This is a genomic window from Sphingomonas sp. PAMC26645 (assembly GCF_004795835.1).
Classification (GTDB): Bacteria; Pseudomonadota; Alphaproteobacteria; order Sphingomonadales; family Sphingomonadaceae; genus Sphingomonas.
Genome location: NZ_CP039249.1, coordinates 3,067,352 through 3,528,724, shown reverse-complemented (window position 1 = coordinate 3,528,724; position 461,373 = coordinate 3,067,352). Strand labels below are relative to the sequence as shown.

The 461,373-nt window shown below is 64.7% G+C and carries 424 protein-coding genes, 6 tRNA genes and 1 pseudogene (2 of these 431 only partly in view); 233 read left to right on the top strand and 198 right to left on the bottom strand.

Features of this window, described 5'->3' with window-relative positions:
• Positions 1-458, top strand: partial view of a translocation/assembly module TamB gene (locus E5673_RS16240; protein ID WP_136191571.1) — the 3' portion only. Its footprint begins 3,622 nt before the window's first position; the window shows 458 of its 4,080 coding nt (coding positions 3,623-4,080); its start codon lies beyond the left edge, outside the window; the stop codon is at positions 456-458.
• Between the two features lie 38 nt (positions 459-496).
• Positions 497-1,498 (top strand): glycoside hydrolase family 3 N-terminal domain-containing protein, encoded by a 1,002-nt coding sequence (locus E5673_RS16235; protein WP_136190802.1) that lies wholly within the window; start codon positions 497-499, stop codon positions 1,496-1,498.
• Positions 1,499-1,829: 331 nt separating this feature from the next.
• On the opposite strand, the gene map is transcribed toward E5673_RS16235, so the two are convergent.
• Both map and E5673_RS16225 read right to left on the bottom strand, forming a co-directional pair.
• Positions 1,830-2,612: a type I methionyl aminopeptidase gene (gene map, locus E5673_RS16230; protein ID WP_136190801.1), complete on the bottom strand. Its 783-nt coding sequence runs from the start codon at positions 2,610-2,612 to the stop codon at positions 1,830-1,832.
• A 1-nt stretch (position 2,613) separates the two neighbouring features.
• A complete protein-coding gene (locus E5673_RS16225; protein ID WP_136190800.1) occupies positions 2,614-2,820 on the bottom strand; it encodes a ParD-like family protein in 207 nt (68 codons plus the stop codon).
• A gap of 106 nt (positions 2,821-2,926) precedes the next feature.
• Here E5673_RS16225 and E5673_RS16220 point away from each other — a divergent pair, with 106 nt between their 5' ends.
• From E5673_RS16220 to tatC, 5 genes are read left to right on the top strand one after another with little or no spacing between them, the layout of a single operon-like run.
• Positions 2,927-3,649: a ScpA family protein gene (locus E5673_RS16220; protein ID WP_136190799.1), complete on the top strand. Its 723-nt coding sequence runs from the start codon at positions 2,927-2,929 to the stop codon at positions 3,647-3,649.
• A complete protein-coding gene (scpB, locus tag E5673_RS16215) occupies positions 3,646-4,248 on the top strand; it encodes an SMC-Scp complex subunit ScpB (RefSeq protein WP_136190798.1) in 603 nt (200 codons plus the stop codon). Before E5673_RS16220 ends, scpB begins: the two co-directional genes overlap by 4 nt.
• Before the next feature lie 35 nt (positions 4,249-4,283).
• Positions 4,284-4,529, top strand: coding sequence for a Sec-independent protein translocase subunit TatA (locus E5673_RS16210; protein WP_056055794.1), 246 nt, complete (start codon positions 4,284-4,286; stop codon positions 4,527-4,529).
• Positions 4,530-4,567: 38 nt separating this feature from the next.
• On the top strand, positions 4,568-5,092 hold the full coding sequence (gene tatB / locus E5673_RS16205; RefSeq protein WP_136190797.1) for a Sec-independent protein translocase protein TatB: 525 nt from the start codon (positions 4,568-4,570) through the stop codon (positions 5,090-5,092).
• 43 nt (positions 5,093-5,135) lie between these two features.
• Positions 5,136-5,918 (top strand): twin-arginine translocase subunit TatC, encoded by a 783-nt coding sequence (gene tatC / locus E5673_RS16200; protein ID WP_107953731.1) that lies wholly within the window; start codon positions 5,136-5,138, stop codon positions 5,916-5,918.
• 101 nt (positions 5,919-6,019) lie between these two features.
• Here the strand turns inward: tatC and E5673_RS16195 are convergent, their stop codons facing one another.
• The 3 genes from E5673_RS16195 to E5673_RS19760 form a co-directional block, all read right to left on the bottom strand.
• Positions 6,020-6,154: an entericidin A/B family lipoprotein gene (locus E5673_RS16195; RefSeq protein ID WP_056055798.1), complete on the bottom strand. Its 135-nt coding sequence runs from the start codon at positions 6,152-6,154 to the stop codon at positions 6,020-6,022.
• A 306-nt stretch (positions 6,155-6,460) separates the two neighbouring features.
• Positions 6,461-8,002, bottom strand: coding sequence for a sensor histidine kinase (locus tag E5673_RS16190; protein ID WP_136190796.1), 1,542 nt, complete (start codon positions 8,000-8,002; stop codon positions 6,461-6,463).
• 86 nt (positions 8,003-8,088) lie between these two features.
• Positions 8,089-8,178, bottom strand: coding sequence for a NepR family anti-sigma factor (locus E5673_RS19760; protein WP_162236688.1), 90 nt, complete (start codon positions 8,176-8,178; stop codon positions 8,089-8,091).
• Positions 8,179-8,525: 347 nt separating this feature from the next.
• Between E5673_RS19760 and E5673_RS16185 the strand changes: the two genes are divergently transcribed.
• The 3 genes from E5673_RS16185 (at position 8,526) to E5673_RS16180 (ending at position 10,285) form a co-directional block, all read left to right on the top strand.
• Complete coding sequence (locus E5673_RS16185; protein WP_136190795.1) at positions 8,526-9,329, top strand: response regulator; 804 nt, start codon at positions 8,526-8,528, stop codon at positions 9,327-9,329.
• 74 nt (positions 9,330-9,403) lie between these two features.
• Positions 9,404-9,541: a hypothetical protein gene (locus tag E5673_RS19755; protein ID WP_162236661.1), complete on the top strand. Its 138-nt coding sequence runs from the start codon at positions 9,404-9,406 to the stop codon at positions 9,539-9,541.
• A 96-nt stretch (positions 9,542-9,637) separates the two neighbouring features.
• Positions 9,638-10,285: a sigma-70 family RNA polymerase sigma factor gene (locus E5673_RS16180; RefSeq protein ID WP_056489136.1), complete on the top strand. Its 648-nt coding sequence runs from the start codon at positions 9,638-9,640 to the stop codon at positions 10,283-10,285.
• Between the two features lie 25 nt (positions 10,286-10,310).
• Here E5673_RS16180 and E5673_RS16175 read toward each other — a convergent pair whose 3' ends face one another.
• Positions 10,311-10,493, bottom strand: a complete 183-nt coding sequence (locus E5673_RS16175) for a hypothetical protein (RefSeq protein WP_056057498.1) — start codon at positions 10,491-10,493, stop codon at positions 10,311-10,313.
• Positions 10,494-10,569: 76 nt separating this feature from the next.
• On the opposite strand from E5673_RS16175, the gene E5673_RS16170 reads away from it, so the two are divergent.
• The 7 genes and pseudogenes from E5673_RS16170 (at position 10,570) to E5673_RS16140 (ending at position 17,015) form a co-directional block, all read left to right on the top strand.
• Complete coding sequence (locus E5673_RS16170) at positions 10,570-13,254, top strand: bifunctional [glutamine synthetase] adenylyltransferase/[glutamine synthetase]-adenylyl-L-tyrosine phosphorylase (RefSeq protein ID WP_247599433.1); 2,685 nt, start codon at positions 10,570-10,572, stop codon at positions 13,252-13,254.
• Positions 13,247-13,699, top strand: a complete 453-nt coding sequence (locus E5673_RS16165; RefSeq protein WP_136190794.1) for a peroxiredoxin — start codon at positions 13,247-13,249, stop codon at positions 13,697-13,699. Before E5673_RS16170 ends, E5673_RS16165 begins: the two co-directional genes overlap by 8 nt.
• A 443-nt stretch (positions 13,700-14,142) precedes the next feature.
• Positions 14,143-14,739 (top strand): annotated as a pseudogene (locus tag E5673_RS16160) (M23 family metallopeptidase); the annotation flags it as partial.
• A 47-nt stretch (positions 14,740-14,786) separates the two neighbouring features.
• Entirely contained in the window at positions 14,787-15,125 is a 339-nt protein-coding gene (gene erpA, locus E5673_RS16155) for an iron-sulfur cluster insertion protein ErpA (RefSeq protein ID WP_056057508.1), read from the top strand.
• Between the two features lie 7 nt (positions 15,126-15,132).
• A complete protein-coding gene (gene xth / locus E5673_RS16150) occupies positions 15,133-15,903 on the top strand; it encodes an exodeoxyribonuclease III (RefSeq protein ID WP_136190793.1) in 771 nt (256 codons plus the stop codon).
• Positions 15,900-16,688, top strand: coding sequence for a transporter (locus E5673_RS16145; protein WP_136190792.1), 789 nt, complete (start codon positions 15,900-15,902; stop codon positions 16,686-16,688). The genes xth and E5673_RS16145 overlap by 4 nt, the downstream gene beginning before the upstream one ends.
• An 84-nt stretch (positions 16,689-16,772) precedes the next feature.
• Entirely contained in the window at positions 16,773-17,015 is a 243-nt protein-coding gene (locus E5673_RS16140) for a hypothetical protein (RefSeq protein WP_136190791.1), read from the top strand.
• Positions 17,016-17,128: 113 nt separating this feature from the next.
• On the opposite strand, the gene E5673_RS16135 is transcribed toward E5673_RS16140, so the two are convergent.
• Entirely contained in the window at positions 17,129-18,280 is a 1,152-nt protein-coding gene (locus tag E5673_RS16135; RefSeq protein ID WP_136190790.1) for a GNAT family N-acetyltransferase, read from the bottom strand.
• Between the two features lie 165 nt (positions 18,281-18,445).
• Here E5673_RS16135 and E5673_RS16130 point away from each other — a divergent pair, with 165 nt between their 5' ends.
• On the top strand, positions 18,446-19,567 hold the full coding sequence (locus E5673_RS16130; RefSeq protein ID WP_247599431.1) for a fatty acid desaturase: 1,122 nt from the start codon (positions 18,446-18,448) through the stop codon (positions 19,565-19,567).
• Positions 19,568-19,612: 45 nt separating this feature from the next.
• Here the strand turns inward: E5673_RS16130 and E5673_RS16125 are convergent, their stop codons facing one another.
• The 7 genes from E5673_RS16125 to E5673_RS16095 all read right to left on the bottom strand — a co-directional run bounded on the left by E5673_RS16125 (position 19,613) and on the right by E5673_RS16095 (position 24,581).
• Entirely contained in the window at positions 19,613-20,383 is a 771-nt protein-coding gene (locus E5673_RS16125) for a hypothetical protein (RefSeq protein ID WP_136190789.1), read from the bottom strand.
• A complete protein-coding gene (locus E5673_RS16120; protein ID WP_136190788.1) occupies positions 20,380-21,147 on the bottom strand; it encodes an alpha/beta hydrolase in 768 nt (255 codons plus the stop codon). Before E5673_RS16120 ends, E5673_RS16125 begins: the two co-directional genes overlap by 4 nt.
• Before the next feature lie 20 nt (positions 21,148-21,167).
• The gene (locus tag E5673_RS16115; protein WP_136190787.1) at positions 21,168-22,097 is read right to left on the bottom strand and encodes an alpha/beta hydrolase; all 930 of its coding nucleotides are present in this window, start codon (positions 22,095-22,097) and stop codon (positions 21,168-21,170) included.
• Between the two features lies 1 nt (position 22,098).
• Positions 22,099-22,302, bottom strand: coding sequence for a helix-turn-helix transcriptional regulator (locus E5673_RS16110; RefSeq protein ID WP_120299853.1), 204 nt, complete (start codon positions 22,300-22,302; stop codon positions 22,099-22,101).
• On the bottom strand, positions 22,299-22,706 hold the full coding sequence (locus E5673_RS16105; protein WP_136190786.1) for a hypothetical protein: 408 nt from the start codon (positions 22,704-22,706) through the stop codon (positions 22,299-22,301). Before E5673_RS16105 ends, E5673_RS16110 begins: the two co-directional genes overlap by 4 nt.
• A gap of 201 nt (positions 22,707-22,907) precedes the next feature.
• A complete protein-coding gene (locus E5673_RS16100) occupies positions 22,908-23,162 on the bottom strand; it encodes a DUF6356 family protein (protein WP_107962750.1) in 255 nt (84 codons plus the stop codon).
• Positions 23,163-23,186: 24 nt separating this feature from the next.
• Positions 23,187-24,581 (bottom strand): Mur ligase family protein, encoded by a 1,395-nt coding sequence (locus E5673_RS16095; protein ID WP_136190785.1) that lies wholly within the window; start codon positions 24,579-24,581, stop codon positions 23,187-23,189.
• A gap of 52 nt (positions 24,582-24,633) precedes the next feature.
• On the opposite strand from E5673_RS16095, the gene E5673_RS16090 reads away from it, so the two are divergent.
• The 4 genes from E5673_RS16090 to E5673_RS16075 all read left to right on the top strand — a co-directional run bounded on the left by E5673_RS16090 (position 24,634) and on the right by E5673_RS16075 (position 31,611).
• Entirely contained in the window at positions 24,634-25,449 is an 816-nt protein-coding gene (locus E5673_RS16090) for an LD-carboxypeptidase (RefSeq protein WP_136190784.1), read from the top strand.
• Positions 25,450-25,524: 75 nt separating this feature from the next.
• The gene (gene thrS, locus E5673_RS16085; RefSeq protein ID WP_136190783.1) at positions 25,525-27,516 is read left to right on the top strand and encodes a threonine--tRNA ligase; all 1,992 of its coding nucleotides are present in this window, start codon (positions 25,525-25,527) and stop codon (positions 27,514-27,516) included.
• Positions 27,517-27,614: 98 nt separating this feature from the next.
• Positions 27,615-28,145, top strand: coding sequence for a translation initiation factor IF-3 (gene infC, locus E5673_RS16080; protein ID WP_031396176.1), 531 nt, complete (start codon positions 27,615-27,617; stop codon positions 28,143-28,145).
• 553 nt (positions 28,146-28,698) lie between these two features.
• Complete coding sequence (locus E5673_RS16075) at positions 28,699-31,611, top strand: TonB-dependent receptor (RefSeq protein WP_136190782.1); 2,913 nt, start codon at positions 28,699-28,701, stop codon at positions 31,609-31,611.
• A 184-nt stretch (positions 31,612-31,795) separates the two neighbouring features.
• Here E5673_RS16075 and E5673_RS16070 read toward each other — a convergent pair whose 3' ends face one another.
• On the bottom strand, positions 31,796-34,543 hold the full coding sequence (locus E5673_RS16070; protein WP_136190781.1) for a [protein-PII] uridylyltransferase: 2,748 nt from the start codon (positions 34,541-34,543) through the stop codon (positions 31,796-31,798).
• Between the two features lie 91 nt (positions 34,544-34,634).
• Here E5673_RS16070 and E5673_RS16065 point away from each other — a divergent pair, with 91 nt between their 5' ends.
• Positions 34,635-35,924 carry a homoserine dehydrogenase gene (locus E5673_RS16065; RefSeq protein WP_136190780.1) on the top strand — a complete coding sequence of 430 codons (1,290 nt, stop codon included), beginning with the start codon at positions 34,635-34,637 and terminating at the stop codon, positions 35,922-35,924.
• A 176-nt stretch (positions 35,925-36,100) separates the two neighbouring features.
• Here the strand turns inward: E5673_RS16065 and E5673_RS16060 are convergent, their stop codons facing one another.
• From E5673_RS16060 to E5673_RS16045, 4 genes are all read right to left on the bottom strand, one after another.
• Positions 36,101-36,529, bottom strand: coding sequence for a hypothetical protein (locus tag E5673_RS16060; protein ID WP_136190779.1), 429 nt, complete (start codon positions 36,527-36,529; stop codon positions 36,101-36,103).
• Positions 36,530-36,539: 10 nt separating this feature from the next.
• Positions 36,540-36,896, bottom strand: coding sequence for a hypothetical protein (locus E5673_RS16055; protein ID WP_247599430.1), 357 nt, complete (start codon positions 36,894-36,896; stop codon positions 36,540-36,542).
• A gap of 34 nt (positions 36,897-36,930) precedes the next feature.
• Entirely contained in the window at positions 36,931-37,362 is a 432-nt protein-coding gene (locus E5673_RS16050; protein WP_136190778.1) for a CoA-binding protein, read from the bottom strand.
• Between the two features lie 98 nt (positions 37,363-37,460).
• Positions 37,461-38,411 carry an Mrp/NBP35 family ATP-binding protein gene (locus E5673_RS16045; protein ID WP_136190777.1) on the bottom strand — a complete coding sequence of 317 codons (951 nt, stop codon included), beginning with the start codon at positions 38,409-38,411 and terminating at the stop codon, positions 37,461-37,463.
• A 70-nt stretch (positions 38,412-38,481) separates the two neighbouring features.
• Here E5673_RS16045 and E5673_RS16040 point away from each other — a divergent pair, with 70 nt between their 5' ends.
• From E5673_RS16040 to E5673_RS16020, 5 genes are all read left to right on the top strand, one after another.
• Positions 38,482-39,615, top strand: a complete 1,134-nt coding sequence (locus E5673_RS16040) for a protease modulator HflK (protein WP_056057565.1) — start codon at positions 38,482-38,484, stop codon at positions 39,613-39,615.
• On the top strand, positions 39,612-40,478 hold the full coding sequence (locus E5673_RS16035) for a protease modulator HflC (RefSeq protein WP_243645459.1): 867 nt from the start codon (positions 39,612-39,614) through the stop codon (positions 40,476-40,478). The genes E5673_RS16040 and E5673_RS16035 overlap by 4 nt, the downstream gene beginning before the upstream one ends.
• A gap of 114 nt (positions 40,479-40,592) precedes the next feature.
• The gene (locus tag E5673_RS16030; RefSeq protein WP_136190776.1) at positions 40,593-42,149 is read left to right on the top strand and encodes a Do family serine endopeptidase; all 1,557 of its coding nucleotides are present in this window, start codon (positions 40,593-40,595) and stop codon (positions 42,147-42,149) included.
• Between the two features lie 111 nt (positions 42,150-42,260).
• Entirely contained in the window at positions 42,261-43,904 is a 1,644-nt protein-coding gene (locus E5673_RS16025; protein ID WP_136190775.1) for a helicase HerA-like domain-containing protein, read from the top strand.
• Positions 43,905-44,077: 173 nt separating this feature from the next.
• Complete coding sequence (locus tag E5673_RS16020; protein WP_136190774.1) at positions 44,078-45,322, top strand: M20 family metallopeptidase; 1,245 nt, start codon at positions 44,078-44,080, stop codon at positions 45,320-45,322.
• A gap of 190 nt (positions 45,323-45,512) precedes the next feature.
• Here the strand turns inward: E5673_RS16020 and E5673_RS16015 are convergent, their stop codons facing one another.
• The 3 genes from E5673_RS16015 to E5673_RS16005 all read right to left on the bottom strand — a co-directional run bounded on the left by E5673_RS16015 (position 45,513) and on the right by E5673_RS16005 (position 49,256).
• Complete coding sequence (locus tag E5673_RS16015; RefSeq protein ID WP_136190773.1) at positions 45,513-46,625, bottom strand: serine hydrolase; 1,113 nt, start codon at positions 46,623-46,625, stop codon at positions 45,513-45,515.
• Positions 46,626-46,743: 118 nt separating this feature from the next.
• Positions 46,744-48,321, bottom strand: coding sequence for an L-aspartate oxidase (nadB, locus tag E5673_RS16010; RefSeq protein WP_136190772.1), 1,578 nt, complete (start codon positions 48,319-48,321; stop codon positions 46,744-46,746).
• Positions 48,318-49,256, bottom strand: coding sequence for an ABC transporter ATP-binding protein (locus tag E5673_RS16005; protein ID WP_136190771.1), 939 nt, complete (start codon positions 49,254-49,256; stop codon positions 48,318-48,320). The genes nadB and E5673_RS16005 overlap by 4 nt, the downstream gene beginning before the upstream one ends.
• Before the next feature lie 274 nt (positions 49,257-49,530).
• On the opposite strand from E5673_RS16005, the gene E5673_RS16000 reads away from it, so the two are divergent.
• Positions 49,531-49,764, top strand: a complete 234-nt coding sequence (locus tag E5673_RS16000; protein WP_093398825.1) for a zinc-finger domain-containing protein — start codon at positions 49,531-49,533, stop codon at positions 49,762-49,764.
• A gap of 18 nt (positions 49,765-49,782) precedes the next feature.
• Positions 49,783-51,210: a metalloprotease TldD gene (gene tldD / locus E5673_RS15995; protein ID WP_136190770.1), complete on the top strand. Its 1,428-nt coding sequence runs from the start codon at positions 49,783-49,785 to the stop codon at positions 51,208-51,210.
• On the opposite strand, the gene E5673_RS15990 is transcribed toward tldD, so the two are convergent.
• Together E5673_RS15990 and E5673_RS15985 are read right to left on the bottom strand one after the other, a co-directional pair.
• The gene (locus E5673_RS15990) at positions 51,207-51,503 is read right to left on the bottom strand and encodes a CcdB family protein (RefSeq protein ID WP_136190769.1); all 297 of its coding nucleotides are present in this window, start codon (positions 51,501-51,503) and stop codon (positions 51,207-51,209) included. The genes tldD and E5673_RS15990 overlap by 4 nt on opposite strands.
• Entirely contained in the window at positions 51,504-51,749 is a 246-nt protein-coding gene (locus E5673_RS15985) for a type II toxin-antitoxin system CcdA family antitoxin (RefSeq protein WP_136190768.1), read from the bottom strand. It abuts the gene before it with no gap.
• 49 nt (positions 51,750-51,798) lie between these two features.
• Here E5673_RS15985 and E5673_RS15980 point away from each other — a divergent pair, with 49 nt between their 5' ends.
• Entirely contained in the window at positions 51,799-52,359 is a 561-nt protein-coding gene (locus E5673_RS15980) for a pyridoxamine 5'-phosphate oxidase family protein (protein ID WP_136190767.1), read from the top strand.
• Complete coding sequence (locus E5673_RS15975; RefSeq protein ID WP_136190766.1) at positions 52,356-52,553, top strand: DUF2007 domain-containing protein; 198 nt, start codon at positions 52,356-52,358, stop codon at positions 52,551-52,553. Before E5673_RS15980 ends, E5673_RS15975 begins: the two co-directional genes overlap by 4 nt.
• Positions 52,554-52,759: 206 nt before the next feature.
• Here the strand turns inward: E5673_RS15975 and E5673_RS15970 are convergent, their stop codons facing one another.
• The 15 genes from E5673_RS15970 to E5673_RS15900 all read right to left on the bottom strand — a co-directional run bounded on the left by E5673_RS15970 (position 52,760) and on the right by E5673_RS15900 (position 65,047).
• A complete protein-coding gene (locus tag E5673_RS15970) occupies positions 52,760-54,088 on the bottom strand; it encodes a sorbosone dehydrogenase family protein (RefSeq protein ID WP_136190765.1) in 1,329 nt (442 codons plus the stop codon).
• A 79-nt stretch (positions 54,089-54,167) separates the two neighbouring features.
• Complete coding sequence (locus tag E5673_RS15965) at positions 54,168-55,067, bottom strand: hemolysin family protein (RefSeq protein WP_136190764.1); 900 nt, start codon at positions 55,065-55,067, stop codon at positions 54,168-54,170.
• A gap of 8 nt (positions 55,068-55,075) precedes the next feature.
• Positions 55,076-55,585, bottom strand: coding sequence for an rRNA maturation RNase YbeY (ybeY, locus tag E5673_RS15960; RefSeq protein WP_136190763.1), 510 nt, complete (start codon positions 55,583-55,585; stop codon positions 55,076-55,078).
• A 9-nt stretch (positions 55,586-55,594) separates the two neighbouring features.
• On the bottom strand, positions 55,595-55,990 hold the full coding sequence (locus E5673_RS15955; protein ID WP_136190762.1) for a type II toxin-antitoxin system VapC family toxin: 396 nt from the start codon (positions 55,988-55,990) through the stop codon (positions 55,595-55,597).
• Positions 55,987-56,244 carry a type II toxin-antitoxin system VapB family antitoxin gene (locus E5673_RS15950; RefSeq protein WP_136190761.1) on the bottom strand — a complete coding sequence of 86 codons (258 nt, stop codon included), beginning with the start codon at positions 56,242-56,244 and terminating at the stop codon, positions 55,987-55,989. The genes E5673_RS15955 and E5673_RS15950 overlap by 4 nt, the downstream gene beginning before the upstream one ends.
• Positions 56,245-56,292: 48 nt before the next feature.
• Positions 56,293-57,297 (bottom strand): PhoH family protein, encoded by a 1,005-nt coding sequence (locus E5673_RS15945; protein WP_056057614.1) that lies wholly within the window; start codon positions 57,295-57,297, stop codon positions 56,293-56,295.
• A gap of 386 nt (positions 57,298-57,683) precedes the next feature.
• Positions 57,684-59,000, bottom strand: coding sequence for a tRNA (N6-isopentenyl adenosine(37)-C2)-methylthiotransferase MiaB (gene miaB, locus E5673_RS15940; RefSeq protein WP_136190760.1), 1,317 nt, complete (start codon positions 58,998-59,000; stop codon positions 57,684-57,686).
• A 289-nt stretch (positions 59,001-59,289) separates the two neighbouring features.
• Positions 59,290-59,964 (bottom strand): lysophospholipid acyltransferase family protein, encoded by a 675-nt coding sequence (locus E5673_RS15935; protein WP_247599429.1) that lies wholly within the window; start codon positions 59,962-59,964, stop codon positions 59,290-59,292.
• 43 nt (positions 59,965-60,007) lie between these two features.
• The gene (locus E5673_RS15930) at positions 60,008-60,430 is read right to left on the bottom strand and encodes a Fur family transcriptional regulator (protein ID WP_056047123.1); all 423 of its coding nucleotides are present in this window, start codon (positions 60,428-60,430) and stop codon (positions 60,008-60,010) included.
• Positions 60,431-60,504: 74 nt separating this feature from the next.
• Positions 60,505-60,993: a GNAT family N-acetyltransferase gene (locus E5673_RS15925; protein ID WP_136190759.1), complete on the bottom strand. Its 489-nt coding sequence runs from the start codon at positions 60,991-60,993 to the stop codon at positions 60,505-60,507.
• Positions 60,993-61,610 (bottom strand): tRNA (adenosine(37)-N6)-threonylcarbamoyltransferase complex dimerization subunit type 1 TsaB, encoded by a 618-nt coding sequence (tsaB, locus tag E5673_RS15920; protein ID WP_136190758.1) that lies wholly within the window; start codon positions 61,608-61,610, stop codon positions 60,993-60,995. Before tsaB ends, E5673_RS15925 begins: the two co-directional genes overlap by 1 nt.
• Positions 61,611-61,730: 120 nt before the next feature.
• Positions 61,731-62,324, bottom strand: coding sequence for a malonic semialdehyde reductase (locus tag E5673_RS15915; RefSeq protein ID WP_136190757.1), 594 nt, complete (start codon positions 62,322-62,324; stop codon positions 61,731-61,733).
• Positions 62,324-62,896 carry a NifU family protein gene (locus tag E5673_RS15910; protein ID WP_093398839.1) on the bottom strand — a complete coding sequence of 191 codons (573 nt, stop codon included), beginning with the start codon at positions 62,894-62,896 and terminating at the stop codon, positions 62,324-62,326. Before E5673_RS15910 ends, E5673_RS15915 begins: the two co-directional genes overlap by 1 nt.
• 151 nt (positions 62,897-63,047) lie before the next feature.
• A complete protein-coding gene (locus E5673_RS15905; RefSeq protein WP_168711654.1) occupies positions 63,048-64,073 on the bottom strand; it encodes a patatin-like phospholipase family protein in 1,026 nt (341 codons plus the stop codon).
• A gap of 98 nt (positions 64,074-64,171) precedes the next feature.
• Positions 64,172-65,047: an aspartyl/asparaginyl beta-hydroxylase domain-containing protein gene (locus tag E5673_RS15900; RefSeq protein ID WP_247599428.1), complete on the bottom strand. Its 876-nt coding sequence runs from the start codon at positions 65,045-65,047 to the stop codon at positions 64,172-64,174.
• A gap of 147 nt (positions 65,048-65,194) precedes the next feature.
• Between E5673_RS15900 and E5673_RS15895 the strand changes: the two genes are divergently transcribed.
• Positions 65,195-68,107 carry a M16 family metallopeptidase gene (locus tag E5673_RS15895; RefSeq protein WP_136190755.1) on the top strand — a complete coding sequence of 971 codons (2,913 nt, stop codon included), beginning with the start codon at positions 65,195-65,197 and terminating at the stop codon, positions 68,105-68,107.
• A gap of 360 nt (positions 68,108-68,467) precedes the next feature.
• Here E5673_RS15895 and E5673_RS15890 read toward each other — a convergent pair whose 3' ends face one another.
• From E5673_RS15890 to E5673_RS15880, 3 genes are all read right to left on the bottom strand, one after another.
• Positions 68,468-70,252, bottom strand: coding sequence for an AMP-dependent synthetase/ligase (locus E5673_RS15890; RefSeq protein WP_136190754.1), 1,785 nt, complete (start codon positions 70,250-70,252; stop codon positions 68,468-68,470).
• 163 nt (positions 70,253-70,415) lie between these two features.
• Positions 70,416-72,152 (bottom strand): gamma-glutamyltransferase, encoded by a 1,737-nt coding sequence (gene ggt, locus E5673_RS15885; RefSeq protein WP_168711653.1) that lies wholly within the window; start codon positions 72,150-72,152, stop codon positions 70,416-70,418.
• Between the two features lie 182 nt (positions 72,153-72,334).
• Positions 72,335-73,360, bottom strand: a complete 1,026-nt coding sequence (locus E5673_RS15880) for a quinone-dependent dihydroorotate dehydrogenase (protein ID WP_136190753.1) — start codon at positions 73,358-73,360, stop codon at positions 72,335-72,337.
• A gap of 313 nt (positions 73,361-73,673) precedes the next feature.
• On the opposite strand from E5673_RS15880, the gene E5673_RS15875 reads away from it, so the two are divergent.
• The 10 genes from E5673_RS15875 (at position 73,674) to mtnP (ending at position 82,554) form a co-directional block, all read left to right on the top strand.
• Positions 73,674-74,102 carry an SUF system Fe-S cluster assembly regulator gene (locus E5673_RS15875; RefSeq protein WP_136190752.1) on the top strand — a complete coding sequence of 143 codons (429 nt, stop codon included), beginning with the start codon at positions 73,674-73,676 and terminating at the stop codon, positions 74,100-74,102.
• Positions 74,099-74,227 carry a hypothetical protein gene (locus tag E5673_RS20185; protein ID WP_281727872.1) on the top strand — a complete coding sequence of 43 codons (129 nt, stop codon included), beginning with the start codon at positions 74,099-74,101 and terminating at the stop codon, positions 74,225-74,227. Before E5673_RS15875 ends, E5673_RS20185 begins: the two co-directional genes overlap by 4 nt.
• Positions 74,227-75,717, top strand: coding sequence for a Fe-S cluster assembly protein SufB (gene sufB, locus E5673_RS15870; protein ID WP_060523826.1), 1,491 nt, complete (start codon positions 74,227-74,229; stop codon positions 75,715-75,717). The genes E5673_RS20185 and sufB overlap by 1 nt, the downstream gene beginning before the upstream one ends.
• A gap of 237 nt (positions 75,718-75,954) precedes the next feature.
• Positions 75,955-76,698 (top strand): Fe-S cluster assembly ATPase SufC, encoded by a 744-nt coding sequence (sufC, locus tag E5673_RS15865; protein ID WP_056489234.1) that lies wholly within the window; start codon positions 75,955-75,957, stop codon positions 76,696-76,698.
• Positions 76,699-76,700: 2 nt separating this feature from the next.
• Complete coding sequence (locus tag E5673_RS15860; RefSeq protein WP_136191562.1) at positions 76,701-77,822, top strand: SufD family Fe-S cluster assembly protein; 1,122 nt, start codon at positions 76,701-76,703, stop codon at positions 77,820-77,822.
• The gene (locus tag E5673_RS15855; protein ID WP_136190751.1) at positions 77,819-79,066 is read left to right on the top strand and encodes a cysteine desulfurase; all 1,248 of its coding nucleotides are present in this window, start codon (positions 77,819-77,821) and stop codon (positions 79,064-79,066) included. Before E5673_RS15860 ends, E5673_RS15855 begins: the two co-directional genes overlap by 4 nt.
• Positions 79,063-79,524 carry an SUF system Fe-S cluster assembly protein gene (locus E5673_RS15850; RefSeq protein ID WP_056057670.1) on the top strand — a complete coding sequence of 154 codons (462 nt, stop codon included), beginning with the start codon at positions 79,063-79,065 and terminating at the stop codon, positions 79,522-79,524. Before E5673_RS15855 ends, E5673_RS15850 begins: the two co-directional genes overlap by 4 nt.
• A 112-nt stretch (positions 79,525-79,636) precedes the next feature.
• A complete protein-coding gene (locus E5673_RS15845; protein WP_060523833.1) occupies positions 79,637-79,990 on the top strand; it encodes an iron-sulfur cluster assembly accessory protein in 354 nt (117 codons plus the stop codon).
• Positions 79,991-80,296: 306 nt separating this feature from the next.
• Positions 80,297-81,688, top strand: coding sequence for an amino acid permease (locus E5673_RS15840; protein ID WP_136190750.1), 1,392 nt, complete (start codon positions 80,297-80,299; stop codon positions 81,686-81,688).
• Positions 81,685-82,554, top strand: a complete 870-nt coding sequence (mtnP, locus tag E5673_RS15835; RefSeq protein ID WP_136190749.1) for an S-methyl-5'-thioadenosine phosphorylase — start codon at positions 81,685-81,687, stop codon at positions 82,552-82,554. The genes E5673_RS15840 and mtnP overlap by 4 nt, the downstream gene beginning before the upstream one ends.
• 563 nt (positions 82,555-83,117) lie before the next feature.
• Here the strand turns inward: mtnP and acnA are convergent.
• Both acnA and E5673_RS15825 read right to left on the bottom strand, forming a co-directional pair.
• On the bottom strand, positions 83,118-85,802 hold the full coding sequence (gene acnA / locus E5673_RS15830) for an aconitate hydratase AcnA (RefSeq protein ID WP_136190748.1): 2,685 nt from the start codon (positions 85,800-85,802) through the stop codon (positions 83,118-83,120).
• A gap of 204 nt (positions 85,803-86,006) precedes the next feature.
• Positions 86,007-86,357: a hypothetical protein gene (locus tag E5673_RS15825; RefSeq protein WP_136190747.1), complete on the bottom strand. Its 351-nt coding sequence runs from the start codon at positions 86,355-86,357 to the stop codon at positions 86,007-86,009.
• A 131-nt stretch (positions 86,358-86,488) separates the two neighbouring features.
• Between E5673_RS15825 and E5673_RS19750 the strand changes: the two genes are divergently transcribed.
• From E5673_RS19750 to E5673_RS15795, 7 genes are all read left to right on the top strand, one after another.
• Positions 86,489-86,638 carry a hypothetical protein gene (locus E5673_RS19750; RefSeq protein ID WP_168711652.1) on the top strand — a complete coding sequence of 50 codons (150 nt, stop codon included), beginning with the start codon at positions 86,489-86,491 and terminating at the stop codon, positions 86,636-86,638.
• Positions 86,639-86,863: 225 nt separating this feature from the next.
• Positions 86,864-90,454, top strand: coding sequence for an autotransporter outer membrane beta-barrel domain-containing protein (locus tag E5673_RS15820; RefSeq protein ID WP_247599427.1), 3,591 nt, complete (start codon positions 86,864-86,866; stop codon positions 90,452-90,454).
• A 206-nt stretch (positions 90,455-90,660) separates the two neighbouring features.
• A complete protein-coding gene (locus tag E5673_RS15815) occupies positions 90,661-91,242 on the top strand; it encodes a MarR family winged helix-turn-helix transcriptional regulator (RefSeq protein ID WP_247599426.1) in 582 nt (193 codons plus the stop codon).
• On the top strand, positions 91,239-92,648 hold the full coding sequence (locus E5673_RS15810; RefSeq protein ID WP_136190745.1) for an efflux transporter outer membrane subunit: 1,410 nt from the start codon (positions 91,239-91,241) through the stop codon (positions 92,646-92,648). Before E5673_RS15815 ends, E5673_RS15810 begins: the two co-directional genes overlap by 4 nt.
• A complete protein-coding gene (locus tag E5673_RS15805) occupies positions 92,645-93,808 on the top strand; it encodes an efflux RND transporter periplasmic adaptor subunit (RefSeq protein WP_136190744.1) in 1,164 nt (387 codons plus the stop codon). The genes E5673_RS15810 and E5673_RS15805 overlap by 4 nt, the downstream gene beginning before the upstream one ends.
• Positions 93,809-94,082: 274 nt before the next feature.
• Positions 94,083-95,627: a DHA2 family efflux MFS transporter permease subunit gene (locus E5673_RS15800; RefSeq protein WP_056489257.1), complete on the top strand. Its 1,545-nt coding sequence runs from the start codon at positions 94,083-94,085 to the stop codon at positions 95,625-95,627.
• Positions 95,628-95,760: 133 nt separating this feature from the next.
• Entirely contained in the window at positions 95,761-96,036 is a 276-nt protein-coding gene (locus tag E5673_RS15795; protein ID WP_056489259.1) for a hypothetical protein, read from the top strand.
• Here the strand turns inward: E5673_RS15795 and E5673_RS15790 are convergent.
• Both E5673_RS15790 and E5673_RS19745 read right to left on the bottom strand, forming a co-directional pair.
• Complete coding sequence (locus tag E5673_RS15790; protein WP_136190743.1) at positions 96,033-97,079, bottom strand: beta-propeller fold lactonase family protein; 1,047 nt, start codon at positions 97,077-97,079, stop codon at positions 96,033-96,035. The genes E5673_RS15795 and E5673_RS15790 overlap by 4 nt on opposite strands.
• A gap of 48 nt (positions 97,080-97,127) precedes the next feature.
• Positions 97,128-97,280: a hypothetical protein gene (locus E5673_RS19745; protein ID WP_156362382.1), complete on the bottom strand. Its 153-nt coding sequence runs from the start codon at positions 97,278-97,280 to the stop codon at positions 97,128-97,130.
• Positions 97,281-97,417: 137 nt separating this feature from the next.
• Here E5673_RS19745 and E5673_RS15785 point away from each other — a divergent pair, with 137 nt between their 5' ends.
• Complete coding sequence (locus tag E5673_RS15785; RefSeq protein ID WP_056489263.1) at positions 97,418-97,675, top strand: hypothetical protein; 258 nt, start codon at positions 97,418-97,420, stop codon at positions 97,673-97,675.
• Positions 97,676-97,696: 21 nt separating this feature from the next.
• On the opposite strand, the gene E5673_RS15780 is transcribed toward E5673_RS15785, so the two are convergent.
• From E5673_RS15780 to E5673_RS15750, 7 genes are all read right to left on the bottom strand, one after another.
• Complete coding sequence (locus tag E5673_RS15780) at positions 97,697-97,972, bottom strand: hypothetical protein (RefSeq protein WP_136190742.1); 276 nt, start codon at positions 97,970-97,972, stop codon at positions 97,697-97,699.
• A 91-nt stretch (positions 97,973-98,063) separates the two neighbouring features.
• Positions 98,064-99,476 carry a TolC family protein gene (locus tag E5673_RS15775; protein ID WP_136190741.1) on the bottom strand — a complete coding sequence of 471 codons (1,413 nt, stop codon included), beginning with the start codon at positions 99,474-99,476 and terminating at the stop codon, positions 98,064-98,066.
• A gap of 10 nt (positions 99,477-99,486) precedes the next feature.
• Positions 99,487-102,678 carry a multidrug efflux RND transporter permease subunit gene (locus tag E5673_RS15770; RefSeq protein ID WP_136190740.1) on the bottom strand — a complete coding sequence of 1,064 codons (3,192 nt, stop codon included), beginning with the start codon at positions 102,676-102,678 and terminating at the stop codon, positions 99,487-99,489.
• 171 nt (positions 102,679-102,849) lie between these two features.
• The gene (locus E5673_RS15765; protein WP_136191560.1) at positions 102,850-104,028 is read right to left on the bottom strand and encodes an efflux RND transporter periplasmic adaptor subunit; all 1,179 of its coding nucleotides are present in this window, start codon (positions 104,026-104,028) and stop codon (positions 102,850-102,852) included.
• Positions 104,029-104,123: 95 nt separating this feature from the next.
• Positions 104,124-104,522: a hypothetical protein gene (locus E5673_RS15760; protein WP_136190739.1), complete on the bottom strand. Its 399-nt coding sequence runs from the start codon at positions 104,520-104,522 to the stop codon at positions 104,124-104,126.
• A 315-nt stretch (positions 104,523-104,837) separates the two neighbouring features.
• Complete coding sequence (locus E5673_RS15755; protein ID WP_136190738.1) at positions 104,838-105,452, bottom strand: TetR/AcrR family transcriptional regulator; 615 nt, start codon at positions 105,450-105,452, stop codon at positions 104,838-104,840.
• A gap of 64 nt (positions 105,453-105,516) precedes the next feature.
• Positions 105,517-106,818, bottom strand: coding sequence for a UDP-glucose/GDP-mannose dehydrogenase family protein (locus E5673_RS15750; RefSeq protein ID WP_136190737.1), 1,302 nt, complete (start codon positions 106,816-106,818; stop codon positions 105,517-105,519).
• Between the two features lie 131 nt (positions 106,819-106,949).
• Between E5673_RS15750 and E5673_RS15745 the strand changes: the two genes are divergently transcribed.
• A complete protein-coding gene (locus tag E5673_RS15745) occupies positions 106,950-107,396 on the top strand; it encodes a phasin family protein (RefSeq protein WP_247599425.1) in 447 nt (148 codons plus the stop codon).
• A gap of 118 nt (positions 107,397-107,514) precedes the next feature.
• Here E5673_RS15745 and E5673_RS15740 read toward each other — a convergent pair whose 3' ends face one another.
• Positions 107,515-108,513, bottom strand: a complete 999-nt coding sequence (locus E5673_RS15740) for an inorganic phosphate transporter (RefSeq protein WP_136190736.1) — start codon at positions 108,511-108,513, stop codon at positions 107,515-107,517.
• Between the two features lie 147 nt (positions 108,514-108,660).
• Positions 108,661-109,779 carry a DUF47 family protein gene (locus tag E5673_RS15735; protein WP_136190735.1) on the bottom strand — a complete coding sequence of 373 codons (1,119 nt, stop codon included), beginning with the start codon at positions 109,777-109,779 and terminating at the stop codon, positions 108,661-108,663.
• Positions 109,780-109,974: 195 nt separating this feature from the next.
• Here E5673_RS15735 and E5673_RS19740 point away from each other — a divergent pair, with 195 nt between their 5' ends.
• Positions 109,975-110,139 carry a hypothetical protein gene (locus tag E5673_RS19740; protein ID WP_168711651.1) on the top strand — a complete coding sequence of 55 codons (165 nt, stop codon included), beginning with the start codon at positions 109,975-109,977 and terminating at the stop codon, positions 110,137-110,139.
• Between the two features lie 40 nt (positions 110,140-110,179).
• On the opposite strand, the gene E5673_RS15730 is transcribed toward E5673_RS19740, so the two are convergent.
• A complete protein-coding gene (locus tag E5673_RS15730) occupies positions 110,180-111,505 on the bottom strand; it encodes an MFS transporter (protein WP_136190734.1) in 1,326 nt (441 codons plus the stop codon).
• Positions 111,506-111,619: 114 nt separating this feature from the next.
• Here E5673_RS15730 and pgsA point away from each other — a divergent pair, with 114 nt between their 5' ends.
• The 3 genes from pgsA to E5673_RS15715 are packed head-to-tail and all read left to right on the top strand — an operon-like array spanning position 111,620 to position 112,877.
• A complete protein-coding gene (gene pgsA, locus E5673_RS15725; protein WP_056489286.1) occupies positions 111,620-112,171 on the top strand; it encodes a CDP-diacylglycerol--glycerol-3-phosphate 3-phosphatidyltransferase in 552 nt (183 codons plus the stop codon).
• A 2-nt stretch (positions 112,172-112,173) separates the two neighbouring features.
• Positions 112,174-112,431 (top strand): molybdopterin converting factor subunit 1, encoded by a 258-nt coding sequence (gene moaD, locus E5673_RS15720; protein ID WP_056489288.1) that lies wholly within the window; start codon positions 112,174-112,176, stop codon positions 112,429-112,431.
• Positions 112,428-112,877 carry a molybdenum cofactor biosynthesis protein MoaE gene (locus tag E5673_RS15715; RefSeq protein WP_136190733.1) on the top strand — a complete coding sequence of 150 codons (450 nt, stop codon included), beginning with the start codon at positions 112,428-112,430 and terminating at the stop codon, positions 112,875-112,877. Before moaD ends, E5673_RS15715 begins: the two co-directional genes overlap by 4 nt.
• Before the next feature lie 109 nt (positions 112,878-112,986).
• Here E5673_RS15715 and E5673_RS15710 read toward each other — a convergent pair whose 3' ends face one another.
• The 3 genes from E5673_RS15710 to E5673_RS15700 form a co-directional block, all read right to left on the bottom strand.
• Entirely contained in the window at positions 112,987-113,658 is a 672-nt protein-coding gene (locus E5673_RS15710; protein ID WP_136190732.1) for a fasciclin domain-containing protein, read from the bottom strand.
• 134 nt (positions 113,659-113,792) lie between these two features.
• Positions 113,793-114,425, bottom strand: coding sequence for a fasciclin domain-containing protein (locus E5673_RS15705; protein WP_167397686.1), 633 nt, complete (start codon positions 114,423-114,425; stop codon positions 113,793-113,795).
• Positions 114,426-114,676: 251 nt separating this feature from the next.
• Positions 114,677-115,579: a hydrogen peroxide-inducible genes activator gene (locus E5673_RS15700; RefSeq protein WP_133019371.1), complete on the bottom strand. Its 903-nt coding sequence runs from the start codon at positions 115,577-115,579 to the stop codon at positions 114,677-114,679.
• A gap of 148 nt (positions 115,580-115,727) precedes the next feature.
• On the opposite strand from E5673_RS15700, the gene E5673_RS15695 reads away from it, so the two are divergent.
• The gene (locus tag E5673_RS15695) at positions 115,728-116,273 is read left to right on the top strand and encodes a peroxiredoxin (protein ID WP_055879693.1); all 546 of its coding nucleotides are present in this window, start codon (positions 115,728-115,730) and stop codon (positions 116,271-116,273) included.
• A 128-nt stretch (positions 116,274-116,401) separates the two neighbouring features.
• A complete protein-coding gene (locus E5673_RS15690) occupies positions 116,402-116,920 on the top strand; it encodes a carboxymuconolactone decarboxylase family protein (RefSeq protein ID WP_056051403.1) in 519 nt (172 codons plus the stop codon).
• A gap of 114 nt (positions 116,921-117,034) precedes the next feature.
• Here E5673_RS15690 and E5673_RS15685 read toward each other — a convergent pair whose 3' ends face one another.
• On the bottom strand, positions 117,035-117,808 hold the full coding sequence (locus E5673_RS15685) for a sulfite exporter TauE/SafE family protein (protein ID WP_136190731.1): 774 nt from the start codon (positions 117,806-117,808) through the stop codon (positions 117,035-117,037).
• 156 nt (positions 117,809-117,964) lie between these two features.
• Between E5673_RS15685 and epsC the strand changes: the two genes are divergently transcribed.
• The gene (gene epsC / locus E5673_RS15680) at positions 117,965-118,657 is read left to right on the top strand and encodes a serine O-acetyltransferase EpsC (protein ID WP_056057758.1); all 693 of its coding nucleotides are present in this window, start codon (positions 117,965-117,967) and stop codon (positions 118,655-118,657) included.
• A 13-nt stretch (positions 118,658-118,670) separates the two neighbouring features.
• Positions 118,671-119,009 carry a DUF2794 domain-containing protein gene (locus tag E5673_RS15675; RefSeq protein WP_107953883.1) on the top strand — a complete coding sequence of 113 codons (339 nt, stop codon included), beginning with the start codon at positions 118,671-118,673 and terminating at the stop codon, positions 119,007-119,009.
• 179 nt (positions 119,010-119,188) lie between these two features.
• On the opposite strand, the gene E5673_RS15670 is transcribed toward E5673_RS15675, so the two are convergent.
• Together E5673_RS15670 and pncB are read right to left on the bottom strand one after the other, a co-directional pair.
• The gene (locus E5673_RS15670) at positions 119,189-122,116 is read right to left on the bottom strand and encodes a TonB-dependent receptor (RefSeq protein ID WP_136190730.1); all 2,928 of its coding nucleotides are present in this window, start codon (positions 122,114-122,116) and stop codon (positions 119,189-119,191) included.
• Positions 122,117-122,271: 155 nt separating this feature from the next.
• Complete coding sequence (pncB, locus tag E5673_RS15665; protein WP_136190729.1) at positions 122,272-123,576, bottom strand: nicotinate phosphoribosyltransferase; 1,305 nt, start codon at positions 123,574-123,576, stop codon at positions 122,272-122,274.
• Between the two features lie 82 nt (positions 123,577-123,658).
• Here pncB and E5673_RS15660 point away from each other — a divergent pair, with 82 nt between their 5' ends.
• Positions 123,659-124,273, top strand: a complete 615-nt coding sequence (locus tag E5673_RS15660; protein ID WP_136190728.1) for an isochorismatase family protein — start codon at positions 123,659-123,661, stop codon at positions 124,271-124,273.
• Positions 124,274-124,360: 87 nt separating this feature from the next.
• On the opposite strand, the gene E5673_RS15655 is transcribed toward E5673_RS15660, so the two are convergent.
• The 6 genes from E5673_RS15655 to E5673_RS15635 form a co-directional block, all read right to left on the bottom strand.
• Positions 124,361-125,656 (bottom strand): glycoside hydrolase family 130 protein, encoded by a 1,296-nt coding sequence (locus tag E5673_RS15655; protein WP_136190727.1) that lies wholly within the window; start codon positions 125,654-125,656, stop codon positions 124,361-124,363.
• Between the two features lie 208 nt (positions 125,657-125,864).
• Positions 125,865-126,023 carry a hypothetical protein gene (locus E5673_RS19735; protein WP_168711650.1) on the bottom strand — a complete coding sequence of 53 codons (159 nt, stop codon included), beginning with the start codon at positions 126,021-126,023 and terminating at the stop codon, positions 125,865-125,867.
• A 30-nt stretch (positions 126,024-126,053) separates the two neighbouring features.
• The gene (locus E5673_RS15650) at positions 126,054-126,788 is read right to left on the bottom strand and encodes an EF-hand domain-containing protein (protein ID WP_136190726.1); all 735 of its coding nucleotides are present in this window, start codon (positions 126,786-126,788) and stop codon (positions 126,054-126,056) included.
• Positions 126,789-126,865: 77 nt separating this feature from the next.
• Positions 126,866-128,245: a HAMP domain-containing sensor histidine kinase gene (locus E5673_RS15645; protein ID WP_136190725.1), complete on the bottom strand. Its 1,380-nt coding sequence runs from the start codon at positions 128,243-128,245 to the stop codon at positions 126,866-126,868.
• On the bottom strand, positions 128,245-128,967 hold the full coding sequence (locus tag E5673_RS15640) for a response regulator (RefSeq protein WP_136190724.1): 723 nt from the start codon (positions 128,965-128,967) through the stop codon (positions 128,245-128,247). Before E5673_RS15640 ends, E5673_RS15645 begins: the two co-directional genes overlap by 1 nt.
• Positions 128,968-129,025: 58 nt before the next feature.
• On the bottom strand, positions 129,026-129,934 hold the full coding sequence (locus tag E5673_RS15635) for a LysR family transcriptional regulator (protein ID WP_136190723.1): 909 nt from the start codon (positions 129,932-129,934) through the stop codon (positions 129,026-129,028).
• 95 nt (positions 129,935-130,029) lie between these two features.
• Between E5673_RS15635 and E5673_RS15630 the strand changes: the two genes are divergently transcribed.
• A complete protein-coding gene (locus tag E5673_RS15630) occupies positions 130,030-130,911 on the top strand; it encodes an aldo/keto reductase family oxidoreductase (protein ID WP_136190722.1) in 882 nt (293 codons plus the stop codon).
• Positions 130,912-130,950: 39 nt separating this feature from the next.
• Positions 130,951-131,208, top strand: coding sequence for a hypothetical protein (locus E5673_RS15625; protein ID WP_136190721.1), 258 nt, complete (start codon positions 130,951-130,953; stop codon positions 131,206-131,208).
• Between the two features lie 13 nt (positions 131,209-131,221).
• Here the strand turns inward: E5673_RS15625 and E5673_RS15620 are convergent, their stop codons facing one another.
• The 3 genes from E5673_RS15620 to cysD are packed head-to-tail and all read right to left on the bottom strand — an operon-like array spanning position 131,222 to position 134,825.
• The gene (locus E5673_RS15620; protein WP_136190720.1) at positions 131,222-131,977 is read right to left on the bottom strand and encodes a 3'(2'),5'-bisphosphate nucleotidase CysQ; all 756 of its coding nucleotides are present in this window, start codon (positions 131,975-131,977) and stop codon (positions 131,222-131,224) included.
• Between the two features lie 5 nt (positions 131,978-131,982).
• Positions 131,983-133,920: a sulfate adenylyltransferase subunit CysN gene (gene cysN, locus E5673_RS15615; RefSeq protein ID WP_136190719.1), complete on the bottom strand. Its 1,938-nt coding sequence runs from the start codon at positions 133,918-133,920 to the stop codon at positions 131,983-131,985.
• Positions 133,920-134,825 carry a sulfate adenylyltransferase subunit CysD gene (gene cysD, locus E5673_RS15610; RefSeq protein WP_136190718.1) on the bottom strand — a complete coding sequence of 302 codons (906 nt, stop codon included), beginning with the start codon at positions 134,823-134,825 and terminating at the stop codon, positions 133,920-133,922. The genes cysN and cysD overlap by 1 nt, the downstream gene beginning before the upstream one ends.
• A gap of 232 nt (positions 134,826-135,057) precedes the next feature.
• Between cysD and E5673_RS15605 the strand changes: the two genes are divergently transcribed.
• Complete coding sequence (locus E5673_RS15605) at positions 135,058-135,921, top strand: CoA ester lyase (protein WP_247599696.1); 864 nt, start codon at positions 135,058-135,060, stop codon at positions 135,919-135,921.
• A gap of 10 nt (positions 135,922-135,931) precedes the next feature.
• On the opposite strand, the gene E5673_RS15600 is transcribed toward E5673_RS15605, so the two are convergent.
• Both E5673_RS15600 and E5673_RS15595 read right to left on the bottom strand, forming a co-directional pair.
• The gene (locus E5673_RS15600; protein WP_136190716.1) at positions 135,932-136,990 is read right to left on the bottom strand and encodes a CaiB/BaiF CoA-transferase family protein; all 1,059 of its coding nucleotides are present in this window, start codon (positions 136,988-136,990) and stop codon (positions 135,932-135,934) included.
• A gap of 78 nt (positions 136,991-137,068) precedes the next feature.
• Complete coding sequence (locus E5673_RS15595; protein ID WP_247599424.1) at positions 137,069-138,349, bottom strand: FAD-dependent oxidoreductase; 1,281 nt, start codon at positions 138,347-138,349, stop codon at positions 137,069-137,071.
• A 214-nt stretch (positions 138,350-138,563) separates the two neighbouring features.
• Here E5673_RS15595 and E5673_RS15590 point away from each other — a divergent pair, with 214 nt between their 5' ends.
• From E5673_RS15590 to E5673_RS15580, 3 genes are all read left to right on the top strand, one after another.
• Positions 138,564-139,577: a sensor histidine kinase gene (locus tag E5673_RS15590; protein WP_200910633.1), complete on the top strand. Its 1,014-nt coding sequence runs from the start codon at positions 138,564-138,566 to the stop codon at positions 139,575-139,577.
• A 250-nt stretch (positions 139,578-139,827) separates the two neighbouring features.
• On the top strand, positions 139,828-140,112 hold the full coding sequence (locus E5673_RS15585) for a CsbD family protein (RefSeq protein WP_136190715.1): 285 nt from the start codon (positions 139,828-139,830) through the stop codon (positions 140,110-140,112).
• A 250-nt stretch (positions 140,113-140,362) separates the two neighbouring features.
• On the top strand, positions 140,363-140,635 hold the full coding sequence (locus E5673_RS15580) for a hypothetical protein (RefSeq protein ID WP_136190714.1): 273 nt from the start codon (positions 140,363-140,365) through the stop codon (positions 140,633-140,635).
• 74 nt (positions 140,636-140,709) lie between these two features.
• On the opposite strand, the gene E5673_RS15575 is transcribed toward E5673_RS15580, so the two are convergent.
• The gene (locus E5673_RS15575) at positions 140,710-141,195 is read right to left on the bottom strand and encodes an Hsp20 family protein (RefSeq protein ID WP_136190713.1); all 486 of its coding nucleotides are present in this window, start codon (positions 141,193-141,195) and stop codon (positions 140,710-140,712) included.
• A 171-nt stretch (positions 141,196-141,366) separates the two neighbouring features.
• On the bottom strand, positions 141,367-141,771 hold the full coding sequence (locus E5673_RS15570; RefSeq protein ID WP_210731758.1) for a DUF2147 domain-containing protein: 405 nt from the start codon (positions 141,769-141,771) through the stop codon (positions 141,367-141,369).
• 190 nt (positions 141,772-141,961) lie between these two features.
• Here E5673_RS15570 and E5673_RS15565 point away from each other — a divergent pair, with 190 nt between their 5' ends.
• A complete protein-coding gene (locus tag E5673_RS15565) occupies positions 141,962-144,583 on the top strand; it encodes a PAS domain-containing protein (RefSeq protein ID WP_247599423.1) in 2,622 nt (873 codons plus the stop codon).
• A 31-nt stretch (positions 144,584-144,614) separates the two neighbouring features.
• On the opposite strand, the gene E5673_RS15560 is transcribed toward E5673_RS15565, so the two are convergent.
• Positions 144,615-145,442: a helix-turn-helix transcriptional regulator gene (locus tag E5673_RS15560; RefSeq protein WP_136190712.1), complete on the bottom strand. Its 828-nt coding sequence runs from the start codon at positions 145,440-145,442 to the stop codon at positions 144,615-144,617.
• Between the two features lie 97 nt (positions 145,443-145,539).
• Between E5673_RS15560 and E5673_RS15555 the strand changes: the two genes are divergently transcribed.
• Positions 145,540-146,445 carry an SDR family oxidoreductase gene (locus E5673_RS15555; protein WP_136190711.1) on the top strand — a complete coding sequence of 302 codons (906 nt, stop codon included), beginning with the start codon at positions 145,540-145,542 and terminating at the stop codon, positions 146,443-146,445.
• 119 nt (positions 146,446-146,564) lie between these two features.
• Positions 146,565-148,121, top strand: a complete 1,557-nt coding sequence (locus tag E5673_RS15550; protein ID WP_136190710.1) for an amidase — start codon at positions 146,565-146,567, stop codon at positions 148,119-148,121.
• Between the two features lie 11 nt (positions 148,122-148,132).
• Here E5673_RS15550 and E5673_RS15545 read toward each other — a convergent pair whose 3' ends face one another.
• Entirely contained in the window at positions 148,133-149,407 is a 1,275-nt protein-coding gene (locus E5673_RS15545; RefSeq protein ID WP_136190709.1) for an MFS transporter, read from the bottom strand.
• Between the two features lie 274 nt (positions 149,408-149,681).
• On the opposite strand from E5673_RS15545, the gene E5673_RS15540 reads away from it, so the two are divergent.
• A complete protein-coding gene (locus E5673_RS15540; RefSeq protein ID WP_136190708.1) occupies positions 149,682-150,794 on the top strand; it encodes a metallophosphoesterase in 1,113 nt (370 codons plus the stop codon).
• Positions 150,795-150,846: 52 nt separating this feature from the next.
• Positions 150,847-152,100 (top strand): arsenic transporter, encoded by a 1,254-nt coding sequence (locus tag E5673_RS15535; RefSeq protein WP_136190707.1) that lies wholly within the window; start codon positions 150,847-150,849, stop codon positions 152,098-152,100.
• Between the two features lie 20 nt (positions 152,101-152,120).
• Here E5673_RS15535 and E5673_RS15530 read toward each other — a convergent pair whose 3' ends face one another.
• Positions 152,121-153,434: an amidohydrolase family protein gene (locus tag E5673_RS15530; RefSeq protein ID WP_247599422.1), complete on the bottom strand. Its 1,314-nt coding sequence runs from the start codon at positions 153,432-153,434 to the stop codon at positions 152,121-152,123.
• A 187-nt stretch (positions 153,435-153,621) separates the two neighbouring features.
• Here E5673_RS15530 and E5673_RS15525 point away from each other — a divergent pair, with 187 nt between their 5' ends.
• From E5673_RS15525 to E5673_RS15510, 4 genes are all read left to right on the top strand, one after another.
• On the top strand, positions 153,622-154,128 hold the full coding sequence (locus E5673_RS15525; RefSeq protein ID WP_136190706.1) for a 2Fe-2S iron-sulfur cluster-binding protein: 507 nt from the start codon (positions 153,622-153,624) through the stop codon (positions 154,126-154,128).
• On the top strand, positions 154,125-155,111 hold the full coding sequence (locus E5673_RS15520; protein ID WP_136190705.1) for a xanthine dehydrogenase family protein subunit M: 987 nt from the start codon (positions 154,125-154,127) through the stop codon (positions 155,109-155,111). The genes E5673_RS15525 and E5673_RS15520 overlap by 4 nt, the downstream gene beginning before the upstream one ends.
• A complete protein-coding gene (locus E5673_RS15515) occupies positions 155,108-157,444 on the top strand; it encodes a xanthine dehydrogenase family protein molybdopterin-binding subunit (protein WP_136190704.1) in 2,337 nt (778 codons plus the stop codon). The genes E5673_RS15520 and E5673_RS15515 overlap by 4 nt, the downstream gene beginning before the upstream one ends.
• Positions 157,445-157,522: 78 nt before the next feature.
• Positions 157,523-158,662, top strand: coding sequence for a nucleoside hydrolase (locus E5673_RS15510; RefSeq protein ID WP_247599421.1), 1,140 nt, complete (start codon positions 157,523-157,525; stop codon positions 158,660-158,662).
• A gap of 97 nt (positions 158,663-158,759) precedes the next feature.
• Here E5673_RS15510 and E5673_RS15505 read toward each other — a convergent pair whose 3' ends face one another.
• From E5673_RS15505 to E5673_RS15475, 7 genes are all read right to left on the bottom strand, one after another.
• Positions 158,760-159,359: a hypothetical protein gene (locus E5673_RS15505; protein WP_136190703.1), complete on the bottom strand. Its 600-nt coding sequence runs from the start codon at positions 159,357-159,359 to the stop codon at positions 158,760-158,762.
• A gap of 99 nt (positions 159,360-159,458) precedes the next feature.
• Positions 159,459-159,534, bottom strand: a tRNA-Lys gene (locus tag E5673_RS15500).
• 156 nt (positions 159,535-159,690) lie between these two features.
• The gene (gene rodA / locus E5673_RS15495; protein ID WP_136190702.1) at positions 159,691-160,797 is read right to left on the bottom strand and encodes a rod shape-determining protein RodA; all 1,107 of its coding nucleotides are present in this window, start codon (positions 160,795-160,797) and stop codon (positions 159,691-159,693) included.
• 19 nt (positions 160,798-160,816) lie between these two features.
• The gene (gene mrdA, locus E5673_RS15490) at positions 160,817-162,859 is read right to left on the bottom strand and encodes a penicillin-binding protein 2 (RefSeq protein ID WP_210731881.1); all 2,043 of its coding nucleotides are present in this window, start codon (positions 162,857-162,859) and stop codon (positions 160,817-160,819) included.
• A gap of 26 nt (positions 162,860-162,885) precedes the next feature.
• The gene (gene mreD / locus E5673_RS15485) at positions 162,886-163,416 is read right to left on the bottom strand and encodes a rod shape-determining protein MreD (RefSeq protein ID WP_136190700.1); all 531 of its coding nucleotides are present in this window, start codon (positions 163,414-163,416) and stop codon (positions 162,886-162,888) included.
• Entirely contained in the window at positions 163,413-164,285 is an 873-nt protein-coding gene (mreC, locus tag E5673_RS15480; protein WP_136190699.1) for a rod shape-determining protein MreC, read from the bottom strand. Before mreC ends, mreD begins: the two co-directional genes overlap by 4 nt.
• Positions 164,286-164,391: 106 nt before the next feature.
• Complete coding sequence (locus tag E5673_RS15475) at positions 164,392-165,435, bottom strand: rod shape-determining protein (protein WP_055878614.1); 1,044 nt, start codon at positions 165,433-165,435, stop codon at positions 164,392-164,394.
• 141 nt (positions 165,436-165,576) lie between these two features.
• On the opposite strand from E5673_RS15475, the gene mutL reads away from it, so the two are divergent.
• The 12 genes from mutL (at position 165,577) to E5673_RS15415 (ending at position 175,883) form a co-directional block, all read left to right on the top strand.
• A complete protein-coding gene (mutL, locus tag E5673_RS15470) occupies positions 165,577-167,379 on the top strand; it encodes a DNA mismatch repair endonuclease MutL (protein ID WP_136190698.1) in 1,803 nt (600 codons plus the stop codon).
• Positions 167,380-167,496: 117 nt separating this feature from the next.
• On the top strand, positions 167,497-167,766 hold the full coding sequence (locus tag E5673_RS15465; RefSeq protein WP_136190697.1) for a hypothetical protein: 270 nt from the start codon (positions 167,497-167,499) through the stop codon (positions 167,764-167,766).
• 246 nt (positions 167,767-168,012) lie between these two features.
• Positions 168,013-168,330 (top strand): hypothetical protein, encoded by a 318-nt coding sequence (locus E5673_RS15460; RefSeq protein ID WP_056482681.1) that lies wholly within the window; start codon positions 168,013-168,015, stop codon positions 168,328-168,330.
• A 160-nt stretch (positions 168,331-168,490) separates the two neighbouring features.
• The gene (locus E5673_RS15455) at positions 168,491-168,736 is read left to right on the top strand and encodes a hypothetical protein (protein WP_136190696.1); all 246 of its coding nucleotides are present in this window, start codon (positions 168,491-168,493) and stop codon (positions 168,734-168,736) included.
• Between the two features lie 154 nt (positions 168,737-168,890).
• Positions 168,891-169,259, top strand: coding sequence for a 30S ribosomal protein S13 (gene rpsM, locus E5673_RS15450; protein ID WP_056015521.1), 369 nt, complete (start codon positions 168,891-168,893; stop codon positions 169,257-169,259).
• An 84-nt stretch (positions 169,260-169,343) separates the two neighbouring features.
• Positions 169,344-169,733, top strand: coding sequence for a 30S ribosomal protein S11 (rpsK, locus tag E5673_RS15445; protein ID WP_031395237.1), 390 nt, complete (start codon positions 169,344-169,346; stop codon positions 169,731-169,733).
• A gap of 115 nt (positions 169,734-169,848) precedes the next feature.
• Positions 169,849-170,919 (top strand): DNA-directed RNA polymerase subunit alpha, encoded by a 1,071-nt coding sequence (locus tag E5673_RS15440; RefSeq protein WP_031395236.1) that lies wholly within the window; start codon positions 169,849-169,851, stop codon positions 170,917-170,919.
• 227 nt (positions 170,920-171,146) lie between these two features.
• Positions 171,147-171,569, top strand: coding sequence for a 50S ribosomal protein L17 (gene rplQ, locus E5673_RS15435; RefSeq protein WP_056482675.1), 423 nt, complete (start codon positions 171,147-171,149; stop codon positions 171,567-171,569).
• Between the two features lie 160 nt (positions 171,570-171,729).
• Positions 171,730-173,286, top strand: coding sequence for a glutamine-hydrolyzing GMP synthase (gene guaA, locus E5673_RS15430; protein WP_136190695.1), 1,557 nt, complete (start codon positions 171,730-171,732; stop codon positions 173,284-173,286).
• Positions 173,287-173,461: 175 nt separating this feature from the next.
• On the top strand, positions 173,462-174,286 hold the full coding sequence (gene bla, locus E5673_RS15425) for a subclass B3 metallo-beta-lactamase (protein WP_136190694.1): 825 nt from the start codon (positions 173,462-173,464) through the stop codon (positions 174,284-174,286).
• Positions 174,287-174,291: 5 nt separating this feature from the next.
• Positions 174,292-174,945, top strand: a complete 654-nt coding sequence (locus E5673_RS15420; RefSeq protein ID WP_136190693.1) for a DUF969 domain-containing protein — start codon at positions 174,292-174,294, stop codon at positions 174,943-174,945.
• Positions 174,942-175,883 carry a DUF979 domain-containing protein gene (locus E5673_RS15415; RefSeq protein WP_136190692.1) on the top strand — a complete coding sequence of 314 codons (942 nt, stop codon included), beginning with the start codon at positions 174,942-174,944 and terminating at the stop codon, positions 175,881-175,883. Before E5673_RS15420 ends, E5673_RS15415 begins: the two co-directional genes overlap by 4 nt.
• Here E5673_RS15415 and E5673_RS15410 read toward each other — a convergent pair.
• The 4 genes from E5673_RS15410 to E5673_RS15395 all read right to left on the bottom strand — a co-directional run bounded on the left by E5673_RS15410 (position 175,862) and on the right by E5673_RS15395 (position 178,938).
• Complete coding sequence (locus E5673_RS15410) at positions 175,862-176,353, bottom strand: cupin domain-containing protein (RefSeq protein WP_136190691.1); 492 nt, start codon at positions 176,351-176,353, stop codon at positions 175,862-175,864. The genes E5673_RS15415 and E5673_RS15410 overlap by 22 nt on opposite strands.
• A complete protein-coding gene (locus E5673_RS15405) occupies positions 176,353-177,450 on the bottom strand; it encodes a Gfo/Idh/MocA family oxidoreductase (protein ID WP_136190690.1) in 1,098 nt (365 codons plus the stop codon). Before E5673_RS15405 ends, E5673_RS15410 begins: the two co-directional genes overlap by 1 nt.
• Positions 177,450-178,334, bottom strand: a complete 885-nt coding sequence (locus E5673_RS15400; protein WP_136190689.1) for an alpha/beta hydrolase — start codon at positions 178,332-178,334, stop codon at positions 177,450-177,452. The genes E5673_RS15405 and E5673_RS15400 overlap by 1 nt, the downstream gene beginning before the upstream one ends.
• A gap of 70 nt (positions 178,335-178,404) precedes the next feature.
• Positions 178,405-178,938: a gluconokinase gene (locus E5673_RS15395; protein WP_136191553.1), complete on the bottom strand. Its 534-nt coding sequence runs from the start codon at positions 178,936-178,938 to the stop codon at positions 178,405-178,407.
• 260 nt (positions 178,939-179,198) lie between these two features.
• Between E5673_RS15395 and E5673_RS15390 the strand changes: the two genes are divergently transcribed.
• Together E5673_RS15390 and E5673_RS15385 are read left to right on the top strand one after the other, a co-directional pair.
• Entirely contained in the window at positions 179,199-182,207 is a 3,009-nt protein-coding gene (locus E5673_RS15390; RefSeq protein WP_247599695.1) for a glycosyl hydrolase family 28-related protein, read from the top strand.
• Between the two features lie 67 nt (positions 182,208-182,274).
• Positions 182,275-183,387, top strand: coding sequence for a lactonase family protein (locus E5673_RS15385; RefSeq protein ID WP_168711649.1), 1,113 nt, complete (start codon positions 182,275-182,277; stop codon positions 183,385-183,387).
• A 2-nt stretch (positions 183,388-183,389) separates the two neighbouring features.
• Here the strand turns inward: E5673_RS15385 and E5673_RS15380 are convergent, their stop codons facing one another.
• The 3 genes from E5673_RS15380 to treF form a co-directional block, all read right to left on the bottom strand.
• Complete coding sequence (locus E5673_RS15380) at positions 183,390-184,961, bottom strand: carboxylesterase family protein (RefSeq protein ID WP_210731757.1); 1,572 nt, start codon at positions 184,959-184,961, stop codon at positions 183,390-183,392.
• A 102-nt stretch (positions 184,962-185,063) separates the two neighbouring features.
• Complete coding sequence (locus E5673_RS15375) at positions 185,064-185,948, bottom strand: exonuclease domain-containing protein (protein ID WP_247599420.1); 885 nt, start codon at positions 185,946-185,948, stop codon at positions 185,064-185,066.
• A gap of 71 nt (positions 185,949-186,019) precedes the next feature.
• Positions 186,020-187,594, bottom strand: coding sequence for an alpha,alpha-trehalase TreF (gene treF, locus E5673_RS15370; protein WP_348769868.1), 1,575 nt, complete (start codon positions 187,592-187,594; stop codon positions 186,020-186,022).
• 181 nt (positions 187,595-187,775) lie between these two features.
• Here treF and E5673_RS15365 point away from each other — a divergent pair, with 181 nt between their 5' ends.
• Entirely contained in the window at positions 187,776-188,441 is a 666-nt protein-coding gene (locus E5673_RS15365) for a UPF0149 family protein (protein ID WP_136190686.1), read from the top strand.
• A 61-nt stretch (positions 188,442-188,502) separates the two neighbouring features.
• Here the strand turns inward: E5673_RS15365 and E5673_RS15360 are convergent.
• The 3 genes from E5673_RS15360 to E5673_RS15350 all read right to left on the bottom strand — a co-directional run bounded on the left by E5673_RS15360 (position 188,503) and on the right by E5673_RS15350 (position 189,274).
• Positions 188,503-188,579, bottom strand: a tRNA-Arg gene (locus E5673_RS15360).
• Positions 188,580-188,762: 183 nt separating this feature from the next.
• The gene (locus E5673_RS15355; protein ID WP_031394799.1) at positions 188,763-189,023 is read right to left on the bottom strand and encodes an SWIB/MDM2 domain-containing protein; all 261 of its coding nucleotides are present in this window, start codon (positions 189,021-189,023) and stop codon (positions 188,763-188,765) included.
• Between the two features lie 47 nt (positions 189,024-189,070).
• Positions 189,071-189,274 carry a DUF2945 domain-containing protein gene (locus E5673_RS15350; protein WP_056482645.1) on the bottom strand — a complete coding sequence of 68 codons (204 nt, stop codon included), beginning with the start codon at positions 189,272-189,274 and terminating at the stop codon, positions 189,071-189,073.
• A 119-nt stretch (positions 189,275-189,393) separates the two neighbouring features.
• Between E5673_RS15350 and E5673_RS15345 the strand changes: the two genes are divergently transcribed.
• From E5673_RS15345 to fghA, 3 genes are read left to right on the top strand one after another with little or no spacing between them, the layout of a single operon-like run.
• Positions 189,394-190,500 carry an S-(hydroxymethyl)glutathione dehydrogenase/class III alcohol dehydrogenase gene (locus E5673_RS15345; RefSeq protein WP_136190685.1) on the top strand — a complete coding sequence of 369 codons (1,107 nt, stop codon included), beginning with the start codon at positions 189,394-189,396 and terminating at the stop codon, positions 190,498-190,500.
• Between the two features lie 10 nt (positions 190,501-190,510).
• On the top strand, positions 190,511-190,894 hold the full coding sequence (locus E5673_RS15340) for a VOC family protein (protein ID WP_136190684.1): 384 nt from the start codon (positions 190,511-190,513) through the stop codon (positions 190,892-190,894).
• The gene (gene fghA, locus E5673_RS15335; protein ID WP_136190683.1) at positions 190,894-191,727 is read left to right on the top strand and encodes an S-formylglutathione hydrolase; all 834 of its coding nucleotides are present in this window, start codon (positions 190,894-190,896) and stop codon (positions 191,725-191,727) included. The genes E5673_RS15340 and fghA overlap by 1 nt, the downstream gene beginning before the upstream one ends.
• A gap of 412 nt (positions 191,728-192,139) precedes the next feature.
• Here fghA and E5673_RS15330 read toward each other — a convergent pair whose 3' ends face one another.
• Positions 192,140-195,199: a TonB-dependent receptor gene (locus E5673_RS15330; protein ID WP_136190682.1), complete on the bottom strand. Its 3,060-nt coding sequence runs from the start codon at positions 195,197-195,199 to the stop codon at positions 192,140-192,142.
• Positions 195,200-195,402: 203 nt separating this feature from the next.
• On the opposite strand from E5673_RS15330, the gene folE reads away from it, so the two are divergent.
• From folE to E5673_RS15310, 4 genes are all read left to right on the top strand, one after another.
• Positions 195,403-196,041 (top strand): GTP cyclohydrolase I FolE, encoded by a 639-nt coding sequence (gene folE / locus E5673_RS15325; protein ID WP_247599419.1) that lies wholly within the window; start codon positions 195,403-195,405, stop codon positions 196,039-196,041.
• Complete coding sequence (locus tag E5673_RS15320) at positions 196,041-196,799, top strand: SDR family NAD(P)-dependent oxidoreductase (protein ID WP_136190681.1); 759 nt, start codon at positions 196,041-196,043, stop codon at positions 196,797-196,799. The genes folE and E5673_RS15320 overlap by 1 nt, the downstream gene beginning before the upstream one ends.
• Complete coding sequence (locus E5673_RS15315; RefSeq protein WP_136190680.1) at positions 196,792-197,148, top strand: dihydroneopterin aldolase; 357 nt, start codon at positions 196,792-196,794, stop codon at positions 197,146-197,148. The genes E5673_RS15320 and E5673_RS15315 overlap by 8 nt, the downstream gene beginning before the upstream one ends.
• Before the next feature lie 231 nt (positions 197,149-197,379).
• Positions 197,380-198,057, top strand: a complete 678-nt coding sequence (locus E5673_RS15310) for a type 1 glutamine amidotransferase domain-containing protein (RefSeq protein ID WP_136190679.1) — start codon at positions 197,380-197,382, stop codon at positions 198,055-198,057.
• A gap of 44 nt (positions 198,058-198,101) precedes the next feature.
• On the opposite strand, the gene leuA is transcribed toward E5673_RS15310, so the two are convergent.
• From leuA to miaA, 6 genes are all read right to left on the bottom strand, one after another.
• A complete protein-coding gene (leuA, locus tag E5673_RS15305) occupies positions 198,102-199,760 on the bottom strand; it encodes a 2-isopropylmalate synthase (RefSeq protein ID WP_136190678.1) in 1,659 nt (552 codons plus the stop codon).
• A 194-nt stretch (positions 199,761-199,954) separates the two neighbouring features.
• Complete coding sequence (locus tag E5673_RS15300; protein WP_136190677.1) at positions 199,955-200,560, bottom strand: YceI family protein; 606 nt, start codon at positions 200,558-200,560, stop codon at positions 199,955-199,957.
• A 482-nt stretch (positions 200,561-201,042) separates the two neighbouring features.
• Positions 201,043-202,062 carry a ketol-acid reductoisomerase gene (gene ilvC, locus E5673_RS15295; protein WP_136190676.1) on the bottom strand — a complete coding sequence of 340 codons (1,020 nt, stop codon included), beginning with the start codon at positions 202,060-202,062 and terminating at the stop codon, positions 201,043-201,045.
• A gap of 106 nt (positions 202,063-202,168) precedes the next feature.
• Positions 202,169-202,684, bottom strand: coding sequence for an acetolactate synthase small subunit (gene ilvN / locus E5673_RS15290; RefSeq protein ID WP_056048113.1), 516 nt, complete (start codon positions 202,682-202,684; stop codon positions 202,169-202,171).
• 1 nt (position 202,685) lies between these two features.
• Entirely contained in the window at positions 202,686-204,446 is a 1,761-nt protein-coding gene (gene ilvB, locus E5673_RS15285) for a biosynthetic-type acetolactate synthase large subunit (RefSeq protein ID WP_136190675.1), read from the bottom strand.
• Positions 204,447-204,528: 82 nt separating this feature from the next.
• On the bottom strand, positions 204,529-205,458 hold the full coding sequence (gene miaA, locus E5673_RS15280) for a tRNA (adenosine(37)-N6)-dimethylallyltransferase MiaA (protein WP_136190674.1): 930 nt from the start codon (positions 205,456-205,458) through the stop codon (positions 204,529-204,531).
• Between miaA and serB the strand changes: the two genes are divergently transcribed.
• Positions 205,451-206,332 (top strand): phosphoserine phosphatase SerB, encoded by an 882-nt coding sequence (gene serB / locus E5673_RS15275; protein WP_136190673.1) that lies wholly within the window; start codon positions 205,451-205,453, stop codon positions 206,330-206,332. The two genes, miaA and serB, sit on opposite strands and share 8 nt — an antisense overlap.
• 139 nt (positions 206,333-206,471) lie before the next feature.
• Here serB and E5673_RS15270 read toward each other — a convergent pair whose 3' ends face one another.
• The gene (locus E5673_RS15270) at positions 206,472-206,954 is read right to left on the bottom strand and encodes a hypothetical protein (RefSeq protein WP_136190672.1); all 483 of its coding nucleotides are present in this window, start codon (positions 206,952-206,954) and stop codon (positions 206,472-206,474) included.
• A gap of 354 nt (positions 206,955-207,308) precedes the next feature.
• Entirely contained in the window at positions 207,309-208,382 is a 1,074-nt protein-coding gene (locus tag E5673_RS15265) for an SPOR domain-containing protein (RefSeq protein ID WP_247599418.1), read from the bottom strand.
• A gap of 212 nt (positions 208,383-208,594) precedes the next feature.
• Here E5673_RS15265 and E5673_RS15260 point away from each other — a divergent pair, with 212 nt between their 5' ends.
• Positions 208,595-209,902 (top strand): tetratricopeptide repeat protein, encoded by a 1,308-nt coding sequence (locus E5673_RS15260; RefSeq protein ID WP_136190670.1) that lies wholly within the window; start codon positions 208,595-208,597, stop codon positions 209,900-209,902.
• A 151-nt stretch (positions 209,903-210,053) separates the two neighbouring features.
• Here E5673_RS15260 and E5673_RS15255 read toward each other — a convergent pair whose 3' ends face one another.
• Together E5673_RS15255 and E5673_RS15250 are read right to left on the bottom strand one after the other, a co-directional pair.
• Complete coding sequence (locus E5673_RS15255) at positions 210,054-211,274, bottom strand: amidohydrolase family protein (protein ID WP_136190669.1); 1,221 nt, start codon at positions 211,272-211,274, stop codon at positions 210,054-210,056.
• Entirely contained in the window at positions 211,271-212,257 is a 987-nt protein-coding gene (locus E5673_RS15250) for an aspartate carbamoyltransferase catalytic subunit (protein WP_056482600.1), read from the bottom strand. Before E5673_RS15250 ends, E5673_RS15255 begins: the two co-directional genes overlap by 4 nt.
• Positions 212,258-212,376: 119 nt before the next feature.
• Here E5673_RS15250 and E5673_RS15245 point away from each other — a divergent pair, with 119 nt between their 5' ends.
• The gene (locus tag E5673_RS15245) at positions 212,377-213,915 is read left to right on the top strand and encodes a hypothetical protein (RefSeq protein WP_136190668.1); all 1,539 of its coding nucleotides are present in this window, start codon (positions 212,377-212,379) and stop codon (positions 213,913-213,915) included.
• Here the strand turns inward: E5673_RS15245 and ruvX are convergent.
• Positions 213,912-214,379 carry a Holliday junction resolvase RuvX gene (gene ruvX / locus E5673_RS15240; protein WP_136190667.1) on the bottom strand — a complete coding sequence of 156 codons (468 nt, stop codon included), beginning with the start codon at positions 214,377-214,379 and terminating at the stop codon, positions 213,912-213,914. The genes E5673_RS15245 and ruvX overlap by 4 nt on opposite strands.
• A complete protein-coding gene (locus tag E5673_RS15235) occupies positions 214,376-215,482 on the bottom strand; it encodes a DUF3089 domain-containing protein (protein WP_136190666.1) in 1,107 nt (368 codons plus the stop codon). The genes ruvX and E5673_RS15235 overlap by 4 nt, the downstream gene beginning before the upstream one ends.
• A gap of 247 nt (positions 215,483-215,729) precedes the next feature.
• Here E5673_RS15235 and gatC point away from each other — a divergent pair, with 247 nt between their 5' ends.
• The 3 genes from gatC to gatB are packed head-to-tail and all read left to right on the top strand — an operon-like array spanning position 215,730 to position 218,999.
• Complete coding sequence (gatC, locus tag E5673_RS15230; RefSeq protein WP_056048145.1) at positions 215,730-216,032, top strand: Asp-tRNA(Asn)/Glu-tRNA(Gln) amidotransferase subunit GatC; 303 nt, start codon at positions 215,730-215,732, stop codon at positions 216,030-216,032.
• Positions 216,032-217,516, top strand: a complete 1,485-nt coding sequence (gatA, locus tag E5673_RS15225) for an Asp-tRNA(Asn)/Glu-tRNA(Gln) amidotransferase subunit GatA (protein ID WP_136190665.1) — start codon at positions 216,032-216,034, stop codon at positions 217,514-217,516. The genes gatC and gatA overlap by 1 nt, the downstream gene beginning before the upstream one ends.
• Before the next feature lies 1 nt (position 217,517).
• Positions 217,518-218,999, top strand: a complete 1,482-nt coding sequence (gene gatB, locus E5673_RS15220) for an Asp-tRNA(Asn)/Glu-tRNA(Gln) amidotransferase subunit GatB (RefSeq protein ID WP_136190664.1) — start codon at positions 217,518-217,520, stop codon at positions 218,997-218,999.
• 268 nt (positions 219,000-219,267) lie between these two features.
• Here the strand turns inward: gatB and E5673_RS15215 are convergent, their stop codons facing one another.
• The 3 genes from E5673_RS15215 to E5673_RS19730 form a co-directional block, all read right to left on the bottom strand.
• Positions 219,268-219,831, bottom strand: coding sequence for a TIGR02281 family clan AA aspartic protease (locus E5673_RS15215; protein WP_247599417.1), 564 nt, complete (start codon positions 219,829-219,831; stop codon positions 219,268-219,270).
• 135 nt (positions 219,832-219,966) lie between these two features.
• Positions 219,967-220,185: a hypothetical protein gene (locus E5673_RS15210; protein WP_136190663.1), complete on the bottom strand. Its 219-nt coding sequence runs from the start codon at positions 220,183-220,185 to the stop codon at positions 219,967-219,969.
• Positions 220,182-220,343 (bottom strand): hypothetical protein, encoded by a 162-nt coding sequence (locus E5673_RS19730; RefSeq protein WP_168711648.1) that lies wholly within the window; start codon positions 220,341-220,343, stop codon positions 220,182-220,184. The genes E5673_RS15210 and E5673_RS19730 overlap by 4 nt, the downstream gene beginning before the upstream one ends.
• Before the next feature lie 109 nt (positions 220,344-220,452).
• Here E5673_RS19730 and E5673_RS15205 point away from each other — a divergent pair.
• From E5673_RS15205 to clpX, 5 genes are all read left to right on the top strand, one after another.
• Positions 220,453-220,537 (top strand) — tRNA-Leu (locus E5673_RS15205).
• Between the two features lie 68 nt (positions 220,538-220,605).
• Positions 220,606-222,261 carry a trigger factor gene (gene tig, locus E5673_RS15200; RefSeq protein ID WP_136190662.1) on the top strand — a complete coding sequence of 552 codons (1,656 nt, stop codon included), beginning with the start codon at positions 220,606-220,608 and terminating at the stop codon, positions 222,259-222,261.
• A 223-nt stretch (positions 222,262-222,484) separates the two neighbouring features.
• Positions 222,485-223,411 carry a glycosyltransferase family 2 protein gene (locus tag E5673_RS15195; protein ID WP_136190661.1) on the top strand — a complete coding sequence of 309 codons (927 nt, stop codon included), beginning with the start codon at positions 222,485-222,487 and terminating at the stop codon, positions 223,409-223,411.
• A gap of 252 nt (positions 223,412-223,663) precedes the next feature.
• On the top strand, positions 223,664-224,353 hold the full coding sequence (locus tag E5673_RS15190; RefSeq protein ID WP_056048165.1) for an ATP-dependent Clp protease proteolytic subunit: 690 nt from the start codon (positions 223,664-223,666) through the stop codon (positions 224,351-224,353).
• Positions 224,354-224,476: 123 nt separating this feature from the next.
• Positions 224,477-225,742, top strand: coding sequence for an ATP-dependent Clp protease ATP-binding subunit ClpX (gene clpX, locus E5673_RS15185; protein WP_056048170.1), 1,266 nt, complete (start codon positions 224,477-224,479; stop codon positions 225,740-225,742).
• Positions 225,743-226,128: 386 nt separating this feature from the next.
• Here clpX and E5673_RS15180 read toward each other — a convergent pair whose 3' ends face one another.
• Positions 226,129-226,587 carry a hypothetical protein gene (locus tag E5673_RS15180; protein ID WP_136190660.1) on the bottom strand — a complete coding sequence of 153 codons (459 nt, stop codon included), beginning with the start codon at positions 226,585-226,587 and terminating at the stop codon, positions 226,129-226,131.
• Between the two features lie 100 nt (positions 226,588-226,687).
• On the opposite strand from E5673_RS15180, the gene E5673_RS15175 reads away from it, so the two are divergent.
• The gene (locus tag E5673_RS15175) at positions 226,688-227,812 is read left to right on the top strand and encodes an ionic transporter y4hA (protein ID WP_136190659.1); all 1,125 of its coding nucleotides are present in this window, start codon (positions 226,688-226,690) and stop codon (positions 227,810-227,812) included.
• Between the two features lie 2 nt (positions 227,813-227,814).
• Here the strand turns inward: E5673_RS15175 and E5673_RS15170 are convergent, their stop codons facing one another.
• From E5673_RS15170 to E5673_RS15160, 3 genes are all read right to left on the bottom strand, one after another.
• Complete coding sequence (locus E5673_RS15170; RefSeq protein WP_132741456.1) at positions 227,815-228,201, bottom strand: c-type cytochrome; 387 nt, start codon at positions 228,199-228,201, stop codon at positions 227,815-227,817.
• Entirely contained in the window at positions 228,198-228,395 is a 198-nt protein-coding gene (locus E5673_RS15165; RefSeq protein WP_056057985.1) for a hypothetical protein, read from the bottom strand. Before E5673_RS15165 ends, E5673_RS15170 begins: the two co-directional genes overlap by 4 nt.
• A gap of 113 nt (positions 228,396-228,508) precedes the next feature.
• The gene (locus tag E5673_RS15160; protein WP_136190658.1) at positions 228,509-230,233 is read right to left on the bottom strand and encodes a M1 family metallopeptidase; all 1,725 of its coding nucleotides are present in this window, start codon (positions 230,231-230,233) and stop codon (positions 228,509-228,511) included.
• Between the two features lie 250 nt (positions 230,234-230,483).
• Between E5673_RS15160 and lon the strand changes: the two genes are divergently transcribed.
• The 7 genes from lon to E5673_RS15125 all read left to right on the top strand — a co-directional run bounded on the left by lon (position 230,484) and on the right by E5673_RS15125 (position 238,606).
• The gene (gene lon / locus E5673_RS15155; RefSeq protein ID WP_136190657.1) at positions 230,484-232,877 is read left to right on the top strand and encodes an endopeptidase La; all 2,394 of its coding nucleotides are present in this window, start codon (positions 230,484-230,486) and stop codon (positions 232,875-232,877) included.
• Between the two features lie 103 nt (positions 232,878-232,980).
• The gene (locus E5673_RS15150) at positions 232,981-233,277 is read left to right on the top strand and encodes an HU family DNA-binding protein (RefSeq protein ID WP_268795398.1); all 297 of its coding nucleotides are present in this window, start codon (positions 232,981-232,983) and stop codon (positions 233,275-233,277) included.
• Positions 233,278-233,344: 67 nt separating this feature from the next.
• Positions 233,345-233,419, top strand: a tRNA-Val gene (locus E5673_RS15145).
• A gap of 277 nt (positions 233,420-233,696) precedes the next feature.
• Entirely contained in the window at positions 233,697-234,335 is a 639-nt protein-coding gene (locus tag E5673_RS15140) for a CerR family C-terminal domain-containing protein (protein ID WP_120299981.1), read from the top strand.
• The gene (locus E5673_RS15135) at positions 234,332-235,513 is read left to right on the top strand and encodes an HlyD family secretion protein (RefSeq protein WP_136190656.1); all 1,182 of its coding nucleotides are present in this window, start codon (positions 234,332-234,334) and stop codon (positions 235,511-235,513) included. The genes E5673_RS15140 and E5673_RS15135 overlap by 4 nt, the downstream gene beginning before the upstream one ends.
• A gap of 1 nt (position 235,514) precedes the next feature.
• Positions 235,515-237,131: a DHA2 family efflux MFS transporter permease subunit gene (locus E5673_RS15130; protein WP_056057998.1), complete on the top strand. Its 1,617-nt coding sequence runs from the start codon at positions 235,515-235,517 to the stop codon at positions 237,129-237,131.
• Positions 237,131-238,606 (top strand): efflux transporter outer membrane subunit, encoded by a 1,476-nt coding sequence (locus E5673_RS15125; RefSeq protein WP_136190655.1) that lies wholly within the window; start codon positions 237,131-237,133, stop codon positions 238,604-238,606. Before E5673_RS15130 ends, E5673_RS15125 begins: the two co-directional genes overlap by 1 nt.
• Before the next feature lie 243 nt (positions 238,607-238,849).
• On the opposite strand, the gene E5673_RS15120 is transcribed toward E5673_RS15125, so the two are convergent.
• Positions 238,850-239,185: a DUF6481 family protein gene (locus tag E5673_RS15120; RefSeq protein ID WP_056058003.1), complete on the bottom strand. Its 336-nt coding sequence runs from the start codon at positions 239,183-239,185 to the stop codon at positions 238,850-238,852.
• A gap of 309 nt (positions 239,186-239,494) precedes the next feature.
• Here E5673_RS15120 and E5673_RS15115 point away from each other — a divergent pair, with 309 nt between their 5' ends.
• Both E5673_RS15115 and E5673_RS15110 read left to right on the top strand, forming a co-directional pair.
• Positions 239,495-241,123, top strand: coding sequence for a hypothetical protein (locus tag E5673_RS15115; protein ID WP_056058006.1), 1,629 nt, complete (start codon positions 239,495-239,497; stop codon positions 241,121-241,123).
• Between the two features lie 108 nt (positions 241,124-241,231).
• On the top strand, positions 241,232-244,039 hold the full coding sequence (locus E5673_RS15110) for a TonB-dependent receptor (RefSeq protein ID WP_136190654.1): 2,808 nt from the start codon (positions 241,232-241,234) through the stop codon (positions 244,037-244,039).
• A gap of 267 nt (positions 244,040-244,306) precedes the next feature.
• On the opposite strand, the gene E5673_RS15105 is transcribed toward E5673_RS15110, so the two are convergent.
• Positions 244,307-244,963 (bottom strand): 2OG-Fe(II) oxygenase, encoded by a 657-nt coding sequence (locus tag E5673_RS15105; protein ID WP_136190653.1) that lies wholly within the window; start codon positions 244,961-244,963, stop codon positions 244,307-244,309.
• Between the two features lie 137 nt (positions 244,964-245,100).
• Between E5673_RS15105 and E5673_RS15100 the strand changes: the two genes are divergently transcribed.
• From E5673_RS15100 to E5673_RS15005, 20 genes are all read left to right on the top strand, one after another.
• The gene (locus E5673_RS15100; RefSeq protein ID WP_136190652.1) at positions 245,101-245,928 is read left to right on the top strand and encodes a type II secretion system protein N; all 828 of its coding nucleotides are present in this window, start codon (positions 245,101-245,103) and stop codon (positions 245,926-245,928) included.
• Positions 245,925-248,138: a type II secretion system secretin GspD gene (gspD, locus tag E5673_RS15095; RefSeq protein ID WP_136190651.1), complete on the top strand. Its 2,214-nt coding sequence runs from the start codon at positions 245,925-245,927 to the stop codon at positions 248,136-248,138. Before E5673_RS15100 ends, gspD begins: the two co-directional genes overlap by 4 nt.
• Positions 248,135-249,805 carry an ATPase, T2SS/T4P/T4SS family gene (locus E5673_RS15090; RefSeq protein WP_136190650.1) on the top strand — a complete coding sequence of 557 codons (1,671 nt, stop codon included), beginning with the start codon at positions 248,135-248,137 and terminating at the stop codon, positions 249,803-249,805. Before gspD ends, E5673_RS15090 begins: the two co-directional genes overlap by 4 nt.
• A 189-nt stretch (positions 249,806-249,994) precedes the next feature.
• Positions 249,995-251,221, top strand: a complete 1,227-nt coding sequence (gspF, locus tag E5673_RS15085) for a type II secretion system inner membrane protein GspF (RefSeq protein WP_107961922.1) — start codon at positions 249,995-249,997, stop codon at positions 251,219-251,221.
• Between the two features lie 8 nt (positions 251,222-251,229).
• A complete protein-coding gene (gene gspG, locus E5673_RS15080) occupies positions 251,230-251,670 on the top strand; it encodes a type II secretion system major pseudopilin GspG (protein ID WP_136190649.1) in 441 nt (146 codons plus the stop codon).
• Positions 251,645-252,115: a GspH/FimT family pseudopilin gene (locus tag E5673_RS15075; protein ID WP_136190648.1), complete on the top strand. Its 471-nt coding sequence runs from the start codon at positions 251,645-251,647 to the stop codon at positions 252,113-252,115. The genes gspG and E5673_RS15075 overlap by 26 nt, the downstream gene beginning before the upstream one ends.
• Positions 252,105-252,509 carry a type II secretion system minor pseudopilin GspI gene (gene gspI, locus E5673_RS15070; protein WP_136190647.1) on the top strand — a complete coding sequence of 135 codons (405 nt, stop codon included), beginning with the start codon at positions 252,105-252,107 and terminating at the stop codon, positions 252,507-252,509. Before E5673_RS15075 ends, gspI begins: the two co-directional genes overlap by 11 nt.
• Positions 252,506-253,192: a type II secretion system minor pseudopilin GspJ gene (gspJ, locus tag E5673_RS15065; protein WP_247599416.1), complete on the top strand. Its 687-nt coding sequence runs from the start codon at positions 252,506-252,508 to the stop codon at positions 253,190-253,192. The genes gspI and gspJ overlap by 4 nt, the downstream gene beginning before the upstream one ends.
• Positions 253,179-254,177 (top strand): type II secretion system minor pseudopilin GspK, encoded by a 999-nt coding sequence (gspK, locus tag E5673_RS15060; protein WP_247599415.1) that lies wholly within the window; start codon positions 253,179-253,181, stop codon positions 254,175-254,177. Before gspJ ends, gspK begins: the two co-directional genes overlap by 14 nt.
• Positions 254,174-255,259, top strand: coding sequence for a type II secretion system protein GspL (gene gspL, locus E5673_RS15055; RefSeq protein WP_136190646.1), 1,086 nt, complete (start codon positions 254,174-254,176; stop codon positions 255,257-255,259). Before gspK ends, gspL begins: the two co-directional genes overlap by 4 nt.
• The gene (gene gspM, locus E5673_RS15050) at positions 255,256-255,732 is read left to right on the top strand and encodes a type II secretion system protein GspM (protein ID WP_056058034.1); all 477 of its coding nucleotides are present in this window, start codon (positions 255,256-255,258) and stop codon (positions 255,730-255,732) included. Before gspL ends, gspM begins: the two co-directional genes overlap by 4 nt.
• Positions 255,729-256,454 (top strand): type II secretion system protein N, encoded by a 726-nt coding sequence (gspN, locus tag E5673_RS15045; protein WP_136190645.1) that lies wholly within the window; start codon positions 255,729-255,731, stop codon positions 256,452-256,454. Before gspM ends, gspN begins: the two co-directional genes overlap by 4 nt.
• Before the next feature lie 66 nt (positions 256,455-256,520).
• A tRNA-His gene (locus E5673_RS15040) sits at positions 256,521-256,597 on the top strand.
• A 110-nt stretch (positions 256,598-256,707) separates the two neighbouring features.
• Positions 256,708-257,757 (top strand): Glu/Leu/Phe/Val dehydrogenase dimerization domain-containing protein, encoded by a 1,050-nt coding sequence (locus E5673_RS15035; protein WP_136190644.1) that lies wholly within the window; start codon positions 256,708-256,710, stop codon positions 257,755-257,757.
• Between the two features lie 189 nt (positions 257,758-257,946).
• Positions 257,947-258,672, top strand: coding sequence for a heme ABC transporter permease CcmC (gene ccmC, locus E5673_RS15030; RefSeq protein ID WP_136190643.1), 726 nt, complete (start codon positions 257,947-257,949; stop codon positions 258,670-258,672).
• 111 nt (positions 258,673-258,783) lie between these two features.
• A complete protein-coding gene (gene ccmE, locus E5673_RS15025; RefSeq protein ID WP_136190642.1) occupies positions 258,784-259,230 on the top strand; it encodes a cytochrome c maturation protein CcmE in 447 nt (148 codons plus the stop codon).
• Complete coding sequence (locus E5673_RS15020; RefSeq protein WP_136190641.1) at positions 259,227-261,140, top strand: heme lyase CcmF/NrfE family subunit; 1,914 nt, start codon at positions 259,227-259,229, stop codon at positions 261,138-261,140. The genes ccmE and E5673_RS15020 overlap by 4 nt, the downstream gene beginning before the upstream one ends.
• Positions 261,137-261,664, top strand: a complete 528-nt coding sequence (locus E5673_RS15015; protein WP_136190640.1) for a DsbE family thiol:disulfide interchange protein — start codon at positions 261,137-261,139, stop codon at positions 261,662-261,664. The genes E5673_RS15020 and E5673_RS15015 overlap by 4 nt, the downstream gene beginning before the upstream one ends.
• A gap of 146 nt (positions 261,665-261,810) precedes the next feature.
• Positions 261,811-262,182 (top strand): cytochrome c-type biogenesis protein, encoded by a 372-nt coding sequence (locus tag E5673_RS15010; RefSeq protein WP_247599694.1) that lies wholly within the window; start codon positions 261,811-261,813, stop codon positions 262,180-262,182.
• Positions 262,098-262,826, top strand: coding sequence for a hypothetical protein (locus E5673_RS15005; RefSeq protein ID WP_247599414.1), 729 nt, complete (start codon positions 262,098-262,100; stop codon positions 262,824-262,826). The genes E5673_RS15010 and E5673_RS15005 overlap by 85 nt, the downstream gene beginning before the upstream one ends.
• A gap of 112 nt (positions 262,827-262,938) precedes the next feature.
• On the opposite strand, the gene E5673_RS15000 is transcribed toward E5673_RS15005, so the two are convergent.
• Both E5673_RS15000 and ald read right to left on the bottom strand, forming a co-directional pair.
• On the bottom strand, positions 262,939-263,157 hold the full coding sequence (locus tag E5673_RS15000; protein WP_056058060.1) for a DUF3072 domain-containing protein: 219 nt from the start codon (positions 263,155-263,157) through the stop codon (positions 262,939-262,941).
• 51 nt (positions 263,158-263,208) lie between these two features.
• Positions 263,209-264,315 (bottom strand): alanine dehydrogenase, encoded by a 1,107-nt coding sequence (ald, locus tag E5673_RS14995; RefSeq protein ID WP_136190638.1) that lies wholly within the window; start codon positions 264,313-264,315, stop codon positions 263,209-263,211.
• 127 nt (positions 264,316-264,442) lie between these two features.
• Between ald and E5673_RS14990 the strand changes: the two genes are divergently transcribed.
• From E5673_RS14990 to E5673_RS14965, 6 genes are all read left to right on the top strand, one after another.
• Complete coding sequence (locus tag E5673_RS14990) at positions 264,443-264,883, top strand: Lrp/AsnC family transcriptional regulator (RefSeq protein WP_056048254.1); 441 nt, start codon at positions 264,443-264,445, stop codon at positions 264,881-264,883.
• A 328-nt stretch (positions 264,884-265,211) separates the two neighbouring features.
• Positions 265,212-267,110, top strand: coding sequence for a potassium transporter Kup (locus tag E5673_RS14985; protein WP_247599693.1), 1,899 nt, complete (start codon positions 265,212-265,214; stop codon positions 267,108-267,110).
• A gap of 145 nt (positions 267,111-267,255) precedes the next feature.
• A complete protein-coding gene (locus tag E5673_RS14980) occupies positions 267,256-267,774 on the top strand; it encodes a 2'-5' RNA ligase family protein (protein WP_136190637.1) in 519 nt (172 codons plus the stop codon).
• A 66-nt stretch (positions 267,775-267,840) separates the two neighbouring features.
• A tRNA-Met gene (locus E5673_RS14975) sits at positions 267,841-267,917 on the top strand.
• A 180-nt stretch (positions 267,918-268,097) separates the two neighbouring features.
• Positions 268,098-270,470, top strand: a complete 2,373-nt coding sequence (locus E5673_RS14970; protein ID WP_136190636.1) for an FdhF/YdeP family oxidoreductase — start codon at positions 268,098-268,100, stop codon at positions 270,468-270,470.
• On the top strand, positions 270,467-271,255 hold the full coding sequence (locus E5673_RS14965; RefSeq protein ID WP_136190635.1) for a formate/nitrite transporter family protein: 789 nt from the start codon (positions 270,467-270,469) through the stop codon (positions 271,253-271,255). The genes E5673_RS14970 and E5673_RS14965 overlap by 4 nt, the downstream gene beginning before the upstream one ends.
• A 33-nt stretch (positions 271,256-271,288) precedes the next feature.
• Here the strand turns inward: E5673_RS14965 and fdhD are convergent, their stop codons facing one another.
• The 3 genes from fdhD to E5673_RS14950 are packed head-to-tail and all read right to left on the bottom strand — an operon-like array spanning position 271,289 to position 274,877.
• Positions 271,289-272,080, bottom strand: a complete 792-nt coding sequence (fdhD, locus tag E5673_RS14960) for a formate dehydrogenase accessory sulfurtransferase FdhD (RefSeq protein ID WP_136190634.1) — start codon at positions 272,078-272,080, stop codon at positions 271,289-271,291.
• Complete coding sequence (locus tag E5673_RS14955) at positions 272,077-272,562, bottom strand: molybdenum cofactor guanylyltransferase (protein WP_281727896.1); 486 nt, start codon at positions 272,560-272,562, stop codon at positions 272,077-272,079. Before E5673_RS14955 ends, fdhD begins: the two co-directional genes overlap by 4 nt.
• A gap of 26 nt (positions 272,563-272,588) precedes the next feature.
• Positions 272,589-274,877 (bottom strand): FdhF/YdeP family oxidoreductase, encoded by a 2,289-nt coding sequence (locus tag E5673_RS14950; protein ID WP_136190633.1) that lies wholly within the window; start codon positions 274,875-274,877, stop codon positions 272,589-272,591.
• Between the two features lie 126 nt (positions 274,878-275,003).
• On the opposite strand from E5673_RS14950, the gene trxB reads away from it, so the two are divergent.
• Complete coding sequence (trxB, locus tag E5673_RS14945; protein WP_107961939.1) at positions 275,004-275,972, top strand: thioredoxin-disulfide reductase; 969 nt, start codon at positions 275,004-275,006, stop codon at positions 275,970-275,972.
• Positions 275,973-276,087: 115 nt separating this feature from the next.
• Here the strand turns inward: trxB and E5673_RS14940 are convergent, their stop codons facing one another.
• Genes E5673_RS14940 through E5673_RS14930 form a run of 3 tightly spaced genes read right to left on the bottom strand, consistent with a single transcriptional unit; the run spans position 276,088 to position 277,837 of the window.
• On the bottom strand, positions 276,088-276,864 hold the full coding sequence (locus E5673_RS14940) for a hydrolase 1, exosortase A system-associated (protein ID WP_136190632.1): 777 nt from the start codon (positions 276,862-276,864) through the stop codon (positions 276,088-276,090).
• On the bottom strand, positions 276,852-277,529 hold the full coding sequence (locus E5673_RS14935) for a hypothetical protein (RefSeq protein WP_136190631.1): 678 nt from the start codon (positions 277,527-277,529) through the stop codon (positions 276,852-276,854). The genes E5673_RS14940 and E5673_RS14935 overlap by 13 nt, the downstream gene beginning before the upstream one ends.
• Positions 277,530-277,558: 29 nt before the next feature.
• Positions 277,559-277,837, bottom strand: a complete 279-nt coding sequence (locus tag E5673_RS14930; RefSeq protein WP_093397165.1) for an acyl carrier protein — start codon at positions 277,835-277,837, stop codon at positions 277,559-277,561.
• Positions 277,838-277,931: 94 nt separating this feature from the next.
• Here E5673_RS14930 and E5673_RS14925 point away from each other — a divergent pair, with 94 nt between their 5' ends.
• From E5673_RS14925 to E5673_RS14870, 12 genes are all read left to right on the top strand, one after another.
• Complete coding sequence (locus E5673_RS14925) at positions 277,932-279,572, top strand: acyl-CoA ligase (AMP-forming), exosortase A system-associated (protein ID WP_210731756.1); 1,641 nt, start codon at positions 277,932-277,934, stop codon at positions 279,570-279,572.
• A complete protein-coding gene (locus tag E5673_RS14920) occupies positions 279,569-280,792 on the top strand; it encodes a pyridoxal-dependent decarboxylase, exosortase A system-associated (RefSeq protein WP_136190630.1) in 1,224 nt (407 codons plus the stop codon). Before E5673_RS14925 ends, E5673_RS14920 begins: the two co-directional genes overlap by 4 nt.
• 140 nt (positions 280,793-280,932) lie before the next feature.
• Complete coding sequence (locus tag E5673_RS14915) at positions 280,933-281,577, top strand: XrtA/PEP-CTERM system exopolysaccharide export protein (RefSeq protein WP_136190629.1); 645 nt, start codon at positions 280,933-280,935, stop codon at positions 281,575-281,577.
• A gap of 10 nt (positions 281,578-281,587) precedes the next feature.
• Positions 281,588-283,111, top strand: coding sequence for an XrtA system polysaccharide chain length determinant (locus tag E5673_RS14910; protein ID WP_136190628.1), 1,524 nt, complete (start codon positions 281,588-281,590; stop codon positions 283,109-283,111).
• Between the two features lie 4 nt (positions 283,112-283,115).
• Entirely contained in the window at positions 283,116-284,210 is a 1,095-nt protein-coding gene (locus tag E5673_RS14905; protein ID WP_136190627.1) for an AAA family ATPase, read from the top strand.
• A 23-nt stretch (positions 284,211-284,233) separates the two neighbouring features.
• Positions 284,234-285,886, top strand: a complete 1,653-nt coding sequence (locus E5673_RS14900; protein ID WP_136190626.1) for a hypothetical protein — start codon at positions 284,234-284,236, stop codon at positions 285,884-285,886.
• A 13-nt stretch (positions 285,887-285,899) separates the two neighbouring features.
• The gene (locus tag E5673_RS14895; RefSeq protein WP_136190625.1) at positions 285,900-286,973 is read left to right on the top strand and encodes an AAA family ATPase; all 1,074 of its coding nucleotides are present in this window, start codon (positions 285,900-285,902) and stop codon (positions 286,971-286,973) included.
• A gap of 34 nt (positions 286,974-287,007) precedes the next feature.
• Positions 287,008-287,835 carry an XrtA system polysaccharide deacetylase gene (locus tag E5673_RS14890; protein WP_136190624.1) on the top strand — a complete coding sequence of 276 codons (828 nt, stop codon included), beginning with the start codon at positions 287,008-287,010 and terminating at the stop codon, positions 287,833-287,835.
• Positions 287,832-288,869 carry a FemAB family XrtA/PEP-CTERM system-associated protein gene (locus E5673_RS14885; RefSeq protein ID WP_136190623.1) on the top strand — a complete coding sequence of 346 codons (1,038 nt, stop codon included), beginning with the start codon at positions 287,832-287,834 and terminating at the stop codon, positions 288,867-288,869. The genes E5673_RS14890 and E5673_RS14885 overlap by 4 nt, the downstream gene beginning before the upstream one ends.
• The gene (locus E5673_RS14880) at positions 288,866-290,152 is read left to right on the top strand and encodes a glycosyltransferase (protein ID WP_247599412.1); all 1,287 of its coding nucleotides are present in this window, start codon (positions 288,866-288,868) and stop codon (positions 290,150-290,152) included. Before E5673_RS14885 ends, E5673_RS14880 begins: the two co-directional genes overlap by 4 nt.
• Complete coding sequence (xrtA, locus tag E5673_RS14875; RefSeq protein WP_136190622.1) at positions 290,149-291,624, top strand: exosortase A; 1,476 nt, start codon at positions 290,149-290,151, stop codon at positions 291,622-291,624. Before E5673_RS14880 ends, xrtA begins: the two co-directional genes overlap by 4 nt.
• Positions 291,625-293,511, top strand: a complete 1,887-nt coding sequence (locus E5673_RS14870; protein WP_136190621.1) for an XrtA/PEP-CTERM system amidotransferase — start codon at positions 291,625-291,627, stop codon at positions 293,509-293,511.
• A gap of 141 nt (positions 293,512-293,652) precedes the next feature.
• Here E5673_RS14870 and E5673_RS14865 read toward each other — a convergent pair whose 3' ends face one another.
• From E5673_RS14865 to E5673_RS14845, 5 genes are all read right to left on the bottom strand, one after another.
• A complete protein-coding gene (locus E5673_RS14865; RefSeq protein ID WP_136190620.1) occupies positions 293,653-295,323 on the bottom strand; it encodes a formate--tetrahydrofolate ligase in 1,671 nt (556 codons plus the stop codon).
• Positions 295,324-295,446: 123 nt separating this feature from the next.
• The gene (locus tag E5673_RS14860; RefSeq protein ID WP_247599411.1) at positions 295,447-295,932 is read right to left on the bottom strand and encodes a DUF4142 domain-containing protein; all 486 of its coding nucleotides are present in this window, start codon (positions 295,930-295,932) and stop codon (positions 295,447-295,449) included.
• 29 nt (positions 295,933-295,961) lie between these two features.
• Positions 295,962-296,747 (bottom strand): SDR family NAD(P)-dependent oxidoreductase, encoded by a 786-nt coding sequence (locus E5673_RS14855; RefSeq protein WP_136190619.1) that lies wholly within the window; start codon positions 296,745-296,747, stop codon positions 295,962-295,964.
• Positions 296,748-296,759: 12 nt separating this feature from the next.
• Complete coding sequence (locus tag E5673_RS14850) at positions 296,760-297,938, bottom strand: zinc-dependent alcohol dehydrogenase (protein ID WP_136190618.1); 1,179 nt, start codon at positions 297,936-297,938, stop codon at positions 296,760-296,762.
• Positions 297,938-298,519: an SRPBCC family protein gene (locus tag E5673_RS14845; protein WP_136190617.1), complete on the bottom strand. Its 582-nt coding sequence runs from the start codon at positions 298,517-298,519 to the stop codon at positions 297,938-297,940. The genes E5673_RS14850 and E5673_RS14845 overlap by 1 nt, the downstream gene beginning before the upstream one ends.
• Positions 298,520-298,776: 257 nt before the next feature.
• Here E5673_RS14845 and E5673_RS14840 point away from each other — a divergent pair, with 257 nt between their 5' ends.
• Positions 298,777-300,372 (top strand): isocitrate lyase, encoded by a 1,596-nt coding sequence (locus E5673_RS14840; protein WP_136190616.1) that lies wholly within the window; start codon positions 298,777-298,779, stop codon positions 300,370-300,372.
• 288 nt (positions 300,373-300,660) lie between these two features.
• Here E5673_RS14840 and E5673_RS14835 read toward each other — a convergent pair whose 3' ends face one another.
• A complete protein-coding gene (locus tag E5673_RS14835) occupies positions 300,661-303,783 on the bottom strand; it encodes a PAS domain-containing protein (RefSeq protein ID WP_136190615.1) in 3,123 nt (1,040 codons plus the stop codon).
• A 355-nt stretch (positions 303,784-304,138) separates the two neighbouring features.
• The gene (locus E5673_RS14830) at positions 304,139-305,692 is read right to left on the bottom strand and encodes an aldehyde dehydrogenase (NADP(+)) (RefSeq protein ID WP_136190614.1); all 1,554 of its coding nucleotides are present in this window, start codon (positions 305,690-305,692) and stop codon (positions 304,139-304,141) included.
• Positions 305,693-306,105: 413 nt separating this feature from the next.
• Between E5673_RS14830 and E5673_RS14825 the strand changes: the two genes are divergently transcribed.
• Both E5673_RS14825 and E5673_RS14820 read left to right on the top strand, forming a co-directional pair.
• Positions 306,106-307,197: a LacI family DNA-binding transcriptional regulator gene (locus E5673_RS14825; RefSeq protein WP_136190613.1), complete on the top strand. Its 1,092-nt coding sequence runs from the start codon at positions 306,106-306,108 to the stop codon at positions 307,195-307,197.
• Positions 307,198-307,278: 81 nt separating this feature from the next.
• Entirely contained in the window at positions 307,279-309,057 is a 1,779-nt protein-coding gene (locus E5673_RS14820) for an IlvD/Edd family dehydratase (protein WP_136190612.1), read from the top strand.
• 420 nt (positions 309,058-309,477) lie between these two features.
• On the opposite strand, the gene E5673_RS14815 is transcribed toward E5673_RS14820, so the two are convergent.
• The 7 genes from E5673_RS14815 to E5673_RS14785 form a co-directional block, all read right to left on the bottom strand.
• Positions 309,478-310,887 (bottom strand): sugar porter family MFS transporter, encoded by a 1,410-nt coding sequence (locus E5673_RS14815; protein WP_210731878.1) that lies wholly within the window; start codon positions 310,885-310,887, stop codon positions 309,478-309,480.
• 78 nt (positions 310,888-310,965) lie between these two features.
• A complete protein-coding gene (locus tag E5673_RS14810) occupies positions 310,966-311,856 on the bottom strand; it encodes an SMP-30/gluconolactonase/LRE family protein (protein ID WP_247599410.1) in 891 nt (296 codons plus the stop codon).
• A 1-nt stretch (position 311,857) separates the two neighbouring features.
• Positions 311,858-312,625: an SDR family oxidoreductase gene (locus E5673_RS14805; RefSeq protein WP_136191539.1), complete on the bottom strand. Its 768-nt coding sequence runs from the start codon at positions 312,623-312,625 to the stop codon at positions 311,858-311,860.
• 22 nt (positions 312,626-312,647) lie between these two features.
• Positions 312,648-313,814, bottom strand: coding sequence for a fumarylacetoacetate hydrolase family protein (locus E5673_RS14800; protein WP_247599409.1), 1,167 nt, complete (start codon positions 313,812-313,814; stop codon positions 312,648-312,650).
• 1,717 nt (positions 313,815-315,531) lie between these two features.
• Positions 315,532-316,269: a hypothetical protein gene (locus tag E5673_RS19725; RefSeq protein ID WP_168711647.1), complete on the bottom strand. Its 738-nt coding sequence runs from the start codon at positions 316,267-316,269 to the stop codon at positions 315,532-315,534.
• A 156-nt stretch (positions 316,270-316,425) separates the two neighbouring features.
• Positions 316,426-318,483: a hypothetical protein gene (locus tag E5673_RS14790; RefSeq protein ID WP_136190607.1), complete on the bottom strand. Its 2,058-nt coding sequence runs from the start codon at positions 318,481-318,483 to the stop codon at positions 316,426-316,428.
• Positions 318,480-319,013, bottom strand: a complete 534-nt coding sequence (locus tag E5673_RS14785; RefSeq protein WP_136190606.1) for a hypothetical protein — start codon at positions 319,011-319,013, stop codon at positions 318,480-318,482. The genes E5673_RS14790 and E5673_RS14785 overlap by 4 nt, the downstream gene beginning before the upstream one ends.
• Between E5673_RS14785 and E5673_RS14780 the strand changes: the two genes are divergently transcribed.
• On the top strand, positions 319,006-319,623 hold the full coding sequence (locus E5673_RS14780) for a hypothetical protein (protein ID WP_136190605.1): 618 nt from the start codon (positions 319,006-319,008) through the stop codon (positions 319,621-319,623). The genes E5673_RS14785 and E5673_RS14780 overlap by 8 nt on opposite strands.
• A 77-nt stretch (positions 319,624-319,700) precedes the next feature.
• Here E5673_RS14780 and E5673_RS14775 read toward each other — a convergent pair whose 3' ends face one another.
• The 3 genes from E5673_RS14775 to E5673_RS14765 form a co-directional block, all read right to left on the bottom strand.
• On the bottom strand, positions 319,701-321,206 hold the full coding sequence (locus tag E5673_RS14775; RefSeq protein WP_136190604.1) for a hypothetical protein: 1,506 nt from the start codon (positions 321,204-321,206) through the stop codon (positions 319,701-319,703).
• Between the two features lie 151 nt (positions 321,207-321,357).
• A complete protein-coding gene (locus E5673_RS14770; RefSeq protein ID WP_136190603.1) occupies positions 321,358-321,537 on the bottom strand; it encodes a hypothetical protein in 180 nt (59 codons plus the stop codon).
• A 386-nt stretch (positions 321,538-321,923) separates the two neighbouring features.
• Positions 321,924-322,682 (bottom strand): DNA adenine methylase, encoded by a 759-nt coding sequence (locus E5673_RS14765; protein WP_136190602.1) that lies wholly within the window; start codon positions 322,680-322,682, stop codon positions 321,924-321,926.
• A gap of 134 nt (positions 322,683-322,816) precedes the next feature.
• On the opposite strand from E5673_RS14765, the gene E5673_RS14760 reads away from it, so the two are divergent.
• The 3 genes from E5673_RS14760 (at position 322,817) to E5673_RS14750 (ending at position 326,647) form a co-directional block, all read left to right on the top strand.
• The gene (locus tag E5673_RS14760; RefSeq protein ID WP_168711646.1) at positions 322,817-323,644 is read left to right on the top strand and encodes a hypothetical protein; all 828 of its coding nucleotides are present in this window, start codon (positions 322,817-322,819) and stop codon (positions 323,642-323,644) included.
• Positions 323,635-325,878 carry a hypothetical protein gene (locus tag E5673_RS14755; RefSeq protein WP_136190600.1) on the top strand — a complete coding sequence of 748 codons (2,244 nt, stop codon included), beginning with the start codon at positions 323,635-323,637 and terminating at the stop codon, positions 325,876-325,878. The genes E5673_RS14760 and E5673_RS14755 overlap by 10 nt, the downstream gene beginning before the upstream one ends.
• A 178-nt stretch (positions 325,879-326,056) precedes the next feature.
• Complete coding sequence (locus E5673_RS14750) at positions 326,057-326,647, top strand: hypothetical protein (protein ID WP_136190599.1); 591 nt, start codon at positions 326,057-326,059, stop codon at positions 326,645-326,647.
• A 373-nt stretch (positions 326,648-327,020) separates the two neighbouring features.
• On the opposite strand, the gene E5673_RS14745 is transcribed toward E5673_RS14750, so the two are convergent.
• The gene (locus E5673_RS14745) at positions 327,021-327,335 is read right to left on the bottom strand and encodes a metalloregulator ArsR/SmtB family transcription factor (RefSeq protein WP_136190598.1); all 315 of its coding nucleotides are present in this window, start codon (positions 327,333-327,335) and stop codon (positions 327,021-327,023) included.
• Between the two features lie 166 nt (positions 327,336-327,501).
• Here E5673_RS14745 and E5673_RS14740 point away from each other — a divergent pair, with 166 nt between their 5' ends.
• The 4 genes from E5673_RS14740 to E5673_RS14725 all read left to right on the top strand — a co-directional run bounded on the left by E5673_RS14740 (position 327,502) and on the right by E5673_RS14725 (position 331,274).
• On the top strand, positions 327,502-328,329 hold the full coding sequence (locus E5673_RS14740) for a hypothetical protein (RefSeq protein WP_136190597.1): 828 nt from the start codon (positions 327,502-327,504) through the stop codon (positions 328,327-328,329).
• A gap of 364 nt (positions 328,330-328,693) precedes the next feature.
• Positions 328,694-329,200 carry a MucR family transcriptional regulator gene (locus tag E5673_RS14735; RefSeq protein WP_136190596.1) on the top strand — a complete coding sequence of 169 codons (507 nt, stop codon included), beginning with the start codon at positions 328,694-328,696 and terminating at the stop codon, positions 329,198-329,200.
• A gap of 488 nt (positions 329,201-329,688) precedes the next feature.
• The gene (locus E5673_RS14730) at positions 329,689-330,693 is read left to right on the top strand and encodes a LysM peptidoglycan-binding domain-containing protein (protein WP_136190595.1); all 1,005 of its coding nucleotides are present in this window, start codon (positions 329,689-329,691) and stop codon (positions 330,691-330,693) included.
• A 92-nt stretch (positions 330,694-330,785) separates the two neighbouring features.
• On the top strand, positions 330,786-331,274 hold the full coding sequence (locus tag E5673_RS14725) for a hypothetical protein (RefSeq protein ID WP_136190594.1): 489 nt from the start codon (positions 330,786-330,788) through the stop codon (positions 331,272-331,274).
• Between the two features lie 768 nt (positions 331,275-332,042).
• On the opposite strand, the gene E5673_RS14720 is transcribed toward E5673_RS14725, so the two are convergent.
• Positions 332,043-332,981 carry a LysR family transcriptional regulator gene (locus E5673_RS14720; protein WP_247599408.1) on the bottom strand — a complete coding sequence of 313 codons (939 nt, stop codon included), beginning with the start codon at positions 332,979-332,981 and terminating at the stop codon, positions 332,043-332,045.
• 77 nt (positions 332,982-333,058) lie between these two features.
• On the opposite strand from E5673_RS14720, the gene E5673_RS14715 reads away from it, so the two are divergent.
• Positions 333,059-333,814: an SDR family oxidoreductase gene (locus tag E5673_RS14715; RefSeq protein WP_247599407.1), complete on the top strand. Its 756-nt coding sequence runs from the start codon at positions 333,059-333,061 to the stop codon at positions 333,812-333,814.
• Between the two features lie 300 nt (positions 333,815-334,114).
• Entirely contained in the window at positions 334,115-334,477 is a 363-nt protein-coding gene (locus tag E5673_RS14710) for a hypothetical protein (protein WP_136190593.1), read from the top strand.
• Positions 334,478-334,961: 484 nt separating this feature from the next.
• Here the strand turns inward: E5673_RS14710 and E5673_RS14705 are convergent, their stop codons facing one another.
• Together E5673_RS14705 and E5673_RS14700 are read right to left on the bottom strand one after the other, a co-directional pair.
• Positions 334,962-335,405, bottom strand: a complete 444-nt coding sequence (locus E5673_RS14705; RefSeq protein ID WP_136190592.1) for a hypothetical protein — start codon at positions 335,403-335,405, stop codon at positions 334,962-334,964.
• Positions 335,406-335,941: 536 nt separating this feature from the next.
• Positions 335,942-336,388 carry a hypothetical protein gene (locus tag E5673_RS14700; RefSeq protein ID WP_136190591.1) on the bottom strand — a complete coding sequence of 149 codons (447 nt, stop codon included), beginning with the start codon at positions 336,386-336,388 and terminating at the stop codon, positions 335,942-335,944.
• Between the two features lie 362 nt (positions 336,389-336,750).
• Between E5673_RS14700 and E5673_RS14695 the strand changes: the two genes are divergently transcribed.
• The 11 genes from E5673_RS14695 to E5673_RS14640 all read left to right on the top strand — a co-directional run bounded on the left by E5673_RS14695 (position 336,751) and on the right by E5673_RS14640 (position 348,677).
• Positions 336,751-340,077 carry a hypothetical protein gene (locus E5673_RS14695; RefSeq protein ID WP_136190590.1) on the top strand — a complete coding sequence of 1,109 codons (3,327 nt, stop codon included), beginning with the start codon at positions 336,751-336,753 and terminating at the stop codon, positions 340,075-340,077.
• A gap of 1,100 nt (positions 340,078-341,177) precedes the next feature.
• Positions 341,178-342,824 (top strand): malonate decarboxylase subunit alpha, encoded by a 1,647-nt coding sequence (mdcA, locus tag E5673_RS14685; RefSeq protein WP_136190589.1) that lies wholly within the window; start codon positions 341,178-341,180, stop codon positions 342,822-342,824.
• Positions 342,825-342,840: 16 nt separating this feature from the next.
• The gene (mdcC, locus tag E5673_RS14680) at positions 342,841-343,155 is read left to right on the top strand and encodes a malonate decarboxylase acyl carrier protein (RefSeq protein WP_136190588.1); all 315 of its coding nucleotides are present in this window, start codon (positions 342,841-342,843) and stop codon (positions 343,153-343,155) included.
• Positions 343,152-344,060 carry a biotin-independent malonate decarboxylase subunit beta gene (locus tag E5673_RS14675; protein ID WP_136190587.1) on the top strand — a complete coding sequence of 303 codons (909 nt, stop codon included), beginning with the start codon at positions 343,152-343,154 and terminating at the stop codon, positions 344,058-344,060. The genes mdcC and E5673_RS14675 overlap by 4 nt, the downstream gene beginning before the upstream one ends.
• Positions 344,047-344,766, top strand: coding sequence for a biotin-independent malonate decarboxylase subunit gamma (mdcE, locus tag E5673_RS14670; RefSeq protein WP_136190586.1), 720 nt, complete (start codon positions 344,047-344,049; stop codon positions 344,764-344,766). Before E5673_RS14675 ends, mdcE begins: the two co-directional genes overlap by 14 nt.
• A 16-nt stretch (positions 344,767-344,782) precedes the next feature.
• On the top strand, positions 344,783-345,379 hold the full coding sequence (mdcG, locus tag E5673_RS14665; RefSeq protein WP_210731753.1) for a malonate decarboxylase holo-[acyl-carrier-protein] synthase: 597 nt from the start codon (positions 344,783-344,785) through the stop codon (positions 345,377-345,379).
• Positions 345,376-346,209, top strand: coding sequence for a triphosphoribosyl-dephospho-CoA synthase (locus tag E5673_RS14660; RefSeq protein ID WP_136190584.1), 834 nt, complete (start codon positions 345,376-345,378; stop codon positions 346,207-346,209). The genes mdcG and E5673_RS14660 overlap by 4 nt, the downstream gene beginning before the upstream one ends.
• The gene (locus tag E5673_RS14655) at positions 346,206-347,120 is read left to right on the top strand and encodes a hypothetical protein (protein WP_136190583.1); all 915 of its coding nucleotides are present in this window, start codon (positions 346,206-346,208) and stop codon (positions 347,118-347,120) included. The genes E5673_RS14660 and E5673_RS14655 overlap by 4 nt, the downstream gene beginning before the upstream one ends.
• A 10-nt stretch (positions 347,121-347,130) precedes the next feature.
• Positions 347,131-347,757, top strand: a complete 627-nt coding sequence (locus E5673_RS14650) for an AEC family transporter (protein WP_247599691.1) — start codon at positions 347,131-347,133, stop codon at positions 347,755-347,757.
• Positions 347,709-348,059: an AEC family transporter gene (locus E5673_RS19720; RefSeq protein WP_348769900.1), complete on the top strand. Its 351-nt coding sequence runs from the start codon at positions 347,709-347,711 to the stop codon at positions 348,057-348,059. The genes E5673_RS14650 and E5673_RS19720 overlap by 49 nt, the downstream gene beginning before the upstream one ends.
• Positions 348,060-348,263: 204 nt before the next feature.
• Positions 348,264-348,677 carry a response regulator gene (locus E5673_RS14640; protein WP_136190580.1) on the top strand — a complete coding sequence of 138 codons (414 nt, stop codon included), beginning with the start codon at positions 348,264-348,266 and terminating at the stop codon, positions 348,675-348,677.
• Positions 348,678-348,690: 13 nt separating this feature from the next.
• Here the strand turns inward: E5673_RS14640 and E5673_RS14635 are convergent, their stop codons facing one another.
• The 3 genes from E5673_RS14635 to E5673_RS14625 all read right to left on the bottom strand — a co-directional run bounded on the left by E5673_RS14635 (position 348,691) and on the right by E5673_RS14625 (position 352,430).
• The gene (locus E5673_RS14635; protein WP_136190579.1) at positions 348,691-349,953 is read right to left on the bottom strand and encodes a divalent metal cation transporter; all 1,263 of its coding nucleotides are present in this window, start codon (positions 349,951-349,953) and stop codon (positions 348,691-348,693) included.
• 250 nt (positions 349,954-350,203) lie between these two features.
• Positions 350,204-350,860: a response regulator gene (locus tag E5673_RS14630; protein WP_136190578.1), complete on the bottom strand. Its 657-nt coding sequence runs from the start codon at positions 350,858-350,860 to the stop codon at positions 350,204-350,206.
• A 94-nt stretch (positions 350,861-350,954) separates the two neighbouring features.
• Positions 350,955-352,430 (bottom strand): ATP-binding protein, encoded by a 1,476-nt coding sequence (locus tag E5673_RS14625; protein ID WP_247599688.1) that lies wholly within the window; start codon positions 352,428-352,430, stop codon positions 350,955-350,957.
• Between the two features lie 493 nt (positions 352,431-352,923).
• On the opposite strand from E5673_RS14625, the gene E5673_RS14620 reads away from it, so the two are divergent.
• From E5673_RS14620 to E5673_RS14610, 3 genes are all read left to right on the top strand, one after another.
• Positions 352,924-353,322, top strand: coding sequence for a hypothetical protein (locus tag E5673_RS14620; RefSeq protein ID WP_136190576.1), 399 nt, complete (start codon positions 352,924-352,926; stop codon positions 353,320-353,322).
• A gap of 81 nt (positions 353,323-353,403) precedes the next feature.
• Complete coding sequence (locus tag E5673_RS14615; RefSeq protein WP_136190575.1) at positions 353,404-354,138, top strand: Crp/Fnr family transcriptional regulator; 735 nt, start codon at positions 353,404-353,406, stop codon at positions 354,136-354,138.
• 47 nt (positions 354,139-354,185) lie between these two features.
• Positions 354,186-354,332, top strand: coding sequence for a DUF4113 domain-containing protein (locus E5673_RS14610; RefSeq protein ID WP_136191536.1), 147 nt, complete (start codon positions 354,186-354,188; stop codon positions 354,330-354,332).
• Between the two features lie 170 nt (positions 354,333-354,502).
• Here E5673_RS14610 and E5673_RS14605 read toward each other — a convergent pair whose 3' ends face one another.
• Positions 354,503-354,844, bottom strand: coding sequence for an HAD family hydrolase (locus tag E5673_RS14605; protein WP_136190574.1), 342 nt, complete (start codon positions 354,842-354,844; stop codon positions 354,503-354,505).
• 104 nt (positions 354,845-354,948) lie between these two features.
• Here E5673_RS14605 and E5673_RS14600 point away from each other — a divergent pair, with 104 nt between their 5' ends.
• The 7 genes from E5673_RS14600 to E5673_RS14570 all read left to right on the top strand — a co-directional run bounded on the left by E5673_RS14600 (position 354,949) and on the right by E5673_RS14570 (position 360,621).
• A complete protein-coding gene (locus E5673_RS14600; RefSeq protein WP_136190573.1) occupies positions 354,949-355,440 on the top strand; it encodes an SRPBCC domain-containing protein in 492 nt (163 codons plus the stop codon).
• Between the two features lie 206 nt (positions 355,441-355,646).
• Positions 355,647-356,396 carry an SDR family oxidoreductase gene (locus tag E5673_RS14595; protein WP_136190572.1) on the top strand — a complete coding sequence of 250 codons (750 nt, stop codon included), beginning with the start codon at positions 355,647-355,649 and terminating at the stop codon, positions 356,394-356,396.
• A 17-nt stretch (positions 356,397-356,413) separates the two neighbouring features.
• On the top strand, positions 356,414-357,469 hold the full coding sequence (locus tag E5673_RS14590) for a polysaccharide deacetylase family protein (RefSeq protein WP_210731752.1): 1,056 nt from the start codon (positions 356,414-356,416) through the stop codon (positions 357,467-357,469).
• 162 nt (positions 357,470-357,631) lie between these two features.
• Positions 357,632-358,234 carry an NAD(P)-binding domain-containing protein gene (locus tag E5673_RS14585; protein ID WP_136190571.1) on the top strand — a complete coding sequence of 201 codons (603 nt, stop codon included), beginning with the start codon at positions 357,632-357,634 and terminating at the stop codon, positions 358,232-358,234.
• Between the two features lie 86 nt (positions 358,235-358,320).
• Positions 358,321-358,818 (top strand): SRPBCC domain-containing protein, encoded by a 498-nt coding sequence (locus tag E5673_RS14580; RefSeq protein ID WP_136190570.1) that lies wholly within the window; start codon positions 358,321-358,323, stop codon positions 358,816-358,818.
• Between the two features lie 594 nt (positions 358,819-359,412).
• Entirely contained in the window at positions 359,413-359,985 is a 573-nt protein-coding gene (locus E5673_RS14575) for an isochorismatase family cysteine hydrolase (RefSeq protein WP_247599406.1), read from the top strand.
• A gap of 171 nt (positions 359,986-360,156) precedes the next feature.
• The gene (locus tag E5673_RS14570; protein WP_168711643.1) at positions 360,157-360,621 is read left to right on the top strand and encodes a hypothetical protein; all 465 of its coding nucleotides are present in this window, start codon (positions 360,157-360,159) and stop codon (positions 360,619-360,621) included.
• Between the two features lie 454 nt (positions 360,622-361,075).
• Here the strand turns inward: E5673_RS14570 and E5673_RS14565 are convergent, their stop codons facing one another.
• The 4 genes from E5673_RS14565 to E5673_RS14550 form a co-directional block, all read right to left on the bottom strand.
• Complete coding sequence (locus E5673_RS14565) at positions 361,076-361,780, bottom strand: sensor histidine kinase (RefSeq protein WP_136190567.1); 705 nt, start codon at positions 361,778-361,780, stop codon at positions 361,076-361,078.
• A gap of 301 nt (positions 361,781-362,081) precedes the next feature.
• A complete protein-coding gene (locus tag E5673_RS14560) occupies positions 362,082-363,266 on the bottom strand; it encodes an alpha/beta hydrolase (RefSeq protein WP_210731751.1) in 1,185 nt (394 codons plus the stop codon).
• Position 363,267: 1 nt separating this feature from the next.
• Positions 363,268-364,416, bottom strand: a complete 1,149-nt coding sequence (locus tag E5673_RS14555) for an MFS transporter (protein ID WP_136190566.1) — start codon at positions 364,414-364,416, stop codon at positions 363,268-363,270.
• Between the two features lie 3 nt (positions 364,417-364,419).
• Positions 364,420-365,532 carry an epoxide hydrolase family protein gene (locus E5673_RS14550; protein WP_136190565.1) on the bottom strand — a complete coding sequence of 371 codons (1,113 nt, stop codon included), beginning with the start codon at positions 365,530-365,532 and terminating at the stop codon, positions 364,420-364,422.
• 99 nt (positions 365,533-365,631) lie between these two features.
• On the opposite strand from E5673_RS14550, the gene E5673_RS14545 reads away from it, so the two are divergent.
• Complete coding sequence (locus tag E5673_RS14545) at positions 365,632-366,213, top strand: CGNR zinc finger domain-containing protein (protein WP_136190564.1); 582 nt, start codon at positions 365,632-365,634, stop codon at positions 366,211-366,213.
• 323 nt (positions 366,214-366,536) lie between these two features.
• Here E5673_RS14545 and E5673_RS14540 read toward each other — a convergent pair whose 3' ends face one another.
• The 9 genes from E5673_RS14540 to E5673_RS14500 all read right to left on the bottom strand — a co-directional run bounded on the left by E5673_RS14540 (position 366,537) and on the right by E5673_RS14500 (position 377,456).
• Positions 366,537-367,334 carry an alpha/beta hydrolase gene (locus E5673_RS14540; RefSeq protein ID WP_136190563.1) on the bottom strand — a complete coding sequence of 266 codons (798 nt, stop codon included), beginning with the start codon at positions 367,332-367,334 and terminating at the stop codon, positions 366,537-366,539.
• Between the two features lie 98 nt (positions 367,335-367,432).
• Positions 367,433-368,212 (bottom strand): zf-HC2 domain-containing protein, encoded by a 780-nt coding sequence (locus tag E5673_RS14535; RefSeq protein ID WP_136190562.1) that lies wholly within the window; start codon positions 368,210-368,212, stop codon positions 367,433-367,435.
• Positions 368,209-368,712 (bottom strand): sigma-70 family RNA polymerase sigma factor, encoded by a 504-nt coding sequence (locus E5673_RS14530; RefSeq protein WP_136190561.1) that lies wholly within the window; start codon positions 368,710-368,712, stop codon positions 368,209-368,211. Before E5673_RS14530 ends, E5673_RS14535 begins: the two co-directional genes overlap by 4 nt.
• Before the next feature lie 706 nt (positions 368,713-369,418).
• Positions 369,419-370,612: an acetate/propionate family kinase gene (locus tag E5673_RS14525; protein ID WP_210731750.1), complete on the bottom strand. Its 1,194-nt coding sequence runs from the start codon at positions 370,610-370,612 to the stop codon at positions 369,419-369,421.
• Positions 370,605-373,013, bottom strand: coding sequence for a phosphoketolase family protein (locus E5673_RS14520; protein ID WP_210731749.1), 2,409 nt, complete (start codon positions 373,011-373,013; stop codon positions 370,605-370,607). The genes E5673_RS14525 and E5673_RS14520 overlap by 8 nt, the downstream gene beginning before the upstream one ends.
• A gap of 82 nt (positions 373,014-373,095) precedes the next feature.
• Positions 373,096-373,998, bottom strand: a complete 903-nt coding sequence (locus E5673_RS14515) for a fructose bisphosphate aldolase (protein WP_136190560.1) — start codon at positions 373,996-373,998, stop codon at positions 373,096-373,098.
• A gap of 30 nt (positions 373,999-374,028) precedes the next feature.
• A complete protein-coding gene (locus tag E5673_RS14510; protein ID WP_136190559.1) occupies positions 374,029-375,099 on the bottom strand; it encodes a fumarylacetoacetate hydrolase family protein in 1,071 nt (356 codons plus the stop codon).
• A gap of 325 nt (positions 375,100-375,424) precedes the next feature.
• Positions 375,425-376,126 (bottom strand): DUF6629 family protein, encoded by a 702-nt coding sequence (locus E5673_RS14505; protein ID WP_136190558.1) that lies wholly within the window; start codon positions 376,124-376,126, stop codon positions 375,425-375,427.
• A gap of 76 nt (positions 376,127-376,202) precedes the next feature.
• The gene (locus E5673_RS14500) at positions 376,203-377,456 is read right to left on the bottom strand and encodes a cupin domain-containing protein (RefSeq protein ID WP_136191531.1); all 1,254 of its coding nucleotides are present in this window, start codon (positions 377,454-377,456) and stop codon (positions 376,203-376,205) included.
• A 418-nt stretch (positions 377,457-377,874) separates the two neighbouring features.
• On the opposite strand from E5673_RS14500, the gene E5673_RS14495 reads away from it, so the two are divergent.
• The 6 genes from E5673_RS14495 (at position 377,875) to E5673_RS14470 (ending at position 385,201) form a co-directional block, all read left to right on the top strand.
• Positions 377,875-379,755 carry a GGDEF domain-containing protein gene (locus E5673_RS14495; RefSeq protein WP_247599405.1) on the top strand — a complete coding sequence of 627 codons (1,881 nt, stop codon included), beginning with the start codon at positions 377,875-377,877 and terminating at the stop codon, positions 379,753-379,755.
• A 340-nt stretch (positions 379,756-380,095) separates the two neighbouring features.
• The gene (locus E5673_RS14490) at positions 380,096-382,180 is read left to right on the top strand and encodes a M13 family metallopeptidase (RefSeq protein WP_247599686.1); all 2,085 of its coding nucleotides are present in this window, start codon (positions 380,096-380,098) and stop codon (positions 382,178-382,180) included.
• 507 nt (positions 382,181-382,687) lie between these two features.
• Positions 382,688-383,290: an NADPH-dependent F420 reductase gene (locus E5673_RS14485; protein WP_136190556.1), complete on the top strand. Its 603-nt coding sequence runs from the start codon at positions 382,688-382,690 to the stop codon at positions 383,288-383,290.
• A gap of 3 nt (positions 383,291-383,293) precedes the next feature.
• A complete protein-coding gene (locus E5673_RS14480; protein WP_136190555.1) occupies positions 383,294-383,797 on the top strand; it encodes an SRPBCC domain-containing protein in 504 nt (167 codons plus the stop codon).
• Between the two features lie 72 nt (positions 383,798-383,869).
• Positions 383,870-384,664 (top strand): SDR family oxidoreductase, encoded by a 795-nt coding sequence (locus E5673_RS14475; protein ID WP_136190554.1) that lies wholly within the window; start codon positions 383,870-383,872, stop codon positions 384,662-384,664.
• Positions 384,665-384,697: 33 nt separating this feature from the next.
• Positions 384,698-385,201 (top strand): SRPBCC domain-containing protein, encoded by a 504-nt coding sequence (locus tag E5673_RS14470; RefSeq protein ID WP_136190553.1) that lies wholly within the window; start codon positions 384,698-384,700, stop codon positions 385,199-385,201.
• A gap of 37 nt (positions 385,202-385,238) precedes the next feature.
• On the opposite strand, the gene E5673_RS14465 is transcribed toward E5673_RS14470, so the two are convergent.
• The 3 genes from E5673_RS14465 to E5673_RS14455 all read right to left on the bottom strand — a co-directional run bounded on the left by E5673_RS14465 (position 385,239) and on the right by E5673_RS14455 (position 389,021).
• Positions 385,239-386,144 (bottom strand): LysR family transcriptional regulator, encoded by a 906-nt coding sequence (locus E5673_RS14465; RefSeq protein WP_136190552.1) that lies wholly within the window; start codon positions 386,142-386,144, stop codon positions 385,239-385,241.
• 185 nt (positions 386,145-386,329) lie between these two features.
• The gene (locus E5673_RS14460) at positions 386,330-387,673 is read right to left on the bottom strand and encodes an ATP-binding protein (protein ID WP_136190551.1); all 1,344 of its coding nucleotides are present in this window, start codon (positions 387,671-387,673) and stop codon (positions 386,330-386,332) included.
• Positions 387,663-389,021 (bottom strand): sigma-54 dependent transcriptional regulator, encoded by a 1,359-nt coding sequence (locus E5673_RS14455; RefSeq protein ID WP_136190550.1) that lies wholly within the window; start codon positions 389,019-389,021, stop codon positions 387,663-387,665. Before E5673_RS14455 ends, E5673_RS14460 begins: the two co-directional genes overlap by 11 nt.
• A 207-nt stretch (positions 389,022-389,228) precedes the next feature.
• Here E5673_RS14455 and E5673_RS14450 point away from each other — a divergent pair, with 207 nt between their 5' ends.
• The 5 genes from E5673_RS14450 to E5673_RS14430 all read left to right on the top strand — a co-directional run bounded on the left by E5673_RS14450 (position 389,229) and on the right by E5673_RS14430 (position 395,298).
• Positions 389,229-389,549 (top strand): UrcA family protein, encoded by a 321-nt coding sequence (locus E5673_RS14450; RefSeq protein WP_168711641.1) that lies wholly within the window; start codon positions 389,229-389,231, stop codon positions 389,547-389,549.
• A 75-nt stretch (positions 389,550-389,624) separates the two neighbouring features.
• Entirely contained in the window at positions 389,625-390,914 is a 1,290-nt protein-coding gene (locus tag E5673_RS14445; RefSeq protein WP_247599404.1) for an efflux transporter periplasmic adaptor subunit, read from the top strand.
• Between the two features lie 13 nt (positions 390,915-390,927).
• Positions 390,928-391,608 carry an ABC transporter ATP-binding protein gene (locus tag E5673_RS14440; RefSeq protein ID WP_136190548.1) on the top strand — a complete coding sequence of 227 codons (681 nt, stop codon included), beginning with the start codon at positions 390,928-390,930 and terminating at the stop codon, positions 391,606-391,608.
• Between the two features lie 11 nt (positions 391,609-391,619).
• Positions 391,620-394,058: an ABC transporter permease gene (locus E5673_RS14435; RefSeq protein ID WP_136190547.1), complete on the top strand. Its 2,439-nt coding sequence runs from the start codon at positions 391,620-391,622 to the stop codon at positions 394,056-394,058.
• A gap of 28 nt (positions 394,059-394,086) precedes the next feature.
• Positions 394,087-395,298, top strand: a complete 1,212-nt coding sequence (locus E5673_RS14430; RefSeq protein WP_247599403.1) for a TolC family outer membrane protein — start codon at positions 394,087-394,089, stop codon at positions 395,296-395,298.
• A 118-nt stretch (positions 395,299-395,416) separates the two neighbouring features.
• On the opposite strand, the gene E5673_RS14425 is transcribed toward E5673_RS14430, so the two are convergent.
• Entirely contained in the window at positions 395,417-396,538 is a 1,122-nt protein-coding gene (locus E5673_RS14425; RefSeq protein WP_136190545.1) for an FUSC family protein, read from the bottom strand.
• Positions 396,535-396,939, bottom strand: coding sequence for a MarR family transcriptional regulator (locus E5673_RS14420; protein WP_136190544.1), 405 nt, complete (start codon positions 396,937-396,939; stop codon positions 396,535-396,537). Before E5673_RS14420 ends, E5673_RS14425 begins: the two co-directional genes overlap by 4 nt.
• Before the next feature lie 143 nt (positions 396,940-397,082).
• Here E5673_RS14420 and E5673_RS14415 point away from each other — a divergent pair, with 143 nt between their 5' ends.
• A complete protein-coding gene (locus E5673_RS14415; RefSeq protein WP_136190543.1) occupies positions 397,083-397,652 on the top strand; it encodes an isochorismatase family protein in 570 nt (189 codons plus the stop codon).
• A 397-nt stretch (positions 397,653-398,049) separates the two neighbouring features.
• Here E5673_RS14415 and E5673_RS14410 read toward each other — a convergent pair whose 3' ends face one another.
• From E5673_RS14410 to E5673_RS14395, 4 genes are read right to left on the bottom strand one after another with little or no spacing between them, the layout of a single operon-like run.
• A complete protein-coding gene (locus E5673_RS14410; RefSeq protein WP_136190542.1) occupies positions 398,050-398,883 on the bottom strand; it encodes a CoA ester lyase in 834 nt (277 codons plus the stop codon).
• Positions 398,880-400,154 carry an MFS transporter gene (locus tag E5673_RS14405; protein WP_136190541.1) on the bottom strand — a complete coding sequence of 425 codons (1,275 nt, stop codon included), beginning with the start codon at positions 400,152-400,154 and terminating at the stop codon, positions 398,880-398,882. The genes E5673_RS14410 and E5673_RS14405 overlap by 4 nt, the downstream gene beginning before the upstream one ends.
• A gap of 2 nt (positions 400,155-400,156) precedes the next feature.
• Positions 400,157-401,638 carry an MmgE/PrpD family protein gene (locus tag E5673_RS14400; protein ID WP_136190540.1) on the bottom strand — a complete coding sequence of 494 codons (1,482 nt, stop codon included), beginning with the start codon at positions 401,636-401,638 and terminating at the stop codon, positions 400,157-400,159.
• Positions 401,639-401,657: 19 nt separating this feature from the next.
• On the bottom strand, positions 401,658-402,605 hold the full coding sequence (locus E5673_RS14395; protein ID WP_210731748.1) for a cyclase family protein: 948 nt from the start codon (positions 402,603-402,605) through the stop codon (positions 401,658-401,660).
• A gap of 249 nt (positions 402,606-402,854) precedes the next feature.
• Here E5673_RS14395 and E5673_RS14390 point away from each other — a divergent pair, with 249 nt between their 5' ends.
• Positions 402,855-404,045 carry a CoA transferase gene (locus tag E5673_RS14390; RefSeq protein ID WP_136190538.1) on the top strand — a complete coding sequence of 397 codons (1,191 nt, stop codon included), beginning with the start codon at positions 402,855-402,857 and terminating at the stop codon, positions 404,043-404,045.
• A 14-nt stretch (positions 404,046-404,059) separates the two neighbouring features.
• Here E5673_RS14390 and E5673_RS14385 read toward each other — a convergent pair whose 3' ends face one another.
• Positions 404,060-405,274 (bottom strand): citrate synthase, encoded by a 1,215-nt coding sequence (locus E5673_RS14385; protein WP_168711640.1) that lies wholly within the window; start codon positions 405,272-405,274, stop codon positions 404,060-404,062.
• A 65-nt stretch (positions 405,275-405,339) separates the two neighbouring features.
• Here E5673_RS14385 and E5673_RS14380 point away from each other — a divergent pair, with 65 nt between their 5' ends.
• The 4 genes from E5673_RS14380 (at position 405,340) to E5673_RS14365 (ending at position 411,479) form a co-directional block, all read left to right on the top strand.
• Positions 405,340-408,387: a TonB-dependent receptor gene (locus tag E5673_RS14380; RefSeq protein ID WP_136190536.1), complete on the top strand. Its 3,048-nt coding sequence runs from the start codon at positions 405,340-405,342 to the stop codon at positions 408,385-408,387.
• Between the two features lie 711 nt (positions 408,388-409,098).
• Positions 409,099-409,959 (top strand): hypothetical protein, encoded by an 861-nt coding sequence (locus tag E5673_RS14375; RefSeq protein WP_136190535.1) that lies wholly within the window; start codon positions 409,099-409,101, stop codon positions 409,957-409,959.
• 161 nt (positions 409,960-410,120) lie between these two features.
• Positions 410,121-410,528: a hypothetical protein gene (locus tag E5673_RS14370; RefSeq protein ID WP_136190534.1), complete on the top strand. Its 408-nt coding sequence runs from the start codon at positions 410,121-410,123 to the stop codon at positions 410,526-410,528.
• A gap of 60 nt (positions 410,529-410,588) precedes the next feature.
• Positions 410,589-411,479, top strand: a complete 891-nt coding sequence (locus E5673_RS14365; RefSeq protein ID WP_136190533.1) for a 3'-5' exonuclease — start codon at positions 410,589-410,591, stop codon at positions 411,477-411,479.
• A 316-nt stretch (positions 411,480-411,795) separates the two neighbouring features.
• On the opposite strand, the gene E5673_RS14360 is transcribed toward E5673_RS14365, so the two are convergent.
• Positions 411,796-412,170, bottom strand: a complete 375-nt coding sequence (locus E5673_RS14360; protein WP_136190532.1) for a nuclear transport factor 2 family protein — start codon at positions 412,168-412,170, stop codon at positions 411,796-411,798.
• Positions 412,171-412,247: 77 nt separating this feature from the next.
• Here E5673_RS14360 and E5673_RS14355 point away from each other — a divergent pair, with 77 nt between their 5' ends.
• The 3 genes from E5673_RS14355 to E5673_RS14345 all read left to right on the top strand — a co-directional run bounded on the left by E5673_RS14355 (position 412,248) and on the right by E5673_RS14345 (position 414,876).
• Positions 412,248-412,835 carry a sigma-70 family RNA polymerase sigma factor gene (locus tag E5673_RS14355; RefSeq protein ID WP_136190531.1) on the top strand — a complete coding sequence of 196 codons (588 nt, stop codon included), beginning with the start codon at positions 412,248-412,250 and terminating at the stop codon, positions 412,833-412,835.
• Positions 412,836-413,497: 662 nt separating this feature from the next.
• Positions 413,498-414,016: a helix-turn-helix domain-containing protein gene (locus E5673_RS14350; RefSeq protein WP_210731747.1), complete on the top strand. Its 519-nt coding sequence runs from the start codon at positions 413,498-413,500 to the stop codon at positions 414,014-414,016.
• Complete coding sequence (locus E5673_RS14345; RefSeq protein WP_136190530.1) at positions 414,013-414,876, top strand: SDR family oxidoreductase; 864 nt, start codon at positions 414,013-414,015, stop codon at positions 414,874-414,876. The genes E5673_RS14350 and E5673_RS14345 overlap by 4 nt, the downstream gene beginning before the upstream one ends.
• Before the next feature lie 37 nt (positions 414,877-414,913).
• Here the strand turns inward: E5673_RS14345 and E5673_RS14340 are convergent, their stop codons facing one another.
• Positions 414,914-415,468: a TetR/AcrR family transcriptional regulator gene (locus E5673_RS14340; RefSeq protein ID WP_136190529.1), complete on the bottom strand. Its 555-nt coding sequence runs from the start codon at positions 415,466-415,468 to the stop codon at positions 414,914-414,916.
• A gap of 140 nt (positions 415,469-415,608) precedes the next feature.
• Between E5673_RS14340 and E5673_RS14335 the strand changes: the two genes are divergently transcribed.
• Entirely contained in the window at positions 415,609-416,622 is a 1,014-nt protein-coding gene (locus tag E5673_RS14335; RefSeq protein WP_247599401.1) for an aldo/keto reductase, read from the top strand.
• Positions 416,623-416,848: 226 nt separating this feature from the next.
• On the opposite strand, the gene E5673_RS14330 is transcribed toward E5673_RS14335, so the two are convergent.
• The 6 genes from E5673_RS14330 to E5673_RS14300 all read right to left on the bottom strand — a co-directional run bounded on the left by E5673_RS14330 (position 416,849) and on the right by E5673_RS14300 (position 422,139).
• Entirely contained in the window at positions 416,849-417,169 is a 321-nt protein-coding gene (locus E5673_RS14330; protein ID WP_136190527.1) for a DoxX family protein, read from the bottom strand.
• Positions 417,170-417,219: 50 nt separating this feature from the next.
• Complete coding sequence (locus E5673_RS14325; RefSeq protein WP_136190526.1) at positions 417,220-418,110, bottom strand: NAD-dependent epimerase/dehydratase family protein; 891 nt, start codon at positions 418,108-418,110, stop codon at positions 417,220-417,222.
• A 99-nt stretch (positions 418,111-418,209) separates the two neighbouring features.
• The gene (locus E5673_RS14320) at positions 418,210-419,118 is read right to left on the bottom strand and encodes a LysR family transcriptional regulator (protein ID WP_136190525.1); all 909 of its coding nucleotides are present in this window, start codon (positions 419,116-419,118) and stop codon (positions 418,210-418,212) included.
• 155 nt (positions 419,119-419,273) lie between these two features.
• Entirely contained in the window at positions 419,274-419,396 is a 123-nt protein-coding gene (locus E5673_RS20180) for a hypothetical protein (protein ID WP_281727871.1), read from the bottom strand.
• A 254-nt stretch (positions 419,397-419,650) separates the two neighbouring features.
• Positions 419,651-420,772, bottom strand: a complete 1,122-nt coding sequence (locus tag E5673_RS14305) for a GGDEF domain-containing protein (RefSeq protein WP_247599685.1) — start codon at positions 420,770-420,772, stop codon at positions 419,651-419,653.
• Positions 420,773-421,068: 296 nt separating this feature from the next.
• On the bottom strand, positions 421,069-422,139 hold the full coding sequence (locus tag E5673_RS14300; RefSeq protein WP_247599400.1) for a helix-turn-helix domain-containing protein: 1,071 nt from the start codon (positions 422,137-422,139) through the stop codon (positions 421,069-421,071).
• Here E5673_RS14300 and E5673_RS14295 point away from each other — a divergent pair.
• Entirely contained in the window at positions 422,132-422,680 is a 549-nt protein-coding gene (locus E5673_RS14295) for a cysteine hydrolase family protein (protein WP_136190521.1), read from the top strand. The two genes, E5673_RS14300 and E5673_RS14295, sit on opposite strands and share 8 nt — an antisense overlap.
• A 105-nt stretch (positions 422,681-422,785) precedes the next feature.
• Complete coding sequence (locus tag E5673_RS14290) at positions 422,786-423,586, top strand: MBL fold metallo-hydrolase (protein ID WP_210731746.1); 801 nt, start codon at positions 422,786-422,788, stop codon at positions 423,584-423,586.
• 180 nt (positions 423,587-423,766) lie between these two features.
• On the opposite strand, the gene E5673_RS14285 is transcribed toward E5673_RS14290, so the two are convergent.
• Together E5673_RS14285 and E5673_RS14280 are read right to left on the bottom strand one after the other, a co-directional pair.
• Positions 423,767-424,102: an STN domain-containing protein gene (locus tag E5673_RS14285; RefSeq protein WP_136190519.1), complete on the bottom strand. Its 336-nt coding sequence runs from the start codon at positions 424,100-424,102 to the stop codon at positions 423,767-423,769.
• A 415-nt stretch (positions 424,103-424,517) separates the two neighbouring features.
• Entirely contained in the window at positions 424,518-424,952 is a 435-nt protein-coding gene (locus E5673_RS14280) for an Rrf2 family transcriptional regulator (protein ID WP_136190518.1), read from the bottom strand.
• A gap of 84 nt (positions 424,953-425,036) precedes the next feature.
• On the opposite strand from E5673_RS14280, the gene E5673_RS14275 reads away from it, so the two are divergent.
• Entirely contained in the window at positions 425,037-425,816 is a 780-nt protein-coding gene (locus E5673_RS14275) for a class I SAM-dependent methyltransferase (protein WP_136190517.1), read from the top strand.
• Positions 425,817-426,344: 528 nt separating this feature from the next.
• Here the strand turns inward: E5673_RS14275 and E5673_RS14270 are convergent.
• Positions 426,345-426,842, bottom strand: a complete 498-nt coding sequence (locus E5673_RS14270) for a MucR family transcriptional regulator (RefSeq protein ID WP_136191526.1) — start codon at positions 426,840-426,842, stop codon at positions 426,345-426,347.
• 347 nt (positions 426,843-427,189) lie between these two features.
• Here E5673_RS14270 and E5673_RS14265 point away from each other — a divergent pair, with 347 nt between their 5' ends.
• The 3 genes from E5673_RS14265 to E5673_RS14255 all read left to right on the top strand — a co-directional run bounded on the left by E5673_RS14265 (position 427,190) and on the right by E5673_RS14255 (position 430,347).
• A complete protein-coding gene (locus E5673_RS14265) occupies positions 427,190-428,161 on the top strand; it encodes a hypothetical protein (RefSeq protein ID WP_136190516.1) in 972 nt (323 codons plus the stop codon).
• A gap of 13 nt (positions 428,162-428,174) precedes the next feature.
• Complete coding sequence (locus tag E5673_RS14260; RefSeq protein WP_136190515.1) at positions 428,175-428,633, top strand: hypothetical protein; 459 nt, start codon at positions 428,175-428,177, stop codon at positions 428,631-428,633.
• A gap of 556 nt (positions 428,634-429,189) precedes the next feature.
• The gene (locus E5673_RS14255) at positions 429,190-430,347 is read left to right on the top strand and encodes a hypothetical protein (protein WP_136190514.1); all 1,158 of its coding nucleotides are present in this window, start codon (positions 429,190-429,192) and stop codon (positions 430,345-430,347) included.
• Here E5673_RS14255 and E5673_RS14250 read toward each other — a convergent pair.
• Together E5673_RS14250 and E5673_RS14245 are read right to left on the bottom strand one after the other, a co-directional pair.
• The gene (locus E5673_RS14250; RefSeq protein WP_136190513.1) at positions 430,313-431,281 is read right to left on the bottom strand and encodes a hypothetical protein; all 969 of its coding nucleotides are present in this window, start codon (positions 431,279-431,281) and stop codon (positions 430,313-430,315) included. The two genes, E5673_RS14255 and E5673_RS14250, sit on opposite strands and share 35 nt — an antisense overlap.
• A gap of 827 nt (positions 431,282-432,108) precedes the next feature.
• Positions 432,109-432,531: a hypothetical protein gene (locus tag E5673_RS14245; protein ID WP_136190512.1), complete on the bottom strand. Its 423-nt coding sequence runs from the start codon at positions 432,529-432,531 to the stop codon at positions 432,109-432,111.
• 1,391 nt (positions 432,532-433,922) lie between these two features.
• Here E5673_RS14245 and E5673_RS14240 point away from each other — a divergent pair.
• The 3 genes from E5673_RS14240 (at position 433,923) to E5673_RS14230 (ending at position 435,723) form a co-directional block, all read left to right on the top strand.
• On the top strand, positions 433,923-434,123 hold the full coding sequence (locus tag E5673_RS14240; protein WP_136190511.1) for a hypothetical protein: 201 nt from the start codon (positions 433,923-433,925) through the stop codon (positions 434,121-434,123).
• Positions 434,120-434,932 carry a hypothetical protein gene (locus tag E5673_RS14235; protein WP_136190510.1) on the top strand — a complete coding sequence of 271 codons (813 nt, stop codon included), beginning with the start codon at positions 434,120-434,122 and terminating at the stop codon, positions 434,930-434,932. Before E5673_RS14240 ends, E5673_RS14235 begins: the two co-directional genes overlap by 4 nt.
• 278 nt (positions 434,933-435,210) lie before the next feature.
• Positions 435,211-435,723: a hypothetical protein gene (locus tag E5673_RS14230; protein ID WP_136190509.1), complete on the top strand. Its 513-nt coding sequence runs from the start codon at positions 435,211-435,213 to the stop codon at positions 435,721-435,723.
• A 196-nt stretch (positions 435,724-435,919) separates the two neighbouring features.
• Here E5673_RS14230 and E5673_RS14225 read toward each other — a convergent pair whose 3' ends face one another.
• The 12 genes from E5673_RS14225 to tssI form a co-directional block, all read right to left on the bottom strand.
• Positions 435,920-437,281 (bottom strand): hypothetical protein, encoded by a 1,362-nt coding sequence (locus tag E5673_RS14225; protein ID WP_136190508.1) that lies wholly within the window; start codon positions 437,279-437,281, stop codon positions 435,920-435,922.
• Positions 437,282-438,557: 1,276 nt separating this feature from the next.
• Positions 438,558-438,950 carry a hypothetical protein gene (locus tag E5673_RS14220; protein WP_136190507.1) on the bottom strand — a complete coding sequence of 131 codons (393 nt, stop codon included), beginning with the start codon at positions 438,948-438,950 and terminating at the stop codon, positions 438,558-438,560.
• An 81-nt stretch (positions 438,951-439,031) separates the two neighbouring features.
• Complete coding sequence (locus E5673_RS14215) at positions 439,032-439,847, bottom strand: C2 family cysteine protease (RefSeq protein ID WP_168711639.1); 816 nt, start codon at positions 439,845-439,847, stop codon at positions 439,032-439,034.
• Between the two features lie 378 nt (positions 439,848-440,225).
• Positions 440,226-440,765: a hypothetical protein gene (locus tag E5673_RS14210; protein WP_136190505.1), complete on the bottom strand. Its 540-nt coding sequence runs from the start codon at positions 440,763-440,765 to the stop codon at positions 440,226-440,228.
• A gap of 224 nt (positions 440,766-440,989) precedes the next feature.
• Positions 440,990-441,304, bottom strand: coding sequence for a hypothetical protein (locus E5673_RS14200; RefSeq protein WP_136190503.1), 315 nt, complete (start codon positions 441,302-441,304; stop codon positions 440,990-440,992).
• Between the two features lie 267 nt (positions 441,305-441,571).
• Positions 441,572-442,099: a hypothetical protein gene (locus tag E5673_RS14195; protein ID WP_136190502.1), complete on the bottom strand. Its 528-nt coding sequence runs from the start codon at positions 442,097-442,099 to the stop codon at positions 441,572-441,574.
• Positions 442,100-442,302: 203 nt separating this feature from the next.
• On the bottom strand, positions 442,303-442,896 hold the full coding sequence (locus E5673_RS14190; protein WP_136190501.1) for a hypothetical protein: 594 nt from the start codon (positions 442,894-442,896) through the stop codon (positions 442,303-442,305).
• A gap of 1 nt (position 442,897) precedes the next feature.
• Positions 442,898-447,340 carry an RHS repeat-associated core domain-containing protein gene (locus tag E5673_RS14185; RefSeq protein ID WP_136190500.1) on the bottom strand — a complete coding sequence of 1,481 codons (4,443 nt, stop codon included), beginning with the start codon at positions 447,338-447,340 and terminating at the stop codon, positions 442,898-442,900.
• Complete coding sequence (locus E5673_RS14180) at positions 447,337-447,756, bottom strand: DUF1795 domain-containing protein (RefSeq protein WP_136190499.1); 420 nt, start codon at positions 447,754-447,756, stop codon at positions 447,337-447,339. The genes E5673_RS14185 and E5673_RS14180 overlap by 4 nt, the downstream gene beginning before the upstream one ends.
• 93 nt (positions 447,757-447,849) lie before the next feature.
• Positions 447,850-449,349, bottom strand: a complete 1,500-nt coding sequence (gene tagH, locus E5673_RS14175; protein ID WP_136190498.1) for a type VI secretion system-associated FHA domain protein TagH — start codon at positions 449,347-449,349, stop codon at positions 447,850-447,852.
• Positions 449,346-449,918, bottom strand: coding sequence for a hypothetical protein (locus E5673_RS14170; RefSeq protein WP_136190497.1), 573 nt, complete (start codon positions 449,916-449,918; stop codon positions 449,346-449,348). Before E5673_RS14170 ends, tagH begins: the two co-directional genes overlap by 4 nt.
• Before the next feature lie 4 nt (positions 449,919-449,922).
• On the bottom strand, positions 449,923-451,953 hold the full coding sequence (tssI, locus tag E5673_RS14165) for a type VI secretion system tip protein TssI/VgrG (protein WP_136190496.1): 2,031 nt from the start codon (positions 451,951-451,953) through the stop codon (positions 449,923-449,925).
• Positions 451,954-452,224: 271 nt separating this feature from the next.
• On the opposite strand from tssI, the gene E5673_RS20175 reads away from it, so the two are divergent.
• The 10 genes from E5673_RS20175 to E5673_RS14115 form a co-directional block, all read left to right on the top strand.
• The gene (locus E5673_RS20175) at positions 452,225-452,926 is read left to right on the top strand and encodes an OmpA family protein (protein ID WP_136190495.1); all 702 of its coding nucleotides are present in this window, start codon (positions 452,225-452,227) and stop codon (positions 452,924-452,926) included.
• A gap of 21 nt (positions 452,927-452,947) precedes the next feature.
• Positions 452,948-453,946, top strand: a complete 999-nt coding sequence (locus E5673_RS14155) for a type VI secretion system ImpA family N-terminal domain-containing protein (RefSeq protein ID WP_136190494.1) — start codon at positions 452,948-452,950, stop codon at positions 453,944-453,946.
• A gap of 79 nt (positions 453,947-454,025) precedes the next feature.
• The gene (tssB, locus tag E5673_RS14150; RefSeq protein WP_136190493.1) at positions 454,026-454,553 is read left to right on the top strand and encodes a type VI secretion system contractile sheath small subunit; all 528 of its coding nucleotides are present in this window, start codon (positions 454,026-454,028) and stop codon (positions 454,551-454,553) included.
• Positions 454,554-454,608: 55 nt separating this feature from the next.
• Entirely contained in the window at positions 454,609-456,105 is a 1,497-nt protein-coding gene (tssC, locus tag E5673_RS14145) for a type VI secretion system contractile sheath large subunit (protein WP_136190492.1), read from the top strand.
• Between the two features lie 41 nt (positions 456,106-456,146).
• Entirely contained in the window at positions 456,147-456,641 is a 495-nt protein-coding gene (locus E5673_RS14140; protein ID WP_107961394.1) for a type VI secretion system tube protein Hcp, read from the top strand.
• Positions 456,642-456,670: 29 nt separating this feature from the next.
• Positions 456,671-457,441 carry a type VI secretion system accessory protein TagJ gene (locus E5673_RS14135; protein WP_136190491.1) on the top strand — a complete coding sequence of 257 codons (771 nt, stop codon included), beginning with the start codon at positions 456,671-456,673 and terminating at the stop codon, positions 457,439-457,441.
• Between the two features lie 9 nt (positions 457,442-457,450).
• Positions 457,451-457,984 (top strand): type VI secretion system baseplate subunit TssE, encoded by a 534-nt coding sequence (gene tssE / locus E5673_RS14130; RefSeq protein WP_136190490.1) that lies wholly within the window; start codon positions 457,451-457,453, stop codon positions 457,982-457,984.
• A gap of 7 nt (positions 457,985-457,991) precedes the next feature.
• Positions 457,992-459,869: a type VI secretion system baseplate subunit TssF gene (tssF, locus tag E5673_RS14125; RefSeq protein ID WP_136190489.1), complete on the top strand. Its 1,878-nt coding sequence runs from the start codon at positions 457,992-457,994 to the stop codon at positions 459,867-459,869.
• Positions 459,833-460,876 carry a type VI secretion system baseplate subunit TssG gene (gene tssG / locus E5673_RS14120; RefSeq protein ID WP_136190488.1) on the top strand — a complete coding sequence of 348 codons (1,044 nt, stop codon included), beginning with the start codon at positions 459,833-459,835 and terminating at the stop codon, positions 460,874-460,876. Before tssF ends, tssG begins: the two co-directional genes overlap by 37 nt.
• Position 460,877: 1 nt before the next feature.
• A protein-coding gene (locus E5673_RS14115) for an N-acetylmuramidase family protein (RefSeq protein ID WP_136190487.1) crosses the window boundary here: on the top strand, positions 460,878-461,373 show its 5' portion. 419 nt of this gene lie beyond the right edge of the window; the window shows 496 of its 915 coding nt (coding positions 1-496); it begins with the start codon at positions 460,878-460,880; its stop codon lies off the right edge, out of view.

Sequence of the window (461,373 nt, the reverse complement as noted above, 5' to 3'; positions counted from 1 at the left end):
CCGGGCTCAGCGCGTCGATCCGCGTCACCGGGTACGCGCTGAAACCCGAGATCGGTTTCACCAGCACCCCCGCGCTACCCGAGGACGAACTGCTCTCACGGCTGCTGTTCGGTACGTCGATCACCAATCTGTCCGCGCCCGAGGCTCTCCAGTTGGCCGCGGCGGTCGCGGCATTGCAGGGCGGCGGCAGCGGTCTTAACCCGATCAACGCTGTGCGCCGCGCCGCCGGGCTCGACCGCCTCCGCATCCTCCCTGCGGACCCACAGACCGGGCAAGGCACCTCGATCGCCGCCGGCAAATACGTCACCCGGCGCCTCTACGCGGAGATCGTCACCGACGGGCAGGGCTATTCCGCCACGCAGGTCGAGTTCCAGGTCACCCGCTGGCTGTCATTGCTGTCGAGCATCTCCACGCTCGGCCGCCAGAGCGCCAACGTCCGCGTGTCGAAGGATTATTGAAGGATGATCGCGCACGCCGGTTTCGTTAGGAAGAACACATGAAGCCCGTCATCTTCGGCCTGTCCGGCCCCGTCCTCACCCCCGCCGAACGCGCGTTCTTCGCCGAGTGCGAACCCGCCGGCTACATCCTGTTCAAGCGCAACATCGTCGATCGCACCCAAGTCCGTGCCCTGACTGACTCGCTCCGTGTGCTTGCCGGACGCCAGGACCTAGCGATCCTGATCGATCAGGAGGGCGGCCGCGTCGCGCGAATGGGACCGCCCGAATGGCCCGCATTCCCCGCTGGCCCGGTATTCGATGCAGCCTACGAACGCGCGCCGATGACCGCGATCCAGGCGGCACGCGCCAACGCGCAGGCGCTCGGCGTGATGCTCAGCGAGGTCGGGATCACCGTCGACTGCCTGCCGCTGCTCGACGTCTCGCAGCCGGACACCACCGAAGCCGTGGCCTCACGCACGTTCGGCTCCGACCCGATGCGTGTCGCAGCGCTCGGCCGCGCAACGCTCGAAGGGCTGGCCGAAGGCGGCGTGGTCGGTGTCGTCAAGCACATGCCCGGCCACGGCCGCGCGAAGGTCGACACGCACCACCACCTCCCGACCGTCACCGCGACCGATGCAGACCTCGAGGTCGACATCGAACCGTTCCGCACGCTCAACCAGGCACCGATGGGCATGACCTCGCACATCGTCTTCGACGCCTGGGACGCCGACCGCCCCGCGACGCTTTCACCGATCGTGATCGACGAGATCATCCGTCGACGGATCGGCTTCGACGGCCTGCTGATGACCGACGACATCGACATGAAGGCGCTGTCGGGGACCGCCGGCGACAAGGCGGCGGGGGCGATCGCTGCCGGGTGCGATCTGGTGCTAGATTGCTGGGCGCGCATGGACGAGATGGTCGAGATCGCCGGGCGGCTGGGAGAAATCTCGGAGGCGTCGCGCGCGAGGCTCGATCGGGCGATGAAGTCGGCCGGCGCGGCCAAGGGTGATTTCGCGGAACTGATCGCAAAGCGCGATGCGTTGCTGGCGCGGGCCTGATCTGATTTGGTACGAGTAGCGCGCGTCTTTTTTCGCACCTCCCCGGCGAAGGCCGGGGTCCAATTGGAGAGGTCGCGGTAACGGGGCGCGATCCTCGGTTACCACCATCTCCCAATTGGGCCCCGGCCTTCGCCGGGGTGGTGTTGGTGGAGGGGATACTTCCGTTCGCCCTGAGTAGCGGCTGAGCTTGTCGAAGCGGCGTATCGAAGGGCAGGTTGGCGCGCGGAACCTGTGCTTCGATACGCGCCTTCGGTACGGCTCTGCGAGCATACTCAGGCACTACTCAGCACGAACGGAATGGATTGAACGGTTGCGACCGCCTCAATCACGCTCACCCCAGATTACCCAGCCCCCGAGCCCGCTCATCCCCGCGCAATGTCAGCACCTCGACCCCGCCGCGCGTCACTGCCACCGTATGCTCGAACTGCGCCGAAAGCTTGCCGTCGTCGGTCACCACCGTCCACCCGTCATCCTCGGTCGACACTTTCCGCGTCCCCTGGTTGATCATCGGCTCGATCGTGAACACCATCCCCTCGCGCAGCGTCATGCCGGTCCCCGCGCGCCCGAAATTGAGCACCTGCGGCTCCTCGTGCATCTCGCGACCAATGCCGTGCCCGCAATAATCGCGCACCACCGCATAGCCGTGCTTCTTCGCGTGCTGCTCGATCGCGAAGCCGATATCGCCGAGATGCGCGCCCGCCCGGACCTGCCGGATACCCTGCCACATCGCCTCCTGCGCGATCCGCACGAGGCGCTTCGCAGCGGTCGGAACGGTGCCCACCATATACGTCTTGCTCGAATCGGCGATGAAGCCGTTCTTCTCCAGCGTGATGTCCAGATTGACAATGTCGCCGTCGCGGATGACGTCGCGCGGGTTCGGCACGCCGTGGCAGACGACGTGGTTGATCGAGCTGTTCAGGACATATTCGAAGCCATATTGTCCCTTGCTCGCGGGCCGCGCTGCGGGGTCTTCGGTGATAAAGCGATCGACCATGTCGTTGACCTGCAACGTCGACAGCCCCGCCAGATCCTGCACGTCGAGCATCTCGAATACCGACGCCAGCAACGCGCCTGATATCCGCATCAACGCCAGTTCCGCCGCCGTCTTCACCATCTCAGGCTGCCGTTTTGTCGGCGACGCGCACCGACGCGGCGGCGAGTTGCGCGGTGACGATATCGTTGAACGACAGCGTCGGGTTGGCCTCGGCGAGCATGCCGATCTTCATCCAGAACTCCGCCTGAGCGTTGATCGACCGGCACAGCACCTGGCTCGCCCGCCGCGCGTGCTCGTGCAGCGCGTCGTCGATCTTCACGATACCCATTCAAGCCCCACATTCACCTTGACCATATGAAACGTGTACGGTTCATATGGTCGTGCGTCAAACGTGAAGGGTGGATGCCCGGCAGCGCGCGCTGTAGCGTCCGGCAATGGACGATGCGCAACTGACCCTGGATCTCGACGGATGGGAGGGGCCGCTCGATCTGCTGCTGTCACTCGCGCGCGGACAGAAGGTCGATCTGCGGAAAATCTCGATCCTCGCGCTGGTCGAGCAGTATCTGGCGTACGTCGACTCCGCGCGCGCGCTGAAGCTGGAACTCGCCGCAGACTATCTCGTGATGGCAGCGTGGCTGGCGTATCTGAAGTCGGCGCTGCTCCTGCCGCGCGATCCGCTCGCCGAGCCCGACCCGGAGGAACTGGCGCTGCGGCTCCAACTGAGGCTCGAACGCCTGAGCGCGATGCGCGAGGCCGGTGCGCGGCTGATGGCGCGCGATCGCACCGGGCGAGACGTGTTCCTGCGCGGCGCGCCCGAGGGACTGCGAACGGTGCGCAAGGCCACGTGGCAGGCCGAGATCTTCGACCTGATCGCCGCGTACGGCCGCATCTCCGCGCGGACGCGACCAGTGATGCATGTCGTCGCCGACCGCGAGGTGATGACGCTGGATGCAGCGCTCGAGCGCGTGTCGATGCTGGTGGGCGAGCGGATCGACTGGAGCGTGATCGAAAGCTTCCTCCCCGAAGCGGGCGAGCGTCTCCGGCGGTCGGCGCTGGCATCGAGCTTCGTCGCGGCGCTCGAACTCGCACGGCAGGGGAAGATCGAACTGCGCCAGGCGTCACCCTTTGCGCCGCTGTATCTGAGAGCCCGCGCGTGACCCCGCCCGACGATTTCACGCGCGCCGTCGAGGCGGTGCTGTTCGCGGCGGAGACTCCGCTGACGCTCGACGCGATCCGCGCGCATGTCGGCACCGGCGACGTCCGCGCGGCACTCGACCAACTTACCACCGACTATGCCGGCCGCGGCATCGCCATCGTCCGGCGCGGCGAGCGCTGGCAGTTCCAGACCGCGGCCGACATGGCACACATGCTCCGCCGCGACCGCGAGGAACCGCGCAAGCTCAGCCGCGCGGGGATCGAGACGCTCGCGATGATCGCCTACCACGAACCCGTAACTCGTGCGGAAATCGAGGCGATTCGCGGCGTGCAGATTTCGAAGGGGACGCTCGATGTCCTGATGGAGGCGGGCTGGGTGAAGCCGGCGGGGCGACGCGAAGTGCCGGGACGCCCGCTAATGTTCGCGACCACGCCTGCATTCCTCGTCCATTTCGGCCTGCAGAGCCGCCGCGACCTGCCGGGAATGGACGATTTGCGCGCCGCGGGGCTGCTCGATCCGGTCGATCTCGCATTCGATCGCCTCGAAGATAGCGAAGACGACCGGGAAGATGGTGAGGTGGCTGGCAAAGCGGCAGGATGAGGCTTAGATAGGGTTCAGTTTCCAGGAGAATTGCCATGGGCGGTTTTAGCCCGATTCACTTGCTCGTTCTCGCGGTCGTCGCGATCCTCCTTCTCGGCGGCGGCCGATTCTCGAACCTGATGGGCGACGTCGCCAAGGGCGTGAAGAACTTCAAGAAGGGCATGTCCGAGAACGACGACGAGACGCCGGCCAAGCCATCGGCACGGATCGAAGCGCAGAAGACTGCCGATCCGGCGTTCGATCGCGACGGTAATCGCGTCCGCGACGACCGTCCTGCCTGAAGCCGGCAGAGTTGACGACCCTAGATAGGCGCGGCTGAATGTTCGATATCGCGCCCTCCGAGTTTCTGCTCGTGGCCTTCGTCGCGCTCGTCGTGATCGGTCCGAAGGATTTGCCCAAGGCGATGCGCGTGGTCGGCTATTGGGTCGGCAAGGCGCGTGGCGTCGCGCGGCAGTTTCGTTCGGGCTTCGACTCAATGGTTCGCGAGGCCGAACTTGAAGAGATGGAAAAGCGCTGGGCGTCGGAAAACGAACGCATCATGCGCGAGCATCCGCAGACGGGCACGGACTCGACGGCCGATACCACGCAGGTGGTGCACTCGCCGGAGACGGAGGAGCACCGCCGTGATTATCGGTCCGTCGATCATACCGACGAGCCGGTGATGGTCGAGAAGCCGGTAGTGGCGGCCGCGTCCGGGCATCCTTCGCCGGTACCGTCCGACCAGGAGCACAGGCCGGTCGCCGATCGCGGTCCGGACTTGTTCGACGGACCGCTGGATACGCCGGCGCCGACGGTGCCCCATCCCGACGACAAGTCCGGCAAGTCCGACGTGGCGTCATCGTGAACGCAGTGGGCGATATCGCCCCTCATAACGCCGAAAGCCAGACATGAGCGAGATCGACGAAAGCCGGGCGCCGTTGCTCGACCATCTGATCGAGCTGCGGCGGCGGCTGCTCTACTGCATCGCCGCGCTGGTCGTGACGTTCGCAGTGGCGATGTATTTCGCCGAGAATATCTTCGGCTTCCTGGTTCACCCGCTGCTCGCGGCCGGTCAGAACAAGGTGATCTATACCGAGATCTTCGAGGCGTTTTTCGTCCAGATCAAGGTGGCGTTCTTCGCCGCGATGATGCTGTCATTCCCGGTGATCGCGAACCAGGTGTGGCAGTTCGTCGCGCCGGGCCTCTACAAGAAGGAACGCGGCGCGCTGTTGCCGTTCATCCTCGCGACGCCCGTGCTGTTCCTGACGGGTGCTGCGATGGCCTATTACGTCGCGATTCCGATGGCGCTGCACTTCCTGCTCGGCTTCGACGGGATGGTCGGCGGGATCCATCGCGAAGCGCTGCCGGCGATCGGCAACTACCTCTCGTTCACGATGCAGTTCCTGTTCGGCTTCGGCATCTCGTTCCTGTTGCCGGTCCTGCTGATGCTGCTCGAGCGGGCAGGGATCGTCACGCGCAAGCAACTGATCGGCGCGCGGCGCTATGCGATCGTCGCGGCATTCGCGATTGCAGCGGTGCTGACGCCGCCGGATATCGGCTCGCAGCTGCTGCTCGCGATCCCGCTGGTGATCCTGTACGAACTCGCACTGATCGGGATCTGGTTCACCGAGCGTAGCCGGGCAAAGGCCAAGGCGGTCGAGGGTGAGTCCACCGACATCGTCGAGAGCTGACCCGCCGCGGGGCCTATACGAACCGAACCGCAAGGCCAGTACGAAAAAGGGGCCCGGTGCATGTGCACCGGGCCCCTTTTCATTATCATAAGCGCAAAGGCTTACTTGGCGTTGTCCGCGGTCTTCGCGACGGTCTTGCCCGCCGAAGCCACGTCCTTGCCTGCGCCCTCGACCGTGTTGCATGCCGACACCATCAAAGCGCTGGCTACAATCGCCAGTCCAACCAACTTACGCATGATACTTCCTCCTAGAAGGGCTTGAATGCCACGGGAGGGGGAATGTTCGGGGGCGCCATTCGTTCCGCCGCTGGAACCAACGCCCGGCATGAAAAGGCAATTTTCGGAATAAAGGCCCGGCAGCATCACCAGGGGGGGGGAGGGTGTGCTACCGGGCCTGTGTTCTGGATAGCGAGAGCGGGGGGGGCATAAAGTCGCTATCCGAAGTATAGAACGGCAACGGCGATGGTCGGTTCCCGCTTTTCTTCGAATCTATTCAATTAAATGCGTCGTTTGATATGGATCAGCCGATGTTGCAGAAAAGGCTTAGTTGCGCCCGGTAATGGCGAAGGCGATCTCGTACGCGCCGACCAGTGGATCGTGGTGGAGAGGCGACCGCAACTGGCGCGAAAGGCCTTCCATGACGCGACCATAGCGCGACAGGGCCTCTCGGAACGCATCGCTCTCGACCAGCGCACGCGAAACGACGCGGACAACAGCCCGGTCGGGTTTGTCGGCGAGCTTGTCGGCGGGCTTCACGACAATCCTGATCTGCGCTGCAGGATCGCAGCTCATCGCCAGTTCGATCGTCTCCGTCACCAGGAACGCCAGCGCGACCGCGACGTCCTGATTGACCAGATACGGATCGATATCGAGCGTGATGCCCAGGCCGTGCGAGCGATCCGACGCTGTCGCGCGGATGTTGGCGGAAAGCTCCCCGATCATCGTCCGCAGGTTCAGCCCACGGTTTTCCTCGAGCTCGGCGAAGTGATTGCGGTGAACCACGGCCAGCGCATCGACGCGGCGCTGGATCGACGAGTAAGCTGCGGTGGCGTCGGGGCTGGGGGCGCTGCGGGCGTGAAAGTTGATCAGGCTGGAGATAACCTGAAGGTTGTTCTTCACGCGGTGGTGCACCTCGCGCGTAAGCTTGGTCTGGCGCACGAGTCCTTCGGCAAGGCCGGCCTCGTGCAACGCAACCGTCCGGCTGATCGACTGGAAAGTTTCTCCCAGTTCGCGAATTTCCTGTGCGGGCAGCGTGTGGACGGTGCCGAAGTCGAGTTCCTCACCGGGCGTGAAGGCGGCGACCGCACCGCGCAGGCGGCGGAGCGGGCGGATCAAAAGCCGGTCGACCACGAACCACGCTATGCTCGCCGCGGCGATCCACATCAACAGCGGCAACAGCATCGCCACGATCAAGGACGACGTGACTGGTGCACTGCGAATGCTGGTGCGCAAGGCAAGCCCAGCGACGCCGAGTTCGGTCCGCATCGTCTCCATACGATCGAGCGGGCGCTCGTCGGCAATCGTCTCGAGGTGAAGCGCGTCCTCGTCGAGCACGATCGCGCTGCTGAACGCGGACGCGCGCGTCGAGGGGCGCCCGATCTTCTCCAGGAAGGCACGGGGGAAGAAGGCGCGGGCGGACGTGTCGCCGCTGGGACCGGAAATCGCGAGGATGAGTCCATTGTCGGGGACGATCGCTGCGGCCACGGGCATGTTGTCCTGCCGCACGGTCACTGGGTTGGGCAGTGGAACGCCGCACAGGACATGGCCTGCGCGGTCGGTGATGATGAAGCGGGTCCCTGCAGAGGATTGCTGCGCAAATACGCCCTGGGCGCGTGCGCAGCTCGGGGCATCGGCAGGATCGGTTCCGAGCGCGTTCACCGCAACCCTAAGCGCGGTCATGTCGCCGACGAGTTCGATCGCGATGGCGCGCGCGCTTTCATCCGCCGTCACGCGCAACCGAGCACGCGCCTCTGCATCAGCCAATCGCGTCGTCTGCAACGTGGCAAACACCGCGATCAAGGCCAGCGGCAAGAGCGCCGCACTGATGATCAGAAAGAGTTTGGCGCCGGTCGGTAAACTGCCCATCGCGGACAGCAGGCGGCGTTTGTTTAGCGGCGCTAGCTCCGGGGAGGTCGTATCTACAGCGGTCGCTATGGGCTCGCGGCCCACCGTCAGTCCAGCTTGCCGAGGAGTTCGAGAAGGTCGTCCGGGATCGTCTCGTCCACGGTCTTCTGATACACCGAGCGCAACGCCGAACCCATTTGTTGGTCCTTATCAGGGACCTTGGCGGGTTTCGTTGCAGGCACTGTCTTCTCCGTGTCGTGGCCCAAACTCAAAACTTCCCCCTGCACGACGCAAACCAATCTGTGATGACGAGCAAAACTGCGCCCTTGGGCACCGGACTACATACTCGCGAAACATGTTCGTGAAACCAAATAGCGTCTGGATGGTTCCACATCCGAGCGAAAAATACGCATCTCCGCTCGATTGCTGCCGATACCTGGTGGCGATGGCGTGGACACGGGGCATTTTCGACCGACACCATTGCAATGACGCGAGCCACCCGACACATGAGGGGCCGCGTAGGATCAGGGAGTATTCGTTACCCATGTCTCTTGGACAGCAACTTGCACCGCACCTTCCATTTTTGCGGCGCTACGGCCGGGCCCTGACCGGCAGCCAGATGCACGGCGACAAATACGTGCGCGCCACGCTTGAGGCGATCGTCGCCGCGCCCGGGGAATTCCCCCGCGACGTTGACCCCCGTCTCGGCCTGTACCGCATGTTCCAGGCGATCTGGAACTCTGCAAACTTCGACGAGGTCGGTGACGAGAGCGTCGGCGATGCGGAGGGTCACGAAGCCGTTGCCCGCGCTCGCCTCGCACGGATGACTCCGCTGTCGCGTCAGGCACTGCTGCTGACCGCGATGGAAGGCTTCACGCCTGAGGACGCCGCGTATCTGATCGAAGTCGATACCAGCGAAGTAGACGATCTAGTCGCCGACGCGCTGTCCGAGATCGAAAACCAGACCCGCGCCAAGGTCCTCATCATCGAGGACGAGCCGATCATCGCGATGGATATCGAGACGATCGTCCGCGATCTTGGTCACGATGTCACCGGCGTTGCGGTTACGCGTGACGAAGCCGTCGCCCTGGCGATGGAAATGCGTCCCGGCCTCGTGCTCGCGGACATTCAGCTCGCCGACGACAGCTCGGGCATCGACGCGGTCAAGGACATCCTGGCCGAATTCGAGGTCCCGGTGATCTTCATCACCGCGTTCCCCGAGCGTCTGCTGACCGGCGAGCGTCCCGAGCCGACGTTCCTGATCACCAAGCCGTTCCAGCGTTCGACCGTGAAGGCCGCGATCAGCCAGGCACTGTTCTTCGACCAGGCGACCGTCCCGACCGTCTGAAGCGGCGGCGCGTATCGGGTTCGTGACCGCAAGACGGTTACGGACCCAAAACGTTTTTCGCGAGTTTGGTGACTATGGCTGATCCGAACGAACCAATTCATATCGATACCGAGGATGCACGGGCTGGCGCCACGCCGCACATGACCCGGTACATCCTGGCGATCTCCCTCGTCTTGGTCATTGTTATCTTTGGCTTTATAATCCTGCGCTGAGCCGGATTATGAACGGGTCGCTGGTATTTCCCGCGACCTGTGCCTATGTCTGTCGCCCGCGTACGGCAGTGTTTTATCGGGATTGATCGGATTACCATGACCCAGCCTGCTTCGCCCGTGGATGACGAAATCGAGAACGTTGTCGAGCCGGTCGAGCATGTTTCCTTGTCGGATGCCGAGTTCAAGGTTCAGCTTGCCCAGGTGATCCCGCATTTGCGCGCGTTCGGTCGCTCGCTGTCGGGTAGCCGGGACTTGGCCGACGATCTCGTGCAGGAAACGCTGCTCAAGGCTTGGGCCGCGCGTCTTCGGTTTCAGGCTGGGACGAACATGCGCGCGTGGACGTTCATCATCCTCCGCAACCTGTATCTTTCACAGATGCGGCGTGCGCGCTTCAAGGGCGAGTGGGACGATCTGGTCGCAGACCGTATCCTCGCTGCGCCTGCGAGCCAGGATCGTCACGTCGAGCTGGGCGATATGCAGCGTGCGTTGATGCATCTCCCTCAGCCGCAGCGTGAAGCGCTGATCCTGGTCGGTGCGGGTGGCTTTGCGTATGAAGAGGCGGCCGAGATTTGCAGCGTTGCCGTGGGCACGATCAAGAGTCGTGTTGCGCGTGGTCGCGTTGCGCTCGAAACGATCCTCACCGATGGTTCGCTACCATCGCGACGCGATCATGAGACGGATACGAGCAAGACCGCACTTGATTCGATCATGGGCGATGTCGAAGAACTTAGCCGCGGTCGCTAAATCCAATTAACGGAGGCCGCATCGCTCAGTTGAGGCGATGCGGCATCGCGTCCAGGCGGCGCAACATCATCATCATATCGTCGGGTACCGAGTGCGTGTCGTCGAACGCGCCACGCAGCGCGTGACCGATCACATCGGTCGCGCGGGGGCGGCGCACAACCTGCTGGCCGTTCTCTTCGCGCCTAATCGTGAGGAATGCGTAAGTCATGTTCGCTACAACGGGCCAATAGCGTTTTCGTTGCTTTGTCGTGACATGCGTAGGTAGCGGATTATAGCGATGTCGCATGGCTTTAGTCTCACCTGAACTGGCGATAAACGCCGCACTCGACCGCGCAAGACTTTGGTCCCCATTCCTGACGATGGTCCTCAACCGTGAGCCGGACTTGGCGCGATCGCTGGCGGCTGGCAAGCTGGACCTCTCCTTGTCGAGTGCCGAAGCCGACATGCCGGTCGCGCGTCGCCTGCGGATCGAACGGCGCGCAATGGCCCTCAACGTCGCGATCGGCGATCTGGCAGGCGTTCTCGATCTCACTGCGGTGACCGGCGCGCTGACCCGCTTCGCCGACTATGCGCTCGACACCGCGATCCGCACCGCGATCGAGGAACGGACCCCTGGCGCCGAACCACGCGGCTTCGTCGCGATCGCGCTCGGCAAGCAGGGCAGCAGCGAACTCAACTACTCGTCGGACATCGATCCGATCCTGTTGTATGACCCAGCGACGCTGCCAAGGCGGCCGCGCGAGGAGCCGGAAGAGGCGGCGGTCCGGATCGGCAAGCGAGTCGTCGAACTGCTCCAGGCGCGTGACGGCGACGGCTATGTCTTGCGCGTCGACCTCCGCCTGCGGCCATCGCCCGAGATCACGCCGATCGCGCTGCCGATCGATGCGGCGATCGGCTATTACGAGGCGCAGGCGCTGCCGTGGGAGCGCGCCGCCTTCATTCGCGCGCGCGCCGCGGCCTGTGACATTGCGTTGGGCCAGCGGTTCCTCGATGCGATCCGCCCGTTCGTGTGGCGTCGCGCGCTCGATTTCGGCGCGATCGGCGAAATCCGCGGCATCTCCGCGCGGATCCGCGATCATCATTCGCAAGGCCAGGCGTTCGGCCCCGGCTATGACCTAAAGCGTGGGCGCGGCGGCATCCGCGAAGCCGAGTTCTTCGCGCAGATCCACCAGCTCATCCACGGCGGCCGCGATCCCGCCCTGCGCGCGCCCGCAACGCGCGATGCCCTATCCCGCCTGGCCGAAGCAGGTTGGATCGGCACAGACGAATCGACTGCGTTGATCGAGGGCTACACGCTGCTCCGGACGATCGAGCACCGCGTCCAGATGATCGACGATCGCCAGACGCACGCCTTGCCGACCGGCGACGCGCTCGACCGCGTGGCGAAACTGCACGGGTTGGACGGTTCGGGCGCGCTGTTAGCGCTGCTCGAACCGCGCGTCACGGCGACCGGCCGGATCTACGATGCGCTCGACGACACCGTCCGCCCGGCCTTCTCGCATGATGCCGTGACGCTGGAAGCCGATCTCGCCGCGGCAGGGTTCGACGAGCCCGAATCGGCACGTCGGCGGATCGAGGCGTGGCGGGGTGGCGCTTATCCCGCGTTGCGCAGTCCGGCCGCGCGTGAGGCGCTGGAGGCGGTGTTGCCGACTCTCGTCCCCGCGTTGGCGACCGCGCCCGTCCCGCAGGCGGCGCTTCTCCGATTGGACGCATTGCTCGAACGCCTGCCGAGCGCCATCAACATCTTCCGCTTGTTAGAGGCGCGACCGGGCTTGGCGACGTTGCTTGCCGCCATCCTGAGTCACGCGCCCACGCTCGCGGACGATCTCGGGCGTCGCCCCGATCTGCTCGACGGACTGATCGACGCGACGGCGTTCGAACCCGTCGGCGACGTCGCCGCCCTCGAAGCCGTCATGCGCGCGGGCGAGGCGGGCGGCGACTATCAGTCCCGGCTCGACCATGTCCGCCGCGTCGTCGGCGAGCTTCGATTCGCGCTCGGGGCACAGATTGTCGCCGGCGTGTCCGATCCGCTCGACGTCGCGGCAGGCTATGCACGGGTCGCGGAGGCGGCGATCGGCGTCCTCGCCTTTGCGACGATCGAGGAATTCGCCAAGGTCCATGGCCAAGTGCCGGACAGCGAACTCGTCGTTCTCGCGCTCGGTCGAATGGGCGGAGCGATGCTGACCCACGCGTCCGATCTCGATCTTATCTATCTGTTTACGGGCGACTTCTCCGCCGAGTCCGAGGGTCCGAAACCGCTCGGTGCAACGCTCTACTACAACCGTCTCGCCCAGCGGTTGACCGGCGCTCTGTCGGTCGCGACCGCGGCAGGCCCGCTGTATCAGATCGACACCCGGTTGCGGCCATCGGGCGGGCAGGGGCCACTGGTCGTCACGCTCGACAGCTTCGCCCGCTACCAGCGCGAGGATGCCTGGACCTGGGAGCACATGGCGCTCACCCGCGCCCGCCCGGTATTCGGATCGGCCGTAGCTCGGGATGCGGTGGCGGCGATCGTCCGCGGCGTGCTCGAAGGCGATCGACCGGCGCGCGACGTGATCGCCGACGCACGGACGATGCGCAGCGACATGGCCGCGCATAAGCCGCCCAAGGGGGCACTCGACGCCAAGCTGCTTCCCGGTGGCCTCGTCGATCTCGAATTCGCGACCCATGTCGTCCAGCTCGTGAACAAGGCCGGTTTCGATCCCAATCTTGGCGGGGCGATCGATGCATTGATCCAACTGGACCTTGTCCCGCCGTCGCTCCGCCCGGCGCACGACGTCCTCACCCGCCTGCTCGTGACGTTGCGGCTCGTCGCGCCCGATGCCGCGCCGCCGGGGCATGCAACGGAGGATCTCATCGCGCGCGCGATCGGCGTGACGGACTGGGCAGCGGTGGTTGCCACGCTCGAAACGACGCGGCAGGAGGTCCGCCAGTTCTGGGCGCAGGTGACGGGAGAGCAGGATGGATGAAGGTTCGAAGATCCCTGACGTGTCGGTGACGATCGATGACGCCGTGGTTTCGCTCGCGAGCCTCGGCGCGCCGCTGGTGGTGTATTTCTACCCGAAGGACGACACGGCCGGCTGCACCACCGAAGCTAAGGACTTCTCCGCACTTTCCGACGCGTTCGAAACGGCGGGCGTAACCGTTGTCGGCGTGTCGAAGGACAGTCCCGCATCGCACGCAAAATTCACGGCAAAACATGAACTTGCGGTCCGGCTTGCCAGCGATGTCGAAGGTGTTGCCTGCGACGCTTTCGGCGTGTGGGTCGAGAAGGCGATGTACGGTCGCAAGTATATGGGGATCGAGCGCGCGACGTTCCTGTTCGGCACCGACGGCACGCTGGCAAAGGCGTGGCACAAGGTCCGCGTGGCGGGCCATGCCGAAGCGGTTCTGGCTGCCGCCAAGGCGCTCTGAACAGCCTGCAGTAACGTTCGAAGATTCGCCGACATTTCACGTCCGATGCCGTCGTCGGCTTACTGTTCCCTCGCAATCGTCCCAATTTGCATCAACTCGCCGCATCAACCTGCCGTTCCGCCGCGCCGTTAACGTCGCGCTCTTGCCCGGAACGGCGGTATCCGGCCTAACCCACAGTGTCTGGTGCGCGGAGGGGCTGCGAGTCAGGACAGAGTTTCGGAGCCGTCCGCCTTGAAGCGAACGGCCCTGCATTTTTGTGTCGGGGACCAATGGTCGAATTTACCGCAGCAGCCATCGTGACGCGCCTCAAGGCCGTGTCGATGGTGTCCAAGTCGTTCACGTTCCGCCGGTTGGCGATCGCCGCAACCATGATGGGGATGACCACGGTCGGCACGACCGCCCAGGCTCAGGTCGTCGCTTCCAAAATAGCGCACCACGTCGCTGCAACCGGTGGTCCGATGATCGCCGCGAATACTGAGGAAGCCACCGCCGATCTCCGCGCCGATGCGCAGTTCCGCACGCTGTTCCAGACCTGGAAGAAGCTCGACGCGACGCAGCAGGGTGTGATCGCGATCCCGTCGGTTCAGCCGGTCCACTCGCTTTCGTTCACCGGCAATTTCGGCATTCGCTCCGATCCGTTTCGCGGCACCGCGGCGATGCATGCCGGCGTCGACATTCCCGGCCCGATCGGCACGCCGATCTATGCCACCGCCGACGGCATCATTGCGCACGCCGGTCGCCAGGGCGGCTATGGCAACATGGTCGAGATCAGCCACGGCAAGGGCATCGCGACGCGCTACGGCCATCTGTCGAAGATCCTCGTCGGCGACAACGCCCGCGTCGTTCGCGGCCAGCTGATCGCGCTGATGGGTTCGACCGGCCGCTCGACCGGCTCGCATCTCCATTACGAAGTCCGCATCGACGGCCACGCGGTCAACCCGGTACCCTTCCTGACCACCGCCGATTACCTGCTCGCAGCGCAGGACCGCTCGGTAAACGCGATCCCGGTTTCGACGAGCGGCCCCGCCGCGCAGGACTGATCAACCCCAAGGTTGCCGCGGATAGCGCAACCTCCTATCTCCAGCGCATGGCAACGCTGGTCCAAGACATCATCCTCACCCCCTCCGCCGCGGCGCGCGTCGCGGCGATCGCCGTCAAGCAGGGGAAGCCGGCGATCCTGCGTCTCTCGGTTGACGGCGGCGGCTGCTCCGGGTTCCAGTACAAGTTCGGGTTCGCCGATTCGGTCGAGTCCGATGACGTTATCGCCGAGCATGATGGCGTGAAGCTCGTCGTCGACAGCGTCAGCATCGATCTCGTCCGTGGCTGCGCGGTCGATTACGTCGAGTCGCTCGCCGGTGCGGCATTTAAGGTCGAGAACCCCAACGCCGCGTCGGGTTGCGGCTGCGGCTCCAGCTTCTCGGTCTGAGACTGCCATGAAAATCGTCACGTACAACGTCAACGGCATCAAGGCGCGGTTGCCGCGGCTGATCGAGTATCTCACTGAAGACCAGCCCGACATCGTCTGTCTCCAGGAATTGAAGTCGAGCGACGACACCTTCCCGATCGCCGATATCGAAGCCGCCGGCTATGGCGCGGTCTGGCACGGCCAAAAAGCGTGGAACGGCGTCGCGATCCTCGCGAAGAGCGGCACGCCGGTCGTGCGCCAGCGGGGACTCGAAGGTGAACCCGAGGACGAGCACAGCCGCTACCTCGAGGCGGAGATCGACGGCCTGATCGTCGCCGCGCTCTACCTGCCCAACGGCAACCCGCAGCCCGGCCCGAAGTTCGACTATAAACTCCGCTGGATGGACCGCCTCGCGGCCCGCGCGCGCGTCCTGCTCGCGGAGGAAAGGCCGGCCATCCTCGCGGGCGACTACAACGTCATTGCCAACGACGACGATACCTTCTCGGTCCGCGCGATGCAGGACGACGCGCTCATGCAACCGGAAAGCCGCGAGCATTACCGCGCGCTCGTCGCACAGGGCTGGACCGACGCGCTCCGCACGCAATTCCCCAAGGGTGGCGTATGGACGTTCTGGGATTACCAGGCCGGCGCGTGGCAGCGCGACGCCGGGTTCCGGATCGACCATTTGCTGCTCAGCCCGCAGGCTGCCGACCGGATGATCGATGCCGGCGTCGACAAGGCCTATCGCGGGCGGGAAAAGGCCAGCGACCATGCGCCGACCTGGGTTCGCCTGCGATGAAGCGGCTGCTTCTCGGTATCGCCTTGGCGAGCCTTTCCAGCGCTGCAATGGCGCAGGACCGCGAATATTGCCCCGATCGTCCTGGCATCGACACGCCGGCCTGCACGATCGCGCCCGGCAAAATCTCGGTCGAGACGTCGATCGCGGACTGGACGCGCGACGACCAGCCGGGCTCGCGCGAGGACAACATTCTGTTCGGCGACACGCTAGTTCGCGTCGGCGTGAGCGACTCGATCGAGGCGCGGATCGGCTGGACGCCGTTCGGGCACGACCGGATGCGCGATTCGACCGGCGTCGATACGGTGAACGGTGTCGGCGACGTATCGCTCGGGATGAAGGCGAATCTCCACAATCCCGACGGCGCCGGCTTGTCGGTATCGGTGCTGCCGTTCGTGACTTTGCCGGTCGGTCGCTCGTCGATCGGCGCCGGCGATTGGGGCGCAGGTTTCCTCGTCCCTGTCACGTACGAGATATCCGACACGGTCTCGCTCGACCTGACGCCGGAGATCGATGCCGCGGTCGATCAGGACGGCAATGGCCGGCATCTCGCGTACAGTTCGACCGCTGGCCTGGCGGTGAAACTCGACAAGGCCTTCACGCTGACCGGCGAGATGCAGGCGCTCCGCGACGACGATCCGCAGGAGCATGAGACGCAGGCGGTCGCGGCGCTTTCGCTGGCCTGGATGGCGAACGACAATCTCCAGTTCGACATATTCGGCGCAGCGGGGTTGAACGCGAACACCCCGGATGCGCGGCTGTATGCTGGCATATCCCGGCGCTTCTAGATGCTGGCCGGCCTGCTCCTGCTCCAAGCGGTAGCCGGGCCGCCGCTTCCCCCCGAATTACGCAAAAGGCCTGTTAGGCCGACGATGCCGTGTCCGGTCCAGACCGACCCCGATGGCGAGATCGTCGTCTGCGCGCGTTCGACCGACCAAAGGCTGGCGACGCTCCCCGCACCGGTCCAGCCGCCGCGGGGTGACCCGCTGTCGTTCCGGCTGCCGGATGGCGGCACGGGCAACGTCCACGCGATCCGAACGCAGCTACCCGGCGCAAGCGGGCAGGGGGCCGCGGTGACGCTCAAGATTCCGCTTGGCAAGGGGAGGCGGGATTAGCGGCACAATGCCTTCCGTCATCCTGACGAAAGTCAGGATCCAGAGCCAAAATGGAGCAGCGTTTGGTACCCTGGGTCCTGACTTTCGTCAGGATGACAAAGAAGAGGCGCGCGTTACAGCACCCGCTCGTACACTTGGTACACCTTGTTCACCCGGCTCTCGATCGTCTCGGCAATCGACCGCATCCCCTGGTTGTCGTCCAGGATCCAGCCGATCTCCGCACGCTGCGCACCGTAATTCTCGACCGAGGCACGACGGATATATTCGATCATCATGAAGGCCAGTTGGCTCGCCATCCGCGACGCCTGCAGTTCCTTCACCACCCCCATCAGCGGCACGCGCACCGTCCGCACCTTGGGTTTGCGCAACCACCACAACAGTTTGGCCCAACCGAACGGCAGCAGGTTCCCGTTCAGCGGCTTGATCGCCTCGTTCAGGTCCGGCAGCGTGATCATGAACGCGACTGGCTTGCCGTCCAGTTCGGCAATCCGGATCAGGTCGTTGAACACGATCGGCTTCAGCTTCACGCCGACGTCCTTGATCTCCGGCGGGGTCAGCGGCACGAACCCCCAATTGTCGCGCCACGCGTCGTTGAGGATCGACAGGATGATCGCCGCCTCCTCCTCGAACTTGGTCTTGTCGACGTTGCGCACGCTGATCCGCGGGTTCTTCTCGCCCGACTTGATGATGCGCTGGACGATCGGCGGAAACTGCTTGGTGACGTCGACCTCATAGGTCATCAGCTGCTTGATCGGACGATAGTTCGCCCATTCGATCCAGCCGCGATATTCCCGCTTGGCGTGGCCCATCATGATCGTGGGCGGATGGTCGTAACCGTCGATCAGCAGGCCCGGCTCCTCCCAGATCGACATGCTGATCGGTCCCAGCGCACGCGTCATGCCCTGCTCGCGAAGCCATGCCTCGGCGCGCTCCAGCAGCGCCTGGAACACGTCCTGCCGCTCCGCTTCCATCAGGCCCCATTGGCCGACGCCGGGCCCGAACCCCTGCTCGGCCGGCATGGTCAGCGCGAGCGTATCGATATGCGCTGAGATCCGCCCGACCACGCGGCCGTCCTCTTCCGCCAGGAACAACTGCGCCTTGGCATGGCTGAACCAGCCGTTCTTCTCGGGCGTGATCAGCCCCAGCGCTTCCGATTTCAAAGGCGGCACCCAATTGGGATCGTCGGCATAGAGACGAAACGGCAGATCGATGAAGATCTTGCGGTCCTTCTTGGTCTCGACCGGTCGAATGATGAGCTTGGCCATGTCGTGTTCCCAAATACGCAGTTGCGCGTGTCTACCCAGCGAAGCGAATAAAGGCGAGTGACACCTGCGTCATCGCAAGACCCTGTCAGAGTGATCGGCTTTCCTCCGGCACGGTGGCATCCGTGCGGCCTGTAAATGCCACGGTACCGCCACTATCTTCGGGCAATGGATATGCCCATGGACACATCGCTCAGCCTCGCTCGCGGCACGGCCGCTCCAGCTTCCATTCCCGCGGGTTCGCCCCGCGTCGGAGGGATGGAGCGCGTTGCCGACGACAAGGCGATGCTGCGTGCAGCTGCCGACCTGACGCGCGATCTGGTGAAGCCGCGCCCGGCAATCTATTGGGCCGACCTGATCGCTTCGATGGTGGTCGGCTATGGTGCGCTGGCAGTAGCGGCCACCTCGACGTCGACGCCGGTGGTGATCGTTGCTGGCATAATGGCGATGCTGGGGCTCTACCGCGGTCTGAGCTTCATTCACGAAGTCAGCCACATGAAGCATGCGTCCGTCTCGAACTTCCGGCTCGGCTGGAACGTGCTAGTCGGCATTCCGCTCATGACCCCGTCCTTCATGTACGAGGGCGTCCACAACCTCCATCACGCCAAGACCCGCTACGGCACGGTCGAGGATCCCGAATACCTGCCGCTCGCGCTCATGAAGCCGTGGACGCTGCCGCTGTTCATCGTCGTGTCGGCGCTCGCACCGATCGCGCTGCTGATCCGGTTCGCGATCCTGTCGCCGATCTCGCTGCTGTCGCCCAAGCTGCGGACGATGATCGTCGAGCGCTATTCGGCCCTCGCGATCAACCCGCAGTTCCGCCGCCGCGCCCCTGAAGGCGAGGCAAAGGCTTATTGGGATCGGCTCGAGATTGCTGCGAGCCTGTGGGCGATCACGCTGATCGCGATTACGGTGACCGGCGTGCTGCCGCTGCGCGCGTTCGTGACGATCTTTGTCGTCGCCTCGGCATTCGCGGTGCTTAATCAGGTCCGCACGCTGGTCGCGCATCTGTGGGAGAATGACGGCGAGCCGATGACGGTAACCGCGCAGTATCTCGATACGGTCAACGTCCCGCCGCCGGCGTTGCTGCCCGCGCTGTGGGCACCGGTTGGTCTGCGCTACCACGCGCTGCATCACCTGTTGCCGGGTCTACCCTACCATGCACTCGGCGAGGCTCACCGCCGCATCACCGCCGAACTCGACGCGCTCTCGCCGTATCACAAGGCGAGCTATCCTGGTCTGCCCGGTCTGGTGAGCAAGATCGCACGCAGCACGATGGTCCGCCGCTGATGAGAATGCCGGGCCGGTCGTGAGCGACTGGCCCAGCATTCCGGATTATTTCGCAGCGTCGAACTGCCTGAGCGCCATAACCGCGTTGCGTCCGACATCGGTCGTCGGCGACAATTTCGCAGCCGTTCCCCATGCCTCCCGCGCAGCCGCTTCGTCGCCAGCCGACGCCGCGATGTTCCCCGCTTCCAGCTGAACCGACGCATCGTCGGCCGAGCGCTTCAAGGCCTGTGCGATATCTGCTTTGGCGCGCGGAATGTTGCCCATCCGACGGGCTAGCGTCGCCGACAACAGCCACGCAAGCGGGTCGGCGCCGGCGGTGGTCAGCGCTAGATCGAGATCGCTCCGCGCCGCATCTAGCTCTCCCGCCGCGACCAGCGCGCGCGCATGATCCAGTTGCGCTTCACCCAGCGGCAGTCCGGTCAGCGATCCCGCGGTAAGCGCCGAATCGAGCGCGACACGCGCCTTGGCGGGCTGCCCCGAGGCGAGCCATGCATTGCCCGCCTGTGCCCAATAATTGGCTGCTCGCGTGTCCTTCGCGATCTGAGCCTCCCGCGCCGCTTCCTCGAATTCGGCTGCGGCCGACGGCCAATTCTTTTCGACGGCGAAGGCGAGCCCGGCGCATTGCCGTGCGAAATACCGTCCCCCGCTGATTCGCCAGCGCCCCGCCTCGGCGCGTGCGGCGGCGGGGTCGCTTTGCGTCAGGGCGGCGCAGCGAGCGAATCGACCACCCTGCACATCGACGGGGCCGGCAGCAGGAGCGGCGGCTGGACTGGGGGCGGCGCCCTGCGCAGCGGCAAGCAACACTATCAAGATCATAAGGCGGCGATCACATCCTCGACCGCCCGAATGATGAGGGAAATGTCGCTGTCACGCGACAGGCGGTGGTCGCCGTCCTTGACCAGCCATGTCTGCACGTCGGCTGAACGCAACAGCTCGGCGAGGCGTGCGGTGCGGTGCCACGGCACGTCTGGATCGCGGTGCCCCTGGACCAGCCGGACCGGGCCGTCGAACGCGATCTCACCGAACATCAGCCGGTTGGCCTCGCCCGACGACCAGAAGGGGCGCGTATAGACGGTCGGCTCGGGACCATAGGGGTTCTTGCGTTCGATCCGGCCGTTGCTGAGCAGCGCCATCTTCTCGTCGGTGGTAAAGCCCCAGTCGGTGAAGTCGGGCGCCGGCGCGATCCCGACCAGACCCTTGACCAGATCGGGCCGCATCTTCGCCGCCAGCAGCATCAGCCAGCCGCCCATCGACGATCCGACGAGGATCGCCGAATCCTCCACCAGCGCATCGATCATCGCCAGCACGTCGTCGCGCCAGTCGACCAGGGTCTGGTCCTCGAACGCGCCCTCGCTCTGCCCGCACCCGCCATAATCGAACCGCAGGAACGCGCGTCCCTCGGACTTCGCCCACGCCTCCAGCGTCACCGCCTTGGTCCCCGTCATGTCGGACGCATAGCCCGACAGGAAGACGATCGTCGGTCCGGCCACGCCCTCGGCCGCAGGCGTGTGATGATAGGCGAGGCGAGGGCGCTCCTTGGCCGGAGGCGTCGGTGCAGGCGGCGTGGCGGTATCGGTCATGCCGACACCTTAGCCGCGCCTCAGCGCTGGAGAAAGGCGTCGAGTGCAGCCTGGAACGCGGCAGGCTGGTCGAGCATCACGAAATGCGCGGCATCGCCGATGTCGACCAAGGTCACGTGTGGCGCCGTCGCGTAAGCCTTCCGATAGAGCGCGTCGGCAGCGGGCTTGGTCGGCCCCACCGCGTTCCACGGATAGACCAAGGTGATCGGCGCGGCGATCGACGCCATGTCGGGACGCAGGTCGGTCGTCAGGTCCTCGTACATCGCCTGCGCCGAGACCCGCGCATCCGCCTTCGCCGCCCAGCCGGCAACCGCCACGCGTGAGTCCGGCTTCAGTGCCATGCGCGCGGCAAGCGCCTCGTTCGCCGCGGGGTTCGCCGGCTTCCCGTACGCCGCGGCCATCCCGGCGCGCATCGCGCTGGCCTGCGGTTCGAGCGCCGCCACCGTCGCGCCGGGTGCGAAGATCTCGCCGATATACGGCAGCGAATCGACGATCATCAGCTTGCCGACGTCCTCCGGATGCGCCTTCGCCAGCATCAGCGCGACCAGCCCGCCCATCGAATGCCCGACGATCGCCGGCTTGCCGAGTTTCGACTGGGCGATCAGCGTGTGCAGGTCGCCGACGATGCCATCGAGAATGCCTGGCGACAGGTTCGCACGCGGATCGTCGCCGCCAAAGCCGTTGACCTGCACGACATACACCCGGTGCGACTTTGCTAGGGTAGGAACGACGCCCTCCCATACCGCGCGTGGCGACGACAGCCCTGGAACGAGAATCACGGGCGTGCCCTTGCCGATGGTCTGCACCGAGATATGCGGCATCTGAGCCTCGGCCGCATCGACCTTCGGCGTGGCGGCCGTCGCAGCCTGCGAGTGGCCCGCCGCGGGATTCAGGACGATCATCAGCGTCACGGCGGTCGCTGCAAGGCGAGCTTTGAGATGCGAAATCATGTCATGACTCCTTCGATGGGCTCGTGAAAATGTCTTCGATGCTGAGGTCGAACAGTTCGGCGATCTTGAACGCGAGCGGGAGCGACGGATCATACCGCCCCGTCTCGATCGCGTTGACGCTCTGCCGCGACACGTCGAGACGGTCGGCGAGGTCGCCCTGGCTCCAGTCCCGCTCGGCGCGCAGCACCTTGAGGCGGTTCTTCATGAGCGACCGGTCCTCACCGCGAAAATATTGACACAACCACCCAGCACTAGTCCGGCAAACCACAGGATACCGGCCGCATAGGCGGGGATGTGCACAGCCAAGCCGAAGCTTTCTAGAAATCCCCAGATCGTCGTCGCCGAAAGCATGAAGCCAGTCGCGATCAGCGTCTGTCGGATCGTGAGCATTCGGATATATTCGTCCGGCTCGTCAGTGAGATAGCGACCCCAGGCCAGAAAAATTCCGACCAGTGGCAGCGCCGGCAGGATGGCGGCGGCATACGCGAGGGCCCCGTGGGGCGGACGGGTCCTGAACAGAACAACGATGCCAAACAGCGCGCCCATGTAAGCGAGGCTGAGGCCCAACACGGTGTAATTGTAACGGCGGAGAGCGGGACTCTTATGCATGGTCAAGTGTCCTTTCGAATCAGTAAAGGAAACTTGTCATGTCATAACGAGCGAGTCAATGTCGCTTTACACAAGCTTGCCTAATCGTCGGTAGGGAGCGCCGAGATGGCGCAGGGGCACGCGCCCTCAACCCGGCCGCGAACGCGTCCTGGGCGTGACTTTATCCTAACCTTTGGAAGCCGGCGGGCCGCCGAAAGATCGTCAGATGATGAACTCGACCGTCTTCATCTGCGTCTGGTCGGCTGCGACCGCGCCGCGTTTGAGCACCATCTGGCGGTGCAGCTCGGCGACCGTGTCGCTCCCGCGGGTCTTGCACAGCGCCGGTACGAAGGCGTGGACCAGCGCGCCGAGGCCGCCCTTGATCATCGTCATACCGAAGCGCCCGGCGACGCCGAAATGCTCGACATAGCTCTCCCCGACGGTGGCAGGGTGGTCGAGGAACAGGCGGCGGAACATGGGCGGTCTCCTGCTTGCTCTGTATCAGGTGGCGAGAGCGTCGACCATCCCCGCCGCCAGCACGCTCAGCGTGTCGTCGCGCGCGCCCATCACCACGATCCGGTCGCCCGGCCGCGCCTCCGCGACCAGCGCCGCGGCAGCCTCGGCACGGTCGGCGACATGCCGCGCGTCCCGACCACCCTCGACGATCTGCTCGACGATATCCGCGCTGGTGACCTCCCGCGCGACCGTCCCGCCGTAATAGGCCGGGTCCGGCAGCACGAGCACGTCGTCCTCCGCCATCCGCTCGACGAACGTAGCGACCAACTCGCGCCCCATCACCTTTAACGGCCCATAGCCATGCGGCTGGAAGAACAGCAGCAGTCGCCCAGGGAACGCGTGGAGCGTGTCGAGCGTCGCCGCGATCTTGTCCGGGTTGTGCCCGAAATCGTCGATCACCGCGACTCCGCCGGCCTCTCCAACGAGGTCGAAGCGGCGACGCAGACCAGTGAACCCGGCAATCGCCTTCACCGCATCGGCCAGCGACACATCCGCCGCCATCGCCGCCCCGATCGCGGCAAGCGCGTTCGACACGTTGTGACGCCCCGGCACCGCCAGCTTAACCGGCGTCCGCACCCCGCGCGAGACGATGTCGAAGCGGATCGCGAACGGTTCCGGCTTCAGATTCTCGGCCCGGAGATCGGCCGAAGCATCGATAGCAAACGTCGTCACCTGACCCCGCGGCAGCCGCGACGTGAGTGCCGCCGCATCGGGATCGTTTGCGTTCACCACCGCCGTCTCGGCCTTCGCGATGAAGTCCCCGAACAGCAGTCGCAGTTCCTCCAGCGACTTGTGATCGAGACTGACGTTGTTCAGCACCGCGATCTTTGGCGCATAGCCGGCGATCGACCCGTCGCTCTCGTCGACCTCGCTGACGAACGCCTCGCCTTCGCCGACCAGCGCGCTGGCGAACGGGGCGTCCGGGGTCGCGAAGTTCTTCATCACCGCCCCGTTCATGACGGTCGGATCGCGACCCACGGCATGCAGAATCCAGCCGATCATCCCGGTTACAGTCGACTTGCCGCTCGTCCCCGCTACCCCGATCGGCAGGCCGCTGTCGTTGAACAGCGACGCCAGCATCGCCGCACGGGTCGAGCGCGTGCAGCCGAGCGTTTCCGCGGCGATCATGTCGGGTACGCTCGCCTCGATCGCCGCGGAAGCGATGACGAGCTGGTCGGCCGAGACGATGCCGCTGCCGTCCTGCGGGAACAGCGCGACGCCCTTCGCTGCGAGGTCGTCGAACTTGGCGGGGACGCGGCCCTGGTCGAGGTTGCGGTCCGATCCGGCGACGGTCGCGCCGCGGCCCGCGAGGATCATCGCGAGCGGCATCATGCCGCTGCCGCCGATGCCGACGAAGAAACAGGGTTTGCTGATATCCATCGGCCCGCGATATGGACGGTTTGGTAACGGGGCAAGGTCGGGAACACGAACAATGCGCATCGGTGTCCTCGCCGCGTCGAGCCGGACCAATCCCGCGGCGATCCCCAAGATCACCGCCTACGCGGCCACTGCGTTCCCGGAGGTCGAGCTCGTCTTCCACCCGCAGTGCCTGGAGACCGACGGCCACTTCGCCGGTTCCGACTTTCGACGGGCGGCGGCGTTCCTCGAATATGCCAACGATCCGGCGTTCGATGCGATCTGGTTCCTGCGCGGTGGCTATGGCTCCAATCGTATCCTCGCGATGGTCATGCCCGAACTCGGCCGCGCCGCACGCCACAAGACGTATCTCGGCTATTCCGACGTCGGCTTCCTGCTCGGCGCGCTCTATGCCCGGCGGATCGGGCGGCCGGTGCACGGGCCGATGGTCAGCGACGTGAACCGCCACGACGGCGAGGCGACCGTCGCGCGCTCGCTTGGCTGGATGGTGCGCGGTGACAGGGCGGGGCTTGAGCCGGGACTGAACGGGCACCCGTCGGCGGCGTTCAACCTCAGCATCCTCACCTCGCTGATCGGTACGCCGTGGCTGCCCGACCTGACCGACCACGTCCTGATCGTCGAGGAGGTGTCCGAACCGATGTACGCGATCGACCGCATGCTCTTCAAAGTCGCCAACGCCACGCAGTTGAAGGGCATCGCCGGACTGCGCCTCGGCGCCGTGACGGCGGTGCAAGAGAACGATCCACCTTGGGGCGAGACGCTGGATTACATGATGGTCCGCTGGTCGCGCGACATGGGCGTGCCGTATCTCGGCCGCGCCGAGGTCGGCCACACACAGGCAAACCACGTCGTACCGTTCGGGGTGGCGTGACGTTCGACGCCGGCTTGCCTATATAGGGTATGCGACGGCATAAGCCGCGCCTCTTCCAACACCAGAAAGTCCTCCATGTCCGCCATGTTCCGAATCACGCTGCCCGACGGTTCCGTCCGCGAGGTTGCGCCCGGGACTACCCCCGCGGACGTCGCCGCCGCGATCGGGCCGGGCCTCGCCAAGGCCGCGCTCGCCGCGCGCATAGATGGCCAGGTGCGCGATCTCAACCGGCCGTTCGAGGGCGACACCGCGCTTGCGCTGGTGACCGCGCGCGACGAGGCCGACGCGCTCGAACTCGTCCGTCACGACCTCGCGCACGTCATGGCGGAGGCGGTGCAACATCTGTTCCCCGGTACGCAGATTACCTTCGGTCCGGCTACCGACGATGGCTTCTATTACGATTTCGCCCCCAAGGACCGTCCGTTCACCGACGAGGACCTCCCCGCGATCGAGTCCGAGATGCGCGCGATCATCGCCCGGAACGAGCCGTTCCTGCGCGAGGTCTGGTCGCGCCAGCAGTTGATCGACCGCTGGACGCAGCAGGGCGAGAGCTTCAAGGCCGAATGGGCCGCCGAACTGCCCGAGGGCGAGGAACTGACGATCTACCGTCAAGGCGAGTGGCTCGACATGTGCCGCGGCCCGCACATGGTCTCGACCGGCAAGCTCGACCCCGCCGCCTTCAAGCTGACGCGCGTGAGCGGCGCCTATTGGCGCGGCGACCAGAAGAACGCGATGCTGTCCCGCATCTACGGCACCGGCTGGCTCAACAAGAAGCAGCTCGACCAGCATCTCTTCCGTCTTGAGGAGGCCGCTAAGCGCGATCACCGCAAGATCGGCGCGGAGATGGACCTGTTCCACCTCCAGTCCGAGGCGCAGGGCTCGGTGTTCTGGCATCCCAAGGGCTTCGTGCTCTGGCGCCAGATGGAGGCGTATATGCGCCGCCGTCTCGATGCTGCCGATTATGCCGAGGTGAAGACTCCGCAGTTGATGGACGCCAAGCAGTGGGAGCAGTCGGGCCACTGGGGCAAGTACCGCGAGAACATGTTCGTCGTGCCGGACGAGATCCCGAACGTCGAGGACGAGGGCGCAGTGTTGTCGGGCGAAGGCGACCTGATGGCGCTGAAACCGATGAATTGCCCGGCGCACGTGCTGATCTTTAAGCAGGGGATCAAGTCGTACCGCGATCTGCCGATCCGGATGGCCGAGTTCGGCTGCTGCCACCGCAACGAGCCGCACGGCGCGCTGCACGGCATCATGCGCGTCCGCCAGTTCACACAGGACGACGCGCATATCTTCGTCCGCGAGGATCAGCTGGTCGAGGAGGTGCGTAAGTTCTGCGAGCTCCTCGATAGCGTCTACAAGGACCTCGGTTTCGACGACTACGCGGTAAAGCTCGCGCTGCGTCCCGAGAAGCGGTTCGGTGAAGATTCGATGTGGGACAAGGCCGAGGCGGAACTGCGCGAGGCGGTGATGCAGTCGGGCCTGAGCGACACGATCAAGGCGAATTTCGAGGAACTGCCGGGTGAGGGCGCCTTCTATGCGCCGAAGCTCGAATTCCACCTGACCGACGCGATCGGCCGGACGTGGCAAGTGGGCACGATCCAGTCGGACCGCGTGCTGCCCGAGCGACTCGATGCGTCCTATGTGGGCGCGGACGGCGAGCGGCATCGCCCGGTGATGCTGCACCGCGCGATTCTCGGCACGTTCGAGCGCTTCATTGGCATCCTGATCGAGCATCATGCCGGCCGCTTCCCGCTTTGGCTCGCGCCGGTGCAGGCGGTCGTCGCGACGATCGTGTCGGATGCCGACGATTATGCGCTGGAAGTTGCGGCGAAGCTGAAGGCGGCGGGCATCCGCGTCGAAACGGATCTGCGCAACGAGAAGATCAACTACAAGGTGCGCGAGCATTCGCTGGCGAAGGTGCCGAACCTGCTGGTCGTCGGCAAGCGCGAGGCCGAGGAGGGCAAGGTCGCGCTGCGCACGCTCGGCAGCCAGGCCCAGACCATCCTGACGCTCGACGAGGCGATCGCGCGTCTTGCGGACGAGGCTCGCGCACCCGATATGTGATCCAACGGGGCCGGCTTTCCGAGCGCGGGTTTCTGCGCTATACGCCGGCCCAAATATTGTCAGAAACTTCAGGAGCAAACCCCATACGTCCTCCCACGATGCGCCGGCCGATGCAGACGCCCGCAATGAACGGCCCGCGATTCAACGAATTCATCCAGAGCCAGAAGGTCCGCGTGATCGATCACGAGGGCGAAAATCTGGGCGTGATGTATACGCGCGAAGCGATCGAGCAGGCAGCCGAGCATGGCCTCGACCTGGTCGAAGTGTCGCCTAACGCCGATCCGCCCGTCGCCAAGTTCCTCGATGTCGGCAAGTTCAAGTACGAGGCGCAGAAGAAGGCCAACCTCGCACGCAAGTCGCAGAAGACGCAGGAGATCAAGGAGATCAAGATGCGTCCGAACATCGACGACCATGACTATGACACGAAGATGAAGAAGGTTAACGACTTCATCGGCGAGGGCGACAAGGTCAAGATCACGTTGCGTTTCCGCGGTCGCGAACTCAGCCATGGCCAGCTCGGCATGAACCTGTTGAAGCGCGTACAGGACGACGTCGCGGAGATCGCCAAGATCGAGGCGTATCCGCGCATGGAAGGCCGCCAGATGCTGATGGTGCTTGCACCGAAGTAACGGCTGAGCAGCCTCAGGCTGCTATTTTGTGAGATTGAAGGCTGGTCGGTCCCGAGGGATCGGCCGGCCTCTTTTTTGTATGGCATGTTTGTGACGCGCCCTCACGCATTCAAGTCCGCCGTCTCTTACGATCCAGCAGCTTGGTGACGGCAACGACATGGGTATCGGCGGAGTGGCTAGAGGCTTGGAGCAGGCCATCTCGACAGGGCCTGCTCTCCAAATTTGCGAATGCAGAATGGCGGCGGATGGGGTCATCGCGGCGACTTCTCCCACCCCGGCCGGCCATCGCCGTGGAAATGATCTCGCCCGCGTTGCCGGCGAGACGCGACCGACATCGAAATCACTAGAGCCATCTTTGGGCTCTCCCTTCCTGAAACAGTTGCGATTTGAAACTAGGGTTTGGTGCCTGTCACTATGTGGCGGTTTGGAGACACAATGTTCAAAAATAGACTTCCGTATGCGGAAATCACTAGACGTGAACGGTGGAATATCTCTACCTAACGGCCAAACCATAAGTTCGAAAACATTCGAACACGTCAGGGAGAGAATGCCGATGCGTATGACCGCATATCTGTTGTCCGCCGTCGCGACTGCGGCCATCGTCACGCCGGCATTCGCGCAACAGGCGACGTCCACCGTCGAAGCGCAGGCATCGCCCTCGCAGGGTACCGCCAACGCATCGGTTGCCGGCCAGACCAACGCTGCAACGGACGCCGACACCACGCGGGCGGCGAGCGCCAACGCCGGGATTCAGGGTAACGCCAGCGACATCGTCATCACTGCGACGCGCCGTTCCGAGCGTCTGTCGAACGTGCCAATCGCGGTTTCGGCGGTCGGTCAGGAAGCGCTGCAGAATTCGGGCGGCAGCGACATCCGCTCGCTCAACCAGCTCGCGCCGTCGTTGCTGATCTCTTCAACCGGTAACGAGTCGAACGCGTCCGCGCGTATTCGCGGAATCGGTACGGTCGGCGACAATCCCGGCCTCGAAAGCTCGGTCGCGGTCTTTATCGACGGTGTCTATCGCAGCCGCACCGGCGTCGGTCTCAACGAACTGGGCGAGATCGACCGCGTCGAGGTTCTTCGCGGACCGCAGGGCACATTGTTCGGGCGCAACGCCTCCGCGGGCCTGATCAACATCATCACACGGTCGCCGGAGTTCGACTGGCATGGCAACGCCGAGGCGACTTACGGCAATTACGACCAGAAGCGGCTTGCAGGCGGCATCACCGGGCCGCTGATCGCCGACACGCTCGCCTTCCGGGTCGACGGCGTCTACGTGAATCGCAACGGCTTCTACAAGAACGTCACGGCGGCAAACGGCAGCGAGAGCCGGGTCAACGACCGTGATCGGTATTTCGTCCGCGGCCAGTTGCTGTTCAAGCCGACCGATACCCTGAGCTTCCGCCTGATCGGCGACTATTCGCACCGCAAGGAAAGCTGCTGCGGCGCGGTCTATTACAACCAGGTCGAGACGACCGATCCCACCCCGAACGCAGCCGGCGTCGCGCCGTTCTTCGCGACGGTCAACACCGATGGCGCGGTCACGAACAACACGACGAACCGCATCGTCGACATCCTGCGTCGCCAGGGTGCGGTGTTCCCGCTGGCCGGCAACACGCCAGATCCGTTCAGCCGCGACGTCGCGATCACGCCCGGCCAGACCTTCCGGAATACGACCAAGGATTACGGCGGCTCGCTGCAGGCCGACTGGGATCTCGGTGGCGCGACGTTGACGTCGATCACCGCGTATCGCCAGTACAAGTCGGGCAACGCGGGCGATGTCGATTATACCAACATCGATCTCACGCACCGCGCGGCGGACGGCAATGCCTACCGCCAGTTCAAGACTTTCACGCAGGAAGCGCGCCTCCAGGGTTCGCTGTTCAACGACAAGCTCGACTGGCTGGTCGGTGGCTTCTACTCGAACGAGAAGCTCAAGCTGGTCGATAACGTCGTTTTTGGCGCGCAATACGGGCAGTTCGCGGCCTGCCGCCTCGTCGCCACAGTCAGCCCGAACGCCGTGCTGCAGAACCAGAACAACCCAGGCTGCATGAGCGCGGCCGGACGCGCGACGATCGCCGGCGCCTTTGGCCCAGCTGGTGGTCTGATCACGTCGGCGCTCGACCGCCTGACCGGTGGGGTCGGTCTCGGTGGCGGGGTCAACAACGTCGGCGACTCCGGCTCGATCTATCGCCAGAAGAGCGAGAACTACGCGTTCTTCACACACAACATCCTGCATCTGACCGACACGTTGTCGCTGACCGGCGGTCTTCGCTACACGCACGAAACGAAGAAGTTCAACGCGAAGTTCAACAACAACAACACGGTCTGCCCGATCCAGCAGGCGGCACTCGCTCCCCTCACGCAATCGCAGAGCGGGGCCACGGCGTTCGCGCAGGGCATCGTGACCTTGACCTGCACCGGCAACTCCAGCCCGGCGTTGAACGCGCTCAGCCTCAACGACAGCTTTGGCGACGGCGAGTTCACCGGCACGGCGGTCCTGTCGTGGAAGCCGTTCACCAAGCTGCTGACCTACGCGTCGTTCGCCAAGGGCTACAAGGCGGGCGGCTACAACCTCGACCGTTCGGATCTAGGCGGGGTAAACGGCGTGCTGACGCCGCGGACCAATGCCGATGCACCGGGTCTGCGCTTCAACGCCGAGAAGGTGAACAATTACGAGCTCGGTGCGAAGTTCAACACGCGCGGCTTCACGTTCAACGTCGCCGCGTTCCGCGAGGAGTTCACCGACTTCCAGCTCAACACCTTCAACGGCTCGATCTTCGTCGTGCAGAACATCGAAGCGTGCAAGGACAGCCTGGGCGGCCTCGATAGCGACAACGGGTTCAATCCGGTCACTGGTGCGCAGACCGGAGGGTGCCCGACCAACCGTTCGAAGAAGCCGGGCGTGATCTCGCAGGGCGTCGAGCTGGAAGCGACGATGTCGCCGATCAAGCAGGTCACGTTCACGGCAGGCTACACCTATGCGGATACCCATTTCCGCAAGAACCTGATCGGCAGCTCGACCACCGGCGAGCCGCTCGACCGCGCGCTCTTCCTGCTGCCGGGCAGCCAGTTGTCGAACGCCCCCAAGAACGTCGTTACGACGTCGTTCGCCTGGACACCGGATCTCGGCTCGAACGGCATGTCGGGGCTGATCTATGTCGATAGCCGCCTGTCGTCGGACTATAATACCGGTTCCGATCTGGCGCCGGAGAAGAAGCAGGACGGCTTCGCCGTGGTCAATGCCCGCGTTGGCCTGCGCGGCAAGGACCAGGCTTGGGCGCTCGAGTTCTGGGCACAGAATGTGTTCAACAAGAACTACATCCAGGTCGCGTTCAATACGCCGTTCCAGGGTGCCGGGTCTTCGGCCAACGTCGCAGCCTATGGTGGCACCGGCAACGCGCTCTACTCGGCATTCCTCGCCGAGCCACGCACCTACGGCCTGACGCTGCGCTCGCGCTTCTGATCGGGTGACTGAATGAAAAAGCCGGCCCGCAGTTCGCTGCGGGCCGGCTTTTCCGTGCTCGAGTCTGTGATCGAGAAATCCCCCTGAACACTCCTTGTTCTCCTGCGAACGCCGGAGTCCAGGATTTCCAAGCGCCCCGTTCCTTTACCCTGGGCTCCCGCTTTCGCGGGAGAACACCGAGGCGCTAAGCAGCCAGATCGATCTCTTCGCCTGCCGCCGCCGCCAGCAGGCGCCGCTCCAGCGTCCTCAACCGCGCGGGCTGGGTGATCCGATCGCCAGTCAGGTCGGTGACGTAGAAGGTATCCACGGCCCGCTCGCCATAGGTGGCGACGTGCGCCGAGTGGATCGTCACTTTCGACTGGAACAGCGCATTGGCGAGCTGGTTCAGCAGCGCCGGCCGATCTCGCGCATTGACCTCGACCACGGTGAACCGGTTCGACGCCTTGTTGTCGACCAGCGCGTTCGGCACGATATCGAACGCCTCGGCACGGGTGCGGGGCAGGGGCTTCGCGACAAGGCGGTCGGCAAGCTTGCCGCGGTTGGCGAGCGCGTCCTCGATTGCGGTCTTGAGGCGTGAAAGCTGCCCGGACTCGTCGAACGGCCGCCCGAACGGATCCTGCACCAGGAAGTTGTCCACGGCCATCCCATCGCGCGTGGTATGGATGCGCGCGTCGATGATGTTGCCGCCGGCGACGTGGATCGCGCCTGCGATGCGGTAGAACAACCCGGGATGATCGGCAGCGTAGATCGTCACCAAGGTCGCCCCGCGCCCGGGATAGACATGTGCGTCGATCGCGAGCTGCGCGTTGCCCGTGGTCGCCAGGAAGCGGGCGTTGTGCGCCAGCACGTCTTCAGGTTCGGCAATCCAATAGGCTTCGGGGAGCCGGTGAACGAGCGTCGCGAACGTCTCCTCGCTCCATCCTAGCGCGTCCCGCAAATGCTGCTGCTTGGCCGCGATCCGCTCGGCGCGACCCTTTTGCTTATGGCCCAACCGAAGGACTTCCTCGGCAGATTCGTAGAGGTCGCCGAGCAACTGGCGCTTCCAGCCGTTCCACACGCCCGGCCCGACGGCGCGGATGTCGACGATCGTCAGTGTGAGCAGCAGGCGAAGGCGCTCCGGGCTCTGCACAACGTCGCAGAAATCGAGGATCGTCTTGAAGTCGCTGAGGTCACGTTTGAACGCGGTCGCCGACATCAGCAGATGCCAGCGCACCAGCCATGCGACGGTCTCGGTCTCGGCAGGCGTCAGGCCGAAGCGTGGGCACAGGCGCTGCGCCACCTCCGCCCCGAGGATCGAATGATCGCCGCCGCGGCCCTTGGCGATGTCGTGAAGCAAGACCGCAACGTACAGCGCGCGCCGCGACACAATCTGTTCGAATATCGCACTGGCAAGCGGATGGTCCTCCTTCAGCGTGCCGTTCTCGATCCGCGCGAGCAGACCGATCGCGCGGATCGTGTGCTCGTCGACGGTGTAGTGGTGGTACATGTCGAACTGCATCTGCGCGACGACGCGCGCGAAATCGGGCACGAAGCGGCCGAACACGCCGGCTTCGTTCATCCAGCGCAGCACGAGTTCGGGATCGCGCGGCGAGGTCAGCACGTCGAGGAATAGCGCGTTCGCCGTCGGGCTGTTGCGGACGTCGTCGACCAGCTTCGCATCCCGCGCCGCGGCGCGCATCGCGAGCGGGTGGATCTCTACGCCGTGCTTGTCGGCGAGCTGGAAGATCTCGATCAGGCGTTCGGGGTCGGCCCGGAAGAAGTCGTCGCTTGGCAGTGCCAGCCGCCCGCGATCGAGTACGAAGCCGTTGAGTTTCCGCGGACTACGGCGGATCGTCGGCAATCCGAAGCGCCGGCCCCGCGCGGCGAACTTCTCGTCGAGATGCGCGAGGAAGACGCCGCTGAGCGTGCCGACGGTTTTTGCCTGCAGGAAATAGAACTGCATGAAGCGCTCGACCTTCGACTTGCCGGGTCGGTCGGAGAACCGCATCCGGTCGGCGATCTCGCGTTGCAGGTCGAACGTCAGCCTATCTTCGGCGCGGCCGGTGATGCTGTGCAGGTGGCAGCGCACCGCCTGGAAGAAATTGTCTGCGCGATGAAATAGGCGATATTCGGCCTTGGTGAACAGCCCGACCTCGACCAGTTCGGCGGCGCGCTGGACGTCGTAGATGTATTTGCCGATCCAGAAGAGTGCGTGGAGGTCGCGCAGACCGCCCTTGCCCTCCTTGACGTTGGGTTCGACGACGTAGCGCGTGTCGCCCATCTTCCGGTGGCGCGCGTCACGCTCGGCGAGCTTGTCGGCGATGAAGGTGCGCGCGGTATCGGCCTGAACTTCGGTCTTGAAGCGGTGTGAGGCCTGTTCGTAGAGTTCGGTATCGCCGCAGACATAACGCGCCTCGAGCAGCGCGGTGCGGACGGTGACGTCGCTCTTGGCCTGGCGGACCATCTCGTCGAGCGAGCGGCTGGACTGGCCGAGCTTCAGCCCGAGATCCCATAGCGCGTAGAGCATCGATTCGATTACGCGCTCGGCCCAAGGCGTCTGCTTGCCGGGGGTGAGGAAGCCGATATCGACGTCCGAATGCGGCGCCATTTCTGCGCGGCCGTAACCGCCGACGGCGATGAGCGTGAGGCGCTCGCCCGAGGTAGGATTGGGCAGGGGGTAGAGCCGCTGCGTCGTAAAATCGAACAGGATCCGGAGCAGCGCGTCGATCAGGTATGCCTGCGCACTCGAAGCTTCCAACCCGCGCGATGGGTGTTCGACGAGGCGACGTTCGACTTCTACCCGGCCTTTCTCCAGCGCTGCCTTCAGCAGCGTGGTCGCGTCGCGGCGGAGCGCAGTCGGGTCGACGCCCTCCAACGCGGCGATGGTTTCGGCGACGGCGCGGCGATCGATGATCGTGCGACGGTTGGGGAGGTGATCGAAGCGGCCGGACATGACGCCCAGATAGGGGCGCCGCGCGCGTGCGTCATCAGGATTGCGCAAAACGTCCGCGAAACGTAACCGGACGCGCGAGTGGAGGACGAAAATGAGCGAACCATTGCGCGTGGCCCTTGCGGGTCTGGGGACCGTTGGCGGCGGGGTTATCCGATTGCTGGATGCGAACCGCGAGTTGATTGCGCGGCGGGCCGGGCGCGAGATCGAGATCGTTGCGGTTTCCGCGCGCGACCGCGGCAAGGATCGCGGCGTCGATCTGTCGCGGTTTGCGTGGGTCGACGATACGACCGCGCTGGCGAAACAGCCGGGTGCTGACGTCGTGGTCGAGTTGATTGGGGGTTCCGATGGTCCGGCGCTGACGCTGGCGCGGAGCACGCTGGGGGCGGGGCGGAGTTTCGTCACCGCGAACAAGGCGATGATCGCGCATCACGGGCTGGAACTCGCGCAGGCGGCCGAAGGGGCAGGCGTCGCGTTGAAGTTCGAGGCGGCGGTCGCGGGCGGCATCCCGGTCATCAAGGGGTTGCGCGAAGGTGCTGCGGCGAACGAGATCGCCCGCGTCTACGGCATCCTCAACGGTACCTGCAATTTCATCCTCTCGAAGATGGAATCCGAAGGGCGCGACTTTGCCGAGGTGCTGGCGGAAGCGCAGGCGCTGGGGTTTGCGGAATCCGATCCGAGCTTCGACATCGACGGCGTCGATGCGGCGCACAAGCTGTCGATCCTGGCGGCGGTGGCGTTCGGGACGCAGCCCGCGTTCGACGACGTTGCGATCAGCGGTATCCGGCATCTGCTGGGCGCGGACATCGCCGAGGCGGCGGCTTTGGGGTATCGCGTGCGGCTGCTCGGGCTGGCGGAAGCGGGGACGGATGGGCTGTTCCAGCGCGTCCATCCGCATCTGGTGCCGATCGATCATCCGTTGGCGCACGTCACAGGATCGCTCAACGCGGTCGTGGCGGAGGGGAATTTCGTCGGTCGCCTGTTGTTCCAGGGTGCGGGTGCGGGCGATGGTCCGACCGCGAGCGCGGTCGTCGCGGACCTGATCGACATCGCGCGCGGCGAGTTCGGCCCGCCGTTCGCGATGCCGGTGGTGTCGCTTACGGCAGCGTCCAAGGCCGACAGTGGAGAGCGGCGGGGGCGTGCGTATCTGCGCTTCACCGTGGCGGACCGGGTTGGCGTGCTGGCTGAGATCGCGGCGGCGATGCGGGACGCGGGTGTCTCGATCGAGAGCCTGATCCAGCGCGGCGCGATCGCGGATGGCAGCGTGTTGGTGGCGATCGTGACGCATGAGAGCCCGGAACGCTCGATCGCACAGGCGCTGGAGAAGCTACGGGGGTCCCAGAGCCTCGTGGGGCAGCCGATGTGGATGCATATTCTGGATTGAGGCGGGTTCCCGAGTAGCTCGAACGATCGACTATCCCGCCGAAGCAACCTCTTCTTTGTTCTCCCGCGAAGGCGGGAGCCCAGACTGGGTCCCCGCCTTCGCGGGGAAACAAGGGGAGGTCGATCGTGCGTGCTGAAGTGAGGCGCCGAGCTACCTTAATTCACCGACCCATTCGCCTAGTTCACGGTGCCGACGGGGCCATCGAGGTCGATCGGCACGCGGCCGCGCTTGTCTGGCTTCTTCGCGAGGGCGCTCTTGATCAACCCTACGGCGGCTTTGGCCATTGGCGCGATCGGTGGGCCGAAGCCAACCTGGCACCCCCCCTGTCGCGCGGCGCAAGGCGTATCCGACAACTCCAAGGCACGGACGGCGGTGAGGTTGGGGTTGGAGGCAACCGCGTGATCGGGCGGGCCGCGATCGTCGCGCATCGGCAGGCGGGGCGTGGTTGTCGCGGATTTGCCGCAGACGACGACTTCGTTCCCGTCCTTCGTCTGCGTCGCGCATGGGTCGACGAGGATCGAGAAGCGCTCCGGCATTGGCGGTGTCGCGGGCGCAGTGGTGGTGGCAGACGCTTGGAGCAGCGCAGACAGGATTATGGCGAGCATGGTCAGATCCTTACGGCGCGGGCTTGCGGAACGACGTGCCGCCTTCGCCGCCGACCGTCATGGTGACGCCTGCCATCCCGCCGCCAACCTGGAACGGGCTGAGATCGGCGAGCGGCGAGGTGCGGTTGAGCAGGCGAGTACGTTCGTTGCGGACGCTTTCGTGCTTTGGGTCGCCGGCATCATGTACCACTAATGGAACGCGAAAACGGTCGGCGGTTCGCAATCCGCAGACGGTGATGTCGGTCTCGTCGGCGCTCTGGATACAAGGTTGCTCGGCCGCCATGCGGGCCTTCGCGGTTGCCATTAGCGGGTCTTCGATCAGTATCGACAGCAGCATCGCGAGCATCGGCGCGTCCCGGACAGACACGCAGACTGGCCGCGATCGCCGGGGAGGGCAATCGTCATTGCTCGATCTTGGCGACCCCGAGCCGGGGAATGTCGATCGCCGGGCAGCGGTCCATCACGACTTGGAGGCCGGCGGCTTCGGCGCGTGCCGCGGCCTCTTCGTTGACCACGCCGACCTGCATCCAGACGGCCTTCGCACCTGCTGCAATCGCCTGATCGACCGCTTCGCCGGCTGCGGCCGAGTTGCGGAAGATGTCGACGATGTCGATCGGGTCGCCGAGTTGCGACAGGTCTCGGAAAACGAACTCCCCATGGACATGCTCGCCGGTGACCTGCGGATTGACCGGGATCACGCGGTAGCCATGCGCCTGCAGTTTGGCCATCACGCCGTACGACGGGCGATCTGGGCGGTCCGAGGCGCCGATCATCGCGATCGTGCGGGCGTTTTCGAGCAAAGACTTGATGTCGGCATCGGCGGTCAACGGCATCGATGCCTCCTGCAAGAAGAAACCTGGTCCGCTCGTACCGCGACTCTACGCGTCGGGTACGACCGGTAATAACACAACGTGGATCAGGCCTGCGGGTTTCACAGTTTTCCGAGCCATGCGACGACCTGAGCCGCGATCGGCATGAAAATCATATCGTCCGGGTTCGAGGCGGGCGGCGTGCCGGCATCGGACGCGGTGCGGATCGAGATCGTCAGCGGGACGCGGCCGAGGAACGGGATGCCGAGTTCGCGCGCCGCTGCCTCTGCGCCACCATTGCCAAACGGGTCCGACGCCTCGCCGCAATGCGGGCAGATATAGCCGGCCATGTTCTCGACCAGCCCGATGATCGGGATGCTGGCCTTCTCAAACAGGTCGATCGCACGGCGCGCGTCGATCAACGCGAGATCCTGTGGGGTCGAGACGATCACCGCGCCCGCGGGGCGGTATTTCTGGACCATCGTCAGCTGGACGTCGCCGGTGCCGGGGGGGAGATCGAGCACTAGCGTGTCGGTCACGCCCCAGTCCGCCTCGACCAGCTGGCCAAGCGCCCCCGCCGCCATCGGCCCGCGCCAGGCGATAGCCTTGCCGGGCTCTACAAGCTGGCCCATCGACAATAGCGGCACACCGTACGGGGTGGGGACGGGGTCGAGGACCTTGTCCTTTGCAGTTGGCCGGGTGCCCTCGACGTTCATCAGGCGTGGCTGCGACGGGCCGTAGATATCGGCGTCGACCAGCCCGACGCGGCGCCCCGCGCGCGACATCGCGATGGCGAGATTGGCGGCGAGCGTCGATTTGCCGACGCCACCCTTGCCGCTAGCGACCGCGATGAGCCTCCGCGTTGAGCGTTCGGCTGTTACGGCAATCCGTACTTCGGAGATGCCGGGCTGGGTCGCGGCCATCCGCACGGTCGCTTCCAGCGCGTCACGCGCTTGCGGGTCGAGCCCGGTCGCGTCGATGATGATGCCCGCTCGGGTTCCCTCTAGCCGGACGGTCGCCCGCTTGCCCGCTACCGCAGCAACCGCCGCCTTTACGCCTTCGATGTCGATCATCCGCGCCAGATAGGACCGCTAAGGCCGCTTGGCACTGTTTTTCCGCCAGCGCACACCTATAAAGGTTGGTATGACGATCTTCTCGCGCTGGTTCCGGCGCCCCGATATCCTCGCCACCGAAACACCGAAAGGCCCCTGGGGCGGCTCGGGCGACGACGGTAACAGCGGCCCGCGCAATCCCTGGGCGCAACCTCCAGGTGGCCGCAAGCCTGCCGCCAAGCCGACCGCGCTCGACGAGTTCCTGCGTAAAGCGCGCGGCTCGGGCGGCGGTGGTGGCGGCACTGGCGGCTTCGGCGGCCTGCCCTCGGGCGCCAATGCCCGCGCACTTTGGGCGATCGGCGTCGCGATCATCGCGGTCGTCTGGATCCTGTTCACCTCGGTCCACCAGATCGGCCCGCAGCAGCGCGGTGTCGTCACCTATTTCGGCAAATACGCCGGCACGCTCGATCCGGGCGTTCGCCTGACGATGCCCGCGCCGATCGCCGACGTGACGGTGGTCGACGTGCAGAAGATCCGTACCGACAACTTCCCCGTCGGCGATGGCGAGAACCTGACGCTGACCGGCGACCAGAACATCATTGATCTGGCGTATTCGGTCCGTTGGGACATTTCGGATCCCCGCGATTACGTGTTCCAGCTTGCTGAGCCCAACGACACCGTCCGCGCCGCCGCCGAGAGCGCGATGCGCGCGGTGGTCGCCACCACGACGCTCGACCAGGCGATCGGCACTGGCCGTACCGTCATCGAGCAGCGCGTCGCCGAACTCACGCAGCAGATCCTCAACGACTACAAGTCGGGCGTCCGCATCCAGGGCGTTGCGATCAAGCAGGCCGCGGCGCCCGCGCGGATCGTCGAGGACTTCAACGCCGTCACCGCCGCACAGCAGGAAGCGATCGCCAACCTCAACCAGTCGCGCTCGTACGCGCAGCAGGTCGTGGCGCGCGCGCAAGGTGAGGCCGCGTCGTTCGACAAGGTCTATGAGCAGTACAAGCTCGCCCCCGAAGTGACGCGTCGACGGATGTATTACGAGACGATGGAAGCGGTGCTCGCCAAGAGCGACAAGACGATCGTCGAGACACCGGGCGGGGTGGTGCCTTATCTGCCGCTGTCGAACGCCAAGCGTTTGCCGAACCCCGAGGCTGTTCAGTCGACGCCAGCGCCGGCCGCGGCGGCGGCTGCCCCCCAGCCTGGAGCTGCCCAGTGAACGCCGTGAGTTTCCGTAACCCGATCGTTGCCGGGATCATCGCGCTGTTGCTGGTGATCCTCGCCGCATCGACCTTTGCGATCGTCCCCGAGACCAAGCAGGCGGTGATCCTGCGCTTCGGCCAGCCGATCCGCACCGTCAACGCATGGCAGCCGAACACCCAGTTCGGCCAGACCGGCGCGGGCCTGATCGCGCGCATTCCGTTCGTCGATCGGATCGTCTGGATCGACAAGCGTGTGCAGGATCTGGAGCTGGACAACACGCTGGTGCTGTCGACCGACCAGCTTCGGCTCGAAGTCGATGCCTATGCGCGCTACCGGATCGTCGATCCGCGCAAGATGCGTAACGCGGTCGGCAGCGAGGACCGGATTCCCGATCAGCTTCGTCCAATTCTTGGTTCGGCGTTGCGTAACGAACTCGGCAAGCGGCGCTTCGTCGAATTGCTAAGCCCTGAGCGGTCCGAACTGATGGACAACATCCAGAAGGGTCTCCAGCGCGTCGCCAGCCAGTACGGCGTCGAGATCGTCGATGTCCGTATCAAGCAGGCGAACCTGCCCGTCGGGCTGCCGCTCGAAAGCGCGCTCAAGCGCATGTCGAGCGCGCGTCAGCAGGAGGCGATCACTATCCGTGCCGAAGGTCAGAAGCAGGCGCAGATCGTCCGTGCGCAGGCGGATGCGGATTCGGCGAAGATCTATGCCGAGAGCTTCGGCAAGGACGCCGATTTCTACGACTTCTACCGTGCGATGCAGTCGTACCGGCACACGTTCGGTGCCGACGGTGGCCCGGCTCCGGAAGGATCGACCTCGATCATTCTGTCGCCGAACAACAGTTACCTGAGGGAATTCGAGGGCCGCGGGCGTTGAGCCTGCGGAACCTTTGAACGCCGAGCCATATTCAAGACCATATTCAAGCATCATTCAGGACGGCGTCCCTACGGGGTACCTGTTTCGATTGATGAAACGAGAGGACAACATCTAGTGCGTTACGCCTACGCCATTACCAGTGCTCTTCTCCTCGGCGGCGCGACCGCGACGCTCGCGCTTCAGCCGAGCGGCGCGCAGGTCGCGCAGAACGAACCCGGTGCGATCCAGGCCGTCTCGCCGAAACCCGGCGCGCCGATGAGCTTCGCCGACATGGTCGCACGGCTTCAGCCTGCGGTCGTGAACATCTCGACCAAGCAGACGATCGTCCAGAAGCAGCAGGCCAATCCGTTCGCGGGCACGCCGTTCGGCGACCTGTTCGGCGGCATGGGCGGCGGCGGCCAGGGCGGCGCGCCGGTGAAGCGTGAAGGCGCCTCGCTCGGTTCGGGCTTCCTGATCTCGCCGGACGGCTATGTCGTCACCAACAACCACGTGATCTCGCCTGGTGCACAAGGTGCGACGGTCGATTCGATCACCGTGACGCTCAGCGACAAGAAGGAATATGTCGCCAAGGTCATCGGCAAGGATCAGGAATCCGATCTCGCGCTGCTGAAGATCGACGCGGCGAACCTGCCGTTCGTGAAGTTCGGCGATTCGAACGGCGCGCGCGTCGGCGACTGGGTCGTCGCGATCGGCGAGCCGTTCGGGCTCGGCGGTACCGTCACGGCGGGCATCGTCTCGGCGATCAACCGCGTCACCGGACAGGGCGGCGCGTACGACCGCTTCATCCAGACCGACGCCTCGATCAACCAGGGCAACTCGGGTGGCCCGATGTTCGATCTCAACGGCAACGTGATCGGCGTGAATTCGCAGATCTTCAGCCAGTCGGGCGGCAATATCGGCATCGGCTTCGCAATCCCTGCGGCCGTCGCCAAGCCGATCATCGCGACCTTCATGAAGGGCGGTACGATCGAGCGCGGCTATATCGGCGTCCAGCTCCAGCCGGGCGGCACGATCAACGAGGATACCGCCGCGGCGCTCGGCATCGCCAAGAACCAGGGCGAGTTGATCAACGACGTCACCGCGGGCGGCCCGGCTGCAAAGGCCGGCGTGCGTGCGGGCGACGTGGTGACCAAGGTGAACGGTCAGGCCGTGACGGTCGACCAGTCGTTGTCCTATCTCGTTTCGAACGTGAAGCCAGGTGCGACGGCTCGCCTCGACATCCTGCGCAACGGCAAGCCGGTGGTCGCAAATGTGGTCGTCGTGCCACGCCCGAGCGCGGACAAGCTGGCGGCGGTGGTCGGCGGTGATGCCCAAGGCTTCGGCAGCGACGACGGCGATGACGGCGACGATTCGGCTACTCCCGCTGCACCGACCGCGGGCGCGGCGCTCGGCATCGGCGTGCAGCCGCTGACCCCGGCGATCGCGCAGGCGGTCGGCGTCGAAGCCAGCACGCAGGGCGTCGTTATCGCCGTGGTCGCGCAGACCAGCGATGCGTATGGCAAGCTCAAGCGCGGCGACGTCATCATCTCGGTCAACGGCACGCCCGTCCGCACTGCGGCTGACGTCCAGAACGCGGTCAACGTCGCCAAGGCGGCCGGTCGCCCGCAGGTCCTGTTGCAGGTCAAGCGCGGCCGCAGCCCGGCAACGTTCCTGCCGGTCAAGATCAAGTAATCCACGACCGACACGACTGATCCAAAAGGACCGTCGCTCGCCTGAGCGGCGGTCCTTTTTCTTTGCGGCGCGCGAGGTTAGGGTCGGCGCCGGATACAGAGGACGAGACCCATGACCGACGGCATCTTCATCGGCACGAGCGTGGACGGCAAGCCGCAGACGCTCGAACTGAAGCGCGCGAACCGTCACGGCCTGATCGCGGGCGCGACCGGTACCGGCAAGACAGTGACGTTGCAGGGCATCATCGAGGGCTTCTCCGCGAACGGCGTGCCGTGCTTCGTCGCCGACGTGAAGGGAGACCTTTCGGGTCTCGCCATGGCCGGTTCGCCGACCGCGAAGACGCACGCGAGCTTTGCCGAGCGGGCCAAGGCGATCGGTGACGATAGCTGGGCCTATGCCGACAATCCGGTGCAGTTCTGGGACCTGTTCGGCGAGCAGGGCCATCCGATCCGCACCACGATCAGCGAGATGGGGCCGTTGTTGCTGGCGCGGCTGATGGACCTCAACGAGGTGCAGGAGGGCGTGCTGACGATCGCCTTCCACGTCGCCGACAAGGAGGGATTGCTGCTGATCGACCTCGACGATCTCCAGGCGATGCTCACAGAATGTGCCGGCCGCGCGGACGAACTGACGGTGACGTACGGCAACGTTTCTAAGCAGTCGATCGGCGCGATCCAGCGCTCGTTGCTCCAGTTGCGGACGCAGGGCGCGGAGAATTTCTTCGGCGAACCCGCGCTGGAGATGAACGACTTCATCGGCGTCGACGACAAGGGGCGGGGGATCGTCAACATCCTCGCCGCCGACAAGCTGATGGCGTCGCCGAAGCTGTATGCGACGTTCCTGCTGTGGCTGATGAGCGAGCTGTTCGAGCATCTCCCCGAGGTCGGTGATCCCGACAAGCCGGTGCTGTGCTTCTTCTTCGACGAGGCGCATCTGCTGTTCGACGAGGCGCCGAAGGCGCTGCTGGAGAAGATCGAACAGGTCGTTCGGCTGATCCGCTCGAAGGGGGTCGGCGTCTATTTCATCACGCAGAACCCGATCGACGTTCCCGACACGGTTGCGGGTCAGCTCGGCAACCGGGTGCAGCATGCGTTGCGTGCGTTCACGCCGCGCGATCAGGCGGCGGTACGGTCGGCGGCGGAGACGTTCCGGGCGAACCCCGGCGTCGATGTCTCGACGATCATCACCGAGCTGAAGGTGGGGGAGGCGCTGGTCTCGCTGCTCCAGGCGGATGGTGCACCGACACCGGTCGAGCGCACGCTGATCAAGCCGCCTGCGTCACGCGTCGGCCCGATCACGCCGGCGGAGCGGAGGGTGATGATCGAGACCGATGCGGTGGGGGCGAAGTACGACACGCTGGTCGATCGGGAGTCGGCGGAGGAACTGCTGGCTGCGAAGACGCAGGAGGCGAGCGCTGCTGCGGCGGTGGCCAAGGCGACGACCGTGGCGGAGAAGGCTGCGGCGGCGCAGGCGAAGCTCGATGCCAAGGCCGCGAAAGAAGCGGAACGCGCTCGCATTGCGGACCAGCGCGAGGCGGATCGCCAGCAGCGCGAAGCCGACCGGGAGGCGGCGAATTCGCCTTGGACCAAGATGGCAACCTCCGCGACGAGAGCTGCGAGTTCGTCGATCGGCCGTCAGGTTGCGAACGAGATCGGCAAGCAGGTCTTTGGGACGAGGTCGCGCCGGTCGTCGTCGAGCGGCGGTTTGGTCGGCACCGTGCTGCGCGGGGTTTTAGGTGGGCTGTTCCGGGGGTAGACTGCCTTCATGATCAGGGGCCGAGCCGCCCCCCAAACAAACACACCACCCCGGCGGAGGCCGGGGCCCAATTGGGGAACGGAGGTAACGTCGGACGGCGCTTCGTTACATCGACCTTTCCAATTGGGCCCCGGCCTTCGCCGGGGTGGAAGCCAGTTTTCAAGGAGTCAGACATGTCCCTCGATTTTGCATCAACCACCGACTGGGCCCCGACCGACTGGACCGCCGTAGGTGAAGACAGTCTCGACGACGCGATCACACTCCGCCGCGCGATCCACGCCGATCCCGAAGTCGGCCTCCACTGCCCACGCACCTCGGACAAGGTGAAGGCCGCGCTCGCCGGTCTCCCGTTGGAAATCCGAGAAGGGACCTCGACCACTGGCTTCGTCGCGATCCTGCGTGGCGGGCGCGGCGGTACGGCTGGCGGCAACGGGCGCACGGTACTGCTCCGCGGCGACATGGATGCGCTGCCTATGCAGGAGGAAACCGGTCTGCCGTTCGCCTCCAAGATCGACGGCGCGATGCACGCCTGCGGGCATGATTCGCATACCGCCATGCTCGTCGGCGCGGCCAAGGCGCTGTGCGCACGGCGGGACGAACTGCCTGGCACGGTCGTCTTCATGTTCCAGCCCGGCGAGGAGGGCCATCACGGCGCGCGCCACATGATCGCCGACGGCCTGCTCGACTCGCCGCTCCCCGAGGCGGGCTTCGCGCTCCACATCTCGCCGAACATGCCGATGGGGCATGTCGTCAGCCGCGCGGGCACGCTGATGGCGTCGACCGACACGCTTCGTGCGACGATCACCGGTCGCGGTGGCCATGCCGCGATGCCGCACGACTGCCTCGATCCGTTGCCGATCGCCTGCGAGATCGTTACCGCGCTCCAGACCTATGTTGCGCGGCAAGTGGCGGTCACCGATCCCGCGGTGCTGTCGATCACCAAGCTCAACGCCGGCAGCGCGCACAACGTCATCCCGTCGACTGTGGAGATGCTTGGCACGATGCGGACGCTGTCTGAGCGGACGCGCGAACAGGTCCGCGCGGCGTTTATCCGCATGGTCGAGGGCATCGCCGCCGCGCACGGCGCGGTTGGTGCGCCGACGATCGAGGAGGGCTATCCGGTCACGGTCAATGACGAGCGGGCGACCGACCTGATGAAGGCGTGTGCGACCGCGATCGGCGGCGAAGGCGCGTATCAGGTGATGCCGCCGATGATGGGCGCGGAGGACTTCTCGTACGTCCTCCAGAAGCTGCCCGGTGCGATGGCGTTCATCGGTGCCGCGCCCGAGGGTAGCGATCCGCGTACCAACCCGCCGCTCCACAACACGAAGATGACGATCGACGAGCGCGTGATGGCGCACGGGATCGCGATGCACTGCGCGGTGGCGGAGCGGTTTCTGGCGAACGGTTTCGACTGACCGGCGGTCGCTGCGGTCTGCGTGGAACGGCTGGACGTGGCGGTTTAGGGCGAGCCGCTCGCGGCTGGCCATCCCGCGCAGTCCCAAAGGTTACGATAAAGTCACACCAAGACAGTGTTCGAGGCTGCGTCCGAGCAGCGCACTGGCACCCGGTCTCGGCCACTCCATGCTGCACTGCAGCACGGGAACATCAGCCTCTTGGGCGCGTGGTGCCCGCGTAGTTGGCCACCGCCGCCGCGGCCGCCTGGATCAGTTTCTGGCGTTCGGGCATCGGCCGGATCGTGTCGCCGATCATCACTGCGATTCCATACCGACGTCCATCGGGGGCGGTGAGCAGACCGACGTCATTGAAGCCGGCGTTGCGGCGGCCGAGGTCCTGGCCGGTGCCAGTCTTGTGCGCGATCTCCCAGCCGCCCGGGAGCGCGGCGCGCAGACGAGCGCGGCCGGTGACCGAACGGCCCATCGTGTCGATGAGGATTTTAGTCGAGGTCTCCGACAACAGGTCGCCCTTCGCCAGCCGGGCGATCGCATCGGCGATCGCGATCGGCGCGGCGCCGTCGGGTGGATTGCGGACATACGCGTTCAGCGCAGCCTCGCGCACCGCGGGCGACAGCCGGTTGCGTGCCGTCATGAAGCCACCATTGACCGCGTAGGACGGCTGCCAGACCAGCCCCGCGGTGCCGCTCTGCAACAGCCGCTCGCCCGGCCCGAACCGGATCGCGCCGAGTTGTTTGCGTGCGATCATTGACCGTACCGCAGACGGCCCGCCGACACGTGTGAGCAACCGGTCGTTCGCGGTATTGTCGCTATGCGTCAGCGCGCGCGTCAGTAGCTCGCCGACCGTCGTCCGATAGCCGTCGCCCTTGACCAGCATCGCGATCGGCTGGTGGAACAGAGTCAGGTCCTGCGGCCGCACGAGGATCGGCTCGTCGAGGCGGATCTTGCCCTGGTCGCGCAGGTCCATCACGGTCATCGCGACCCAGAGCTTGCTGACCGATTGCTGCGGCAGCAACTGGCGCCCGCCGGCCTCGACCGTCCAGCCATCGTCGACCGCGCGTATCGCGATGCCAGCCTTGCCCTGGAACCCGCTCTGCAGTTCGGAGATCGCGTTGACGAGACCGGCGGGCGCGGGGCGCGGCGTACGCGGCAGGGGCGGCGGCACCGGGATCGACACGAACCCTTCGGACTGATGCACCGGGGAGACGGCGGGCGGGGTCGGCCGCGACGCCGATCCGCATCCGGCGAGCGCCGTGCCGAACAGGGCGGTTGCCAGAAGACGCTTGAACGCACTCGCCGATGTCATGATGGATTGAACGCCCTGCACTGAAGCATCGATCCTTATCCGTTGATCGGCCACGTGAAACTGCGGCAGCACGTCGCTGCGACGAAGCGCGCCGACGATGCGCCGAGCCGCCATCATCCTATGGAACGAGAACCGTATCGACCGCCTCGGGCATCGTCTCGGGGTAATCGAGCGTGAAATGCAGTCCGCGGCTCTCATGCCGGTGGAGCGCGCTACGCACGATCAGTTCGGCGGTCTGGAGCAGGTTGCGCAGTTCGATCAGGTCGGGGGTGACGCGGAAATGCTGGTAATATTCGGCGACCTCGTCGTTGAGCAGTTCGATGCGGTGCTTGGCGCGTTCGAGCCGCTTCGTCGTGCGGACGATGCCGACGTAATTCCACATGAAACGGCGGATTTCGGTCCAGGTCTGCTTGATAACGACCTCTTCGTCGGAATCGGTGACGCGGCTTTCGTCCCACGGGCGGATCGGCGGGGGCGGGGGGAGCGTATCCCACGTCGCTGCGATGCTGTCCGCCGCCGCTTCGCCGAACACGAAGCATTCGAGCAGTGAGTTGGACGCGAGGCGGTTGGCGCCGTGCAGGCCGGACTCGGTGCACTCGCCTGCCGCATACAGGCCCGGAAGATCGGTCTTGCCGTGTTCGTCGATGACGATGCCGCCGCACGTATAGTGCTGGGCGGGGACGACCGGGATCGGCTGCGTCGTCATGTCGATGCCGAGACCGAGCAGTTTCTCGTGGATGTTCGGGAAGTGGTGTCGGATGAATTCGGGCGGCATGTGGCTGATGTCGAGATGGACGTAATCGAGCCCGTAGCGCTTGATCTCGGCGTCGATGGCGCGCGCGACGATATCGCGGGGGGCGAGTTCCATCCGCGCGGGATCGTAATACGTCATGAAGCGCTTGCCGGTCGACGGATTGATCAACCGCCCGCCTTCGCCGCGTACCGCCTCGGTGATCAGGAAATTCTTGACCTCCAGATTGTAGAGGCAGGTCGGGTGGAACTGCATCATCTCCATGTTGGAGACGCGCGCGCCGGCACGCCATGCCATCGCGATGCCGTCGCCGGTCGCGCCGCGGGGGGCGGTCGAGAACAGGTACGTCCTGCCCGCGCCGCCGGTCGCGAGGATCGTCGCGCGCGCGGTGTAGAGGGCGACGCGCTCGGTCTTGCGGTCGACCGCGTAGACGCCCCAGACGTTGCCGGAGCCCGAATAGCGTTCCTCGTGGCGGCCAGTGGCGAGGTCGATCGCGATCTGGTCGGGGACGAGGGTGATGTTCGGATGCGCTTCGGCAGCCTTCTGCAACGCTTCCTGTACCGCCCAGCCGGTGGCGTCCGCAACGTGGACGATGCGGCGATGCGAATGGCCGCCTTCGCGGGTCAGGTGCAGCGCGTTGCCTTCGGTCTCGAACGGGACGCCGAGATGCGTGAGACGTTCGATCGCGGCGGGGGCGCCTTCGACGACCATCTCGACGATCGCGCGGTCGTTGAGCCCGGCGCCGGCAACCATCGTGTCCTCGACATGGTTCTCGAACGTGTCGCCGGGTTCGAGCACCGCGGCGATCCCGCCCTGCGCCCAGGCGGTCGAGCCTTCGTTGAGCGCGCCCTTCGCTAACACCGTGACCTTAAAGCGGTCGGCGAGGTTGAGCGCCGCGGTGAGACCTGCGGCGCCCGAGCCGACGATCAGGATGTCGCTCGTCATGCGTTGGCGGCGCGAGTCAGGCTGAGGAAGACGTCCTCGAGATCGGGTTCCTTGGTCGAGACGTCGACGATGCCGAAGCCGCTGCCTTGGATCGCGGCGAGGACTTCGCCGGCGTTCACGCGGTCTTTCTTGTAGGTGATTTCGAGGGTGCGCGTGCCCTTGAGCGCGATCTTCTGGAAGCAGGCGTTGGCGGGGATATCGGTCACGTCGCGATCGACGGTGACGGCGACGATCTTCTCCTGCGCCTTGCCGACCAGTTCGCGCGTCGGTTCGTTCGCGATGAGGCGGCCATTGTTGATGATCGCGATGCGGTCGCAGAGTTCTTCGGCTTCCTCGAGATAATGCGTGGTGAGGACGACCGTCACGCCGGCCTGGTTGAGGCTGCGGACATAGGTCCAGAGCTGTTGGCGCAGTTCGATGTCGACGCCTGCGGTCGGCTCGTCGAGGACGAGGACGGGGGGCGAGTGGACCATCGCTTTCGCCACCATCAGGCGACGCTTCATGCCGCCCGACAGCGTGCGGGCGTAGGCGTGCGCCTTGTCCTCGAGATGGACCGCGCGGAGCAACTCCATGGTGCGGCGCTTTGCCTTGGGGACGCCGTAGAGGCCGGCCTGGATCTCGAGCGTCTCGAACGGCGAGAAGAACGGGTCGAACAGGATCTCCTGGTTGACGATCCCGATCGACGCCTTGGCGTTGCGCGGGTGCTCGTCGATGTCGAACCCCCAGATCGCGGCGCTGCCGTCGGTCTTGTTGACCAGCCCGGCGAGGATATTGATGAGCGTCGACTTGCCTGCGCCGTTGGGGCCGAGCAGACCGAAGATCTGGCCCCGAGGGACGTCGAACGTCACGTCGTCTAGCGCGCGCTTGGGCGGCGCGGTGCCGACGGGCGCGTAGGTCTTGCTGAGGTTTTTGATTGCGATCGCAGCTTCGGTCATGGCCGCGGCATAGCGGGGCCGGCGGGGCTGGTCATCCCCTCGGGCGTTGCAAAGGAGTTTTGTTCACGCGGAGGCGCGGAGACGCGGAGGTGTTGCCTTTGTCGCGTAGCGATCGTTCAATCATCTACCTACGGAACAGATCATGCGGTCTCCCGACCGACAGGCTGGAAGCAACACCTCCGCGTCTCCGCGTCTCCGCGTGAACCCATTCTTCCTTCTCGCCTGCGCGGAAGAACCAATTGCCCGGCTCGCCCGCGCTTGCTATCGCCCCTGCATGCATCCGCCGCTCGAAACCACCCGCGTCACCCACGCCCGCGTCGCCTGCGACGGCGCCACCGACATTCCCGGCGGCGCAGCGCTCGGCCACCCGCGCGTCTGGTTGCAGATCGACGAGACGGGATACGTCGATTGCGGCTATTGCGACCGCCGCTTCATCCTGGTCGGCGGCGCCGCCGATGGCGCGGACCAGGCGACTTTGCGCGATCACGGGGATGGCGCAGGGCGCTAAGCCTCTTATATCTATCGGATGACGATAGCAGCAGACCCCCGTTCGTTCCTCTACCGCGATACCCTGGACCCCGAACAGGCGCAGGCGCTGACCGCAAAGGCGCTCGGCAAGGCCGATGACGGCGAGCTGTATCTCCAGTACCGCAAGGCCGAGGCGTTCGGCTTCGACGATGGTCGGCTGAAGACCGCCTCCTACGACACCAGCTCTGGGTTCGGCCTGCGCGCGGTGTCGGGCGAAATGACCGCGTTCGCGCATTCGAACGAGATGACCCCCGCCGCGATCCGTCGCGCCGCAGAGACGATGGCACTGATCGAACCCGGTGTGGCCGAGAAGGCCGGCCCGCCGCAGGGCACGAACCAGCGTCGCTACACCGCTGCCGATCCGCTCGACCTCGTGCCGTTCGCTGACAAGGTGAACCTGTGCCAGACGATCGATGCCGCCGCGCGCGCGCGCGATCCTCGCGTCGCGCAGGTATCTGTCAGCCTGTCGGGAACGTGGTCCGTCGTTGAGATCGTCCGCGCGGACGGCTTCGTTGCGACCGATGTCCGGCCGCTGGTCCGGCTCAACGTGTCGATCGTCGCCGAGCAGAACGGGCGCCGCGAGACGGGCAGCTACGGGATCGGAGGCCGCTATCTCTACAACGACCTGTTCGAGCCTGCGACGTACAACCGCGCGATCGACGAGGCGTTGTCGCAGGCGCTGGTCAACCTCGACTCGATCGCGGCACCGGCGGGCGAGATGACCGTGTTGCTCGGCAATGGCTGGCCCGGCATTCTGCTGCATGAGGCGATCGGTCACGGCCTCGAGGGCGATTTCAACCGCAAGGGCACGTCGGCATTCTCCGGCCGGATCGGCGAGCGTGTGGCGGCCGAAGGCGTGACGGTGGTAGACGACGGCTCGCTTCAAGATCGCCGCGGGTCGCTGACAATCGACGACGAGGGCACGCCGACGCGCGAGACCGTGCTGATCGAGGACGGCATCCTCAAGGGCTATATGCAGGACCGGCTCAACGCGCGGCTGATGGGCGTCGAGGCCACCGGCAACGGGCGGCGCGAGAGTTATGCACACGCGCCGATGCCACGGATGACCAACACCTTCATGAAGGCCGGCAACGACGATCCGGCCGAGCTTTTGTCGCGCGTGAAGAAGGGCATCTTCGCAAAGGCGTTCGGTGGCGGGCAGGTCGATATCGTGTCGGGCAAGTTCGTGTTCAGCTGCACCGAGGCGTATCTGATCGAGGACGGCAAGCTGGGCGCACCGATCAAGGGCGCGACGCTGATCGGCGACGGTCCGAGTTCGCTGACCAAGGTGCGCGGCATCGGCAACGACTTCGCGCTCGACGAGGGCATCGGGATTTGCGGCAAGGGCGGGCAGTCGGTGCCGGCTGGCGTCGGGCAGCCGACGTTGCTGGTCGATGGGCTTACAGTCGGTGGGACGGCGGCTTAAAGTCCGCCAACGACCATGTCGATTGCAGCCGTCAGATCATATTCGTAGTCGGCAAGCGAACCGATCTTTTCACCGAGTTGCCGGCTGTCGACGGCGCGTAGAAACTGGACGGCGACCCGATATTCCGTCTGATGCACTGTCACGAGTGGATTGAGCCTGGACTGCGAAACCGACGGTTCGTCAGGCTGGCGTAATGGGGCAACGACCCGCGAGCGCAAGTCGCTCAAAAGATCGCTTTGGCAATTCACGACAAGCCCGTGTCCGTCGATCGAATGGACGTCGAATTGCGCCATTCAGAGCGGCTCAAGGCCGGAAAGCGGAATTCCGTTCTCATCGATCCATCGATTCTGTGCTTCGATCCACTGTCGATTCTCTTGCTTCCAGCGTCGTTCGCGCTCGGTCTTGATTGCGCCGCGAAGTGCGGCTTCCGTGACGCGCGACAGGTTGACGCCCGCTTCCTTGGCAGCTGCGACAATGCCGGTGTCAACGGACATATTTACCGATTTGCGCTTGCCGGTAGCGATAGGATCATGTTTCATGCGCACAAAGTATGCGCGTTGACGACGCGCGTCAATTCGGAGACGAACGATGGACTTCTTCCCCGCGCTCACCGACGATCATCGCGCGTTCGTGATGCGGCAACCGGTGTTCTTCGTTGCGACAGCCGCGGAAGGCGCGCGGATCAATCTCAGTCCGAAGGGCATGGACAGTTTTCGCGTACTCGATCCGAAGACGGTCGCGTATCTCGATGTCGGTGGGTCGGGGAACGAGACGAACGCGCATCTGGGCGTCGATGGTCGCATCACGATCATGTTCTGCGCGTTCGACCAACCGGCGCTGATTTTCCGCATTTACGGCAAAGGCCGTGCGGTGTTGCCGCAGGATGATGGCTGGGCTGACCTTTACGCGCAGTTCACGCCGTTGCCGGGCACGCGGCAGATCTTCGTGATCGCGGTCGACGAGGTGCAGACGAGTTGCGGCTGGGGCGTGCCGTTCATGACGCTGGACCGCGAGCGGCAGACCTTGTCGAAGTATCACGCGAAGCAGACCGACGCCGAGCGGATCGAGCAACTGGGCGGGCCGACCGAGAGCATCGACGGGTTGCCGGTGCGGCTCGGCACTATCCTGCCGGAGCGCGTCGGCGCATGAGCCTGGTCGAACTCGGGCGGTACGGCCGGAACGAGGCGCATATCATCGTCGGGCGGCTGGAGAGCGAAGGCATTCCGGCGGTTGCGTTCGATGGCGGGATGTCGATCCTGGAGGGGAGCTGGTTGTTGATTCCGGTCCGTGTGATGGTCGACGAGGATGACCTGGACGAGGCCCGGGGGATTTTGGCGGCGTGAGCGGGTGCATCAGATGATGACGGATTGAACAAAATCAGGTCAACACATCGCCGCTCGTTAACGACCGGCGATATCCGTCGTGCCGGGCTTGGTCAGGCATCCACGGTTCGGCAAGCTACATGGGTTCGCGTGCGCGGAACGGTGGACCCCGGAACGCGTCCGGGGTGACGGGAAAAGGGGCGAAACCTTTGCCCGCCCCATTCGCATCAGCCCCCGGCGGTGACCCGCCAGATCGCGTTGCCGACGTCGTCCGCTACCAGCAACCCACCGGTCTTGTCGGTGACGACGCCGACCGGGCGACCCTGCGCATCGCCGTCCTTGTTCAGGAACCCGCCGAGCACATCGACCGGCTTCGCGTTCGCCGCCGGGAAGCCGGTGTCGCCGAAGGGCACGTAGACGACCTTGTACCCCGACACCGGCTTGCGGTTCCACGAGCCGTGCTCGCCCACGAACGCGCCGTTGGCGAACTTCGCGCCGAGCTTCGCGTCCGCCGAGAAGGTCAGGCCGAGGGCTGCGACGTGCGGTCCGAGTGCGTAGTCGGGGCGCTTGGCGTATTGCTGTAGCGCAAGATTCTTTGGTTCGACGCGGCTGTCGGGATAGCCGCCCCAATAATACCAGGGCCAGCCGAAATGATCGCCGAACTCGACCTGCGTCAGATAGTCCGGCGCGAGATCGGAGCCGAGCATGTCGCGCTCGTTGACGACGGTCCACAGGCCGCCGGACTTGGGGTTGATCGCCATGCCGTTGGGGTTGCGCAGGCCGGCCGCGTAGATCCGCCAGTTCTTGTCCTTTGGCCAGACCTGCAGGATGTTGGCGCGGTATTTCTCGGCGTCCATGCCGTTCTCGGCGATGTTCGACGACGACCCGACGCCGACGTAAAGCGTCTTGCCGTCCGCGGCGGCAATGACGTTGCGCGCCCAGTGATTGCCGCCGGGGTTGAGCTTGATAACGAGCTCCGGCTTGGCGGTGATCTTGGTCGCGCCATCGGTGTACGGCACGCGGACGAGCGCGTCGGTGTTGCCGATGTATAGTTGGCCGTCGAGCAGCGTCATGCCGAACGGCGAGTTGAGACCGGTCATGAACACCGACTTGGTCTCAGCCACGCCGTCGCCGTTCGCGTCGCGAAGCAGCGTGATGCGGTTGGCCGACGGCGTGCCGGCGCCGGCGCGGCCCATAAGGGTCTTCATCACCCAGCCGGTGATCCCGCCGCCCTCGCGCGGGGGCGAGTTCGTCTCGGCAACCAGTACGTCGCCGTTGGGGAGGCGGTACATCCAGCGCGGGTGGTCGAGCCCGGTCGCGAACGGCTGGACCTTGAGGCCCGCGGCAGGCGTCGGCATCGCGCCGTTCTGCCAGCCGACGACCTTCGCGACCTTGACGGTCGGGATCGTCTGGATGCGCGGATCGGTAATCTTGGGCAGCTTGCCGGCGACCTGGTCGACCGACAATTCCGCCGTGTCGGGCCAGGCGAGATAGGTGACGCCCGCGGCGATCACGAGCAGGATCAGCCCAAGGACGATGAGGATATGTTTGCGCATGAAGGGAAGTTAGAACGGCGGCAGGGCCGGGGCAATGGATCATGGGCAAAAGGCCCGTCGATCCATTGCGCAGGCTGTGTCAGTCGTCGTCCTCGACCGGCACCACCGGCGGATGCAGGCGCAACCGGTTGATACGGCGTTCGTCGGCGTCGATGATCTCAAGCTTCCACCCGCTCGGATGGTCGACGCATTCGCCGATCTGCGGGACATGCCCCGCGAGCAGCGCCGCCAGCCCGCCCAGCGTGTCGATATCGCCGTCGACCTCCGCCAGACGCGGATCGATCAGTTCGGCGGCATCCTCGAGTTCGGCGCGCGCATCCGCGTCCCAGGCGCCGTCTTCGATCGGCGTCATCAGCACCTGCGGCGCCTCGTCATGCTCGTCCTCGACTTCGCCGACGATCTCCTCGATCAGGTCCTCGAACGTCACGAGGCCCTCGGTGCCGGAATATTCGTCGAGCACGATCGTCAGGTGGACGTGCTTCTGCCGCATGTCCGCGAGCAGATCGAGCGCCCCGCGCGACATTGGCGCGTAGAGCGGCTCACGGATCAGCCCGGCGATCGACGTCGGATGCTCGGCGCCGGTCGCGAGGATGTTGAAGACGTCCTTGATGTGGACCATGCCGATGATCGTATCGAGGTTGTCGCGGTAGACCGGCAGGCGGCTATGGCCCGCTTCGGCGAACAGCTTGACGAGATCGGCGAACGGCGTGTCTTCCTCGACCGCGATGATGTCCGCACGCGGCACGCCGACGTCGCCCGCGTCGCGCTCGCTGAAATGCAGCAGGTTGCGGACCATCTGGCGCTCGAGCGGGGTGAGATCGCCCTTTGCATCGGGGGCGGGATCGCCCTCGTGCCGGTCGATCGCATCCTCGAGCTGGTCGCGAAGGGATTCGTCTTGAGCACCGAAGATCAGGCCCTTGAGCCCGCGCCAGATACTGTCGCTACTATCGCCGTTACCGGCATTGGGGCCATCGGCCATCGTGGTCGTCAGTCCTCTGTTATCAGGTAAGGGTCGTGGAGGCCCAAGGCGGCGAGCGTGTCGCGTTCGATCTGCTCCATGCCCTCGGCCTCGTCGTCGTCGATATGGTCATAGCCTAGCAGATGCAGCGTGCCGTGCACCATCAGATGCATCGCATGATCCTCGACCGAGATACCGCGCTCGGCCGCTTCCGCGACGCAGACGCCGTGCGCGAGGATGATGTCGCCGAGCAGCACTTCGCCATCGTCCGAATTCTGGCTGACCGTGGCGAGCAGGTCGGGCTGAACCATCGGGAAGGACAGGACGTTGGTCGGCTTGTCCTTCTGGCGGTACTGCTTGTTAAGGGTGTGGACCTCCTCGTCGGAGGCGAGGCGGATCGAGATCTCGACCGTCGCGGCGCTGGTCAGCAGCTCGCCGTGCGGGGTCCGCTGGATCGCTGCCGTTGCCGCACGCAGGGCGAGGGCGTCCCAATCCTGCTCAGGCCAAGGGGCGTCGGAGGAAAGTGCGATTTCGAGCATGCAGGTCCTTCAGGCGAGATCGGTCAGGGCGAAATCATTACCCTTGTAGAGAAGTTCCGCGCCATGGGTTTTCGCACACGCATAGGCAAAACAATCGCCCATGTTGAGCTTGGCGGGGTGGCGGCCCTTGCCGTAGATTTGATAGGCGTCGAGGGCCGTAGATAATTCGCTCTCTCCAATTGCGATAAGGCGAAGAGCCAACACCCGAGCAGTGTTTTCCACTTCACCGCGAGCCTCATCGATATCAAACCGATAGGAGCTACGAAGAGCGGACACCGTCTCCCAGCATGACATCGCCGACCACAAGGCATTTCCGTCATGTTCGACACGGGTGATGAAAGCGTCGCGCTCCGATTCACCTGTAATCATCGCTACAAGCGCGGATGCATCGACGAACAGGGTCAATCCGGTTCCTCGCCCCATAATTCGTCGAAAAAGGCCTTATCGGCTTTAAGGCCAGTCGGCTCACCTAGAGGGTGAGCCTTGCGCCATGCATCCAGGCGTTCGCGCATGCTCGGCACCGAAACCGACGGCGTCAACTCTGCCTTATGGCGACGCAGCAGATCACGAACGACCTCGGTCTTGGTGACACCCAGACGCGCCGCAAGCTCAGCGGCGAGTTCGGCGGTTTCGTTGTCCTTGATGTAGAGAGAGGCCATCGTCATCCTCCTGGGATATCCCGAAGATACTCCGGGATATCCCGAGCATCAACCATCGGTTCCTTCGTATGCCTCGACGACGCGGCCGACGATCGGGTGGCGGACGACGTCGCCGACGGTGAAGCGGCACATCGAAATGCTCTCGACGCCTTCGAGCCGCCGGACTGCATCTGCCAAGCCGGACGCTGCGACACCGCCGGGGATGTCGACCTGCTTGGGATCGCCGCAGATCACCATGCGGCTGTTCTGGCCGAAGCGGGTGAGGAACATCTTCATCTGCGCAGGCGTCGTGTTCTGCGCTTCGTCGAGGATGACGAAGGCATCCGCAAGCGTGCGGCCGCGCATGAAGGCGATCGGGGCGACCTCGATCTCGCCGCTCGCGATGCGGCGTTCGACCTGCTCGGCGGGGAGGCAGTCGTAGAGCGCATCGTAGAGCGGGCGGAGATACGGATCGACCTTCTCCTTCATGTCGCCGGGGAGGAAGCCGAGGCGTTCGCCGGCTTCGACTGCGGGACGTGACAGGATGAGACGCTGGACGCTGCCGTTGATGAGCTGCTGCACGGCTTGCGCGACCGCGACGTAAGTCTTGCCCGTACCTGCCGGCCCGAGCGCGAAGATCATGTCGTTGTTGGCGAGCTCGCGCATATAGTGCGCCTGCGCCGGCGTGCGCGGCACGATAGTCTTTTTCCGGGTGCGGATCATAATCGGCGGCGCACCGCCGCCACCCGCATCGGCGCGGATGATGCCTTCGAGAACGGGTTCGTCCGCCATCGCTATCGACGCGTCGACCAGGCCGGCATCGACGTCCTCGCCGCGCTGGATACGGGCGTAGAGATCGTGGAGCACGTCGCGGGCCTTGGCGACCTGTTCGGCGGTGCCCTCCAGGCCGATCTTGTTCCCTCGTGCGGTGATGTAGACGCCGAGCCGGTTTTCGAGCGCTACCAGATTCTGGTCGTACTGGCCGAAGAGCCGGACGAGCAATTGGGGCTTGTCGAACAGCAGCTCGACTCGGGCGCGGTCACCGGACTGGGCGGGAACGGGTTTACGGCTCATACGGTCCTTTCAGGGTGTCAAAGGTTACGCCTAGAAGCGTCGAACCGTAACCTTTGAAAGGAAGATGAGCACGCCAAGCGACGCGTTCAAGCCGCGCGGGAGCGCTGGCCGAGAGATGGTTCGAGTCGCGTGGGCGAAGCTGCATCGGGGGTGAGTGTGACAGGCGATCCGGATGTAGGACAGCGAAATCGCGGGGGGTGGTTTCGAGAGCCGCGCGTATCGTTCTGACGCCTCAGGGACGCCGTTGCGATCCTCCCCCGCCAGGGGGAGGTGTCGCCGCAGGTGACGGAGGGGGAGGACACGGATCCATGCGTTGGCGCTTACCTCCCCCTCCGTCAGGCAAGTGCCTGCCACCTCCCCCTGGCGGGGGAGGATCAGATCGGGGTTCAGGCGGCTTCGGCGATCCGTTCGATACCGGTCAGGGAGTTGGGACCTGCCGCCGCCAGCGTGACTCCCACCAAGTCGCCAATTGCGTGATCGCCGATCAAGTGGACCGATTGCAGCCAGGGGGACTTGCCGATCAGCTGGCCCGGGAGCTTCCCCGCACGTTCGAGCAGGACCGTGCACTTCCGCCCGACGGTGGCGGCGTTGAAGGCGTGCTGGTCGCGGTTGAGCGCGGCCTGGAGGCGCTGGAGGCGTTCGTCCATGACCGATTCCGGGACCTGCTCGACGATCGAGGCGGCAGGCGTGCCGGGGCGGGGGCTGTATTTGAAGCTGTACGCCTGCGCATAGCCTACCGCATCGACCAGGCTCAGCGTGTCCTCGAACTCGGCATCGGTCTCGCCGGGGAAGCCGACGATGAAGTCGCCCGAGAGTGCGATGTCGGGGCGAACGGCGCGGACGCGGTCGAGCAGGCGGAGGTAGGAGTCGCGGGTGTGGCTGCGGTTCATCGCCTTCAAGACACGGTCGCTGCCGGCCTGCACGGGCAAATGGAGGAACGGCATCAGGCTCTCGATGTCGCGGTGGGCGTCGATCAGGCCTTGGGTCATGTCGTTGGGGTGGCTGGTGGTGTAGCGGATGCGCGCGAGACCGGGGATGTGGTCGAGGTCGCGGATCAGGTCGTGCAGGCCATGCTCGTTTTCCGACCACGCGTTGACGTTCTGGCCGAGCAGCGTGATCTCGCGCGCGCCGGCGTCGACCAGCGCCTTGGCTTCGTCGACGATGGCGGCGAACGGTCGGCTGATTTCTGCGCCTCTCGTGTAGGGGACGACGCAGTAGGTACAGAATTTGTCGCAGCCTTCCTGCACGGTGAGGAATGCCGAGGGGGCGACCTTTCGGCGAGCGGGGAGCGCGCCGAACTTCGACAGCAGCGGCATGTCGGTGTCGAGCGAGGGCGTACCCGCGGCGGCCTTCGCGACGAGCTCGGGGAGGTTGTGATAGGCTTGCGGGCCGACGACGATATCGACCTTGGCTCGGGTGAAGATCTCCTCGCCCTCGGCCTGCGCGACGCAGCCGGCGACGGCGATCATGGGGGTCTTGCCGGACTTGCGGCGCTGGTCCTTCCGGAGGCGGCCGATGTCCGAATAGACCTTTTCGGTGGCGCGTTCGCGGATGTGGCAGGTGTTCAGGACGACTACGTCGGCGTCGACCGCGTCGGCCTGGGTGAGGCCCTGGGCGGCCATCAGTTCGGCCATGCGCTCGCCGTCGTAGACGTTCATCTGGCAGCCGAAGGATTTTACGTGGAAGGTTTTGGGGGGAGACATAGCCGCGTCCTACCAAATTTCCGCGCGCGGGGGGAGGGGGCGTTGCTCCTGCCTGTCACACGGCGCCAACGCTTAAAGGCGCGCCACCCCGGCGGAGGCCGGGGCCCAGTTGGGGGACGTCGCCAACTTAGCACTGAATGTTGTTACGGTGACCTTTCCAACTGGGCCCCGGCCTTCGCCGGGGTGGTGTTCCTCTGTTGAAATGCGGTGGCGCCCCCTTGTTCTCCCGCGAAGGCGGGAGTCCAGACTGGGCCCCCGCCTTCGCGGGGGAACACTCTTTGGACGTGGCTTACAGCGCTTCCATGCGGCGGCGGGCTTCGGCGGCTATGGCTTTTCGGTCGCCGTATTCTGCTGGGTCGAAGGGGTCGGCGAAGTGCAGCGTCGCGACGAACGTACCCCGGCGCATCAGGACGCGGGCTGCGTGGTGTTGGCCGGGCTCGTCGCCGACCCAGGCGAGTTCGTCGGTGGCCGCGCCATAGTCGATGCGGACGGGTTGCACGCGGACGCCGGGTGGGGGCGGGTCGAGGGCCGATAGCAATGCGGCCTTGAAGGGGAGGAGAATGGTGCCGTCTCCGGTCGTGCCTTCGGGGAAGAGAGTTACGGGCCAGTCTGCCGCCAACGCGTCGCGGATCTGGGCGATCTGGGCGGTCACCGCCATGCGGTCGGCACGCGAGACGAAGATCGTGTGGTTCAGCGTGCAGAGCCAGCCGACCAGCGGGGCGCTGCGGAGTTCGGATTTCGCGACGAACGCAGTGCCGGTCGCGCCGGACAGGAGGAGGATGTCGATCCAGCTCAGATGGTTCGAAACGAAGACGACGTCATGGCGAAGCGGCGTGCCGACGACGCGGGGGCGGGCGCCGACTATGCGCGAGACCAGCCCCAGGAACCGTGGCGGCCACGGCGATTTGCGGCCGAACAGTCGCCACATACCGTGCAATGGCAGCGCCAGGACCAGCGCTAGCAACAGCGCCGCCAACCGCGCGCCAAAGCGGATTCGGCCGATCGCGTCAGTCCTTGCGGGTGAGCGCGACGCCGTAGAGTTCCATGCGGTGATCGACCAGCCGGAAGCCCAACTTCTCCGCGATCGCCTTCTGCAACTGCTCGAGTTCGGGATCGACGAATTCGATCACCTTGCCGCTCTCGACGTCGATCAAGTGATCATGATGCGCCTCGGGTGCAGGCTCGTAGCGGGCACGACCGTCGCCGAAATCGTGGCGGTCGAGGATGCCGGCTTCCTCGAACAGGCGGACCGTGCGGTACACCGTCGCGATCGAGATGCCGGGGTCGATCTGCGACGCGCGCTCATAGACCTTCTCGACGTCCGGATGATCGTCGGCCTCGGACAGCACGCGCGCGATGACGCGCCGCTGCTCGGTAATGCGCAGGCCCTTCTCGTTGCAGAGTGCTTCCAGATCGATTTTGCGCGGCATGTGTCGTTCCCTCGTTGAGTGCCATGTAGGGCCTCCGCGCTGTTGCGAAAAGGGATAGTGACTCGCAATAAGCCTTAGCTGTTGATATCTTTCGAATATGTATGTGCGTCATACGCGACGCCGGTCTTGCCGCGGTAGTAGGCGCGGCGTTCCCCGACCTTGGTAAAGCCGTGCGCGTCGTACATCTTGACCGCGTCGTTGCCCGCGCGGACCTCGAGATGGAGCTTGGCGATGCTACCGACCGAGCAATCTGCGATCGCGGCGCGGATAAGCGCCGTGCCGACGCCGCGGCGGCGATAATCGGGGGCTACCGCGATCAGCAGCAGTTCGGCTTCGTCGGTGACCGACCGCGTCATCGTGAAACCGGCCGGGAAATCGTCGACGAACGCGATCGTGAGGTGGACGCCGGTCAGTGCGAGCACGCCGAGGCACTGGCTGCGCGTCCACGCCTCGCCGTAGCGCGGGTCGAACGCGTCGGTCATCAGCGCGTCGACGATCGCAAGATCGCGCGCGTCTCCGGTGCGGAGCGTGACGGTGCGCGTGGTGGCCTGGCGGGTGGCCATTATCTCGGGACCGACGGCTTGGCGTCGGGGGCGCGACCGTAGATCGGGCTTGGCGCAAGCGCGGTCAGTTCTGCGGGCAGCAGGATCGCGGAGGCTGAGTCGGGGAGTGCTTCGGTGAGGTCCAACCTGTCGTCGAGTGCGGCGAGCCAGCGGATGCCGTTGCCGACTGCGCGCCGTCCTGCCAGCGCGGCGAGCGCGGCGTCGGGCTTCAGCGATACCATGTCGGATCGCGGCGACAGATCGGCGGAGAACGCTTGCATGAAGACCTCGCCATGCCCGCCTTCCATGATCACCGCAATATCGTGGGTTGGTCGCGCGGCGAAACCGGCGGCGGCGATCAGCGGGAGCGAGGAGAAGCCGGCGATTTCCGCGCCCCAGCCTAACGCGAGGCCGCGCGCGGCGGCGATGCCTACGCGGACGCCCGTGAAGCTGCCGGGGCCGCAATCGACGATGATGCGGTCGGCTCGGCCACCTTCGGGCAGCTCGGCGATCATCGGGATGAGGCGCTCGGCATGGCCGCGGCCGACGACGTCGTGCGAGTGGGCGATGATCGCGCCCTCTTCGATGAGCGCGACCGAGCAGGCGGTGGTGGATGTTTCGATGACTAAGGTGCGCATTACTTCTTACCCTCTCCCCTCAGGGGAGAGGGCGGGGTGAGGGGCGCCGCGAGCGCTACCCTTCCCAACTGCCCCTCACCCCGACCCTCTCCCCGCAGGGGAGAGGGAGCAGGTCCCGCCTCAAGCGATGCTGTTGAACTTCGCGAAATCGGGGCGGGGCGAGCGGGCGTAGATCGTCGCGGGATCGCCGTGGCCGAGCGTCGAGATGAAGTTCGTCCGTACCGCCGGCGTATCGTGGAAGAACGCCGCATCGACCTTGCCCGCGTCGAAGCCCGACATCGGTCCGGTATCGAGCCCGAGCATCCGCGCGGCGATGATGAAATACGCACCCTGCAACGTCGAGTTGCGGAAGGCAGATGCCTCGCGCAGTTCGGCGTTGCCGTCGAACCACGACTTCGCATCGGCGTGCGGGAACAGCTCGGGGAGGCGTTCGTGGAAATTCGTGTCCATGCCAATGATCACCGATACGGGAGCGTTGAGGATCTTCGGCTGGTTCTGCGCGCTGCATGCATCGGCGAGCTTCTGCTTGGCCTCGTCGCTGGTCACCCAGATCAGGCGCGCGGGGAGCTGGTTCGCGGACGTCGGGCCCCACTTCATCAGGTCCCAGATCGCGTGCAGTTCAGACTCTGCGACGGGCTGATCGGTATAGCCATTATAGCTGCGGGCATCGCGGAAGACGGTGTCGAGAACGGTATCGTCGAGTTTCTGACGCATCAGACAGCTCTCACTTCGGTGACTTCGGGAACGTAGTATTTCAACAGCTGCTCGATGCCGTTCTTCAGCGTCGCGCTCGAAGACGGGCAGCCGGCGCAGGCGCCCTGGAGCTGGAGGAACACCTTGCCCTTGTCGAAGCCGCGATAGACGATGTCGCCGCCGTCGTTCGCTACCGCAGGCCGCACGCGCGTGTCGATCAGTTCGCGGATCTGCGCGACGATGTCGGCGTCTGCGGGGTCGTCAGATAGCGCCGGCTCGTCCGACGGCACCGAGAAGCCGGCCCGCGCGGGCTTGAACAGCGGCATCGCGGCGGAGAAATGATCGAGCAGGATCGCGAGCACATCGGGCTTCAGGTCCGACCAGGCGGTGCCGGGCGCGGCGGTGACCGAGACGAAATCGCGGCCGAAGAACACGCCGGTGACGTCGCCGAGACCAAAGATCGCATCGGCGAGCGAACTCACCTCGGCTTCCTCGGGGGTGGCGAAGTCGCGCGTGCCAGCTTCCATGACGGTGCGTCCCGGCAGGAACTTCAGCGTCGACGGGTTGGGAGTGGATTCCGTTTCGATGAGCATGAGGGGCATGTGGCCCGAAGGGGGCGGGGGATCAAGCGCGGAACGGGAAACGGTTTCTTTCGGGGGGTGAGGGCATTCCGGCTAACTCGTTCGCGCCGGTACCGCGCGCTGGCTGTCCGGCAACGCGACACGTGTAAATTGAGTCGGGGGCTTACGCCGCGAGCGGCAGCGGTGGACCTGACTGCTTGGTCCGTAACTTGTCGGCCCAGCGGGTGAGCATTGCATCGTTGGCGACGATCCAGTCCTCGGCCAGCGTGGTGAGAGCGGCGAGATACGCGGCACTGGAATTGTCCAGTCCGCCATCACCAGAGGGCAACGCGAAATCGGCGCGGTCATATGCGGCGATGTCCAGCCGCCGGGCCTGATAGGAGATCGTGCTGGAGCCGGCCTGCATCAGGATCGAGAAGATCGGCACGCCCCGGAACGGGTTCACCCAGCCCAGGAACGACCAGTTCCGCGCGGAGGGATAGGGGCGATCGGACCGGCCCGTACCCAGCGACAGGATCTCGATGTCGCCGAGATGCCAGCCGAGCTTGCGCCCCTCGATGATCGCGGCGATCGTCGGATCATTGGCGAACACGCCGCCATCGACCATCAGCAGATCCGGCTCCAATTTGGTGGGATCGTCGATCGCGGCCGGCTTGAAGAACGTCGGAGCGGCCGATGTCGCGCGCGCGGCGATGTGCAGCGGGAAAACCCGCTCGGGGATGCCGGGCTTGCGGTTATAGTCGGGGCCGCCGGCCATGAACACCGCCTTGCGCGCCAGTAGGTCATACGCCGGAATGACGATATTCGTCAGCGCATCGCGCGTCGTCACGCGTGTGCCGACCCGCGCCGCGAGGATCCGTTCGAGCGGCCGGGCGCTATAGGGCCAGCCCGGTACGCGAAGGGGTATGCCGAAGACGTGCGGGAAGATCCGCTTGCTCTCGTTGCGGTAGATATCGACGAGGTCGCCCGCCGTGCAGGCGGCCCGTTTCGGATCCGCTTCGCTGGGTGCGGTGAGGCCGGCGGCGATGATTCCACCGGTCGACGTGCCGGCGATCAGATCGAAACAATCGTGCAGTGGCCGGCCGATCCGGCGCTCCAGCTCGGCGAGGATCAGCGCGGGGATCAGTCCGCGCGTCCCGCCGCCATCGATCGTCAGGATGAATCTCGGTCTCGCACGATCACTGTCCACGACGCCCTCTCCCACTGCTGGCCTGAGCGTATCAGTAGACGACCACGACGACGTCCGGAGATCGGTCCGGATCGGTGCAACCGCTCACGCGGGATCACTCAGACGTCCATTGCCTTCACCGCGGCGTTCCAGTTGCCGATGTTGCGGACCGCGTCCTGGACGAAGGCGGAGCGGCGGACGACGCCGAGGAACAGGTCGGCGATCCACTTGCCGGGGTTGCGCAGGGGGCGTTCGAACTGGATCAGCAACACGACGCGGGTGCCGGTCGTGTCGTTCCAGACCTCGTGCTGATAGGTGTCGTCGAACACGAGCGTCTCGCCTTCCGCCCAACGTACCACGCGGTCGTGGACGCGCATGCGGACGTCGCCGTCGCGAGGGACGATCAGGCCGAGGTGGCAGGTGATGAGGCCCTTGGTCACGCCGCGATGCTCGGGGATGTGCGTGCCCGGCGCGAGGATCGAGAAGAACGCGCTGTTGAGGCCGGGAATGCGCGCGACGGCTGCTGCCGTATGCGGGCAGCGCGCGAGGCTTTCCTCGATCGGGTAGCCGTAGCCATAGAGGAAGAACGAGCGCCATTTGTCGACCTCGGCGATCGAGCGGTGATCGGGCGAGATCGTCGCGAGGCTGGGCGATGCTTCGCCTTGCAGCGCGACGCGGACGGCTTCGTCGCGGATCGCGGTCCAGTTGTCGCGCAGGCCTGCGGTCCAGGCGAAGTCGCGGACGTCAAGCACCGGATCGTTGGCGACCAGCGAGGACGACGCGATCATGCGGTCGAACACGCCGCGCAAATGCTTGCCGACGCGGATGATCAGCGGGCGGTTGGCCTCGGCGACCATCGGCGCACCGGGTTTGGGCGCGCCGGATATGACGTTGAGATCGGGCACGCGGGCGCTGCGGCGTACTGCCGGTTCGCCCGAATCCCGCCACAATGAACACTGCCCCAGTTCGTGCCCCAGTTCGGCTTCGACCGTCATCTCTACCCTGCATCCAGGCGCGCGGTGGCGCCGATCCCCTTGTTCGCACACGATATACCGGCAGTGTTGGACGAAATGATGGCACCGCGCGCCCGGTGCGGAGGCAGGGCACTGGCGAGCGACGCCCGCGACCGCTACAGGTGAACCATGGTGTCCTTTTCGCGCTTGTACCGCGCTCCCGTCCTCATCCCCGTCATCCTCGGCCTCGCCATTCCGGCGAGCGGCCAGATGGCGACGCAGCAGGCCGTATCCACCCCCACGAAGGAAGCGCCGACGCTTCCCGAGCTGTCGGGGATCGATACGACCGCGTGGCTCTACAAGGGCAGCGATCTCACGCGGGATCCGGAGTGGAAGTTCGGCACGTTGCCCAATGGCATGCGCTTTGCGGTGCGCAAGAACGGCGTGCCACCGGGCCAGGTGTCGGTGCGCGTGCGGATCGATGCGGGGTCACTGAACGAGACCGACAGCGAACGTGGCTTCGCGCATTTCATCGAGCATCTGTCGTTCCGCGGCTCGGAATACGTGCCGGACGGCGAGGCGAAGCGCGTCTGGCAGCGGTTCGGGGCGACTTTCGGCTCGGATACCAACGCGCAGACGACGCCGACCTCGACCACGTTCAAGCTCGATCTTCCGTCGGCGACCGAGGCTGGCCTCGACGAGAGCCTGAAGATCATGTCGGGGATGATGGAAAAGCCGGTCATCACCGACGCGTCGGTCACCGCCGAGCGTCCGGTCGTGCTGGCGGAACAGCGCGAACAGCCGGGGCCGCAGGTGCGGTTCGGCGATGCGATCCGCGCGACGTTCTTCGCCGGACAGCCGCTCGCGGATCGTTCGCCAATCGGCAATATCAAGACGCTGGAGGCCGCCACTGGCGCCACGGTCAAGGCGTTCCACGATCGCTGGTATCGGCCGGAGAACACTGTCGTCATCATTTCGGGCGACATGGATCCGGCGTTGTTCGGGCGCCTGATCGTCAAGAACTTCGCGGACTGGAAGGGCATCGGCCCGGTCGTGCCAGCGCCCGATTTCGGCAAGCCCGATCCGAAGGCGCCGGTCTCCGCGACGATCGTCGAGCCGGCGATTCCGGCGGTGGTGACGCTCGGCGTGGTGCGGCCTTGGGAGTATAAGGACGACACCGCGATCATGAACCAGAAGCGGCTGGTCGACGTGCTGGCGACGCGGCTGATCAGTCGGCGGCTCGAGACGCGGGCACGCGCGGGCGGGAGTTTCCTGCAGGCGGGCGTATCGATCGACGACGTGTCGCGCTCGGCGAACCTGACCAGCGTCAACATCGTGCCGATCGGCACCGACTGGGAATCGGCGTTGAAGGACGTGCGCGCGGTGATCGCCGACGCGCAGACCAACGCGCCGAGCCAGGCCGAAGTCGATCGCGAATATGCCGATTTCGACACGATCATGCGGACCAGCGTCGAGACGGCGAAGGTCGAGGCGGGCTCGAAGCAGGCGGACGACATGGTCGGTGCGCTCGACATCCGCGAGACGGTCGCGGGGCCGGAGACGTCGTACAAGATTTTGCAGGACGCCAAGGCGAAGGGCATGTTCACGCCCGCCACGCTGCTCGCGTCGAGCAAGGCGATCTTCGAGGGAACTGCTACCCGGGCGCTCGTGAATACGCAGGCGCCTGATGCGGGGGCTGCGAACAAATTGGCGACCGCTTTGAAGGCTGACGTATCGGGGCTGGCCGGCAAGCGGCGTGCTCAGGCTGCGGTCGACTTTTCGAAGCTGCCGTCGCTCGGCAAGCCGGGCGTCGTCGCGAGCCGCGAGAAGATCGCCGCGTTCGACATGGAGCAGGTGAACTTCGCCAACGGCACGCGCGTGCTCCTGTTCCCGAACGCGGGCGAGACCGGGCGCGTGTATGTGCGCGTACGATTCGGCGGCGGCTATACCGCGATCCCGTCGAACCGGCCGACGCCGGCCTGGGCGGGCGATCTCGCGCTGGTCGCAGGGGGTATCGGCAAGCTCGACCAAGGCGATCTTGACCAGTTGACCGCGGGTCGGCGGATCGGGCTCGACTTCGGGATCGACGACGATGCGTTCACGCTGAGCGCGATCACGTCGCCGGCGGATTATTCGGATCAGTTGCGGTTGATGGCGGCGAAACTCGCATTCCCGGCGTGGGATCCGGCTCCTGTAGCACGTGCTCGGGTGGCGGCTCTGGCGGGCTTCGCTGGGTATGATTCGTCGCCCGACGGCGTGTTGTCGCGCGACCTCGAAGGCCTGCTGCGCGCGGGCGATCCGCGTTGGGGGACGCCGTCGAAGCCGACCGTCGAGGCGCTGAATGCAAAGGACTTCCGCGCGTTCTGGGAGTCGATCCTGAAGACCGGGCCGATCGAGGTTTCGATCTTCGGCGATGTGAAGACCGAGGATGCGATCGCGGCGGTGGCGAAGTCGTTCGGGGCGATGAAGCCGCGGACGGCGGTGTCGACGGTGGGGGCGCCGGTCGGCTTCCCCGCGCACAACGCGACGCCGGTGATGCGCGCGCATACCGGACCTGAGAACCAAGCTGCGGCGGTGATCGCTTGGCCGACCGGTGGCGGGATCGACAACATCGTCGAGGCGCGGCGTCTCGATGTGCTGGCGCAGGTGTTCAGCGACCGGCTGTTCGAGCGGCTCCGGCAGGCGGCGGGCGCGAGCTACAGCCCCAACGTGTCGAGCCAGTGGCCAGTGGGCATGAACACCGGCGGCCGGATGGTGGCGATCGGGCAGGTCGCGCCGGACAAGGTGTCGTTCTTCTTCCAGATTGCTCGCCAGATCGCGGCGGAACTGGTGTCGACGCCGATCGCGGCGGACGAGCTGGACCGGATCAAGAAGCCGATGGGGCAGTATATCCTGCGCGCGTCGACCGGGAACCAGTTCTGGTTGCAGCAGCTCGGCGGCGCGACGTTCGATCCGCGGCGGATCGCGGCGACGCAGCGGATCGCGAGCGATCTGGTGGCGACCACGCCGGTGGAGTTGCAGGCGACGGCGGCGAAGTATCTGCGGCCGGAGAAGGACTGGACGATGGCCGTCGTGCCGGCTGCGACTCCCGCGAAGAAGTGATCGCCTAGTCCCTCTCCCCGCCGGGGAGAGGGAGGAACCACTTGGCGACGGAAGGGCGAGGGGCGTCGGGGCGAGCGTTCCGAGCCTCATTCCCCTCACCCTCCCACACGCAAAGGCGTGCGGGCCCCTCCCTCTCCCCGGAGGGGAGAGGGGAAGCGTCTCGCGGCTTATGCTACGGTTGTTAATAGCCAGCCGAAGCCGCGATCCTCTAGTCCCTCTCCCCGTCAGGGAGAGGGAGGGAGGAGCCGTTTGGCGACGGGATGGTGAGGGGCGTTGGGTCGAGCGGTCCGAGCCTCACGCCCCTCACCCCCCCACCCGCAAGAATGCCCGGGCCCCTCCCTCTCCCCTGAAGGGAGAGGGTTATTTGTAGAGCGCGTCCAGCCTCTCGCCATAGGCCTGTTTCAGGACGTGGCGGCGGATCTTTAGGCTGGGTGTCAGCTGCTCGTTTTCGATCGTGAACGGGCCGTCCGCTAGGACGAACCTGCGTACGCGCTCCGTTACGGTCAGGTCCTTGTTCACCCGCTCGACCGCATGCCCGATCGCTGTCCGGAACTCGCTGTTCTCGGCCAGCCGCGTGAAGCTGCACGCGTCGCCGTTCTTCGCGCACCATTCCTGCGTCCACTCCGGATCGGGCACGATCAGCGCCACCATGTACGGGCGCTTGTCGCCGGCGATCATCGCCTGCGCGATCTCGGGCTGGAGCGTGAGCATCCCCTCGACTTTTTGCGGGGCGACGTTCTCGCCCTTGTCGTTGATGATCAGGTCCTTCTTGCGGTCGGTGATGCGGATCCGGCCGCGATCATCGATCTCGCCGATGTCGCCGGTGTGGAGCCAGCCGTCCTTCAGCACCTTCGCGGTCTCGGCATCGTTGCGCCAATAGCCGTGCATGACGAGTTCGCCGCGCACCAGGATCTCGCCGTCCTCGGCGATCCGCACCTCGGTATCCTTGAGCGCAGGGCCGACCGAATCCATCCGGACGCCGGCCTTTGGGCGGTTGCACGAGATGACCGGCGCGGCCTCGGTCTGGCCATAGCCCTGCAGGAAGGTGAGCCCGAGTGCCTCGAAGAACAGGCCCACCTCGGGATTGAGCGGTGCGCCGCCAGAGATCATCGCCTTCAGTCGACCACCGAACTTCTTCGAAATCTTCGGCTTGAAGAGCGTCGCGACGGCGGCCTGCATGGGGCGGTCGACCAGCCGCAGGCGGCCGGCATAGCGCTTGCCGCCGATGTCGAGGGCCTGGCGCAGGAGGTACGCCGAGGCGCCGCCCTGTTTCTCGATCGTCTTCGAGATGCGCGTGCGAAGGACTTCGAACAGGCGGGGGACGACGAACATGATCGTCGGGCGCGTTTCCTCGATGTTCGCGGCGAGCTTTTCGAGGCCTTCCGCGTAGTAGATCTGGCCGCCGAGCGAGATCGGAAAATGCTGGCCGCCTGTGTGCTCGTACGCGTGGCTCAAGGGGAGGAACGAGAGGAAGACCTCGTCGTCCCAGCCGAAATCTTCCGAGATGACGGACGCGCAGCCGGCGCAATTGTGGAGGATCGCACCGTGGTGCTGCATGACACCGCGCGGGGCGCCGCCGGTGCCGCTCGTGTAGATGATGCAGGCGAGGTCTTCGCGTTCGAAGTCGGCGCGGGCGGCGGCGGTGTCGGGGGCGGTCTTGTGCGCGGCGATCAGCGCGTGCCGGTTGTGGAAGTCGATTCCGGCAGGGACCTTCATGTCCTCGAACCCGATCACGGTCTGCGCCTGGTTCGAGCGGATGACCGCGGGGAGGAGCGTCTTCGCGAGCTTCGCGGTCGAGACGATGATCGCGCAGGCGCCGGCATTCTCGATGATGTGGAGGTGATCGCGTTCGGTGTTGGTGACGTAAGTCGGCACGGTGACGCACCCCGCCGCCATGATTGCGAGGTCGCTGAGGCACCATTCGGGGCGGTTCTCGGCGACGAGCATGACGCGGTCGCCGCGTTTCAGGCCTATCGCAGTTAGCGCGGTGGATAGGCTGGCTACCTGGCGCGCCGCTTCGGCCCAGCTGGTAGCGACCCACGTGCCGCCCGTTTTGGTCCAGAGGAACGGGGCGTCGCCTTTCTCGGCGGCGCGCGTGAAGAACATCGTGACGAGGTTCGGGAAGCGTTCGAGCTGGCGGGCCATTGTCTCTCCTGAACTGCGCTGCGAGCTTGCCTTGGCGGGGGTGCTCGATCTTTGGGGTGGTATAGCCCTTTGGCGTGTCACGCTCCAACCTTGTTTCCCCGCGAAGGCGGGGACCCAGACTGGGCTCCCGCCTTCGCAGGAGAACAAGGGGGCAGAACGCGGCTTATTCAGGCGCGCGCTGGAGTTTTCCGACGCGTTGGATCTGGGTGACGGTGCCGTCCTGGCTCATCGCGACGCCTTCGCTCCGCGGATCCGCCGCGCCAACCCATTTGCCGCCTACGCGTTCGATCGCGTTTGCCTTCAGGCCTAGCGCTGCGACCTGGACGGTCTCGCCTAGCGCCTGCAACGCGGGGACCATCGCCTCGCGCTCGGTGCCCTTTTCGGCGGCTGCGACATGCCCCGGTGCATAGAGCAGCCCGAGTGCGATCGAGTCCTGCGCGGACAGTTTCCAGTCGACCACGCCGATGATCGCCTTCGCCACCTGCGCGATGATCGTCGAGCCGCCTGCTGCGCCAACCGCGAGGCGGACCTTCCCGTCGGGGCCGTAAACGATCGTCGGGCTCATCGAGCTGCGCGGTCGCTTGCCACCCTCGACGCGGTTGGCGACGAGGGCGCCGTCCTTGACGGGGACGATGTCAAAGTCGGTGAGCTGGTTGTTGAGGACCGTACCGTCGACGGTGATGCCGGAGCCGAAATAGCCCTCGACGGTGGTGGTCACCTCGACGACGTTGCCGCGCGCGTCGACCGTCGCGATGTCGGTGGTGCCGGGGACTTCGCTGACCGGCGCTCGGGTGCGTGCGGGGGCGCCGGGAGGCGAGCCGGCGGTGACGTTCGCCATCGTCTTCGTAGGGGAGATCAGTGACGAGCGCGATGCGAGATACTTGGTGTCGAGCATGCCCTGCACCGGTACGCGGACGAAGTCCGGATCGCCGACGTACAGGTCGCGGTCGGCATAGGCGAGACGCGAGGATTCGGCGAACAGGTGCCAGGCTTGCGCGCTGTCCTTGCCGAGCTTGCCCATGTCGAAGCGTTCGAGCTGCTTCAGGATCATCAGCACGGTGATGCCGCCGGACGAGGGCGGGCCCATCCCGCAGACGCGGTAGACGCGGTATTTAATGCAGACCGGCGGGCGCGACTTGGCGTCGTAGCTGGCGAGGTCGCCGAGCGTCATTTTCGACGGATTGCGCGCGGCAGTGTTGACCGCGGTGACGATCTTCTGCGCCTCGGGGCCGACGTAGAAGCTGTCGGGGCCTTGGGTGGCGATGCGCTGGAGGAGCGCGGCCTGCTGCGGGTTCTTGATGACCGCGCCGATCGCGACCGGCGAGCCGTCGGGGGCGGAGAAGAGCTTGCGCGTCTCGGGCGTGATGTGGTCGCCATAGGCCGTCATCCCGTTGACGAGGCGGGGGGAGGCCTGGAAGCCGTTGGTCGCGAGGCGGATCGCGGGGGCGAACAGTTGCGCCCAGGGGAGCTTGCCCGAGGCGCGGTGCGCGAGCGCCATGCCACGGAGCGCGCCGGGGATACCGACGCTGCGGCCGCCGGGGACTGCGTCGCTGTGGCTGAGCGGCGTGCCGTCGGGGGCGTAGAACCAGCGCGCATCGGCGGCGGCGGGGGCCTCTTCGCGCGCGTCGATTGTGCTGAGCGCGCCGCCGGCCGCGTGGGAGATCCAGAAGCTGCCGCCGCCGATGCCCGAGCTTTGCGGCTCGACGACGTTGAGGGCGAGCATGGTGGCGATGGCTGCGTCGGTGGCGCTGCCGCCGGCGCGTAGGATCTCGACGCCGGCGGCGGCGGCGCGGGGATCGGCTGCACTGACCATGCCCTGGTCTTTGGTTGGGGCGGGTTGGCGTGCCTCTACGGTGGCTGCGGGGACGAGGAGGGCGAGCGCTAGGAGTGAGGTCTTCATCGAGCGCGAGCCTAGCGTGGTTCGGATATGAGGCAACCCGTCTCGCAATCTTGCGATCCTCCCCCGTTAGGGGGAGGTGGCGCCGAAGGCGACGGAGGGGGAGGACACGGAACAGAGGTTATCCCTTACCTCCCCCTCCGTCTGGCAAGAGCCAGCCACCTCCCCCTTGCGGGGGAGGATCGTTAGGCGTCCACGCCCACCGCATCGCTGACTGTCGCAAATCCGTCGCGAGTCAGCAGCGCGTCGAGTTCGCGGAGGATGCGGGCGGGGAGGCCGGGGCCTTCGTAGACCAGCGCAGTGTAGAGCTGGACGAGGCTCGCGCCGGCGCGGAGGCGGGCATAGGCTTCGGCGCCGCTGTCTATGCCGCCGACCGAGATCAGCGGGATCGCCGCGCCGGTGGCCTTGCGGAAATCCGACAGGCGTTGGCGGGCTAGCGACGCTAGCGGCGCGCCGGAGAGGCCGCCGGTTTCCTTGGCGTTGGTCGAGCGCAGGCCGGGCCGCGAGATCGTCGTGTTGTTGACGATCAGCGCGTCGATCCGGTTGTCGAGCGCCGCGCGGGCGATGTCGTCGATATCGGCGGGTTCGAGGTCGGGGGCGACCTTGAGGAAGATCGGCGTGCTGCCCTTGGCGGCGGTGCAGGCGGCGAGGAGATCGCGCAGGGCCGCACCGTGCTGGAGGTCGCGCAGGCCGGGGGTGTTGGGGGAGCTGATGTTGATGGTGATGTAATCGGCGTGGGGCGCGGCTCGGGTTACGCCGTGGACGTAGTCAGCGGTGCGGTCAGTCGCGTCCTTGTTCGCGCCGACGTTGATTCCGAGAACGCCGTTCCGCTTTGCGCTCTGTGCCCGGGGAAGCGCGCCATCGAGGCCGCCATTGTTGAATCCCAAACGGTTGATCACCGCACGGTCTTCGGGGAGGCGGAAGATGCGGGGTTTGGGATTGCCGGGCTGCGCGAGCGGCGTGAGCGTGCCGATCTCGACGCTGCCGAAGCCAAGGCCGAAGAACCCGTCGATCGCGCGGCCATCCTTGTCGACGCCTGCCGCGAGGCCGACCGGGTTGGGAAAGGCGATCCCCGCTACGGTCGTCGCGAGCCGCGGTACGCTGGGGGCGAGCGGCGTGCCGGCCTTCCCCCATGCGGCAAGCGCAGCGATGGTGAGGGTATGCGCGCGCTCGGCGTCGAGACGGAAGAGGATCGGGTGGTAGAAGGCCATGCGCGTCGTCCTTGCTCCTCCCACCGATGTTGGGCCACCTGTCGGGAAGGGTCATTCTTGCTCCCCTACCTGGAAGGGAGGGGCTGGGGGTGGGTTGGTCCGTTGGCTGGTGCTCCCTGACGTCAGCAGCCGCCCCACTCCCGACCCCTCCCTTCTAGGGAGGGGGGAAGTCAAGCTTTCGGGGCCTGCACGACACACAAAACTCGCATCCAGTTGCGAGTCGTTAGCACCCCTCGCCGGGTTGACGATGCACTGCACAAAGCCCATTTGACCAATCGGATCATATCGGTCCGATTGGACTTTCGAAGCCACTATGCGTCTTTCCAGCCTTGCCGATTATGCGGTCGTGATGATGAGCGCCGCGGCGCGTCATTGCGGCGGGATCGCGCGGCTGAACGCGACGCTGCTCGCGGAGGAGACCGGCGTGCCGCTGCCGACCGCTCAGAAGCTGGTAAGCCGGCTTTCCGCCGCGGGGCTGATCGAGAGCACGCGCGGCACCGGCGGCGGGTTTCGCCTGTCGCGCCCGCCCGCGATGATCTCGCTGGCCGACATCATCGAGGCGGTCGAAGGTCCGATCGCGCTGACGTCTTGCGTCGATGGCGCGTCGCAGGATTGCTGCGTCGAGCAGACGTGCAAGGTGAAGCCGCACTGGAACGCCGTCAACGGCGCGGTCCGTGGTGCGCTCGCCGGCGTGTCGCTCGCCAGCCTTTCGCAAACCCCGGTTTTGCAGGTGCCCGCATGACCTTGCGCGCAGCGCCCTATCCCTTCCTTCGCGCCTTTGCGCCTTTGCGTGAGAAGATTCTGTTCACGCAAAGGCGCAAAGGCGCGAAGATTTACGAGAGCCGCGCCGCGGCGGAGATGGAATGATGGCTACCCGGAACGCAGAGGCATACGCCGCCGCGAACAAGACGTACGAGTGGGGCTTCTCCTCGGACATCGAACAGGAATTCGCGCCCAAAGGTCTGTCGGAAGACACGGTGCGCTTCATTTCCGCCAAGAAGGGCGAGCCGCAGTGGATGCTCGACTGGCGGCTGAAGGCCTTCGCACTGTGGCAGACGATGGAGGCGCCCGACTGGTCGAAGCTCAACGTCCCCCCTATCGATTACCAGGACGCGTATTATTACGCGGAGCCCAAGGCGAAGCCGAAGCTCGGGTCGCTCGACGAGGTCGATCCCGAGATTCTGCGCGTCTACGAGAAGCTCGGCATTCCGATCGGCGAGCAGAAGATGCTGGCGGGCGTTGTCGAGGATCCACTGAACGAGGACGGCACGCCCAAGCGTCGCGTCGCGGTGGATGCGGTGTTCGACAGCGTCTCGGTCGCGACCACGTTCCGCAAGGAGCTTGAGGCTGCGGGCGTGATCTTCCGCTCGATCTCCGAGGCGATCAAGGAATATCCGGAGCTCGTCCGGAAGTGGCTCGGCAAGGTCGTGCCGCAGCGCGACAACTACTTCGCGACGCTGAACTCGGCGGTCTTCTCCGACGGGACGTTCGTCTACATCCCGGAGGGTGTGCGCTGCCCGATGGAGCTCTCGACGTATTTCCGGATCAACGCGGAGAATACCGGGCAGTTCGAGCGCACGCTGATCGTCGCCGACAAGGGCTCATACGTCTCGTATCTCGAAGGCTGCACCGCGCCGATGCGCGACGAGAACCAGCTGCATGCGGCGGTGGTCGAACTGGTCGTGCTCGACGATGCCGAGATCAAATATTCGACCGTGCAGAACTGGTATCCGGGCGACGAGAACGGCGTCGGCGGGATCTATAATTTCGTCACCAAACGTGCGTTGTGCCAGGGCAAGAACTCGAAGGTCAGCTGGACCCAGGTCGAGACCGGCAGCGCGATCACGTGGAAGTATCCGTCGTGCGTGCTGCTTGGCGATGGCTCGGTCGGCGAGTTCTATTCGGTCGCGGTGACGAACAATCGCCAGCAGGCCGATACCGGCACGAAGATGATCCACCTCGGCAAGAATACGCGATCCACGATCGTGTCTAAGGGGATCTCGGCCGGGCGTTCGGACAACACCTATCGCGGATTGGTGCGTGTCGCGCCGACCGCGGAGGGCGTGCGGAACTTCACCCAGTGCGACAGCCTGCTGCTCGGCGACCAGTGCGGCGCGCATACCGTGCCGTATATCGAGGTCCGCAACCCGTCCGCGCAGATCGAGCACGAAGCGACGACGTCGAAGATCTCCGAGGACCAGCTGTTCTACGCGATGTCGCGCGGGCTGGACCAGGAGGCGGCGGTGGCGCTGATCGTGAATGGCTTTGCGCGGGAAGTGCTGCAGCAGTTGCCGATGGAGTTCGCGGTGGAAGCGCAGAAGCTGCTGGGTATCAGCCTTGAGGGGTCGGTGGGGTGATTGAAGCGTCGCTCTACATAGCGCTGTTTGCAGGTTGCGCGGCGTTCATGTGGTGGCGGTTCTACGTATCTGCGCGCGATCAGGTTGCTACCGTAAAATGGGCTAAATATCGTCGGTCCGACGAACCTGTTACCTACTGGTTCTCGACATCAATGATGGCGATCGGAGTTCTTATGACGACGCTTATCGCACTCATATTTTGCTACGGCTTGTTCGCCGGCTTTACTGGATAAAATAATGCTAAAAATTGAAAACCTCCACGCCGAGATTGACGGCAAGGAAATCCTCAAGGGCCTGTCACTCGAAGTGAATGCGGGCGAGGTGCACGCGATCATGGGGCCGAACGGGGCGGGCAAGTCGACGCTGGGCTATGTGCTCGGCGGGCGGCCCGGCTATGAGGTCACCGCGGGCTCGGTGACGTTCGACGGTGTCGACCTGCTCGAGCTGGAGGCGCATGAGCGCGCCGCGGCCGGCGTGTTCCTCGGCTTCCAGTATCCGGTCGAGATCCCCGGCGTGTCGAACGTCCAGTTCCTTCGCGAGGCGCTCAACGCCCAGCGCGCGACGCGGGACGAGAAGCCGCTGTCCGGCGGCGAGTTCCTGAAGCTCGCGCGCGGGCAGGCGGATCTGCTCGGCATGGACTACGACATGCTCAAGCGGCCGGTGAACGTCGGCTTTTCGGGCGGCGAGAAGAAGCGCAACGAGATGGTCCAGATGGGCATCGTCAACCCGAAGTTCGCGATCCTCGACGAGACCGATTCGGGGCTCGACATCGATGCGTTGCGCGTCGTCGGCGACGGCATCAACCGCATCATGCGCGCGCCCGACAAGGCGGTGCTGCTGATCACGCACTACCAGCGGTTGCTCGACTACGTGGAGCCGGACTTCGTCCACGTGCTGGCGGACGGCAAGATCGTCCGCTCGGGCGGCAAGGATCTCGCCAAGCAGCTCGAGAGCGAAGGCTATGTGGGGATCGCCGCGTGACGATGCTGCTCGACCTTCCCTCGACGCGCGAGGAATCGTGGCGCTGGGGTGATCCGGCGGCGATTGCGGCGGCGGCCGGACTGCCGCGCGGCGCCGCGCTGGACGCGAATGCGTGGTTTATGGACCTGCCGGGTGCGCGTGCGTTGTTCGTCGATGGCGTGCTGGATCAGGGTCGGAGCGATCTGCGCCATGTCACGATGACGGCGATCCATGGCGGCGAGCATGCGCTTGGTCGTCGCACCACGGGTAGCGGTTGGTCGATACAAGTCGAGGCGAACGCCGGCGTAGAGCTTCTCCAGATCGTCCACATCGCGACCGGTGGTGAGAACCAGCTTCCCGCCGAGATCGTGCTGGCCGATGGCGCGAACGCGTCGGTGGTCGAGACCTATGTCGGGACCGGCTGGTCGAACCGGTCGACGCGGATGATGCTCGGCAAGGGCGCTAAGCTGACGCGCGCGGTGCGGTTGCTTCAATCCGTTGGCTTCGTGTCGTTGCGCGACGAGGTCGAGATTGGTGCCGAGGCGAGCCTGATCGTAACGGTGCTCGGCGCAGGCGATGCCGGGACGCGGATCGATGGGGCGATCACGGTGACGGGTGACGATGCGTTCGCCGAATATGGCGGCGCGTTGCTGACGCGGAACGACCAGCGGCAGGAGTGTGCGGTGTCGGTGCGGCATGCTGCGCTGAACGGGCAGAGCAAGCAGATCTGGCGTGCGGTCTCCGCGGACAAGTCGACGGCGAGCCTTGCAGCGCGGGTCGAGGTGGCGCGCGATGCGCAGAAGACCGACGGGGTGCAGTCGTTGCGCGGGTTGCTGTTGCAGCGCACCGCGACGGTGAATTTGAAGCCCGAGCTGGAGATCTTTGCGGACGACGTGAAGTGCGCGCACGGCGCGACGGTTGGTGAACTCGATCAGCGCGCGCTGTTCTACATGCAGAGCCGCGGCATCCCGCATGCCAAGGCGCAGGCGCTGCTCACGCGCGCGTTCGTCGGCGATGCGTTCGTGCAGATCGCGGACGAGATCGTGCGCGAGGCGTTTGTGGCGGATGCCGATGCGTGGCTGGAGCGGGCGCTTTCTGCTCCCCTTCCGCCTGCGGGAGGGGTTGGGGGAGGGGCTTCATCATGAGTATCGTTCTCGACCAGGCCCTCCCCCGACCCCTCCCGCAAGCGGGAGGGGAGCCTCTTGATCGCCTGTCGGACTTCCCGGCGATCCCCAAGGGCTGGGCGTATCTCGATACCGCTGCGACTGCGCAGAAGCCGCAGGTCGTGGTCGATGCGATCACGCGCGCTTACGGCGAGACCTATGCCACCGTGCACCGCGGCGTGTACCAGCGGTCCGCTGACATGACCGTCGCTTACGAAGCGGCGCGTAAGGCCGTGGCGCGGTTCATCGGCGCGGGATCGTCGGACGAGATCGTGTTCGTGCGCGGTGCTACCGAGGCTATCAATTTGGTAGCGACGTGCTGGGCTGGAACGCAGTTGGAGGCGGGCGACCGCATCCTGCTCTCGATGCTCGAGCATCATTCGAACATCGTGCCGTGGCAGATGATCGCCGAACGCGTCGGGGCAGCGATCGACGTGATCCCGCTCACCCCCGACCACCGCATCGATCTCGACGCGATGGAGCGGATGATCTCGCCCGCGCACAAGCTGGTCGCGCTCGGGCATGTCTCGAACGTGCTCGGCTCGGTGCTCGATGCCAGGCGCGCGACTGAGATCGCGCATTCGGTCGGCGCGAAGGTCCTGCTCGACGGGTGCCAGTCGGTGCCGCGGATCGCGGTCGACGTGAAGGCGATCGGCTGCGATTTCTACGTGTTCTCCGGGCACAAGTTGTACGGGCCGACCGGGATCGGCGTGCTGTGGGCGCGGCCGGAATTGCTCGACGCGATGCCGCCGTACCAGGGTGGTGGATCGATGATCGACAAGGTGTCGTTTGCGAAGACCACCTATGCGCCGCCGCCGGGACGGTTCGAGGCCGGGACGCCGCATATCGTCGGTGCGCTGGGCCTGCATGCGGCGATCGACTATGTCGATAGCATTGGCCTCGACGCGATCCACGCGCACGAGACGGCGCTGGTGACGGCGACGCGTGATGCGCTGTCGGGGATCAATTCGGTGCGCCTGTACGGCCCGGCGGACTCGGCGGGGATCGTGAGCTTCACGATCGAGGGGGTTCATCCGCACGACATCGGCACCATATTGGACGAGGAGCGCGTCGCGATCCGTGCCGGCCATCACTGCGCGCAGCCGTTGATGGAGGCGCTGGGCGTCGAAGCGACGGCACGCGCGAGCTTCGGCGTGTATAACGGGCCGGCGGACGTCGAGGCGCTGGTGCGCGGTATCGAACGAGTAACGAGGATCTTCAAATGAGCGATCGGTTCGAGATCGAGGAAGTGGATGCCGTCGCATCGCCGCCCAAGGCGCGCGTCGTGATGGAGACGGACTCAGATGCGGAGCGCAAGCGCGATTATCTCGCCGGGTTCCTGGCGCAGAAGCCGCAGGTGGACTCGCCCGGCGAGCCCGGTGGCGCGGTGTACGATGCGATCATCGATGCGCTGAAGGAGATCTACGATCCCGAGATCCCGGTGAACATCTATGACCTGGGGCTGATCTACGGCGTCGAGGTGACCGAGGACGGGCACGCGGTGGTGGCGATGACGCTGACCACGCCCAACTGTCCGGTGGCGGAGTCGATGCCGGCTGAGGTCGAGATGCGCGTTGGATCGGTGCCGGGGGTCGGGTTCGCGGAAGTGAACCTGGTCTGGGATCCGCCTTGGGATCCGCAGAAGATGTCGGACGAGGCGAAGCTCGAACTTGGCATGCTGTAACAATTCCCCTCCCGCTTGCGGGAGGGGTTAGGGGAGGGGAGAGCGGAACGCTGCTGTTCAAGCCCTCCCCCAACCCCTCCCGCAGGCGGGAGGGGAGCAGAAGGAATTGGTGATGGCGACGACATTGCGAGCACGGCCGGCGGCGCTGAACCTCACGGAGACGGCGCACGCGCGGATCGCCGACCTGATGGCTCGGGCTCCGGAGGATGCGATCGGGGTGAAGCTGTCGACGCCCAAGCGCGGGTGTTCGGGGCTGGCCTATTCGGTGGACTACGTCACCGAGGCCAAGCCTTTCGACGAGCGGATCGATACGCCGGGCGGGACTTTGTTCGTTGATGGCGGGTCGATTTTGTATCTGATCGGCTCGACGATGGACTGGGTCGAGGATGATTTCACCGCCGGCTTCGTGTTCCAGAACCCGAATGCCAAGGGCGCGTGCGGGTGCGGGGAAAGCTTCACCGTTTGAATTCCAGCGTTAGCTAGCTTGTGTCCCCGCGAAGGCGGGGACCCAGACTGGGCTCCCGCCTTCGCGGGAGAACAAGGAGGAGCGGACCGCCGTTCTATTGCCGCGAGCCCTTCTACCACCCCGGCGAAGGCCGGGGCCCAGTTGGGAGAGGCTGCTGACATAGTGTTGCGCATCGTCACGATGACCTTGCCGACTGGACCCCGGCCTCCGCCGGGGAGGATATTGTCGCTCGGGTAGCGGTTGGCTGCTGGCCTTGCCCCCCGGTCACGACCTGTGCCACTCCCCGCGCAAGAAGAGGGGATATCCGTGGCAAGTCTGTTTCGCCGAAAAATCGTCACCGCGCAGCCGCCCGAGCATCAGCTCGCGCGGACGCTGTCGTGGCCGCATCTGGTGGCGATGGGTGTCGGTGGAATCGTCGGTACCGGCATCCTGACGCTGATCGGCGTGGGGGCAGGGCTCGCCGGGCCTGCGGTGATCCTGTCGTTCATCATAGCCGGCGGGATTTGTGCCTGCGCGGCGCTCGCCTATGCCGAGATGGCGACGATGATCCCGGCGTCGGGCAGCGCGTATACCTACAGCTATGTCGTGCTCGGTGAGCTGATCGCATGGGTGATCGGCTGGTCGCTGATCCTCGAATACTCCCTCGTCGTGTCGACTGTCGCGGTCGGCTGGTCGGGCTATGCCGCACCGTTGCTGCGCGGAGCGTTCGGGTTTCCGGAGGCGCTGACGCTTAGCCCGGAACTCCGCGGTATTCTCAACGTCCCCGCCATCTTCATCATCGCGGTCGTCGCTGGCGTGTTGTCGTTCGGCACGCGCGAGAGTGCGACGCTGAACGCGGTGCTGGTCGGCGTGAAGATGATCGCGCTCGCCGTTTTCGTGTTCATCACGCTGCATTATTTCAACAGTGCCAACCTGCACCCTTTCATGCCCTACGGCTTTCCCAAGGCGGTGCAGCCCGACGGGGCCGAGCGCGGAGTCATGGCGGCGGCGGCGATCATCTTCTTTGCGTTCTACGGCTTCGACGCAATCTCGACCGCGGCGGAGGAGACGAAGAACCCCGGCCGCGACCTTGCAATCGGGATCGTCGGGTCGATGGTCGTTTGCATTGCGATCTACATCCTCGTCGCAGTCGCGGCCGTCGGTGCGCTGTCCTACACGCGGTTCGCTGGCAGCGCTGAGCCGCTCGCGCTGATCCTGCGCGAGATTGGCCGACCCGGGTTCGCGACCTTCCTCGGCGCCTCCGCGGTGATCGCCTTGCCGACGGTGCTGCTCGCGTTCTTGTTCGGCCAGAGCCGGATCTTCTTCACGATGGCGCGTGACGGGTTGCTGCCGTTGAGCCTCGCCAAGGTCTCGAAGCGAGGTGCCCCCGTCCGCATCACCTGGATCACCGCGGCGATCGTTGCGGTCATCGCGGGGTTGTTACCGCTGGCCGAGATCGCGGCGCTCGCCAACGCGGGCACGCTCGCCGCATTCGTCGCGGTCTGTGCGTGCATGCTGGTGATGCGCCGCCGTGCGCCTGACGCCTTGCGGACGTTCCGGGCACCGGCTGCGACGGTGGTCGGGACGATCGGTATCCTCGGGTGCCTGTATCTGTTCTTCAGCCTGCCTTCGAAGACGCAGCTGTATTTTGGGCTGTGGAACCTGTTCGGACTGGTGATCTACTTCGTTTACGCGCGGCCGAGAGCGCTCGCCGAATGAGCGGCTGGACGATCGGAATCATCGGCGGCTCGGGGTTGTACGCGGTCGACGGAATTGAGGACGGGCGCTGGCAGACGGTGGAGACGCCTTGGGGCGAGCCGTCCGATGCGATCTATACCGGGCGAGTCGGGCATGTCGGGGTGGCGTTCCTTCCGCGGCATGGGCGGGGGCATCGGATCTCGCCGTCGGAGCTGAACGCGCGGGCGAATATCGATGCGTTGAAGCGGCTGGGCGTAACGGACGTGTTGGCGGTGTCGTCGGTCGGGTCGCTGGTCGAACAGCGGCCGCCGGGGAGTTTCACCGTGGTCGACCAGTTCATCGATCGTACCAAGGGACGGCCGTCGAGCTTCTTCGGCACCGGCCTTGTCGCGCACGTCTCGATGGCGGACCCGGTCTGCCCGCGCCTATCGCGCTATGCCGCCAACGCCGCGCGGGAGGCGGGCGCGCAGGTCGACGACCGCGGCATCTATCTCGCGATGGAAGGCCCGCAATTTTCGACGCGCGCGGAAAGCCGGCTGTACCGTCAATGGGGTTGCGACGTGATCGGCATGACCGCGATGCCCGAGGCGAAGCTCGCGCGGGAGGCGGAGCTTCCGTACGCGCTGGTCGGCATGGTGACCGATTACGATTGCTGGCGGGAGGACGAGGTGGGCGTCGATGTCGCGCAGGTCGTGGCGCAGCTTGGTGCGAATGCGGCGAAGGCTCGGGCGATGGTGATGGCGTTGCTGCGCGCGTTGTCGGTGGAGCGGGAGGCTTCGCCGATCGATACGTGCCTGGATAGCGCGATCATTACGGCGCGGGAGGCTCGCGATCCGGTGCTGGTGGCGAAGCTGGATGCCGTGGCGGGGCGGGCGCTTTCAGTCTGAACTGCAGTCCTCCCCCGCTAGGGGGAGGTGTCGCCGAAGGTGACGGAGGGGGAGGATACGCAACAGCGGTTTGCCCTATCCTCCCCCTCCGTCAGGCTGGCGCCTGCCACCTCCCCCTGGCGGGGGAGGATTCGGATCTCTGCCTTCGTCAGGTGAAAAGTTCGTCATTCGCCGTGTTCGACATATCCCTGCAACATATCGGGGCGAAGGGGGATGCGTCGCCGCTCCCTCTCCCCCTGTGGACGGCGATTTGACCGGGTCTCCCCTGTCCCGGTCTTCTCCCTGAACTACGGGGCGATCCTTGCGATCGCCCCGCCTTTTTTCGTTCTGGGAGCGGGTGCGCTTGGCCTTCGTCGGCTCGCGCAGATCGTCCTTCACCATCCGCCAACACACGTCATCCCAGCGAACGCTGGGATATCCTCGTGGTGGGCGACGTGGGCCTCACGGGAATATCCCAGCTTTCGCTGGGATGACGGTAGTTGTGGGTAGCTGAAGGCTTGGGCGCAGGCGCCGGCATCAATGTAGGGCGCCGTCCCGGATCGCTCCGGGACGACGCAACAACCCTACGCGGCCAGCTTGCGCAGGACGTAGTGGAGGATGCCGCCGTTGAGGAAATATTCCAGCTCGTTGACGGTATCGATCCGGCACTTGGTCTGGAACGTCTCGCTGGTGCCGTCGGCGCGGGTCATCTTCACGGTGACGTCCTGGCGCGGACGGATGCTCGCCACGTCGAGGATCGTGAACGTCTCAGACCCGTCGAGGCCGAGCGTCTTGCGATCGGTCCCTTCCGCGAACTGCAACGGCAGCACGCCCATGCCGACCAGGTTCGAGCGGTGGATGCGCTCGAAGCTCTCGGTGATCACAGCGCGGACGCCGAGCAGGTTGGTGCCCTTCGCCGCCCAGTCGCGCGACGAGCCGGTGCCGTATTCCTTGCCGGCGACGATCACCAGCGGGGTGCCGTCCTGCTTGAAGCGCATCGCGGCGTCGTAGATCGCCATGACTTCGCCGTCGTACTTCGACATGCCGCCTTCGACGCCGGGGACCATCTCGTTTTTGATGCGGATGTTGGCGAAGGTGCCGCGCATCATCACGTCATGGTTGCCGCGACGGGCGCCATAGCTGTTGAAGTCCGCCTTGCTGACCTGATGCTCCTGCAGGAAGCGGCCGGCGGGGCTGTCGGCCTTGATCGAACCGGCCGGCGAGATGTGATCGGTGGTGATCGAGTCGCCGAGGATCGCGAGCGGCTTGGCGTCGATGATGTCCTGCACCGGCGACGGGGTCATCGACAGGCCCTCGAAGTACGGCGGGTTGGCGACATAGGTCGACCCTGCGCGCCATGCGTAGGTGTCCGAGCCCGTGACGTCGATCTCGCGCCACTTGGCGTCGCCCGCATAGACGTCGCCGTAGCGCGCGCCGAACATGCCCGCGTCGATGTTGGCATCCATCGTCGTGCGGACTTCCTCGTTGGTCGGCCAGATATCGCGCAGATACACGTCCTGGCCGTCCGCCCCCTGGCCCAGCGGCGTCTCGATCATGTCGGTCGTGACGGTGCCCTTGATCGCATAGGCGACCACTAGCGGGGGCGATGCGAGGAAGTTGGCGCGGACGTCGGGCGACACGCGGCCCTCGAAGTTGCGGTTGCCCGACAGGACCGACGCGGCGACGAGGTCGTTCTCGTTGATCGCGGCCGAGATCGCCGGCGCGAGCGGGCCCGAGTTGCCGATGCAGGTGGTGCAGCCATAACCTACGAGGTTGAAGCCGAGCGCGTTCAGGTCCGCGGTGAGGCCGGCCTTGTCGAGATAGTCGGTGACGACCTGCGAACCGGGGGCGAGCGAGGTCTTCACCCACGGCTTCGACTTTAGGCCGAGTGCGTTGGCTTTCCGCGCGACGAGACCGGCGGCGACCAGCACCGACGGGTTCGACGTGTTGGTGCAGCTGGTGATCGCGGCGATCACGACGTCGCCGTCGCCAATGTCATGCTCGCGACCTTCGACTGCGACGCGCGCGGGCTGCTCCTTGTGGTACAGCTTGTGGAGGTCGCTGTTGAACACTTCGTCGACCTTGTTGAGGCTGACGCGGTCCTGCGGGCGCTTGGGGCCTGCGAGCGAGGCGACGACGGTGCCCATGTCGAGCTCGAGCGTGTCGGTGAAGACGGGGTCCTCGGCATTCTCGTCGCGCCAGAAGCCGTTCGCCTTGGCATACGCCTCGACCAGCTCGACGTTCTCATCGGACCGTGCCGTGAGGCGCATGTAATCGAGCGTCTTGTCGTCGATCGGGAAGAAGCCGCAGGTCGCGCCGTATTCGGGCGCCATGTTGGCGATCGTCGCGCGATCGGCGAGCGTCATCGACGACAGGCCGGGGCCGAAGAACTCGACGAAGCGGCCGACCACGCCCTTGGCGCGCAGCATCTGAGTGACGGTGAGCACGAGATCGGTGGCGGTGATGCCCTCGTTCAGCTTGCCGAGCAGCTTGAAGCCGACGACTTCGGGGATCAGCATCGACACGGGCTGCCCAAGCATCGCGGCCTCAGCCTCGATCCCGCCGACGCCCCAGCCGAGTACGCCGAGACCGTTGATCATCGTGGTGTGGCTGTCGGTGCCGACCAGCGTGTCAGGATACGCGATCATGGTGCCGTCGCCGTGGTCACCCGACGACGCCGACGACCAGACGGCCTGACCGATATATTCGAGATTCACCTGGTGGCAGATGCCGGTGCCGGGGGGGACGACCTGGAAATTGTCGAGCGCCTTGCTGCCCCACTTCAGGAACTCGTAGCGCTCGATGTTGCGCTCATATTCGAGATCGACGTTGTCGTGGAATGCCTGGGGCGTGCCGAACTCGTCGACCATCACCGAGTGATCGATGACGAGGTGGACGGGAACCTGCGGGTTGATCTTCTCGGGGTTGCCGCCGAGCTTGGTCATCGCGTCGCGCATCGCAGCGAGGTCGACTACGCAGGGAACGCCAGTGAAGTCCTGCATCAGCACGCGTGCCGGGCGATACTGGATCTCGCGGTCGCTGCGGCGCTCCTTCTGCCAGTCGACGATCGCCTGGATATCCTCGCGCGTGACGGTCACGCCGTCCTCGAAGCGGAGCAGGTTCTCGAGCAGCACCTTCATCGAGAAGGGCAGGCGGCTGATGTCGCCGAGCTGTTCCGACGCCTTGGCGAGGCTGTAATAGTCGTACGACTTGCCGCCGGTGGAGAGGCTGGTGCGGGTCTTGAGGGTGTCCTGGCCGATGGCAGTCATAGGGGTCCTTCCCGTGGGCGTCGGGCCGCCGGGCGCCGAGGGGAAAGCAGCCGTATAGGCCACGCGGGCGCGTCGGGGACCGAGCGAAAAATGCTGTTACCGGAGGGGCCTTAGCAAGGGGGAGCGCATCGGGGAAGGGCACGGGAGTGCCGTGGGCCGGTTATTCCGCCTTCGCGTCGCCGAGTGGACGAATGCGCTGGCGCGTCAGGCGGGACCATCGCTTTCGTGGACGCCGGCCGCGCGTCGCAGGAACATGTTCATGCGATCGACCGCGGAACGGGTAAGCGTTATCGTACCGCCGTCCGAATAGGGCTCGATCTGCGCATCCGCGACGAGATGTGCGAGCCAGCGCTGGCCCACCGCCGGCGGCGTCTTCGTGAGCTCCATCAGGTCGGGTGCGGTAATGACCTCATCGCTGGCTTCCGCGACGAACAGCCGCAACAGCATGTTCCACGCGTGTTCGTCGAAGATCTCGCTGGGAAATATGTCCCCGCGCATGTCGCGTACCGTGAGGAGGTTTTCCGCAGTGCGGGCCGAGTCGGTGTCGATTGCCATACGCTAACATGACAGATCGCGGTTGCGACGCGCTAGCAAAAATCATGTCATTCTAGAGATTAACTCAGGTTGGTAACGGCGAGGATAACCTCTCACATTGCGCGGCGTCGCATCATACCCGAACACAGGGCATGGGCGACAATACCGACGACACCCGGGTTCTCCGTCACGCAATCGAAAACGCGTTGGCGATCGCCGACGGTCAGCAGCGATACCTGATGGCAGCGTTGCTGGCGCATTGTCTCGACGAACTGGCGGACACTCCTCCAGCGAGCGCCTGACAATACCCGGTTCTGAGCCAAACGAGCGAGCAGTAACGCTCGCGACGCAGTGAAACATCGAATGGCCCACAACGGCCTCGCGGTGACAATTTTACAACGTTCACGACGGAATATTACAATAGCGTGAACGAAGCGTAGTCATTGATTGCGTTCCCAAAATGGTCTGCATACCCTCGTCACATTGGCGTACGTCCCACAGCGGGCGGCGCGGACAAGGGGATGAATGTGACGACTATCGCTACCTCGCGCGCGCGCGGCGCACGCACCGGATCGCGCCATGCACGCGCGGCTTTGCTGACCTCGACGGCGTTGCTCGCCGCGGCGGCGCTGCCGTCGATCGCGGCCGCGCAGGATCGCCTGCCGCGGCCCGAATCGATCGCCTATTCAAGCGCGCTGAACCCCGCCGACCTCGTCTCCGAACCGAACATCGTGATCTCGGCGCCGGGCACGCCGACGACCGCGCAGGATCCCGGCAACGGCGTTAACGGCGTAGGCCAGATGACGATCTCGACGGGCGGCGGCGGCGTCGGCCTGTGCACGGGGACGCTGATCAATCCGCGCACCGTGATCTTCGCCGCGCACTGCGTGAACGAGAACGCCGCCGGCACCGGCGCGCAGAACCCCTGGGGCTATGGTGCGCAGGGCGGTGGCATCCCGATCGCGTTCGGTTTCCAGCAGAACAACCGTCCGGCCCTGCTCGACTGGTTCCTGCCGACCACCGCGACCGGCGCGGTCAACACGCAGCAGTACAAGACCAACACCGCCAACTTCCTCTATAACGTCAACCAGGTCGTCTATAACGCCGACTCGCTGAATCTCGGGCTCTCGCAGAACTTCCTGCAGGGCGACGTCGCGATCGCGACGCTGGATACGCCGGCGGCCAACGTGCCGACCTGGGCGCTGCTGCTGTCGGCACTGCCTGCGCCTGCGTCGATCGGCGACACCACCGGAACTGGCTATCACGTCACGATCACCGGCTATGGTCGGAGCGGTCAGGGCGGCACGCTCGTCGGCGACACCAACGGCATCGACTACCGCCGTCGCATCGCCGAGAACACGATCGGCATCCTGGGCTCGTTCGATGACCGCGATGCATTCCTGTTCGGCTCGACCAGCGGCCGCCCACAGAATCTGTACCAGCTCGACTTCGACGATCCCCGTCGTGGCACCGCGGCGGCCAGCCCCTACGACTTCAACATCTTCAAGGATGCCCCGCTTCCGAACGAAGGCACGACGGCCGGCGGCGATTCGGGCGGGCCGCTGATCCTCGATCGCACCTTCGCCAAGCAGGTGGTCATCGGCGTGCTGTCGGGCGGCAACCGCTTCTTCAACGCGCAGCCGTTCGGCGCCTATGGCACGACCAGCTTCTATCAGCCGCTCTATCTGTTCTCGGACTATATCGCCGCGAACAACCCGTATCGTTATGCGCAGACCAAGACGGGCGACGGCCTGTGGACCGACGCGTCGCACTGGGTGACCGCGCTCGATCCGAACTACCAGATCATCGTCGACGGCAAGCTGGTCAACGGCATGCCGACCACCACCGGTGCGGGAATCGCGGGCGACGCGAACAAGTTCGGTCAGGTTTGCGACCAGGAGCCAGGCGAAGGCATCGACGTCTGCTTCGATATCAAGACCAACGTCACCTATGTCGACGGCAAGCCGGTTCCGACCAACGCCGCGACCACGACGACGGCAGCGACGGCGGGCGGCGCGGTTGCGACCAAGAGCGCACCGGGTTCGGTCGGCGAAGGCAAGATCGTCGAGGCGATCGCGCAGAAGACCAGCGTCGATATCGCGACGCTTGGCGGTAGCGCCGAGAGCATCGCGCAGGCGGGCAGCATCGGCGCTGGCGGCGATGCAGTAGCGCTGGCGGTCCTGTCGCCGACGCTCGCCAACGGCCTGCCGGGCGCGAGCAATTTCGTGCCCAACAACATCGACCCCGATCGCACGACGCAGCGCAGCGCACGCTATTATGACGTCACGCTGTCGGCGGCGGGCACGACCACGCTGAACTCCGCGGTGACGGTCGACAAGTTCACCGTTGCGGGCAGCACGGCAAAGCTGGCGGTAACGTCGGCCGGGTCGCTCACCAGCCTGATGGCGATCAACCAGGTGACCGGCGTCGTCCAGAACGACGGCGTGATCTCGACCCCCGGCGATTACTTCATGCTGTCTGGCATGCTCACCGGTTCGGGGCGGATCAACACGCCGTTCTTCACCAGCGTCGCCGGGATGATCGCACCCGGCACGACGGGGACGATCGGCACGCTGACGATCGGCGGCAACGGCGTGCTCGCCTCAAGCACCAACCTGCTGGTCGATCTCGGCCCGAACGGCACGTCGGACAAGCTCGCCTTCGCGGCGACGACGTTCAATGCCGCAGGGGCCGCGACCAACGGCATCGTCAGCCTCAGCGGTCGCGTCGGGTTCGCGCCGGTCGCCGGCTATACCGTGCGGTATAACGACCTCTACACGATCCTGACCGCACAGGGCGGCATCACCGGCGCGTTCGGTGCGGCGACCCCGCTCAGCGCGATCCTGACGCCGAGCTATGTCTACAGCGCCAACGCGGTGCAGGTGCGGATACTCGCGGGTCAGTATCGCAACGTCGTCGATGCGACGCCGGTCCAGTCGGCCTATGCCGGACTGCTCGACCAGAACCGCTCCAACTATGCGGCGCTGAGTGGGGTATATGGCTCGCTCGACCTGCAGAACGCGGCGACGATCCGCTCGACGCTCGAGGGCCTTGCGCCGCGGGCCGAGACGCTCAAGTCGAGCCTCGGCGTCGCGTCGATCGACACGATGTCGCGCTTCTACCGTGATCACATCGCGCAGATCGATACGCGTGGCGGGCTCGGCGGTACGCTCGCGCTGATCGGCAAGCCGGTCCAGGTCGCCTCGCTGATGACGAGCGACATGCCCGGCGGGCAGGACACGATGAGCGATTCGAGCGGCACCGTGTTGCAGCAGGGTCGTCTGCCCGACGACATGAGCGGCTTCATCGCGGGCGGCTATATCGACGGCAAGAGCCGGTCGATGCCGGGGACCAATCCGTTCGGTGGGCATGACAAGTTCGACGGCTATTTCGCGGCTGTCGGTCTTGAAAAGCAGGCGGGCGAGGGCGGCGTGATCGGCTTCTCGTTCTCGTACACCAACACCGACGGCACCACCGGCGGGATTGCGCAGCGCGCGAAGGGCGAACTGTTCCAGGGCACGCTGTACGGCAAGCTGGAGACCGCATCGGGGATCGTCCTCGATACGCAGTTCAGCGCAGGCGCGTTCGTCGCCAAGACCGATCGCAATGTCGGCTTCGTCGGCACCAGCTATCGTCTGCGCGGCACCGACAACGCGTTGACCGTCGTCAGCGAGGTCGGGCTCGGCAAGGCGTTCGACCTGTCGATGCTCAAGGTCGGACCGCGGGTGTCGATGCGCGCGAGCCATATCGGCTTCGGCAAGTCGATCGAGAATGGCGGCGGACCCGCTCTGTTCGTCGATCGCGACAGCTTCGACAGCCTGCAGGGTCGTGCCGGGCTGGTGCTCAGCGGCAGTGGTTCGTTCCGGCCTTATGCCGCCGCGAACTACGTCCATGACTTCCAGTCGACGCCGGGCGTGTTCGGTGCGAACTTCGTCGGCGGGATCGGTCCGAACGCACTGTTCGCGCTGGCCGGGCAGGACAAGAACTGGGGCGAGATCAGCGCCGGGCTGACGCTGGTCGGTGACAGCGTCGACATCTCGGTCGGCGCCGACACCACCGTCGAGCGCAAGGACGTTTCGAACCAGTCGTACAAGGGTTCGATCAAGATCCGCTTCTGATCGGGGCGGTTCCAGATCGTTGGATCGACGAAAGGGTCATCCGCTCATGCGGGTGGCCCTTTTCGTATTCGCGGTCGAGCCTGCGTGAATTTGCGGTTCGCCGCGCCGTCATCCTGACGAAAGTCAGGACCCAGAGCCATGACGGACGATCCTCGGTACCCTGGATCCTGGCTTTCGTCAGGATGACGGAGGGTGGGAGGCCGCGCTTGGACGACTTGTCGTACCTCGGGCCGCCACACCACGAACGTCCGCCGTCCTCGTCTCCACATGCAAAACGTGCAATTGACTGCCTGGGCAATGGTTGCCATGGCAACAACATGGCGTTCTACACCAAATCGGAATTCGGGCCGGATTGCTCGCTCGGTTACCTCGCGCGGCGGATCCATCAGATCGGGCAGAGCCTGATCGAGCCGGTGTTTGCCGCGGAGGGTCTGTCGGGCACGCAATGGTCAGCGCTCATGTCCATTTTGGCAGGCCGGGCGGCGACGTGTGCAGACCTCGCGCGGGATCTTTCGCACGACAAGGGCGCGACGACGCGGCTGGTTGACGCGATGGAGCAGAACGGCTGGGTCACGCGGTCGCGCGCGAGCGACGACCGGCGAGTGCTCAATCTCGAGCTGACGGCCGACGGCGAGGCTGTTGCGATCCGGTGTCGCGATAAGATCATCGAATACTGGAATAGTCTGCTGACGGGCTGGGACCGGGCCGAAATCGAGAAGTTGATCGAACTGATGCAGAAACTCCGCACGACGCTGGACGACGCTCTGACCGAAGGACGCCGCGCATGAAGATTGGCACTGCCCTAGCCCCGATCACGGTGGCGGGGCTGCTCGCGGGATGCGCGATCCCGGCGTCGAAGACTGTCGTGGAGCCGGTATCGGCCACCGCGCTGGGGCTGGCTCCGGACGCCGCGCCGGTGATCGCGGCGGACTGGTGGCGGTCGTTCGGCGATCCTCAGCTCGATCGGCTGGTGCGCGATTCGGTCGCGGGCAGCCCGTCGCTCGATGCGGCGCTGGCACGGGTCGCGCAGGCGCAGGCGGTGCTGTCGACGCGGCGTGCCGACAATGGTCCCGACGTGACGCTCGATGCGCAGGAGCAATTGGCGCGGTTGAGCGGTCGCTACACGATCCCGCCGCCCTATGCCGGGTCGACGCGGTTTGTCGGGTCGACCGCGGCGAACCTCAGTTGGAACCTCGATCTGTTCGGGCGGCAAAAGGCTGCGATCGAGGGCGCGCGGGCGTCGGTGCGCGCGGCTTCGCTCGACGTCGCGGCGGCGCGGATGGCGCTGTCGGGGGCGGTGGTGCAGACCTATATCGATCTCGAACGTGCCGAGGCGCAGGCTGGCATCGCGCAGCGGACGATCGCGACGCGCCAGAATTCGCTGAAGCTGGTGAACGTGCGGATCCGCAACAATCTGGCGAGCAAGCTCGACGCGCAGGCCGCGACGACGCTGCTGGCGCAGGCGCGGCAGGCGTTGCTGCGCGCGCAGGCGGCGCAGGTGCTCGCGAAGAATGCGCTGGCGGCGCTGGCCGGGCGTGGTGCGGATTATCCCGCGACGATCGGACTGACCGCGTTGCGGCTCGACGCGGCGTTGCCGTTGCCGAAGACCGTACCCGCCGACCTGCTCGCGCGACGTGCCGATATCGCGGCGGCGCAGGCGCGGATCGAGGCTGCGGCCGCCGGGCGTCAGGTCGCACGGAAGGCGTTCTATCCGAACGTCAATCTGGCGGCGCTCGCTGGGTTCCAGGCGGTCGGGCTCGGCAATCTGTTCTCGCTCGATGCGGGCACGGTCGGCGTCGGGCCGGCGATCCATCTGCCGATCTTCGACAATGGCCGGTTGAAGGCGGACCTCGCTGGCGCGACCGCGGCGCTCGATCTGGCGACCGCGGATTATAACGACCGGGTGATCGGTGCGGTGCGCGAGGCGGGGGACGCGGTGGCGCGGATCGGGGCGCTCGATGCGGACCGGCAGCGACAGCGCGAGGTGGTGCGCGGCTATGCCGAGACCGGGCGGCTGAACGCGATCCGCGTGTCGAGCGGCCTCGATAGCCGGCTCGATCTCGTCGACAACGACGTCCGTACGCTGGCCGCCGAACAGGCCGATGCCGACCTCGCCGCCGATGCCGCGCAACAGCGCGTGCAGCTCGTGCTGGCGCTGGGTGGTGGTTATGATTTTCAGGGGATGACGCGATGACCGATACGCAAACGCCGGCGCCCGCCGCGGCTCCGACCGGCAATCCGCACGCACGGAAGCGTGCGCTGACGATCCTCGGCGTGGTCGTCGTGATCGGCGCGATCGTGTGGGCGGTGTTCCACTTCCTGCTCGCGGCGCCCGAGCAGGAGACCGACGATGCCTATGTCGCGGGCGACGTGGTGTCGATCACCGCGCGCGACCCGGGTCAGGTGACCGCGATCCACGCCGACAACACGCAGGTCGTGAAGGCGGGCCAGCCGCTGATCGACCTCGACGCCGCGACCGCGGATGTCGGTGTTGCGTCGGCGGAGGCGGAACTTGCACGGGCTGTGCGCGCGACGCGGTCGGACTTCTCGAAGGTGAACGAGACCGGGGCTGCGGTCGTGCAGGCGGAGGCCGAACTGGCGCGCGCGCGGAACGATCTTGCGCGTCGTCGTGGTGCGGCCGCAGAAGGCGCGATCTCGGGCGAGGAACTGAGCCACGCGGCGGATCAGGTGAAGGTCGCGAGCGCGACGCTGCAACTCGCGCGCAGCCAGCAGGCTCAGTCGAAGAACGGCGTGGTTGGCACTACGGTGTCGAACAATCCGGCGGTGCTGGCGGCGATCGCGGCCTATCGTCACGCGGCGATCACGCGGAGTCACATGCACGTGGTGGCGCCGATCGACGGCGTCGTCGCGCAACGCACGGTGCAGCTTGGGCAGCAGGTTTCGGCGGGGATGCCGCTGATGGCGGTGGTGCCGCTCGACCGGGTCTGGGTCGACGCGAACTTCCGGGAGACTCAGTTGCGCGATCTGCGGATCGGGCAGGCGGCGACGGTGACAGCGGATATGTACGGGGACGACCTAGTGTATCACGGCCATGTCGTCGGGCTCGGTGCGGGTAGCGGTAATGCGTTCGCTCTGTTGCCGCCGCAGAACGCGAGCGGGAACTGGATCAAGATTACCCAGCGCGTGCCGGTGCGCATCGCGCTCGACAAGGGCGAGCTGCGGCGCAATCCGTTGCGGGTTGGGCTGTCGGTGAACGCGATCGTCGATACGGCGGACAAGTCGGGGACGATGGTCGGGCGACCTGCGGTGGCGGCGTACAAGGGGCTCGCGACCGGGCAGGGGGATGCCGCGGTCGATGCGAAGATCCGCCAGATCATTGCGGCTAACCGGTGATGATTTTGCGGTGGCCATTACTCCGGTGCGGTCCTGCCCTCCTTGTTCTCCCGCGAAGGCGGGAGCCCAGTCTGGGTCCCCGCCTTCGCGGGGAAACAGGGAACGGGCCGTCCGCTTTGTCAGGGCCACCACCCCGGCGGAGGCCGGGGCCCAGTTGGAGAGGTGGTCGCAACGGCGCGCTGCCTTCCGTTAGCCTCGTTTCCCAACTGGGCTCCGGCCTCCGCCGGGGTGGTGGATTGGTTGGGATTTGGCTCCCTGAACGGAGTGCTACCTGATGGCAGCCCCCTCCGGTCCCGGTCCCGCCCCTCTCGTCGGCGGCTCGCTCGCGCTCACCGCATTCGCGCTCGCGCTCGGCACCTTCATGCAGGTGCTCGACACGACGATCGCCAACGTCTCGCTGCCCACCATCGCCGGCAATCTCGGCGTTTCCAGCGATAACTCCACCTGGATCGTCACAGCGTTCGCCGTCGCCAACGGAGTCGCGGTGCCGCTGACCGGCTGGCTGATGGGCCGGTTCGGCGTGGTGCGGACGTTCTGCGTCTCGGTCTTCCTGTTCACGATCGCGTCGTTCCTGTGCGGGATCGCATGGGACCTGCCGTCGCTGATCGGCTTCCGCATCCTCCAGGGCGCGGTATCCGGACCGATGATTCCGGGCAGCCAGGCGCTGCTGATCGCGATCTTCCCCGTCCACAAGCGCTCCACCGCGCTCGGCATCTGGTCGATGACGACTTTGGTCGCGCCGATCATGGGGCCGATCCTCGGCGGCTACATCTCCGACAATTACCATTGGAGCTGGATTTTCCTGATCAACGTGCCGTTCGGGATGTTCTGCGCCTTCGTGTGCTGGAACAAGCTCGGCAAGCGCGACACGCCGACGCGGAAGCTGCCGATCGACCAGGTCGGGCTGATCCTGCTGGTGATCTGGGTCGGCGCGCTGCAGATCGTGCTCGATCTCGGCAAGAACGACGACTGGTTCGCCGCCGACCGCATCGTCATCGCCGCGGTCGTCGCCGCGATCGGCTTTGTCGGCTGGATCATTTGGGAGCTGACCGACGCCAACCCGGCGGTGAACCTGTCGCTGTTCAAGAGCCGCAACTTCACGATCGGCACGATTGCCTTCTGCCTCGGTTATGCGGTGTTCTTCGCCAACACGCTGCTGCTGCCGCTGTGGTTGCAGACGCAGCTCGGCTACACCGCGACTTGGGCGGGGCTGGTCGCCGCACCCTCGGGCGCGGTGGCGGTGATCCTAACGCCGTTCGTCGCGCGGCTGAGCGGCAAGATCGACGCGCGCATCCTCGCCACGGTGGCGTTCGCGTCGTTCGGCTACTCCTATTATCTCCGTTCGGGTTACACGACGGGCGCGAGCTTCTACGACCTGATGCTGCCGCTGATGGTGCAGGGGATCGCGATGAGTACGTTCTTCCTCGCGATGCTGACGATCTCGCTCGACCGTATTCCGGCGGAGCGGCTGCCGTCGGCGACGGGCATCTCGAATTTTGCGCGGATCACCTCGGGCAGCTTTGCCGCGTCGATCATCACGACCGCCTGGGATCGCCGCGAGACGCTCCACCAGAGCCGGTTGTCGGAAGCGATCGGGACCGGTTCGCCCTACCAGATGGCGCAGGGCGCGCTGACGCGGATGGGGCTGACCGACGTGCAGGCGGCAGGCGCGATCACGCGGCAGATGGTGGCGCAGGCGTATCTGCTCGCGTCGACCGACCTGTTCCGTATCTCGGCCTGGCTGTGCCTCGCGATGGTGATCATCGTCTGGTTCACGCGCCGTGCCAGCCCCCCGCAAGGACCGATCGCCGCGGATTGATCGCTCCGGTTGTCGTTTTCTTACCACCGGCGGGCCGTCGTACGATTGCCCGCCGATTGAAACGTTATCGCAACCACTTGGCCCCTAACGGTCGCTTTACCAGATACGAACTGCCTGTGGGGGGCCAGCTACCATGATGACCAAGAACACCGTTTTGCGGATCGCAGCCGCATGTCTTTTGTCGAGCGCAGCACCAGTCTGGGCCGGTACGCCGACGACCTGCATCCAATCGATCAGCACACCGCGCCTGGTCTGCGACGAAGGGGCGTGCGTGCGCGTCTCGGTCAAGGATCTGTGCGACGCGGTGCGCGCGTCCTATCCCGTCAAGCGCCGTGCGGTGAAGCCCATCCGCATCGACGATAACCCGGTCCGTACCGAACTGACGCTGCTGATCGCGAGCGTCAGCTAAGCGATGAAGGCGAACGCGGCGCCGGGAACGTGCACCGCGAAGTCGGTCGGGGCGAGCGTCCCGTCCGGCAGAATATCGAGCATCGTCACGCGCTGATCGCGTTCGTGGACGACGATCATTCGGTTTTCCTCTTGCAAGACAATAAAGAAGCGCGGCGATGCGCCTCCGCTGGCGATATGCTGGAGGAGTGTGGGATCGCCGCCTTCGTTCATCGCGAAGACCGCGATGCTGTCATGGCCGCGGTTGGAGACGTACAGCCGGTCGCCCGCGGCGTTGGCACCGATGTGCGCGACGATATTCGCGCCGTGCCAGCCTGCGGGGAGGGTGGATAGTGACGCGCGGGGCTTCAGATCGCGGCCCTCGACGGTCAGCGCGATGAGCGTGCTATCGAGTTCACAGGCTAAATACGCCGATTGCGTGTGCTGCTCATTGAACAGCAGGTGTCGGGGCCCTGATCCAGGCACTGCCTTGAGCGCAGTGTACGGCTCTCCAAGTGTTGCCCGTTCCGCGTCGAACGAGAAGGCGAGCACTTCGTCGGTGCCGAGATCCGCGACATACAGGAACCGGTTGTCGAGGCCGAAGCCGACCCAGTGCGCGTGTGGCGATTGCTGGCGTTCGGAATCGGGGCCGCTGCCGCTATTGGTGTGCACCACCGGCTGGCCGATCGGCAGGCCGCTCCGTGGATCCAGCCGAAACAGCGAGACGCTCCCGCTCGCGTAGTTCGCGACCGCGACGCAGGATTGCGTGCGATCCAGCGCGACGTGACACGGTGCTGCGCCACCGACCGGGACATGCGCTAGCCGGACCCAGTCCGAGGCGGTGCGACGGTGGACGCCGAGCGCGCCGTCGTCCTGCTCGTCCAATAGATAATGGAGATCGAATCGCGATGAGTATGTGCCGAACGATGCGTTGCGTGTGTCCGCGTAGGGCGCGGCAAGCGTGCCAATTTGATCAAGCGGATAGATGCCCATACCGCCTCCGCCGGCATAGGTGCCGATCCAGAGGAATTTTGCGGTGTCGGGGTGGGGGTCGGGACGGGTCATCCGTCGGCTTCTAACCGCGGTCGGTGCTGCATCGCATCCCAATTCAGATCAGCGCTCGATCAGCGCGACCAATTGCTCGCGGTACAGCAACGCCAGTTCTTCGTGCATCCGCGCGATGATCGCGTTCGGTGCCTGAATCGCGAGCACGGACTGGTCGTCCATCCGGCGTTCGATCACGGAAGGGTGTGGGAGAAAATCCATTACCATGCTTTTGGCCGCACGATATTGCGGCCGGATTTCGCAACACGGTTAATCTCGAAATCCTCCCCGGAAGGAGTGTGTTGCGGCAAAATTTCCGAAGGCTGGTATTGGCGTCGGCGTTGCCCTACCGCGGCGTCATGGGCGATCTGGATAGACTGGTACCTTCGGGGATAATCGAGCAATGGGTCTATCACCTGCGACGACAGCGTTCGCGGGCGAGCGACGCGATCTGGCTGATCGACCAGGGGTTTACGCTGCATGACGGGCAGGATGGCATCCCGTCGCACGACGCCACCGCGCGCTGGCGGGCGGAGCAGGAGACCGTGGTCGAAGAAGTGACCGCCTTGCTCGCGCTCTACGACAAGATCAACCTAGGCAAGGCCGACATCGCCTGACATTCCCGGTCGGATAGGCTGCTATCCGGCATCACCGTAACTCCGGCGGATCAGGTCGCCGGTCTGCTCCAGCGACGAGCTTTGCGGTGGTTCGGCATCCGGCATATCGGCGACCAGTTCGGCGGTCGCCGCGAGTTGAAGATGTCGCTCGCTGAGTACCCGATGCGCGGTATAGGCCGCGTCCGAGCGCGCGGAAACGGCAAGTACCCGTTCCTGCGCAGCCCGGTCTTCATGATACGTGGCCCGATCACGCCACGCTGCGGCGTTCGTATCCGTCTGTGCGATGTCGTCGGTCATACTGCATTCCGCCGGATGTCAAACTTGATCTATCTTAGTCGCTCCTTACACCATTATGTTTGTTAACGTATCGTTTCTGGCTGCATCTACCTCATGCGGCGGGGCGGCTCGGCGCCTGCCAGCCACCACCTAGCGCACGGAACAAGTCGACTTGCGCCCCTGCGATCCGCGAGTCGGCGGCGGCGAGGTCCGTGTCCGTGTCCGCCAACGTACGCTCCGCGTCGAGGACGTCGAGGAAGTCGATCTGGCCTTCGCGTTGACGGGCACGGGTGATACGCGCGGCGGTGGCGGCATTGTCGTGCGCGGATTGCAACTGCGTGCGGCGGTCGAGTTCGCGGGCGTAGTTCGACAGCGCGGTCTCGGTTTCCTCGAGTGCGGTGAGGACGCTGCCGTCGAAATTGGCGAGTGCGCCGCGCGAGTCCGCTTCGGCGCCGGCGATGCGCGCGCGCGCGGCGGACTGGTTGAGCGACCAGTTCAGCAGCGGGCCGAGCAGCCAGCGGATTGGGCCGCCGGTAAAGATGTCGCCGACGCTGAGCGCGGTCGAGCCGATCGACCCGCCGAGCGAGATTTGCGGATAGAGTTGCGAGGTCTGGACGCCGATCCGTGCGGTCGCGGCTGCGAGGCGACGTTCGGCGGCGTGGACGTCGGGGCGGCGGGCGAGCAGCGTCGCGCCGTCACCGATCGGGATCGGCTGGTCGAGGCGGGGCGTGGTGGTGCGCGCGCCGGCGGTTGCGGGCAAATCCTGCGGGGTGCGGCCGGTGAGCGTGGCGAGGCGGAAGAGCGCGGCTTGGCGCTCGGCCTCGATCTGCGGAATGTTGGCGGCGCGCTGGTCGCGCAGGGCTGCGATCCGGACCTGGTCGAGGCGGGCTGCGCGACCCGCGTCGACGCGCTTGCCGGTCAGCGTGTTCGACTTGTCGAGCAGGTCGACGATCCGCCGGGCGACTACGAGACGTTCGGCGGACGAGGCTGCGTCGACATAGGCGCGGGTTGTTGCCGCGACGATCGAGACGCGGACGGCGTCCGCATCCGCCTGCGCCGCGCCGACGTCACCGCGGGCGGCTTCGACGTTGCGGCGGACCCGGCCGGCGAGATCGACCTCGTAGCTGACGTCGAGTCCGACATCGTAGGTGGCACGCTCGCGGTCGAGGCCGGGCAGGTTCTGGAGTTGCGAGGTGCGCGCGTAATTGCCGCTCGCGCCCGCGTTCACCTGTGGCTCGCGGTCGGTCTTCGCGCCGCGCAGGGAGGCGCGGGCGCTATCTAGCCGGGCGACGGCCACGCGCAGGTCGGTGTTGGCCGCGAGCGCGTCCGCGACAAGGCCGTCGAGGACCGGGTCGCGGTACATCCGCCACCAGTCGTTGTCGGGCGCCGTGGTTACGGTGGCAGCGTTCGCGGTGACGAACGACGCCGCCGCCTTGGGTGGGGTGATCGGCGCGACATAGTCGGGGCCGGCGGCACACGCGGCGAGCGTCAGCGCCGAGAGGCTCGCGAGGAGGGCGGACTTCATGATGCTGGTCCTATTCGGCTGGCTGAAGGGTCGCGGCGGGACCGTTGGTCTCCGGGGCTGGCTTGCGGCGTTCGAACCGCAGCGCCAGCGCCCGTGCGACGACATAGAAGGTGGGCGTGAAGAGCAGGCCGAACCCGGTCACGCCGATCATTCCGAAGAACACCGCGGTCCCGAGCGCCTGGCGGAGTTCCGCACCGGCACCGGTCGCGATCACCAGCGGCACAGCGCCGAGGATAAACGCGAAGCTCGTCATCAGGATCGGCCGCAACCGGTCCTTCGCCGCGCGTACCGCCGCCTCGACCGGGGTGAGGCCGTCCTGTTCCTCGGCCTGCTTGGCGAACTCGACCACGAGGATCGCGTTCTTCGCGGCGAGCGCAATCAGCACGACCAGGCCGATCTGCGTCAGGACGTTGTTGTCCATCCCCCGCAGGTTCACGCCGGTCATCGCGGCGAGCAGACACATCGGCACGATCAGGATGATCGCGAGCGGCAACGTCAGGCTCTCATATTGCGCCGCGAGCACGAGGAAGACGAACACCACCGCCATGCCGAAGACGAGCGCGGCGGTGCTGCCGGCGGCCTTTTGCTGGTAGGCGATGCCGGTCCATTCATGCGCGTAGCCTGCCGGGAGCGACGCATCGGCGAGCTTCTCCATCGCGACCAGCGACTGGCCCGACGAATAGCCCTTGGCGGTGTCGCCATCGACCTCGACTGCGGGGAACAGGTTGTAGCGGACCACGCGGTACGGGCCGGTCTTGTCCTTGAACGTCGAGACCGAGCCGACCGGGACCATCTGGCCCGAGTTGGAGCGCGTCTTGAGGTTGGCGATGTCCGCGGTGGTGTTGCGGAACGGCGCGTCGGCCTGCGCGGTGACGCGGTAGGTGCGGCCCAGCAGGTTGAAGTCGTTGACGAACGCCGAGCCGAGATAGACCTGCAACGCCTCGAACACGCGCTCGGGGGGGACGCCCAAGAGATTGGCCTTGGCGCGGTCGACGTCCGCGAAGATGCGCGGGGTGGCGGTGTCGAAGAACGTGTAGATTTGGGCGAGACCCTTGGTCTGGTTCGCCTGGCCGATCAGCGCATAACTCGTCTTGCCGAGGTCGGCGTAACCGTGGCCGCCCTGGTCCTGCACCATCAGGCGATAACCGCCCGCCGAGCCGATGCCCTGGATCAGTGGTGGCGGGACGATCAGCAGGCGCGCTTCGGTGATGTCGCCGGTCGCCTTCTGCGACTCCGCCATGATGCTGGCGAGCGTGACGCCGAGCTTCTTGCGCTCCTCGAAGCTCTTCAGCGGGATGTAGGCGGCGGCCGAGTTGGGGGCGAGCGTCTGCGAGGGGCCATCGAAACCGGCAAGCATGACCGCGCCCTTGACGCCGGCGAGCGGCAGGATGCGCTTGGCTACCTTCTGCATGACCGCGTCGGTGCGCTCGACCGACGAGCCGGGCGGAAGCTGGATGACGGTCAGGAAGTAGCCCTGGTCCTGTGCGGGAACGAAGCCGGAAGGGGTAATCGTGAACACCCCGACCGTGACCGCGATCAGCGCGGCATAGGCGATCATCATCCGGCGCGGCGCGGTGACCAAGCGCGCGGTGAGGCGGGCATAGCTGTCGCTCATCCGCTCGAAGCCGCGGTTGAAGGCATCGCCGGCGCGGCGGACCGTACGGGTCAGGCGGTTGCCGGAGTCGGCGGGTGCGGTCGGCTTGAGCAGCATCGCGGCGAGTGCCGGCGACAGTGTCAGCGAGATCAGCAGCGAGATGATCGTCGCGGTCGAGATCGTCACCGCGAACTGGCGGTAGAACGCTCCTGAGAGACCGGTGAGGAACACGGTCGGGATGAACACCGCGCACAGCACGAGCACGATCGCGACCAGCGCGCCCGAGACTTCGTCCATCGACGTACGCGCCGCTTCGAGCGGGGAGAGCCCGTGTTCGAGGTTGCGCTCGACATTCTCGACCACGACGATGGCGTCATCGACGACGATGCCGATCGCGAGGACGAGGCCGAACAGCGACAAATTGTTGAGGCTGTACCCGGCGGCGGCGAGCACCGCGAAGGTGCCGATCAGCGAGACCGGGATCGCCACGATCGGGATGATCGCCGCGCGCCACTTCTGCAGGAAGACGAGGATGACGAGCACGACGAGGACCATCGCCTCGAAGAGCGTGTGCTTCACCGCGTCGATCGACTGCGCGATGAACTCGGTCGGGTTGTAGATGACCTTGTATTCGAGGCCCTTGGGGAAGCGCTTGGACATGCTCTCCATCTCGGCGGTGACGGCCTGCGCCGCGCCGAGCGCGTTCGAGCCGGGACGCTGGAAGACCGCGGCGATGACCGTGGGCTTGCCGCTGAGATAGGTGTTGGCGCCGTAATCCTGCGCGCCGAGCTCGACGCGCGCGACGTCGGAGACGCGGACCTGGCGGCCTTGCGCATCGGTGCGGATGACGACGTCGGCGAACTGCTTGGGATCGGTCAGGCGGCCCTGCGTCTCGACGTTGAGCTGGAACGCGCTGTTGCCCTTGTCGTAGGGTGGCTGGCCGAGCGTGCCCGCGGCGACCTGGACGTTCTGCGCGCGCAACGCCGCGACGATCTCGCCGGCGGTGAGGTCGAGCGCGGCGGCGCGGCCTGGGTCGATCCAGACGCGCATCGAATAATCGCGCGCACCGAACAGCTGCACGTCGCCGACGCCGTCGATGCGGCTGAGGCGATCGCGGACCTGCGTCAGCGCGTAGTTGGAGATGTAGCCGCGATCGAGCGAGTTGTCGGGCGAGACGAGGTTCACGACCATCAGGAAGTCGGGCGACGTCTTGCGCGTCACCACGCCGAGACGCTGGACGTCTTCGGGCAGGCGCGGGACGGCGACCGCGACGCGGTTCTGGACGAGCACCTGCGCGGCGTCGAGGTTGGTGCCGATCTTGAAGGTGACGGTGATCGTGACCTTGCCGTCGCCGGTCGATTGCGACGACTGGTACAGCATGTTGTCGACGCCGTTGATCTCTTGTTCGATCGGCGCGGCGACGGTCTCGGCGACCGTCTCGGCGGAGGCGCCGGGATAGGTCGCGCTGACCGTGACGGTGGGGGGGACGATGTCGGGATATTGCGACACCGGCAGTGTCATGTAGGCGATCGCACCGACGATCGTGATGATCACCGCGATCACGCCCGCGAAGATCGGCCGGGTGATGAAGAAGCGCGAGAAGCGCATGGGAATTTCCTCGGTAGAGGGAGGCGGACACGCGCCAACACCACCCCGGCGACAGGGCCCCATCGAAGTATTACTTCGATGGGAACCCAGGCCGGGGCCCAGTTGGGCGAACCGCAGTGATTACATCGAAACGCTATCCCACCTGGGCCCCGGCCTTCGCCGGGGTGGTGGTTACTTGGCGAGTGTAGCCTCGCCCGAGATAGGCTGGACCGAAGCTGGCGCCGTCGTACCCGAGGCGACCACGATCCGGCCGACCTTCGGCGCGACGGTCGCACCCGGCATCGCCATCTGCGTACCCTGGATAATGATCCGGTCGTTCGGCCCGATCCCCGAGCGCACGATGCGGAGCCCATCGACCACCGGGCCGAGTTCGACCGGCTTCTGGCTCACGACGTTCTTCGCATCGATCGTCAGCAGAACCTTCCGCGCCTGATCGGTCTGCACAGCGTCGTCGGGTACCAGTAGAGCCTGCCGTGTTCCCGCGCTCGCTAGGCGCATGTTGCCGAACATCCCCGGCGTCAGGAAATACCCGGGGTTGGCGAGCACCGCGCGGCCGCGGATCGTGCCCGATCGCTGGTCGAGGCCGTTGTCGGTGAAGTCGAGCTTGCCTTTCCAGCGATGCTCGGTCTCGTCCTGCAACTGGATCTCGACCGCCGCCGGCGTCGCGCCGGGCTGCCGTGCGCGCTGCGTCTTGAGGTACAGCGCCTCGGAGCCATCAAAGGTGAAGTAGATCGGGTCGAGCGCGTTGATCGTCGTCAGCACCGTGCCGCCGGTGCCTTCGCCGCCCGCGACCTGGTTGCCCGCATCGACGCGGCGATCGGAAATGCGACCGCCGATCGGGGCGCGAACCTGCGTGAAACCGACGTCGAGCGCACGGGCACGTTCGCGAGCCTGCGCCGCGGCGAGCGCGGCCTGCGCCGCTTCAAGCTTGCCGCGAAGGGCATCGACCTCGCCAGCGGAGACTGCCTCATCGGCGACCAAACGTTGTGCGCGACCAAGATCGGTGCGGGCCAGCGATAGAGCGCTCTTGGCACTGGCAACGTTGGCGTGTGCCTCAGCCAAGGCCGCCGCGAACGGGCGGGAGTCGATCGTGAAGAGCAGCTGCCCCTTGCTGACGATCTCGCCGTCGCGGAAATGGATTCCGGTAACTTCGCCGGCAACGCGCGGACGGATCTCGACGGTCCGGCTAGGTGCGAAGCGGCCGACATAATCGTCCCATTCGCTGACCTGTCGCACCAGCGGCGACGCAACCGTAACGGAGGCGGGCGGGGGTGCCGCCATCGCCGCGTCGGGATGATCGAATAGCTTCACGCCGACCGCACCGAGCAGCGCGATCGGTACGAGCACCATCGCGCCGCGCTGCCATGCCGGCCGTCGGTGACGGTCCGCGGGCGGCGACGCGACGACGTCGGCGTCGTTCGCGGCCGTGATCGTGGTAAGTTGGTTCACGCTGCGATGCTCCGCTTCTGCTGGATGCCGACGCGCATGCCGGTCACGCTCTCGACGAGCGTTTCGATCTGTGCCTCGGCAAAGCCGGCGGCGAGGAAGCCCTGGATCTCGGCCATCGGCAGCGCGAAGCCACGGCGCCAGGCGTACACCGCCATCCGCCGCAACGCTTCGAGCCGGGGGTCGGCGAGCCGCGACGCGGTGCTGAGGCCGAACAGGCTGCCCATCGCCCGCGATATGCGGCTCGGGCCGGACAGGCTGCGCAACGTGTCGCGCTTGGCGAGCGCGATGACGCTCCATTCCAATGCCGAGAAGCCGGTCGGGGCAGGGGCGGCGACCGTCTGCGTGCGGCTGGTGACGGGCGAAGCGAACATGTTGTCGAGGTCGAGATAAGCCATGGGATTGTCCCCCTTTTGATCTTGGGCAAGCGCTGGCCTTCGTCGGTGGACGGTCCACCGACGTCAGCTGGTCGCGAGGCGTGCGCGGTCGTTGCCGGCACATCACCGTGCCGCGCTTGCCCGCTTGGAATTTTCGGAAATCAGGCCGAAGCCGTCTTAGGTTTGAACCGTGGTCATGGGTTGGTGTCCCCGGCTGCCCCCTCCGAAGTAGGAGAGAGCTTCGATACCAGTCGGTATATAAACCTGGCGTTCATCTAGTCAACAAGACTTTTGTACCGGCCGGTATTTTTTTCTGCGGCGCGGTAGAAAGCGTGTCTATTTGGTTGGCCACATGAGCATGCTCGTCTCGACGAGCTGCTGAAGTTCGGTGCAGCTAGCGCCCGAGCCGGCCTGGATCGACAGCCCCTGCATGATCGCGAAGAGGTAGCGCATCAGCGCGTGCGACTCGAGGCCATCGGGGAACTCGCCCGCGGCCTTGGCTTCGTCGAACCGCTTCATCAGCGCGGCTTCGGACGACGCTCGACGCTTGGCGACTTCTGCCTTGATCGGCTCGGCTTCCGCGCTGCACGCAACGCTGCTTATGACGCTCAGGCACCCCTTGGGATCGCAGGTGCTCATCTGCATCTGCAACGCACCGCGGAGCAGGTTTTCCGCTACGGCACGCGCGGTCGGCGCGTCGAGCGCGGACGTCATATAGGCGAGCTTCTCACGCTCGTAGAGGTCGAGCGCCTTGTGGAACAGCGCCTCCTTGTTGCCAAACGCGGCGTACAGGCTGGGCTTGGTGATCTTCATCTCGGCGGTCAGTTCCGCCATCGATGCGCCCTCGTACCCGTTGCGCCAGAACACGCGCAACGCACCCGCCAGCGCTTCGTCGAGATCGAACTCGCGGGGGCGGCCCTTGGGGGCGGTGAGCGTGCAAAGCCTATTCATACCGTTCGGTATATAGTGAGAGCGCGCAAAAGGTCCAGTGACTGGAATATGTTGCCGGGGACGCTCACCGACCGACGGCGGTGTAGGCGAACCCGGCCTGCTCGACGTCGGCGCGCTGATAGACGTTGCGAAGATCGACCATCACCGGTCCGGCCATCACGCGCTTCAACCTCGCCAGGTCGAGCGCGCGATAGGCGTCCCATTCGGTCACGATCACGACTGCGTCGGCACCTTCGGCCGCGCCGTAGGCGTCCGCGCAATAGACGAGGTCGGGCATCATCGCCTTGGCGGGCGCCATGCCTTCGGGATCGTGCGTACGGACCGTCACGCCGGCGTCGGCGAGCGCGGTCGCGATCGCGAGACTCGGGGCGTCGCGCATGTCGTCGGTGTTGGGCTTGAACGTGAGGCCGAGCAGCGCGACCGTCTTGCCGCGGGGATTGTCGCCGAGCGCGTGGAGGACTTTCCGCCCCATCGCGCGCTTGCGGCTGTCGTTCACCTTCACGACGGCTTCGACGATGTGGACCGGGGTGTCGTAATCCTCGGCGGTCTTGAGCAGCGCCAGCGTGTCCTTGGGGAAGCACGAGCCGCCATAGCCGGGTCCGGCGTGGAGGAATTTCTTGCCGATCCGGTTGTCGAGCCCGATCCCGCGCGACACGTCCTGTACGTCCGCACCGACCGCCTCGCACAGGTCCGCAATCTCGTTGATGAAGGTGATCTTGGTCGCGAGGAACGCGTTGGCCGCGTATTTGATCAGCTCCGACGTGCGGCGGCCGACGAACAGGATCGGCGATTCGTTGAGGTACAGCGGACGATAGACGTCGCGCATGACCTGCTTGCCGCGCTCGTCCTCGGTGCCGATGACGATGCGGTCGGGGCGCTTGAAGTCGCCGATCGCGGCACCTTCGCGCAGGAATTCGGGATTGGAGACGACCGCGACGTCGATGTCGGGACGTTTCTCGCGGAGGATCGCCTCGACTCGGTCGCCGGTGCCGACCGGGACGGTCGACTTGGTCACGACCACGGTCGGGCCGGTGACGGCGGCGGCGATTTCCTCGGTTGCGGCAAACACATAGCTGAGATCGGCATGGCCATCCCCGCGGCGCGACGGCGTACCGACCGCGATGAAGATCGCGTCGGCGTCCGCGACCGCGCTGGCGAGATCGGTGGTGAAGGTCAGCCGCCCCGCGGCGACATTGGACGCGACGAGCTGGTCGAGGCCGGGCTCGAAGATCGGCATGCGGCCGGCATGCAGCGCATCGATCTTCGACTGGTCCTTGTCGACGCAGATCACGTCATGCCCGAAATCCGAAAAGCAGGCGCCGGACACCAGGCCGACATAGCCAGAACCGATCATCGTGATGCGCATGGACGTTCCCCGTAAAAGCCGCGCGACCTATCGAGACTAATGCGCGCGGGTGCAAGCTGGCGGGCGCAACCAAAGCGGAGCATACCGGTTGAAACTTCGACCAAATGGCATCGCAAAACAGGAGAGAGACGATGGCTGACGACTCCAAGCAGGCAGTCGATGACGGTGCGAACGCAAGCAAGGCGGCAACCGACCGCGCGGCGGATGCGGCCAAGGGCGCGGCGGACGCGATGCGCGAGAATGCCGGGAAGGCGCGCGATGCGTTCTCGGAGAAGGTCGTCGATCCGGCGCGGCGCGCAGGCGAGGCGATGAAGGAGTCGGGCGGCAAGATTGCCGAGGGCGGCGCGACGATCGGCAAGGCGATGATCGACCAAGCCGAGCAGAACGCGCGCGAGGCCTTCGCGGCGATGCGCGAGGCGGCGAGCGCCAGCGACCTGACCCAAGTGATGAAGATCCAGGGCGATTATCTGCGCGAGCAGAGCCAGCGGAGCATGAGCCAGGCACGCGAGATCGGCGAGCTGATCATGAAGTTCGGGAAGGATGCGGTTGCCCCGTTGCAGGGCGGCGGCATCAAGTAAGCCATCCGGCCGATACGTCGCTCTCCGTTTCGGGTGGAGCGGCGTACGGACGAGCAAGAACGCCGCCGCTCCGACACTATGACGGAGCGGCGGCGGACCAGCCTCAATTATTTCTGGCTTACACGAACAGTCCGACGAGCCAGTACGTGCCGGCGCCGATCAGCCCTGCGGCGGGCAGCGTCAGTGTCCAGGCCACGACGATGTTGCTCGCGACATTCCAGCGGACGGCGGACAGGCGCCGCGCGGCGCCGACTCCGACGATCGAGCCGGTGATCGTGTGCGTCGACGATACGGGAATGCCCCAGAACGTCGCCGCGAACAGCGTGATTGCGCCGCCGGTCTCTGCGCAGAAGCCTTGTGCGGGGGTGAGGCGGGTAATCTTCGAGCCCATCGTGTGGACGATCCGCCAGCCGCCCGACAGCGTGCCGAGCGCCATCGCCGCCTGGCAGGACAGCACGACCCAGAGCGGCACGTGGAATTCGCCGCCGATCAACCCTTGCGAATAAAGCAGCACGGCGATGATTCCCATCGTCTTCTGCGCGTCGTTGCCGCCGTGGCCGAGCGAATAGAGCGCGGCGGAGATCAGCTGGAGCTTGCGGAAACGCTTGTCGACGCCGAGCGGGGTGAGCTTGAGGCTGGTCCAGGCGACGATCAGGACAAGCACGAGCGCCAGCATCAAGCCGATCGCGGGCGAGGCGAAGATCGCGAGGACGGTCTTGATCACGCCGCTCCAGACGATCGCGCCGAAGCCGATCTTGGCGATGCCGGCGCCGAGGAGCCCGCCGATCAGCGCGTGGCTGCTGCTCGACGGGATGCCGAGCACCCAGGTGATAACGTTCCACGCAATCGCACCCATCAGCGCGGCGAAGATCACCTGCGCATCGATGACGTTGGCTTGGATGATCCCGGTGCCGACGGTCTGCGCGACGTGGAGCCCGAAGACCGCGAACGCGATGAAGTTGAAGAACGCCGCCCAGAGGACTGCGTATTGCGGCTTCAGCACGCGCGTGGAGACGACGGTGGCGATCGAGTTCGCCGCGTCGTGCAGGCCGTTCAGGAAGTCGAACAGCAGCGCGATGCCGATGAGGCCGATAAGGAGCGGGAGGGAGAGGATCATGCCGCCGCTCCGGACGCCGTCGGGCTCCCCTCCCTAGAAGGGAGGGGCAGGGGGTGGGTCGGTATGGGGCGGGTGTCACGATCCGTCTCGGGCCGACCCACCCCCAACCCCTCCCTTTCAGGGAGGGGAGAGGACAATGTCGTCACATCAAGCATGGTCGATGACCAGCCCCTGGATCTCGTTCGCGACGTCCTCGAAGCGGTCGACGATCTTTTCCAGGCTGCTGTAGATCTCGCGGTTGATGATGAAGGTCATCGGGTCCGCACTGATCTTCGAGGCCTGGAACAGCGCGCGCAGGCCCGTGTCGTGGATGTCGTCGGCATGACCCTCGATCTGGATCAGCCGTGCGGTCAGATCGTGCAGCCGCCCCGCATTGGTGCCGAGCGAGCGGAGCAGCGGGATCGCTTCCGCGGTAATCCGTGCGGCCTCGACGATGATGCCGGCCATGTCGCGCATCTGCGGCGAGAATTCGGTGACCTCGTACAGCGCGATCGCGTTGGCGGTGCCGTTCATCTGGTCGATCGCGTCGTCCATCACGCCGATCAGGTCGGTGATCGCGCTGCGGTCGAACGGGGTCACGAACACGCGGCGGACGTCCTGGAGAACCTCGCGCGTGATATCGTCGGCCTCGTGCTCGCGCTTGACGATCTCGGCGATCTGACCGTCGATCGAGCCTTCGCCGTGGAGCAGCCGTGCGAGCGCATCGGCGCCGGCGACCAGGGTCGCGGCATGCGCGTCGAACAGTTCGAAGAACCGTCCCTGCTTCGGCATCAGCGACTGGAACCAGCCCAGCATCGGAATTCTCCTTTTCGCACTCGTGCGCACGACGGGTAAGATACGTTGCGCGAGCGACGCCGGGATCGGCGGCTCACGGAAGGCAGCGATCAGCGCCTTCAGGCCGGGCTCATTGACAGCCTCCGCCGCGCGATCAAGCGTAAACCAGCGTGTGTCGCGCTGATGACGCTCGGGCCAGTCCTCGACCTGCTCGACGAAGGCGAGTGGAAACACGGTGACGATCATGTCGCGGTAGCGGCCGGTGCGGCGGCGTTTGCGATAGGCGAATTGTCCCACGGGCGAGGGGCAGGGGATGCCGCGGATGCCGGCTTCCTCATACGCCTCCTGCGCGGCGGCTTCGTGGCTGGCGAGACCTGTGATGGGGTTGCCCTTGGGGATTACCCAGCGCCCGGTGTCACGCGAGGTGATCAGCATCACGCGGGCGTGGCCGGCTTCGTCGATCACATAGGGAAGTGCGCCGATCTGCTCGATGGTTCGGGTCCTCGCACCCGCAGAATCGCGGGGAAAGCCCGAAGCTTATACCCGGTTTTTACGCAAGGATAGCGGCGCAGCGGAGAGTTTTCGGACCGCCACCGCGGGTCCATTTCTGTCCCATTGCCGGACGCCGCTACCTTAACCACCTTTGTCACTGGTCGAATTGGTAAACGCGACGTTAACGTTTGCATCATGACCAGACGCCTAGTCCTCACCAACGAAGCCGCCCGCCATCCGCTGCGCCGTTCGCTGCCGCCGCCTGTCACCGCGAGCGCCAAGAACGACGATCAGGACGTGAAGCTGTTCCTGTTGAGCTTCGCCGCGTTCTTCACGTGCTTCTACAGCTTCATTTTCTGAGAGAGCCGGGCGTAATCCTCCCCTTGGCGGGGAAGGATACTCAACCTCGAAGCGTCGGCAAACACCCGATTGCGTCGTCGTCGCAGGCCCGGTGCAGCTTCTGCGCGAGCCATGCCGAGACGAGGCACATCGCCGCGACGAGGAACAGCATGTCCTCGGGCGTCACGCCCATCGCGGTGATGCCGATGACGAGGATCGAGCCGATCGTCATCGCGCCCGAATTGACGACGTTGTTCGCCGCCACGGTGCGCGCCGTCTGGTCCTTCTCGACGGTCGTGGTCAGGAACGCATAGAGCGGCACGACGAACATTCCGCCGGTGATTGCGATCGCCAGCAGCGTTGCCAGCACGGGGATCGCACCCGGCTGATGGATGAACCCCGCCCAGTCGTAATAATGTCCCGGAGCCGCCGGCGTCCAGTTGCGCGCCAGGATCGAGAACAGCACGACGAAGCCGCCCATCGCGATCACCGATGCGGGCGAAAACTTCGCGGAAATCCGCCCGCGCAGCATCGAGTTGATCACGACCGAGCCGATCGCGACCCCGACCGAGAACACCGCGATCACGAAGCTCGCGACTCGCTCGTCGGCGGTCAGCACGTTCTTCACCAGTGGCGGGAAGACGATGATCAGCACCGCGCCGATCGTCCAGAAGAAACTGATCGCGACGATCGCGAGAAACAGTCGCGGGATGTGCAGCGTCGCGCTGATCAGTCGCCACGAGGCGGTAAACGGGTTGTAGTCGAGCTTGAGCGGCGGGCCTTCGCGCGGTGCCGGCGGCACCTGGCGGCCGGAGAACCAGCCGATCACGGCAACGATCAAGACGCTGGCAGCTGCGCCCTCAATCGGAATCCAGCCTGCCGTCACCGTGCCCAGCAGGATCGCTAGATACGTTCCGGCCTCGACGAGACCGGTGCCGCCGAGCACGTCGCAGGGTTTCAGATGCTGCGGCAGGATCGCGTATTTGATCGGCCCGAAGAACGTCGAGTGCACGCCGAGGCACAGCACCGCGCCGAGCATCAGCCCGATCCCCAGCGACGGATGTCCTGCGCGTGCGACCATCAGCCCGGTCGCGCCGAGCAGCATGATGCCGATCTCGACCGTCTTCACGATCCGGATGATCCGCGCCTTGTCTTCGCTGTCCGCCAACTGCCCGGCGAGCGCGGACAGCAGGAAGAACGGCAGGATGCCGAGTCCCGTCGCTAGCGCGTTGAAGTTCGCCTCCATCTTCGGATCGTTGAAGACGGCATAGGTCGCGAACAGGACCATCGAGGTCTTGAACAGATTATCGTTGAACGCGCCGAGAAACTGCGTGGTGAACAGGGGCAGGAAGCGACGTTGCTTCAGCAACCCGAGGGCATTGAGCATGACGGGAAATAGCCCTGATCGTTGCGGTAATGTGTCGAACCCTTAGCCGAGCGTCATCCGCACGCCAACGTTAAACCGGTTTCGCCCCGCGACCGACCGGTATAGGGGTGGCGGGTGCTGAGCTTGCCTAACCTCCTGACATTGTCGCGGATCGTCGCGGTGCCCCTGCTGGTCTGGTTCCTGTGGTGGCCCGACTGGGAGGCAGGGTACGGCATCGCCTTCGTGCTGTACTGCCTGATGGGCATCACCGATTATTTCGACGGATACCTCGCGCGGTCGAGCGGCGCGGTGTCGCGGTTGGGGATCTTCCTCGATCCGATCGCGGACAAGATCATGGTCGCCGCGGTGATCCTGATCCTGGTCGGCACGCGCGATATCGCCGGCATCCATGTAATCGCCGCGCTGGTGATCCTGTTACGTGAGATCGCGGTGTCGGGGCTGCGCGAGTTCCTGGCGCAGGTGCAGGTCTCCGTGCCCGTGTCGCAACTGGCGAAGTGGAAGACTACGCTGCAGCTCGTGTCGCTCGGCGGGATCATCCTTGGCGGTTCGGTACCCGAGATGGTCTGGGTGCATACCGTCGGCATCGTCGCGCTGTGGGGCGCGGCCGTCCTTACGTTGCTGACCGGTTGGGATTATCTCCGCGTCGGCCTCAAGCACATGGACTGAAAATGACGATACGGATGGTCTATTTCGCCTGGGTGCGCGAGCGTATCGGCACGGGCGAAGAGTCGGTCGAACCGCCGGCAAGCGTCGTGACGGTGGCGGATCTGGTGGACTGGCTGGCCGAGACGAGCCCGGCGCATGCGGGGGCTTTCGAGAACCGATCGCGGTTGCGCGCGGCGATCGATCAGGACTTCGTGCCGCTCGATACGCCGATCGGCCGCGCGCAAGAGATCGCGATCTTCCCACCGGTGACGGGCGGATGATCCATATCTCGGTCCAGCAGTCGCCGATCGATATCGCCGCTGAGATGACACGCGCGGAAGCGGCAGGGGCGGGCGCGGTGGCGACGTTCACCGGGCTGGTGCGTGCTGACGACGGGGTGGGGACGCTCGAACTCGAACATTATCCCGGCGCGACCGAGGCGGCGTTGCTCAAGGTTGCGGAGGGTGCGATCGAGCGTTGGTCGCTGAGTGCGGCGATTATCGTGCACCGCGTCGGGCCGATGCATCCGGGGGAGCGGATCGTGTTCGTCGCGGCAACGGCGGCGCATCGCGGCGCCGCGCTGGAGGCCTGCGCGTATCTGATCGATCGGTTGAAAACTGACGCGCCGTTCTGGAAGCGAGAGACGCGCGGAGTCGAAGCTAGCTGGGTCGAAGCGCGTGATGTCGACCACGCCGCCGCGGCACGTTGGGATAAATCGAAGGGTTAAACCAGAGCTTGTTCTCCCGCGAGGGCGGGAGCCCAGACTGGGTCGCCGCCTTCGAGGGGAAACAAGAAACGGGCCGCAAACCCATTCGAGATCGCGGCCCGCAGTCGCATTAGCCCAGCTTCGGAACACTCATGCCGTTGGTGAGATGAACGACGCCGTTCGTCTCCTTGATGTCCGCCGTATCGACGTACGACTTGATACCAGCCGTGTCGGTCAACTCGATGTTGCCGTTCGGCCCGAGTCCTGCGATCAACGGCTGGCCTGCCAGCGTCGTCAACGTGGCCTTGCCGCCGCCCGCAGTGATCTGCGCCTTCAACTGATCCGCGGTCAGCGCACCGGCGACGACGTGATACTTGATGATCGTCGCAAGCGTCGGTGCCGACTCAGGCTTCAACAGCGTGTCGAGCGCGCCGGCGGGCAGGCGCGTGAAGGCTTCGTCGCTCGGTGCGAACAGCGTGTACGGGCCAGGACCTGCGAGCGTCGCCTGCAACTTTGCGGCGGTCACCAGCTTGGTCAGCGTCGCGCGGTTCGGCAGCGTCGGCAGTGCCGCTGCGATGGTCGTGGTTGCGGCCGCAGTCGGGGCGACGGGCGCGCCGGGCTGTTGCGGAGCAACCGCCGTGCCAGGTGCCGCCGGAGTGGATGGCGTCGCTGGCATCGCCGTCTGCGGTGCGGCCGGTGCCGCAGTCCGCGGCGCGGTTGGCGCTGCCGTCTGGGCAGTCGCACCCGTGGCAATAAACAGGCTCGTTGCCGCAGCAATCATAAGGTTGGTCTTAACAGTCATCTGCAACTCCAGAGATTGTGATTGGGACGAATGAAACTCGAACGATGGAATTTGGGGATAGAGGCGGCGATCTCAACTATTTCACCGACAGGCCGTAGCATCGGTACGATGAACCGAGCCTGTCTAACTCATATTTAGCTCAGTTTAGGGACGATTACGCCGTTTACGACATGGACGACGCCGTTCGACTGGCGGACATCTGCCGTCTCGACATAACTCTTGTTACCGTTGACGTCGGTTAGCGCGATGACGGCGCCTACCATTGTCGCAGTGATCGGGTCACCCTCGACCGTGGTCAGCGTCGCGGTGCCGCCGCCTGCAGCAATCCGCTGGCGAAGATCGTCGGCAGTGATGACGCCCGGCACGACGTGATACGTCAGCACTTTGGTCAGCGAGGCCTTGTTCTCGGGCTTCAGCAAGGTGTCGACCATGCCGGGCGCGAGCCTTCCGAAGGCATCGTTGGTCGGCGCGAATACGGTGAAGGGGCCGGGGCCGGACAGCGTGCCGACCAGGTCTGCGGCCTTCACAGCGGCAACCAGGGTCGATAGGTTCGGCGCGGCGGACGCGTTATCGACTATCGTCCGCGTCGCCATCATCGGCACGCCGCCGACGGTCGGATTGGCGACTGCGGGCGGCCCGTTCGGTACCGCCAGTGCGGGATTGGCGGGCGTCGTCGAGGCGCTGGCCACGTCGTCCTTGGATTTGCCGCTGCACGCGGCGAGTGCCAGCGCGCTGGTCATCAGCAGCAGTGGAAGCGTCTTCGACATGGTTCGATCTCCAGCGGGAACTGGGAAACATACGATCGAAGGCCGAGTTGGTTGCGCAAGCGTGTCGATCTCGGGATGGGGTGAAGACTGAGCGCGCCCAGTTCGCAACGGTCTCCCATCCCTGAAAGGGCGGGGCAGGGGGTGGGTCGGCTTCCGCATCTTGGACCGTCAGCAACACAAGCTGGCGACCCACCCCCAACCCCTCCCTTTCAGGGATGGGGGTAGAAGTGAGCGATGAGAGTAAGTGCGTCCTACTGAACGTCGGCCAGCGCCTTCGCCATCAATCGGAAGTCCTTCTCCCGCGGGCTGGCCCTCCGCCACACCAAGGCAATCTTTCGTACGGCATTCTTCTCGTCGAGCGGCCTCGCGGTGATGTTAGTGTTGTCGAGGATTCCCGCCTTCAACGCCATTTCCGGCAGCATCGTGATGCCGAGCCCGTTGTCGACCATCTGCACGATCGTGTGCAGCGACGTACCCAGCATCGTCGCCTCCGCACGCAACTCCGGCCGGTTGCACGCACCCAGCGCGTGATCCTTCAGGCAATGCCCGTCCTCGAGCAACAACAACCGCGTCTCATCGATCGCCGACGCGGGGATTGCGGGCAGCGCGGTCGGCTCTTCGCCCGAGGGGTACGCCACGAACAGCCGATCCTCGAACAGCGTCTCCGACGTCACCTCGCCGCACGCATAGGGCAGGGCCAGCAGTACGCAATCGGTGCGACCGTTGTGCAGGCCCTCACATGCCGGACCGCTGGGCTCTTCGCGCAGGAACAGCTTTAAATCCGGATAGTCCTTCCGCAACCGCGGCAGGATCCTCGGGAGCATGAACGGCGCGATCGTCGGGATGACGCTCATCCGCATGTCGCCCGACAGCGGCTGGCCGGCGGCGCGCGCCATGTCGCCCAGTTCCTCCGCCTCGCGCAGCACGCGCCGCGCTTTGTCGGCGATTCCGTCGCCCAACGGCGTGAACCGCACGACTCGTCGGGTCCGCTCCACGAGCACCACGCCGATCAGCGTTTCGAGCTCGCGAAGGCCCGCCGACAGCGTCGATTGCGTCACGAAACACGCCTCCGCCGCGCGTCCGAAATGGCCGTGATCCTTCAGCGCAACCAGATATTGCAACTGTTTCAACGTGGGTAGGTAGGTCGCAGCCATTAATCGCCTCTATCGATCATCAGATGATAAATAGAGCGTTGGATCGATTACACCAGCCCCCATATACCGCATTGCACAACGACCGAGCGGGACAACCGCCGCGCTTGAGGATGCCTGGAGCCAAGTTTATTTCCAGGAGGCTTCCATCATGTTGACCATCGGCGACCAGTTCCCATCGATGACCATTCCCGTCCAGCAGGGCACCGCAGCGCTGCCCGCCGGCGAGACGCTCGACCTGACGACGGCCTATCCCGGCAAGTGGAAGGTGCTGTTCTACTGGCCGAAGGACTTCACGTTCGTGTGCCCGACCGAGATCGTCGGCTACAGCGACATCCGCGGCGATTTCGAGGATCGCGACGCCGTCCTGATCGGCGCATCGACCGACACCGCACATGTCCACCTTGCCTGGCGCAAGTCGGACGCGGACCTTGCCGCCGCGGACTTCCCGTGGCTCGCGGATAACGGCGCGAAGCTCGCCGACGCACTCGGCATCGTCGACAAGAACGAGCATGTCGCGTTCCGTGCGACCTTCATCATCGATCCGGACAACGTTATCCAGGCGGTCCAGGTCAACGGCCTGAACGTCGGCCGCAACCCCGCCGAGACGCTCCGCGTGCTCGACGCGCTGCAGACCGACGAGCTCTGCCCGTGCAACTGGAACAAGGGCGACGACGTCCTCCAGCTCGCTGCGTAACTGAAACTCCCCTCCCGTTCACGGGAGGGGTTGGGGGAGGGCGTGTCCATACGGACCGCCCTCTCTTTTTGTCTCTAGTCCCTCCCCCGACCCCTCCCGCAGGCGGAAGGGGAGCAGAAGGAATTATCATGTCGCTCAAGGAATTCGCAGGGCAACTGCCCGACTACGCCAAGGATATCCGCCTCAACGTCGGCTCGCTGCTGAACGAGACGCATCTCACCGACCAGCGCAAATACGGCCTGCTGCTGACCTGCGCACACGGCTCGGGCTACAAGCCGCTGGTCGAAGCCGCCGAGGCCGAATGCGCGCCGAAGCTCTCGCCCGAGGCCGCGAACGCAGCGCGTGCAGCCGCTGCGGTGATGGCGATGAACAACGTCTATTACCGGTTCACGCACCTCGCCGGGAACCAGGAATACCGCAACATGCCCGCCAAGTTGCGCATGAACGTGATCGGCCAGCCCGGCATCGACAAGGTCGATTTCGAGCTGTTCAGCTTGGCCGTGTCGGCGATGAACGGCTGCGGCATGTGCATCGACAGCCACGAGCAGATTTTGAAGAAGGCCGGCGTTACGGCCGAGGCGATCCAGACGTCGGTGCGGATCGGCGCGGTTATGGCCGCGGTTGCGACGGTCCACGCGACGCTGTGACCCTCTGTCCCCCTCCCGCTTGCGGTAGGGGCTAGGGGAGGGGCTGGCCTCAAGCACAAAGTCGTATTTGGCACGCCCCTCGCCCGACCCCTCCCGCAAGCGGGAGGGGAGCCGTCAGTGCCAGATAGCGCGGTATAGTCCGAACAAACTCGTGATCGTCAGGATCACGCCAACCAGCACCATCAGCGTCTTCGCCGGCACGCGCTTCGCCAGCATCGCCCCGAACGGGGCCGCCAGCACCCCGCCGATCAGCAATCCCACGGTGGCCTGCGTGAACGCCGCCCAGCCGAGCTGGGTGATGAACGTCGCCGAGATCGTCGCGGTCAGGAAGAACTCGGCGGTATTCACCGTGCCGATCGTGGTCCGCGGGGATGCGCCCTGGACCAGCAGGTTCGACGTCACCACCGGCCCCCAGCCGCCACCGCCCGCCGCGTCGAGGAAACCGCCGACCAGTCCGAGCGGCTCGACGATCTTCGGCTCCTTCTGCTTCGGCGGATAGCGAAGCCCGCGGTACAGCAGATACACGCCGATCGACGTCAGATACGCGAGGATGAACGGTTTCGCCGTGCTCGCATCGATGTTCGACAGCACGTACGCGCCCAGCACGCCGCCGATGACGCCCGGGATCATCAGCCGCAGGAACAGCGTCCAGTTGACGTTCTTGTGCAGCACATGGCTGATCCCCGACACCGCGGTGGTGAAGGTCTCGACGGTATGCACGCCCGCCGACGCCGCGGCCGGCGGCACGCCGACCCACAGCAGCAGCGTGTTCGAAATTACCCCGAACGCCATCCCCAGCGCGCCATCGACGATCTGCGCGGCGAACCCTACCAGGATGAACAGCAACAGCGTCTCGGAGCTCACGGTCGTCAGGTCGAACATCGGCATCCCCTCAATATCGCGCGCAGAGTGCAACGCGCGGGCTTATCCCACAACAAAGATAGGCTTTACCCCGATCCTGACCGGGTGAGGCGGCCCATGCGTGCGGTTCTGGAAATCGGGCGTTCGATACCCTAGATACGGAAATCGCGAAGGGGACTGCGGATGTCGAGCGGATTACTGGCCTATCTGGATTCGATCCGCGCCCGCGATCCCGCCCCGCATTCGCGCGCCGAAATCATGCTGTATCCCGGCGTCTGGGCGCTCGGCTATCACCGCATCGCGCACCGCCTGTACAAGGCGAAGCTCTATTTCCTCGCGCGCTGCGTCAACCACTGGTCGCGCTTCACGACGGCGATCGACATCCATCCGGGTGCGACGATCGGCCGCAACTTCTTCATCGACCACGGTTTCGTCGTGATCGGCGAGACCGCGGAGATCGGCGATGACGTGACGATCTACCAGTGCGTCACGCTCGGCGGCACCAGCCCTGACAACGGCGTGCAGGGCAAGCGCCATCCGACCATCTCCGACGGCGCGATCATCGGCTCGGGCGCGCAGGTGCTCGGCCCGATCACGCTCGGCAAGCGCTCGCGCGTCGGCGCCAACGCGGTGGTGACGCGTGACGTCCCGGCGGGAACGACGGTGGTCGGCATTCCCGCCCGCGCGACGACGATCGAGGGCGGCAACGCACCCGAAGTGCCGCGCTTCGTGCCCTATGGTACGCCGTGCAGCGAGATGTTCGATCCCGCCACGCAGAAGATGGAGATCATGCGCTGCGAGCTGGAGACGATGCGCAAGCGGCTCGACGCGCTGCTCGCCGACGAGCATCCAGAGGACCGCCGCGACCGCGCATGATGGTGAGTAACTGATGGGCGTCGTACCTTTCCCCACACCGTCCAAGGCGACGCAGGTCGGCTTCGAACGCCTCGAACTGAACCGGATCCTGGACCTTTACGGCCGGATGGTCGCTGCCGGACACTGGCGTGACTATGCGATCGATCTTGGCAAGGACGCCGCGGTATTCGCGGCCTTCCGCCGTGCTGCCGAACGGCCGGAGTTCAGGATCGAGAAACGCCCGTCGCTGCGTAACAAGCAGGGGATGTGGGCGCTGATTGGCGAGGGCGGCGCGGTGGTGAAACGCGGGCATGAGCTAGGGCCAGTGCTGGCCCCGGTAGAGCGCCGTTTCATGAAGCTCGTCGAGGACTAAGCGAAGTCCTAATCCTCTCCCGCCAGGGGGAGGTGGCTGGCTCTTGCCAGACGGAGGGGGAGGAAAGGGAAACCGCTGTTCCGTATCCTCCCCCTCCGTCGCTCCGTGCCACCTCCCCCTGGCGGGGGAGGATCGATTAGCCTCTCCACTCACAATTACCGGACCGGTCTCCGCTCAGATCAGAGCCCCCACGACAGTCGGATATACCCGAACTGCCCTGGCACGTCATAGGTGCTCGGGTCGTAGTTCGGTCCGGTGCAGCTGTAGCAGGCCGGCGGGTCCTGGTTGAACACGTTGTTCACGCCGATCGTCAGCCCCAGCCGGTTCTCCAGCCAACCCGGCGACAGCGTAACCTGCACGTCGCCGTAGAAGGTATTGTCGAGTATCTTGCCGTCCGCTTCCTTCACGCTCTTGATGTAGCGGCCGGTGAACGAGGCGCGGACCATGCCGATGTCCCAATCGACGACCGCATTGCCCTTGAACTTCGGATAGGACTGCTCGGGCGACCCACGCGTCGTACCCTGGTAGTTGGTGGTGGTGAAGCCGACCGTCGCCGGGAAGCTCTCCGCGTATTTCAGCAGGATGTTGCCGTTGAGCGATAGCCCGAACGTCCCGGCCGAGGTCTGCGGCGAGCGATAGACCGCGGTCACGTCGACGCCGCGGGTGCGGATGCCGCCGATGTTCTGCAACTGCGCGTTGATCCGCGAGATGATCCCGTTGGGCGTGCGGGAGATCGCCGCGCAGCTGAGGGCGTCCGCCGCCTGCGAACAGCGGCTGAGCGTCAGCGTCGCGTCGGTCGCCGCGATCGCGTCGTCGACCTTGATATCGTAGTAGTTGCCTTCGATGCTCAGCTGGCTGGCGATCCCGCTAGTCCGTGCCCAGCTTGGCGCATACACCGCGCCGAACAGCCATGTTCGCGACGTCTCGGGCTTCAACGCTTCATTGCCGCCGGTCAGTACGCTCAGCTGTCCGCCATTCGGCTCCTGATAGCTGCCGTTCGCGGGCACGCCGTTGGCGATGCAATTGGCGCGCACGGTCGCGGACGACTGGAACGGCGATCCGGCGACGTTGGTGCAGGGATCGTCGATCGCGGCGTCGGACCGCGATGCCGCGCCGAACAGTTCGCCGATGCTCGGTGCGCGGAAGCCCTGTGCATAGGACGCTCGCAACAGCAGGTCGCTGAACGGCTTCCACAGGCCACTGCCGGTATAGGTCGTGTTGCTGCCGCTGATCGAATAGTTCGAATGCCGCACTGCGCCGCCAATCTCGAGCGACTGGATGAGCGGCGTGTTGTGGATCAGCGGTACGCGCAACTCGGCATAGACTTCGTCCGAGTTAAAGTGTCCACGTGCCGGTTGCGCCGGGATGTCCGCGCCGAGCCCTGCGGTGATCAGCGGATCTGGCGTGAAGCTGCCATATTGGACGCGGTGCTCATAGCCCGCGGCGAGACCAACGGCGCCGGCGGGAAGGTCGAACAGGTCGCCCGAGATATTGGCGGTATAGTCCTCCAGGCTCTGCGAACTGCGCGCACGCTCGTCGAACGCGATGTAACCGAGCATCGCCGGCGTGACCGAGCCTGCACCGCCGAAGATGTTGAACGGCACGCATGCCCCGGTGCAGTTCGCGACCGGCCCAAGTGCCTGGGCGAGATTGGCCGCGTTGATGTTGCCCGTGAACAGCTGCTTGGCATCGTTGAAGCCGAGGACCGCGTTGACGTCCCAGTAGAACTTATGGCTGCCGACGTTGAACGAACCGTCGAGCGTCGCAGTCGCCGACATCGTGTCGACGGTCTGCGAATAGGTGCGCTGTCCAGCCTCGACGAGGCGACGACGTACCGTCGAGTAGTTCGCCGGACCATTGCCTGCGCCGCCCGCCGACAGCGTGTAGCCGAACGGATTAAAGGGGTTGGTCGCATCGACCGAGATCGTGTCGAGCAGATTGCCATTGCCAGCGTCCGGCCCGATCACGAGCGGCAGGAACGCCGCCTGGTTTTGCGAATTGCGCCGCGTATAGTTCATCTTCACGCGCAGGTTCACGTTGTCGGTGAGTTCCTGCTTGGCGCTGACGAAGAAGCCGTAGCGCTCGGACGGGGTCAGGAAATAGTTGAACGGCGAGAAGTTGAAACGATCCGCGGGCGTGAACTCCTTGAAATCGCTGTTCGGGCCGGTCGGATTGGCGGCGTCGTAGCGTGGCCGCCCGAGAATTGGCGCCGACTTCAACGTCAGGTTCCGGCCACCGACCTGGAAGAATCCGTTGGGGGTAGCGCCCGAACAGCCACCGATCGGCTCCTCGCAGGCGCGCTGGCCGGGATTGGGGAACTGCGAAATCTTTCGATCGCGCGTGCTGACCGCCTCCTGCTTCACGTAGCTGCCGCCGAACACCACGCTCGTCCGCGGCGCCTGGATGCCGTAGCTGACGTTATAGTCCTGCGTATGGCCGTCGCCCTGGCGGAACGTGCCGAACTGCGCGGACGCCTTGAGGCCCTTCTGCTTCAATTTGGTGATGACGTTGACGACGCCGGCCAGCGCGTCCGATCCGTAGAGCGGCGACTGGCCCGACTGGAGGATTTCGATCCGCTCGATCGAGCCGACCTGGATCGTGTTGAGATCGACCGTCGAGGGAATGCCGCTCGCCGATGCGCCGTTGACGAAGCGAAGCCCGTCGACCAGCACAAGCGTCCGCTTGGCCGTCAGATAACGCAGGTCGATCTCGGCCGACCCTGCGCCAACGCCGCCACCGTCGGGCGGATTGCCGATGTTACCCGAATTGTTGACCTTCGAATTGAGCCCGCCGGCCGCGCTTGGCAGCCGCTGGAGAACGTCGGCGACCGACGAAAGCCCGGTGCGCTGGATCGACTGTGCATCGACCGTGACGACGGGCGAGGGCTGGTCGAGCGGACTGCGGCGGATGCGCGATCCGGTCACGACGATCTCATCTCCGCCAGCCTGGTCTACGGATGGATCGGCGGCCTGCACGCCCTCTGCGGCCGGTGTCGTCACCGCTTGTGCGAAGGCCGGCATCGCTGCGAGCATCGCCACCAATGCCAACCCGCTGGCGCCGGCATATTTGCTCGCGCCCGTGAACGTCTTGAACCCACGCTTCAACATTTTTCCCCTTGTCCGCACCCCAGCAAACATCCGCTCTCTTATCTTATGTATGCGAATGATGGCTCAGGGGCGTAACGAAGCAAGGGAAGATTGCGAAATGCGACAACTTTGTTGCTAAAAGTGTCCTGCGTGTTGCGCGCAGGACACGCCTGTGATCAGACCAGGACGGGCGCCGCGGCACGATCCGCTTCACCGAATACGCGCAGATACCGTGCGATCTCCGTGGGTTCGCCGGTAGCCTTCGCCGGATTGTCGGACAGTTTTACCGCCGGGCGGCCATTTGCGGCAATCACCTTGCAGACCAGCGAGATCGGCTCGAGCGCGGCCGCGCCGTCGGGATCGCAACCGCGGAAGTCGTTGGTCAGGTTGGTCCCCCAGCCAAAGCTCATCCGTACGCGGCCGTGAAAATGGCGATACGTCTGCTCGATCGTGTCGATGTCCATCCCGTCGGAGAAGATCAGCAGCTTGGTCTTCGGATCGACGCCCTGCTCCTCCCACCAGCGGATGATCTGCTCGCCGCCCGCGATCGGCGGCGCGCTGTCGGGACGGAAGCCGGTCCATTCCGCCAGCCAGTGCGGCGCGTTGCGCAGGAACGCGGTCGTCCCGAACGCGTCGGGGAGGGCGATCAGCAGATTGCCGTTATAATGTTGCCGCCAATGCTCGAGCACGCGGTATGGCGCTTCGGCGAGGTCGGCGTCACTGTTCGCCAGCGCGGCGGTCACCATCGGCAGTTCGTGCGCGTTCGTGCCGATCGCCTCCAGGTCGGCGTCCATCGCCAGCAGCACGTTCGACGTACCGATGAATCGATCGCCGAGCCCCTCCTTCAGCGCCTCGACGCACCAGCGCTGCCACAGGAACCCGTGCCGCCGCCGCGTGCCGAAGTCCGACAGCACGAGGTCGGGCAGTTCGCGCAACCGCTCAACCTTCTCCCACAATTTGGCCTTGGCGCGCGCGTAGACGATGTCGAGCGCGAACCGGCCGCGATCACGCAGGGCCGCGCGCGACTTCAGTTCGTTGATGATCGTCAGTGCGGGAATTTCCCACATCGTCGTGTGGCTCCAGGGCCCTTCGAAATGCAGTTCATACTGCCCGTCGACCTTGCGCAGATCGTAGGCGGGCAATTGAAACTCGGCGAGCCACGCGAGGAACTCGGGCCCGAACATCTTCTGCTTGCCGTAGAAGCTGTTGCCCGCGAGCCAGATCAGCTCCTTTTTCGCGAACCGCAGCGTCCGCGCATGATCCAGTTGCGCGCGCAACTCGTCCTCGTCGACGATCTCGGCGAGCCGCACGGTCTTGGTCCGGTTGATGAGCGCGAAGGTGGCGTTGACGTCGGGATAGGCCTGCCGAATCATCTGCAACATCAGCAGCTTGTAGAAATCGGTATCGAGCAGGCTGCGGACGATCGGATCGAGCCGGAAATTGTGATTGTACGTCCGGGTGGCGATATCGGTCACGGCCATGCGCGTGGGCTCCTGCGTTGCGTAGGGGCCGGGTGTCCGAGAAGACGCGTTTGTGTCAAGCAGCGGGCAAAGGAGACAGGCGATGGCGCGGTTCGTGGTCGTGGTGGATACGCAGTGGGATTTCATGGCGGGCGAGGGCGCGCTGAGCGTGGTGGGGGCCGACGCACTGGTCGCGCCGATGCAGGCGTGGCTGTCGGCTCTCACGTCTGACGAGGTTGCCGGCGTCCTGTTCACGTTCGACACGCATTTCGTCGAGACCTACGCCGCGTCGCCCGAGGCGCAGATGTTTCCAATCCACTGCGTGCGAGGGACGCGAGGGTGGGGCAACATGCTCGACGTCGCGCTGGTCGACCCGGCGATCCCAGCGTGGCGGATCGAGAAGGGCGTGTTCGACATGTGGGCCGAGCCAGGGCTTGCAATCGAGGATGCGCGGGATGCCGAGCGGCCGACTATAGAGCGCGGGGCGTTTTTCGCGGACTTGGCGGCGAGGGGCGTCACCGATGTCGCGGTGATCGGCGTCGCCGCGGACTACTGCGTCCGTTGGGCCGTCGATGGACTCATCGCACACGGCTTCGCGGTGACTGTGCCGGCGGGGCTCACGCGCGGTATCGAGCGGCAGATCGATGCGGTTGCGGCGGAAGATTTTGCGGGGGCGGGGCTGATCGTCGAACGGGCCAGTACGCCGAACGCAACGTAAGATTGTTCTCCCGCGAAGGCGGGAGCCCAGGCTGGATCCCCGCCTTCGCGGGGAAACATGCTAGTGCCGACTGCCGATCGGCACGCGTCACGCCATCGCCGCAAGTAGCCGCCCGACATCCACCGTCGCGAACGAGGCGAAGTTGTCTGCCACCCCGAACGGCAGCAACAGCGTGCGATCGTGGACAATTCCGCCGCAGCTATACACGACGTTCGGCACATAACCGTCGCGTTCGGCCGGGCTCGGCACGATCAGCGGATCGGTCATCCTCGCGAGCAATTTGGTCGGGTCGGCCTTGTCGAGCAGGCACGCACCGATACAGTAATTGCGCACGCTCCCCACGCCGTAGGTCAGCACCAGCCAGCCTTCGTCGATCTCGATCGGCGATCCGCAATTGCCCATCTGGATGAACTCCCACGGCCATTTCGGCTCGACGATTTTCGTGCCGCCGTCCCAGGTCAGCAGGTCGTCCGACGTCAGGTACCAGATGTTCTCGTTATCCTGCCGTCCGAGCATCGCATATTGGCCGTCGATCTTGCGCGGGAACAACGCCATGCCTTTGGTCGCCGATACGGCGCCGCGCATCGGTTGCATCTCGAACGTCTTGAAATCCTCACCGCGCAGCAGTTCGCAGCGCGCTGCAGAGCCGCTGAACGCGGTATAGGTGCCAAGATACTGCACCTTGCCGGCGTCCTCGAACCGGACGAGGCGAAGGTCCTCGATCCCCTGATGCTGGCTCGGCAGGATCGGAAAGATCACTGTCTCCGACAATTCGCGACTGCCACCGCATTCCAGTCGGGTGGGACCGCCATCGGTTGCGCCCTGATCGGTCGGTGTGACCCGCGGTGGCACTGCGGTCTGGCTCGCGGGATCGACCGAGAAACCGTCGTCGGGCGACCAGCTCCCGGTGCGGAACGTGACCGACGAGACATGGCCTTCGCCGATCCCGCGTAGCGACAAGATGAAGCGCAGGCCGCCTTCGGGGGCGTTGGCTTGGTCGGGATCGAGCACCATGCTCGGGTTGAACAGCGCCGCCGCCTCGAACGAATATTCGCCGCTGAGATACGCGCCAATCAGCAGTTTCTGGTCGGTGTCGATTTCGCGCGGGTCCTTCAGCACCGCCATGATCTCGCCGAACCGGTGCAGGAGAAGCTCGTCGACATCGCGGTGGCGCTCGTCGAGCGACTCCATGACGCGGCGACGCTCGGCGCGAAGTTCGTCTGGCGAAAGCGACAGCACGCGACCGATCACGCGGGCTGCGCGGGGGTGGCCATCGACCTTGAACGCGCCGGGATATTCGATGTTGAACGGCCGGATGACGGTCCGCGAAGGGTCGGGTCGCAACTGGATATTGGAAAAGGCGACGAGTTCGGCATCGGCCATGGTCGGCTCCAAGTGACGCGCCGCCGTCGCGCCGGAACGGACGCCAGGACACCGCGGGGGGTACTTCGCACTGAACGCCGAAACCACCGCCTTGGCTACATGAATTCCCCGTCACGCGCGGCTGCCGAAACACCGCGGAAAACTTCGCCTGTCACACCGCCGGCTCGATCATTCGACGACCGGTGCACGAAGGACGCGGTATGCAGGCTCAACCATCACGACCCGGCAATTGTGCGATCGGCCGCCACATGCCGCGATCCCGGCACCGCGACGTAAAGGGCGAGCCGATCCAGCGCTCCGCCTGCCGGTGTTGCGGTGCGGCGATCGTCAAGTCCGCGGTCAGTCGTCGCTGGATTGTGTCGGGCATGCTCGGCTGATTCGACCGCCGCCCTTAGCGTCAGGGGTCGCGACGTTCCGGGGGCGGGGCGGTCGGTTCGTCCGAGCCGTTCCGCCACGTCTCGCCGCCCGCGCGTGGGAGTTCGCCGTGGGTCAGCGCGCCGTCATGGTTACGGTCGAGCGCGGCGAATCGCGTTGCCGCAGCCTTGGCAAACTCGCTCGCGTCGATACCGCGGTTGAGGTTCGCATCGGCGGCGATCACCGGCTCCGGCAAGTCGAAGAAGCCGTAGCGCGCGGCGCCGATGCGTTCATGGGCGGTGGCGGTGCTCTTCTTGCTGTCGCCATTGCCGAACTGCATGCCCTGGCCACCGGACCCGCCACTGCCTCGACCGCCACCGCCGCGTCCGCGTCCGCCACGGCCTCGCTCGCCACCCTCGGACCTTGGCCCACGTCCGCCAGACGCCACGCGGATCTCGGGGACCAGGACGTTTTCGTAGTAAGCGATGTCATCGGGATCGATCTCGCCGTCCTTGCCGCGATCGAGCACGGCGAAGAAACGCGCGGCATCATGCTGGAATTCGGCCCGCGTGATCCGCCCGTCGCCATCGGTATCTGCGCCCGCGAACCACAGATCCTGCGCCGCGCCCGGCTTCAGCGACGCGCGAAAGGGTTCGCCCATCGGGCTGATGAACAACTGGCCGCGGCCATGCGCCGGACCATGTCCGCCATGCGGTCGCGGGGTCTGCGTGGCACATCCGGCCAGTGCGGCGACGAGGCCGAAGTAAAGGATACGCATGCAATCTCCCGAGATGCCGTGATATTCGTCTGACACGGCGATCGTTGCCGCGATGTTTCGGCTGACCGTGGCCCAGTTCAGATCGGCAACGTCACCCGCGCGAGCAACCCGACGCCGGGGCGGTTCTCGATCGTCGCATCGCCGCCGTGCGCGCGCGCCACCGCGCGGACGCTGGCCAGACCAAGCCCGCTGCCGCCGGTATCGCGGTTGCGCGATTGCTCGGCACGGAAGAACGGCTCGAACGCGCGGGCAAGATCCGCTGGCGCCATGCCCGGTCCAGAGTCGCACACCTCGACGATCGCCACGCCACCTTCGCGGCGCACCTCCACTTCGGCATGGCCGGCATATTTGACCGCGTTGCCGACCAGGTTCGCGATCAGCGCCTTCAACGACGGCGCATCGCCCTCCAGCGCGAGCGGGTCGCCCGGATGCAACGCCACCGCATCGCCGCGATCGGCAAAGTCATCCGCGACGCTTTCGGCCAGCGACCGGAGATCGAGCCGCTGGCGGCGGACGTGCCGGGTCATGTCGCGGACGAATGCCATCGCCGAACCGATCCGCTCGCTCATCTCCTGGATGTCGCCCTCGCTTGCCGCACGGATATCCTCAGGCGCCTTTTCCAGCCGCAGCGACAACCGCATCAACGGCGTCCGCAGATCATGCGCAACCGCGGCGATTAGGGTCGTCCGATCCTCGACATAGCGGTTCAACCGCTCCTGCATCAGGTTGAACGCGGTCGCCGCCTCAGCGATCTCGGGAGGGCCGACGATCGGCAGCGGTTCGGCGCGCGGATCCCGTCCGAGACGCTCGGCGGCGGCGGCGAACAGCGCGATCGGCTTTACCACACGCCGTGCCATCACCCACGCCACCGCCGCGGCGACCACCATCGCAACCAGGAACCACAGCACGATCCGCATCCGCCAGGGGCCGATCGTGGTGTGCGTCGGCCGGATCACGCGCCAACGCCCGTTCGGCGTTTCGATCGACACGACGAACGGGCCGAACAGCGCATTGTCGAACGATTGCGGCAGATGCCCCGAACGGCCCATGCCGAGCGGCAGCGGCGGCCGGAGTGCGCCCGCGAACAGCGGCATCGCCGACCGCTCGGTCTCGACGGTCACCTTGGTTCGCGCCAGTCCCAGATCGGCGGCGATCGATTCGGCGAGCCTAGCGTCGCGCGGATTGTCGGTCAGGTGGGGTGGGCCGGTGGCAATCTCGACCTTGAGCTGCCCGGTCGGATCGCGCCCTGTCCGCGCGACCGCAGCGACGCGGTTGGCCGTGAAGATCTGCGGCCGCGGTGGCGGCATCAGCAACACGATCGCGAAGTTCAGGATTTGGACCAGCAGCACGGTCGTCAGCCCCAGCACGAAGATGCGCAGGAACATCGGCCATGACCGCTGAGGGGTGCGCCGGATCGGCTGGTCGATCCTGGCGACTCTGGCCGTTGGGTCGAGCATCACAGGCGCACCACGCGGGGAACGAAGAAATAGCCCTCGTTGCGGATCGTCCGGATGATCTCGTCGTCGTGCGAGCGCAGCTTGCGGCGCAAGCGGCTGACCTGCACGTCGATCGCGCGATCGAACGCGTCGGTGTCCGGCCCTCGCGCCGCCTCCAGCAACGCATCGCGCGCCAGCACCCGCCGTGGTCGCTCGACGAACGCGCGCAACACTGCGAACTCGCCGTCGGTCAGGTCGATCAGCGTGCCGTCGGGATCGAACAGCTCGTGCGCCGCGAAATCGACGCGCCAGCCGAGGAACCCGAACGCCCGGCTGTCGCCTGCATCGTGCATCTCGCGTGCCCGCAAAGCGGCGCGCACCGTCGCCAAAATCTCGCGCGGGCTGCACGGTTTGGACAGATAATGGCTCGCACCGATCTCCAGCCCCAGGATCCGGTCGGGCTCATCGCCCAGCGCGCTCAGCATCACCACCGGCGGCGCACCCGTCCGCGCCAGCCGACGGCACACCGACAGGCCGTCCTCACCGGGCATCATCACGTCGAGCAGGATCAGCGACACCGCACACCGTGCCAGCACACCGTCCATCTCCTGCGCATTCGTCGCGGTCTCGATCTGATAGCCATGCATGCCGAGACTCTCCGCCAGCAGCGTGCGGATCATGTGGTCGTCATCGACCACCAGCAGCACGGGTTTCGCAAGGTCGGGCACGGGACGTGGGATCATCCGCCGGTCCTGCCGCGTAAGTGTGTTCGAGATATTTCCGCGGACGGTCCGACGTGAGTCATTTCTCGGAGCGCCTGGCTGCAACGAAATCGATGAACGCGCGCAGTGGCGCCGGCAGATAGCGCCGTCCCGAATAATAGAGGAACGGACCCGAGAAGCGCTGCCACCACGGTTCCAGCGCCGGCACTAGCGCACCGCTGTCGAGATGCGGCTTCAGCCAATCCTCGAACAAATGGATGATGCCGGTTCCCGCCAGCGCTGCATCGACTGCGAGATCGGTGGCCGCGCCGACGCGGACGATCAGCGGTCCGCCGGGCTCGACCTTGACGATCTCGCCGTCGCGCTCGAACTCCCAGGGCATCATCGAGCCGCTTGAGAACTGGCCGCGGATACACGCGTGGTCGAGCAGGTCGCGGGGATGCACTGGCGTGCCGCGACGCGCGAGATAGTCGGGGGACGCCGCCGTCGCAAAGCGTTGCTCGCGCGGGCCGATCGGCACCGCGATCATGTCCAGTTCGAGCCGTTCGTCGTAGCGGATGCCGGCATCGCACCCCGCCGCGAGCATGTCGACGAAGCTGTCCTCGGCGATCACCTCCAACCGGATATCGGGGTAGGCGGCGAGGAACGCCGGTACGATCGCGGGCAGGACCAGCCGCGCGGCGCTGACCGGCACGTTCAGCCGCAACGGTCCCGCGGGCAAATCGCGATAGCCGTTGACGACATCCAGCGCCGCCTCGACTTCGGCAAGCGCAGGCCCGAGCCGGTCGAGCAGGCGCGCACCGGCCTCGGTCGGCGCCACGCTCCGCGTCGTCCGGTTGAGCAACCGTACGCCGAGCCGCGCCTCCAGTCGGCGAACCGCTTCGCTCAGCCCCGACGCACTGCCGCCGCTGATCCGTGCGCCATCCCTAAAGCCGCCCGCCCGCGCGACGGTCACGAACGCGGAGAGATCGCCTGCATCCACTGCCATTGTGCGTGCTCCCGTACAGCCCGTGCCGATACTGCCGCGTTATCGTAACAGCCAACGCGGTCCATATGAAGGTCACACTTCGAAAGGACCGGATCATGACCACGCACGACATTACCATTACCGCCCCGCTCGCAGGCCGCACCGTCAACCGTCTCGGCTACGGTGCCATGCAGCTCGCCGGCCCCGGCGTGTTCGGGCCGCCCAAGGATCACGACGCGGCGATTGCGGTCTTGCGTGCGGCGGTCGCGGCCGGCGTGGACCATATCGACACGAGCGACTTCTACGGCCCCCACGTCACCAATCGCCTGATCCGCGAGGCACTGCACCCATATCCAGACGACCTCATGATCGTCACGAAGATCGGTGCGCGGCGGGGACCTGAAGGCTCATGGGATCCTGCTTTCTCGGCGGCGGACCTGACCAGCGCGGTGCACGATAATCTCCGCAACCTGGGGTTGGAGACGCTCGATATCGTCAATCTGCGCGCGATGTTCGATGCGCATGGACCCGCCGAGGGCTCGATCGCCGAGCCGCTCGCGACGCTCGTCGATCTCCAGCGGCAGGGGTTGGTCCGTCATATCGGGCTCAGCAACGTCACGCCGACGCAGGTCGCGGAAGGGCGCGCGATGGCGACGATCGCCTGCGTGCAGAACCAGTATAATCTCGCGCACCGTGACGACGACGCGCTGATCGACGATCTGGCGGAGGCGGGGATCGCGTATGTCCCGTTCTTCCCGCTCGGTGGGTTCTCGCCGTTGCAGTCGACCGCGCTGTCGGACGTCGCGCGGGACCTGGACGCGACGCCGATGCAGGTCGCGCTCGCGTGGCTGTTGCAGCGTTCGCCGAACATCCTGCTGATCCCCGGCACGTCGTCGGTCGGTCATCTGCACGAGAATTTGGCGGCGGGGGACATCGTGTTGCCTGCCGACGCGATCGCCACGCTCGACCGGATCGGCATGGACGCTGCACTCGACTAAGCATTTCCGTCCGATCGCGCGGACGGCTAACGCAGCGTCATGGCCAAGAAACGCTACCTCACCGCGACGCTGCCCGACGGGTATGTGAAGACGATCGGCCCGACCGCGACGCCGTTCACGCATTATTGGCGGATCGTCGCGGTGCTGGCCAACGGCAAGACCGAAATCTTCTGGGGCCACACCAAGTTGCTCGTCGAGGCGAAGAAGAAGCGCAACGCACTTGCCGAGGCCGCGGCGCAACGTGGGTGGCAGCGCTATGACTTCGAGTTCGTCGAGCTGGTGGCCTGCGACGGCTGATATCGTCCGCCGTTCAGGCGGGCGGCAACGCCTTCACCAGGTCGAGCACTTGCCCCGCCAGCTCCATCCGACAGATCAGCAGGTCGGGCAGATACGGATCGGCGCAATTATAGACGAGCGGTGACCCATCGACGCGGCTGACATGCAGCCCGGCTGCCTGTGCGACCGCGATCGGTGCGCAATTGTCCCACTCATATTGCCCGCCGGTGTGGAGATAGATGTCCGCCTGGCCGCGGACCACTGCCATTGCCTTCGCGCCTGCCGAGCCCATCGGCACGAGCGTCGCCCCCAACGTCTCGGCGACCGCCATCGCTTCGCGTGCAGGCCGGCTGCGGCTGACCAGCATGCGAAGCGGGTTGCCCGCGGGTTCCAGCGGCTTCGGCGCACCCGAGGTAAGCGTCATCCCGAGCCCGGGCAGCGCCACAGCGCCCACGACGGCCACACCCTCGATTGCAAGCGCGACGTGCACCGCCCAGTCGGTCCGCCCTTCGCCATATTCGCGCGTGCCGTCGAGCGGATCGACGATCCACGCGCGGCGCACCGAACACCGATCGCCCGTATCCTTCTCTTCCTCGGACAGGATCGCGTCGTCGGGCCGCGCCGTGCGCAGCATCCGCATGAGGAAGGTATTGGCCTGCTCGTCGCCCGCCTTGCCAAGGTCCTTGCCCGTCAGCCCGCTGCTTTTCTGCAACGCGAGCAATATCTCGCCTGCCTCGGTGGCGAGGCGTTCGGCGAGACGGACGTCGCTTTCGATGACGGTGTTGGTCATGGGGCTCACTTGAGCGGCATGATCTGGCGGACGATGAACGCGGCGGCTTCGGCCGGTGTCATCTCGACCGTGTTGACTCGGATCTCCGCGTTCAGCGGCGCCTCGTAAGGGCTGTCGACCCCGGTAAAGTTCTTCAAATCGCCTGCCCGTGCTTTCTTGTAGAGACCCTTCACGTCGCGACCTTCCGCCACATCGAGCGGCGTGTCGACGAAGATCTCGATGAACTCGTCCGCCGGCAGCATCGCGCGCACCATGTCGCGCTCGGCACGGAACGGCGAGATGAACGCGGTGAGCACGATCAGCCCGGCGTCCGCCATCAGCTTGGCGACCTCGCCGACGCGCCGGATATTCTCGATCCGGTCCGCCTCGGTGAAGCCCAGATCCTTGTTCAGCCCGTGGCGGATGTTGTCGCCGTCGAGCAGGAAGGTGTGCCGGTTCATTAGGTTGAGTTGCTTCTCGACCTCGTTGGCGATCGTCGACTTGCCCGCACCCGACAACCCGGTGAACCACAGCACCGCCTGTTTCTGGTTCTTCAGCCCGGCATGCGCCTCGCGGCCGATGTCGGTCGCCTGCCAATGGACGTTCTGCGAGCGACGCAGGCTGAAATGGACCATCCCCGCCGCGACGGTCGCATTGGTGATCTTGTCGATCAGGATGAACCCGCCGAGCACCTTGTTCGGCGCCGCTCCCTCCTGCGCATAGGCCTCGAACACGATCGCGCGGTCCGTCGTGATTTCCGCGACGCCGATCGCGTTCAGCTCCAGCGTCTTCGTCGCAAGCCGTTCCATCGTGTTGACGTTGACCTGATATTTCGGCTCGCGCACCGTCGCCGACACCATCTGCGTGCCGAGTTTCAACCAATAGGAGCGGCCGACGATCAGCGGTTCGTCGTCCATCCAGACGATCGTCGTCTCGAACTGGTCGGCGGTTTCGGGCGGCGCGTCCGACGCCGCGATGACGTTGCCGCGCGAGCAGTCGATCTCGTCGGTGAACGATAGCGTGACCGACTGCCCCGCGACCGCCTCGTCGAGGTCGCCGTCGAGCGTCGTGATCCGGCTGATCGTCGAGGTTTTGCCGCCGGGCAGCACACGGATCGCGTCGCCCGGCTTGACCGTACCGGCCGCGATCTGGCCCGAGAAACCCCGGAAATCGAGGTTGGGGCGGTTGACCCACTGCACGCTCATGCGGAACGGCTTGGCCTGGTCGTCGTCGACATCGACGTCGACGGCTTCGAGATGCTCCATCAACGTCGGACCGGAATACCAGGGCATGGTTTCGGACCTGAGGGAGATGTTGTCGCCCTTGAAGCCCGAGATCGGCATCGGCGTGAACGCGGTAATGCCGATGCTCTTTGCGAACGCCGCATAGTCCGCGACGATCTCGTCGTAGCGCGCCTGGTCGTAGCCGATCAGGTCCATCTTGTTGACCGCGAGCACGAGGTTCCGGATGCCGATCAGGTGGGCCAGATAGCTGTGGCGCTTGGTCTGCGTCAGCACGCCCTTGCGCGCGTCGACCAGGATCACGGCGAGGTCGGCGGTCGAGGCGCCGGTCACCATGTTGCGGGTATATTGCTCGTGGCCGGGGGTGTCGGCGACGATGAACTTGCGCTTTTCGGTCGAGAAAAAGCGATAGGCGACGTCGATCGTGATGCCCTGTTCGCGCTCGGCGGCGAGCCCGTCGACGAGCAGCGCGAAGTCGATTTCGCCACCTTGCGTGCCGACCCGCTTGCTGTCCGCCTCAAGGGCGGCAAGCTGATCCTCGAAGATCATCTTGGAATCATAGAGCAGCCGGCCGATCAGCGTCGACTTGCCGTCATCGACCGAACCGCAGGTGATGAAGCGCAGCATCGTCTTGTTGCGATGCTGATCGAGATACGCGTCGATATCCTCGGCGATCAGCGCCTCGGTCTGATAGGCCGATTCCTGGATTGCGATGTCGCTCATCAGAAATACCCCTCCTGCTTCTTCTTCTCCATGCCCGCGCCGCCGGAATCCTTGTCGATCGCGCGGCCCTGGCGCTCGCTGGTCGTGGTCAACAGCGTCTCCTGGATGATCTCGGACAGCGTCGAGGCCGTACTCTCGACGGCACCCGTCAGCGGATAGCAGCCGAGCGTACGGAAACGGATCGATCGATCGACGGGCACCTCACCGGGTTCGAGGCGGAAGCGGTCGTCGTCGACCATCAGGAGCATGCCGTCGCGCTCGACCGTGGGGCGAACGCCCGCGTAATAGAGCGGCACGATCGGCACGTCGTTGAGTTGGATATATTGCCAGACGTCGAGCTCGGTCCAGTTCGAGATCGGGAACACCCGGATGCTCTCGCCCTTCGATTTGCGGGCGTTGTAGAGGTTCCACAATTCGGGGCGCTGGTTCTTCGGATCCCAGCCATGCGTTGCGGTACGGAACGAGATGATGCGTTCCTTCGCGCGCGATTTTTCCTCGTCGCGCCGCGCGCCACCGAACGCCGCGTCGAACCCGTGGAGGTTGAGCGCCTGCTTCAGCCCCTCGGTCTTCCACATGTCGGTGTGGAGTGCACCGTGATCGAACGGATTGATCCCGCGCCCGGCGGCTTCCGGGTTCTGGTAGACGAGCAGTTCCATGCCGCCTTCCGCCGCCATCCGGTCGCGCAACTTGTACATCTCCTGGAATTTCCAGGTCGTATCGACATGCAGCAGCGGGAAGGGCGGGGGCGAGGGGTAAAAAGCCTTGCGCGCGAGGTGCAGCATCACTGCCGAATCCTTGCCGACCGAATACAGCATCACCGGCTTGTCGGCCTCGGCGACGACTTCGCGCAGGATGTGGATCGCCTCCGCCTCGAGCCGTTCCAGATGGGTGAGTGTCTTCGCCATGATGTGTCTCCGCGGCGCCGTTTGCCCGGCGCAGGGCGGTGTCGGCAATCAATGCATTCTTCGGTCGGGGAACGCTTCGCTATCTCATGCCGCCAATGACGGCACTGCGCACCATGCACGATTTCGCGGCGAACCCTGCGCCGCAGTTGCCCGCCAGCGATCGACGCCGTACGCAACGCACCTGTTTCGATCCGTCTGGGACCATGCCGCCATGTCCGTTGCTTCGTTGAAAATGCGCTCCTGGTTGTTCGCGCCGGGCGACAGCGAGCGCAAGATGACCAAGGCGGTCGAGGGCAGCGCCGACATCGTTCTGTTCGATCTCGAAGACGCGGTGACGACCGAGAACAAGCCGCTCGCGCGCCAGACCGTCCACGACGTGCTGACCGCGCATGTCGCGCACCGCGCGCGGATGTGGGTGCGGGTCAATCCGCTCGACGGACCGTATACGCTGACCGATCTCGCCGCGATCATGCCAGCGCGTCCGGGCGGAATCATGCTGCCCAAGGTGGCTGGGCGGCAGGACGTTGAGCGGCTCGATCATTACCTGTCGGCGTTCGAGGCGGCGAACGGCATCGCGATCGGGTCGACCCCGGTGATCGTGCTGATCACCGAGACGGCGGAAGCGATGTTCCACACGGGAGACTATAAGGGCGCGCCTCGGGTGGTCGCGCTGACCTGGGGCGCGGAGGATCTGGCGGATTCGATCGGCGCGAGCGCGAACTGCAATCCGGATGGCAGCTACCGCTTCACCTATGAACTGGCGCGGTCGATGTGCCTGCTGGGTGCTGCGGCGGCGGGGGTCACCGCGATCGAGACGATCCAGGGGGACTTCCGCGATCTCGACACGCTGAAGACGCGCGCCGAGCAGGTCCGGCGTGACGGTTACCGCGGGATGCTTGCGATCCACCCGGCGCAGGTCGACGTGATCAACGCCGCCTTCACGCCGACCGAGGCGGAGATCGCCGAGGCGCAGGCGATCGTCGATCTGTTCGCGGCGAACCCCGGCGTCGGCACGATCGGCTACAAGGGTGGCATGCTCGACCGACCGTATCTGTCGCGCGCGGAGCATCTGTTGCGGCAGGTCGGGCGCGCGTGATCGGGGCGTGCTAGCCGACGCCCCATTCCGTCAGCAGCGCCGTGCCATCGGACGTGGGGGCGATCCGGCCCGGCGTGCGAGACAGGCGCGGGGCAGGGGTCGCCTGCCAGATGCCGTCGACGACGACACCGCGATCCGCCATGTGACGGTGCGTCGGCACCTCGTCGAGTTCCAGCACGGGTGCAAAGCAGGTGTCGGTGCCCTCCAGCGCATCGCACCAGTCGTGCCTCGACCGGGTCACGAACACTGCGGCGAAGCGTCGCGCGGTTTCGGGCCAGCGCTCGACGACCATCTGGTCCGCCGCGAGATCGGCGGGGAGCCCCAGCCGATCGAGCAGCTCGGCATAGAATTTCGGCTCGATCGCGCCGACCGAGACGTATCGCCCATCAGCGCAGGTGTAACACCGGTAGCACGGCGCCGCGCCACCGAGCAGGTTGCGGTCGCGGTCCATCGACATGACGCCGGCCGGGACCATTCCCGCGAATAGCGCCATCATCGACGAAACCCCGTCGACGATCGCCGCATCGACGACTTGCCCAAGCCCTGATCGCGCGCGTTCGAGTAGCGCCGCGAGGATACCGGTAACGAGATACAGCGACCCGCCGCCGAAATCGCCGATCAGGTTGAGCGGCGGCGGCGGCGGCGTTCCCGGCGCGCCGATCGCCGCGAGTGCGCCGCTGAGTGCGATGTAATTGAGATCGTGGCCCGCAACCTGCGCGAGCGGTCCGGTCTGTCCCCACCCGGTCATTCGCCCATAGACAAGCCGCGGGTTGCGCTTGAGCATCACGTCCGGGCCGAGGCCGAGCCGCTCCATTACGCCCGGTCGCAGCCCCTCGATCACGACGTCGGCGCGGTCCGTGATCGCAAGCGTCCGGTCTCGACCCTCCGGCGTGCGGATGTCGAGCGCAAGCCGCGCACGACCGCGGTCCAGCACGGGATTGCGAAAACCGCCGCCGACCCGCTCGATCCGCAGCACCTCCGCACCGAGATCCGACAACAGCATCGCCGCATGCGGGCCCGGCCCGATGCTGGCGAACTCGACGACCCGCAGGCCCGCCAGCGCAGTCATGCGCCGATACTCATCATTGCCATGCGATCCGATATCCGCGCTGTTCGGCTGCAAGGTGCGACCGATGCCGAACCGGAGTCAAGAAAGCGTCGGCGGGTCCAGCGGCACCATGTCCTTCAGCATGATGCCGGGGTCGGCGAGGATGGCCCGGTCGATCACCGCGCCGGCTTCCACCAGCTTGCGACCCTGAACGTAATCCTTGACCGCTCCCACGCAGTCCAGCGCGATGACACGGCCGTCGCGCAGGTACACGACCGAGAATTTGCGCGTCGCCAAATCGCCGCGCAGGACCGTGTCGTCATAGCCGATCGACAGTCCGACGGTCTGCAGCTTTAGGTCATACTGGTTCGACCAGAACCACGGCACCGCGTCATACACCGCTGGTTGGCCAACGATGTCCTTCGCCACGACGGTCGCCTGGTCGTTCGCATTCTGCACCGATTCGACACGCACTGCCGCGCCGCCGGCAAACCGGTTGGCGTGCAACGCGCAGTCGCCGATCGCATACACGTCCGGCACGCTCGTCCGGCATGCGCCATCGACGGCGACGCCGTTCCCACCCGCCGCACTAGCGTCGATCAGGGGCGCGACTTCGGGAAGGATGCCGATGCCGACGATCACCATGTCGGCGGCGATGACGGTGCCGTCCGCCAGCCGGACCCCGGTGACGCGGTCATCGCCAAGAATGCAGTCGACCGACTGCCTCAGCCGCACGTCGACGCCGTGCGCACGGTGCTCCGCCTCGAAGAAGCGCGACAAATCTTCGCCCGCGACACGCGCGAGTACTCGGTTGAGGGCTTCGAGCAGGATGACGGACTTGCCGAACTTGCGCAGCACCGCGGCGGCTTCGAGCCCGATATACCCGCCGCCGATCACGACCGCGGTCCCGACATCCGGCAGTTCGGCGATCATCCGGTCGGCGTCGGCGCGGTCGCGCACGGTGTGGACGCCGGTGAGATGATGGCCAGCGCAGGTCAGTCGTCTGGGCGTCCCGCCCGTCGCCCAGACCAACCGCCCATAGCCGATCGTCGTACCGTCCTCCGTCGTCGCGCTGTGATCGACCGGATCGACCGATACGACGCGCGATCCCAGCCGCAGATCTATGCGCTGTTCAGTCCAGAACGCCGCCTGTCGGATCAGGATACGGCCGAAGACCTTCTCGCCCGACAGATATTCTTTCGACAAGGGCGGCCGTTCATAGGGAAGCTCCGCCTCCTTGCCGACGATCAGGATCGATCCCTCGAAGCCGGTCTTGCGCAACGCGATCGCACACGCCGCTCCGCCGTGCCCGCCGCCGACGATGACGACATCGGCGAACACCGGCGTGTCCCGCGGCGCATCGCCTGTCATGCTGTCCATTTCGCTACCCTCGTTCACCTGGTGCCCGGTCGAGTAGCACGCCGATCTGCCCTCGTGGTGCGCATTCCTAGGGGCCATGTCGGATGACCTCAACTGCGGCCGCAGACCCGTGAATGCGGCGAACACCGTCACTTGCGCGAAGTTAACGTAAAGCGCGTGCGGTGTGTATTAGGCATCGTGGCCGGGCTCTGCGCTCGGACGGGGGATTGCCGAAGTGATTGCCGACGGAACTGCCGAAATACCCAAGGCCCATGCGTGGGACCCCGACCATCTGCGGCTTGCGGTCACCGCTGCGGGTGTCGCCCTGTGGGCATGGAACGTCGACACCGACGCCTTCACGATGGATGAGCGCGGCTTCGAGCTTTGGGGCCTCCCGTGGCGCGCCGAAGTCACGTTCGAGGAATTGTCGGCGCATATTCATCCGTCCGATCGCGACCGCGTCCACTCCGCCTTCGCCGCCACCCGCGCGGTACTCGGCAGCTACGAGACCGACTTCCGGATCATGATCGGCGAGGAGGTCCGCTGGATCTCCGCACGCGGCCAGGGCGAGGATGTCGGGATCGTCGGACGGACGATGTTCGGCATCTTCCTGGACGTTACCGGCCGCAAGCAGGCGGAGGAGGGCAACGAACTGCTCGCCGGCGAAATGAGCCACCGCGTCAAGAACCTGCTGGCGATCGCGAGCGGCCTGACCGCGATAACCTCGCGGACCGCACCCAATACGCAGGACATGGCGCGCGAACTGACCGAGCGCTTGAGTGCGCTGGGGCGGGCGCACGATCTCGTCCGACCATTGCCGGGCGGGCAGGGCGACGCGGCATTGCTTGGCGACCTGCTCTCGGTTTTGCTCGCACCCTATGACGACATGGGCGCCTTCAAGGGCCGCATCCGCGTCGCGGTCGAGCGCATGGGCGTCGGCGAGAATGCCGCGACCGGGCTGGGGCTGATCATCCACGAACTCGCGACCAACTCGATGAAATACGGCGCGCTGTCCGCACCGACCGGAACGCTCGACCTGTCCAGCACGGCGACCGACGACGAAGTGATCCTGACCTGGCTCGAACGCGGCGGTCCGGAAGTCGAAAGCCCGAATGCCGGGGAAGGCTTTGGCAGCAAGCTCGTCCGCCGTACCGTTGCCGGGCAGCTGGGGGGCTCGATCGCCTATGAATGGTCGACGGGCGGGGTGATCATCACGCTGACGATGCGGCGGGATCGGCTTTCGTCCTGACTGGCCTTCAACGCCCGGCCATGATCACCAGGATAGTAGTTTAGTACCTGATTCGGGTGCAGGAATACTGCGGAAACATCCGCGGTCCGATGGGTTATGTCTCTGGGCAATATGAGTTTCGGGTCTGCCGGAGCGCGAACTCCTTTGCCCGTGCGACCCTATCGTTTTTACCAGCGCGGAGCAGCGCGGGATATTCCCGCCGGCTTTGTCGTTTGAAGCCCCATCATCCACGTATCGAAGGAGATCATTCATGAACACCGACACCCTCAGCGGCGCAGCAACGGACGTCAGCGGCAAGGTCAAGGAAACCCTCGGCGGCGCGATCGGCGACAAGTCGCTGCAGAGCGAAGGCGCAGCGGATCGGCTGACCGGTACCGTCCAGAAGACGGTCGGCCAGGCCAAGGACGTCGTCGAAGAGAACATCCGTCCGCTGGTCGACTATGTCCGCCAGTTCTCGAAGGAGCGTCCGTTCACCGCCGCAGCAGTTGCCGGTGTACTGGGTATCGCCCTGATCAACACGCTCCGCGGCAAGTAAGCCTCGGCGTGTCGCGGCGGGGGCGCATGATCGCTCCCGCCGCTATACCGCTGTTTGAATTACCGAAGACGTACGACACCAAGCGCACGCATTCGTTGCGCTACTGATAAAAAAAGCTGCGGCTGGTCGATCGAACATCCGACGACCTCATCGCGAACTACGCAACACCAACGCGCTGCAATTGCGGACCGTGATCCACGGTCGCGCTGCCGAAGACCTATGTCGATCGGACTTCGGAGAGGAGACCCGCATGACGGATCATACGGATTACGAAACCGATTACGATTCCAACCTCGTCGTGGGACACCGCGAGCAGCGATCTGACGACGACTGGGACAAGGTCTGGAATACCGACGATCGCAACCGCGATACGCTCCGCAAGATTGAGTTCGGGCTGGCGATGATCGCTGCGGGCGTAGCACTCGTCATGGTCCGCGGCGGATGGCTGCGGATGACCGCTCGACCGAACCATGTCGTGCCCTCGGCGGCCGATATTCACGTCCAGATGCCGCCGCCGCGCTAAGTCGGGCACTTCGAATAATACCGCCCGAATACAAGAACGACTGCCAGCATTAGGGCTGGCAGTCGTCATTTCCGTTACGCGGCGGAGCGTTCCGCCTGCTTGTCTTCGAGACGATCGCCGCTGCGATCATTGGCAGCAGCGCCGTTGATCTCGATCCGACGCGGCTTCATCGCCTCGGGGATTTCGCGCTTCAGCGCGATGCGCAGCAGGCCGTTGTCGAAGCTCGCATTCTGGACCTGCACGAAGTCGGCAAGCTGGAAGCGGCGCTCGAACGCACGGGTGGCGATCCCGCGGTGGACGAAGCGGCCATCGTCGCGTTCGTCGGGCTTGCGCCCGCTGACCGTCAACTGGTTGTTCTGCGCGACGATCTCGATGTCGTCGGGGCGAAACCCGGCGACGGCGAGCGTGATCTGATAGCTGTCCTCGCTCTCGCGTTCGATATCGAACGGCGGATAGCCATCGGCCGTTTCGGTCCGCGCGGTCGCTTCCAGCAAGTCGAACAGCCGGTCGAAACCAACCGTGGAACGACGGTAAGGCGTGAAGTCGAAGTTCGTCCTCATATCCAAATCCTCCTCATGAGCAATCTGAGCACGAGGAGCACCGGTAAAGCCGGTGCCCTCAGTCGCCGGACCGATCGACGCGTCCGGCGACCGGGGAAATAATTTCGCGTCCGAACGCGTCAAGATTGCCGAACGAAATTTTTTGCACCGGCCGCGAGCGACGGCGATCCGCTACTTGATTCGCTTCCACGACTGCGTCTTGCAGCCGAACCCCGCGAACATGCAGCCTTCGCCGACCAAGGTGCGGGCATCGATCTGCGTGATCGTGCCGGACACGGTCTGGCCGACATCGGGAATGAAGACCTCGCCGCTCCATCGCCCAGGCTCGTCCTCGACGAAATCGCGGAACAGTTCCTCGCCGACGAGCTGGTCGACGCCGCCGCGCTGCGCGTCCTCCATCGCAGTGCGGCTCGCCCACACGACCGTTCCGCAGATCGCATCGCGACAGCGCTTGAATGTCACGTGGACGGTGTTGTGCGGGTTGGCCCAGATCCCGGCGGGCGGCGGGGTCCGTGCCGAGGCGGGCGCGGAAACCAGCGAGAGTGCCAGGATTGCGGTCGAATATTTGAAAAGCATGTCATCCTCTCGAATTCCCTACCGGATCGAACGTGCCAAACCTCGCTTCGAGCCCCGTCGAAAAGGTAAAACCGGAATTTCGATTGCCACCTATGCGGCTGATTTGGCTCAGTATCTAATGGTCGGCGTTGCGATGATTTGGTCGCTACCCTAGATACCGGGATTGGTGATCATCGACGAGTAGACTGTTTTGACTGATATCATCGACAGCGCCGTCGAAAGCGCCCCGAAAATGACGGCGGATGCCGAGCGGATCGCGGCCGAGCTGATCGCGCAGGACGTCGGCACCGATCCGTTCGTCGCGGCCGTGCGGGCCACGCGGATGCCGATGATCATCACCAATCCCCGGCTGCCCGACAATCCCGTCGTGTTTACCAACGACGCGTTTTGCCGGTTGAGCGGGTATAGCCGGGCGGAAATCCTCGGCCGTAATTGTCGGTTCCTGCAGGGGCCGGAAACCGATCCCGCGACCGTCGTCAAGATTCGCGAGGCGGTGCGGCAGGTCCGGCCGATCGAGATCGACATCCAGAACCACCGCAAGGACGGCGAGCTGTTCTGGAACCGCCTGTTGCTCGCGCCCGTCTACGATACCGAAGGCGTGCTCGCCTATTTCTTCGCAAGCCAGGTCGATGTGACGCTTGAGCGCGAACGGCTGCAAGGCCTGGAATCGAGCAATGCCGCGCTTCTGGCCGAGCTAACCGACCGGTTGCGGATGCAGCAGGAGCAGGAGCGCGAGCTGGCTTTCACGCTGAAGGCTGCGCGCTTCGGAACCTGGAGCCTGGAGATCGCCAGCAAGCAGCTGACTGCCTCCGATACGTGCAAGGAAATATTCGGCCGCCCCAGCCACGAGCCCTTCACCTACGAGGACCGGCTCGAGGCGATCCATCCCGAGGATAGAGCGAAAAGCGTTGCCGAAGTCCGTCGCTGCGTCGCGGAGGGCACCGACTATGACGTGGTCTACCGCATCTATCGCCGCGATGGAGAACTGCGCTGGCTCGCCTCGCGCGGCCAGCCCTTCTTCAACACCGAGGGCGAGGCTTTGCGGATCGCCGGCGTCTCGACCGATATTACCGACCAGCGTCGCAGCGAGATCATGCGCGCGGCGCTCGTCGAACTGGGCGACGTGTTTCGTGACACGGACGAACCGGATGATATCTCGTTCGCGGCTGCGCGGATCATCGGCCAAACGGTTGGGGCGGATCGGGCGGGCTATGGCGAGATCGACGCCGACACGCTCACGATCATGCGCGACTGGAGTGCACCGCGCGTCGCGCCCCTTTTCGGCAGCTTCGATCTACGCAGCTTCGGAACGTACATCGACGATCTGAAAAATGGCGACGAAGTGTGTATCGAAGACGCGCACACCGATCCGCGGACGCGGTCGACGGTCGCCGCGCTAGAGGCGATTTCCGTCCGCGCGATCGTCAACATGCCGATCATGGAAAACGGTCGGCTGGTCGCGATGCTCTATCTTGGCAGCGGCCGTGCAAGGCAATGGCGCGCGGACGAGGTGGCGTTCGTTCGCGAGGTCGCCGAGCGCACCCGCATCGCGACCGAGCGGCGGCGCACGGAACAGGAGCTCGCAGCTCTGGCCGCGTCGCTGGAACAGCAGGTTGCGGCGCGAACCGGCGAGCTCCAGCATGCCGAGGACGCGCTGCGCCAGTCGCAGAAAATGGAAGCGGTCGGCCAGCTCACCGGCGGCGTCGCGCATGATTTCAACAACCTGTTGACCGTCATACGCTCGGCAACCGACCTGCTGAAGCGTCCGGACCTCAGCGCGGAACGGCGCGAACGCTATATCGACGCGATCTCCGACACCGCCGATCGTGCCGCGAAACTGACGGGGCAATTGCTCGCTTTCGCGCGGCGGCAGGCGCTCCAGCCGGAAGTGATCGACGTTGGACAAAGCCTGCGCGTCATCGCCGATATGCTGGGCACGCTGACGGGCTCGCGGATCGTCATCGACATCGACGTGCCCGAGACACCGCTGTTCACCAACGTCGATCCGAGCCAGCTCGATACCGCGCTCGTGAACATGGCAGTCAATGCGCGTGACGCAATGGACGGCGCAGGTCATATCCTGATCGCGGTGCGGCCCGCATCGTTCATCCCCGCCGTTCGCTCGCACCCGGCCGTGCCGGGGCGCTATGTCGCGATCTCGATGACCGACAGCGGCACGGGCATCGAACCCGAGAAACTGGAGCGGATCTTCGAGCCGTTCTTCACGACCAAGGGCGTCGGGCAGGGCACCGGCCTCGGGCTCAGCCAGGTGTTCGGGTTCGCCAAGCAGTCCGAGGGCGACATTGTCGTCGAAAGCCCGCCGGGCGAGGGCGCGACCTTTACCTTGTACCTGCCGCAGGTCGACGAGAGCGACCGTCCGGTCGAGGACGACACCGTCCAGACGCTGGCCGACGGTCATGGAACCTGCGTGCTGGTCGTCGAGGATAACAAGGAAGTCGGGACGTTCACCACGCAGTCGCTGGCCGAGCTTGGCTATGTGACGGTGTGGGCGGCCAATGCGCAGGAGGCTCTGGCGGAGCTGGGCAAGGATGCCTCGCGCTTCGATATCGTGTTTTCGGACGTGGTCATGCCGGGGATGAACGGCATCGAACTCGGCAAGGCGATCCGCGCCGACCATCCAAGCCTGCCGGTCGTGCTGACGTCGGGATACAGCAACATCCTCGCGCAGGACGGCACGCACGGGTTCGAGCTGCTCCACAAGCCGTATTCGGTCGAGCAATTGTCGCGCGTACTGCGCAAGGCGGCGGGCTGGGGAAGCGCCGACAGAAGTTCGGACGGCTCGGCGGAATAACGGAGAGGCTGCCGATCCGCGCGCGAAAGGCTCAGGCGGTCGGCGTCATCAACGATCGGATACGCCGCGCCGTTTCCGGGGTTGCGGGATTGTAGACGATCATTCCGAGTTCCGGCCGACCGTCGACCGCAAACGCCGAGAATTCTAGCTCGAGCAGGCCGTGTACCGGATGGTGAAGCCGCTTCAGCCCGTCCGCGTGCCGAGCGACGTTGTTGTCGCGCCACAACGCCTCGAATTCGGGACTGAGCCGCGACAGTTCCTCGACCAGTTGGCTGATCTCCGCGCCCGCACCTGCACGCGCGGCATCTGCGCGAAACGTACCGACGACATAGCGCGCGACGTTGAGCCAGTCCTCCTGCGCCGCCTTGATGCTCGCATTGGTGAACATGAGGCGAAGGATGTTGCGCTGGTCGCGGGGAAGCGTCGCATAGTCGGTCAGCAACGTCGCCGCCGCCGCGTTCCACGCGACCACGTCCCAAGTCGGCGTCTTGACGATTGCCGGGCTGAATTCGAGCGCATCCAGCACCCGCTGCAGCCTCGGCGTGACTTCGTCGGAGGCGCGATAGGTCGCTTCGGGCGGGTGGCCGAGACCGAGAACGAACAGGTGCTCGCGCTCCGGCTCGGTCAGCATCAGGCCGCCGGCGATGCGGTTGAGGACGTCGGCCGACGGCGCGCCGCCGCGGCCCTGTTCGAGCCAGGTGTACCAGGTCGCCGAGATGTTCGCGCGCTGGGCGACTTCCTCGCGGCGCAGGCCGGGCGTCCGGCGCCGTCCACCGCTGAACCCGAACGCTGCCGCGTCCATCCGTGCCCGGCGATCACGCAGGAACGTGCCGAGCGCATTGTCAGTCTCGATAGACATCGACATCCTGTTGAAGATTATACCATGATAAGGTCACTACTTTTACAGGTGTTGAAGTACGCCCAAGTCTTCCTCCGGACAATATCGGAGAGTTTGGATGCGTGTATTTTTGACGGGTGCGACGGGCTTCATCGGGTCGCGTATCGTACCGGAACTGCTCGGCGCGGGTCATCAGGTCTTGGGTCTTACCCGGTCGGATGCCGGCGCGCGGTCGCTGGTAGAGGCTGGCGCCGACGTACATCGCGGTGATCTCGTCGATCTCGACAGCTTGCGCAGCGGAGCGGAGCAGGCGGATGCGGTGATCCACACCGCGTTCGATCATGAGTTCACCAATTTCGTCGCAAACTGCGAGAAGGACCGCCGTGTGATCGGCGCGATGGGGGAGGTGCTCAAGGGGAGCGATCGTCCCATCATCATCACGTCGGGTACCGGGATCGGCGATACTGGCCCCGGCAAGCCTGCGCTCGAGTCCGCGTTCAACCCCGATTATCCCAACCCGCGGATCGCGTCGGAAAAGGCGGGGCAGGCGCTATTGGAGGCAGGCCTCGACGTCCGTGTCATGCGGCTCCCGCAGGTTCACGATACCGTGAAGCAGGGGCTGATCACGCCCTATGTCGATATCGCGCGTGAAAAGGGCGTGGTGGCCTATGTCGGCGACGGCGCCAATCGCTGGCCCGCGGCGCACGTGCTGGACGTGGCGAAACTCTACGCGCTCGTCCTCGATAAGGGCGAGAAAGGTGCGCGGTACAATGCCGTTGCGGAGGAAGGCGTCAGCGCGCGGGCGATCGTCGAGGTGGTTGCTGCCGGGTTGGGCCTGCCGACGCTATCGCTGACCCAGGAGCAGGCGAGCGATCATTTCGGCTGGTTCGGCATGTTCGCCTCGCTCGACATGCTCGCCTCCAGCGACTGGACTCGCGCGCAACTCGGCTGGAACCCGACCGGCCCGGGGTTGATCGCGGATCTGGAAGCGATGGACTATGCATCGGGCCTTGTCGACGCCTGACCGAGCATCCCGCTGGCGACAATTTATAGTTTGCCGTCAGCGGGATACGCGTCGAGCAGATGCCGCTTGCATCGGTGCGCGGCTCGGGACCATCCTGCGACATTGTCTACGGGGGTCTCATGCGTCGTCTCATCACTGCGGTACTGCTCGCCTGCGTCGCCACGCCCGTTGTCGCCAGGACGGTGGTCGTCGAGGAGGTGTCGCTCGATCGCTTGAGGGCGTTGATGAACGAAGGCACCGCGAGCAGCGTCGACATAACCCAGGCCTATCTGGCGCGGATCGCAGCGATGGATCGCAAGGGGCCGGCGCTGCACAGCGTCATCGCGGTCAATCCCGATGCGATCGCGCAGGCCAGGGCGCTCGATGCCGAACGCAAGGCGGGGCATGTTCGCGGTCCGCTGCACGGCATTCCGATCCTGATAAAGGACAATATCGAAACCGCGGATCGGCTACCGACGACTGCTGGCAGCCTCGCTTTGCGCGACAACATGACGCACCGAGACGCGCCGATGGTCGCATACCTGCGGCGCGCGGGTGCGGTGATCCTCGGCAAGACCAACTTGTCGGAATGGGCGAACATCCGTTCGACTCATTCGATGAGCGGTTGGAGCGCGGTCGGCGGGCTTGTGCGTAATCCCTATGCGCTGGACCGGACCGCGTGCGGCTCCTCGTCAGGATCGGGCGCCGCGGTTGCCGCGAGTTTCGCTGCGGCGGCGGTCGGTACCGAGACCGACGGTTCGGTCGTGTGCCCGTCGTCGCTGAACGGTCTGGTCGGGTTCAAGCCTTCGATCGGTCTGGTCAGTCGTACGCATGTCGTGCCGATCAGCCACAGCCAGGATACCCCGGGGCCGATGGCGCGCAGCGTTACCGACGTCGCGATCCTGTTGTCGGGCATGGTCGGTGCGGATTCCGCGGACCGCGTGACGGCGGCGGCGGTGACCAGGGATTATGTCGCAGGACTCTCGGCCAGCGCCTTGTCCGGCATGCGGGTCGGTGTGGTCCGGCCGGACGGCATGTCCGCGGATCTGACCAGTCGCTACGCGGCGGCGCTGAACGTCCTGCGCGCAGCAGGTGCCGTGCTGGTCGAGGTAAAGACGCCGAAGCTCGACGGACTGGGCGAGGCCGAACTGATGGTCCTGAAAACCGAACTCAAGGCGGACCTGAACACCTATCTCGCTACCACGCCGCTCTCGGTCCAGACGAAGACGCTGGGCGCGGTGATCGCCTTCAACCGCGCGAACGCCGCGACCGAGATGCCGTTCTTCGCGCAGGAATTGTTCGAGGATGCGGACAAGACCAAGGGGATCGACGATCCCGCGTACAAGGCTGCGCGCGCGACCTCGCTGCGGCTGGCGGGCGCGCAGGGGATCGACGCGATGCTGCGCGCGGCGGGTGCGCAGATCCTGGTCGAACCGACCTATGATGCGGCGTGGCTGAGCGATCCGGTTTACGGCGACACCTATGCCGGACCCTCCGCCGCGACGTTACCAGCGGTCGCCGGTTATCCGCATCTGACCGTGCCGATGGGTCTCGTACGCGGATTACCTGTCGGCCTGTCGTTCATCGCCACCAAGGACGCCGACCAGACCGTGCTACGCGCCGGCTATGCCTATGAACAGCGCGCCAAGGCCCGGTCGGCGCCGCGGTATTTACCGACCATCGCCGTCGACCGGTGAGGCGAGGGGGCTTACCCCGTCTTCTGCTTCGTCTCGGGCATCGCGAAGAAATAGAGCATGAAGCCAGCGCCCGCGACGACGGCCAAGGTCAGGAAGTTCACGCTGTAGCCTGCCCAGACGATGATCGCACCGGCCAGCGTCGCGGACAAGGCCGCACCCAGGCCCTGCGCGCTCGCGACCGCGCCCTGGCTGACGTTGAACCGTCCCGTCCCCTTGGTCAGGTCGGCGATCACGACCGGGAACAGCGCGCCGAAGATGCCCGCGCCGATGCCGTCCAGTGCCTGCACGCCGACCAGCCACCACGGGTTGTCCGACACGGTATACAAAGCGCCGCGCGCTGCGAGGAACCCGAAGGCGACGAGGAACAGCGGCTTGGTGCCCCATTTCTCGGTGTTGCGACCAACCACGATCGCGACCGGTACCATCACAAGCTGCGCCGCGACGATGCACGCGGCAGTCAGCGACGTCGCCTGATCCTTACCGACGGTCCGCGCGAGCAACTGGCTGACCGACGTCAGCATCGCCGCGTTGGCGAGGTGGAACAGGAACGCCGTCCCCGCGAAGATCATCAGCGGCTTGTTCTCGACCAGCGCCTTCCACCCGCTCGGCTCCTCGCAATCGTCCTCCGGCTCGCAATCGAGACCACGCGCGACCGCGTTGTCGATGTCGTCGTTCTTGATCCGCGACGCGGTCGCGATGCTCGCCACCGTCAGCGCGCCCATCAGGTAGAAGACGACGACCGGTCCGAACTTCCACGCGAGCACGCCCGCGAGCGCCGCCGACACGGCGTTGCCCGCGTGGTTGAACGCCTCGTTGCGACCGACGCGCTTGGCGAACAGTTTCGGGCCGACGAGACCGAGCGTGATCGCCGAAATCGCCGGCGCGAATACAGCACCGGCGACTGCCGCGATCGACTGGGTGACCGCCACCGCGGTAAAGCCACTGACGATCGGCAACGAGACGCTGCTGAGCGTCACGAGCAGCGCGGCGATCATCACGATCCGCGGCTTGTTCCTGCTGCGATCGATGAGGCCGCCCGCCGGCGTCTGCGAGATCAGGCCGACGATCCCGGCGATCGTCAGGATCATGCCCACCGTCGCCTCGTTCCAGCCATGCGCAGGCCCACGTACCGCGACGAGATAGATCGCCAGATAAGGCCCGAGCCCGTCGCGAACGTCGGCAAGGAAGAAGTTCAGCGCGTCGAGCGTCTTCTTGGGCGCGGATGTGGCGTCCGACCCGCCCTTGGCCTTGCCGTTGCTGGCGGATGCCGTGTCCGTCGTGGCCATGAGAATTCCCTGAAATATCGGTGTCGTCGAACGCGGTGTCGCACGAGAAACCCGCGCGCCGTCGGATCGCTAAAGCTGCGGCACCAAGCAAAGTTTCCACGCCGCTAAAATATTGTTCGGCCTGATATTCCCTAGTGATGTCAAAAGCTAAACCGAAACTGAACGGGTCCGTTAAGTCTCAAATCATGAAGTTATTGTCACGGATCGATGAACGCGCAGCCTCGCTATGGGCAGCATCGGCGGATCATCTGCCAGACGACTTGAAAGTGCTTTAATGACGGGATGCCTGACCTGGATTCACTTTGGCGATCTGCATGTCGACGAGGCCGATGGGTATGAAGGACTGTCTCGGTTTAGCGCGCTGATCGCGAGCGCCGAGGCGAATCTGGGCGACGCGGTCGACTTCGCACTGTTGCCCGGTGACAATGCCAATCACAGTACCGACGACCAATATGCGCGGATCGCGGACGCGATGACCGGGCTGTCGTTGCCGTGGCACGTGCTGGCGGGCGATCATGATTTCGAACCCGGCGACCTTACCGCGATGCGCGCGATCACGGCGAAGATGGCGCCCTATGCGGAGACGATCGCGGGTTATCGCTGCCTGTTCCTCGATATCGTCTCGGCGGGGAAGGGTGGTCCCGACTTCCGGATCGACCCGGCCCAGCGCGCCTGGATCGAACGCGAACTGAGCGCCGCCGCGGTCGCAGGCGAGCCGGTGGCGGTGTTCATGCATGCCTATCCCGGCGACCTGCGCGACGATCCCGACGGTATCGCCGGGCTGTTCGCCGCGCACTGCGTCGCGTTCGTCGACACCGGACACACGCATTACAACGAATTGCTCAACGACGGTCGCGTCATCTACGGCGCGACCCGCTCGACAGGCCAGATCGAGGAGGGCGCACCCGGTTTCTCGATCGTCACGCTCGACGACGGCGTCCCGAGTTGGCGGTTCCAGGCGATCGACGATCCCTGGCCGCTCATCCAGATCACCAGCCCGGCCGACCGCCGCCTGATCACCGACCCGGTGCGCGCCGACAACGTGCCCGGCAGCGCCTTCACCGTGCGCGCGAAGGTATTCGGCGGCGTGGAGATGGTGTCGCTGCACGTCGATGACGGCCACGTAATCCCGATGACGCGCATCGACGGCGTGCCTTCGCTCTGGAGCGCCTCGGTCGATGGCATAACCGACGGCCTCCACCGTCTCGCCGTCCGCTGTGACGGAAGCGAGGACCGGATCGAGATCCTCGTCCGCAACTCGGGGCCAAGACCAAAACGCAATCCTCCCGTGTCGCTCGGCCGCGACGTGAACGCGATCGGTGCCTGGCTCGATCGTGGTATCGACGGTGCGCAGCGCGGCCCCAACAAGAACGGACTCGATTGGTGAATACCGCAACAATGACGATGGTCCGGCGTGTCGGCTCGCGGATGCCCGCGGCATGACGGTTCACACCTATGCGATCTGGGCAATCTGCTTCGTCGCGACCTTCGGCGTGATCACGCGTCCGTTCAAGCTGCCCGAAGCGGTCTGGGCGGTCGCTGGCGCGGCGGTGTTGCTCGTGTTCGGACTGATGTCGCCCAGTGCAGCATGGGCCGCGGTGCTGAAGGGTGGCGACGTCTACCTGTTCCTGATCGGCATGATGCTGCTGTCCGAGGTCGCCCGCGAACAGGGACTGTTCGACTGGGTCGCCGAGCACGCGGTCCGCCTCGCAAGGGGATCGACCAGCCGCCTGTTCGCGCTGGTCTTCGGCGTCGGCATCGTCGTCACGACCTTCCTTTCGAACGACGCGACCGCAGTGGTGCTGACCCCCGCCGTCTATGCCGCGGCGAAGAAGGCGAAGGCGGACCCGCTGCCGATGCTGTTCGCCTGCGCGCTGATCGCCAACGCGGCGAGCTTCGTGCTGCCGATCTCCAACCCCGCGAACCTCGTGCTGTACGGCGGCGAAATGCCGTCGCTCGGGGCGTGGATGGCGTCGTTCGCGCTGCCGTCGTTGCTGTCGATCGGCGTGACGTTCCTCGTCCTGCGCTGGGTCGAGCGCGAGCGGCTCACCGGGCAGTGCGAGATGGTCGTCGAGACCGGCGCGCTGTCGCGTGGTGGAAAGATCGCGCTGGGCGGGATCGTCGCGACCGCGGTCCTGCTGATCGCCGCGTCGGCGCAGGGGCACGACCTCGGACTGCCAACCTGTCTTGCCGGTATCGCGACGATGGCCGCGATCTGCATCGGGGAGCGCAAGTCGCCGTTCACGACGCTTGGCTCGGTATCCTGGGCGGTGCTGCCGCTGGTCGCGGGCCTGTTCGTGCTGGTCGAGGCATTGGCGAGCACTGGCGTGATCACGATCCTGGCACGCTGGCTCGCGGCCGGGGCAGCCCAGTCGCCTTCGACGACCGCAGGCGTTGCGGGGACGATCCTGGCATTCGGTTCGAACCTGATGAACAACCTTCCGGCTGGACTGATCGCGAGCACGACGCTCCAGCAGGCCCATGTCCCGCAGATCGTCACCGACGGCCTGCTGATCGGCGTGGACCTCGGCCCGAACCTGTCGATCACCGGCTCGCTCGCCACCATATTGTGGCTGACCGCGATCCGCCGCGAGGGCGAGGACGTCGGCTTCTGGCGGTTCCTCAAGGTCGGCGCGGTGGTGATGCCGCCAGCGCTGTTCGCCGCGCTCGGCGCGCGCATGCTCATAGGCTGAGCGCGCCGAGCGGCGGCCGTTCAGATGCCGGCAGCAGGCGTCTTCGCGACCGTCCCGCGGTGCATGACGAACTCGACGTGTTCGAGCCGCGTGACGTCCTGCAGCGGAGACCCCGCCACGGCGATGATGTCCGCGGTCTTGCCAGGTGCGAGCGTGCCGATGTCGTCGCGCCCGAGCAGGTCTGCTGCACCCACCGTGGCGGCGGCGATCGCCTGGGTCGGGGTGAGCCCGTTCCTGACCATCAGCGCGAACTCGGTGGCGTTGTCGCCGTGCTTGGACACACCGGTGTCGGTGCCGAACGCAACCTTGACCCCCGCGGCATAGGCGCGGCGGTGACTGGCCGCCATCGCCGCGGCCGCCGCCTCGGCCTTGACGATCGTCGCGGGCGGCAATGCACCGCCGCGCGCCTGGGCCAGCGCCGCGACGGGTGCGATCTCGGTCGGCACCAGATAGGCGCCCTTGGCCTTGAACAGCCGGATCGTCTCGTCGTCGAGGAACGTGCCGTGCTCGATCGAGTCCACGCCGGCCTCCAGCGCGGCCTTCGTGCCCTCAGCGGCATGGCTGTGCGCGGCGACCTTGCGGCCGAGCGCGTGCGCCGTCTCGATGATAGCCCGCATTTCCTCCGGCGTCATCGCACGGCCGAGGCCGCCGCTGACGTTCGACAGCACGCCACCGGTCGCCGCGAACTTGATGACGCGCGCGCCCAGCGCGACCTGCGCCCGCACCGCGCGGCGGCAATCGTCGGGGCCGTCACACAGGTTCATTTCCTTCGCGTGCACCATGTCCGCGAATTCCTCCGCCAGCCCGTTGCCGCCGTCACCATGCCCGCCCGTCACCGAGATCATCTCGCCGGCGTTGGTGATGCTCGGCCCTTCGACGGTGCCGGCATCGATCGCATCGCGCAGTGCCCGAATACCGCGCGGATCGCCGCCCAGGTCGCGAACCGAGGTGAAGCCTGCCGCCAGCGTCGTGCGGGCGTTGGCAACCGCGGTCATCTCGTCGTCGAACCGGTCGCGGTTGAGCGCTTCCAGCCGCGCGCGCATGGGATCACCGCCGATGCCCCAGAGATGGACGTGCATGTCGACCATCCCGGGCAGTACGAATGCGGTACGCAGGTCGATCAGCTTCGCCCCCTGTTCCGGCGCGACGAAGCCATCGCGCAGCTCGACGATCTTCCCGTCGCGGACGATGATCGTGGTGTTGCCGCGCGGCGCCTGGCCGGGCCGGTCGAGCACCGTGCCCGCCTGGATATAGGTCGTGGTCGATGGCTTACCCTGCGCCAGTACCGGTGCCGCGACGATGGCCGTCAGCCCGATCATCCATGCCTTGATCATCACATAGTCCCCCTTTGATGCGTGATGCTCGCCGATGCGTGACGCGGCGGCAAGAGGGCATCGATCTATCTTCACGATCGCACCGCCAGACGCTTGGCAGACCCCGCTGATAGCGACTATACCGCTCGGTACTGAAATACGGATTCGACGGTTGCAACGACACCGTCGGCTCAACAGGAGAGTGGCGATGTCGATACTTGTCAACGGGTCAGCGGTGGCGCTGCCCGACGATCCCCGTGTCTCGCTGCTCGATCTGTTACGCGAAGGGCTGCATCTGGCTGGTACCAAGAAGGGGTGTAACCAGGGCGCGTGCGGCGCCTGCACGGTGCTCGTCGATGGCGAGCGGATCGTGTCCTGCCTCGCGCTCGCGGTGCAGTATGACGGGCGACAGGTGACGACGATCGAAGGCTTGGCCGACGGCGACGCGCTGCATCCGTTGCAGCAGGCGTTCATCGATCACGACGGCTTCCAGTGCGGCTATTGCACGCCGGGCCAGATCTGTTCGGCGATCGGCATGGCGGCGGAGGCGAAGCGCGGCGTGCCGAGCCATGTCAGCGCCGATCTCATCGCCGACGTGACGCTGACGCGCGAGGAATTGCAGGAGCGGATGAGCGGCAATTTGTGCCGCTGCGGTGCGCATAACGGGATCATCGACGCGATCCGCGAAACCGTGGCAGCGGAGATGGCGGCATGACCCCGTTCACCTACGCGCGCGCTGAGAACGCCGCAGACGCTCTCCGGCTCGGGCAGGCGAACGCGACGGCATACCTTGGCGGGGGTACCAACCTGGTCGACCTGATCCGCGAGACGGTCGCTAAGCCAAGCGCGCTGGTCGACGTGACCGGGCTGTTGAACGAGATCGAAGAGACCGAGAGCGGTGGGCTGATGATCGGCGCCGCGGTCCGCAATACGGCGCTGGCCGAGCATCTGGCGGTGCGGACGCGCTATCCGGTACTGTCGCGCGCGATCCTGGCGGGAGCGTCGGCGCAGATCCGGAACATGGCGACGGTCGGCGGCAACCTGCTCCAGCGAACCCGGTGTACCTATTTCTACGACACCGACGGATCGCGCTGCAACAAGCGCGCCCCGGGGTCGGGCTGCGACGCGATCGAGGGTTTCACGCGGGGACACGCCATTCTCGGTGCGTCGTCGGCGTGTGTCGCGACCCACCCGTCGGACATGTGCGTCGCGCTCGCCGCACTCGATGCGGTCGTGCATCTGCACGGGCGGGGTGGGGCACGGACCTTGCCCTTCACCGAGCTTCATCGCCTGCCGGGCGATCATCCCGAGTTCGATACCGTGCTGGAACCGGGCGAACTCATCACCGCGATCGAACTGCCGCCGCTGAGTTTCGCGGCCAACTCGACCTATCGCAAGGTGCGCGACCGGGCGAGCTACGCCTTTGCACTGGTCTCGATCGCCGCCGCGCTGAAGATCGAAGACGGCGTTATCAAGGACGTGCGGATCGCGCTCGGCGGGGTCGCGCATAAGCCGTGGCGCGCGTCGAAGGCTGAGGCGGCCTTGCGCGGTGGCCCCGCGACCGAGGAGGCGTTCCAGGCCGCCGCCGTCGCCGAGATGGCGGACGCCGCGCCGCTGCGCGACAATGGTTTCAAGATCGCACTGACTAAGCGCACCCTCGTCGCCGTGCTCGGCGACCTTGCCGGAGCAGCAGCATGAGCATCGTCGATACGGTCAAGGAAACCGCGCAGGGTCTGGTCCAGGGCGCGATGAGCAAGCTCGTGCCGCTCGCCCCCGACAGCTGGGTTCCGGGCGGCGTGCCCGACCCGTTGATCCGCCAGCAGCACGGGCTGATCGGCACGTCGGTGTCGCGGCTCGACGGTCCGCTCAAGGTGCGCGGCGCGGCCCCGTTCGCGGCGGAGTTCCCGCTGGAGGGCATGGTCTACGCCGCGCTTGCCTATGCGACGATTCCGCGCGGGCGGATCGCGACGATCGATACGGCGGCTGCGGAGGCTGCGCCGGGCGTCGTGGTAGTGATGACGCACCTGAACGCGCCCCGGATGAACCCGCCTGCTGTGTTCGGCTCTTCGCCCACCGCGGCGGGGCCTGCCGACCTGCCGATCATGCAGGACGACCGCGTCCACTGGAACGGCCAGCCGATCGCGGTAGTGCTCGCCGAGACGCAGGAGCAGGCCGACCACGCCAAGTCGCTGATCGTCGCGACCTACACGGCCGAGTCTTCGACGACGTCGCTCGCTGCAGCCAAGGCTGAAGGACCCAAGCAGGGTCTGTTTATGGGCCAGCCGTTGCTGAACGAGATCGGCGATGCGGATGCGATGCTGGCAGCGGCACCCCATAAGGTCGATCACGTCTATCGGACGCCGCGCCACAACCACAACGCGATCGAGCCGCATGCCGCGACGATCGCGTGGGTCGGCGACGAATTGGTCGTCCACGACGCGACACAGCTCGTCACCGCGGAGGCGCAGACGATCGCCGACGTGTTCGACCTGAAGGCGGCGCAGGTCCGCGTCACCTCGCCATTCGTCGGCGGCGGGTTCGGTGGGAAATGCCTATGGGATCACCAGATCCTCGGTGCCGCCGCGGCGAAGCTTGCCGGGCGTCCGGTCCGGATCGCGCTGTCGCGTGAGGGCGTATACCGTGTCGTCGGTGGCCGTACGCTGACCGAACAGCGGGTCGCGATCGGCGCGGACGCGGATGGTCGCTTCAAGGCGCTGGTCCACACCGGCATCGCCGCGATGACCCCGCACAACAACATGCCCGAACCCTTCATCCTCGGCACGCGCGGCGGTTACGCGGCGGACAGCTTCAAGCTGTCGGTCGAGACGGTCACGATGAACATGCTCGCCAACACCTTCATGCGCGCACCGGGCGAGGCGGTCGGCACGTTCGCGCTGGAATCGGCGATCGACGAACTCGCGGTCGAACTCGACATGGACCCGATCGCACTGCGCCTCCGCAACGAGCCGGACAAGGATCCGACCTCGGGTTTGCCATTCTCCTCGCGGCATATCGTCGAGGCTTGGCGCAGCGGCGCCGAGCGGTTCGGCTGGGACGACCGGACCGCCGAGCCGGGAACACGTCGCGAAGGCGAGTGGCTGATCGGCATGGGCTGCGCGACCGGGACCTATCCCTATTACCGGATGCCGGGCGCCGCCGCACGGATCACGCTGCGTCGTGACGGACATGCCCTTGTCGAGATCGCCGCGCATGAGATGGGCATGGGGACGTCCACGACGACCGCGATGGTGGCCGCCGATCGTCTCGGACTCCCGCTCGACCGCGTCTCGGTCGGCTATGGCGATTCGATCATCCCCGGCGCGATCCTGGCCGGTGGATCGCAGCAGACCGCGGCGATCGGCGCCGCGGTGATCGCCGCGCATCATGCGCTGGTCGCCGAACTGCTGAAACTCGCGGGCAATGATTCACCACTCGCAGGCCTGTCGCCAGACGAGGTCGGAAGCGAAAATGGCGGGCTCACCAAGCTCGACGATCCGTTGCGACGCGAAAGCTACGTCTCGATCCTCGATCGGGCACAGCGCGAAAGCGTGGTCGTCAGCGAAGAGGCTTCGCAGCCGCTCGAACTGATGCACTGGTCGATGCATTCGCACAGCGCACTGTTCTGCGAAGTCCGTGTCAACGCGGTCACCGGCGAGACCCGCGTCAGCCGTTTCCTCGGCGCGTTCGATTGCGGTCGTATCCTCAATCCCAGGACCGCGCGCAGCCAGTTCCGCGGCGGGATCGTCATGGGCCTCGGCATGGCGCTGATGGAGGAGACGCAGTTCGACGAGCGCAATGGCCGCATCATGAACCCGAGCCTCGCCGAATATCACGTGCCCGTGCACCTCGACGTGCCAGAGATCGACGTGATCTGGACCGACATCGCCGACCCGCACACGCCGATGGGCGCGCATGGCGTGGGCGAAATCGGCATCACCGGCGTCGCCGCGGCGGTGGCGAACGCGATCTACAACGCCACCGGCAAGCGCGTGCGCGACCTGCCGATCACGCTGGACAAGGTGCTGATCTGATCGGAGAGCGTGACCGGTCGGTTCCGCGCGGCCTTTACATGAGGCGACGGGCTAGCCGGTCAGGCAGGGAATTGCGCGATGGCCTTTCGTTTCTTCTCTAAGGTCGGCCTCGGTCTGTTGGCTCTCGCGATGCCCGTCGTGATCGCGGCGAAGGGAGCGCCAGCCAAGCGGCTCGTCCTGATCGATGATGACGTCGTCGGTCTCAACGGCGCGCCCGCGTTGCTGCTTCAGGCACCGGGCGTCGAGGTGCTGGGGATCACCACGACCAGTGGTTCGGTCTGGCGCGATACCGCAACGGCCTCTGCGCTGCGGACCGTCGAGATTCTCGGGCGTACCGACGTGCCGGTGGTGCCGGGCGCAACCTATCCGCTGGTGAACAGCGAGGCGGCGACCAAGCGGTGGGAGGGGCTCTACGGACGGCTCGAGTTCAAGGGACCTTGGACGGAGCCTGCGTCCGCCGGCGCGGGCCAGTCCACCCCCGGTACGCCGTCGCCTTCGGTCGTGCCCAGCCTGCCGATCGGCGATCCCGTCACCAAACCGTCCGGCGAGATCGCCGCCGCGTTCCTCGTCCGGATGGTCCGCGCGCACCCGCACCAGATCACGCTGTTCGCCACCGGTCCGATGACCAACATCGCGATCGCGCAAAGCTTCGACCCGAGCTTCGCCGCGAATGTGAAAGAGCTCGTCTACATGGGCGGCAGCCTCAATCCGCAGCAGTCGATCGACACGCCCGCCGCTGCCGCGTTCGCACGCGAATTCGTCAATACGCCGCGCCGCGAGTTCAACATCCGCTGGGATCCGGAGGCGGCGCGGATCATGGCGCACGGCGCGTGGCCAAAGATGACGATGGTCCCGATCGACCCGTCGACGGGCACGCAGTGGACGCGCGGCTTCCTAGACAGCCTCAGGCCGGCCGGCACAGCACTCACTGATGCACTACAGACCGGGCTCGAACCGGGGTTTCCGATGTGGGACGAGATTGCGGCGATGGTCTGGCTGGAGCCGGCCGTCGTCACGCGCGCCGAGACGCTCTACATCGATTTCGACACCAGCCAGACCGCGGGATACGGCGATACCCTATCGTGGCACGACGCATACCGCCCGCATCGCGGCGAACGCGCGCAGACGGTCGTCCTTCGCGTCGACCGCGAGAAGATGGAGGCGGCAATGCGCGCGCTCTACACAAGACCTCGGAAGCGTGAACCGTCATCGCGGTAGCGACGTCGACCCGACGAGGACATTCGCCCCCAAGGAGTCCCCCGGACGGAACATACGCAACTATCGACGCCCTACGTCAGAAATCCGCGTGCAGTACTCACTCTTGGGACGCCCGCCACCGACGCACGGCTTCCTCATACGCCTGCTTTTGCCCCCTCAGCGCGTCTTCCGCAGCCTCGATGCTGGAGGAGCGAGCCTGCTCCAAAGCGCGACGATCCCGCGCGAGTGCAGCCTCCCGTTCGGCAAGATCTTTCTTCTTCCGGTCGAAGTCTGCTTGTAACGACGTCAAAGCCTCCTCAGCCGCATCAAGCTCGTCGCGTTTCGGCCGCGGCTTGGGTTTGGGTTTGGGTTTGTCTTGAGGTTTCGCTCGCAGTTTCGCTCGCGGTTTCGCGGTAGGTTTCGGATCCGCTTCGGTATCGGTATCGCTATCGCGCGGCGCGGCAGGCGCCCGCTGTTCGGGCAGCGCCGCAATCTGTTCCGCGGTCGTCCCACGCGAATGCTTCACGACCGTGCCGGGGGAGGCCAGCGGTTCCGCCATCAACGCGGAATCCGTGACCTGTTCGGCAATGCCCCGCGCGAACAGGTCGCGGTCACTACCCCACGCCGCCAGTGCCGCCTTCTGGCTCGGCGCAGCGACATACGCATCGTAGAAACCCGCTACGGTCCGGTACACCTTCAGCTTTTGGACACGCGCCATGCCAACCGATAGCGCGGCGCGCAACGCGGCGAAAGTTGCCTGATGCAGGTCACTTGCCGATGCGACCAAACGGTGTCGGTATCTAACGCTGTAAGAAAATGGTGGACGCACTTGGGCTCGAACCAAGGACCCGCTGATTAAGAGTCAGCTGCTCTACCAACTGAGCTATGCGTCCATTCCGGGGCGGTTTTGAGTGGCGCCCTGGTGTGGCGCCCCGCTGCTGGAGGCGCGCTGTTAGCAGACTCATCGGGGGCCGCAACCCCCTTTTCGTCGATCCGAGTCCGTTTTCGTCGATCAGGCCATTTTTTCGCGAATTAAGTCGACTTTCCGATCACCAGCCGACCGTCTTGCGGTTCTGGCGGTCGATCGACATCAGGATGCCGAGGCACAGCAGCACGGTCATCTGCGCCGAGCTGCCGAAGCTCACCAGCGGCAACGGGATGCCGACCACGGGTGCCAGGCCCATCACCATCATCAGGTTGATCGCGACGTAGAAGAAGATCGTCGTCGACAGCCCGGCGGCGGTCAGCCGGCCGAAGCGGGTCTGCGCGCGCTGGCCGACCTCGATCCCCCAGCGGATCACTAGCAGGAACGCGAGGATCAGCAGGCAGCCGCCGACCAGGCCCCATTCCTCCGCCATCGTCGCGAAGACGAAGTCGGTATGCCCCTCGGGGAGGTAGTCGAGATGGCTCTGCGTGCCCTGGAGGAAGCCCTTGCCCCAGATCCCGCCCGAGCCGATCGCGATCTTCGACTGGCTGATGTGATAACCGGTGCCGAGCGGGTCGCTCTCGGGATCGAGGAAGATCAGGATGCGGTTGCGCTGGTAATCGTGCAGCGCGAAGTTGATCGCGAGCGGGATCGCCACTGCGGCGGTGATCGCGCCGCCGACGAACAGACGCAGCGGTATGCCTGCGAGGAACATCACCGTCGCGCCACCCGCGCAGATCATCAGCGCGGTGCCGAGATCGGGCTGCTTCATGACGATCGCGGCGGGGACGCCGATCAATAGCGCCGCGGGCCAGACCGCGCTGAACCGTCGCGTCTCGCCGGGCGGGAGCATGTCATAGAATTTGGCGCAGGCGAGCACGATCGCCGGCTTCATGAATTCGGACGGTTGTAGGCGGATGAAGCCTAGGTCGAGCCAGCGCTGCGACCCGCCCGAGACCTTGCCGAGGATCTCGACCGCGATCAGCGATACGACGATCAGCGCATAGGCGGGCAGCGAGCCCGCCTTCCACGTCCGCTCGGGGACGTAGGACAAGGCGATCGCGCCGGCGAGCAGGACGAAGAAGCGGATGCCCTGCGACAGCGCCCAGGGCTTGAGCGAGCCGCCAGCCGCGGAATACAGCACGACCTGCCCGAAACAGCCGATCGCGACGACCAGCAGCAGGACGCGCCACGGCAGCTTGGCGAGCGGTTCGGGGACGATACGGTTCATCGCTGACGCTCGGTACGGTTCACGGCTGGCGGTCCCTTGAATCATCTTCGGCGACCGTAGCGCCCGGCGCCGTCAGCGCTTCCTGCGTGGCGTTGGCCATGTCGGTCGCGTTCTCGACCGCGGGGGCGTCGCTGGGCACGATCGCGTCGGTCTTCGTGGCGATCGCCGCGGGGGGCGCGGACTGCGCCTTGCGGTAGGTCTCCGCGGTCGCCGCCATGCGCGTGCGGATATCGCCGCCCCAGGTCGGTTCGACTTCGGCAAGCGATTTCAGCGCACGCTCGCGGTCGAGCATATAGGTCATGATGTCGCGACCGATCATCGGCGTGTCGAGATTGCGCACGGTGTGACCGTTATGCTCGAGCACCACCGCGAGCGCGTACCGCGGGTTATCGGCGGGCGCGAAACCGATGAAGAGCGCGTGGTCGCGCATCTTGAACGGCAGCTGCCCGTTCTTGAGCACGCCCGAGCGCCGCTCCGCCATCGTGATGCGACGGACCTGCGCGGTGCCGGTCTTGCCCGCGATCGCGACGCCGGGGATCAGCAGTTTCGCCGCGCCGCCGGTGCCGCCCTGGTTGATCACGCCGAACATCGCGTCGCGGACACGCGCGAGATGCTCGGAATCGATCGCGAGGGCAGGGGAGTCGCGGTGGACGTGGCTGGCGAGAATGCTCGGCTGCAACGCGCGCCCTGAGGCGAGCCGCGCCGCCATCACCGCGAGCTGCAACGGGTTGGCCAGCACATAGCCCTGGCCGATCGACGCGTTGAGCGAATCCGCAACCGTCCAGTCGTGCTTGTACTTCTTCAGCTTCCACGCCGGATCGGGGACCGTGCCGTAACGCTGCGTCGAGAAGGGCAGGTCGAACTTTTGCCCCATCCCCAACGTCCGCGCGATCGGCGCGATCGCGTTGTAGCCGACCCGCCGCGCCATCTCGTAGAAATAGATGTCGCAGCTCTGCATGATCGCGTTCTTGAGATCGAGCGGACCGTGGCCGCTTTTCTTGTGGCAATGGAACACGCTGGTCCCGAGCCGCATCGCCCCCGAGCAATTGACGCGCGTCGATGGATCGACGCCCGCATTCATCAGCGCGAGGCCATTCATCGGCTTGACCGTCGAGCCCGGCGGATACAGCCCCTGCGTGACCTTGTTCATCAGCGGCACGTGATCGTCGTCGCTCAGCATCTGCCATTCGAGATGGCTGATCCCGTCCGAAAAGCTGTTCGGATCATAGGCTGGCATCGACACCATCGCGAGCATCTCGCCGGTGCGGGTATCGAGCACCACGACCGACCCGGAGTTGGTGCCGAGCCGCCGCGCCGCGTATTCTTGAAGCCCAACGTCGATCGTCAGCCGCGCGGTCCTGCCGGGGACATCGGGCTTGGTGGCGAGCTCGGCGACCAGCTTGCCGCGTGCGGTGACCTCGACGCGCTTGGCACCGGCGACGCCGCGGAGCTCGGCCTCCAGCATCTTCTCGAGCCCGTCCTTGCCAAGCTTGAAGCCGGGCGTGACGAGCAGCGGATCGTGCGTCTTCTTGTACTGCTCGGCATTGGGGACGCCGACATAGCCGGTGAGGTGCGCGACCGCGGCGCCCGCCGGATAGCTGCGCGCGAACCCGCGCGTCGGCGCGACACCGGGAAGTTCGGGTAGGCGGACGCTGACCGCGGCGAACCGCTCCCAATCGAGATTCTCCGCCACCTGGACGGGCTGGAACCCGGCGGCGTGTTCGAGATCGATCGCGATCCGCTCGACTTCCTCGGGCGGCAATTGGAGGATGCGGCCGAGCAGCGGCAGCACGCGCTCCTTGTCGCGGAGGCGGTCGGGGATGATGTCGACGCGGAAATCGGTGCGGTTGTTGGCGATCGGCACGCCGTGGCGGTCGACGATCCAGCCCCGCCGCGGCGGCAACAGCGTCATGTTGACGCGGTTGCTCTCCGACATTTGCGTGTAGCGCTCGTTCTGCGCGATTGACAGCCATGCCATCCGCCCGGCGAGCAGCAAGCCAACGCCGCCTTGCGCCGCGCCCAGCATCCACGCGCGGCGCGAGAAGCTGTACGCCTGCGACATCTCGGTGACGATCCGCGGGGTATTCCTCACTCGGCGCCCCGTTTGTTCTGAATCGCGGCGACGATGCGGGCCGCCAGCGGGAACATCAGGATCGTGACCGCGATCTGCGCGATCAGGATCGTGTCGACATGCGCGCCGACCGGCACCGCGATGAAGCGTCCGACCAGGATGCACGCGGCGATCAGCCCGCCGGCGATCAGCCAGTCCTGCCAATAGTCGCGGAAGGCCAAGCGTTGTTCGATCATGTCGATCGCGACGAACGCGAGCGACCACATCAGTACCGCGCTGCCGAGCGGCTGTCCGCTGACGAGATCATCGAAGAAGCCGAGCGGCGCGGCGGCCCAGGGCTTGAACGCGAACCGTGCTAGCAGCCGCCACGCGAGCAGCATGACGAACCCGAACGGCGGCAGCAGCGGGATCGTCGCGACCACCGGGATGATCGTGATCAGTGACCCGGCCATCACCGTCAGCCACGGGATCGCACGCGACCGGCCCGCCGGGATCTTCGTCCCGAACGGCTTGTAGTCGACGCTGTCGACGACGCGAGCGCGACTCATTGCTGCGCTACCGGACGAGGCGGCGGCACCGGCATGAACATCCGCTCGACCAGTGCGAAATCGAGTGTGTCGGGATCGGCGAACGCGCGCGCCATCACCGAGTCCGACCCAGCCTTGGTCACGCGCGCGACGGGCACGCCCGGCGCGTAGATGCCACCGGTCCCGGTCGTCACGAACAGGTCGCCCGCATTGAAGCGGACGTTGGTGGCATTCACCGAGCGGATGTCGATCATCCCGTCGCCGCGCCCCGCTGCGATCGCTGGCATGCCGTCGCGCGTACGGCGGACGGGCACGATGCTGTCGCCGTCGCTGAGCAAGAGGATGCGCGCCGCGTTGGGCCCGGTCTCGACCACGCGACCGATCAGGCCGTCGGGGCCGCGCACCGGCATGCCGGGCAGCACGCCGTTCCAGCGACCCGCATTGAGCAACGCATAGCGCCGCCCGCTCGACGCGCTCGAACTCACCAGCCGCGCGGTCACCACCGGCGCGGTCGAGCGTTCGCGGATCGCGAGCAGGCTACGCAACCGGCGATTGTCATAGGCGATCGTCCGCGCGCGCATCAGCAGCGCCCGCGTTCGCTCGCGATCGGCGCGCAACGCGACGTTCTCCTGCTTCACGAAGAAATAGTTGCCGATCGCATCGGGGATGCCCGAGATCGACGATCCAACCGTAGCGAGCCCGGTCGACACTGGCGTCGTAACCCCCGCAACGCCCATCCGCAGCGCGGAAAACGCGGGCGGATTGAACGTAGACGCGACGAGCAGCACCAGGCCCACCACCGCACCAGCGACGGCGAGCACATAGCCCATGAACACACCATATTGCCGACGCCGGGAAAACCCCGTGCGCCGGTCGCGGGCTGGCGCCATGCGCCTGTCCCCCTGTCTCGGGCGCCGCCGAAGCATGGAGGCCAGAACCTCCACGACTCGGACGGCGCGATTTCGTGTCCGTATGTCTTAAAGCAAAAACAAACCCTTAGCCGCTCATCAGCACGCCGCGGAACAGCGGGTCCTCGAGCGCGCGACCGGTGCCGAGCGCGACGCAGGTCAGCGGGTCCTCGGCGACCGTCACCGGCAGGCCGGTCTCGTCGCGCAGCACTTCGTCCAGACCCTGGAGCAGCGCGCCGCCGCCGGTCAGCACGATGCCCTGGTCGACGATATCCGCAGCCAGTTCGGGCGCGGTGTTCTCGAGCGCGACGCGGACGCCCTCGACGATCGTCGCGACCGGCTCGCTCAGTGCTTCGGCGATCTGGCCCTGGTTGATCTGGATCTCCTTGGGCACGCCGTTGACGAGATCGCGGCCCTTGATCTGGATGATCATGCCGATGCCGTCGACCGGCGGCTTGGCGATCCCGACCTCCTTCTTGATCCGCTCCGCGGTCGCTTCGCCGATCAGCAGGTTATGGTTGCGGCGGACGTACGAGACGATCGCCTCGTCCATCTTGTCGCCGCCGACGCGTACCGAGGTCGTGTAGGCGAGACCGCGCAGCGACAGCACCGCGACTTCGGTCGTGCCGCCGCCGATGTCGACGACCATCGAACCGATCGGCTCGGTGACCGGCATGTCCGCGCCGATCGCCGCCGCCATCGGCTCCTCGATCAGCCAGACCTGCGATGCGCCCGCGTTCGACGCGGCATCGCGGATCGCTCGGCGCTCGACCTTGGTGGAGCCCGACGGCACGCAGATCACGATCTCGGGCCAACGCGCGAACTTGCGCGGGCCGTGGACCTTCTGGATGAAATACTTGATCATCTGTTCGGCGACGTCGATGTCCGCGATCACGCCGTCGCGTAAGGGGCGGATCGCCTCGATGTTCCCTGGCGTCTTGCCCATCATCATCTTGGCGTCGTCGCCGACCGCCTTGACGCGCTTGATGCCGTTGATCGTCTCGACCGCGACCACCGACGGCTCGTTCAGGACGATGCCGCGGCCACGGACGTAGACGACGGTGTTCGCGGTGCCGAGGTCGATCGCCATGTCGTGCGACATGAACTTGAAGAAACGCGAGTAGAAGGCCATTCAATCAGGGTCCCGTAATCCTTGGCCGCCGGACGGGCAGCCCATCGCACAAAAATCTCGCGTGGCCCGCCGGTGTTTAACTCACCGGGTGCTTGCGTTTGCGGGTCGCGGGATGCCGTCGCTTGGTCTAGACGCAAACCCATGTCAATACGGCGTCTCCCCGAGCATCTGGTCAATCGCATCGCCGCCGGTGAAGTGGTGGAAAGACCCGCCAGCGCGTTGAAGGAGTTAGTCGAAAACGCCATCGACGCAGGGGCAGGACGCGTCGCGATTCTCCTCGTGGAAGGCGGCACGTCGCGGATCGAAGTCGCTGATGACGGCTGCGGTATGACCCCCGCTGACATGGCCTTGGCACTCGAACGCCACGCGACCTCCAAGCTGCCCGACGAGTTCATCGAATCGGTCGTGACGCTCGGTTTTCGCGGTGAGGCGCTGCCCTCGATCGCGAGCGTCGCAAGGCTGACGATCGAAAGCCGGATCCGCGGCGCCGAAGGCTGGGCGCGCACCGTCGACAATGGCGAGGTCGAGCGCGAAGGCCCCGCCGCGCTCCCGCCCGGCACCCGCGTCGTCGTCGAGGATCTGTTCGCGCGCGTCCCCGCCCGCCGCAAGTTCCTCCGCTCCCCCCGCGCCGAATACGCTGCGTGCCTCGACGTCGTTCGCCGGCTCGCGATGGCACGCCCCGACATCGGTTTCACGTTGGAACATGACGGCCGCCGCGCGCTGTCGGCGATGCAGGTCGAGGACCGGCCGGGCAGGGTGGCGACGCTCACCGACCGCGCGCTCGCCGACAATTCGGTGGCGATCGACCTCGAACGGGAAGGCCTCGTATTAGGCGGCGTCGCCAGCCTGCCGACCTACAATCGCGGCATTGCCGACCACCAGTACCTCTTCGTCAACGGCCGCCCGGTAAAGGACCGCCTGCTGATGGGCGCGATCCGCGGCGCCTATGCCGAGATGCTCCCGCGCGACCGCCACGCCGTCGTCGCGCTGTTCCTCGACATCCCGACCGACCAGGTCGACGTCAACGTCCACCCCGCCAAGACCGAAGTCCGCTTCCGCGACCCCGCAATGGTGCGAGGCCTCATAGTCTCTGGCCTCCGCCGCGCCCTCGACGCGGCCGGCCACAGAAGCCAACGCGCCAGCGAGTCCGCCCTCTCGATGTGGCAACCCGAAAACTCCTCTCCCCCCCGGCGAGAGGAAGGGGCCCGTCCGCAAAGCGGATGGGAAGGTGAGGGCACGCCCGAAAGGCTCCCGCTGGAAAGCCGAAGCTACAGCACCGTAAACGAAGCCCGCCCCACCTTCTTCGCCGCGCCCCCGCAGGCGCGCGCAGAACCCGCCTGGACACCCCCACCGCAAACCGCGGCCTTCCCGATGGGCGTAGCGCGTGGCCAGGTCGCAAAAACCTACATAGTAGCCGAAGCCGAAGACGGTCTCGTCCTCGTCGACCAGCACGCCGCCCACGAACGCCTCGTCCTCGAACGCATGCGCGCAGCCCTGATCGGCGGCACCATCGCGAGCCAAGCCCTCCTCATCCCCGAAGTCGTAGAACTCGACGAATCCGCCTGCGACCGCCTCGAGTCCCGCGCCGAAGAACTGTCGGAATTCGGCCTAGACCTCGAACGCTTCGGCCCCCACGCCATGCTGGTCCGAGCCACCCCCGCGCTCCTCGGCCAAAGCGACCCAAAAGGCCTCGTAACCGACCTGGCCGACGAACTCGCCGCCTTCGACGACGCGCTATCCCTGAAAGAGCGCCTAGACGCAGTAGCCGGCACGATGGCCTGCCACGGCTCCGTCCGCGCCGGCCGCATCCTGTCGGTCCCCGAAATGAACGCGCTCCTCCGAGAAATGGAAGTCACCCCCCATTCCGGCCAATGCAACCACGGCCGCCCCACCTGGGTGAAGCTCGCGCATTCGGACATCGAGAAGCTTTTTGGGCGCAAGTGAACGGCTTACGAATTTTGCTCGGTGGTCATAGTAAAGGTCTCGGAACCACCACGGAACGACCGCTTCCGCCCAAAGCCGGTCGTGGCCAAGCGGTCCATCAAGCCGTAAGAGTGCGACATGATGTACTTGGTGTTGAGCTGCGACCTCGCCGGTGATCGCCCTCTCGGGGCCGAGAATGAACTGCGCGGTCCTGAGATGCCCGTGAGTCTTCCCCCTGAACTCCGAGCAGACTTGCTCTCGTGGAACGAGAGAATGGGCGAGGTGGTGCTTGCAGATACCGAGACTTCGAGCGCCATCGCCCGACTGAACGCCGAGGGAGAAAACCTAGCTTCCCGTGTCGCATCTGTCGTGCCGGGCGGCGCGAAGGTTCGCTACCGGAAAGAGTAGCAGCGCGTCCGCTTACCTTCCCATTTCCGACATTCACCGTCGGAACGCATGGTTGCGATTGTGACCTTGGACCGGGTGAAACTTACGCGCGGCGACATAGGAATGCTGTCCGGCCGTAAACGCCCGGCGCGCGCAAGATGCTCAAGGTAGATACGTCGAGCAAATGCAGGCTTTCGCTCATACCGTTGCGCCGACGGAACAACCTGTTCTTCCGGGTGTTTTCCGGACAGTAACAGGGAGAGTATAATGTCAGATTACCGCACCACCGATACCGTCGTCGTGAAACGCCGCGGCCCCGGCACGACGATCGCTATCGTCTTGCTCGTCATCGTCGTGATCGTCGGCCTGCTGTTCGCGACCGGGTTCTGGAGCGCCAACGTCACCAAGAGCGGCGCGCTTCCCGAGGTCTCGGTCAAGGGCGGGGCATTGCCCAAGGTCGACATGGACTCGAAGGAAGTCGTCGTCGGAACATCGAAGACCAAGGTCGAAGTCCCGAAGGTCAAGACCGAGACGGAAACCGTCGACGTTCCGACGATCGGCGTGAAGGACAATGGCGAGAAGTAAATCACGCCTCGTGTAATGGAAAAGGCCTCTGTCGGTTGGCGGAGGCCTTTTTCGTAGATGCGTCAATTCGATCGCTATAGCGTGGCGCCGCTCTACTTCCCGGGATGAATGGCGGGTGAGGGCATGGCGCTTTTCGCCTAATGGGGGCACAGCGTCGCAAATGGACGCACTCTCCCTATTCGGCCTAGCCGCGGTATCCTTCACCCTGCTATGCTACGCCAAGGAAGCCGGCTCGCACTGGTGGACGCTCGGTTTCGCATTCGGCTGCGTGCTCGGGTCGATCTACGGTTTCCTCCAGGGTGCGTGGCCCTTCGGGGTGGTCGAACTCATCTGGACGGTGGTCTCGTTCAACCGCTGGCTCAAGATGCGCCAAGCCGTACCGCCCGCCGTGGAACCGCTCGCTTGACACTGCGTTCGCCCGCGCCTAGTTGAACTCTCCCCGACACGACGGTTCCGGCGGCGCTTGTTTGCGTTCGTCGCTATCGTGCGTTTCGGTTCATCGCTAAGAGATGGGGTCTGTGCAGCCATGCCGGACCTCGTGGAGCAGGAGAACCAAGTTCATGGCACGTATCGCGGGTGTTAATATCCCGACCAACAAGCGCGTGGTGATCGCGCTGACCTATATTCACGGCATCGGCTCGACCAAGGCCAAGGAAATCGTCGCGAAGCTCGGCATCGCCGACACCGCCCGCGTCCAGGACCTGACCGACCAGGAAGTCCTGCACATCCGCGAGACGATCGACGCCGATCACACCGTCGAGGGCGATCTGCGCCGCCAGACCTCGATGAACATCAAGCGCCTGATGGATCTCGCCTGCTATCGCGGCCTGCGTCATCGCAAGGGCCTCCCGGTCCGCGGCCAGCGCACGCATACCAATGCGCGCACCCGCAAGGGCAAGGCCAAGCCGATCGCCGGCAAGAAGAAGTAATCCACTTTTTGAATGGATTACTCCGCCGGCGCTGGTCCCAACGGGCCGCCCGGCGTCACGCAGATACAGGTCAGGAAATACACCATGGCACGCGAACCTCAGCGCATTAAGCGGCGCGAGCGCAAGAACATCACCTCTGGCGTCGCTCACGTGAATGCCAGCTTCAACAACACCATGATCACCATCACCGATGCCCAGGGCAACGCGATCTCGTGGTCGTCGGCCGGCGCAATGGGCTTCAAGGGCTCGCGCAAGTCGACTCCGTACGCGGCCCAGGTCGCAGCGGAAGACGCCGGCAAGAAGGCCGCCGAGCACGGCGTCCGCACGATCGAAGTCGAGGTCAAGGGCCCCGGCTCGGGTCGCGAATCGGCACTGCGCGCGCTTCAGGCAGTCGGTTTCCAGATCACGTCGATCCGCGACGTGACCTCGATCCCGCACAACGGCGTTCGTCCTTCGAAGCGTCGTCGCGTCTGATTTCTCCGACGTTGTCCGCGCGCGGTCGTCCCTGATCAGGTCGAACGTGCGTCGCGGATGCATTTTAATGGCCGGCGGAAGTCCTTTCCGTCGGCCCCCAAATTAGGGGAAGCATGTGTCTGTCAACGCAAAGAACTGGCAGGAACTCAAGAAGCCTAGCGGCCTGGAGAAAAAGGCCGGTGGCGACACCAAGCGCAAGGCGACTTTCATCGCCGAGCCGCTCGAGCGTGGCTTCGGCCTGACGCTCGGCAACGCGCTGCGTCGCGTGTTGCTCTCGTCGCTGCAGGGCGCGGCCGTCACCTCGATCAAGATCGAGAACGTGCTGCATGAGTTCTCGTCTCTGGCCGGCGTCCGCGAGGACGTGACCGACATCGTCCTCAACGTGAAGCAGATCGCGATCCGCATGCAGGGCGAGGGGCCCAAGCGCCTCCAGCTCTCGGCAACGGGTCCGGGTGAAGTCAAGGCCGGCGACATCGCCGTCTCGGGCGACATCGAGATCATGAACAAGGATCTCGTGATCTGCCACCTCGATGAGGGTGCGACGCTCAACATGGAGCTGACCGCCGACATCGGTAAGGGTTACGTGCCCGCGACCGCAAACCGCCCGGCCGACGCGCCGATCGGTCTGATCCCGGTCGATGCGCTGTACTCGCCGGTACGTCAGGTGTCGTACAAGGTCGACCCGACCCGCGTCGGTCAGGACCTGGATTACGACAAGCTGACGCTGACGATCGAAACCGACGGTACGATCACCCCGGAAGACGCAGTCGGCTATGCCGGTCGCATCCTCCAGGACCAGCTCGCGCTGTTCGTCCACTTCGACGACTCGTCGGTGACGCGTTCGTCGGCCCCGATCGGCCAGGCAGCACCCGCTGCCGGTGGTGCGGAGCCCGCAGGCGATACCCAGCAGATCAACCGCTACCTTCTCAAGAAGGTCGATGAGTTGGAACTGTCGGTGCGTTCGGCGAACTGCCTCAAGAACGACAACATCATCTACATCGGTGATCTGGTCGGCAAGACCGAGGCCGAGATGCTGCGTACGCCTAACTTCGGCCGCAAGTCCTTGAACGAAATTAAGGAAGTGCTGTCGTCGATGGGTCTTCGCCTGGGTATGGAAATCCCCGGCTGGCCACCTGAGAACATCGAAGAGATGGCCAAGAAGCTTGAACAAGAGATAATGGGATAAGTGGTTCGGGGCCGAGTAATATCGGCCCCGACCTCTTGTTCACCCGCGAAGGCGGGTGCCCAGACTGGATCCCCGCCTTTGCGGGGAGACAATTGAGGGGAGGCTGAGGGAGCGTCGTTGGCGTAACCTTAGTGTGACCTTTGGACTACGGCGATTGGCAGTGGCCGCAACACTGCCTGCTCCCGGGTACCTCATACGGCCCCTGAACGAACGAAAAGGTATTAAACATGCGCCATCGCGTAGGCGGCCGTAAGCTTCAGCGGACCTCGGCCCACCGTCTTGCCCTGTTCCGCAACATGAGCGCCGCGCTCATCAAGCACGAGCAGATCACCACCACCGTCGCCAAGGCGAAGGAATTGCGTCCCTACGTCGAGAAGCTGATCACGCTCGCGAAGAAGGGTGGCCTGTCCAACCGTCGTCTCGCGCACGGCAAGCTGCTCGACGATGCGCAGCTGATCAAGTTGTTCGACACGCTCGCGACCCGTTATGCGGATCGCAACGGCGGCTACACCCGCGTCATCAAGGCCGGTATCCGCATGTCGGACGCCTCGCCGATGGCCGTCATCGAGTTCGTCGACCGTGACGTCTCGGCGAAGGGCCAGGATTCGGGTCCGGTGATGTCGGACGCTGAGTACGACGACGCAGCGTAAGACTGTTCTCCTGCGAACGCAGGAGCCCAGGATCACAAGTGCTATCGTCCGTTACCCTGGCCTCCTGCGTCCGCAGGAGAACCAGTGAAACCGTAGAGGCCGCGTCCAGCAATGGGCGCGGCCTCTTTCGTTACGGGTCCCATCCGGCTATGCGCCCGACATGGAGCACCCAGACAGCATTCTCATCGTCGATTTCGGCAGCCAGGTAACCCAGCTGATCGCCCGCCGCGTGCGCGAGGCTGGCGTCTACAGCGAGATCGCCCCCTTCCAGTCCGCCGAGGCCGCGTTCGACCGGATGCAGCCCAAGGGCATCATCCTCTCCGGCGGTCCCGCCTCGGTCACCACCGAGAACTCACCGCGCGTGCCGCAGCGCTTCTTCGAGGCGGGCATCCCGATCCTCGGCATCTGCTACGGCCAGCAGGTCATGTCCGCGCAGCTCGGCGGCAACGTGATCGTCTCGGGCGATGGCGGCGAGTTCGGCAGCGCGTTCATCGAGGTCAAGTCCAACTGCGCTCTGTTCGACGGCCTGTGGGCGGAGGGTGAGCGCCACCAGGTCTGGATGAGCCACGGCGACAAGGTCGACGCGATCCCGCCCGGCTTCACCCCCGTCGCGGTCTCTACCGGCGCGCCCTATGCGATCGTCGCCGACGAGGCGCGGCGCTTTTACGGCGTGCAGTTCCACCCCGAGGTCGTCCACACCCCCGATGGCGGCAAGCTGATCGCCAACTTCGCGCGCCACGTTTGCGGGCTCAGCGGCGACTGGACGATGGCCGAGTTCCGCGAGACAAAGATCGCCGAGATCCGTGCGCAGGTTGGCAAGGGCCGCGTCATCTGCGGCCTGTCGGGCGGCGTCGACTCGGCAGTCGCGGCAGTGCTGATCCACGAGGCGATCGGCGAGCAGCTCACCTGCGTGTACGTCGACCACGGCCTGATGCGCGCGGGCGAGAGCGAGCAGGTCGTCAGCCTGTTCCGCGGCGCCTACAACATCCCGCTGATCCACGTGAACGTCGAGGAGCTGTTCCTCAGCGGCCTCGCCGGGATCACCGACCCCGAGCTGAAGCGCAAGTTCATCGGCAAGACCTTCATCGACGTGTTCGACACCGAGGCCAAGAAGCTCGGCGGCGCGGAGTTCCTCGCGCAGGGCACGCTGTATCCGGATGTGATCGAGAGCGTCAGCTTCACCGGCGGCCCGTCGGTGACGATCAAGAGCCACCACAATGTCGGTGGTCTGCCAGAGCGCATGAACATGAAGCTCGTCGAGCCGTTGCGCGAGCTATTCAAGGACGAAGTCCGCGTGCTCGGTCGCGAACTCGGGCTGCCCGAGATTTTCGTCGGCCGTCACCCGTTCCCCGGACCCGGCCTGGCGATCCGCATCCCCGGCGAAGTCACCAAGGAACGCTGCGACATTCTGCGGAAAGCGGATGCGATCTATCTCGAGGAGATCCGCGCGGCGGGGCTCTACGACACGATCTGGCAGGCGTTCGCGGTACTGCTCCCGGTCCGCAGCGTCGGCGTGATGGGCGACGGCCGCACCTACGATAACGTGCTGGCGTTGCGCGCAGTCACCTCGACCGACGGCATGACCGCACAGGCGTTCCAGTTCCCCGGCGACTTCCTGCCGCGCGTCGCGACCCGGATCATCAACGAGGTCAAGGGCATCAATCGCGTGACCTACGACTATACCTCGAAGCCGCCCGGCACGATCGAGTGGGAATAAGTCGAAGCATGTAATCCTCCCCCGCAAGGGGGAGGTGGCTGGCACTTGCCAGACGGAGGGGGAGGATAAGATGCAGAGGTTACCGCTTACCGCCCCCTCCGTCAGGCTACGCCTGCCACCTCCCCCTAGCGAGGGAGGATCGTTAGGTCGTCGCACCAAATCGCTGGTTGTCGCGATGGCGATCGCCGCCAGCGCACCGCTGCTCCTCGGCGCGGCGGACCCGCCTGCGTGGACGCGCGCGCAGGCACCGTTCCCGATCGCCGGCCCGATCGCCTATGTCGGCAGCGAAGGTATCGCCGCCTACCTCATCAAGACCAGCGCCGGCGCGATCCTGATCGACGGCACGCTCGCCGAAAATGCCGGCATGATCGAACGCAACATCGTCGCCGCTGGAGTACGCCCGCGCGACGTAAAGCTGATCCTCGTCACGCACGCCCATTTCGATCACGCCGCGGGTGTCGCCGCACTCAAGCGCGCAATCGGCGCTCGCGTGGTAGCTGGTGCTCGCGACGTCCCCGCGCTTGAAGTCGGCATACCGCCCGGCGAGACCAGCTACGGCGTAATCCGCTTCCCGCCCGTCCACGTCGATCGCGGCGTCCGCGATGGCGACACGGTCACGCTCGGCAACGTCACGCTCACAGCACGCGCCACGCCGGGACACACGCCCGGCTGCACGACCTGGACGATGCAGATCCCCGCCAAGCCACGCCCGCTGGACGTCGTCTTTCCGTGCAGCGTCAGCGTCGCCGGCAACCGCCTGATCGGCAACCGTGCCTATCCCGGCATCGTCGCCGACTACCGCCGCAGCATCGCGATGCTTGGCACGTTGCACGCCGACATCGTCCTGCCGTCGCACCCCGAACTCGCCGACGTGATCGCCAAGGGCAAACGTCGCCAAGCCGGCGACACGACCGCGTTCGTCGATCCTACGCTGCTCCCGAAGATCGTCGCGAAGGCCAAGGTCGCGTTCGACGCCGATCTCGCCAAGCAGGCACGCTAGACGGCATGCTGGTCCTTTGCGGCATCGCGGTAATCGTCGCCGGCTTCCTGCTCCGGTTCAATCCACTGCTCGTCGTCGCGGTCTCCGCGCTCGTAACCGGCCTTGCTGCCGGGATCGCACCCCTTCCGATCCTCGCCGCGTTCGGCAAGGCGTTCAACGAGAACCGCTACGTCACCGTGATCTACATCGTGCTCCCGGTGATCGGGATGCTCGAACGACACGGATTGCAGGAACGCACTCGGCTCGCGATCGGCAAGCTCCGCGGCGCCACGGTGGGCCGGCTGCTGATTGGCTACCTCCTGTTCCGTCAGCTCACCGCGGCACTCGGCCTGACCTCGATCGCGGGCCCGGCGCAGAGCGTCCGCCCGCTGGTCGCACCGATGGCCGAAGCCGCGGCCGAAGCGCAGGGCGTCGCGCCGGGTGGCGACCGCATCCCGGCGATGGCGGCCGCGACCGACAATATCGGGCTCTTCTTCGGCGAGGATATCTTCATCGCGATCGGCTCGATCCTGCTGATGAAAGGCGTCCTCGAAGGCTACGGCATCGTCATCCAGCCGCTCCACCTCTCGATGTGGGCATTCCCGACCGCGATCGCCGCGTTCGTAATCCACGGCTTCCGCCTTTGGCTGCTCGATCGCCGACTGGCGCGAGCCCGATGATCGGCACCGGCTTCATCTACGGCGTCGCCGGCCTGATGTTCGCGGCATTCGCGATCCTGAGCGCGACCGATCGCACCAACCCGAAGCGCTTCGGCAACGCGGCCTTCTACGCGGTGCTGGCGATTAGCTTCCTGCTTGGTGGCAAGCTCGGCGATATCGGCAACGGCGTTCTCGTCCTGGCCCTCGTCGCGATCGCCGGCTCGGGCGCGATGGGCCGTGGCGGGCGTGCCACTACCACGCTCGACGGGCGTCGCACCGAAGCCACCCGGCTAGGCAACCGAATATTCCTCCCCGCACTGATCATCCCGGCCGCAGCACTCGGCGGAACGGTCCTGTTCCGCGCAGTCCCGAGCCTCGTCGACCCGAAGCAAGCAACGCTCGTCGCGCTGACCTGCGGCGTCGTGATCGCACTGGTCGCGATGCACCTATGGTTCCGCCCCCGCATCGCTACGCCGCTAGCAGAAGGCGTAAGGCTGATGGACGCGATCGGCTGGGCTGCCGTGCTCCCCCAGATGCTGGCGAGCCTCGGCGCGGTGTTCGCGCTGGCCGGCGTCGGCGACGTCGTCGGCGGTCTAGCCGGCCATGCGATCCCGGAGGGCAGCCTGATCGGTGCAGTCCTCGCCTACACGCTCGGCATGGCGCTGTTCACGATGATCATGGGCAACGCGTTCGCGGCGTTCCCGGTGATGGCCGCGGCGATCGGCATTCCGCTGCTCGTGCGGCATTACGGCGGCGACCCCGCGGTGGTCGCGGCGATCGGCATGCTCAGCGGGTTCTGCGGCACGCTGATGACGCCGATGGCGGCGAACTTCAATCTCGTCCCCGCCGCGCTGCTCGACCTCAAGGACAAGAACGCGGTCATCCGCGCGCAGATACCGACCGCGCTACCGTTGCTCGCGGTCAATATCGGGCTGCTCTACTGGCTGGGCTTCCGCTGACCTGACGTCCTGATCTTCGTCCCAAGCATCACCAGCTTGCCATCGATGCCGAACCAGTGCGGCGTGCCTGCCGGGATCAGGAACACGTCGCCGACTGCAAGCTTCCGCGTCGTGCCACCCTCGATCCGGTCGCCTTCGACCAGCCCCGGAAAGCGCAGCTTCGGCGCGACCAGCGTACCGCCCGAGACCAGCGTCCCAGAACCCGCCATCACGGTCGCATATTCGGCCTCGTCCGGGTGCACAGCAGGCTTGCCCGGCGCCTTCCAATATTCGAGCGAGGCGCTCGTCCCGTCCGCCTGCACGAGCGGTGCCATGGCGAACCCCTGGCCCGGCTTCATCGTCTTCTCGAGCGCAACGATCCGCGCGCGCACGTCGGCCGATGCAGCGAAGCTCGTCGGATCGCTGGTGGTCTGTGCGGGCAGGGAGGAGTTCGCGCCCACGGCTAGCACGACCGCAATCAACGGCCGCATCACAGCTTCACCGTCCGGCCTTCGCGCACGGACCGATAGATCGCCTCGACGATCCGCATGTCCCGCAGGCCCTCTTCGCCCGAGACGATCGGTTCGCGCCCGTCGAGAATGCATTCGGCCAGATGATCGAGCTGCCCCGCGAACTGCGTCTTGCCGGGGCCGGGCGGGGGGCTGGTAATCGCGGTCTCGCGACCGTCGCGGCCGGTCCACATCTTGTTGCCGTCGTAGCGCGTCGCCGGTTCCAGCTCGATGCGGCCCTTGTCGCCCATCAGCAGGATATGGTTCTGGTTGGCGCTGTACATCGACTGGCACCCGGCGATCGCGCCCGACGGGAATTCTAGCGTCCATTCCATCATGTCCTCGACCTCGCGAAAACGCGGATCGCGACGGTCGGTGGATTCACGCGCGGTGACCGCGATCGGCTCCTCGCCGGTCATGTAGCGCGCGGCCTGCAGGCTGTAGATGCCCATGTCCATCAGCGACCCGCCGCCCGACAGTGCGCGCTTCAGTCGCCACTTGTTCGGATCACCTTGGACGAAACCATGCTCCGAACGGACGTAGCGGATTTTGCCCGCCGCACCCGATTTGGCCAACCGCATCGCCTCCAGGTTGAACGGCTCGAAATGGCAGCGATAACCGATCATCAGCTTCTTGCCCGCGGTCTTGCACGCGCGAATCATCTGCTCGCATTCGACGACCGAGATCGCCATCGGCTTCTCGCACATGACGTGCTTGCCGGCCTTCGCCGCGCGGATGGTGTATTCGGCATGCATCGAATTGGGCAGGCAGACATAGACGATGTCGACGTCCGGATTGTCGCGGATGCGATCGAAGTCGGCGTAGGTATAGATCGACCGCTCGGGCACGCCGTATTTGGCCGCGGTCGCAAGCGCCTTTGCCCGGTCACCGCTGACCAGCGCAGTCACGCGCGAATGCTCACAATTGACGAACTGCGGCATGATCGTCTGCAACCCGTAATAGCCGAGTCCGACGATAGCATAGCCGAGCTTCCGGTCGGGCGCCGCACGCGCCACGCCGCTCGATGTGGCGGCCAGTGTTGCCGCGGCGACCAGGAGATCACGCCTGCCGAATTCCATCAGGGTTCCTTTCGAGAAACTGGAAGCATCTTTGCCGATCCGCGCGGAATGAGCCAGCCGCCATCGGCGAGCCAGTCCGCCAGTCGATCGGGCCAATGCTGGATCGAGATGCGCTCCGACCGCGTGCCGAGATTGAACGCGTGATCGGTGTCCGCGTAAAGGTGCAACTCCGCCGAAACGCCCGCCGAGCGAAGCTGCGAATACAGCGCCATCGCCGATGTCGCGCAGCACTGGTCGAGCGACCCCGCGACAAGGAACGCGGGCGGCGCGTTTACGACGGCCTTGGCCGGCGTGCCAAGCGGCCCCGGATAGACGAGCACCTGGAAGTCCGGTCGTGCGCTCACCCCATCGATCGCGTCCACCGGCGTCTGGGTCGGCGCGGGGTTGTCGGCGATGAGTGACACTAGTTCGCCGCCTGCCGAAAAGCCCATCACGCCGATCCGGGCAGGATCGATCGCGTAGTCGCTCGCATGCGCGCGGACCCACCGGACCGCGCGCCGCAGATCGGCCGCCGCGTCGCGCTCGATATCGTACGATGAACCCGGATCACGCGCGAGGCGGTATTTCAGCACGAACGTCGTGACGCCGTAGCGGTTGAGCGCCTTAGCCGGCACCTCGCCCTCGTTGATCCACACGAGCATCCGGTGACCGCCACCGGGCGCGATGATCACCGCGGCACCGTTGGCATGGCTGGGGGCGGGACGGTGGATCGTCAGTGTCGGGTTGTGGACGTTGCTGACATAGCTGTCCTTCACGGTCTCGGCTTCGGTCCGGCGCGCTTCCGATCCGGGCGCGCCGTTCGGCCAGAGCGAGACGACGGGGGCCTGTTGCGCAGCGGCGGGCGCGGAGACCAGCATGAGGGCGAAAGCAACGCGTAGCGACATCAACGACCCTCGACCGCACTCCTGCGCGAGTACTGCCACCGAGTGTCGGCCTTGTCGGCCGGCTTGGCTATTACGACCTTCGTCGTGCGTCTCCAGCGGTTTCTGCCGCGCCGGACATCTCGCGTCCGATCCACGCGAGCGCTTCGGCGCAGAGCCGATCGGGCGCGTCCTCCGCATCGAGCGTGACGGCGCGCTCGTCGGGACCCAGTTCTTCCAGGGTATCGAGCTGACTCGCGAGCAGGCTGGCCGGCATGTAATGGTCCGCACGGTGGACCAGCCGCCGGGCGAGTTCGCCGCTGTCCTTCGTATCGAGGAACACGAACAGCAACGGCATGCCGACGGCGTCCGCCAGTCGATCGCGATAGGCCCGCTTCAACGCCGAACACGCTGCAACCGCAGTACCATCCGTCCGGGCCGCATCGTGCAATCCGGCTGCAATCCTATCGAGCCAGGGCCAGCGATCCTGGTCGTCGAGCGGCTGGCCCGACCGCATCTTCGCGACGCTGTCGGCACTATGGAAGGCATCCCCTTCGAGGAATTCGCAGCGCAGACGTTGCGCAAGTTCGGCACCCAGCGTCGACTTGCCGCTGCCGCTGACGCCCATCACGATGATGGCATAGGGTAGCGCGTCAGCCGGATTGGGGATCGTTTCGGAGGAAGGAGGCACTGGCTCTCCATAAGCTGCGCGCGGTCGGTTCGTCACCGTCTATCGTCCGTGCGCGCGGGATCGGCTACTACGACCTTGGTCGTGATCGCCTATGGTCGCATGCGCCACTACCTGCGGTGCACACTGGCGGACATCGTCCGGCGCGTCCCGCAACAATCTTGGGTGAGCCTGTGAAACTGACACTAGCGATCGCGCTTCTGGGGACGACCGTTCCAGCGTTTGCAGCTCCCCGTTCGGCCTCTCCGTCTCAATCGGTATTTCTCACCGCACCGGCAGATCCACGCGCGGTGACGGTTCGCGGCCGCGGTGACGGCCGAACCGACGATACCGCCGCGATCCAGTCCGCGATCGACAGCGCGGCGAGCGCGAAGGGTGGCGAGGGCATCGTCTTCCTGCCCGCCGGTCGCTACCGCATCTCGCGAACGATCTTCGTCTGGCCGGGCGTGCGCGTGTTCGGCACGGGCCAGACGCGCCCCGTCATCACGCTCGGCGCGGCGACCCCCGGGTTCCAGACCGGCGTGGCGAACATGCTGTTCTTCACCGGTTCGCACGCCGACAGCCGCGCCGCACCGCCAAAGGTACCGGTGCCGCCGCCGACCAGCGTACCGTTCGATGCCACTATCGCCGACGCCAATTCGGGGACGTTCTATTCCGCGCTCAGCAACGTCAATTTCGAGATCGGCGACGGCAATCCCGCTGCGACCGCGGTCCGTTTCCACTTGGCGCAGCACGCGTATCTGAGCCATGTCGACTTCCACATCGGCTCCGGGTTGGCCGGTATCTACCAGGTCGGCAATGTCGGGCAGGACCTGCGCTTCTTCGGCGGACGCTACGGCATCCTCAGCGAGAAGACCTCTCCCGCATGGCAGTACACGCTGCTGGATTCGTCGTTCGAGGGCCAGCGCGACGCCGCGATCCGCGAGCACGAGGCGGGGCTGACACTCGTCAACACCAGCATCCGCAACGTCCCCGTCGGGATCGAGATCGACCGCGGCTATGGCGACTGGCTATGGGGCCGCGACGTGCGGTTCGAGAACGTCTCGGACGCGGCCGTCGTCATCAGCAACGAGGACAATGTCCACACGCAGATCGGCTTCCAGGACGCCACGGCCAGCGCCGTGCCGATCTTCGCGCGGTTCCGTGACAGCGGGAAGACCGTGGCGGGGCAGGGCGCAGAATACCGGGTCAAGGCGTTCAGCTATGGCCTGACGCTGCCGGGGCTCGGCGCGACTGGCAAGTACGAGACGCGCGTCGATGCCGCGACGATCCCGACAATGCCGAAGCGGATACCGCCCGCGATCCGCTCGCTGCCGCCCGTCGCGCAGTGGTTCGACGTGCGTGGCGCGGGTGCGAAGGGCGACGACGCCACCGACGATACCGCGGCGATCCAGCGCGCGATCGACACGCACCGCGTGGTCTATTTCCCGACCGGCTTCTACCGCGTTTCCGATACGCTGAAGCTGCGACCCGAAACGGTGCTGATCGGCCTGCATCCGGACATGACGCAGATCCTGCTTGCCGACGACACGCCGGCCTTCCGCGGCGTCGGTGCCGCCAAGGGGCTGGTCGAAAGCGCCAAGGGTGGCGCCGCGATCGTTTCCGGCATCGGCCTGACCACCGGCGGCATCAACCCGCGCGCGACCGCGTTGCTGTGGAAGGCGGGCGCGGACTCGCTGGTCGACGACGTCCGCTTCCACGGCGGTCATGGTACCAGCCGCGCCGATGGCAGCCGGATCGATCCGTACAACGCCGACCACACCGGCGACGCTGATCCGCGCAAGCGCTGGGACGGGCAATATGCGAGCCTCTCGGTCACCGATGGCGGCGGCGGCACGTTCAACAATCTGTGGACCCCCAATACCTTCGCCGCCGCCGGGCTGCATGTCTCGAACACCAGCACGCCGGGCCATGTGTACGAGATGTCCGCCGAGCATCACGCGCGCGCCGAGATCGTCCTCGACGGCGTCAAGAACTGGGAGTTCCTCGCACCGCAGACCGAGGAAGAGGCGGGCGAAAGCCGCAACGCGCTGTCGCTCGAGGTTCGCAATTCGAGCAACATCCTGTTCGCAAATTATCACGCTTACCGAGTGACGCGGTCGCTCCAGCCGGCGCCATCGGCGGTGCGGATCTACAATTCCGACGATATCCGCTTCCGCAACGTGCATGTGAACGGCGAGAGCGGGCTGGCATTCTGCGATGCGGAGGGCTGCGGCACCGACCTGCGCGCGAGCAAGTTCCCGTACGAAAACGCGATCCAGGACATGACCTCCGGAGCGGACGTGCGCGAACGCGAGTTCGCGGTGCTGGACGTGAAGCGCGGCGCCACGCCGGTCGCGACGACCACTGGCCCGGCCGTTCGCAAGCTGGAAGACGGGTTCTACTCGATCGCGGGCGCGGCGGTTGATGCGAAGGGCAAGCTCTACTTCGTCGAGCACCATACGCACCGCATCTATGGCTGGACGGCGAGCGAGGGGCTGTCGGTCGCCGCCGACGCACCCGTCGATCCGGTCAATCTCGCGGTCGATCGCTCGGGTAACCTCATGGTGCTGTCGTCCGATGGCGCGGCAGGAACCGTCTACAGCATCAAGCCCGGTGATCCCGGCAGCATCGCGGTGATCCCCCCGACACCGGTCGCTCCGCACCGCGATGCGCGCGTCGCGCTACCCGGCAATTTCTGGGTGAATGGCGAGTTCAAGGATCAGATCGATCCGGCGACCTACCAGTTCACGACGCTCGGCGAGATGTTCGCGCGCGATATGGCCGCGCCCAATCCGCGCGAATATGTCTCGCCCGACGGCTCGCTGGTCCTGCCCGCGTATCGTACCGTCCAGCAGGGGCCGCCCAACCACCTCGGCTGGCGCTTCTCGGACGCACTCGACACCTACGGCTTCGTGAACGCCAAGATCGGCGAGCGCGTGTTCGTCAGCAATGGCTCCGAAGCCAAGACCTATAGCGGGCTAATCGGCGCGGGCGGCAGCGTCACAGACCTGAAGCCGTTCGCCAATCGCGGCGGCGAGAGCGTCGCGGTCGGACCGGACCGCCGCGTCTACCTCGCCAACGGCCAGGTGTTCGTCCACGACGCCGACGGTCGCGAGACTGGGCGGATCGAGGTCCCCGAACGCCCGCTGCAACTGATCTTCGGCGGCGCGAATGGGCGGACGCTGTTCATCCTGACGCACCACGCTCTGTACGCGGTCGAAACCTGAGCGGCGTTCGTTGCCTCGGTGGCACCGCTGACGCATGACACCCGCCGATAGCTGCAAAGGAACGGGCATGACCGACTGGACCACGACACGACGGTCGGCCCTGACCGCGATGGCGGCCACGCTCGCCTTCCCGGCCGTTGCGGCCGGCGGCGGCAAGCGGCGGGTACGGTTGATCGCCGGCACCTACGCACGCGAAGGCGGCAAGGGCGTGTATCCGATCGCGTTCGACCCCGATCGCGACACATGGCAGGTCGGCACGCCGATATCCGGGATCGACGACGCCTCGTTCGGCGTCGGCGGCGGCCCGGGCGGTGCGTATCACTTCGTCCGTGAGAAGGCCGCGGGCGAGATCGCTGCTTACGCGACCGACTGGTCGCACCGCGGCACCACTTCCACGGCAGGCGCCGACCCGTGTTACGTCGCGATCGACCGCGCCAGCGCCTGCCTCGCGGTCGCCAATTATTCGAGCGGCAGCGTCGCGTTCCACCGCCTCGACGCGCGCACCGGTGTGCCAGGCGAGCCAGTCGTGTTCCGCCACACGGGGCATGGCCCGAACACGGCCCGGCAGGAGGCACCGCATGCGCACTGGGTCGGCTTCAGCTCGGATCGCCGCTGGCTGCATTCGGTCGACCTGGGAACGGACACGATCTTCGCCTATCGCTTCGACCCGCAGGCGCGCTCACTGGCCGAACCGATCGCGGCATGGCGAGCGCCGCCGGGAGCTGGGCCGCGCCATCTCGTCCACCATCCCCGCCGCCCACTCGCCTACGTAGTGTGCGAACTGTCCAACACGGTCATCATGCTAGACTCCCGCGCAGACGGCAGTTTCGCGACCCGCCACACGGTGTCGACCCTGCCGAGCGGGTACGAGGGCGCCTCGCAGGCCGCGCATATCGCGATCGACCAGGCCGGGCGGCGGCTCTACGTCTCGAACCGCGGACATGACAGCGTCGCGGTTTTTGCGCTCGACGCTTCAGGCGTGCCGAGCCCGCTTCAGCATATCTCGAGCGGCGGCAACTGGCCGCGCTTCCTGCTGGTCCTCGAAGCGCAGCGTCGTGTCCTCGTCGGCAACGAGCGGTCGGGCACGCTGGCGATATTCCGGATCGAACCCGATGGCCGACTAACCGCAACCGGACAGACGCTGTCGGTACCGGGTGCGGTGTTCGTCGGCCAGATCTAGCCTCAAGGTACTCGACGTTCGAGCAACGGTGTCGCCGCGACATAGCGTGCCTGCTCGACGAACGGTTCCGAACGCGTCTGCACGTCGACGATCTGGCGCGGAATGACGCCCCCCGCGGATGGCGCAGGCGACCAGTGCGGCAACCTGGCGGCGTTCGGATTGGCGGTCTTGATGAACGCGGCGAAATACCCCTGGAACACCGTCGCGATCCGGCGATCGTCCGCCGTCCACGCATAGGCCGGGTTCGTGTCGAGGTTGCCCAGCGCGTATTCGATCTCCGCGCTGTGCACCGCCCCGATCGGCGGTACGTCGGGGTTGGTCAGCGGCGGCAGCGCGGCCGGATGGGGATGCGCGAAATGATAATAATAGGTCGGCTGCCGCGTCCGGCGGTGCAGGTCGAACCACTGCCACGTCGACGCGCCGAGAAACGCATCGCTCGCCAGCGCGGTCGCCGCAACGGGCACGTCGGCATCCGACTTCGCCGGGTACAAGGCGAGTAGCGCATCCGCATCGGTAAAGAGCTTCGCGACGCCTGCGCGATAATTCGCCACCGTCGGTGGTTGCCCGGCAAGGATGCTCGTCCAACTTCCCTCCTGAGAGTTCGCACCGACTAGCAACGGCACGCGCGCCGCGCGCCCCGCCGCGTAGGTGTCGATCGGCGGCTCGGTCAGGAACTGCCCGTCGACGATGAAGTCCGCGCGGAACCGCTGCGTCCCCTGCGCAGCAAGCAAAGCCTCGGCCGGCATCGCCCGAAGTGCGTCGAGCGACGGCGCCCCCGCGGCCACCGCGAACGCATCGCCGTCCTTCGTCGCCACCGCGAGAGACTTGGGGCGGAAGGTCGGCGGCAGCACGCCGCCGCTCTCGCCGATCGCCCCTGCGAACTGCGTGCGGGTGAGTGGCGAGGTCATCAGTACGCTGACCGACATAGAACCCGCGCTCTCCCCACCGATCGTGATCCGCGCGGGATCGCCCCCGAACGCGGCGGCGTTGCGCCGGACCCACGCCAGCGCCGCAGCCTGATCGAGCAGCCCGTAATTCCCCGCGGAATGTGTCGACGATCCCGCCGCCATCGCGCTGGTTGCGAGGAACCCGAACGCGCCCAGCCGATAGTTGATCGTCACGACGACGATGCCCTTCTGCGCCATCGCCGCGCCGTCATAGCGCAGTTCCGACCCGTCACCCGCGATCGCGCCGCCGCCATGGATGTAGAACAGCACGGGCAGCCGCGCGCCTGGTTTCGCGCCCGCCGGCGTCCAGACGTTGAGCGTCAGGCAGTCCTCGCTGATACCGGGCGAGCGGAACTTCATGTCGGCGAACAGCGGCTGCTGCATGCAACGCGCACCGAACCGGTCGGCTTTGCGCACACCCGTCCATTGCGCCGCCGACCGCGGCGGCTGCCACCGCAACGGGCCGATCGGTGCCGCCGCATAGGGGATGCCGAGATACGCATCGACCGGCGTCGCTGCGGTCGAAACGCGCGTCCCTTCGAGCGTTCCGCTCGCGACTTGCACGCGCTGCGCCATCGCCGGTGCGGCCAGCAGGCCGACCGCCATTCCCCAAGTCGCCCACCGCATATCGCCCTCCGCTATCGCTTTGGGACAATGGTCGCACCCCATCTGGCGTTTGCCAAGGCGGACGGTCGCTATTCCTTCACATTGCCGGCAGCACGCGCCTGCTCAGCTTGCCGTAACGCTGGCAGCGATAGCCGGCAGATCGAGCTCGACTTCGGAGACCACGCGGATCGTTCCGCCAAGCCGTCGATACTGCTCCGCCCGGCGATACGCGCCGCTGTTGCGCACCGAATATCTGAACGGCGCGCGCCCGGTGATGACGAGCATCGTCGTCGTGTTGCCGACCGCCGACACGATCCGCCCGCCAAGCGCGGCAATCGCGCACGCAAGCCTCCCATCGCGAGGCTCACCAAGGATCGCGATACGTTCGCCGCTGAGCGGTCCGGTGGGCGCAGGGCGCGGCGCAGGGCCGGGCTTGCGCGGCGGTTTCAGCCATTCGTCGAGCGCGATGCCGGTATGGTCTATCGCCTTGACGATCACCCAGCCGGCGGCCCGCGCATCGCTCAGCGCGTCGTGATGCTTGTGCGCGATCCCGAGATACTGCGCGAGGCCGCCCAGCCGGTGGCTCGCCAGATCGGGCCAGGCCCGCTGCGCAACGCGGACGCTGTCGAGCCAGACCGTCTCGATCGGGGGGCGGTCATGGATACGGCACGCGGCGGCAAGTGCGCCCTTGTCGAAATAGGAATGCGCCACCGTCGTCCGGCCCGACAAATGGCCATCGACGATGCCGTGGATGTCGCCGAAGCACGGTTTGCCGGTGACGTGCTGCTCGGTGATCCCGTGGATCCGGGTATTGAACACGTTGAACTCGTCGCGCGGATCGACAAGCGTCTCGTATTCGAAGATCTCGCGGCCATCGCGAAACCCGACGATGCCGACCTGGCAGATGCTGCTGACGCGCGAGCATGCCGTCTCGACGTCGATGACGACGAAATCCGGTGTGAGCATATCGGCGACGTCGGTCTGGCTGGCGGGCGCTGGGTCGAGCATTGCACGTCCATATGTGGCGCCGGGTGCCGTAAGCAACCATTGCCGCCGGAACGTTCGCTTGGGTTCAGGCCTTACTTCGCCCTCTGCGCCAAGTCGGGATAGCGATCGAGGATCGCGCTGGTGACGCCGTTGGTCCAGCCGAAGCCGTCCTGCACCGGATATTCGCCGCCGCCACCCGGCGTACGCTGCTCGATATTGTATTTTTCCAGCATCTTGCCCGTTTCGGCATAGGCAGCGCCGACCGTCCCGAGCCAACGCTTGGCGATGTCCTTCGCGAGCGCCGGTTCGCCGTTCCGCGCCAGCCCGGCGATCGCCACCCATTGCAAAGGCGCCCAGCCATTGGGTTCGTCCCATTGCTGCCCGGTGTTCAGCGTCGTCGTCCGCAGGCCGCCCTCCGCCACCAGCGACTTGCGCACCGTCGCCGCGACCGCTTTCGCTTGCGCTTGCGAGGCGAGACCGACGAACAGTGGGTGCAGCATCGCCGCGTTGATGCTCGCGGTGGGCTTGCGCGTCGACAGGTCCCAGTCGGCATAGCGCGCGGTCGTCGCCTGCCAGAGGTAGCGGTCTATCGCGGTCTTGCGCTTCGCCGCGAGCGTCGTGAACGTGGCGGCGCACGGCGCGTCGCCCCCAGTTTGGCAGCGCGCGGCGATGCGGCGCTCCATCGCCCATAACAGGCTGTTGAGATCGACGGGCACGATGTCGGTGGTGTGGACCGTCGCGAGCGATCGCGGATCGCGGAGCCAGCGCGACCTGAAATCCCACCCGCTTTCCGCACCCGCCCGCAGGTTGCGCTGCGTGTCGGCAACGGGTCGGGGCGCCGCCTTCGCCGCGGTCGCGACGTCCTCGGCATAGGATTCGTCCCGCGGCGTATCTCGGTCGTCGTAATAGCGGTTGAGCACGCTCCCGTCGGGCATCCGCACCACGCGCAGGCAGGCGGGCTTGCCGTCGAGGCACACAGTGGCCTTCATCCAGAACGCGTGCTCGACCCGCAGCGCCGCCAGCCGCCGCTTCGCAACCTCGGGGTCGGTGTTGGTCGAAAGGTCGAGCATCAGGGCATAATAAGGTGGCTGCGACCGGCTGAGATAATAGGTCCGCGTCCCGTTCGGGATATGCCCATAGCGCTCGATCAGGCTGGTGAAATTGTCGAGCATCGACTCCACCAGCGGCTGCTGGCCATCGACCTTCAACCCGAGCATCGTGAAGTAGCTGTCCCAGTAATAGATCTCGCGGAAGCGCCCGCCCGGCACGACATAAGGGGCCGGGAGCGGCAGCGTGGAACTGCCCGCGACCGGCGCGACCGGCTGGCGCACGAGTTGCGGCCAGAGCGTCCGGACATGCGTCCTAAGATCGCCCGAGCCCCGATCATTCTCCCCCGGCACCGCGAAATTGGCGAGCACGAATGCTTTCAGCGCCGGGCCAGCGGGTTTAGCCCGCACATAGTCGACCATGATCGCCTCGGCCGGACGCTTCGGCACCGCGTCGACGAACGTCTTGCCGTCCGCGAAAACATGGCCTTGCTGCACGGCGTCAAACAACGCGCCGTAGAGGTCGGCGGGCGATCGAACCGACGAAGGCGAGTTCTGCTGCGCGGGAGCCATCGTCGCGATCGATGCCAGCGCGGCGAAACGGCAAAGGGTTCTGATCACGTACGAATTTCCCGATCCGGTGGGCGACCCGAATGCAATGGAAGGATCGCCCGCACGAGGCAAGTGTCACGCGCCCCATCCATTCCGGTTGGCGCAGGACTTTGCACCACTCGTCGCTGGCAGCGCCCATCATCGGCGGGCTATGACGCACTGCATTCTCCAAGGTAGCCGACCCGAACCGATGAAAAATCTCCCCTCCCGTTTCCGACGTCTCGACGGCGCGCTCGCCGACCTTCCACTCGAGGAGCCGATGCTGCTCACCGAACTCGACGGCTTCCTGACGGCCTTGGTGGTCGGCCCCGACACGATCCCGCAGAGCGAGTGGCTCCAGAGCATCTGGGGCTCAGACGATAGCGTCGACCCGCCGTTCGACGATCCCGCCGACGTCCAGTGGTTCGTAGATGCAGTGATGGCACGCTACGCCGAGATCGTTCGCGACCTGACCCGCGGCAAGCCTCAGCCGATCTTCGACACCGACGACCGCAATGGCGATATCCTCTGGGAAGCCTGGATCGACGGTTTCGCCGAAGCGGTGGCACTCAGGCCGGAAAGCTGGACGGCGTTGGGCGACGGCACCGATCCCGATACCGCCGACGCAGTGGCGCAGATCAGGGCGCTGATCGCGATCGTCACCAACGAGACCACGCTCGACAGCGTCGAGGTCAACGCTCTCGACGAGCGCGCCCCCGCGCAGATCATCGCTGCTGTCCTGAAACTTCATGCAGTGCATTCCCAGGACGCAGGTGCATCATCAGGCACACCGGTGGTCGCCACACCGGCGAAGATCGGCCGAAACGATCCGTGCCCCTGCGGCTCGGGGAAGAAATCCAAACGCTGCTGCGGATAAAAGTGTCGTCCGCCCGGCGTTTAGAAGCCGCCAAAGCGGCAGCGGCCTACTGCGGAAAAGCTGGTGCCCCCGGCGAGATTTGAACACGCGGCCTACGGTTTAGGAAACCGTCGCTCTATCCGGCTGAGCTACGGGGGCATCGGCTGGCGCATTACGCCGGTCGGGTGGGACGATCAAGCGCGAGGCTAGCGTCCGGTCGTGCGCGGTAACATTCGAGCAACGACAATATTTCGGTATTTCGAACCCTCGACGGGGTTAGATCAAGGGGCGACGGGTATCGCTCACGATGCCCCGTCGCCGCTTGCCGTGCAGTGCGGGCGGTTAGGCCTTGACGTGCTGCGAGATGTACTTGTTCATCTCGAACATCGTGCACTTGTCACGCCCGAAGACCTTCTTCAGCTTCTCGTCAGCCAGAATCTCGCGCTTGTTCTCGGGGTTCTGGAGGTTGTGGGCCTTGATGTAGACCCAAACCTTGCTGATCACTTCGCTGCGCGGCAGCTTGTCGTTGCCGACGATCTCGCCGAGCTCGGGAGAGGGCTGGACGGGGGCGTGGATGCCGCCGGTCTTGGGAGCTGTAGCCATAAGCATTCCTTCCTGTTGCGCACGTGCGTTGGGCACTGCGCGCGTGGTCACGCCTTGGTGAGCGCGTCCGCCTTGTGCGCTGCCTTGCCGCCCTTGTCACTCCTTACGATGAACTGCGGCTCCTCCTTGGAGGCCTTGACGGTGTGGCCCTTGATCTTCGTATCGGTGGTCTGCTTCTTCTCGACCGTGCCGTGCGCTTCGCCGCCGTGCGATTTCCAGGTGACCTCGTCGCCCTTCTTCGGATCCTTCATCGCGCCATCTCCTTGATTTGAAAGGATCAAGCGCGGCAACGCGGCATTGGTTGCATCGCGTATGGGTTGCAGACGCAGGGCACGGGGGCCATCAGGGCGGCAATCAAGGAGACCCACTCATGAAGACCCGCGCCGCCGTAGCCTTCGAGGCAAAAAAACCGCTCGAGATCGTCGAACTCGACCTCGAAGGACCGAAATTCGGCGAAGTGCTCGTCGAAATCATGGCGACGGGCATCTGCCATACCGACGCGTACACGCTCGACGGGCTTGATTCGGAAGGGTTGTTTCCGAGCGTGCTGGGCCATGAAGGCGCCGGCATCGTCCGCGAAGTGGGCGCCGGCGTGACCAGCGTCTCGGTCGGCGATCACGTCATCCCGCTCTACACGCCCGAATGCCGCCAGTGTAAGTCGTGCCTCAGCCAGAAGACCAACCTGTGCACCGCGATCCGCGCTACGCAGGGCAAGGGGCTGATGCCCGACGGGACGACGCGGTTCAGCTACAAGGGCCAGCCGATCTTCCATTACATGGGCTGCTCGACCTTCTCCAATTTTACCGTGTTGCCGGAGATTGCGGTGGCGAAGATCCGCGAGGACGCGCCGTTCGATACGTCGTGCTACGTCGGCTGCGGCGTGACGACCGGGGTCGGCGCGGTGGTGCATACGGCTAAGGTCCAGCCGGGCGACACGGTCGTCGTGTTCGGGCTTGGCGGGATCGGGCTGAACGTGATCCAGGGCGCGCGGCTTGCCGGTGCTGGGATGATCGTCGGCGTCGACATCAACCCCGACCGCGAGGAATGGGGCCGTCGCTTCGGCATGACGCACTTCGCCAACCCCAAGGATGTGGGCGACATCGTCCAGCACATCGTCGCGCTCACCGATGGCGGTGCGGATTATACGTTCGATGCGACCGGCAACACGACGGTGATGCGGCAGGCGCTGGAGGCATGCCATCGCGGCTGGGGCACGTCGATCGTGATCGGCGTGGCCGAGGCGGGCAAGGAGATCTCGACGCGACCGTTCCAGCTCGTCACCGGGCGCAACTGGCGCGGCACCGCGTTTGGCGGCGCGCGCGGGCGGACCGATACGCCGAAGATCGTCGACTGGTACATGAACGGGATGATCGAGATCGACCCGATGATCACGCACCGCCTGACGCTCGACGAGATCAACAAGGGCTTCGACCTGATGCACGCCGGCGAGAGCATCCGCTCCGTCGTGATCTACTGAGGACGGCCGGATGTTCAGCCATATCATGCTCGGCGCGGACGATATCGCCGCGTCGAAGGCGTTCTACGACGCGGCTTTGGGCGCGCTCGGCGTGCCCGAGGGCGTGGTCGATGAATGGGGCCGGGTGGTCTACGCCCACGCCGGCGGCCGTTTCCTGCTGACGAAGCCGATCGACGGGCAGCCGGCGAGCCATGGCAACGGCAGCACGATGGGCTTCGTCGCTGCGTCGCCCGAGGCCGCCGATGCGTGGCACGCCGCGGGTCTCGCGCATGGCGGCACCGCGTGCGAGAACCCGCCCGGTATCCGCCAGGGCACCGCGGGTCGCACGCTGTATCTCGCCTATCTGCGCGATCCGTCGGGCAACAAGCTTTGCGCCGCGCACCGGGTCGCGTGATGGAGACCGTCTCCACCAGCAAGGCGTATGGCGGCACGCAGGGCGTCTACCGCCACGCCTCCACCGCAACCGGCACCGACATGACCTTCGCGGTCTACGTGCCGCCGCATGACGAGGGCGCGCGGTTACCCGTGCTGTGGTTCCTGTCGGGCCTGACCTGCACGCACGCCAACGTCATGGACAAGGGCGAGTATCGGCGCGCGTGTGCCGAACTGGGCGTGATCCTGGTCGCGCCGGATACCTCGCCACGCGGCGACGACGTGCCGGACGACGATGCGTACGACTTCGGCAAGGGCGCGGGCTTCTACGTCGATGCGACGGAGGAGCCCTGGGCGAAGAATTTCCGGATGCGGTCCTATGTCGAGGACGAACTGCCAGCGCTGATCGCGGCGGAGTTTTCGATGGCGGACATGGCGCGGCAGGGAATCTTCGGCCACTCGATGGGCGGGCATGGTGCGCTGACGATCGCGCTGCGCAATCCCGATCGCTTCCGGAGCGTGTCTGCGTTCGCCCCGATCGTCGCGCCGTTGCAGTGCGCCTGGGGCGAGAAGGCGCTCGGCGGGTATCTAGGGGAGGACCGCATGGAGTGGCGCCCCTATGATGCTTGTGCGCTGATCGAAGATGGCGCGCGGGTGGAGGACATCCTTGTAGACCAAGGCGATGCCGACGGCTTTCTGGCGGAGCAGTTGAAGCCCGAGCTGCTGGCGGAGACTTGCGACGCGGCGGGGATCGACCTGACGCTACGAATGCAGCCGGGGTATGACCACAGCTACAACTTCATCTCGACGTTCATGCCGGATCATGTCGCATGGCACGCCAAGCGCCTGAAATAACCGTCTTCCCCTGCCGGTAACGAGAACGTGCGCTATTTTCCCCCTTCCCTGAAAGGGAGGGGCCGGGGGTGGGTAGGCTGCTTGGTAACCACCGCGGCCAATCCAGACCGACCCACCCCCAACCCCTCCCTTCCAGGGAGGGGAGCAAATCGGCGGCTAGCCCCTTCGGACCACAAGAGTTGGTGGTCGTACGCGACCTTACTCTTCCCGGTTCGCCACGCGGGCGGGAGCCCGGTCAGCGTCCCCGCCCTTGCGAGGGGGGAGGCCTCCTTGAAATCCTCCCCCGCCAGGGGGAGGTGGCTGGCACTTGCCAGACGGAGGGGGAGGTAAGGGAAACGCCCGCGCATTGTCCTCCCCCTCCGTCACCTTCGGCGCCGCCCCCCTGGGCGGGGAGGATCGTTTGCGTCCCCCCTCAGAACTTGAACCCAGCCGCAATCCCATACCGCCGCGGGTCGATCGTGAAGATATTCGTGAACAGCCCCGACGACTGGTCGCCGACCGCCTGACCCGTGATCGAGTCATTGTTCGTCAAATTCTGCACGAAGCCGCGCAGGAACCAGCGGTCTTCCGCGCCATTCAGCTGCACCTGCGCGTTGATCACCTCATAGCCCTGCACGCGGTCGACCAGCTGGTTGAAGATCGATGCGGTGAAGCCGCCGGTGTAGTTGAGGTCCACGCGCGGCACGATCGACATGCCGTTGCCGAACCCGATCGTGTACTGCGCGCCAGCCGAGAATTTGTAGGTCGGCGCCTGGGGCAGCTTGCCGCCGCGGATGTTGACGCCGACGCCGTCGATCACGCTGTACGGCAAAGCACCGGTAGGCACGCCGAACAGCGCACGCAGCGCCGCCGGAGGATTGGCCGCGGTCGAGGCCAGCACCGAGCACAGGCTGTACGCGCCGGTGGTGTTGGTCGTCGGGATCGCCACGGGTGCGCGCAAGCCGAGACCTGAGTTCACCGCGCCGACATAGGTGTTCACGCCGACGATATTGCCCGCGGTAGTGGGGACGACCGCGCAGTTGGCGGCGCTCTGCAGGTCCTTGATGATCACTGCATCCGAGCGGCCGCCCGACGGATCGCGCGGATTGACCAGGAACTTGTCCGCCGACACCTCGCTGTGGAGGTAGCTCGCGTTCATGTTGACGACGAACGCCGGGATCGGGCTGAGGATCGCCTCCGCCTCGACGCCGTAGACATTGGCGTCGACATTGTCGTTGACCGCGGTCCGCGCGACGATCCGGCTCAGCTGCAACTGCTTGTACTTGTAGTAGAAGCCCGTGACATTGAGCCGCAACGCGCCGTTACCGAACGTATTCTTCGAGCCGATCTCGAACGAGTCGATCTTCTCGGGCGTGAAGGTGGTCGGCACCGAGAAGGTCGCGGGCAAGGGCGGATTGATACCGCCCGACTTGTAGCCGCGCGAATAGGACGCGTAGATCAGATTGTCGGGCGAGATCTTGTAGTCGATCACCGCACGGCCGGTGAGCCGCGAGAAGCTGACTTTGTCGAGCGCATATTCCTGAACTCCGGCGCGCGTGGAGTCGAAGTCGGTGGTGGTGTAGTTCAGCCCCTGCGTCATGTTCGACGCGCCGATTGGGGTGAGCACGTTCAACGTGATGTTACGCGCCTTCACGTCCTTCTCGTCGTGATTGTAGCGCAGGCCCAGCGTCAGCTTCAACTTGTCGTTGAACTCGAAATAGGTCTCGCCGAAGATACCGTAGGATTTCAGGCGGAAATCGTCGCCGTCGTTGCGGTAGAACGGCGTCGCGAGGAACGCGTTGCCGTTGACGCCCGGGATCGCCGCCGAGCTGGCCGCGCCGAGCACGCCCGATGCGTAATCCAGACCGAACGCGTTGACGAAATAGTCGGTGTTCTGGCTGCGCGAATCGACATAGATGCCGCCGAGCAGGAAGTTGAACATGCCGTCGAACGAGCTGTCGATATGCGCCTCGGCCGAATATTGCCGGTTCACCTGGCGCGAGCGATCGACGTCGAGGCTCTGCGCGTAACAGCCGATACCGTTGCCGCCGAACACGCCGACATTGTTGGGATCGGCACCCGACTGGCACGCGCCGCCGGCCGGGCCATTGGGGATCAGCACGGAACGGACGCCATTGAGATAGCCGGTATTGACCAGCGCGCCGCCGGGCAGCGGGATCACCACGCCGGGGCGGCCGATTGCGTTCAGCGTGTTCAGGCCGACATTGGCCGCGAGGGGATTCTCGACCGCGAGGTTGAAATCGGTCGTGCTGTCGACGGTGTTGCGCGAGAACCCGCCGGTGAAGTTGAACGAGACCGGACCGAAATCATGGAAGATCTTGGCGGTGTACTGCTCTTCCTCGGCGAAATAGGTCGGGTTTGAGTCGATCCGGACGGTGCGGACGTCGCCGGGATTGACGACCCCGGCATAGGTGTCGGTCGCATACAGGTTCTGCAGGCCGATCGCGGCAATCTCGGGATGCCCGAGCTGCGTGCCGGCAATCCCGAAATACTGTGTCGAGGCGAGCGTCGCGGCCAGCGTCGAGTTGCCGTTCGGCGTTTCGTTCGCGAGCCGATCGGGAAGGCAGCCCAGGATGCCGGTCGGATCGCGATGGCACAGCTGCTTCTGGATGCGGCTGCGATTGTCCTTCTCGCGGAAATAATAGCCGATCAGGTCGACGCGGGTATCGCTGGTCGGCTCCCACGACAACGTGCCACGGATCGAATACAGGTCGCGCCCGTCGATCTTAGAATTGTCATAGGTGTTCTTGGTATAGCCGTCGCGGTTGAGATACGTGCCCGCGACGCGGATGCCGAGCGTGTCGGTGAAGGGCAGGTTGATCATCGCCCGCGCACGCTTCGAGTCATAATTGCCGTATTCGGCCTCGGCGGCGGCGTGGATCCCCGACAGGTCCGGCTTGGCGGTGATGAAGTTGACCACGCCCGAGGTGGCGTTACGGCCGAACAGCGTGCCCTGCGGACCGCGCAGAACCTCGATCCGCTCGAGATCGAAGAACTCGCTTTCGAACAGTCGCGTGGTGACCAGCGGCATGTCGTTGACGTGGATCGCGGTCGCCTGGTCGCAGGTCGCGCCGACGCAGAGATCGCCGATGCCGCGGATCGTGAAGCTCGACGTGGTGAAATTGGTCTTGGTGAAGGTGACGTTGGGCAACGTCTGCTGGAGCGCACTCGGGTTGACGATCTGCTGCTTCGAGATCGTGTCCGCGGTAAAAGCGCTCACTGCAATCGGAACATCCTGCAAACGTTGCGATTGGCGTTGCGCGGTAACCACGATATCCTGCGACGCATAGGCGCTGGCCGCGGTATAGGCGGGGGTGGTCTGGGTCGATGTGCTGGGCGTCGACGGCGCTTCCTGCCCGGGGCCATTGGTGGGGCCGGCATTTCCAGCCGATGTGGTGGCCGTCTGGGCCATTGCCGGCGCAATCGACAGGAGTATCATCGCCGAGGCGGCGAGCAATTCGAACTTGGCCATGTCAGTCCTCTCCCCGATCGTGCCGGTCTGTGCCGATTCACGATTTAGTTTTTCAGGTATGGCGAAGTAACGACGAAAACGATCTAGCGTCAACGCATTTTGAGCCCCGGATTACTGGGATTTATGGCGCGTTGCTGAAATGAAACAGTTGCAAAAGAGGACCCATGTTCCGATGTTTGGGTATGCTGACAAAGGGTGTTGCGATGCGGGATGAACTGAACGGGTCCGAGGGGCGGCCAGCTGGGGGCGATGTACTGGGTCCCGACGGCAAGGTGATTGTGCCCGAAGACGTAGCGTCGGCGATCCGTACGCTGATCCGCTGGGCGGGCGACGATCCGACCCGCGAGGGGCTGCTCGATACACCGCGTCGTGTTGCACGTGCGTGGAAGGAATATTGCGCGGGCTATGGCGACGATCCGGCGAAACATCTCGAACGCGTGTTCGAGGAAGTCGGCGGCTATGACGAGATCGTCCTGCTCAAGGACATCCCGTTCCAGTCGCATTGCGAGCATCACATGGCGCCGATCATCGGCAAGGCGCACATCGCCTACCTGCCGCGCGACCATGTCGTCGGTATCTCGAAGCTCGCGCGCGTGCTGCACGGCTTCGCGCGGCGGTTGCAGGTGCAGGAGCGGCTGACCGCGGAAGTGGCCGACTGCATCTGGGACAACCTCAAGCCGCAGGGCGTCGCGGTGGTGATCGAGGCGAGCCATGCCTGCATGACGGCGCGCGGTGTCCGCACGCCGGGGGTGACGATGGTCACGAGCCGGATGATGGGCGTGTTCCGCGACGACGAGCGCAGCCGCAAGGAAGTGCTGGCCTTGATGGGACGTGGCGTTTGATGCGAACCGTCCTGGTGACGGGCGGGGCAAAGCGGCTGGGCGCGGCGATCGTCCGGCGGCTGGCGGCGGACGGGCACGCGGTGGTCGTGCACCAGGGACATTCCCCCGACGAGGCGGCCGCGCTGGTGGCGGAGATCGTCGACGGGGGAGGGCGTGCCGCTGCGGTGGCTGGGGACCTGAGCGATCTGGGCACGATCGGCGACCTGTTCGCGGCGGCACGCTCGGCGATTGGCGGGCCGATCGACGGACTGGTGAACTGCGCGTCGAAGTTCGAGTTCGACCGACCGCCGACCGTCGATCCGGTGCTGTTCGCCGAGCTTGGCGCGATCAATTGCGGCGCGCCGGTGCTGCTCGCGTCCGCGCTAGCGTCGCAGGACGACGTCGCGGACGGCGCGGTGGTCAATGTGCTCGACCAGAAGGTGGCCAACCTCAACCCGGACTTCTTCTCGTACAGTTGCGGCAAGATCGCGCTGGAGGGGGCAACGATGATGCTGGCACAGGCGCTCGTCCCACGCATCTCGGTCAACGCCGTATCGCCGGGGCTTACGTTGCCAAGCGGAGACCAGACTGAAGAAGAGTTCGCGGCAGTGGCGAGCGACAATTTGCTCGAGCGGCCGGTCGGCGCCGACGCGGTCGCGGACGCGGTCGCATGGTTGCTGACCGCAAAAGGCGTGACGGGGCAGAATGTGTTCGTCGATTGCGGGCAACGGTTTCTGACGCGAGACGGCGACGTGATGTTTGAGGGGCGGAATGGCTGAATTCACGACGATCCTGGACGGACTCGAGGTGATGATGCGCCTCGGCATCCACCCGCACGAAGTCGCGCCACAACGCGTGGTCGTCTCGGTCGAGATGACGGTCGTGTATCCAGGCCCGCTCGGCGACGATGCGATCGGGGAAGTGCTCGATTACGACTTCGTCCGCACCAGCATCCTGGCGATGGTAGCGGAGCGCCCGTTCGCGTTGCAGGAGACGCTTTGCGAGGCAATCGCCACGCTGTGTCTGGCGGACGAGCGGGTGCGGCGGGTCGAGATCGAGACGATGAAGACCGACGTCTACCCCGATGCCGCGATCGGCTGCCGCATCGTGCGGGAGCGCTCGATCTAGCGAAAGATCGATCCAGCGTTTGAGAAAGACTTGTTGCCCCGCGAAGGCGGGGATCCAGACTGGGCTCCCGCCTTCGCGGGAGAACAAGGAAGGGCATGGCTCCGTATGATTGCCGACCGGTCCTGCTCAGAGCGATAGTCTCACGATCGAGCGCATTTCGGTCCCACACGCATGGCGCCGATCCTAGAGCCGGTTCGTTCTCTCCCCACGAACCCGATCCGGAGACCAAAGTTGAAAATTCTCGTCGTCCTCACCTCGCATGCCGATCTCGGCGATACCGGCCGCAAGACCGGCTTCTGGCTCGAGGAACTCGCCGCGCCCTATTACGTGTTCAAGGACGCGGGCGTAGACATCACGATCGCATCGCCGGCAGGTGGCCAGCCACCGCTCGATCCCAGCAGTGCCAAGCCCGACGCGCAGACCGACGCGACACGCCGGTTCGAGGCGGATGCCGATGCAACCGCCGCGCTCGCCGATACGCGCAAACTGTCCGACATGCGGATCGCCGACTACGACGCAGTGTTCTATCCCGGCGGGCATGGGCCGCTTTGGGATCTCGCCAACGATCCGGCATCGATCGCTTTGATCGAAACCGCGATCGGCGCAGGCAAGCCCGTCGCGCTGGTCTGTCACGCACCCGGCGTGCTGCGCGACGTAAAGGCCGCCGACGGCGCGCCGCTGGTAAAGGGCAAGACGGTCACCGGCTTCACCAACAGCGAAGAAGCCGCGGTCGGGCTCAGCGATGTCGTGCCGTTCCTGGTCGAGGACATGCTGCAACAGAAGGGCGGCAACTACTCCAAGACCGCAGACTGGGGCGTGTACGTGGTCGAGGACGGCCTGCTGATCACCGGCCAAAACCCCGCCTCGTCGGCAAAGGCGGCACAGGCGTTGCTGGCGAAGCTGGCGTAAGGTTAAACGGCCACCGGTTCAGCCGATGGCCGTATTTCATAAGGTCAGGCGCGGTTGGCGGCGCTGAGGACCGCGCGGACCGAGGCGGTGGCGATGTCGGTATCCATGCCGACTCCAAACACCGTCCTGCCCTCCGCGGTGCGACATTCGACATAGGCAGCAGCCTGCGCATCTGCGCCGTGGCCGATCGCGTGCTCGTTGTAGTCGACGACGTCCAGCGTCGGTCCGGTCGAGTCCGTCAGTGCCGCGATTACGCCCGAGATCAGTCCGTTGCCACGTCCGGAGATCGACCGCTCCTCGCCGTCGATCGCCACGCGACCAATAAAGACGCGCTGCCCAGAGGCACCGCTCTCCTCGTAATCGCGCAATTCCACGCGGTCGTCCGCCTGCGGCATGTAGGTCCGCTCGAACAGGCTCCAGATATCCGCGGCGTTCAACTCGCGGCTGGTTTCGTCGGCATAGGCCTGCACGTGCCGGCTGAAGTCCGCCTGCAACCGCTTGGGCAGCTTCAGCCCCTTGTCCTGCTCGATCACCCAGGCGACGCCGCCCTTGCCCGATTGCGAATTGACGCGGATCACCGCCTCGTAGCTGCGGCCGAGATCGGCGGGGTCGATCGGGAGATACGGCACCTCCCACAGCGTGTCGTTCTTCGCCTCCTGCGCCGCGAACCCCTTCTTGATCGCGTCCTGATGCGACCCCGAAAACGCGGTGAAGACCAGGTCGCCAGCATAGGGCGTGCGCGGGTGGACGGGGATGTTGGTGCAGTAATTGACCGTGTTCACGACGCCGTCGATGTCCGACAGGTCGAGCTTCGGATCCACCCCCTGCGTGTACATGTTGAGCGCGACGGTCACGAGATCGCAATTGCCGGTCCGCTCGCCATTGCCGAGCAGGCAACCCTCGACCCGGTCCGCCCCCGCCATCATGCCGAGCTCCGCCGCCGCGACGCCTGTGCCGCGGTCGTTGTGCGTGTGCAGCGAGATCGCCACCGCGTCGCGATTACGGATATGCCGCCCGAACCATTCGATCTGGTCGGCATAGATGTTCGGCGTCGCGCACTCGACCGTCGCGGGCAGGTTGAAGATGATCGGATTGTCGGGCGTCGGCATCAGGACGTCCATCACCGCCTCGCAGACCTCCAGCGAGAAATCGAGCTCGGCGGTCGAGAAGGTTTCCGGCGAATATTCGAACTGCCAGCGAACGTTCGGCTGCTTGGCGGCTTCATCGCGCAGCACCTTGGCGCCGTCGATCGCGATCTGCTTCACCTGTGCGCGGTCCATCCCGAACACGATCTTGCGCCATGCCGGCGACACCGCGTTGTAGAGGTGCACGATCGCGGTCTTCGCGCCGACGAGGCTGGCAAAGCTCGTCTCGATCAGGTCGCGGCGCGACTGGGTGAGCACCTGGATCGACACGTCGTCGGGGATGCGGCCGGTCTTCACCAACCCCGAGATGAAGTCGAACTCGGTTGCGCCCGCGCTCGGGAAGCCGACCTCGATCTCCTTCAAGCCGACCTTGCAGAGCAGGTCGAAGAAGCGCGTCTTCTTCTCGGCATCCATCGGGTCGATCAGCGCCTGGTTGCCGTCGCGCAGATCGGTCGAGAGCCAGCGGGGTGGCTTGACGATCGTCTTCGACGGCCATTGGCGGTCGGGCAGGTCGACTTGTGGGAAGGGACGGTATTTGGTCGTTGGGTCGCGCAGCATGGCTCGTGTCTCTCGTATCGTCGGGAGCGTTCGGGTCAGCCCTTAGGCGCGAGGCGCGGGGCATGACCACCGCGCAAACGATCGGCGCGCCTAAGGGCGCGTAAGTCGAAGCAGCAGGAGGCGGCCATACGTCATTAACGTCGTCCTATCGCGCGGACACAGTCCGTGTCCAGCGCGATAGAAAATTCGACAGATTATTGCGCCGAGAACGCGGCGTTGATCGTCAGGTCAACCTTGTCCGACACGACCGGGGCGTAGGCGCCGATATTGAAGTCGCTGCGCTTGATCGACGTCGTCGCGCGGAAGCCGAAGTTGAGCTTCTTGTTCATCGGGTTCGCGCCGGCGCCGATGAAGGTCGCCTGGAGCACGACCGGCTTGGTGACGCCCTTGAGCGTGAGGTCGCCGGTGATCGTCGCCTTGCCGCCGGTTGCGACGACCTTGGTCGAGACGAACTTGGCGGTCGGGTAGGTCGCGGCGTCGAAGAAGTCCTTCGACTTCAGATGGCCGGCGAACGGCGCTGCGGTGACCGACAGCTGGTCGATCGCGAAGTTCACTTCGACCTTGGTCGCGTTCGGCTTTGCGGGATCGATCGTGATGCTGCCCCCCGACGCGCCGAGCTGGCCTTCGAGCATCGAGAAGCCCATGTGGTTGACGGCCCACGTCACCTGCGTGTGGTTGGGGTCGACCGCATAGGTGCCGGCGGCGACGCGTGCCTTGACGGGGGCGCCGGGGACGCCTGCGGTCTGGGCCAGTACTGGCGCGGCGGTGAGGGCGAGGATCGTGGCTAGGACTAGGCGCATGCGGGGTCTCCTGTTTGACGCGCGATGCTGGCCGAGCGGAGGGGGCGCGTCAAACGACGTTATGCCAACGCTGTGTTTCGGAATTGGGTCGGGGGGCGTCGCGCTCCCGCTCTCGGTAGAGTGCACCGCAAGCTCTCGTTCCCCCGCGGACGCGGGGGCCCAGCTAAACCACGATCACCGCCCGAGATCCTGGCCCCCCGCGTTCGCGAGGGAACAGGATAGGCAGCGATTGACGCTTCTCCCAAAACGCCACCACCCCGGCGAAGGCCGGGGCCCAGTTGGAAAGGTCGAGGTATCGGAGCGTCGTCGTCCATTAGCAACGTCCCCCAGCTGGGCCCCGGCCTTCGCCGGGGTGGTGGTAGGCGCAGGCTTTACGCTGGCCTCAGCACTTCCCCCACGCCAGCCCGTCGGCCCCGGCGAAGCCGTGCCCTATGGGCAGGCTCCGACGTGCCGGCCGGTCGATAAAGCGAAAACTGACGAAGTCAGTTCTTCGCTTTGTCGACCAGCGCATTCTTCCCGATCCAAGGCATCATCCCACGCAACTCCGACCCGATCTTCTCGATCGGATGCGCCAGCGCCTGCTTCCGCGCCGCCTTCAGTTCAGGCTGCCCCGCACGGTTGTCGAGGATGAAGTTCTTCACGAACCGGCCCGACTGGATGTCGGCCAGGACGCGCTTCATCTCGGCCTTGGTCTCCGAGGTGATGATCCGCGGCCCCGTGGTGATGTCGCCATATTCCGCAGTGTTCGAGATCGAATAGCGCATGTTGGCGATGCCGCCCTCATACAGCAGGTCGACGATCAGCTTGGTCTCGTGGAGGCACTCGAAATACGCCATCTCGGGCGCGTAGCCGGCCTCGACCAGCGTCTCGAACCCGGCCTGGATCAGGTGGGTGATGCCGCCGCAGAGGACTGCCTGCTCGCCGAACAGATCGGTCTCGCATTCCTCGCGGAAGTTGGTCTCGATGATCCCCGAGCGACCGCCGCCGACGCCGCTGGCATAGGCGAGCGCGATGTCATGCGCGTTGCCCGACTTGTCCTGGTCGATCGCGATCAGGCAGGGGACGCCGCCGCCGCGGACATATTCGCTGCGCACGGTGTGGCCGGGGCCCTTGGGCGCGATCATGATGACGTCGAGATCGGCGCGGGGCTCGATCAGGCCGAAATGCACGTTGAGGCCGTGCGCGAAGGCGATCGTCGCGCCCTGCTTGAGGTTGTCGTGCAGGTCGCTCGCGTAGATCGCCGCCTGATGCTCGTCGGGGGCGAGGATCATGACGATGTCGGCCCAGGCGGCGGCTTCCTTGTTCGACTTGACCGCGAAGCCGGCCTCGATCGCCTTCTTGGCGGTGGCCGAGCCTTCGCGCAGCGCGATCGCGACGTCCTTGACGCCTGAATCGCGGAGGTTCTGCGCGTGCGCATGGCCCTGCGAACCATAGCCGACGATCGCGATCTTCTTGTCGGTGATGAGGTTCAGGTCGGCGTCGCGATCGTAATACACACGCATTGGATTCTTCCTTCTTTCGTCATTCCGGCGAACGCCGGAACCCAGGGTTCCAGGCGGCGCCGATTGTGGCTCTGGATCCTGATTTTCGTCAGGATGACGCAGTAATTCAGGCCGGCTCTTTGCCGCGGGCGATCGCGACGATGCCGGTTCGGGCTACTTCGATCAGACCGACTTCACCCATAAGTTCGACGAACTTGTCGATCTTGTCGATGCCGCCGGTGACCTCGAACACGAAGCTCGAGGTCGTCGCATCGACCACGCGGGCGCGGTAGACGTCGGCGAGGCGCAGCGCCTCGATCCGGTGGTCGCCGGTACCGCGGACCTTCACCAGAGCAAGTTCGCGCTCGACGTGCGCGCCCTGCGCCGTAAGGTCGGTGACCTTGTGGACGGGGACCAGCCGGTCGAGCTGGGCGATGATCTGCTCCATCGTCGCCGGCGACGCGCTGGTGACGATCGTGATCCGGCTGACCGACTTGTCCGCGGTGATCTCGCTCACCGTCAGGCTCTCGATATTATAGCCGCGCGCTGTGAACAGGCCGGCGATCCGGGCGAGGATGCCCGGTTCGTTGTCGACGATGACGGCGAGCGTGTGCCGCTCGGCCTTTTCCTGGGAAATGTGCATCTTAAACCAGCGCCTTCGCTTCGTCGTCCATCGTGCCGGACACTTCGTTCGCCTGCAGGATCATGTCGGTATGCGCCGCGCCCGACGGGATCATCGGGAAGCAGTTGGTCAGCTGCGACACGCGGCAATCGACGATCACCGGGCCGTCATACGCCAGCATCTCGGCGATGCCGCCGTCGAGCTGGTCGCGCGTCTCGATCAGGATGCCCTTCCAGCCGTAAGCTTCGCCCAGCTTGACGAAATCGGGCAGCGAATCCGAATAGCTCTCGGCATAGCGGCTCTCATAGGTGAGCTCCTGCCACTGGCGGACCATGCCCATATACTGGTTGTTGAGGATGAAGATCTTCACCGGCAACCGGTATTGCGACGCGGTGGCCAGCTCCTGGATGTTCATCTGGATCGAGGCCTCGCCGGCGATGTCGATCACCAGCGCGTTCGGGTTGCCGAGCTGCGCGCCGATCGCGGCGGGCAGGCCATAGCCCATCGTGCCGAGACCGCCGCTGGTCAGCCACTTGTTCGGCTTCTCGAACCCGAAATGCTGCGCAGCCCACATCTGGTGCTGGCCGACCTCGGTCGTGATGATCGGCGACCGTGCGTGCGTCGCGTCGAACAGCGCCCGAATCGCGCGCTGCGGCATGATCTCGTTCGGGTCGTTCTCGGGGAAATCGAGACACTTCACCGCGCGCCAGCCAGCGATCCGACGCTGCCAGTCGGTCGTGTCGGGCTTGGGATGCTGGCGGCTCTTCCAGATCCGGACCATGTCCTCGAGCGCATGACCGACGTCCGCGATGACGCCGAGATCGACGCGCACCGTCTTGTTCACCGACGAGCGATCTATGTCGATATGCACTTTCCGCGAGTTCGGGCTGAACGCGTCCAGCCGCCCGGTCACGCGGTCGTCGAAGCGCGAGCCGAGCGCGACGACGAGGTCGGCCTGGTTCATCGCCATGTTGGCCTCGTACGTGCCGTGCATCCCGAGCATGCCGAGCCACTGCGGGCCGGAGGCGGGATAGGCGCCGAGGCCCATCAGCGTCGACGTCACCGGCGCGCCGGTGATGCGGACGAGTTCGCACAGCAGCTGGCTCGCGGCCGGACCCGAATTGATGATGCCGCCGCCGGTGTACAGGATCGGACGTTCGGCCGCGGCGAGCATGTCGACGAGCTGCTCGATCTGCGACTGGTCGGCCTTCACCTGCGGGCGATAGGTCTTGTGCTGGATCGGGCCGGGCTTCTTGTAGCGCGCGGTCGCGACCTGCACGTCCTTGGGAATGTCGACGACCACCGGGCCGGGGCGCCCCGAGGTGGCGATGTGGAACGCCTCGTGGATCACGTCGCCAAGCTTGGCGGGGTCCTTCACGAGGTAGTTATGCTTCGAGCAATGGCGCGTGATGCCGACGGTATCGGCTTCCTGGAACGCGTCGGTGCCGATCAGCGCGGTCGGCACCTGGCCGGTGATCACGACCATCGGGATCGAATCCATCAGCGCGTCGGTGATCCCGGTCACGGCATTGGTCGCGCCCGGACCCGAGGTGACGAGCACCACGCCGGGCTTGCCGGTCGAGCGGGCATAGCCTTCCGCGGCATGCGTCGCAGCCTGCTCGTGGCGCACCAGAATGTGCTTGATCCGACCGCCGTTCGAATTGTGGCGAAACAGCGCATCGTAGATCGGCAGCACGGCGCCACCCGGATAGCCGAAGACGACCTCCACGCCGAGATCGCACAGCGCCTCGATCAGGATATCGGCTCCACTCTTCTCGGTCATTTCATATCATCCTTTGCGAGAACGCTGCCTTTAGCGTCTCGTGGAGGGGCCGGCTACCGATATAAAAGATGCGTGTCAAACATCATTTGAGCAATATAGTTTCAAATTGCTGCAAGCGCGTTGGGAGATCGAGCACTTGGGTGCGGGGCCAAGTGGCGGGCGGCTGGTGTCGGAGCCAGGTATATTGGCGCTTGGCATAGCGGCGCGTGGCGAGCGATCCAGCGGCAATGGCGTCGGGTTTCGAGGTCTCGCCGCGGACCAAGGCGGCGATCTCGGGCATACCGATCGCGCGGCGGATCGGGGCGTCCTGCGGGATGTCGGTGCGGGCGAGCAGCGCGGTGATTTCCTCGCGGCTGGTGTCGGCCATCTCGGCGAAGCGCTGGTCGATGCGCGCGTTGAGCCAGTCGCGGTCGGGGATCAGGATCAGCGCGCGGACGTCGATCGTATCGCCGATCCCGCCGATCTTCTCGGTCTGCCAGTCGGCAAGCGTCCGGCCGGTACCGCGGACGACTTCTAGCGCTCGGGCGACGCGGGTTGTGTCGGCTGCATTGAGCTTGGTTGCGGCCTGCGGATCAAGTTGCGTGAGTGCTGCGTGCGCCTCCGCGACGGGCAGGGCGCGGACTTGCTCGCGAAGGGCCGGGTCGATGTCTGGGACGGGTGCGATACCGTCGAGCAGCGTGCGGATATAGAGCCCTGTGCCACCCGCCAGGATCGGCAGCTTCCCCTCGGCGAGCGTATCGCGGATCGCCAGCGTCGCCTCGGTAGCCCAGCGCGCCGCGGAGTAGCTCGCATCGGCGGCATCGACGTGTCCGAAGAGCCGGTGCGGGGCGCTGGCCTCTTCTTCTGCCGACGGGCGCGCGGTGAGGATGCGGAGGTCGGCATAGACCTGCGCGGAGTCGGCGTTGATGACGACGCCGTCGTGGCGCGCGGCGATGGCGAGCGCGAGCGCGGACTTGCCGCTCGCAGTCGGCCCTGCGATGAGCGCGACCTTCGGGAGATGTTCTATGTTCACGGCAACGCTTATAGCCTCGGGCACGCTGACCGCAGGCGATATTTCGACTGCGATGGACCGCCTGCGCGACGCAGGGTGCGCACCGGGTGCGAGCGGCTGGATCGACGAGGGCGAGGCGGCCGACCTGATCTTCGGGATGGCGCCGGACGCGGCTCGGGTCGCGCTCGAGGGTGCGTTCGTCGGTACCGACGTGGTCGTTCAATCGAGCCTGACTCGCACGAAGAAGCTTCTAGTAGCTGACATGGACTCGACGATGATCACCGTCGAATGCATCGACGAACTCGCCGACTATGCCGGTATCAAGCCGCAGATCGCGGAGATCACCGAGCGCGCTATGCGCGGTGAACTAGATTTCGAAGCGGCGCTCGACGCTCGCGTTGCCCTGCTCAAGGGGCTGGCGGAAAGCGACATCGAACGCTGCCTAGCCGAGCGCGTCACGATCATGCCCGGCGCGAAGGCTCTTGTACGGACGATGCGGTCGCGGGGCGCTCTGGCGGTGCTGGTATCGGGCGGCTTCACGCGCTTCGCGGAGCCAGTGGCAAAGGAGATCGGCTTCGACCGTGCGATCGCCAACGTGCTGGAGATTGAGAGTGATGTGCTGACGGGGAGGGTGACCAAGCCGATCGTCGGATCGAACACGAAGCTGACGACGCTGCACGCCGCGATCACCGAGCGGGGGATTGCGGTAGAGGAATCACTCGCGGTTGGTGACGGCGCGAACGATCTGGCGATGATCGAGGCGGCCGGGCTGGGGGTAGCGTATCACGCCAAGCCGATCGTTGCCGCAGCAGCCGCCGCGCGGATCGATCATGGGGATCTGACGGTGCTTCTCTATGCGCAGGGTATCGCGAAGCAGCACTGGGTGCTGGACTAAGTTCTTACCCCTCCCTGGAAGGGAGGGGCAGGGGGTGGGTCGGTTTTCGCAAGTTCGGACCGTAGTGGCTCAAGCCGGCCAACCCACCCCCAACCCCTCCCTTCCAAGGAGGGGCGTAGAAGTAAAAGCCGAGGGAGGGTCAGGCCTTCGTCAACGGCGTCCCGCTTGCAGCGCAGACATACGTCGCGAGTTCCTCCCGTAACGGCAGGCCCTTGATGGGGCGTAACGGACCATCATGCGCTACGTTGGTTTCGACCAGCGCGCGGTTCGGGCCGACACCGAGAACATGGAACAACCGGTTGCCGCAATCCGTCTCGGTGCGCGCATAAGCGACCTTGCCCTCATGCTCCTGCCGCAGGATCGCGATGATCGTGCCGCTTGCCGCCTTCCGCTCGCGCAGCAAGAAGTGGCGCGACGTCGGATCGGAGGGGGTAGGAATCAGGCGCCCCTTCACGGTCAGCTGCTCGGGCTTGGGCACCGCCACCTCAGTCTCGGCAAGGTTGCGCAACGACACGCCGTTATCCGCCATCGCGTCGGTATTATTAGTAGCAGGCTGCTCGCCAGAACACGCGGCCAACAGCGTCGCGCCGGCAACTGCCAGCGCCAAGGTCTTCGAAATCATGCATCTAGCTCCCGGTCGATGTCGAAACGAAACGACCGGTCCGGCTATTTGATCCCTGCCGCACCCGATCGCTCATCCGCCGGGCAAAGGCACGATCGCTCAGCGCGCCTTCTTGTCAGCCACCCGGTCCGCCCGCGCGACGGACTTCGGAGGAACGGCAGATTCGCAGATGCGACGCGTCGGCTGGCACGCAATCCCGACCGTAGAACACCCTTTGACGCTAGGCGCGGTAGGACACGCGCGACACTGCTGCTTGATTTCGGTGCAGGTCGATGGTGCGGACAGCAACGCCAACGTCAGGAAGAACATAAGAACATCCTCGTCATGAGTATCGTAGCCGCCGGGCTCATTCGTTCAGGGCGCAACGATCACACACGCCACGCCAGACGCCGAGCAAGCCCGCGTCGCATCCGCCTTCGAAGCAAACCCACCTGCCTGCAGCCGCGTCACGCCGCCCGCCTTCGCGTAGAAGGGCTGTGCACCGCGCAGCTTGCCGCGAACCTTGTTCCACTGCGTCTCGGCATTGCCCTGATCGCGGAACGCGCCAAGCTGCACGCGCCAATTGCCCGTCGCACGCACCGGCGCGGGCTTGGCCGCTATAGCTTTTGCCGGAGCAGGTTTCGTCGGCGCAGGTTTCGTCGGTACAGGCTTGGGCGGCTTCACCTGCGCCTGCCTGACCGGTGCCGGCTCGCGCGTCGGCGTCGGTTCCCGCGTCGGGGCCGGTTCGCGGGTCGGCCCGGGAACGTGCGCAGGAAGCGAACTCGGCGGCAGCTTCGACGGACGCGGCGCGCTGGCGGTACGCTGCGGCGCCACCGAAGTTTGCCCGACCGTAGCACGCGAAGGTCCCGGCGGCGGGGACTGCAACGCATATTGCTGCGCGAGCGCGGTGCCCTTCTCGCGGTCGGTGGGCGAGATATACTGGTCCATCTGCGCGAGCGTCTGCGAGGCCGACCGCAAGCCCGACGCCGAGGCCCGCGTCATCAGCGCATAGGCCCGCGGGAAATCACGCGGTATGCCGTCGCCGTTGAACAACATCGTCCCGAGCACCAGCTGCGCCCGCGGTTCACCATGCGCGACCGATTTCTGCAGCCACGGCAGCGCATCCGTCTTCTTTCCGGCCTGGAACAACGCGAGCCCGTAATTGTCGGCGGCCTGCACATGCCCCTGCATCGCCGCCTTCCGGAACCAGCTCTCGGCCAGCACCGGATCCAGCGGTACGCCGCGCCCCAGCTTGTACGCCTGCGCCAGGTTGAACTGCGCGTCCGCATCGCCTGCCACCGCCAGCGGGCGCCACTCGGTGATCGCCCGCGGATAATCGCCCTTCGCCCAGGCATCGACGCCGGCCTTCACATCGGCAAACGCGGGGGCGGCGGCCAGCATCCCGCTCAATGCGATCGCACCCACCAAAAGCTTACGCCGAACCGTCATCGCCATCCCTCATACCGTCTCGCCGCCACCATGCCGCCGTTCGTCGCGCAAGGCAAAGGGCGACCGTTCCCGATCCCCAACATCGCGCCTCCGTAAGTCATTATGAAGTCGCGTTAACCGCTTCTTTAAACCGATATGGCACTCCGTACGCGAATACCGGGAGTGGGAACTATGTGCGGTCTAGCGTTTGCCATGAAACAGGGATTGCCCCGATGACCACGCGCGCCCTCCTCCTCGGCGGCATCTCCGCCCTACTGCTCGGCGGTACGATGGTCGGCTGTGCCGCGAACGGGGGCGGCATCGCCTCGGCCAGCGATCGCAATGCGGCGCTCGCGGCAAAGGGTGCGGCTGGCGATGCGGGGCAGGCTCAGGCGGCACTCGCGCGCAACGATGGTCCCATCGCGATCGGCTATGCGGAGCGTGCAGTTGCGCTGATGCCGCAGCAGGCAGACTATCGGATGCTGCTCGGGCAGAGCTATCTCAAGGGCGGGCGGTTCGCCTCGGCCTCGCACGCGTTCGCCGACGCGCTGCAACTGTCGCCGACCAACGGCAGGGCGGCGCTCAACCTCGCGCTGTCGCAGATCGCAACCGGAGACTGGCAGGCCGCGCGTCACAGCCTCGAAGCAAACGCCGCGATCATCCCGGCGGTCGATCGTGGCCTTGCTCTTTCTTTGGCGGGCGACACCGCCGGCGGGATCGCGGTCCTGACCGAAGCCGCCCGTTCGCCTGCGTCGAACGCAAAGGTGCGCCAGAACCTCGCGCTGAGCTTCGCGCTGGCGGGACGTTGGCAGGAGGCACGCGTGGTCGCGGCGGCGGACATGGCACCAGCAGACGTCGACGCCCGGCTCGAGCAATGGGCTTTGTTTGCGCAGCCGGCCAAGGCGTCCGACCAGGTGGCGAGCCTGCTCGGCGTTCGCGCAGTGGCGGATGCGGGACAGCCGGTCGCGCTGGCGTTGAACGCGCCTGCGCCGGGTGTTCCGGAACAGGCCTTGGCGGACGCGGATTCGGTCATTGCGCCGACCGAAGCTGCGCCTGTGCAGCTCGCTTCGGTGTCAGCGGCTGGCGTCTCGAAGATCGCGTTCGGACCGCGGCAGGAGGTCGTTCAGGCGTTGCCGACGATGATGCTCCGTCCGGCCGGCGGCCCGATCAAGCTCGCGTCTGCACCCGTCTCATCGGGTCGCGCCATGGCGACCGCGGCGTATCAGGTGAAGGCGCCGGCAACCGGCAACTGGTACGTCCAGCTCGGCGCCTTCGAAAGCGCGGGGGTCGCAAGAGACGGCTGGGCACGCGCCGCACGCCGGTTTGCGGTGCTCGCCAGCTATTCGCCGAACGGCATGACGTTCAAGGCGAAGGGCGAGGATGTGTACCGTCTCTCGGTCGGCGGGTTCAGCAAGTCGGCGGCGAATGCGATGTGCCGCCAGTATCACGCCAAAGGCGGCGCCTGTTTCGTCCGCCAAGGCGCGGGCGACGTCATGGCGCAGTGGTTGCGCAGGCCCGGCATGCAGATGGCGTCGCGATAACGGGCGCTGCCGCCTTGTTCGTCCCACCGCTTCGATAGACGCCACCCCGGCGAAGGCCGGGGCCCAGTTGAGAGGTAGGCGTAACGGAGCGCTGTCCTCAGTTTGCGACGTCCCCCAACTGGGCCCCGGCCTCCGCCGGGGTGGTGCACCCTCACAGAACCTCGCGCCCACCCTTCCACAACCGCAACACGCGCCCCTGCACCGGCAAGCCATCGAACGGCGTATTCCCCGCCTCCGCCAGAAACGCCTCCCCGACGATCTGCCAAGGCGCGAGCCGGTCGAACAGCATCAGGTCGGCAGGCTTGCCGACCTCCAGAGTCCCCGTATCCAGCCCCAGCACCCGCGCGGGATTGCTGGCGAGCAGCGCGAACAGCCGCTCCAGCGTCAGCAGTTTGTCACGCACCAGCATCAGCGCGAGCGGCAGCAACGTCTCCGCACCCGCCATCCCACTGCTCGAATCGGTAAACGGCAGCCGCTTCTCCTCGGGCCCCCGCGGCTCATGTCCCGAACACAGCACGTCGATCGTGCCGTCTGCGATCGCCTCGAGCGCCGCCCGCCGGTCGCTTTCGCCCCGCAAAGGCGGCGATAGCAGCGCGAACGACCGGAAATCACTGACCGCGATCTCCGACAAATGCAGATGCGCGGGCGTGATGCCGCACGTGACGGCGACGCCGCGACGCTTCGCCGCGCGGATCAGGTCGAACCCGGCCGCCGTCGTCACCTGGCGGATGTGGATCCGCGCACCGGTATCCTCGGCCAGCATCAGGTCACGCGCGATCGCCAGCGCCTCCGCCACCGCTGGTGCGGCGGGCAGGCCAAGGCGCGTCGCCGTCTCGCCCTCGGTCGCGACCGCCCCGGTGGTCAATCCACCGTCCTCGGCATGCGCGATCACCGTCACGTCGAGATCGCGCGCATAGGACAGCACACGCCGCATCACGCCGCTGTCGGCGATCCAGTGCTTGCCCGTGCCCACCGCCTTGGCGCCAGCCGAAAGACAGATCGCCATCTCGGCGAGGTCATGGCCTTCGAGTCCGCGCGTCGCGGCCGCGATCGGGTGAATCCACAGGTCGGGCTTGCCGATCAACGCGGCGCGCTGGACGATGCCGGGGTCGTCCAGCACCGGCGACTGGTCGGGCATGAGACCGATCCGCACAATCCCGCCGGCGCGAAACGCCGCACGATCGACCTTAGCCACGCCAAGATCGACGATTCCCGGCGCGACCGTCTTGCCGCCACAGTCGACGATGTCCGAACCGGCCGGAATATCGACGATCCCGGTCGCGACGATCACGCCATCGCGGACCAGCACATTACCCCTCGACACGCCGCCGACGGGGCAGGCGAGCGTCACGTTGGTGAGTGCGAGGATCATGCCCAACCCTCCACGCCGCGCGCTCTTCGGGTCAGCACGTCGAGGCAGGCCATCCGGACGGCGACCCCCATCTCGACCTGCTCGGTGATCGCCGAGCGAGCGTGATCCGCCACTGCGGAGTCGATCTCCACACCGCGGTTCATCGGGCCGGGATGCATCACCAGCGCGTCAGGCGCCGCCTTCGCCAACCGGTCGAGCGTCAGGCCGTAGCGCATACGGTATTCGCGCGTGGAGGGCACATAAGCCCCATCCATCCGCTCGTTCTGCAACCGCAGCATCATTACCACGTCCGCACCCTCCAACGCCTTGTCGAAATCGGTAAACGCACGCACGCCCATCCGCTCGATCATCGGTGGCATAAGCGTCGACGGCGCACAAACGCGGACCTCGGCAGCAAGCGCGGTGAGCGCCAGGATGTTGGACCGCGCGACCCGGCTGTGCAGCAGATCGCCGCAGATCACGACGCGCTGGCCGGCGATCGAGCCCTTCCGCCGCCGGATCGTCAACGCATCGAGCAACGCCTGCGTCGGATGCTCATGCCGCCCGTCGCCCGCGTTCAATACCGGACAATCCACCTTGTCCGCGATCAACCGCACCGCGCCGCTCGACATATGCCGGATCACGATCACGTCCGCGCGCATCGCGTTCAACGTCATCGCCGTGTCGATCAGTGTCTCGCCCTTCTTCACGCTCGACTGCGCCGCATGCATGTTGACGACGTCCGCCCCCAATCGCTTTCCCGCAATCTCGAACGACAGCAAAGTCCGCGTGCTGTTCTCGAAAAACGCGTTGATCTGGGTAAGCCCGGCCAGCCGCTTGTCGGGAGTCGCGTGCGTGCGGTTCGCCTCGACCCACGTCTCCGCCTCGTCGAGCAGGAACGCGATCTCATGTGGCTGGAGCCCGTCGATACCGGTGAGATGCCGGTGCGGGAAGACGGCGCCGCCTTCGATGAGGGCGGCGGGGCGGTGATCTGAGGTTCGCATTAAAGCCGCGGGATAGTGTCCGCGGGGGCAGGGGGCAAGCGTCGCGCGACGCCTCGGCGCATCCGCATGGTTAACCGCATTTTAGCGCGGGCATGGGATGGCGATGGCGAACGGGGGGAATGATGCAGGACGCAGCGACACAGACGATGGTGCGATGGTGGGAAACGCGGTGGTTCGCGCTGGCCCTCGTCCTGGCGTCCGCGGTGCCGTTGCTATGGCCCGCGCTGCCCCCGCTCGGCGATCTGCCCGGCCATATGGGGCGCTGGCATATCGCCATGGCCCTGCCGACCTCGCCCGATCTCCAGCGCTATTACGCATATCACTGGGCGCTGATTCCCAATCTAGGCATGGACCTGCTCGTACCGGCGTTGTCGCACCTGTTCCCGTTCGAGGTCGCGACCAAGCTGGCGGTGATCGCGATCCCGATGCTGACCGCGACCGGACTGTTATGGGCCGCGCGCGAGGCGCATGGGCGCATACCGCCGACCGCGATGTTCGCGTTGCCGCTCGCCTATGCCTGGCCGTTCCAGTTCGGCTTCGTCAATTTCGCGCTGTCGCAGGCGTTGGCGTTCTGCGCACTGGCGCTGTGGATCCGGCTAGGGCGACAGGATCGCCTGATCGTGCGCGCTCTGCTCTTCGTACCCATCGCATGCGTAATATGGATTTCGCACAGCTTCGGCTGGGGGCTGCTGGGGCTGATGACAGCAGGCGCCGACATCGCGCGGCTTCGCATGGCAGGCCGTGGCTGGCCGGCGGCGCTCGTCGGCGCGGCGATCCAGTGTCTGTCGATGACGGTCCCGCTCCTCGTCATGCTGGCGTCTATTGTGGCCGGGACGGGCGCGGCAGCGGGCGGACTCGGTGGGGAGGGCTGGTTCGACGCACCGGTGAAGCTGGTATGGCTTGTTTCGCTGTTCCGCGACCACTGGCCATTGTTCGATCTTCTCTCGCTGCTGCCGTTGATCGCCATGCTGTATGCCGGAATGCGGAGCGCCCGCCTCGGGTTCTCGCCGTTGCTGGGCATCCCCGCGTTGTTGTGCCTTGCAGCGTTCGTCGTCCTTCCACGATTGCTGATGGGGGGCGCCTATGTCGACATGCGGATGGCTCCCGCCGCGGTGATGCTGGGATTGATCGCGATCGCGCCGCGCGATTCGCGAATGGCACGCACGCTGGCCGTGATGGGCACTGCATTCCTGGTCCTGCGCCTGGCAGGCACGACGCTGAGCTTTGTCGAGCGCTCCAGCGACCAACAACGCGAACTTGCGGCTGTTGCAGCCATCCCGCACGGCGCTGCGGTACTCTCGTTAGTCGAGTTGCCATGTGGGGGCGCATGGGACGACCTGCGGCGCAATCACCTTCCAGCCCTCGCGATCGTCCGACGCGACGTGTTTACCAACGAGCAATGGGCGATCGAAGGACAGCAATCGCTGCACATCCGCTACGCGGTCGCCGCACCCTATACCGGGGACCCGACCCAGAGCGTCTTTCCGTCGATCTGTTCGACCGTCGGCTCCAACTTCGTCAAGACGATCGCACGGTTTCCCCGCGCCGCCTTCACACACGTCTGGACGATCGGCTTCCCGCCAGGGGCTGCAAAGGCCGCCGACCTGCGCGTCATCTGGACCGACGGCCAGTCCACCCTCTACCGGGTGGCGCGCTAGATCTGCGCTGTCACCAGTGCATCGATTGCACCCTGGAGGATGTAGGCGGCGGCCATCTTGTCGACGAGTTCGGCGCGTTTGGCGCGGCTGGCGTCCTGTTCGATCAGCGTGCGGGTGACCGCAACGGTCGACCAGCGTTCGTCTTGCAACAGGATCGGTAACCCCATGTCCTTGAGGTTCTGCGCGAATGCCCGCGTCGATTGCGACCGTGGGCTCTCGCTACCGTCGAGGTTGATCGGCAGGCCGATGACGAGCCCGACGACGGCCTGGGCCTTGATGATCTCGGCAAGCGCGGCCTTGTCCTTCTGGAATTTCGTGCGGCGGATCAGGAGCGCGGGGCTCGCGAAGCTCCAGCCAGCATCGCAAAGTGCGGTGCCGATCGTCTTGGTGCCGACGTCGAGACCGATCAGCCGGCCGCCGTTCGAGAGCGCATCGCGGAACTGCGCGGCGGAGAGCGTGATCATTTGAAGGCCTTCAGGCGGCGGTTGGCGTCGGCGCGGATGTTCGCCCAGAACAGGCTGTAGTCGTAGACGTGGTAGTTGTTGCCGGGCAGCACGTACGGCCCGAGGTTCGGGCCCTCGCCGATCAGCAGGAAGCCGCGGTCGGCACAGCGTGCGGGGACGCTGCCGATCGCGATCGTCGCGGTCTTCAGGTCGGCCGACGGGACGAGCGTGCCGAGGTTGGCGGTGGCGGGCGCCGTCGCGTCGGCGGTGCCGGTCAGTGGATTGGTGCATACCATCGGCGTGGCTTTCCGCGGCTGGCCGTTGAAGCCGGTGGTCTGGTCGTAGGCGTCGACGATAAGTGACGGATCGGCAGGTTCGGCAAAGCTCTCCCACGACAGGATACAGCCGGTCTGGTCCGCGGTGCGGCACTCGGCGAGGCCCATCTTCGGAAGATCGGTCGCGCGCGACACGGGCCAGCCGACGACATACGCCGCGACGATCCGCGCCTTCAGCTTGGGATCAGTGGCGATGCGGTCGCGGAGTAGGCGGGTGAGATGGAGCGCGCCCTGGCTGTGGCCCGCGAGGATGATCGGGCGGGTCGGGCCGGCTTCCTTGAGGAATCGGTCGAACGCCGCAGACACATCGCCGTAAGCGAGCGCCAGTGCGCGTTCACTATCCGCAACGCTGGTCAGGAACGCGCCGAACGTCGCTTGGCGATACCGCGGCGCCCAGATGTCGCCGGCCTCGTTGAACGCACTCGCCTGGCCGCGAAGGAACAGCTCCGCCCGCGCATTGGTCTCGGGGTCGTCGATCGGCGCGTTCCAATGGTCGCGGTTGATGTACGACGTCGGGTGGATGAAGAAGATCGCCGCGCCCGTGCCGGGCTTGCCGGGCGTGTAGCCGGGGGGCGTCCAGAGTGCGGGATTGCCGGGCGCATCGGGCCGGGCGAGCCACATGATCTTTCGCGCGTAGATGTTGCGCGGAGCTTCGCGCTGCGCCTGGAAGGTCTCGCTCGGCACCATCACCGCGCGCATCAACTGCGTGCCGAACAGGCGGTAGGCGAGCAGCGCGGCGATCGCGAGGACGATCATCGCGGCGACGAAATAGAGAAACTTGCGGGCCAAGCGGGACCTTCCGTGCAGGCGTTGAGGCTCCCGTGCCGTATGCGGGGGAAGGTTGCAACGGGCGCCTGACTGTTGAGGAAACCGCCGACGGCTTGGAACTGGCTTGTACCCCCGCGGAGGCGGGGGCCCAGGATCTCGGGCGGTATCGTTTGCAATCCTGGGCCCCCGCCTCCGCGGGGGAACCAGAACACGACGCGGCGCTAGAAGGGTGTTGCGCCCCCGCCGCGCCGGGTGCTAGCCGCAGCCCATGTCCGTAGATACTGCAACCGTGAAGCGGATCGCGAGCCTTGCGCGCATCGCGATCACCGACGAGGACGCCGCCCGCATGGCGCCGGAACTCGGAAACATCCTTGGCTGGATCGAGATGCTCGAAGAGGTCGACACGACCGGTATCGAGCCGATGACCGCCGTCATCCCCAATACGTTGCGGCTGCGCGACGACGTCGTCAACGCCGACCCGCTGACCGGCGGCGGCATCCGCGAGCAGGTTCTCGCCAACGCGCCCGTGGCCGAACACGGGTTCTTCGCCGTGCCGAAGGTGATCGAATAATGACCGACTTTACAGATCTCGGCATCGCAGGCATCCGCGACGGCGTCCGCGATGGCCGCTTCAAGGCGCGCGAAGTCGCCGATGCGTTCATCGTAAAGGTGAGCCAGGCCAAGGCGTTGAACGCGTTTCTTGTCGAGACGCCTGAGCACGCGATCGCCGCCGCCACCGCTGCCGACACCGCGCGCGCGGCAGGCGAGACGCTCAAGCCGCTGGCTGGCGTGCCGATCGGCATGAAGGACCTGTTCTGCACCAAGGGCGTCACAACGACCGCGGCGAGCCACATCCTCGAAGGTTTCACGCCCACCTACGAATCGACTGTCTCGCAGAATCTCTGGGATGCGGGCGCGGGAATGCTCGGCAAGCTGAACATGGACCAGTTCGCGATGGGCTCGTCGAACGAGACCTCCGCGTTCGGCAACGTGATCTCGCCGTGGAAGCGCAACGACGGCGGTAACGCCTCGCTGGCTCCAGGCGGCTCGTCGGGCGGTTCGTCGTCGGCGGTCGCCGCGCGGCTCTGCCCCGGCGCGACCGGCACCGACACCGGCGGTTCGATCCGCCAGCCGGCCGCCTTCACCGGCATCAGCGGCATCAAGCCGACCTATGGCCGTTGCTCGCGCTGGGGGACGATCGCGTTCGCGTCGTCGCTCGACCAGGCCGGGCCGATGGCGCGCGACGTCCGTGACTGCGCGATCCTGCTCGAGGCGATGGCCGGGTTCGATGCCAAGGACGGCACCTCGTTGCAGCTCGACGTGCCGAAATGGGAAGCAGGTTTGTCCAGCAATCTTAACGGCCTGCGCGTCGGTATTCCCAAGGAATATCGCGTCGACGGGATGCCCGAGGAGATCGAGGCGCTCTGGCAGCAGGGCATCGACTGGCTGAAGGATGCCGGCGCGACGATCGTCGAGGTCTCGCTCCCGCACACCAAATACGCGCTGCCCGCCTATTACATCATCGCGCCCGCCGAAGCGTCGTCGAACCTCGCGCGCTATGACGGCGTCCGCTACGGGATCCGCGACCTGCCGACCGGCGCCGGCCTGCAGGACATGTACGCCGCGACGCGTGCGGATGGCTTCGGCCCCGAGGTGAAGCGCCGCATCATGATCGGCACGTACGTCCTCTCGGCCGGTTTCTACGACGCGTATTACACGCAGGCGCAGAAGGTCCGGACGCTGATCGCACGCGATTTCGAGCGGGCTTGGGAGACGTGCGACGTCCTGCTGACGCCGACCGCACCGTCGGCAGCGTTCGCGCTCGGCGAGAAGTCGGCCGATCCGATCGCGATGTACCTGAACGACGTCTTCACCGTGCCGTCGAGCCTCGCTGGGTTGCCGGCGATGTCGGTGCCGGGTGGTCTCGACAAGCAGGGTCTGCCGCTCGGGCTGCAGATCATCGGCAAGCCGCTCGACGAACAAGGCGTGCTGAACGCAGGGCTCGCGATCGAACAGCGAGCAGGATTTACCGCGCGACCAGAGGCTTGGTGGTAACATGAGCGATTATCGTATCCAGGGCGAAACCGGTGAGTGGGAGGTCGTGGTCGGCCTCGAAGTGCACGCGCAGGTGACGTCGAACGCCAAGCTCTTCTCGGGCGCGGCGACCGCGTTCGGCGCGGAGCCCAACACGCAGGTGAGCCTCGTCGATGCGGCGATGCCGGGCATGCTGCCGGTACCGAACCGCGAGTGCATCCGCCAGGCGGTCCGCACCGGCATGGCGATCGAGGCGCAGATTAACAAATGGTCGCGGTTCGACCGTAAGAATTACTTCTACGCCGATCTGCCGCAGGGCTATCAGATCAGCCAGCTTTATCATCCGATCGTCGGAGAAGGCGCGATCGACATCAGCCTCGACGAGAAGAATCCGGACGCGGCCGGCAAGCGGATCGGCGTCGAGCGCATCCATGTCGAGCAGGATGCGGGTAAGCTGATGCACGACCAGCATCCGACCCAGTCGTACGTCGACCTCAACCGGTCGGGCGTCGCGCTGATGGAGATCGTGTCGAAGCCCGATCTCGCTTCGCCAGCGGAAACAGGGGCTTACCTGCGGAAGCTGCGATCGATCCTGCGTTATGTCGGGTCGTGCGACGGCAACATGGAAGAAGGCTCGATGCGCGCCGACGTCAACGTCAGCGTGCGGAAGCCCGGCGACGAGCTGGGCACGCGGACCGAGACGAAGAACGTCAATTCGGTGCGCTTCGTGATGGCGGTGGTCGAGCAGGAGGCCAAGCGCCAGGTCGAGGTGCTCGAGGCCGGTGGCAAGATCCAGCAGGAAACGCGGCTTTACGATCCCGATCGCAACGAGACGCGCTCGATGCGGTCGAAGGAAGACGCGCATGATTACCGCTACTTCCCCGATCCCGACCTTTTGCCGCTGGTGCTCGACGACGCGTTCCTCGCCGAGTGTCGCGCGTCGCTGCCGGAACTGCCCGATGCGAAGCGAGCGCGGTACGAGGCGCTCGGGATCACGGCGTATCAGGCGACGGTGCTGACCGCCGAGGTCGAGGCGGCGCGGTGGTTCGATGCGTTGCTGGACGCGGGCGTGAAGCCGGCGGCGGCGGCGAACTGGACGACGTCGGAGCTGTTCGGCGCGCTCAACCGGACCGGCAAGGACATCGAAAACTCGCCGGTGTCGCCGGCGCAGGCAGCGGAATTGCTGGGGCTGATCGCGGACGGCACGCTGTCAGGTAGCCTCGCCAAGCAGGTATTCGAGGTGATGCTCGAAACCGGCGACGGCGCGGCGAAGGTCGTCGAGGATCGTGGGTTGAAGCAGACCAGCGATACCGGGGCTATCGAGGCGGTGATCGCCGAGGTTATGGCGGCGAATGCGGACAAGGTTGCCGATTATCGTGGCGGTAAGGACAAGCTGTTCGGGTTCTTTGTTGGGCAGACGATGAAGGCTATGGGGGGGAAGGCTAACCCTGCTGTCGTGAACGAGGTGTTGAAGGGGATGCTTGGGGAGTCGGTGGCTTCGTAAGCTATCACTGAGCAACCTGACCGATCTCCCGCCCCTTCTGTTCTCCCGCGAAGGCGGGAGTCCAGGGCAACCGAACGCAGCGCTGCTTGATTCCTGGGCCCCCGCGTTCGCGAGGGAACAGAAGGGGAGCCATCTCCCAAATCGCCACCACCCCGGCGAAGGCCGGGGCCCAGTTGGGGGACGTTGCTGACTGAGGGCAGCGCTTCGTTACTGCAACCTTTCCAATTGGGCCCCGGCCTTCGCCGGGGTGGTTGTGTACGGAGGCGGCTTACCCGTCCACCTTCTGCGGATGATGCGGCACGAGAATCAGCGTGTTCTCCTCCACCCGCCACGACGCGAGGCGCGACAGGAAGTTCATCCCCAGCACGTTGGTCTCGCCAAACGCTGGCGATACCACCACCTGCAAATCCCGCGCGATGATCGCGCCGAGCCGCAGCGAGGCAATCGTCCCTGTCTTCGCCGCGATAGACCCATTGGCAGTCTGCAACACGATCGGCACCACGCCAACGCGCGCCTCAACCCCAGCAGCCTCCGCAGTCTTCTCCGAAATAGCGGTGATCGTCGCGCCGCTGTCGATCAGCAGCCGCTGGCTCACCCCGTCGATCGTCGCGCGCGCCCAGAAGTGCCCATCCGGCGACATACGGATACGAACCTCGCCGCCGACCACTTGCTGGTCCTCGATCTTCAGAAACCGCGCGATCTTGCCGACATAGGGGTCGAACTGACGCCGTTGGTCGATCGCGACGAACAGCAGTCCGACAAGGACAAGCGTCATCGCCAGATTGACGAGCGTTCGGATGATGGGGATGCGCTGCGCTACGATCAGCAGCAATACGGCGAGCCCGAGCGCGATATAGAGGCTCTGATGCTCGGCGAAGGTGGGGATCGTGGAGATTATCGGGTCCTGATTGGCGGGGGTGGGATCCTATAGATAGCCACCCCCGCCTGTACGGTTGCTGACGCAAGCTTACTGCGCGTCGTCGTCCTGGTTCTTCACGACGCCACCGGTACCACCGACGCCATCGGGCAGGCCGGTATCCGTGAACGTGTCGGGCTCGTCGCCGCCTTCGCCACGCTCGACCGCGTCGGACCGCGACTCAACCGCCTGTTCGATATCGCTGCGGGTATCCTCGTCACGATCCTCGGGGAGCGTTTCGGGGTTCGTGCCGGAATGCGGATCGCTCACGCCCAAAACTCCGGCTGGACGGGTGCGGGATCGTTCGACGGCGTTCCCGGCGCGGGAAAATCGACGTCAGGTGCGGGCGGATTGAACTCGGGCGGCGGCGCAGTCGGCTCGACGGGCGACGTCGGGGTCGGAAATTCTGCCGGGGGTTGGGTAGCCATGATGTCTCTCCTTCGAGGTGTTCAACGCCTGTAATCATCGGGAGTTGCCTATCTGCTTGCCCCCGCATGCAACGTTGGTATAGACGCGCCCGCTACGGCGATGTCCTGTGCGGGCGTGGCGGAACTGGTAGACGCGCTTGGTTTAGGTCCAAGTATCGCAAGATGTGGGGGTTCGAGTCCCTTCGCCCGCACCAGCCCGCCGCGCAGGCGAGGCGACCGCCCGAAGAATTATCCTGAATGCTCTTTTAGACAAAGGCCGGACATGCAGACTGTCGAGACGTTGAACGAGGGCCTCAAGCGCGCCTTTACGCTCACCATCACCGCGAAGGATATCGATGCCAAGGTCGATGTCGAGCTGAAGCGCCTCGCGCCGCAAATGAAGATGCCGGGCTTCCGTCCGGGCAAGGTGCCGGCGAACCTCATCCGCAAGATGCACGGCCCGGCGCTGACGCAGGACGCGCTGAACGCGGCGATCCAGGAGAGCGTCCAGACGCTCGTCGCCGAGAAGCAGCTTCGCCCCGCGATGCAGCCTTCGGTCGAGCTGGAAGACGGCTATGACCTCGGCAAGGACGCCGTGGTCAAGGTCGAGATGGAGGTCCTCCCGCAGGTCCCCGCACCTGCCATCGACGGCATCAAGCTCGAGCGCCTGACCGTGCCCGTCGCCGACGACGCAGTCACCGAGCAGCTCCAGAAGTTCGCCGACCAGCAGAAGAAGTGGGACGACGCGGCTGACGATTACGTCGCGGCGATGGGCGATCTCGTTACCGTCGATTTCGTCGGCAAGACCGCCGACGGCGTCGCGTTCGAGGGCGGCACGGGCACCGACATGGGCGTCGAGCTCGGTTCGGGTCGTCTCATCCCGGGCTTCGAGGATCAGCTCGTCGGCGTGAAGACCGGCGACGACAAGGTCCTGAACGTGACCTTCCCCGATGAGTATCAGGAGAAGTTGCTCGCAGGCCAGCCGGCGACGTTCGACATCACCGTCAAGTCGGTGAAGACCGCGGGCGAGAGCAAGATCGACGAGGATCTGGCGAAGTCGCTCGGTCTCGAGAGCCTCGAGCAGCTCACGGGCTTGCTTAAGGGTCAGATCGAGCAGGAGCATAACGGTCTCACGCGCACGCACATGAAGCGCAAGCTGCTCGACCAGCTCGCCGAGGGTCACGACTTCGAGGTTCCGCCGTCGATGGTCGAAGCCGAGTTCAACCAGATCTGGTCGCAGCTCCAGCACGAAGCCACGCACGAGGCCGATCCCGAGGCTGCGATGGCCGAGATGGAAGGCGAGCGCGACGATTACCGCAAGATCGCCGAGCGTCGCGTGCGCCTTGGCCTGCTCCTGTCCGAGATCGGCCAGGCGAACGGCATCGAGGTTTCGAACCAGGAAATGCAGCGTCTGCTCGCACAGGCCGCGCAGCAATATCCTGCCGAGCAGCGCCAGCAGTTCATGCAGTACGTCCAGCAGGAGCCAATGGCGGCCGCCCAACTGCGCGCGCCGCTGTATGAGGACAAGGTCGTCGACTTCCTGTTCGAGAAGGCCGAGATCACCGACCGCGAAGCGACGCGCGAGGAGCTGGAAGCCGCGATCGAGAGCGAGGACGGATTCGCCAGCGGCACGCACACGCATGATCACGACAACCACAAGCCGAAGAAGAAGGCCGCTGCCAAGAAGGCCAAGCCAGCTTCGGACGAGGCTGCGTCGGATGACGCCGTGACGGACGAGGCGCCTGCTTCGGACGCAGCGGACGAGGCCAAGCCTGCGAAGAAGGCGCCTGCCAAGAAGAAGGCGGCTCCTGTCGAAGCGGAGACCGCTGTGACGGAATCGTCGCCGGTTGCCGCGGAAAACGCTGAAGGCACCGAGGCTGCGGACGCGCCAGCGAAGAAGCCGCGCGCGAAGAAGGCTTCGACGAAGACCGAGGCGTAAAACTATCTGAGTGCCTCATGACTGAGGCACTTAACCCATAATCGGGTCACCTCCCCGGCGGAGGCCGGGGTCCAGTTGGAAAGGTAGCTGTAACGGCGCGCAAAGCTCCGTTATGGACCTTCCCCAACTGGGCCCCGGCCTCCGCCGGGGAAGTGCGTTTGTAGGTAGTTCGGTGGCTGAAAATAGCGTCTCCAAGACAGCCTCCGAAAGAATAGGGCAGGCCATGACCGAACCGAGAATCGCCGTCCTGCTCCCCTGCTACAACGAGGAAGCCGCGATCGCGCAGACGATCGCCGGTTTCCGCGCCGCGCTGCCCGGCGCCACCATCTACGTCTACGACAACAACAGCGCCGACCGCACAATAGAGGTCGCGCGCGCCGCCGGTGCCGTCGTCCGAACCGAGCGCATCCAGGGCAAGGGCGCCGTCGTCCGCCGCATGTTCGCCGACATCGACGCCGACATCTACGTGATGGCCGATGGCGACGCGACCTACGACGCGGCCTCCGCCCCGAATCTGGTAAAGCGCGTCCTCGACGAGCAGCTCGACATGGTCGTCGGCTCACGCATCAGCCAGGTCCAGGAAAGCTACCGCCGCGGCCACCGGTTCGGCAACGCGCTCCTAACCGGCATGCTCGCGCGCCTGTTCGGCCGCAGCTTCACCGACATCCTCTCGGGCTACCGCGTGTTCTCGCGCCGGTTCGTGAAGAGCTTTCCGTCGCTGTCGGCCGGGTTCGAGATCGAGACCGAGATCAGCGTCCACGCGCTCGAATTGAAGATGCCGATCGGTGAGGTCGAGACGCCCTATTACGCGCGCCCCGAAGGCTCCGAATCGAAGCTCAGCACGTACGGCGACGGCTGGCGCATCCTGCGGACGATCATGACGCTCTACCGGATCGAACGGCCGCTCTGGTTCTTCGGCGCGATCGGCAGCGTGTTTGGCCTGCTCGCGCTGATCCTCGGCATCCCACTGGTGCTCACCTATATCGAGATTCACCAGGTCCCACGCCTCCCGACCGCGATCCTGATCACCGGCCTAGGTATCTTCGCCGCGCTAAACGTCTTCACCGGCCTGATCCTGGACACGGTAGTCCGCGGCCGCCGTGAAGTCCGCCGCCTAGCCTACCTAGCATACCCCGCCCCAGGCGTTTAAGCCGGAGCTCGACTCAGTTCTTGTGATCCTCCCCCGCTAGGGGGAGGTGGCTGGCGCTTGCCAGACGGAGGGGGAGGCGGCGACAACTGCGGTTCCGTGTCCTCCCCCTCCGTCGCCTTCGGCGCCACCTCCCCCTGGCGGGGGAGGATCGCTCAGCGTCTCTCACTCCCTGGTGGGAGAGGTGCGAAGGGCTTGAACTCCCCTCTCGGACCGCCGATGTTAGCGGTTCACTGGGGCATAAGAGAGATTTCCATGCACAATCCGTTCGAGACCGGCGATTTCGCGAGCCCGTTGGCCAGCGCCGGGCTCGGCCTGCAGCAGACGCAAGCAGGCCTAGTTCCCATCGTCATCGAGCAGTCGAACCGCGGCGAGCGTTCGTTCGACATCTTCTCGCGCCTGCTCCGCGAGCGCATCATCTTCGTGACCGGTGGCGTCGAGGACGGCATGGCCTCGCTGATCACCGCACAGCTGCTCTTCCTCGAGTCCGAGAACCCGAAGAAGGACATCTTCATGTACATCAACTCGCCGGGCGGTGTCGTCACGGCGGGCATGGCGATCCACGACACGATGCGGTACATCCGTCCGCGCGTCGGCACCGTCTGCATCGGCCAGGCCGCGTCGATGGGCAGCTTCCTGCTCGCGAGCGGCGAGCCCGGCATGCGCGTCGCGATGACCAACGCACGCATCATGATCCATCAGCCATCGGGTGGTGCACAGGGCATGGCCAGCGACATCGAGATCCAGGCCCGCGAGATCCTGCGCATCCGCAAGCGCATGAACGAGCTGTATTCGCAGTATACCGGCCAGCCGATCGAAGAGATCGAGCGCCGGATGGACCGCGATACGTTCCTCGAAGCGAACGAGGCTAAGGATTTCGGCCTGATCGACGAGGTGTTCGACAAGCGTCCGGCGGTATCCGAGGATGCGCCGAAACCGGCTTGAACGACACTGGCATGGGGCGAATCGTAAACCCCGCCGGTTTATTTGATTGTAGGAACTCCGGGGCGCGTTACGGTAGCGGCCCCGGAAACGGCACGTGCACCGACATGCGCGAGAGGTGATTGAATGACGAAGCTGAGCGGTGGCGACTCGAAGAGCACCCTCTATTGCTCGTTCTGCGGGAAGTCGCAGCACGAGGTCCGCAAGTTGATCGCCGGGCCGACGGTCTTCATCTGCGACGAGTGCGTCGAGCTATGCAACGACATCATCCGTGAGGAGACGAAGTCGGCGCTGGTGTCCAAGAAGGACGGCGGCGTGCCGACTCCGCAGGAGATCTGCGACGTCCTCGACGATTACGTGATCGGGCAGAAGCGCGCCAAGCGCGTGCTGTCGGTGGCGGTGCACAATCACTACAAGCGGCTCAACCACGGCGCCAAGGGTGCCGATGTCGAGCTGTCCAAGTCGAACATCCTGCTCGTCGGCCCGACCGGTTGCGGCAAGACGCTGCTCGCGCAGACGCTCGCGCGCATCCTCGACGTGCCGTTCACGATGGCCGATGCGACGACGCTGACCGAAGCGGGTTACGTCGGCGAGGATGTCGAGAACATCATCCTCAAGCTGCTCCAGGCGTCGGACTACAACGTCGAGCGGGCGCAGCGCGGGATCGTCTATATCGACGAGATCGACAAGATCTCGCGCAAGGCCGAGAACCCCTCGATTACGCGCGACGTGTCGGGCGAGGGCGTGCAGCAGGCTCTGCTCAAGCTGATGGAAGGCACCACCGCGTCGGTTCCTCCGCAGGGTGGCCGGAAGCATCCGCAGCAGGAATTCCTGCAGGTGGATACGACCAACATCCTGTTCATCTGCGGCGGTGCGTTCTCGGGTCTCGAGAAGATCATCGGCGATCGTCTCCAGGGCAAGTCGATCGGTTTCGGCGCGTACGTCGCCGGGCCGGACGAGCGCAAGACGGGCGAGACGCTGAAATCGGTCGAGCCCGAGGATCTGCTGAAGTTCGGCCTGATCCCCGAGTTCGTCGGCCGTTTGCCAGTGATCGCGACGCTCGAGGATCTCGATGTCGACGCGCTGGTGAAGATCCTGAAGGAACCGAAGAACGCGCTGGTGAAGCAGTACCAGAAGCTGTTCGAGATGGAGGACGTCGCGCTCGGCTTCACCGACGACGCGCTGGTTTCGGTCGCCAAGAAGGGCATCGAACGCAAGACCGGCGCACGCGGGCTTCGCTCCATCCTGGAGAGCATCCTGCTCGACACCATGTTCGACCTGCCCGGCATGGACGGCGTCGACGAGGTGATGATCGACAAGGACGTGATCGAAGGCCGCAAGGAACCGATCCGGGTGTATGCGGAGAAGAAAAAGACCGGCGACGCTGCCTGAGGCGGGACTGGTTTGAGATAAGGGAAGGGGCGTCGAGCGATCGGCGCCCTTCTCCGTTTGGGGCATACGCGCGCGAAAACTCCCGTCCGTCATCCTGACGAAAGTCAGGATCCAGAGCCACGAAGATCAGCCCACCGTAACCCTGGATCCTGACTTTCGTCAGGATGACGGGTGGCATCGCCGGGCGGAGATCACTTCGATCCTCCCCTGCAAGGGGAGGTGGCAGCGCAGGGCGCTGACGGAGGGGTGACCCCGCTCTCGACAGGTGATCACCCTCCGTCGCTTCGCGCCACCTCCCCTTGCAGGGGAGGATCGAAGGCTTGCCGAATCTGGTCGACCGCTCCGTCGTTACCCATCGTCGTAGGCAGAGTGACGGCGGCCCTTAGCTACACCTGCGGAGTCAAAAGCCGAACCCGCTCCAGATCCTTTGGACGGCCGAACAGCCTGAGCATCTCGGCCAATTCCGCACGGTCAGGCACATAAACAACGCTCTCATCCACAAAAATCGGCACGCGCGTACGCGGTAGGACCTTGGTCCAGCCCGCGCCCGTCGCAACATGAAACCCCGCCATGATCTCGACGACCAAAGGCGGTGACTCCCACTGCCCGAACAGCGTCGACCGGAAGAGCGCACTCGCACCGTCCTTGATGGGCGCGACCCCGAGCTGGTCCATCGCCCGTTGGGCATCTGCCACGCTCAAGAGCACATCGACATCGCCGACCTCGACCGGCGTTACCCCATGCAGCGCTACCGCAGCGCTGGAAACGACCCACCATGGGTCCTGCGCTCTCGCCAACGCGTCGGCGGTCATGACGAGCGTCTGGCGAAGATCGGCGGACAGCATCGCTGCAACCTACCCGATCCTCACCGCCCCGCAATCGCCCCGACTCGGACCCTTATCGCCCCTCGCGCATTCGTTGACCAAGTGGAACGAGGGAGCATGCATGACGATCGAAGTGGCCGACCGACCGAACGAGCACGTGGTGGAGACGATGCCGGACCGCCTGGCACTGCCGATCTGGACGCTGATCGCGCCGGGCCTGGGGCTGCTCGCCGTCCTTGTCGGCCTCGCCAAGATGGGCCTGCTCGGCACCGCCGCCGCCGTGATCGTGCTGATCGGCAGCGTGCTCGCCGCGGTCCATCACGCCGAAGTGATCGCGCACAAGGTCGGCGAGCCGTTCGGCACGCTGGTACTCGCGATCGCGGTCACCGTGATCGAGGTGTCGCTGATCGTCTCGCTGATGCTCTCCAACGCCGGCGATGCGACCACGCTCGCGCGCGACACGGTGTTCGCGGCGATCATGATCATCCTCAATTTCATCATCGGCATCTGCCTGCTCGCGGGGGCGGTGCGGCATCACGAGCAGCGGTTCACGCTGAAGGGCATGACGGCCGCTCTTGGCGTGCTCGCGGCGATGGCGGTGCTGTCGCTGATCCTGCCGAACTATACGTCGTCGACACAGGGCCCGACCTACGCGTCGTCGCAGTTGATCTTCGTCGCGGTCGTGTCGCTGATCCTCTACGGCACGTTCGTGCTGGTGCAGACGGTACGCCACCGCGATTATTTCCTGCCGTCGACCGACGACAAGGACGATCACGCCGCGCCGCCCTCGGGCCGCGCGACGGGCATCGCCTTCGCCGCGCTGCTGGTGGCGCTTGTGTCGGTGGTGCTGCTTGCGAAGACGCTGTCGCCGACGATCGAGGCCGCGGTACTCGGTGCCGGCCTGCCGCTGACCGTGGTCGGCGTGGTGATCGCCGCGCTGGTGCTCGCGCCGGAAAGTCTCGCTGCCTACAAGTCGGCGCGGCGTAACCGGTTGCAGACCAGCCTCAACCTCGCGCTCGGTTCGGCGCTAGCGACGATCGGGCTGACGATCCCGAGCGTGGCGATCGTGTCGCTGGTGCTCGACCTGCCGCTCGCGCTTGGGATCGATGCGAAGAGCATGACGCTGTTGGCTCTGTCATTGTTCGTGGCGACGCTGTCGCTCGGCACCGGGCGGACCACGGTGTTGCAGGGCGTCGTCCATCTCGTGATCTTCGCCGCTTATCTGTTCACGACGGTGGTGCCGTAAGTTCAGGGGCCTTGCGTCGATAGGTAGGCGATGACGTCGGCGCGGTCCTTGGGGTCGGGAAGGCCTGCGAACGCCATCGTCGTGCCGGGCACCATCTTGCGCGGGTTGGTGAGCCAGGCGTCCATGCGCTTTGCATCCCAGTTGCCGCCGAGTGCTTTCAGCCCGGCGGTATAGGAGAAGCGCGGGCGCCGCTCGCCGATCGGGTTGCCCATGACCGCGTAGAGGTTCGGCCCATCGGTATCGCCCGCATATTGCCCGATCGTGTGGCAGGCGGTGCAGCGGCGGAAGACACGTTCGCCACTGGCGATCTGGCTGGTCGTGCCGGCGTCGGGGCTCGAACCGCAGCCGGCAAGCGCCAGCGCCAGCAGGGGCCACCGCGGCAGAGTCATCGCTTCTGGCGTGCGGCCAAGGCGAGGCCGGCTGCGATCTGCACGACGGCGTAGAGGCGGCGGCGGCCGGGCCGGTCGACGAACGGCTTCACGAGTTTCTCGGTTCCGAGCGCATCGTCCTTCCACAGATCGACGTGGCGGCGGGGTTGGAGGAGGCCGATCAAGCCGTCGCCGACCATGAAGATCGCTGCCATCTCCGCCGCGCGAGACGCCCAGATGTTCTCCTGCGCACGCAGGGCCCCAGGAGTTACGAGCGTCGTATCCTGGGACCCTGGGCCCCCGCCTTCGCGGGGGAGCGGTGGAGAGGTCATTGGGGCTTGGCCTTCGCAGCCTGCGCGGCTTTCCAGGCGGCGACGTCTTCCAGTGCGACACTCCGCCGCAAGACCAGCGCGTCCGGGTCGATCACGACATGCGCGCTCACCGGCACCGACAAGCTCGCCTTCCCCCCAGTCATCGGCAAGGTCCGCGTCTTGCCGTCGATCTGCACCTGCACCGGCAGCGGGAAGGGGCCGTTCCCCGGCACTTTCCAAACCAAACCCAGCGTATTTCCCGTCCGCGTCTCGACCAGTTCGGGCAAGGCCGCCTGCCGAAGATACACGTCGAAGAACCATTTATGGTCCTTCCCCGTCACCTTCCGGACGAGCGCTTCAAATTCCTTCGTCGGCCCGAACCGCGGCGCGAAATTGCCCGGCTTCGGATCCGAGCGCCCGTACACCGCAAGCCGCGTGACATCGAAGAACGCCTTGTCGCCGATCAGCCCGCGCAGCGTGTGGAGCATCCACGACCCCTTGTAGTAGATGTCCTGCCCCGCGCCGCCCTTGTCGGCTTCATACACCTCCTCCTCCGTGGTGACGCGCTGCTGCGTGATCGGCTTCAGGTTCATGATCGACGCGCGTTCTGTCTGCATCATCGTCGCGTACCGTGCACGCCCCTCGCGCCATTGGCCGTACAGCGGCTGCATGTACGTGCCATACCCCTCGTGCAGCCAGTAATCGTCCCAATTGGCGGCGGTCAGCTGGTTGCCGAACCACTCATGCGCGAACTCGTGCTGGAACAGCCAGTCGAACCCCTCGGGCGCCTTGGCATATTCGTTGCCGTAAGCGTTGATCGTCTGGTGCTCCATGCCCTTGTGCGGCGTCTCGACCACGCCGAGCTTCTCGTCGCCGAACGGGTAGGGCCCGATCATGCTCTCGAAGAAGTCGAGCGTCGGCGCGAACTCGGCGAACAGCTTTTCCGCCTGCCCCTTCTCGCCCGGCAGGTACCAGTAAAACATCGGGATGCTGTTGCCGAAGCGGCTCTTGTACGTGCCGCTGATCTCCTCATACGGCCCGACGTTCAGCGCGATCCCGTAGGTGTTGGGGTGCTTGGCCCGCCAGTTCCAGGTCGTCCGGCCGTCCGCCAGTGTATCAACACCGAGCAGCACGCCGTTGGAGGGCGCCTTCAGCCCCTTGGGCACGGTGATGTGCAGCGTCACCAGCGCGGGCTCGCCGGTCGGGAAGTCGAGGCACGGCCAGAACAGGTCGCAGCCATAGCCCTCCGCGGTCGTCGCGAACCAGGTGCGGCCATCGGGCGTTTTCGACCAGACCATCCCGTCGTCCCACGGTGCCTTCACCGCGACGTGCGGCGTGCCGCCATAGGTGATCTTCGCGGTCACCTTGCCGCCCGCCGAGACCGGCTTGGGCAGCGTGATCGTCAACCGTCCCTCGGGATTGCTCCACGCCGAGGGAGCGAGCGGAACGCCGTCGATCGCGATTGCGCTGACCGGTAGATTGCGGTCGAGGTCGATCGGCAGGCGGGTGAGGGGGGCCTTGGCCGTAAAGACCAGCGTAGCCACGCCGTTCAAGCTTTCCGTCTCGGGCAGCACTTCAAACGCCAGGTCCGCGCTGTCGAACTGGAGTGCGGTCTGTTCGGGTGTCAGCACGCCCCCAGATCGCTGCGTCTGCGCGGTGATCACCGGTTCTCCCTTTTTCGGAAGCGGTGCGGCGGCGAGAAGCGCGGTGGCGCTGGCGGCGAGTAATAAGCGCGAAATCATGCCCCGTTCTCGCGCCTGGGCGGTTCGCGCACAAGTGCGATCCGACACCGCCCGTTCTCTTGCGAACGCAGGAGCCCAGGATCACGCAAACCGCCGCCCGTTACCCTGGACGCTTGCCTTCGCAGGAGAACGGCAGGTCCTCGGGCAACGCGCGAAAACCCCTAACCACCGCCAACCAATTGATGGACGGTTCATCCTCACCATATAAGCTGTAGATTATGCCCCCATGCAGGCACCCACCGGAGCGTTCATGACCCAGTACCCCGTCCTTCCCCTTCGCGACATCGTCGTGTTCCCGCACATGATCGTGCCGCTGTTCGTCGGCCGCGATAAGTCCGTTGCCGCGCTCGAAGCGGCGATGGCGGCGGACAAGGAGATCTATCTCGTCGCGCAGGTCGATCCCGCAGAGGACGATCCCTCGCGCGACGACCTCTATTCGATGGGCGTCACCGCGACCGTGCTCCAGCTTCTGAAGCTTCCCGATGGGACCGTCCGCGTGCTGGTCGAGGGCAAGGGCCGCGCAACTCTGGAAACGCTCGACGAAAGCGGCGACTTCCTCACCGCAACGGTCGAGCCGGTCGCCGACGCCGAGGTCGAAGGACCCGAACTCATCGCGCTGATGCGCTCGGTGGTCGACCAGTTCGAGAACTACGCCAAGCTCAACCGCAAGCTCTCGTCGGAAACGTCGGTGCAGCTGTCCGAGATCGAGGACGCGTCGAAGCTGTCCGACGCGGTGATCGCGAACGTCCAGATCAAGGTTGCCGAGAAGCAGGCGATCCTGCTCGAGACCAACCCGTCGAAGCGCCTCGAAATGGCGTTCGCGGCGATGGAGGGCGAGCTGGGCGTTCTTCAGGTCGAGAAGAAGATCAAGAGCCGCGTCAAGCGTCAGATGGAGAAGACGCAGCGCGAATATTACCTCAACGAGCAGTTGAAGGCGATCCAGCGCGAACTCGGCAACGAGGACGGCGAGGGCGAAGGCGACGAGATCGCCGAGCTGACGCAGAAGATCGCGACGCTCAAGATGAGCAAGGAAGCACGTGGCAAGGCGACGTCGGAGCTGAAGAAGCTCAAGACGATGGCGCCGATGAGCGCCGAGGCGACCGTCGTGCGCAATTATCTCGACGTCCTGCTCGGGCTGCCGTGGGGCAAGAAGTCGAAGGTCAAGAAGGACATCGCCGCCGCGCAGGTGACGCTGGACGAGGATCATTATGCGCTCGAAAAGGTCAAGGACCGGATCGTCGAGTATCTCGCCGTGCAGGCGCGCACCAACAAGTTGAAGGGGCCGATCCTGTGCCTCGTCGGCCCTCCCGGCGTCGGCAAGACCTCGCTCGGCAAGTCGATCGCCAAGGCGACCGGGCGCGAGTTCATCCGTCAGTCGCTCGGCGGCGTGCGCGACGAAGCCGAGATCCGTGGGCATCGCCGCACCTATATCGGTTCGCTGCCGGGCAAGATCGTGACGAACCTTAAAAAGGCCGGCACGTCGAACCCGCTGTTCCTGCTCGACGAGATCGACAAGCTCGGCCAGGATTTCCGCGGCGATCCGGCGTCGGCGCTGCTCGAGGTCCTCGACCCAGAGCAGAACGGCAAGTTCCAGGATCATTATCTGGAGGTCGATATCGACCTGTCGGACGTGATGTTCGTCTGCACGGCCAACTCGCTGAACCTGCCGCAGGCGTTGCTCGATCGCATGGAGATCATCCGTCTGGAGGGCTATACCGAGGACGAGAAGGTCGAGATCGCCGAGCGCCATCTGGTAGAGAAGCAGATCGAGGCGCACGGGCTGAAGCCGGGTGAGTTCACGCTGACGCAGGAGGGGCTTCGTACGCTTATCCAGCAGTACACGCGCGAAGCTGGCGTGCGTACGCTGGAGCGCGAGATTGCCAAGCTGTGCCGCAAGGCGCTGCGCCAGATTCTTGAGAACAAGACGACCAGCGTCACGATCACGCCCGAGAACATCGGCGAATATGCCGGCGTGCAGAAGTATCGCCATGGCCTCGGCGAAACCGAGAACCAGATCGGTGCGGTCACCGGGCTGGCCTGGACCGAGGTCGGCGGCGAGTTGCTGACGATCGAGAGCGTGACGGTCGCGGGCAAGGGGCAGGCCAAGCTCACCGGTACGCTCGGCGACGTGATGAAGGAGTCGATTGAGACCGCGTTCAGCTATGTGAAGGCGCGTGCGCCGAGCTACGGGATCAAACCGAGCCTGTTCGCGCGGAAGGATATCCATATCCATCTGCCCGAGGGTGCGGTGCCGAAGGATGGCCCATCGGCGGGTATCGGCATGGTCACGTCGATCGTCTCGACGCTGACCGGCGTGCCGATCCGGCGCGAGGTGGCGATGACCGGCGAGGTTACGCTGCGTGGTCGCGTGCTGCCGATCGGTGGCCTCAAGGAGAAGCTGCTCGCCGCGCTCCGTGGCGGGATCGAGACGGTGCTGATCCCGGCCGAAAACGAGAAGGACCTCGCGGAGATCCCGGCGAACATCAAGGCGGGGCTGAAGATCATCCCCGTTTCGCATGTCGACGAGGTGCTTCGTCTGGCGCTGACCGAGCCGCTCGAAGCGATCGAGTGGACCGACGCGGACGAGCTGGCGGCTCTGCCGCCGGCGCCGATCGCACCGGTTGGGGGTGGCCTTCACCACTGATCCATGTTTGGATCGTAAGCGGCAATACGGCGGTTTCGTTTGACAGCAGACGGGGCCGCCGCATTATTGCGCGCTGATTGCGGTCGCGAGTCCATCTCGGCCGATTCGAGTTTTTCCGGGGGATTATATGAACAAGCAGGAGCTGATCGCGACGGTCGCCGATACGTCCGGTCTGGTAAAAGCCGACGCGGTCAAGGCGGTCGAGGCGGTGTTCGACGCGATCGAGGCATCGTTGAAGAAGGGCGACGAGGTTCGCCTGGTCGGTTTCGGCACGTTCTCGATCTCGAAGCGCAAGGCGTCGACCGGCCGCAATCCCCGTACCGGCGAGCCGATGACGATCAAGGCCTCGACGCAGCCCAAGTTCAAGGCCGGCAAGGGCCTGAAGGACGCGGTCAACTAGGACCGGTGTCGATAGGGCTGGACAGGTGGACGGGGTCTGCCTAAAGGCCCGCTTCCGAACGAGTTTCGGGCGCGTAGCTCAGTGGTAGAGCACACCCTTCACACGGGTGGGGTCGCTGGTTCAATCCCAGCCGCGCCCACCAGATTTACGCCGGCTCCTTCGCACGAAGGGGCCGGCGTTGCTGTTTCTGGCGCTGCAGGCGACATTATCTCGCGGCCTGCTTCGCCCCCAAAGATCCGTCATGCTGACGAAAGTCAGGATCCAGGGTAACGAGCGTCGCACCCCATGGCTCTGGATCCTGACTTTCGTCAGGATGACGGGCGCGCGGGGAAAGGCCGCGTGACCTGCTGATCGATCCTCCACACAACATGACGCTTTCTTCATTAGGCTGGTTCGTTCGATCGAACTAAACGCCGCCCGTGCTCCAGTCCCGACTCCTAGACATCGCGATCAGCGAATTCGGCACCAAGGGGTTGGAGGGGGCGAGCACGCGCGGGATCGCCGCCGCCGCAGGCACCGCGATGTCCTCGATTACCTATCACTACGGTGGCAAGGAGGGCTTGTACCTCGCGGCCGCCGACCGGATCGCCGAGCGCATGACGGCCGTTTTGGGCGACCCGTCCGAGCTGTCGCATGACGTCGCAGCGGACGACGCCAGCGAAGCGCGCGCCCAGATTCACCGCATCTTCGGCCGACTTGCGGACAAGATGGCGAGCAACGAAAGTGCCGACTGGACGCTGTTCGTGCTCCGCGAACAGATGAAGCCGGGCGAGGCGTTCGAGCGGATCTATGGCGGCGTGATGGGCCAGATGGTGCGCAGGCTCAGCGACCTCGTCTGCATCGCCACTGGTTGCGCCGAGATTCGCACCGGCAGGATCGCGACGATCACCTTGATGGGGCAGGTCATCACGCTGCGGGCGAACCGCGCGACCTGCCTCAAACTGCTTGAGCGCGACACGCTCGAACCCAACGACATCCTCGATATCAAGGCGCGTATCGACGCCAATATCGACGCCATTCTCGATTCGATGCGTGCTGAAGAACAGGGCCAGGCATGACCGACCAGACGAACCACTCCGACGCCAACCACGACGACGAGGATCGCAAGGACGATCCGAACGGCGAGGACCAGCAGTCCGACACCGACCAGCAGGACGAGTCTGACGACGGCAAGGACGAGGGTGACGACAAGAAGCCGTCGGTGTTCAAGAAGCCGCTCTTCTGGATCATTCTCGTCATCGTTGTGGGCGGGCTGATCATCGGCGGCGTGCTCTACTGGCTCCACGCGCGCCAGTTCGAGTCGACCGACGATGCGTTCGTCGACACGCACATCGTCCGCCTCGCGCCACAGGTCGCGGGCACGCTGGTGCAGGTCGCCGACATCGACAACCGGCATGTCGAAGCGGGCCGCCTCCTCGCGGTGATCAAGGCGTCGGGCCGCGATGCGCAGGTCGCCGAGGCGCAGGCAAACGAATCGCAGGCCCGCGCACAGTTCGCGCAGGCGCAGGCGCAGGTCACCGCCGCCGAGGCGCAACGCCAGCAGGCTGCCGCCCAAGCACGCGTCCCGATGGCCGCCGCGGTGAAGGCGCAGCAGGATCTCGCACGCTACGAGGCGTTGCTGCGGCTCGATCCGAGCGCGGTCGCCGGTCAACAGCTCGATCAGGCGCGCGCCACCGCTCGCCAGACCGCCGCCGATGCCGCCGCCGCCCGCGAGCAGATCGACACCGCGACCGCGCAGATCAGCGTCGCCAGGAAGCAGGTCGGCGCGGCCAAGTCGGTGATCGATGCCCGCCGCGCGCAGGTCGATCAGGCGAATGTCACGATCGGCGATCTCCGCCTGACCGCGCCGGTCGCAGGCCAGGTCGTCAACCGCTCGGTCAACGTCGGCTCCTATGTCGCGCCCGGCACGCAGCTGATGGCGATCGTCCCCGACACCATGTGGGTCACGGCCAACTTCAAGGAAACGCAGCTTACTCTGATGAAGATCGGCCAGCCGGTCGAGATCCATGTCGACGCGTATCCCGGCGTCGATTTCAAGGGTCATGTCGAATCGATCCAGCGCGGCGCCGGCCAGGCGTTCGCCCTGCTGCCCCCGCAGAACGCGACCGGCAATTACGTGAAGGTCGTCCAGCGCGTCCCCGTCCGTATCGTGTTCGACGCGAAGAACGGCCCCGATCCGAAGCGCTATCCGATCGGTCCCGGCATGTCGGTGGTGCCGACCGTCAAGGTCCGCTGAGTTGGCTAAGGCGCCAGCGAAGGCGGACGCGGGCGGCGGTCACACGTGGTCACCGAGCCGGTCGGCGGCGGGCAAGTACAGCCCGTGGCTGATCGTCGCGATCATCTCGATCCCGACCTTCATGGAGGTGCTCGACACCTCGATCGCCAACGTCGCGCTCGATCACATCTCGGGCGGGCTGTCGATCACCACCGATCAGGCGACGTGGGTACTGACCAGCTACCTCGTCGCCAACGCGATCGTCATCCCGATCTCGGGCTGGCTATCGGACGCGATCGGTCGAAAGCGGTATTTCCTGCTGTCGATCGCCCTGTTCACGCTTGCCTCGCTGATGTGCGGGCTTGCGCCCAATATCGCTACGCTCGTCGTCGCCCGCGTGCTTCAGGGCATCGGCGGAGGCGGCCTAGCACCGGTCGAGCAGTCCATCCTCGCCGACACCTTCCCGCCGAAACAACGTGGGATGGCGTTCGCCGCCTTCGCGATCGTCGTCGTCGTCGGCCCCGTGCTCGGGCCGACGCTGGGCGGGTACATCGTCGAATATTCGAGCTGGCACTGGGTGTTCCTGATCAACGTGCCGGTCGGCATCGCCGCGTGGTTCCTGGTCGAGACCTTCGTCGACGAGCCGGACCAGGTGAAGAAGGACCGTGACGAGCGCTTCAAGAACGGCCTGACGATCGACTATGTCGGCGTCGCGCTGGTCGCACTGGGGCTCGGTTTCCTCGAACTCACTTTCGATCGCGGCGAGCGCGAGGATTGGTTTTCGAGCGGTTTCATCGTGATGTCGGCGATCATCGCCGCGGTGTCGCTGGTCACGCTCGTGATCTGGGAGCTGAACCACAAGGACCCGGTGATCGACCTCAAGCTGCTGAAGAACCGCAACTTCGCGCTGACGATCGGCGTGATGGGCGTCACCGGCATGATCCTGTTCGGTACCACGCAGCTCATACCACAGATGCTGCAACAGGTGCTCGGCTACAGCTCGCTCGATGCCGGCCTAGCGCTGACCGCCGGTGGTCTCGCGACGCTCGTCATGGTGCCGTTCGCAGGGCGGCTCAGCGGGCTTGTCGATGTCCGCTTCCTGCTGTTCCCGGCGTTGCTGGTGCAGGCGTTCGCGCTGTGGAACATGAGCCACCTGACCGCGGATATCGCGTTTTCCGATGCGGCGTTCGCGCGGCTTTTCCAGGCGATGGCGCTGCCGTTCCTGTTCGTGCCGATCAACGCGATCGCCTATGTCGGGCTCAAGCAGACGCAGACCGCGCAGGCGTCGAGCCTCCTCAACGTCTCGCGAAACCTCGGCGGGACGATCGGCATCTGCTTCGCGCAGACGCAGCTCGCGGGCGGATTGCAGCGGCACCAGTCGGAACTGACGCAGACGCTCAACCCGCTCGATCCGAATTACAACGACTGGATGCAGAAGGCGACGAGCGTGTTCGGCGGGCAGGGCGATGCGACGACGCCTTTGGCCGTTCTCTACAGCCAGATGCAGCGGCAGGCGACGATGCTCGCGTTCCTCGACGTGTTCCGCGCGATGATGGTGGTCGTGCTGGTCGTCGCGCCACTGGTTCTATTCATGCGCTCCGGCAAGACCGGCGGCGCCCCCTCGGGAGGGATGCATTGATGCGTGCGCGGTTCATGGTGGTTGCGGTTGCGGCCTTGCTCGCGGGGTGCACCGTCGGCCCGAATTACAGCCCGCCGGAGATGGCGGTGCCGCCGGCGTTCGTGGGTCCGCAGGCTAGCGTTGGTACTTCGGTCGATCCGGCGCGCTGGTGGTCGGCGTTTGGCGATCCGCAACTCGACGGCCTCGTCCAGCGCGCGTTGAAGGGCAATCCCGACATCGCGATCGCCGCCTCGCGCGTGCGCCAGGCGCGGTTGCAGGAGATCGTCGCACGCTCGCAAGGCCTCCCGAGCGTCAACGCCAGCGCAAGCCCGAGCCATATCGAGTTCAGCAAGAACGCCGGCCTCTCGTCGATCGCACGCGCGTTCAGTGGTGGCACGGGCGCAGGGGGCGCGGGCTCGACTGGGGGCTCGACCGGCGGCATCGCACTGCCCGGCAGCGGGATCACGACTTATTCCGTCGGCTTCGATGCAAGCTGGGAGCTCGACCTGTTCGGCGGCGTCCGGCGCAGCACCGAAGGGGCACGTGCAAGGACCGAAGCGGCGGTCTGGTCGAAGCGCGATGCCGCGGTGACTTTAGCCGCGGAAGTCGCGCAGGCCTATTTCGCGCTCCGGCTCGACCAGGCGCAGATCGCGACGATCGAGGGCGAGATCGTCCGCCAGCGTCGTGCGCTGGAGATCGCAGGCAACACAGCCAAGGTGGGCCTCGTCCCGCCGATCGACGTCACCCGCCAGCGCGCTTCGATCACATCCACGGAAGCGCGCGCCGAACCGGTCCGTGCCGATGTCGACGTCCGCATGCACGCGCTGGCGATCCTGCTCGGCGAGCCACCCGCGACGCTGATGGCCGAACTCGCGGCGCCGTCGGTCGCACCGCTCGGCGTACCGTCGATCCCGGCGGGGTTGCCGTCGGAGCTGTTGCGTCGTCGCCCCGACATCCGCGCGGCCGAACGCGATCTCGCGGCTTCGACTGCGGATATCGGCGTGGCGGTGGCGGATATGTATCCGAAGTTCAGCTTGACCGGCGTGAGCCAGCTGATCTCGACCGCGCTCGGCAATCTCTTCTCGGGTGACAGCCTCCAGCTGACCGCCTCCGGTGCGGCGCAGTTCCCGCTGCTTGACTGGGGCCGGCGTAAATCGGCCGTGAAATCGCGCGAGGAGGATCGCGAGCAGGCGTATCTCCGGTATCGCTCGACCGTGTTGCAGGCGTTGCGCGACGTCGAGGATCCGCTCGCGCAGATTGCCGCCGAGCGTCGCCGGAACGCGGCTTTGCAGCGGGCGGTGGTCGATGCGCAGAGCAGCGCGAAGGCGGCGGAGTCGCAGTACCGGACCGGCTTCGTGGCGCAGACGACACTGCTGAACGCGGAGACGGACGTGCTGACGGCCCGCGAACAGCTGGTGTCGAGCGACGCGCAGTTGCGGCAGCTGACGGTGGCGCTGTTCAAGGCGCTGGGTGGCGGTTGGGAGCAGGCGGAGTAGGGTCGCGCGCTTCAATACGTCCGTCACCCGAACAAAGTAGCGGGGAAGGGCGCCTGCGATTTAAAACACCACCCCGGCGAAGGCCGGGGCCCAATTGGGAAACGTCGGTAACGTAGGTTTGCGCTTTATCACTGCGAACTTGCCAATTGGGCCCCGGCCTTCGCCGGGGTGGTAGTCTTTTCGTCAGATGCCTCAGCGAGCATTCGTTCAATCAAAATGGGCGGCCAAACGACCGCCCAAAGATCACTTCTTCTTGTTCTTCCGCGCCGCATACTTGGCGTCACGAATCGCCTTTTTCTCGGCATCGGTCAGCTCGACCTTAGCCTCGGCCTCGCGCTTCTTGGCAGCAGCAGCCTCGGCCTCAGCCTTCTTCGCAGCCTTGGCCTCATCCTCTGCAGCGCGCTTCGCAGCGCGCTTCTCGCGCTCGGCCAATTCCTTGGCCTCGCGCGCGGCAAGGCGCTCGGCTACGACGGCTTCGTCGATCGGCGGCTTGGCACGCAGCGCTTCGAGCGCCTTCTGCTTGGCGGCGGCTGCGCTGCTCGTGCGGTCCTGGAAACTGGGGTCCTTGAAAGAGGCCATTGTCGTGAGATAATCCTGTAATATCGGTCTGACCGTCCGGACGCAGGAATGCGTGGGCGGTGACTCTGGCAGCGCCTGTAAATCATCGCGCGCCGGATCGGAAGAGATGTGTTCGATAGCGCGGTTTTCAACCCCGTGCGTCAGTAGCGCCCCAATCGACAGTCATCGAACCGTCATATCATAGTCATGCAAGCGTCATCGAAATCGCATCGCGGCGTCATCTGGCCAGCCTAACCGCCATGTCACGGTCGGCAGGGGGGAGCCTGGGTCGATCCGAACAATCAACGGTACGACTCGGGAGTCCTTCGCATGACCAGCTTTACTCGCCTCGGCACGATCCTGCTGACCGGCACGGCCTGCCTCGCACTCACCGCTTGCGGCGGTGCCGACGACGTCGCTTCGCCGGGCGCAGGTACGGTGATCATCACCCCGCCAGCTACGCCGACCCCGACGCCGTCCACCCCGACGCCGACCCCATCGGCGATCACGGCAGCGCAGTTCGCCTCGACCTCGGGCGGCCGCTCGGACGGCACGATCACGATCAGCGCCGACGAGCAGCTTGCGATCGTCAACGCTGGCACCAACAACAACGTCAGCGGCACAAACGTCCTGACCGGCGTGTACCCGACCGCCGCGACGTCCGCCACGACCGCGACCGACCCGTCGTCGATCAACCCGTTCTTCGCCAGCACCAACTTCGTCGGCGCGCTCAACGGACCGACCGACACCGCGTTCCAGGGCTGGACCTGCGCCTCCACGTCGGCCGAGTTCGGCGGCAGCACGACCGCGCGCTGCACCGCGGTTCCTGCTGTTGGCGCCGGCGGTTCGGCCGCAGCGTGCCCGACCGGCACGATCGACGACGGCCTGGTCCAGACGTTCCGCGCCTGCCGCCTGCCGACCAACATCACGTCCAGCCTGACGCTGCCGAAGATCGCCGGCGTGTTCTACCGCCTGCGCGGCCAGACCGAAGTCGGCGCCGATGTCGGCACGACCGGTGCCGATACCGGCGTGACGCTGACGATCGCACCGGGCGTCGTCGTCGCCGCGGACTCGACCGAAGTCACCGCCGATCTCCTGCTCGTCAACCGCGGATCGAAGATCAGCGCCGTCGGTACGCGCGACGCACCGATCATCTTCACGTCGCAGCAGAACCTGACCGCCAACGGCGTCAGCGATGCGACGCAGGGCCAGTGGGGCGGGATCATCCTGCTCGGCCGCGCCCCCGTCGCGGTCTGCGCCACGGGTACCGGTCCGAACAACGCCGGCGGCACGAGCACGACCTGCCAGCAGGCGATCGAAGGCGTCACCGGGCGCTTTTACGGTGGCCCAACGGCGGCCGACAACAGCGGCACGATGCAGTATGTCCAGATCCGCTACAGCGGCATCGCGATCAGCGACGGCAACGAGCTCCAGGGCCTGACGCTCGGCGGCACCGGGTCGGGCACGACGATCGATCATGTCCAGAGCCACAACTCGGCCGATGACGGCATCGAGATCTTCGGCGGCACCACGAACATCAAGTATTTCGCGGTCACCGGCGCAGACGACGACGGCTACGATATCGACAACGGCTATCGCGGCTTCATGCAGTTCATCATCGCCGCACAGCGTCTGCTGGGTGCGACCGCCGACTCGTTCTCGACCGAGATCGACTCGAACGGTGCCGAGGACCTGCTGCCCCGTACCTTCGGTCAGTATTCGAACTTCACGTTCGTGCAGACCGCGCTTGCGCCGGCCGCTATCCGCCAGCGCGGTGGTTCGGACATGCGCTTCATCAACGGCATCGTGAAGTCGCCTGCGACCGTCGCCTGCCTCAACCTGATCGCGCAGGAAACCAGCCAGGCCGATCGCTCGACGATCCGCGCGGCGGATGCCTCGAAGCAGGACCAGGGCCCGCCGATCTTCACGTCGGTCTACTTCAACTGCAACGGCCGGTAACGCTTCCGGTCGGCTCTCCGCAGTCGATGATGTGAGCAGCGATGCCGGGGTGGTTCCAAAGACCACCCCGGCATTCGCCCATAGACCCCCTGATCTGGATATTCGGCCATGCAAACGCGCTTCGGCTATGCCACCTTACTTCTCCTGACCTCGCAGCTGGTCGCGCCCGCGGTGCTCGCCCAGACCGGCGGCGCTGCACCCGCTCCAGCCGCCTCGCCACCCGCCTCGACGACGCAGACCGGTCCGACCTCGACGCCGGTGGACGTGTCTGCGCCCCAAGCTGCCGGAGCGGAGGCCGCCGGAGCGCAGGCCGAAGTGTCGGCTCCTGGCTTCGACGCCAATGGCGGCGAGGACATCGTCGTCGTCGGCCGCAACATCCCGAATTTCGTCCGCGCGACCCCGCAGGTCGTCTCGATCCTGTCGACCGAGGACATCGCACGCACCGGCGAAGGCGACATCGCCGGCGCGCTGTCGCGCGTCACCGGTCTCAGCATCGTCGGCAACGGCTTCGTCTATGTCCGGGGTCTCGGCGATCGCTACTCGTCGTCGCTGCTCAACGGCTCGCCACTGCCGAGCCCCGAGCCGCTGCGTCGGTCGGTCCCGCTGGACATCTTCCCGACCACGATCGTCGGTTCTGCGCTGGTCCAGAAGACCTATTCGGTGAACTATCCCGGTGAATTCGGCGGCGGCGTGATCAACCTCACGACCAAGGCGATCCCGGACAAGAACTTCCTGTCGTTCGGCGGCTCGGTCTCGGCCGACACCGCGACCACCAGTGAACTCGGCTACACCTATTATGGTGGCGATGCCGACTGGATCGGCTTCGACGACGGCACGCGGAAAGTGCCGAGCTTCATCAAGAACGCGCCGAGCGGTACCGGCAACATCTCGGCCGCGCAGGCCGCGACGCTCAGCAACGCCTCGACCTCGCTGCTCCAGCGCAACAACCAGCTTCCCGCCAATTTCTCGGGCGAGATCAGCGGCGGCTCGGTGTTCGACATCGGTTCGGGCCGGCTTGGCGTGATCGCGTCGGTCAGCGCGAGCAACACCTTCCGCACCCGCAGCATCACGCAGCAGGATTCGGTCACCAACGAGGGGCTGCTCCGCAACGATTTCCAGACCCTGCTGACCGACAACCGGATCGTCGCGAACGCGCTGATCGGCGTCGGCTACGAGTTCGGCGAGAACAGCATCAAGCTGACCAACGTCTATATCCACGACACGCTGAAGCAGGCGCGTGGGTCGGCGGCGACCACCTACAACAACTCGAGCGGCCTGCGCTTCCAGCAGAACACCAACTGGTTCGAACGCCAGCTGTTCGAGAGCCAGCTGGTCGGTGCGTTCAAGCCCGTCGACGCGCTGACGCTCGACGTCCGCGGCGCTTACGCTAATTCGAAGCGCAATGCGCCGTACGAGCGGCAGTTCGACTATCTCTGCTCGAACACCACCACGACCGGCCAGCCGATCACGGTGCAGGATCCGAACGGGACCGGCGGCGCGCAGTGCAACGGTGCCTACCAGGTGACTCAGCGCTTCTCGCCGTTCGCGTCGATCATCTTCAGCGAATTGAAGGAAGACCTCTACAGCGGCCAGGCGGATGCGGCGTACAAGCTGTCGACCGATCGGCCGATGACGTTGTCGACCGGCTATTTCTACTCGGATACGAAGCGCACGTCGTCGCGTCTCCAGTTCAATTACCAGACGCCGCGCGGCGGTGGCACCGCGCCGGGCTATCCGTACAATCTGCTCCGTCCGGATTATCTGCTGGCGATCGATACCAACGATCCGCTGAACTCGCTCGAATTGCAGTTCAACACCCCGCTCGGTGCGTATCAATATGATGCGTCGCTGCGGATCCACGCGGGCTATGTCCAGGCCGAGGCCGAGGCGACCGACGGTGTCCGCGCGACGATCGGCGTGCGCTACGAGACGGCGGACGAGCGGGTTACCCCGATCGGTGCGACCACGACGCGTCTGAAGAACGATTACTTCCTGCCGGCCTCGACGCTGACCTGGAACTTCGCGCCCGACATGCAGCTTCGTGCGAGCGCCTCGAAGACGATCTCGCGCCCGCAGTTCCGCGAGCTTGCACCACAGCAGTTCCGCGATCCTGAATCGGATCGCCTGTTCTTCGGTAACCCGCTGTTGCAGGATACCAAGCTCTACAATCTCGATGCGCGGTACGAGTGGTTCTTCGCGCGTGACCAGCGCTTCACGCTCGGCGCGTTCTACAAGCGGATCGACAAGCCGATTGAGCAGGTCGGTTTCTACACCGGTGCCGACGATCGTCTCCAGACCGGCTTCACCAACCTGCCCAAGGCCAAGCTGTACGGCGGCGAGGTCGAGTTCCAGAAATACGTGCCGCTCGACACGCTCGGCAGCGATTTCTTCGCGACGCGCCGCCTGCTGTTCATCGCCAACTACACCTATACGCAGTCGTCGATCACGGTGGACGGCAGCTGCGTCCCGAACGTGGTGGACCAGACGACCAAGGTCGCGGGCTGCCAGGCCGGCTTCGCGCCCGCCACGGGTAACTTCCGCGACGGCGCGCCGCTCACCGGCCAGTCGGACCACCTCGTCAACGTCCAGCTCGGGCTGGAGGACACCAAGCGGCTGTCGCAGATCACGTTGTTGTTCAACTACGCCAGCGACCGCGTAACCAACCGCGGCCCGTCGAACCTCGGCGGCACGGGCTTCCTGCCCGACATCATCGAGAAGCCCGGCATCCGCCTTGACCTCGTCGCCCGCCAGGGTGTCGAACTGCGCGGCGCCAAGTTCGAGGTGAAGGCCGAAGCACGCAACCTGACCAAGACGCGCTTCACCGAGGGCCAGACGTTCGAGAACGGCAACAAGGTGTACATCAACCGGTATAACCTGGGTCAGGTGTTCACGCTCGGGATCAGCACGACGTTCTGAGGAAGGGGGCGGTCGTTCGGGTTGCGCTCCAGTGGCGAGCGCAGTCGGAGCGACCGACCTCCCAAGAAGAGGACCTCCCCGGCGAAGCCGGGGCCCAGTTGGAAAGGTCAGCGTAACGAAGCGTCGTCCTTCGTCAGCAACGCTGCCCAACTGGACCCCGGCCTTCGCCGGGGAGGTGCTTTGAGAGTGCTAGGTGCTAAGGCGCAGGAGTCATCGCTGCGCCAATCCGTCCGTTCTTGCCGGACCAATCATGGTCCTAGACCAAGCCTAACCCCAGGGCTTCTCGCGAAACCATTTGGTGATCACATACTTGACCCCCGCGCGCACCTTCATCCCGTGATGCAGCGTCGCCGGGTTCATGCTCCCATCGGCCCGCCGGTTGTTCCACGCCAGCAGCTTGCCCGTCTCCGGCTGGACGATCTTGTCGATCGCCTTGAACCGCGTCGCGCCGCCGGCTTCCGGCTGGTTGAGGTAGATCATGACGGTCCACGTCCGATTGCCCGCGACCCCGCAATAACGCTGATAATCGACGCCGTTCGGCTCGAAATAATCGGTGTGTCCCTTGAACTCCTGCCCGACCGCATAGCGCTGCCCCTGGAGCGGTTCGCCGTACACCGGGTCGAGTCCGGTCAGTGCCGCGATCCGGCGCTCGACCTCGATCGCGACCGGATCGAGCGGCGACAGATCGCCCGTCTCGCTGGTCCGATAGCTCGCATCGCCGTTCGAATCGGAGATCGTCGACGGCCGCCGCACCGCGTCGATCCGCTCGATCAGCGTCGCGCACAGGTCCGGCGGCAGGAAGTCGCGTCGCACGAACAGGTCGAGCTTCGGGCTAGGTACGCGCTGCACGCCGGGCACGGACAGCCGCGCGAAGATCGCTTCGGGGGGCAGGCCGGAGCCGCTGGACGGGACAGGATCGGACATGAGCGTCTTCTGCCCATCGCCGACGCGAAGCGCTACCCCCTCAGAATCGAAGCAACCAACGCGCAAGCCATTGACGCGGAATTGTAACATGGCATGCCTACGCGACGAAGAGAGCGGGAAATTGGGGTGGGTCGCGGATGCGATTGAAGCTGGACGCGCGGGCGCGCCGTATCTTGCGGCGTATGCCGGTCGTGAATGTCTATAGTGTCGTCGAACTCGCGCTGCTGGCCGGGCTTGCGGTGCAGTGCGCGCGGCTGGCGTGGACGATCGTGACGCCGATCACGCCACTCGGCGACTGGCGTCCGGCCGCGCCGATGGTGGTGGGCTCGCCCGCCGACATCCTGCGCGGGTTCGATCCGTTCTTCCGCCTCGGTGGCGCGGCGGGCGCACCCGCCACTGTCACGTCGCTCCAGTTGACCCTGTTCGGCACGCGGATGGATGAAGCGATGGGCCGCAGTTCCGCGATCATCGCCGGCCCCGACGGCGTCCAGCAGAGCGTCGCGGTCGGCGACGAGATCCAGCCCGGCGTGCGTCTCAAGGCGGTTGCGTTCGATCACGTCACGATCGACCGCGGCGGCGCCGACGAGGACCTGTTCCTCGACCAGTCGGGCGCCGTCACGCCGGTCGTCCCGGGCGCGGCACCCGCGGGTGCGCCCGGTGCCGTTGCCCCCGTCGTCGGCATCCCCGTCGCGCAGTTGCGCAGCGAGATCGGCTTCATCCCCCGCATCGACGGCGGCCGCATCAGCGGGCTCACCGTTCGCTCGCAAGGCTCGGGCAACGCGTTCCGCTCAGCCGGGCTCAAGGACGGCGACGTCGTCACCTCGATTGGCGGGCGTCCCGTTTCCGGTCCCGGCGATCTCGACCGCATCGCCAAGGATTTCGCGGGCGGCGGCAACGTCCCCATCACCGTAGAACGCGGCCAGGATACCCTGCCGCTCGCCATCACGATCGCGCCCCCCCAATGAAAAAACTGTTTCTCGGCCCCGTCGTAGCTCTCGCACTGGCGGCCGGCGTTCATGCCCAGACTACGCTGAACGTCCGCGACGCCGACATCCGCGCGTTCATCGCCGATGCCGCCAAGGTCACCGGGCGCACGTTCATCATCGACAACCGCGTCGCCGGCAAGGTGACGGTGGTCACCGATCGGCCGCTGTCGCGCTCCGAATATTTCGAGATATTCCTCTCGACGCTGCGCGCCAACGGCCTCGTCGCGGTGCCGACCTCGGGCGGGGCGTTCCGCGTTCAGCCGCTCGACAACGCCGCTTCGCAGCCGAGCCGGATCGGCGTCGCGGGTGCCGCGCGCAACAGCTACGTCACCGAGATCATCCGCCTTCGCGCGATCGACGCGCAGTCCGCGGTCGAGACCGTCCGCCCGTTGGTCAGCGCGCAGGGCTCGGTCAGCGCGAACCGTGGCGGCAACAGCCTCGTCGTGGTCGATTTCGCCGACAACATCCGCCGCATCCGCGAAGTCCTCCGCCGGATCGACACCGACACATCCTCCACCCGCGTCGTCGCGCTTAAGAACGCGAGTGCGAAGGAAATCGCGACTGCGCTCCAGGGGCTCATCGGCGCCGGCACGGGTGGCGGACAGGGCGGGCAGGGCGGTGGCGCAGGTGCCGGTCCGAGCGCATCGGTCGTCGCGGTCGAGGGTTCGAACGCGGTCGCCCTGCGCGGCGATCCGACCACCGTCGCCCGCCTCGCGCAGGTCGCCGCCGACCTCGACCAGAAAGCGCGCAACGGCACCGAGATCAAGGTCGTTTTCCTCGAGAACGCCGATGCCGAGCAGTTGCTGCCGGTGTTGCAGGAACTCGTCGGCCAGACTCCGACCCAGCCGGTGCAGACGGCGTTGTCGCGCTCGAACTTCGGATCGAGCAGCACCAACGGCGCGTCCGGCGGACAGTCGAATGTTTCGCAACCACAGATCCCACAGTCTGGCCCCACGGCCGGCGGCGCGTCCAGCTCCGGCCAGGCCGCGATCACGTCTGCCGGCCGGTCTGCGGTGGTCGTCACGCGCTTCGCCGGCGCCAACGCGATCGTCATCGCCGCCCCCGCCGAGATCCAGCGTCAGCTCAACGAGGTCGTCCGTCAACTCGACACGCGCCGCGAACAGGTACTCGTCGAGGCGATCGTCGCCGAGGTCTCCGATTCGACCGCGCGCACGCTCGGGGCGCAGTTCATCGTCGGCGATCCGAGCGGCGGCGCGTTCGGTGCATCGACCTTCTCGAACTCCGCGCCCAACATCCTCCAGATTGCCGGCGCGATCGGCGCGCGCTCGATCGGCGGCAACGGTACGACGGTGGTCGCGCCCGATGGCACGCGGACCGAAACGAACACGCCCAATGCCGCGGCGGACGCGCTGCAGCAGTCGGCGATCGCGTCGATCCTCGCGGCTACCGGCGGCTTTGGCGGGTTCGGTGGCAAGATCGGCAGCACGTTCTTCGGCGCGATCATCAACGCGGTGAAGAGCGACACGACCTCAAACCTGCTCCAGGTCCCGCACCTCGTCACGCTCGACAACCAGGAGGCGCACAGCCTCGTCGGGCAGGAGATCCCGATCACCACGGGGCAGGCGCTCAGCACCAATTTCGACAACGCCTTCCGCACCACGCAGCGCCAGAATGTCGGCATCGAACTGACCGTGCGGCCGCAGGTGAACTCGTCCGGTACGGTGAAGCTCAACCTCCGCCTCGAGGTCAGCTCGATCGCGGGGCCGGTATCGAGCGACAACAGCGACCTCATCCTCAACAAGCGCGAGGTCGAGACCGTCCGCACCGTCGACGACGGCCAGATCGCGGTGATCAGCGGCCTGCTCGACGACAATGAACGCCGCACGATCGAGAAGATCCCGCTGCTCGGCGACATCCCCGTGCTCGGCCATCTGTTCACCTCGAAGGCGAAACAGCGGTCGAAGACCAACCTGATGATCTTCATACGCCCAACGATTTTGCGTACCGCCGAGGACAGCCGGAAGCTGACCGAGCAGCGCTACGGCTATGTCCGCCTGCAACAGGGTCTGCAGGAGCCGGGCGCTGAGCCGTCGATCGACCAACTCGTCCGCGACTACATGGGCGCCGCCCCGCCGATCCCGAGCGCACCGATCCCCGGCAGCATCGAAGACCCGCGTATCGCCGTCCCGGTACGCACCTCGACGATGGTCGTGCGACCCAAGAAATGATCATCCGCGAAGGCCACGAGATCGAGCTTACTTCCCCCCTCCCGCTTGCGGGAGGGGTCGGGGGAGGGCCTGCCTCTATCATCGACAACGCGATCGAGGGGTATGTCATTCCCTCCCCCAACCCCTCCCGCGAGCGGGAGGGGAGCAGTGCAGCGGTATCCTCGACCGATCTCCCCCAGATCACGATCCCCTATGCCTTCGCCCGAAAGTTCGGCGTCGTAGTCGACCACACCGACACTGATTCCCACCTCACCATCGCGATGCGCGCCGGCGCGGACCCGAAAGTCCTGCTCGAACTTCGCCGCTACCTCGCCCGCCCGTTCGACGTGACATTCGTCGAGCAGGTCGCGTTCGACCGCCTGCTGTCGAACGTCTACGCGATGGACGGCCAGGCCAACGCGCTCGCCGCAGTCGGCATGGGCGACGAACTGGACCTGCTCGCCGGCGACATGCCGACCGCGGAGGATCTGCTCGACACCGCCGACGACGCTCCCGCGATCCGCCTCATCAACGGCATCATCGCCGACGCCGCCCGCAACGGCGTGTCCGACATCCACATCGAGCCGTACGAGAGCGGCTTGGTCGTCCGCATGCGCATCGACGGCGTGCTGCGCGAAACGCTGCGTATGCCGCCCAACGTCGCCCCGGTGGTGGTCAGCCGCATCAAGGTCATGGCGCGCCTCGACATCGCCGAGCGCCGCGTCCCACAGGACGGCCGCATGGGCCTGACGCTCGGTGGCAAGCTGCTCGACGTCCGCGTCTCGACGCTGCCGAGCCGCGCAGGGGAACGCGTGGTGCTGCGTATTCTCGACAAGGAGAACGCCGGCATCGACCTCGAAGCGCTCGGCCTGCCGCCCGCATTGTTCGCACTGCTCAACGAAGCGCTGAGCGAGCCGAACGGCATTATCCTCGTCACCGGCCCGACCGGCTCGGGCAAGACCACTTCGCTCTACGCCGCGCTCCGCCTGCTGAACGACGGAAGCCGCAACATCCTCACCGTCGAGGACCCGGTGGAGTATGCCGTCGACGGCGTCGGCCAGACCCAGGTCAACCCGAAGGTCGGCCTGACCTTCGCGGCAGGCCTGCGCGCGATCCTCCGCCAGGATCCCGACGTCGTGATGGTCGGCGAAATCCGCGACCGCGAGACCGCCGAGATCGCGGTGCAGGCGTCGCTGACCGGCCATCTCGTGCTGTCGACCGTCCACACCAACGACGCGATCGGCGCGATAACCCGCATGCGCGACATGAAGGTCGAGAGCTTCCTGCTCGCCTCGACGCTCCGCGCGGTGATCGCGCAGCGGCTCGTGCGCCGCCTGTGCCCGACGTGTCGCAAGGCCGTCCCCGCGTCGGACACGGTCGCGCCGCTGCTCGGCATCGCCTCCGACGCGGTCGTCTACGTCGCGCAAGGCTGCGAAGACTGCAACCAGACCGGTTACAAGGGCCGTATCGGCGTCTTCGAAGCGGTCCGCATCGACGACACGATCCGCCGCCTGATCAACACCGACGGCCACGAATCCGAAATCACCGCGCACGCATTCGCGAAGTCGCCGAACCTGGCGCAATCGGCCCGCGACCTCGTCCTCTCCGGCCAGACCACCGCCGAAGAAGCAGTAAGAGTATCCCGCCGCGACACGACCGAAGTTGTCGAGGATACAGTAGTTGCGTAGCGCGCGCCAATTCCTCCCCGAAACGGGGAGGGGGACCAGCGAAGCTGGTGGAGGGGGCTCACCAAGCTCGCACCGCCAGTCGGACGTGACCAGGTTCCCGCGCGCACCATCACCACAACCGCAACGTTCGCGGCACGCCCCCTCCACCACCGCTGCGCGGCGGTCCCCCTCCCCTTGCAGGGGAGGATGATGGCTGATTTCGACTATATCGCAATCGACACCAAGGGCGCCGAACGCCGCGGCCACGTCGCCGCGTCGGACATAGACGTCGCGCGCGCCACCCTCGACGCGCGTAAATTCTACGTCGTGAAGATTACCCCCGGCGCGCCGCCACAGGCAACCAAAGGCCGCCCGCTGTTCGGCCTCCAGCTCGGCACACCGAAGATGTCGGGCAAGAATCTCACGCTCTTCACCCGCCAGCTAGCCACCCTGAACCGCGTCTCGCCGCTGGAAGAGTCGCTCCGCACGATCACCCGCCAGACCGAGCAAGACAGCGTCCGAACAATAGTGCAGCACGTCCACGCCGGCGTCGTCGAAGGCCGTCGCCTGGCCGACGCGATGGCGCGCGAACCGAAAAGCTTTCCGCCGCTCTACCGCGCGATGGTCTCCGCTGGCGAGAGTTCAGGCTCGCTCCCGACCATCCTCGACCGTCTCGCCGCCCTGCTCGAACGCCAGGCCGAGATCCGCGGCAAGCTCATCACCGCGCTCGCCTACCCCTCGATCCTCGCGCTCGTCGCGTTCGGCGTCGTCACCGCGCTGATGATGTTCGTGGTGCCGCAGGTCGTCGAGCAATTCGACACGGTCGGCCAGCAACTCCCGCTGCTGACGCGGATGGTCATGGCGTTCTCGGCGTTCCTCGTCGGATACTGGTGGGTGATGCTGCTGATCGTCGTCGGCGGCGGGCTAGCCGGGTGGCGGGCGCTCAAGGACCCGACGCTCCGGCTCGCCTTCGACGGCTGGCTGCTCCGTATCCCGCTACTCGGCCGCCTGATCCGAGACCTTCACGCGGCCCGGATGGCGCGCACGCTCGGCACGATGGTCGCGAGTCGCCTGCCGTTGCTTGACGGTCTCAACCTCACCGCCAGCACGATCCACAACCGCCGCCTCCGCCAGGCGTCGGACCAGATCGTCGACGCGATCCGCGGCGGTGGCTCGCTCTCCGCTGCGATGCGCCGCGCCGGTGTCTTCCCCCCGCTGCTGACCTATCTCGCGGCGAGCGGTGAAGCGGCGGGCCGGCTCGACGAGATGCTGGAGCGCGCCGCCGACTATCTCGAACGCGAGTTCGACCGTTTCACCGCCACCGCGCTGTCGTTGCTCGAACCGCTGATCATCGTCGTGATGGGCGGCATCGTCGCGACGATCGTGCTATCCATCCTGCTACCGATCCTCCAGCTCAACACGCTGGCCGGACAATGAGGTTGTTCATGCGTCCCGAAGATAAAAAGAAGCGCCGCGAGGCCGGCTTTACCCTCGTCGAGCTGATGGTCGTGATCGTCATCATCGGCCTGCTCGCCACCATCGTAGCGCTCAACGTGCTGCCCTCGGGCGACACCGCGCGGATCCAGAAGGCCAAGGCCGACATCGCGCAGATCGAGGGCGGGCTAGAACTGTACAAGCTCCAGAACATGACCTTCCCCAACACCACGCAGGGGCTGAACGCGCTCGTTTCGGCGCCCGCGGGCCTATCCGATCCATCGCGGTACCAGCGTGGCGGTTATCTGAAGAAGCTGCCGAACGATCCCTGGGGGCGCCCGTATCTCTACGCCTCGCCCGGCGCGCACGGCGAGGCCGACGTCTGGACCTTCGGGGCGGACGGCAAGGAAGGCGGCGAGGGGATCGATGCCGATATCGGCAGCTGGCAATAAGCGCGAAGCCGGCTTTACGCTGGTCGAACTGATGGTCGTCGTCACGATCATCGGCTTGGCCTCTGCGGTAGCCGTGCTCGTCATGCCGGACCCGCGCGGCCGCGTGCTCGACGAGGCGACGCGTTTCGCCCTGCGCACCCGCGCCGCGCATGACTCGGCGATCGTCGAGGCGCGTCCGGTGAGCGTCTGGATCAGCGGCGGCGGCTACGGCTTCGACCGCCGGCTGGCTGGTGGCTGGACACCCATTGCGGAGAAACCGATGCGCGTGGAACGCTGGAACGACGGTACCAGAGCCAGCATCGGCGATACCACCGGCCGCCTGCGCGTGACGTTCGACCCGACCGGTCTCGTCGATCGCCCAGCGGAGATCCGCCTTGATCGCGGTGGCGTCGCGGCAACCGTCCACATCGACGCCGATGGCAGCGTAAGAGCCGATGCAGGCTGAGCGCGGCTTCACCCTTCGTCGACGTTACGCCGAACACGGCTTCACGTTGATAGAAATCATGGTCGCGCTGGCAGTCTTCAGCCTCGCGGCGATGGCGCTCGTACGTCTGGAAAGTGCGACGATCCGCGGCGCCTCGATCCTCGACGAAACGCTGGTCGCGCAGATGGTCGCGCGCAACGTCGCGATCGACGCGGTCACCAGCGCGCAGCCACCGACCGCAGGCCGCGTCACCGGCGTCGAGACGAACGGCGGCCAGCCCTGGACGTGGACCCGGCAGGTCAGCGCGCTCGGCGGATCGAGCGTGTTGCGGATCGACGTGGCGGTCGCCGACCGGACCGGCACGCAACTCGGCCGCCTGACCTTGGTGCGACCCGCGCCGCGGATGGTGATGTGACGCCTCCGAAAACCGAGGCAGGCTTCACGCTTATCGAAGTCATGGTGTCGCTCATGATCTTTGGCATGATCGCCGCAGCGGGCGTCGCGATCCTGTCGTTCAGTGTGAAGGCGCAGAGCTCGACCGGCGCGAAGCTCGACGACATCAGCGCGCTTACCCGGACGATGTCGATCCTGTCCGCCGATCTCGCCCAGGCATCGAACCGCGCCACCCGCGACGAGGCCGGCACCAGCGTTCCCGCGTTCATCGGCGAGAGTGGGTCGGGCGTCACGCCGATGCTGCGTTTGGTCCGCGCCGGCTGGAGTAATATCGACGGTGCGGCGCGCTCCAGCATGCAGAAGGTCGCCTACCGCGTCGACGGCGGCGCGCTTCAGCGGATCGCGTATCCGATGGTCGACGGCGCGCAACCGCTGCCGCCTGCCGCGTTGCTCACCAAAGTTCGTCAGGTCGGACTGCGCTATCGCATCGCGGGCGCCTGGAGCGATCGATGGGACGGCGCGAGCGGCAGGCCTTTGCCCGACGCGATGGAACTCACCGTCCAGCGCGATGACGGTACGCAGTTCCGCCAGATGTTTCTCGTCGGCACCAGCTACGTGCCCGCGCCCTCGGACGGAACCGGTCCTGTCATAACGCCACCTGCGGGCACCCCTCCGGGACAGGAGACGCCCGGTGCGCGAACCTGATCTCGGCATTCGACGCGGGCAAGAACGGGGCGCGGCGTTGCTCACCGTGCTGATGCTCGTCGCGATCATCGCGGTGATGGCGGGGGCGGCGCTGGAAAAACTCCGGCTGTCGACCCGCCTCGCGAGCAACGCCGCGACCGGCGAGCAGGCGCGCGCCTATGCGCTCGCGGCGGAGACGATGGCGCTGACTCGGGTCTCCAACCTGCTCGCGCCAAAGCCAAGCCGAGTCACGCTGGCCGGCGGCTGGAGCAACACCCCGTTCGGCCTGCCTGTGCCGGGAGGGTTCGCGACCGCGCGCGTCCGCGACGGGGCGAACTGCTTCAACCTGAACTCTCTCGTCGGCATGACCACCCCCGGCGTGTACGTCGCGCGTGGCGAAGTGCGGCCGCAGTTCGTCCGCCTGATGCGGCTGCTCGACGTACCCGTGCAGGTCGCGGAACAGGTCGCGGCGGGCACGACCGACTGGATCGACAGCGATCAGGACCAGTCACCGATGGGGGCCGAGGACGGCGCGTATCTTGGTCGCGTGCCGTCGTACCGCACTGCCGGCACGCTGATGAGCGACCCTAGCGAACTGCGCGCCATCGCCGGGATGACGCCCGAGATCTACACGAAGATCCGGCCGTGGATTTGCACGCTGCCGTTCGCCAGGCCGTCGCCGATCAACGTCAACACGCTGCTCCCCGAACAGAGCGTGCTGTTGGCGATGATGTATCCGGATACGCTGTCGGTCGGTGCCGCCCAGCAACTGCTGCTGCGGCGACCGGTGCAGGGCTACGCCACGTTCGACGAAATGCAGAAGGGCGCGTCGCTGCTCGGCGCCGCCAATATCGCGCCCGGCGCGGACGCGCAGGTGCTGTCGAAATGGTTCACGCTCGATATCGACGTGACGCTCGGCACCACTCAAATGCAGGAACGTGCGCTGATCGACGCGAACCGGCTTCCCGCGCAGCTCGTATCGCGGCAATGGGGCGAGCCATCATGACGACTTTGCTGTTCCTTCCCGCCGGCGAGACCGGATATCGCTGGATGCGCGTCGCGGACGCGCGCGTGGTCGGGGAGGGGGAGGGTATCCCCGATGCGATCGACGACGAGACGATCGCGGTCGCGCCCGCCGATGCGGTGACGCTGCACTGGGCGGAGCTGCCGTCGCGGTCTGCGGCGCAGGCGACGGCGGCTGCGCGTATCCTGGCGAGCGAGGCAAGCGCGTCGCCGCTCGCCGAACTCCACGTCGCGGTCGGGGACGAAGGCGCGAGCGACCGACCGATCGGAGTCGTCGGTGCCGCGACGATGCGCGACTGGCTGCTGATGCTGGCGGAGGCAGGCGTCGATCCGGTCGCGGTCATTCCTGCGCCGATGCTCCTTCCGCGACCCGAAGAGGGCTACGCGCGGGCGGAGCTTGCGGGCAGCGGTGTCGTGCGCGGCACGTCCAGCGGGTTCGCCGACGAAGCGCGGCTGACGGAGTTGGTGACCGGCGGCACCGCGCCCGCGACGATCGACCGCGATATGCTGGAGGCAGCGATCGTTGCCGCCGTCGCGTCGCCCCCGCTCGACCTACGGCAGGGGCCGTTTGCGCGGCGGCGACGGTTCGCAATCGACTGGGGGCTGATCCGTCGGCTGGCGCTATTGTCGCTGACGATCCTGGCCGTGACCCTCGCGATCTCGCTCGTCCGCATCGCGAAATACAGCTTCGGCGCGGATGCGTTGGAGGCGGAGGCCAATACGGTGGCGGTCACCGGCCTGCCGCGCGGCGAGACGGTGGTCGACGCCAGCCGCCAGCTCGACGAGCGCCTGTCGCGCGTGCGGGGACCCGGGCTGGGTTTCACCAGCACGACCGCGGCGGTCTTCGCAGCGGTGCGTGCGACGCCCGGCACCGAAGTCACCGCGCTCGATTTCCAGGCGAACGGCGACCTGCGCCTGTCGGTGGCCGTCGAACGCGAAGCCTTGGCGACCGACCTCAAACGAGCGCTCGAAGCCGCCGGCTTCTCGGTCCGCGCGGGCGTGTTCCAGGCGGCAGCCGGCCGGGTGACGGGTGAACTCACGATCAGCCCGGAGAGCGGACGATGACCGGACTGAAGACGTGGTTCGAAGGACGTTCGCTACGGGAGCGGCGGCTGCTGCTCGTGATGGCGGGGCTCGCAGTCCTCACGCTGCTGTGGGCGCTGATCATCCGCCCGGTCGGCGACGGCCTGTCCAGTGCGCGCGAGCGTCATGCCGATGCCGTCACCCGGCTCGGCGAGACGCGCGCGCAAGTCGCGACGTTGCGCGATATCCAGCGGACGCGGGCCACGCCGCTGACCGGCACGCTGGCCGATGCGGTGCGCGCCGAGGCGGATCAGGCCGGCTTTGCGCTCGCCTCGCTCGATCAGGACGGCGCGAGCCGGGTGCGCGTCGGCATCCAGTCGGCGCGCCCCGCGGCGCTGGTCGCGTGGCTGGCGCGCCTCGAACGGCTCGGTATCCTCGTCGATTCGGTGGCGATGACCGACAAGGGCGACAAGACCGTCGGCGTCGCGCTCACGTTGAAGGCACGCGCGGCATGAGGCGGATCCGTTTGCGTACCGGCCCCGCCGCGCTGTTCGGCGGGATGCTGCTGATCGCGCTGATCGTGTTCCTGCCGATGCGCGCGGTGCTCGGTTGGGTCGGCGTCGGCGACGAAGGGCTGGTCGCGCGGCGCGTGTCGGGGACGGTCTGGGGCGCGACGCTGACCGAGGCGCGGTTCGGCGATCTAGCACTCGGCGATCTGCACGCGCGGCTTTCACCCCTGCCGCTGCTGGTCGGTCGCGCGACGATCGTCTTCGCCGGTCCCGAATCGGTGTCGGCCAAGCCGTTGCACGGGTCGGCGAGCGTCAGTCGCCACGGCTTCGGCGTCGACCGCATGACCGCCACGGTCGCCACCGGCCGGCTGTTCGCGCCGGTGCCCGTCTCCGCGCTCGACCTTGACGACGTGTCGGTCCGTTTCCGCGATGGCCAGTGCGAAGCCGCCGAGGGCCGCGTCCGCGCGACGCTGGCGGGTGACGTCGGCGGGATCACCTTGCCGCAGTCGGTGAGCGGCACCGCACGGTGCGACGGCACGGCGCTGCTGCTTCCGCTGGCGAGCCAGTCCGGGACCGAGAGCATCGCGCTCCGGATCGAGGGGGCAGGGACCTACCGTGCCGAACTGTCGCTGCGTCCGTCCGATCCGCTGGCAGTGCAGAAGCTCGAGCAGGCGGGCTTCGTGAGCGGCCCGAACGGGTACAAGCTCGCCATCGAGGGACGTTTTTGACGTCTTTTTGGCAAGTCGACGGTTGACGCCGCCCGGCGACCCCCGCTAGGGGGCGATGCCTACGCGGCGGTCGTAGTTCAATTGGTTAGAGCGTCGGCTTGTGATGCCGGATGTTGCGGGTTCAAGTCCCGTCGGTCGCCCCATTTTCTATTATTTTTCCGAGCCTCCCCAACGTGAGCGCTTTGGGCTGGTAAAACCGGCCGGAAAATAATATTTCGCTTCCCGGTAATTTTATTCTCCTCAGGAGCCGGCGATGACAGCGGTTTGGGACCTTCCCGATTTCGACGACCACGAGGGCGTTCATGCCTTCACCGATCCCGAATCGGGCCTGCACGCGGTGATCGCGGTGCACTCGACCAAGCTTGGGCCGGCAGCCGGCGGCGCACGCTTCTGGCATTATGCCGACAATGGCCGTGCGGTGACCGACGCGCTGCGCCTGTCGCGCGGCATGAGCTTCAAGAACGCGATGGCCGGTCTGGAGCTCGGCGGCGGCAAGGGCGTGGTCCTCGCGGCCAAGCCCGGCGACGTCATCACGACGGCGCAGCTCGAGGCGTTCGGCCGCGCGGTCGATTCGCTCGGCGGCCGTTACGTGACGGCTGAGGACGTCGGCATGTCCGAAGACCGCATGAAGGTGATCGCCAGCCAGACGCGCTACGTCTCCGGCCTGCCGGTCGCGAGCGGCGCTGCGGGTGGTGATCCGGGGCCGTACACCGCGCTCGGCATCTATCTCGGCGTGAAGGCAGCCGCACAGCGTGGCCTCGGTGCGACCGACATGAAGGGCGTGCGCGTCGCAATCCAGGGCGTCGGTTCGGTCGGCGGTGGGCTCGCGCGGTTGCTGGCCAAGGACGGCGCGGTGCTGACGCTGGCCGACGTCGACGAGGGCCGTGCGCAGAAGCTGGCCGGCGAACTCGGCGCGACCGCGGTGGCGGCCGAGGCCATCCTGACGACCGACGCGGACATCTTCAGCCCGAACGCGCTGGGCGCGATCCTGACCGAAATGTCGATCGCGGCGCTGAAGGCGAAGGTCGTCGCGGGCGGTGCGAACAACCAGCTGAGCGTCCGTGAAGACGGCGCGCGGCTGCACGCACGCGGCATCCTGTATGCGCCGGATTACGTGATCAACGCAGGAGGGATCATCAACGTCGGCCTGGAGTATCTGGGTCACGGCGACGAGGCCGAGGTGAAGGCCCGGATCGCGCGGATTCCCGAACGTCTGATCGAAGTGTGGAACGAAAGCGACCGTACCGGCCAGCCCGCGTCGGACGTGTCGGACTCGATCGCCAAGCGCCTGATCGGTCGGTAACGGTCCTTCTCCCCTCCGGGGAGAAGGTGGCACAAAGTGCCGGATGAGGGGAGTTGGGGTAAACGACCCTAGCCCCAATCCCCTCACCCTCCCCCCGCAAGCGCGGCGGGCCCCTCCCTCTCCCCGGCGGGGAGAGGGGCTCAAGTCCAAGGTGACAGCCTCGTATTGTTGTCATAATGGCTATCACCAGTGGCCACTCTACACGCCTTCGCAAACCCCGCGCGCTTCCTGAAGATCGCCAAGCCGTTGACGCCAGCGCTGTTCTGGGCCGGCGTCGCGCTGATCGTGCTGGGGTGTTGGGCAGGCCTCACGCAGACCCCACCCGACTATCTCCAGGGCGAGACGGTCCGCATCCTCTACATCCACGTCCCCGCCGCCTGGCTCGGCATGGGCGGTTGGAGCGGGATCGCGATCTCCAGCATCATGTTTCTGGTCTGGCGCCACCCACTCGCCAGCGTCGCGGCGCGTGCGATCGCGCTGCCGGGCGCGGTGTTCGCGGCGCTATGTCTCATGACCGGCTCGATCTGGGGACGGCCGACCTGGGGAACGTGGTGGCAATGGGATGGCCGGCTGACCTCGATGCTGCTGCTGTTCTTCGTCTATCTCGGCTACATGGCGCTTGCGAAGGCCGATGCTGATCGTGGCGGCGACGGGCGCGTGCCGGCGCTCTACGGGATCGCCGGGTCGGTGCTGCTGCCGATCATCCGCTATTCGGTGGTGTGGTGGAACACGCTGCACCAGGGGCCGAGCATCGGGCTGACCAAGTCCACGATCGATGGCTCGATCCTGTGGCCGCTGCCGATCATGCTGGCCGGCTTTACCTTCGTGTTCGCGGGGATAGTCCTGATGCGGATGCGGACGATGCTGGCCGTTGCGAAAGCCGAGGCGCGCATGCGCAGGATGGCGAGATCGTGAAGGTAGCCGCATGAACCCCTGGCCGTTCGTGACTGCCGCGTATGTCGTGACGCTAGGAGGCGGCGCGATCATTGCGTTGCTAAGCTATCTGGCGATGCGTAGGTCCGAGAAATGAAGGCCAAGCATCAACGCCTGACGCTGGCATTGCTTGCGCTTGGTGCCGTCGTTGTCGCGGGGCTGCTCGCGCTGTCCGCATTGAAGGATCAGGCCGCATTCTTCTATGCGCCCTCCGACGTGCGTCGCGATGGCCTCCCGCTAGGCCGTGCGGTTCGGCTCGGCGGGATGGTGGAGGGCGGCTCGTTAAAGCGCGCCGCGGACGGCGTGACCGTGCAGTTCGTCGTCACCGATGGACAGGCGACCACGCCGGTAGTCTTCGCGGGCATCGTCCCTAACCTGTTCCGCGAGAAATCAGGCGTCGTCGCCGAAGGCCAGTTCCAGCCCAACGGCAGTTTCGTCGCGTCGAACCTGCTCGCCAAGCATGACGAGAAATACATGCCGCCGCAGATGGCCGGCAAGATGCACGAAACCAAGACGCTCGAACCGGACGCCCAGCAGTGATCGCCGAAGCAGGCCTCGCCGCGCTCTGGTTCGCGGGCGCGCTCGCGGCGTTGCAGCTAATGATGGCAGCGATCGGCATTGCACGCGGTCGTGAAGACGTCGCAGCGGCGGTCCGGCCGGTGGCGATCGTCCAGGGGTTACTCGCACTGCTGGCGATGGCGCTGCTGATCGAGCTATTCCGCGACTCCGACATGTCCGTCAAACTGGTCGTCGAGAACAGTCATTCCGCCAAGCCGTGGCTTTACAAGTTCGCTGGCGCATGGGGAAACCATGAAGGCTCGATGCTGCTCTGGGTAACGATCCTCGGGCTGGCCGGCGGGGCGGTGGCGATCTTCGAACGCTCGCTACCCGAACGTACGCTCACCGCGACGCTCGGCGCACAGGCGACGATCGCGCTTGGTTTCTATGCGTTCCTGCTCTTCTCCTCGAACCCATTCGCGCGACTGAACCCCGCTGCCGCCGACGGCCTCGGGCTCAACCCGCTGTTGCAGGACCCCGGCTTGGCGTTCCACCCGCCGACGCTCTACACCGGTTATGTCGGCCTCTCGGTCGCGTTCTCGTTCGCGGTCGGTGCCCTCGTCACGCGCGACGTCGGCCCGGCGTTTGCCAAGGCCATGCGACCCTGGGTGCTGATCGCCTGGATATTCCTCACCCTCGGCATCACGGCGGGGTCGTATTGGGCGTATTACGAGCTCGGCTGGGGCGGCTGGTGGTTCTGGGACCCGGTCGAGAACGCCTCGCTGATGCCGTGGCTCGCCGCCACCGCGCTGCTCCATTCGGTGACCGTTCTCGCAACCCGCGACGGCCTGCGCGCCTGGACGATCATGTTGGCGGTCGTCGCGTTCTCGATGTCGATGATCGGCACCTTTTTGGTGCGCTCAGGCATCCTGACCAGCGTGCACGCGTTCGCAGTCGATCCGGAGCGCGGCGCGTTCATCCTGGCGTTGCTGGCGATCTACATCGGCGGGGCGCTGGCGCTGTTCGCCGCGCGGATCGGCACCGTCCGTGCGGGCACGACCTTCGATCCGGTCAGTCGCGAGGGCGGGCTGGTCGCGAACAATTTGCTGTTGTCGGTGATCCTCGGCATCGTCCTGATCGGCACGCTCTATCCGATCGTCGCGGCGAGCTTTGGCGTGCAGTTGTCGGTCGGGCCGCCGTTCTTTAACAAGGCGGCGGGGCCAATCGCGTTGCTTCTCGTCGCGGTAATGGCAGTCGGGCCGCTGCTGCGCTGGCGCCGCGACGATGCGAAGGCGGTACTGCGCCGCGTGATGCTGCCGATCGGCGCGACGCTGGCGGCGGCGATCGCACTTCTGTTCGTCTGGCCGGGCGTGCTCCCTTGGGCCGGGCTTTCGCTTGCCGCCGGGCTCGCCGTCGCCAGCGTCGCGCCTCTGTGGAAGCGCAACCTGAAGCGCACGCCGCTGTTCACCTACGGCATGGTCATCGCGCATTTCGGCATTGCGGTCAGCCTAGCCGGGATGGCGTCGGACAGCGCGTTCACCAAGGAGACATTGGTCGCGGTGCGCGCAGGCGAGCCGGCGCGGGTCGGGCCATACACCGTGACGCTCGACGGGATCTCGCCGGTGATCGGCGAGAACTGGTCGGCCTTGGAAGCCCGCCTGACCGCGACGCGCGGTGGCAGCGAGAGCATCCTCCGCCCGCAACTCCGCTTCTTCGCCAACCCGCCGACGAGCACGAACGAGTCCGCCATACTGACGGTGCTCGACGGCCAGCTCTATACCGTGCTCGGCCAGCCGGACGGGCAGGGGCGCTGGCAGCTCCGCCTCTGGTGGAAGCCGTTCGTGACGCTGATCTGGTTCGGCGGCGTGCTGATCGCGCTCGGCGGCATGCTGTCGCTGATCGGTCGGTTGCTCCGCGAGCGACGGGCCGCGATACGGGCCGAATGGGCATGAAGCGGTTCGCACTCTGGGCGCCGCTGGCGATCTTCGCGCTGCTGTTCGCGGTGGTGGCGAGCGGGCTGTTCCGGCCGGCGGAGAAGGTGGTGCGATCGGCGATGGTCGGCAAACCGCTCCCCGATTTCGCGCTGCCGGCGATGGTCCCAGGCAAACCGGGTCTGACCAGCGCGTCGTTCCGGCAGGGCAAGCCGCGGTTGCTCAACGTCTTCGCAAGCTGGTGCATTCCGTGCATCGCCGAAGCGCCGCAACTGATGCGCCTGAAAGCGATGGGCGTGCCGATCGACGCGATCGCGATCCGCGACACCGCGCCGGCGATTGCCGGGTTCCTGCGGCGTAACGGCGATCCGTACGAGCGGATCGGCAGCGATCGGGCCAGCCAAGTGCAGTTGGCGCTGGGCTCGTCGGGCGTGCCCGAGACGTTCGTGATCGACGGCCGCGGGATCGTCGTGAAGCAGATCATCGGCGATATCCGGCCTGAGAATGTCGCCGAGATCGTGCTAGCCGTGAAGGACGCGCGGTGAGGGTGGCCAACCAAGTTCCCCTCCCGCTCGCGGGAGGGGTTAGGGGAGGGGCTTCTCTTTCCTCACCAACCGCACGTTCGCGTCATGCCCTCCCCCGACCCCTCCCGCGAGCGGGAGGGGAGGTCGTTGCGGCGCTGTTGCTCTGCATTTCGCCGGCATTCGCCCAGCCGGTCACACCGCCAGCGCACTACGCGAACGTGCAACTCGCAGACCCCGCCAAGGAAGCCTCCGCCCGAGCGCTCATGGAAACGCTGCGCTGCCTCGTTTGCCAGGGCCAGTCGATCGCCGACAGCGATGCCGACATGGCGGCCGACATGCGCGCGCTCGTCCGCGACCGGATCGAGCGCGGCGAGAAGCCTGCCTCGATCCGCGACTGGCTGATCGCGCGCTACGGCGACTACGTGACGTACGATCCGCCGCTATCGGGGCTCACGTGGCCATTGTGGCTAGCGCCGATCTTGCTGCTTGGCATCGGCGGCTGGATCTCGCGGTCGAGCTTTCGGCGGAGGACACGCTGATGGGTTACGTCTGGCTGGCCGCGATCGGAGCCGGTGCGTTTGCGCTGCTCGCGGTGCTGAAGGTGAACCGCGTCCTTTGGTCGATGGTCGCGGCGGCGCTGATGCTCGGCGCGGCGGGGTATGCGTGGCAGGGGCAGCCAGGACTTGCCGGCCATGAAGCGTCGCCCGGGCTTGCAGCGACGCCGGACGACAGCGCGATGCTCGAACTGCGCGACCAGATGCTCGAGCGGTATACGGGCGCGGCGGCGTACCTAGTTGCGGCGGACGCGATGACGCGGATCGGCGACCGTCGCGCGGCTGTGCAGGTATTGCTCGGAGGGCTCAGGATAGCTCCAAAGAGCGTGGTGATGTGGACGGGGCTCGCCAACGCGCTGGCGGCGCACGATGCGAATCAGGTTTCGCCTCCCGCGCTGTTCGCGTTCCAGCAGGCGATGCGACTGGCGCCCAAACATCCGGCGCCGCCGTTTTTTCTCGGGCTAGCATATGTGCGGGCCGGGGAGTTCGCGACGGCTCGACCGTATTGGGCTAAAGCGCTGGCGTTGACGCCGGCTAATATTTCATACCGAGGCGAGGTCGCTACGCGTCTGGCTTTGCTGGATCGGTTCCTAGCCATGCAGGACGTGCCGAACTCAAGCCAAAAATAGTCCCGTCATCCTGGGCTCGACCCAGGATCCAGAGCCATGAACGCAAAGCTATTTGGCTCTGGATCCTGACTTTCGTCAGGATGACGAGAAAAGGGTGACTGTAAGGAAGCGCTTACTGCCCGCGACCGGTCTTCGACTGCAACTCGTCGATCTTCTTCGACGCATCCGCCTTGGTCAGCGTTTCGTCGAATTCCTCATGCGCTTCCTCGGACAGCGTCTTGAGGTAGCTCGCCTGCGCACCGGTCATCTTCTCGTCGCCGGTGGTCCAGTCGTCTGGGTCCTTCTCGGCGTTCGAGAATGGTTCGGACTTGGGGTTCGGGGTGTCGGACATTGGAAATTCCTTTCCCCTGTCCAACACCCGTGTTCCGTATCCGTTCCCGAGTCAGCCCGCCCATGCTTCGTAAGGTAAACCTAAATCATCGGCGACCGCCTTGTACGCGATCTTGCCCTTGTAGACGTTCAGCCCGTTGGCGAGGTGCGGGTCGGCCTTCATCGCCGCCTCGGCACCCAGGTTGGCGAGCTTCAGCGCGAACGGCAGCGTCGCATTGTTCAGCGCGAACGCCGACGTGCGCGCCACGGCGCCCGGCATGTTGGCGACGCAGTAATGGATCACGCCGTCGACCTCGAACACCGGATCCTCGTGCGTCGTCGCGTGCGACGTCTCGAAGCACCCGCCCTGGTCGATCGCGATGTCGACCAGCACCGAGCCGCGCTTCATCGTCTTCAGCATTTCGCGCGTGACCAGCTTGGGTGCAGCAGCCCCAGGCACCAGCACCGCGCCAATGACCAGATGCGCGTTCTTCACCGCAGCCACGATCGCCGCCTTAGACGCATACGCCGTCTTGATCTGGCTGGAGAAGAACATGTCGAGTTCGGCCAAGCGATCGTTCGAGATATCGTAGATCGTCACGTCGGCGCGCATGCCGACCGCCATCTGCGCCGCGTTGACGCCCGAGACGCCACCGCCGAGGATCGCAACCTTGGCGGGCGCGACACCGGGAACGCCGCCGAGCAGCACGCCACGTCCGCCCTGCTCCTTCTCGAGATAATGCGCGCCGACCTGTACCGACATGCGGCCCGCAACTTCCGACATGGGCTTGAGCAACGGCAGCCCGCGGCGGTTGTCGGTGACGGTCTCGTACGCGATGCAGGTCGCGCCGGACTTCATCAGCCCCTCGGCCTGCGGCTTGTCCGCGGCGAGGTGGAGATAGGTGAACAGCAGATGGCGCGGCTCGAGCATCGCGATCTCGCTCGGCTGCGGTTCCTTGACCTTCACGATCATGTCGGCCCCGGCGAACACCGCGGCGGCGGTCGGCAGGATCGTCGCACCCGCGTCGACATAGTCCTGGTCCTCGAAATCGATGCCCGATCCGGCCTGCGTCTCGACGACGACCTCGTGGCCCGCGGCGACCAGTTCGGCGACCGATGGCGGGGTCAGCCCGACGCGATATTCGTGGTTCTTGATTTCCTTGGGGACACCGACGCGCATTGATTCCACTCCATTATCGTTTGCGCCATACTAGCGCGTCTTGGACGGGAAGGGTTCGCAAACTGGTCGCGGTACGATACCGCATCTGCAAGATGATTGCACCCATCGCCGCCGAAACGGGATAATCTTGAGCATCACGATCGAACGCAGGATTCTGGACCTGCTCGCCGCCAATTCCGACCTCACCAGCGCCGAGCTCGGCGACGCGGTCGGACTGTCGGCGAGCGCCGCGCATCGCCGGGTCGCGCAGCTTCGGGAGAGCGGCGCGATCGTCGGTTACCGTGCGGTGCTGTCGCAGGCAGCGCGCGGTGATCCGAGCATCGTACTCGTCAACGTCACGCTGCGGGATCAGCGCAAGGAGACGATGGCGGCGTTCGAGGCGGAGATCGTCGAGTGTCCGCAGGTCGTCCAGTGCTTCCTGATGAGCGGGGAGGCGGACTATATGCTCCACGTCGAGATCCGTCACGGCGAGACGTTCGAACGCATCCACCGCGAGACTCTGTCGCAATTGCCGGGGGTAACCCGGCTCGCCTCGCACTTCGTCATCCGCGAGGTGATAAGGCGCTGAACGCCGGCGACTCTTCTCCCCTCCCTGGAAGGGAGGGGCGGGGGTGGGTCGGCTTCCGCATTACCGAACGTCGGCGGCACAAGCAGGCCGACCCACCCCCAACCCCTCCCTTCCAGGGAGGGGAGCAAGTGTAGGCAACGCTTCGATACTAGTCCGATCAGCCCCAGTTAATCCACGTTGCCCGCCTCGCCGTTGCCGCCTTCCGGCCCTCATGCTAAATGCGCGCGCTTGGGGCACAGGGTGAAATCGGAAATTCGATGAAGATTGCTGCACTTCCGGGTCGATTCACCGTCCAGTGAGCGTCGACCAGACCGCCGCGGCCTCGACCGTGCCACCCGCCAATCTTGATCTCGAGCCGGGGCATCACAACTCCGACGGCATGCTGAAGCTCGCCTTCGGTGCTATCGGCATCGTCTTCGGCGATATCGGCACCAGCCCGCTCTACGCCTTCCGCGAGACCTTCGCCGGCCACCACAAGCTCGCGCTCGACGCGGCGCACATCATGGGCGTCATCAGCCTGATGTTCTGGTCGATGATGATCGTCGTGACGGTCAAGTACGTCATCATCATCATGCGCGCCGACAACAAGGGCGAAGGCGGCAGCCTCGCGCTGCTCGCACTCGTCTCGGGCAAGACCAAGACCAAGCGCTGGAGCAAGGGCATCATCCTGCTCGGCGTGTTCGCGACGGCGCTGTTCTACGGTGACAGCATGATTACGCCCGCGGTGTCGGTGCTGTCCGCGGTCGAGGGCCTTGCGGTCGCCGCGCCCGCCTTTGCCGGACTGGTGCTGCCGATCGTGATCGTCATCCTGATTGGGCTGTTCTGGGTGCAGAAGAGCGGCACCGCGCGCATCGGCCTCGTGTTCGGGCCGATCATGCTGGTGTATTTCAGCGTCATCGCGGTGCTCGGAATCCTCAGCATCGTCCAGACCCCCGAGGTGCTCTGGGCGTTGTCGCCGCATTATGCGGTCGAGTTCTTCATCATCGATCCCGAGCGGGCGTTCCTCGCACTCGGCTCGGTCGTCCTCGCTGTCACCGGCGCGGAAGCGCTGTATGCGGACATGGGGCATTTCGGCCGGAAGCCGATTGGCCTGTCGTGGCTGTTCTTCGTACTCCCCGCGCTGATCCTCAATTACATGGGGCAGGGCGCGCTGCTGTTCCGCGATGGTCGCGAGGCGCTGGTCAGCCCGTTCTACAATCTCGCCCCCGAAAGCCTCCAGCTTCCGCTCGTCATCCTCGCGACGATGGCCGCGGTGATCGCCTCGCAGGCGGTAATATCGGGCGCGTTCTCGGTAACGCAGCAGGCGATCCAGCTCGGCTTCATCCCGCGCCTCCGGATCGAGCACACCAGCGCCTCGACCGCCGGCCAGATCTACATCCCGCTCGTCAACGGCGCGCTGATGGTGATGGTGATCCTGCTCGTGCTGTTCTTCCGCACCTCGTCGAACCTGACGAGCGCGTACGGGATTGCGGTGACCGGGGCGATGTTCATCGACACGTGCCTGCTCGGCGTCGTCCTATTCCGCCTCTGGAACTGGCCGAAGATCGCGGCGATCCCGCTGCTGGCGATCTTCTTTACCGTCGACGGCGCCTATTTCGCGGCCAATCTGACCAAGGTGCCGGCCGGCGGCTGGTTCCCGCTGCTGGTCGGGTTCATCATCTTCACCTTCCTGACGACGTGGTCGAAGGGGCGGCAGTTGATGATCGACCGGATGCACGAGGCTGCGATGCCGATAAAGGTCTTCATCGGCTCGGCGGCGAGTTCGGCATCGCGCGTGCCGGGCACAGCGGTATTCATGACCTCGACCGCGGACGGCGTGCCGCACGCGCTGCTCCACAACCTCAAGCACAACAAGGTGCTGCACGAGCGCGTCATCCTGCTCACCGTCAAGATCGTCGGCCAGCCCTATTGGCCTGCGCATGACCGTGCGGTGCGCGAGGAACTCGGCGACGGTTTCCACCGCCTCGTGCTGCGCTACGGCTTCATGGAGGACGCCGACGTCCCCGCGGCGCTGCGCCAGGTCCATAATTGCGGTGCGGACTTCAAGATGATGGACACCAGCTTCTTCCTATCCCGCCAGACGCTGCTCGCGTCGGACAAGCCCGGCATGATGATCTGGCGCGAAAAGCTGTTCGCGTGGATGCTGCGCAATGCAGAAAGCGCGATGGAGTTCTTTCGCCTGCCGACGAACCGCGTCGTTGAATTGGGCAGTCAGGTCGAGATTTGATGATTTACACCATACGGTCCGCCAAAGCCGTACCGCCCCGGCGGAGGCCGGGGTCCAGTCGGAAAGGTTGCAGTAACGAAACGCAACGTCCGTCATCGACATTTCCCAACTGGACCCCGGCCTTCGCCGGGGCGGTGTCTTTCTGATGACCGGCCCAACCGAAGTAGCCCCGATCATCGTCACCGCCCTGTTCGGCCGCAAGGACACCGCGTTCTTCGACTCCATGCGCCGCGAGCATTTCCCGCCCGAGCGCAACCAGCTCGACGCGCACCTGACGCTGTTCCACCACCTGCCGCCCTCGGGCCTCGACGAGCTCAAGCACCGCCTCAACCAGGAAGCGCGCGGCATCCGTGCTCCACAGGCCCGTGTGGGCGGCCTGATGTCGCTAGGGCGGGGTGTCGCCTACCGGATCGAGTCTCCCGAGCTGGTCGGCATCCGTGAGCGCCTCGCCGACGCGTTCACCGGAATGCTCACCCCTCAGGACGCCGGCGGCTGGCGTCCGCACGTCACGATCCAGAACAAGGTCAGCCCGCAAGTCGCCAAGCTCCTGCTCGGCAATCTGCAGCGCGATTTCACCCCGAAGGACGTCGAAATCGCCGGTCTGGGCGCATGGTGGTACCGCGGCGGACCATGGGAAGCGATTTCCCGGCACATGTTCGCTTGACCGCCTCGAAACCGCTTCCTATAGGCCGCGCCTCGCAGGGAAGAATGCTTCCCTGACGGACGGTACGGCGAAGTAGCTCAGTTGGTTAGAGCACGGGAATCATAATCCTGGGGTCGGGGGTTCAAGTCCCTCCTTCGCTACCATTTCGGACCGGGCGCACGGCGCCGCCGGCGAATCCCCGCAGACCGACGCAAGCGATCACCAACTGCGGGAAACTCGTCTTCGCAATCGCAAAATCCGCTTCTATTGCCTTGGGTTAATGGTCAGCCAGTGTGCCGCATCTCGGGCGCACGCGTCGGCCCGGCCGTTCGGGAGATACGAGTATGCGCGACAAACGCCCTGATGGGATCGCCGATTACACGGGTCCGGCCGGTGGCTGGGGCGCGCTGAAGGCGGTCGCCGTCTCGCTGAAGGCGCAGCAGATCGTCGTCCGCGGCGGTCAGACGCTGCTCAAGTCGAACCAGCCCGATGGCTTCGATTGCCCGAGCTGCGCATGGCCCGATCCAAAACATACCTCCTCGTTCGAATTTTGCGAGAACGGCGCAAAGGCCGTCGCGTGGGAATCCACCGCCAAGACGATCGGCGCCGACTTCTTCGCCGCGCACAGCGTGTCCGACATCTGGAAGCAGAGCGATCACTGGATCGAGGACCAGGGCCGCGTCACTGAGCCGCTCCGCTACAATGCCGCCACCGATCACTATGAGGTCGTGAGCTGGGCGGATGCGATGCGCGAGATCGGCGCCGGTCTCGCCGCCGTCCCGGATCCGAACCAGGCCGAGTTCTACACCTCGGGCCGCTGCTCGAACGAGGCGGCGTTCCTGTTCCAGCTCTTCGTGCGGCTCTACGGCACCAACAACTTCCCCGACTGTTCCAACATGTGCCACGAGGCGACCTCGGTTGGGCTGCCGAAGTCGATCGGTATCGGCAAGGGCACCGTCAGCCTAGAGGATTTCGACCATGCCGACCTGATCCTGTCGATCGGCCACAACCCCGGCACCAACCATCCGCGGATGATGGCGACGCTGCGCGAAGTGTCGAAGCGCGGCGGCAAGATCATCGTCTTCAACCCGCTCAAGGAACGCTCGCTCGAACGCTTCGAATCGCCGCAGTCGGTGGTCGAGATGGCGACGATGTCGGCGACCCCGATCGCGAGCAGTTATTACCAGGTGAAGGTCGGCGGCGACGCGGCTGCGCTGAAGGGCATCGCCAAGGCACTGGTCGCGCTCGACGAGGCGGCAAAGGTCTCCGGCGGCGAGCCCGCGCTAGATCACGCGTTCATCGCCGAGCATACCGCGGGGCTCGACGACTATATCGCCGATCTCGCCACGACGGAGTGGGCGGATATCGAGCGCTCCAGCGGCCTTTCGCGCACCGATCTAGAAGAAGTCGCGCTCGCCTATTCGAAGTCGAAGTCGACGATCTGCTGCTACGGCATGGGCGTCACGCAGCATCGCACCGGCACGACCAACGTCCAGCAGATCGCGAACCTGCTCCTGCTCCGCGGCAATATGGGCCGGCCAGGCGCGGGCATCTGCCCGCTGCGGGGCCACAGCAACGTCCAGGGCGACCGCACCGTCGGCATCACCGAGCGACCGATGCCCTTGCTGCTCGACAACATGCGCGACGTGTTTGGGTTCGAACCGCCACGCGAGCACGGCCATTCGGTGGTCGAGAGCATTGCGGCGATGCGCGACGGCCATGCCAAGGCGATCGTCTGCCTCGGCGGCAACCTCGCGATCGCCTCGTCCGATCCGCAGGCGTGTGCGGAAGGCTTCCGCAACCTCGATCTCGCGGTCCACATCACCACCAAGCTCAACCGCACGCAGTTGTTGATGGCGAAGGCGACGTATGTGTTGCCGTGCCTGGGGCGGACCGAACTCGACATGCAGGCCACCGGCCAGCAATCGGTCACGGTCGAGGATTCGATGTCGATGGTCCACGCCTCGCGCGGCTTCCTGATGCCACCGGGCGACAACGTGAAGTCGGAGATCTGGATCGTCGGCGAGATCGCCAAGGCGACCTTTGCCGCGAAGGGCCGCGCGCCGATCGAGATCGACTGGGATGCGTATGTCGGCGACTACAGCCTGATCCGCGACAAGATCGAGGCAGTGTTCCCGGCGTTCGCCGACTACAATGCGCGCATCCGCAAGCCGGGTGGCTTCCACCTGCCGAACTCCGCGGCGATGCGCGAGTGGAAGACGGATAGCGGCAAGGCCAACTTCCTCGTCACCAAGGGTGTCGAGGAGGACGAGAGCGCGGGCGATCCGACTGTGCTGCGGCTCACCACGCTGCGCGCGCACGATCAGTACAACACCACCGTCTACAGCCTCGACGATCGCTATCGTGGCGTATTCGGGCGCCGCGACATCCTGTTCATGAACGAGCGCGACATGGCACGGCTGGGGCACAAGGAAGGCGACGTCGTCGATATCGCTACCGCGCTTCAGTTCGCCCGGCCCGATCGTGTCGTGCAGAAGCTGATGCTGGTCCGCTACGCGCTGCCCGATGGCTGCGTCGCCTCCTACTACCCCGAGACGCAGCCACTGATCGCGCTCGAGGATCACGATCCGCAGAGCTTCACCCCGTCCTACAAATCCATCCCGGTGACCGTCCGTCCCGCCGCTGCCGACATGGGTTCGGATCGCGGCGTGGTGCGCGCGGGGATCGTCGGGCACGAGAGTAAAGTACACGCATGAGCACCGGCTATTCGTCGACGATCGACACCTACGCGACCCTCGCGGCGACCAAGGCGGAGGCGCTGCGGCGCTCTCCCGCGGGGTTCTTCGCTGGCGCGATCCTAGCGGGCACGTATATCGGCATCGCGATGATCCTCGCGCTCAGCACGGGCTCGGGGCTCGAACCCGGGGTGCGACCGTTGGTGATGGGCGCGACCTTCGGGCTCGGGCTGATCCTCACCGTGTTCGCCGGCGCTGAGTTGTTCACCGGCTACGTGATGTATCTCGGCTTCGGCCTCGCACGCCGGACGATCACGATCGGAGACGCACTCAAGCTCGCCGTCGTCGTGTGGATCGGCAACCTCGTCGGCGGCGTGGTACTGTCGCTGGTGTTCGCGGCAGGTGGGGGCGGTGCGATCTTCGCCAACGCCGATACGATGTTCCACGCGTACGTCCTGCACAAGGTGTCGGTCGACGCGACCGCGCTGATGGCCCGCGCGATCCTGTGCAACTGGCTCGTCTGCCTCGCGATCTGGACTGCGGCGCGGATGACCGGCGACACCGCCAAGTGCATCGCGATGGCCTGGATCCTGCTCGCGTTCGTCGCCGCCGGGTTCGAGCATTCGGTCGCCAACATGACCGCGCTGACGCTCGGCCTGCTGGTGCCCAACTCGTCGATCGACCTCGCGGGCATGATCCGCAATCTTGCGATCGTCACCGTCGGCAACACGATCGGTGCCTTGGTCTTCGTGGTCGGCGGCTATCTGGTCGCGTCGAAGACGGACGCGGTGCAAGCCGCTAAGTAATCCCGGTTTCGCGTGGCAGCGGCGAGCCTGCTGCTACGCGAACACCTCCCACGGATCGTTGACCACCAGGATCGCGTCGCTGCGGGCGAGCGCGAGCAGCGTCAGGCCGTGCTCGCGTGCATGATCAATCGCCAGGCTGGTCGGTGCGGAGATTCCCACCAGCATCGGCGCCCCGGCGATCAGCGCCTTGTCGACCATCTCGAAACTGATCCGCGAGGTAACGAGGATGAAGCCGTCGATAGGCTGCCCGCTGATCGCGATGCCGCCGACGAGCTTGTCCAGCGCATTGTGACGGCCGACGTCTTCATACGCCGCAACCATCCGCCCCTCACGGTCGCAGGCCGCCGCGGCGTGGATCGCGCCCGTAGCGGCGTTCAAGGGCTGGTGGGCCCGCAGGCCACCTAGCGCGGCGAACAGCGCGTCTACAGGCGTATCGGGCTTCGGTGGTGTCCTTGGGACAGGTTTACGGAGCTGTTCGAGCCCGGAGATCCCGCACAGTCCGCAACTCGTGTCGCTAGTCCTGTGGCGAACGCGGTCGTGGATACGGCCCTTGCACCGATCCGACAGTCCGACCCGAACGATCCAACCCGCCTCAGCCTCGAAGATATCGATGTCTCGAACATCATCGACAATGTCCGCGAGCCGCTCGGTCAGCAGGAAGCCGGTCGTGAACTCGGCTAGGTCGGCGGGCGTCATCATCATCACCGCATAGCCCAGCCCGTCGATCTCGATCGCGACCGGGACTTCGATCGCGATGGCGCGCTCGCCCGCGGTAATCGAGTCAGCCCGCAGGATTTTGATCGCTTGGTTGCGCGACGTGGTCATAAGGTATCGAGGTCCTGCGGCGTGTTGACGTTCGGGATAGGCGCACCCGCCGGGATCGGGATAGCCCCGATCGCCTCCGCCCAACCGCGCACCGATCGCCGTGGCACGGTCTCGATGTGGGTCAGCAAATTGCCGAGCAAACCCGTCTCCCAATGCCCGAGCACCGGGGCGTCGGGGCAATAGGCGGAGGCACGTCGGGACAGCGCCGTAAGCAACCCGTCCGGCAACCACGGCATGTCGCACGCGATCGTCAACACCGACGTGAAGCCGTGTAAGGCCGCATACCCAAGCGAGCCGGCGATGCCACCCAATGGCCCGATATCTGCCCTCGGCAGGTCAGGGATTGCCCCATCGCGTCCCGCGATCACCGCGCTCTCGACATGAGACAACAGGAGTGCCCGCGCATGTTCAGCCAACGCACGCCCGTCCAAAACCGCCATCGCCTTGTCGGACCCGAAGCGGGACGACCGTCCGCCCGCCAGTACGACGCCGAGAATACGCTGCTCGGTCAGCGCGTCTTCTCGATCCGCACCGGCACGGATTTCGCTGCCGGAACATGGCTTTCGCGGGCATGGTGAGCAACCGGTATGAGCAGATTGCACTCGGGGTAATACGCACCGAGGCAGCCCTCGGGGATCGCATATTCGACCACGCGGAGCTTGTTCAGGCGGCGGTCCGAATTGCCACCGGCATCGCCGACCAGATCGACGTCGTCGCCATCGGTGATCCCCATCCGGATCATGTCGCTGCGATTCATGAACACGATGTCGCGCGTACCCTTCACACCGCGGAAACGGTCATGATAGCCGTAGACGGTCGTGTTGAACTGGTCGTTCGATCGCAGCGTCATTAGCCGGAACCGGCCCTCCGCTTCCTCGAACCCAGTGACGTTCAGCGCCTGCGGCACGTTGATCTCCGCCTTGCCGCTCTTCGTCTTCCACTCACGGTGCGCCGCCGGAACGCCCTTCCAGAAGCCGCCGGGCGTGAACATCTGGTCGTTGAAGTTCTTGAACAGGTCCGGATACGTCACCTCGATCGCATCGCGAACGCGCGCATAATCGCGCACCCACGCATCCCAATCGAGCTTCGGATTGGGCGCAAGCGTCGCCTTGGCGATCCCCGCGACGATCGCCGGCTCGGACAGCAACGTCTCGGAGGCCGGCGTCGCCTTGCCCTTCGACCCATAGATCTGGCTGAACGAATCCTCGATCGACACGCTCTGCGGCCCGGTGCCCTGCATGTCGGTCTCGATCCGGCCGAGGCAGGGGAGCAAATACGATGTCTCGCCCGGCAAAAGGTGCGAACGATTAAGCTTCGTCGCGATATGCACCGTCAGATCGAGCGCGCGCCACTTCGGCTCCATCCGCGCATGATCCGGGATTGCCCGCACGAAATTGCCGCCAAGCCCGACGAACGCCTGCGCGCTGCCGTCGAGCACCGCCTCGCACGCCTCGACCGTATCCCAACCCTTCTCGCGCGGGGGCTCGAAGCCATATTGCTCGGCAAGCTTGTCGAGCGGCGCGAGTTCGGGCTTCTCGGTGATCCCGACGGTCCGCTGGCCCTGCACGTTCGAATGACCACGGACCGGCCCCATACCCGCGCCGGGCTTGCCGATGTTGCCGCGGAGCAGCATCAGATTGACGACCATGTGGACATTGTCGATCCCGCCGACATGCTGCGTCAGCCCCATGCCGTACACCGCGATGACCGCCTTCGACTTGGCATAAACCTTCGCCGCCGCCTCGATCTCGGTGCGGGGCAGGCCGCTCTCATGCTCGATCGTCGCCCACTCGGTCGCGCGCGCGACCTCGGCGAACGCCTCGAACCCGGTAGTGTGCTCGGCGAGAAACGCGTGGTCGAGCACCGGCAGGCCATTGATCCGCTTGGCGTTGTCGTCGGCCTCGATCAAATATTTGCACATCCCCATGATCGCGCCGACGTCGCCGCCGGTCTTCAGCTGGTGATATTGCGAGGCGATCGGCGTCGACTTGCCCGTCACCATCTCGATCGGGTTCTGCGGGTCCTGGAATTTCTCCAGCCCGCGCTCCTTGAGCGGATTGAACACGACGATCTCGACGCCGCGCTTCGCGCAATCGCGCAGCGGATGCAGGAAACGCGGGCTGTTCACCCCGGGGTTCTGTCCGAAGTAAAAGATCGCGTCGCACTTCTCATAGTCCGACAGGTGGATCGTGCCGACCGCCGACCCGATCGCCGACTTCAGACCGACCGAGGTCGTCTCGTGGCACATGTTCGAACTGTCGGGCAGGTTCTGACTGCCGTACATCCGCGCGAGCAGGCTATACATGTACGACGTCTCGAGGCTGGCGCGACCCGACGCGTAGAAGATGACCTTGGTCGGATCATAGGTCTTCAGCTTGGCGCCAATGCCCGCGAACGCCTCGTCCCAGCTGCACGCGGCATATTTGTCGGTCGCGGCATCATACTTCAACGGGTGCGTGAGCCGCCCGGCCTGTTCGAGATCGTAGTCCTTCCAGCCGATCAGCTCGCTGACCGTATGCTGCTCGAAGAACGCCGGCGTCACGCGGAACGAGGTCAGCTCCCACGCCGTCGCCTTCGCGCCATTCTCGCAGAACTCTGCGACGTGCGGATGCGCGGGCTTGCCCCACGCGCAACTGACGCACGCAAAGCCATCCGGCTTGTTCTGCCGGGCCAGTTCGCGGATCACTTCCGGGCCGACCTTCTCGCGCGCGGAGATTTCAACAAGCGACTTCATCGAGCCCCAGCCGCCTGCTGGTGCCGTGTAATCCTCGATCTCTACGGTCCGGTCGTCGCTCATGCTCATCTCCGCTTTTATCGTCCAACGCAGTGGCAAAGCTTTCGATGCAGGCGGCACAGATTTAGCGGCGGTTCAAATCCGGCCGCGCATCCCCTAGATGCAGTCTCGAATCTCCAAGGAACTCCGATGACGACGCACACGACCCGCATGCTTATCCTCGGCTCGGGCCCCGCCGGGCTCTCCGCCGCGATCTATGGCGCGCGTGCCGGGATGGCGCCGATCGTCGTGCAGGGCATTCAGCCCGGCGGCCAGCTGACCACGACCACCGATGTCGAGAATTATCCCGGCTTCAAGGACGTGATTCAGGGCCCGTGGCTGATGGAGCAGATGACGGCACAGGCCGAGCATGTCGGCACGCGCATGATGTGGGACACCGTCACGCAGGTCGACCTGACCAGCCGCCCGTTCCGCCTGATCGGCGACAGCGGCGACGTGTATGAGGGCGATACGCTGGTGATCGCGACCGGCGCGCAGGCGAAGTGGCTCGGGATCGACAGCGAGGAGCCGATGAAGGGCAAGGGCGTCAGCGCCTGCGCGACCTGCGACGGGTTCTTCTACCGCGGCAAGAAGGTTGCCGTGATCGGCGGCGGCAACACCGCGGTCGAGGAGGCGCTGTACCTCACCAACCATTCGCCCGACGTGACGCTGATCCACCGCCGCGATTCGCTGCGGTCGGAGAAGATCCTCCAGGAGCGCCTGTTCGCCCACAAGGGCGTGACGGTGCTCTGGAACAAGGAGGTTCGCGAGTTCGTCGACGGCGGCGGCAATGCGGGTCTGGTCGCGCTGGAGCTCGAGGACACGGTAACTGGCGAGCGCTCGCGGCTTGCGGTCGATGGCGGGTTCGTGGCGATCGGGCATCATCCGGCGACCGAGCTGTTCCGCGGCCATATCGATCTCGATTCGGACGGGTATATCTCGGTCGAGACCGGGTCGACGCGGACCAGCGTCGAAGGCGTGTTCGCGTGCGGCGATGTCGCCGACAAGGTGTACCGTCAGGCGGTGACGGCGGCGGGGACCGGCTGCATGGCGGCGCTGGACGCCGAGCGCTTCCTGGCGGCAGCCGAGTTTGCAGAGCTGGCCGAAGCCGCGGAATAGCGCCCGCGTCCTTCGTCATCGTCATCGTCATCGTCATCCTGACGAAAGTCAGGATCCAGGTTTCTAAACGATAGCGGTTATGGCTCTGGTCCTGCGTTCATCAGGACCCGAGCAGCTACTCTTGCTCGATCCCGTCGATGATCGCGGCGTAGAGCGTTGCGGCGTTCTCCGCCCCGGCAAAACTATGTGACGCCGTGTCGAACCGATTCACTTTCGCGCCACCGCGATACCGTGCGGCAAAGGCGATCGCGGTCGCGTCGCCTGTCGCAAGGACGATGGCGGCGTCGTCGTGCCAGCCGTCAAGCGCGGTCAAGACGTTGGTCGCTAGTGAAGCACGCTCTTCAGTCTTGGCGGTCACAACCCTTTTCAAGCCTCTGAGAAACTTGGTAAAGCTGACCTGCCCTGTCAGCGCGCGTCGCCAGGTCGCGGGGTCGCGAAGCGCGCTGTGATAGCGGGCGCTGATCGCGTCGGCCGGGGGCAGGTCGTCGATCGGTTGGACGACCCAGGGGTTGGCGACGATGATCCGGTCGATCCCCGCCGATCGTCCGAACAGCACGATCGTGCTGGCAGCGTCGCAATTGCCGAAGCCGACCAGTCGAGTGACACTAGGTGCCGCGCGGTGGAACGCGGCGGCGGCTGCGATCAGGTCAGGTTCGGCGTTAAGGAAGCCCTTATTGTCGCCCGTCGAGTCTCCAACGCCGCGGCGGTCGTAACGGAACACGGGTATGCCAGCGGAGGCCAGTCGATGCGCCAGCATCGCCATGCCGCGATGGGCGCCGCTGCGAATTTCATTGCCGCCGGACACGATGAGCAACCCTGTAGATCCGTCTGCCTCGTCCAGCGTTGCAGCAAGGGTTTCGCCTTCGCAAACGAACGCGATCAGCGTTCGCATGATGCGATCCAGTTCGAGATGTCGCCGGCAAGTATCTGAGCCAATGCGATATCATTGTCCGGCTCTGACCGGCGCCACAGGGGTGATGCAGCATATTTCACGTCTGCGTCGCGCGGGTCGGATTCGAGCCTGACAACGCGCAGGGGGCCGGCTCCAGCATAGGATTTGGTGTCGTGGAGGTCGGCTAGCATTTCGCGGGACAGCGTGTTGCCCGCATACTCGGTTTTGTTGGCGGGATCGGACCGTGACGTTACTCGCGTGCGATCCAACTCACGCAACACGTCTTCGCCGGTTTGCGCGGATAGCTGCCATCGTCCGGCGAGGGTCGCGTCGGTATCGAAGAGCGCGCCGCTTCTTATCGAAATGCCGTAAGTGTTCCGGCCAAGTCGGTGAGCAAGCTCAATATAGGCTGTCCGCTGGTTGCGGAGTCGCGCTTCGCCAGTGACGACGATGCTCTCGCCGGTGCCGGGCAGATCGGGAAGCACGCTGCCGATCCCATGATCAGCAAGTTTGCGTAAAATCGTGACGAGGAACTGGCGGGTGCGGTTCGCTTCCTCGAACAGCGGGAGTGCGGCGATGACGATCGGGCCGGCATCGGGGCCGAACCGCAGCATCGCTTCGCGGCCGCCGCTCCAGTCATAGGTATCGAAGCGCAGGGCGGTCATCCCGGGTGAGGCTAGACCCCCCGTTAAGGCTAGACCAGTGCCTTGCTCGCGGCAAACTGGACCAGCGCGCCGAACGTCTCGAGCATCTCGCCGTCGATCTCGTCGTCCTCGATCAGGATGCCGAGACGGTCTTCGAGTTCGGTCAGCACACTCGCCACCGCCATCGAATCGAGTTCTGGCAGCGCGCCGAACAGCGGTGTGTCGGCGGTGAACGCAGCGACGCGGTCCGCGCTCAGACCGAGGATATCGGCGAGGACGGCGCGTACCGTCGTTTCGACTTGGGAAGTGCCTTCGAAGATCACGAGCATCGCCTGAACGGTTACGAACCCGGCCCCGCTAGCGTGTGGGGGTGAATTCGGCAACGGGTTCGCGCTAAGGGGGGCTTGGCGCTATTAAGGCGTCATGATCGCGCTCGACCCCAAGCCGTACCCTATCGACCACATCGCACTGCGTGGTGCGCCTGACGCGATTGCGCTGGTCGACAAGGCGGGCGCGATGACGTTTGCCGAGCTTGAGGCAGGCGTCGGTGCATTGGCGGGGTGGCTCGCTGGCCGAGGGCTGTCGGCCGGCGACCGCGTCGCGACGTGGCTGCCGAAGACGCGCGTCGCCTGCCTGATGCCGCTCGCGACGGCGCGGGCAGGGCTGGTGCATGTCCCGGTCAACCCACTGCTCCGGCGAGCGCAGGTGGCGCATATCCTGGGGGACAGCGGCGCTCGCCTACTGGTGACCCAAAGCGTGCGAGCCGGCACGCTAGACGATGGCGACGTACCGGATGGCTGCGCGACCGTGGACGAAGCCGATCTTCTTTCTCTGTTCCCTCGCGAACGCGGGGGGCCAGGATTGCAAAGCGCGACGCTCGTGATTCCCAACCCTCCGCCTCCGCGGGGGAACGAGATGATGAGTCCCTCCGACGCCGACCCCGATACCCTGGCCGCGATCCTCTACACGTCCGGATCCACCGGCCGGCCGAAAGGCGTGATGCTAAGCCACGCCAACCTGTGGCTCGGCGCGATCTCCGTCGCGCACTATCTGAAGCTGGAGCCTGAAGACCGCGTGCTCGGCGTCCTGCCCTTGTCGTTCGACTACGGCCAAAACCAGCTGTTCTCCACATGGGCAGCCGGCGCGTCGGTAGCGCCGCTCGACTACCTCGTCGCACGCGATGTCGTGAAGGCGGTCGAGCGGGTCGAGGCGACGACCTTGGCGGGCGTGCCGCCTCTGTGGGTGCAATTGCTGGAAGCGGAGTGGCCGGTGGAAACCGCCGCTCGGTTGAAACGCCTGACCAACTCGGGCGGCGCGCTGACGCCGCGACTCGTGCGGGGCCTGCGCGAGCGGTTCCCGACGGCGGAAGTGTACGCCATGTACGGCCTGACCGAGGCGTTCCGGTCGACCTATCTCGACCCGGCGCTGATCGATACGCATCCCGACGCGATGGGGCGGGCGATCCCGTTTGCCGAGGTTTCGGTGGTGAAACCCGACGGCACGCGCGCTGCGCCGGGGGAGGCGGGGGAACTCGTGCATTCGGGGCCACTCGTCGCCCAAGGCTATTGGCAGGATGCGGAGCGGACGGCGCAGCGGTTCCGCCCGGCGCCCGGTGGCAACGGCATGGCGGTCTGGTCGGGGGATACCGTCGTCGAGGGCGAGGACGGCCTGCTCCGATTCGTCGGCCGCGACGATGAGATGATCAAGAGCGCAGGCAACCGGATCAGCCCGCTCGAGGTCGAGGAGGCGGTGCTGGCAGGCGGCGAAGCGCGCGAGGCGGTCGCGGTCGGTGTGCCGGACGAGCGGCTGGGGCAGGCGATCGTCGTGATGCTGGCCGGGGATGCGGGTGAGGAGCCGGCGTTGCGGGCGCGATTGCGGACGGCTCTGCCGAGCTTCATGCAGCCGGGTGTGTATCTATGGCGGGATGAATTACCGCGTAATGCCAATGGGAAGTTGGACCGGTCTGCCATTGCGTCGGAGGTAAAAGCTTGTTCTCCCGCGAAGGCGGGAGTCCAGTCTGGGCCCCCGCCTTCGCGGGGGAACACGGAAGGGAGCGCGTCATGAAACCGATGGGTCCTCTTCCGCCGGAGTTTTCGCAGAGCGGGGTGCTGAAAATTGGCGGCCGGTCTGCTGACGACTGGGCCGTGCACGCAGGCGACACCCCGTTGTTCGTCTACGGCATGGAGATCGTAGCCGCCCGCATCGCACGCTTCAGAGCAGCGATGCCGGCGATCGACCTCCATTACGCCATCAAGGCCAATCCACACGCCGACCTGCTGACCGCGATCGCCCCGCTGGTAGACGGGCTCGACGTCGCCTCCTCGGGCGAACTCGCGAAGGCTATGATCGTGAAACCGGCAGCGTCGATCAGTTTCGCCGGGCCCGGCAAGCGCGACGACGAACTCGCCGCCGCGATCACCGCCGGCGCCACGCTCAACGTCGAATCGGAAGGCGAGGCGGCGCGGGCGTTCGCGATCGGCGACCGCCTCGGACAAACACCGCGCATGGCGGTCCGCGTGAACCCAGATATCGAACTCCGCGGATCGGGCATGCGGATGGGCGGTCGCGCGTCGCCGTTCGGGGTCGATGCGGTACGGGCGGCAGCGCTCGTAAAGGCGATCGTCGCAGCGGGCGCGGACTGGCGCGGGTTCCATATCTACGCTGGCAGCCAGGCGCTCGATCCCGCTGCGATCATCGAGACGCAGGCCGCGACGATCGCACTCGCGGCGCGATTGGCAGAGGAGGCGAGCGTCGCCCCCCCACTCGTCAACCTCGGTGGCGGTTTCGGCGTGCCGTACTTCGCCGGCGACGCGGCGCTCGACGTCGAACGCGTCGGCAAGGCGCTGGCCGAAGCACTCGCATCCCGCCCCGCGATCCTCGCCAAAACCCGATTCGCGATCGAACTCGGCCGCTGGCTCGTGGCGGAAGCAGGCGTCTACCTCACCCGCGTCATCGACATAAAGCAAAGCCAGGGCGAGACCTTCGTCGTCGTCGACGGCGGCCTCAACCATCAACTGGCGGCGAGCGGCAATTTCGGCACCGTCGTTCGCCGCAACTACCCGATCGCGGTCGCCGCCCGGATGGGCCACACGCCGACCGAAACCGTCTCCGTCGTCGGTCCGCTCTGCACCCCGCTCGACCGCCTCGGCGACAAGGTCGCGCTCCCCCCCGTCCACGTCGGCGACCTGATCGCAATCTTCATGGCCGGCGCCTACGGGGCGAGCGCCAGCCCGACTGCGTTTCTCGGGCATCCACCAGCGTCCGAGATCGTTACTGGTATATAAGGCGCAGTTGCAGTGCCTTGGCGGGGCATGGTTACGGGGCGCTCCTAACGCTATCTTCACCTGTTACTTGCATAGCGAAGGCTGAGTTAGCCGCCCGTCGGGCAACCGATGGACGGTGCGGCGCCAGGAGAAAGTTACCCATGCGTTTCGGATCTGTATCGAAATCCCTGCTGACCCTAGGCCTCGCCGCGACCACGCTCGGCGCGTGCACGACCGGCAGCACGCCGCCCGCCTTGCCGCCCGCCTCGTTCGTCGCGAAGCAGGAATTGCCGGGCGAGGAATATGTGATCGGCCCGCTCGATCAGCTCAACATCTTCGTCTGGCGCAATCCCGAGCTGTCGTCGAAGGTCCAGGTGCGTCCCGACGGCCGGATCACGACGCCGCTGATCAACGACCTGCCCGCGGTCGGCAAGACCCCCGCGATGCTCAGCGACGACATCAAGAAGGCGCTGGGGGCCTATATCAAGGACCCCATCGTCTCGGTGATCGTGGAGAATTTCAGCGGCACGTACAGCCAGCAGGTCCGCATCGTCGGCGCGACCGAGAAGCCCGCGTCGATCCCGTACCGCGCCAACATGACGTTGCTCGATGCGATGATCGCGGTCGGCGGCCTCAGCCAGTATGCGGCGGGCAACAAGGCACGGCTGGTGCGCTACGATCGCGCGACCGGCAAGCAGACCGAGTTCGGGTTGCAGATCAACAACCTGCTGAAGAAGGGCGATTCGTCGGCCAACGTCCGGCTCGCGCCGGGCGACGTGATCATCATCCCCGAATCGATGTTCTGAGGCGATCGGGATGAACGGGATCTACGACGAGGTGCGGATCGCGCTGCATGCGATCTGGACGCGGCGCTGGCTGGCGCTCGCGGTGGCATGGGGCGTGTGCGTGCTCGGCTGGCTGGTCGTATCGCAGATCCCGAGCCGCTACGATTCGACCGCGCGGGTGTTCGTGCAGATGCAGACGATCCTGCCCTCGGGTATGGACGGCGTACCTCAGGTCGCGCCGATGACGGTCGACACGATCCGCACGACGCTGATCTCCGCGGTGAACCTGGAAAAGGTCGTGCGCGGCACCGATCTCGCGAACACCGTGTCGAGCGACCGCGACGTCGCCGACCGCGTCGCGGCGCTGGCCCCGAACATCAAGATCGTGTCGCAACAGGATAATCTGTTCCAGATCACGACCAGCGCGGCGACCCCGAAGCTCGCACGCCAGATCACGCAGAAACTGATCGACCTGTTCGTCGAGCAGAACCTCGCCGGCGATCGCTCGAAGACGACGCAGAGCCTGACCTTCCTCGACCAGCAGCTCGCCTCGCGCCAGAAGCAGCTCGCCGATGCCGAGGCCAAGCGCGCCGACTTCCAGAACCGCTATCTCGGCGCTCTCCCCGGCACGGGTTCGGTCAGCGACCGGATCAGCGCCGCGCGGTCGCAGATGTCGCAGGTCGACGGCGATCTCGCCGCCGCGCAGTCGAGTCTAGCCGCGGTCCAGGGCCAGATGGCCGGGACGCCGGCAACGGTCGCGGGGACGGGGGGCGTCGCTGGCGCGGCCGGGCCGGCGCGCGCACGGCTCCAGGCGATCCAGGGTCAGCTCGCCGACGCCCGCGCGCGCGGCTATACCGAGAACCACCCCGACGTGATCGCGCTGAAGAGCCAGCTCGCATCGGCCACCGCGGCGGCGCGCAGCGAGCCGCTGGCGGGCGGCAGTGCAGGGGGCAGCGCGCAGAACCCGCTCTACGCGTCGCTCCAGTCGATGGTCGCGGATCGCACCGCCACGGTCGCCTCGTTGCGGATGCGGCGGAGCCAGTTGCAGGGCGACCTCGACCTGCTCAATTCGAAGCTGTCGGGCGATCCCGAAGTCGCCGCCGAACAGGGCTCGATCGATCGCGATTATCAGGTGCTGAAGGACCAGTACGACGCGCTGCTTAAACAGCGCGAGCAGACCGCGATCGTCGGCCAGGCGCAGTCGCAGAGCGATCACGTGAAGTTCAGCGTGATCGATCCGCCGACGATGCCGAGCAAGCCGAGCGCGCCGAACAGATTGCTGCTACTCACGGGGGTTCTGATCGCGGGACTCGCGGCGGGAATCGGCGCGGCCTTCGCGATGGGGCAGCTGCGATCCACGTTCGCGACGACCGCGCGGCTCGAAAAGGGGGCAGGCATGCCGGTGATCGGGTCGATCGGCGAAGTGGTGACGCGCGTGCAATCCGGCCAGCGTCGGCACAAGTTGAAGATGTTCCTGGGCGGTACGGCCGCACTGGGCGTCGCCTATGTCTTGTTGCTGGGGGTCGAGATCCTCCAGCGCGGACTGGCGGCATAGGGGGATGACCGTGACGAAGCCTGATCGCGAACCCTCGCTGCTCGAACGAGCGGCCAAGGTGTATGATTTCAACGCGCACGCCCAGCTGCGTGGTACCGTCGTGCCGACTCCGCCGCAGGTCGAGACGCAGCCGGTTGCGCCCGCGGTCGCGCGCGAGGTCCCGCCCGTCGTCGAGGTGCCGGAGCTCGAATCGCCAAAGCCTGAAACGCCGGTCGAAGAAACGCCTGCTGCGACGTATGCGCCGGTATCCGAGGCCGAGCCGTCGCACGAATTCGTCGACCCCACCTTTCTCGCGATCCCGGAAGAACTGCGCGCACCGGTCGGTGACGAGCTTCCCGACGAATTCTACCTGCCCGACGAAGCATCCGACACCGTGCGGATCGATCGCGGGATGCTGGCCGCGAACGGCATGATCGTCCCCGGTGCGCCCGTCGGCCCGCTTGCCGAGGAATTCCGGCTGATCAAGCGGCAGTTGCTGATCACCGGCGCGCGGATCGCGGAGAGCGGCAGCGCCGACAAGGCGCGCATGATCCTGGTCTGCTCGGCGCGCCCCGGCGACGGCAAGACGTTCTGCGCGATCAACCTCGCGCTCTCGATCGCCGCCGAGCGTGATACCGAAGTGCTGCTGGTCGATGCCGACGTCGCCAAGCCCGATGTCGTCGCGCAACTCGGGCTCACTGATGGCCCCGGACTGCTCGATGCGCTGGGCGATACCCGGATCGACGTCGAGGATCTCGTCATCCAGACCGACGTGCCGCATCTCTCGATCCTGCCTGCCGGGTCCAAAACCAGCATGGATACCGAACTGCTCGCCAGCGCGCGGACCAAGTCGGTGATCGCGCGCCTGCTCGAGGCCAATCCGCGCCGTGTCGTGATCTTCGATTCGCCGCCTGCGCTCGCTGCGTCGCCGGCGTCGGTGCTGGCGATGCGGGTAGGGCAGGTGATGCTCGTCGTTCGCGCCGACCACACCCCCGAGAATGAATTGCGGGCGGCAGTGAACCTGCTCGACGGGTGCGAGCATATCCAGCTCGTGCTGAATGCCGTGTCGTTCGTCCAGGGCGGTGCGCGGTTCGGCAGCTATTACGGGCACGCGTCGTGATGCGGACACTGCACACCAAGTGTATGGCGCGGAAGCTGGCGTTGATCGCCGGCGGTTGCGTGCTCGCGGCACTGCCCGCCACGCCGGTCGTCGCGCAGGCTGATCTGCCGACGCAACCCGCGCATTCGTCGCGCCGCGTCACGATCAATCCGTATGTCGAGGCAAACCAGACGCTGTCCGCCGATCTCAACGGCGGCGACGTGCTGACCTATACCAGCCTCGCCGCCGGCATCGACGCGGCGGTCCAGACCCAGCGTATCTCGGGCCAAGTCAGCTATCGGTACGAGCATCGATTCGGCTGGGGCGATCGTCTCGGCGACAACGACATCCATTCGGGCCTCGCGCGCGTCGATGCCCGCGTCACGCCGAACCTCACGCTGGAGGCCGCCGGTATCGCCACGCGGTCGCGCTCCGATATCCGCGGCGCGGCACCTGGCGTCCTCGTCGGCAATGTCAGCAACGTCAGCCAGATCTATTCGGTCTATGCCGGCCCCAGCTTCACCAGCAACGCCGGCCCGGTGACGCTGAACGCGAACTACCGGCTCGGCTATACCAAGGTCGATACGCCGACGTTCGGCGATGCGGGCCTGGGCGGGCAACGGCTCGACTATTACGACGATTCGATCGGCAACACCGTGACCGCCAGCGCCTCGGTGCGCCCCGGTGCGATCGCGCCGTTCGGGCTCACGGTCAGCGGCGCTTACGACCGCGAGACCGCCAGCCAGTTGAAGCAGCGTTACGAGGGCTATTACGGCCGCGGCGACATACTCCAGCCGATCTCGCCCTATGTCGCGCTCACCGCCGGCGTCGGTTACGAGAAGATCGAGACGAGCCAGAAGGATCCGGTCGTCGACGCGACCGGCACGCCCGTGCTCGATCGCGACGGTCGCTTCGTCACCAACGAGGCATCGCCGCGCCGCGTCGCCTATCGCACCGACGGCATCTATTACGACGCCGGTGTCGTCTGGCGGCCCAATCGCCGGACCTCGGTGGAGGGGCATGTCGGGCGCCGCTACGGATCGCTCAGCTACACCGGCACTGCGACCTATCAGGCATCGGACTCCGTCGGCCTCGCGGTCAACGTGTATGACGGCGTGCAGACCTTCGGCCGTCAGCTCCGGACCGGTATCGGCAATTTGCCGACCAGCTTCCTGAGCGGCAACCAGCAGGGTTTCGGGCAGCAATTCAATGGCTGCGTGTTCGGCTCCACCGGTGCGCAACCGGGCGGGTGCCTCAACGACGTTTTCCAGTCGATCTCGACCGCCAGCTACCGCGCACGCGGGATCGACGGCGTGATCTCCGCCACGCGCGGGCGCTCCACCTGGGGCGCGGGCATCGGCTACGCCAATCGCAAGCTCTATGCGCCGCGGCTCGCGCCCGGCTTGGTCGTCGCGGGTCTCGATGATGAAAGCTATTACGGCCAGCTATTCTACACGCGCAGGCTGACCCCGGTTTCCGGCGTCAACGCCGACCTGTTCGTCAATTATTACGACAGCGGCGTCGACGACATCACCGGCGATACCGGCGTGTGGTCTTACGGCGGGACGGGGACATATTTTCATAATTTCGGGCGTCTCGGCACCACCGCGTCGCTCGGGCTTTACAGCTTCAAGGTCGGCGACCTCGACAGCGACTGGTCGGCGCAGGCGCTGATCGGTGCGCGGTACCAGTTCTGAAGGCGAGCAGCTTATGTACGATCAACATTATGGACTGACGGGTCGGCCTTTCCAGCTCACCCCCGATCCCAAATTCTGGTTCGAGACCGGCACCCACCGCAAGGCGATGGCGTATCTCGGCTATGGTCTGGCGCAGGGCGAGGGCTTCATCGTCATCACCGGCGATATCGGCGCGGGCAAGACGACGCTCGTCGGTCACCTGATGGACACGATCGACCTTCAGCGCCTGAACGCGATCAAGCTCGTCTCGACCGCGATCGAGGCGGACGATCTGCTCCGGATCGTCGCTACCGACCTGCAAGTCGATCCGGCTGGGCTGAGCAAGGCCGAACTGCTCACCGCGATCGAGCGCGGGCTGCACGCGGTCGCGCGCACCGGCAAGCGGACGCTGCTGATCGTCGACGAGGCGCAGGCCTTGCCCGTCGATGCGCTCGAAGAACTGCGGATGCTGTCGAACTTCCAGGCGGGCGGCCACGCGCTGCTGCAGATCGTCCTGCTCGGACAGCCCGAGTTCCGCGACCGGCTCCACGGCTCGGAGCGTCTCGAACAGCTCCGCCAGCGCGTGATCGCGATCCACCATCTCGATCCGATGGAGGAGCATGAGGTCTCCGACTATCTCGCGCACCGCCTGACGGTGGTCGGCTGGACGGGGAACCCCGATTTTACCGAGGATGCGTTCGCGGCGTTCTTCACCGGGTCGGCGGGTGTGCCGCGTCGCCTGAACCAGCTTGCCGGGCGGGTGATGCTGCACGCGGCGATCGACGACTTGACGGTGATCGACGGCGATACGGTGCGGGCGGTGCAACGTGACCTTGAGGGCGACCTGCCAATGATCGCGCAGGACCGGGGAAAAGGTGCGCATAACGCGCACGAACCGCGCGAACCCGTGTCCACGCCGCGTGTCGACACGCCGATCACCGATCCTGCGGTCGAGGAGCGGCTCGCTGAACTCGAGGCGCGGGTGGACATGCAGGACAAGGCGCTACGTCGCGTCCTGACGCTGCTGGTCGACTGGGTCGAGGGCGACGATACCAAGCCGGAATACGCACCCATCCGCGGTGTGGCCGCCTGGCACGATGCTGCCTGAAATGCCTGTTCTCAATGGCCCCGTTATCAATGGCATGTCCGTCGATGTTGAGGACTGGTTCCAGGTCGGCGCGTTCGAAAAGGTGATCGACAAGGCCGACTGGGACTCGCTCCAGCCGCGCGTCGAGGCCAATACCGACGCCGTCCTGGCCCTGTTCGCCGAGCGCGACACGAAGGCAACGTTCTTCACGTTAGGCTGGGTAGCCCACCGCTACCCCGCCCTGATCCGCCGCATCGTCAACGCCGGACACGAGATCGCCAGCCATGGCTGGGATCACCAGCGTGTCTTCACGATGACGCCGGACGTGTTTCGCGCCGACCTCACACGTGCTCGGACGGCGATCGAGGACGCGGCGGGGGCGAAGGTCACCGGCTACCGCGCACCGAGCTTCTCGATCGACCAGCGCACGCCTTGGGCGCACGTCGAACTTGCCGAGGCGGGCTATGCCTATTCCTCGAGCGTCGCTCCGGTGAAGCATGATCATTACGGCTGGCTCGATGCGCCGCGCTACGGGTTCAAGCCGCTCGCGGACAGCGCCTTGATCGAAGTCCCGGTGACGGTCGCCAAGTTCGGCGAGCGCAAGCTGGCGACCGGGGGCGGATTCTTTCGGCTGCTCCCGGCGGCGATCACCGATCTCGCGGTGCGGCAGGTCAATCGCGAAGACCGCCCGGCGATGTTTTATTTTCACCCGTGGGAAATCGATCCGTCGCAGCCGCGGGTCGACGCGGCACCGATGCGGTCGAAGATTCGTCATTACTCGCGGCTCGGGGCGATGGCCGGCAAGTTGCGCGGACTGCTTGGCCGGCACGATTGGGGCCGTGTGGACACTGTCGTAGCACGCGAAGCGGCGCGACTGGCGTGACCGCGCCGATGCCTGTCGGCGTGCGCGAAGTCGATCTTCGCGATCCGGCCGAATGTGAGCGGGTCACGGCGTTCGTCGAGGCTAGCGACGGTGCTACGCCGTTCCACCTGCCAGCGTGGAGCCTCGCGGTGCAGGATGGTTGCGGCCAGCGTGCGCACTATTTGGTGTCGGAGAATGGAGGCGTGATCGACGGCGTGCTGCCGTTGACCGAGATGCGTTCGCCGCTGTTCGGGCGTGCGCTGGTGTCGACCGGGTTCGGCGTCGATGGCGGCATCTTGGGTGGCGCGGTCGAATCGCTGTCGGCGGGGGCTTGGAACGTCGCGCTGCGGATCGGCTGCCCTTCGGTAGAACTGCGCGGCGGTCCTGCGCCGAGCGGCTGGGATAGCGATGACACCAGCTATCTCGGCTTCGTTCGAGATCTGGCCGCGGACGACGATGCGGAACTGCTCGCGATCCCTCGAAAGCAGCGTGCCGAAGTCCGTCGGGCGCTTGGCTTCGACCTTGAAATCGTCATCGGCAACGATCGGAAACTGCTCGCCGAGCATTACCGCGTTTATGCGGAGTCGGTTCGCAATCTCGGTACACCTGTTTTTCCCGCCAAGCTTTTCCGCTGCGTCGCGAGCATGATGGACGTCGATGTTCTCACCGTTCGACACAAAGGCCGCGCGGTAGCTAGCGTCCTGAGCCTGTATTTCAACGGTACCGTCTTTCCCTATTGGGGCGGCGGGACTGATGCCGCGCGAGGACTGCGCGCCAATGACCGGATGTATTTCGCACTGATGGCGCATGCGCGCGCGCGGGGCTGCACGCGGTTCGACTTTGGCCGTTCGAAGACCGGCACGGGGGCGGCGGCGTTCAAGAAGAACTGGGGATTCATGCCCGAACCGCGGCTCTACGCCAAGCGCAGCAACGGGCCGGCGCGCGAGGTGAACCCGCTGAACCCCAAATACGCGCTGATGGTGCGGACGTGGAAGAAGGTTCCGCTATGGGCGGCCAACGCAGCAGGACCGTGGATTTCCCGAGGCCTGGGGTGAGCCTGCTCTTCCTCGCGCACCGCGTCCCATTTCCGCCCGACCGCGGCGACAAGATCCGCAGTTTCCACATCCTCCAGTATCTGGCGACGCGAACGCCGGTGCATCTGGTAGCGTTCGCCGACGACGAAACCGACTTCGATCCGCCTGCGGCGTTCACCGATATGCTGGCAAGCTGCACGATCCTGCCGCGTCAGAAGTCGCAGCAGCGTGCTGCGGTCGAAGCGCTCGCGACCGGTAAGCCGGTCTCGCTAACCGCCTTTGCGGCGGCGGCGATGCAAGGTGCTGTCGATCGCGTCTTGCCCCAGGTAAGCGCAGTCTACTGCTTCTCCGGTCAAATGGCGCAGTATTTGCCGGTTGGCGGTCCGCCGGTCGTCATGGACTTCGTCGACGTCGACTCCGCCAAGTTTGCTGGGTTTGCCGACGACGCGTGGGGCCCGATGCGGTGGATGATGCGCCGCGAGGCTCGGCTACTCGGCGCGTTCGAACGTGAGGTAGCGGGCAGGGTGTCGGCCAGCCTGTTCGTCAGCGACGCGGAGGCTGCGTTGTTCCGGGAGGGCGGGGCGACCGGGCGGATCATTGCGGTCGAGAACGGCATCGATTCGGCGAAGTTCGATCCGGCGGCTGAGTTTACCAAACTTACCGGCAGCCACCACCCCGGCGAACGCCGGGGCCCAGTTGGAGAGGTCGCTGTAACGGAGCGCAATCCGTCGTTACCGACGTCCCCCCACTGGACCCCGGCCTCCACCGGGGGGGAGCCGTTAAGTGGTTCGCCTTTCATCGTCTTCACCGGCCAGATGGACTACCGCCCCAACATCGACGCGGTGACGTGGTTCGCACGCGACATCCTCCCGCTCGTCCGCGAGCGCCACCCCGCTCACTTCGCGATCGTCGGCCGCGCGCCGACTGCGGCCGTCCAGGCGCTCGCGAACGATCACGTCACCGTCACCGGCGCAGTCGACGACGTGCGAGGCTGGCTCGCTACTGCGGACGTCTGCGTCGCCCCGCTGAAACTCGCGCGCGGCATCCAGAACAAGGTGCTCGAGGCGATGGCGATGGCCCGACCCGTCGTCACGTCGACAGCCGCGGCCGAGGGCATCGATCATGCCGGCACGATCCGGGTAGCCATGACCGCACAGGAGTTCGCCGACCGCATCTGCGACCTGCTTGAAGCCCCCGACACCGCGGCAACGCTCGGCCAGTCCGCCCGCGCGCAGGTCATCCGCCGCTATGGCTGGGACGCCCGCCTCGCGCCGCTGGACGCGCTGCTCGGCCTTTCGGCATGACCGTATGGCGTCGCCACGGTATCGCGCTCGCGGTCGTCGCGGCGCTGATACTCCTGACATTCCGAAGCGACGTTGCCGATCTCGCGCATATCTGGTGGACCAGCACCACCTTCGGCCACTGCCTCTTCATCGGCCCGGTGATCGCATGGCTCGTCTGGCAACGTCGTGCCGAACTGGCGCAACTAACCCCGACCGGTTGGTGGCCCGGCCTCGCGCTCATCGCTATCGGGGGCGGCGGCTGGCTGATGGGCGACGCTGCTTCCGTCGGATTCGCGCGCCAGCTGGGGCTCGTCATGATGCTGCAAGGTGCGGTCGTGACGATCCTCGGCCCCAACGTCGCGCGCGGGCTGCTCTTCCCGCTCGCCTACGCGTTTTTCCTCGTACCGTTCGGCGAAGGTCTCGAACCGCCGCTGCAGACCGTCACGGTTGCGATCGTCATGCCGCTGCTCCACCTCGTCGGCGTGCCGGCAGTGGTCGACGGCGTGCTGATCCACGCCGGGCGCTATTATTTCGAGGTGGCCGAGGCATGTTCGGGCGCGAAGTTCGTCATCGCGATGTTCGCGTTCGGGGTGCTCGTCGCCAACCTCTGCTTCGTGTCGTGGAGGCGGCGCGCAGTGTTCCTCGTCGTGTCCGTCGTCGTGCCGGTCATCGCCAATGGCTTCCGCGCGTTCGGGACAATCTGGGCGGCGGACCTCACTTCGGTCGAGGCGGCCACCGGGATCGATCATATCGTCTATGGCTGGGTGTTCTTCGCGCTGGTCATGGCGGGCGTGATGGCGATTGGCTGGCGCTGGTTCGACCGCGGGCCGGACGACCCCGCGTTCGATCCGGCGAAGCTCCAGGCGACACCACGCAACCGGACCGATCTAGCCATTGCGACCGCACTCGCTCTCACCACGTTCGCGGTGTTCCCGGCGTGGAGCGCGGCGATCGCCGGTCGCGCACAGCCACTTCCCGCGCATATCGACCTGCCTGAGATTGCCGGCTGGCACCGCGTTCCCGTCAGCACGCGCGCGCCGTGGACCCCCTATTACCCCGGCGCAGACCATTATCTGTTCGGCCGCTACGCCGACGCGACCGGCGCGCGAGTCGACATGAGCGTCGCGGTGTTCGGCAGCCAGCACGAGGGCAAGGAACTGATCGCCTACGGTACCGGCGTCCTGCGCGAGGAAGATCGCTGGGTCCGCGTCGCCGACCTGCCCGAAATTGCGGGTGGCAGCGTCATGCGGATCACCGCGCCCGGACCCGTAGAGCGGATCGTCGCGACGTGGTACCGGGTCGGCGACACGACCACGCAGGACGAAACGCTGGTGAAGATCGAGACGATGAAGGCGCGGTTGCTCGGGGGGCCGCAAGGCGCGGTGGCGATCCACCTTTCGGTCGAGGGAGCCGACGCGCGTCCGATCGCGCGCTTCCTCGCGGCGCTCGGCCCGATCGCGCCGGTCGCCGATCACGCCGCGGGGATGCGCTAGATGTGCGGCATCGCCGGGATCTTCCACCCCGGTACCCCGAAGCCGGTCGACCCGAACCGCGTCCACGCGATGATCGCCGCACTGTCGCATCGTGGCCCCGACGGCGACGGCATCTGGACTGCGCCGGGCGTCGGTCTCGGCCATCGCCGCCTGTCGATCATTGACCTCGAAGGCTCGCCGCAGCCGATGTCCGATGGCACACTCACGATCACCTACAACGGCGAGATCTATAACTTCGTCGAACTGCGCGACGAATTAGCCGCCAAGGGCGCGATCTTCCGGACGTCCGGCGACACCGAAGTCCTGCTGCACGCGTGGCGCGCCTGGGGGCCGTCGATGCTCGACCGGCTGAACGGCATGTTCGCTTTCGCGATCCACGATACCGCCGCGCACACGCTGTTCCTCGCGCGCGACCGGATGGGCGTGAAGCCGCTTCATTATGTCGAGCTGGCTGACGGGTCGCTGGCGTTCGCCTCTGAGTTGAAGGGCCTGCTCGCGCATCCGCAACTCCGCCGCGTGCCGGATCTCGGCGCGGTCGAGGACTACCTGGCATTCGGGTACGTGCCCGACGATTCCTGCATGGTCGCGGGCGTCAAGAAGCTGGCGGCTGGGCATTTTCTGCTGGTCGAGCGTGGCAAGTCGGTGCCGCAGCCGCGCAAATGGTGGGACATCGATTTCTCCAACCGCGCGACCGGCTCGGCCAAGGCTCTGGGCGAGGAACTGGTCGACCGGATGCGCGCGGGCGTGCGGTCGCGGATGGTCGCCGACGTGCCGCTGGGTGCGTTCTTGTCGGGCGGGGTGGACAGCTCCGCGGTCGTCGCGTTGATGGCCGAGGCGAGCCCCAAGGCGGTCCGCACCTGCACGATCGGGTTCGACGAGGCCGGGCATGACGAACGCAGCTATGCCGACACCGTCGCGCGCCGCTTTGCCACCGATCACCGTGAGCGCGTCGTCCAGTCGGGTGATTTCGGGCTGATCGACACGCTGGTCGCGAGCTTCGACGAGCCCTTTGCGGACGCCTCCGCGCTCGCCACCTATCAGGTCTGCGCGCTTGCCCGCGAGAGCGTCACCGTCGCGCTGTCCGGAGATGGGGCGGACGAAGCGCTCGCCGGATATCGCCGCTACAAGTTCCAGTCGGTCGAAGAGCGCGTCCGCGGCTTGCTGCCGTCGCATCTCCGCGCCGACGTCTTCGGGACGCTCGGCCGCTGGTATCCGAAGGCCGACTGGGCGCCGCGACCGCTTCGCGCGAAGTCGACGCTACTCGCGCTCGCGCAAGGCGGCGGCGAGGCCTATGCGCGGTCGGTCGGCGTCACTACGCCCGAACTCCGCGCGCAGTTGTTCAACGCCGGCGCGCGCGCGAAGCTTGGCGGGTACCGTGCCGAGGATCGCTATGTCGCGACTATGGCGAACGCGCCCGCGCGCGACGCGATCGACCGCGCGCAATATGCCGACATCAAGCATTGGCTGCCCGGCGACATCCTGACCAAGGTCGATCGGACCAGCATGGCAGTCGGCCTCGAAGCGCGCGAACCGTTGCTCGACCACCGCCTGATCGAGTTCTGCGCGACGCTGCCGGCGACCATGCGGTTGCGGCACGGCGAGGGCAAATGGCTGATGAAGAAAGCGATGGAGCCGTATCTGCCGCGCGACATCCTCTATCGCCAGAAGATGGGCTTCGTGACGCCGATCAGCGCGTGGTTTCGTGGCGCACTGGCAGGCGAGGCGACCGCGCTCGCCAAGTCGCGCACGCTAGGCGAGACGGGGTGGTTCGACATGGCGACGATCGCTCGGATCGCCGACGAGCACCGGATGGGGCGTGCGGAGCACGGTCGGACCTTGTGGCAGTTCGTGATGCTCGAGCGGTCGATGAAGCGGATGTTCGGGTAGGGCGGCTACGAATCCTCCCCCGCCAGGGGGAGGTGGCTGGCACTTGCCAGACGGAGGGGGAGGTACGCGAAACGCTTGTTCCTTGTCCGCCCCCTCCGTCACCTTCGGTGCCACCTCCCCCTGGCGGGGGAGGATTGAGACTTAGAATAATCCTTCGATCAGCCCCTCGTTATTCAACCGGATCGCCTCGGCGGCCGAAACGCGCGGCAGGCCCGGCATGGTCATGATCTCTCCGCAGATCGCCACCACGAACCCGGCACCTGCCGCTAGCCGCACTTCGCGCACCGGCACGATATGCCCGGTCGGTGCACCAAGCAGGGCAGGGTCGGTCGAGAAGCTGTACTGCGTCTTCGCGAGGCAGACGGGCAGGTGACCGTATCCGGCATCCTCCCAGCGCTTCAACTGAGCGAGCACGCTGGGCTCGGCGACGGCGTGCTCGGCACGATAGATGCGGCGTGCAACGGTATCGATCTTGTCGAACAACGACAGTTCGTCGCCATAGATCGGCGCGAACCCGCCCCCGTGCGTGTCGCACAGTTCGGCGACCGCGTCGGCCAGTTCGACGGCACCGGCACCACCCTCGGCCCAATGCCGGCAGAGGATCGCGCGCGCGCCGTGATGTGCGGCGGCCTCGACGATCGCGGCGATCTCCGCATCGCTGTCGGTGTAGAAATGGTTGATCGCGACGACCGCGGGCACGCCGAACTGGCGGATGTTCTCGATATGACGGACGAGATTGACCGCGCCCCGTCGTACCGCGTCGACGTCCTCGCGTCCCAGGTCGGCCTTGGCGACGCCACCGTTCATCTTCAGCGCACGCGCGGTCGCGACGATCACGACCGCGTCGGGGGCCAGCCCCGCCTGGCGGCACTTGATGTCGAAAAACTTTTCCGCGCCGAGATCCGCGCCGAAGCCCGCCTCGGTCACCACGTAATCGCCGAGCGACAGCGCTGCCCGCGTCGCGATTACCGAGTTGCAGCCATGCGCGATGTTGGCGAATGGCCCGCCGTGGAGGAACGCGGGCGTCCCTTCCAGCGACTGGACGAGGTTCGGCTTGATCGCCTCCGCCAGCAGCACCGCCATCGCGCCGTCCGCCTTCAAGTCGCGCGCGGTGATCGGCTTGCGGCCCCGCGTGTAGGCGACGACGATATCGCCCAGCCGCCGCTCCATGTCCGCGAGCCCGTCGGCGAGGCAAAGGATCGCCATCACCTCCGACGCGACCGTGATGTCGAAGCCCGATTCGCGGGGATAGCCGTTGGCGACGCCACCGATCGACTGGACGATGTCGCGCAGCGCACGGTCGTTCATGTCGAGCACGCGCCGCCAGACCACGCGGCGGACGTCGATCTGGAGCGCGTTGCCCCAGTGGATGTGGTTGTCGATCATCGCCGCGAGCAAATTGTGCGCCGCGGTGATCGCGTGGAAATCGCCGGTGAAGTGGAGGTTGATGTCCTCCATCGGCGCCACCTGCGCACGACCGCCACCGGTCGCACCGCCCTTGGTCCCGAAGCACGGGCCCAGCGAGGGTTCGCGAAGGGCGAGCACGGCCTTGCGCCCGGTATGCCGGAGCGCGTCGGCGAGCCCGATCGAGGTCGTGGTCTTGCCTTCGCCTGCCGGGGTCGGATTGATCGCGGTGACGAGGATGAGCTTGCCGTTGGGCGAAGACTTGCGTGCGTTCAGCCATTCGAGCGAGATCTTCGCCTTGTACCGGCCATAAGGCTCGATCGCGTCGTCGGGAATGTGCAGGCTCTCGGCGATGGCGGCGATAGGGCGCAGGGCGACGCTGCGAGCGATGGCGATATCGGTTTCCATGAGTCCCGGCCTAGCGGGCCCGGAGATAGCTTTCCAGACTGTTGGGCGTCCCGAATGCAGAACGGCGCCTGCTTTTTAAGGCAGGCGCCGTCGGTATCTGGCAATCAGTGAAACGACGCGAGATTACATCGTCTGCAGTTCGGTAATGTGCGACTGGACGACTGGTACGATTCCGGCTGCAACAGTCTTCAGGCCCGCCACGGTGCCCTTGTTCGCATAGCCCTGCTGCAACGTCAGCGCCTTGGCATGCGCCGCCTTCTGCTGCGTCACGTACAGCCGGTCGCGCGCCGTGCCCTTCGCCGCGCGAAGTGCCGCGACGTTCTTCGCGCCCATCGGATCGAGCTTGGGTGGTGCGACCTTCACATGCGCCGCCATCGCCGCCGCCTTCACGTCCTCGGTGCTCTTGGTGTGATCGGTGATCATCATCTGCGCGAAGCTCTTAAGCTTCGGATTGGTGGTCGTCTCGAGCAGGATCTGGCTCGACGTCTTCTCGTACAGGTCGCCGGCACCGGCCTTCATTACGTAAGTCGAAGCGGGCATCGGCGCCTGTGCCGAGACAGCGGCGATCGGCAGCGCGATCAGCGCGGCGGCAGTCAGAAATCGTGTCATGGTCTTCTCTCTCCTGTTGAACCTTTAGCTTAGTCGTTCGCGGTGCCAGGCTCGGCCATCTTGCGGTGCATCTCGGCGAGCACGGCGTTGGGCGTGACGTTGGCGATCGCCGACTGGATCTTGTTCTTCCAGCCCGACACGACCGCGGACTTGCCGGACATCAGCGCGTCCCAGCCGTCCTTCGCCACGTCCGCGGGATCGCTTTTCTTGGGATCGGTCCCGACATCGGTGTCCATCATGTGCGCGCGATCGAAGAACTCGGTGTCGACCGGGCCGGGCATCAGGTTGGTCAGCGTGACGCCGTCTGCATCCTTGATCTCGTTCTGGATCGCGGCAACGAAGCTGTCGACGAAGCTCTTCGTGCCGTTGTACACCGCCTGGAACGCACCGGGGATGTAGCCTGCGATCGACCCGGTCACGAGCACCTTGCCGGTGTTGCGCGCGACCATCGGCGGCAACACCTTCTGCAACAGATACGCCGTGCCGACGACGTTGGTGTCGACGACCTTGCGCCACTCCGCGAGGTCCTGATCAAGGAACGCCTTGCCAAGCCCGCGCCCGGCGTTCGCGCAGACCAGGTCGATCGTCCGGCCGTTCGTCGCCGCCAAAAGCTGGTCGACGCCTTCGATCGTCGAGAGATCGGCCTGGAGCGACTGAACATCGGTGCCGAACTGCTTGAAGTCCTGCGCGGCGGCGTCGATCAACGCCTCGTCCGCCACGACGAGAATGTCGTAGCCGTCCTTCGCCGCCAGCGTCGCCAGTTCGAAGCCGATGCCCGTCGAGGCGCCGGTGATGATCGCGAATTTATCAGCCATTGTCAGTCATCCTCAGTTGAAGCCGGGCTTGAGCACGACCTTCGTCACTTCGTTCTGGTTGTTCTTGAACATGTCGTAGCCCTTGGGGGCGTCCTCCAGGTCCATGCGGTGCGAGATCAGGAAGGTGGTGTCGATCTTGCCCTCCATGATCGCGTTGAGCAGCGCGGGCATGTAATGCTGGACATGCGTCTGACCGGTCTTGAGCGTCAGCCCCTTCTCCATGAAGGCGCCGAGCGGAAACTTGTCGACGAACCCGCCGTACACGGCAGGCATCGACACCCGCCCGCCCTTGCGACACGCAATGATCGCCTGGCGGATCGAGTGCGTCCGATCGGTGCCGAGGAACGTCGACGCCTTGATCTGATCAACGACGTTGTCGACGAAGAAGCCGTGTGCCTCGAGCCCAACGCTGTCGATGACGGCGTCGGGGCCGATGCCGCCGGTCATTACCATCAATGCCTCGTAGACGGCCGATTGCTCGTAGTTGATCGTCTCGGCGCCGAACTTCTTGGCAAGCTCCAGTCGGTGCGGGAAGTGGTCGATCGCGATGACGCGTTCGGCGCCCATCAGGAACGCCGACTGCACCGCGAACAGCCCGACCGGACCGCAACCCCACACAGCGACCGTGTCGCCGGGTTCGATCTGTGCGTTCTCCGCCGCCATCCAGCCGGTCGGCAGGATGTCGGAGAGGAACAACACCTTCTCGTCGTCCACACCGTCGGGAATGACGATCGGGCCGACGTCGCTGAACGGCACGCGGACATATTCGGCTTGGCCGCCGGCATAGCCACCGGTCATGTGGCTGTAACCGAACAGGCCGGACATGGGCTGGCCGTAGATTTCCTGCGCGATGTCCTGGTTGTCGGCGGGGAGGCCGTTGTCGCACGCCGAATACTGGTGCTTGCCGCAATGGTAGCAACTGCCGCAGGCGATCGTGAACGGGACGACGACCTTCTGGCCCTTCTTCAGCGTCGACTTCGCGCCGACCTCGACGACTTCGCCCATGAATTCGTGGCCAAGGATATCGCCGGCCTGCATCGTCGGGATATAGCCGTCGTACAGATGCAGATCGGAACCGCATATCGCGGTCGCGGTGACCTTGATGATGCAATCACGCTGGTTGACGATTTCGGGATCGTCGACCGTATCTACGCGGACGTCGTGCTTACCGTGCCATGCCAGAGCGCGCATCAGGCGAGTTCCTCTTCATGCTGCTTGCGGTTCATCGCGGCAGTCGCGATCTCGCCGGTTTCCATCAACTGCTTGAAACGGCGTAGGTCTCGGCGGGCCTGGATCGCGGGTTCGCGCTGAAACATCTTGGCGATCAGCTTGCCGATCACGCCACCCGGCGGATCGTACAGGATGGTCGCAACGACCACCGTGCCGCGCGCGCCCGCATCCCGAAACTCGACGCGGCCGCTGTTAGGCACGTCGGCACCATCCTCCGACGACCATGCGATGAAGCTGTCCTGCGCTTCATCAGTAACCGCCGACGTCCATTCATAGGATTTGCCCGCCGGACCCTTGACCACCCAATGCGAGCGGCGCTGGTCGAGGACGTCGATACGCTCGACATTCTCCATGAAGGTCGGAAGGTTTGCGAAGTCGCGAAAATAGGCGAACAGTTCGCCGACCGGGCGATTGATCGTAACCGCACGGGCAACGATGCTGCTGCCCTTGCCGTCCGCAAGGTCCCGCGTCGCGTCCGCTACAGCGTCGCTTCGCTTGGACGTGCTTAGTGGGGCGTCATCTCTTGGATCGCTTTCAGTCATCACCGTCTCCTGGCTGCGAAGTCCTTCCAACAGTGTCCGAAGACCTATGTTCCGCCGCCTCGGTCTTGAATTTGCAAGACTTGATATCGATCAGGACATTCGGCCCCGCGCGAAATCCGCCTAGTGTCACGAAGTTTACATCGTCACATTCGGGAAGCACCGTTCGTTACACACGCACGCCAATCTCGGCGCGATTTGGCCACTTAACCATGTAAATATACCTACAGGTCGATCATCGCAGCAGACGAGGATCGCCCGTGACCTACCAGACGCACATCGCCCAGTTGACCAACCTCATTGCCGACCAGAACGGCACGTGGGACGCGATCTCGCCCGAGTCCGTCGCGCGGATGCGGTTGCAGAACCGGTTCACCACGGGCCTCGACATCGCGCGCTATACCGCAGCGATCATGCGCAAGGACATGGCAGCCTATGACGCGGACCCGGCGCACTACACGCAGTCGCTCGGCTGCTGGCACGGGTTCATCGCGCAGCAGAAGATGATCAGCATCAAGAAGCATTTCGGCACCACCGACCGCCGGTATCTTTACCTTTCCGGCTGGATGGTCGCGGCGATGCGGAGCGAATTTGGCCCGCTGCCCGACCAGTCGATGCACGAGAAAACGAGCGTCCCCGCGTTGATCGAGGAACTCTACACCTTCCTCCGGCAGGCCGATGCACGCGAACTCGGCATGATGTTCCGCGACGTCGATGCGGCGCGCGCTGCCGGTAACGCGATCGAGGAACAGCGCCTGCTCAATGCGATCGAGAACCACCAGACGCACGTTGTGCCAATCATCGCCGACATCGATGCGGGCTTCGGCAATGCGGAGGCGACCTATCTGCTCGCGCGGAAGATGATCGAGGCGGGAGCCTGCGCGCTCCAGATCGAGAACCAGGTCAGCGACGAAAAGCAATGCGGCCACCAGGACGGCAAGGTCACCGTTCCGCACGAGGACTTTCTCGCGAAGGTCCGCGCCTGCCGCTACGCGTTCCTCGAACTCGGCGTGGAGGATGGCATCATCGTCACGCGCACCGACTCGCTCGGTGCCGGCCTCACCAAGCAGATCGCGGTCAGCAAGGAAGCGGGCGACCTCGGCGACCAGTATAACTCGTACCTCGATTGCGAGGAGATCGACCCGGCGACGGCGCAGAACGGCGACGTCATCCTCAACCGCGACGGCAAGCTGCTCCGTCCCAAGCGCCTGCCGTCGAACCTGTTCCAGTTCCGCGCGGGGACCGGCGAGGATCGCTGCGTAATGGACTGCATCGCGTCGCTACAGAACGGCGCCGACCTGCTGTGGATCGAGACCGAAAAGCCGCACATCGAGCAGATCGCCGGCATGGTCGACCGCATCCGTGAGGCCGTCCCCAATGCGAAGCTCGTCTATAATAACTCGCCAAGCTTCAACTGGACGTTGAACTTCCGCCAGCAGGTTTTCGATGCCTGGTCGGCTGCGGGTGACGACGTGTCGGCCTATGATCGCGCGCGGCTCATGAGCGTCGATTACGACGGCACGACGCTCGCGGACGAAGCCGACGAACGCATCCGCACCTTCCAGGCGGATTCGGCCAAGCGCGCAGGCATCTTCCACCATCTGATCACGCTGCCGACGTATCACACGGCGGCGCTCTCGACCGACAATCTCGCCAAGGAGTATTTCGGGGATGCGGGGATGCTCGGTTATGTGAAGGGCGTCCAGCGCAAGGAAATCCGCGAGGGGATCGCCTGCGTGAAGCACCAGAACATGTCTGGTTCGGATCTTGGCGACGACCACAAGGAGTATTTCGCGGGTGAGGCGGCTCTGAAGGCGGGCGGCGCGCATAATACGATGAACCAGTTTGCGGCGTGATGCCCTAGCCGGAGCGAAAGCTCCGGCGCGGATCCGGCATCGCGCCCGGCCGGCGGGGCCAAAAGCCCCGTCCGACGACGCGGCTTTGCCGCGGCGCTAAGGCTTGTCTCGACTATGCTAGCCTTGATCGACAGTCGCGCCTGCCAATCCTCCCCCGCCAGGGGGAGGTGTCGCCGAAGGTGACGGAGGGGGAGGACACGGAACAGAGGTCACCTGGTCCTCCCCCTCCGTCAGGCTACGCCTGCCACCTCCCCCTTGCGGGGGAGGATCGTTAGGCTGCCGACCGGCTTACTCCGCCGAGTCCACCCTGTCCGCCGCAAGCGGTACCGCCAGCGCCGTCTCACCCAACGATGCCAGCACCGCCGCCGTCAGCGCATCGAGCCCGTACGGCTTCTCCAGCATAATCGCATCCGTATCGCCCTCGACCGACGCAGTGTCTCCGCTCGCGAAGACGATCCCGACACCCGGCCGCAGCGCGCGCGCGGTGCGGGCGAAGTCCGGGCCCGACACGCCAGGCAGGTTGATGTCGGTCACCAGCGCGTCGATCGGCACGGTCTGAAGCGCAGTCATCGCATCCTCCGCGCTCGCCGCGTCGACCACCACGAAGCCGCTGCCTTGCAGCATCTCGGCAGTGTTCGCGCGGATCATCTCGTCGTCCTCGACCAGCAGGACGGTGCGCCGTGCCGACGCGTCCAGCCGTCGCTCCGCTTCGATCCGCGCATCGCGAGCGACCTTGGCGGCAGGTGAATCGCCGCGCTGCCGATTGGCCAGCACTTCGCGGAATTTCCTTGCCAGCGCCTCGCGCGAATACGGCTTCGACAACAGGTCGACGCCGGCATCGAGCTTGCCGCCGTGCACGATCGAGTTCTCGGTATAGCCCGACGTGAACAGCACCACGAGATTGGGCAGCCGCTCCTTCGCCTTGCGCGCGAGTTCCGGGCTTTTCAGCGTTCCAGGCATCACCACGTCGGTGAACAGGATGTCGATCGGCACGCCGCTCTCGACCACGTTGAGCGCGCTGGCCGCGTCGACCGACTTCAGGACGCTGTAGCCGAGATCGGTCAGCAGCTCGACCACGGTGGTGCGAACCTCGTCGTCGTCCTCGACCACCAGCACCGTCTCCGTGCCGCCACAGATCGGCCCCGCATCGGCGACGACCTCGACGTCCTCGCTCTCCATCGCACGCGGCAGATAAAGCTTGATCGTGGTGCCTTCGCCGACCTCCGAATAGATCTTCACATGGCCGCCGGACTGTTTGACGAAGCCGTAGACCATCGACAGGCCCAAGCCCGAGCCCTTGCCTTCGCTCTTGGTCGAGAAGAACGGTTCGAACACCTTCTCGATGATTTCAGGGCTCATGCCGCTGCCCGTGTCGGATACCGCGAGCAGGACGTATTGCCCGGCTTCGACCTCCTCGTGGCTGCGGGCATAGGCATCGTCGAGATGCGCATTGCCGAGTTCGATGGTGAGCTTGCCCTGGCCGTCCATTGCGTCGCGCGCGTTGATCGCGAGGTTTAGCAGCGCGTTTTCGATCTGCGCGGGGTCGATGAAGGTGTTCCAGAGGCCGCCGCCGACCACGGTCTCGATTTCGACCCCTTCGCCGATCGCGCGGCGCAGCATGTCGTCCATCCCGCGCACGAACCGCGTGACGTTGACGACCTTGGGCTCGAGCGCCTGGCGACGCCCGAACGCGAGCAATTGCGAGGCGAGCTTCGAGCCGCGCGTGACGCCGGCCATAGCGTTGGCGACCCAGCGCTCCGCACGCTCGTTGCCGGCGAGGTTCTTGCCGAGCAGCTGGAGATTGCCCGAGACGACCTGGAGCAGGTTGTTGAAGTCGTGCGCGACGCCGCCGGTCAACTTGCCGACGGTCTCCATCTTCTGCGATTGCGCGAGCTTGGCTTCGGCCTCGCGGCGCTCGCCGATCTCGGCGATGACGCGCGCCTCCAGCGTCTCGTTGAGCTGGCGGAGCTGATCCTCGGCACGCTCGCGGTGGCGGACCTGGCGGGCGAGCGCTTCGGCCTGTTCGCGCAAGGCGGCCTCGGCGGCGCGCTGATGCGTGATGTCGGTGTGGACGCCGACCCATTCGATGACTTCGCCCGCCGAATCGAGGATCGGCAGGCTGCGTACGGCGAAGGTACGCCAGGCGCCGCAATGGCGGCGGACGCGGTGTTCGAACACGAACATCGACTTGTTCAGGACGGCCGCGGTCCACGCCTTTATCGTCGATGCGACGTCGTCGGGGTGGATCGCGTCGGCCCAGCCGAAATTCTGGTATTCGTCGATCGACTGGCCGGTGAGCGTCGCCCAGCCGGGTTGCTCGCCGATCATCCGGCCATCGGGGCTGTTGGTCCAGAGCACGCCGTGGACCGCGTCCATCGCGGTGCGGAAGCGGCCGTTGCTGATGCCGAGTGCGGCCTCGCGTTCGGCGCGGTCCTCGACGTCGATGCCGAGCACGTAGATGCCGGCGATCGAGCCGTCCGCCTGGACATGCGGAACATAGCGGAATTCGGAGCGGCGCGGACGGCCGTCGCGGTGCGGGAAGACGGTCTGCGCGATGAAGCTCTCGCCGGCCAGCGCGCGCTCGAACGATGGGCGGCGATCCTGGTAGACCGCGTCCCCGAGCACTTCGCGGACGGACTTGCCGATCATCGACTCGGGCGCGACGCCGAGCCACTCGTCATATTGCGCGTTGGCGAGACGATAGACGTGATCGCGGTCGATGTACGAGATCAGCATCGGCACGGCATCGGTGACACGGCGCAGTTCGGCTTCGCTGGCGGCGAGGCGGTGCTCCGCTTCGACGCGGCCGCTATTGTCGACCATCGTGCACAGGACGCCGCCGACCGTGCCGCCGGCGCAGTAGACGGGCGTGTAGAACAGGTCGAGCGTCAGCGTTTCGGGGCCTTCGGGACGCTGGAACAGGATCGGCTGGTCGCGGTAGGCGACGGTCTCGCCGCGGAGGCCAGCTTCGAGGACCGCGCGGTTCCAGTCCCAGACTTCCGGGAAGGCGGTCGCGACCGGGTTGCCGAGCGCGGCCGGGTGGCGGTCTCCTGCGACGGCGCGGTAGCTGTCGTTGTAGAGCATGACGTGCTCGGGCCCCCACATCACGACCTTGGCGACGGGGGAGTTGAGGATGTTGGCAAGCGTGACGCGGAGTTCGGCGGGCCACGAGTCGATCGGGCCAAGCGAGGTCGCGCTCCAGTCGCGCTGGCGCACGAGCATCCCGCATTCGCCGCCGCCGATCAGGATTTCGGCGGGTGCGGCCGAGGCGGCGCTGCGGTCGCGCATCTGCTCGAGCGCGGTGCGGACGATGGCGGCGGCGTCGCCGTGCCCTCCGTCGGTCAATTCGTCGATGTAGCTGCCGAGGTCTGCGGGCAGGGAAATAATGCGCGACGAGTCAGGCGTTGTCATGCCGGACTAGTGGGTATCGCGCGCGCGCGTGTCAATGATTAGGGGTGTGGGGGAGGGGGGCGGATCGCGCATCCATCCGGGCATACCCACTTAGTTCCACCCCGGCGAAAGCCGGGGCCCAGTTGGGGGACGTCGCTAACGGAGCGTTGCCCTTCGTTATCGCCACCTCTCCAACTGGGCCCCGGCCTTCGCCGGGGTGGTGGCCGGCAAGCCGGGATGGTAGCCAGTAAAAAGCGTTCGAACCTAAGCATGTTTCCCCGCGAAGCCGGGGACCCAGACTGGGCTCCCGCCTTCGCGGGAGAACAAGGAAGGACGGGCTGTCGTTCGGCAGCGCGCCCTTCCTTCTCTCCTCCGATCACCCCTCGGTGCGTGGCAAGCCCAGCGGGTTGTCGTGCTTGACCGCCTTCGGCAGCAGCGCGTCCGGCAGGTCCTGGTAGCAGACCGGGCGCAGGAAGCGCTCGATAGCAGCCGTACCGACCGAGGTCGTGCGCGGATCCGACGTCGCCGGGAAAGGCCCACCGTGAACCATTGCAGGAGCAACCTCGACGCCGGTCGGCCAGCCGTTCGCGAGGATGCGACCGGCCTTGCGTTCCAGCACCGGCACCAGCGTCGCAGCGTCCGCGTAATCGCCTTCGTCGATCTGCAGCGTGATCGTCAGCTGACCCTCGACCTGTTCGAGAACCTGGCGGACCTCGGCGAGGTCGGCGCAGCGGACGATGATCGAGGCAGCCCCGAAAACTTCATGCGACAGCGCAGGGTCGGCGACGAACGCCTTGCCGGTGGTGGAGAACAACGCCGCACGACCGCGGTTTGCGCCTTCGGCTTCGGTGCCGCGAGCGAGCGTCTCGACCGCATTGTGACCGGCAAGCGCGGCGACGCCCTTGTCGTAGCTGGCATGGATGCCGGGGGTCAGCATGACCTGCGGCGCAGCTTCGCCAAGCGCAGCGGCGGCGGCTTCGACGAATTTGTCGAGGTCAGGACCATCGACCGCGACGACGATGCCGGGATTGGTGCAGAACTGCCCCGAGCCCATCGTCAGCGAACCGACATAGGCCTTGCCGAGTGCTTCGCCGCGCGCCGCAAGCGCCGCGGGGAACAGGATGACGGGGTTGACGCTGCTCATCTCGGCATAGACCGGGATCGGCTCGGGGCGGGCTGCGGCGAGTGCCACCAGGGCCAAGCCACCGCCGCGCGAGCCGGTGAAGCCGACCGCCTTGATGCGCGCGTCCTTGACGAGCGCGGCGCCGAGTTCGTTCGCGGGACCCTGGACCAGCGAGAACACGCCCTCGGGCAGCCCACACTTGGCAACCGCGGCCTGGATCGCCTTGCCGACCATGACCGACGTGCCGGGATGCGCGGGGTGGCCCTTGACCACGACCGGGCAACCGGCGGCAAGTGCCGAGGCGGTGTCACCACCTGCAACCGAGAAGGCGAGCGGGAAGTTCGAGGCGCCGAACACCGCGACCGGGCCGACCGCGATCCGGCGTTGGCGCAGGTCCGCGCGGGGAGCGGGCTTACGATCGGGCTGTGCCTCGTCGATGATGACCGAGGCCCAGGTGCCGGCGCGGAGATGCTTGGCGAACAGGCGGAGCTGGCCGGTGGTACGGCCGCGCTCGCCTTCGAGGCGTGGGCGGGGCAGGCCGCTCTCCTGGATCGCACGAGCGACGAGCGGCTCGTGGATCGCCTCGATCTCGTCGGCGATCGTCTCGAGGAATTTCGCGCGCGTTTCGGGATCGGTTTCGCGGAAGGTATCGAACGCTGCTTCGGCGAGCTTGCAGGCTTCCGCGACGTCTTCTTCACTCGAAACGGCAAAAGCGGGTTCGATCTTGGCGTCGGTCGACGGATCGATCGCGAGGAAGGTGACGTCGCTGTCTACGGCGCGCGCGCCGATCGGGAAGGTACCGTCCATGTCAGTTCTCCAAATCAAATCGAGGGACGCGCCAACCGGAACGGCGGTGCGTCGGGAAATCGTCGGCTAAGATGCGCGGCGGCCGCAAAGGTCGCGCTATCACTCTCGGCACATGCTCCAATGTGGTGCGAAGGCGAACCATGTTCCAGTGCGTAGCAGCAGTCGCGGACGGCAATGTGACACCGAGGCCATGGCTTGGGTAGAGTGTACGGATCAGATCGTATCGCACGCGCACTCCCCGTCCGTTCCAAATATGCTTGCTGCCCGGTAAGGCAAAACCGATTGTCCGACTAATCTTGGGAGCGATAACACGCAAGAGCGAACGGCCGCGGCACGATGTTCTCTGAGTATACGACCACGGTAACTCAGATTACATGCTGATAATATTGCGATCACCTGCTAAAAAGCGCGGCATGAGCCTCGCCACGCGCAAGCCGCGCAACACTTCGGGCCGCAGAAGCGGCGCACCCACCATTTCCGACGTCGCGGTTCTCGCAGGCGTCTCACCGATGACCGTCTCGCGCGTCATCAACGGGGAAGCGAAGGTCCGAGAGGCGACGCGCGAGGCGGTTAACGTGGCGATCGACACGCTTCGATACGCGCCCAACCGCGCCGCGCGCAGCTTGGCCGGCGGCGGGCAGATGCGGATCGGCCTGCTCTACAGCAACCCGAGCGCTGCGTATCTGAGCGAGTTCCTGGTCGGCAGCCTCGAACAGGCGAGCCGCAGCGACGTGCAGTTGATCGTCGAGAAATGCGACATCGGCGACCATGAGATCGAGGTCGCGCGGCATATGATCGAGAGCGGGATCGACGGCGTCATCCTGCCGCCGCCGCTCTGCGATTCGCGCGCGGTGCTCGACGTGCTGACGGAGGCCGGCGTGCCGACCGTGGTCGTCGCGACCGGGTCTCCGCCGGAAGGGTCGGCCGCCGTCACGATCGACGATTTCGAAGCGGCCCGCGCGATGACCGAACACCTTGTTAAGCTGGGTCATTCGCGGATCGGGTTCATCATCGGCAACCCGAACCAGACCGCGAGCCGGCTTCGTCACGAGGGGTATCTCGCGGCGATCGCCGATGCCGGTCTGGCGCCGGATGAGTCGCTGGTGGTGGGCGGCTTGTTCACCTATCGCTCCGGTCTCGACGGTGCCGAGCAATTGCTCGACGCGAAGGATGCGCCCACCGCGATCTTCGCCAGCAACGACGACATGGCTGCGGCGACCGTCGCGGTCGCGCATCGCCGCGGCCTCGACGTGCCGGGCGACCTGACGGTGTGCGGGTTCGACGACAGCGCGCTTGCGACGACGATCTGGCCCGAACTGACGACGATCCACCAGCCGATCGCCGACATGTCGCGCGCGGCGGTCGAGCTGCTCGTCTCGGCGATCTTCAATCGTCGCAGCGGCGGCAAGGATGCGAATGGCCATGTCGTTCTCGATTACACGCTGGTCCGCCGTCAGTCGGACGCTGCGCCGCGTCGCCGACCACCGTCGCGCGTTCACGCATAGTATCGACTGGCGCTTGACCGACCGACGACCGTCGCGGTAGCGCTCCCATGAGATAACAGACCGCGTTCAGGAGAGTTTGCAGTGGACCGTGTACCGGTGAAGCCGTTCCGATCGCGCGACTGGTTCGCCGATCCCGCCCGCTCGGACATGACCGCGCTCTATCTCGAACGCTTCATGAATTACGGGCTGACCCCGGCGGAGTTGCGCTCGGGAAGGCCGATCATCGGCATCGCGCAGTCGGGCAGCGACCTTTCGCCGTGCAACCGCATCCATCTGGAACTCGCCAAGCGAACGCGGGACGGGATTCGTGATGCGGGCGGCATCGCGATGGAGTTCCCGGTCCATCCTATCTTCGAGAATTGCCGGCGGCCGACCGCGGCGCTCGATCGCAACCTGGCGTATCTGGGGCTGGTCGAGACGCTTTACGGCTATCCAATCGACGCGGTCGTGCTGACCACCGGCTGCGACAAGACCACGCCGTCGGGGATCATGGCGGCGTCGACGGTCGATATTCCGGCGATCGTGCTGTCGGGCGGTCCGATGCTCGATGGCTGGCATGACGGCGAGCTGGTCGGCTCGGGAACGGTGATCTGGCGTAGCCGGCGCAAGCTGGCGGCGGGCGAGATCGACGAGGAGGAATTCCTCAACCGCGCCACCGACAGCGCGCCGTCCGCCGGGCATTGCAACACGATGGGCACGGCCTCGACGATGAACGCGGTCGCCGAGGCGCTCGGGTTGTCGCTGACCGGGTGCGCGGCGATTCCCGCGCCGTACCGCGAGCGCGGCCAGATGGCGTACGAGACCGGGCGGCGGATCGTCGAGATGGCGTATGAGGACCTGCGCCCGTCGACGATTCTCACGCGCGACAGCTTCCTCAACGCGATCCGCGTGGTCAGTGCGATCGGCGGGTCGAGCAACGCGCAGCCGCATATCATGGCGATGGCGCAGCATGCGGGGGTGACGCTGTATCCGGAAGATTGGTCGGATCACGGCTATGACCTGCCGTTGCTTGTCAACATGCAGCCCGCGGGCAAGTATCTCGGCGAGCGGTTCCACCGGGCGGGCGGCGTGCCCGCGGTGCTGCATGAGCTGATTGCGGGCGGGAAGCTCGACACGAGCTGCCTGACGGTCACCGGGCGGTCGATCGGCGAGAACATCGCTGGCCGCGAGACGCGCGATCGCGAGATGATCAAGCCGTTCGATGCGCCGATGATGGAGCGCGCCGGCTTCCTGGTGCTGAAGGGCAACCTGTTCGATTTCGGGATCATGAAGACGTCGGTGATCTCGCCGGCGTTCCGCGAGCGGTATCTCTCGACGCCGGGCGCGGAAGATCGGTTCGAGGCGCGGGCGATCGTGTTCGAGGGTTCGGACGACTATCACCACCGGATCAACGATCCCGCGCTCGACATCGACGAGGGCTGTATCCTGGTGATCCGCGGGGCGGGGCCGATCGGCTGGCCGGGCTCGGCGGAAGTCGTCAACATGCAGCCGCCCGACGCGCTGATCCAGCGCGGTGTCCTGGCGCTGCCGACGCTCGGCGACGGGCGGCAGTCGGGGACGTCGGACAGTCCGTCGATCCTGAACGTGTCGCCTGAGAGTGCTGTCGGCGGCGGGTTATCGTGGATCCGGACGGGCGACGTGGTGCGAATCGATCTGGTCGCCGGGACCTGCGATGCGCTGGTCGAGCCCGACGAGATTGCGCGCCGCAAGGGCGAGGGGCTGCCGCCGGTACCCGAGAGCAATACGCCGTGGGAGGAATTGTACCGCGAGAAGACCGGGCAGCTGGCCGAGGGCGGCGTGCTCGATTTCGCCGTGAAGTATCGCGGGATTTCCGCGAAGACGCCTCGGCATAACCACTGAGGCGTGAGGCCTGAGGGCGGGGCTCGGTGTCTCGCCCCATCCTTAAGTCACTGATCATCTTCAGCGTCCAGAATGCATACTGTCTGACCTTTGCGATAAAAGCGCAAGGGTCAGCCAGTATGGTTTCGCGCCTCCGCTGGAGTGACCGAGGGAGGCGGTCAAGCGCCTCGAAACGCGGTATCATGAACCGAAGTCGTCCCTAAAAAGCACCTCCCCGGCGAAGGCCGGGGCCCAGTTGGGGGACGTTGCTAGCGGAGGAGGGGCCGCCGTTATTTCCGCCTCGCCAACTGGGCCCGCTTCCGCCGGGGTAGTGCTATCGTGGGGAGGACAATGGCGGTCTGACACGAACACGCCAAGTCGAACCCCGCGATGAATCGTACCTACCGGACCGCGACCCAAGCCGCGGTCCGGTGGTTGGCATTAGCCCACCATGTCTTCCAGCTCGCGGCCACGCGTTTCCGAAACCATCTTCCAGACGAAGAAGAACGAGACGAACGCCGACAAGGCGTAGAAGCCGTAAGTGAGCGACAGGCCGAGCGAGATCGCCATCGTGGGGAAGCTCACCGAGATCGCGAAGTTGGCGAACCACTGCGCGAAGCCCGCGACCGCCAGACCCGAACCACGGATCTGCGTCGGGAACATCTCTCCGAGCATCACCCACATGATCGGGCCCCAGCTCAGGTTGAAGAACACGACATACGCATTGGCGGCGATCAGTGCGATCAAGCCGTTGCGATCCGACAGGTGCAGCGAACCCTCGACGATCGCGCCGCTGGCGAAGCAGATCGCGACGATCGCCAGCGCGACGGTCATGCCCGCAGACCCGATCAGCAGGAGCGGCTTGCGGCCGACCTTGTCGACCAGCGCGACGGTGAGCAGGCAGGCGATGATCGACAGCGAGCCGGACAGGATGTTGATGAGCAGCGCATCGCTCTCGCTGAAGCCGACCGACTGCCACAGCACCGAACCGTAGTAGAACACGATGTTGATGCCGACGAACTGCTGGAAGATCGCGAGGCCGATGCCGGTCCAGACGATCGGGCGGATCTTGCCGCTCGCCTTGTCGATCAGGTCGGACAGCTTGGGACGATGCGCATCGACCGACAGCGAGCCGCGGATCTCGGCGACCTTGCGCGTGGCCTCGGCGGCACCGAACAGGCGCGTGAGGACGACCTGTGCTTCGTCGTAACGGCCCTTGAGAACCAGGAAGCGCGGGCTTTCGGGGATCAGGAACAGCGTCGCGAGATAGATCGCGGCGGGGATGACCTGCATCCAGAACATCCAGCGCCATGCCGGATAGTCGAGCCAGAACAACGCGGTCGAGGATCCGGCGATGCGCGCGAGATACCAGTTGGCGACGAATGCGCCGGTCAGGCCGGTGATGATCATGATCTGCTGGACGCTCGACAGCCGGCCGCGGACGTTCGCGGGAACGACTTCGGAGATGTAGACCGGGGCGAGCACGCTGGCGGCACCGATGCCGAGGCCGCCGACGATGCGGGCGAGCACGAACATCGTCGCCGAGGTTGCTGCACCCGCCGCGAGTGCGCTGACGATGAAGAGCACCGCGGCGATCATCATGACGTTGCGGCGGCCGAGGTTGTCGGCAAGCCGCCCGGCCATGAACGCGCCGACCGACGAGCCGATCAGGATCGCGCCGACGGTGAAGCCGGTGCCGAGCGACGACAGCGCGAACGTAGTCTCGAGCCCCGCCTGCGTGCCGTTGATGACGCCCGAGTCATAGCCGAACATGAACCCGCCGATGGTCGCGACGATGACGATCATCGCAATCAGGGCTCGGTTCACTTGGGGCGCGGATTCTGCCGCTATAGTCATTGGTTTTCCTCTCCGTGACGGCGCTCTAACGGCGACGCTTATCGTGAATGGGGTGTCGTAAAATTGGTTGCACTAAAGTGTGACGGGTTCGACCGGGACGCCGGGAATGGCGACGCGGAAGGTGAACAGGTTTCCTGCCAGCGGCTGGGCTGCGAGCGCTTCGTCGTCGAGGCCTTTCGCGGCGGTCGTCGCATAGGCGGTGCGACCGTCGGGCCCACCGAGCGCGATCTTGGTGATGTTCGCGACCGGGAAGCGGACGATGTCGGTGCAGGTACCATCCGGCGCGAACCGGCGTGCCGCCCAACCGCCGAAGAACCCGACCCAGACGCCGCCTTCGGAATCGCAGATCGCCCCGTCGGGGTAACCATCGTCGGGGTCGATCGTCAGGAAAAGGCGTGGCTCGCCGACATTACCGTCCGCGCCGATCGGGTAGGCGTCGATCCGCTTGCCGAGCGTGTCGACCGCATACAGCGTGCGGCCGTCGGGCGAGATCGCGGGGCCATTGGTGATCGCGACGGGCGGGATCTCCGTCTTGGTCAGTTCACCGTCATGCCAATGATAGACGTGGCCGGTGTCCTCGGATTCGGCATTGTCCATCGTCCCGAACCATACGCGCCCGGTGGGATCGCGCGCGGCATCGTTGAGACGATTGCCCGGAGTCTCGGCGTGGACGACCGCAATCTCGTCGAATGCGCCGGTGGCGGGATCGAACCGGTGGAGAGCGCCACGGACGCCGGCGAGAAACCTTCCATCGTCTGCCGGAATGATCCAGCCGATCTGGTCTGGCGCCTTCCAGGTGTCGAGCGCTCCCGTCGCCGGATCGAACCGGTGCACGCACGGCGACTTGATGTCGACGAACCAGAGCGCGGCATCGCGCGCGATCCAGATCGGGCCCTCGCCGAGCGTCGCGCCGACGTCGCAGATGCTTTCCGCGGTCGTTTCGACGGGAATTGCGCCGCTCATCTCAACGCCACCCGGCATCGACGAAATAATCGTGGCCGGTGCACATCCGCGCATCGTCCGACGCGAGGAACAGCACCAGCGCCGCGACGTCCGCAGGCTGGACGCGGGTCTTGAGGCACTGCGCCGATATGATCTCGGCCTCGCCTTCGGGCGTGTACCATTTCAGCTGGCGTGGCGTCTCGACGTTGCCCGGGACGATCGTGTTGACGCGGATGCCGTCGCCACCCAGATCGCGCGCCATTGCGCGGGTCATACCCTCGATGCCGGCCTTGGCAGTCTGGTAGATCAGCAGTTCGGGCAGTGCGAGATGCCACGAGATCGAGCCGAAATTGAGGATCACGCCACCTCCCGCGCGCTTCATCGACGGCACCACGGCCTGCCCTGCGAAGAACAGGTGGCGCAAATTGGTCGCCATCCGCTCGTCCCAATAGGCGGGCGTGATCTCTTCGATCGTGTGGCGATCGTCGTTCGCGGCGTTGTTGATCAGCACGTCAATCCCGCCGAGCCGGTCCTCGATCGTCGCGACGGTCGTCTTCAGCGCATCGACGTCACGCAGGTCGAGCGGCAGGAATATCGGTGCGGTCGCGACGTCGGGCGTCAGCGTCTCGATCAGCGCTTCCGCGGCGTCCTTGGACATGTCGACGAACGCAACATGCGCCCCCTGACGCGCGAACGCCTCGACCAGACCGGCGCCGATTCCCGACGCGCCGCCGGTGATCAGGACGCGCTTGCCCTTCAGGCTGGGATAGATCGCCGTCTGGTCGGCCATTTCGGTCTTCTGCAACACGCGCTTACGCCCCTTGATTCTTGGTATGGCCGAGCAGCCCTCGGCTCGCGAGATTGCGCATCAGGTCGCCGATCCCGTAATTCCACGGCGCCGCATCCTTCGACGTCGTCACCGGATTGACCAGCGCGCCGAGCTTCGGGTTCGAGATGGTGACGACATCGCCGACCGCATGCGTGAAGCCGCGGCCGGGCTCGTCGCGGTCCTGCGTCGGCGCGAACAGCGTGCCGAGGAACAGCACGAAGCCGTCCGGATACTGATGCTCGCTCATAGCCTGACGGACGAGCTCTTCGGGATCGCGGCTGATCTGGTCCATCGAACTGCTGCCGTCGAGCCGGTAGCCGTCGGCGCCTTCGATCGTCAGCGCAATCTGCGCGGCGCGGACGTCGTCCATGCCGAAATTCTCGTCGAACAGCCGGATGAACGGCCCGATTGAGCAGGACGCGTTATTGTCCTTGGCCTTGCCGAGCAGGAGCGCCGAGCGCCCCTCGAAATCGCGTAAATTGACGTCGTTGCCGAGCGCCGCGCCAACCGTCTTGCCGGAGCGATCGACGACCAGCACGACTTCGGGTTCGGGGTTGTTCCAGGTGGAGTCGGAGCGGATGCCGATCTCGCCACCCCAGCCGATCGTCGACAACGTCGGTCCCTTGGTGAAGATCTCCGCATCGGGGCCGATCGCGACTTCGAGATATTGCGACCACATGCCGTCCTCGATCAGCGCGGCCTTCAGCGCCGTCGCTTCGGGAGAGCCGGGCACGACCGAGCGGATGCTGCCGCCGACGCGCTCTTCGAGACGGGCACGGACCGCGGTCGCTGCGGACGCGTCGCCACGTGCGCGTTCCTCGATCACGCGTTCGAGCGCGGATACGGCGAAGGTTACGCCCGATGCCTTGACGACATGGAGGTCGATCGGGCTGAGCAGGCGGGTCTTGCCATCGGCCGCTGGTGTTAGGTTTAAGTCGCCGAGGGCCCCGAGATCCGCGCCGGCATCGGTATCGAAATCCCCACCCGCGATCAAATCGGCGACTGTCGGCGCAACGGCGGACATATCATACACGCGGCCACCGCGAACGATCACGGGCGTAGGACCGTCGCCAAGGTCGATACGACCGAGCAACGCCGCCTGTTCCCAGTCGACGGGCAAAGCCCCCGCCGACGTGAATGCGATCTCCACGATGTTATCCCCTCCGTTTTTGTTAGCGGTACCGTATGCTGCGCAGCGTCAGCGTCAAGTCCCCAATCCTGACGTCACGTCGGTGACCCGTCCCAGACGTAACGACGATTCAAGTAAACGCGACCGATTAATCGCACAATTAAAATATGGGAAGGCGGTGTCCGGTAGCCGATAACTGCGTACGGAAAACCTCAAAGGCGCTACCAAAACTGTGGTATCGATATCATCGTGCCTAGCCTGGCACTCATGCGCGAGGTCCCATGGGTGCTCAAAGCACGGCGAGATGTTGGCGCATTCTTGCCGTGACCCACTCCGCAGAGGGGGCAAAGCACCATGCAACCTTACTCTGAAAAGCTTGGAGCGGCTTTGGCCCACGAATTACAAGCGATCATGACCCTGTCCATACGATCTGGCCGAAACGCGCGGCTGCCGGTTGTGCAGATGGAATGTTGGGAGGCTTAGCGTCGGCCGCGCTGATGCTCTGTGTCGCGGGTGGTCGGATCGGACGACGAATGAGTTCATTGGTAGGAAGCGGCGCCTGCATCACACGATCGTCAGCCGCATCTGCGAGGAGGTACTCGGGGCGACGAGATCAAGACAGACGACCCGCCGGTTCCCGTACCCGACTTGGATCCTGAGCCGTCCGCAACTAAGTGGGCATTGGTCTGCCCGGTCGCAGACCTTGCCCTCGCAAGACACCGCCCGAGATGTGGTGCCGTTGTACGACCGTCGGCACAGGTGCGAGCCTGCAAGCCCCATCTTGCCGGACTTCGCTATCTCTCGATGCCTACCCCCATGCTTCTACGATGGAGTCATCGAAACGGCGCCGCCGGTATCCCGTGCTGAACCTATCTCATGCGCAGTGTGCTTGACCTTAATGAACCGGTTGGCGCGTTGCCGACCCCTTACATTCGAGAACGCATCGCTGCTTCGTACGGCAGAGAACTGAAGTTTGCGGCGACTTCCTGCCGTGCGCCTGGCGACTCGGTCGAGCCGTATGAAGCTGCAGCTGGATGCGCTGCGCGAGCTATTTGACGCGGCACGGCTCCGGGTCACCAAACTTCGCATAGGCGCGACGATAATCCGCGGCACGAGGCGAGGAGGACATCGCGTCGCATCGATGATGGAAGGCGCTTCAAGATCGAGAGTAGTATCTTCGGATGTCCGCCGCGCGACGTCGTTTCGAATGATGAGACTGGCTTTTCGCCGGTTTGGAGAGGTGCGACTATCGTGCCAGGCGATCGACACCGTCATCCAGACCTGCAACGCCGATGGCGGCAACTCGCAGGCCAGCGTCGCTGACGCTACCCGAAGGATCGCTACTAACGACGAACGACCCGGTGGGACTGTCCCATGCCTGAAAACATGGATGATTGAATCAACAGGGATTCGCGGGTTGACGATATTCGTTCTGGCTTGAGCAAATTCCAACTGGTGAATGCGAGAGCTTCACGCCGGATTATCGCTGGTGGTACGAGTTCGGCGTCCAAACCGAGTTCGCAGCTTTCGCGGGGTTGCAATCTCGATGGCCATTAAGGGCACAACTTGGGCCATTCCGAAGCGCTTCCGTAAACGAGGGGTTAGGGAATCAAGCGCAGTCGACGCGAATGAAAACCACCGCCTCTCGCCAGCCCGCGTCATTGCAGTCCTCCCCATGCTCATGGCTGTACCTGCTCTAGCTTTGCAGCCCAACGGTGCAGCAGGGGAGGTGCCGCGGTCAGGCGCTTATCAGTTGGATAACGTGCAGGCCCCAAGCGATAATGACAACGTCAGCGACAATCGCAGCGATAAGGGCTCGGCGCCCCCAATACAGCCCGGACAGTGTGGCGGTCAGAACGTTCAAAAAAATGAGGAGCACGACAAGGACAAGAAGTCCGACGTGGACGCGGTCCCTTGGATAATCACGGTGATCGGCAGCTTGACCCTGGCCGGTATCGGTATGCTTGGCGCTCTCACTGCCTTGTTCGTGGGGCGTTCGTCCCACGGGCAGGCGGTGGGTCGCTTGTCGATCAGGCCTACGCGAATCGATGCCACTGGCCGTCGAATCTTGTTCAGAGTCAGGAACACAGGGGTAAGCCCGCTCTTCAGCGTTCGAATCGAAGGCGCATGCCGAGCCCACACTGGTCCGATGGACTTCAGCCCGTTTCTGATCGAAGAGCTGTCGGCGGGGCAGGACATGCTCTGCGCTCGACCCTTCACCACCGTTCGAGCGTTCACCGGGTTGCTGGTAGACGGTCCCGAGGGAAAGACCGATGTCGTCTTTCGGGTGCGGTATTCGGACCATGCCGATCGAAGCCGTTTCGAAAAACGGAACTATCGATACGTTGCGGGAGCTGGATATCATCTTATCGTCAGTAAGACCCGCATGCGATGGTACAGCATAGGCTAGATTACAGGCGAGAATCGAGTACGAGAATGCTACATGGCAAAAGTCTTTCGTATTTAATGAACTCACCGTAAACTCCTTTTCCGCTACAGATCCCAATCGCTGAGAGACGTTATGTGGCGAATACATGCAACGAGGTTCTGATAAAGAGAAATGCGGGGCACGAGAATTCTGGAAGTGACAGGCCCAGGGTTTAACTTGCCAATGCTGACCGGATCCACCGTCTTAGGTATCAAGTGCTCGCCGCTGGCCTGATCTTGATCTATTCCGCGACGAAGGATCGAAATTTCCGCCAGGCCCCGTCCAGCGACGGAGAACCGGCTCGGCACCGACTTTCAAACTGTCGTATTTGTCGATCACGTCTGCGCGTAGCCATCCCGCGCTACCGCGACGTATGTCGTCGCGCTTATAGAGCATCTTTGTGACCATCGGACCGTATCCGCCGAGGAGATGCGCCAGCTCGGGGCTTGATATGTAGGATTTCGCCAGATCCAGGACGTCGGCTGTCTTGAACCAGATTGCTTTGCCCTCCTTCTCGAATGCGAGATCCCCGGCGTCCATCACCCGCTTCATCTGCACAGGATCGATGTTGAGCAGTTCGGCGGCGTCGATCTGCGACATGACGGTTGCGATCGGTACGTTTCTCATCCGATGCGGATCAATGGGCTCGCGTAACGCCCGGATCACCTCTTCCGGGATGACGAGCACGCGTCGGACGTACTTCGAGCGCCTGTCGCGTGAACGATGCTCATCGGCGACGAGCCAGTATCGTATCCTCTTGCGACGAAGTAAGTGTACGACCTCGCCCCAGTTCTTCATGATGCCACCTACGGTCCTGGACGCGTTCCAGAGGGACACGGCGTTCTTCGGGGGGCGTTCGCGCCGCGCGGACTGGTTGAGATCGCTAAAGAGATCGTCGACCGTGCTCGTCACCAGCCGGACGTTGTGGTCCAGCACGAGGACTGCGGGGTGAGTTTCCAACGTCACTTCGCCGTAACCGATCAGTTGCTCCACGGCATATCTCGGAAGGCCGAGGGCTTCGGCGAGCCTTGTCGCGCGCTCGGACTCCTTCTTATGCTTCGCGAAATCCTGCACCTGCGCCTTCGAGAACTGGATGTGGCGGCGTTGGCCGCCACGCGTCTCGATGGTATCGAACACGCGCGCCTCCTCGAGCCGCCGGACGTCCTTGGCATCGATTCCCGTGAGCTTGCATATGTCGCAGGAGAGCATCGTCGGCATGTCGAGGGAGAGTGCGCGTTGCGTGATCTCGAAGGCCTCGGGTAGCGCTTTGCGCACCAGTTGCGCGAGATCGGAGGGTGAGTAGCGATCCGCGAGTTTGCGGATGCGCCTCAGCATTTCGGTACGCTCGTCACCCACGCTTCCAGCCATCGCGGCCGCGATGCGGGACCTGAGGCGTTTGGGCCAATCCGGCAGCGTAGCCATGCCAACGGATACCGCTTCGGCGAGCGCGGGCTGATCGAGGGATGTAGGCGAGAACGACCAGGGATCGGCGGCGCGCTCACCCAACAGCCAGCCGATGCGTGTAACGAACAGCACGAGCGATGGCGGACTCAGGGCCCTCAAGTCCTCGTGAAGGCTGGCTAGCTGTTCTTCCCTCTCTCCAGGGGTGGGGGAGATCAGGCGCGCGAATCTCCTATAGTCTTCGGCAAGTTCGTTGCGGAGGGCCGGGGCCTCCGATGGCGCGACCGTCTGACGGCAGGACTCGCAGCGCCCAATGCCTCGTGACCGCTTCCAACCCAATGCAGCGCCGCAAGCGCCGCATTCGTCGACGAGGCGTTCGAGACTGACGGGGCAATACGGCAGGAGCGCACAAAGCCACTGCCACCGATGGTGGCGTGATGACTCCAGCGTTATCGGCGCGATCCGGCGCCGCTCGAGCAGGAGATGGTGCCGATAGAGCGATCCCGAGCCCCAACGGACGGTCCAATGCCAATTCGCGGACTTGTTCTTGCTCTCGGCTGCCGCTTGCGGCGTGTAGGGATGCACCCGGTGTTTGAGGTCCTCGGCGTTGCAACCGATTTTGCGGGCAAGCCGATTGAGCAGGGGTTCGACGTGCTGGCCGACGAGCCCCGGCTTCGACAGGTTCAGGCCCACTTCACTGGTGATGATGCTCGTGTGACACAGGACGTTGTCCGCGGTGGCGGAGGCGATGAGGCCGATCAGGCTCGCATCGTCCGCGGGAGATACGGGGATCACGAGCGGTCGAATGATCGGGAGCGCCGACTCGTTGACCGCTTGCGACGCTGATGGTGACTGCGTCATTTCGCGAAGGGGTTCTTGTTGATGTAACGCTGGGGCATCGCGAAGGTCTGGACGGCATGGGAGAGATCGTAGAGCTCGACCCTGTCGGCATCGCGTGACACGGCATGTTCCATTGCCGCCTCGACGATGCGGACGACACGACCGACACGGCCGCCCGAGGCGGCCATGAGTCCCGAGAGCGGCACCGTGTCACTCAAGCCGGAGATCGACCGCACCACGCCGTTGTTGACGAGCGCGGCGTCGAGATCCCGACAGAACGTCTTGAACAGCGTTCTGTCACGAGGTTCCGTCCTGGTCAGTGGGGTCAGTTCCAACGGACGGCCCAGGCGCGCGCACAGCTGCTCGTTCTTTTCGAAGAAGTGCTTCGACTTCTCGTTGCCTGCGAAGACGATCGGTACGATACCTGCGTCGAGGAACACCGTCGATGCCGCCATGGCGGTGGGCGGGGCGTCGGGGATTGGCGCGGCGAGGATCGGCGGCGGCTGGCGCCTGCTCTCGGGCGGTCGGGCGGCGGTGGCGTCGATGCTCAACCAGGCGACCTACTTCGAGATGAAGGCGCGAGCCGGGACGATCGGAGCGGCGCTTGCCGCGGTGATCGACAGGGAGGTGCCGCAAGGCGTCAGGGTGCATCTCGTTGGGCACAGTTTCGGCGGTCGCCTCGTGACATCGACGGCGTCCGCGATGCGAACTCCCGTACGCTCGCTTTCCCTTCTGCAAGCCGCCTTCTCGCACAACGCCTTCGGCACCGGCATCGGGCGGCGCAAAATCGATGGTGGGTTCCGGAGGGTCGTGGCCGACGGGGTCGTCTCGGGACCCATCATGGTGACGCACACCCGTCGGGACACGGCCGTCGGGATATTCTATGCGATTGCATCATCGGTGAGTGGTGAGATCGCGAAGGGCATGGTCACCAGTCGTCTGGTCGGCGGACCTGCCGATCTGCATGGCGGGCTCGGCGCGAACGGCGCTTTGGCGATGAACGACGGCGAGGCCGTCGTTCATGTCGCGACTGTGGGCGAAACACCGGATCTAGTGTGCGCAAAGGTGAACAACGTCCTGTGCGACGCGATCATTGGTGGGCACAGCGACGTCGCCAATCCAGATGTCGGCGCACTGGTCTGGCGGGCACTCTCCGCCTGATGGCGCAACGCTGAAGGAAGAGGGCTCCCGTGGGGCCGGGTTCGGCTATCGTAAGCCGCAAAAGTCCGGGTGAGCGGCTATGCTGCTATCTGTCCCCCTGCGTCGTTCGCGGGCGTCACGGTCTCCGGCTCGCATGCGGTAAAGTCCGCCATACCGCGAATCTTGGGATAGTAGGGGGCGTCCTCCAGCAGAACGCGAAGGCTGGTCATCGGTTCGGCACCGGGATTGGCGGGGTCGAAGGACTGGCCGATGATGATCCCCGGGAGGTGGGTGAGGAGTACACTGTCCTCGAAGCGGCTTCCCGTCGCGTCCAGAACGACGTGGGCGCGAATCTTCCTGCGGCACGGATCGAGACTGGCCACGTCTTCGGGTAGCGAGAATTCGGTGACCCATACATAGCGGGGAAGGTGAACGAACGCGAGTTCCTCCCGCAGGTCGTCGGCCACGCCGTTGCGCATCAGGCGGTGCTTGTACTTCCAACCATGCGTCAGATACGTTCGAGCCACGAGTTGTTCCGGCTTCGTTGCGTAGAAGTCGGGGTCGACCGCCCAATCGGCCGGCTTGATGTCGGCGCGGGCCTCCTTGATGTGCTTGGACCGATTGGTGGCGACGAACCGCACCTTGTCCCGAGCGATCGTCTCGGCGACCTCGGCCTTCATGTAGACTTTGCTCGGCAGCGGCACGAGCAGGAAGATGGCGTCCTTGAGCGTGTAGTCGGCGCTGCGAACGGCCTTTTTCGGAGACGCGACGGCGATGCGTCGATAGGCCCCGTTCTGGTCGTCGTTGACTATGAGGTGCGTGATCCGGTCGGCCATGTGCGCGTCGCCGTCCGGGGATTTTCTGGTCGACGCGATCACCGTACCGACGGCGACTACGGCATGTCCGATGCCCTCGCCCTGCCGAAGTCCGATGATCACCGGGATGCCCGAATCCAGATAGCGCGCGATCGTCCGGGCCGGCGGCTCCTCCCAGTCGGCTCCTACTTCGGGTGCGTAGACGATGGGATGCTCGCCCATGGCGCGCAGCGCGCGCACCATGTTGTCATCGGTCAGGTAGTCGGAGCCTGCCGGAAGTGATTTCGCGAGGATCGAGTCGGTGGGTTTAAGTGCCGCCTCGGTGATGTCGGGCACCGAGAACCAGGGCGTCGAGTGCTGGTTGTGGAAATGCCGACCTGCGGTCCATATCGTAGCCTGCGCGCAGCTGCCCGTGCGGGTGTCCTGCTCCGTGACCGGCACGCCCTCCACGCTCAGTTCTACACCGAGGAAGTGGACCTTGTACGTCGACCGGACCGAGATCTCGACGCCCGGCCCGGCGGCGCACCTAGTGGCCAACACTGCGCTGCCGACGGGGGCGTGCCGCAAGGGTCGGATCACGATGAACCCGAGATATCCGCCTTCGGCGGCTTCCAGCGCGTGTGCTATTCCCGTGAGATCGCCGTCGTCGAAGGCGTCCGATACGGATGACGCGAAGAAGTGGATCCGGCGACAATACCGCGGACGCATGTGGTAGAGCGTCGAGTAGAAGCTGGCGTAAGCTGCCGAGAAGTCCCTATCGATGTAGGTGGTCTCCTCGATGGCGAACACGGCGCCAGCGTCCCGAAGCATGCTCAACAGATTCTTGATGATCAGGCTCGAGCCATCGGGATCCAGCTCGCGACGGAAGCTCTTCCACTCCGCGTCATCGGTCAGTTCGGCATAGCCGTATTCGCATTGCACGTCCGGCGTCCGATCTTCGTCAGGCGAGCCGGATCAGGCCGAGCCGTTGCTCGGCGCGCGAACTGGACGCTTCGAAGCGCTCGATCTTGGTCATGGCCTCCTTGGAGGGGCCGGGATTGATGGCGCTGCGTTTGTTCGAGGTTACAAGGACCCGTCCGGCAGAGCCGCTGGATCCGGTCTTGAGTGTCTTCTTGATCAAGGACTTCCTCTTGGACATGCCGATTTCTTCCTAGTCGGATCGACCGGAGTCGGTGGTGCTCTATCACCAGGCTCCCGACGCATCAACGGCGTCGCTCCGATGGTAGCATTTTCGGAGTGGTCGTGGGTTAACGCTTTTCAACGATCGTAGTTCTGGTGGCGGTCCCCGTAGGACTGGACCGTCGCGTACCGCACCCTGCTCACGAAACCGGCGCGTCGTCAGTGTGTGTCCCACAGCCGTTTGATGGCGGAAGCGAGAAACGAATGGTCTGTCTGGCACATGACGGTGATCCCGTCGGTTCCGGTTGCGCACGAACAGGATGCGGGGCGCGCGGCGTGGGCGTGCCGCGCACGTCACGGTTCGTCGGCCGGGCGGTCCCCGAGTGATCACCGGCGTATCCTTTCCGCTGCAGCCAGCACCGCTTCGGGATGGGCGGCGGCCAGATTGGCCAGAGCCGCGTGCAGTTCCATAGGCGCGGCGCGAGCGATGCGCCGGGACAGTGATGACGCGCGGCGGCGAAGCTGCTCGCGTTCGCGGAAGTCGCTGCCGATATGGCGATAGTCGTGCAGCGGAGGTCCGGGCCGAAAATTCGTCCAGGCGGACTCTGTGACTTGTCCGGTGTGGGTGAGCGTCTGGTAGTCCGTACGGGTCCATACCGATAGCACGTCGTCGTACAGCTCGCTCCGATACCCGCTGACGACTACGGGGCAGGGCAACCGGACGAGGAGCGACAGCAGTCGCTCGTGCTCAGGAACGTCGTAGTCGTATTGATAGCAGCGCCCGCGCCGCCGCGTATCGGGATGGTATGGGGGGTCGCAATAGACGAGGTCGCCGGGAGCGGGGGACAATTCGGGAAGTATCGACACGGCGTCGCCTTCGATCACCCGTATGCCGTGTCCCAGCGCGTTCGACCGCCAGCGTGCGATCACGTTCGGATCGAGGTCGATGCCGACGCTGGCGTCGGCTGGACGCTTGTTGCGATAGACTGCTCCGGAGCCGAGGTGCGTTTCGATGTAGCGCTCGTGCGGCGGCATCAGATTGATGATTTCGCGAAAGGCGAGGCCCTTTCCGCCGGGATATCGGGAGAGCGTGGTGATGTCCGACATGTCCGCGTCATCGCAGGTTTCCGCGATGTCGTCAATCACGGCCCGCCATGGCAGCCGGCGGGTAGGTTGCCGGTCTCACCGAAAACCCTGCGGCGGTAGATCGTGGGATTCGCCACGAAGGTCGCCCAACGATCGATGTCGATCTCGGCCCTGGAACCGCCTATGCGGCCTGAATGCGACCGCGTTCCAACTTGCCGCCCATGAGTGGCCAACGTTCCCCGCGCCGGCCGGGGCGAGCGGATTTCGCACGATTGGTTCGCCAGTCGCCTCCGATCGAGCAGCAGCTTCCCATGACGCACCTGAGCGACGCCTACCACCTCCGGGACATCGCCGAGGCGGGAAGCCTGAGGCCGACGCAGTGCCGGGTGTTCGACGAACCGTTGCTGTATCTCTTCTACGGTCGGCCGGCCTACCGCGTCGCCGCCCAGGTCGAGTCCAGCGGTCTCGAAGCGTACTATCCCGTCTGCTTCGTGCTGCGCAATTCGGCAAAGGGGGCGAAGCGCATATACCCGTTCGACAGCGGTGCGTTCCACCAGGGACGTTTTGCCGATTTCGTTCATCGCGACATGATCAAGGAGGATTTCGAACTGGATGTGGACCCGACCATGCCGGGCCGCCTGATGAACCTGTTCTGGTCCGACCCTCGCGCGTACTTCGACAATAGAGGTGCTCGGGCGATGGACCTGGATCCCTTCGATTTCGAGGCGAAATCGTATGCCGAATTGATCCGCGCGAAGGCGAACGGGCCATTCGACGAACGGCATTCCGCCATCGAAGTGCAGATGCCCCAATCCATACCGCTTGCCGGCAACCTGACTGCGGTCATTCTACCTTCGAATTTCGCAAGCGAGCCCGTTCGGAGACGGGTGGATGAGCTTGGCGCGTTGGTTCTTCCATTCGATACCGTTTCGCGGCACAGCCCCGACAACATGGTCGGTCAGATCTACGACATCTGTCGCGATCTGTATTCAGGGCGGCACAATGGCGTCAAATGCTGGTGACAACCGATGCCGCCAAACTGATCGGGTACATCCGGCCCGTCACCGATCAGCCCGGCTTCGTGCTGCTGGTCTTTCGGACCAAGACTAGCAACGAGTCGCTTACCCAGGTCATCGGGACGGACGATCATGTGATGGGGTTCCGCACCGTCGACTCAGCAATGATCGCGGCCGAACCTGATCGACAGGACGAACTGCGCATCGGTGACGAGGCGTTGTGGGGATACGCGTTTGCCGATCAGCCGCCGTACGTCGGCCCACGCGGCGAACTGGTCGGCTGGTTGCGCGAACGGGTTCACGGGATCGCGGATCCACTTCTCAGGCTTCAGGCCGCTGACTTCTGCGCAATGGCGGATGACCGGAGTGCTGCGTGGCGCGCTTCGTTCGATCATCTGGCCGCAGTATCACCTAGCAGCGCCACAGCCTGGCGCGATGTGATCGTACTGCCCGCCGAGATAAGACGGTCTGTCGCACGTGCGATCCGGAAGCACGGGATCGAGGCCATCAACGACCTCGGTCGAGACGTGGGCATCGACGTCGATGGTGAAGCTCTCGTCGTCTCGTTCGCGCACGACCTGTTTGAAACCCTCCAGGCCCACCCATCGGCGTTGCTGGACATCGACGGCGATACCGCGGACGTGCGTCACGCCTTCGGCCTGAATAATCCGTTGGAGATGATAGCCGACGAGCGCTTCACCGGGGGCGACGCATGGGAGCCGACCGTCATGCCGGTCGTGGTCGCGGTGGGTTCGCGAGCCCAGCAGGTCGTGGACCGGCTGGTCAGGATTCCGGAAGTCGGCGGTAGTAAAGTCGTAGGCGTTGCCCGCGATGCACATGAACGGCCTGCATCTACCTTGACGGTTTGGGAGGCCGATAGGCTATTCTTCGAGGGTGACGCCGAGCTGGCGGATATCGATCCCGAACTGCCCCTCACGTTCGAGGCGGAACGTCCGGATCTGCTGTTCGTGTTTGGCGCGAGCGCGGGCGAAAGGAATGTCGCCAGAGCCGCTGTGCGACTGGCACGGACGGTCGACTCCCGCCGGTACCGCTGCCTTGCCGTTATACCTCACCTTCCCGATCCGGCACTTTCGCGATCGTCCAACGAATACGAGGAACTCCTGTCTTCGTTCGCCACCGGGTTCGAGGCGGTTTTCCTGCTCAGCGATCACAGCCCCCATCTCCGGTACGGTCTGCCTTACGGACCTTCACGCTCATGCGATGCCTCAGCCGCACGCCTGAAGTACCTCATATCCGCGCTGCAGGCCGGCAAGGTGGAGTCAATCGACGGGCTTTCCATGTCCGCAACCGAGGGACTGCCCGTCCACGTCTTGAGTTCGATAAGTTCCAGCGGAGTGCTCTCGGCACCGAGGCTGTTCGATTATGCTCTTGGAGGGGCAACGGCCTTCACGCTGGACCGCACTGCGAGAACGCGCCTGAACCTCGTCCTCACGAGAGACGGGCACAGGGACGAGGCCAATGCCTTGGAGGGGCCGGTGCGCCGCGCGGGTTTCTCGGAGCTCACGCTTACGTATCACCAAACCTGGCCAGCACCGCGCGGCGCCAAAGCCGAACTTCATTTCGAGCAGGTAGCTTGGCGCCCGCTGATGTTGAGCGAGTTCGCGGATTTCTGCATCCGCGAACTGACAGGACATGGGTGGCGAGTGACAAGCCCGGACGGGACGCGCGCCGATGCGGAGGTAACACGACGCGATGTTCGCATCCTCACCGAGTTCAAGGCCTTCGGCGTGGACGACGGTGCTCGTCCACTGCGCACTCCGACTAAGCGGCGTCTCGGTGAAGACATCGTTCTCGTCACCGATTGCACGGTGTACCGAGGCGATTACATCCGGCATGTGCTGCAAGGCAGGCTGCCGATCAATGTCAGCCGGTTGAACGTGCTGCAGACGGTCTACGCCCGGCGGTACGCCTATCTGATCCGTGCGCTCCACGGAAAGGAGGTACGCTATAAAAGCCGGATTACGGAGGCTGCCTTCGCCAGGCTTTTCGACGTTTCCACCCGGGGATACAGTCTTCAGCTCGCTGGTATCGTCTCGAATGCGGATGGCAGGAAAGTCGAAATCGACGCCGACGCCACCCAGGTATCGACGGTCTACGACGGCATTCACGTGGTACTCGTGGTTCGCGTGACGTCGGAGCAAGGCGATCCTTCACGGCATGTGATCGACGTCATACTGACGCAGTCAGGCTGGCAGATCAGCAATTGGACATCGAACTGAAGTCGTCGAGTGTTTCGATACCCGAGCCGTCCGCGAGCTAGGGCGTGGTCGGTCGTCGATACCACGAGGCGAAACCGAACGTTTGATCCAAGGGCCTGCCCCGGCTTCGGTGAATGCGCCGAGGATTGCCAGTCCGAAGGGGCAAAGGGGCGGCCCGTGTGAGACCGATCGGGTCCGAGTGTTAATCGAGGAACTCGAATTCGATGGCCTGATGGTTGCTGACGGTTCGCGGACAAACCATTTGTTCGCAATGTCCCATGATTATCAACCAGGTCCGGTAGGAAACGACACGGCTATCGTACTTGCGGTGGCGGGAAGGCTTGAGATGATTGCTGGACGACCCGCGGCGGGTCAGACTGGCATCAATATCGATGGCATCCTGGTTCATTTGCATGCCGCCGCGCCTGACGTCTTTCCGTCGACGTCCCGCCTCGACTACCGGATCGTCAATTCCGTTGCGTTCTCGCTCTACAAATCGCGCGACCGCCGGACGATGCCCCGGGACAAGGAGGTGACCGAGGTCGGCAACCTGGACCGGTTGACCCGCTACCTAGCCGACAGTCGTCATATCGTGGCCTTCAGTGCTCCCGCAGAACTTGCGGTCCGAAGCATTGGCAAAGAGCCGGATTTTCATTTTCACCATCCGTCCATGTCTCGCCTCAACAGCCTGTATCCCCGGCTTGGGCATGATCGCCGCTGGCGTGTACTCGAGCGGTATCGCATGTTCGCCGATGCTATGCTGCATACGCACGCGATGACCGGGAATTAGCGCTTACGCCCGCTTTCGTCTCGGCCACGGTGTTCGTCGATTGCCCCTGGGGATACCCGGCCCGGATCTACGGTTCTCGCCGGAACCGAGTGAAGGATAGAGGCGAGTGCCAACGTCAGGGTGGGGACAATTCCTTACGGCTCGTTTCAGGACTCCCCGACTGTTTCAGCGCGCAGTTTGAAAGCCGACTCAGCGGCGAGGCTGCGCAGCGCATCTTGCGGGGCCGTGATAACTTCACTCGCATCAGTGTCTGGACGTTGTGATCGGCAGCTTCGAAGTTCAGCTGCGAAAGGTCGAAAACCTCGGTCCTAAGCGGGCGGTACGCGAGGAAGGACCGACCGACCGTTGACGGCGTCTCCCTCGTTCGTGCGATCTAGTCCCCAGGCTTGACCATGGGGCGATGGTGCGTGGATAGGATAGTATCGCCTGCGAGACCGAGCAGTTCGCTGACCGCTTTGCGATCGGCGCTATACAGGACTTCCCGACCGTTCCTGACGGACTGGACCAAGCCCGCACGGCTCAAGATGGCCAGATGCGTGGACATCGTGTTCGATGGGATCTCCAGTGCGGCCGCGATGTCGCTCGCACGTACCTCGCGGCCGTCGTGACCCACGAGGAACTGAACGGTGCGCAGTCTGGTCGACTGGGCGAGAGCTGCGAAGGCGACGACGGCACGATCCAATTCCATAATTCGAGAATACAAGGTAAGCGGAATCTTTACAATGCCTATTTACCAAAAGGATCTCACAGATCAATAATTCTAGAAACATTGAACAACCGTACTGGTCTCACAATCTACCGACCTGAGGCGTCGATTCGGAATGAGCCGACGCCCTTGATGGTGGGAGTCGAACATGACAATTCCAGAGCCCCAACCGCAAATGGCGGGCGCCGAGATGGCGACGGATACTGGCGAGTTGCAAGCTCTCGCCGGTCGCTACGGGGAGGTTCGGCTCGCGTTTTTCAAGGCGCAACTCCGAGCGATGATCCATTACGTCTCGCCGGTAGCTGCCGACGCGTTGGAACGAGAAGGGCTGAGTGTCCAGGATGCAATCGAGCGCATAAGTCCGCCCGGTGATTGGCCTCACCGGGGTCTCCAGACCAGCAACCCGTTTGGCTCGGGGAACTTCCGTTTCCGCAACGCGAACGATCATTCCAATCAAGTCACCGGCCGGCGGTTCGAGCGTTTGATCGAAGCCGCTGTCGGTTTCATCATGCCAAGCAAGGGCGGCGACAGGGGGCGGCTGGCCTTTCGGGTGTCTGCCCACACTTTGGAAATCGCAATGATATCGCGGGACTTTTTTCTTGCGACTGAGGCAGGGAAGGGGTGCCTTCAATTGTCCGTGAAGTTACCCCTGACGATGGGATCCCGGATGCTGGATCGGCCGGTGGGGGATATCGTCAGCCACCCACTACTCGACGGTAGGAATTACCCGGTTACGCGGGTGAAGCAGCCGGTGGACGAAGCGTTGACTACTATCGGTTTCGACACGGGCCATACTCGATTGGTTGCCGATAGCCCGAATTGCATTTGCTCATCCGACGATCCGCTAACTGGTCCTGGAATGAAGGCGCGATCAAGCTTCGTTGAGAACGTCTGGCTTGTGATTCAGTACATAGGAAGCGGTGATCAGGCTGCTCCTGCGGCGGCGGACGTCATTCGAAGCTCCGGAAGACGGTAGCTAATGCAGTACCAATGCAGGTTGCGTTCAGAGATATATCAAGCACGTTCAAGCATGGAGAGCATCGGGACGACAACTGGCGAAGCGGAAAGGTGGAACTGGTTCATTTCCCCGGACTGGCGGGAACGCCGAAAGTATGCTTCCTCAGTTATAACTCCGAAGCAGGTCCTACCACCACGAACGCAGACGTATTTGTCGAAGCCGCTCAGCAGTGGGAAACGTTCATCGGAAATTGCCCTTATTCCCGTAGCTGCAAACGCAGAATGCCCCGTTTAGCAAATAATAAGCGAAAAATGCGTTATGGTCTGAGATTGCCAGAGACCAACCAAATACCTAGATGTGCCTCCGGAAATGGAGCTCTTCAATGTCTGATACTACTCTCGACCCGAAACCCGTTGAACTCGCCACGGAATTGACAATCGCCTGGCTAGCCAACCCCAACACGCGTACCAATGCTGACGACGTTCCGGCCTTCCTGAACAAAATGTACGAAACTGTTTCGGTGCTGGTCGGCGGAAACGCGACCGCTGCTGAGCCCGAAGCGTCTGCTCAAGAGTACACCCCGGCAGTGACAGCTCGTAAGTCGCTTGCCAGCCCCGATCACATCATCAGCATGATCGATGGCAAGCCGTACAAGACGCTGCGTCGTCACCTCGCCACTAACGGCATGACGCCAGTGGAGTATCGCGAGCGTTATGGCCTGAAGGCGGATTACCCTATGGTCGCTCCTACCTATTCGGAAGCGCGTCGTACCATGGCCAAGAGCATTGGCCTGGGTCGCAAGCCGGGTCAGACGAATGCAGCTAAGGCGGACACCAAGCCCGCTCCGACTCCGCGGAAGCGCAGGACCGAGGAAGCAGCGGCGGAATAACCCACCGGTTAGCTTCCTGGAAACAGGGGGCTAGCCCGTGACTACGTGCCATTTATCGCTGACGGAGCCGTGCCAATTAGCGCTGATGTTTACAGCTCCAAACCATCAAACCGACGTTCTCAAAGGTATCCCAATTGAGAAAGCCGGATTGGCTTGGATCGCCCAAACCCGGACGCCCGCCACGGTTTGGCCGCAACCCGAAACCGGTCGCTCGTTCATACGGCTGACGGCCGTTTCGGCGAGTTCGGGTAAATGCTAAGTATGGCGTGAATGGAGGACAGGCCGATTTCTACATAGGGGGCCGTACGGACGAGCATGCCCACTGACGGGGTAGCGAGCCGGGCATTGTAGATACCCTCCCCAACTTGTGTGATCTTAGTCGGTAAAGTACCCCTACGTCGGCGATTAACGGCCAACGCCCCTCGACTGAATGCAAATCGTTGGGTATCTCTGCGGAGCGACGACCATCTTCTGTGAAAGGTGAGGGCATGACCAGTTACATGGTGCATCGCGGGGAAAGCCTATCTGCCATCGCGCGGCGTTTCGGCACAACGTGGCAAGAACTTGCGCGCATTAACGGCCTGCACAATCCAAACCGCCTTAGAGTCGGTCAACGCATCGTACTGCCGGGCCTTCCACCAGCTCCCGCACCGAGTCCGCGCGGGCCCGCCAGGACGAACCGCGTGCCTCAGCCCAGGCCGAGCTTCATGGATCGCGCCGAGGAGGAAGCCATCGAATTATGGCAGAGCATCCGTGCCGCCTACGATCGTTTAGCCAAGCCAGTCGCCGCGCAACGCCCTACCGTGCGGCGCCGTCCCTCCGCCAGAAATAGCTCGGGTCCCGTATTGGGTGAGCAGGCTGTAGCGGTTGCCGGAGACGTGACGGAAGCGCAGTTGCGTGCAATCATGCCCACCGCCGGAGCACGCACAGCCCGTTTCATCGGCCCGCTCAATGTGGCCATGCGCGCGCATGGCATTAACACTAACGAGCGCCGAGCCGCATTCCTCGCGCAGATCTGCGTAGAAAGCTCCGAACTCCATCGTGTGGAAGAAAATCTCTATTACTCCGCCGAGCGTCTGCAGGTCGTCTGGCCGCGGCGCTTTCCAAATGCTGCGGCGGCGAAACCCTACGCGCACGATCCCGAAGCGCTGGCCAATCACACTTATGCCAACCGGCTCGGCAATGGCAACGCAGCTAGCGGCGACGGCTGGCGGTATCGGGGGCGGGGACTGATGCAAACCACCGGTCGCAGCAACTACCGCGCCGCGGGATTCGAAGGCAACCCCGAACGGCTGGCCGACCCTCAAACCGCTGCTGACAGCGCGGGCAGGTTCTGGGCATCAAACGGTCTGAACGGGCGGACCCAAACTGTGTTGGCGCGACCACAATTCAACGGCATATCGCGTACCGTTAACGGTGGCGATCACGGGAGTGCGGAACGATGGGCAGCATATCAAAGAGCGTTAGGAGCCTTGCAGCCGGCGGAGGACTGACTGCGCTGGTATCAATCGCGGGATGTGGCTCGTACAAAGACGCCCGCGCGAGCGACGAAGTTCCCAGCGTCGCACCAGCGGAAACAGCAACGGTGGCGTCGATCCCGGTTACCGCCAATGGCGTCGTCGCAGACGGCGCCACGCAACCGACGCCGCCCGTCGCTGGCGAGGGCGAGGGCCAGGGCGAGACTCTGTGCGAGGCTGGTGAAACGCCCTTCTTTTCTTGCCAGATCGGTTCCAAGCGCGTGTCGGTCTGCGGCAGTGGTTCGGGTGCAGTCTATCGCTACGGATCGCCCGGTAAGGTGGAGTTGACCTCGAGGAGCCTGACCTTCGCCAGCCGTGGCTATTCGGGAGGCGGTGAATCGCAGATTACTGCCAAAAATGGCGACTACACCTACACCGTGTACGATAGTACGGTACGCACCTCTTTCGGGGACGGCGGCAACGATCCGGAATTCTCCAGCGGGCTGGTGGTTTCTCGCGGGGAGCGCACGATCTCATCCAAGATGTGCAAGGCAGAGTCGTCGATAGACGCGGCTGCCGAACAGTCGCTGCCGGCTGGCAGCTTCGCTGAGCACTAAGCCGCGCGGCATGCTTCCGAATGCTGAACTCGTGCGCGACCAGCCACAGTCGATCGCGCATCGAGAAAGATCAGCGAGTTGAACCAACCGTGGCTTCTTCGCCGAAAGCAGCCGTTCCGCTTTCCTCTCCCATCCGGACCTTCCCGAAATTCGATGGTGTTTTGAGAAAGGACGCTAGTTGGCACTTACGGGAATTTGGACAAGGATCGCCCAGTTTTACGCTGCAAGGGCACGCTGATCGAAGTTGGCTAGGATCGCGCAACACGTCCGTTTTTAGCTGTCTACACACGGCGCTAGTTGCCAAGAGTCTTGCACTAGATCGAGCCGCTTAGGAGCGTGCGTAAGCCCGTCCTGATTGTATCAGCCTCTGCCGGGAGGTGTTGCCGGGAACCGCGATGTGGGTGGCCGGGTCGTATTCCTTACCGATACCGGGCGAGTCCGTCGGCATCCAAATCTCAACGACGGTGTTCGAATAGCTGTTGGGCAAATAGCGAACCCAGTAGCCGTCAGGATGGTGGCTCCACCGCCCAGTAGGCACGCTCATGCTTCCCTCACCTAACGGTGCCATCCCCGCCAACACTGCGACCCGCTCCAGTTCACCATAGCTGGTTCCGGGCGTCACCAGCATACGGCGCAAGTCAGCCTCAGCCTGCATGACGGCGCGCACCTCTCGTGGAAGGTTGTCCGCGATCGGACCGGTTTTGGGAACGGCTACCGCTAATGACCTACGGCGAGCCGGGCTTCGGCAGCATTGCGCATTCTCTGCCCTTATTCTCGGGCCGGCGACTGGCGTTCCACTGCAATAAAATCGATCAGCGCGCGTAGTGGCGCGGGCACGAAGCGCCGGGAAAAATAAAGTCTTGGGCCTTCGAATGAAGGCCACCACTCAGGCAGAACGGGATGAAGCGAGCCGTTATGGATGTGCGGATCGAGCCAGTTTTTGAAAGTTCCGATGATGCCGTGACCAGCACACGCGGCGGCGATCGCGGCAGGTGCGGCATCAACGCCGATGATCAGCCGGCCTGGTGGATCGATCGTCATCACCTCAAGTCCGCGCTCGAATTCCCATGCGACGAGCGCACCGGTCGAGAAGCGGAGCCGGATCGCGTCATGAGCAAGCAGGTCGCGCGGGCCGAGAGGCGTTGCGTATCGTGCAAGATAGGAAGGAGAGGCGACATAGGCCAAGCCCTGAACGAGCGGCCCGATCGGCACCGCAATCATGTCTCTGGCGAGATGCTCTCCATAACGAATCCCGGCGTCGCAGCCGGCCGCTACGATATCCACGAGCCGATCTTCCACCACGATTTCGACCCGGACGTGCGGGTGTAGTATCAGGAAGCGGTCGATCAACGGCGGAAGGATATCCACCATGACCGCGCCGGTTACATTCAGTTTGAGAAGACCGCGCACCTCGGCTTGCGAATTTGCGGCGTCCTGAAGCGCTGCCCTGGCCTCGGAAAAAAGCGGCGCGAGCCGCGCGGCCAATGCGCTTCCGGCCTCGGTCGGCATGACGCTGCGCGTCGTTCGGGTGAGAAGCGGAACGCCCAGCTGTAGTTCGATCTCGGCAATCTTCTCGCTTACGGTTGAGGGAGAGAGGCCCAGCTGCTTCGACGCTGCCCGGAAGCCACGCGCCTCCACGACGGAGAGGAACACTTTCAGGTTATCGAGACTTGTCACCTCCGCATTGTTCGCCATGCCGATCAGCATATCCGGTGTTGGGCGGATTATCAAAACCGCCCGAACAGCCGATTATGCCCCAGAAGACGCAGGGCGCAGGTGGCACAGTGTCGCCGACCGCTGCGCAGGAGCATAGCATGACCGACAGAACAGTCCTCATCACGGGTGCCAACAAGAGCATCGGCTACGAAACCGCGCGACAATTGGGCCGACAGGGCTTTCGGATCTGGCTCGGCAGCCGCGACGCGGATCGAGGCGAAGCAGCCGCTGAGAACCTCGCCGCCGAGGGGATCAATGTCCGAGCACTGACGCTCGACGTGACCAATGACGACAGCGTCCGATCCGCGGTTGCCCGCGTCGAAGGCGACCACGGCAAGCTCGACATTCTGATCAACAACGCCGGCATATCTGGCCTTCAGCCAATTTTACCGAGCGAGCAGCCGCTAGATGACATCAAGACGATCTACGAAACGAACGTCTTCGCCCCGATCCGAGTGACGCAAGCCTTCCTTCCACTTCTGAGGGCAGCGACCGATGCCAGCGTTATCATGATCAGCAGTGGGCTTGGCTCGTTGGGCTGGCTATCGGACCCGAGCAACCCGTTCTACGGCGTCAACATCCTCGGATATAACAGCTCGAAAACCGCGCTCAACGCGGTGACGGTCGCGTTTGCGAAAGAGCTAGCCGCCTCCGGGATCACGGTAAACGCAGCGGACCCCGGCTACACCGCGACCGACTTCAATGGTCATACTGGATACCGCACAGTGGAGCAGGCAGCAGCGGGCATCGTCTGGCTGGCGACCCGGAACGCTCAGGATATGACCGGCCGGTTCTACTTCGAGCAGAACGAGGTGCCTTGGTAAAGTGAGCAGCGCCGGGTCGGCACTCTGCGCTTTTCCCGCGAGGTTAGTCAGTTACGAAATCTCATCATCTCGCGCTTCCCACCAATCCGACTCTCCCGAAAAGGACCCGATAGCGGGACCGTCGCCCGGGCGATCTCGCCGAGAGCCGTCGCGCTCAAGGCGGCAGGCCTGTTCGACGAATTCCAACGGATCATTCATCTCGGCGGCGAGGCATCACGAGTACTCGACAAGGCCGGCACCATCCTGCTCGACGAACCCGACGACGGCACCGGCAGGCGTCCCGAGGTTCAGCGCGGCGATTTGCGCCGCATCCTGCTCGACTCCCTGTCTCCCGGCATGATCCGCTGGAGGCAGAGGCTGGCGAACGCCGTGCCTCTCGGCGACGGGCAGCACCGGCTGACTTTTGACAATGGCCCGAGCGTCGAGGTTGATCTTCTCGTCGGTGCAGACGGCGCGTGGTTGAAGGTACGCCCGCTGCTTTCGGCTGCGACGCCGAGCTATACCGGAATGGCGTTTATCGAGACCTATCTGCGCGACGTCGATACGCGGCACCAAGCCGCGGCAGCAGCGGTTGGCGGCGGCGCGCAGTTCGCGCTGGCACCTGGCAAAGGTAGCCGAATATCGCAGCAACGTCGTCACGACACCTCGACCTTGGCAACGTAAATGCTCTGGGGCGCTCAGGGCAGGACGGGATTCCTACACTTCCTGGCGATACCGGTGGTCATGTTCGGATCATCATTGTCATCGATCGCTATGCCAAGCGATACCTCGTATGCAGTAACGGGCGTTCCGGCTCAGCTGCTGTTGCACCAGTGACGCTCGCAGCGCAGTACTCACGACCGCGTGCGGTCGGAAAGCAAGGCTTGCAACAAGGCCCATCGTCACATTGGTGATCAGGTGAACTCTTTCTAGCGGATGTAACAATTCTGCGCCATTTCCAAACGAAAGGCAGAAGCGTGAACGTTCCGCCGCAGACGCATAGGGTGGTCGCGGTCGACGTAGCGAGTTCGCCGCCGCTACGCGCGAGACGTACAAGCGGCGCGATGCTCTTGGGCGGGTTGCCGTTTGGCAGCGGTACAGGCTACGTATTGCCGGCATTCTACTCAAGTATCGGTTTGCGTCGCGGTGTCCGAGTAGTTTCGGTCCCTCACCCTCCGAAACGCTGCCAGCGCGGCTGCAGGTTGAAGGCGACCGCCCCGTCCCAAGCGTCGGAAGGGGACTTGATGGTCACGCCTCCTATGAACGGTCCAAGCGCGCCATGGGAAATCACCTCGTTTAAGGCCTTTCCCCTGGCGGTGATCTGCGTGCTAGGCGGAAGCGTGCCCGGGCACAAAAAGTCCCATTTGGTGCGTCCCAACTCGCGGTAGATCGTCCCCATCAGATCGGCTTCCAGGAGAAGGTAACGGCTGCGACGCCGCAGTACGTTCACCCGCATGCCTGTGACCTTCGTCAACATCCTGGGGAAGTGATCCTCCGCCAGCATCCCGCCCTGACGCATGCGCACCCGGCGATCCATGGCGTCGTTGATCCGTTGCGGATCGATCTCCGCTTCCGCAAGCATCGAAATGAGCACTGATGAAGCGAAGAACATTCCATTTCCTCTCAACCGGTCGGCTTACCGTTTGCATCCGCTTCTAGGATCATGTGGGCTTGATCCCAACCGTGCCCCGCCGCCAATTCCGGCGCCGGGCAACCTCGTCCTGAGGACGGCGCCAAGGGATTGCGTGAACTTCGATTCTCGTCGGCCACCATCCACATTTGGAGGGTATGCCGGCCGCGTTTGCCGTGATCGCTGACGTTGCCGCGATCGTCCGGCGAATACTGGTCCGACAATCTCGATACAACCGCTCATACGACCGGTCGTATGACTACTCGCTACGTCTGCCGCGGGTTCGATCGTATCGTCTGACATCACAGCCCTGTTCAAAGAGCCGCCATCAGCCCGTTAAACGATCCTTTTACAAGGCGACCTTCAGACGACGCTTACGGTGGATGCGGCATCATGTTCAGAGCCATCTGCCGGCGTCACCGTGCCGGACCGATCGCCGACCGGCTCAGGACGTTTCACCATCACTTGATCGCGCCTGCTCCGGACAAGCTACCAGGTTTGCGAACGTCGCCTGCGGTCTAGCACAGGCTGCCGTCTCGATGGGCTTTCTCCAGTACGGTCAGCAGCCTGTCGTATCGCCGAGCATCTTCCGGGTTTCCCGATCGGACGCAAGCGTCTGTCTCGTCCGTGATGTCGCAGCCACGATCCACCAGCCGAGACTGCGAGAAACGGAGGCGTACGATAGCCAATGGTGTGATCGCATCTTCGGGGCTGTCGTCCGGCAGTGTTTCCCTCAGCACGGCTTTCGCATCTCGAGCGCTTGGGCGCGACACCACCAAAGCGCCACGTGGGAGCAGACCATGCTCTATTGCAACGCAGTCGGCTTCCGCCCGTCCTTTGATCATGGCGGACAATGCTTCGTTTTCGGATTTGAAGCCAACGCTTCGAAACGTACCGTCGAACGAGTGAAGGTTCAGTTCCGCGGGGTGATTGGTGGGCTGATACCTTATCTTCGGATATCTCATTCGATTTTCCTTTCATCATCTACGGACAACGCTGGTCCGTCCCGGTTCGTGCTGCGTAATGGTAATTACGATACGTTCTGGCCAGTCCGCGAGCTGGTAAGGTCGTAGACTCGCGGCCTGCGCTGCGCGTCCAGCTCGTAGTGCATTAATTACGTACCACCGGGCGCGACCACGTTCTTGACAACGTCACGAACGTCGGCGCTTTCCTGATGACGGAGGATGATTTGCTCAATCGCTGGACATTGAACGCAAAGGTCGATCGTCACGTCGCGCGTCACATGCGTACGAACCCTGCCGTGCGGAGTGTCGGGCTCTCAATAACGTACCGAGCGCTTCGTGCTTTGCTGACCAGGCGGATGGGCTTGCTTCTCGCAGTCTATCTGCTGATCGATCTCGTGGCGGTCGCCATGGAATTTCTCGTCGCACGGCACGTCGTCCCGGTCGTGATACGGATCCCCGGCGGCGAGATTTCGTCGATCGTGACCTCCGTGCCGGGCGTAGCCATCACCGCTCAGACCGGCGCGCTGGCGGTGATTACCCTTTCGCTGGCGCTTGTCGCGCTGGTCTCGCAACGCGACGATGCCACCGGCGATATTCAAATCTACTACCACCACTCGCTCGCGTACGAGATCGCGTCGAGCTGTCTGGCGCTCGTCATCGTGCTTACCGTTCAAGCCGCATGGCCGCTCCACGTCGCCGCACACGCGCTCTGGGATCTGCCGGAAGACGGCGCGACGAAGTTCGTCCTGACGATCATGCACGTCGTATGGCTCGTCCTGAACGTCGCCGCGGTAGGGCACTTCATCGTCGTGACATTCAACTTCGTCCAGAGGCCGAGCCGCGAACGGATGCGGCAGCAGTACGTCGTCGATACCCTTCTTGGTCCCGACGTGCGGCGGCGGCTTCGCGCGCAGCTCTACCCGGTGACGGTGGCGGCGATGGTCGGTTCGCCAGATGCCGTCCACGAAAGGGTGACGGTCGGCGTCGTGCCGTTCTTCGGCCGAGATAACGGTACGGACGAAGTGGTGACCCGTCTGCCCGCGTCCACGACGCTGTCCGACATCTGGTTGCCATTGCTCGAATGGGCGATACGCTCGTGGTCGCGTAGGGCGAACGGGGCCGAGCCGGTTTCGGAGCCTTCCGGAAGACTGGCGGCGGTAGTCCCCGCTCTACGGCTGCCGGTCGGATTCGATCAGTCGGTGGGTGGCGAGGTCAGCATCTGCCAGCGCAGGGGGCCGGTAGCGATGAACCGGCTCGAACGGCTTGCCGTGCTGGTAGCCTTTCGCTTCACAATGGTACGATCAGCGCAAAACCGTCCGTTGCTGAACCAGCTTTTTGAAGAACAGATCGAGCGATCGCTGGACCGATTGCGACGACGCGCCTCCATGGGGTTCGAGGCGGAACTCGAGGAGCTTCTCCGCTTTCACGCCTTCCTGCTGGCAGCGGGTACGTCGGACGAGGCGCTGTTCACCGGTATGAACCTTGCCGAGCTATCTGGCAGTTCTTGGCACACGCCCCATGCGCAGTGGACCAGCCAGTACCGGCGGATCTTCGACGGGGCGGTCGACCTCATCGATGTCGATGATCGCTTTCTCGCATCCGTTGCGCAGGTCATTCCCACCCTGCTCATCGAAAGGGGAGGGGTCACGCTTACCGACGGCGTCGTGGCCGACGTGCTGCGGCTCGGGCCCATGCTCATGCATTCCGTCGAAGACTGGGTTGCGCGACGAACCTCCTATTCAAGCGAAGCCGACGGCGGCGGTTTCGTCCGGATGCCGCTTGGTGGCGCGGACCGACGCTCGCTGTCCAGGGCACTTCCCCCGATCGTCGGAGCGTGGGAGTCCGTGATGGAGTCATGGGCTGGTCAACTTCGGCGCGATCGGGCGACAATACCGTCAGCCCGCTGGAACGAGTTGAGGGCGGCGTGGCCCCGCATGGCTGAGCATCTCTCACGAACGGCCTATTGCCTGGCCGTCTCCGTCTGGCACGACGACGAGGAGGGAGCGGGATTGTTCCGGGCCGCATTGGCCAACTGGGGCGTCCGCGTCCGTTCGACGCTTCCAGGATTCGGGGACGTGCGGGTCTCACGCCTGCTGACGCCGGAGCTGCTGACGATGGAGTGGGACACCGTGATCGGCGTCGTGGAGCCGATGACGTTCCCCGGCATGCCGACGCCGGATCCCGACGGAATCTTTGCAAGACTGTTGGCAGGCGTCCACCGCGACGTCGTGCTGATGACCGCCGAACTTCTCCTCTTCTGGACGTCAAGCGGCAGGAATGCTTCGAACCTCCCGCCTCGCATCGCCCGGGGACTGCTGGACCGCGAAAATCTGGACGGGAACGGCGGCGCGCCTACGCCGCGTAGGCATCTGGCGCGAAACGTCTTCGATCTTCTTCGCCTGCATCTGGGAGGGGATCGCGGTGAACGAGACGGTCATGGAAACTGGCTCGACGACGTTCTGAGAAGGATGGAGATGGTGACCGAAGGACCGATGGTGCCCGGTCGAACCTACCTGCCCAAGACGCTCGTTCGAAGGCACGACCTGTTCGCGATCGCCGCCGCCCTCATCGCCACCTCTCCAACGGCAGGGTCCGGCATCACGGGCGGAATGGAGGAGCTTGCGTCCGCCGTGGAGCCCCTGCCGGACGGGGATCGGCTGTTACGCGACGTTGCCAGGCGACTGCAAAGCTGGCTCGATCTGCTTCAGCAGCCCAGCGAGATCATGGAGCGGGCATCGGTACTCTTGGGATCGGGGCCGGTGGGAGGGCTGGAGATCGCCGTATCTCAGCTGACAGAGGGAATACGGAAGCTTGCCGAGTTGAGGACGCGTCGCGTGCTCGCGGCGCCGATCTCGGACCGGCGGCTGGATGCGCTGCGCGAAACGGCCGAGAAGGCGCTGACGGGCGGCGAGGGTGATTTCGAACTGTTCCGACCGCCGGTGAGGCGGATCGGAAACCTGTCGTGCGCGGCGGAGGCCCGAACATACTCCATCGAGAAGTTCGAAAGAGGGAATCTGACCGAGCTTGAACTAGCGGAGAGGTTTCGCGACGAATTCATCGGGCAGGCCTTGTCGACGGCACTTCGTAAGGACGTGCTTCGAAGTTTCGCCATGAGGCAGCGGATCGAGCGACAAACCGATGTTTGGCTGACTGACCCGGCGTTCTGGCATCTCATCGAGACTGTTCGCGCGAAGCTCGGTGGAACTGCCACGCTGCTGGTGGATCATTCCGATGCAGGACTGCTATTGCGGAACGCGTTTATGCCGACAGGAACGTTGGCCGGGCATCGGCAGACCTTTCTCGACGCGTCGGACGAGCGTCCGAGTGCCTATCGCAGCACGATTGATGGCGTGAACGTTATGGGCGGTCGGGTCGGTGCGGGGAAGGCGCTGCTTTTTTCAGGCGATGCGCTTCGCGGCATCGCGTTCGAACCCGACAGCGACGGTCGCCTGGTCGAGATCGATTTTAGGCCGGAGGGCCCCACCGAACCCACAGGCATGCTGGACTTCCGGATCAAACTCGCGATCGAGTGGAGCAACGACCCGATCTTCGAACTGCTATACCGGCATGAGGCCCCCTCCGTCGAAACGACCGTGGAACCTGCCGAGGCCCAGCCCGGATTCGTCTCGCAGTGGTTGTTGAACCTGTTCGGAGTTCGCGGGAAAGGGAAGGTTCGAAAGGCACGCTGAGTCCCTCCGGTCTCTCTAATGTCTGATCGCCGCCCGAATGCGAACGTCGAACGGATGTTCGAGCGTAAAAGCCCGATCCAGCGACGTTATCGCTCTCGGCAACGATCGACGGGTTCGGGCGCGGCGATACGGCGCCTCGCGGACGAACTCGGGATAAGCAGACCCATGTTCTACAAGCCCATAAAAACCCGCAAGCGGTGGACGGGCGACGCCGCCGTCGCGTAGCGCGAGCCACGCCGACCGTGGGACGAGGCGGCGAACACGATCGTCCTCGAAGCGATCGCGGCGTGTAATCCGGGGGCCACGCTGATGGAGGTGAGCCGTTCCGCCGAGCGCATCGCCCATCACCGCAAGGCGCCGACCCCCGTCAGATCGTTCGTCCGTCGGCTGTACGGACCGCAGACCGCAGGATCGGCCATCGCACAACGGCTTTCCCTCTCGACGGGGATGGCGCTGGACTCGGCCGTGCTCGGGGTCAGGATCGTAGTCTAAGACGAGCGAAGCGTGCTGCCGAAGCTGACCGCAGTCGTCGACCTGAGCAGCGGTTGCCTGGTCGACCGGCAGCTGTCGCCGGGCGCCGTAGATCTGGAAGACGTAGTCGGACTGGTCGAGCGGGCTCACAAGGGGCGCCACGGCGACACCTTCCTTTCGAAGGCCGACGCCAGTGCCAACGATAGAAGGTCGAGAGGCCGACTAACAGCAGCTTCGCGACCTGGGCAGGCCTGTCCGCCGCCGCGAGCAGCTTGCGCAACATAGCCAGCCTGTCGCGCTTCGGCGTCAAGGTCGAGCCGCACCGCCCATCGACGGCCAGAGGGCCGACAACGTCGCAGCGGCCATATGTCCGCCGTCAGATGCTTCGCCTTCGCCTTTGCCCCGTCATCCGCTCGGTCTTCGAAATCCGGCATCCGTGATCGCCGATAGGGCACGGTCCACGCATGCGACGTACCATGGAGGGCGATCTGATCCGCCGCCACCGCCGTGAGCCTTCGGAAGTACGAACCAGCTCCGGGTTAACACCTTGGTATGGGTCACCTTGATGGAGCCATGGGTCCACGTAGATTGGATAGGTATCCCGATCTCGCGAATAGCGGAGGCGCACAATGAGAGACTGGAAAACGCAGAGGACCGCGCGCGAGGATCGTCTTGCCGCGGGAGCGCGCTTCGCCCGCGGCAAGACGGTCGCCGTGGACGATCTGACAGCGTTCCTGGAGACGGTGCTGCGGCCTGGAGACCGGGTCTGTCTCGAGGGCGACAACCAGAAGCAGGCCGACGTGCTGGCGATGGCGCTGGCCGACATCGATCCGAGCGTGATCCACGACCTCCACATGGTTCAATCCGGCGTCGTTCTGCCTGAACACCTGGACATCTTCGACAAGGGCATCGCCCGTCGTCTCGACTATTCGTACTCCGGACCGCAGTCCGCACGGATCGCCAGGATGCTGTTCGGGGGCAAGATCGAACTGGGCGCGGTGCACACGTATCTCGAATTGTTCGCGCGCTACTTCGTCGATCTGACGCCACAGGTGGCACTGATCGCCGCGGTCAGTGCCGACCACGAGGGCAACCTCTACACGGGGCCGAACACCGAGGACACTCCGACCGTCGTCGAGGCGACCAGCTTCAAGGGCGGGCTGGTCATCGCCCAGGTTGCCGAGGTCGTGGACAAGCTGCCACGCGTCGACATTCCAGGTGATCAGGTACACTTCGTGGTCGAGGCGAAGAAGCCGTTCTACGTGGAGCCCCTGTTCACCCGCGATCCGGGTGCGATCACGGAGACGCAGATCCTGACCGCCATGATGGCGATCAAGGGGATCTACGCACCCTACGGCGTCAAGCGGTTGAACCACGGCATTGGCTTCTCGACCGCCGCGATCGAACTGCTGCTGCCGACCTACGGCGAGAAGCTGGGGCTCAAGGGCAAGATCTGCACGCACTGGGCACTGAACCCGCATCCAACGCTAATCCCAGCGATCGAGGCAGGGTGGGTCGAGCAGATCCACTGCTTCGGGTCGGAAGTCGGCATGGACGACTATCTGGCAGCGCGCTCCGACATCTACTTCACCGGCGCCGATGGCTCGCTACGATCGAACCGCGCTCTGTGTCAGACCGCAGGCCTGTACGCCTGCGACATGTTCATCGGCTCGACCCTGCAGATCGATCTCGCAGGGCACAGCTCGACCGTCACCACCGACCGCATCGCGGGATTCGGCGGTGCGCCGAACATGGGATCCGATCCACGCGGTCGCCGTCACCCCAGCGAGCCATGGTTGAAGGCGGGTGCGGAAGCCGACCCCGGGACGCCCGCCGGACTGCGGCGCGGCCGCAAGCTCGTCGTCCAGATCGGCGAGACGTTCGGCGACGCCAACGTGCCGCTGTTCGTGGAACAGCTCGATGCCTTGGCCCTTGCCCAGAAGCTCGACCTCGATCTCGCACCCGTGATGATCTACGGCGACGACGTCAGCCACATCGTCACCGAGGAGGGCATCGCCAACCTGTTGCTGTGCCGCGACAAGGACGAGCGCGAGCAGGCGATCCGCGGGGTTGCTGGCTACACCGAGATCGGTCGCGGACGCGACCGCAGGATGGTCGAACGTCTGCGCGAGCGGAAGGTCATCCAGCGTCCGGAGGACCTTGGAATCGACCCGCTCGAAGCCGATCGCAGCATGCTGGCGGCTAGGTCGATCAAGGATCTCGCTCTGGCTTCGGGAGGGCTCTACCGCCCGCCCAGCAAATTCCGCAACTGGTGACGGAGGCTCGGACCCCATGGAAAATCTGACTTACAACCTCGACGCACCCGTTGCCGCCGGGGGTACGAAGACGCAGGCGATCATAGGCGTCGTCGCTTCGGGCAACCTCGAGGTGCTGCTCGAACGCACCCTGCCGGAGGACAAGTGTTCCGTCGAGATCGCAACAAGCGCGCACGGTTTCGGCGACGTCTGGCAGGCGGTGGTCTCCGATTTCGTCGCATTGCGCGCCGCTGGAGGACTTCGCATCTCGATCAACGATGGAGGTGCCCGGCCAGATACTGTCGCGTTGCGGTTGGCGCAGGGCGTCCGTCTGATCGAGTCGGCAGCATGAGCGTCGATCCGAACGTCATGAGCTGGTACGAAGCGAGCGCCCGCCAGCGCATCGACGCGCTCACGGACCCTCACAGCTTCGTCGAGTTCATCGGCCCCGAGCAGCGTGAGGTCAGCCCGCACCTGCCGATCTTCGACCTTCCCGAACAGTTCGACGACGGCATGGTGGTCGGCCGGGCGAACATCGGTGGCGCGTCCATCTTCATAGCCGCACAGGAAGGCCGTTTCATGGGCGGCGCATTCGGGGAAGTCCACGGCGCCAAGCTTGTCGGTCTGCTTCGCGCCGCCAAGGCGATGAAGCGGGACGTGCTGGTCCTGTTCGATACGGGCGGCGTGCGGCTGCAGGAGGCCAATGCCGGTGAACTGGCGATCTCGGAGATCATCCGGGCGATCGTCGCGGCAAGGACCGAAGGCGTCCGCGTCGTCGGGCTGATCGGCGGTCGTTCCGGCTGCTACGGCGGCGGCGGGCTCATTGCAGGATCCTGTTCGACCCTGGTCGTTTCTGAGCATGGCCGGATCAGCGTGTCCGGGCCCGAGGTGATCGAGACCAACAAGGGGGTCGAGGAGTTTGACTCGGCGGACAAGGCGCTCGTCTGGCGGACCATGGGCGGAAAGAACCGCTACCTGATCGGTGGGGCGGATCTGTTCGCCGACGACAGCGTCGCTGCGTTCCGGACGGCAGCGACGGCGGCGCTGGCCCGTACGCCTCGGCTCGACCTCGACACGATGGAAGCCGAGCAGGTCAGGCTGCAGCGAAGGCTGGACCGCTTCGGCAACGCGACCGACGCCGTCGACATCTGGACGACGCTTGGATTCGCCGACGCGGCGGCGGTGCCGGGCCTTTCGACAGATGAATTCCTACAAATGGCATATGGCCACCGGGAGGCAGCCGATGACGCTCGCTGAAATTCTAGCATCGCTATTTCCGGCAGGTCACGACGTCAGGGTCGCAGGCGGGCTGATCACCGGTACCGGACCTCTTGCCGATGGACCCGTCCACGTGCTCGGCGTCGCCGACCGCACGGCGCTCGGCGTCGACGAGGCGCTCCGAATGGCAGGCGCCGTAATCGACATCGCCCGCTCGCCCAGCGGCGCGCCGATCCTGGTGCTGATCGACTCCGACAGCCAGAGGATGAGCAAGCGCGACGAACTGCTGGGCCTGAGCGAATACCTCGCGCATCTCGCGAAATCGCTGCTGCTCGCCGACCGCGCCGGCCACCGCACCATCGGGCTGCTGTATGGCCATACGGCGGCCGGCGCGTTCATTGCCACCGCGCTCGCGACCGGCACGCTCGTCGCCCTGCCGGGCGCGGATCCGGTCGTGATGGATCTACCGTCGATGTCCCGCGTGACCAAGCTGTCGATCGAGGTGCTCACCGAGAAGGCGAAGGCTACGCCCGTGTTCGCGCCCGGCCTCGACAATCTGGCGCAGACGGGGGCGATCCTCGCGACGTGGGATCCCGCCAAGGCGCTCGACGCGCAACTCGCCGCGCTGCTGGCGACGCCAGTCGGCGACGACGTGCGGGACCTGCTGGGCGCCGAACGCAAGGGTCGGACAAAGTCGGCTGAAATCGCCAAGCGGGTCGTGGAACTGGCGCGCGCCGGTGGCTGAGGCTCGGCGACACGACATGGTGCGGGTCGACCAGCGGGCGTGGGCGACGATGCTGCGCGGGCGACCGGAGCTTGCTGCGGAACTGGTGGTTGCGGACTGGGTCTCGAATGGCTCGCCGCTGGTCGTCCGAAGGCCTGATTGCGCGGCGCAGGACGGAATGATCGCGCTCGGCCTTCCTCTGCCACCGTCGCACGGCAAGCGGCGGATCGCGGTCGAACTGTCGCTTGCCGCGCTCATCGATCTGTCGTCGCCGCCGACCCTCGCGGAAGCCCAGGTGGTGGCTCCCAAGAATTGGCACCCGACCATCGCCCGCCTTTTGGACGTCGACCCAGCTGTCCGCACGTTCGGCGGCCTGGCTTGGCAGTTTCTGACCGGTCTGCCGTATCTGTCGCCTTCCTCCGACCTCGACCTCCTGTGGCTCCAGGGCGCTCCCCTGGGGGAGCTCGCCGCGATCGATGCTGACGCGCCGATGCGGATCGACGGCGAAGTCGTCGCCTCGGACGGCGGCGCGGTCCAGTGGCGCGAACTGGGCTCGGCGACGGGGGAGGTGCTCGTCAAACGGCTTCATGGTGCCAGCACGATGTCGGTTGAAGCCTTCATGGCTCTGACATGATCGCCACCCTGGGTGTCGTCCGCGACGACTGGAACGACGTGATCGGCCGCATGGCCACAGACTGCCTCAAACTCGAACTCGGGACCTATCCCAAACCCGGCCTCGTCAGCCATGTCGACAACGGCGCCCATGCCGACATGGACGCGGCGATCCTGGTCCGGAGCGCCGACACGCTGGCGCCGTTCTTCGTCGAACTCGCTGCTGCGGGCGCTGCGGGGGCGGCGATGCCACGGCTGCAGGCTATCGGCATCGCCGCGGAACGTGAGATGCTGGCGGCTACGGGCGGCGTCAACACGCACCGGGGTGCAATCTTCGGCATGGGTCTGCTGGCGGCTGCTGCGGGCTTTCGCGCCGGCTACGGCGCTCCCGGTTCGCTCGGGGAGATCGTGGCCCAGCGCTGGGGCGCGGCAATCGGCGCCATGGCACCCGCCGAGCGGAGCAACGGACGGCTGGCCGCGCAGACCCACGGGATCGGTGGCGCCCGGGCCGAGGCGGCCGCTGGCTTTCCTTCGGTGTACCGGGTGGCTCTGCCTGCGCTCGACGAGGGCGGTACGCTGGCGGGTGACGCCGAACCCGCTCGTGTCCAGGCGTGCATGGCGCTGATCGCGGCCGTCGACGACACGAACCTGTTCCATCGCGGCGGCGCTGACGGGGCCCGTGCCGCCCGGATCGCCGCGACCGGCTTCATCGAGCGGGGCGGCGTCGGGCAGCGGGATTGGAGGAGACAGGCGATCGCGATCCACAGGGACTTCGTCGAGCGCAATCTCAGCCCTGGCGGCTGCGCCGATCTCCTCGCGATGGCCTTGTTCGTCCGCATGGTCGGGCCATGAAGCTGGCTCTGCTATGTTCCGGGCAAGGTCTCCAGTCGGCGGAAATGTTCCGGTCGACGCGCGATGCGCCAGCCGCGGCGCCGGTGTTCGCTGCGGCCAGCAAAGTGCTCCGCGACGATCCGCGCAGCTTCGTCACCTCTGCGGGCGATCGGCTGTTCGCCAACCGTGCCAGCCAGATACTATGCGTGACGCAGGCGCTCTCGGCCCATGCCTGCCTTCTTGACGTCCTCCCCGAACGCATCGTCGTCGCGGGTTACAGCGTTGGCGAAATGGCCGCATGGGGGATCGCTGGGGTGTGGGACGTCGATGCGACGCTGACGGCGGTCGGGGCACGCGCGGAGTCGATGGACGCCGCCAGCGCAGGTGACGCCGGTCTCGGCTTTGTCCGGGGGCTAGCCCGCGGCGCAGTCGCTGAGCTTGCCGCGCGCCACGACTGCGAGATAGCGATCATCGACCCGGACCTCCTGTTCGTCGTAGGCGGCCAGCGGGCCGACCTGTTTCGGCTGTGCGCGGACGCTAGCGCTGCCGGCGCGGCGCGAACGGGTCTTCTCGCAGTGCACATCGCTTCGCACACGTCGGCATTGCGCGCTGCAGTGGCTCCGTTCGCCAGCGCGCTGGCAGCGATTCCGACGAACCGTCCACGACGCGGCACGACGCTGCTGAGCGCGATCGATGGCGCGCCGATATTCGATCCCGCGACAGGCATTACGATCCTTGCTTCCCAGGTTGGTCAGATGATCGACTGGGCGGCCGTGCTGGCGGCGATGGTCGAGGCAGGGGTCGATACCGTGCTCGAACTCGGACCGGGGACCGCACTGGTATCGATGGTCCGCACTTCGTTCCCTTCGCTTCGCGCTCGCGCCTTCGACGACTTCCGCAGCCTCGAAGGCGTGCGCCAATGGTTAGGATGAAGCCGTGCTGATGATAATCCTCAACGCGTTGCTGCCCGTGTTCTTCGGCACTGCGCTTGGATATTTCGCAGGCCGTTCTCGCGATGTCGACAATGGCCATGTCGCCGAATTGAACGCCCTCGTGATGGACTTCGCCGTCCCGACGTCGATCTTCGTCACTGTAGTTCGGGCGTCCCGGCCGACGCTCGTAGCGCAGTTGCCGCTGGCGGCGATACTGTCGCTTTCGATGCTGATACTGTTCGCGCTCACGTACTGGATGGCTCGAACACTGTTCAAGGCATCGTCGGGTGAGGCGTCGGTGCAGGCGCTGACGACCTCGCTGCCGAACTACGCCTCGGCCGGTTTGCCGCTGATCGCGGCTCTGCTCGGCGCCGACCAGTTGGTATCGGTCGCTGTGGCGATCGCCTGCGGTGCGGTAGTGATGTCGCCGATCACGCTCGTCATACTCGAAAGGACTGCCGAGACGCCGGGCGACCACGGGATCGGCCCCGCACTGGCGAAGGCATTCCGCAAACCGCTGGTGATCGCTCCGGCCGTGGCGGTCGCTCTCGTGCTGACCGGTATCGAACTACCGGATCCTCTGGATCGATCACTCACGTTGATGGGCCAGGTCGCGGGGGGGCAGGGCTCTTCCTGACCGGCCTCATCGTCTCCGCGCAGAAGCTTCGTTTCGGACCGAGCGTCGGCATCCAGACATTGCTGTCGAACGTCGCGCATCCGCTGATCGCCGCCGCGCTGGCGCTCCTGTTCGCCGTGCCGGCGCTGATCGCGCGTGAGGCGATCGTCCTCGCGGCTCTGCCGGCGGGCTTCTTCGGCATCCTGTTCGGGCTGCGCTTCGGGATCAAGTCCGAGGTGGTAGGCACGACGCTGATCGCCAGCACGATCGTCAGCGCGGTGACGCTGGCGGCGGCGATCTACCTGACCGCCGGCATGGTTTAGGACAAATCGACGTTCGTCGAAAGGTGGGCCTCAAAGCCCTTCGCCACGCCGATCCACGGTGAACATCGCCAGAACGGCGTGGCGAAGTGGGGCGCGGTGCAAGACCGTTCCTCGATATAACGTTTACGTATGATTGCGACATGCTGCAGCCATCTGCATATCGGTGAAACAACCTGAGAGGCGTGAGGCGACCGGGAGTATGAACTGACCGACCTGCCCATCATAGCGATCGTCGACAACGATCCCGGAGTCAGAGGGAGTCTGGACAGCCTGGTCCGATCCGCGGGCATGGTCGGCCTAAAGTTCAAGCGCGCCGAGGATCTTCTCGCGGCCGAGAAACTGGCAGAGGTCAGTTGCATCGTGACTGATGTGCACATGCCGGGGATGTCAGGCCTTCAGCTCCAGGACGAGATGAACCGTCGCGGATACACCCGTCCCACGATCTTCATGACGGCCTACCCGACCCAGGTCGCACGCGATCAGGCGCTTGCCGGCGGCGCCGTGGCGTTTCTGAAGAAGCCGTTGAGTCCGGACGGCCTTCTAAGCCTGATCCTGGATTCGATAAGCGAACGAGGCACTGATGGCTCTTCTCCATCTCAGCCCATCTTGCGACCGTAGTGCAACCGTCGTCCTACGCCAAAGCGATAGCCACTGCCGCAACGCCCATGACTGCGGTTGCCGTCCAGCCGAGCGCGAACAGGGATCTGCCTGCGATGAACCCGCCCATCAGCTGACGACGCGTGACGACCATCATCATCGCCGCCATCAACGGCACCGCCGCGACACCGTTGAGGACCGCGCTCCAGAACAGGGCCTTGAAGGGATCGAGCGGCGACCAGTCGATGCCGATCCCCAGCAGCGTCGAAACCGCGATGACCGAATAGAACCCGATCGCCTGGAGCGGCTTGTTCTCGAGCCCCGTCTTCCAGCCATGCGCCTCGCCGACCGCGTAGCCGGTAGAGCCCGCGAGTACCGGAACCGCCAGCAGTCCGGTGCCGATGATCCCTAGGCTGAATATCACGGATGCGAAACGCCCGGCGACGGGTGCAAGCGCCTTGGCGGCATCGGCAGCGGAGTCTATCTGCGTTCCGGAGCCTTGGTTCAGAGTCGTAGCGGTGCCTATCACGATGGCGATGGCCACGACGTTCGATATCGCCATGCCGGCGAGAGTATCGATGCGCAGGCGCGAGAACTGTGCCTTCGCATATTGGGGCGAGTCTCTCAGACAGGTCTGATCGGGATCGTTGTTTATCGCCTCGACCTCCTGCGCGCTTTGCCAGAAAAACAGATAGGGGCTGATCGTAGTGCCGAAGATCGCCACGATCGTCACGACGGCGGTCTTGCTCGGGATGGTAGGCACTACGAGTCCGTGCAACGCCGCGACCCAGTCGATCTTCACCGTAAGCAGAACCGCCAGATAGCTGAGCAGCACGAGCGTGAGCCATTTGAGCAAGCTGGAATAGCGACGATACGGGACGAAAAGCTGGAGCAGCAGGGATCCCACCGCGAACATGATCGTGAAGGCATGCCCGCCCGAGCCGACCATTAGTTCCGCAGCGTCGCCCATCGCGGCGATGTCGGCTCCGATATTGATCGTGTTCGCGACGAAAAGGATCCCGACGAGAGCGATCACTAGCCATCGCGGCATGATCTCACGCATGTTCCTGGCTAGCCCATTGCCGGTCACCCGCCCGATACGAGCGGCCACGAGCTGGATGGCGACCATCAGCGGATAGGTCAGCACCATCGTCCATAGAAGCTGGAAGCCGAACTGCGCTCCCGCCTGCGAGTAGGTGGCGATGCCGCTGGGATCATCGTCGGCCGCACCGGTGACGAGGCCCGGACCAAGCTGCCGGAATAGCGCGATCGAGCGGAACTTCATTCCAGGCTTCATGTGTACGCCTTCGATCGCGGCAGAGAATGCGCACCGCTCGCGCCTGCACCTTGAGATGGGGGCACGGAAGAAAGAGGGGGGGTACGCAACGCGGACAACAAAGTTCGCTCCGCCTCTGGCGATGCCGAACTTCGTCGTCCGCGTCGTTCCCGAGCATGTGCGCCATGGCCGGCATCGAAGCCGACGCTGCGGCGCTCTCGTTCGCAGATGAGACCTCGGGAGGGACGGCCAGACGGAATGAAGATCCGCATCACGCTTGATCTCCATATCGACGGATGCTTGCGTCCCGAACGCCCAGCTGCTCACCCATCCTGACGAGATCGGCGAACGACTGCGCGTCCATCTTGCGCATCATGTTTCCACGATGAATCTTCACGGTGATCACCGACAGGTTCATCCGCGCGGCAATCTGCTTGTTCATCAGACCGGTAACCACGAATGCCATCACCTCCTGTTCCCGCGGCGTAAGAGAGTCGAATTTGCTCGCGACTATCGCCGCTCTTTCGTCCGCCGCACGGCGCGTACGGTCCGCCTCGATCGCAACCGCGACGGACGCCAAAACCTGTTCGTCGGAAAAGGGCTTCACGAGAAAGTCTATCGCGCCGGCTCGCATTCCACGGACAGTCATCGGAATGTCGCCATGGCCTGTGATTAGTATGACGGGAATGTGTATGCCGTCGCGAGCGAGGCGCTCCTGGAAGTCGAGACCGTTCTCGCCACGCAGTCTGACATCCAGTACGAGACAGGACGGCATAGTAGGCGGCGCCGCTCGCAAAAAGGCGTCGGTGCTATCGAACAACGCTACCTGAACGCCGACGGACCTGAACAGGCTTCCGATCGATCCCAGGATCTCCACGTCGTCGTCGACGACACAGACGCAGCAATCCTGTCCCTCTGCGATCGTCACAGCGTCGCTCCCTGATCGCGCATCCGGGTGAGTTCGGTGAACTCACCCGCATCTCCGGCGACAATGCGAACCGGGACATCTTCGCTTCGCTCGCTCATGCGAACACCCGGTGTTCAGCGGGTGAAGCAGGCAGGCGAAGAACGAATGTTGCACCGCCCCGATTGTTGTTTTTTGCTGACAAATGACCTCCGTGGCGTTCGACAATGGCCCGGCATATCGAAAGTCCCATCCCGATTCCGTCGGGTTTCGTCGTGAAGAACGGGTTGAACAATTCTTCGAGATCCCCCGCGATTCCTGTGCCACAGTCACTTACCTCCATAACGAGATCGTCGCCTTCAATTTCGATATCCAGACAAAGACTACGCTGCCCTTCGAGCGCCTCGCTCATTGCCTGAGTTGCGTTCAGGATAAGGTTCATGAGAACCTGCTGAAACTGTATCCGGTCTCCGGTCACTGCAGGAAGCTCCAGCGGAGCCGTGACGTGGACGCTGACGTGGCTCGCCTTGAGGCTGGCATCCATCAACTTCAAGGTATCGTCAATCAACGCACCGAGATCGATGCCCTCCTGCACGCCATCATTCTTGCGTGCGAGCGATAGTACGCGGTCGATTACTTCGATCGCGCGCAAACTATTCTTCTCTATATGGTTCAGGCAGTCGGACACCTCAGCCGCCTCGGGTGCTTCGCGGGCCAGCCACCGCATGCCGGATCTGACGTACGTTATGATGGCTGAGAGAGGTTGGTTGACTTCATGAGCAATCGACGCCGCCAACTGTCCGAGAGTAGTCACACGCGAAACATGCAGAAGTTCCGTCTGTGACTTTTCAAGTCGAGCGCGGGCATGATTTCTTTCAGTCACGTCCAGCGCCATGATGATAACTTTCTTGCATGAGCCGGAGTCCGAGGGACGAGATACACGCAGGACTACGTCGACACTGCCATTGGTGATGGTTTTGAACCGCACCTCCTCTTCGCCGATATGTCCTCCGCGTTTGAACGCCGCGAGTATTCGTACCGCAGCAGCGACCGCGCTCGGCGTGTATAGGTCGTATATGTTTCTACCAATGAGCTCATCCTCGTACGCGAAGCCGAACAGCTTAGCTGCAGCCAGGTTGGCGTCGCTGACGAACGCTGCCTCCAACGCTTGCGTGAGAAGTTCCTCGTTCGGCTCGCCCCCGTCCTCCAACAGGACAAACGCTGCCGACCAATCCGATTCCCAAATAGCAAAGGCTGCAGCATCGAAGATGCTTCGGTAACGGGCATCCGACCGACTGCCCTGTTCGGCAACGACTTGATTGCGATACGAAAGGACAGTCGTAATTCCGATGGCGATCAGACTTACCGTCAGGCGCACGGCCGGAGCTTGCTGTGCGACGCCCCAATGGCTGACGAAGTAGCCGAGGACCGCCAGAAGCGCGCAGACAACGCCGGACGCCAAGATCAGCAGGCCGAGATGGCTGCGTGCCGCTATCAGGACGACGGTCGTGTAAAGGACGGCAACCGCGCCTTGAAGCGGACTCAACGCATCGAACGCGAAAATGCACAGCGCCAGGCTCATCGCCGCCAGCATGTTCAACGCACTTGGTGATCGCATGTTATGGTTGCCCTTGTGCCTTCGATGGCCGTTCCATCGGCATCCTCTCGACCCGAGCTGATGGGTGCTGACCGTCCCGACCCGGTAGGTCTCGGCTGTTCATGATGGCGCTTGGCGCGACGAGGATTCGTCGATCCCACTTTGAACGCGACGTAGCCGACGCAGGATCAGCGATGGCAGTAACGAAGTCGCCATTCCGCGTCCGATCACTCCGTCGGTGGAACTCGGAATGGCGACGTTGAACGTGCGTCCGGGCAGACGGGTCATGTTGTCGTATCCTATTCACAAGGCGTACACCGACGACGACGCTCGCGAACCGGATGAGGGTTCGGCTGAACCGAGCAAACCAGAATGTGTCCGGTCGAGCCCCTCTCGGCCGACTTCGCAAGCATGCGCGTATCGCGTTGGAAGGCGGAGGCGTCGAGATATGTGATCGTCTCGAGCGCCATCCTGGCGTGAAGCCGAACTGATGGGCATCGCGGTGGTCGACACCGTCGCTGGTGACGACCACCGCGATGACGATCTGCACGTCGCGATGTCGCTGGAGGCAATCCGCCACCCGGGTTGCCGTAAACGCCCTCCGCCTGGTGGCAAGGCGGTTCGCCGCCATCTGCGGATATTCCCTCCGCCCCGGCGCGGCGCCTGCGACCGTGATGACCTCGCAGGAAGGTTTCTGGACCGGAGCCAGCATTTCAACTGGCACGCGTCGATCACATGTTTCATCCCGCGTGTTGCCGAAAAGCCGCGCAAACCGGTCTGCACGCCGATTAGCGGCAACGCCGCTGTGGAGTGGAGTTCTGACCAAGCCATCAACTCCTTCATCCGCCGCCTCGCGTCACGCAGGGTTCGGTTTACAACTTGTAGATGATCGTATAGCTATATTACAATAGGTAATTGAGTGATCGACGGCAATTCTCCTGCCAATGCGGACGGAAGGGAAAGGCCAACGATGGCAAACGCATTCGTTGAAAAGTTGCGCGGATATGCGCCGGTTTCTTCATTAGACGAAGCCTTGCTAGAGAAGGCCTGTGTTCGTTCTCGCAAGCTCCCGGCGGATTACGACCTGATCCACGAAGGTGACAGGCCGGGTCCTGTATTCGTTATCTTGTCCGGATGGGCGTGCAGCTACAAAATTCTGCCCGGCGGTAGCCGTCAGATCATATCCTTCCTAATGCCCGGCGACTTCTGTGATATCCACGTCGCCGTTCTGGCCGAGATGGACCACAGCATCGGTACCATCACCGAAGCTCAGGTAGCGACGATCCCTCGTGACCAAATGGAGGAGCTCGTCGAGGTCCGCCCCAGTCTGGCCAAGGCATTTTGGTGGAGCCAGTTGGTCGACGCGGGCGTACTCCGTGCGACAATCGTAAGCATGGGGCGGAGGACGAGCCTCGAGCGTGTCGCTCATCTCCTGTGCGAGTTGTGCTTCCGCATGCGGAACATCGGAATCGCTACTGAAGAAAGCATCGTCATGCCATTCACCCAGATTATGCTCGCTGACGCCGTGGGCATGACGCCGGTTCATGTGAATCGATTGGTTCGAAAGCTGCGTGCGGCGGGCGCGCTGGAACTGGGGGTCGGGACGCTTATCATTGCTGACCTCAAGCTTTTGTCTCAGATTGCAGGTTTCTATGACAACTACCTGCACCGCCGGCTGAGAACACGGCAGAGCGCAACTGCCTAGAGCGGCTTCTTCGGCGTAGAGGATCCGTTTGGGCCCGGTTGCTCGCGGTGGTGGATGGCCTGAACGATCGGGTTGGGCTCGGGACCGTAGGGATCGCGGCGCAGGGACCCGGGGCGAGGGCGATCGATACGAAACTGAGACCGAAAAGCCCGGCCTGGACGGCACCCATGTGCGACATTTCGCGAGTTAGATGAAGCGGGCCCAGCGCCCCATTCCCGGTTTATCCTGCGTCTCCCACTCCGTTTGGGCGGCGCCACAGGAAACGGGCGGTGATCACGGCGAAATTCCTCTCCGTCTCGATCGTGGTTCCTTTACGGGGAAAGCGATGGGCATTCCTCGATGACCAATTCGCGAGCCAGCGTCTTCAGGAGAGAAGCAGTAGGTCCGGTAGTCCAGAGAGATCCTTCAGTACGGCGTCAGGCTGCCAAGCGGGGTTGAGAGGCTCACGGTCCCGGTCGATCCAGACGGACCGGATGCCAAGCTCCTGGCAAACCTTCAGGTCGGTGAACTGGCCCATGCCCACGTGAATCGTTTCGTCCTTCGTGATGCCCATGGTCGAGTACGCATGTAGGAATAGGCGGTGATCAGGTTTGTAGGCACGGGGTGGCGGCTTCGAACGATCGATCAGGCTGGGCTGTCGCAACCGCGCCGATGCTGCGAGTTGATCAATGATAAGCTGGCGGTGAAGCGCTGCCTGTATGGACATCGAACGGGGTGACGAGATCGTCGACTGTTCTTTCCAGATGCGAATTCCCGCAGGCGAGAAACCCCAAAGTCTTCAGACTAAAACCTTCAGATCGGGATGATGTTATGTACGATCATGTAAAATGGCCTGAGCGTTACGGCCCCGATAAATCGGCAATTTACGCGCTGAACGATATCGATGTGAACGCCCCGCCGGAGGTGGTGTGGAGCCTGTTGGTCGATGCCGAGAACTGGTCGGACTATTTTCCCCATGAAGACAAGGTCAAGATCCTGACCGGTGAGCCCGAACTGGCACTCGGCACCAGATACACGCGCGTCACGGTTGGGTATCCCATGAGCCTGGAGGTCACGGAGTACGTCCCCGGCCGCCGGATCTCCTGGGCCACCACGGTCGACGGCGATGAGACGGGGTCAAGCGCCTATCATGGCTGGGTGATCACACCGACCGAAACCGGGTGTCACGTTCTGAGCGAGGAGACGCAGCAGGGCCCGTTTTTCCTCGAACTACTAGGCGAGAAGAACCCCGGCGGACTATACAAATATCATCAGGATTGGGTCGAAAAGCTAGCTCTCAAGGCGGAAGCCGAGGCAGCCTGATCAGTCCGTTGGGCTCAATCCCGGCGCGGCACGCCGTTGTCGCGCAATGTTGGCGGCATCCATGCCGGTCTCCAAAGCACCTTCCGACACCGGTCGGCGATAGCTCCATCTCGCTGAGCGCCGGGGGGATCTGAGCAGCACACCGGTCTAACCGCGGCGCAAGTCCGAGCGATAACGATCTTCAACCATCAAGAGGATTCTTCGACATGGGAAAATTGACCGGAAAAGTAGCCGTTGTCACTGGAGCAGCGAGCGGCATCGGCCTGGCGGCGACCAAGCGCTTCGCTGCGGAGGGCGCGACCGTGCTGATGGTCGATCTCGACGACGCAGCGGTGCAGGCGGCAGCGGAAGGCGGTGGTGCGAGCCTCGATCCGTTCCGTGCCGACACTACCAAGAGCGCCGACCTGGCAGCCCTTCGTGACCATATCGCGCTCGCGTACGAGAGAGTCGACATTCTCTTCGCGAACGCGGGCGTCGCTACCTTTGCGCCGTTCGGGGAAGTGACCGAAGAGGAGTTCGACCGCACAGTCGGCATCAATCTCAAGGGAACCTTCTTTACCGTGCAGACGCTGCTGCCGGTCCTGCGCGACGGCGCCTCCGTCATCCTCACAGCGTCCGTGTCCGGCTACAAGGGCGCGCCCGCCTTCAGCGTCTATTCCGCGACCAAAGCGGCGATCCGCTCGCTCGCTCGCACGCTCACGGTGGATTTGAAGGACCGTCGGATCCGCGTGAATGCGGTCAGTCCAGGCAACATCGAGACGCCGATCGCCAAGCATGCGGGTCTCTCGAAAGAAGACGGCGACGCCTATTTCGAGAAGATGATCGCCCTCACGCCACTGGGGAGAAACGGTCGAGCGGAGGATATCGCGGCCGCGGCACTCTACCTCGCATCCGACGACAGCGCGTTCGTCACGGGCATCGAACTCGTCATCGACGGGGGCTTTGCCCAGATCTGACCTCGACTCCACAAGGCGTGGCCCGCGGCGATGATGCCGGCAATGGCAATCCGGAGGGCGTCATGGCGGACATGACCAGCATATCCGGGTTGAACGACCTCAACCAGCGGCGGCGTGCCGTTAGGCGGCGTAGCGCCCCGACCGTCTCGCCGGCCGCTTGTGCGAAGGAAACCGCAATGATCCCATCTGATACGTTCTGGCCGGACGGCGCTCGCCTCGCGGTAAGCTTCTCGCTCATGTTCGAGGGCGGTGGACAACCGATCTCAGGAGCGCCCGGTTTTCTCCAGGAGCCCATGCAGAAGGGGCTTCCAGACATGGCGACCAACGGGGCGTTCCAGTACGGCGTGTATGAGGGAATTCCCAGGATCCTCGACCTGATGGACAAGCACCAGGTCAGGCTTTCCTCTTTCATGATCGGTCAGGCGGTCGACAAGGCGCCCGATCTCGCACGCGAGATTGTCACGCGCGGCCATGAAGCTGCGGCCCACGGCCACACCTGGGAGAACAGCTATCAGCTCGATCGCGATGCCGAGCGGCGATTCATCGCTGACGGTGTCGAAAGCATCGAGAAGGCCACCGGCCAGACTCCTGTCGGCTGGAACGCATATTACGTCCGCAACTCACCGAACACGTTCGACATACTCCAGAGCCTGGGTTTCAAATACCACATCGATGAACCCAGCGCCGACGAGCCGTTCATCATCAAGCTGAAGGGGGGTGACTTCGTGACCGTTCCTTACACGCTGCACATGAACGACATCGCGTCCTACACCTTCGAAGGCTGGAACCCGTCCGCTTACGAGCAGGCTCTCAAGGACGAGTTCGACCAACTTTACGAGGAAGGCGCACATCGCCGCCGGATGATGGCGATCGGTCTCCACGATCGCATCTCAGGGCATGCCAACCGCGTCCGTGTGCTCGATCGTTTCCTCGCCTACGCGCGCTCCAAGCCCGGAGTCTGGTTCGCTCGCAAGGACGAGATTGCGGCTTGGGCGTTGCAGCGTCGCGACATCACGCCGGTCCGCGACCGGGGCGCCCCGACCGTCAGCGGCCTGCCCGGATCCGCGGCGTGAGGACTCCGGATATCTCGAACCGACCGGTCGCCCCCTTGTTGGCCGTGCCTCCACGGCGCCACGGACTCGCCTGCCCGTAACGCTACTCCCTCCCGGCCCGCGGCGGCGGCGCATCCCGTTTCAACCGGCCCTTCTCATTTCGGGTCGATCAGGAGATACTTTATGAGCTATGCAATCATCGGTTTCGGTCAAGTCGGCCAGGCGCTCGCGGGAATGTTCGCGCGCAAGGGCATCGAGGTGGCAGTGGCAACGACACGCCCGCCCGAAGCCATCGCCGACAAAGCCAGAGAAATCGGCGCGACGGTCGTTGCCAAATCGCTCAGTGACGCGATCACGGCAGACATCGTCTTGCTCGCGGTGCCGTTCTGGTCGCACCGCGATGTCGCCAAAGCGGCCCCCGACTGGGCGGGCAAGACGATTATCGATGTGACCAACGCCTATGGCTTCACGCCCGAGGAGATGGACAACCTCCCCGCTTCCGTCGTAGTCGCCAAGGCGTTCAACGGCGCGAAGCTCGTGAAGGCCTTCAACCATCTTGCCGCACCGGTTCTCGCCAAGGACCCCGCGGTCAATGGCGGCCGACGCGTCATCTTCTTCTCGAGCGACGACGACGAGGGCGCGACGAAGCCGGTGGTCGAGTTGATCGAGAAACTCGGGTTCGCCCCCGTCAGCCTGGGTACCGTTTCCGACGGCGGTACGCTCGTGCAGGCGCGCGGCAAAACCTGGGGGCCGCTGAACTTCCAGGATCTCGTCAAGTTCGAATGACGGCAAGCCGCTAGGCCGGCCGGTCGCGACTCCGCGGCCGCGCCGCTCATGCGACGACCCTTCCCTCGCCAACGCGGAGATGTGCGATGTTCGAAATTATCAAATGGCCCGAGGACATGGTTCCCAGTCGGTGCCCAATCCACTTCACCAACGAACTCGAAGTCGCGGCTTCGCCTGAAACGATCTGGTCGCTTCTCGTCGATACCGAGGCCTGGCCCTCTTTTTACCCGAGCATCAGGCACGTCGAACTGTTGAATGGACATGAAACGCTGTGCCTCGGCACGGAGTTCGAAACGAGCTTCGCCGGCCAGGACGTCGCGGCATCGGTCCAGGAATTCGAGCCGTTCAAGCGCATCGCCTGGGGTGGCCACTCCAAGACGTCCCTGGAATCGGTGGCGTATCACGCGTGGATCATCACGCCGACCGGAGGCGGATGTCACCTCTGGACCGAAGAGACGATGCGGGGCCCGCTCTGGATCGACCTTGCCAAAAAAGCACCTGACGGCTTCTGGCTCGCGCATGAACAGCTTCTGGCCCAACTTGGGCGCGCTGCGGTCGAAAAGGAAGCATCGCTGGCCGCTTGATGCTGGCTGTCGATGCCCGCCGCCGACGAATACCCGACCTAGTTAAAGCGTACCGCGCGTGTCGGACGGGGGGGCGATGACAACCCCGCGCTGATGTCTGGAACGGGTTGGGGCGTACCGACATCGCCTTAGGGCAAGCTGCCGACGGCCTTGGTGATCAACTTGGCTATTTGCAATGCTGGTGCACGCGTGGGCACGAATTTTATCATCCTTGAACCGCGCCTTGATAGAGTTCGTCATCAATAGGCGACGCTTGCGGGACGAGACACCCAAATCGTCAATGGCAAACCGGCAGTTTCAGGCATGGGGTCGGTTTTCGACATGACCCAAACCTAAGTATGATCCCGCGGCTTTGCACGATCGGGCATCAGCGGACGCGAAGAACGGCGCAGGACGATCGATTGATGCTTGGAGAACCACAATACAGAGACTGACGGTCCAGAAGAGGTAGGCGGAAGCATGCCGACTAGACGGAGCCTGTTCATGCAATCTGAGAAGCAGAGTGGCGACCTTGCCTGCCCGTTTGAATGGTCAACATCCTAGCGAAGATCCGTTCCTGAACTGCAGTCCCGCGCCTTCGATCAAACGGTAAACATGGAGACGACCATGGCGGTAACTCTACTCGATCCCAAGGCGGCGTTGCTGATCGTCGATCTGCAGAAGGGATTGCGTGGCCTCCCGACGGTGCACCCGATGGACGCGGTTATCGGCAACGCTCGACGGCTTGCACTTGGGTTCCGGTCGAAGAGCCTCCCCGTCGTGATCATTACGGTCGCTGGCGCCGCTCCTGGGCGCACCGAGACGCCGCAGATTGCAGCGGTGCGTTCCGCAGACTGGGCCGATCCCGTTTCCGAACTGGAGCAGGCGGCCGACGATTATCGCGTCATGAAGAGTCGGTGGGGGGCCTTTACCGAGACCGGTTTGGCCGAGTGGCTGCGGCAACAAGGCGTGAAGCAGGTCGTCATCGCCGGCGTGGCGACCAGCATGGGCGTCGAATCGACTGCGCGCCACGCTCACGAGCTCGGTTTCCACGTGACCCTTGCAATCGACGCCATCACCGATCTCGATGCCGCCGCACACCGGCACAGCATCCGCATCTTCGCGAAGCTGGGAGAGACGGGATCGACCGAACAGATCTTGGCACTGCTGGACGCGCCCGTTCCCTGATCGTCGTTGCGCAGCCGATCACCAAACGACACTTTCACAAGGAGAGTACTAATGCCTCATCTAACCGATTACCCGTTCCAGGTCGCAATTCCGCTCCCGACGGATGAAGAGATCGGCGCTGAAACGGCGACCTATCTCCGTGAGAAGGGTCAGAACTACAAGGACGGCCGCATGATGCTCGGTGCCGGTTCGCTGGGCGTGCCGATCGTCGAACTCGCAAGGGCGGTGTTCCGTGTGGAAGGCGTGGACCCCAAGATCCGTGAATTCATCGTCCTGCGCATCTGCAAGCTGTTGGGTGGCGTGAATCCTTGGGGGCCGAACCTGCGGATGCTCGATAACCTGCATGCATCCGAGGCGGAAAAGGAAGGCATTCAGAACGATGGCCCCGTGACCGGTGTCGATGACGAGGCGAAGCTGATCCTGACGGCGACCGAAGAGCTGACGCTCACGGGGGCGGTCTCCGATGCGTCTTTGCAGGCGATGCGCGACCGCTATTCGGACGAGACGTGCCGGAAATACATCGCGGTCATGTGCTGGTACAACTTCTTCAACCGGTACTTGATCTCAACGCGCGTGCCGGCGGAAACGGAGCAGGAGGTCATCGACAAGGTAGGCGACAACACCATGCCTGCCTGATCTTGCATCCGTCGGGTGACGCTCCGGCGGCAGACATGGCAGCTCGTCTGCGTGTCTGCCGCCGGCCGCACGCTTAAGCAGCGGAGCGGCGATATGGTTGCGGCCCCATCCGCCGCTTTGGAGACCCAGTACATTGCTCTGGAAGGTGGTCGTGTCGTGTTCGACGCCCTGTCGGGCAACGGTCCTTTGATCATCGCGATCCCGGCATGGATAACCTGCGGTCGCCGCAATCTTGGCTCCGGGCGACAATCAGGATCACGGTCGTTCGAAGTACGGCGACGGCACCTCGGAGAGGGTTGAGCGCGTCCAGCGCCAAGATGCCGAACCCCCGGCACGATCGCCGCAAGCATGCTCAGCCGACTTTCCGGCCCCTTGACGTCGGAGTCGTTCCTCATGACTTTTTCGGTGGGGTCCAAGCCAGGTCCGCTTGGACGAGCTGATACCACGTCTTTCGTCACGGATTCGACACGACGTCCTCTGATCCATCTCTGCGAGTCGGCATTCGAAGGACAAACCGTGTGCCGGGCGATGCGTCCTCCCAGACGAAATCGCCACCCAGGCGAGCCACCATCATCTCCACCAGTCTGCTTCCCAGACCCGGCGTATCGACGCGCCCGTTAAGGACGCCACCGCATCCGCGGTCCTCGACGACAACTTGGCATCGGACAGGCGTTTCAGCACTGAGACCAATCCGGACTTCGCCGGCGACGTCGCACGCATATGCATATTTGCACGCATTCGTGACTATCTCGGAGACGATGATTCCGACCGAGACCGCAGCGTCCGGCGCTACGAAGACGTCCTCCGTGCTGATGCAGACGCGTCGTCCCGTAAGGCTGCTCGCGTAGGTCTCGTCCAGATCGGTTCCGAGTTCCACGAGATAGGCCGCAAGGCTTACGGCGGCAGCGTCGCTTGTTCGGCAAAGCAGGCGGTGTACGCGAGCGATCGCCATGATGCGCCGCCGGGTGTTGTCCAACGCCGCAAGGGCTGCCGGATCGACGATACCGTGGCCCTCGGCCGAGACCATCGCTGAAAGGAGCTGCAGGCTGTTTGCGATCCGATGGTTGGTCTCATCGTCACCGGTAGGCGCCTGGAGGCGTGGTAGGATCTGGACCGTCTCGCCGGTCTGTTCTGCGCTGTCCGGTGCCCTGAGCGTCATCGAAATCCTCCGGCGTCGTCGTTGACGCTGACTTCTACCTGAGCGGGCAGCTCGCCGGGATCATACACAGGTATGGTGCGAAGGCCGCTGCGGTAGACGATCGAGGTCCGCTGCCGGCAGATGCAGACGACGTTTCGTGCGACGGCGCATATGCTCAGGTTGGAGGGCATGTTATTCAATGTCGTCCAAGCGCATGCAACGCTTCCTGTCTGGCCTGGTCCAGGTCGACAAGAACCGATGGCCGATCGGTAGGATCTGCCCCCGGCGCACCATAGCCCAGACCGACGACAGGCAGGCCTGACTAACCGTTGGCGTGCTCGGCGCCAGCCACCTCCGTGGCGAAGTCGAGGAGGACCGCGCTCAGCCGCGCCGGCTGTTCCTGCTGAATCCAGTGGCCGGCGCCGTCGATCAACTGGATGCCATGCATTCTCGTCGTCGCCTTCGTCCCCATGAGGTCAAGCGCGCCCGGCGAAACGTAGGGCCCCCAATCGCTCTTCCCGCCGATGAAGAGCGACGGGACATCGATCGTCCTTCCCGAGAACAGGCGCAGCTCGGCATTCAGGCTGGGATCGGCATAGACGCGGTAGGTCTGCAAGCCGCCCTGGAACCCCGTGCGGCCATATTCCTCGGCATACACGGAGAGCTCTGGTTCCGTGAGCCAGCGGCAAGCCTGGATATCGGTCTCGGAAGGCAGAAAGGGGGCGACGTTCTCAGGCATCGTCTTGCCGCGCTCCATTATGTAGTAGGTTGGTAGCTGCGCAAATTCGTCGGGGCGCGACCCCGTCAATGGATGTGGCGCGTTGCCAGACCAATCCGCGCTTTTGACGAAGAAGAACGTACGAAGGAACGCGCGCAGCCCTTGGGGGGGATGCGACAGGTCGTGGTTTGCTTCTCTGGTGCTGAGATACTGTTGGTAGATGATTCTGGGCGGGCTCAGCGCCGCCAACGCGGCTGAGAGATCACGGGCATTGGCGCTGTGTTGCTGAGGCGAAGCGCCGATGTCCGCCGTGTCGAACGGAAACTGCGGAGGTCCGGGGAACGGCGCGCTCATCAGTACCACCGAAGGGAAGACATCGGGTCGGGCGACCGCACAATAGGCTGCGACGGGCGAGCCGAAGTCGTGCCCGACCAGCATCGCCGTTCGGCGATGTCCCAGAGCCGAAACCAGCCCTAGCGCGTCCCGTGTCACATTCAGGAGACTGAAGGGCTCCAGCGGAGCGTCGTAGTCGTTCAACCATCCGGTCGTACGACCGAAACCGCGCTGGTCGGGCGCCACGACGTGATAGCCCGCATCGGCTAGAAGAGGCATCAGGTGGCGCCAGCCGTAGGCCAGATCCGGAAAGCCGTGCAGAAGCAGCGCAAGCGGCCGGCCAGAGCTTTCGAACCCGGCTTCGAGAATATGGACATCGAGGCCGTTAACCCCGTGGACCATGCGCGAGCGAACACTCGCGGGAAGGGTTCCACCGCCATAGGACGATACGGTCACGTCAGATCCTTTCTAGCGTTTTGCAACAGGGAGCGGTCCCGCCTCGTGATTGCATATTCAGCGAACAGGCGCCGACTGATAGCGAATGCTCGCACGAGCAATAACGACGGTCCGCAACTCGCACATCCATACCTGTGTATGATCCCGCAGCGTTGCGGAATGCTTCATGATAGACGTAGCAAGGACAGTGAAGCAGCCTGCCGCACAGGATGAGCATCGACGAAACCACGGACGTGAAGCTCGTCGCAGCGACGTTGAATGATCGGTCTGTCGTTCGCCGCCTCCGGGCGGGGGGCTCGGAAAGACGAAGGCGAAGTGTCATACCGTCTGGCCTCAGCGCTAAGGTTCTCTCCAGGCTGATCCGGCAACGATCTATCGTCTCAGCAAAGCGAGCGCGCCCGCCAGACCGACGAACGACAACGCGGCCATGCCCAAATATCCAGCTGCTCCGATGGCCTCGTAAAGCGTGCCTGATCCAAGCGTCGCAAGGCCCAGAAGCAGACCGGAAGCGAGGGCGCCGTTGATCTGCTGCGCCAGCCGAGCGGGCACGCGTTGCGACCGATGGCCCATTTTCGACCGTCAGATCCCTGGGAAGGAGGAAATGCGCCGCAACGACGGCTAGGGCAACCATGGCAGCCGTGCCGAGCAGAGCAACGGGCGGCCCGTACTCCGCAAGCGCCAGGCCCGCCGCGATGTTGCCGGCGACATAGGCGGCGGACCCCAGACCCCTCGGCGTGGCATAGGCGAAGCCCTCGGACGTCGCGCGACGAAGCACGATCACGTCGATGAGCGGCGAACAGGCGCTTACCGCCGTTGCCGCGACGAACCACGCAACTGCGAGCGCGGCAAAGCCATCGAGCAGCGCCATCGACGAATAGGCGGCAAGCGCCGATAACAGGAGAAGGACGACGGCCGTGCGCCGCAAGGCGAAGCCGTCGGCCCATAGGCCAAGCGCCGGCCCGGTGACGATGCGGGCGAGCATCGGCGCGGCAAGAAGCAGACCGATCTGTTCGCCGCTGAGGCCCACGGCGCGGAACCATGATGGCATGTAGGGCGACGCGATGCCGTTCCCCGCATAAAGCGCGGCATACACGAGACCCAGGCGAAGCGCACCGGCGCAGGCCCGGCGAGACGAGGCGACCGTTGCCACCGATCAGGCTATGCTGTCGATGGCGTGGCAGCGAAGATCGTCCGCGTATAGATCAGGAGCTTCCCAAGCCGGAAAGTGTCCTCCCTTGGGCATGATGGTGTAGCGGCGGACGTTGTAGAGGCGCTCGGCGAGTTCGCGCGGGGCAAGTGCGAGATCTTGCGGCCACATCGCCACTGCCGTGGGTGCACGGACGAAGTCGTCCGCCCTCAGCGGTGGGCGAAGCCGCGTGCCGTCGTAATAGTATCGCACCGAAGATCCGATCGTGTTGGTCGCCCAGTAGATCATCAGGTTGTCGATCAACGTCTCCATCGGCCAGACCGAGAGCAGATCCCCGCCGCAGTCCGTCCAGCCGTGAAACTTCTCTACGATCCAGCTCGCCAGTCCGACCGGCGAGTCGGCAAGGCCGTAGGAGAGCGTCTGTGGCTTAGAGCTCTGGATCGCCTGATACCCGCCTTCGTCCTTGCTCCAGATCGCAGCTCGACGTGCATAGTCCGCTTGGGCTTCGGTCGCGGGTCGATCGCCGGCTCGATCGGGTTTGGGCGCGACCGCGGAAACGTGAAGAGCGAGAACGCGGTCGGGATGGAGGAGCGCGATCCGCGTCGCCACACCCGATCCGACATCCGTACCGGCTACGAAGAAACGATCGTAGCCCAGTGCCGTCATCAGCTTCGGGTAGAGTTCGGCCGGCTCGATCTGGTAGGGACGACTAGGCTTGTCCGAGTAGCCGAAGCCTGGGTGCGTCGGAATTACGATGTCGAACGAGGGATCGCCGGCAGTGAGCAGCGGCACGAGGCGCTGATATTCGACGAAGCTGGAAGGCCAACCGTTCATCAGCAGCAACGGGATGGGCCGGGCACCTTGGCCGCGAAAATGCAGAGCGTGTACGCCATACCCATCGATCGTCGCGCGACGATGTGGCAGCCGGTTGAGGACTGCCGAGTGATCTCGCCAGTCGTAGTGATCCCGCCAGTGTCCCATTAGTGCGGCAAGAAAGCTGCTCTGCGTTCCCTGACTCCAGTCCGTCGTCACGGCGTCGTTCCATCGCACGGATGCAAGTCGACGGCGGAGATCATCCGTCATGTCCTGATCGAACGGTATCTCGAATGGTACGATCATGCCTGCTCTCCTTGCTTCTCCCGCACCTGCGATCCCTGCTGCGGCGAGCAGGCCGATGGCGTCACGGCGCGTTAACACGGTAAGGTCGATGTAGACGCCATGCGTTACCTCCTATATGTCTTTACCGGTAACATCAAGGGAACAGGAATGCCCGAACATCGCGAAGGAACCCCGACCGAACTGCGCGACCTCGAATCCTTCCTGTGGTGCGACTTCGATACGACCGCAGCGTGGCGGAAATGGTCAGAGCAGCGACGCTTCGACAGCCATGCTGCGGAGGCGAGTTTCAAGGAAGCTGGCGAGGTCCAGAGGGCGCTTCGCCAGCTTGAGGCATCGAACAACGGCATCACAGCTTCTGCGGATGTTTCGAAGGCCATGACCACGCTCAACCATGCGATCGAGCAACACGCGCTGAGGCCAAGAATCACGGCGGATGGCGTTCGAATGCATGCCGGTCCAGGCGACGCCGTCGGGCATGTTCTTCAGATCGCCATCCAGGCGATGACGACGTGCGCATGGCCCCGCTTCAAACTATGTCGGGACCCGGCATGCCGGGCTTCCTTCTTCGATGCCTCGAAGAACGGCAGCAAGATCTGGTGCTCGATGGAGCTCTGCGGGAGCCGCAACAAGATGCGGCGGCACCGGGGGAAGGCTGCCCCCCCGACGCAGGACGTTGTCTAACGAAATCCTCGGGCGGAGCGATAGCGATCCAACGATGCGTGAATGAATGAGTGCGTGACTAGGGAAGAACTGGAGGCGGCAAGCGCCCATTTGCGAGCGATGGTCATCACTAATCCGGCTGGCATACCGCGAGGCTGCAATGTGTCAGTCCGAACATGAAGCTCCCACTTCCACCTGATCGAGCGCTCATTGCGAGTTCGATCCAAATGCCGATTTCGGGAATGTCTCGGCACGCAAGATCCTGCGGCCGGCGAGCGGATCCGTGCGAAGGTGCCGTGGTGCCGTCCGGCAGCGCAATCGGCTGCTGGACGGCACAGACAGAATTATTTCCGCCCGGAAGCTTCGAGAACGAGCTTGGCGATCTCCTTGGGGTGCGAAATAAGAGAAAGATGGCTCGCTTTCAGTTCGATGGTCTTCGCGCCCATCCGTTTGGCCATGTAGCGCTCCAGATCGGGGTTGATCGTCCGGTCATCCGTTGAAACCGCGTAGAAGCTGGGCTTCGAACGCCAAGCCGCCTGCGTCGTCTTGCCCGTCAGAAGCGCTTTGTGGAACGGCTGCTGGACGGCGTACAGCGCCCTTGCTCTTGCTGGCGGAAGATCCCCTCCGAAATCGCGAAGGAACGCTTCTTCGGTGAGGCGCCCTTCGTCACCGTCGAAGACGATCCCGGCCGAGGCGGGCGGCGTCGGAAACCGCTTGGCAAGCGCCGCGTAGTCCTCTCCTGCGTCCGGTGCACGTGCGGCGACATAGACGACGGCCGAAACGCCCGGGTCGACCCCCGCTTCGGAAACGATCATCCCGGAGAAGGAGTGGCCTACGAGGACGGTCAGTCCATTCTGGCGGGCGAGCACCTTGCGCGTCTCCGCGACGGCATCCTCCAGAGTGGTGAGGGGGTTCTGCACGGACGTGACGTTCAGACCCCTTGCCTGAAGGAGCGGAATCACTTCGGACCAGCTCGATCCATCGGCGAAGAGCCCATGGACGAGGACCACGTTGTCTGCCGTCGCAAGAGGCGCGGCTCCCGCAATCCCCGGCACGGCCAGACCCGCAGCGGCCAAACCAGCTAGCGAGCCGAACGCTCGGCGGCTCATGCTTACTGGTATTTCCTGATCATCGTAGGTCATGGCGGGGCATCTCCGATGCGGTGGAACCTGTCTCTCCGACATCAGACACCCGAGCGCGGCCGTTATTCCACATCGGCGCAAATATTCTGCAGGCGTACCTATGAGCCTTCGCCCGTGGTTCTCTTCCGCACGACCTCCGCGATGTCGTGCAGCCTGGTTTCGTCCTGCCCGGATACGACGCTGAACCCGACGCCGCGTCGCGACCAGGCATATCCCGTCGCCCCGTCCACGGGCACCGGTCTCATCGCTGCATCCGTGTCGATGCCGATCATCAACCGAACCATCACGCCGATCCGTTGATTCTCATGGTTCCTGTAGATGAAGAGCGCGGCCGATCCCTGCTTGGTCGGGATCACGCGGCCGCCCAGCAGGTCGTAGCCGGCCGTCCGAAGATCCGGAGCCGGCACGACCCGGCCCCGATCGGTCGCGTCGAACCCCACGCGCAGCACCGGAGCGCCGTTCACCCTATCAAGTGCATGGGGATCATGCTCGAACACCCGCTGCGCTACGGCGGCCTGCTGCCCAAGGGAGGCGAGGCCATGCGGTTCCGATGGCCCCCGTCCGAGCCAGCCGACGCCGGTTCCCGACAGGAAGGCCGCTGCGATGCCAGCGGCGATGGCTTGTCCGGACGAGCGACGACCACGCCGAGGAGGAGAGAGCCTTCCCGGCGAGAGCGCATCCGGGACTGGCTCCGCTGCCTTGTGGGCGAGCGCGCGTCGCAGGGCGAACGTGTCCGCCTGCCAGGCGCCGACCCGAGCGGCAGCTTCCGGGTTGTTCGCGAGATGTCGGTCCACCCGCGCCGATGATCGAGCATCCAGCAGGCCGTCGACGTAGGCATGGAGAACATCGTCCCCGACGCTGTCATCCTCCTCCGTCATGGCCTCCACCCCGGAACGCTCTTGGCATCGGAAGGTGGCGCGTCGCGGAGCCTGTCGCGCGCCCGGCTGAGGCGTGACATGACGGTTCCGATCGGGATGCCGAGCGTCGATGCCGCGCTGGCGTAATCCAGACCTTCCACCGCTACCAGAAGCAACACCGCCCGCTGGTCGTCTGGTAGTCGGTCTAGGCGGCGAAGAACGTCGTGCAACTCGATACCGGCGTCCTGATCCGCCGCTACGGCTACATCGGCATCCGGATGATCGACCATGACGGCTCCGAGCACGCGCCGACGGCGCCATTGGTTCACGAAGAGATTGTGCATGATCGAAAACAGCCAGGGGCGGAGGTCTCCCGTTCCACGCCGGTTTTCCATGCCGTCGATCGCCCGCAACAGGCTGCCTTGAACCAGGTCGTCCGCATCGTCGCGACCGCGCAGGAGGGCGAACGCGTAGCGACGCAGGGCGGGGATATGGTCCTCCAGGTTCAACAGCCGCTCCATCTATGCGAATGTAGGACCGCGAATTGCGGAAGCTACGGGTTGCGTCGGATCCCAAACGGGGAACGCGACCGGTGGCAGGAGCTGCCGAACAAGGACGGTCGGTCGACACGGCCGTCCGATCCCTCCGCGTACGCTCCACGCAGACGCAGATCCCCGGCACCGATGAATGGTCGGCGATCGGACGATCTGCACTCACCTCGACGGCCGCTGCCGCGAGCCATGCTAGCCTAAGCCGTGCAAAGGGAAGTCCATCGATCGACAACACCGCTGTCGGAATATTCGCCACGATCGCGGCCGTGTGCAGGCGATGACGTAAGTCACCGAGTTTCGATCCGACCATGTGATCGTATTTTCAGAATTCCGCCGTATCCTCGCTGCGCACCCACTTTGTTCATGGACGTTTCCATCCCGGTCCGGTCGTCGCCACCACGACCTACAGACCGCAAGAGCCGGACTGCTGCAATCATACGTTGGTTTCGATAGGCGCAACCGAAGCTCGGTTGCCCTCGGTGACTTCAAGGAGGGGAGGGGGGCCACGCCATGTGCTGCCATCCCGAGACCATGCCGTGGATCGTAGTCATCGTCTGTCGAAGGGTGTTTCCCGAAAGGTGGCAGCTAAACCGCCTGCGAGTGTTCGTCTGCTGACGCACGGTTTGGACGCTGGTCCGGTCAATGATGAACTTCGCTGCGCCGATCGCGAAACGCGCTAGGCGTTCAGGCATGCGATGGCATGTCCGGCGATGATGGCCTCCTCGTCGGTTTCCATTGTCTCGACCGAAATTCCTCCGCCTTCCGGCGATATGACCGGTTTGTTAGATCGGTTCGCCTCTTCGTCGGTCGCGCAACCGGTCCAGCCGAGCCATCCGATGACCGATCGCCGTATCTGCCAAGCATGCTCCCCGACCCCACCGGTGAACACGAACCGATCGACTCCCCCAAGAGTGACCATCAGCGCTGCCGCCTGGCGGGCGATCAGGAACGCGAACAGATCGAGCGCCTCGCGCGCTTCCGGCGCATCCGAAGCGAGCAGCGTCTCGACGTCCGAAGATATGCCGGAGACGCCGAGCAGGCCGCTTTCATGATACAGCAGATGTTCGATCCGCGAGGCGTCGTAGCCCTTCGCCTGCATCAGATACAGCAGGATGCCGGGGTCCAGGGTACCGGGGCGCGTACCCATCATCACGCCGTCGAGAGCGGTGAACCCCATGGTCGTATCGACGCTCGCGAGGTTCCGCATGGCGCACAGGCTCGCTCCGCTTCCAAGATGGGCGACGATCACGCGCTCGTCCGGCGCGCATCGCCCCCCTCTCCGGAGCTTGGCCGCGATGGCCTCGTAGGAAAGGCCGTGGAACCCGTAGCGGCGTATTCCGTCCTCCTCCAGCGCACGGGGGAGGGGGTAGCGGCTGACCGGGGGAAGTAGTCCATGGTGGAAGGCGGTGTCGAAGCACGCGAACTGCGGCAGGTCGGGGCGCGATTGGCGAAGCTGGCGGATCGGTGCCAAGCTGGCGGGCTGATGCAGCGGAGCCAGGGGCGTCAGTGCGTCGAGGCGGAGGAGGACCTCGTCGTCGATCCGGACAGGATCGACGAAGTCTCGGCCGCCATGGACCACGCGGTGACCTACCCCGATCAGCGCGGCGTCGCCGAGATGCTCCTCGATCCAGCCTATCAGCCGCTCCGTCCAGGCAGCGGTTCCGTCATTCCGCCACCGTTCGTCGACGAGGACGGCACCCGTCGCGTCCGAGACCCGGAAATGCGGCGTGCCGGTGTCCTCGCCGGTGAGGCTTCCCCTCAATGTAGCGACCGGCAACGTCGCTCGGTCGGAGGAGCCGAACAGCGCGAACTTCACGCTCGACGACCCGGCGTTCAACGCCAGGACCGCCGATCCGCCGGCGTCAGTCACCGCCCTTCTCCACAGCGGTCTCGGTCGGCCAGCCCCAGTCCCGGATCTCCGGCATGTCCTCCCCGTAAGTTGTCACGTAGCCGTGATGCTCGATCAGCTTGTCGCGGAACGCCTGCTTGGCATGCGCTGCCGTTCCCGACAGCCCTGGCACGCGATCGATGACGTCCATCGCCAGGTGGAAACGGTCGAGCTTGTTGCGCACCACCATGTCGAACGGCGTGGTGGTGGTGCCTTCCTCGAGGAATCCGCGGGCGTGGACGTTGTGATGGTTCGTGCGTCGGTACGTCAGTCGATGGATGAGATACGGGTAGCCGTGGTAGGCGAAGATCACCGGCCTATCCCGCGTGAATATCGCATCGAAGTCGGCATCGACGAGCCCATGGGGATGCTCCTCGTGCGGTTGCAGGGTCATCAGGTCGACGACGTTGACGACGCGTATCCTGAGGTCGGGCAGATGCCTGCGCAGCAGATCGACGGCGGCGAGCGTCTCGATCGTGGGAACGTCGCCGGCGCACGCCATGACGACGTCGGGTTCCGCACCGTCGACGTCCGTACCGGCCCAGCTCCAGATCCCCAGACCCGCCGCGCAGTGGATCTCGGCTTCGTCCGCCGTCAGCCACTGCGGAGCCGGCTGTTTGCCGGCCACCACGACGTTGATCCGGTCGTACGTGCCGAGGCAGTGGTCGATCGTGCGCAACAGCGTGTTCGCGTCCGGAGGCAGATAGACGCGTACCACGTCGGCCTTCTTGTTGACGACGTGGTCAATGAAGCCGGGATCCTGATGGCTGAAGCCGTTGTGGTCCTGGCGCCATACGTGGCTGGACAGCAGATAGTTGAATGATCCGATGGATCGACGCCAGTTGAGCTCGCGCGACTTCTTCAACCACTTCGCATGCTGGTTGAACATCGAGTCCACGATGTGGACGAATGCCTCGTAGCAGTTGAAGAGGCCGTGGCGGCCGGTCAGGAGATAGCCCTCGAGCCAGCCCTGGCAGAGATGCTCGGACAGCACCTCCATCACCCGACCGTCCCGACCAAGTCCTTCGTCGTATGACAGCACCGGCTCCATCCACATGCGCGTCGTCACGTCGAAGACCGCGTCGAGACGATTCGAGCTGGTTTCGTCGGGGCCCATGATCCGGAAGTTCCGGGTCTTGGCGTTCAAGGTCAACACATCGGTGAGATAATGACCCAAGGTCCGGGTCGCCTCGCCGATCGTTCCGCCCGGCGCAGGCACGTCGATCGCATGATCGCGCCAGTCGGGCCGCTTCAGCGCCGAGCGCAGCCGTCCTCCGTTTGCATAGGGGGACGACCCCATCCGCTTGTCGCCTCTAGGCGCCAAAGCCGCGAGTTCGGCTACGAGCCTGCCGTCCTGATCGAACAAAGTGTCCGGCTGGTAGCTCCGCATCCAGTTCTCGAGCAACTCGCGGTGAGCGTCGTTCTCCCTCGCCTCGGCGATCGGGACCTGATGCGCTCGCCAGAAGCCTTCGACCTTCTTGCCGTCCACGAATTTCGGACCGGTCCAGCCCTTTGGGCTGCGCATCACGATCATCGGCCAGTTCGGCAGCGAGGTCACGCCGTTCGTCCGCGCGTTAATCTGGATGCGTGCGATGCGGTCCAGCGCTTCGGCGAGCGTGGCTGCCATCTGAGGATGCATCAGTGCGGGTTCGTCGCCCTCCACGAACAAGGGCGCATAGCCGAAGCCTTCGAACAGCTTGGTGATCGTCGCGTCGTCCATCCGACCCAGGATCGTCGGGCCCGCGATCTTGTAGCCGTTGAGATGGAGGATGGGCAGCACCGCGCCATCGTGAAGTGGATTAAGGAACTTGTTGCTGTGCCAAGACGCGGCCAAGGGCCCGGTCTCCGCCTCGCCATCGCCGATCACGCAGGCGACCACGAGATCGGGATTGTCGAACGCGGCCCCGTAGGCGTGGACGAGCGAATAGCCGAGTTCGCCGCCTTCGTGGATCGAACCCGGAGTCTCAGGAGCCGCATGGCTCGGGATCCCGCCCGGAAAGGAGAACTGCCGGAACAGTTCCTTCATCCCCGACGCGTCCTGAGTGATCGCCGGATAGATGTCGGTGTAAGATCCCTCGAGCCAGGTGTTGGCGACCATGCCGGGGCCGCCATGGCCGGGTCCGCATATGTACAGGATGTCCAGGTCGCGTTGCCTGATCATGCGGTTCAGGTGGACGTAGATGAAATTGAGGCCCGGCGTGGTCCCCCAATGGCCGAGCAGCCGCGGTTTGACGTCCTCCTTGCGCAGTGGTTCGCGCAGCAGAGGATTGTCCATAAGATAGATCTGACCGACGGACAGATAGTTGGCGGCATGCCAATAGCGATTGAGCAGCTCGCCTTCCTGCGGGGAGAGCGGCGGTGTTTCCATACTTGCGTCGGTCATGCGGAATCCTTGTGCCGGGGAAGGCAGGCGATCCCTGCGGGCTTGCAGTGCCTGTAACTTTTCGATTCCAGCCGGAGCGGGCCTATGCCGAGCCGACCTTGACGGTGGACGCCTGAAAGATCTGCTCGATCGCGGACGCAAGCACAGCATCGAACGTCGAATCGTTCATGCTCCGACGCAGGTCCCCTATGAGCGCGCGCGAAAAGCTCGCGATCAGTCCGTCGTTGACCGCCAGACGCTTACAAGCCTCGTCGCGTCCGTAGCCTCCAGATAGGGCAACGACCCGCACGACGCGGTCGTGGCGGATCAGCCGTTCGTAATGGTTCGCCTTCTCGGGCAGCGTCAGCTTGACCATGATCCTGCGACCGTCCGGGAGATCGTCCGCCGAGCGCAGAAGTTCGTCCAGCAGAATGTCCTCTGCCTCCGCCTTGTCCGGGCTCCGGATCAGGATCTCCGGTTCGAGGATCGGCATCAGGCCGTGGCCTGCGATCCGAGCAGCAACCTCGAACTGCTGCGCTACGATCGCAGAAATGCCGCTCCGCGATGCGAGACGTATGGTGGAGCGCATCTTGGTGCCATGGATCCCAAGTCGTACGGCGCGCTCGAGCGTCGCGTCGAGAGCAGGCATCGCCTTCATCAGGCTGACGCCGTCGGCTTCCGCCTCGAGCCCCTTGTCGACCTTCAGAAACGGAACGATGCCCCGATCCTCCCAGAGGAATGCTGGGGTCGGCTTGCCGCTTACGTCCTCATCCATCGTGGCCTCGAACAGGATCGCCGCGATGATGCGATCGTCGCGAAACGCCGGGGCGGTCATGATCCGCACGCGCATCTCGTGGATGAGACGGAACATCTCTCCGTCGTCGCTGTAGTCGCCATCGTCCACGCCGTACGATCTCAGCGCGCCCGGGGTCGAACCCCCGCTCTGATCAAGGGCCGCGAGAAAACCCTTCGCGCATGCCATCCGCGTCGCCATCATGTCGTTCATAGGACCTGCCCACAGAAGGAAGTCATTAGATCAACGATCGTTCTCGACTAACCGCGCTTTTGTGGCCGAAGAGATCGAAGTGGTATGCGAATTCATATTCGCGTTCGCCGGTTGGACTTCAGCTAAACGCCGCGCACGTTCGTCCGTCAACGTCGTTGCGGCAACGTGGTCAGCGTGAAGGTTGATTGGTCGACTTGATCTGCTCGCCACCCTGTTTTCGAGATGGCCTACGCCGTCTATCTCGAGCCGAATCTTGTCACCTGGCTTCAACCAGTGTCCGTTCTCCATTCCCGAACCGTTCGGCCACGTGCCTGTCGCAAAAAACTCGCCGGGGTGGAGGGTTTCCGATCGCGATACGTGCGCTACCGCCTGTCCGATCGTGTGCTGCATCCCGGCGGAGGAGCACTGCGCCACCACGTCGCCATTGATGATGACGCGGCCCGTCAGGCGGTCGATGTCTGGCAGGATCACGTTCGCGGAGACTACCGTCGACGACAATGCGCTGCAGAAGCTCTTGGACTTCTGCGGTCCGAAACCGCTACCCATTTCGGGCATCTGCACGTCGCGTGCGCTGAAGTCGTTGAACACGGTGAAGCCACCGATCGCAGCCAACGCCTCCTCCGGCGTCGCGTCCCGCAGCGGGCGCTCGAGGAAGAAGCCCAGCTCCAGCTCGTAATCCAGGGCGTCCGTGTAAGACGGCCAACCAATCAATGCGCCGTTGCCTACGAAGGCCAGATGATTGCTCATGTAGTAGATGGCCTCTTTGTACCATAGCGGCGGCGGTCGAAGCGGCGGGAAGTCTCTTCCAGTCATCGCCTCGAAGCCTCGCGCGAGACGCGCGACGGCCGGCCGGTACCTTTTGAGATAGCCGTGCCCTGCTTGGACGAAATGGCGCTCGTAAAGCATGAAGTCGCGATAGGACCTGGGCTGGAGCGCAAGCGCATCGCCCTCCCATGAGCGCGCACTTGGCGGATTGCCCTCCATCGCCGCGATCAGTTCGAGCTCCTCATCACGATGAACATCGCCGACCGGTTCCCAAGTATCTCCGACCTCCACCACGAGTCGGGCCGATCGGTCGGATTCGATCCATCGAAGCTTCATGCTCTCGTGTCACTTCCGATGGCCGAGTCTGTTCCGCTACTTCCTGTCGACGTCGTAAGCGGTCGCGCGGAGCACATCGGCGCTTGTCCGCGAGCCGATGGCGGAAAGCCGGGCGTCGGACGTAACCGCGGCAGGTGCGACGAAGCATGGCGGACTGGGGACGGTCGGACCTGCACGGTTGCGCATTTCGGCCCTGGTGCAACAGTCGTTCGAAAAGGTAGCGGCGAGGCGCTGCGCGAACGGCCAAACCGACTTGTCCGCACGTCCGCCGAACTCGATATTCCTTGTGCCTGCACGATGTACGCAAAGTGTTCTTGCTTATCGGTCATGACGCTCGGAGCCACGTCAGCAGGAACGGCTTGTGAGCCGACGAAGCGCCGTTTGGCGTCGCGACGTCGATCTTGCGCCGGTGGAACTGCCAATAGAGCATGACGCTCAGGATCGCGGCGTAGAAGCACCAGACCGAGGCGAAGGCATAGCCTTTGACCAAGTGGACGATCGTCAGCCCGATCATGTTCACGACGCCGTACGTCCTGACGACGCGGTGGGTGGACAGCAGCAGTGCGCCGCACGTCGCCAATATGTAGAGGACCGACACGACCATGTTGCTGGTCATCGGGTTACGATATGCGATCGAGGAATGTTCGACGAACGCGTGGACCGGGAACAGGATCAGGCCCACGATGTTCCAGGCGCATACGAATGCGCCGGCTATGGTGAGCCCGACGATCGCGGTGCGACGCCAGCCGACCGGCTCCATCAACGCCACCGCCGCCGGCATCAACGTCGGAAGGACGCCGAGCGCGTACAGCATGAACAGCAGTACGGCATGGTCGAGTGCAACCCGCCCGAGTTCGCCGTGGAATGCCAGCCAGACCAGCCCCTCGCAGAACTGATGCCCGGCGAAAAGCATCGGTACGGAAGCGAAGAGCAGGGCGCGGGGCTCGCGAACTTGGCGCAGCGTCGCCACGCCGATTGTCGCCAGCACCCCGGAGGCGACGAAGCTTGCAGTAGCCGAAAAGCACATGAGGGGTCTTTCAAGCTATCATAGGTATGGAACGTGACGTGTTCCGTGGCACTGCCAGCGACGCTCGGGGTAGCCGTCAAATCGGCACGATCCCCGGTCCGCCGCGTGGAAACCGCTTGATCGTCGACGCCGGAATGTTGAGATGCTGGGCGACGAGATCGGGCGGCAGGTGCGTGAGCCAGTTCGACAGCGACACCTCCTCATAGCGATCCGTGCGGAATATCTCGAGGAAGACGAGGTCGCCGGTTCCGGTATTCTCGATGTAATGGCCCTGACTCTTCTTCACATAGCCGACGTCGCCCGGATTGAAGTCCATCGTGACCGCCTTGGGACCATTGTCGAAGATCGTCATGCGCCCCTTGCCCTTCATCCAGTACTGCCACTCGTCCGCGTTCGGGTGCCAGTGGATCTCCCGCATGCCGCCCGGCTTGACGGTCACGAGTGCTGCCGCGACCGTCTTCGAGATCGGAAAGTTCTCACTGTCGGCGATCTGAATCGTGCCACCCGCCGTGGAATGGCGCGGCTTTGACCGAGAGAGATGGAAGATGACCGGTGCCGCACCCGGTACGACGTGCGCGGCTGCGCGATCAGCCGCCAGCGTGCCAGGCTCCTGACCCTGGAAGATCCATTTGCTGCTCAATGGTATCGTCTTGAATGCATCGGGTGGAACGTTGAAGTTCTTGGCTAGGATCTCGGGCGGAATGTGCGCGATGAATTCGCTCAGCAGCAGCGTGTTGTTCTCCGACTGCGCACCGTCGTCGAACGCCAGCACGAATTCGCAACCGTCGGGCCCGAGGCCCTGGAGCGAATGGGGGAGGCCCGCAGGGAAGTACCAGAGATCGCCCTCTTCGACATCGTCGACGCTCGCCCGGCCTTCCGCATCCATCGTCGTGATGCGGCACCGGCCGCGCGTCATGATCGACCACTCCGCGGTCAGGTGCCAGTGCAGTTCACGGATGCCACCGGCGGACAGGTGCATGTTGACGCCGGATATGGTCGTCGAGATCGCAAAGTCGGCCTTCGTCACCTGCCGCGCCCAGCCGCCGTTCTGTATACGCTTGTGGGCATTGTTGAACGATGCCCAGAACATTGGCAGACCGTCGACGTCGGTGGCTGGCGGGCTTCCCGCGGAGGGAAACTGATCTGCGAGCGCGGTGTTCTGCGGCCCGATCGGCGTGCGACGGGTCGCGGGGTTGTTCGCCGCGTTGATCGCCCCCTCTGGCGGTAGATCGGGATTGCCGTAGGTCTGGGCTCGGGCGGAGACGGTTGCGGCGGTTGCGCCGAACACGCTTGCGGCGACGAGGAAGTCACGACGTTTGGGGTTGACCACAGCGGTGCTCCACGGAACCAGGCGTTCCACCGATCTCGAAGACGCGATCGACGTCGTACCTGAATATCATCGGCCTGTTCTTACCGCGAGGCGTCGCCGCGACTACTATACCTAAGTGCTAGAACTCTCAGGTAGACGTTGCTGCCGGAGAAGAATGCCGTGCTCCAGACGTCGGGATCTGGACTATCTTGCGATCAAAAGAACGCACATATCCGCGTGCGAAACGCGTTGAACCAATGAAAGTCTATCGCGGGTTCGGTTCGGATATGACGTTTTTCGTATGTAGCATCGAAGGCTTCAACGCCTTCCGACACGAAGCGATAGGGCAACAATTATAGTCAAAATGGATCTATATGCTACCCAGTCTGAGTTGGACCATAAAGCAATCGTAAAGACGAATGTGATATGTATTTGACATATGGGCTTGGCAAAATCCGATCTCCGCAGAGACGGCGATGATACCGAAAGTATCCTGCTCCAGCTCCAAAATACGATTCTGCGGATGATCGCCAAAGGCGCAAGCCTCGACTCCACAAGCGCAGCGCTGTGTAGCGAGGTGGAGCGCATTCTTCCGGAAGTGATCTGTTCGGTTCTGATCGTCGATCCAGCAGGTCTACTCCACCCGTTGGCGGGTCCAAGCCTTCCTGACAGGTATTCTCATGCGCTCGATGGCGTCATGATAGGTCCGCTGTCAGGCTCCTGTGGAACCGCGGCTTATCTGAGGGCTGAGGTTGCGGCCGTCGACATCGAGACGGACGTCCGGTGGGCTGGGTTCAAGCACCTGGCACTTCCCCACGGGCTTCGCGCATGCTGGTCCAGTCCGATATGCGACGCTGCCGGGAGCGCGATCGCTACCTTTGCCTTCTACTACCGTGATGCAAGGGGGCCGACCGCGTTCGAACGCGAAGTGGTGGCCAACTGTGTTCACCTTACGCAGATAGCCATCGACCGGCACGACCGTGTTCTTGAGCACCAACGGCGTGCGTTTAAAGACGCGTTGACCGGACACCCGAACCGAGCCGCGTATCATGCTGCCCTCAATGAACTGGAAGGTGCTGCGTCCGGAAGTTGGGCGCTGTTCGTACTCGACCTCGATAACCTGAAGATCGTCAACGACACCTTCGGCCACCATGCCGGCGACAGACTCTTGCAGGTCGCGAGCGACAGGATCGCGGGCGCAGCCCGTCCGGGCCGTACGTTCCGGATCGGTGGCGACGAGTTTGCGGTGATACTTCAGGCAGGTGACGCCCTGAGGGATCTCGAAGCGACGGCAATGCATATCCTGGACTCGCTCGAACCCTCCGCCGATTGCGGCGGGCACATCGTTGTCCCTAGGGCCACCATCGGCGGAGCGGTTTACTCGCAGGACAATCCAACCGTAGAGCGCGTCCGCCAGAATGCAGACTTCGCGCTCTACCATGCCAAGGAAACCAGCCGAGGCGGGTTCGTACGATACTCGGCAGGGCTCGGTTCGAACATGACGCGGCGCATGGAAGCCATCAGGGAATTGAGCTCCGCACTGCGGGAGGATCGGGTCGAGGCGTACTACCAGCCGATCTTCCGGCTGGATACGCGTGAGGTCGTCGGACTGGAGGCGCTTTGCCGCATGCGCATCGGCGACACCGTCGTCTCCGCCGCGTCGTTCCATGAAGCGACCGCCGACGCCCAGGTTGCGACTTCGCTGACCGCGCGGATGATGACCCTTGTCGCTGTCGATCTGCGCAGATGGCTCGACTTGGGCATCCCGTTTCAGCATGTCGGCATCAACATATCGTCGGCGGATCTCAGCAATGGCTCCGTCGGACAGGTTCTCGCTGCAACGTTCGATCGTGAAGGGGTTCCTCTCGATCACGTCATCCTGGAAGTCACCGAGACGGTCTACATGGGGCGTGGCGATCAAGCCATCCAGAGGGCGATCAGGTCGCTAAGAGCCAGTGGCATCCGTGTGGCGCTGGACGACTTCGGGACAGGCTTCGCGTCGCTGACGCACCTACTTACGGTTCCCGTCGACGTCATTAAAATTGATAAGATGTTCGTCGACCATCTCGAACCCGACGGGGTGAGCCTTACCATCGTCGAAGGACTCATCCGGATCGCGAAGAAGATGGGCATCCGGATCGTGGCGGAAGGGATCGAGACCGAAGAACAGGTCGGGCAGCTTCGAGCCATCGGCTGTGTACTGGGGCAGGGGTACGTCTTTTCGCCGGCGGTCGACAGTGATGCCGCGACCGCCCTGCTCCTGGAACATGGGCAACGTATCTCGCGCCCGGCGATCGCATCGATCTCGATCGCTCGCTGACCGCAGGGCTGCCGTACGGGGAATATCGTCTCGCTGCAGAAAACCGCTGCCGAACTACGTGGATGCTTGGCCGCCGTGAAGCGCGACCTATCTCACGCGAACTCGCTACGGTTCAGCGCCCCATGGAGACCTTCGGGGCCCGTCGGATCGTCGACCCCAATCGAAAGTGCGTTTCGTTCTGCGCAGCGCCGCAGCGCCGCAGCCCGTAGTACGAGCTGCTGGCGCTGTTTGCGTTCCATGCGGAAGCGGGCTGGAGAAAGGCATCTGATCGGCTATGTGGCGGGACGCCCGCGCTCAACCGCCGGCAGCGGTTCGATACTTCTATAAGGCGACGTTGACGATGGAAAAGTGGTGGGGACCGGCCGCGTTGGCAGTGTTGGCGGCCTTGCCTGTCGGCGCGCCCGCCTCGCAATCCAAATCCTCCGTCGCCCCGGTGTACGGAGCCTGGGGGGTGGATCTGTCCGCCATTGATCCCACGGTGAAGCCCGGCGACGATTTCGACGTCTACGCCAATGGAGCATGGAACGTGCGTACGACGATCCCGGCTGACAAGTCGATCGTCTCGCTGCGGACCCGGATGGGGGATACGACCGAAAACCGTCTTCATGGGCTTCTCGCCGCTGCCGAGAGAACAGGCGGCAACGTGCCAACGGACCGGACGGGCAAGCTGGGAGCATTCTATGCCGCCTTCATGAACGACGGCAGCATCGACGTTCTCGGCGATCGTCCCATCCGCCCGGAGCTTAACGCCATCGCGGCGGCTCACGATCGTACGGAGCTCGCGCGTCTGATGGGTCGGGGAAAGAGCGACTTCTACGGTACGATCTTCGATTTGGACCTGGACGTCGACCTCAAGAACGCGGCGCGCTACGCAGTCCATGTCTCCCAGGCGGGGCTGGGGCTGCCGGACCGGGAATACTACTCCCAGCCTCAGCTGGCGCCGCAACTGGCGGCATACCAGACATATCTCACGCGGCTGCTGACGCTCGTCAAATGGCCGTATGCAACCTCGATGGCGCCGAGAGTCGTCGCTTTCGAAGCGCAGATCGCGGGCGCGAGCTGGACCAAGGTCGAGCAACGTGACGTGCATGCGAAGTACAATCCGCTGGCGACGGCTGGCCTAAATGATTTCGCACCGGGGTTCGACTGGTCCGCATTCCTAACCGAGGCCGGTCTGATCTCTCAGCCGAGGGTGATCGTGGCCGAGAAGAGCGCCCTGCCTCGCATCGCGGCGATCTTCGCGATCACGCCGCTCCCGGTGCTCAAGGCGTGGCAGGCCGCCAAGGTCGTCGACAACGCCGCCTTCTATATGTCCAAGCCGTACGCCGACGCGCGTTTCACCTTCCGTGACCAGGTTCTGGCTGGACAGACCGAGCAGCAACCACGCTGGCGTCGAGCGCTCACGGCCGTCGGCGGCGGCGATTGCGGCGCTACCGAGGAACAGATCGACTGCTTCGGCCACATGGATTTCGGTCTGGGCCAGCTCTACACTGACCGCTTCTTTCCAGCCGCTGACAAGACCCGCATCCAGCGACTGGTAGGCGACGTCAAGGCGGCTATGCGCGCCCGGCTCGAGCGATTGGATTGGATGAGCCCAGCGACGAAGCTAGAGGCGTTGCGCAAGCTGGACACCTACCAGATCAAGGTGGGCTACCCGGACCGGCCGCGAAATTACAGCGGTTTGCGGATCACGCGAGACGATCTCGTCGGAGATGTGCGCCGCACCGCAGCGTGGAACTGGCGCTTTCACACCTCGCGGCTGAACGATCCGGTTGATCGCTCGGACTGGACGATGACGCCGCAGACGAACGACGCCTATAATGGCTCGCTTCAGGATATCGTGTTCCCCGCGGCGATCCTTCAAGCGCCGATGTTCGATCCAGCGGCCGATCCGGCCGTCAACTACGGTGCGATCGGAGCGGTGATAGGGCATGAGCTCACGCACGGCTTCGATGACCAGGGGCGAAAGCTGGACGCCGACGGCCAGCTGCGCGACTGGTGGACGGCCGCCGACGCCGCTGCGTTCGAGGAGCGCGCCAAACGTCTCGGTGCGCAGTTCTCCAAGTTCGAGCCATTGACGGGCGTGCACGTCAACGGCGCCCTCACCATGGGGGAGAACATCGCGGACCTCGGCGGACTCACCATAGCGCTAGAGGCGTATCATCGATCGCTCGACGGGAAGGCAGCGCAGACGCTTGACGGCTACTCGGGCGACCAGCGGGTATTCCTTGGTTGGGCGCAGGCATGGCGCGGCCACGCCACACAGGACTTCGTTCGCAAGCAGGTTGCGACCGACCCACACGCGCCTCGCGCGTTCCGGATCATCGGTCCGGCTCGCAACATCGACGCCTGGTATAGGAGCTTTCATGTCGGTGCAGGCGAACGCTACTACCTCAAGCCGGGCGATAGGGTAGCGATCTGGTAGGTTGCACAGCCGCTCGTGCTAGCTGGCGGGTTTACGGCAGGTCGAGCACGAAGCGTTGCTCGACATCTACCTGCCCGCTCGTGGCAGAGCACCGGCGTAGCGTGCATCGAGCCTGACTTTTGACCGGGCAGGGGCATTCGGCAGCCAAGGGACGGACCCGCTCCGAGATGCATGGTGAGGCCGAGTGAGGATCGCGACACGAAGACGAGTTCAACGCGGCTGGGTCCGGACGGATCGCGAACCGGTGATCATGTGAAGTAGCGGCTATACCGTAGGATCGTCGGAAGCGACTGCCACCTTGGTAAGCGGACGGTGACCGGGCACCTCGCAAGCGTCATCGCTCCGGTTCGCATCCCGCGCGAAAATCGCCGATCCGAAACAGGTGCTGGACAGGGCTTGGCGGTGGAGTGGTCCGCGGATGCACCACCGATGTTCGGAAATGGCCAATCCCGGACGGCTCGCGTAGGTCCCATTTAGGTTTCCGAACACAACGATCGGACACTGATCATGAAATACGCGATTATCGGCTTCGGCCCTGTCGGCCAGGCGCTAGCCAGAATGTTCGCCCGAAAAGGCATCGAGGTCGTCGTCGCGACCACGCGTGGTCCCGATGCCATCGCGGCGCAGGCGGCTGCGATCGGCACGGGCATCATCCCCAAGTCCCTCAAGGACGCCGTTCAGGCCGATATCATCCTGCTTGCGGTGCCGTTTGGGGCCCACCCGGCGGTCGCCAAGGCCGCTCCGGATTGGCAGGACAAGACGATCATCGACGTCACCAACGCCTATGGCGTTCCTCTCGAGGAGCTCGGGCATCTCCCGTCATCGGCGGTGATCGCCAAGGCCTTCGTCGGCGCCAAGCTCGTCAAGGCGTTCAATCATCTTCCCGCAAGCATCCTCGATCAGGATCCAGCCGTTGCCGGCGGGCGCCGCGTGGTCTTCCTCGCGGGCGACGAGGAGGGTGCCACCGGCGCGGTGGCCACCCTCGTCGAACAGCTTGGCTATGCTCCGGTTAAACTCGGCGCGCTCGCCGAAGGCGGGACGCTCGTCCAGGCGCGCGGCACCACCTGGGGACCGCTGATCTTCCAGGATCTATACAAGAAGGAGGACTGAATCATGTACGATCACGTCATCTGGCCTGAGGCGTTCGACCCAAAGACATCGGCGATCTACGCGCTCAACGATATCGACGTCGCAGCGCCTCCCGAGGTCGTCTGGAAACTGCTCGTCGATGCCGAGAACTGGTCCGACTATTTTCCACCCGAAGACCAGGTTAAAATTCTGAGCGACGAGCACGAACTGCAGCTCGGCACACGGTATAGCCGAGTTACCGTCGGCTTCCCGATGAGCCTCGTCGTCACCGAGTCCGTGCCCGGTCAAAGGCTCGCGTGGTCGACGACCGTCGATGGCGATCATACCGGATCAAGCGCTTATCATGGCTGGGTCATCACCCCTACGGACACCGGTTGCCATCTGCTGACCGAGGAAACCCAGCAGGGCCCGTTCTTCCTCGAAGAGCTCGGCCGCAAGAACCCCGGGGCGCTCTACCGCTATCATCAGAACTGGGTCGAAGAGCTCAAGCGTGCGGCGGAAGCCGAAGTCCTCCGGGCAGCCAGTTAAGCCCCGATGAGATGCATGGACGCGGCTTATCTCGCCTGTGCCAATTTGCGCCAAACTTGAAGGAACAGTAGCATGAATATCGATCTCAAGGGTCGTCGGGCCATCGTCACGGGTTCGACGGCAGGCATCGGTCGCGCGATCGCCGAAGGATTGGCCAGGGCGGGGGCGTCGGTCGTCATCAACGGGCGGACGCAGGGTAGGGTCTCCGACACGCTGCGGGAATTGCGCTCGCAATTCCCTGACGCCCAGCTGAGCGGCGTCGTTGCAGATCTGGCGACCGCCGAGGGCTCCGCCACCCTAGCTGCGCAAGCGCCGGAAGCCGACATCCTCGTGAACAACATGGGCACGGCTCGGCCCAACGGCTTCTTCGATCAGGACGACGGCGAATGGTTGGACCTGTTCCAGACCAACGTCATGAGCGGAGTGCGCGCGGCACGCCATTACGTGCCGGGGATGACGGCGCGCGGCTGGGGCCGTGTGGTGTTCATGAGCAGCGAATCCGCGATCAACATCCCGAAGGAGATGATCGACTACGGCATGACGAAGACCGCGCAGCTTGCCGTATCGAGGGGGCTCGCGGAACTGGTCGGCGGAACGGGCGTCACCGTCAACTCGGTCCTTCCCGGCCCGACCAATTCCGAAATCCTGTCGAACTGGATGAAGAAGACGGCCGAGGAGCAGGGGATCACGCAGGAGGACGCCGAACAGGAGTTCCTGAAGACGATGCGACCAACCACCTTGCTCAATCGGTTCACGTCGACAGAAGAGGTCGCGAACATGGTCGTCTATCTCTGCTCGCAGCAGGCTTCCGGCACCACGGGTGCGGCTCTGCGTGTCGATGGCGGCGTCCTGCGATCAATCGCCTGACCCGCCGCATCCCACGAAGTTAGGAAAAATCTTATGTTCGAGATCATAGATTGGCCCGCCGACATGGCACCGAGCCAGTGCCCGATCCACTTCACCAACGAATTGGAGGTCGCCGTATCGCCCGAGACGGTCTGGTCCCTGCTCGTCGACCCCGGAGCGTGGCCCGGCTTCTACCCCGGGGTCCAGCACGTCCGGTTGCTGGATGGGCATAGCAGGTTGCAATCCGGCACGCGCTTCGAGACGAACCTCGCTGGCCAGGACGTCTTCGCTTCCGTGCAGGAGTTCGTGCCGAAGAGCCGCATCGCCTGGGGGGGCTATCCGCTCGTTTCCGAGGAATCGAAGGCCCACCATGCGTGGATCATCACGCCCACGGAGAGAGGCGTCCATCTTTGGACGGAAGAGACTATGCGGGGTCCCCACTGGATCGAATTGGCAAAAGCCGCGCCCGACGCGTTCTGGCTCGCACACGAGAAGCTTCTGAAGGATCTCGCCAAGGTCGCGCTTGATCGTGAGGCAAAGCAAGGGCGTCCGGGTTAGGCCGCCATGCATGGACTCGTGTCGGGATGGCGGAAGCTCAGGTGCTCGATACGCCACTGACCAGACCGGCGAGAAGCGCGGAATGGGCCTCGAACCGCTGGGCGATGAAGTCACTGAACAAGCGAACGCGCTTCGTCTTGCGGGTCTCGCCGTGCGTCAGCAGCCAGAAGGTGCCGTGCTTGCGTAGGGCGCCTCCTGGAACCCGTATGACCAGCGGATCGACATCGCCCACGAAACAGGACAACGGCGCCATGCCCAAGCCCGCTCTGACAGCGATGATCTGCGCCTCGGAATCCGTAACGGTGACGGGGGCGTCGGACTGCTCGACGTCGTTCTCCCTTGCCCATTCGGGGACTCCGCCATCCTCCAGCTTCAGCACCCACCGGACCTTCGCCTCTCGGCCCGAGCGATGGTCTTCGAGCAGTGCACGAGAGATATAGACGGCGCCGTGAACGTCACGGAGCTGCCGACCGATCAGATGGGCGGGCAGCGTATCGCGATCATACACCACGCGCAGCGCCACGTCGGCTTGGCGCGTCGTGAGATTGACCAGATCCGAGGACGATAGGATCTGTAATTCGATATCGGGGTACAGGCGGCAGAACTCGGCAAAATCGGGCATCAGCAAATGGGTTGCGACAGTCGGCGGCAGAGCCACTCGGAGTAGCCCGCGCACGCTTTGATCCCGACCGAAGACGCGCGTTTCCAGCTTATTCGACGCCCCTTCCATCAGCTCCGCTAGCGCGAGGATTTCCTCGCCGGCCTCCGTCAAACGGTAGCCCGACGGCAGTTTTTCGAAGACCTGTGCGCCGAGCAGCTCCTCGAGCTGACTGATGCGGCGTATCACCGTGGAATGGGTCACCTTGAGCCGATCCGCTGCGGCACGGACCGATCCACCGCGCGCGACCGCCAGGAAGTAGCGAACATCGTCCCAATTCGTCATCGAACTAGCCTATGCACGAGGGAGATCGGAACTTCGAGCGTAACTAGCTGCTCAAGGCTCGGCGCCGTGCCTCTCGCCAACGAGCGTCGCGCAGATCCTGAGGTGTCGTTGGACATCGCGAAATGGCCTCCCCTGCTGCACCCCGCTCTTCGTCAGGGGGCCCTCCTGGGAATTGAGTTGATGACCTAACACAGCGTCGTCGGAAGTATCATCTCGATACGGCTCGGTAGCCCGTCACCGACCTCGATCTGCCCGCCATGAAGAAGAACGATCTGGCGGGCAAAGCTAAGGCCTATGCCGCTGCCGCGGGGCTTGGTGGTGAAGAATGGCAGGAACACCTCGCGAGACAGATGCGTCGCGATGCCGGGCCCGTTGTCGGTCACCGCGATCCGGATCCGGCCGTTCGGCCTGGTTTCGGCGGTCAACGCGATCGCGGGACGTTCGGTCGAGGCAACTGCCTCGCTAGCGTTCTTGAGCAGGTTGAGCAGGACCTGTGTGAGGAGCGCGGCATCTCCGTACAGCGGACGCAGGTCGGGCGCGATGTTCAGGGTCACTGGTGCGGTCGCATTCGGCATGGCGGCGTGGACCGTGGCGGTACGCGTCAACCAGTCGGAGACGTCGATCCGTTCGCGGCGAAGAGCCGGAGCTTCGCTGAAGCCCTTGTAGGTCTCGACGAAGTGTTCGAGTTCGCCGGCCCGTCGCGCCAGAGCGCCTACCGCGAGCTGCGCGTCGCCGATCGCGGGGTTGTCAGTCGGGTCGAGCGCATCGAGCCGATGTCTCGCGGTTGCGGCGAGCGACGTCACCGGGGTCAGCGAGTTCATGATCTCGTGCGTCAGGACGCGGACCAGGTCGATCTGCGCGGCTAGCTCGGCACCGTCGAGCTCGGCCTGGATCACCTTCACGGCAACGATGCGTCGGACGTCGCCGGCGAGTTCGATCAGCGTTGCATCGACGACGACGCGTTGTGACAGGCCGTCCACTACGATCCGGCCAAGTCGGCTAGGTCCGGGCACTGCGCCGCGGAGCAGTTCGACGAACGCTTCGCCGTAACGGCCAAGCGCCGCGATATCGGTCGGCGATCCGCGGCCGAACTGTCGCCTCGCCGCCTTGTTCCCCAGCGTTAGTGCGTCGCCTGGACCCAGGACCAGAAGCGGCGTGGGGGCGCCGTCGGCAAGCGCGCTGGCAAAAGTAGCCGCAGTGGCGCCGCCGGCCCGTTCCTCGCGTAGACGTGCTAGCGCTCGCTCGTACGCTGCGCCAAGCCGGTCGAACCCGGAGCCCCGGCCGTTCCAGGTGAACGACTGGCTGAGGTCGACGCGGTCTAGCGCGGCGACGAATCGCGCGAGTTCGGCGTTGCTCTCGGACACGAGGCTCCAGAGGCCGAACGTGGCGAGTATCGCAAAGCCGACCGCGAGGAGCATGGCGGCCGGCGCGCGCCCATAGGCGGCGAGCAGGCTCGCGACGCTCAGCGCGAAAAGCAGCAGCAGGACTCGGGCGGCGAGGCGCACCGCGAAACGGCGTCTAAAGGCCATGCTTCTCCATCCGCCGATAGAGCGTGCCGCGCGACAGTCCGAGTTCGGTTGCCGCGGTCGAGATGTTGAACGCGTGCTTCTTCAGCGCCTGCTCGATCGCCTGCCGCTCGACCCGGTCGAGGTTGAGATCGTCGACCGGTGCGGCCTCGGCTACCGGCGCCGATCGACCGAGAGGAAAGTCGGCCAGAGTATAAATGGCGCCTTCGGCGAGGATGACCGCGCGTTCGGCGGCGTGGCGAAGCGCGCGGACGTTGCCAGGCCAGTCGTATGCGATCAGGGCGGCGAGGACATCGGCAGGTAAGTTCCGATCCGGCTTGTCGTAGCGGGTGCGGAACTCGTCGAGGAACGTGTTCAGCAGCAACGCGATGTCCTCGCGGCGCTCGCGCAACGGCGGCAGTTCGATCTCGACGGTGTTGAGCCGGAATAGGAGATCCTGCCGAAACAGCCGCTCGTCGGCGAGACCCGCCACGGCCACGTTCGTCGCGGAGACGACACGAATGTCGATCGCGACCGGCCGGTTCGTGCCGACTGGCGTGACGCGGCGCTGTTCCAGCGCGGTCAGCAGTTTCGGCTGGAGATGAAGCGGCAGGTTGCCGATCTCATCGAGGAACAGCGTTCCGCCATCCGCCGACTGGAGCCTTCCTATGCGATCCGTCCGCGCATCGGTGAACGCGCCTTTGGCATGGCCGAACAGTTCGGAATCGAACAGCGTCTCGGAGATCGCCCCCAGATCGACCGTCACCAGTTCTCCTGCAGCCCTTCGCGAAAGGCGGTGAAGTTCCCGAGCGACGAGCTCCTTGCCGGTGCCGTTCTCACCGAGAATGAGGACGTTCGCATCGGTAGGCGCTGCCTTCTCGATCAGCGACTGGACGCGAGCCATGGCCGGGGACGTGCCGAGCAGCGGCGAGCCCGTCGCTTTCGGAGTGGCGGCGCCGGTGTCGATGCGGCGCATCCGGCCGAGCGAGGCGGCGTTGCGCACCGTCGCCAGCAGCCGATCGTTGTTCCAGGGTTTCGAGACGAAATCGATGGCACCGTGCTTCATCGCCGCCACCGCCACCGCGACGCTGCCATGCGCGGTGATCATCACGATCGCGGCGGCGGGATCGGCCGCCTGCATCAGGCTCAGCCACCGGAACCCCTCCGATCCGTCGGTCGCACCCCGCGCGAAGTTCGCGTCGAGCAGCACCGCATCGAAATGTCCGCGTTCGATCGCCGCGATGGCCTCGTCCGGGGACATGGTCGTCACGACCTCGCGGAACATCGGCGCGAGCAGCAGGCGCGCTGCAAGGAGGATGTCCTCGTCATCATCGACGACGAGGCAGCGATCGAAGGAGGGCGTCGGGGACATCGGTAGAGCTTTGTTCATACCCGGCGCACAATCAAGATGCGTGCCAGTGTCCGATCGTGGACACCCGATGTCCGGTCGTGAACAGCAAAGCAAACGGCCCAGTCAGATCGCGTGCAAATAAGTGCCATAAAAGAACGTCTTACGAAGCTGGCATGGTTGATGCTCTTGGAAGCGGGTCGGCAGTCCCGTCGACGAAAGGATCCTGTCATGAACACCAACAGTCGCCGGATCGTCTGTTCCTTTCTCAGCGTGGTCGGAGCCGCAAGCTTGGTCGCCTTCGCCGATCCCGCGAGCGCGAACTCGGTCAACGTCGACGCGCCTCGGCAAACCACGGTCAAGTACCGCGATCTCGATCTCGGCAGCCGCATAGGCCGCGCCACGTTCGACCGTCGCGTCTCAAGCGCCGCCGATCTGGTCTGCGGAGTCGGCATCCGTATGTGGTCAGCATCCGAGTACTCCTGCCGCCGCAACGTCTTTGAACAGGCGCGTCAGGCCACTGATCTTGATCATCGGACCGAGCGTGGTTGAGCAGCCAGAACCGCGACTGTCCGATGCCGGACAGTCACCGTCCGGATTCGGACACTCGCGTATGGACCACCGATCGTGACATCTGACTCTTCAGCCAGCCCGAACGCGACGAGCGGCGCGAGCATGGATCGCCGCGTCGAGACGCCGCGACTCTCGCGCCGCCGCATTGGGATGTTGGCCGCGGCCGTACTTGCGGTTTTATGCGTGATCGCGCTGTGGCGCTTCCTTCCATCCGCGCATTCTACCGATGTCGCAGCGGCCGATGTCGTGACGAGTGGTGTGACGCGCGCGCCGTTCGACGATGCGGTTCCCGTTCGCGCGACCGTCGCACCGAACGTGACGACCTTGGTCGGCGTTGTATCCGGCGGCCAGGTCGAGCGGCTGATCGTGCAGGACGGCGCAGCGGTGTTCGCGGGCCAGCCGCTCGCCACGCTCGCCAATCCCCAGCTGAAGCTCGATATCCTGACGCGCGAAGCCGCGATCGCAAGCCAGCTCGGTCAGGTGTCGGGCGAGGATCTGACGCTCGAACGCAGTTCGCGGGACCGTGACACGCAGGTGGCCGGCGCCGACTATGACCTGATCAAGGCGCGACGCGATTTGAGCATCCGGCAGCAGCTCCACGACAAGGGGTTCGTGTCAGATGCCGGCCTGAGGAGCTATCAGGAAGAGGCCACGTACCAGCGTCAGCGTGTCGCGCAGTTGCACGCTGCGGAGGGTGCTGAGCAGCGCATCGCAAAGCTTCAAGCGAGCCGGCTCTCCGACACGCGTGGCCGCCTGTCGAACAATCTGGCGGCAGTGCGCGATGGCCTGGACGCGCTGACCGTTCGCTCACCCGCGACCGGGCGCCTTACCAACTTCACGATTCAGCCCGGCCAGTCGCTGAAGCCCGGCGATCCAGCCGGACAGGTCGACAGCGAGGGGTCCTGGAAGCTGGTCGCCGACGTCGACCAGTATTTCCTGGGTCGCGTCCAGATCGGCCAGCAGGCCAGCGGGGAGGGGATGTCGCACCTCGTCGTCACCAAGGTCCTTCCCGCGGTGACCGATGGACGCTTCCGCGTGGAACTCGGTTTCCGCGGGACGTCACCCCAGGGCCTCAACCGCGGGCAGGCGATCGACGCCCGGATCACGCTCGGTGCAGCGCGTCCGGCGATCGTCGCGCCGCTTGGCGGCTGGATCGACAGCGACGGTGGCGCTGCCGCCTACGTCCTCGACGCGGGCGGCACGCATGCGGTGCGCCGCACGATCCGCATCGGCCGCCGAAACGCTAGCCAGGTCGAGATCCTGTCCGGCATCGCGGCCGGCGAACGCATCGTCACCTCCGACACCAGCGGCTTCAACAAAGCCGCCTCGATCAACCTCAAGTGAAGGTTCCGCAATCATGATCACCCTGGACGGCATTCAGCGCCGCTACCTCTCCGACGCGGTCGAGACGACTGCGCTCGCCGATATCGACCTTCACGTCGCAGCCGGCGAGTTCGTCGCGATCATGGGGCCGTCGGGCTGCGGCAAGTCGACTCTGCTCAACACGCTCGGCACGGTCGATCGACCGACCGGTGGACGCTACCTGTTCGATGGCCGCGATCTGGCAAGCGAGGGCGAGGCGACGCTGGCGCAGTTCCGCGCGCAGACGCTCGGCTTCGTCTTCCAGAGCTTCAATCTCATCGACGAACTTACGATCGCCGAGAACGTCGAGCTCGGGCTGGCCTATCGGAAAGACCAGAAGGGCGACCGCCGGGCGCGGATCGAGGCGGCGATGGACCGCGTCGGTATCTCACATCGCGCGCGTCATTACCCGCATCAGCTGTCCGGAGGCCAGCAGCAGCGAGCTGCGATCGCCCGCGCGATCGTCGGCGATCCGAAACTCATCCTCGCCGACGAGCCAACCGGCAACCTCGATACGGAGAACGGCGCGCAGGTGATGGGGATCCTCGAAAGCCTCAACGCCGCCGGCGCGACGATCATCATGGTGACGCACAGCCCCGCGCATGCGGATCTCGTCGGACGCCGCATCGACATGCTCGACGGGCGCATCGTCGCCTCCGTCGCGCGTCAGATCTGAAGGGACTCTATATGAACCGTTTCGCCCTGATCGGCTTCTGGCGTTCGCTGACCCGTCACCGCCTCTACGCCGCGCTCAACATCGGCGGTCTCGCGCTCGGCATCGCCGTGTTCCTCGTCCTTACGCTCTATGTGCGGTTCGAGACCGGGTTCGAACGCTGGCTGCCCGGTTATCAGCACATCTACCTCGTCGAAAGCCAGACCAGCGACGCGCTTAGCAGCGTACGTGCGCGCCAATCGACACCCGTGGCGGCGTGGTCGGCGATCAAGGCCGATCTACCGGCTACGCGTGGTACCCGCATCCAGCGAGCGGATGCTGCGGTGGTGAAGAACGGCGTCGGCGTGAGGGAACGCATGGGGCTGGTCGATCCGACCTTCTTTACGATCTTTCAACTGCATGCCGTGGCGGGCGCGCTGCCGGCGCGGTTCGACGATCCGACTGCAATCGTCATCACGAGGCGGACGGCCGAGAAGTATTTCGGGTCGGCGTCGCCGATAGGCGCACCTCTGGCGGTAACGTTCGGCGGCAAGCGCTACGCCTACCGCGTAGTGGCGGTGATCGACGATCTGCCGAACGACACGCAACTTGAGTTCGACCTGCTTGCGCCGCTCGTCATCTCCGAAGACCGGAACGACGCGTCCTACGTCTCCAATCATTCCTGGAACTACGGCGGTCCGTCCACCTATGTCTGGTTGGCTGATGCCGCCGCGGCGTCGCGGCTCGCGGCAGCGCTGCCCGGCATCACGGCGCGGCACGTCACGGCGGAGACGCCCGACAACGGCGGCGTCTTCTCGGTCTCGCTGTCGCTGCGGCGGATGACGGACACGCATTTCGAGACGCCCGGAGCGACCCTGATGGTGACCACGCTCGGGATCATCGGTCTGCTCACGCTGATCGTAGCGATCGTGAACTACGTGAACCTCGCGACCGCACGTGCCGGCCTGCGTGCGCGTGAAGTCGGCATGCGGAAGGTGCTGGGTGCTGACCAGGCGACGTTGCTGCGTCACTTCGTAGGGGAAGCGATTGCCACCGCGCTCATCGCCGCGGTGTTCGGGCTGGCTCTCGCGGAACTCGGCGTGCCGCTGGTCAACGCTGCGACCGGGCTGGAACTGTCGGTCCGCTATGTCGGGCTGGACGGCGTGCTGCTGCCGCTCGCGGTACTTGCGATCCTCGTCGGTGCCGTCGCCGGCCTATACCCGGCCGTCATCCTGTCGCGTGTTCCCGCGGCTGCCGTGCTGGCTTCGGCCCGGTCGCCAGGCGGCGGACGCGCAGGCGCCCGCACCCGCGAAGCGCTCGTCATCTTCCAGTTCACCGTCACGATCGCCTTGATCGTGGGGACGCTGGTATTGGTTTCGCAGACTCGCCACGTTCGCGAAGCCGACGTCGGCTATGACCGCAATCAACTGCTGCTCGTTCGCTCGTTCGGGAGCGACAGTTTGGACGACTCCCAGCGCGAATCGCTACTTCACCGCTTCGCCGCGCTCCCGAACGCGCGGGGCGTCAGCGTAGGCACATCGGTGCCCGGACGCGGCCTTTACGTCTCGACGACGACCTATCCTCTACCGGGCACCTCCGGGCCTGGGTTGTCGCTCGAACGCTTCGATACCATCCCCGGCTATTTCGACGTCCTCGGCGCAAAGCTGATCGCCGGACGGCAGTTCGACCCCGCACGTCCGGCCGACATCAACCCGGACAAGGCCGGTGTGGCGGGGTCCGAGCGCCTGCCGGCGAACATCATCATCAACCGCAGCGCCGTTCGTGCCTTCCATTTCGGCAGCCCACAGTCCGCGATCGGCAAGACCGTGGGGATCGAAACGCCGCGGACGATCATCGGCGTGGTCGAGGACATGCGGGTCTACTCGCCGCGCGACAAGGTATCGCCGACCGCCTATCTGTTCACGCTTCGCCCACCCCAGTCCGCAGTCGCAATGATCCGCTTCAGCGGGGATGCCAAGGCGTTTGCGCAAACTGCGGGCGATGCCTGGCGCCGAGAGGCACCCGAGGTGCCGTTCGACGCCCGGACAACGGTGCAGGCGCTCGAAAAGCTTTACGAAGCCGATGATCGCATGGCGAACCTCTTCGCGATCGGCGCGGGCCTTGCCGTGGCGATCGGCTGTGTCGGACTGTGGGGGCTCGCCTCGTTCACCACCGCGAGGCGAGTGCGCGAGATCGGCATCCGCAAGGTGCTCGGCGCATCGTCGGGCGACGTCGTGAAGCTGCTGGTCGGGCAGTTCCTACGGCCGGTGCTGTTGGCCAACCTCCTCGCCTGGCCGCTCGCCTATGTCGCGATGCGGGCGTGGCTGGCCGGGTTCGACGACCGGATCGCGTTGTCGCCTTCATACTTCATCGCTGCGAGCGTGCTCGCGCTGGCGATCGCGATCGCGACGGTGCTTTCGCAGTCGATAAGGGCTTCGCGGGCGACGCCGGCCTGGGCGCTCCGTCATGAATAGGGTCTGGTTTGCCGGGGCCGCGTTAATCATGGCGGCGCCACAGGCGTCAGCCGAGACGCTGGCGGATGCAGTACGGGCGGCCGTAGCGAACAACCCGACGCTTGCCGGCGCAAATGCTCGGCAGGACGCGCTCGCCGAGGCGCCCGAGCAGGCGCGGTCGCTCGGCCGGCTGACTGCGGATGTCGGCGCGACGGGAGGCTATGACCGTTACGATCGCGGCAAGAGCGGCAGCGGCACAGTGTCGGCGTCACTGCCGATCTGGACCGGGGGGCGGGTCCGCACCGCGGTCCGCGCCGCCGATGCCGACGTCGCGGCGGGCGGGGAAGGCGTACGGGACGTGACCGCCGGGGTGCTCAGCGACGTGGTGGGTGCCTATGCCGACCTGTTGTTTCAGCAGGAGTCGGTCGCGATCGTTCGCGCCGACATCCAGTTGCTCGACAGCCAGGTGGCGGAGTCGAAGGCGCGGTTCGATCTGGGAACGGGAACGCAGACAGACGTCGCCCGACTGGTTGCGCAACGTGCGTCGGCCGGTGCGACCGAAGCCAGTGCGGTCGCGGCACTCGCGGCTGCGGCGGCGGACTACCGGGCGGTCGTCGGCGTCGATGCAGGGAAACTCGCGCCGCCGCCGGCGACGCTCGCGGGACTGCCTGCGACGATCGAGAATGCGCGCGCGCAGGCGATCGAGGCCAACCCGGTCTATCGCCAGGCGCGTTTCGCTCTCGACGCGGCCGACGCGCGGATCGGTATCGCGCGGAGCAATGGTGCGCCGAGCGTCGGGGTCGGTGCGAGCTATGGCTATGGCTATGCGGCGGGTGGCGGCGATGGCGGTTACGTCCGGAGCGCGGCGGCCGGGGCTACCTTCCGGCTGCCGTTGCTCACCGGTGGCCTCGTCAAGTCGCAGGTCCGCCAAGCGACAGCCGACGCACGAGCAGCGCGCTACGACACCGACGCGGTGTCGCGGAACGTGGTCCGTGCGATCGACACGGCCTGGGCGAACGTCATCGCCGCCAGGACGCGGGTCGATGCCAATACGCAGGCGGTCACGGCCGCCGACCGCGCCTTGGCCGGCGTGAAGGCGGAATACGCGGTCGGCCTGCGTTCGACGCTCGACATTCTGATCGCCGACGAAAGCCTGCGTGGCGCGCAGCTGGCTTTGGCGAACAGTCGCAGCGACCTGCTCACCGGTGAGACGGCTTTGCTTCGGGCAACCGGTGCGCTGGGACAAGCTGCTTTCGGATGATCGGTACGGTGCACCGAACTCGTGAGGCCGCTGCAACCGCTCGCATCAGGCCATTCGCTCGTCCAGTGCAGGTGATCGGGACTACGATCGCCTCTTCCACGAACGGGAGCGTGGGGGGCTATCCGTGGTCTCCATTGCCTTCTCCGCCGGCATCCGCGTCCCGTTTTCGCACGGTCCGGTGCCTGCCGGTTGCTGTCATCCAACGCGGCACGAGTCTCGATGGTCCACCCACAAGTAGGTCGGCAGCGCTGTTGGCGAAGAAGGAGACGCCTATCGTGAAGCAGAAACCGATCAGGCCGCCCAATACGACGTTCTCTACGCGTTCGGCAGCAGCGTACGATCCGCCGCCAGCCACGACGATCGCGACGACGACCAACATGCAACGCGATCCGAAACCCAGGACGTAGCTCTGGAAGGCGACCAGCGTAAGCAGAGAACCGACGACGCTCGCACCGTAGACGGCCCTGCTACCCGGAGCCAACAGACCCAACGCGAAACCGAGCGGAACGCCGACGAAGGCTCCGATGCTCCGATCCCGCCATTTCGAGCGGACTGCCGCCGCGTCGCCGCCGACCACGGACGCGGCGGACCAGATCACCCATTGGCCATGAGAGATTGGAAGGATCTCGACCAAGCCGGTGGCGAATGCCACGGCAGCGGCGACGGTCACGACCGGAACCCAATCCGAGATGCGTTCGCCGCCCTTCGCGCCCGCGATCAACAGTCTGAAATAGCTTGGACGCGGGGTGCCTGGTGGACGTCGCAGTCCGTGATCCATGCAAGCCAGCAGCAGGGTCGGGAGCGCGCCTGCGAACAACCATGGCAACATTCGCAACATCCCGGCGTCAAGTCGGCCGTGATGCGCTTCGAATACGTCCATCGCGAGGTAGAGCCCGGGCACGAACGTGAAGTTCCCAAGGGACCGCAGCTTCGCACCCGCCACGGTGATGCGAACGGACAGCATGGCAAACAGAGCGGTCAATAAGGGGAAGAGTACGTGATTTCCCTGCGATATCAGGAGAACCGTGAACACGGTGATGATCGCAAGTGCGTGCAACAGCACGCCTGCAGGTGCCACTCCTGACCGCTCATGGCCGATGAAGGTCGAAATCGTGATGATCGAGAGCTGCAGCCATGCCGCGTCGCTTTCGAAGGCGGCAAGAGCCACCGTCGGCGCCAGCACCAAGGCCGCCCGCAGGAGGATGGCGCCGTGAATGCGGAGGTCCAGCCGCCGGGTCATTTGACCGATGGAGGGGCGGTTGGGGTTGTCGCGAGCCGCTCAAGCAGTTCGCCCGCGGCCGAAAGCGTCCGCTGTTCGTCGGCAGTCAACTCGCTGACGGCCGCCGAAAGCCACTGACTGCGCTGGTTTCGGGCTGCGTCCAGCGTGTCGCGCCCCTGTCTCGTCAGAAGGACATGCGTCCGTCTGCGATCATGCGGGTCGTGAGCACGCGTGAGATGGCCGCGCTTCTCGGCGTCTCGCAGACCGGCCGCGATGTTCGAGGATCGAGCATCCAGTTCGCGCGCCAGGGCTGTCGGATTGGCGTCGTCACCAAGCCTGTCAACGGCGGCGAGCATTGCCAGCAGAGTCCAGGTCTGTACGTCCGCCGTCGCTTCCACGCGGAGACGGCGGACGAACATCATCACCTGATCCCGGAGCCTGTCGACGGGCCTCTCTCCACCAATCGATCTGTTACCTATCGACATATAGCTGTTCCACCATAGATATCCAAGTTGTAGTTGTGCGTAGGCATTGGCACAAGGCGCCAGCAAATCGGAGACATGAGATGCCAGTCACTCAGCTAGATCCCAAGACCGCATTGCTTCTGGTGGACCTCCAGAACGGGTTTCGCAGTCTTCCGACGGTCCACCCCATGCACGACGTCGTCGGGAATGCGGTCCGACTCGCTAGGACATTCCGAGAAAGGCGTCTCAAAGTCGTATTGATCACGGTGGCTGGCGCGCCGCCAGGTCGCACCGATTCGCCGCGCATGGAAGGAGAGCGTCCCGAAGGGTGGGCCGATCCACTTCCTGAACTTGAAGGCGCGGACACGGACCATGTGATAGTCAAGCGTACCTGGGGTGCGTTCACCGAGACGGGACTGGCGAAGGACCTACGGACGGTTGGCGTGACGCAGGTCGTCGTCGCGGGTGTGGCGACGAGCATGGGTGTCGAATCGACTGCGCGTCAGGCTTACGAACTCGGCTTCCATGTCACGTTCGCGATCGACGCGATCACCGATCTGGATGCCGAAGCTCATCTGCACAGCACGCTCATCTTCGCGAAGATCGGCGAAGTAGGGTCGACGAGCGATATAATCTCAATGCTCGAACGAAACGACCCGTCTTTCCGCTGACGTCATACGGCCATTCACGAGGAGGATGGGGATCTGGGTAGACGGGGCGCGGGAAGCTCACATGTCTACGCCGCGCCCAGGCCTGCGTGTTGTCGGAGATCTATAAGGCGAACCCCGTCCACGGATAGGCCACAGTCGATTCCAGGAAGCCTGGCCGATCGCGTCAAGACCGTTGCGAAGCCTTTCGAGACGCTTCGGTACCGCCTCGGCCCCGAGCGCATGAACGAGCCCGGTATGGGTCCGGTTGAGTGTCAGAGGCATCCAGTCGGATTGTTTCGCGACGGAGGGTTCTCTGCCCGGACGCGATGGCCGCTTGCGGAGGCGGCCGAATGACGACGCAAGGTCGAAGCGGAACCGACGTCGAGCGTCGGGATCACGCCGGGGCCAAGACTTGGCCTTAACCGAGAGACGCTCGCGCAAGCTTGGCAACCGCCTCGTCGACGAACGTCCCGTCGTCCAGTGTAAAGCTTCCGACGCCGGATACCGCCATGGCCTCGAATCTCGCTACTATGAGCAGCGCTCGTTCCCGCTCCGATTCGCTGATGCCGAACTCGGCGTTCACGATCGGCACCTGGGCAGGATGGATACAAGCTCTTCCCCCGAAACCCAGCGCTCGATCCTCCGCGCTGATCCGCCGGAGTTTCTCGTGATCGCGGAAGTCAGGTGCGACGTGGGCGATCGGGGGTTTTAGCCTTAGCAGGCGCGACTCGAGGACGAGGGTGGACCGTGCGAGAAGCGTCTCCGATCGTTCGTCGGAGTGCCGGGCCCCGATGTCAGCGACGAAGTCACCCGCACCAAATGAGAAGCGGACCACCCGGGGCGACGCGTCGCACACGGCCCGCATTGAGTAGAGGCCCGAAACCGTCTCGACGATTGGCTGCAGCCCTACGGTAGACGGCAGGCGGTCTGTGCAAGCGACGAGGCGCTCGAACGATGCGCCGCCCTCCGCCTTTGGTATCAGTAGCGTGTCGAGGTGCTTCGACGCGTGCGCTAGGGCGGCCACGTCGTCGAGCCCTTGGACGCCATCGTTGATCCTGACGAACAGTCGCTTGTGACCGGCATAGTTCCCGATCGCACGACACGTGGCCGAAAGCGCCTCATGCTTCGCCGACGCGGCGACGGCATCCTCCAGATCGAGGATGATGACGTCTGCCTCGGTGCGATCCGCCTTCGCAAACAGATCCGTGCGGTTTCCCGGGACATACAGGAGGGATCGGATAGAAGCCCTCACGACAGCACGCGTCCCTTCGTCTCCGGCGCAAACACGATAGTGATGGCAGCGGCAACCAGCGCAACTCCCGTCAGGGACATGCCGAGCTGGAACCCCGCCTCGGTATTCCCCATGGCCCCGACTAGCACCGGCGCGATGAGTGCGCCGGTACGGCCTCCGTTGTAGGCCAGCGCCATGCCGAACGCCCTATTTCCGCTCGACGACAACAGTTCGGCTAGGAAGGGGCCCAGCCCGCCGAATATGCCGCCGAGCCCGAAGCCCACGAGCGACGTGGCGAGTAGCAGCAACTGGGGTTGGTCGGCGAAGATGAACACGCCGAGCGCAGCCGCCCCGATGAGGAGATACAGGAGAAAGGTGTAGCGACGTCCGATGCGGTCGATCAACGCCGCCAACGCGACGAACCCAAGGAGCGTGCCGATCTGCTGCGCCAACAGGAAACCCAGGCTCTTCAGGAACGTCATGTGCTTGACCGTGACCAGGAACGTCGGAGTCCAGGACGAGACGCCCCAGAACACGAACTGCACGAAGAAGATGAATATGAAGGCGATCAGCAACTCCCTGGTGAACAGCCTGCCGGTCGACTTCGTGCCGGTCCGCGGCGTGTTTCGACCAGCGAGCCAGATCGGCGATTCCGGCGTGCGGAGTATGATCGGGAGAAGGATGATCGCCGGCAGCGCTCCAAAACCGATCAGCCATCGCCATGCGCCGCCTTCGAGCCCGCCAGAAGCCTGCGTGACCACTGCGCTGAGTGCGATGGCGAGTATCTGGCCGAGTGGCAGACCCGATTGCATGATCGCTCCGCCCTTTCCACGGTGACGGGGCGGGAGGCTTTCCGCCACGAGGGCCGCACCGGCTGCCCACGCGCCTCCCATACCAAGACCGCCGAGGAACCGCAGGATGAGGAGTTCGGTCAGACCCGAGGAGAAGAGTATCAAGCCCGTAAACGCCGAATAAATCAGGATCGCGGCATACAGCGTGCGGACGCGTCCGAAGCGATCGGCGATGTAGCCGAACGCGATGCCACCTATGATGCTGCCGAACGCCGCCGCGCTCGTGACCAGTCCCATCTCCGCTTTCGTGAGGTGGAACACCTTGAGCAGGACTGGCGTCAGTACGGAAATGATCGCGAGGTCGTATACCTCGAACGTCCAGGCAAGCGTTGCGGAAAGCAGAACCCACCAGCCGCCGCTTGAGATCTCACGAACCCACGAGCTCCCCTCGATCGCGCCGTGTACTTCGTCTGGTCCCGCATCATCCTGTGCAGCAAACATGGTCAATCCCTCCGTCCATCGCGTTGCGCGGCAGCCATGACGGAATCGACGTCAGGCGCGGTTTCGAGTGTCCACAGCCGCGCCAACAGTCGGGCTCCCTGCGGGCGGGATATGGCGGGTCCGGCGGCGCGCCAGAATTTCGCTTCGGCATCCGCCCGCGTCAGCGGTCGTTGCGGTGATCCGGGAAGGTCGTCGATCTCGCGGGTCAGGGTCTTCCCGGATGCGAGCGTCACGGTGACGCGATTGGCGAGCTGCTTCGGCAGCTTGGCCGTCATGGCGGGATCCTCGACAACGCTGATCTTCGCCATCAACGCCATGACATCGGGCGTCGACAGCTTCTCCAAGGAATAGCTGGCGCTGGAGATCTCACCGTCGAGCAAGGCTCGCGCCACGACGTAAGGCATGGAATGATCGGCAGTCTCGCGGGTGGTCGGCGCCCACTTGTCGCGCTCCTTGCCCGTGATGAGATAACCCGGCTTCGAGGTCTCGACCGACACGGTTCGAATTAGGGTCTTATCGGGAATCTCACGAGACAGTTCGATCGCCGCCGCGACGGCAGTCAGCGTATGCCCTTGGGAGGGGAACGGCTTGATGAGACAGTCGAGCAGTCGAAAGCGAACGCCTCGCCGACCGAAGGTCGCGGTGTCGACCTGCATCGGCGTGCCGGCCACCATCTTCTCGAAGCCTGCATCACCCTCGAAGATCGGGCTCGGGCCGGTGATCCCGGCTCGGGCGAGCGTGGCGGCGAAGATCCCGTTGCGCGTGGCTCCAGCGTCGGCGAGCCCCTTCCACGCGGAGATGACCTGGACCCGCGTCTGGTTCATCGCGACATTGCTGATCAACGCCAGGTTGACCGACTGGGTGAGTTGCGCAACCGGCAGGCGCATGAGCTTTCCAGCCGCCAGCGCGGCGGCGACCGGCGTGTACGTGGGGTGGTCCCAACCGCGAGGGGAGATCGCGGCACCGTCGAAGAGGCGGCATTCGATTTCGTAGGCCAAGACGACCGAGACGATGAAATCGCGGATCGATCGACGCTCGACCTGCGCCACCGCGAGGCAGGCGGAGATGAGATCGCTCGGATGGCCGATCTCCTTGCCGGCATAGCCATCGTTCAGGTCGGAGAACCGGATCGCGGCGCCGTTCGCGAACGCGGCGAGTTCCGCCGAGGTGCGCCGCGCGGAACCGATCAGCGTGGCGGTTCCGCCGGTCTGCGCCGAGGCCACCGCGAAAGCGGCTTTGACGACCGGTTCGTCCAGCGCGCCCAGCGCGCATCCGAACGTGTCGACCAGGTGGATGCGAACCGCCTCAAGGGTGTCGGCATCGAGGTCTGCGTAGGACAGCTCTTCCGCGTAGCGTGCGAGCCGATCGGCAAGCGGCAGCGCCGTGGTCGCCATTGCGGCGACGGGCCAGTGAAGAGTCGCGAGCCCGGCCGCTCCGAAAACTCCAGCAGTCAGCAGGCGCCGACGGTCGATTGATGCGATCATGCGTACTCTCCAAGAAGTCTCAAACCGTGGCGACGGGGCTGACCGGCGAGCCCACCGCTCCGGGCAGGCGCAGCGGCGGCGCCGTGAGCAGGAAACGGGAACGGCCGTTCGTCCTCAGCCAGTCCGCCAACTCGTGAAGCATCCACATCTCACCAAGCGGGATTCCGAGCTTGAACAGGCAGAGTTCATGGAGCGGCGCCGAAATCCCGCCGGAGGCGGCGCGTGGCGACGGCATGATCTCCACCGCGCGATTGTCGGAGGCGATCGCCGCGACTCCGCTCTCGCGTATCCAGTCCTGCAGCTGGGGATCGCCGCCATCGAGCCCCGAACAAGTGCCATGAAGGGCGTCGCGCGTCGGACGACCACCCATCTCGAGGATGACCCCGTCGTAACCCGTATACAGACATAGGATGTCGCCAGGTTCGACGCTGATCCGATCTTCCGCCATGATCCGAAGCAGCTCGTCGCCAGTCACGGCATGCTGATCGCGGCCGTATCGCGCGTGAAGATCAACCAGCACGCCGCGGCCCTGCAGCCCCGTCACCGCGAAGGCATCCACGCCGAGCTCGTGCGCATGGGGACCTTCGAACCTTGCCCACGGCTCAACACCCGGCGTCTCGGTCGGCGCGACGACCGTCTCGCCTGCGCGCCAGCCGTTGTAGTAGACCGGTTCCGCGATGCCGTCGTCGTCGGCGTCGAACAGGCTGCCGGCATGCGCGAAGCTGTCCCACTGCGTCGAGTATTGCGTGTAGAGCAATACTGCGTCGTCGCTGACGACGCTGGTTCCCACGACCCTGTTGTAGACGCTTGCCTCGTCCTGGACGGCTGCGAACAAGCGCGGCGGGTGTCGGCGGAGGTTGCCGACGTTCCCACCCGGGAGATCGAGCGGAAGACTCAAGCAGAACGACCGACCGGCCACCACCTCGCGCGCACCCTCGAGAATCTTCTGCGGGGTCAGAAGGTTCAATCGGCCGATGCGATCGTCCGGCCCGAATTCTCCCCAGTTGGAACCAGGGGGTCTATTAACCCATCGCGGCGATCTCATCTGCCTCTCCCGTTTATTGTTACCATTACTTCTAACTGTATACGTTGACATGTCAAATGAAAGGATGTCTAGAAGCGTTGGACCAGGGGCGGGCGATGATCCGTCGGGAGAGGCCATGACGATTACAGCTGACTCGAGCCGACCAGGCTCGCTCCATCGGGTTGCGGCAGCGTGACCACCCAACCGCTCACCGGCCTTAAGGTCATAGACGCCGCGACGTTGTTCGCGGGCCCGGTCGCAGCCATGCTGCTCGGCGATTACGGCGCGGACGTTCTCAAGATCGAGCATCCTCGCGGGGATCCGGCACGTACCCACGGGCCGAGCAAGGACGGCCGCTCCCTCTGGTGGACGATGATGGGGCGTAACAAGCGCGCGATGACGCTCAACATCGGCCGACCCGAGGGTGCGGAGATCTTCCGGCGGCTGGCAAGCAAGGCCGACATCATCATTGAGAACTTCCGCCCCGGCACGCTTGAGCGTTGGGGACTTGGCTACGACGTGCTTTCAGCGGACAATCCCGGCCTGATACTCGTACGCGTCACTGGCTTTGGTCAGTTCGGGCCTCATTCCCATCGGCCGGGCTTCGGCACCCTAGCAGAGGCCATGAGCGGTTTCGCCGACATGACCGGGCAGCCGGACGGGCCACCAACGCTTCCTCCCTTCGGTCTCGCCGACGGAATTACCGGGTTCGCCGCGGCGTTCGCCGCCATGACCGCAGTGAACAGCCGGACGCGTACCGGTCGAGGGCAGGTCATCGACATCGCCCTGATCGAACCGATCCTCACGATACTCGGCACCCAGGCGGTCGTCTATGATCAACTGGGCATCATCCCGGACCGGACCGGCAATCGTTCGCGCGCCAATGCGCCCCGCAACACCTACGAGACCAAGGACAAGCGCTGGCTTGCCATCTCCACTTCGTCGGATTCGATTGCTGAGAGACTCATGCGGCTGGTCGGAGCGGACGATCTGGTTGATCAGCCATGGTTCTCGAGCGCACGAGGTCGTGTCGAGCACGTCGAGGACATCGATGAGCGGGTGGCCGCTTGGATAGCTGAACGGACCGCCGACGAGGCCGTTCTGGCGATCGAAGCAGCCGAGGCTGCCGTGGCACCGGTCTACAACATCGCGGACATCTTTGCCGATCCGCAGTTCGCCGCTTTGAAGACCATCATACCGGTAAACGACCCGGTCCTGGGGGACGTACGTATGCAGAACGTTATGTTCCGTATGTCGCGGGACAGCGGGGCGATCCACTTCACCGGCCGCGAACTTGGCGCCGACAACCAGGATGTACTCGGTCAGGAACTGGGTCTCAGTTCGGAAGAGATTGCGAGACTTAAGGAAACCGGCACGATCTGAGCCGCCCCTGGGGATCAGATCACGTGATGGCTCGCATCGTCGCGCAGCGCCAAGGACTGATCCCGCCCGGGGCGCATTCGGTCCTCGATCGCGTATTGCTCGATCGAATGTGCGATCCACCCGGCCGAACGGGCCAGCGGGTAGAGGGGGTCGGACCGGTCCGACCCCAGCTTGCGCATCACGAAGGCGCGGGCGAAGGGAAAATCAGGCTCGCCGCCGTTCCACTCGCGCATCATCTCTAGCGCTGACTGTAGCTTGTCGATGTCGTGGTCGGCCGGAAGAATCGAGACGCATGCAGCCAGCAACGCGCGACCGCGGGGGTCGCGACCGCCATACAGCGCGGAACCGAAGCCCGGAACGCGTTCGCCTTGGCGAAGACGTGTTACCAGTGGCAGCCGCACGTCCGCGCTGTCGAGGATCTCATCGACGAGTCGGCCCACGGCCGCGGCGTAGCCGAACCAGCTTTGTCGACCCGCGGCGACCAGCAGCCCGGCGGTCACGGTGCGCCATGGCGTGACGCCGGTGCTCGCTACGGCGCGCACCGCCCTGGCACCGGGTTCCAGTCCGTGATCGGCAGCGAGTACCAGCAACCGTCGGACGATCTCTGCACGGCGTTCGTCCAAGGCCAGGGCACCGGCCACGATCTCGTGGATCGGGGCGACGCCCGGCGTCAGACTTCCGAACAATATCGCTGAAAGCCAGCGCATGATGTCGGCTCCGGTTCGCGCCATTCCTGCTGGCGAAAGATCGAACGAGCGGGAATCCGCCTCCTCCAGCGTATGAAGGAGGGCGGTAGCTCGATCGAGCCCGTTGTAGTCGTTCAGAAGGGGGGCAAGCTTATCGAATGCCGCCGACCCCTTGGGCATCTGCTCCGTGAAGGCCTGACCAACGGGTACGTTCCAAAGGATGGCCGCAGTCTCTTCCACCGTCGCGCCTTCCGAGAGCTCGATGGCGCTGCGTCCCCGGTACATCGGTCCCTGCGCCGTGATCTGCGTCACGATGCTGTCGAGGGTGGCATCGACCGATGACGCGCGGGGCGTAGCCTTCCGAAGGACCTCCCGCTCGAGATCCGCCTTCAGATATTCGCGTACTCTCGAACCCGGCACGCCGCGAGTACGCAGTCCCTTGCGACCGACATAGACGTAGAGCGTCGTCACGCTGACGCCCAGGATGGCCGCAGCCTCCTCCGCGCGCACGTACTCGCTCTCAGCCCTGTGTCCCTTCTCCATGTCAGGCCTTTCCTTAAACCTAACACTATTTATCAAGATTGACGATATGATGCAAGGACTGACAGATGCCTGGCAGCGAGCGGGCACGTATCTGTCTCCGCCCGAGGACCGGCAAAACCGGCCAGAAATCATACGCGATGACATCGCGGGGAGGAATTGAAATGCGGTCTTCGAAGCAGCGCACCCTCTGGCTCGCCGGCACCGTGGCGGCCGGCGCCATTCTTCCGGTTCAATCGGCTCTGGCCCAATCCGCTCCCCAGGTAGAGGCGCCTGTCGCGGCCGGAGCCGAACCCGTGGGCGGACCGACCGAGAATGCGCTGGCGCAGGGCGATGCCGCTACCGACATCGTGGTGACGGGATCGCGGACCGTGACGAACGGGTATTCGTCACCGACACCGGTCACGGTCGTGACCGCGACGCAGTTGGCGAACGTGCAGCCGCAATCGTTGTCGCAAGGGCTGAACCAGTCCCCGCAGTTTCGCAATTCGGCATCGCCGCAATCGAACGGATCGGGCACATCGGTAGGAAGTTCGCTCGGAGCGAGCTATCTGAACCTCCGTGGTCTCGGGACGCAGAGGACGCTCGTCCTGCTTGACGGCCACCGTCTCACTCCCACGTCGTTTCTCGGACCTACGGACATCGGGCTGATACCCGAAGGGCTCATCTCCCGCGTCGACGTCGTGACTGGTGGGGCGTCGGCGGCGTATGGCTCCGACGCGGTGTCCGGGGTCGTCAACTTCGCACTCGATACGAAGTTCAACGGTGTGAAAGGCGTGGCGCAAGCTGGCGTTTCGGAGCGCGGCGATGCCGCGAACCAGAAGGTCGCGATCACAGCCGGTGCGGACGTGCTGGGTGATCGAGGGCACGTGTTGGTGAGCGGCGAGTATTACAAGAACGAGGGGATCTTCAACTACAACGGTCGTGACTGGGCGAGAAAGGGGTACGCCATCATAGCTGTACCCGGCGTCACCGACCTGAACAAGTCGCCTACCAATCCGCGGCAGGTCGTCGTGCCTAACGTCCGCACCTCCAACGGCACCTATGGCGGGCTGATCACGGATACCGCGTTGAGGGGAACCCAGTTCCTGCCGGGCGGCGCGCCATCACCCTTCACCTATGGAAGCCTGGTGTCCGCTTCCACGATGCAGGGCGGCGACGGGATCGATGCGTCCCGTGACATCGGCCTTCAACCCGAGCAGGAGCGGTTCAACCTCTTCAGCCGGTTCGACTACGAACTCACGGATAACGTCAGTGCCTACGTCCAAGGCATCTACGGGCAGGACCAGGTCGTGTTCATCTCCGGCCCGGGCCTCCAGGCAGGGGGCAGCAATCAGTTCACCATCTTCAGCGACAACGCCTTTCTACCGACCAGCATCAAGGATCGCATGGCGACGGCGGGTGTCTCATCATTCCATCTTGGGCGCTTCAGCCGAGACACGGGGCTGGCGACGTACGACAACAAGAACTCGACGTGGCAGGTCAATGGCGGCGTTAAGGGGAGGTTCGGGAGCGGCTGGAAGTTCGATCTTTTCTTCTCGCACGGTGAAAATCGCGATCGGTCGGTGATCTCGAACCTTCCGATCGTAACCAACGTCTACAATGCGGCCGATGCAGTCGTGAACCCTTCAAACGGGCAGATCGTCTGCCGCACGACGCTCACGAACCCCGGCAACGGTTGCGTACCGTTCAACGTCTTTGGCGATGGTTCGCCTTCCCAAGCGGCGGTGAACTACGTCACCGGCACGGCCTATGCCGTGCAGAAGGCGACGCAGGACAACGCAGGCTTCTCCGTGACCGGCGAGCCGCTCCAGTTGCCCGCGGGGCCGCTGTCGGTGGCGTTCGGGGGGGAATATCGTCACAATTCCGCAAGTCAGACCGCCGATGCGCTTTCCACGGCGGTAGTTCCTTCGAATGCGGGAATCCGAGGTCTTCCGGCCGCACAGGTCGGCAAGGTCGGCCTGTTCGACCGCGCAAATCCGCAGAACTTTTCTGGATCGAACCACGTGACGGAGGGTTTCGTCGAGATCCTGGCACCCGTGCTTCACGACCTGCCGCTGATTCACTCCCTCGACGTCAACGGTGCCGTCCGATACGCCGACTACAGCACGAGCGGCGGGGTCACGACCTGGAAGGTCGGTGGAACCTATGAACCGTTCGCCGACTTCCGACTGCGGGCAACCCGATCGCGAGACATCCGTGCACCTTCGCTGTTCGAACTCTATCTGGCACCGAGTCCCGCCTCGACCGGCGGTCCCATCACCGATCCCTTCAATAACAACGGGGTGTCCTCGACGATAAACATCACCGTTGCGGGCAACCGCAACCTGAAACCCGAGGTCGCCAACACCCTGAGCTACGGGTTCGTCTACCGACCCCATTTCATCCGAGGCCTGGGATTTTCCGTCGATTACTGGAAGGTCGACATCTCAAACGCGATCAGTCAGCTGTTTCAGACGACGCCTGCCACCAACGCCCAGTTGCTCGTCAATCAGTGCTTCGCAGGGAATGCCGTGCTGTGCGACGCCATTCACCGTACCGGCGGGGTGATTACGTCGGTCGACAACACCTACTTCAACATCAGCCGTTTCACCGCCTCGGGCGTGGATTTCGAGCTGACCTACAAGACGCCCGGGTCGTCGATGTTCGGTCTTGACGATACGTCGTTGGCGTTCCGTGGAGTCGCCTCCTATCTTCACGAACTATCTACGCAGCTACCTGGAGGCCTCGTCATCGATCGAGCCGGAGATGTGGGCCAGGCTGCCGCTGGTAGCCCTCATTGGACCGGTACAGTCGACGCGGAACTCACGCATGGAGGCTTCTCGTTGTTCGCGCAGGAACGCTTCATTCAGGGCGGCAAGATCGACAACACCCTGACCGCTAGCGACATCAACATTAATCACGTGCCAAGCGTATTCTACACCGATCTGACGCTTCGTCAGAGGGTCGGAGGTACTGACGGTACGTTCGAGATGTTCCTCACGGTCAATAACCTGTTCGATAAAGATCCGCCTATCGACCCTCGCTTTCAAACCTTCGGGACGATCCCGACTAACCGTAGCCTCTACGACGTTGTGGGGCGACAGTTCACGATGGGCGCGAGGTTCAAATTCTAGGTCTGGTGCTCGACGGGCGTTTTGCCTCGAAGAGAGCCTATGGCGAACGAATTCGGATCAAGCCGTCATCGGGACGTTCGCGACGGGCCTTCGAAGCCGAGGGAACGCCAGGCGTGGCCCAGATCCCATCTTCCGAGCGTCCTTCGAACGGGGCGACTAGGCGAGTTTCGCAGGTGGGAAAAGGTCGTGACGGCGACTATGCTTCTATGAGCTAATCAGACTGCTTAACGGCGGCAGGTTTTGAGCTCGCCCAACTAAAGCCTTAACTGCTCAACTCCGAACGGTGCGGTAGGGCAGGGCTCGCAACGGCGTAGTCTCGAACCGCGCTAACACGCAGATCATTTGCCGCGGGCATTGCCTGGTGCGCGATTCCAACGTCGTACTGGCGTACTCGACCGAAGGCGCCCGCCCCATCGTCTGCGAGACGATGGTGTGCAGAGAGGCAAGAGTATTGGCCACTCCACGGCCCGAGGCATTTGCCAACAGCGACCAACGTTTATCCGAGCTTCGAACGGCTTATCAATCGATCTTGCCACAGCCGTTAAAATGGCTTTGGGGACCGAATGGCATAAATTTGTAAAAATCTAACAGGACTTATATAATTCGATAAGTCTCGAACCATTGAACTATGGCGACTTTTGACCTATTTTGGTCGCGCGGCCACAGATCCTCCGGAAGAACTCCCGAGACCGGCTGCGAACGGAGCTCGTTATGAACGCTATGATTCAGTCGGCTTATGAAGGTCCAGTCAGTTTCACCCGTGTCGTGGATGCCTACGAGGATCCGCTCGACCAGGATTCGCCATTCGATCGTCCCGTGCCTGCGACGCGGCGCGCTCTTACCCGTCTCGCACTTGTGGCGGCCGAGACGGGCGCGCGCTTCCAGCGCGACGGGCTGGGGGCTGATCCGATGGCATGGATGCTGTCCCCCCGGCGCGTGTTCAATGGCGGCACCGCCATTGACGCGGTGTTGGGCCGCGAGGATTTCATGCGCGCGCTTCTTCTCCACAGCCTATCGATAGGTCTCGATGCCGATCCCGAATTCATCGATGAGCTGGTATCGGAGACCGAGGACCCGGAAGAAGTCACTTCGGGAGAAGGCGGCGGATGGTTCGGGCATCCCCGTGAGGATGACGTTCCAAAGCGAGCGCACCGTCCGGAAGGCCTCAAGCCGCGCACGCACCCTCGCGGCGACAGTGGCTCGAATCGGGTTCGACCCCATGGCGCTACTCCCGACGACGCCACCGAAACGGGGGATCAGCCGGACGAGGGCGAGGGGCGTCGCCTCTACACCGCAACCCTGACTTTCGAGGACGGCCACACGACGCTGCAGGTGTTTAACGCCTCGGTATGCGCCAGTCCTTCCGAAGCGTTCACGCGCTTGGCCTCCCGTTACGGGGTGTATGTCGCGTTCCAGGCCGAACTGCATGCGGGATACGACCCCACGTCCGCCTTCGCCGAGGCGTTCGTGTCGCCCGCCATGGACGAGATGCTTCAGCTTGTGGACGACGATCCCTCGGGCGCGCTCGGAGACGGGCTCGACCTCAATCTGGAACAGCGTTTCGCCGCCTGAAGCGCGGTCGCCAACCAACATCACACTTCGCGCCGTCCTCTACCGCCAATCGGGCGTGGGACGGCGCACGTCTGTAGGAGATCGACATGTCCCATAAAGAGGACGGCAGCCACTTGGCCATCCGTTCACGCCCGTACGGGACCGCCGGTCGAGGCACAGCGATGATGGACGAGGACGGGAGTTTCGACGAACACGAGTTCCACTATCTTTACGGTGAACAAGCCTCACGTCGTCTGGCTAAGACCGGGGTGAAACGCGCTGGCCGGACGACAGGGCTACGGCTCTACACCGCCACGATCGCGATGACCGACCGCAACGTGATGATCCAGGCGTTCCACGCCTCGCTTGCCAGGAGTGTCGACGAAGTGCGTGCCCGGTTAGCCGGACGTTTCGGTCCGCACATCGCCGACGGCGCGGACATCCGGATAGGCATGTATCCGGCGGCCCCACTCGTCGTCGCGCTCGTGCCGCCCCCCGTGGTCGAGATGATCTGCCGTGTCGCACGGCACGGTGCCGATCCGAAAACCCGGAAATTCGAGGTCGATATCCAGCAATGCATCCGCGCGTGAGGGCTGCTTAGCCAAGTCCACATCCAAACAGCGACCCGGCAGCGGGTCAGGGAGACCACCATGGCCAGCCAGATCAATCTCGATTCCGGGACGACGAACAATGGTAGTGAGGTTCGCATTCTGCATCCGCTGAAGTTGCGGGAAGGGTCGACCGGGGATGGCTGCGCTCGAGGGTCGTTCGTGGGCGTAGCGGTCGACGTCGAGACGACGAGCCTCGATGCCAAGACGGGCAAGGTGATAGAACTGGCGCTGCGCAGGTTCAGGTATGACGGTGCCGGTATCGTCACGGACATCGACCAGGCGTTCGAATGGCGCGAGGACCCAGGCGAGCCATTGACCGACGAGATTCGAACTCTCACGGGAATAACCGATGCCGATCTCGCTGGTCAGGAGATCGACGAGGACTCGGCGACGCGGTTGCTGCAATCGGCCAGTTTCGTCGTCGCGCACAATTCGGCCTTCGATCGCAGTTTCATCGAGATGCGTCTTCCCGAAGCGAAAAGGCTCGCATGGACCTGTTCGCTCTCGCAGGTCGACTGGAGAGCCCGGGGTTTCGATGGCCGGAGCCTGGGTTATCTGCTCGTCCAGAACGGGTTCTATCACTGCGGACATCGGGCGTCGGCGGATGTCGACGCGCTGATCCAGATGCTTCGCCACCGGAATGCCGATGGCCGCACGGCACTGGCGGAGATGATCGAGCGTGGCTCGCAGTCAAGCTGGCTCGTGAGCGCAAAGGGCGCAGACTTCTCCGTGAAGGACCTGTTGAAACAGCGGGGCTATCGCTGGTCGAGCGGCGATAGGGTCTGGTGGCGGGAGGTTGATGACAAGGCACTCAAGCCAGAGCGGTTCTGGCTGGCCGCCAACGTATACTGCATGGAGGCGAACCCGAAGGCTACCGGGCCAACGGTCGATCGCGTCACGCCGCGGACGCGCTTTCTCCAGGAACGGTGATTCCCGCGAAGAACCTGGCCCGATCCACCCGGTCCGAAGCGAGCTATCCCTTTGGCGGGTTGGCAGAGCCGTGCGTAGAGGCGCCTTTGCAGGCCTTTGACACCAAACCCGACCGCTAGCAGCCGGGGACCTCGCGCCGAGTCATTAATCTATGAGAGGGTTTTGACTGAGAACTCCGCATTTCGATACGGCGTGGTCTTCGCCCCTCGCGCGGTTCCCCTGCTTTCTCGAAAAGGATCCTTTCGGGAAAGCTTAGGCCGCCTCGCTCGCCGTTCGTTTGCGGGAAGGTCGTCAAACCAATTTATGACACCGCCTTTCAGAAGTTCTGCCACTCACCTCGCCAGTCATAGAGCTTCGCCGTTGTGGCATACTCACGTAAATACGAAAGCTTGCCGTCGTGCAGTTTGGCGATGGTCACACCGTCGAACGTGTTTTCGTCACCACGCCACGTGTAGTGGAAAGTCCATTCCGCGGTCTCAGCCTCGGGTGAGGATCCTGAATGATGGACCTTCCAGTCGATCACGTGGCCGTCCTCAGCCAGCCACGAGGAGACCCATCGTGCTACCCAATCGTGCCCGCGGTAGATCGGTCCGAAGCTCTCAATGACGACGCAATCAGGGGCAAGCGTTGCGAGGATCGCAGCCACATCATGTGCTCGCCAGCCGGCAATATATTGCTCTAGTAGTGTCATCGGTGTGATGGCCTTCCTATACCCAGAATGCGGAATGGCCGTTAGCAGATACAAGGCCAAGGCTTTAGGCTGACGGGATGAGCGAATTGGAACGATCCCGTAGTGCTCCATCTTCCGACGCTGCCCAGGCGCATCTCACGGCCACGTTGCTGGCGGTCGCCGGTGAGGATCGAGATGCGTTCAAAGAACTTTATCGCCTGACCAACGCGAAGCTGTTCGGGATATGCCTGCGTATTTGCGGCAACCATGCGAATGCAGAGGATGTGCTGCATGAGGTATATCTTCTGATTTGGCGACGCGCTGGAGCATGGCAGCCGGGCAGGGCCAGTCCGATTAGCTGGCTTGCCGTTATCGCGCGTAACCGCTCCATCGACTGGCTTCGCGCGCAAACATCCCGGCCGGCAGCCTCGCTAAACGAGGTACCGGACATTCTAGATTGGCAGCCGGACGCAGAAACGATCCTGATCGCCAGAGGTGAGTACATCAGGCTGGTTGAATGCCTGAGCAAGCTGGATCCTCGGCAGCGATATGCAATCGCAACGGCATTCTTTGGTGGCGCAACGTATGCGGAGGTAGCTGCCCGCGCGGGGGTGCCGACGAGTACCGCGAAAAGCTGGATTCGTCGTGGCCTTCAGCAGCTTCAGAACTGCCTTGGTGTCGATTAGGCAACGGACCCCGACGGTATCGGAGCCGTGGAGCCATGTTCGAGTAACGGGATTGGGTGTCATGGCGCCGCCATCATAACCTGCGAAGCAGCGATGCCACCACGGACACGCAAATCATGCAAAGCTCGCCTCGATTGTTCCTTCAACAGCTAGTCGATTGCATAGCGACGGGTCGTGACCCATCGGTTCTGGAACTCGAAGGCCTTGCGGAGCGCATCTGGGTCGAGGGGGCAACAAGTCGTTCTGCATTTTCCTGGAACGGTCTGTCTCCGGCGAGCCTAGACAGGGTCGTCGCGCTGCGATCCTCCCTATTGGCTCTGCGGGGTAGCGACCTGCGCTGATCGGTTTTTTCAGGTTTTCAAGGCGACTAGGTACTTGTAAAATTGCTTGATGGTGAAGCGTACATACGTCCCGGCCGTGCGGATGGAGCCAGATACAAAGGCATGTTGGAGCCTGTATTCCGTTGAAAGCGACTGCTGGCTTCCCGTGACGTTCCGTTCCGAACGGGAAGCGGCAGAGGCGGCTCACGTGGTCAATCGCGCATCCGGCTGATCCGACTTTGCCGGAGGTCAAAACCGTTCGGCTCTGTCACCACCACGCGCCAATTTGCGCAGCGACCAGGAACCAAAAACCTTAAGCTCGGTTGACAGTATAGTGTCATATTGAAAACAGGCTGTCTTTTGCAGCATCAGAACAACAACGTACGCGAGCTAGCGCTAACGATCTTTGCGGCGAATGGTCGGCTAGTCGGCGCCGGGAACGAGCTGGTTGCGCACCTCGGCCTGACCAGTGCCTGGTGGCAGGTGCTGGCGGCGCTGCGCTACTCGCCCGTGCCGTTGCCCACCGCCTCCATCGCTCGCAACATGGGTCTGACCCGGCAAGCGGTGCAGCGCATTGTCGATGTGCTCGCCGAACGTGGGCTGGTCGAGTTTCAGAGCAATCCTCACCACCAACGCGCCAAGCTGGTCGTTCTCACGCCAGCTGGCCTCAAAGCGGTCACCGGCGCGGAAAACGTGGTTGCGCCGTTGGATCAAGCAATTGCCGAACGGATCGGGAACGAGCGCCTGCAGGCCGCGATCGCCACGCTGGGTGAGATGATGACCGTAATCTCTGAGCAGCTCGAAGGTGCCGAAGCTGCGTTGCCCTTCTTCCCCCACGCCCTCAAGGAAACCCTTTTATGATCCTGGTTCTAGGTGCCACCGGCGGCATTGGTGGCGAGGTTTGCCGGTTGCTGAAGCACGCAGGCACGTCGTTCCGCGCGATGGCCCGCAAGCAGGAGCAGATCGACCGCTTCCACGAGGATGACGTGGACGCAGTGCTCGGCGACCTCGACCGGCCGGAGACGCTGACGGCCGCGATGACTGGCATCGACACGCTGTTCCTGGTCACGGCGCCGACCCCTGCTCAGGTCGCGCAAGAGACAGCGGCGATCGATGCCGCCAAACGCGTCGGGGTAGGCCGGATCGTCAAGATCTCCGCCTCCGACTGCAATGTCCGCTCGCGGATCCCCTGGGCGCAATCGCACGCGCTGATCGATCATCACCTCCGCGCGTCTGGAGTTGACTGGACGATCCTGATGCCGACCGCGTTCATGCAGAACTTCCTCTGGTTCACGAAACCGGTCGCGAAGGGCTACCTGCCCCTGGGCGCCGGCAAGGGGTCGGTTTCGTGGGTCGACACGCGCGACATCGCGCGGGTCGCGGCGACCGTTCTGACACAGGACGGGCATAACCGTGCGACCTATTTCCTAACCGGGCCGGAGACCTTCGATATGACGGAGGCCGCCACGCAGCTGTCGCAGGTGACGGGTCATAAGGTGCGCTACCTCGACCTGCCCACGCCGGTGTTCCGCACAGTCCTGCGCATGACGGGCAATTCGCGCTGGATGGCTAACGGGCTGGTCGCGCAGTTCTCCGATATGGTGGCAGGCCACCATGACATCGATCCGACCTGCGAGATCGAGCGCCTGACTGGCCAGCCGCCAAACGATTTCCCGACCTTCCTGCGCGACCACCGCGACGCCTTCGTCAAGGCCGCCTGAGCGCGAACCCCCAAAAGGATCGGAGAGCGCTCAGCCTCTACTCGCCAGTCTGCAAGATCGCCCCAGCAACAACGATATCGACCAGGCGATCAGCGCGCGAGGCGAAAGCGGGTTGGCCGCCGAGCCACCCAAGCGCGCCGATGATCCCGAAAAGATCGGTGCCGTCGAGATCGTTGCGCGCTGTCCCTGCGGCCTGAGCCTGTTCGAGCAAACGCGCTCCCGCCGCACGCAAGCTGGTGCAAGAGGCGTGAAGAGCGGAGTTGGAATCGTCCAGCGCGGCCGCCATCACGGCAACGACGCCATTATAGCTCCGCACGAACGCCACGGCGTCGGGGAGCCAGAGTGACAAGGCTTCATCGGGCGCCATGCTGCTGCCCAGATCAGCAGCCTTGCGCGTCAATACGTCAAGGCTTGTGCGCAGCAGCGCCTCCAGCAGCGCCTCGCGGGTGGGGAAATGCCGATAGAGCGTGGCCAACCCGACGTCCGCCTGTCTGGCGATATCACGCAGCGATGCATCCGCACCATACTCGGCGATCACGTCGCGCGCGACCGCTAGCAGGTGGCTGTAGTTCTTTCGGGCGTCCGCGCGCATGAGGCTCCCTTGACAAACGGATCACCGCTACGGATATACGTAGCACTGATCCGCTTAGATAGTCACTTTCCTACATAAAGGAAACAGCCATGCAAGATCCCCTACGCTACAAACTCTTCGGCCAGCACACGGGCTTGCGCGTGTCCGAGTTCATCCTCGGCACTGCCAACTTCGGTACGGCGTGGGGACATGGCACCGATCGCGACGAAGCGCGCCGCATCTTTGACACCTACGCGGGTGCGGGCGGCAACTTTTTAGACAGCTCCAATGGCTATCAGGATGGCCAATCCGAGGAGTTCCTTGGCGATCTACTGACCGGACGGCGCGACAAATTCGTCCTGTCCACGAAATATGCCGTGAGGACGAACGCCGCCTCCGGCATCCTTGTCACGGGAAATAGCCGGCAGGCGATGGTGTCGTCGGTCGAGGCAAGCCTCAAAAGGCTGAAAACCGATCGGATCGACCTTTACTGGGTCCATGTCTCGGACGGCGTCACGCCGCTGGACGAGATCGTGCGCGGTTTCGACGACCTCACGCGGGCGGGCAAGATCCTTTATGCGGGCCTGTCCAACTTCCCGGCATGGCGGGTGGCACGGGCCGCGACGATCGCGGAGCTTCGCGGTGCCGTTCCGATCGCAGGCATTCAGGTCGAGCATAGCCTCGTCCAGCGAGCGACCGAGCAGGAACTTATTCCTGCCGCCCAGGCGCTTGGGCTTGGCGTTGTCGCCTTTTCGCCCTTGGGCGGTGGTGTGTTGACCGGCAAATACCGTGCTGGCAAGGCGCAGGACCGGCGCGACGAGGCGTGGGCCGGTGCCGGCTTTCAGCCGGAGAACAGCCCGCAGCGTACAGCGGTCCTGGACACGCTGATTGCGGTCGCGGACGAAGCAGGCGTAACTCCCGGCGAGATCGCCATCGCCTGGGTCGCTGCGAAAGGCTCGCTACCGATCATCGGGCCACGCACTCTCGCACAGCTCGAAGCCAATCTCGCTGCAGCAAACGTCAGGCTGTCCGCCGAGCAGGTCTCCCGGCTTGATGCCGTGAGCGCGATCCCGCCTGTTTATCCGTACACTGTCCTCAACGAACGCCGGATACAGGACCTCATTACGGGCGACATGGTCAACAGGATCGATATGCCGGTCTATCCCGCAGCCTGAGGGTCGTATAAATTATGGTGATTGTCTGCTTCGGGAACATCGGATCATCGGAGCAGACAATCGCTTTGCCGGCCAATTAAAGCTTAGACTTCAAGGCTGCTCTACCGCGCGTTGCGCCGCGTTGGATGGCATTATGTTTGGCTGGGAAGCGCTTTCCCGTGTCACCATGCCTTTGAGAACGCTCCGGGCTTTCAGCCACTTGTCGTTTGTGAGGTGGATCGGTGGATCAGGACGTGGTCGCCGCAATCACGAGCAAGCTAGCAAGGACGCCGAGCGGGAATGTATGCGAGAACTCCCGACGGCGCAGGATCGTGACGACGGCAACAGCAATGATCATCGCGCCGAGCGCCATTCCGATGCTTCGGCCGGCAGGGAAAGCGATCAGCGCTGCGGCCACGATTTCGACGCCCCCGGTCACGCGACACCACCAACGCGGGTATCCCCACCGGGCGAAGTCATCCTGGGTGGCGCGCCTACCGATCGCATTAAATAGCCCTGCACCGACAAACGCGACAACGAGCAGCCAGGCAGCGATACTGTGCAGCATTCTAGGACTCCTTCAACGTTTAATGACGTCGGAAAGGCTGTAGTTCAGGGCTAGGCGGCTACCGCAGCGTAGGAGCGCAGTTCATCGATGATCGAGTGCCGGGAAGGGTTCCAGCCAAGCTTACGTTCGGCCAGTTCGCCCGAAACCAGCTGATCGCATGCGATCGCGTCCGCGAAGCCCCAGAGCGCTTGGCGTGCCTCATCCAGCGGCCATTCCGCCACCCTACCCTCGGTGCCCGCGGCCTCGCTCGCAGCCCGCGCGATCTCGACCAGCGGGATGGCCGGGCCGTGGGCGCCGTTGAAGATCGACGCGGCTGACGCCTTCTCTAGCGCAAGCAAATAGAGGTCCGCCAGATCGTCGGTGTGGACAGTCGTCCAGCGGTTCTGCCCGTCGCCGACGTAGCGTGCAGCGCCGTGCTCCTTGGCCGCGTCATACATCATCATAGCGGTGCCGCTGCGGTTGCCGTACACCCAGGCCGGGCGGATCACGACCGGATGGACGCTATCTGCCACAGCACCGAGAATTTCCGCTTCGAGGGCCTGGCGAAACTGCACCAACTCGACGGGATGCAACGGGCTGTCCTCGGTCGCGGGTGTGTCGCCGGTCGGACCATAAACCAGACAGCCGCTAGTGTAGACGAAGCGCTTGGAAGTGCCGCGGAGCGCATCGATGATCGCGCGTGTTGCTGCCACGTCATAGGTGGCCATGTTCTGATCGCTCGGCGACGCGGCATGAACGACCGCATCGACCCCCTGTGCGGCACTGGCCACACTGGCCGGGTCAGCAAGGTCGCCGTGCATAGCCTGATATCCCAGATCGGTGAGCTTGGCCGCGCTCGCGTCCGAACGCACCAGTCCCACGACGCTATGTCCCGCCGCTGCCAGCCGGCGTGTGACCGCGCCGCCTATCAATCCCGTTGCACCCGTTACCAATACCCGCATGTCAGCACCTCATCGCCTCTGTGCAGCGCATAGAGCGGAACGGCTGAGCCACGTGAAATCGCGAGACGTGATACTGCGTCATCGGCGTGGCCGATGGCGTCAGACTGTGGCGGCGATCTCAGCGATGCAATCGCGAAGCCAGACCGTGGCGGGATGATCGTCAACCCGACGATGCCACATTATCGCCAGCGGCCACTCCGACAGAGCAATTGGCGGCTCGTGTACGGCAACGCCGAGATTGGCCGCTGCAAACCTCCCGGCGACCCGAGAGGCTAGTGTCGCGACAAGGTCGGTCTCAGCAATCACGAACGGCGCGACCAGAAACTGCGGCAGGCTCAGCACAACGCGACGTTCGAGACCGAGCACCGCCAGCTTGTGGTCCACCAAACCAATGCGATCGCCTTCGGGCGACACCAGCAGATGAGAAGCTGCAGCGAAGGCCTCAACGCCAGCCCCTACCGCAAAGGCCGGGTGCCCAGGCCGCGCGATGCAGGCAAACCCTTCCTGAAGAAGCACGCGCGTTAGAATGCGAGCCGAGGCGTCGACCGGGACGCTGATCGCCATGTTTGCCTCGCCACTGTCGAGAAGGTCGACGACTTCGTCTTTGCCGAAGATTCCGCGCACCCGCACATCGAGACCAGGCGCCGCGACCGAGAGCCGCGCCAGCAACCGCGGCAACAAGACGAAGGCGGCATAGTCGGTCATCGCGATCGTGACGACGTGATCGACGGTCGCGGGATCAAAGCCATCCCCTTGGAGAACCGATCGCATGAGGCGGAGCGCCGCCGAGATCGGGCCGGCCAAGTCATCAGCGTGTGGCGTCGGTTGCATCCCGTTCGGCGATCGTACGAACAGTTCGTCCGCGAACACCTCGCGTAGTCGGGTTAGCGCACCACTCATGGCCGACTGGCTCAGACCGATGGCCTGACCGGCACGAGTGACGTGGCGCTCGGCGTACAGGGCATCAAATGCCTTCAACAGGTTCAGGTCAAAGCCGGCTAGGTTCATCGTGCGATGATAGAACACTAGGGGCAGCCATGAAACCGACCGACGTGTTCCTGAAACTTGATGCCAACCGGCAAGGCGTTGGCCTCTCCCTAGTCGTTCCGTTGCGGGAACGGTGGCAGGCGTGTCGATCGCACCCGCCATGCACCTTCGCAGCCTTACCGAGAATAGTCCGGACATTCGATATCGAACACGATACCGACCAGGTCGCGCGTCCAGCCCAGCGTCTTCTTCGTCCACTCATTGGAGGCCGGCCCGTTGTCCGCGATCCACATCGCCAACGGGCCCAAATATGCGTCTGCCTCCTCCCGTGACAGCGACTTTGCGGGGCGACCGAGCTGCCGGCCGACGGTGCGCATGACCAAAGTGGGGGTCGGCTACAACATCCAGCTCGCCATCGACGTGAAGCACAAGCTGATTGCTGAGCAGGCGGTGAGCAAGTGGGGGTCTGCAGTTTATATTGCGCGAGATACGTCGGTCGGGCTTAAGTTCAGTAGGTCAAATCTAGACCCAGTCGTGCAGTCATTTACCTGACTTACTTTGCTTTGCCTAACCCGTAACTGAAGCGCCAAGTGCCTCGACCGCTCCTTTTCGCTTCGTAAAGCGCGACGTCAGCAGACTTGAAAATTGTCTCTATGCCTAAGCCGTCGCCAGGATAAAGGGCGATACCAACGCTAGAACTTAGGTATATCCGTTCTCCGTTGAAATCGACAGCCGGCTGGAAGCATTCTCCGATGCGACCGCATACCTCATCGATCTGGGCGGTGTCGCCGACGTCGGGGATGAGTATGGCAAACTCGTCACCGCCGAGCCGCGCTACATAGCTCAAATCTCCAGCGACCGCGCGCAGACGCTCTCCTGCCGCGACGAGCAGTGCATCGCCAGCATCGTGGCCGAACGTATCGTTAACCACCTTAAAATGGTCAAGATCAATCAACAGCAGGGCAAACTGCAACTTTTGACGATCGGACAGTTCAATTAAAGTGCGCATGTGCAAAGTGAACTGGCGACGGTTGGCGAGGGATGTGAGTGCGTCAAAATATGCTAAGTACTCAAGCTCATCGTGAGCTTTGCGCAGCGCCGCGTCGCCGCGCAAATTTACCCGTATACTAATATAAATGTAGCCAATGCAAAGACCTGACGCTATCGTGGAAGTTAGTATGCTAAAATAGCTTGATGAACCGACCAACCAAGGTAGCGCAAGCATTGCGAGGGCCGGAACACCAACCTTGAACGCCACTATCGCCGGGGCCCGAAAGGCAAAGGCTTGGGCGTGGATCAGTTGCGAAATAAGCATGACGATAACGGCTGAGCCGATGTCCGGTACCTTGCTCCACCACAGTAAAACTGGCAAACTCGTCCACGCGATTGTTGTCGCGAGTGCGGAGGCAATATAGTTAAGCCGTACCGGCAGACTGCGGCCGTCCTGTCGCGCCAGCATGTTACTGCATTGCCTGCACCATAGCTCAGCAAACCCGACAAAGCTGATCCAAATTATCGCAGCGCGAGGACCCAAATGCACGAGCAATAGTAAACTCGCCAGAGATGCGATTACTAGTCGCGGCAACAGTGTTTTAAGGCCGTCCAGCGCCGCCCCATCAACCCGATCGTCCGCCAACCGTTCCAGCCATCTGAGTGGTATTAGAGCGCGGGGCATGATCACGAGTGTCCTGATGCCAACGTACGTAAGATTGCGCTTATTGCGGCAGGGGGGCGGTGGGCAGTTCGATGCCGCCGATCATCATAGTAGGGACAAGTGCAGGCATATCTCCGAGGTAGCGTGAATTGATGGAGATATTGCTACCAGAAAGTTCACCGGTCAGATTCAGCCATCCTCGAAAATCCATCACTTTTAAGAGTCCCGCTCCGCTCGGAAATGCGACATTTACCGCGGATAGCACCGTACCAATTAGCGCTGCTTTATAGGCCGGCTTAAAGCAATCGTAGGCGGGCTCATTCCGGCGTCCTGTCCCTGATTGCGAACCGACGCCGGTAGTCGGATGGGGACAGGCCGACGACGCGGTTGAACACTTTACGAAACGCGCTTGTATCCGTGTACCCGACCTGCCAGCCGATCTGATCGATGGGGAGGCCGGTATCCCGCATCTTCGTCTTGGCGTTGGATACCCGCAGGCGTTGCCAGTATTCGGTGGTTGTGTGACCGGTAGCCTTCTGGAAGCGCCGCAGGAATGTCCTGTCCTCCAGGCCGGCCTTGGCAGCGAGCGTCGGGACGTCGACAATCTTCCCTTCGCTCTCATGTAGAAACCGCTGCGCTTTAAGTATGGCTTCGTCCTTGTGCCCGGTGTGCGGACTGAAGCCGCTGTAGTAGCTCTGCTCGCGCCCCGGCGGGTCGATCAGGAAGCCGCGCGCGACGTCCATCATCACCGTATCGCCCAGGAATCGAGCGATGATCGTCATGCACAGATCGGTCCACGCCATGACCCCGCCGGCCGTGATGATGTCGCCGTCGTCGATGACAATCCGGTCGGTATCGACCGCCGTTCGGGGGAAACGGCCTCGGAAGCGATCCTCATAGGTCCAGTGCGTCGTGACGATCCGGTCGTCGAACAGGCCCGTCGCGCCGAGCACGAAGGCACCCGAGCATATCGAGGCCAGCACGGCGCCATCGGCATGCCGATCCTGCAGCCAGCGCGTCATCACCGGGTCCGCCTCGTCGCGCGGACCGTCCAGTGCGGGGGGCAGGATGCAGATCGATGGCGTCGTGCCGCAGGGTGCCGATGAATAGACGCGCATCAGCGCACCTTCCGACCCCTCGGCCGCCCAGTGACTGACCACCAAGGCTGGCGTCGACGCTGAACTCGGCACCGCCGTGGCGATGCGGTCTGCAGCGAGCAGCAGATCGGTCATGCCCAGCACCGCCGCCTGCTGCGCGCCGTGATACATTATGATGGCAATTTCGATCATGTCGTTTTCAACCCGGTCTTTGTCGTCACCGCCACTGATATGGCTCGCGTTCGGCTGATACAAAGCCCCGAAATCAACGAGGAGCAAGTCAATGGCCAAGCGGGCCCTGATAGTAGTCGATCTGCAGAACGAATATGACGCGGGCGGCAAGTTGCCGCTCGAAAACCTGGATCAGGCGGTGGCGAATGCGAAGCGAGTGCTGACCTCGGCACGCGACCGGCAGGACATGATCATCCATTTCCGCCACGAGACCCCGGGCGACAAGGATGCCCCGTTCGCGGTCGGTACGACCGGAACGGAGATCCTCGCCCCCGTCGCGCCGATAGATGGCGAGACGACGCTGACGAAGAACTATCCGAATTCGTTCCGCGACACCTGTCTGAAGCAGCTGCTGGACGAGGCGGGCGTCGAGGACGTCGTGATCGTCGGCGCGATGAGCCACATGTGCATCGATGCGACCGCACGCGCCGCATTCGATTTCGGCTACGGGGTGACCGTTGTGGGAGATGCGTGTGCGACGATGGCACTGTCGAGCAACGGCGTCGATGTACCCGCGCCCCAAGTCCACGCAGCGTTCATGGCGGCGCTAGCCTTCGCTTATGGTCAGGTGGTTTCCACCACCGACCTTCTGGACGCCTGAACCGGAGAAACGATTATGTCGACGAACATGCCTTCCGGCCTTTCCCGGCGCCAACTCCTGACGGTCAGTACTGGTGCGGCCGCCACACTGGCGATCGCCCCATCGTTGAACGCCGCCCTCCCCGCTGCTGGGGCAGAGAATTCGATCGTACAGATTCGCAACGCCACGATCCGGGTAAACTATGCGGGCGTCCGGTTCCTGGTCGATCCAATGTTCGCCGATCCGGGCACGTATCCGGGCTTCCCTGGGTCCGCCATGAGCCATCTGCGAAACCCTCTGGTACCCTTGCCCGTGTCGGTCGCGGACCTCGCCGATGCCGACGCCGTCATCGTTACGCATACCCACATCGATCACTGGGATGACGTCGCACAGACGTCTCTGCCGAAGGCGATGCCCATCTTCGTCCAGAACGCGACGGATGCCGCCACGATCCGCGGCCAAGGCTTCAGCGACGTGCGGATCATGACCACGGAGACGCGGTTCAAAGGCGTTCAGCTATCGCGGACGGGCGGGCATCATGGTGGGGCAGAGGTCCTGCGTGCGGTGCCGACGCTCGATCCGGTTAGCGGCGTGATCTTTCGTCACTCCTCGCACAGAACGGTCTATGTCGTCGGTGACACGGTCTGGGATCCGGCCGTCGCGCAGGCAATTCGGACTCATCGGCCCGACGTAATCGTCCTGAATGCCGGCTATGCCCAGTGGGTCGATCTCGGACCGATCCTGATGGGCCCGCAGGGGGTACTGTCCGTCCATCGTGCGGCGCCCGCCTCGCAGCTGATCGCGACCCATATGGAGGCGATCAATCACTGCGTCCTCAGCCGTGCCGACCTGGCCGCCTTCGCCAAGAAGGAAGGGTTTGCCCAGAGCTTGCTGATCCCTGCCGACGGAGAGCGCATCTCGATCTGAAGGTTGGGCAATCAGGTCGATCCGTTGGCCGCAGACGGTCCCAGCCTGGCTTACGGCACGCGCGGAGGGACATTGCTTACTGACCGAAGGTCGAGATACCTGCGTCTCATGACACCAGCCTAAGCAGACCGATCATCGCCAGCGAAGGCGTATGCTGCCGGGGCGGGGTGTCCGTCACGATTACTTGCTCACGGAAAAACCGCCGTGGATCGGCGTGCTTTTGAGCGAGGTACCACGCAACATCCGCGCAAGTGCCTGTTCGGGCGTGAAGCGGCCCTTCGTAAGCGCGGTCTTCATGGCGCGTGTCGGACGCCCCTTCACGCGATCCGTGTCGAGCGACACCGGGCAGCGAGTGACGCTGGTGAATTTAGCGAGCGCCTTCTCGAGCGGCATCGGTGTGATCGCTATCCGAATACGGTCGTTCTGACAGTTGTAGAAGCTGGCATCCTGCGCAGTGGCGGATTGCGGCAGGGCTGCGGCAAGGCCGAGCATGACCGGGAACAGGAATTTGCGCATCAAGAGTCTCCATGGGCGGTGTTGGCAGATGCGTTGATACATTGTCTCACCTGAACAGCCGATGTAATTCAGCTTCGATGCAGCGTGGTGAGCGTGACGTTATAGAAGGTTACCGTCATCGGGACGACCATCGCGGATATCGTTTCTCAAGCATTCCTAGCTTGGCATCGCGCACGGCCATCGGGCAATGATCCCTTATTTCGGCCATCGCTGCGCGAAGAGGACGATCTCGTTCAAGCGGCTGATGCTGGTTTTTCAGGCGGCGCAGACCGAGCAAGCCTCGGCGAGGCCAGATTGCGGATACGGGGATGGCGTCCGCTATCCTTCCCAACCCGGACATCCTCAAAATTCAATCCCGGCCGGGACGGCCCCGCTGGCTTGACCGCCGTTACCAGTCGGAATTGCCGTGACGGAGTTAAGCTTGGATAGCATCGCATCTATTATCGAACGCTCGGACGAGTGTTGCCAGGCTGATTGATCCAAGGCGTGCGGTCAAAAGTCGTTCGGCCTCGTTCAGCGCGTCACCCAAGGCATCGTTGACGACGTCTGCAACACGGCACCCGAGTTCGGGTTGCTCGATGCCGATCGCGAAGAGACGCTGGCCTCCAACAGCTTGGTGCACGTCCAGCAGCGTCACCGCCTCCAAATCGACAACGATAGACCAGCCTCCGCCATGTCCCTTTTCCGATCGGACGTAACCCGCGTCGCGTAATCCGGCCATCGTGCGGCGGATCAGAACAGGGTTCGTGTTCAGCATTCGCGCGATGGCGTCGGAGGTCATCGGGCCATCGTGCCGAGCCATGTGGATCAACACGTGCAGCATTCGGGAAAGGCGACCGTCGTTGCGCATTACACCCTCTTCGTACCTGACGCCGACTTGGCAAGAGGTGGCTATCACGATACCTGTCGGGTTACATGATTCGAGAGGCAGGCAATGCGCGAGTTCAACAAGGTGGACCATTGGGATAGTACGGCCGAGCGGTATGAGACGACCGCGCATCCCTACACCGCACGTTACGTTGATGCGGCGCTGGCTGGTGTACCACTAACCCCTGCCTCCCGGGTCCTTGACGTCGCGGCAGGGACAGGGGCGCTGACCTTCGCAGCAGCAGCCACGGGCGCGCACGTCGTGGCGACTGACTTCTCGCCCGGCATGATCGCGCGCATCGCTGCAAAGGCGCTGCCGAACGTCGAGGCATCCGTGATGGATGGCCAAGCGCTCGACCTACCCGACGCCGGGTTCGATGCGGTGTTCTCGATCTTTGGCGTTTTCATGTTTCCCGACTGGCGCAAGGGACTGACCGAGATGGTACGGGTCACTCGCCCCGGTGGCCACGGGGTCGTCGCGGTTTGGGAGGATCGAGGGGCGGGTGCCTTCATGCTGCTCGGCCGGTTGATTCGAAGGCTGCTCCCCGACCGGGCGCTCGCAGCGATGCCTGAGGCGATGACAATACTCAACACGACTGAAGGCTTCGCTCGCGAGTTGGTCGCCGCAGGCTACCGTGATCCGCGGATTGAGCGTGTGACGCGTGATTTCGACCTCGACATGGCGCTGCTGGATGACCTTGATTCGCTGTTCGGACCATCGTCCGACTGGACTAGTCTGGACCCTGGAGAGAAGAACCTGATAGTTTCCGAGTTGCGTCTGATGGCTCGCGAACAGCCACAGCTTCAGATCCCTTCCACCGCGTTGATTGGATTGGCGCGACGATGAAGAGCCTTGGGATTGCGTAGAATGCTAACGCTGCTGCATTCCCAATTCACCGTGCAGACTGTGCGGAACTCGCCGTTGGCTGATGCCGCGCCTGGAATGCGCTGGATGAGGGAGGGGCTAGTGGCTGAGGGTTTAGGCGGCACAGGGCCACCGATAGAGCGCCATCAGCCCCGGGGGCCGGCCAGGAGGGATCATTTTGGCATTAGATCAGGCTTGCCCGGCCCGGATCAGCCCCTGTGCGCCGACGAGGTTGATCGCCCGTCTAGCTAGATGTTTTCTAATACACCATCCCAATGGCAACAATCGCGGCGCATAGTATACGACTTCGAAAACCCTCTAGCTAGTCAAATGTGTGCGACCTCCGCTGACGGGGCTGTCCCGCTCTAAGGATCAAGCCAGCAGTGGCTGACAATTGAAAGGCCACCCCGCGAGGGGCGGCCTCTTATTTATGGCCTGACGAGAGCGAACATGACACCGCTGGTGGTCTCAGCGCATAGCATCCGACCACGCGAAGATCCTCCCAACTAGTTATTCAGCGTCGGCCGTTGCCATAGGCTTCGCATTACGCCGTGGCTTTGCAGCCGCAGGTTCAGCGCCCTTTTGAATTGTCTGACCGGGCTTACGACCCAGGCCGATCTTCTTGGCCATTGCACGACGGCTCTCGCTGTAGCTTTCCGCAACCATGGGATAATCCACCTTGAGATTATACCGTTCGCGGTACTCGGCCGGGGTCATTCCATTGGTAGCGAGGTGACGACGGAGCGTCTTGTAAGGCTTGCCATCGATCATGCTGATGATTTGATCCTTGCTCGCAAGCGACTTTCGCGAAGTCACGGCAGGCGTGAACTCCTGCGCGGGCGCTTCCGGAGCATCTACGCTCTGCTCACCGCCGAGCTTGGAGACAGCCGCATGCATCGACTGCAGAAAGGCGGGGACATCATCTGCCGATGTCCGCGTATTTGGATTGCTCAACCACGCGATGGTCAGCTCAGTTGCGAGTTCGATAGAGTTGGTATCATCAGTCATCATATTTCCGGACATAGATCGAAGGCTGTTGGGGATCGATGCTAGGAGCGAACGTACAACGAACGACGACAGTTGGAGAGAAGCAATCCGACCGCTTTCCGGAAGGTAGGTTTGATAGATGCCACCGTGACGCGCTGCTGCCTTTCTCGAAAAGGATGCCTTGTGAGACGATTGCAGCGCTTCCTCTAGCTGGTCGAGCCGCTTCTGCGACAACCACAACACCGCAGCAACAAAGGTACGACGCGGCAACATTGCACCGACAAACAAATTTGTCTTGCTAAGGGCTACATTCCGGCTACGCTTCATCAACAATAGTTCGTCGTGCTTTTAGTTCTCAGGGGGAGACGTTGGCCGATATGACGCGGATGAACTTGACTGCGGCAGCAGCACTCATGCTTTCGGGATGCGCGACAACGCCTGCACCTCAGACCGCGGCGTTTGACAAAATTTCCCAAGGGGATCGTGACGCCTTCCGTTCTGCCGTGGATGCCCACCGCGCGGCCACGAGGGCATTCGCCACCAATGCTCTTGTCGAAGGGGAAGGCACGCTCACCTACGTCGGCTGTGATCACACTAAACCAAAAGACATATGCACTAACATTTTCTCCCTTCAGGGAGTCGATATTTCCACGGCCGAAGTTGCGCCTGAGGCCAGCAAACTCATCAGCGCCGTTGCACAATACGGGGCAGCGATGAAGGAGCTTGGATCGGCCAAGGATTTAGCAGCGCTGAATAGCAAGATCGACGGTACATTTACTGCCATTGCCGCACTCGCTGCCGCTACTGGCATCGGCGCTGTCGCGGCACCGGCCATTGCGCTGGTTGGTCAGACGACAAAGGGCAGCTACAAGCTGAAGCGGATCGCGCAAATGCGCGCATTCGCCAAAGCAGCCGATCCGGCGGTCCAGAAGGCCGCGCTTATCCTCTCTAAAGATAGCATGGCTATCAAGTCCGGTATTCTCGCTGCAGTCAGCAAAAGGCTGACGGGTGCTCAGCTTGAAATTCCTCAAGCGGTGGATGAAATCGCCGCGATCAAAGTTCGACTTGCCATGCCGAATAGATCCGCCGAAGCTATCGCCGCAGATGAACAGCGACTGTCGACGCTGCGGCAACGCGTTCGCTATCTCGTTGACGACCAGTTTGAGGCAGCGGCACAACTTCAAGGATCGCGCGCCCTGAAGGGTGATTTCAGCGCGCTTGGGGATGCCCATACCAAGGTGCTCGCTTCCCTCGAAAACCCCATGATCGACCCGGATGTAAGCCTTGAATATGCGAACGCTTATATCTCCGGGCTGAAGGACTTGAAGGCCGCCCTCTGAGAGGAGAACCCTGATGAACGAGAACGAGCCGGAAAACGTGCCGGAAAGTCCACAAGAACTCATTGAAACGGCGCTGATCTATCGCATTAGGGCGCAACAGCGGTTTGTTGCCTTGGCTGAACCATTGGGTTCGGAAGCAGCTGCTGACAAGATTGCTGCTTTAACAGACAAGCTACACGCCGCGTATGACGCCTTGAACAAGAAATTCCAGGCACATGTTAGAGCAAAAGAATACACAGTTGCCGGGTGTTTAAAGGGCCCAATGGACAATATTTTGTTGTTAATCTACGCCCTTTCTAAACGCGTGATCCAGATGTACGAGCGCGATGCCGCGGCTGCGTCGAAGACCCTGGCCGACGTGCTGGAACGAATTGGGGCGGCCACCCGTGATTTTGAGGCCGACACCGAAAACTGGGGCCGCCTCGGCGGTGCGATCAACGCCGCGGCCACTGCGATCGGGATCGTTACCTGAAGCCATGTCCTTCGCCGACCAATCGCGCTGACGCTGCCAAGCACCAACGCGATGGCGTCTGCCCCCATGTGTTCGGCGAAGCCGCGCTCCTCAATGCCCACAGCATCAATTTAGACCAAGGTACTGATACACGCGAGACTGCGCCGTTGGGCAGCGGATCCTTCCCGCAAACGAAGGCCGCATGGGAAAGCTGCGTCGTGAGATGAAGCAGTCATCGATCTAAGCGCCACTTTCCCAAAATCTGTTCCCGATTTACTTTTCTCGAAATCGCCCGCCATACACGGGAAAACGGGAATAGCACGGCTGGCTTGGGGATCGCGCGCGGACCGTTCGCGATTAACCGACGACAGAAGATCGACGCTTCCATTCGACCGCTGCCGCACAGCCCTTTCATCGTTTGTCACAGAGGCCGGGTTTCAGCGTCAAAGGAGATTTGGCGGTTCACGCATCTCGGCCTTGAAAGGGGGAGTTGTTTGTAATCTCTATTTCAACGGTTTGCTACGTTCGGTATAGCCCTCCGCGAGAGCGGATCGTCGAGTACGTGGAGGAGCAGTGCATGGATGCAGTAGATCACGTGAGCGATGCCACGCGTGGGACCATCGCGCTGGCGATCGGATCCTCTGCGACCGGACCTGAACTCCCCGGTCCAGTCGACGAGCGCCTTGTCGACATTTTCGGTAGTTGCGTTCCGCGCGACGAGGTCGCGATCTGGACGGACATGCCGCCGGCGCGGCGGGCGAAGGCTTTGCAACGCATCGGCGCGCTCGATCGATATTGCACCGGCGAAGAGGGGCTGACGGCCAAGAAGGCGGCGGCGGATGCTGGCGTGAAGCTGGGCAGATTCTATCAGATGGCACGCGCGTGGCCGAACGAACGGTCGCTGCGTACTCTCGGCACATACGCGGTAGCCACCCAGTCACGCGAGCGGTTCAAGCCTGAAGTCGTCGCGGCCATACAAGCCGTGGTGACCGACGTGGTGCGCTTCAACGAGGGCGTCTCCGTGGCGAGGCTCGTCCAGGTCCTGGCGGAAAGATCCGGGTTGCCGGCTGAAAATCTTCCCAAGAAGAACACCCTTCGAGTTTTCGTCGAGAGGGAACTGCGTAGGGTTCGCGAAGTGAAGCAGGCTGGTCACGAGATACTTTTTGATTGCTGCGCAACCTCCATGAGACGGGCAGATGGCCGACGTCATGACATCTTCGTCATCATCGATGCGGGCACGCGACTGATACTGGGGCTTGCCGTCGGTGACACTACGAACAGCGCTGCCGGCTATGCGGAAGCAGCGCGAGACGCTCTGCACCGCGTCGCCGAAGATGCGTTTCCGGGTAGTATCTGGGCGACAAGAATCGAAAGATCGCAGCTCGTGCCGGGCGAGGATAGTGACCAGATTCGGATCGTAGCGGCAAAATTGGTCGCCGCTATTGGCCGTGGAGTGCCGCAGGTCGTGGGGCAGGGGACCTACGGCCGGTACATCAGGGAACACATCGGTCTCAAGCTCGACGCCATTCAGATGCTACCCGGGCGTACGGGCAAGGGTCGGGAAGAAGCGTCGCCGGCCAAGCTGGGGCTCAGTGAAATCGATGCGAGGGCGCGGCTCGAGGTTCCGCTGGCGGCGCACAACGCGCTGGTTTGGGCCGAACTGGCAGTCGTGGGGGAACCACAAGCGCCAGGAGAGTTCGTTACGCTTCTCGAACTGCTCGGCAATCAGCTTTGACGGGGCGGACCTCGCCCGCCTCGACGTCGCGGTTGTGGCGGGCGACCGCGAATCGAATGGCCTGTTCGGCCTCCGACCGATCCGGCGCACGGTCCCTGCGGGACTGCATCACGGAGGTTGGATCGGCGGCGAGCGGTTTGTAGGCAATCTCGATCCGTCCGATCCGCCTTCCCATGAGATCGGCCAGGGAATGCCGGGCGCTTGTAGCGGAGACGGCACTGATCCAGTTTCCCGCGGGAAGGTGCTGGGAAAGCGCGGTGCGGACTGTCTCGTCAGCGATTATGCTTGATGTCGCGTTTCGCAGCACTGCAGCCATTCGACCCAGTTCCGGCGGCAGAGCAGGGTAGCTTAGTTCCAAGGCTAGAATTCGTCTCGTCGATGAGTCCACGGCCACGGTGATCTTCGGGAAGACGAGCCCGCCAATCGCCCCCGTGTCGACAGGTAGCTTGAGAAAGGCCTGCGCAATGATGATGCTGTCGCCGCTAATTCCGGTGCCACGGCCTTTCGCTTCGACCATGAGGAGCCAGACCGTACCGCGCGAAGGCGGGGCGACGCCCCGAGCAAGGCACCTCTCGGTAATTGTGTCCGAGAGGACCGATAACGATGTAGTCGTGCCGGATATACCTATGACGTCACGCGCGATTTCACGAGCCACGGGATCCACGCCGCCACTGCGGGAACGACTTTCGTGAATGTCGCGCTTCCTCACACCTGGCGACAGAGCGCGCGGGTCGCGGTCAGCCGCCCAGGCTTTACTCAGATTGACGAACTGTTGTGAGCCCAGGTCCAGCATTGCGCCAAAACGGCCGCGATCCGCAGCGCTGGGGTTCGGAAGAGCAGAGTATCGATCCAGTACCTCCACTCGGCGTCGCACCTCGGCCCACTTCAGCGGGTCGACGTCCGACAGGTCGGGGTAGCGAGCGTCGTTCTTCATGGTATCACCTTGTTTCGCGAAAATTGTTTAGGCGTGCTCCTCGCCCCAGGCGCGGGGCCGCGACTTCGTCAGTGCGTGCGATGAGACACGAGCGATCGTCGTGACCTGATCGGTTTGCCGCACCGCCGATCGGGTGGATTTGCATGTCCGAGGGAAACCTGTCGTTTAGGTTTGGCTGGCTACACGCACGTGGGTTTGAAGGAGAGAGCCGGTGTCGTTCGGAATTGTAGTGAAGAGTTCGGCTCCGATGACATCGGCGGCGGTTCCTCCTCGGCCCTTCCTCGCACTCAAACTCTTCTGCGACGGCGGGAGTACGCCTAACCCGGGTGTTGCCCAGCCCGTCGTGCATGACGGCTCGGCGTTCCTCCCCGTGCCCGCTATCCAGACCGGCACGAATCATCGGGCTGTTTACGAAGCCGTTCAGTATGCGCTTCGTCACGCGATCGGGATGGGCGCCACCCACGTTGTCATCACGCTGGCTGCGAAGTTCGTCTGGTCGCAGATCGCAGGCGCTTCCCCATGCGTGAAATTAGCGAACGAGCGAGCACTCTGTTTGTCGCTCGCATCCCGTCTGCCATCGGTCACGTGGGTTCTAGTAAGGCCACCGATCACGGTCGGCTCTTCGGCTGTGGGTTCGCGGCGTGCGCTCCGCCGGTTGGCTGCACGATCTCAGAGCCTCTCGGCCCCCGTGCCAGCCGGACCGACGGCAGCAGCTTCGCCCGGTCAGACCACGCCCATCGTCGGCGGCGTTTCTCTCGCCGCCGCGGGATCCGCTACCCCCAATTAAGCGCTCTTGTCGGTACCGCCGGCACGTCGGTCCCAGGCATCTAGTTCAAGGGAACGAAGCGAAGCCCCAGTTCCAGCACGCCAGGGTCCTTGATCGGCAGGGCAACGGTCTCGATCCAGACGCCCGGTCCCGTTTCCGCAACGTCGTCCCGGGCGATCGCCATCGAGATGGCTTGCAACAGCTGCACCAGCGTGAAAGCCCTGGGGGGATCGGAATAGAACCCGCCCCAAGGCAGACATCTGTTCAGGTTCGTCAGACGCAGGTGGTGGAAGTCCTTGGGCATGATGAACGGCGCGAACCGCAGCTGCAGTTCTCGAATCGTCATCCCCTCGAGTCCACACATGCTCGCGGCGAGGTTGGTGACTTCCGTCGGATCGTAATCGTCGACCAGTTCCTCGCTCCTTGCGATGGCTGCTCGGATCTCCGGAGTTTCAAGCGGCTTCCCTGCCGGTATCGTCCACATGGCATTTTCCCCCTATCTGACGTTCCTCAAGTCATTCGCCACTTTCAAGATGGCCGCGACGCGGCCCCCGCAGTTTCGTTGATTCCCCAGCGGTATTGGACGGAGTCGTTTCGCCAAGTTCGAGCGGCACGTTGCAGTCCCGCACGACGGACTCCGACGCTGCCCGGCCATGGCCGATGCCGCGTCGCGGTAAGCAGACAGGGCAAATTCCGGCCCGCGGCGTCGCGAGACACGGCATCAAATTCGCTATAGATCTGTTATTCTCGAACCATTGAAACTAATCGAGCCATCTCCATATCAATGAAGCCGGCAGGGAAGCGGTTCGTGGAGGAGACGCTGCAAGGTCAGATACGGGAGGAACCGAGGTGCAGATACGCGTCCTGTGCGAACCTCGCAGGGGGGGACACGCCCGAGTCGCATCGGCTTGAGGTTTGGGGGATCGTCGACCGCGCAGCATGGAAAATGACAGGACAGGTTATGCAGCGGACTGGCGCCCGAGCGGAAACGAAACGATCCATTGGGATCGAATGTGGATGCGCCGCCGGCCGTGACGGTTTCCACGCCTTCGACCGGACCGTGCCAAACGCGACCGTGATGGTTGCCCGTTCCTGTCGGATGCCCACCCCGTCCGCCGCACCGACAAAAAGGTGTAACGCCAAGTCGTCCAGATAGAGATTATATTTTCTCTTGACGGGTTGTCCGAATCTGGATCATACAGGCTGTATATTCTCTATTTGGAAGGACTGGTTTGATCTGACTGATGTGACCCCGTGACCAGACCCCAAAACGCAACCAGATGACGGACTTGGTCTGAAGCCGTCCCAAACGCTCGGAGGTCTACGGTCGATGAACACGAACAATCACGATGCCGAAACTCGCACGAAGGAGATTGAAATGTCCAAGAAACCCAAGACGACCCGTGCGGTAAGCGCGGTCTCCACGACCGGAGACGAACCGGGTAACTACGCCATCGCCGGCACGAAGATCGACCCGCTGGAGATTTACCGCGTACCATCCGTCCACCCGGGAGGCGCGGGACCCTGGGCCGCAGAAGCCGACAAGGTGTCGTGGCTCGATGCACCGACGGGGCTGCCGTGCATCATGCGTCGCGGCGAGGATGGCGCACTCTCCGGGTTCGTCGGCGTGGGTCCAACCCACCCTATCTTCGGCTTCAGCGAAGACGCGCTTCCCCACGATCCGGTCATCGAGGTTCACGGTGGCATCGACTATGCGGAAATGTGCGATGAGGATGGACGACCGGAGGTTTCGGTATGTCACGTGCACGACCGGCGAGGTGCTTGGGCACGTGATCCGGCGACCGCGACCGCAGTTGCTGCGCTGCCAACCATTTGTGGTGGTTCGGCTTCTCCTGCAATCATTCCTACGACCTCGTGCCCGGTTCCCTTCAAGGGAAGGAGCTCTCGATCGAGAACGGTCGCGTCTATCGTGACGAGACCTACGTTGCGCGAGAAACCGCCTGGATGGCCGCGCAGCTGCATGCGATCGCCGAGGGCCGCGATCCTTCGTCGGCAAGTCGGGGCGATCGTCCGGCCCAAGGTCTCGACGCGTACGATCCGAGGAACCTCTCGTGACGTACGAACAGTTGCGCAACCCAGCGCTGCCATGGGGCTACTGGCTCCACGCTGACGGAGGGTTCGGGCCTCCGTTGGTAGACGAGCAGGGCGGACGGTGGGGGTCCGTCCGGCAGGCGTTCTTCCAGTCTCGTCTCGGCATGAGCCCGCAGCAGGCGGCGTTCATGGAGCCGGTCCTCGAGCGGGTTCTCGCCGTTCTCGCCGCGGTCGATCGGCGCACGGTGCATGTGTCCGAAAGCGTTCATGACCTGTTTGCGGGCGAGTCGGATTTCCAACTGTTCTACCGACTGTGGCTTCGTGGTCTCGAGCTCACAGGTACTGGTGCGCTCGGCGACAACCTGACGGCGGAGGGCCACGCTGCCCTGGTGATGTTGGCATCGACGAGACCCTCAGATGTCCGGGCGATTCCGATCGGGCTTGATGCCATCCGCACCATGTGGCCTCTCGAGACGTCGGAGCCGGAACGTTCGGCCTGGTTGCAGCGTGTGGAGGATTTTGCCTCCAACCTGCGATACCGCTTCGTCCGACAGGACATAGGACGCCATCCTGGCGTCGCCCTGATCGGCGCCGGTCTCGGTGGCGTCATCCCGATCAACCGCACTCTGTGGAGCCAGACCTTCAGCGACCTCGACAGCCGGGATCGGTTCCACGTCTGGCTGGCGATCAGGCTTGATCGCTGGGACGCGTGGGGCGGGATGGCTTACAAGCACGGCGCGCCGAAACTGACGCAGCACCTCTTCGCGCTGCTCGTGGGTGAACCGTATGATCCCGACAACCGCGCCCGCTCCCGTCCGGCAAGCCTGGCTTGAGGCAACACGGGGAGGTCCGTTGATAGCCGTGAATGTGAAAGCGGCGGATGCACGGAGCGCGGGCTGCCGTCGATAGCCACATAGCCCGCGCGTGACACGTCTGGAGTGCTCGATGCGTGTCCATTCCCAAAATCGGTTGCGACCGTTTGAACCCTTACATGCGTCGCGGAACGCTCAAGATGATGATGCCGCGAGGACGAATGGCCCGTCACCTACGTTGCCGCCGCTTTCGCGTGGCGCAATCCTAGCCACAGCTTCACTTTTATGAGGAATGCCAAATGGCCAAGCCAACCTACGCCACCAACAGCAAGGTTCTCACGAGGCTCGATCGTGCGCGGATCATCCGCGATGCGGTCATCGATCACGATCATCGACACGGCAGCTGGCAACCGTTGGATCTGCCCGGTGGCCGCGAAACCCGGGTTCGCACGATTGACCCGGGCAGAGGCTGGTCAGCCATCATCACGTCTCGTTTTTCAGGTGGTCCAGTCAATACGGTGACGTCGGGCAGTTCGAACGGCCAGGTGGTCATGGACGTGTACCTGACCTTCGGCCCAAAAGTTCTTTCCATTGCAACCTCCATCTCGGAGGACATGTTGATCTCGATGGCCCCCGGATCTTGGGAATCGGAAATGTTCGGTCTGCCGCATCAAGGTTGCCGCGCGAAGCGGGAGCGGCGTTCCGCTCAGCCGGCAGCGGCAAAGGCGATGGTGCCGGACGACGGAAAGAGTCCCAGTAAAACGCGAGCACGAAGGGTTCGACGCGATCATCCAACCGAACTCATCTGGTAGGAACGGCACGGAGATTCCCACAGGCATTCCTGCGCAGCGCCTCGCTTCAAGCGCGCGCGTTCTCCTTCACGGCAGCAGCAGGCCCTCAACGTATGTCGGCGGCGTTTGGGAAGCAGCGCGTCTTGCCGCCAAGGATACCCGCCCGACCGGCAGCCGCCGTGGCGAACTGGGCTTGGCGGTCCCAGGTCGCTGACGTTCAGCGGTCGCTGGCGGGTTCGTCCCAAATCCTCCCGGTCGTCAAGTTGATGAGGCGGGTCCCGATTGCCAGATCCAGACGGGTGCCCCCAACGAGGTCCCTTACGCGCTCAATCCGGCAAGCGCAGGGAAACGGAAGCAGCGCTACGGAGTCGACAGTCCGTCCCGGCAGCGACTCACTAGCCGTCTCCGGAAGAAAGTGACCGAAGATCTCAAGTCTCGTGCCGTACCACTCCAGCTTGCCGGCCATCGAGATGTCGGCCTTGATCGTCCCGTCGCGCCAGTACAGCGTCACGAACATCGGCGTGTTGCTGGTCGACATCTCGAAGCTCGCCTGATAATCGATCACGAGTTTCGCAAACACCGCCTTGGCGCCGCCGGGAGCGGCTGCCGCCACCGCCGCCGCCATGTCGTCGATTCGCCCATCAGCCCCGAGCTGGTGGAGCTTCGCGAGTTCGCCGGAGCGGTGTGATACACCGGTCGGCACCTGATGGAACTCCGCCGTGTAGTCATCCTCACCGGGGAAAAAGCCAAGGACCGGACCAACTCGCATCGCTTCGTCTATTGCAAGATAGTGCACTTCCATATCGACCCTAGCACTATCCCGCTGTTGGCTGAGATCCACCGCAACGAGCAGAACTTCGACGCCATGCTCGGCGGCGACGGCTTCCGCGATCGCGCGAACCGCCTCCGCACGGGCGGCGATAGCCTCGCGCCGATCCCAAAGCGCTTGCATGTCGGCAACGATAGATTCGGCGAACTCGAGGATTTGCGTCGGCGATGCTGCAGCGAACCGCGGAGCGTCGGTGCAGTTCGTCCAGCGCTGAAGCACAACGCCGCCGGCTTCGATGCACGGGCGGAAGTGCAGGAGGTGACGTTCGTTCGTGTCGACGATGAACACGGGCGACGGGAGGCCGAGGCGATCGCAAGGGAGGTTGCTGGTCAAACGGGTGATGTGTGATCGCAGCAACTCGAAGTTCGGACCGTGGGCATCACGGCGTATGTCCGCCATGGCATGAAGTCCGGGTCTGCCCGCGTCTAGCAGCCAGCGCTCGTGTCCGAATCGGACGTCGCCTACCTGGTCGGAAGCCATGATCGTGCCGAGGGGCAACGTGCACTCCGAGTCCCTCTCTCCGTAGATCCTCATCATCTCGCACGCGAGGTTGTCGATTTCGTCATCCGTGAGCGCATTGAGTACAGCCGCTCCGTCCATGCGGCCGCCAATGCGGAAATCCAGGTTCAGTGCGGACCAAAGAGCGTCCGCGACCGGCGTGCCGTTTCCGATGTCCAGGTTGCCGCAGATTGCCCGGATGCGCTTCCTCAATTGCGCCGAGCCGAACCGGTCTTCATCATCTACAATCATGTGTTTCCCCTATGGGAATGGAGCCCGACCCGATCTTAACGTAGGGGTCAGTCGACTTTGGAGCGACTTTCAAACGTATCCAGTCGAAGGTTTTTCTGCATAAAGGCCTTAGACCCGTGGCTGAACCGTCAGGTTAGTCTGGATCGGAACCACCCACGATATCGGCGGTGCAGGGCGCGGCTGCCCGTCGAAGCGTTGGGGCTGTCGAAATGTGGGCGCAATTTTGAAACGCCCCTATTCGAAGAGGCGGGACGGAACGATGTAACCTTACTCATGTAAGCTAAATTGCCCTTTACCCGTCACATGCAACCTGGCGATCATCTCGCCCAGTTCATGGCTCATAGTCGGAATCAGAAAGTTACGGCGGCGGGGACCGCGATGTCGGACATGAACACGGTCGGGCATTGATGGTGGCCTTCGCAACGCGACGTAGGGCGCTCAGGCCGTCGAACATCATCGCAACCCGTTTACGGCTACGCAGCGGCGCTTTCCGTATCTGATGGCTACAGTCCGTAACCACCTCATCCAGATGCTGGCGATTACAACCTCTGTCTCAAAGGCGCTCGTTGACCAGTCTACGCAGCAGCGGTGGTCGGCGATCATCCCACGTGCCTTAAGCAGACCGTCCGATGACGCAGCGCCGCCAGTACGATTATTGTCTCGGCCCGCCGTCAGAAAGAAGCGGGCGGGCCGCCATGGGGATGAGCGACGGCGCGTCGCATATACACGCTGGCGTCAGTGCGCCGGACCTGCCGCCGAAAGTCCCCGTCGCCCGCGGGCTTTACGCCGTGCGGTGCATAGGTAGGCGGGTCGCGTTGATCGTGATCGTCTTCCGCCGGGCGGTTGCGGGGGACAGCCTTCTTACCAGGAGGAGGACTGCGGTCTCCCTGGCCGCATTCCTTCCTTCAGTTGTTCAGCGGGTTCATAACGCTTCAGGACTTATATGTACGAGGCAGGCTGCCGGGGGGGCATCTCCCCAGCGTGGACCGGTATGGCCGGTCGAATGTACCGCTCAACCCGACCTGACCCGCAACCACGGGGACCTCCGGAACTCTCAGGCGATCATGGCTCGAACTTGTGTTCGTCGGTCAGGCAGTCCAGATCGTTCGGCGCGTCTCCGTGACGTTCGAGACGCAGATCCTGCCTTTCAGGCCGATGTATGACGAGCCTGAGCGCCATACCGAGGCTCCGTAGACGACATCAGCTGGCTAGCTGACCCGTCTATGCGCCGACTCCCCATACCTCAGACACACATTGTTCGTTACCTAGACACTTTCTAAGTCGAACTCTTGTGCCGCAATACGAAGTACGCCACCAGCTTCTCGTTGCGGCTGCTGGAGCCTTTGTCCATCGCAAGTACGAATGCACCGTGCGGCTGAGGATAGAAGTCCATCAGTACGACACCAGGATTTTCCCCATCGTAATGGGCTCGACCGATCGATCGCTCCAGCATCTGATTTTGAATGTTCTTGGAAGCAGCAACCCAAAGCACATCTGGAGATACGACGAAATATTGGGATGACGAAATCGCATATTTGGCACCAAACGTTTTTGCGATCTGCGCCTCCAGAGCCTTTCTGCCGGCATTATGGGACGGTCCAGATGCCCTCTTTACAAGAGTCGATCCCAACGCTTCATCAAGTAGCTTCGGCTGTTGGACATCAGACATGCTACTTCCCATCGACAGTAGAAGAGATAATAGGGTTGCAAACAACGGCATGGCACTGCGATCCCCGGTTGACCATATGGACTAATAGGCGCTGACACGAAACGACTGGAGGCCCCCGGTGTTCACCAGGGTATCAAGATCGACGGAGATGTAGGCGGATTTAATGTCCTTGCCTTCCCCGACGGCCATGTTCGTGCCCCAAGGATTACGCAGTCGAATCGTCCAGTTCAGAGAAGCGGATCGCGTCATCGACATGACCGTATACACATGATTGTCCACCAGACCGTCCTGCGGAAACGGCGCGTTGTTCTTTTTCTGGATCTGGGATCTCCCATCGAATTCAGGTACCGACCAGAGCGTGATGGTGCGATGGCGCACCAACGCCCGGGCAACACGACTGCCGAGAAGGTTGATCGACTGCTGGCGGGTGATGCGGGGAATAAGTTGAAACTTCATCTCGGTCCCGGGACTTCCGGTCACCGCCATCATGGCGTCCTTCGGCCACCCACCTCCCGATATCTTGACATACCCCTGGTCGAGGCCGTCGAGAGGCTTAGAGTCGTATAGTTTCGCATAGGCGGTTTCGAAAACGGCGGGCCACACGATCTTTCTTTGCATCGTGTTATCCATCTTACTTCCACCGTTCCGGATCATGTTATCTTCAAGCTCCAGCTGCGTAACCTGAACATGGCGCTTCTTGCCTTTCACGTCATACAAGCCGACTACGAAGCGTTGGGAGATCCGATCGTAGCGGATCAGATTCTTTAGCAGCAACGGGTGACGCAGTGCCACCGCGGACAGGGTCGCGACAAGATAGCAATCGCCGAGAAAGTCCTGATCGATGTCGTCGGGGCTAGGGCCTCTTGGACCATAGAGATCCTTATCGGTTATCGGCACAACCCAACTCCTGACATGATCGGTTCGAAGCTCATCGGATCTAGCTTCTTTCGAAATCGATTCCAACCACTTACGAGGTTTCGCAGCAGGGCGTGTCGATCGAGGCGACGAAGAGCCGTTTGAAACCAAGGATTCCCGGATTTTCGGTCTCCGGCCGGATGTTCGAATCGACCCGAAGACGCCAAGGCTCTCGTCAGATAAGTTGGTTGTATGACATGAAATCAGTACTGAGTCTTCTGGGCCACTATCACTTAGGAACGCCTGAGGACCTCGGTCTTTAATTAATGTCTCGTAAAGCAAGACAAGCGTACATTCGCCTTCAGGTGGGCCTTTATTTGGTCGATAAATCATATGTCAGCCATGAGGATCAAATGAAAATCATTCGTCCATGTTTAAGAGCATTCGAAAAAAATCGGAATATCGCCCTCCGCCAGCTAGACTCGTGCACTCATTCATAGTGTCTCGCTGGAAAGTCGTATCGTAGTCATGCTCGATGATTAGGCCGGAGAGATATCTAGCGGATACAGCTAGAGCTGACAAAAAAGATTTCCCGTCTTTTGCGCATCTCCACACCACGTGCTCCGGCGCCTCATGATCAATTGACACTATCTCCTTTGTATTCTGATCAACCAGTATCGGATCGGACTCTACTAATCCGAATATCCATCCGAACTCCGTCGAATTTGGATGTTCCAGTAGGCGAACCATGCCGATCTCGACTCCGGAGAGGTCGAAACGCGAGAACAAGTCTCGTAGCGTCGGATCGGGTATCTCGCTCGGAAGCTTTTCCAGACGGTCATTGACGTCGTAGCTCATCAGGAACTGAGAAGCCTCGGTCTTGGATAAGCCGGCTGTGATGAGGTCTTGCACAGATGGCTTGGCCTTAGCGAGAGCCTCTTTAAACGAAATGGAATCCATTCGGTTACTCATACTGGTTCGGATGAAGGGCTTTGTACCAGGAATGGTGAACTGTTTCAGGAATAGGCGTTGCTATCGGCCCCTGATCAATATGATGATGCACTGCCCTATTTCCAGTAAACCCCTGATGTTCGGGAAAATGCTGAATCCAGGTGTCGTTCACCAGCGGGGAGCGATTGGTGCGTATGCGAGCCATTTTGGACGCGTCGAAATATTCTGAATTGTTATTGGTAAGCTGTCGCCAGAACCAAGGACCGTTGCGAAAAGATCCCGCCGCAGTGGTGCCCGAGTTGGAAGGCGCCGTCCGGATCATAGTAGCGGTTCAGATTATAGTGCAGCCCGCTTTCCGCGTCCTTCCATTGTCCCGGAAACCGCAGCGCACAGTTGATCGCCCGACGCGCGCGCGTCCTCACTCCGCGCGCGCAGGATATCGCGTGCGGTGCGGCGCGTCCCCGGAGCGTGGCGTCGCAAGCCCAGCGTCGTGCGCTGCCAACGTCGAACAACGCCGTCAGGGTGCCGATCTGGTCGGCAACGTCCACCAGCCATTCGCTTTCGCGCGTGGCGTCGGCGAGGTCCCGCCCGTCGGCGACAACCGCCTAGCGCGCGCGCGTGCGCCGTCAGGCTCGAAATGCCACCGCTCGGTCGGCATGCCTGGACCGCCATCGGTGTCGCGACGGTCTCATGCTTCGGCGAGCGTTTGTCACTGCCAGAATCAGTCGACCCGAGCGGTATGCAACCCATCGATTCGGGACATTCGAAGATTATGAAGAACGCTCCGTGGGCATTCTATCAAGCTGATGATGCACTCAGATTTCACCAAGCAAGAAGCGCATTGCGGCGTCCCTGTACTCCGGGCTCATATCTGCTAGCACAACGCTTGTAAGAGCATCGCGCGTATCCTGAGCGATCTCGAAATTTTCGTCGAACAGGTTTCTCCCCTTTTCGACGACGAAGTAACGCAGCCATGCCGCCAGCATTTTGAAGAACGCGGGTAGATCGGTTGCAATCGGAATGTACGACCAATCGCCGTCGCCATGGCGCGAGTAGCAGATGATTCCATCGTTCCCCATGCTGACTGGGTTGGCACCCCAATCGGCGAGCACGTAACGGTCGGAATCCCAATCGACCGACGCCACGTTCGTATTGGCGTCGTAGCGGTATCCCGCTTGCCGATCCGGCAGCTCCTTCAGTGAATACACGAACAACTCTTCGACCGTCCACGGAATCCCAATGCCACCGGGATACCCAGCCGACGCGATATCGTTGGCCAGCGGGCCGCCGAATATCCGCTGGTACAGTGCTGTCACGTTGTTGGTGTATTCGATCCCAATCAAGATACCTGCCTCAGTACCAGCGTTAACTAGGCATTGCATCGAATCAACGTACGCCACCGCTTTCCCTTCGCGAGTAGTGTCGGCAACGTAGCCGTTCAGGTGGTTGTGAAAACCGAGATCGCGGTTAAGTCGCCCGACTTGTCGCGTTGGATCCGTCCGGATGTCTGCGGATCAGGATGGGCCGGCATCGACACCTTTTAACGTCAGGCGCATTGTTTGACCGTGAGGAACGCCTGATTGCTATTGTCGAAAAATACATAAACCTGAGCATCGTCATGCAGGAGGTCACCCAAATCGAGCTGGCCGATGAAGATCAGCGGCCGGTCTCCCGCGAAAATCCATGCCGGTTCTTGAAGCCATTTGGGCGGCTTCTTCAGGTAGCGAAATTCGTCAGAGATCTTGTTCTTGATCGCTTTAACCCGAGCAGTGCGGCCAAGCGTCGTGGGAATGTTTTCGAGCAGTATGTCAATGTAAGAATCGGGGAGGGAGAGCCATGCTGGTGTGGCGTCCAATACCAATTCGTACCTGTCCAAGGACGTCTGGTCTACTTGATGTTCGATCCCCATGACCTTAAGAAACTTTGCAAGAGCATCCTTTATATTAATGTCAGACGCGACGGCAGCCGGATTCTGATTTAATATGTAAAGTAAAAGGTCGCCATCGTTCGTATATGGTGGAATATCCGTAGCTTGTTCGATGTACGCCTGTAGCTGTTTATCTTTTGTCACCGTGTCGTAGAACGCAGCAATTTTCGTCTTGCCGTCGAGATATGACTTGATCTGATCAACTGGTTGCATTTCATTGGCCCAAATGTCTGAGGGGATCGAGTGCGGCGTGCTGCTCGCGCGTGACTTCGCGTAAGTTGCCAGGATTATTCGTATATGGGCTTGGGTAGCGTTGCGGGTTGTGGTGATGCAGTTCCATGGCATTCCCCTGCGCGTCCAATGGGGCCCGACCCCGCCGCATCCTTGCTAAAGTCGCGGCGTCGAATTCCCCCGTATTCTCACGCACGGAGGCATCTGCACGGTTCTTCCAGTAGCGAGACCGAACCGTATCCCAATTGGGGGGGCTGCCGTCAGCGCGTGGCTTGTCGATGGCATCTCCGACACGCCATCGTTGGAATCGTACACAATCAGCTAGTCCGTCAGGATCAAACCAGCGCGTAGGATCGGATACATACGCATGGGTCCGTAAACCGCCGTCGATGCCGATCGGATCGGGCGACAGGTACTGGCCTGTATCCGGATCATAGTAGCGGTTCAGATTATAGTGCAGCCCGCTTTCGGCGTCTTCCCACTGCCCCGGAAACCGCAGTGCGCAGGACTGCTGATCGTCTGACGCGCGCTCGTCCTCACTTCGCGCGCGCAGGAGATCGCGTGCGGTGCGGGCTCGTCCCCAGAGCGTGGCGTCGCGTGTCCAGCGTTGGGCGCCGCCGGTGTCGAACAACGCCGTCGGGGTGCCGATCTGGTCGGCCACGACCACCAGCCATTCGCTGTCCAGCGTGGCGTCGGCGAGATCCCGCCCGCTGGCGACGACCGCCTCCCTCGCGAGCGGGCGAACGCCATCCGGTTCGAAATGCCAACGTTCTATCCGCGTGCTGGGACCGCTGTCGTCGCCGTCGCCGTCGCCGTCGCCGTCACGGCGGTACCATGCTTCGGCGAGCGCCTGTCCCTGCCAGACGTAGTCGACGCGCCGGCGATCGGGGGCGCCCAGCAGGAGCTTGCCGACGCGGCGTCCGAACGCGTCGTAAATGTAGCGCCAGCGTGCGCCTTCCGGCGTCTCCAATCCGACCATCCGATCGAAGTCGTCCCAGCGATAACGCCAGTGCCGCGGTCGGAACCCATCCTGGGTCAACACCCGCTCGACCATTCGTCCGCGGGCGTCGTACCGGAAGCGATTGGGACCGGCCTCGACCACGCAGTCGCGCCAGTATCGCTGTTCGCCCGCCAGGCCTTCGGCAAGGTTCATCAGCGCGTCGTAGCGATACGCTTCGCTGTGGCCTGGCCGTTTGACCGCGACCGCCTGGTCGCGCAGATCATAGCCGTATCGCGTCTCGCCGGTCCTGCCCTCGGCCGAACCGGAATCGACGATCCCGGTCAGTCTCCCGGCGCGATCCCAGTCGTACCGGCGTACCATCGCATCGGGACGCTGCCCCTTCGCCGAAAAGACCGTGACGCCGCCGGCGCGCTGTTCCTCGAGCCGGCCGGCAGGATCGTAGCTCTGACGGAGCTGGAACGCGGTGCGCTGGCCGATCGCGGGGACCTCGCGCAGTGTCTCCAGTCCACTTGCATCGTGACCGAACCGGAGGGCGTGGCCGTTGCTTTCGTATCGCTTGAGCAGCCCGTAATCGTCGAAGGTCAGCGCGGTCTCGCCGCTCGGGCTCGACCGGCCGATGCAACGACCGGCGGCGTCGTAGCGATAGGTTATCACAGTGCCGTTCTGCTCTTCGGCGACCAGTCGGCCATGGTCGTCGTAGCGCAGCAGCACGTCGGCGATGCGGCACGGCACGCCGTCGGTCAGATGCCAGGTGCTGGCGCCGACCAGCCGATCCTGGTCGTCGTACCGATACGATATCGCATCGTCGCCGGCCGTTACCCGCACGATGCGGTCGCGCTCGTCCCAATCGAAATGCTGTTCGGTGGCATCGGGCATGCGCTTCGTCAGGATCCGACCGAGGCTGTCGCGGCGGTACAGCGTCTCGCGTCCGGCCCAGTCGACCTGTGCGCTGAGCCGGCCGGCGGGATCGTAGCGGAACTCCCAATGCTGTCCCGACGCGTCGGTGATGCTGGCGAGCCGACCCGCCGTGTCGTAGCCGAACTGGGTGACTGCGCCAAGCGGATCGATGACGCGGCGCAGCGTATCGAACGCGCCGTGCACGAACCGCGTCGTTTGTCCGTCACTTCTGATACGCGCGGCGATCAGCCCTTCGCGGTCATATGCGAACCGGGTCTCGGCGCCGTCGGGGCCGCGCGCGCCGCTTACCGCTCCGCGGGGATTGTCGGGGCCGCGGACGTGGCTCCAGGCATGGCTCCGTCCGGCGGGATCGCGTGCATGGAGTAGCCGCCCCATCCGGTCCCAGTCGTAGCGCGTGACGCGGTCGCCGGGGTCGTGCTGAGCGATCGGACGGCCGGCGGCGTCATTGTCCCATGTGGTCTCGCCGTATCCTGCTGCCTTCTCCGCCACGAGCGCACCGCGCTCGTCGTACTGCGCCGTCCCCGACCTGCCGTCCGCACCCTTCCAGGCGATGATGTTTCCCTGCTCATCCCGGGTCCAGCTCGCACTGCCGTCGATACCGGTGAACTGGACCAGCGCACCCCAGCGGTCGTAGCGCCATCCGGCGGTACGACCGCTCCAGTCGGTCTGCGCGATGAGCCGTCCGTCGCCGTCATAGGCGAAGCGGGTTTCGCGACCGCCGGGGTCTATCCGCCGCTGCAGGCGTTCCAGCGCGTCCCATTCGCTCACGGTCACCGCACCGAGCGGGTCCATCTCCTCGGTGACGAGGTTGTTCTGGTCGTAGCGAAAGCTGGTGGCCGCGCCAGTCGCGTCGATGTAGCGCGACCGACGCTCCTCGGGGAAATACAGGAAGCGGTCGTTGAACATCCCGTCGCCAGTGCGTGTCCCGGCCACACGCCCCGCCGCGTCATAGTCGATCTCTACCGCAGTGAGGCCACTGTCGCGCCAGCCGTTCAGCCAGCCCTCGGCGGTGTAGCGGTACGCGAACTCGCCGGTCGACGTGCCCGATTTCTGCAGCATGCGGCCCTGGGCGTCATACGTGTACTGCACGACGGGGTCGGTCTCCCCCTCCATCCACACCGTGCGCAGCCACCCGTCGGCCGTCGTCTCAACGCGGAACGCCGCCCCGTCCGAATGCCGGATCGTGCGCAGATGGCGGTCCTCGTCGCGCTGGAAGACGATCCGGTTGCCATGGCGATCCTCGATACCCGCCAGGTCGAGGATTGAGGGATCGAGGCCGGGCGCGAACATCAGGTATTGCTGTGTGCGGCTGTCGAACAGTCGAAGGTCGTCGTGCCCGCCGGTCAGCCGGTAATAGGGCGCCTTGAGGTGCCTCGCATCGACCTGTGGCGAATTGCCGATCGCGAACACGAGGCGCTGCCCCTCGGCATCTTCGAGCAGGGCGGTGCCGGTGCTGCGATCGAGCAGCAGGCGCTGCGACCAGTTGCAGATCCATCGCGAGCCAAGCACGCCAGCGACCTGCATCTTCCCCGGATAGACCCGCGACAGGACCAGCGGGAGGATGCCAGGATACTCGAAATCGACGCGCTGGTCGGCATAATCGCCCGTCACGACGTCGACCGGTTCGCCGAACAGCCGGCGCAGTGGGCCGCTGAGTAGCCCGCCCTGACGAACCGCCGACCGCATCCCGGCGACCTCCGCGATCGATAGCACCAGTTGCTCCGTCACCGACAGCGTCGCGCCGGGCGTTCCGTAGCTCGCCGTGGTGCTGTCCGCGGAAATCGTCCTGCAGCCCTCCTGGACGACGGCGTCGCAGGACAGCTTATGCCCGATCCGTGCGAGGGGAAGGCCGTTGACGAAGATCGTCTTGCTGCCCTCGATGATCTGTGAGGGCGGGGTTCCGGGGTGCTTGTTACAGGCTGCGGTGTCGCTGACGCGAGCGACCGGCTTGCCCTCGAAGAAGACGGTCGGCGAACCGGTGGCGATCGGGCCGGACAGCGTCGCGGTCTTCGCGCCCGCGCCGGCCACGGCGGCGCCGACGAACCCGCCCGCTGCCCCGGCGCCGAAGGCCACCGCCGCGCCGACCAGCGGCGCCGCCATGCCCGCCGTCCCTATGATCGCAGCGGCGCTGACCGCGACGACCGCGCCGACAACGATGCCCGCGACCAGTCCGGCGAGAATGCCGTTGAAGGTGTTGTCGTGCGCGATCTGGTGCGTGACGTGCGCGGGTTGCGGTCCGGGCGTCGCGACGCGCTGCGCACCGAACTGCTGCGCGACCCAGAAGGCAGCCTCGTCGGCGTGGACCTGTTCGGCGACCCAGGCGCCCGCCATCGCGCCCGCAAGCGGCGCGGCGACCCGACCACCGAAGCACCGCAGCGCTGCCATGCCGCCCGACTGATAGGCCGAGTACGCGCCCGCGATGGCGATGCCGCCCGATGCGACGTGTCCGGTCGTCGAGATGGCGGACACGGTGCCCGCATTGCTCGATGCCGCCGTCCGCTCGCGCAGGTCGCGCAGCGTCTCGTCCGCGGTCGGCGTATCGGTCACGGCGTGAACGTGAAGGATGTGATCGCGGCGATCAGCGCGTTCCGCGTGTCCTCGTCGTATCCGCCCGGAACGGATCCGGTGAACTGCAGCACCGCATTCGCATCGTGGACGACCATCGCCATGACCTGATGGATCGGCTTGCCGTCGCTTCGCCAGCGCAGTTCGAGAAAATGAGCCTCGTGGCCATCGATCGAGCCCGCGGTGTCCGCGATCATCTCGATCCCGGCCAGTTGTGCCGAGAGGGCCTGACGGTGCTGTACGACGTAGTCGTGGAAGGTCAGGCCCAGAGGCACCGTATCCCGCGCGACGACGAGGTTGGCACCCTGCACCTTTGCGTTTCGCGGCAAGAGCACGTTTATGCTCTGATCCTGCCACTCACCCGCATGGGTGATGGATCCCTCAGCAATTCGGTACACAGCATGTCCTCACACTGGTCATCGTTTCCTGTTCATACCGCCCGGGATGGCGATCTGCCAACGTCTTATCCCAACACCAGTCGCACGTCTGGCCTAACGGCCGGCTTCTCGCGACTGTTCGTTGTAGGCCTGACGAAATTCCTTGGCGAACATCTCCAGAAACGCCTCGTCCGAACCCTGCGCGACGCCACCGAACTCGCGTTCATAGGCTTGCCACAATGCCGCGTCGCGCGCCGCGGGAAGAATGCGTTCGATCATGCCGCCGGCGTTCGCACGTGCACGTATCGCGGTAGGTGAAAACCGCTCGAGCGTCGCGCGCAAGGCGCCCTGCATCGCCCGCAGCGTCGCCACCTGATGCGACTGCAGATCCCTGAATGCTTCCTCGATCGCATGTTCAGAAGGCAGGAAGCCGGGTTGTCGTGGTCCGAGCAACATTCCGATCGCCTCGTCCGGCGTCCGTGCGAACTTGAGCGGGTTATGGCCATCGGGACTGAACGCCGTCGCCTCGGCCCCGAGCTGCGCCTTCGCCCGCGCGCGCGCTTCGACCATGACGACGAGTCCGGCGACGAGCCGGCGAAAGAGACCCCCGGCGCGCGCAAGCTCCGGATCGCTGCTGGCGAATCCCGGGTCGAGGCCGGCTCCGCGGGCGAAGGCGTCTCCGCTACCGGATGGCGAGGGGCCTGCGGCAGGCGCCGTCGGAGGCGCGGACGGCGTCTGTCGTGGCAATGCCGCGCTACCTGGCGCGGGCGAAAGGCCAAGTGGATCGCGCGGCGCTTCCACCGGCTGGCCGAAACCGCCCCGGGCCCAATCTACGACGTTACCCTCCGCTATCCGACCCCATAGGTCATCCGGTGATACTGGCGCCGATTGTGTGGGTGCCGCACTGGACCATGCCGATGCGGGTGGCGGCAGCGGCGTCGCCTCTTCCCAGACCGAAGTGGCCTGAGGCAGGGCGGCGGCTGCATCGGGTTGCCAGCCGCCGGCACGCGGGGCGGGGGAGGGGGCCTGGCCGGAGGCAGGGGAAGCGAATGATGGTCGCGAGTCCCAACCGGCCGCGACCTGGTGGTCCTCGCGTCGCGCGAGCGTCGGTCCCACCTGGGGCTGCCATCCTCCCGAGGATCCTGTGCCCGTAGCCGACGGCTGCAGTGCGTCCCAGCCGGTCGACGCGGACGGGAAGGGCGGGCTGTTGGTCGCCTGAGCCGATGCGGCGTCGGTGTCCCAACCTTGCCAGACCGGGGCAGCAGGCGTCGCAGACGAATCGGTTCGCGCCTCTGCGCCCCCGGTCAAACGGGCACCGATGACGTAGCTGCCGACCTGAAACCGGTCGCCATCGACGATACGATGCGGAGAGACGAGGCGTTCGCCGGTCGTCGCGAGCATCGTGCCGTTGGTGCTGCAGTCGGTCAGCAGGTAGCTGCCGTTATCGAAACGGATCTCGAAGTGGCGCGACGAGACGTAGCGCGTAGGGTCGGGCAGAGCCCAGTCGCAGGTCGCGGCACGGCCGACGATCGCGCCGCGACGATCCAGCACGAGTTCGCCTGCCGAACCATTGTCGAGTTGCCGTGCGCCTTCGATGCTGAGGGTCAAGGTCATCGGTGGAGTGCCGCCATGCCTCGTTCGGCGATACGTTCGCCCAACGCCATTGCCGTCTCCAATGCGGCGACGGGATCGTTCGTTCGCCGTGTCGCCTCGTCGATCGCGCCCACGGCGTAGCGCGCCGCCACATGATCGGGCGGCACGACCGGCGATGCGTTCGGTGCAACGATCGAACCGCCTGAGAAGAAGACTGCGGAGGCCAGCAGTCGTTCGGCGACCGGCTGCGAGATCGCCTCGGCGGCTTCGCCCGCGGCGCGACGATGGGCTTCCGAAGGCTCCTCCAGCCAGCGAAGGGCGACATCGAGCGCATGGCGCGCGCGCGGCGGTGGCGGGCTGGTAGCGGCGGTGTCGGCAACGATCCGCGCCGCCCAGGCGATCGCTTCGAGACGCGGCAGCGCATGACCGAGATACTGCAGCGACGCGGATCGGAGATTGCTGGATCGCAACGCGTCGTAGTGTGCCTGGACCCCGACGTCGGCGGGCGGGCGATCGTCTGGATCGACGCCCATCAACTCGGCGACCTGACGCGCTTCGGTCAGCCGTACCGCCCCCCATGCCTGTGCCATCCGGTCAGCCTTCGCCCGCGGCGGGGCCGAAATCGAGACTGGACCCGAAAGCACCGTCGCCGAGACCTTCGGGGTTGATCTGGGTGGTGCCGCCGTTGAGCGTCAGGGTGCTTGCGCCATTGATCCGCGTCTGGGCCCCGGCATTGATGACCGCGTCCATCCCGGCCTGGATCTGGACATGGGGCGACTGGATGATGATGCCGTTCGGGCCGATCGCGACCACGGAGTTGCCGACCCGCAGCGTTATCGACGTCTTCGACTCGATCGACAGGCTGCCGTTCACGAGCAGATCGTCCATGCCGATGACATGCGTCGCGCGATCGCGCCCGATCTTCTTGCCCTCGTCGCGGCCGATATTCGTGCTTCGGTCGAGTCCGACGCGGCGTTCCTGGCTGTGTCCGACGTGGCGGCTCTCATCGAAGCGTACGCGACTGTTCATGTCGCGTTCGGCGTGGATGAACAGCTCCTCCTTGCCCCCCTGATCCTCGAAGCGGATCTCGTTCGAAGTCCGATTGTCGCCGCTGTCGAGTGCCTCGCTCTCGGGATAGCTGCCGGAACTGCCGTAGGTCAGCGTACGCCAGACCGCACGGGTCTTGTTGGCTGGGAGTTCGTAGGTCGGCATGTGCGCCTTGTTGAACACCCGCCCGACGATCAATGGCCGGTCCGGATCACCGTCGAGGAAATCGACCAGGACTTCATGGCCGACACGCGGCAGGATGACGTTGCCGAGCCCGCCGGTCTGCGACACGCGGATCCAGCAGGTCGACCGTTCACCCGGCGTCTCGGCGCGGTCCCAGTGGAAGCGCACTTTCACGCGGCCGTATTCATCGGTGTAGATCGTCTCGCCGGGCGGTCCGGTGACGATCGCGGATTCCAGCCCTTGGACGCGCGGACGCGGGGTCGCGGGCCGGGGGCGGAACACGGTATCGGCGGGGATCGCCTCGAACTTGACGTTGAACGAGTCCTCGTCGTCCTGCTGTCCCGATCGATAGCTTTCCGATGCGATCGAGTGCTCCGCGCCCGTTATCAGGTAGGACGTGTTCATCCTTCCGGCGGGATGATCCGCGACATCGACCCGGAAGCCTGTCGTGAGGCCTGCCGACTGCGACGTGCCGGTGAACGTCCGCCGGCCCGAACGATGCGCGTCGAGAAGCGCCTGACCACGTTCGCGTCCGGTCTGCTCCTGATCGCCGCGTCCGGTCTTCTCCCGGGTGTACCGACCAGGGTAGACGAAGATCTCCCGGTCGTCGCGTGGATGGGCCTCTTCGCCGGCCGCTTCGGCAGACAGGGGCTGGTCGGGCGACTCGAAATCGAAATCGCGCACGGTCACCCGGGCTTCGGCGGTCGAGGCCACCCGCTCCACCCACGTCTGGAGATAATCCCCTTGCGATCCGAACCGCGATTTCGAGTCGGCGGTGAACACCGAGACGCTGTTCGCATTGTACTTCAGCTGCGTGGGTCTACCGGGTTGATGCGACGCGGGCCCCTCGCACAGGACCATGACGTGACGGTCGGCATCATGCTGGAAGAAGTAGTAGATGCCTTCCTCCTCCATCAGTCGCGAGACGAAGGCGAAGTCGCTTTCGCGGTACTGCACGGTGTACGCGCGTGGCACGCGAGGCAGGACCAGCCGTGTGTAGTCGACGTCCGGGATGCCGGCAGCCTCGATGACCTGCTTGACGATCTGCACGACCGTCTTGTCCTGATAGATCGCCATCTGGCGGTTCTGGTCGAGGTAGAAGGTCCAGGGTCGGATCGAGAGCCGATAGTGGTGCCCCGCCTGCGTCTCCCTCGTGTATTCGCCCGCCGTCACGAGGCCATGGAAGTGGCGAAGCAGCTCGCCGTCCTCGAGCACGCTCAAGGACGCGGGTTTCCCCAGATGCGGCTGAAGATCGATCTCCAGTGGCGAGATTATGTCGGCCTGCACCACGAACGGCATGCCGATTCGCTCCACGCTCCGAATTCGCTCGAGGACGACCTGTTCGTCGCCAACATCGATGGCCATCTGCGTCAGGCGCTGCGTCGTGTCTGTCACCAAGCACTCCAGCCGATCGCGCTGCTGTCACGCGAGGAGCCGCGTTCTACCCATGCCAGCGCGATCCTACAATGGCCTGCGGCAAAACCAGAACATCGCCGCCGGCGCAATAATACATTTGTGTGTGCAGATGGCCGCAGACGGCCACTGCAAGTAAAGGTTAACCAACGAAGCGCGCTGGGTTAACCTCGTTGTTTGCGGTCATGGGTTGCCGGATGAGTAGCGGCGCCCTAATGTCCAGACACACCGAGTTCATGCGCGGGAGCAAGACATGTCGTTGCGGGTGCTGACGTTTCCACTGATGGTCCTCGGGCTCGCCACCGCGGTAGACGCGCAGGAGGCCAAGGGGCCGAGCGTCGAAGGCTACCTCTGCACGTTTGCAGGCAAATGCGGCGCGGGCGATGACGTTCCGGCCGCCACGCGGACCGCTCCGAACACCAAGGGTTTCCGACTTGCGAGGCCGGCCGCTGCGACGGATGCGAGCAGCGTGGCGTTGCGGCCATCGGGGCAGTCGCGAGTTGCACGTGCTCCCGCGCAGGCGCAGCGCCACTACGGCCAGTCGTCCCGTCGGGCGAACTACGCAGCTACTACGGCCATTGCAGGGTCGGTTGGCGCCGTCGCGGCCGGCATGGGTCGGCCACGCGCCGACCTCATGATCAGTTTCGAACGCAACTCGGCGCAGCTCACGGCCGAGGGGACGCGCGCGACGCAGGTGTTCGCGCGCTCGGTGCTCATGCCTGAGCTCAGTGGGAAGCGCTTCCTGATCGAGGGGCATACCGATCTGCGAGGCGGGTCTCGTATCAACGTTCCGCTGTCTGCGGCGCGGGCGAAGGCCGTCGCCGACTATCTCGTCATCCTTGGCGTGGAGGGCAAGCGCCTCGAAGTTCGCGGCTACGGCGCGAGCGCGCCGTTGCCCGGACATTCGAAGAGCGATCCGGTCAACCGTCGCGTCGAAGCCGAGTTGATATCCTGACGCGCATGCCGGGATAGCGATATGGATGTTGCCGCCCTTCTGACGCCGGTTACGCCGGAGGCGCCCGCCGGGCCCGATCTGTCTTACGACCCTGGTCGTCAGGCGATCGAGACCGCGTTCGAAGGGTCGTCCGACGAGGTCGAATGGGATCGCACGATCGGGATGATCGAGGCGCAGGCACGCCAGACACGCGACGTGTGGCTCGCAGTGTATCTCGCGCGGGCGGGTGCTCGATCAGGTGATCTCGCCATCGTCGAGGCGGCCATGCAGTTGCTCGCCGGCCTGTTCGAGGACTTCTGGGAGACGGCGCACCCGACACTGGAGGAATACGGCGTAGAAGGGCGCAAGGGTGCTTGCGAATCCCTGGTCCGCATCGGCGAGTTCCTGGCGCCAGTGCGCCGCATCCCGCTCGTCGAACATCCACGCCTGGGTAGCTATACGGGTATCGATTTCGAGCGCTATCTGAACGAGGGTGCGGCGGCCGAGGGCTACGGCCAGTTTCGCGCCGCGCTTGCGGATACGCCAGTGGAACAGGTCGCGGAAGTCACCGACCGGTTCCGCCGGATCGAGGCTGCGCTGCAGCGCGCGGATGCCGTGCTTTCGGAGCAGGCCGAGCATGCCGGGCAGACCGGCACCAATTTCCGCCCGACCTACGAGGCTATCGAGGGTATCGTCCATGCGCTGACGCCGTTCGTCCGGCAGGGTGCCGAGCCGGACGCAGGGGAGGCGGATCCGGAAATAGGCGGCATGCCGCGTGCAGCGACGACCGCGCCCGGCCGAATCCAGTCGCGAGAGGACGTCGCTCGGGCGCTCGATTCCGTCATCGACTATTACGGCCGGGTCGAGCCATCCAGTCCGATCCCCGTCGCGCTCGGGCGCATCAAAGGATGGATAACGATGGATTTCGTTTCGATCCTTGCAGACATCGCGCCTGGAAGCGTCGCCGAGGCGACCGCGGTCCTGCGTGCTCGGGTCGATGAGAGCGGAGCGGGCCAGAACGGGTCGAGCGATTTTATGTAGTGTCGGGCACGGAGCGATTGTTACGCTTGCGCATTTAACGGATAAGCTCGCAGAAGCTGAAAGAACGGGGATTAGGCACATGGCGATCAAGAGCGGTCAGCGGTTCATCCGCGAAAATCGGAAGCCACGGGTTCACATCGAATATGAAGTCGAGACCTATGGCGCGCGTCAGAAGGTCGAGCTTCCGTTCGTGATGGGCGTCATCTCGGATCTGTCCGGCAAGAGCCTCAAGGACAAGAAGGCGGCCGAAGCGCGCGAATTCATCGACATCGACATGGACAATTTCGATCAGCGGATGGAGGCTGTCGCGCCGCGCGTGGCGTTCGCGGTCGACAACACACTCGCCGGCGAAGGCAAGATCGCGGTCGACATGACGTTCAACTCGATGAACGACTTCTCACCGGGAGAGATCGCGCGGAAGATCGAACCGCTCGCCAAACTCCTCGAAGCGCGCACGCAGCTCGAGGATCTGCTGTCCTACATGGATGGCAAACACGGTGCGCAGGATCTGCTGGACAAGGTGCTGCAGGACCCCGCGCTTCTCCAGGCGATCTCCGCGGCGCGTCAGCCAGCCGCCGACGAGCCGCCGAGCGAGCCCCGCGACTGACATCGGCGATGGCCCGGCAAGGGCCTCATCCCTACTCAAGGATTGGAGCGGTTACATGGCGCAAGACGCGCTGAGGCAAACGAACGAGGGTGCTCCGGTAGCGGAAGCAGCCGAGGTCAACGATTTCCAGGCTCTGCTCCAGAAGGAGTTCCGCCCGGCAAACGACGAGCGCAGGTCCCGGATCGAGCAGGCCGTACAGACCCTCGCGCAGCAGGCGCTGGGTGATGCGAAGATCATCGGTGGCGACGTGTTCGCGACGGTCGACGCAATGCGTGCGGCTATCGATCGCAAGCTTACCGAGCAGATCAACCAGATCATCCATCAGCCGGAGTTTCAGCAGCTCGAAGCGGCATGGCGGGGGCTGAACTACCTCGTCATGAACACCGCGACCGGCAAGGACATGAAGATCCGCGTGATGAACATGTCGAAGGAGGAATGTCGACGGATGTTCCGCCAGTATCGCGATGCGGCCTGGGATCAGAGCCCTCTGTTCAAGAAGGTCTACGAGTCCGAGTTCGGTCAGCTCGGCGGACAGCCCTACGGTGCTTTCGTGTGCGATTTCTACTTTGACCACAGCGCGCCCGATCTGGAGGTCATGCGCGGCCTGTCGCGGATCGGTGCGGCGAGCCATGCGCCGTTCATCGCCGCCGCCGGTCCGTCCCTGCTCGGGATGGACAGCTGGACCGAATTGTCCAACCCTCGCGACCTCGGCAAGCTGTTCGATGCGACCGACTACGCAGCATGGCGGTCGTTCCGGCAGTCGGAGGACAGCCGGTATCTCGCGTTGGCGCTGCCGCGCTTCCTGGGGCGGCCCTTGTACGGTGCGAAGACGGAGCCGGTCGACGAGTTCGACTTCGAGGAGGATACCGGCGGCGAGCATGATCGGCATCTGTGGCTCAACGCAGCCTACGCGATGGGCACGCGGATAACGGAGGCGTTCAACACCTATGGCTGGACCACCCGGATCCGAGGCGTCGAGTCGGGTGGTACGGTTCAGGAGCTGCCGACCGCGACGTTCCCGACCGACGAAGGTGGAATCGATCTGAAGTGCCCGACCGAGATCGCGATCAGCGATCGCCGCGAGGCGGAGCTTTCGACGGCCGGTCTGATGGCGCTGGTCCACCGCAAGAACACCGACCAGGCGACCTTCATCGGTGCGCAGACGGTTCATCGTCCGGCGAGCTACGACAAGAAGGAGGCGACCGCGAACGCCAACCTGTCCGCGCGGCTGCCCTACATCTTCGCGAGCTGCCGCTTCGCGCATTATCTGAAATGCATGGTCCGCGATTGGGTGGGTGGCTCGAGAGAGTCGGAACAGCTCGAACGCGATCTCAACAATTGGGTCCTCCAATACGTCGACGGCTCGCCGACGACGTCGAACGAGGAGACCAAGGCACGCCTGCCGTTGAAGCAGGCCAAGATCGAGGTGATCCCGGATGAGGAGAACCCAGGATACTACAAGGGGAAGTTCATGTTCGTGCCGCACTATCAGCTAGAAGGCATGGACGTGGCGCTCAGCATGGTTTCGCGTCTACCGAAGACGTCCGGTTGATTTGACGTCGATCTTTCAAACATCGTTGACAGGAGAACCTCATGGCAGTCGATCTGTTTCTTAAAATCGAGAGCATTCAGGGCGAATCGAGCAAGAAGAACCATCAGGGCGAGATCGATATCATCTCGTTCGACTTCGGTGCGGTCCAGCACGGCTCGTTCCACACCGGCGGCGCCGGCGGTGGTTCGGGCAAGGCCGAGATTTCCGACATTCGCATTCAGAAGGAAGTCGACAAGTCTTCGCCGCTGCTTTTCAAGGCCTGTGCTTCGGGCAAGCACATCAAGGAAGCCATCATCTATTCGCAGAAGGCCGGCGATGGCTCGACGCCGCTGACCTATTACAAGATCAAGCTCGAGGACATCATCGTCTCGGACATCCATAACAATGGCGCATCGGGCGGCGATGCGATCATGGAATCGGTGACGTTCAACTGCGCGAAGGTGACCTTCGACTATCAGGCGCAGAATTCGAACGGCAGCAAGGACGGCGGCATCGTCACCGCCTACTACGACATCCGCCAGAACGAAGCGGGTTGAGCAGATTGGATCGTCCGTAGGAGCGCGACATGCAACAGGCGGACGATCTACTCCGTTCGGGCGATCTCGACGGCGCGCGGCGCGCGCTCGTCGAGGTCGTTCGCCGGACTCCGGGCGACGTACCGACCCGGCTTTTTCTATTCCAGTTGCTCGCATTGGCCGGCGAATGGGCCAAGGCCAAGGTGCAACTGGCGACGCTGGCGCAGTTGTCGCCCGAAGCGCAGATGCTGGCGGTGGTCTACGGCCAGGCGATCGACGCAGAACTGCAGCGCGAGGCTGTCTTCGCCGGAAGCGCGCGCGCCGAAATCCACGGGGGGTCGGATTGGGCAACCCCGATAGCGGAGGCGATCGAGGCAGCGGCAACCGGCCGCGACGATGCTGCGGAAGCTATGCGCCAGTCGGCGTTCGACGCAGCACCCGACATGCCCGGCGCGATCGACGGCAAACCCTTCGATTGGATCGCGGACGCGGATCCTCGGTTCGGACCGACGATCGAGGCGATCGTCAACGGACGCTATGGGCTGTTGCCGTTCGACGCGATCGGCGAACTCACCAGCGAGGGGCCGCGCGACCTGCGCGACCTGGTCTGGTATCCCGTCGAGATCACGCTGAAGGCAGGACCGCGCATCGCCGCGCTGTTGCCCGCGCGCTATCCCGGCATCTCTGCGGACCCGGGCGAGGCGATGGCGCGCGCGACGTCGTGGCATGACGACGGTAATGGTGCCGGACAGCGGCTGTTGGCGACATCGGACGGCGAGGATCACGGCTTGCTCAGCGTCCGTTCGCTGCGGTTCGACTAGGCCGCATCGATGGCCGTCACCCAGCGTCTGACGCCCACGATCTACGACAAGCTCGTGGCGGATCTCGAAATCTCGGGCATGCGGGACATGAGCGAGGAGGCACCGGAGATAAGCCGAGAGAAGTTCCGCTACTATTCGGTGCCTCGGCTCGAGCGGTTCAACGAGACCGCGTTGCGCGCAACGATCCGCCGCGATCTCGCCTGGCTGTTTAACACGACCAATCTGGAGTCGCTCGTCGACCTCGAGCCATATCCGAACGTCCGCGATTCGGTGCTGAACTATGGTCTGACCGATCTCGCCGGGCAGACGCTGAACCGACGTGCGGTGCTGGCGCGTGCGCGGGAGATCCGACGCGCGGTGCGGCTGTTCGAGCCGCGATTGTCGCGCGAAGGCTTGACGGTCGACCCGATCGAGGACGATGATGATCCGCATGCGCTGACGTTCCTGATCCAGGGCGACATTACCGCCGCGGCGCAGACCATGCCCGTGAAGTTCCGTACCGAGATCGAGGCCGAGACCGCCACCGTCAACGTGCGCGAGTAGGACGGCCATGAGTTCCGGGATCGATCCGCGCCTGCTGCGCTTCTACAATGACGAGCTCGCCTATCTGCGCGAGGATGCGCGAGCGTTCGGCGAGGAGCATGAGGCGGTGGCGGGGCGGCTCGGCCTCAAGACCCCGACCGATCCCGATCCCTATGTCGAGCGCCTGCTGGAGGGCGTCGCCTATCTTGGCGCGCGCGTGCAGCTGAAGATCGCGGATCAATATCCCGAATTCACCCAGCATCTGCTGCACGCGGTTCAGCCGCATTACCTCGCGCCGACCCCGTCGATGTGCGTCGTCGGGTTCGAGCCGAAGGACGGCGATCCTATCCTCATCAAGGGGCACCGCGTCCCGCGCTCCACGCCGCTGATGGCGGTGGCGACCGAACAGGAAAGCGTGCCGGTCGAATTCCGTACCGGACACGACGTCACGCTCTGGCCGATCAAGATCACGCAGGTCGAATATCTCGCCAGTCGCGCCGCGGTGGCGCCGTTCGCGAGCGCCGCCGACGTTCGGGCCGAGGCGGGCATGCGTATCCGGTTCGAAGCGACCGGCGGCGCTGCGCTACCGCAGATATTGCCGGAATCGCTGCCGATCTATCTCGCCGGGTCGGAGGCGTTGCCCGCCGAACTCTATCGCCAGATGATCGGCGAGACGCTGTCCGTGATCGCGCGGTCGGCGGATGCGGCGGCAGGAGCTGAGGGCTGGAAGAAGCTCCCTCTGCCCAAGCAGGTCGGGTTCGACGACGACCAGGCGTTGCTGCCAGCCGAGCTGCGGTCGTTTCGCGGATATCGACTGCTCAGCGAGTATTTCGCCTGTCCGGAGCGCTTCCTGTTCGTCGACCTGCCTGACTTGGCGCGCGCGTTTCGCGACAGCCCACAGGCTTGCGACGTGGTCCTGCTCTTCGAACGGTCGGCGTCGGTTCTGCACAACGCGCTGGAACCGGCGAACCTGCGGCTGTTCGCGACGCCGGCGATCAATCTCTTCGAGAAGCAGCTCGGGCGGGTGCGCGTGTCGCAGTTCGAGCACGAGCATCATGTCATTCCCGATCGTGCCCGCCCGCTCGATTTCGAGGTGTTCCGACTGCTCGACGTCCAGGCCTATTCGGCGAACAACACCGACGCGCGGACGGTCGCGCCGCTCTACGCCTATGGTGCGTTGCTTTACGACTGGAGCAAGGCGCTGTTCTACACCACGCAATTGCGGTCGCGCCGGTTGTCGACCCGCGAGCGGCGCTTGCGGCGACGTGGCGAGTATACCGGGACCGAGACGTGGATCAGTCTTACTGCCCCCGGCGATGCGACGCGGCTCGACGAGATCGACGAACTGGCAGTCAAGGCGCTGGTGACCAACCGCGAACTGCCCGAACTGCTTCAGTTCCGCGGAGAGCAGCACTTCACCGTGTCGGGCGTTCCGGCCCGTGCCGTCAGCGTGCTCCGGGCGCCGACCAAGCCCCAGCCGCCAATGGGGATGGGCGACGCGGCGTGGAGGGTGATCGGTCACCTGACCACCAACTACATGACGCTGGCGCCGGAGGATCATGAAGATCCGCAGGTGCTGCGCGATCATCTGGCGCTGTACGGCCGACAGGACGACGCGGCCTCGCGCCGGCAGGTCGACGGTGTGTCCGCGATCCGCTCGACCCGGGTAGCGCGACGGGTGCCGGGGATGGACCGGATGGCGATCGCGCGGGGCCACCGCATCCACGTCACGCTCGACGATGCCGCGTTCGACAAGGGACGGATGTTCCTGTTTTCGGCGGTTCTCGAACGGTTCCTAGCCGAATTCGCGAGCATCAACGCGTTCACGGAGACGCATTTCTCCAGCGCTAACGAAGGGGAGTTTCAGCGATGGCCGCTGCGGATCGGCCGCCGTCACACCATCTGAACTTCCTTGCGGCGGCTGCGGCGTCGCGCAAGCGGTTCGGATTGTTCCCGATCGTGCGGGGCGCGGAGGCGCGCGCGCCCGGCTTGCCGCGTGTCGGGCTCGCGCGCCGGCCGAATCAGAATATAGCCGACCTAGTCCAGGTGCCGACGCTCGCCTTTCCGGATTCGACGCTGGACGAGGTGGAGGTCCGCAACGGCCGTGCGCGGATCGGCGGCTTCTGGTTCGGACTGACCGGGCCAATGGGACCGCTGCCGTCGCACATGACCGAGTTCGCGGTGTTCGAGCGCCGTTACGCGAAGAAGCGCCCGTTCGGCCGCTGGCTCGATCTGCTGTCGGGACGGATGCTCCAGTTCTTCTTTCGCGCCTGGGCGGATTCGCAGCCGGTGGCGCAGGCCGACCGTCTCGACGACGATCGCTTTGCCGATCATGTCGCGAAGCTTACCGGTGCCACCGAAGGCGTGTCGGCGACGAGCAGCTTTCCCGGGCAGGCGCGCGTCCACTACGCCGCGCTGTTCGCGTCGCGTCGCAGCGCAGGCGGCATCGAGGATGCGATGACGCACCTGCTCGGGCAGTCGGTGAAGATCCTCGAATACCAGTCGCGCTGGCGGTCTATCGAGGCCGAGGACCAGACCCGGCTCGGGCGTTCCTTTTCCGGCCTCGGCAACGAAGTGATGCTGGGCGGCCGTGCGAAGGTCGCGTCGGATGCGTTCCGCGTGGTCATCCGCGCGCGATCCCGCGCCGACTACGAAGCCCTGCTGCCCTCCGGGCCCCGGTTTCGCATTTTGTCCGAGGCGCTGGACGCGTTCGCGCCCAGTCACCTTGAATGGGACGTCGCGCTCGAGGTGGCGGGCAAGCATGCCAGGCCCGCGCGGCTCGATGGCTCGACCCGGCTCGGCTGGACCGGCTGGATCGGCCAGGCCGGCGACGATGAGGTGCGCAGGGACGCGCACCTCCGCCGATCAACCAGCGGCCGTCCGACGACGGACGCGATGATGAGAAAGGTTTGATATGGCGATAGTGGCTCCAGTTGGTCCGCAGCGGCCTAACCGTGCCGCCGACGTGCGGACCGTTCAGACGTTGCTGAACCGGTCGGGATCCCCCGGCGCGACGCCGTTGCGGGTCGACGGCGTCTTCGGTCCCCGCACCGCCGATGCGATCGCTCGCTACCAGACCCGGTCCCTGCGCCTCAGCAAGCCGGACGGGGTCGTCGATCCGAACGGGCCGACGCTGAACAGGCTGGGCCGCGATCACCGTGGCAACACGACGCCGACCCGACCCGTGCCGCGCCAACCGGCGCGCGCGCCAGCACCAGCCGCGGCACCGTCCCGGACTGCTCCAGCGGCCGCGACTCAAGGCATCGCGCCGGGCGGACTTAGCGAGGCAACGTATGTCGACATGGCCGCCCGGCTCCAGTGCGAGACCGCGGCGATCAAGGCCGTCGTCGAAACCGAAGTCGCGATCCGCGGCGCGTTCGACGGGGATGGCCGCCCAACGATTCTGTACG

Bases quoted from the DNA above. Each gene is read 5' to 3' on its own strand.
- rpsK (WP_031395237.1), top strand. From the start codon at position 169,344: ATGGCACGCGAACCTCAGCGCATTAAGCGGCGCGAGCGCAAGAACATC.
- E5673_RS15545 (WP_136190709.1), bottom strand. From the start codon at position 149,407: ATGGCCACGACGGACACGGCATCCGCCAGCAACGGCAAGGCCAAGGGC.
- E5673_RS15585 (WP_136190715.1), top strand. From the start codon at position 139,828: ATGAACACCGACACCCTCAGCGGCGCAGCAACGGACGTCAGCGGCAAG.
- mdcG (WP_210731753.1), top strand. From the start codon at position 344,783: ATGGTGCGGGTCGACCAGCGGGCGTGGGCGACGATGCTGCGCGGGCGA.
- ccmE (WP_136190642.1), top strand. From the start codon at position 258,784: ATGAAGGCCAAGCATCAACGCCTGACGCTGGCATTGCTTGCGCTTGGT.
- E5673_RS14965 (WP_136190635.1), top strand. From the start codon at position 270,467: ATGAGCACCGGCTATTCGTCGACGATCGACACCTACGCGACCCTCGCG.
- E5673_RS15705 (WP_167397686.1), bottom strand. From the start codon at position 114,425: ATGTCGAAGACGCTTCCACTGCTGCTGATGACCAGCGCGCTGGCACTC.
- E5673_RS16175 (WP_056057498.1), bottom strand. From the start codon at position 10,493: ATGACTTACGCATTCCTCACGATTAGGCGCGAAGAGAACGGCCAGCAG.
- E5673_RS14250 (WP_136190513.1), bottom strand. From the start codon at position 431,281: ATGAAGAACGACGCTCGCTACCCCGACCTGTCGGACGTCGACCCGCTG.
- E5673_RS16145 (WP_136190792.1), top strand. From the start codon at position 15,900: ATGAAGCGGCTGCTTCTCGGTATCGCCTTGGCGAGCCTTTCCAGCGCT.
- E5673_RS15550 (WP_136190710.1), top strand. From the start codon at position 146,565: ATGCGTCGTCTCATCACTGCGGTACTGCTCGCCTGCGTCGCCACGCCC.
- E5673_RS15395 (WP_136191553.1), bottom strand. From the start codon at position 178,938: ATGGGCGTCAGCGGCAGCGGCAAGTCGACGCTGGGTGCCGAACTTGCG.
- gspF (WP_107961922.1), top strand. From the start codon at position 249,995: ATGGCTGATTTCGACTATATCGCAATCGACACCAAGGGCGCCGAACGC.
- mutL (WP_136190698.1), top strand. From the start codon at position 165,577: ATGTCAATACGGCGTCTCCCCGAGCATCTGGTCAATCGCATCGCCGCC.
- xth (WP_136190793.1), top strand. From the start codon at position 15,133: ATGAAAATCGTCACGTACAACGTCAACGGCATCAAGGCGCGGTTGCCG.
- trxB (WP_107961939.1), top strand. From the start codon at position 275,004: ATGACGACGCACACGACCCGCATGCTTATCCTCGGCTCGGGCCCCGCC.
- E5673_RS19755 (WP_162236661.1), top strand. From the start codon at position 9,404: ATGGCTGATCCGAACGAACCAATTCATATCGATACCGAGGATGCACGG.
- E5673_RS16220 (WP_136190799.1), top strand. From the start codon at position 2,927: ATGGACGATGCGCAACTGACCCTGGATCTCGACGGATGGGAGGGGCCG.
- E5673_RS15090 (WP_136190650.1), top strand. From the start codon at position 248,135: ATGATCATCCGCGAAGGCCACGAGATCGAGCTTACTTCCCCCCTCCCG.
- mreD (WP_136190700.1), bottom strand. From the start codon at position 163,416: ATGAGTCGCGCTCGCGTCGTCGACAGCGTCGACTACAAGCCGTTCGGG.
- E5673_RS14420 (WP_136190544.1), bottom strand. From the start codon at position 396,939: ATGATGTTCGTCCGCCGTCTCCGCGTGGAAGCGACGGCGGACGTACAG.
- E5673_RS14380 (WP_136190536.1), top strand. From the start codon at position 405,340: ATGCCTGGCAGCGAGCGGGCACGTATCTGTCTCCGCCCGAGGACCGGC.
- E5673_RS14720 (WP_247599408.1), bottom strand. From the start codon at position 332,981: ATGCTGATCGGCATGGCGAACAATGCGGAGGTGACAAGTCTCGATAAC.
- E5673_RS14385 (WP_168711640.1), bottom strand. From the start codon at position 405,274: ATGGAGAAGGGACACAGGGCTGAGAGCGAGTACGTGCGCGCGGAGGAG.
- E5673_RS14635 (WP_136190579.1), bottom strand. From the start codon at position 349,953: ATGAAGCCTGGAATGAAGTTCCGCTCGATCGCGCTATTCCGGCAGCTT.
- tssB (WP_136190493.1), top strand. From the start codon at position 454,026: ATGGCGATCAAGAGCGGTCAGCGGTTCATCCGCGAAAATCGGAAGCCA.
- E5673_RS14355 (WP_136190531.1), top strand. From the start codon at position 412,248: ATGAGCGAATTGGAACGATCCCGTAGTGCTCCATCTTCCGACGCTGCC.
- E5673_RS15410 (WP_136190691.1), bottom strand. From the start codon at position 176,353: ATGCGGCCGTTGATTGCGGTCGTGCTAGCCGTGGGCGCGAACTCCTCC.
- E5673_RS15800 (WP_056489257.1), top strand. From the start codon at position 94,083: ATGGCAGCCCCCTCCGGTCCCGGTCCCGCCCCTCTCGTCGGCGGCTCG.
- E5673_RS14810 (WP_247599410.1), bottom strand. From the start codon at position 311,856: ATGAGCGGCGCAATTCCCGTCGAAACGACCGCGGAAAGCATCTGCGAC.
- E5673_RS15365 (WP_136190686.1), top strand. From the start codon at position 187,776: ATGAAAAATCTCCCCTCCCGTTTCCGACGTCTCGACGGCGCGCTCGCC.
- E5673_RS14220 (WP_136190507.1), bottom strand. From the start codon at position 438,950: ATGTCTGATGTCCAACAGCCGAAGCTACTTGATGAAGCGTTGGGATCG.
- mdcC (WP_136190588.1), top strand. From the start codon at position 342,841: ATGGAAAATCTGACTTACAACCTCGACGCACCCGTTGCCGCCGGGGGT.
- E5673_RS15700 (WP_133019371.1), bottom strand. From the start codon at position 115,579: ATGGCTGCGACCTACCTACCCACGTTGAAACAGTTGCAATATCTGGTT.
- E5673_RS14790 (WP_136190607.1), bottom strand. From the start codon at position 318,483: ATGACGCAGTCACCATCAGCGTCGCAAGCGGTCAACGAGTCGGCGCTC.
- E5673_RS16095 (WP_136190785.1), bottom strand. From the start codon at position 24,581: ATGGATATCAGCAAACCCTGTTTCTTCGTCGGCATCGGCGGCAGCGGC.
- E5673_RS14405 (WP_136190541.1), bottom strand. From the start codon at position 400,154: ATGTTTGCTGCACAGGATGATGCGGGACCAGACGAAGTACACGGCGCG.
- E5673_RS15530 (WP_247599422.1), bottom strand. From the start codon at position 153,434: ATGATCAAGGCATGGATGATCGGGCTGACGGCCATCGTCGCGGCACCG.
- tatC (WP_107953731.1), top strand. From the start codon at position 5,136: ATGAGCGAGATCGACGAAAGCCGGGCGCCGTTGCTCGACCATCTGATC.
- E5673_RS14460 (WP_136190551.1), bottom strand. From the start codon at position 387,673: ATGGCCTTTAGACGCCGTTTCGCGGTGCGCCTCGCCGCCCGAGTCCTG.
- E5673_RS14620 (WP_136190576.1), top strand. From the start codon at position 352,924: ATGGGCATCGCGGTGGTCGACACCGTCGCTGGTGACGACCACCGCGAT.
- E5673_RS14540 (WP_136190563.1), bottom strand. From the start codon at position 367,334: ATGACCTACGATGATCAGGAAATACCAGTAAGCATGAGCCGCCGAGCG.
- E5673_RS16005 (WP_136190771.1), bottom strand. From the start codon at position 49,256: ATGACCGAAGCTGCGATCGCAATCAAAAACCTCAGCAAGACCTACGCG.
- E5673_RS14760 (WP_168711646.1), top strand. From the start codon at position 322,817: ATGCGACCGCGTTCCAACTTGCCGCCCATGAGTGGCCAACGTTCCCCG.
- map (WP_136190801.1), bottom strand. From the start codon at position 2,612: ATGGTGAAGACGGCGGCGGAACTGGCGTTGATGCGGATATCAGGCGCG.
- erpA (WP_056057508.1), top strand. From the start codon at position 14,787: ATGGCAACGCTGGTCCAAGACATCATCCTCACCCCCTCCGCCGCGGCG.
- serB (WP_136190673.1), top strand. From the start codon at position 205,451: ATGTTCACGGCAACGCTTATAGCCTCGGGCACGCTGACCGCAGGCGAT.
- mtnP (WP_136190749.1), top strand. From the start codon at position 81,685: ATGAGCGGCTGGACGATCGGAATCATCGGCGGCTCGGGGTTGTACGCG.
- E5673_RS15320 (WP_136190681.1), top strand. From the start codon at position 196,041: ATGCGAACCGTCCTGGTGACGGGCGGGGCAAAGCGGCTGGGCGCGGCG.
- E5673_RS14825 (WP_136190613.1), top strand. From the start codon at position 306,106: ATGAGCCTCGCCACGCGCAAGCCGCGCAACACTTCGGGCCGCAGAAGC.
- E5673_RS14255 (WP_136190514.1), top strand. From the start codon at position 429,190: ATGGATGCAGTAGATCACGTGAGCGATGCCACGCGTGGGACCATCGCG.
- E5673_RS14305 (WP_247599685.1), bottom strand. From the start codon at position 420,772: ATGCCCCGCGCTCTAATACCACTCAGATGGCTGGAACGGTTGGCGGAC.
- E5673_RS15915 (WP_136190757.1), bottom strand. From the start codon at position 62,324: ATGCGTCAGAAACTCGACGATACCGTTCTCGACACCGTCTTCCGCGAT.
- E5673_RS14320 (WP_136190525.1), bottom strand. From the start codon at position 419,118: ATGAACCTAGCCGGCTTTGACCTGAACCTGTTGAAGGCATTTGATGCC.
- nadB (WP_136190772.1), bottom strand. From the start codon at position 48,321: ATGACGAGCGACATCCTGATCGTCGGCTCGGGCGCCGCAGGTCTCACC.
- E5673_RS14475 (WP_136190554.1), top strand. From the start codon at position 383,870: ATGAATATCGATCTCAAGGGTCGTCGGGCCATCGTCACGGGTTCGACG.
- E5673_RS15595 (WP_247599424.1), bottom strand. From the start codon at position 138,349: ATGGACAGCATGACAGGCGATGCGCCGCGGGACACGCCGGTGTTCGCC.
- E5673_RS14505 (WP_136190558.1), bottom strand. From the start codon at position 376,126: ATGTGCTTTTCGGCTACTGCAAGCTTCGTCGCCTCCGGGGTGCTGGCG.
- E5673_RS14735 (WP_136190596.1), top strand. From the start codon at position 328,694: ATGTCTGATACTACTCTCGACCCGAAACCCGTTGAACTCGCCACGGAA.
- E5673_RS15730 (WP_136190734.1), bottom strand. From the start codon at position 111,505: ATGCTCAATGCCCTCGGGTTGCTGAAGCAACGTCGCTTCCTGCCCCTG.
- E5673_RS15245 (WP_136190668.1), top strand. From the start codon at position 212,377: ATGATGCAGGACGCAGCGACACAGACGATGGTGCGATGGTGGGAAACG.
- E5673_RS16000 (WP_093398825.1), top strand. From the start codon at position 49,531: ATGCATCCGCCGCTCGAAACCACCCGCGTCACCCACGCCCGCGTCGCC.
- xrtA (WP_136190622.1), top strand. From the start codon at position 290,149: ATGACCGTATGGCGTCGCCACGGTATCGCGCTCGCGGTCGTCGCGGCG.
- ald (WP_136190638.1), bottom strand. From the start codon at position 264,315: ATGCGCGTCGGTGTCCCCAAGGAAATCAAGAACCACGAATATCGCGTC.
- E5673_RS15760 (WP_136190739.1), bottom strand. From the start codon at position 104,522: ATGGCTTATCTCGACCTCGACAACATGTTCGCTTCGCCCGTCACCAGC.
- ggt (WP_168711653.1), bottom strand. From the start codon at position 72,152: ATGAAGACCTCACTCCTAGCGCTCGCCCTCCTCGTCCCCGCAGCCACC.
- E5673_RS15655 (WP_136190727.1), bottom strand. From the start codon at position 125,656: ATGGCCGATGCCGAACTCGTCGCCTTTTCCAATATCCAGTTGCGACCC.
- E5673_RS15780 (WP_136190742.1), bottom strand. From the start codon at position 97,972: ATGACCGACGACATCGCACAGACGGATACGAACGCCGCAGCGTGGCGT.
- E5673_RS15120 (WP_056058003.1), bottom strand. From the start codon at position 239,185: ATGGCCTCTTTCAAGGACCCCAGTTTCCAGGACCGCACGAGCAGCGCA.
- E5673_RS14280 (WP_136190518.1), bottom strand. From the start codon at position 424,952: ATGCGCAACGACGGTCGCCTTTCCCGAATGCTGCACGTGTTGATCCAC.
- E5673_RS14600 (WP_136190573.1), top strand. From the start codon at position 354,949: ATGTACGATCATGTAAAATGGCCTGAGCGTTACGGCCCCGATAAATCG.
- E5673_RS14915 (WP_136190629.1), top strand. From the start codon at position 280,933: ATGCGTTTCGGATCTGTATCGAAATCCCTGCTGACCCTAGGCCTCGCC.
- E5673_RS15380 (WP_210731757.1), bottom strand. From the start codon at position 184,961: ATGCGGTGGGCGACTTGGGGAATGGCGGTCGGCCTGCTGGCCGCACCG.
- pncB (WP_136190729.1), bottom strand. From the start codon at position 123,576: ATGGCCGTGACCGATATCGCCACCCGGACGTACAATCACAATTTCCGG.
- E5673_RS16075 (WP_136190782.1), top strand. From the start codon at position 28,699: ATGCGTATGACCGCATATCTGTTGTCCGCCGTCGCGACTGCGGCCATC.
- E5673_RS15015 (WP_136190640.1), top strand. From the start codon at position 261,137: ATGAAGCGGTTCGCACTCTGGGCGCCGCTGGCGATCTTCGCGCTGCTG.
- E5673_RS15575 (WP_136190713.1), bottom strand. From the start codon at position 141,195: ATGAGGACGAACTTCGACTTCACGCCTTACCGTCGTTCCACGGTTGGT.
- ilvB (WP_136190675.1), bottom strand. From the start codon at position 204,446: ATGACCGAGAAGAGTGGAGCCGATATCCTGATCGAGGCGCTGTGCGAT.
- acnA (WP_136190748.1), bottom strand. From the start codon at position 85,802: ATGACTGCCATCGGCCAGGACACCCTCAAGACCCGCACCAGCCTCTCC.
- fdhD (WP_136190634.1), bottom strand. From the start codon at position 272,080: ATGACCACGTCGCGCAACCAAGCGATCAAAATCCTGCGGGCTGACTCG.
- E5673_RS14435 (WP_136190547.1), top strand. From the start codon at position 391,620: ATGAACCGTTTCGCCCTGATCGGCTTCTGGCGTTCGCTGACCCGTCAC.
- moaD (WP_056489288.1), top strand. From the start codon at position 112,174: ATGACGATACGGATGGTCTATTTCGCCTGGGTGCGCGAGCGTATCGGC.
- E5673_RS14495 (WP_247599405.1), top strand. From the start codon at position 377,875: ATGGGCTTGGCAAAATCCGATCTCCGCAGAGACGGCGATGATACCGAA.
- E5673_RS15740 (WP_136190736.1), bottom strand. From the start codon at position 108,513: ATGATCCTCTCCCTCCCGCTCCTTATCGGCCTCATCGGCATCGCGCTG.
- E5673_RS15350 (WP_056482645.1), bottom strand. From the start codon at position 189,274: ATGAAGGATCCGAAGAAGGGCGACGAGGTCACCTGGAAATCGCACGGC.
- E5673_RS15455 (WP_136190696.1), top strand. From the start codon at position 168,491: ATGGACGCACTCTCCCTATTCGGCCTAGCCGCGGTATCCTTCACCCTG.
- E5673_RS14650 (WP_247599691.1), top strand. From the start codon at position 347,131: ATGATAATCCTCAACGCGTTGCTGCCCGTGTTCTTCGGCACTGCGCTT.
- gspN (WP_136190645.1), top strand. From the start codon at position 255,729: ATGAGGCGGATCCGTTTGCGTACCGGCCCCGCCGCGCTGTTCGGCGGG.
- E5673_RS16180 (WP_056489136.1), top strand. From the start codon at position 9,638: ATGACCCAGCCTGCTTCGCCCGTGGATGACGAAATCGAGAACGTTGTC.
- E5673_RS15925 (WP_136190759.1), bottom strand. From the start codon at position 60,993: ATGGCCACCCGCCAGGCCACCACGCGCACCGTCACGCTCCGCACCGGA.
- E5673_RS14485 (WP_136190556.1), top strand. From the start codon at position 382,688: ATGAAATACGCGATTATCGGCTTCGGCCCTGTCGGCCAGGCGCTAGCC.
- E5673_RS15850 (WP_056057670.1), top strand. From the start codon at position 79,063: ATGAGCGATCGGTTCGAGATCGAGGAAGTGGATGCCGTCGCATCGCCG.
- guaA (WP_136190695.1), top strand. From the start codon at position 171,730: ATGGAGCACCCAGACAGCATTCTCATCGTCGATTTCGGCAGCCAGGTA.
- E5673_RS14490 (WP_247599686.1), top strand. From the start codon at position 380,096: ATGGAAAAGTGGTGGGGACCGGCCGCGTTGGCAGTGTTGGCGGCCTTG.
- thrS (WP_136190783.1), top strand. From the start codon at position 25,525: ATGTCCGCCATGTTCCGAATCACGCTGCCCGACGGTTCCGTCCGCGAG.
- E5673_RS14230 (WP_136190509.1), top strand. From the start codon at position 435,211: ATGGCCAAGCCAACCTACGCCACCAACAGCAAGGTTCTCACGAGGCTC.
- E5673_RS15100 (WP_136190652.1), top strand. From the start codon at position 245,101: ATGCGATTGAAGCTGGACGCGCGGGCGCGCCGTATCTTGCGGCGTATG.
- E5673_RS15400 (WP_136190689.1), bottom strand. From the start codon at position 178,334: ATGTCGCTACGCGTTGCTTTCGCCCTCATGCTGGTCTCCGCGCCCGCC.
- E5673_RS15775 (WP_136190741.1), bottom strand. From the start codon at position 99,476: ATGAAGTCCGCCCTCCTCGCGAGCCTCTCGGCGCTGACGCTCGCCGCG.
- gatC (WP_056048145.1), top strand. From the start codon at position 215,730: ATGTCCGTAGATACTGCAACCGTGAAGCGGATCGCGAGCCTTGCGCGC.
- E5673_RS14330 (WP_136190527.1), bottom strand. From the start codon at position 417,169: ATGCTGCACAGTATCGCTGCCTGGCTGCTCGTTGTCGCGTTTGTCGGT.
- E5673_RS15195 (WP_136190661.1), top strand. From the start codon at position 222,485: ATGACCGAACCGAGAATCGCCGTCCTGCTCCCCTGCTACAACGAGGAA.
- tsaB (WP_136190758.1), bottom strand. From the start codon at position 61,610: ATGCGCACCTTAGTCATCGAAACATCCACCACCGCCTGCTCGGTCGCG.
- E5673_RS14805 (WP_136191539.1), bottom strand. From the start codon at position 312,625: ATGGCCGACCAGACGGCGATCTATCCCAGCCTGAAGGGCAAGCGCGTC.
- rpsM (WP_056015521.1), top strand. From the start codon at position 168,891: ATGGCACGTATCGCGGGTGTTAATATCCCGACCAACAAGCGCGTGGTG.
- E5673_RS14270 (WP_136191526.1), bottom strand. From the start codon at position 426,842: ATGACTGATGATACCAACTCTATCGAACTCGCAACTGAGCTGACCATC.
- E5673_RS15300 (WP_136190677.1), bottom strand. From the start codon at position 200,560: ATGCGCCTAGTCCTAGCCACGATCCTCGCCCTCACCGCCGCGCCAGTA.
- E5673_RS14730 (WP_136190595.1), top strand. From the start codon at position 329,689: ATGACCAGTTACATGGTGCATCGCGGGGAAAGCCTATCTGCCATCGCG.
- E5673_RS15895 (WP_136190755.1), top strand. From the start codon at position 65,195: ATGGTGTCCTTTTCGCGCTTGTACCGCGCTCCCGTCCTCATCCCCGTC.
- E5673_RS14910 (WP_136190628.1), top strand. From the start codon at position 281,588: ATGAACGGGATCTACGACGAGGTGCGGATCGCGCTGCATGCGATCTGG.
- E5673_RS14950 (WP_136190633.1), bottom strand. From the start codon at position 274,877: ATGAGCGACGACCGGACCGTAGAGATCGAGGATTACACGGCACCAGCA.
- E5673_RS15860 (WP_136191562.1), top strand. From the start codon at position 76,701: ATGCTGCTCGACCTTCCCTCGACGCGCGAGGAATCGTGGCGCTGGGGT.
- E5673_RS14625 (WP_247599688.1), bottom strand. From the start codon at position 352,430: ATGCTGGCGGCGATGAGCCTGGCGCTGTGCATTTTCGCGTTCGATGCG.
- E5673_RS15115 (WP_056058006.1), top strand. From the start codon at position 239,495: ATGACCAGCTTTACTCGCCTCGGCACGATCCTGCTGACCGGCACGGCC.
- E5673_RS15345 (WP_136190685.1), top strand. From the start codon at position 189,394: ATGAAGACCCGCGCCGCCGTAGCCTTCGAGGCAAAAAAACCGCTCGAG.
- E5673_RS15180 (WP_136190660.1), bottom strand. From the start codon at position 226,587: ATGCTGTCCGCCGATCTTCGCCAGACGCTCGTCATGACCGCCGACGCG.
- E5673_RS14905 (WP_136190627.1), top strand. From the start codon at position 283,116: ATGACCGTGACGAAGCCTGATCGCGAACCCTCGCTGCTCGAACGAGCG.
- E5673_RS14980 (WP_136190637.1), top strand. From the start codon at position 267,256: ATGACCGGCCCAACCGAAGTAGCCCCGATCATCGTCACCGCCCTGTTC.
- E5673_RS15555 (WP_136190711.1), top strand. From the start codon at position 145,540: ATGCGTGTATTTTTGACGGGTGCGACGGGCTTCATCGGGTCGCGTATC.
- E5673_RS14585 (WP_136190571.1), top strand. From the start codon at position 357,632: ATGAGCTATGCAATCATCGGTTTCGGTCAAGTCGGCCAGGCGCTCGCG.
- gspI (WP_136190647.1), top strand. From the start codon at position 252,105: ATGCAGGCTGAGCGCGGCTTCACCCTTCGTCGACGTTACGCCGAACAC.
- sufC (WP_056489234.1), top strand. From the start codon at position 75,955: ATGCTAAAAATTGAAAACCTCCACGCCGAGATTGACGGCAAGGAAATC.
- E5673_RS19760 (WP_162236688.1), bottom strand. From the start codon at position 8,178: ATGGGTTCGGCGTTGCGCTCGGTGTATCAGAAGACCGTGGACGAGACG.
- E5673_RS15650 (WP_136190726.1), bottom strand. From the start codon at position 126,788: ATGCGTATCCTTTACTTCGGCCTCGTCGCCGCACTGGCCGGATGTGCC.
- E5673_RS14425 (WP_136190545.1), bottom strand. From the start codon at position 396,538: ATGACCCGGCGGCTGGACCTCCGCATTCACGGCGCCATCCTCCTGCGG.
- E5673_RS16125 (WP_136190789.1), bottom strand. From the start codon at position 20,383: ATGATCTTGATAGTGTTGCTTGCCGCTGCGCAGGGCGCCGCCCCCAGT.
- E5673_RS15035 (WP_136190644.1), top strand. From the start codon at position 256,708: ATGACAGCGGTTTGGGACCTTCCCGATTTCGACGACCACGAGGGCGTT.
- E5673_RS15415 (WP_136190692.1), top strand. From the start codon at position 174,942: ATGATCGGCACCGGCTTCATCTACGGCGTCGCCGGCCTGATGTTCGCG.
- gspL (WP_136190646.1), top strand. From the start codon at position 254,174: ATGACGACTTTGCTGTTCCTTCCCGCCGGCGAGACCGGATATCGCTGG.
- E5673_RS14415 (WP_136190543.1), top strand. From the start codon at position 397,083: ATGCCAGTCACTCAGCTAGATCCCAAGACCGCATTGCTTCTGGTGGAC.
- E5673_RS15750 (WP_136190737.1), bottom strand. From the start codon at position 106,818: ATGCGCATCACGATGATCGGTTCTGGCTATGTCGGCCTGGTGTCCGGC.
- E5673_RS14920 (WP_136190630.1), top strand. From the start codon at position 279,569: ATGAAACCGATGGGTCCTCTTCCGCCGGAGTTTTCGCAGAGCGGGGTG.
- E5673_RS14935 (WP_136190631.1), bottom strand. From the start codon at position 277,529: ATGACCGCCCTGCGCTTCGATACCTATGACTGGAGCGGCGGCCGCGAA.
- E5673_RS15175 (WP_136190659.1), top strand. From the start codon at position 226,688: ATGACGATCGAAGTGGCCGACCGACCGAACGAGCACGTGGTGGAGACG.
- E5673_RS16100 (WP_107962750.1), bottom strand. From the start codon at position 23,162: ATGTTCCGCCGCCTGTTCCTCGACCACCCTGCCACCGTCGGGGAGAGC.
- E5673_RS14570 (WP_168711643.1), top strand. From the start codon at position 360,157: ATGATGCTCGGTGCCGGTTCGCTGGGCGTGCCGATCGTCGAACTCGCA.
- E5673_RS14470 (WP_136190553.1), top strand. From the start codon at position 384,698: ATGTTCGAGATCATAGATTGGCCCGCCGACATGGCACCGAGCCAGTGC.
- E5673_RS16135 (WP_136190790.1), bottom strand. From the start codon at position 18,280: ATGGCCAAGCTCATCATTCGACCGGTCGAGACCAAGAAGGACCGCAAG.
- E5673_RS14440 (WP_136190548.1), top strand. From the start codon at position 390,928: ATGATCACCCTGGACGGCATTCAGCGCCGCTACCTCTCCGACGCGGTC.
- E5673_RS15505 (WP_136190703.1), bottom strand. From the start codon at position 159,359: ATGGCGCGTGTCCAAAAGCTGAAGGTGTACCGGACCGTAGCGGGTTTC.
- ilvC (WP_136190676.1), bottom strand. From the start codon at position 202,062: ATGCGTGTGTATTACGATCGCGACGCCGACCTGAACCTCATCACCGAC.
- E5673_RS14865 (WP_136190620.1), bottom strand. From the start codon at position 295,323: ATGGAAACCGATATCGCCATCGCTCGCAGCGTCGCCCTGCGCCCTATC.
- E5673_RS14895 (WP_136190625.1), top strand. From the start codon at position 285,900: ATGTACGATCAACATTATGGACTGACGGGTCGGCCTTTCCAGCTCACC.
- E5673_RS14480 (WP_136190555.1), top strand. From the start codon at position 383,294: ATGTACGATCACGTCATCTGGCCTGAGGCGTTCGACCCAAAGACATCG.
- E5673_RS15980 (WP_136190767.1), top strand. From the start codon at position 51,799: ATGGACTTCTTCCCCGCGCTCACCGACGATCATCGCGCGTTCGTGATG.
- E5673_RS14580 (WP_136190570.1), top strand. From the start codon at position 358,321: ATGTTCGAAATTATCAAATGGCCCGAGGACATGGTTCCCAGTCGGTGC.
- E5673_RS16050 (WP_136190778.1), bottom strand. From the start codon at position 37,362: ATGCCGTTGACCGCCGATGCCGACATCAAGTCTTTGCTCGAAAACGCC.
- tig (WP_136190662.1), top strand. From the start codon at position 220,606: ATGCAGACTGTCGAGACGTTGAACGAGGGCCTCAAGCGCGCCTTTACG.
- E5673_RS15690 (WP_056051403.1), top strand. From the start codon at position 116,402: ATGTCGCTCAAGGAATTCGCAGGGCAACTGCCCGACTACGCCAAGGAT.
- E5673_RS14170 (WP_136190497.1), bottom strand. From the start codon at position 449,918: ATGGCACAGGCATGGGGGGCGGTACGGCTGACCGAAGCGCGTCAGGTC.
- tssE (WP_136190490.1), top strand. From the start codon at position 457,451: ATGGCCGTCACCCAGCGTCTGACGCCCACGATCTACGACAAGCTCGTG.
- E5673_RS16115 (WP_136190787.1), bottom strand. From the start codon at position 22,097: ATGATTTCGCATCTCAAAGCTCGCCTTGCAGCGACCGCCGTGACGCTG.
- tssC (WP_136190492.1), top strand. From the start codon at position 454,609: ATGGCGCAAGACGCGCTGAGGCAAACGAACGAGGGTGCTCCGGTAGCG.
- E5673_RS15315 (WP_136190680.1), top strand. From the start codon at position 196,792: ATGGCTGAATTCACGACGATCCTGGACGGACTCGAGGTGATGATGCGC.
- E5673_RS14615 (WP_136190575.1), top strand. From the start codon at position 353,404: ATGGCAAACGCATTCGTTGAAAAGTTGCGCGGATATGCGCCGGTTTCT.
- sufB (WP_060523826.1), top strand. From the start codon at position 74,227: ATGGCTACCCGGAACGCAGAGGCATACGCCGCCGCGAACAAGACGTAC.
- E5673_RS15990 (WP_136190769.1), bottom strand. From the start codon at position 51,503: ATGGCGCAATTCGACGTCCATTCGATCGACGGACACGGGCTTGTCGTG.
- E5673_RS15910 (WP_093398839.1), bottom strand. From the start codon at position 62,896: ATGCTCATCGAAACGGAATCCACTCCCAACCCGTCGACGCTGAAGTTC.
- E5673_RS16185 (WP_136190795.1), top strand. From the start codon at position 8,526: ATGTCTCTTGGACAGCAACTTGCACCGCACCTTCCATTTTTGCGGCGC.
- E5673_RS19730 (WP_168711648.1), bottom strand. From the start codon at position 220,343: ATGGCTACCCAACCCCCGGCAGAATTTCCGACCCCGACGTCGCCCGTC.
- infC (WP_031396176.1), top strand. From the start codon at position 27,615: ATGCGCCGGCCGATGCAGACGCCCGCAATGAACGGCCCGCGATTCAAC.
- E5673_RS14375 (WP_136190535.1), top strand. From the start codon at position 409,099: ATGAACGCTATGATTCAGTCGGCTTATGAAGGTCCAGTCAGTTTCACC.
- E5673_RS15510 (WP_247599421.1), top strand. From the start codon at position 157,523: ATGGCCTTTCGTTTCTTCTCTAAGGTCGGCCTCGGTCTGTTGGCTCTC.
- mdcE (WP_136190586.1), top strand. From the start codon at position 344,047: ATGACGCTCGCTGAAATTCTAGCATCGCTATTTCCGGCAGGTCACGAC.
- E5673_RS15270 (WP_136190672.1), bottom strand. From the start codon at position 206,954: ATGATTTCGAAGACCTTGGCGCTGGCAGTTGCCGGCGCGACGCTGTTG.
- E5673_RS14745 (WP_136190598.1), bottom strand. From the start codon at position 327,335: ATGGAATTGGATCGTGCCGTCGTCGCCTTCGCAGCTCTCGCCCAGTCG.
- E5673_RS15385 (WP_168711649.1), top strand. From the start codon at position 182,275: ATGACCGACTGGACCACGACACGACGGTCGGCCCTGACCGCGATGGCG.
- E5673_RS15985 (WP_136190768.1), bottom strand. From the start codon at position 51,749: ATGAAACATGATCCTATCGCTACCGGCAAGCGCAAATCGGTAAATATG.
- E5673_RS16140 (WP_136190791.1), top strand. From the start codon at position 16,773: ATGCCGTGTCCGGTCCAGACCGACCCCGATGGCGAGATCGTCGTCTGC.
- E5673_RS15525 (WP_136190706.1), top strand. From the start codon at position 153,622: ATGTCGATACTTGTCAACGGGTCAGCGGTGGCGCTGCCCGACGATCCC.
- E5673_RS14660 (WP_136190584.1), top strand. From the start codon at position 345,376: ATGATCGCCACCCTGGGTGTCGTCCGCGACGACTGGAACGACGTGATC.
- E5673_RS16060 (WP_136190779.1), bottom strand. From the start codon at position 36,529: ATGCTCGCCATAATCCTGTCTGCGCTGCTCCAAGCGTCTGCCACCACC.
- E5673_RS15670 (WP_136190730.1), bottom strand. From the start codon at position 122,116: ATGTTGAAGCGTGGGTTCAAGACGTTCACGGGCGCGAGCAAATATGCC.
- E5673_RS19735 (WP_168711650.1), bottom strand. From the start codon at position 126,023: ATGCCCGACACAATCCAGCGACGACTGACCGCGGACTTGACGATCGCC.
- E5673_RS14520 (WP_210731749.1), bottom strand. From the start codon at position 373,013: ATGACCGACGCAAGTATGGAAACACCGCCGCTCTCCCCGCAGGAAGGC.
- E5673_RS14565 (WP_136190567.1), bottom strand. From the start codon at position 361,780: ATGACGCTCAGGGCACCGGACAGCGCAGAACAGACCGGCGAGACGGTC.
- E5673_RS14135 (WP_136190491.1), top strand. From the start codon at position 456,671: ATGCAACAGGCGGACGATCTACTCCGTTCGGGCGATCTCGACGGCGCG.
- E5673_RS14340 (WP_136190529.1), bottom strand. From the start codon at position 415,468: ATGCGCGCGGACGCCCGAAAGAACTACAGCCACCTGCTAGCGGTCGCG.
- E5673_RS14700 (WP_136190591.1), bottom strand. From the start codon at position 336,388: ATGAGATATCCGAAGATAAGGTATCAGCCCACCAATCACCCCGCGGAA.
- E5673_RS14455 (WP_136190550.1), bottom strand. From the start codon at position 389,021: ATGTCCCCGACGCCCTCCTTCGATCGCTGCCTCGTCGTCGATGATGAC.
- E5673_RS14400 (WP_136190540.1), bottom strand. From the start codon at position 401,638: ATGATCGCATCAATCGACCGTCGGCGCCTGCTGACTGCTGGAGTTTTC.
- E5673_RS14940 (WP_136190632.1), bottom strand. From the start codon at position 276,864: ATGCGAACGCTGATCGCGTTCGTTTGCGAAGGCGAAACCCTTGCTGCA.
- E5673_RS14345 (WP_136190530.1), top strand. From the start codon at position 414,013: ATGATCCTGGTTCTAGGTGCCACCGGCGGCATTGGTGGCGAGGTTTGC.
- gatB (WP_136190664.1), top strand. From the start codon at position 217,518: ATGAGCGATTATCGTATCCAGGGCGAAACCGGTGAGTGGGAGGTCGTG.
- E5673_RS15265 (WP_247599418.1), bottom strand. From the start codon at position 208,382: ATGACGGTTCGGCGTAAGCTTTTGGTGGGTGCGATCGCATTGAGCGGG.
- E5673_RS15785 (WP_056489263.1), top strand. From the start codon at position 97,418: ATGGGCGATCTGGATAGACTGGTACCTTCGGGGATAATCGAGCAATGG.
- E5673_RS15790 (WP_136190743.1), bottom strand. From the start codon at position 97,079: ATGACCCGTCCCGACCCCCACCCCGACACCGCAAAATTCCTCTGGATC.
- lon (WP_136190657.1), top strand. From the start codon at position 230,484: ATGACCCAGTACCCCGTCCTTCCCCTTCGCGACATCGTCGTGTTCCCG.
- cysN (WP_136190719.1), bottom strand. From the start codon at position 133,920: ATGAGCGACATCGCAATCCAGGAATCGGCCTATCAGACCGAGGCGCTG.
- E5673_RS15105 (WP_136190653.1), bottom strand. From the start codon at position 244,963: ATGTCCGATCCTGTCCCGTCCAGCGGCTCCGGCCTGCCCCCCGAAGCG.
- E5673_RS14845 (WP_136190617.1), bottom strand. From the start codon at position 298,519: ATGACTGAAAGCGATCCAAGAGATGACGCCCCACTAAGCACGTCCAAG.
- E5673_RS14140 (WP_107961394.1), top strand. From the start codon at position 456,147: ATGGCAGTCGATCTGTTTCTTAAAATCGAGAGCATTCAGGGCGAATCG.
- E5673_RS16110 (WP_120299853.1), bottom strand. From the start codon at position 22,302: ATGAAGAACCGCCTCAAGGTGCTGCGCGCCGAGCGGGACTGGAGCCAG.
- E5673_RS15845 (WP_060523833.1), top strand. From the start codon at position 79,637: ATGGCGACGACATTGCGAGCACGGCCGGCGGCGCTGAACCTCACGGAG.
- E5673_RS15965 (WP_136190764.1), bottom strand. From the start codon at position 55,067: ATGGCCGATGGCCCCAATGCCGGTAACGGCGATAGTAGCGACAGTATC.
- E5673_RS19745 (WP_156362382.1), bottom strand. From the start codon at position 97,280: ATGGATTTTCTCCCACACCCTTCCGTGATCGAACGCCGGATGGACGAC.
- ruvX (WP_136190667.1), bottom strand. From the start codon at position 214,379: ATGATCACGCTCTCCGCCGCGCAGTTCCGCGATGCGCTCTCGAACGGC.
- E5673_RS15900 (WP_247599428.1), bottom strand. From the start codon at position 65,047: ATGACGGTCGAAGCCGAACTGGGGCACGAACTGGGGCAGTGTTCATTG.
- E5673_RS15375 (WP_247599420.1), bottom strand. From the start codon at position 185,948: ATGCTCGACCCAGCGCCCGCCAGCCAGACCGACGTCGCCGATATGCTC.
- mdcA (WP_136190589.1), top strand. From the start codon at position 341,178: ATGAGAGACTGGAAAACGCAGAGGACCGCGCGCGAGGATCGTCTTGCC.
- E5673_RS15630 (WP_136190722.1), top strand. From the start codon at position 130,030: ATGACCACGCACGACATTACCATTACCGCCCCGCTCGCAGGCCGCACC.
- E5673_RS14655 (WP_136190583.1), top strand. From the start codon at position 346,206: ATGAAGCTGGCTCTGCTATGTTCCGGGCAAGGTCTCCAGTCGGCGGAA.
- E5673_RS16015 (WP_136190773.1), bottom strand. From the start codon at position 46,625: ATGACATCGGCGAGTGCGTTCAAGCGTCTTCTGGCAACCGCCCTGTTC.
- E5673_RS14530 (WP_136190561.1), bottom strand. From the start codon at position 368,712: ATGGAGCGGCTGTTGAACCTGGAGGACCATATCCCCGCCCTGCGTCGC.
- leuA (WP_136190678.1), bottom strand. From the start codon at position 199,760: ATGCTGCGCGACCCAACGACCAAATACCGTCCCTTCCCACAAGTCGAC.
- E5673_RS14830 (WP_136190614.1), bottom strand. From the start codon at position 305,692: ATGGACGGTACCTTCCCGATCGGCGCGCGCGCCGTAGACAGCGACGTC.
- E5673_RS15250 (WP_056482600.1), bottom strand. From the start codon at position 212,257: ATGCGAACCTCAGATCACCGCCCCGCCGCCCTCATCGAAGGCGGCGCC.
- E5673_RS14260 (WP_136190515.1), top strand. From the start codon at position 428,175: ATGAACGAGAACGAGCCGGAAAACGTGCCGGAAAGTCCACAAGAACTC.
- E5673_RS15635 (WP_136190723.1), bottom strand. From the start codon at position 129,934: ATGGCAGTGGATGCAGGCGATCTCTCCGCGTTCGTGACCGTCGCGCGG.
- E5673_RS16065 (WP_136190780.1), top strand. From the start codon at position 34,635: ATGAGCGAACCATTGCGCGTGGCCCTTGCGGGTCTGGGGACCGTTGGC.
- E5673_RS15640 (WP_136190724.1), bottom strand. From the start codon at position 128,967: ATGATCCCACGTCCCGTGCCCGACCTTGCGAAACCCGTGCTGCTGGTG.
- E5673_RS16120 (WP_136190788.1), bottom strand. From the start codon at position 21,147: ATGACCGATACCGCCACGCCGCCTGCACCGACGCCTCCGGCCAAGGAG.
- E5673_RS15795 (WP_056489259.1), top strand. From the start codon at position 95,761: ATGATGACCAAGAACACCGTTTTGCGGATCGCAGCCGCATGTCTTTTG.
- E5673_RS15970 (WP_136190765.1), bottom strand. From the start codon at position 54,088: ATGCGCAAACATATCCTCATCGTCCTTGGGCTGATCCTGCTCGTGATC.
- rplQ (WP_056482675.1), top strand. From the start codon at position 171,147: ATGCGCCATCGCGTAGGCGGCCGTAAGCTTCAGCGGACCTCGGCCCAC.
- gspG (WP_136190649.1), top strand. From the start codon at position 251,230: ATGCGTCCCGAAGATAAAAAGAAGCGCCGCGAGGCCGGCTTTACCCTC.
- E5673_RS16190 (WP_136190796.1), bottom strand. From the start codon at position 8,002: ATGGGCAGTTTACCGACCGGCGCCAAACTCTTTCTGATCATCAGTGCG.
- E5673_RS15745 (WP_247599425.1), top strand. From the start codon at position 106,950: ATGGCTGACGACTCCAAGCAGGCAGTCGATGACGGTGCGAACGCAAGC.
- rodA (WP_136190702.1), bottom strand. From the start codon at position 160,797: ATGAACCGTATCGTCCCCGAACCGCTCGCCAAGCTGCCGTGGCGCGTC.
- E5673_RS16025 (WP_136190775.1), top strand. From the start codon at position 42,261: ATGACCGACGGCATCTTCATCGGCACGAGCGTGGACGGCAAGCCGCAG.
- E5673_RS15135 (WP_136190656.1), top strand. From the start codon at position 234,332: ATGACCGACCAGACGAACCACTCCGACGCCAACCACGACGACGAGGAT.
- E5673_RS19740 (WP_168711651.1), top strand. From the start codon at position 109,975: ATGACCAGACGCCTAGTCCTCACCAACGAAGCCGCCCGCCATCCGCTG.
- E5673_RS16070 (WP_136190781.1), bottom strand. From the start codon at position 34,543: ATGTCCGGCCGCTTCGATCACCTCCCCAACCGTCGCACGATCATCGAT.
- E5673_RS15805 (WP_136190744.1), top strand. From the start codon at position 92,645: ATGACCGATACGCAAACGCCGGCGCCCGCCGCGGCTCCGACCGGCAAT.
- E5673_RS15660 (WP_136190728.1), top strand. From the start codon at position 123,659: ATGGCGCGGTTCGTGGTCGTGGTGGATACGCAGTGGGATTTCATGGCG.
- E5673_RS14285 (WP_136190519.1), bottom strand. From the start codon at position 424,102: ATGCGCAAATTCCTGTTCCCGGTCATGCTCGGCCTTGCCGCAGCCCTG.
- E5673_RS15540 (WP_136190708.1), top strand. From the start codon at position 149,682: ATGACGGGATGCCTGACCTGGATTCACTTTGGCGATCTGCATGTCGAC.
- E5673_RS14855 (WP_136190619.1), bottom strand. From the start codon at position 296,747: ATGGCTGATAAATTCGCGATCATCACCGGCGCCTCGACGGGCATCGGC.
- E5673_RS14605 (WP_136190574.1), bottom strand. From the start codon at position 354,844: ATGTCCATACAGGCAGCGCTTCACCGCCAGCTTATCATTGATCAACTC.
- E5673_RS15340 (WP_136190684.1), top strand. From the start codon at position 190,511: ATGTTCAGCCATATCATGCTCGGCGCGGACGATATCGCCGCGTCGAAG.
- miaB (WP_136190760.1), bottom strand. From the start codon at position 59,000: ATGTCTCCCCCCAAAACCTTCCACGTAAAATCCTTCGGCTGCCAGATG.
- E5673_RS14675 (WP_136190587.1), top strand. From the start codon at position 343,152: ATGAGCGTCGATCCGAACGTCATGAGCTGGTACGAAGCGAGCGCCCGC.
- E5673_RS16040 (WP_056057565.1), top strand. From the start codon at position 38,482: ATGACGATCTTCTCGCGCTGGTTCCGGCGCCCCGATATCCTCGCCACC.
- gatA (WP_136190665.1), top strand. From the start codon at position 216,032: ATGACCGACTTTACAGATCTCGGCATCGCAGGCATCCGCGACGGCGTC.
- E5673_RS15945 (WP_056057614.1), bottom strand. From the start codon at position 57,297: ATGAGCCGTAAACCCGTTCCCGCCCAGTCCGGTGACCGCGCCCGAGTC.
- epsC (WP_056057758.1), top strand. From the start codon at position 117,965: ATGTCGAGCGGATTACTGGCCTATCTGGATTCGATCCGCGCCCGCGAT.
- E5673_RS15165 (WP_056057985.1), bottom strand. From the start codon at position 228,395: ATGGCAGCGATCTTCATGGTCGGCGACGGCTTGATCGGCCTCCTCCAA.
- E5673_RS14870 (WP_136190621.1), top strand. From the start codon at position 291,625: ATGTGCGGCATCGCCGGGATCTTCCACCCCGGTACCCCGAAGCCGGTC.
- E5673_RS15875 (WP_136190752.1), top strand. From the start codon at position 73,674: ATGCGTCTTTCCAGCCTTGCCGATTATGCGGTCGTGATGATGAGCGCC.
- E5673_RS15560 (WP_136190712.1), bottom strand. From the start codon at position 145,442: ATGTCTATCGAGACTGACAATGCGCTCGGCACGTTCCTGCGTGATCGC.
- tatB (WP_136190797.1), top strand. From the start codon at position 4,568: ATGTTCGATATCGCGCCCTCCGAGTTTCTGCTCGTGGCCTTCGTCGCG.
- E5673_RS14545 (WP_136190564.1), top strand. From the start codon at position 365,632: ATGCGTTACCTCCTATATGTCTTTACCGGTAACATCAAGGGAACAGGA.
- E5673_RS14780 (WP_136190605.1), top strand. From the start codon at position 319,006: ATGCTCAACCAGGCGACCTACTTCGAGATGAAGGCGCGAGCCGGGACG.
- tssG (WP_136190488.1), top strand. From the start codon at position 459,833: ATGGCCGCTGCGGATCGGCCGCCGTCACACCATCTGAACTTCCTTGCG.
- E5673_RS15465 (WP_136190697.1), top strand. From the start codon at position 167,497: ATGATGTACTTGGTGTTGAGCTGCGACCTCGCCGGTGATCGCCCTCTC.
- E5673_RS15695 (WP_055879693.1), top strand. From the start codon at position 115,728: ATGTTGACCATCGGCGACCAGTTCCCATCGATGACCATTCCCGTCCAG.
- E5673_RS15520 (WP_136190705.1), top strand. From the start codon at position 154,125: ATGACCCCGTTCACCTACGCGCGCGCTGAGAACGCCGCAGACGCTCTC.
- E5673_RS14970 (WP_136190636.1), top strand. From the start codon at position 268,098: ATGCGCGACAAACGCCCTGATGGGATCGCCGATTACACGGGTCCGGCC.
- gspM (WP_056058034.1), top strand. From the start codon at position 255,256: ATGACCGGACTGAAGACGTGGTTCGAAGGACGTTCGCTACGGGAGCGG.
- E5673_RS16045 (WP_136190777.1), bottom strand. From the start codon at position 38,411: ATGATCGACATCGAAGGCGTAAAGGCGGCGGTTGCTGCGGTAGCGGGC.
- E5673_RS14275 (WP_136190517.1), top strand. From the start codon at position 425,037: ATGCGCGAGTTCAACAAGGTGGACCATTGGGATAGTACGGCCGAGCGG.
- E5673_RS15930 (WP_056047123.1), bottom strand. From the start codon at position 60,430: ATGCCGCGCAAAATCGATCTGGAAGCACTCTGCAACGAGAAGGGCCTG.
- E5673_RS16020 (WP_136190774.1), top strand. From the start codon at position 44,078: ATGTCCCTCGATTTTGCATCAACCACCGACTGGGCCCCGACCGACTGG.
- E5673_RS19750 (WP_168711652.1), top strand. From the start codon at position 86,489: ATGGGCGACAATACCGACGACACCCGGGTTCTCCGTCACGCAATCGAA.
- E5673_RS14535 (WP_136190562.1), bottom strand. From the start codon at position 368,212: ATGACGGAGGAGGATGACAGCGTCGGGGACGATGTTCTCCATGCCTAC.
- E5673_RS14370 (WP_136190534.1), top strand. From the start codon at position 410,121: ATGATGGACGAGGACGGGAGTTTCGACGAACACGAGTTCCACTATCTT.
- E5673_RS15605 (WP_247599696.1), top strand. From the start codon at position 135,058: ATGCGCTCCTGGTTGTTCGCGCCGGGCGACAGCGAGCGCAAGATGACC.
- E5673_RS20175 (WP_136190495.1), top strand. From the start codon at position 452,225: ATGTCGTTGCGGGTGCTGACGTTTCCACTGATGGTCCTCGGGCTCGCC.
- E5673_RS15950 (WP_136190761.1), bottom strand. From the start codon at position 56,244: ATGGCCTCTCTCTACATCAAGGACAACGAAACCGCCGAACTCGCCGCT.
- E5673_RS15810 (WP_136190745.1), top strand. From the start codon at position 91,239: ATGAAGATTGGCACTGCCCTAGCCCCGATCACGGTGGCGGGGCTGCTC.
- folE (WP_247599419.1), top strand. From the start codon at position 195,403: ATGCGGGATGAACTGAACGGGTCCGAGGGGCGGCCAGCTGGGGGCGAT.
- E5673_RS15580 (WP_136190714.1), top strand. From the start codon at position 140,363: ATGACGGATCATACGGATTACGAAACCGATTACGATTCCAACCTCGTC.
- E5673_RS15975 (WP_136190766.1), top strand. From the start codon at position 52,356: ATGAGCCTGGTCGAACTCGGGCGGTACGGCCGGAACGAGGCGCATATC.
- E5673_RS14595 (WP_136190572.1), top strand. From the start codon at position 355,647: ATGGGAAAATTGACCGGAAAAGTAGCCGTTGTCACTGGAGCAGCGAGC.
- E5673_RS16105 (WP_136190786.1), bottom strand. From the start codon at position 22,706: ATGCATAAGAGTCCCGCTCTCCGCCGTTACAATTACACCGTGTTGGGC.
- E5673_RS15880 (WP_136190753.1), bottom strand. From the start codon at position 73,360: ATGGCCTTCTACCACCCGATCCTCTTCCGTCTCGACGCCGAGCGCGCG.
- clpX (WP_056048170.1), top strand. From the start codon at position 224,477: ATGACGAAGCTGAGCGGTGGCGACTCGAAGAGCACCCTCTATTGCTCG.
- E5673_RS14550 (WP_136190565.1), bottom strand. From the start codon at position 365,532: ATGATCGTACCATTCGAGATACCGTTCGATCAGGACATGACGGATGAT.
- E5673_RS15755 (WP_136190738.1), bottom strand. From the start codon at position 105,452: ATGAATAGGCTTTGCACGCTCACCGCCCCCAAGGGCCGCCCCCGCGAG.
- gspD (WP_136190651.1), top strand. From the start codon at position 245,925: ATGAAAAAACTGTTTCTCGGCCCCGTCGTAGCTCTCGCACTGGCGGCC.
- tagH (WP_136190498.1), bottom strand. From the start codon at position 449,349: ATGACCTTGACCCTCAGCATCGAAGGCGCACGGCAACTCGACAATGGT.
- E5673_RS15110 (WP_136190654.1), top strand. From the start codon at position 241,232: ATGCAAACGCGCTTCGGCTATGCCACCTTACTTCTCCTGACCTCGCAG.
- E5673_RS15770 (WP_136190740.1), bottom strand. From the start codon at position 102,678: ATGCGCTTCTCGCGCTTCTTCATCACCCGGCCGATCTTCGCGGGCGTG.
- E5673_RS14225 (WP_136190508.1), bottom strand. From the start codon at position 437,281: ATGATTGTAGATGATGAAGACCGGTTCGGCTCGGCGCAATTGAGGAAG.
- E5673_RS14430 (WP_247599403.1), top strand. From the start codon at position 394,087: ATGGCGGCGCCACAGGCGTCAGCCGAGACGCTGGCGGATGCAGTACGG.
- E5673_RS14740 (WP_136190597.1), top strand. From the start codon at position 327,502: ATGACAATTCCAGAGCCCCAACCGCAAATGGCGGGCGCCGAGATGGCG.
- bla (WP_136190694.1), top strand. From the start codon at position 173,462: ATGGCGATCGCCGCCAGCGCACCGCTGCTCCTCGGCGCGGCGGACCCG.
- E5673_RS14190 (WP_136190501.1), bottom strand. From the start codon at position 442,896: ATGCAACCAGTTGATCAGATCAAGTCATATCTCGACGGCAAGACGAAA.
- E5673_RS16165 (WP_136190794.1), top strand. From the start codon at position 13,247: ATGGATGAAGGTTCGAAGATCCCTGACGTGTCGGTGACGATCGATGAC.
- E5673_RS15255 (WP_136190669.1), bottom strand. From the start codon at position 211,274: ATGATCCTCGCACTCACCAACGTGACGCTCGCCTGCCCCGTCGGCGGC.
- E5673_RS20185 (WP_281727872.1), top strand. From the start codon at position 74,099: ATGACCTTGCGCGCAGCGCCCTATCCCTTCCTTCGCGCCTTTGCGCCT.
- E5673_RS16170 (WP_247599433.1), top strand. From the start codon at position 10,570: ATGGCTTTAGTCTCACCTGAACTGGCGATAAACGCCGCACTCGACCGC.
- E5673_RS15160 (WP_136190658.1), bottom strand. From the start codon at position 230,233: ATGATTTCGCGCTTATTACTCGCCGCCAGCGCCACCGCGCTTCTCGCC.
- E5673_RS14890 (WP_136190624.1), top strand. From the start codon at position 287,008: ATGTCCGTCGATGTTGAGGACTGGTTCCAGGTCGGCGCGTTCGAAAAG.
- E5673_RS15890 (WP_136190754.1), bottom strand. From the start codon at position 70,252: ATGGCCCGCCAGCTCGAACGCTTCCCGAACCTCGTCACGATGTTCTTC.
- mrdA (WP_210731881.1), bottom strand. From the start codon at position 162,859: ATGTCGCAGGCGTACAGCTTCTCGCGCCGCGCGTGGATGCTGGGCGCG.
- E5673_RS14245 (WP_136190512.1), bottom strand. From the start codon at position 432,531: ATGTGGACGATACCGGCAGGGAAGCCGCTTGAAACTCCGGAGATCCGA.
- E5673_RS14295 (WP_136190521.1), top strand. From the start codon at position 422,132: ATGGCCAAGCGGGCCCTGATAGTAGTCGATCTGCAGAACGAATATGAC.
- E5673_RS16130 (WP_247599431.1), top strand. From the start codon at position 18,446: ATGGATATGCCCATGGACACATCGCTCAGCCTCGCTCGCGGCACGGCC.
- E5673_RS15260 (WP_136190670.1), top strand. From the start codon at position 208,595: ATGACCACGCGCGCCCTCCTCCTCGGCGGCATCTCCGCCCTACTGCTC.
- E5673_RS15645 (WP_136190725.1), bottom strand. From the start codon at position 128,245: ATGCTCGACCCAACGGCCAGAGTCGCCAGGATCGACCAGCCGATCCGG.
- E5673_RS14860 (WP_247599411.1), bottom strand. From the start codon at position 295,932: ATGACACGATTTCTGACTGCCGCCGCGCTGATCGCGCTGCCGATCGCC.
- E5673_RS14930 (WP_093397165.1), bottom strand. From the start codon at position 277,837: ATGCTCGTGATCTTCGAAGGCACTTCCCAAGTCGAAACGACGGTACGC.
- E5673_RS15075 (WP_136190648.1), top strand. From the start codon at position 251,645: ATGCCGATATCGGCAGCTGGCAATAAGCGCGAAGCCGGCTTTACGCTG.
- E5673_RS14900 (WP_136190626.1), top strand. From the start codon at position 284,234: ATGGCGCGGAAGCTGGCGTTGATCGCCGGCGGTTGCGTGCTCGCGGCA.
- E5673_RS15685 (WP_136190731.1), bottom strand. From the start codon at position 117,808: ATGCCGATGTTCGACCTGACGACCGTGAGCTCCGAGACGCTGTTGCTG.
- E5673_RS14705 (WP_136190592.1), bottom strand. From the start codon at position 335,405: ATGTTCTTCGCTTCATCAGTGCTCATTTCGATGCTTGCGGAAGCGGAG.
- E5673_RS15515 (WP_136190704.1), top strand. From the start codon at position 155,108: ATGAGCATCGTCGATACGGTCAAGGAAACCGCGCAGGGTCTGGTCCAG.
- E5673_RS15125 (WP_136190655.1), top strand. From the start codon at position 237,131: ATGCGTGCGCGGTTCATGGTGGTTGCGGTTGCGGCCTTGCTCGCGGGG.
- E5673_RS16210 (WP_056055794.1), top strand. From the start codon at position 4,284: ATGGGCGGTTTTAGCCCGATTCACTTGCTCGTTCTCGCGGTCGTCGCG.
- E5673_RS14210 (WP_136190505.1), bottom strand. From the start codon at position 440,765: ATGGATTCCATTTCGTTTAAAGAGGCTCTCGCTAAGGCCAAGCCATCT.
- E5673_RS16235 (WP_136190802.1), top strand. From the start codon at position 497: ATGAAGCCCGTCATCTTCGGCCTGTCCGGCCCCGTCCTCACCCCCGCC.
- E5673_RS15765 (WP_136191560.1), bottom strand. From the start codon at position 104,028: ATGGTGCTCGTACCGATCGCGCTGCTCGGTGCGGTCGGCGTGAAGCTA.
- E5673_RS16090 (WP_136190784.1), top strand. From the start codon at position 24,634: ATGCGCATCGGTGTCCTCGCCGCGTCGAGCCGGACCAATCCCGCGGCG.
- tldD (WP_136190770.1), top strand. From the start codon at position 49,783: ATGACGATAGCAGCAGACCCCCGTTCGTTCCTCTACCGCGATACCCTG.
- E5673_RS15355 (WP_031394799.1), bottom strand. From the start codon at position 189,023: ATGGCTACAGCTCCCAAGACCGGCGGCATCCACGCCCCCGTCCAGCCC.
- E5673_RS14925 (WP_210731756.1), top strand. From the start codon at position 277,932: ATGATCGCGCTCGACCCCAAGCCGTACCCTATCGACCACATCGCACTG.
- ybeY (WP_136190763.1), bottom strand. From the start codon at position 55,585: ATGCTCGAAATCGCACTTTCCTCCGACGCCCCTTGGCCTGAGCAGGAT.
- E5673_RS14515 (WP_136190560.1), bottom strand. From the start codon at position 373,998: ATGAACGACATGATGGCGACGCGGATGGCATGCGCGAAGGGTTTTCTC.
- E5673_RS16195 (WP_056055798.1), bottom strand. From the start codon at position 6,154: ATGCGTAAGTTGGTTGGACTGGCGATTGTAGCCAGCGCTTTGATGGTG.
- E5673_RS14850 (WP_136190618.1), bottom strand. From the start codon at position 297,938: ATGCGCGCTCTGGCATGGCACGGTAAGCACGACGTCCGCGTAGATACG.
- E5673_RS14465 (WP_136190552.1), bottom strand. From the start codon at position 386,144: ATGACGAATTGGGACGATGTTCGCTACTTCCTGGCGGTCGCGCGCGGT.
- E5673_RS15825 (WP_136190747.1), bottom strand. From the start codon at position 86,357: ATGGCAATCGACACCGACTCGGCCCGCACTGCGGAAAACCTCCTCACG.
- E5673_RS15620 (WP_136190720.1), bottom strand. From the start codon at position 131,977: ATGACCAACACCGTCATCGAAAGCGACGTCCGTCTCGCCGAACGCCTC.
- E5673_RS14510 (WP_136190559.1), bottom strand. From the start codon at position 375,099: ATGAAGCTTCGATGGATCGAATCCGACCGATCGGCCCGACTCGTGGTG.
- E5673_RS14835 (WP_136190615.1), bottom strand. From the start codon at position 303,783: ATGACAACGCCTGACTCGTCGCGCATTATTTCCCTGCCCGCAGACCTC.
- E5673_RS14360 (WP_136190532.1), bottom strand. From the start codon at position 412,170: ATGACACTACTAGAGCAATATATTGCCGGCTGGCGAGCACATGATGTG.
- E5673_RS16225 (WP_136190800.1), bottom strand. From the start codon at position 2,820: ATGGGTATCGTGAAGATCGACGACGCGCTGCACGAGCACGCGCGGCGG.
- E5673_RS15600 (WP_136190716.1), bottom strand. From the start codon at position 136,990: ATGACTGCGCTGGCGGGCCTGCGGGTCGTCGAGTTCGCCAGCATCGGG.
- mreC (WP_136190699.1), bottom strand. From the start codon at position 164,285: ATGGCGCCAGCCCGCGACCGGCGCACGGGGTTTTCCCGGCGTCGGCAA.
- E5673_RS15710 (WP_136190732.1), bottom strand. From the start codon at position 113,658: ATGACTGTTAAGACCAACCTTATGATTGCTGCGGCAACGAGCCTGTTT.
- E5673_RS15535 (WP_136190707.1), top strand. From the start codon at position 150,847: ATGACGGTTCACACCTATGCGATCTGGGCAATCTGCTTCGTCGCGACC.
- E5673_RS14450 (WP_168711641.1), top strand. From the start codon at position 389,229: ATGAACACCAACAGTCGCCGGATCGTCTGTTCCTTTCTCAGCGTGGTC.
- fghA (WP_136190683.1), top strand. From the start codon at position 190,894: ATGGAGACCGTCTCCACCAGCAAGGCGTATGGCGGCACGCAGGGCGTC.
- E5673_RS14365 (WP_136190533.1), top strand. From the start codon at position 410,589: ATGGCCAGCCAGATCAATCTCGATTCCGGGACGACGAACAATGGTAGT.
- E5673_RS15000 (WP_056058060.1), bottom strand. From the start codon at position 263,157: ATGTCCGACACCCCGAACCCCAAGTCCGAACCATTCTCGAACGCCGAG.
- E5673_RS14755 (WP_136190600.1), top strand. From the start codon at position 323,635: ATGCTGGTGACAACCGATGCCGCCAAACTGATCGGGTACATCCGGCCC.
- E5673_RS15475 (WP_055878614.1), bottom strand. From the start codon at position 165,435: ATGGCCTTCTACTCGCGTTTCTTCAAGTTCATGTCGCACGACATGGCG.
- E5673_RS15715 (WP_136190733.1), top strand. From the start codon at position 112,428: ATGATCCATATCTCGGTCCAGCAGTCGCCGATCGATATCGCCGCTGAG.
- E5673_RS15625 (WP_136190721.1), top strand. From the start codon at position 130,951: ATGGCCAAGAAACGCTACCTCACCGCGACGCTGCCCGACGGGTATGTG.
- E5673_RS15330 (WP_136190682.1), bottom strand. From the start codon at position 195,199: ATGGCCAAGTTCGAATTGCTCGCCGCCTCGGCGATGATACTCCTGTCG.
- E5673_RS14575 (WP_247599406.1), top strand. From the start codon at position 359,413: ATGGAGACGACCATGGCGGTAACTCTACTCGATCCCAAGGCGGCGTTG.
- E5673_RS15460 (WP_056482681.1), top strand. From the start codon at position 168,013: ATGTCAGATTACCGCACCACCGATACCGTCGTCGTGAAACGCCGCGGC.
- E5673_RS14325 (WP_136190526.1), bottom strand. From the start codon at position 418,110: ATGCGGGTATTGGTAACGGGTGCAACGGGATTGATAGGCGGCGCGGTC.
- E5673_RS15170 (WP_132741456.1), bottom strand. From the start codon at position 228,201: ATGACTCTGCCGCGGTGGCCCCTGCTGGCGCTGGCGCTTGCCGGCTGC.
- E5673_RS14155 (WP_136190494.1), top strand. From the start codon at position 452,948: ATGGATGTTGCCGCCCTTCTGACGCCGGTTACGCCGGAGGCGCCCGCC.
- E5673_RS15190 (WP_056048165.1), top strand. From the start codon at position 223,664: ATGCACAATCCGTTCGAGACCGGCGATTTCGCGAGCCCGTTGGCCAGC.
- E5673_RS15675 (WP_107953883.1), top strand. From the start codon at position 118,671: ATGGGCGTCGTACCTTTCCCCACACCGTCCAAGGCGACGCAGGTCGGC.
- E5673_RS15405 (WP_136190690.1), bottom strand. From the start codon at position 177,450: ATGGAATTCGGCAGGCGTGATCTCCTGGTCGCCGCGGCAACACTGGCC.
- E5673_RS15570 (WP_210731758.1), bottom strand. From the start codon at position 141,771: ATGCTTTTCAAATATTCGACCGCAATCCTGGCACTCTCGCTGGTTTCC.
- E5673_RS15855 (WP_136190751.1), top strand. From the start codon at position 77,819: ATGAGTATCGTTCTCGACCAGGCCCTCCCCCGACCCCTCCCGCAAGCG.
- tssF (WP_136190489.1), top strand. From the start codon at position 457,992: ATGAGTTCCGGGATCGATCCGCGCCTGCTGCGCTTCTACAATGACGAG.
- cysD (WP_136190718.1), bottom strand. From the start codon at position 134,825: ATGGCGAAGACACTCACCCATCTGGAACGGCTCGAGGCGGAGGCGATC.
- E5673_RS15420 (WP_136190693.1), top strand. From the start codon at position 174,292: ATGCTGGTCCTTTGCGGCATCGCGGTAATCGTCGCCGGCTTCCTGCTC.
- ilvN (WP_056048113.1), bottom strand. From the start codon at position 202,684: ATGCACATTTCCCAGGAAAAGGCCGAGCGGCACACGCTCGCCGTCATC.